The sequence below is a fragment of the Mycobacterium genavense ATCC 51234 genome, from assembly GCF_000526915.1.
GTDB classification, from domain to species: Bacteria; Actinomycetota; Actinomycetes; order Mycobacteriales; family Mycobacteriaceae; genus Mycobacterium; species Mycobacterium genavense.
On the sequence record NZ_JAGZ01000001.1, the window covers coordinates 576170 to 920843 of the forward strand.

Genomic DNA, 344674 nt, shown 5'->3' on the forward strand with positions numbered 1-344674 from the left:
GATGTGAAAACAACTGCACAGTTTTCCCTCAGGGAACGTTCAGTGCTATTGCAGCGGACACGCGCAAAACTGGAAGGTAATGGCGCCCACCAACCCGTAACCTCGATGTGCTGCCGCTCGCAGGTCTACCAGCGGATTGCGATGGCCGAGCAGCCCACAATTCTCAACACATGGCGGTGGGGCCGGACGGATCACATGCGGACGGGAGGCGCGCCGTCAATGAGATAGGGAGGACACCGGGTGACCGCTACCCCTCACGTCGGCGGGGCGCTCGAGGAGCGCTTGGAGCGCACCGGGCGCTTCTTCACGCCCGGTGAGTCTCGGCGGATCTGCGCACGGTCACCCGCGAGGGCGGGCGCGAAGCCGACGTCTTCTACCGCGACCGCTGGAGCCACGACAAGGTGGTCCGGTCCACGCACGGAGCGAACTGCACCGGATCGTGCTCGTGGAAGATCTACGTCAAGGACGGGATCATCACCTGGGAGACCCAGCAGACCGACTATCCCTCGGTGGCCCCGGACCGCCCCGAATCCGAGCCGCGTGGCTGTCCGCGGGGCGCGTCGTTCTCCTGGTATAGCTACTCGCCCACCCGAGTGCGCTACCCCTACGCCCGGGGCGTGCCGGTCCAGATGTACCGCGAGGCCAAGGCCCGACTGGGCGACCCGGTTCTGGCCTGGGCCGAGATCCAGGCCGACCCGCAGCGCCGGCGTCGCTACCAGCAGGCCCGCGGCAAGGGCGGCCTGATCAGGGTCATCTGGGCCGAAGCCACCGAGATGATCGCGGCCGCCCACGTGCACACCATCAAGACCTACGGCCCGGACCGGGTCGCCGGGTTTTCTCCGATCCCGGCGATGTCGATGGTGTCTAATGCCGCGGGTTCGCGGTTCTACGAACTGATCGGCGCCCCCATGACGTCGTTCTACGACTGGTACGCTGACCTTCCGGTGGCCTCGCCGCAGGTGTTCGGCGATCAGACCGATGTGCCCGAATCCGGTGACTGGTGGGATGCGGCCTACCTGATGATGTGGGGCTCCAACGTCCCGATCACCCGCACCCCCGACGCGCACTGGATGGCCGAGGCGCGCTACCGCGGCACTAAGGTGGTGACCGTCAGCCCCGACTATGCCGACAACACCAGGTTCGCCGACGAGTGGATGCCGTGTGCGGCCGGCACCGACGGCGCGCTGGCCATGGCGATGGGTCACGTCATCCTCACGGAATGCTATGTGCGCAAACAGGTTCTGTTCTTTGCCGACTTCGCGCGCCGCTGCACCGATCTGCCGTTCCTGATCAAGCTTGACCAGCGCGGCGACATGCTGGTGCCCGGGAAGAATCTGACGGCGGCGGATCTGGGGAGGCCTTCAAGAGCTCCGAGAACGCGGCGCTCAAGCCCGTGGTGTGCGACGCGGCCACCAACAAGATCGTGGTGCCGCAGGGCTCGCTGGGATTCCGCTACGGCGAGGACGGTGTCGGCAAGTGGAACCTGGACCTCGGTAGCCTCGTCCCGGCGCTGAGTGTGCGAGATGTGCACGGCGGCACCGGCGGTGACGACACCGCGCTGGTTCACCTGCCCAGCTTCGACACCGTCAACGGCGAAGGCACGACCGTGGCGCGCGGTGTTCCGATCCGCCGGGTGGGCGAGCACCTGGTGTGCACCGTCTTCGACTTGATGCTCGCCCAATATGCCGTGGCGCGACCGGGCCTGCCGGGCGAATGGCCCACCGGGTACGACGATGCCAGTCAGCAGAACACCCCGGCGTGGCAGGAGGCGATCACCGGAGTTTCTGCCGCCCAGGCCATCCGGGTGGCCAGAGAGTTCGCGCGCAGCGCGGAGGAGTCCGGCGGGCGGTCGATGGTCATCATGGGTGGCGGTATCTGCCACTGGTTCCACAGCGACGCGATCTACCGCGCGGTGCTGGCGCTGCTGATGCTGACCGGGTCGATGGGCCGCAACGGCGGGGGCTGGGCGCACTACGTCGGTCAGGAAAAAGTGCGGCCGCTCACTGGTTTTCAGACGATGTCGATGGCGCTGGACTGGATGCGCCCACCGCGGCAGGTGCCCGGCGCTCGTACTGGTACGCGCACACCGACCAGTGGCGCTATGACGGTTACGGCGCGGACAAGCTGGCCAGCCCCGTGGGTCGGGGCAGGTTCGCGGGCAAGCACACCATGGACCTGCTGGCATCGGCGACGGCCATGGGCTGGAGCCCGTTCTACCCGCAGTTCGACCGCTCCAGCCTTGACGTTGCCGACGAGGCCCGCGCGGCCGGACGCGACGTCGCCGAGTACGTCGCCGAGCAACTCGGTCAGCGCAAGCTCAAGCTTGCCGTGACCGATCCCGATAATCCGGGCAACTGGCCGCGGGTGCTTACCGTGTGGCGGGCCAACCTGATTGGTTCGTCCGGCAAGGGTGGCGAATACTTCCTGCGTCATCTGCTGGGCACCGATTCCAACGCCACGGCGCAGCCGCCGGAGGACGGGGCACGACCCGTCGACGTGGTCTGCGACGGGGACATCCCCGAGGGCAAGCTCGACCTGATGATGTCGATCGACTTCCGGATGACCTCGACGACGCTGGTGTCCGATGTCGTGCTGCCGGCCGCGACCTGGTACGAGAAGTCCGACATCTCCAGCACCGATATGCACCCCTACGTGCACGCGTTCAGCGCCGCGACCGATCCGCCGTGGGAAACACGTTCGGACTTCGACGCTTTCGCCGCGATCGCCCGGGCGTTCAGCGCGATGGCCAAGGAACACCTGGGCACCCGCAGCGACGTGGTGCTCACCGCGCTGCAGCACGACACACCCGACGCGATGGCCTGTCCCGACGGTACCGAAGCCGACTGGCTGCACACCGGCGCGACGTCGGTGCCCGGGCGGACCATGGGCAAACTCACTGTGGTGGAGCGCGACTACGGCGCAATCTACGACAAGTGGGTCACGCTGGGGCCGCCGGTGGAGAAGTTCGGGCTCACTACCAAGGGCGTCACGGTGCACCCCTTCCGAGAGGTCGAGGAGCTCGCCGCGAAGTTCGGGGTGATGAATTCCGGTGTGGGAGCGGGCCGTCCGGCCATCACCACGGCCGCGCGGATGGCCGACGTCCTGCTGCTGCTGTCGGGAACCACCAACGGCCGGCTGGCCGTCGAGGGCTTCCACGAGCTGGAAAAGCGCACGGGCCAGCGGCTGGTGCATCTGGCCGAGGGCAGCGAGGACAAGCGCATCTGCTACGCCGACACCCAGGCGCGGCCGGTTCCCGTGGTCACCAGCCCGGAGTGGTCGGGCAGCGAAACGGGTGGGCGCCGCTACGCGCCGTTCACCATCAACATCGAGAACCTCAAGCCGTTCCACACCCTGACCGGCCGAATGCATTTCTACCTGGCCCACGACTGGATCGAGGAACTCGGCGAGCACCTGCCCGTCTTCCGGCCGCCGCTGGACATGAAGCGACTGTTCGGCCAGCCCGAACTAGGTACATGCGAGGACGGGATCGGCCTGACGGTGCGCTACCTCACGCCGCACTCGAAGTGGTCGTTCCATTACCATCTACCAGGACAACCTGTACATGCTGTCGCTGTCGCGCGGCGGCCCGACGATGTGGATGAGCCCGGGCGACGCGGCGAAAATTCATGTGCAAGAAAATGATTGGGTGGAGGCGGTCAACGCCAACGGCATCTACGTGTGCCGAGCGATCGTCAGCCACCGAATGCCCGCCGGCGTGGTGTTCGTCTACCACGTGCAGGAGCGCACCGTGGACACGCCGCGCACCGAGACCAACAACAAGCGCGGCGGCAACCACAACGCGCTGACCCGGCTGCGGATCAAGCCCAGCCATCCGGCCGGCGGCTACGGCCAACACGCGTTCGCGTTCAACTACCTGGGCCCGACCGGCAATCAGCGCGACGAGGTCACGGTGGTACGCCGTCGCAGCCAGGAGGTGACCTACTGATGAAGGTCATGGCGCAGCTGGCGATGGTGATGAACCTCGACAAGTGCATCGGCTGTCACACCTGCTCGGTCACCTGCAAGCAGGCGTGGACCAACCGCGCCGGCACCGAGTACGTGTGGTTCAACAACGTGGAAACCCGCCCAGGCCAAGGCTATCCACGTACATACGAGGACCAGGAGCGCTGGCGCGGCGGCTGGATACGCGACAAGCGGGGCCGGTTGCGGCTGCGCGACGGTGGCCGCATCGTGAAGCTGCTGCGCATCTTCGCCAACCCGCGCCTGCCCGTCATCGACGACTACTACGAGCCGTGGACCTATGACTACGAGAACCTGACCACCGCGCCCGCGGGTGACACGTTCCCGACGGCCGCGCCCCGAAGTCAGCTGTCCGGCAAGCCGATGAAGGTGTCCTGGGGGCCGAACTGGGACGACAACCTGGCCGGCTCGCCGGAAACCCCTGGCCAAGGATCCGATCCTTCGGAAGCTGAGCGACGTCAATAACAGCGTGAAACTCTCGCTCGAAGAGACGTTTATGTTCTACTTGCCCCGCATCTGCGAGCACTGCCTTAACCCGTCCTGCGTGGCGTCGTGCCTGTCCGGTGCGATGTACAAACGCAGCGAGGACGGCATCGTGCTGGTCGACCAGGACCGCTGCCGCGGCTGGCGGATGTGCGTGTCCGGATGTCCTTACCGAAAAGTGCACGCTGTGTTACCCGCGGATGAAGGTCGGCCTGCCGATCATCTGCTCGGAAACCTGCGTGGGACGGCTGCGCTACCTGGGCCTGGTCCTCTACGACGCCGATCGGCTGCTGGAGGCGGCGTCGGTGGAAAACGACACCGACCTGTACGACGCGCAGTGCCGAATCCTGTTGGACCCGAACGACCCCGAGGTGATCGCCGCAGCGCGCGCGGCGGGCATCTCCGAGGAGTGGATCGAGGCCGCGCAGCGCTCCCCGGTGTACGCGCTGATCCACAACTACCAGGTGGCGCTGCCGCTGCACCCGGAATACCGCACAATGCCGATGGTTTGCTACATCCCGCCGCTGTCGCCGGTGGTCGATGCGGTCAGCCGCGACGGTCACGACGGGGAAGGATCTGGGCAACCTGTTCGGCGCGCTGGACGCGCTGCGCATCCCGATGCAGTACCTGGCCGAACTGTTCACCGCCGGCGACACCGGCGTGGTCGAGGGCGTGCTGCAGCGACTTGCGGCGATGCGTTCGTACATGCGCGACATCAACCTCGGGCGCGAAACTCAACCCCACATACCGCACTCGGTGGGGATGACCGAAGAACAGATCTACGAGATGTACCGGCTGCTCGCGATCGCGAAATACGAAGAGCGCTATGTCATTCCGACCGCCTTCGCCCCGCCGGCCCGCGACCTGGAGCAGATGGGTTGCTCGTTGGACACCGAAGGTGGCCCGGGCATGTACGAGTCGGGGGACCCGACACCCGTGTCCGTGGAGACATTCCACGCTCAGCAGCGGTCCAGGGTGAACCTGCTCAACTGGGACGGCGGCAAGGTGCCGGCCGGGATGTTCCCTGAGGAGCACCGGCCATGAAACTGCTGTCCGGAATCCGGGACTGCGCCGGCACCCGGACGATGCAGGATCGGCTGGTGTGGCAGGCGGCATCGCTGTTGTTGGCCTACCCGGACGATCAGCTGCCGGGACGGCTGGACACCGTCGACGAATTGCTGGGCCACATCAGCGATCCGGCGGCCGAATTGCTCCAGCAGACGGTCCGGGCGTTGCGGGCCCGCGAGCCGATGGCCGCCGCGATGGACTACGTCGCGACGTTCGACATGCGCCGCCGCGCCACGATGACCTGAACCTATTGGACCGCCGGGGATACCCGCAATCGCGGCCGCGAGATGCTCGCGTTCGCCACCGCCTACCGCGCCGCCGGCGTGCAGCCGCCCCACGCCGAGGCACCCGATCACCTGCCCGTCGTGCTGGAATTCGCCACCACCGTCGATCCCGATGGCGGGCGGCGGTTGTTGACCGAGCACCGGGTGCCCATCGACGTGTTGCGCGGCGCGCTGGCCGACGCCCAGTCGTCCTACGAGCCCACCGTGGCGGCGGTCTGCGCGACCCTGCCGGTGGCCACCGACCAGGAAATGCGCCGTGCGCAGCGGTTGGCGAAGGCCGGGCCCCCTGCGGAATCCGTTGGGCTGCAACCATTTCAGCTAACCGTACCGCCCCGTAAAGGAACTCGAAGTGTTTAGCAACGTCCTGTTCTGGGACATCGCGCCGTATGTCACGCTGTCGGTCTTGATCGTCGGCACCTGGTGGCGCTACCGCTACGACAAGTTCGGCTGGACCTCGCGTTCGTCGCAGATCTACGAATCACGGGTGCTCAGCATCGCCAGCCCGATGTTCCATTTCGGCATCCTGGCCGTGTTCGCGGGACACGTGATGGGCTTGTTCATCCCGCCGCGGGTGACGCACCTGCTGAAAATGAGCGACCACGCCTACCACCTGCAGGCCGTCATCGCCGGGTCGTTGGCCGGCATCGCGACGCTGGTCGGAATCGGGTTGCTGATCTACCGACGGTTGACCCGCCCGGCGGTGTCGGCGGCCACCACGCGCAGCGACACGGTGATGTACGTGGTGCTCGTGCTCGCGATCGTGGTGGGCCTGTACTGCGACCTGATCGGCACGGGCCCGCACGGCGGCGAGTTCCCACTACCGCTACACCGTCGGGCTGTGGTTCCGGCGGATCTGGCTGTTCCAGCCGCACGGTGAGGTGATGATCAACGCGCCGCTGGACTACCAGCTGCACGCCCTGATCGGGATGGTGCTGATCACGCTGTGGCCGTTCACCCGGCTGGTGCACGTGTTCAGCGCCCCGATCGTCTATCTGTTCCGGCCCTACATCGTCTACCGCAGCCGCGAGGCGGCGGACCAAGACTAGATGGTCGCCTCGGCGTCACGCCGCCGCGGCTGGTAGCGGGTCGCCGGCCACCTGCCGGCTCGCCATCGACCGGCCACCGCTGCCAGAATCACCGACGTGCCATTCCGCAACGTCGCCATCGTCGCCCACGTCGACCACGGCAAGACGACCCTCGTCGACGCGATGCTGCGCCAGTCCGGCGCGCTGACTCATCGCGGCGACGATGCGGTCGAGCGCCTGATGGACTCCGGGGACCTGGAGAAGGAAAAGGGCATCACGATCCTGGCCAAGAACACGGCCGTGCATCGCAAGCACGCGGACGGATCGACGACGGTCATCAACGTCATCGACACCCCGGGACACGCCGACTTCGGCGGCGAGGTCGAACGCGGGCTGTCGATGGTCGACGGGGTGCTGCTGCTGGTCGACGCCTCCGAGGGCCCGCTGCCGCAGACCCGGTTCGTGCTGCGCAAGGCGCTGGCCGCCCACCTGCCGGTCATCCTGGTCGTCAACAAGACCGACCGGCCGGACGCCCGGATCGCCGAGGTCGTCTCGGACAGTCACGACCTGCTGCTCCACGTCGCGTCCGACCTCGACGAGGAAGCGCAGAAGGCCGCCGAGGACGCACTCGGCCTGCCGACGCTGTACGCCTCGGGCCGGGCGGGCATCGCCAGCACGATCGCACCAGCCAACGGTGAAAACCCAGCGGGCGACAACCTCGACCCGCTGTTCGACGTGCTGCTCGAGCACATCCCGCCGCCCCAGGGTGATCCCGAGGCGCCGCTGCAGGCGCTGGTGACCAACCTCGACGCCTCGGCCTTCCTCGGGCGGCTCGCGCTGATCCGCATCTACAAGGGCTGGATCCGCAAGGGGCAGCAGGTCGCTTGGATGCGCGAGGTGGACGGCCAACCCGTCATCTCAGCCGCGAAGATCACCGAACTGCTGGTGACCGAGGGCGTGGAGCGCACACCCACCGACGAGGCGGTCGCCGGGGACATCGTCGCCGTCGCGGGCATCCCGGAGATCATGATCGGCGACACGCTGGCCGACCCCGATCACGCGCACGCGCTGCCGCGGATCACGGTCGACGAGCCGGCCATCTCGGTGACGATCGGCACCAACACCTCACCGTTGGCGGGCAAGGTGTCCGGCCACAAGCTGACAGCGCGAATGGTCAAGTCCCGCTTGGATTCCGAGCTCGTCGGCAACGTTTCGATCCGGGTGGTCGACATCGGCCGGCCCGACGCCTGGGAGGTGCAGGGCCGCGGCGAGCTGGCGCTGGCCGTGCTGGTCGAACAGATGCGCCGGGAGGGCTTCGAGCTCACGGTCGGCAAGCCGCAAGTGGTCACCAAGACGATCGACGGCCAGCTGCACGAGCCGTTCGAGGCGATGACGATCGACTGCCCCGAGGAGTTCGTCGGTGCCATCACGCGGTTGATGGCCGGACGCAAGGGCCGCATGGAGGAGATGACGAACCACGCGGCGGGCTGGGTCCGGATGGACTTCATCGTGCCGAGCCGCGGCCTGATCGGATTTCGCACCGACTTCCTGACCATCACCCGCGGCACCGGCATCGCCAACGCGGTGTTCGACGGCTATCGGCCGTGGGCGGGAGAGATCCGCGTTCGTCACACCGGCTCGCTGGTGTCGGATCGGGCCGGCGCCGTCACGCCGTTCGCGATGATCCAGCTCGCCGACCGCGGCCAGTTCTTCGTCGAGCCCGGGCAGGACACCTACGAGGGCATGGTCGTCGGAATCAATCCGCGCGCAGAGGATCTCGACGTCAACATCACGCGGGAGAAGAAGCTGACCAACATGCGGTCGTCGACCGCCGACGTGATCGAGACGCTGGCTCGTCCGCTCGAACTCGACCTGGAGCAGGCCATGGAGTTCTGCGCGGCCGACGAATGCGTCGAAGTGACTCCGGAGATCGTCCGGGTGCGCAAGGTCGAGCTGGACGCCACCTCCCGGGCGCGCAGCAAGGCACGGGCGAAGGCTCGGGGGTAGCTTGTTGTCGCCCTTCGCCCGAAGGATTCGAAAAGCCGCCGGGCAGGCGGTCGATACCCTGATGCTCGTGCTGCACCGGGCCCGCCACGTTTTGCTGATGGTCGGGGTGCTGCTCGCACTGCTGGGCCTGACCCTGGCGGCCTGCACCGTCAGTCCGCCGCCCGCGCCGCAAAGCACCGATACGCCGCACAACACACCGCCCCCGCCGCAGCGGGTCACCCAGATCATCATGGGCATCGACTCGATCGGCGCCGGGTTCAACCCGCACCTGCTGTCCGATCTGTCCCCGGTGAACGCGGCGATCAGCGCGCTGGTGTTGCCGAGCGCGTTCCGGCCGGTGCCCGATCCCACCACGCCCACGGGTTCGCGGTGGGAGCTGGACCCGACCCTGCTGTTGTCCGCCGACGTGACCAGCCAGAACCCGTTCACGGTGACCTACAAGATCCGCCCCGAGGCGCAGTGGACCGACAACGCCCCGATCGGCGCCGACGACTTCTGGTACCTGTGGCATCAAATGGTCACGCAGCCTGGGGTGGTCGATCCGGCCGGCTATGACCTGATCACCGGCGTGCAGTCGCTGGAGGGCGGCAAGCAGGCCGTCGTCACCTTCGCCCAGCCGTATCCGGCATGGAAGGAACTGTTCAACGATCTGCTGCCGGCGCACATCGTCAAGGACGTGCCGGGCGGTTTCGCGGCCGGGCTGGTCCGGTCGCTGACGGTCACCGGCGGGCAGTTCCGGGTGGAGAACATCGACCCGCAGCGCGACGAGATCCTGATCGCCCGCAACGACCGCTATTGGGGGCCGCCCGCCAAACCCGCCCTGATCCAGTTCCGCCGGGCCGGCGCGCCGGCCGCGCTGGCCGATTCGGTACGCAACGGCGACACCCAGGTGGCCCAGGTGCACGGCGGCTCGGCGTCGTTTGCTCAGCTGTCGGCCATCCCCGGCGTGCGCACCGCCCGGATCATGACACCGCGCGTCATGCAGCTGACGCTGCGCGCCAACCAGCCCAAGCTGGCCGACACCCGGATCCGCAAGGGAATTCTGGGATTGCTCGACGTCGACCTGCTCGCGGCCGTCGGCGCCGGCAGCGACAACACCATCTCGCTGGACCAGGCGCAGATCCGGTCGCCCAGCGATCCCGGCTACGAACCGACAGCGCCGCCCGCGATGACGAAACAGGCTGCGCTGGCGTTGTTTTCGGCGGCCGGGTACCAGGTCGAGAACAGCGCGCCGCCGCCCGAGCCGCCCACCGGATCGCCGGAGGTGATCCGCGGCCGGATCAGCAAGGACGGCAAGCAGCTGTCGCTGGTGATCGGGGTGGCGGCCAACGACCCGACCTCGGTGGCCGTGGCCAACACCGCCGCCGACCAGTTGCGCAACGTCGGGATCGCCGCATCGGTGTCGGCGCTGGATCCGGTGACGCTGTATCGCGACGCGCTGAACAACAACCAGGTGGACGCGATCGTCGGCTGGCATCAGGCCGGCGGCAACCTGGCGACGCTCTTGGCGTCGCGCTACGGCTGCCCCGCCTTGGAGGCGACGGCGGTGCCGACCGCCCCCGCACCGCCAACGACCACCCAGGTCGCCTCGACCTCACCGGCGTCGCCGACGATGCCGGCCAGCACCGCGCCGACGACGCCGAGTCATTCGCCCGATCCGGGCGCGCTGGTGCAGGCGCCGTCGAACCTCACCGGGATCTGTGATCACAGCATCCAGTCCAACATCGACGCCGCGCTGGCCGGCACCAAGAGCATCAACGACGTGATCACCGCGGTCGAGCCGCGGCTGTGGAACATGTCGACGGTGCTGCCGATCCTGCAGGACACCACGATCGTCGGGGCGGGCCCGAGCGTGCAGAACGTCAGCCTGTCGGGCGCCGTCCCGGTCGGCATCGTCGGCGACGCCGGGCAATGGGTGAAAACGGGCCCCTAGGGACTCGTCGGCGAGGCCGGGGCGCGGGGCGGGATCACGGTGTCGACGATCAGCGCCAGCTCACGCCGGTTGGGCGGTTCGCCGGTCAGCAGGAAGTGGTGGTTGATCAGAGCCGGCCCGACCCGCGCGGTCAGCGGCGTGACCGCGGCCGGGTCGAGTTCGCCGGCCTCGATCGCGGCCTGCAGGATCGACTCGACGATCTGCAGCCGCGGGCACACCACGGCGTCGGCGAAGATGGCACGCATCTCGGGTTCGTGCAGCAGTTGCTGGACGATGTGCAGGCCGGGAAACCCTGTCTTGCCGGCCAGGACGTCGCGGTGGGCGGTGAGCAGCGTCAGCAGGGTATCCCTGGCCGATCGGCCCGAACGCGGCTCGGGCACCGGCGGCAGCGCGAAAACCAGTGCGGCATGGACCAGGTCGTGCTTGCTGCACCAGCGCCGATACAGCGCGGCCTTGCCGGTCTGGGCGCGAGCGGCGATCCCCTCCATCGTCAGCCCGCCGTACCCGACCTCGGTCAACTCCGCCAGGGTGGCCTCGTACAACGCGCGTTCGAGCACCTCGCCGCGCCGGCGGCTGCGGATGCCGGTCGACGCTGTCTCGGTGGCTTGCGACATTTCTCGATAGTAGCCGTCGGCGTTCCTATTTGGCGCACTCTGGTGCAACACAACGACCGAGAGTAGCGGGTCGGCTCCGGGTAGGGTGCGTCCATGCCTGAGACCCCGCGGCTGTTGTTCGTGCACGCGCACCCCGACGACGAGAGCCTCAGCAACGGTGCCACGATCGCGCATTACGCCGCGCGTGGCGCCCAGGTGAGCGTCGTGACCTGCACGCTGGGCGAGGAGGGCGAGGTCATCGGGGACCGCTGGGCCGAGCTCGCCGTCGATCGGGCCGACCAGCTCGGCGGCTACCGAATCGGCGAACTCACCGCGGCATTGCGGGCGTTGGGCATCGGCGCACCCATCTATCTCGGCGGCGCGGGACGCTGGCGCGACTCCGGCATGGCGGGCACCGAGAAGCGGCGCCGCGAGCGCTTCATCGACGCCGACGAACGCGAGGCCGTCGGGGCGCTGGTCGAGCTCATTCGACGGCTACGCCCGCACGTCGTCGTCACCTACGACCCCAACGGCGGATACGGGCATCCCGACCACATCCGCGCCCACACCGTCACCACCGCCGCGGTCGCGGCGGCCGGCGGGTCTGACTACCCCGGAAAGCCATGGGACGTGCTGAAGTTCTACTGGACGGTGCTCTCCGTCGACGCGTTCATGGCCGGCTGGCAGGCCCTGGGTCCCGACGATTTCCTGCCCGGGTGGACGATCCCGCCGCCAGAGGAATTCGACTTCGGGTACTCCGACGACGCGATCGACGCCGTCGTGTCGACGACGCCGGATGCGTTGGCCGCCAAGGTGGCCGCGCTCGCCGCGCACGCCACCCAGGTGGTCGTCGGTCCGACCGGGCGGGCGTGTGCCCTGTCGAACAACATCGCGCTGCCGATCCTCGGCGACGAACACTACGTTCTGGTTGGCGGCTGCGCCGGGCCCCGCGACGAGCGCGGTTGGGAAACTGACCTGCTCGCGGGACTGAATCTCGGGGGGTCCACCGAGGAGTAGGCTGCCAAACAGGCAGCCACGGAAGGAATTCGCATGGACCCCGACCTGGACCCTAACCTGCAGCACTGGCAGGACCGGCTCGACAGCCTGCAGTGGGTTATCGGCTCCATCATGTCCAACATCGACAGCGTCCCGACCTGACCGCAATCAAGCCGCACGCCGCGTCCGTCGAGGACGCCGGCGCGACAGACCCCGCTATTCGCGTCGTGGTGTTGGCGCTGTTGGCTGTCGACGGGGTCTTGTCCGCACTAGCCGGGGCTCTGCTGCTGCCTAGCTATATCGGCACGATTCCGTTTCCGATCAGCGGACTGATCAGTGGTCTGGTCAACGCGGCCTTGGTGTGGGCCGCCGGCCGCTGGACCCGGACGGCGCGCGGGGCGGCGCTGCCGTTGTGGACATGGCTGCTGACGGTCGCGGTGATCAGCATGGCCGGCCCCGCCGACGACGTCATCCTGGGAGGCAGCGGGCTGATGGCCTACGGCGCGCTGCTGCTGATCATGCTGGGGGTGACGCCCCCGGTGCTGGTGTTGTGGCGGCGCGGCCACCGCTACGGCTGACCGGAACCGGCCTGGCGCTACTGTTGCGCATATGGCACCGGCTATGGTTGCCGAAATTCAGTTTGTTGGGACGCGCGGATGAAATTCGATCGTGGGGAAGTTACACCAACGTGCCAATGACACCGGGGCCTGTAGGCGAGGAGCCCACCGCTCTGCCTGATCCCGTCGTTCCACCCAAGGCCAGCGCGTCCGCATTGCGACGCGTGCTGCGCCGGGCGCGCGACGGTGTGGCCCTCAACGTCGACGAGGCCGCCGTGGCGATGACCGCCCGCGGTGCCGACCTCGCCGACTTGTGTGCGAGTGCCGCGCGGGTGCGCGACGCCGGTCTGCGGTCGGCGGGCCGACGCGGCCCCAACGGTCGGCTGCCGATCACCTACTCGCGCAAGGTGTTCATCCCCGTCACTCGTCTGTGCCGGGACAACTGCCACTACTGCACATTCGTCATGGTGCCGGGCAAGCTTCGCGCCCAGGGCGCCGGCATGTATCTGGAGCCCGACGAAATCATCGACATCGCCCGCCGCGGTGCCGAACTCGGTTGCAAGGAAGCACTATTCACCCTTGGTGACCGGCCGGAGGACCGCTGGCCGCAGGCCCGTGAATGGCTGGACGCGCGCGGCTACAACTCGACGCTGTCCTATGTGCGCGCGATGGCGATCCGGGTGCTCGAGGAAACCGGGCTGTTGCCGCACCTGAACCCGGGCGTGATGAGCTGGTCGGAGATGTCGCTGCTGAAGCCGGTCGCGCCATCGATGGGCATGATGCTCGAGACGACGTCGCGTCGCCTGTTCGAAACGAAAGGGCTTGCGCACTACGGCAGCCCGGACAAAGACCCGGCGGTGCGGCTGCGGGCGCTGACCGACGCGGGACGGTTGTCGATCCCGTTCACCACCGGTCTGCTGGTCGGCATCGGGGAGACGCTCGCCGAACGCGCCGACACCTTGCATGCGATTCGCAAGTCGCACAAGGAATTCGCTCATGTCCAGGAAGTGATCGTGCAGAATTTCCGGGCCAAGCAGCACACCGCGATGGCCGACGTCCCCGACGCCGGAATCGACGACTACCTGGCCACGATCGCGGTGGCGCGGCTGGTGCTGGGTCCCGGCATGCGCATCCAGGCGCCGCCGAATCTGGTGTCCCGGCAGGAGTGCCTGGCGCTGGTCGGCGCGGGCGTCGACGACTGGGGCGGGGTTTCGCCGCTGACGCCCGACCACGTCAACCCCGAACGACCCTGGCCCGCGTTGGACGAGCTGGCCGCGGTGACCGCCGAAGCCGGGTTCGATTTGGTGCAGCGGTTGACCGCCCAGCCCAAATACGTGCAAGCGGGGGCGGCGTGGATCGACCCGCGGGTGTCCGGGCACGTTGCGGCGCTGGCCGATCCGGCGACCGGCCTGGCCCGCGACGTCAACCCGACCGGCATGCCGTGGCAGGAACCTGACGACGCGCAGTCCACCGGGCGGGTGGATCTCAACGCCGCGATTGACACCCAGGGCCGCAACAGCGAGGCGCGCAGCGATCTCGAAAGTGCGTTCGGCGATTGGGAATCGATCCGTGCGCACGTGCACGAGCTGGCCGCTCGCGCCTCCGAACGTATCGACACCGACGTGCTGGCCGCACTGCGCTCCGCCGAACGCAACCCCGCCGGCTGCAGCGACGACCAGTACCTGGCGCTGGCCACCGCCGATGGCCCAGCGCTGGAAGCGGTTGCCGCGCTTGCGGATTCGCTGCGCCGCGACACCGTCGGCGACGACGTGACATTCGTGGTGAACCGCAACATCAACTTCACCAACATCTGCTACACCGGTTGCCGGTTCTGCGCCTTCGCGCAGCGCAAGGGCGACGCCGACGCGTATTCGCTGTCGACGGCCGAAGTCGCCGACCGCGCGTGGGAGGCGCACGTCGCCGGCGCGACCGAGGTGTGCATGCAGGGCGGGATCGATCCCGAGCTGCCGGTCACCGGGTACGCCGACCTGGTGCGCGCCGTCAAAGCGCGGGTGCCGTCGATGCACGTGCACGCGTTCTCTCCGATGGAGATCGCCAATGGCGTGACCAAGAGCGGATTGAGCGTGCGCGAGTGGCTGATCAGCCTGCGCGAGGCCGGCCTGGGCACCATCCCGGGAACCGCCGCGGAGATCCTCGACGACGAGGTGCGCTGGGTGCTGACCAAGGGTAAGTTGCCCACGTCGATGTGGATCGACATCGTCACCACCGCGCACGAGGTGGGTCTGCGGTCGTCGTCGACGATGATGTACGGGCACGTCGACAGCCCCCGGCACTGGGTCGGCCACCTCAACGTGCTGCGCGACATCCAGGACCGCACCGGAGGTTTCACCGAGTTCGTGCCGTTGCCGTTCGTGCATCAGAGCTCACCGTTGTATCTGGCCGGCGCGGCGCGGCCCGGGCCCACTCATCGGGACAACCGGGCGGTGCACGCGTTGGCCCGAATCATGTTGCACGGCCGCATTTCCCAGATTCAGACCAGCTGGGTCAAGCTCGGCATCGAGCGCACCCAGGTGATGCTCAACGGTGGCGCCAACGATCTGGGCGGCACGCTGATGGAGGAAACCATCTCGCGGATGGCCGGCTCCGAGCACGGGTCGGCCAAGACGGTGGCGGAGCTGGCCGCGATCGCCCACGGCATCGGCCGCCCGGCGCGCCAGCGCAGCACCGATTACAGCCCGCTGGCCGCGTAGCCGTCGGGCCCGCGGGTATACCCGAGGCCGTGAAGCACGCCGTCGAACCGACCGGAATGGCAGCCGTTCGTCGACGCGGCCGACGGGCCGGCCACGCGGGAAACCGATGCCGCCGCGCGCGTACTGCCGCGGTGGGGACGTCGCCCGGCGTCGCGGATCTGCGGCCACGCCGGCCCGGAGAACCCGGGCCGACCGCGGCTACTGCTCAGCGGCTACTGAGGCTCAGTAGTTGTTACAGACGATGGCGACTTGCTGGATCGTGTTGAAGTACTTTGCGGCGGCCGGCATGCCCTGGATCTGCGCGGCCATCTGCTGGCGCTTGGGCGGCGGCGCGGCGAGGAACTGCCGGATGTATTTCTGCGCGAACGGCGAACCGTTCAACTCCTGGGCAGTCGCCGGATCGTTAGCGTTCAGAGCGGCCATCACCTGCGGGTACGTGCAGGTGATGTTGATGATCGGGTCCAGCGGGTCTGCCGAAGCAACCCCCGCCGCGGCGCTGAGCGCCACTGCCGCACCACCGACCGCGGCTGCCAGTTTGCTTAACGACAGCGTCATCATGCTTGGACACCTTCCCCAGATCTATGAAGCCAACGACGGCTACGAAATTAACCCAAGCGGCTGCCGTCTGGGACGAGGCTACCAGCCGCCGCGGACCTTCTTCTGTCTCACCGTTATTCGGAAGACCCTGCCCGAATGTAACTATCCGCAGATCAACACCCGGGTGACGTTCGTCACACGCGGCGCGGCGTCGGGCGCGGCGGCGGTCGGCGATCGAATCGACACGTTCGAATAGTCGGCGCGGCTACCTGCACGGCTGCGAGACTGGCGGTATGAAACTTGGCATTCGCCGTGGCGTGCCCGGTGGTTGACGTGTATGTGCAACGTCTAGTATCAGTAACCAAAGCTTTGCCTAGGCTGGCGGGAGCGCCGCGGCGAGGCAACCAGCAGCCCACTTCAGCATGACAACGAGAAAACGTTGAGGAGACGTCCGTGACGTACACGATCGCCCAACCCTGCGTCGACATCAAAGACAAGGCATGCATCGAAGAATGCCCGGTCGACTGCATTTACGAGGGCGCACGGATGCTGTTCATCCACCCCGACGAATGCGTGGACTGCGGCGCCTGCGAACCGGTCTGCCCTGTCGAAGCGATCTACTACGAAGACGACGTGCCCGAGCAGTGGAGCCAGTACACCCAGATCAACGCCGACTTCTTCGTCGAGCTGGGCTCCCCCGGGGGCGCCGCCAAGGTCGGGATGACCGAAAATGACCCACAAGCGGTCAAGGACCTGCCGCCGCAAGGCGAAGGAGACTAAGGGGGCGCAGTGGCGCAGCAGCCCAGGGGGGGCCGACCTGACGTGTCGGCATCTCTGCCGGAGTTTCCCTGGGACACCCTGGCGGAGGCGAAAGCGCTGGCTGGCGCGCATCCCGACGGCGTCGTCGACCTGTCCATCGGAACCCCGGTAGACCCGGTGGCGCCGGTGATCCAGGAGGCGTTGGCTGCCGCCGGTTCCTCGCCCGGGTATCCCGCCACCGCCGGCACTGCCGAGCTGCGCGAGTCCGCGGTCACCGCCCTGGGCCGCCGCTTCGGCGTCACCGGGCTCGCCGAGAGCGCCGTGTTGCCGGTGATCGGCACCAAGGAACTGATCGCCTGGCTGCCGACCCTGCTGGGGCTTGGTCCCGCGGACATGGTCGTGGTTCCCGAGCTCGCCTATCCCACCTATGACGTCGGCGCCCGGCTGGCCGGAGCGCAGGTCGTCCGCGCGGATTCGCTGACCCAACTGGGGCCGCAATCGCCGGCACTGGTCTACCTGAACTCGCCGAGCAACCCGACCGGACGGGTGCTGGGCGTCGATCATCTGCGCAAGGTCGTCGGGTGGGCGCGCGAACGCGGCGTCGTGGTGGCGTCCGACGAGTGCTACCTGGGACTGGGCTGGGAAGCCGAGCCGCTGTCGGTGTTGCATCCTTCGGTCTGCGACGGCGACCACAGCGGGTTGCTGGCGGTGCACTCGCTGTCCAAGAGTTCGTCGCTGGCGGGGTACCGCGCGGGTCTTGTCGCAGGCGATCAGGGTCTGGTCGCCGAGCTGCTGGCGGTGCGCAAGCACGCCGGAATGATCGTGCCGACGCCGGTGCAGTCGGCCATGGTCGCGGCGCTCGACGACGACGACCACGAGAAGGTGCAGCGCGAGTGCTATGCGCGGCGGCGCGCCGCTCTCGCGCCGGCGCTGCGGGCGGCCGGCTTCACGATCGACGATTCCGAAGCCGGGCTGTATCTGTGGGCAACCCGCGGCGAGCCCTCTCGGGACAGCGTCGGATGGTTGGCCGGCCGGGGCATCCTGGTGGCGCCCGGCAAGTTCTACGGCCCGGCCGGCGGGCGGCACGTGCGCGTCGCGCTGACCGCCACCGACGAGCGCATCGACGCCGCGGTGCAGCGGCTCACCGCCGCACCCGTGCGCTGACCGCGCGAAATCTCCGCATCGGTCTGCCGGCAATCAGGCCAACCGGCAGAATGCATCGAAGGCAATACCCAACCGCGTTCTGTCGGGTAAGGAATGTTGTCGTGACAACTTCGGCTAGCAAACTGCGCCTTCCGCTGTCGGTCCAGGACGTCGCCAAGCGCATCTTTCTGGGGAAGCCGCTGATCACCGAGGAACTGGTCGGCGAGAAGTTGTCGAATCCCGTTGCGCTGGGCGCGCTTTCACCCGATGCGATCTCGTCGACCGCCTATGGTCCCGAGCAGATTCTGATCGAATTGCTGCCGGCGGCCGGCCTGGCGGCCTTTGCCTTGTTGCTTCCCATCACCGGCGTCATCCTGCTGATCCTGGTGCTGGTGACCGCGTCGTATCGGCAGGTCGTGATGGCCTACACCCGGGCGGGCGGGTCCTACATCGTGGCGCGGGAGAACTTCGGGCCGCGGGTCGCTCAGGTCGCGGCCGCGGCGCTGCTGATCGACTATGTGGTCACCGTCGCGGTGCAGTCGGCGGCCGGGACGGTGGCGGTGGGGTCGGCCATCCCGTCGCTGGGGCCGCACAGCCTGCAGATCACGGTCGGGGTGGTGCTGTTGATCTGCTATCTGAGCCTGCGCGGGTTGAAGGAAGCGGGATGGCAGTTCGCGTTCGCCACCTACTTCTTCATCGTGATGGTCGGCCTGACGATCGTGGTCGGCGTCGCGCGGGTGCTGTTGGGTGATCTGCCGGTGTACGACCCCGCGCAGCTGCCCGGAACGGTGCCAGTGCACAAGGCCGACGGCTTGGTGATGGGCGCGACGATCCTGACCCTGTTGCGCTCGTTCGCCAACGGCGGTTCGTCGCTGACCGGTGTCGAGGCGATCTCCAACACCGTCGACCTGTTCCGAAAGCCGCAGGGCCGCAACGCACGTCGGGTGCTCACCGCGATGGCCACCGTCCTGGGCTTCCTGCTCGCCGGTGTCGCTTATCTCGCGTTCGCCACCCACGCACGCCGTACGAGAGTGAATTCCCGTCGGTGCTGTCGCAGATCGCGCGTGCGGTCTTCGGGGGCGGCGTACTCGGCAATGTCTGCTACATCCTGGTGCAGACCGCGACGGCCGCGATCCGGTTCACCGGTGCGAACACCAGTTTCAACGGTTTCCCGGCGTTGGCGAGTTTCGTCGCCGAGGATCGGTTCCTGCCCCGGCAGTTGATGAAACGCGGTCACCGTCTGGTGTTTTCGAATGGCATCATCGCGCTCACCGCGCTGTCGGTGGTCTTGCTGGTGGTGACCGGCGGATCGGTCAACGCGCTGGTGCCCTTCTATGCGATCGGGGTGTTCACCGGATTCGCGATGGCCGGTTACGGCATGACCAGACACCATCTGACGCACCGCGAGCCGGGCTGGCGAACCCGGTTGGCGATCAACCTCTCCGCGGGCATCCTGTCCACGGTCGTGGTCGCGATCTTCGCGGTGGCGAAGTTCACCGAAGGGGCGTGGCTGGTCGTTGTCGTGTTCCCGATCTTGGTGGTCATCCTGATGCGGCTGAACCAGGAATATCGCGCGGAGGCCGCGATTCTCGAGATGTTCCGCACCGACCGGCCCGATCTGGTGAAGTACGCGCGGCACAAGGTGTTCGTGAACTCGGTCGACCTCGCGGTGATCGAAGCGCTGCGCTACGGCAAGGGATTGCGATCCGACGAAATGATCGCGGTGCACTTCATGGTGGATGCCGCCTATGCGGCGCAACTACGAAAGCGCTGGGACCATTTCGAGCTCGACACCCGGCTGCGCGTCGTGGACTGCCCGGACCGCCGGATCATCCGGGCCGCGCAACTGTTCATCGCCAAGGCGCGCGACGAACATCGGGACACCAACGTGACGGCGCTGTTGGCCCCGCCGCACCTACAACCCGTTGGTGGGCCGGCTGCTGCACGACCGCACCGCCGACAAGATCGCCCGGGCGGTCAGCATGATCCCGGACGCCGCGGCGACGATCGTCCCGTACGACGTGCAGACGCGGATCGAGGAGGCGTACCCGGAACGCTTCGAGCAACGGATCGCCCGCGAATTCGAAAAGTTCGGCGAGTGGGTCACCCGCGGCGAGGACGAAAACGTGGCGGCCTACGAGCATCCCGACCCGTCGCGTTCGGTTATCACCGTCGCGGGCCTGATTCCGGGCCGCAGCGCCACCTTCGAAGGACGCGTCAGCGAGGTCGAGGACACCAGCAAGGGCAGGCGCACCGTCCGGTCGATCGTCGTCGGCGACCACAGCGGTGAGATCATCGTGGTCTTCCCGTCCGGGCGTGGCGGAGCCGACATTCAGCCCGGCCAGCTGTTGCGCGTCACCGGTAAGCCCAAGCAGGGCGGCAACCGGCCGATGACGATGGTCAACCCGATGTATCACATCGTGGAGGACCCGGCCCAGGCCGGCCGGCCCGGGGCCTCACAAACCGGCATAACCTGAGCGTTAACGTGGTGACACCTACAGTCGGCGTTCCACCGAAAGGACTCTCAGTGAAGCGACTGCGCGCCCTTGTGGCGTCCGTTGCTAGCCTGGCGTTCACCGCCAACGGTTATCGGCCGTTGAGCAAGGGCGGTTACGGCTCGGTATTCGCATTCGCCTACGGCGTCTTCGCCTCCGAGCTGCCGATGCAGATGCTCGGGCTCCAATTCGCGACGTTGGCGGCGCTGTCGCGCCGGCTGCCGGCGCGGACCCTGCGCATCAGCTGGCTGCTGTCGGCGGTGTCGGCGCTGGGCCTACTGGGGTTGCGTCACTTCGGGCACCACGCCAACGAACCGCTGACGGCCGCGCTCGACGCCGGGCTGGGACCCGACCGCCGAACCGAGTCGGGCGATTTGTGGAAGCGCCCCGCGCCCGGCGGTGCGACCGCCAAGCGGCCCGGTGCGGCACGCATGCTGCGCATCTACCGCGACTACGCCCACGACGGCGACATCAGTTACGGCGAGTGCGGTTCCCGCAACCACCTCGACATCTGGCGACGGCCCGACCTCGATCGCAATGGCCGGGCCCCGGTGCTGCTGCAGATTCCCGGCGGCGCCTGGATGGTGGGAAACAAACGCGGACAAGCACATCCGTTGATGAGCCATCTGGCCGAACTGGGCTGGATCTGCGTGGCGATCAACTACCGGCTCAGCCCGCGCTCGACCTGGCCCGATCAGATCGTCGACGTCAAGCGCGCGATCGCGTGGACGAAGGAGCACATCGCCTCCTATGGCGGCGACCCGGACTGGATTGCGATCACCGGGGGTTCGGCCGGCGGGCACCTGACGTCGCTGGCCGCCCTGACCCCCAACGACCCGCGGTTTCAGCCGGGCTTCGAAGACGCCGACACCCGGGTGGACGTGGCGGTGCCGTTTTACGGCGTCTACGACTTCAACGCGACCGGGACCGCGACACATCCACTGATGGCGGCGATGGTGGCCAAGAACGTTTTCAAAGTCAGTCGCACGGACATCGCCGAGCCGTTTCGCCAGGCCTCGCCGGTGGCCCACGTTCATCCGGACGCCCCACCGTTTTTCGTGCTGCACGGCACCAACGACTCGCTGGTTCCGGTGCAACAGGCCCGCGATTTCGTGTCGCGGCTACGCCAGGTCAGTCGCGAGCCGGTGGTCTACGCCGAATTGCCTTGGGCGCAGCACGCGTTCGACATTTTCGGTTCGGCCCGCGCGGCGCATGCGGCGGTGGCAGTCGAGCAGTTCCTTGCCGAAATCTATGCCCGCCGCGAACGTCCGGCGGCGACCGGCACCGACGACTGAGCCCCGGAATTCCGCGCTCTGCGTGTGCTACAGGCTCCGCATGCCGATGAACACCAGCACACACCCGGCCGCGGCCAGCAGGCTGGCGACCTCGACGCGGCGGCGCGAGCGGATCCAGATCTGCAGTGCGACCATCCAGGCCCGCGTTTGGTCGGGCGCCAACAGGTAAGCTAGCAGCGGAATCTCCACCAGTGCGAACGCCACGACATGGAACATCAACAGCGCGCTGAACTGGGTCGCGGCGGCCGTGCCGGAGGCCACGATGGCGGCCAGCGCCGCCAGATAGTCCACGGACGGCAACGCGATCCCAAGGCCGGCCACCCCGGCCACCCACAGTGAACGCCCGTGCAGCAGCCGCCGCGAGAACCGCCCCAGGCCGTGATGCTCGCGCAACTCGGGCTCGTCGGCCGGTGGACGTTTGAAGCGGGACACTTTGTTCCGCAACATGACCTGTGCGCTCAGCACAATCGCAACAAGCAGTGCCGAACCGCCGATCAGAATCTGAAGTTTCGGCAAACTTACCTGCGGAGAACTCAGCAGTCGGCGCTGCAGCCCGAACACAACGGACAGGCCGACGGTCATGCCCATCGCGAAGCCGCCGCACAGGAATGCCGACAGCTGCAGCATCGGCCTGGGCCGGTTCAGCATCAACACGGTCATGCCGATCCGGAACGGCTCGACGCTCATCGCGAAGGCCATGACCAGCAGGGTGATCCACATGTCAGGATTCGGCTGCCCGGGCGTCCAACGTGGTGCGAATGAAACCCGGTAGACCAGCGCGTTCGCGTAGCAGAGCAACGACGGACGAGTGCTGCATGAGCATTACGTTACCGTCTGGGCCACGCACCGGCGTGTTGCGCCTCGCGAGTTCTCGCTAGGTGGTTACGCCCCAATGCAACCCAATGCAATACGCGCGACGTCAGCAGGACGATGCCCAGCGAGACGGTCGCGACGACTGTGAGGCCGATCACAGCCACCACCAGCGGCCGCTACCCGGTGCGCGCGATCTGACGGAAATCGGTGTTGAGCCCCACCCCGGCGAAGGTGAGCAGAAACGCCCACTTCGACACGTTCGCCAGGTTGGCGGTCTGCCCCTTGGTCAGCCACCCGGCCGTCGCGATCGCCGATACAGCCAGAAAGCCCAGCACGAACTTCGGGAACTTTTGCCAGATGAACGCGGCCTTGGCCGTTGCCCCGGAGGCGATCTCATCGGCCTGCCCGCGCGCGGCCCAGTACAGCGCGAAACCAAGCGCGACGAACCCGATCCACGCGTTGCGGGTCGACTTGACCAGCACCGCGATCTTGCCGGCGTGGTCGGAGAACAGGTAGCCGGTGGCGGTCGTTTCGGCGGTGTTGTCCACGGAAAGGCCCGCCCACAGCCCGAATTCGTGGTCGGTGAGCCCGATCGCATGGCCCAACGGCGGCAGCACGAACAGTGAGACCGCACCGAGGGCCAGGATCGCCGCGATGGCGTAGCCGACGTCGGAGTTGCGGGCCCGGATCGCGCCCTTGGCCGCGATGATGGCCGACACCCCGCAGATCGAGGTGCCGATCGCCAGCAGGGAACCGAGCTTGCCGGACAGGCCGAAGGCCCGGGCGACGACGATGATGACGGTTCCGGCGATCGTCATGTCCACCAGAATCTGGACCAGGCTGATCCCGCCGAGCTTGGCGATGTCGCCGAGCACGAACCGCGCTCCCAGCACCACGATCCCGACCTTGAGCCAGAACTCGTAGGTCTGCACACCCGGGCGAAATATCCGGTGCAGGCCCACGGTGTTGGTGATCAGCAGTCCAATCACGATGGTCCACAACACATATTCGATGTCGGGCACCCGCCAGTGTTCATGCTTGGCCAGCGAGTTCCACCAGATCTGGGCGTACTTGCCCAGCAGGCCCACGCCGATCAGCAGCAGGATCCCCGGCACGTAGTCCAGCGGTTGCCTGCTGGTAAACGTGGGTTCGTCCAGCGTTTCGTCCGGTCCGATGCGCGTGATACTCACGCGATCACCACGGAATCTTCGGCAGCGCATTGGCCACCGCCAACGCCACGATCACCCCGGCGACCACCGTCGCCCACCAGTCCACCGATATCGAGCCGACCCGCTCGCGCCAATCACTCACGCACGCATATTGCCGGGCCCGGCGTGGCGGGCCAAGGGATCGGCTCGCGCTGAATCTAGCTGGGGCGCCGGGGGCTGCGCTCGTCGAGCAACGCGATGACCCGGGCGGCGAGTTCGTCGATATCGGCGCCGGACGTGTCGAGCACCAGGTCGGGACTCTCCGGCGGTTCGTATGGTGCGTCGACACCGGTAAAGCCTTTGAGTTCGCCCCGGCGGGCCCGCGCGTACAGGGGTCACGCCCTCCGCACTCGGCCAGCGAGGTGGCGACGTGCACCTCGATGAAGGGCAGCTTGGCGGCGTCGTTGAGCGCCCGCGCGGTCTCGCGGTCCGACGCCAGCGGTGACACCAGCGAGGCCAGGGCGACCACACCGGCGTCGGCCAGCAGGCGAGTCAAATGACCGACGCGCCTGATGTTTTCGGTCCGATCGCCGGGGGAGAAGCCCAAATCGTCGGACAACCCGTGCCGCAGGTTGTCGCCGTCGAGCAGATAGGCCATTCGGCCGGATTCGACGAGCGCGCGCTCGACGGCCACCGCGACGGTGGACTTGCCGGATGCCGGCAGCCCGGTGAACCAGATCGTCGCCCCGGCCTGTCCGGTGGCGCGCCACCGGTGCCCCCGGTCCAGTGCCGAGGGATGCCAGCGAATGTCGGTGCGCGGGTGCGTTCCCGGCTTGACCTCGCGCGCCTCGATGATGGTACCGCGCCGACGGTGTCGTTGGTGGTCTCGTCGATCAGGATGAACGCGCCGCTGTCGCGATTGTCGGTGTAGCTGTCGGCGATCACGACCGAGCTGGTTCGCAGGGTCATGGTGCCGATGTCGTTGAGCGCCAGCTCAACTGGCTGGTCGAGTTCGTCGAGTGTCTCCGGATCCAGCCGCGAGTGCAGTTCCTGCACCGTGGCCCGCACGGTCTTGGAGGTTTGTTTGAGGGCGAGCCGGTCGCCGGCGCGCAGCGGGGTGTCGACGAACCAGCACACCGTCGCGTCCAGTTCGCGGGCCGACACCGGCAGCACCGCGTCGTCGGCCCCGCTGACCAGCACCTCACCCCGGCCCACGTCGATGTCGTCGGCCAACTCGATCGAAACCGACAGCGGCGCAACAGCTGTGCTGCGCTCGTCGTCCAGGGTGTCCAGCGCGGTCACCGTCGAGCGGGTACCGGCGGGCAGCGAGATCACCGGGTCGCTGACCGCCAGCGTTCCCGCCGCAAGCCGTCCGGTGTAGCGGCGCCGCACGTCGGCGGTCGGTCGCGAAACCCACTGCACGGGCAGGCGCAGCCGGGCCGGCTTGGCGTTCGGCGCGGCCAGTTCGATGCCCTCCAGGTACTCCAGCAGGGTGGGACCGTGGTACCACGGCGTGCGCTCGGAGCGGTGCACGACGTTGTCGCCGTGCTTGGCCGCGGTCGGGATCACCGTGATGTCCACCTCGCCCAGCCGGGCCGCCAACCGCCGCAGCTCTTCCTCGACGGCCGTGAATCCGGCCTGGTCGAAGTCGATCAGGCCGATCTTGTTGACGGTCGCGACAAAGTGCTTGATGCCCAACAGCTTCGCGATCCGGGCGTGCCTTCGGGTCTGGCGCAGCACCCCGGCGCGCGCGTCGACCAGCAGGATGGCCACGTGGGCGTTGGACGCGCCGGTGAACATGTTGCGGGTGTAGCGCTCGTGGCCGGGCGTGTCGGCCAGGATGTAGCTGCGCGACGTGGTGGAGAAGAAACGGTAGGCGACGTCGATCGTGATGCCTTGTTCGCGTTCGGCACGAAGACCGTCCGACAGTGCCGCGAGGTCGGCGACGCCCTCGTCGTCGGTCACGGCTTCCAGGTGGTCCAGGGGCAGGCTGTCGGTGTCGTGCAGCAGCCGCCCGATCAGCGTGCTCTTGCCGTCGTCGACCGAACCGGAGGTGGCGATGCGCAGCAGCTGCCGCGTGCCGCCCTGGTGCGGCCGGCTCGGTGCGGCGTTCTCGGTGGCCGTCATCAGAAGTAGCCCTCTCGCTTGCGGTCTTCCATCGCCGCGGCCGACGTCCGGTCGTCGGCTCGTGTCTCGCCGCGCTCGGACACCGTCGCGGCCGAGATCTCGGCGATCACCCCGGTGATGTCGGTCGCCCGGGAACGCACCGCCCCGGTGATGGTCAGGTCGCCGACGGTGCGGTAGCGCACCCACTCGACGGCGGATGTCTCCCCGTTGCGCGGGGCGGCGTATTCCGACACCGCCAGCAGGATGCCGTCGCGCTCGAACACCTCGCGCTCGTGTGCGTAGTAAATCGACGGTATTTCAAGGCTTTCCAGCTCGATGCAGCGCCAGACGTCGAGTTCGGTCCAGTTGCTCAGCGGGAACACCCGCACCTGCTCGCCCTTCTTGATCCGGCCGTTGTACAGCGACCAGGGCTCCGGCCGTTGCGCGCGGGGATCCCACTGGCCGAACTCGTCGCGGAAGCTCAGGATCCGCTCCTTGGCCCGGGCCCGCTCCTCGTCGCGGCGGGCGCCGCCGAACGCAGCATCGAACCCGCCGGCCTCCAGTGCGTCGAGCAGCGTGCGCGTCTGCGCCCGGTTGCGCGACGCGCCGGGACCGGGATCGGGAATCCGGCCGTTGTCAATGGATTCCTGCACCGACGCGACGATCAGCTTGTGTCCGACGCCGGCGACCCGGCGGTCGCGAAACTCGATGACCTCGGCGAAGTTGTGACCGGTGTCGACATGCATCACCGGGAACGGCAACGGCAGCGGTCGAAAAGCCTTCTCCGCCAAGCGAAGAAGCACGATCGAATCCTTACCGGCGGAGAACAGCAGCACGGGGCGCTCCAGCTCGGCGACGACCTCGCGGATGATGTGCACCGCTTCCGCTTCCAGCAGCCGCAATTCGTCGACCCGGGTTTCGGTCGTGGTCGTCATGTAGGTAGCCCCTCTCGTTCGGCGTCGGCCCGGTACCGGTCCACCCAGTCGTCGGAACGCTTGTCGGCTTGCCGCTCCAGCACCGGTGCCGGCGCCAGCCGGGGGTCGAACCCGAGCGCCTCGAGGATGGCGGCCACCACCTGAGTCAGGTTGCGCCACAACACCGGATAGGGCACCTCCATCGGTTTGACGTCCTCCTCGGCGAACCAGGTCTGCCAGCCCCTCTCCTGCTCGCGCAGCATGGTGACGACGTGGGCGATGGCTCCGGCGTGATAGGTGGCACGCGCATCGCGGGTTGGATCGGGTCTACCCCGCCAGACCCGGGTCTGCACGGCCCGCCAGAACGACACCGCTTGGGAGACCACGTCGGGCCGGTGGATGTGAATGAGCAGTGGTTCCTCGCCGACGTCGTCGCGAATCGCGGCCAGCAGGCCGTCGCCGGAGCGGTTCGGCAGTTCGCTTGCGCGGTTCAACAGCAGCGGGGTCTGATTCCACATCAGCTTGCCGCCCCAGACGCCGTTCAGTGTCCTGCCGACGGTGCGGATGTAGTCGCGCCAGATCTCGGCGGGCGCGAGGTCGGGTGTGCCTTCGTCGAAGGGATCGAGCAGGTTCAGGATCGACTCGTCGTCGACGCCCGCGAACCACTCCCGCGGCTGGGGCGCCTGGCTGGTCTTGGGCAGATATTGGAAGAACTCCTGAGGCTCGCCGGCCACGCCGGTCGCGCGCAGCGATTCGACGAGCAGCGTGCTGCCGCTGCGCTGGGACGCCAGCACCAGATACGACGACGGTTTTTCGGCCACCAGCAAAGCCTAGCCGGACGAAAACACGCTGCAATCTGGGAATTTTCCTTCACGCTGAGCATAATTCGCCCCGGCCGCCGCTAGATGTGTCCGGGCATGCCGCCCATCGCCGGTCCGGTATCTATCGGGGGCGCGATCGGTGGTGGCGGTGGCGGTGGGGGAATGACCGATGGCGTGGGCGGCAGGAACGGACTTCCCACGCACGCCGCGTCGGCGGGGTTGGACAGGCATTGTGGATCCAGTGGGCCGGTGGGCGACTCGGGAAGTCCGGGCGGTGTGGGAGCTGTGGGCGGGCCCACCCAATACGGACCGCCCACACAGGCGGCGTATCCGGGGTTCTGCAAACACCGGGGATCATCGGGACCGGTGGGCAGGTCGGCGGAAAAGAGCGCCGCGTTCGCGGGTACGCGCGCAGGAACAAGTGCGATAACGGCAACGGCCACAGCCATTTTCGCGACCTTGACGCAGGCATGTGAGACCAACGAACGAATCATCGAACCCCCCTTTGAGTGCGGCCGTCAATTGGACCATCGCATCCGGCGAAGCGCAGGTCAATACCTGGTGCCGAACGCATTGTCGAAAGCCCGTCAGCAACAGTCCTATCCCCGCTCCAGCACCCGCAGGCCCAGCGAAAACAGCAGGCGCACTTGCGGATCGCCCAGCGAGGTCGACAGCAGCTTCTCGATCCGACGGATACGGTAGCGAACCGTGTTGGGATGCACCTGCAACAAGTGCGCGGCGAGGCCGACGTCGCCGAAGGTGTCCAGATAGGTCCGAAGAGTCTTGGCCAGCAAGGGGTCCCGCTCGTGCAAGTCGCGTATCCGCGGGTCGATTAACCGCTGGTCGGTTCCGATCGTCGTGACGATCTCGTCCAGCAAGACGGTGGTGCGCGCCTCGGCCAGCGATGTCACTTGTCCAATCGAAACCGGATGCCGCTCAGCGCTATCCAGTACCCGATCGACCTCGCTGCGCGCTTCGGCGATGCCGGCCAGGCCCGCGACCGGCGCGGCGATGGCCGCCCGCAGCTCGACACCGAGTTCGGTGCGCAGCGCGCTGATGGTGCCCCGGACCCACGACGTGACCGACCGGGCCGTCGAGGTTTGGGGCAACAGCACATACATCCGCGAGCCCCGCGATGCGACCTGGGCGTCCCGGCGAAAAGCGCTGGCGCTCAACGCCAGCACATCGGTCAGCCGAGCATGACGGGCCCCGGCGTCGGTGGCGTCCCAGCCGATCAGCGCCGCGGTGCCGTCGGCGGCCAGCCCCAGCTCGCGGGCGATCCCCGCCATGTCGGCCGGCTCGCCGTCGGCCAGGCCGAGCAGTTGTTGCACCCGTCGCGCATGCGTCGACGGCCGCGCCGCCAGCCGGAACATGATGCGGGCGGCCAGCACCGCCGCACCGCGCAAGATCTCTTCGGCGTCGTCGGCCAGCGGCGCCGAGCCCTGTTGCACCCAGATGGTGCCGGCGAACACCGGGGGCCGGCGGGGCCCGGCCGGTGGCTGATAGATCCCGATCGCCAACCGCGGGCGCAGGCCCAGCTCCGGGCGTTCGGCGACGCGAACCACTTCACCGCCGGACCGCAGCGCGTCGAAAATGCCCCATTGGTCGATCCATTTCAAATGCTCGGGTGGCCCGGCGCGGCCCAGGATGGAAAGCCGGCGTAGCTCGTCGGCCTCGTCGTTGGAGGCCGAGTAGGCGAGCACGTGCGATTGGGCGTTTTCGATGCTGACCATGCCGTGGATGCGATCGGCCAGCGATTGCGCCAGGCCGAACAGGTCGGTGCCGGAGTCTTCCGTCGAATCGGTGCGATCGCCGTGGTGCTCCAAGACGTGGTTGACCAATTGGTAGAGCCGCTCCCAGCGGGCCCGCGGCTCGACGGCGATCACCGCCGACCCGACCGCGACCGCCTTGGTCACCAGCGCGTTCGACGGCTCCTTGGCGAAGATCGCGACCGGCGCGCGCTCGCGCGCCTGCTTGTCGATCCAGGCGGGTACCTCGTCGTCGCTGACCCCCAGCAGGAAGAACACGTCGGAGCTTGCCGCTGCCGGCAGGCCGAGGCGGACGTCGTCGGAATCGATCAGCGCGGCCGACCCCACCGGCAGGTCCAGACCGCGCGGCGCCTCCACCAGGCTGACCAGCGTCGCATCCAGAGCGAGCAGCAGCTGGCCCAGTCCGACGCGAGGCACCCGCATACTGTCCGATCCTACTACGCAGCACAAATTATCTTGTCCAATCAGCCAACAGATCGCGGGCCCGCGCCGAGGATCCTGGGCAGCATGGATGCGATCACCCAGGTGCCGATGCCGGCCAACGACCCGGTCCATGACTACGCCCCGCACTCGCCCGAACGCGCCCGCCTGTACACCGAACTCGCCGGGCTGGCCGACGATCCGATCGAGCTCCCGCACGTCATCGGCGGCGAACACCGGATGGGCGACGGCGAGCGCATCGATGTCGTCCAGCCACACCGGCACGCCGCCGCGCTGGGCACCCTGACCAACGCCGGCCACGCCGACGCGACCGCGGCGATCGAAGCCGCGATGGCCGCCAAGCACGACTGGGCGGCGCTGCCTTTCGACGAGCGGGCGGCGGTGTTCCTGCGGGCCGCCGATCTGCTGGCCGGCCCGTGGCGGGAGAAGATCGCCGCCGCGACGATGCTCGGCCAGTCTAAGTCGGTCTACCAGGCCGAGATCGACTCCCCGTGCGAGCAGATCGACTTCTGGCGGTTCAACGTGGCCTTCGCCCAGCAGATCCTGGCGCAGCAGCCGGTCAGCGGGCCGGGGGAGTGGAACCGCAGCGACTACCGCCCGCTGGACGGCTTCGTCTACGCGATCACGCCGTTCAACTTCACCTCGATCGCGGGCAACCTGCCGACCGCGCCCGCGCTGATGGGCAACACCGTGGTGTGGAAGCCGTCGATCACCCAGACCCTGTCCGCGTATCTGACCATGCGGTTGCTCGAGGCGGCTGGGTTACCGCCCGGGGTGATCAACCTGGTCACCGGCGACGGGTTCGCGGTTTCCGAGGTGGCACTGGCGGATCCGCGGCTGGCCGGCATTCACTTCACCGGGTCGACGGCCACCTTTCAGTATTTGTGGCAGCAGGTGGGCGCCAATATCGGCCGCTACCACAGCTATCCGCGGCTGGTCGGCGAGACCGGCGGAAAGGATTTTGTGCTCTCCCACGCTTCGGCGCGCCCGGAGGTGTTGTGCACGGCGCTGATTCGCGGGGCATTCGACTATCAGGGCCAGAAATGCTCGGCGGCGTCGCGGGCATTCATCCCGCATTCGGTGTGGCAGCGCATGGGCGACGACTTCCTGGGCGCGACGGCCGGGTTGAGCTACGGCGACGTCACCGACCTGACCAACTACGGTGGCGCGCTGATCGACCGCCGGGCCTTCGACAAGAACGTCGCCGCCATCGAACGGGCCAAGGGCGCATCCGGTGTCACGATCGCGGTCGGTGGCGAATACGACGACAGCGTAGGCTATTTCGTCCGTCCCACCGTGCTGCTGTCCGACGACCCGACCGACGAGGCGTTCTCCACCGAGTACTTCGGCCCGCTGCTGTCGGTTCACGTCTACCCCGACGATTCCTACGAGCGCATCCTCGACGTGGTCGACACCGGGTCGCGCTACGCGCTGACCGGCGCGGTGATCGCCGACGATCGCCGGGCCGTGCTCGCCGCGCAGGATCGGTTGCGGTTCGCGGCCGGCAACTTCTACATCAACGACAAGCCCACCGGGGCCGTGATCGGGCGCCAGCCGTTCGGCGGATCCCGCGGCTCGGGCACCAACGACAAGGCCGGGTCGGTACTGAATCTGTTGCGCTGGACGTCGGCTCGCACCATCAAGGAGACGTTCGTCCCGGCGACTTCGCATGCGTATCCGCACATGGCGGCCGACTGATGGCCGGTGTGTTCGCGGCCACCCTGCGGCCGGCCATCATGGCCGCCAGTCGGCGTCCGGGATTGCGACGCGCCGCCGAGGGGTTGCCGGCCACCCGCCGGGTGGTGCACCGCTTCGTCCCTGGCGAGACGATCGAGTCGGCGCTGAACAGCGTTGCCGCCTTGCGCAAATCGGGCCGTTACGTCAGCATCGACTATCTGGGCGAGGATGTCCTGAACGGCGACGACGCCGACGCGGACGTGCGGGTCTACCTCGATTTGATCGAGAACCTGGGCCGCGCAGGCGATTCCGATGGCATCCGGCCCCTGGAGGTGTCCGTCAAACTGTCCGCGCTGGGGCAGTCGCTGGAGCGTGACGGTGACAAGATCGCCCGCGAGAACGCGTGGTCGATCTGCGACGCCGCCGCGCGGGCCGGCGTGTGGGTGACGGTGGACGCCGAGAACCACACCACCACCGATTCGACGCTGTCCATCGTGCGGAATCTGCGCACCGAATTTCCTTGGCTGGGCACCGTTTTGCAGGCCTATCTGCGCCGCACGCTCGGCGACTGCGAGGAATTCGCCGCGTCCGGCGCCCGGATCAGGTTGTGCAAGGGCGCCTACGACGAGCCGGCGTCGGTGGCCTACCGGGGCCGCGACCAGGTCACCGAGTCTTATCTGGCCTGCCTGCGGGTGTTGATGGCCGGATCGGGGTATCCGATGGTGGCCTCGCACGACCCGGCGATCATCAGCGCGGTGCCCGCTATGGTGCGCGAATCAGGCCGGGGTACAAGCGAATTCGAATACCAGATGCTGTACGGCATTCGCGACGACGAACAGCGCCGACTTGCGGAGGCCGGCAACCACGTGCGGGTCTACCTGCCGTTCGGCTCGCAATGGTATGGCTACTTCATGCGCCGGCTCGCCGAACGTCCCGCCAACCTGACCTTCTTCCTGCGGGCGCTGGCGCAGCGCGGCCACTGATACCCGTTGACGTGCACTGACGGCCTCGGGTGTACACTGGGGGCGCCGAGGATTCACAGTCAACGTCGTCACCGTCAACGTCGTCGCGGTCGCTCGCTGGCGAACCCGCGCACCACGTGCGCGCCGACGAACTCCGTCACGACGTCGGGGTCGTCCATGTCCCGGATCGGCGACAGTGTGCTGAACAGCGAGAACAGGATGCGCGAACCATTCGCCGGCGGCTTCGATGTCGAGGTCCTTGCGGACCTCGCCCGGTCAGCTTGGCCGCGGACAGATACGGCGCGAGGAAGTCCCCGCATTCGCGCAGCAGCACGCCCGCATCCTTGGTCAGCAGCAGGCTGATCGCTTCCTCGTCGAAGTACTCCTCGAACGCCATGACTCGTCGCGCCTGGGTGACGAACACCGCCGCCGAACACAGCTTGTTCTCGAGCGTGCCGCCCCGGTCCATCGCGATGGTCATCTTGCGATAGAACCACTCCGACGCGTGCTCGGCGCACGCCTCGATGATCGCCGCCTTGTCGCTGAAGTACTCGTAGATGGTGCTGCGGGACACCCCGGCCCGCTTGGCGATGTCGACGATCGTCGCCTTCTGCAGCCCCTGCTTACCGAAACACGCGAACGCGGACTCGACGATGAGTTCGCGGGTTTCGGTCAGCGCGGACGCCTGCGTTATGTTCCTTCCCTCCGCGAAACGCTTACCCGGCCGGCGCCAGAATCAGGCCGCTGGTGGGCACGCCGGTGCCGGAGGTGACCAGCACGTGTTCGACGTGGTCGACCTGGTTGTGCGACGTGCCACGAACCTGGCGCACCCCCTCGGTGATGCCGTTCATCCCGTGGATGTAGGCCACGCCGAGCAGCCCGCCGTTGGTGTTGATCGGGAATTCCCCGCCCAGCGACAACCGCTCGACCGTCGCGAAGTCCTTGGCTTCGCCACGCCCGCAGAAACCGAGTTCCTCGAGCTGGGTAAACACGAACGGCGTGAAATGGTCGTAGATGAACGCGGTTTGGATGTCCTGGGGCTTGAGGCCCGAGTCGCGCCACAGCCGGTCGGCGACCACGCCCATCTCCGGCAGCCCGGTGATGTCGTCGCGGTAGTAGCTGGTCATCATCTCGCCGTTGGCGGCCGCACCCTGGGCGGCGGTGGTGATGATCGCCGGCGGTTGCCGCAGGTCGCGGGCCCGTTCGGCGCTGGTCACCACCAGCGCGACCCCGCCGTCGCTTTCCTGGCAGCAATCCAGCAGTCGCAGCACGAATTCGACGATCCAGCGGGAATTCTGGTGATTCTCCAGCGTGATCGGACGTTGATAGAACCAGGCGTCGGGGTTGGTGGCGGCGTGCTTGCGGTCCACGACCGCGATGCGGCCGAAATCGGCGTTGGTGACGCCATAGGTCGACATGTAGCGCTGGGCGTGCATCGCGACCCACGCCGCGGGCGTGAGCAATCCGAACGGTGCGTAGTGCGCCATGAACAGCGGGGTCTCCGACATGTCGCGCCCGCTACCGCCGAACCAAAAACCGGAGCGTTCGTTGAACGCGCGCCAGCACACCACCACATCGGCCACCCCGGTCGCGACGGCCATCGCCGCATGCACGACGGTGCCCGCGGCCGCGCTGCCGCCGTGCTGCACGCGGCTGAAAAACGAAAGGTCGCCGATGCCCACATTGCGGGCGATGTCGATCTCGTCGCTGGAGTCCATGGTGAAGGTGACCATGCCGTCGACGTCGCCGGGTGTCAGGCCCGCGTCGTCGAGCGCGGCGCTGACCGCCTCGCACGCCAATTGCAGCTCACTGCGCCCGGATTCCTTGGAGAATTCGGTCTGGCCGATCCCGACGATGGCCGCGGCACCCGGCAGCGTCCGACTCATGCGCCGGCCCCGTCGAGCAGGCTGAGGATTGCGGTGCCCGAGACATGATCGCCCAGGCTGTTGGCGCCCCGGAAGGTCACCTCGACGAAATTCTCGCCGCCCGAGCCTTCGGTCTTGCCGGTCACGCTGCCGGTGAAGCGCAGCGGATCGTCCGGAAAGCACGGCACCCCAAGGCGACTCGACAGCTTCTTGAGCATCGCTTCGGGGCCGGCCCAGTCGGTCAGGAAGCGCACGCAATAGCCGTTGGTGGTCAGGATGTTCATAAACAGGTTGGGCGAACCCTGCTTCTTGGCGTATTCGACGTCGTGGTGCACCGGCATGAAGTCACGCGAGGCGATCGCCCCGGCCACGATCATCGTTGTGGTGATCGGAATTTCGAGCGGGGTGACCTCGTCGCCGACGTTGATGTCGGCCCACTTCAAGGTGGTGATGCGGTTAGCGGTCGTCGTCATCGGGTTCCTTCTCGGTGGGTGCTGCTCGGCCGAAACTGGTGCAGCACAAGGTCATTGTCGAAAGATTGATAGAAAACCTCGACTGGCATCCCGACCGTTACGTCGGCGGGGTCGATCTCGCACAGGTTGGACACCAGCCGCACCCCCTCGGCGAGTTCGACCAGCACCACGATGTAGGGATACTCGAAGAACGGGAACTTGGGCTCGTGCGGCATCACGTAGCTGTAGACGGTGCCGCGGCCCGACGACTCGATCGCTTCCCACTGAAGCGAACGGCAATGCGGGCACATCGGCCGCGCGGGATTGCGCAGAGCCCCACAGCCGGTGCAGCGCTGGATCAGCAGCTTGTGCTCGCGAAGCCCGTTCCAGAAGAACTCGGTGTCCGGAGTGATGGCCGGCGCCAGCCGGGCGGTCATGAGGTCTCCGGCTTGAAGCGCAACACCCGGAATCGCTGCCGGCCCAACACTTCGCCGTTCTGGTCGGTGTAGGTGATCACCCAGGTCAAAAAGAAGCCGGACCCTTTGGCCGTCTTCTTCTCCTCGGAGACTTCCTCGAACACCGACGTCGCGCTGATCACGTCGCCCAGCCGGGGATAGCGTTCGATCTCGAATTCCGAGTTGGTCGCCACCGTGCTGCTGTATCCGGCGTCGTCGAGGAACGCCGTGGGGTTGTCCTTGATCTCCAGCGGCGCACCGCCGCGCTCGCGGATCCCCTCCAGCTTCGGTGACGGCATCGTCCAGGTCTGCAACATCACCGGCGGCGACACGATGCCACCGAACCGTGAGGTGGCCGCGAACTCCGGGTCAAGGTACACCGGGTTCAGGTCGTCGAGCGCGTGAGCCCAATGCCGGATCATCGGCTGGTTCACCGGATCCGGTGCCACGGTGGGCTTTCCACTCCCACCGGTGGGCTGGTTGACCAGCCCCCGCAGCTTGGCGAGGAACTCGGGATCTTGGTTGGTCACGTGCTGGGTCCTCCTGACTGTTCCTGGCTATTTCGGAAGCCGAGCCGCACCGGCATGCGTTTGACTCCGGGCACCATTGTGGCCCGCATCCGGTCCACGTCGCCGACCAGCTCGAGCGCCGGGAAGCGCCGCAGCAGTTCGTCGACCATGACGGTGGCCTCCAGGCGTGCGAGTTGTGCACCGATGCAGGAGTGCTCCCCGCAACCGAACGCGATGTGCGGGTTCGGATGCCGGGTCACCTTGAATTCCTCTGCGTCGGAACCGAATATCTCCTCGTCCCGGTTCGCCGAACCGTACAGCATCACCACCACCTCACCGGCGCGGATCTGCTGACCGCGAATCTCGACATCCGACGTGGCGGTGCGGGCCATGTGCACCACCGGGCTGTTCCACCGCAACATCTCCTCGACGGCGGTCGGGATCAGCGTCGGGTCCCGCACCAGCAGCCGGTGCTGGTCGGGATGGGTGATCAGCGCGTAGGTGCCCAGCGCGATCAGGTTGCGGGTGGTTTCGTTGCCCGCGACCAGCAACAGGAACGCGAAGTTGAGCAGGTCCTCGTCGGTGAGCCGTTCGTCGTCGATCTGCGCGTCGGCCAGCACCGACAGCAGGTCGTCGCGGGGGTGGCTGCGCCGGGCGGCGATCAGTTGCCGGAAGTACTCGTAGAGCTGGCCGGCCGCCACCAACGGGTCGAGCTCGATCTCCGGATCGGCCGTTCCGGTGGCCGCATCCGACCAGGCCCGGAACTGCTCCCAGTCGTCGGGCGGGGCACCGATGAGCTCGGCGATCATTCGCGTGGGCAGCGGTGCGGCGATCTGTTCGGCGAACTCGTGCACCGAGCCGGGCTCGACGCCGTCGAGAATGCCGGCCACGATCCCGCGGATCTTCGGCTCGAGCACCGAGACCCGGCGCCGGGTGAATCCCGCGTTGATCAGCTTGCGCAGCCGCCGGTGCCGCGGCGGGTCGGTGAAGATCAGACTGCCCGGCTGCACCGGGTAGGGCAGCTGCGGGTCGGGGATCGTGATGCCCCGGGTGGAGGTGAACAGGCCCGGGTTGCTCGACACGAAGCGGATGTCTTCGTAGCGCAGCAGCGCCCAGAAGTGGGTGACGTCGTTCCAGCACACCGGCGCCGTGGCCCGCAATTCCCGGTAGGCCGGGTACGGATCGCCCGCATAGAAGTCGGGGGAGTGCAGTGGAAAAGTGGTCGGCACGGCCTGGCCTCCCTGGCGTTCCGGCGGGATCGCCATCCGACATATTGCCGCAATGTGTCCTGCGACGTCGCGTTTACGCTGGTCCGGCCGACCCTGTCAATACATGCGCAACGCGGTGCAATAGCCCGGAATTCATGGGATTGGTGATTGACGTCACAAGCACAGGACGTGTACACCGGGTGTTTGGATGACCGACTGCCGGGTGAGGACGCCGATGACCGAGCTGCAAACTCCGAACACTTTCGTCGACACGTACCAGCTCTACATCGACGGCCATTGGGTCGAGCCGGCCGACGGTCGCTACGACGACATCTCCCTGTCCAGTGAGCGGGTCATCGCCACCGAACCCGACGCGAGCGTCGCGCAGGTCGGCGACGCGATCGCGGCCGCGCGCCGTGCCTTCGACAGCGGACCGTGGGGCACGATGAGCGCCGGGTGCCTGAGTCAGCTCGGCGATGCGCTGACGAAGCACGCCGACGACTTTTTCGCGCTGTCGCAGGTGGAGTGGGGCTGCATCGCCAACGAGCGCGTCATGCAGATCGACGGCGCCGGGTTCATGTCGATGCACGCCGCGGCGCTTGCCGCCGAGTTGGCCGAGCAGCCCGTCGCCGGGATGAGTGCCGGAACCACGTTGCTGCGGCACGTGCCGCTCGGCGTGGTGTCGGTGCTGACGCCGTGGAACTTCCCGCACTGCCTGAACGTCATGAAGCTCAATCATGCTCTGGCAGCGGGCAACACCGTCGTGCTCAAGCCGTCGCCACTGACCCCGCTGGCCGGCTTGGCGCTGGCCCGACTCATCGACGAGCACACCGACATCCCGCCCGGGGTGGTCAACGTGGTCACCCCGTCGAGCGTCGAGGCGGCCAAGCTGCTGACCACCGATCCCCGCGTCGACATGGTGAGCTTCACCGGCAGCTCGGTCGTCGGCCGCGAGGTGATGTCCGCGGCCGGCGACACGATGAAGCGGATCCTGCTGGAACTTGGCGGCAAGTCGGCGAGCATCGTCCTCGACGACGCGCAGCTCACCGACGAGATGTTGCAGCAGATGCTGTTTCAGTCCTGTTCGCTGCATGCGGGGCAGGCGTGCATCCTGCACAGCCGGCCTGCTGCTTCCCGACTCGCTGCACGACGAGGTGGTCGATCGGCTCGCCGCACTGGTTCGCGAGGTCAAGGTGGGCGATCCCGCCGACCCCGAGGCGCAAATGGGCCCGCTGATCAGCGCGGCGCAACGCGGCCGGGTCGAGGCGCACGTCGTCGGCGCGTTGAACGACGGCGCCAAGCTGGTGACCGGCGGCCGTCGTCCACCCGGCCTGAACACCGGCTTCTACTTCGAGCCGACCATTCTGACCGGGGTGCAACCGAATTCGACCATCGCGCAAGAGGAAGTGTTGGGTCCGGTGCTGGCCGTGCTGCGCTACCGCGACGACGACGACGCGGTAGCGATCGCGAACAACTCGCAGTACGGACTGTCCGGCGCGGTGTGGGGCGGCGACGTGGACCGCGCCGTCGCCGTCGCGCGCCGCATTCGCACCGGGCAGGTCGCGGTCAACGGCGTCAGCCCTGCGGGCGCGCCGTTCGGCGGGTTCAAGCTCAGCGGGCTGGGCCGTGAGGGCGGTGGCATCGGCGGGATTCACCAGTACATGGAGACGATGGCCATCGGGGTTCCCGCATGACGGGACCGGACTCCGTGTCACCGGCATCGCCTGCAAGTCCTTGCACCGCAAAGCCTTTCGCGATCGGCGACCGGATGCGCAACGCCTAGCCGAAGCGCACCGGCATCCGCGTGATCAACGGCAGCATCGTGGCCGGCATCCGGTCCACCTCACGTCCAGCTCCAGACCGGGAAAGCGGCCCAGCAGTTCACCGTAAAACACCGTCGCCGTCAGGCGGGCCAACTGCGCGCCGACACAAGCATGTTCGCCGCAGCCGAAGGCAATGTGCGGGTTCGGAGACCTGGTCACCTTGAATTCTTCTGCGTCGGAACCGAATACATCCTCGTCCCGATTGGCCGAGCCGTACAGCATCACCACCAAGTCGCCCCGGGCGACCCGCTGCCCCCGGATCTCGACGTCGGTGGTCGCGGTGCGGGCCGTGTGCGTCACCGGGCTCGTCCAGCGCAGCATCTCCTCGACGGCACCCGGGATCAGCGCCGGATCCGCCACGAGTAGCCGGCGCTGGTCGGGGTGGGCAAGCAGCGCGCACGTTCCCAGGGCGAGCAGACTGCGGGTGGTTTCGATGCCGGATACCAGCAGCAGGAACGAAAAGTCAAGCAGGTCATCGTCGCTGAGCCGCAACCCGTCGGCCTCCACGCCGGCCACCACCGACAGCACGTCGCCGCCGGGATCGGTGCGGCCCGCGGCGACTCGCCGGCGGACGCAATGGTAGAGCCGGCCGGTGGTCTCGAAGGCGTCGAGATCACGGTTGGTGCCGGCGGTTCCGATCACCGCGTCGGTCCAGACCCGGAACTGCTCCCATTCGTCGCGTGCCACCCCGAGCAGCGCGGCCAGCACCCGCGCCGGCAGCGCAGCAGCGATCGTCTCGATGAAGTCGTAGGACCGGCCGGCCCGGATGCCGGCCAGTATGTCGGCGACGATCTCGCGGATCGCCGGCTCGAGCAGCGTGCCCTGGCGGCGGGTGAAGCCGGGATTGATCAGCTTGCGCAGCTGCCGGTGCCGCGGCGGGTCGGTGAAGATGAGGCTGCTCTCCTGCACCGGGTTGGGCATGTCTCCTGCACCGGGTTGGGCATGCCCGGCACGGGAATGTTGATGCCCTTGGTGGAGGTGAACAGGGCTGGGTTCGTCGACACGAAGCGGACGTCGTCGTAGCGCAGCAGGGCCCAGAACTTTGCGACGTCGTTCCAGCACACCGGCGCCGTCGCGCGCAGCTCTCGGTAGCCGGGGTAGGGATCGCCCGCGTAGAAGTCGGGGGAGTGCAACGGAAACGAAGTCTGCATGGCCCGAGCCTTTCTGAGCCTCCCTGACCTGGTCGAGCAGCACCCTACCGAACGCGGAGCTGCCCATTTCGTAACCGGCTTATCCGTGCCAAGCTGCTGGCATGGTCTTCGACATCGCCCGTCCGAAACTAGAAGGAAACGTCGCGGTTGGCGAAGACCGCCAAATCGGGTTCGCCGAATTCGGCGATCCGCAGGGGCGGGCGGTGTTCTGGCTGCACGGCACACCGGGTGCGCGCCGGCAGATACCCACCGAGGCCCGGGTCTACGCCGAAGAACACGGCATCCGGCTGATCGGACTCGACCGCCCCGGTGTCGGTTCGTCGACGCCGCATCGCTACGCGAACATCCGGGCGTTCGCCGACGACCTGCGCGCGATCGCCGACATCCTCGGCATCGACCGGATGGCCGTGATCGGGCTGTCCGGCGGCGGCCCGTACGCACTCGCCGCCGCCGCGGTGCTGCCCGATCGTGTCGTGGCGACCGGTGTGCTCGGGGGCGTCGCGCCGTTCGTCGGTGACGAAGGGATCAGCAGCGGTCTGATGAACCTGGGCAAGCGGGTGGCGCCGCTGCTGCAACTGGGCGGCGACCCGCTGCGGATCGGCGCGAGCCTGCTGGTCCGGGCCATCCGACCGGTCGCGAATCCCGCACTGTATCTGTACGCCGCGATCTCGCCGGAGGCCGACCGGCGCCTGCTCACCCGGCCCGAGTTCGGCGCCATGTTCCTCGACGACCTGCTCAACGGCAGCCGCAAGCAGCTCGCGGCGCCGTTCAACGACGTCATCCTGTTCACCCGCGACTGGGGATTTCGGCTCGACGAGGTCAAGGTCCCGGTACGCTGGTGGCACGGCGACAGTGACCACATCGTGCCCTTCGCCCACGGCCAACACGTGGTGGCGTTGCTGCCTGACTGTGAACTGGTCGTGCTGCCGGGCGAAAGCCACCTCGCCGGGCTGGGTCGCGGCGAAGAAATCCTGTCCACGCTGATGAAAATCTGGGATGAGCAGGGCTGACGGCCCGTACTTGACCATTGTCGGTAGCCTGCTGAGGTGCTGCTCGCATCCCTGAACGCCGACACCACAGACATCCCCGATGCGGTCAGGATCGACGGCGCCGTATTGAGTCGCAGCGACCTGGTCGGCGGGGCGACGTCGGTGGCCGAACGCGTCGCCGGCGCCCAGCGGGTGGCGTGCTGGCCACCCCGAGCGTGTCGACCGTGCTGGCGGTCACCGGCTGCCTGATCGCCGGCGTCCCGTTCGTCCCGGTGCCCTCCGATGTCGGCGCGGCCGAACGCCGCCACATGCTGACCGACTCCGGCGCGCAGGCCTGGCTGGGCCCGGCCCCGGAGGAGACGGAGGGCCTGCCGCACATCCCGGTGCGACTGCACGCCCGCTCCTGGCATCGCTACCCGGAGCCGCCGCCGGAGGCCACCGCATTGGTCATCTACACCTCGGGCACCACGGGACTGCCCAAGGGCGTGGTGGTGAGTCGCCGGGCGATCGCGGCCGATCTGGACGCGCTGGCGCAGGCGTGGCAGTGGACCCCGGACGACGTGCTGGTGCACGGTTTGCCGCCGCTCCACATCCACCGGCTGGTGCTGGGCCTGCTCGGGTCGTTGCGGGTCGGAAATCGCTTCGTGCACAACGGGAAACCGACACCGGCCGGTTATGCCCGGGCCGCTACGGAATCGGGCGGCACCCTTTATTTCGCGGTGCCGACGGTGGGGTCGCGGGTGGTGGCCGATCGGTCGGACGCCGCGACACTGCGATCGGCGCGGCTGCTGGTGTCGGGTAGCGCGGCGCTGCCGGTCCCGGTGTTCGACCGGCTGGAGCAGCTGACCGGGCATCGGCCCGTCGAACGCTACGGCGCCTCGGAGTCGTTGATCACCGTGTCGACCCGGGCCGACGGGGAGCGTCGCCCGGGCTGGGTCGGCCTGCCGCCGGCCGGAGTGCAGACCAGGCTGCTCGACGACGCCGGCAACTCGGTCCCGCACGACGGGGAAACCGTTGGCAAGCTTCACGTTCGGGGGCCGACCCTGTTCGACGGCTACCTGAATCGGCCGGAGGCCACCGCCGAAGTTTTCGATGCCGACGGGTGGTATCACACCGGCGATGTCGCGGTCATCGACGACGCGGGCATGCATCGCATCGTGGGTCGTGAATCGGTCGACCTGATCAAATCGGGTGGATATCGCATCGGCGCAGGCGAAATCGAGACATCCCTACTCGGGCATCCGGGCGTGCAGGAAGCAGCCGTGGTCGGTATGCCCGACGACGACCTGGGCCAGCGCATCGTGGCGTTCGTCGTCGGCTCCTGCGAACTCGACACCGACGAGCTGATTAACTTTGTCGCTCAAGACCTTTCGATAGACAAGCGACCGCGCGAAGTGCGGTTCGTGGACGCGTTGCCGCGCAACGCGATGGGTAAGGTCGTCAAGTAGCAGTTGCTGTCCGAAGGATGAGACGCAGAGCCATTTCTGGTAAGCAGGGTTGAGGCCGTCGTACCGCTGAGGTAACCAACACATCACAAAATGGGTTGTCAGCTGGAACTTTAACCGACACGCAGGATATTGCCAGGTTTTCGGCGGACGAGAGTTCACTGCTTCGCATAATTTCGTCTGTGGGCATGCAGGCAAGCACACCAACGGGACAGGTAAGGATGTGCAATGGGTGAGTCGATCTCACCGGCGGGGGCTGCGACGACGATCGCGGGCCAGCCGCGTGCCACACCGATGGCGCGGGTCGCGGTCTCGTGTCTGGTCGGCTCGGCGATCGAGTTCTACGACTTCTTGATCTATGGCACCGCGGCGGCGCTGGTGTTTCCCGCCGTGTTCTTCCCGAACCTCACGCCCGGGGTGGCCATGATCGCCTCGATGGGAACATTCGCCACGGCGTTTCTGGCCCGGCCGGTCGGTGCGGCCGTGTTCGGGTACTTCGGCGACCGGTTGGGCCGCAAGAAGACGCTGGTGTCCACGCTGCTGATCATGGCCGTGGCCACGGTGAGCGTCGGCCTGGAGCCCAGCACCGCGTCGATCGGGATGGCGGCGCCGCTGATCCTGATGGGGCTGCGGCTGCTGCAGGGGTTTGCGGTGGGCGGCGAATGGGCCGGGTCGGCCCTACTCAGTGCCGAATACGCACCCGGGGACCGCCGCGGCCGGTATGGCATGTTCACCCTGCTCGGCGGCGGTGTCGCCGGAGTGCTGAGCAGCCTGACCTTCCTCGGCGTCAACGTCACGATCGGCGAATACAGCCCGGAGTTCCTGCAGTGGGGATGGCGGATCCCGTTCCTGATCAGCTCGGTGCTGATCGCGCTGGCCTTGTACGTGCGGCTCAACATCGACGAGACTCCGGTGTTCGCCGAGGAGAGGTCGCGTGATCTGGTGCCCAAAGCGCCGCTGGCCGAGGTGTTTCGGTTGCAGGGCCGGGAGATCCTGCTGGCCGCCGGCAGCGTGTTGTGCACCATGGCGTTCTGCTACATGGGCAACACCTATCTGGCGATGTACGCGCACACCCACCTGGGCTATACCCGCAGCTTCATCTGGTCGGTCGGGGTGCTCAGCGGGCTGGTCAGCATCGCGACCGTAATGGTCTCGGCCAGCCTGTGCGATCGGGTCGGGCGGCGCCGGTTGATGTTGGCGGGCTGGGCGGCGTGCGTGCCGTGGGCGTTCGTGGTGATCCCGTTGATCGACACCGGCAATCACGCGTTGTACGCGGTCGCGATCGTCGGCATCTTCGCCGTCTCCGGGATGGGCAGCGGACCCATCGGCGCCTTCATCCCCGAACTGTTCGCCACCCGCTACCGCTACAGCGGCTCGGCGCTGGCGATGAACCTGGCCGGTGTGCTCGGTGGGGCGCTGCCGCCGCTGGTCGCCGGGACGCTGCTGGCGACCTACGGCAGCTGGTCGATCGGGGTCATGCTCGCCGCCCTCGCCTTGACCAGCCTGGTCTGTACCTATCTATTGCCGGAGACCCGCGGAACCACGCTGTAGCTCAGTTGGCGTGCAGGTCCTCGTTCAGCGCGATGCTCTGACCGCCGCGGGCCACCACTTCCACCGCCCCGCTGACCGAATTGCGGCGGAACAACAGGTTGTTGCCGCCGGAGAGCTCCAGCGCTTTCAGTGTTTTGCCTTCGGCCGTAAGGACTTTGGTGCCCGCGGTGACATAGAGGCCGGCTTCGACGACGCAGTCGTCGCCCAGCGAGATGCCCAGACCGGCGTTGGCGCCGAGCAGGCACCGCTTGCCGATCGAAATGACTTCCGTGCCACCGCCGGACAGCGTGCCCATGATCGACGCCCCGCCGCCGATATCCGAACCGTCACCGACCACCACGCCGGCCGAGATGCGGCCCTCGACCATCGAAGCGCCCAGCGTCCCGGCGTTGTAGTTGACGAAGCCTTCGTGCATCACGGTGGTTCCGGATGCCAGGTGCGCGCCCAGGCGTACCCGGTCGGCGTCGGCGATGCGGACCCCGGTGGGCATGACGTAGTCGACCATCCGCGGGAACTTGTCGACGCCGTAGACGGTCACCTGGCCCTTGCGCCGCAGCCGGGCGCGGACCGACTCGAAACCCTCGATCGCGCAGGGTCCGTGATTAGTCCAGACCACATTGGTCAATACCCCGAACAAGCCGCCGGCGTTCAGCCCGTGCGGCGCGACCAGTCGGTGAGACATTAAATGCAGCCGCAGGTAAGCGTCGTAGGCGTCGGCGGCCACATCGTCCAGTGACGCGATCACGGTACGCACGGCGACAATTTCGGTGTTGCGGTCGTCGTCCCGGCCGACCAGCGCGGCCAGTTCCGGCGGAACGTCGGACAGCGCGAGGCGCGAGGTGCCGGTGGTGTCCGACTCCGTCAGTTTCGGTGCGGGAAACCATGTGTCGAGGATCGATCCGTCGGAGGCCAGTGTCGCCAGGCCTATCCCTTCGGCACCTGCTGCTCTTGTCATGGCGGTCAGGTTACTTTCCCGCCCGGGCGGACACCAAATGCGTGCCTTGCCCCGGCGTAGAAAGTGTTCTGACGGACGACACGGGTACTCGGTGGGGTGTCAGCGACCCGCCACCGGCTGATGCGACGAAAGTGGTTGTTCGGCAGCAATATTGACCGCCGAGCGAACAGTGGTGCCTGCGACCCGCCGACACCGCGCGGTGATGCCGGACTCCGGGCCGATGGGCCGGGAATGCGCCGCCGGCCTGTCCTGGGCCGGTCGTGCGCGCCCAGCGACTACGCTGGTTGCGTGCTGGACTTGCATGGGGACCCGATCGCGTTGACCGCGGCGCTGGTCGACATCCCCAGCGAGTCGCGGGACGAAGCGCGCATCGCCGACGAGGTCGAGGCCGCGCTGCGCGCGCAGACGACCGGCTTCGAGATCGTCCGCAACGGCAACGCCGTTCTGGCCCGCACCCAGCGCAACCTGCCGTCCCGGGTTTTGCTGGCCGGTCACCTCGACACCGTCCCGGTCGCCGCCAACCTGCCCAGCAGTCGCAGCAGCGGTGCAGCGGGTGACGTGCTGCACGGCTGCGGCACCTCGGACATGAAATCCGGCGATGCCGTCTTTCTGCACCTGGCCGCCACGGTGGCCGAGCCGGCCCACGACCTGACGCTGGTGCTCTACGACTGCGAGGAAATCGACGCGGCCGCAAACGGTTTGGGCCGCATCGAGCGCGAGCTGCCGGAGTGGTTGGCCGCCGACGTCGCGATCCTCGGTGAGCCCACCGGGGGCTACATCGAGGCCGGTTGCCAGGGCACGCTGCGAGTCGTGGTCAGTGCCACCGGAACCCGCGCGCACTCGGCGCGGTCTTGGTTGGGCGACAACGCAATTCACAAACTGGGTGCGGTGCTGGACCGGTTGGTCAGCTACCGGGCCCGCACCGTCGACATCGACGGCTGCCAGTATCGCGAAGGCTTGTCGGCGGTGCGGGTCGACGGCGGCGTCGCCGGCAACGTCATCCCCGACACCGCCTCGGTGACCGTCAACTACCGCTTCGCGCCCGACCGGTCACTCGCCGACGCGCTGCACCACGTGCGCGAGGTGCTCGACGGGATCGACGTGCACATCGAGCAGACCGACGGCGCGGCCGGCGCGCTGCCCACCCTGTCGCAGCCGGCCGCCAAGGCTCTGGTCGAGGCCGCCGGCGGCCAGGTGCGGGCCAAATACGGCTGGACGGACGTGTCCCGATTCGCCGCCCTCGGCATCCCGGCGGTCAACTTCGGGCCCGGTGACCCGAACCTGGCGCACACCCGCGACGAGCGGGTGCCCGTCGCCGCGATCACCGCCGCGGTGGACCTGCTGCGGCCCTACTTGGGCGGCTGACCGCACTGTTGTGCCTGCGCGGCCGCACTGGCGGCCGCCGCGTGCATCCCGACGGCCGTCAGCTCCCCGGCCACCGCCCGCAGCGCGTCCCCATCATGGGTCGCCAGCGCCTTGGCGTGGGCCAGCGCGAGTTGTCCGACCACGCAGTCGACCTCGTCGCGCAGCCGGGCCAGCGGATCCACCGCGTGGACGTCGCCGAGGCGGACGGCCTCGTGCCAGACGCGAATCGCCACGGCCGACTGCCCGCGCCGCTCGGCCATCCGCGCCGCGTCGCGGGCCGCGGCGATCGCCCCATGCGAGTCGCGTTCGGCGGCCCGCCGCCAGGCCCGCGCCACGCCCAGCTCGGGGTTGAACAGAGCCGACTTGGTGCCATGCCGAGATTCGGCTCGGCTCAACGCTTTTGCCGCCGCGGCGATGTCGCCCTGCTGGGCCAGTGCGGTGGTCAGCAGCATCAGCGACAGCGGGCCCCAGGAATAGCCGGTGCGCTCCAAGGTCGCGCCCGCCGGGCCCAGCAGCGCGGCGGGCGCGGCGAACCGCCCGGCGGCGATCAGGGTGTGCGCCAGCAGCACCTCGCCGATCGCCCGGCCCGGCTGCTGAAACTCGGCGAAATCGGTGAACTGCTGCGCCAATTCGGTTGCCGTCTCGACCCGTCCCGCCATCAGCAGGGTCGTCGTCTCGCCCAGGCCGACCGTGAACCGCAGCAGCCCCGGGTGCTCCGCGCCCAGCGCACGCTGCGTCAGCGGCTCGACGTCGGCGAAGCGGCCCTGGCGTGCCGAGCACAGCGTGGCCGCGCTGGCCGCCCAGGCCACCGCCTGGTCGTCGGCGGCCGGTGCGTCCAACACCCGGCGTAGAGGTCTCGACGGCGCCCTCGATGTTGCCGGCGTTCATCGCGAAGGTGGCGCTGAGCGCGTCGAGGGTGAGGCGCGGCCCGACGTCGGGGACGCGATTGCGGATGGTCGACAAGAACGCCGTCGCTCGCTCCGGCTCGCTGAGCATGAAGAACTGGTTGGCCGCCCGCAGCAGGGTCCACGCCATCAGCTCTTCTTCGGACAGCGCGGCGGGGTCGACCGCAGCCAGCAGCTCCTCGGCCTCGCGGCCGCGACCCTGGAACGCCAACGAATTCGCCAGCGGCAGCCGGGCCGCGAGGGCGTGGGCGTCGTCGCAGCGCTGCAGCGCGGAGCGGGCCAGCCGCTCGCCGAGCGTGAGATCGCCCAGCCGCAACGCCTGCTGAGCCGCGTCGACGACGTCGGTCACCGGTTGCGGGGCGTCGCTGTCCAGGGCCAGCGAGGCCAGCCGCAGCCGGTCGGACAGGTGATCGGACGGATGCCGGGACTGCAGCTCGACCAACTCGGTGCGCCGCCGTCGGGCCCCCTCGTCGCCGAGTGCGGCCCGCGCGCGTTCGGAGAACAGCGGGTGGGCGGTGTACACCACCGGATCGTCGGCCTGTTCGTCGCGCACCCGGGTTTCGGCCGCGCCCCACTGCTGGGCTTCGGCGATGGCGCCGTCGCCGGCCAACACGGTCAGGTCCGCCAGCGACAGCGGCTCCTCGACGGCGAGGTAGTCGAGCACCGCCCGCGCCGCCGTCGGCAACTCGGCGAGGAAAGTGTCGACCTGGCCCGAGCTGGTGGCCGCGCCGGGCGCGTCGACGTCGATGCGCTGCAGTAGGCCGTCGGTCCACAGCGCCGCGATGGCCTCGGGTGCGGCCTCGGCTCGAGCCGTGACGATCATCCGCGCGGTGCCCGCCAACGCCAGCTGGTAGACCAGGGTGGCCGACAGGATGTCCAGGTCGTGGGCGTCGTCGACGATCAGCAGCAGATCGCCGTGGGCGTCGCGGCTCAGCGATGCCCGCGCCGCCCGCAACAACGCGGCCGGCTTGCCGATGTCGGAGATGTCCACCAGGTGACTGAAGGCGCCGAACGGGACCACGCGCTCGGTCGGGGTGCCGGTGACCCAGCGGACGAAAGTGCTTGGCGTGGCGCTCGAGAAGTTCTTCGCGGCCAGCCGCGCCAGCGTGGACTTGCCGACGCCGTCGGGGCCGAGCACCACCGCCCCGCGCCGCGTCCCGTCGGCCAAGGCCGAACCCAGCTGTTCCAATGTGGACGCGTGCTGCGGGACGTTCCGTCGAATCGGCATCGCCGAATTTTATTGCGAGGCGGTGTCCAGCCGGTGACTAGCCGGCGCGAAAGCCCGATACGTGCGCGGCTCGAACGGCTTTGGTCTACCTTGACGGTTATGCGCCCCGACGGTGATTTCCCAGGCGAATGGGCGGTCTGCGTCTACTGCGCGTCCGGCCCGACGCATCCCGAATTGCTCGATCTGGCCAGCGAACTCGGCGCGGCGATCGCCGAGCGCGGCTGGACCCTGGTGTGGGGTGGCGGCCACGTTTCGGCGATGGGAGCCGTGGCCAGCGGGGCACGGGCCCGCGGCGGAAAGACCGTCGGCGTGATCCCCGAACAGCTGCTGCGGCGCGAGCTTGCCGACAGCGACGCCGGCGAGCTGATCGTCACCGACAACATGCGCGACCGGAAACGGATCATGGAGGACCGGTCGGACGCGTTCGTCACGCTGCCCGGTGGTATCGGCACGCTCGACGAACTGTTCGAGGCATGGACGACGGGCTCGTTGGGTATGCACGACAAGCCCGTGGTGTTGCTGGACACCTGGGGGCACTACGAAGGCTTGTGGGTGTGGTTGAACGGCTTGGTCGACAGCGGCTACATCTCGCAGGTGGCGATGGACCGGCTGGTGCTGGTCGATAAGGTGGATGCCGCAATCGAGGCGTGCGCCCCAACCTGAGGTCGGCTGCGTCGAGGGGAACGAGGAAGCACGTGTCCGATCACGGCGGGGGAGCACGCGGACGGATCCGCCTGACCGATATCGCGTCGGGGCTGCCAAGCGTACTGGCCGACCTGCCGGTGATCGTCCGCGGCGCGCTGACCGGGCTGGCGGTCCAGCCGGGATCGCACAAGTCGATCGGCAGCGTGTTCCAGGATCGTGCCGCCCGCTACGGCGACCGGGTCTTCCTGCGGTTCGGCGACCAGCAACTGACCTATCGTCAGGCCAACGCGGCCGCCAACCGGTATGCCGCCGTGTTGGCCGCGCGCGGCATCGGCCACGGCGACGTCGTCGCGGTCATGCTGCGTAACTCGCCGAACGCGGTGCTGGCCATGCTGGCCACCGTCAAGTGCGGGGCCGTCGCCGGCATGGTCAACTACCACCAGCGCGGCGACGTGCTCGCGCACAGCCTGGGACTGCTGGACGCCAAGGTGCTGATCGCGGAGACCGACCTGGTCAGCGCCGTCGCCGACTCCGGTTCGGCGGGCACCGCCACCACTCTGCCCATCGAAGACCTGGAGCGTTTCGCCGCGGGCGCGGTGGCCACCAACCCCGATTCGGTGGCGGCGGTGCAGGCCCGCGACACCGCGTTCTACATCTTCACATCGGGCACCACCGGGTACCCGAAGGCCAGCGTGATGACGCATCTGCGCTGGTTGAAGGCACTGGCGGCGTTCGGCGGGCTGGGGCTGCGGCTGAAGACCTCCGACACCCTGTACAGCTGCCTGCCGCTGTACCACAACAACGCGCTGACGGTGGCGCTGTCGTCGGCGATCAACTCCGGGGCGACGCTGGCGCTGGGCAAGTCGTTTTCGGCGTCGAAGTTCTGGGACGAGGTCATCGACAGCGAGGCCACCGCGTTCATCTATATCGGCGAGATCTGCCGCTACCTGCTCAACCAGCCGCCCAAGGACACCGACCGCCGGCACAAGGTGCGCCTGATCGCCGGCAACGGGCTGCGGCCGGAGATCTGGAAAGAGTTCACCAAGCGGTTCGGCATCGCGCGGGTGTGCGAGTTCTACGCCTCCAGCGAGGGCAACACGGCGTTCATCAACATCTTCAACGTGCCCGGGTCGACGGGCATCGCGCCGTTACCGCTGGTGTACGTCGAGTACGACCCCGACACCGGCGCTCCGCTGCGCGACGCCGACGGTCGGGTGCGCCGGGTGCCGCCCGGCCAGCCCGGGCTGTTGCTCAGCCCGGTCAACCGGCTGCAGCCGTTCGACGGCTACACCGACCAGGCGTCGAGCGAAAAGAAGTTGGTGCGCAACGCTTTCCGCGACGGCGACTGCTACTTCAACTCCGGCGACGTGATGAGCCCGCAGGGCATGCGGCACGCCGCGTTCGTCGACCGGCTCGGCGACACCTTCCGCTGGAAGGGCGAAAACGTCGCCACCACGCAGGTCGAGGCGGCGCTGGCGTCGGACCAGACCGTCGAGGAGTGCACGGTCTTCGGCGTCGAGGTACCCCGCACCGGGGGGCGTGCCGGGATGGCCGCGGTGCAGTTGCGCGAGGGGGCAAAGTTCGACGGCAAAGCGCTGGCCCGCGCGGTGTACGAGCAGCTGCCGGCCTACGCGCTGCCGCTGTTCGTGCGGGTGGTGAAGACGCTGGAGCACACCACGACCTTCAAGAGCCGCAAGGTGGAGCTGCGCGACCAGGCCTACGGACCCGACGTGACGGACCCGCTGTACGTGCTGGCCGGTCGCGACGAGGGCTATGTGCCGTACTACGACGACTACCCGGACGAGGTCGCGGCGGGTAAGCGACCGCAAGGCTGAGCAGGCGTCCCGTCGTCACGCCCTCCGACCGATCCCCGGGCCGCGGTCGGCGTGGTCACCCGGCACTATGGACGTGTGCAGTCAACTCTGTGCGGCCGACCGGTCGCCGCGGATCGCGCGCTGGTCATGGCGATCATCAACCGCACGCCGGACTCGTTCTTCGACCAGGGCGCGACGTTCAGCGACGCAGCGGCCCGCGCCGCCGTCGACCGCGCCGTCGCCGACGGTGCCGACTTGATCGACGTGGGCGGCGTCAAGGCGGGTCCCGGCGAGGACGTCGACGCGAGCACCGAGATCGCCCGGCTGGTGCCGTTCATCGAATGGCTGCGCGGCGCCTACCCCGACCAGCTGATCAGCGTCGACACCTGGCGCTCGGAGGTGGCCAGACTGGCTTGCGCGGCGGGCGCGGACCTGATCAACGACACCTGGGCCGGCGTCGACCCGGTGTTGCCCGAGGTCGCCGCCGAGTTCGGCGCGGGCCTGGTGTGTTCGCACACCGGTGGCGCTCGCCCGCGCACCCGGCCGTTTCGGGTGAGTTTCGGCACCACGACGCGCGGCGTTGTCGACGACGTGATCCGTCAGGTCACCGGGGCCGCCGAGCGCGCCGTCGCGGCCGGAGTGGCCCCCGACCGGGTGTTGATCGACCCGACGCACGACATGGGCAAGAACACCTTCCACGGATTGGTCCTGTTGCGCCACGTGGGCGAACTTGTTAATACCGGATGGCCCGTGCTGATGGCTTTGAGCAACAAGGACTTCGTCGGGGAGACTCTGGGGGTGGCATTGACCGAACGGCTCGAGGGGACGCTGGCCGCGACGGCCCTGGCAGCCGCCGCCGGGGTGCGCGTGTTTCGGGTGCATCAGGTCGCCGAAACCCGCCGCGTCCTGGAAATGGTCGCCTCGATTCAGGGCATCCGCCCGCCGGCGCGCACGGTGAGAGGACTGGCATGACGGCATCCGACCTGGTCGCCGCGGAGCTGACCAGCAGTGGGGCCGCCGCCGCGCGGCAGTGGCTGGCTCAGCGCAGCTGGAGCCTTCCCACCTGGACGATCGAGCAGCTGGAAGAGGCCAAGGGCGCCCGGACCGTGTCGGTGGTGCTGCCGGCCCTCGACGAGGAACAAACCATCGCCTCGGTGGTCGGCAGCATCTCGCCGCTGACCGGGGGGCTCGTCGACGAGCTGATCGTGCTGGATTCCGGCTCCACCGACGAGACCGAAATCCGTGCCATCGCGGCCGGTGCCCGGGTGGTCAGCCGCGAACAGGCGCTGCCCGAGGTCGCGACCCGGCCCGGCAAGGGCGAGGCGTTGTGGCGTTCGCTGGCCGCGACCAGCGGCGACATCGTGGTGTTCGTCGACTCCGACCTGATCAACCCGCACCCGATGTTCGTGCCGTGGCTGCTGGGGCCGTTGCTGCTCGGCGACGGTATTCACCTGGTCAAAAGCTTCTACCGGCGGCCGCTGACGCACGGCGAGACGCATGCGGACGCGACCACCGGCGGCGGGCGGGTCACGGAACTGGTGGCCCGGCCCCTGCTGGCGGCGCTGCGACCCGAGCTGGGTTGCGTGCTGCAGCCGCTCGGCGGCGAATACGCGGCCAGCCGCGAACTGCTGACCTCGCTGCCGTTCGCCCCGGGTTACGGCGTTGAGATCGGCCTGCTGGTCGACGCCTTCGACCGGCTGGGTCTGGACGCGATCGCCCAGGTCAACCTGGGTGTGCGGGCGCATCGCAACCGGCCGTTGGCCGAGCTGGGCGCGATGAGCCGGCAGGTGATCGCCACCCTGCTGTCGCGGTGCGGCATCCCCGACTCCGGGGTCGGGCTGACGCAGTTCTTCGCCGACGGCGAGGGCTACACCCAGCACACCTGGCCGGTGTCGCTGTCCGACCGGCCGCCGATGAACGGGGTTCGGCCCCGATTAAGATAGGCCCCACGCGCGCCGACTTGTCGGGGGTATAGGGCACTATCGATTCCGTGGCGTTGGTCTTGCTCTACATCGTGGTGCTGGTGGCGATTGTGCTGTTCGGTGCGGCGAGCCTGCTGTTCGGGCGTGGTGAACAGTTGCCGCCGCTGCCCCGGGGGACCACGGCGACCGTGCTGCCCGCCTACGGTGTGACGGGCAGCGACGTCGATGCGGTCAAGTTCACCCAGGTACTGCGCGGATACAAGACCAGCGAGGTGGACTGGGTGCTGGACCGGCTGGCCCGCGAGCTCGAAGCGCTGCGGGGCCAGCTGGCGGCCGTCAACGCGGCCGGGACCGAAGCCACTGATCAGGCGGCGAATGCCGAGGACGCCCCGGGTGAGGATCCGGCGTGACCGACGACGGGCGGGTTCGCTGCAGCTGGGCGGTGGGCCGGCCCGGGCCCGACTTCGACCTGTACCGCGACTATCACGACCAGGAATGGGGCCGCCCGCTGCGCGACGGGGTGGCGCTGTTCGAGCGGATGAGCTTGGAGGTCTTTCAGAGCGGGCTGTCGTGGCTGACGATCCTGCGCAAACGGGAGAATTTCCGGCGCGCGTTCGCCGGGTTCGACATCGAAAAGGTCGCGCACTTCACCGACACCGACGTGCACCGGCTGATGGCCGACCCCGGCATCGTCCGCAACCGGGCCAAGATCGACGCGACGATTGCCAACGCACGCGCCGTCGCGGAGTTGGGCACCTCCGACGAGCTGTCCGAGCTGCTGTGGTCGTTCGCGCCCCCGTCGCGGCCACGCCCCGCCGACGGCTCCGAAATCCCTTCCGCCACTGAGGAATCCAAGGCCATCGCGAAAGAACTCAAACGCCGCGGATTCCGTTTCGTGGGCCCCACCACCGCGTACGCGCTGATGCAGGCGACCGGGATGGTCGACGACCACGTGCGTGATTGCTGGGTGCCCTCGCCTCGGTGACGGCCCGGGCGGCGGGCCCGGCAAACCGGGTTCCCGACCCCCGCGGCGGGCCCTAGATACGGGTCTTGTGCATTTAGCGACCGGAATAGGGAACAATGGGGGAGTGATTTGGCAGTTCAAAGTCGGGTATGGCTGGAAATCCGCTGGCGGGACAAGCTCGCCGCCGACCAGGCTCGCGAGGACGGGCGAACTCGAATCTGGAGGGAGCACTCGATGGCGGCGATGAAGCCCCGGACCGGAGACGGTCCTCTGGAAGCGACTAAGGAGGGGCGCGGCATCGTAATGCGGGTACCACTCGAAGGTGGTGGCCGTCTCGTCGTCGAGTTGACGCCCGACGAAGCCGCGGCCCTGGGGGACGAACTCAAAGGCGTCACCAGCTAAGCCGCCAAGGTGGCGGGGGGAGCTAAGAACACACCTTCCGGTAAATCTCGAGCGTCTGTTCGGCCACGTGCGCCCAGGAAAATTCCTCGATGCAGCGCTGGCGTCCGGCGCGCCCGTAGCGCTCGGCCCGCGCCGGGTCCGCGACGAGCTCATTGACCGCTTCAGCCAATCGCGTCTGGTATCCGCGCGCGTCGTCGGCGTCGTAATGCACCAGCGAGCCGGTGACTCCGTCGACGACCACCTCCGGTATTCCGCCCACGTCGCCGGCCGGCCACTGCGGCCCCACACGCCATCGCCTCGAGGTTCACGATGCCTAACGGCTCGTACACCGACGAGCACACGAAAACTGTAGCCGCCGAAAGTATTTCGCGTAGTTCCCCGACCGGCAGCATCTCCTGGATCCAGAACACGCCGCTGCGGGCGCGGGCCAGTTCGTCGACCGCGGCGCGTACCTCCTCGGCGATCTCCGGGGTATCGGGCGCGCCGGCGCACAACACCAGTTGCACGTCCGGGCTGAACTGGTGCGCGGCGGCCACCAAGTGGCCGACGCCCTTCTGCCGGGTGATCCGCCCGACGAACGCCACCATCGGCCGGTTCGGATCCACCCCGACCCCGGCCAGCACCGACCCGGTGTCTACCGGTCCGGACGGATACCACACGTCGCTGTCGACTCCGTTGTGGACGACATGCACCTGGCTGGGATCCAGCGTCGGATAGACCCGCAGCACGTCCTCGCGCATGCCGGCGCTCACCGCGATCACGGCATCGGCCGCCAGCACCGCGGTGCGCTCCACCCACGACGACACGCGGTAGCCACCGCCGAGTTGTTCGGCCTTCCACGGCCGCAGCGGCTCCAGCGAGTGGGCGGTCAGGATGTGCGGGATGTCGTAGAGCAGCGCGGTCAGGTGCCCGGCCATCCCGGCGTACCAGGTGTGCGAGTGCACCACCGTGGCTTCGGCTGCCGCGTTTGCCATCACCAGGTCCGTCGACAGCGTCGACAACGCGGCGTTGGCGTCGTGCAGTCGGGGATCGGGCTGATGCGTGAGCGCGCCCGGGCGCGGCGCACCCATGCAGTGCACGTCGACCGTGCACAGTCGGCGCAGTTGGGCGACGAGCTCGGTGACGTGTACGCCGGCTCCCCCGTAGACGTCTGGTGGGTACTCCCGAGTCATCATCGCCACCCGCATACACCGCACCGTAGTTCGGTTGCGTCGCCGCCCGCGAGTCGGGTGGAAAAGCGGCTGGTGAATCCGCGGTGCCGCCGCGCGCCGGACGCCGTAATCGATTACGGTGAGCGGCGCGTCAAGTTTGCCAAATACCTTGACGGATAGCCCGCCGCAACGGTGACCGAAGGGATTCCCCTGGCAGCTGTTCGTCACGGCCGATAGGTTTGGAGCCATGAGGGAAGCACCACACGTGCTGGGCATCGTCCTGGCCGGCGGTGAGGGCAAGCGGCTGTATCCGCTGACCGCGGACCGGGCCAAGCCCGCAGTTCCCTTCGGCGGCGCCTATCGGCTGATCGACTTCGTGCTGTCCAACCTCGTCAATGCCCGATACTTGCGGATCTGCGTTCTCACGCAATACAAGTCGCATTCACTTGACCGACACATCTCGCAGAACTGGCGGCTGTCCGGGCTGGCCGGCGAGTACATCACCCCGGTGCCGGCTCAGCAGCGCCTCGGCCCGCGCTGGTACACCGGCTCCGCCGACGCGATCTATCAGTCCCTGAACCTGATCTACGACGAAGATCCGGACTACATAGTGGTTTTCGGCGCCGACCACGTGTACCGGATGGACCCCGAGCAGATGGTCCGCTTCCACATCGACAGCGGCGCCGGCGCGACGGTGGCCGGCATCCGCGTGCCGCGCAGCGAGGCCTCGGCATTCGGCTGCATCGACTCCGACGAATCCGGACGGATCCGCAGCTTCGTCGAGAAGCCACTGGAGCCGCCGGGCACCCCCGACGACCCGGACACGACGTTCGCCTCGATGGGCAACTACATCTTCACCACCAAGGTGCTCGTCGACGCCATTCGCGCCGACGCCGACGACGACCACTCCGACCACGACATGGGCGGCAACATCATTCCGCGGTTGGTCGACGACGGGATGGCCGCGGTCTACGACTTCAACGACAACGAGGTGCCCGGCGCCACCGATCGCGACCGCGCCTACTGGCGCGACGTCGGGACGCTGGACGCGTTTTACGACGCGCACATGGACCTGGTGTCTGTGCACCCGGTGTTCAATCTGTACAACCGGCGCTGGCCGATTCGCGGCGCGACCGAGAACCTGGCGCCGGCGAAGTTCGTCAACGGCGGCTCCGCCCAGGAGTCGGTGGTCGGCGCGGGCAGCATCATCTCGGCGGCGTCGGTGCGGAACTCCGTGCTGTCGTCGAACGTGGTGGTGGACGACGGCGCCATCGTCGAGGGCAGTGTGATCATGCCGGGGACCCGGGTGGGCCGCGGCGCGGTGGTTCGCCACGCGATCCTGGACAAGAACGTCGTGATCGGACCCGGCGAAATGGTCGGGGTGGATCTGGAAAAGGACCGGGAACGCTTCGCGATCAGCGCCGGCGGCGTGGTCGCCGTCGGCAAGGGCGTCTGGGTCTAGTTCCGGCTAGTCTCGGGTCTCCCCATCGTCGGCTGCCGCTTTCGGTCAGCCGGGGATTTCCGGAATCAACAGATGCGCGTCGTACCGCGGGCCCCAGTGCAGCGTGATGCGACCTTTCGCCGAGTTGGCGTAGGCAGCGGGCATCTGACCGATCAGCGGATTGGTCGGGCACAACCAGCGCCCCGCGACCACCAGGCGCAGCTGTTCGCCCGCGCGGAACTGCGTCGCCGACGGGCCCAGCGCGACGTCGACGGCGACCACCTCGCCGCCGCAGAGCGGTTGCGGCTCGGTGCAACGCGGGACGGGTTCCCATGGCTGCGACAGCGCGGGGTCGAGCGCGCGCAACGACACCCGCTGCCACCCGGTGGTCACCCGGTCGCGTCCATAGCCGTAGGACCCCTCGAATCCGACGTAGCGTCCGTGGCGCCACTTCTCGACGCCGACGAACAGGTTCGCGTCGTCGCAGCCGTGCAGCTGGACCCACAACCGCGCGACCATCGGCCCGGTCAGCTCGAGGTCCGCGGGCAGCGTCCAGCTGAATGCTGCTGCGCGAGAACGTGTTTGGAAGGTGACGCTGCCCGGCGTCGGTGGCTGCTCGGGTGTTAGCAGTCTGGCGTCACCCAGATATAAAGCCCGCCAACGTGTTCGGGCCAGCGGCCACTCGGATTCCTCGCGGACGGCGGTGACCGTCTCACGATCCTCGCGCACCTCGAGCTGTATGCTGCGAGAAGCGGCCACGCCGTTTAACACCTCGCGGAAGAAGCGCGGCTGGCTGGCCCGGGCGGCCTCGGAGTAGAAGGTCGCCCATTTGCCGCCGCGATGGGTGTAGAGGCGGGCGTGCTGGGAGCCGCATTGCGTGAACGCCCGGATCGAGCCGCGGCTGTGCAGGTTGTTGTCCGAGAAGCTGCCGCACACCAGCATCGGCACCGTGATCGCGGTCAGGTCGGGCACCACCGAGCGCCGCAAGTCGTCGCGCAGCGGATGCTCCTGCTGTACCCGCTCGAAGTCATAGCTCTGCCGCGTGTCGCGGCGCAAGTTGCGGGACCAGAGCCGGGTGAAACCGGTCTCCCGGACGCCGCCCGGAAAGGCCAGGTCGCGGTAGGCGTCGCTGAAGCCTTCCCAGGGGCAGATGGCGCGCAACGCCGGCGGTTGCAGGGCTGCGACGGCGTACTGGCTGATGGCCAGATAAGACACGCCGAGCATGACCACGTTGCCGTCGCACCAGGGTTGGTCGGCGATCCACTGCACCAGGTCGTAGGTGTTCTCGGCCACTTGCCGCGACAGCAGCTTGCCGGTACCGGTGGAATGCCCGCAGCCGCGCGAGTCGGCATTGACAACGACGAAGCCCTGCGGCACCCACCACGCCGGGTCCGGCACCTCCCAACCCGTCAGCGTGGAAAAGGCCAGCGGGGTGGGCTGGCGTAAAACGCGGTACTGGGTCGAGAACGTCGACTTCTTGCCGCGCCGGCTCGGTAGCTTGTCCTTGCCGTAGGGATGGATGCTCAGGATGACCGGGCCCGCTTCTTGGCCTCTTCGAAAGATGTTGATGCGCAATAGTGTTCCGTCACGAGTGGGCACGTCGACGTCGCGATCGATCGCGACGTCGGCCGGTGGCTCGGTGACGGTGACCGGCGGTCTGGCGATGCCGCGAATTCGGCCCAGCGCGTACCGCAGGGCGCCCGGGCGCCGCCATGGTGTGTCCAGGGCAGGGGGTTGAATGTCGGACCACGCCCTTACCCTAGAACGGTTCCGCCGTGGCCTACCAGACGTAGGGCAGCAGACGGTAGCGCACCCGTTGCGTGTGTTCGCGGTACCCGGGCAGTTGCTCGGTCAGCAGCTTTTCTTCGTCGAGGATGCGCAGGACGATCACCGCCTGGGCGGGGATTACGAACAGCAGTCCCCAATAGGAGCCGAGCGCCAGCGGGATGCCGATCATCATGACGAAGTTGCCGACGTACATCGGGTGCCGCACGTGTTTGTAGACGCCGCTGGATACCAGCGTCTGACCCGATTCCACCCTGACCGTCGCTGCGGCGTAGGCATTCTGGGCGACCACCAGCATCGCGATGCCGAACCCGATCGCGACCAACCCATCGCCGAGCAGCGACACCCAGCCGGGCACTCGCGACCAGCCCATCCGGTGGTCGTAGGCACTGAACACCAGCATCGCGGTGAAGGCCACGAACGCGCCGGTGATCAAGGCCTTCTGCAGTGTTCGCCCTTCGGCCCCCGGGCCGGCGTGCATCCGGCGCTCCAGCGCGGCGGGGTTGATGCGGTACAGGTAGATCGTCGGCGGGATCGTCGCCACCATGGCGGTCGCGATGAAGGCCCATGCCTGCCAATAGTCGAGCGTCCCGGCCGGTAAAAACAGCAGCAGCCCCAGGACGGCCAGCCCGATAACAGTGGACGCGGTCGCCCGAACGGCGGTGTTCATGAGCGCATGTCCCTTCGACGGAATGCCATGACTCCCAACGTGATCAGCGCCGCGTCGATGACCAGCAGCCACAGCAGCGGCACGGCGCTGAAGCCGTCGCCGACCCGCGGAACATGGGCGAACGGCTCGAGATCGAGGATCCATTGCGGGAAGCCCGCCAGCGAACCGATCAGGTACAGGGCGACGAACCCGATCAGCACCCCCCACGCCACCGGCGTGAAACGTGGTGCGACACCGAACTGCGCGGCGGTCACCGCCGACGCCAGCCAGACGGCCGGCAACTGTGCGGCCGCGGTGCCGATCACGATCGCCGGCTTGCCGCCGACGTCGCCGGCCGCGACGCCGTAGAGCAGCCCGCCCGCCGCCCCGGCGACCAGCATCGCCACCGCCGACCCGAGCAACGCGGTGACCAAATAGATTGTCAGCCAACGAGTTCGGGAGACCGCACCGGCCAGCGTCGTCTCGGCGCGCAGGCCGGATTCTTCCTGGTGCGCTCGCAGCGTCAGCGAGACGGCGAAGGCGGATGCCACCATGCCCATCATGTTGAACGCCACCGCCAGGAAGGCCTCCTCCAACGCGGAGGTGCCGCCCATCCGCGCGACGATGTCGCGGGCCATGCCGCCGCCGATCTCGTCGCCGATGCCATGGACCACGCCGCCCATCACCAGCCCGTACAGGCACAGCCCCACCGTCCACAGCAGCAGTGCGCCGCGGTCCAGCCGCCAGGTCAACCCGAAGACGTTGCTCAACGCCGGCGCCGCGGTGGCCGGGCCGGCCCGCTCGGCGACGAGCCCGGCGCCGACGTCACGGCCGGCCAGCAGTCGATACGCCACGGCGGTCAGGGCGGTCGCGGTGACCAGATGCAGCAGCAGCACCCACCAGCGATCGCCGGCGTACGGCCGCACCTGCAGCGACCAGTCCAGCGGTGAAAACCAGGACAGCGTGCCGGAACTGGCATCGCCGATGGCGCGCAGCGTGAATGCGGCTCCCAGCACCGCGAAGGCCGCACCGCGGGCGAATCGCGCGCTCGTCGACAGCTGCGCGGCCACCGCGGCCACCGCGGTGAACACCACGCCGGAGCCGGCCAGCGCGGCACCGAAGGCCAGCGATCCACCCGCGGGGACGGTGGTGAAGAGCAATCCCGCCGCCCCGATCGCGCCGGTCGCGATCGAGGCGCCGAACGACAGGATCAGCGCTGCGGTGAGGCTGGCGTACCGTCCCACCCCGGTCGAGTCCACCAGCTCGGTGCGGCCGCTTTCCTCGTCGGCGCGGGTGTGCCTGATCACCGTCAGGATGACGGCCACCGCGATCAACACGTGGAACATCCCGGCTTTCCAAATGCCCACCGCGCCAAGGCTGTCGTTGTAGATCTGCCCGTAGAGGGCACGCTGGGCCGGGCTGTCCGTGATGGTCGCCGCGAATGCGGCCCGGGTGGCCTGGGAAGGGTAGACCCTCTCGATGCTTCCGACGTAGACCGTCGCCAACGGCAGTGACAACAGCAGAACCCACAACGGCAGCGAGACCCGGTCCCGGCGCAGGTAGAGGCGCAGCATGCCCTGCGTGCCGGTGAAGTTCGAACCGCGTTGCGGAACAGCATGTTCGGATCGATCCAGCGTTGCGGTGCTCATAATGCCGGGACCCTCTTCTCGCTGTGTCCGGTGTCGTAGTGGCGCAGGAAAAGCTCTTCCAGAGTCGGCGGCTGGCTGACCAGGCTGCGCACACCGGCGTCGCCCAGCACCCGGATGAGTTCCCCGAGGCTCTCGCTGTCGACCTGTGCACGCAGCGTGTTGCCCTGGCTGCTGACGTCCTCGACGCCCTTGATGCGAGTGAGATCGCGGGGTTGCGGACCATTTCGGCCTTGATGGAGGTGCGGCTGAGATGCCGCATCGAATCCAGTGAACCGCTCTCGATGGCCCGGCCGGCCCGGATGATGGTCACCGTCTGACACAGCGCTTCGGTTTCGGCCAGGATGTGGCTGGACAGCAGGACCGTCACACCGCGATCGCGTGCCTCGGCGACACACTGCTGAAAGATGTTCTCCATCAAGGGGTCCAGGCCGCTGCTTGGTTCGTCGAGCAGCAACAGGCTGGCACGCGACGAGAAAGCCGAGACCCGGGAGACCTTCTGGCGGTTGCCCTTGGAGTAGGTACGCGACTTCTTGGTCGGGTCCAGGTCGAAGCGTTCGATCAGCTCCCGGCGGCGCAGGTCGTCGATGCCGCCGCGCATGCGGGCCAGCAGATCGATGGTTTCACCGCCGGTCAGCGACGGCTAGAGCGTGACATCACCTGGCACATAAGCGATTTGACGGTGCAACTCGACCGCGTCGGTCCACGGTCACCGTCGAGCAGTCGGACGCTTCCGCCATCGGCCTTCACCAGGCCCAACAGGATGCGGATCGTGGTGGACTCGCCGGCGCCGTTGGGGCCGTGAAAGCCGTGCACTTCGCCTTGCCGCACCGTCAGGTCGAGCCCGTCCAGCGCCCGCACCGCACCGAAATTTTTTGTGAGGTTGCGGATTTCGATTGGCGCGATATCAGCCGGCATGGGTTCCTCCTTGATCTTCGGCCAGGAACGCGTCGTACATGGTGTGGTCGACCATCAGGCCCTCGGTGTAGAGCTCGAGGGCCGGCAGCACCATATCGCGGGCGTAGTCGCGCAGGACCGTCCGCAAATCTGTTGGGTTGTCGTGCATTTGGATGTAGAGCAGAAACGCTCCGCCGTTGTTCAAGCCCATGTATCTGGCTCGGGCCTTTGGATCGCGGCTGGGCTTGATGATGCCGTTGCGCACCCCTTCGTCGAGGTACTGCTCGGCGTTGTCGATCATCTGCTGCCACAACTTCTTCGCCAGGTCACCGCCGGACTGCATGCTGCGCACCAAATAGGCCATCAGCGGCGCGTAGGACTCGATCTCGGCCATCTGCGCCAGCCAGGTGGCTGGATCGTTGGTCTGCATCGCCTCGGACTTGCCGATGCAAACCTCTTCGGCGACGTAGTCGTCGCACGCCTTGCGCAGGCCTTCCTTCGACCCGAAGTGATGGATGACGAGAGCGGCGCTGACGCCCGCGGCCTCGGCGATGGTGCGCAGCCCGACCGAGAAGCCGCGCTGGGCGAACTGCTCGATCGCCGCGTCGCGGATCCGGGCGGCGGCCGTCAAGTCGGCTGAACGCATGTTCAGTACACTAAACACACGTTCAGCCGACGGTCAAGGGGACACCCCCGTAAGGGATGCGTAAATGTTTTTTTGGTCGGTGTTGTGCCCGCTAGTCGCGGACCGCGGCCAGCACGCCGTCGCCCAGCGGCACCATCGCGGGCGTCAGCCGCTCGTCCTCGGCGATCAAGCGGGCCGCCTCCCGCACCGCGACCACGTCGGCGTCGCGCGCCGCGGGATCGCCGGCCCGCCCGCCCAGCGCCGCACCGTGCACGACGATGATCCCGCCGGACCGCAGCAGCCGCACGCCCTCGACCACGTAGTCGGGCTGGTCGATCGGGTCGGCGTCGACGAACACCAGGTCATAGGACTCGTCGGCGAGCCGGGTGAGGACCTCCTGGGCGCGGCCGCTGATCAGCCTGGTGTGCGACGGGCCGATTCCGGCCTCGGAGAAGGCTTGCTTGGCCAGCCGCAGATACTCGGGCTCGATGTCGATCGTGGTCAGCACGCCGTCGTCGCTCATGCCCGACAGCAACCAAAGCCCGCTGACCCCGGCGCCGGTTCCCACCTCCGCGACCGCCTTGCCGCCGCTGAGCTTGGTCAGCAGGCTCAGCAGTGCGCCGACCGCCGGCGTGACCGCCCCGGCGCCGATGTCGACGGAGCGTTCGCGGGCGCCGGCCAGGATCGCATCCTCGGATATCGACGCCTCCGCATGCGCGGCAAGTGCGTCGGCCCGACTGGGGGCCACCTGGCCGGGGGTTTCGTCGCTGCCGTCCATGCCCGCAGCGTATTGCATGCCGGCCCGCCGCCCGCCAGGCGCGCGGCGAGTCGGACCGTTTCCGACACGCCCGGATGGACCCGCGCGGCCAACGTCACTCCCTTCCGGATATGCCCTGCTTACGCCAGGTAACGAAAAGGTTTCTCAGCCAAACCTCAGATTGCTCCTATACCGCGCATACGCCGATGGGCGACGGTGTCGGTATGGAACGTGGAGGACGTTGGGCGGGGAATACGGATTGGCAACTTCGTGTTGCCGTCGATGACGATCTGCCGTCACTTGGCAGGGCAAATGATTCGGACGATTCGATCAACACCACTCTCTTGAGCCCGAACACCATGTCGCACGCCCAGGAACTTCCCGACGACGAATGGGTGGAGCCGGCCGAGGGGTTACAGGGTACGGCGGTGTTCGACGCGACCGGGGACAAGACCACCATGCCGTCGTGGGACGAGCTGGTGCGTCAACACGCCGACCGGGTGTACCGGCTGGCCTACCGGCTGTCGGGCAACCAGCAGGACGCCGAGGACTTGACCCAGGAAACCTTCATCCGGGTTTTCCGGTCGGTACAGAACTATCAGCCCGGCACGTTCGAGGGCTGGCTGCACCGCATCACCACGAATCTGTTCCTCGACATGGTGCGGCGGCGGGCCCGCATCCGGATGGAAGCGTTGCCGGAGGACTACGACCGGGTCCCGGCCGACGAGCCCAACCCCGAGCAGATCTACCACGACGCGCGCCTGGGCCCGGACCTGCAGGCCGCACTGGATTCGCTGCCGCCGGAGTTTCGTGCCGCGGTCGTGCTGTGCGACATCGAAGGTTTGTCCTACGAGGAGATCGGCGCCACCCTGGGCGTCAAGCTGGGCACCGTCCGCAGCCGGATCCACCGCGGACGTCAGGCTTTGCGCGACTACCTGGCCGCGCACAGCGAGCCGGAAACCCGCGCCAAATCGGCCTAGACCGGTTTCGGACGCGGCCCGCGGGCCCGATAATCATGCGATTTCGCAAGTTCCAAAGCGGTGCGGGGCACCTTGTCGCGCTACATTCGAGGGGTACGTGGCAGCGAAAGGAGCTGGTGATGGCCGACCGGGGACATGTGTTCCGCCGCGCGTTCTCCTGGCTCCCCGCACAGTTCGCCTCCCAGAGCGATGCGCCGGTCGGCGCGCCGCGCCAATTCGGGTCGACCGAGCATCTGTCCGTCGAGGCGATCGCCGCGTTCGTCGACGGCGAGCTGCGGATGAACGCCCACTTGCGGGCGGCCCATCACCTGTCGCTATGCCCGCAGTGTGCGTCCGAAGTCGATGACCAGAGCCGGGCGCGCGCCGCGCTGCGTGACTCGCACCCGATCCGCATCCCCAGCACTCTGCTCGGGATGCTGTCGCAGATTCCGCATTACCCGCCGGACGACACGCCCTCGCCGGCAACCGACCGTTTCGCTGATCGCGATGCGCGCGACCAGCGCAAGCGCCGCTGACGCTCGGGTCACCCCAGCTCGGCCGGCAACGGTGGATACTAGGGTGGACACGGACAAATCTGTGCCTGGTGCTCGCCCTGGACCGGGGCCCTGTGCGAGGCCGTTTCTAGCACTCAAGTAGAGGATTCATGAGCTCCGACCAAGACTCCCAGCAAGGGCAAGACGGCGGCGACAACGGAGCCAACCGCCTGGCGCCGCGCCCCATTTCCCGGCCGCCGGTCGACCCCGCGGCCCGTCAAGCCTTCGGCCGCCCCGCCGGGCTGCGGGGATCGTTCGTCGCGGAGTGGGTGCGCCCGTCGAAGTACCGGGACCAAGGCGAGTTCACTCCGCAGGATCAACGCCGCGACCCGGTGCTGGAGGAGGCCTTCAGCAAGCCCGCCGGCGGCACCGAGACCTTGCAGCGCCACCCGATCGACGCCACCGCGCTGGCGGCCGAGCAGAACGGTTTCGACGAGGACGAGGCCGACGATCCGTGGCGCGACCCGGCCGCGGCGGCCGCACTGGGTACCCCGGCCGTCGCCCCCACCGCGGCACACACGCCGTCGGGGTACGCCGGCAAGCTGGGCGTGCGCGACGTTTTATTCGGCAAGAAGGTGTCCTACCTGGCCCTGACCGTCCTGTTCGTCATCGCGCTGGCCATCGGCGCCGTCGGCGGGCTGATCGGCAACAAGACCGCCGAGGTCGTCGAGGCGTTCACCACCTCCAAGGTCACGTTGTCGACCAACAACAACACCGAAGAACCGGCGGGCCGCTTCGCCAAAGTGGCTGCGGCGACCGCTAATTCGGTGGTGACCATCGAGTCGAAGAGCGAACAGGAAGGCATGCAGGGTTCCGGCGTCGTGATCGACGGGCGCGGCTACATCGTCACGAACAACCACGTGATCTCCGAGGCCGCCAACAACCCCAGCCAGTTCAAGACGACCGTGGTGTTCAACGACGGCAAGGAGGTGCCCGCCAACCTCGTCGGTCGTGACCCCAAGACCGACCTGGCCGTGCTCAAGGTGGACAACGTCGACAACCTCAGCGTGGCGCGACTCGGCAACTCCGACAAGGTGCGCGTCGGTGACGAGGTGCTCGCCGCGGGTGCACCGCTGGGCCTGCGCAGCACCGTGACGCACGGCATCATCAGCGCCCTGCACCGCCCGGTCCCGCTGTCCGGCGAGGGCTCCGACACCGACACCGTCATCGACGCCCTGCAGACCGACGCCTCGATCAACCACGGCAACTCCGGTGGCCCGCTGATCGACATGGACTCCCAGGTGATTGGCATCGACACCGCAGGAAAGTCCTTGTCCGACAGCGCAAGTGGGCTCGGGTTCGCGATCCCGGTGAACGAGGTCAAGTCGGTGGCGCAGACGCTGATCAAGGACGGGAAGATCGTGCACCCGACGCTGGGCGTCAGCACCCGCTCGGTGAGCAACTCGATCGCGGCCGGCGCCCAGGTCGCCAACGTGAAGGCGGGCAGCCCCGCGCAACGGGGCGGCATCCTGGAGAACGACGTCATCGTCAAGGTCAGTAACCGCAAGGTCGCCGACGCCGACGAATTCGTGGTCGCCGTGCGCCAACTGACGATCGGCCACGACGCCCCGGTCGAGGTGGTCCGCGGCGGCCGCAACGTCACCCTGACCGTCAAACCCGACGCCGACGGCGGCTGATGTTCGCCAACGTGGGTTGGGGGGAGATGCTCGTCCTCGTCGTGGTCGGGCTGGTGATCCTCGGCCCGGAACGGCTGCCCGGCGCGATTCGCTGGACCTCCACCGCGCTGCGCCAGGCCCGCGATTACCTCAGCGGCGTCACCAACCAGCTGCGCGAGGACATCGGCCCCGAGTTCGACGACCTGCGCGGCCCGCTGAGCGAGCTGCAGAAACTGCGGGGCATGACGCCGCGCGCGGCGCTGACCAAACACCTGCGGGACGGCGACGATTCGCTGTTCACCGGCAATTTCGAGCGGCCGGTCAACGGGACCCCGCAGTCGTCGACGCCGAACGGAAACCCGACGTTCGGGGTCGGCCAGCCCGGCCCGGCGCCGTTCGACACCGACGCCACCTGATCGTGGGGCGCCCTTCGGCGCTGCGAGCGTAAGCACACTGCGAATTTCGCGACCCGGAGTCGCTGCCCGTTTACGCTCGCGGCGAGTGACCGGCCGGTCTTACTTGCGCGTCGGGTCCAGGCCCAGCGACACGCCGGCCAGGCCGCGCTTTCGCGACGACAGCTTGTCGGCGATGCCGCGCAGTTCCTTGCCCACCGACGAATCGGGTGCGCTGAGCACGATCGGCACACCCGAATCACCGGCGGCGACCACCGCCGTGTCCAGCGGGATCTGACCCAGCAGCGGCACGTCGGCCCCGACCGCGCGGGACAGCCGCTCGGCGACCTGCTCGCCGCCGCCCTCGCCGAAGACATGCATGGTCGAGCCGTCCGGCAGGACCAGCCCGGACATGTTCTCGACGACGCCGACGATGCGCTGCCGGGTCTGCAGCGCGATGCTGCCGGCGCGTTCGGCGACCTCGGCGGCGGCCAGCTGCGGCGTCGTCACCACCAGGATCTCGGCGTTGGGGATCAGCTGAGCCACCGAGATGGCGATGTCGCCGGTGCCCGGCGGCAAGTCGAGCAGCAGCACGTTCAGATCACCCCAGTCGACGTCGGCCAAGAACTGCTGCAACGCGCGGTGCAGCATCGGCCCGCGCCACACCACCGGGGTGTTGCCCTCGGTGAACTGCGCGATCGAGATGACCTTCACCTCGTGGGCGATCGGCGGCAGAATCATCGACTCGACCTGGGTGGGCCGGTCGGTGGTGCCCATCATCCGCGGGATGGAATGGCCGTGGATGTCCGCGTCGAGCACGCCGACCGACAGTCCGCGGGCGGCCATCGCGGCGGCCAGATTGACCGTGACGCTGGACTTCCCGACGCCGCCCTTCCCGGACGCGACCGCGTAGACCCGGGTCAGCGAGTTGGGCTGGGCGAACGGGATGACGGGCTCGCTGGCGTCGCCGCGCAACTGCCTGCGCAGCTCGGTGCGCTGCTCGTCGTTCATCACGTCCAGGCTGACCTTCACCACCCCGGTACCGGGGACGTCTGCGACGGCCTGGCCGACGCGCTCGCTGATCTCGGTCTTCTTGGGGCATGCGGCGGTGGTCAGGTAGATCTCGACGTGCACGCCGCCGTCGGGCGCAATGTCGATGCTCTTGACCATGCCGAGTTCGGTGATGGGACGCCGCAATTCGGGGTCGATCACCTTGCCCAGCGCGGCGCGAACGGCGGCGTTCAGATCGGGGGAGTCATGACCGGACATCACCGCCGAGTGTAGGCGGCCCGGCGATCGGGCTGGTGGCAGGCGTCAGCCGGCCGGAGCGGGCGCGGGCTGCGGCGGCGCCGGTGGCGGCGGTGCCTGAGGCGCCCAGGGCGGGGCGTTCGGCGGCGGCGGTGGCGCGAACGGTGCGGGCGGCGGCGCGAACGGTGGCGGCGGGAACGGCTGCGGACCCAGCTGCGGCCCACCCGGCGGCGGGGTTTGCGAGCTGATGCAGATCACCGTGCACCCGGGCATGTGCCCGATCGTCGGCGCCTGGCTCGGCGGCGGCGTCATCCAGGGGAACATCGGCGAGGTCGGGTTGAGCTGCTGCGGCTGACCGGTCAAGTCGATCAATGGCATCCGCGCCATCGGGTCGTCTTGCGGCAGGCCGATCATGTTGATCGGCAGGCCCGGCCCGAGGCCCTCGGGGTGCTCGTCGTGGGCGTTGCCGAGCGGGGGCGGCGGGCCGGTGATCGGCGGCAGATCAACCGGAACCACGCCGGTGGCATAGGCCGCGGCCCAGCCAAGCACGTTCTGGGCGTAGGCCGTCGAGTTGTTGTAGCGCAGGATCGAGGCCATCACCTGCGCCGGGTCGCGCAGGTTGAGACCGCCACTGCACAGGTAGCGGGCGGCGGTCAGCGTGGAGTCGAACAGGTTCTGCGGGTCGGCGACGCCGTCGCCGTCACCGTCGGAGGCGTACTTCGCCCAAGTGCCGGGCAAAAACTGCATGGGCCCCATCGCGCGGGCGTAGGTGACGCGGTTGCCGACGCTGCTGGAGATGACGACCTCGTTGTCGGGCAACGTGCCGTCCAGGGACGGGCCGTAGATCGGGGTGACCGCGGTGCCGCGGTCGTCGACGGCACCGCCGCCGGCATGCCCGGACTCGATGCGCCCGATTCCGGCCAGCAGGTTCCAGCTGACGCCGCAGGCCGGGTCGGACACGCTCATCTTCTGTTCAGCGTTGCGGTACGCGGTCAGCGCCATCATCGGAATGCCCAGCGCGCCAGGCGCATTCACCACCCTCGGCGGCGGGGCCGAGGAGGCGCCCGCGGCGACGTGAAAGGCGGTCGGCGCCCGGTCGATGGCGATGACCACGGGTCCGGACAGGTCGGGGACGGAGGGCGACACGGCTGCGACCGGGGTGATGACCGCGTGCAGCGACGGGATGGGGCTCTTTGCCTGACCCCGGAGCGGCTCGGGCGTGGCGCCGACGGCACCCGCGAACACCAGCGGACTGATCACCGCGACGCTGAAGGCCTGTGCCCGAGATACCGGAAGCCTCAGCTTCCGCACCGCCGCGACGGCCGGCCGGGCACCCAAGCGACCGCCTATGCGCACTCCACCGTCCTAAGTATGTGGGCCGCCGGAGACCCTGTGAGCTGCCGGAACCTGTTCTTAGCCTCGTGAACTAGATCACCATACATAACTCTTGTGACGGGAGTGGAGCAATGGCGGATTCGGTATTCACGGGGATCTCTTAGTGGTCGGGACCAGCTGTTCACCGCCGGGCCGGCGGCTCCTCCAGCGGGATTTGGCGGTCCGGTCCGGTCAGCAGGGCCCGCAGTTCGTCCAGCTCGTCGCGCAGGTATTCGCGGGTGGCCACTTCACCGATCGCCAGCCGCAGGGCGGCCAGCTCGCGGGACAGATACTCGGTGTCGGCTTTGGTCTGCGCGGCCCGGCGACGGTCCTCGTCGAGGGCGACCCGGTCCCGGTTCTCCTGACGGTTCTGGGCCAGCAAGATCAGCGGCGCGGCGTAGGCGGCCTGCGTGGAGAAGGCCAGGTTCAGCAGGATGAACGGGTAGGGGTCGAAGCGCAGGCTCGCCGCGGTCAGGTTGATCGCGATCCAGACGACCACCACGACGGTCTGCAGCAGCAGGTAGCGGCCGGTACCGAAGAAGCGCGCGATGGCCTCGGTGCTCTGGCCGACCGCCTCGGGGTCCACGCGCAGTGACAGCCCACGCGATGTCCGCGGGGTGTACAGCCGCCGCACCGGCGCCGATTTGCTCACGAGGCCCCCTCAGTTGCTTCGGTGCCTCGGACGGCGGCGGTCAGCTCTTGGGCTTGTGCGCGCCAGTCGTGCGGCAGTAGGTGGTCGAGCAGATCGTCGACGGTGACCGCCCCGAGCAGGTGGCGCTGGTCGTCGACGACGGGTCCGCACACCAGGTTGTAGGCGGCGAAGTAGCGGGTCACCGAGGCCAGTCGGGTTTCCGGTGTCAGGGTGAGCAGATCACTGTCGACGATGCCGCCGACCAACTCACTGGGCGGTTCGCGAAGGAGCTTCTGCAGCGGGACGCAGCCCAGGTACTTCCCGGTGGGCGTGGCTGTGGGCGGGCGCGTGACGAACACCATCGACGACAACGCGGGGGTGAGGTCGGGATCGCGGACAAGCGCCAGCGCTTCGGCCACCGTGGTGTCGGCGGTCAGCACCACCGGGTCGGACGTCATCAACCCGCCCGCGGTGTCCGGCGAGTGCTTCAAAAGCCGTCGCACCGGGGCGGATTCGTCGGGATGCATCCGGGCCAGCAACAGCTCGGCATCCGTCGGGTTCAGCTCGCTCAGCAGGTCGGCGGCGTCGTCGGGATCCATCTCCTCGAGCACGTCGGCCGCGCGCTCGGTGCCCAGGTGCGCCAGCGCGTCGGCCTGTTCCGACTCGGGCAGCTCCTGCAGGATGTCGGCCAATCGCTCGTCGGACAGGGCCTTGAACACCTCGGTGCGTCGCTTGGCCGGCAGCCCGCGGATGGCGTCGGCCACGTCGACCGCGCGGCGCCCCTCGAATTGGTTGAGCAGCTGCGCCACCGCCTGGCCCGGCATCGCCAGCGCCGACGGTGTCAATCCGTGCACGCTTTGCCAGTCGACCACGTGCGCCGGGCCGCGCCGTCCAAGTCGACGCTGGCTGCGCACGGCGATCCTGGTCACCAGCCAGTCGAGGGTCCGGGACTGCTCGATTCCCAGGTCGGTGATCACCACCTCGCGGCCGAGCAGCTCCGGTAGTTCGGGGTCGTTGACCGTGACGGGAGTGTCGAGGATCTGACCGATCGCCAGCACCTCGCCCGGACGCTGTTCGAAGTGGCGCAGCGACACGCTTCCGGTGTTCAGCGTCACGGCGCTGGGCTCGATCGCGGCGACCCGCAGGATCGGTATGAAGATGCTGCGGCGGGTCGCCAAATCGACCACCAGGCCCAGCACCCGCGGTTGCTGGCGGACGATGCTGATGCTGATCACGACATCGCGGATGCGGCCGAAGTTTTCGCCCATCGGCCCCAACACAAACATCCGCGCCAGCCGCGCCACGTACACCCTGTTGACCGATGCCATGGGAGAAAGCCTAAGCAGCCGTTCGCGCGATGGCAGCCAACCGGCTCTGGCGCGCCCCCCTAATGGAAATGCACCGCAAAAATCATCACGATCAAACCCACGAGCAGGGTCGCGACGCCGATCACAATGCCGGCGATGGCCATGCCGTAGCCCTCTTGACGTCTCCGCTTGATCTGGTCGAGCGCGATGGTGCCCAGCACGATGGCCGCGATGCCGCCGATGCAGCAGAACAAGCCGGTGAACGACGAGATCAGCGCCGCGATCGCCATCGGGTTAGTGCCCGAGCGGACCGCCTCGGGCGACCAGTGATCACCCGGATAGTCCGGGTAGTAGCCGCCGGGATATGGCGGCGGACCGTAGCCCGGTGGCGGGCCACCGGCTGGCGGGTAGGGCGGGGCACCGGGCGGCTGCTGGTAGCCGAACGGCGGGGTGAACCGCGGGTAGTCGAGTGGGCAGCCGGGCGGCGGGTAGGGCGGGGGCGGATATTCCGGATATTGCGTGGGGGGTGGCGCTGCGGGGGACTCCCAGGCGGCCGCCCATCCCGGCTGCTCGTGGTTCTCGTCACTCCCCGCCCGTGCGGCGTCTTCGCCGCTGTCGCCGCCGGGAGCTGTCATGCTGTTCAACCTAGCCTGCAGGCCGCCCCGCCACGGTGGTAGGGCCGAGGTGAAACGACCGCCACGGCGTAGCAGAATGAGCCTGATGACTAGTCCTTTCCAGCCTGGCCAAGTCCCCGGCTCGACGCCCAGCGGCGCGAGCGCGGGCCGGCGCGGTGTACCGCAGTTGCCGACGCCGCCCAAAGGCTGGCCGGTGGGCTGCTATCCCACCTACGCCGAGGCGCAGCGCGCGGTCGACTATTTGTCCGAGCAGCAGTTCCCGGTGCAGCAGGTCACCATCGTCGGCGTCGACCTGATGCAGGTGGAACGGGTGACCGGCCGGCTGACGTGGCCGAAGGTGCTCGGTGGCGGGGTGCTCAGCGGGGCCTGGCTCGGGCTGTTCATCGGGTTGGTGCTCGGCTTCTTCAGCCCGAACCCGTGGGGCGCGCTGGCCACCGGTTTGGTCGCCGGAGTGTTCTTCGGCTTGATCACCTCGGCTGTTCCGTACTCGATGGCCCGCGGCACCAGGGATTTCAGCTCGACCATGCAATTGGTCGCCGGGCGCTACGACGTACTCTGCGATCCGCAGAATGCCGAGAAAGCTCGGGATCTGCTTGCCGCGCCTGGCGATCTGACGGCAGCTTGGCGGTGAGTCGCCGCGGGCGGGTGCGCCGAGTAGGTGCAGTCGTGCTGGCGGCGCTGGCCACCGCGCTGTCCGGCTGCGGGTCCGGCCCCACCGGGCTGGTGGTCACCTTCTACACCCCGGCCGCCGACGGCGCGACGTTCGCCGAAGTCGCCCACCGCTGCACCCAGCAGGCCGGGGGCCGCTACACCGTGCAGCACGTCAGCCTGCCCCGAGCCCCCGGCGCGCAGCGGTTGCAGTACGCCCGCCGGCTCGCGGGCGGTGACCGCACGCTGGACGTGATGTCGCTGGACGTCATCTGGACAGCGGAGTTCGCCGAAGCGGGCTGGGTGTTGCCGCTGTCCGACGACCCGGCGGGTCAAGCCGAGGCCGACGCCGCCGCCGACACGCTGCCGGGCCCGCTGGCCACCGCCGGCTGGAAACACCGGCTGTATGCCGCACCTCTCACGACGAACACTCAATTGCTTTGGTACCGGCCAGATTTGGTGCATCAGCCGCCGCACGACTGGGACGGCATGGTCGCCGAGGTGGCCAGTTTGCACGCCGCCGGTAAGCCCAGCTGGATCGCGGTACAGGCCAGCCAGGATGAGGGGCTGGTGGTGTGGTTCAACACGCTGCTGGTCAGCGCCGGCGGCCAGGTGCTCTCCGAGGACGGCAAGCACGTCACCCTGACCGACACTCCCGCGCACCGGGCCGCCACCGTCAGCGCGCTGCGCATCCTCAAGGCGGTGGCCACCGCGCCCGGAGCCGACCCGTCGATCGACCGCAGCGACTCCAGCACGGCGCGGCTGGCCGTCGAGCAGGGCAACGCCGCGCTGGAAGTCAACTGGCCCTACGTCCTGGCGTCGATGCTGGAAAACGCGGTCAAGGGCGGCGTGAATTTCCTTCCGCTGAACCAGAATCCGGCCCTGGCCGGCAGCATCAACCAGTTCGGCAGCTTCGTGCCCAGCGACGAGCAATTCCGCATCGCGTATCAAGCCGCCCAGTCGGTGTTCGGCTTCGCCCCCTACCCCGGTGTGGTGCCGGGGCGTCCGGCGAAGGTGACGATCGGCGGGCTGAACCTCGCGGTGGCCGGCACCACTCGGCACAAGGCCGAAGCGTTCGACGCGATCAGGTGCCTGCGCAGCCCGCAGAACCAGAAGTACATCTCGATCGCCGGCGGCCTGCCGGCGGTGCGCACCTCGGTCTACTCCGACCCGCAATTCCAGGTCAAGTATCCGATGCACACGATCATTCGCCAGCAGCTGACCGACGCCGCGGTGCGCCCGGCGACGCCGGCCTACCAAGCGGTGTCGATCCGGCTGGCGGCGGCGTTGAGCCCGATCACCGAGATCGACCCGGAACGCACCGCCGACGAGCTCGCCGTGCAAGTGAAAAAGGCGATCGAGGGGAAGGGGCTGTTGCCGTGACCCGCCCGCCCGAGCGGCGACTGGCCTTCGTCTTGGTGGCGCCCGCCGCGACCCTGATGCTGGCGGTGACGGCCTATCCGATCTGCTACGCGATCTGGCTGAGCCTGCAGCACAACAATCTGGCCACCCCGAACGACACCCGATTCATCGGTTTGGGCAACTACCAGACGATCCTGACCGACCGGTATTGGTGGACGGCGCTGGCGGTGACGCTGGCGATCACGGTCATTGCGGTGTCGCTCGAGTTCGTGCTCGGGCTGGCGCTCGCGCTGGTGATGCATCACACCCTGATCGGCCGGGGCGTGGTTCGTACCGCGGTGCTGGTGCCATACGGCATCGTGACCGTGGTCGCCGCGTACAGCTGGTACTACGCCTGGACGCCGGGCACCGGCTACCTGGCCAACCTGCTGCCGCACCTGTCGGGATTTCCTCAAGCGCCGCTGACCGAACAGATTCCGTCGCTGGGCGTCGTCATCTTCGCCGAGGTCTGGAAGACGACGCCGTTCATGTCACTGCTGTTGCTGGCCGGGTTGGCGCTGGTGCCAGAGGATCTGCTCAAGGCCGCGCAGGTCGACGGCGCCGGTGCCTGGCGGCGGCTGACCAGGGTCATGCTGCCGATCATCAAGCCGGCCGTGGTGGTCGCGCTGCTGTTCCGCACCCTGGACGCGTTCCGCATCTTCGACAACATCTACGTGCTGACCGAGGGCAGCAACAACACCGGCTCGGTGTCGATGTTGGGCTACGACAACCTGTTTGAAGGCTTCGACGTAGGCCTCGGCTCGGCGATCAGCGTGCTGATCTTCGTGTGCGTGGGCATCATCGCGCTGGTCTTCATCAAAGTGTTCGGTGGCCACCAACTTGAATCAGCCCCGGGCGGTGACGTCGATGGGCGCTGAATCCGGCGCGCGTCGCACCGCGATGTGGGTCGCCATCGATGCGGTGGTCGTGGTGTACGCGCTGCTGCCGGTGCTGTGGATTCTCAGCCTGTCGCTGAAGCCGACGTCAATGGTGCGGGACGGCAAGCTGATTCCGTCGTCGGTCACCCTGGACAACTATCGCGGCATCTTCCGCGGCGACGTCTTCACGTCGGCGCTGGTCAACTCCATCGGAATCGCGTTGATCGCCACCGCGATCGCGGTGGTCCTCGGCGCGATGGCGGCCTACGCGATCGCGCGGCTGACCTTTCCCGGCAAGCGGCTGCTGATCGGCGCCACGCTGCTGATCACCATGTTCCCGGCGATCTCGTTGGTCACCCCGCTGTTCGAAATCGAGCGCGCTGTAGGGCTTTTCGATACCTGGCCCGGGCTGATCCTGCCCTACATCACCTTCGCGTTGCCGCTGGCCATCTACACGTTGTCGGCATTTTTCCGGGAGATCCCCTGGGATCTGGAGAAGGCGTCCAAGATGGACGGTGCCACGCCGGGGCAAGCCTTCCGCAAGGTCATCGTTCCGCTGGCGGCACCCGGACTGGTGACCGCGGCGATCCTGGTGTTCATCTTCGCCTGGAACGACCTGCTGCTGGCGCTGTCGCTGACCGCCACCAAGGCCGCGATCACCGCGCCGGTGGCGATCGCGAACTTCCCCGGCAGTTCGCAATTCGAGGAGCCGACCGGATCGATCGCGGCCGGGGCCATCGTGATCACGGTGCCGATCATCGCCTTTGTTCTAATCTTCCAACGACGGATTCTCGCCGGGTTGACCTCAGGGGCGGTGAAGGGATAGCGCGATGGCCGAGATTGTGCTGGAGCACGTCAACAAGAGTTACCCCAACGGGCATACGGCGGTGCGCGACCTGAACCTCACCATCGCCGACGGCGAGTTCCTGATCCTGGTCGGCCCGTCCGGCTGCGGCAAGACCACCACGCTGAACATGATTGCCGGCCTTGAGGATATCTCCTCGGGTGAGCTCCGCATCGGCGGTGAACGGGTCAACGAGAAGGCGCCGAAGGACCGCGACATCGCGATGGTGTTCCAGTCCTATGCGCTGTACCCGCACATGACGGTCCGGCAGAACATCGCGTTCCCGCTGACGCTGGCCAAGATGAAGAAGGCCGACATCGCGCAGAAGGTCGAGGAGACGGCGAAAATCCTTGACCTGAGCGAGCTTCTGGACCGCAAGCCCTCCCAGTTGTCGGGTGGGCAACGGCAGCGGGTCGCGATGGGCCGGGCCATCGTGCGCCATCCCAAGGCGTTCCTGATGGACGAGCCGCTGTCCAACCTGGACGCCAAGCTGCGGGTGCAGATGCGTGGCGAGATCGCCCGGTTGCAGCGCCGGCTGGGCACCACCACCGTCTACGTCACCCACGACCAGACCGAGGCGATGACGCTGGGGGATCGCGTCGTGGTGATGCACGGCGGTGTGGCCCAGCAGATCGGCACGCCCGCGGAACTCTACGAACGCCCCGCCAATCTGTTCGTCGCGGGATTCATCGGCTCGCCCCCGATGAACTTCTTTCCCGCCACCCTCACCTCGTCCGGGCTTACGCTGCCCTTCGGGGAGGTGATGTTGGCCCCCGACGTCCAGGACGTGATCGGGCAGCACCCGAAACCCGACAACGTCATCGTCGGGGTGCGGCCCGAGCACCTGGCCGACGCCGCGTTGATCGACGGCTACCAGCGCATCACCGCGACGACCTTCGAGGTGAAGGTCGACCTGGTCGAATCGCTGGGGGCCGACAAGTACGTGTACTTCACCACCGCGGGCGCCCCCGTGCACGCCGCGCAGCTCGACGAACTCGCCGCGGAGTCGGAGATCGCCGAAAACCAATTCGTGGCAAGGGTTCCCGCCGAGTCGAAGGCCACCATCGGCCAGTCCGTCGAATTGGCCTTCGACATCGCGAAACTCGTCGTGTTCGACGCCGATTCCGGGGTGAACCTGACCATGCCCGCCGGGCAGTGACCCAAATCCTGGACCAGGTGCGGGCGCACCTGCGCGACCACTTCGCGACGACAGGGCAGTGGGGCGAACCCGATTCGGCGAGCGTGACGTTCCTGGGCACCGAGCCCATGGAGGTGCTGCGCTTCCGCGCGAAAGACGGTTTGGTGCAATACGTGTCGCTGGGGTGCGCACGCCACCCGATGGGCGACTTGACCGAGATCGTCGTCGACCCGCAGCGTGGGCCGCGCGCCGAAATCACACTCTGTCTGCGAGATCCCGGGCCGGCCACCGGAATTGCCCGCAGCCTGGCGGTACTGGCGACCTCGCCGGCCGTCGACGGGGTTGTGCTCGTTCCCGACGCGTTGATCGATCTCGGCGCGCCGCTGTGGGAGTGGGCCTCCACAAGACCGTGGCGGGTGCCCTGCACGGCCGTGCTGTTGGGCCGCAGCGACATCGCCGATCTGCCGCTGGAACCGCCACGCGACCCGGTGACCTTTCTGTCGGCGACGCCGATCACCGCGACCGAGGCGGCGTGGGTGCGGCTCAAGGGCGCCGAGGCCATGCGCCAGGCCTGGCACAGCGACGGCATCGACGTGATGGACCTGAATCGTCGTGCGGCACAACCGAATTGAGATCGAGCCGACAGCGGGCTAAAGCCAGTTGTTCCTGCGGAATTGGAAGTACAGGTGCAGGCAAAAGGCGACCATGACGCTGACCACCGCCGGGTAGCCCCAGTGCCACTTCAGCTCGGGCATGAACTCGAAGTTCATGCCGTAGATGCCGGCGAACATGGTGGGCACGGCGACGATACCCGCCCAGGCCGATATCTTGCGCATGTCGCTGTTCTGCTGCATGCCGACCCGGGCCAGCGCCGCCTGTATCAGCGAGTTAAGCATGTCGTCGTAGCCGGCGATCTGGTCGGCGGCCTCGGAGTGGTGATCGCCGACGTCGCGCATGTAGCGCCGCACTTCCTTGGAGATCACGTCCTTGTTCTCCACCTGGATGCGGTGGAATGCGTTGGACAGCGGGTTGACGCAGCGGCGTAGCTCGACGACCTCACGCTTGAGCATGTAGATCGGTTCGACGTCGAGCCCGCGGCCCGGCGCGAACGCGACCTCCTCGATGCTGTCGATGTCGGCTTCCATCAGCCGGGTCACCTCGAGGTAGTGGTCCACGACGTGGTCGGCGATCGCGTGCATCACCGCGAAGGGGCCCAGCATCAGCTGTTCGCCCTCGGCTTCCATCTGCTTGCGCACGTCGGCCAGCCCGCTGTGTTCGCCGTGGCGGACCGTGACCACGAAGTCCTTGCCGACGAAGACCATCACCTCACCGCTCTGCACGATCTCGCGCGCGAGCGCGACCGATTCGTGCGGGACATACTGGACCGTCTTGAGCACCAGCACCAGCGTGTCGTCGTAGCGTTCCAGCTTGGGTCGCTGGTGTGCGCACACCGCGTCTTCGACGGCCAACGCGTGCAGCCCGAAAACGTCGGCGACTTCCTTCATTTGGACCTCGTCGGGCTCGTGCAGGCCGACCCAGACGAACGCCTCATGCCCCAGCATCTCGATCTGGTGCACCTTGCTACACGCGGCCGTGTAGCTGAACTTGCCGGGCAGCCGGTGGCCGGCGACATACACCCCGCAGTCGACCAGGGCCTCGTGGGGCTCGGGGTGTTCGATTTCGGGACGCGGCTCGTGCGCGATCGTGCGTAGCGCCTCCGGCAGCGAGTCGAAAGCCTCGAACACCTCGAACCTCCAATCCCGGCGCAGGTGTGGCAGAGCGGTGCTCAATGCTACGCGTACAGCTAAAACGCCGGATGAAACGGCGCGCGATGGCCACGCTTGCGCGACGGGCGACCCCGACCTCGCGGCAGCGTCGGACCGGAGGTTTCCGGCTAGCAACGGTGCGCTAGTTTCGACCCGAAGCAAAACGCCTCTCCATAAGGAGCCATTCGACGTGAGCGCAACTCCTCTGAAGGTCGCCGTCACCGGTGCCGCCGGTCAGATCGGCTACAGCCTGTTGTTCCGCCTGGCCAGCGGCTCCCTGCTGGGGCCCGACCGCCCGATCGAACTGCGGCTGCTCGAGATCGAGCCCGCGCTCAAGGCGCTCGAGGGCGTGGTGATGGAGCTCGACGACTGCGCGTTTCCGCTGCTGTCCGGCGTCGCGATCGGGGCGGACGCCAACAAGATCTTCGACGGCGTGAACCTGGCCCTGCTGGTCGGTGCGCGGCCGCGCGGCCCGGGCATGGAGCGCAGCGATCTGCTGGAGGCCAACGGTGCGATCTTCACCGCGCAGGGCAAGGCGCTGAACTCCGTTGCCGCCGACGACGTCCGCATCGGCGTGACCGGTAACCCGGCCAACACCAACGCGCTGATCGCGCTCAGCAACGCCCCCGACATCCCCAAGGAGCGGTTCTCGGCGCTGACCCGCCTGGACCACAACCGTGCCATCTCGCAGCTGGCCCGCAAGACCGGTGCCCCGGTCACCGACATCAAGAAGATGACGATCTGGGGCAACCACTCGGCCACCCAGTACCCGGACATCTTCCACGCCGAGGTCGGCGGCCGCAACGCCGCCGAGGTCGTCAACGACCAGAACTGGATCGAGAACGACTTCATCCCGACCGTCGCCAAGCGCGGTGCGGCCATCATCGACGCGCGGGGCGCCTCGTCGGCCGCCTCGGCGGCCTCGGCCACCGTCGACGCCGCCCGCTCCTGGCTGCTGGGCACCCCGGACGGTGACTGGGTGTCGATGGCCGTCTACTCCGACGGCTCCTACGGCGTGCCGGAGGGCATCGTGTCGTCGTTCCCGGTGACCACCTCCGGCGGCAACTGGTCGATCGTGCAGGGGCTGGAGCTCGACGAGTTCTCCCGCGGCCGGATCGACAAGAGCACCGCCGAGTTGGTTGCCGAGCGCGCCGCGGTCACCGAGCTGAAGCTGATCTGACTGGAGTGTGACCCAGTCGATAGGGCTACTAATGAGTAGTCAGTACCCTGAGCGCGTGTCCGAAATCGTGCCACCACAGATCGTCATCGGGGACGACGAGATCTTCGAGGCCCATGTCGGTGGGAAGCTTTCGGTCGAGATGAAGGCCCCGCTGGACACGCAGCGCGCGTTGTCGATCGCCTACACGCCGGGTGTCGCACAGGTCAGTCGGGCCAGCGCCGCCGACCACACCCTGGCCGACCGCTACACGTGGGCGAACCGGCTGGTGGCCGTCGTCAGCGACGGCAGCGCCGTGCTCGGTCTCGGCGACATCGGACCGGCGGCGGCGCTGCCGGTGATGGAGGGCAAGAGCGCGCTGTTCAAACAGTTCGCCAACCTCGACGCGATCCCGATCGTGCTGGACACCAAGAATCCCGACGAGATCGTCGAAACCCTGGTGCGGCTGCGGCCCACGTTCGGCGCGGTGAACCTCGAGGACATCTCCGCGCCGCGCTGCTTCGAGATCGAACGACGGGTCATCGAGGCGCTGGACTGCCCGGTCATGCACGACGATCAGCACGGCATTGCGATCGTGGTGCTGGCCGCGCTGATGGGCGCCGCCAAGTTGCTCGGCCGCGACATGGGCTCGCTGCGGGTGGTGGTCTCGGGCGCCGGGGCGGCAGGCGTCGCGTGCTCGAAACTCCTTCTCGCAATGGGGGTTTCGGACATCACCGTGCTCGACTCACGCGGCATCCTGCACACCGGGCGCGACGACATGAACACCGTCAAGACCGAGCTGGCCCGCGAGAGTAACCCCCGCGGTCTGGCCGGTAGCATGGTGGAAGCGCTCAAGGAAGCCGACGTGTTTCTCGGGGTGTCGGCCGGCGTGGTGCCCGAGGAGCTGATCGCCACGATGGCCCCCGATTGCATCGTGTTCGCGCTGTCCAACCCCGACCCGGAGATCCACCCCGACCTCGCGGCCAAGTACGCCGCCGTGGTGGCCACCGGCCGCAGCGATTTCCCGAACTAGATCAACAATGTGCTGGCCTTCCCCAGGGTGTTCCGCGGCGCGCTGGATGCCGGGGCGCGACGGATCACCGAGACGATGATGGTGGCCGCCGCCGAGGCGATCTTCTCCGTCGTCAGCGACGACCTCGCGGCCGACCGGATCGTGCCGAGCCCGCTGGACCCGGGTGTCGGTGAGGCGGTGGCGCGAGCCGTGGCGCGGGCGGCAGACCCCTCGGAGTGAGTATCGGCAAGCTCGCGGCGCTGTTGTCCGCCGTCGTGCTCGCTGGCTGGCTCGTCGCCGGCTGTTCGGCCGGTACCGGTGATGAAACGCCTGGCCTGGTGGTCGGTTCGAAGCACGACCCCACCTCGCGGCTGCTGGCCGGCGTCTACCTCGCCGCGCTGCGGTCCTACGGTTTCGCCGCCCGCGCCGAGACCGTCGACGATCCGCTGGCGCGGCTGGACTCGGGCGCCGTTACCGTCACGCCCGCGTTCACCGGCCAGACGCTGCAGGCCCTGCAGCCCGACGCGACGGCGATCTCCGACGCGCAGGTCTACCGCGCGATGGTGTCGGCACTGCCCGAGGGCGTCGCCGCGGGCGACTACACCACCGCCGCCGAGGACAAGCCCGTGCTGCTGGTGACGCAACCCACCGCCAAGGCCTGGGGCAGTCAGGACCGCAGCGCGGAGCTGTCCGCGCTGCCAAAGCACTGCGACGGCCTGGTCGTCGGGATAGTGGCCGGGCACTGGGCGCCGTCGGTGATCGGCGGGTGCAAGCTGCCCACGCCGCGTGAATTCTCAGATGGCACAACGATGTTCGCGGCAGTACGGGGCGGGCAGCTGACCGCGGGGTGGACCACCACCGCTGACCCGGCCATCCCGGGGGACCTGGTGGCGCTGGCCGACGGCAAACCCGCGCTGATCCGCGCGGAGAACGTGGTGCCGCTGTATCGGCGCAATGCACTGACGGATCGGCAGGTGTTGGCGATCAACGAGGTGGCCGGCGTGCTGGACACCTCGGCGCTGGCCGACATGCGCCGCCAAGTGGCCGGCGGCGCCGACGCGGTGGCGGTCGCCGGCGGCTGGCTCGCCGAACACCCGCTCGGGCGCTGAGGGTCTACTTCTTGCGCGGCACGACCCGACGCGTGACGGGTGCGAACAGCCGCTGATAGCCCGAGCCGGTCAGCCGCACCAGGGCGTCGAGAATCTTGGCGTCGGTGCCGACCAGCACCCGGGCCTTGTTCTTGCGAACGCCCTCCAAGATCACTCGCGCTGCCTTCTCCGGGGTGGTGCTGGCCATCTTCTTGTCGAACGCTTTGGCCAATTCGGCCGCGTCGAGTCCTTCGGCGGCGGTGGCGTTGCGCGCGATCCCGGTCTTGATGCCGCCCGGATGCACGGTGGTGACCTTCACCGGATGCCCGGCCACCCACATCTCCTGGCGCAGCGCCTCGGTGAAGCCCCGCACCGCGAATTTGGCCGCGTTGTACGCGCCCTGGCTCGGCACGGAGAACAACCCGAACACGCTGGAGATGTTGACGACGTGGCCGTCGCCGGAGGCGATCAGGTGGGGCAGAAAAGCCTTGGTGCCGTTGACAACTCCCCAGAAGTCGACATCCATCACCCGCTCGATGTCCTTGAACTGGCTGACCTCGATGTCGCCGGTGAAGGCGATGCCGGCGTTGTTGTAGATCTGGTTGACCTTGCCGAAGTGGTCGTTGACCTCGTCGGCGTAGGCCAGGAAGGCCTCGCGCTCGGTGACGTCGAGTCGGTCGGCTTTGACCGGCGCGCCGATGGCCTTCAGCTGTTCTTCGGTCTGCGCCAGACCCTCGGTGTTGACGTCGCTGATCGCCAGGCTGGCACCCGCGCGGCCGAGCTCGACGGCCAGCGCCTGACCGATACCCGAGCCCGCGCCCGTGACCACCGCGACCTTGCCGGCGAAACCCTGCATGCGCACCCTCCGTCGTGTCGGCCATTGTCTCGAGTGCCTCGAGATTACCGGTACCGGCGGTCTCGGGCAGCAGCCGGGTCGCCGAGCGTCAGCTCATGCGGGCCAGCAGTCGGCGCCCGGCGGTCGCCACCCGACCCACCAGGCCCGGCCCGCCGAACAGGACCTCGTGATAGCTATTGCTGGCCACCCGGACCAGCAGGTCCGCGGACTTCGCGTCGGCGCCGACCAGCACGCGGGCCTTGTTCTTGCCCACCGCCGCCAAGATGGTCTGGGCGGCCTGTTGCGGTGTCGTCTTGGCGACCTGCTGGTCGAAATTTTCCAGCATCTCGTCGTGGTCGATACCCATACCCTCGGCGACGACGGCGTTGCTGCCGAATGCGGTCTTGACGCCACCCGGGTGCACCACGGTCACCCTCACCCGGTGGCCGGCCGCCGCCATCTCCTGGCGCAGCGCCTCGGTGAACCCGCGGACGGCGAACTTGGCCGAGACGTAGGCGACCTGGCCCGGCAGCGCCATCACCCCGAGCACGCTGGAGATGTTGACGACGTGGCCGTCCCCGGAGGCGATCAGGTGGGGCAGAAAAGCCTTGGTGCCGTTGACAACTCCCCAGAAGTCGACATCCATCACCCGCTCGATGTCCTTGAAGCCGCTGAGCTCGAGCGTGCCGATGTGGGTGAGCCCCGCGTTGTTGTAGATCTGGTTGACCTTGCCGAAGTGGTCGTTGACCTCGTCGGCGTAGGCCAGGAAGGCCTCGCGCTCGGTGACGTCGAGCCGGTCGGCTTTGACCGGCGCGCCGATGGCCTTCAGCTGTTCTTCGGTCTGCGCCAGACCCTCGCTATTGACGTCACTGATCGCCAGGCTGGCACCCGCGCGGCCGAGCTCGATGGCCAGCGCCTGACCGATGCCCGAACCCGCGCCGGTCACGACGGCGACCCTGCCGGCGAACTTCTGCATGTACACCCTTTCCAAAGGCCGCTCCATGCGTCGAGGTTAACCGGTTCCCACAGCCGCCCAACCGGTGAATGGTGAATCTCAGCCGAACGCGGTGTCGAGTATCTCCTGTTGCTCGACCGCGTGCACCTTGGACGATCCCGACGAGGGCGCCGACATCGCCCGCCGTGAGATGCGCCTGATCCCGGTCAGTTTGTCCGGCAGCAGCTCGGGCAGCTCCAGGCCGAACCGCGGCCACGCGCCCTGATTCGCCGGCTCTTCCTGCACCCAGAAATACTCGCTGACGTCCGGGTAGCGGTCCAGCGTTTCGCCCAGGCGCCGCTTCGGCAGCGGCGCGAGCTGCTCGATCCGCACGATCGCGACGTCGTCGCGGTTGTCCTTGGCCTTGCGTGCCACCAGCTCGTAGTAGAGCTTGCCGCTGGTCAGCAGGATTCTGCGGACCTTGCCGCGATCGCCGATGCCGTCCTCGTAGGTGGGTTCCTCCAGCACCGAGCGGAACTTGATCTCGGTGAAGTCCCGGATGTCGCTGACGGCCGCCTTGTTGCGCAGCATCGACTTCGGGGTGAAGACGATCAGCGGGCGTTGAATGCCGTCCAGGGCGTGGCGGCGCAGCAGGTGGAAGTAGTTCGACGGCGTCGACGGCATCGCGATCGTCATCGACCCCTCGGCCCACAGCTGCAGGAAGCGTTCGATCCGCCCGGAGGTGTGGTCGGGACCCTGGCCCTCGTGCCCGTGCGGCAGCAGCAGCACCACGTTGGACAGCTGGCCCCACTTGGCCTCGCCGGAGCTGATGAACTCGTCGATGATCGACTGCGCACCGTTGACGAAGTCGCCGAACTGCCCTTCCCACAACACCAGCGCGTCCGGGTTGCCCACGGTGTAGCCGTACTCGAAACCGACGGCGGCGTACTCGGACAGCGGGGAGTCGTAAACCAGGAACTTGCCCCCGGTCGGGGTGCCGTCGGGGTTGGTCGCCAGCAGCTGCAGCGGCGTGAACTCCGCGCAGTTGTGGCGGTCGATGATCACCGCATGCCGCTGCGAGAACGTGCTGCGGCGGGTGTCCTGTCCGGACAGCCGGATCAGCTTGCCCTCGGCGACCAGGGATCCCAGTGCCAGCAGCTCGGCGAAGGCCCAGTCGATCTTGCCCTCGTAGGCCATCTCGCGGCGCTTTTCCAGCATCGGCCGCACGCGCGGGTGCACGGTGAATCCCTCCGGGACGGCCAGGAACGCGTCGCCGATGCGGGCCAGCAGCGATTTGTCCACCGCGGTCGCCAGCCCGGCGGGCACCAGCTGGTCGGCCTCCACCGATTCGCTGGGCTGCACGCCGTGCTTTTCGACCTCGCGGACCTCGTTGAACACCTGCTCGAGCTGGTCCTGGTAGTCGCGCAGCGCGTCCTCGGCCTCCTTCATCGAGATGTCGCCGCGGCCGATCAGGGCCTCGGTGTAGCTCTTGCGGGCGCCGCGCTTGGTGTCGACGACGTCGTACATGTAGGGGTTGGTCATCGACGGGTCGTCGCCCTCGTTGTGGCCGCGGCGGCGGTAGCACAGCATGTCGATGACGACGTCCTTGCGGAACTTCTGGCGGAAGTCCACGGCCAGCCGGGCCACCCACACGCACGCTTCCGGGTCGTCGCCGTTGACGTGGAAGATCGGCGCGCCGATCATTTTCGCCACGTCGGTGCAGTACTCGCTGGACCGGGAGAACTCCGGTGCGGTGGTGAAGCCGATCTGGTTGTTGACGATGACGTGGATGGTGCCGCCGACGCGATAGCCGGGCAGCAGCGCCAGGTTCAGTGTCTCGGCGACCACCCCCTGGCCGGCGAACGCGGCGTCGCCGTGCAGCATCAGCGGCATGACCGAGAAACCGTCCTCGCTGTCGCCCTTGTCCAGCAGGTCCTGCTTGGCCCGAACCAATCCCTCCAGCACCGGGTCGACGGCCTCGAGGTGCGACGGGTTGGCCGTCAGCGACACCTGAATGTCGTTGTCGCCGAACATCTGTAGGTACACGCCGGTGGCGCCGAGGTGGTACTTGACGTCGCCGGAACCGTGCGCCTGCGCGGGGTTGAGGTTGCCCTCGAACTCCGAGAAGATCTGCGAGTAGGGCTTGCCCACGATGTTGGCCAGCACGTTGAGCCGGCCGCGGTGCGGCATCGCGATGACCACTTCGTCCAGGCCGTGCTCGGCGCACTGGTCGATCACCGCGTCCATCAGCGGGATCTGGCTTTCGGCGCCTTCCAGTGAGAATCGTTTCTGCCCAACGTATTTGGTTTGCAGGAAGGTTTCGAAGGCCTCGGCGGCGTTGAGCTTGCTGAGGATGTATTTCTGCTCGCCGACCGTCGGTTTGACGTGTTTGGTCTCGATCCGTTCTTCCAGCCAGCGCTGCTGCTCGGGCTCGAGGATGTGGGTGTACTCGACGCCGATGTGGCGGCAGTACGCGTCGCGCAGCAGGCCCAGCACGTCGCGCAGCTTCGAATATTGGCGGCCGCCAAAGCCGTTGACCTTGAACACCCGGTCCAGATCCCACAGCGTCAGGCCGTGGTTGAGGATCTCCAGGTCCGGGTGACTGCGGAATCGGCTGGTGTCCAACCGCAGCGGGTCGATGTCGGCCATCAGATGCCCGCGATTGCGGTAGGCCGCGATCAGTTCCATCACCCGGGCGTTCTTGTCGACGATCGAGTCCGGGTTGTCCGTGCTCCACCGCACCGGCAGGTACGGGTTGCCCAACTCGCGGAAGATCTCGTCCCAGAACGCATCCGAGAGCAGCATCTCGTGAATGGCGCGCAGAAAGTCGCCGGACTCCGCACCCTGGATGATGCGGTGGTCGTAGGTCGAGGTGAGGGTGATCAGCTTCCCGATCCCGAGTTCGGCGATGCGCTCCTCGCTGGCGCCCTGGAATTCGGCGGGGTACTCCATCGCGCCCACACCGATGATGGCGCCCTGGCCGGCCATCAGCCGCGGCACCGAGTGCACGGTACCGATGGTGCCCGGGTTGGTCAGCGAAATCGTCACTCCGGCAAAGTCTTCGGCGGTCAGCTTGCCGTCGCGGGCGCGGCGCACGATGTCTTCGTAGGCGGAGACGAACTCGGCGAACCGCATGGTCTCGCAGCCCTTGATGCCGGCTACCACCAGGGAGCGTTTGCCGTCCTTGCCCTGCAAGTCGATGGCCAGACCGAGGTTGGTGTGGGCCGGGGTGACCGCGGTGGGCTTGCCGTCGACCTCGGCGTAGTGCCGGTTCATGTTCGGGAACTGCTTGACCGCCTGCACCAGCGCGTAGCCCAGCAGGTGGGTGAAGGAGATCTTGCCGCCGCGGGTGCGCTTGAGCTGGTTGTTGATGACGATGCGGTTGTCGATCATCAGCTTGGCCGGAATCGCCCGGACGCTGGTCGCCGTCGGCACGTCCAGCGACGCCGACATGCTCTTGACGACGGCCGCGGCGGCGCCGCGCAAAACCTGCACTTCGTCGCCCTCGGCCGGCGGGGCCGCGGCGGGCTTCGGAGCGGGAGCGGTGGGCGGCGGTGCCGCGGCGCCGTTGCCGGCGCCGGCGGTGGCGGCGGGCTTGGCCGAGGCGGGCGTGGGCGCGGCGGCCGGCTGCTCGGTGACGGCGACCGGCTTGGGCGCCGTGGCGGGCTGTCCGTCACCGGGGCTCGGGGTGTCCTGGGTGGCGGCGGTGGGCTCGGGGTTGTAGTCCATCAGGAACTCGTGCCAGCTCGGATCCACTGACGACGGGTCGTCGCGGAACTTGCGGTACATCTCCTCGACCAGCCATTCGTTTTGCCCGAATGGGGAACTGCTGTTGCTCACGGCCGCTGTTCGCCTCAATCCTTTTGTCCTGCAGGCTCTGTCAAGAGCTATCGCCCCGACGCCCGCGACTCTGTGCACCTCGGTTGACGAGGTACCTCACACCCGCGGCGGACTACTACGCTTCCGCCCCATAAAGGCTAACCCTTCGCGGGTAATTCGCCAGCGTGACCACCGAGTGCTACCGGCCCACCTCGCGCACCGTCGGCAACACGTGCAAGGGGTTCGGCCAGCGGGGCGGCGGCGGGCCGAAAGCCTGGCGCGCATTGCGGACGATCCTCTTTCCCACGATACGGTTGCCGCCACCGCCGACCACGGCGCCGATGCCGACGGGCAGCATTTTGCCGAACATCAAAGCGCCCCGTCGCAGCGCGTACCGCTTGACGAAGAATTTGAGCATCCGGGTGTTGAGCCGCCCCAGGCTCGACAGCGGCAGCGATGCCATGCCCTCGGCCAGCCAGCCGCCGTTGGTGCGCCCCGGACCGATCAGCTCGCCGATGGCCCGCTTGCTGTCGTCGCCGACCAGGACGGCCAGCACCAGCGCGCGGCGCCGCTCGTAGTGATCGGCGGGGATGCCGTGGACGTGGGCGGTCGACAGCACGAAGATCGCGGTCGCTTCCAGGAAGAACACCGTTTCGCCGGCGCCCGCCGACATCGCGGTCAACGTCCCGATCCCGGGGAAGGTCGCCGCCGAACCCACCGCGGCCCCGCTGGCCGTCAACGCGGTCAGGTAGCGGTTTTCCAGCTTGGTGATGATCTCGGCCGGGCTGGCGCCCGGGTAGGTCCGGCGTAGCCGGGCCACCAGGGCCTCGGCGGCCGGGCCCTGGACCCGCGAACTGCGCTCGATGACCTGCGCCAATGCGCGCGTAGCTGCCTTCGGGCGACCGGGCGACGCGTTCTCGGGCGGTTGCTCGGATCGTCTCAGGGATCTGAGCCCTGACCTGTTGCGTCGCGCGCTCATGGGTGCCTCTCTTGGCGAATGGCGTTCCTCTCAGGCTAACGCGAGTTTGCTGAACGCGGCGCAAACGCCGAGGTGCGCGCGTCTGCCCGACCGCCGGCGACCTCCGGCCGGCCGACCCGGAATAATGCAGGCTGGACACCGCTCGAGCCGTTTGTCGGCCGCGGCTGGGGGAGTCGCTGCGTACAACACCTGCTCACGGCGACAAGCCGGTCGCCGGGCGCTGAAGCGAGGTGAGTACATGACCACGGCCACGTCCGGGTCGTCCGGGCAAGCCCGGCGCACGGGGCCGAGTCGTGCCGATATGTCCGCGGACCAGAAGTTACTTGCCCGATCGGGGTCGCGCGGCAGCCGAAACCCGTGGCACGTGCTGTGGGCGATGATGATCGGGTTCTTCATGATCATGGTCGACTCGACCATCGTCGCGATCGCCAACCCGACCCTCATGAGCGACTTGCGCATCGGCTACGACGCCGTGGTCTGGGTGACGAGCGCCTACCTGCTCGGTTATGCGGTGGTGTTGCTGGTGGCCGGCCGGCTCGGCGATCGATTCGGCCCGAAGAACCTCTATCTGATCGGTCTGGTGGTGTTCACCGCCGCCTCGTTGTGGTGCGGGCTGGCCGGCAGCGCCGGCATGCTGATCGCCGCTCGGGTGGTGCAGGGCATCGGTGCCGGGGTGCTCACCCCCCAGACCCTGACGGTGATCACCCGGATCTTCCCGCCGCAGCGGCGCGGGGTGGCGGCCAGCGTGTGGGGGGCCACCGCCGGGGTCGCCAGCCTGGTGGGGCCGCTGGCCGGCGGTGTACTGGTGGACGGGCTGGGCTGGGAGTGGATCTTCTTCGTCAACTTCCCGATCGGCATCGTCGCGCTGGCGCTGGCGGTGTGGCTGGTGCCACAGCTGCCCACCCGGGCGCATCGGTTCGATCTGGTGGGCGTCTGCTTGTCCGGGGTGGGCACGTTCCTGATCGTGTTCGGTCTGCAGCAGGGCCAGTCCGCCGGATGGCAGCCGTGGATCTGGGCGACGGTCGTCGCCGGTATCGGGTTCGTCTCGGCGTTCGTCTACTGGCAGTCGGTGAACACCCAGGAGCCGCTGATCCCGTTGGACGTGTTCACCGACCGCGATTTCAGCCTGTGCAGCCTCGGGGTCGGCATCACCTCATTCGCGGCCACGGCCTTGATGTTGCCGGTGATCTTCTATGCGCAGACCGTGTGCGGGTTGTCGCCGACCCGCTCGGCGCTGCTGATCGCGCCGATGGCGATCGCCAACGGTGTGCTCGCGCCGTTGGCCGGCCGCATCGTCGATCGATACCACCCACGGCCGGTGCTCGGTTTCGGCTTTTCGGTGTTGGCGATCGCGCTGACTTGGTTGGCGTTCGAGATGGCCCCGGACACGCCGATCTGGCGATTGGCGGTGCCGTTCACCGCGATCGGTGTCGGCATGGCGTTTGTGTGGTCGCCGCTGACGGCCACCGCCAGCCGTAATCTGCCGCCGGAGCTGGCCGGCGCCAGCTCCGCTGTCTACAACTCGGTTCGCCAGCTCGGGGCGGTGTTCGGCAGCGCGGCGATGGCCGCGTTCATGACGTGGCGCATCGGTGCCGAGCTGCCCGACGGGTCCGAACGGGACGCGGGGGATGGCGCAATCCGGTTACAGTTGCCCGAATTCGTGCGCGAGCCCTTCTCGGTCGCGATGTCGCAGTCGGTGCTGTTACCGGCGTTCATCACGCTGTTCGGGATCGGCGCCGCCCTGTTCCTGATCGGCTTCGCACCCTCCGGCGTCGGTGCGGCGCCGCCCGACTTTGACGATGACGATGATGACGACGACTACGTCGAAGTCATCCTGCGCCGCGAGCAGGCCGGCGAGCCGACAGCGGTGAGCGCGCCGCCCGAGGTGCTGCATACCGACCCCGTCGAGTCGCGCCGCCGCCGCCGCGACGACCCGCCGTCGCGGCCCGAACCGATTGGTTTCGCCCACAACGGCTCTCACGTCGACCGCGAAAAACGCTTCCGACCCACCGTCGACCTGCCACCGCACTGGCACGGTCCGGCCACCCGCAGCGACCGCAGTGCGCCGTCGCCGGGGCGGCGGGTGAACGGCGCCACGCGGGGCGCGCGGGGTCCGCGCTACGGCCCGGACCCGGACGACGACGCAAGAGGTAGCGGCCGGCACTCCTCGGGTAGGTAGCCGCTCAGGCGTTCGCCGTCAGCGCCAAGAAGCCGCCCAGTTCTAACAGGCCGGCCGGCGTGGTGGGCAAGTACTCGGTCAGCAGCTCCGAACGCACGATCACCGCCGCGTACTGCGCCCGGCTGACTGCCACGTTGAGCCGATTCCTGTTGAGCAGGAACGAGATTCCCCGCAGCACCTCGTCGGCCGACGATGCCGTCATCGAGATGAAGACCACCGGTGCCTGGCCGCCCTGGAACTTGTCGACGGTTCCAACCCGCACCGCGCCCAGACCAGCGGAGGCCAACCGCTGGCGCACCAGCGACACCTGAGCGTTGTACGGCGCCAGCACCAGCACATCCGGGGCGGCCAACGCCCGGGTGCCGTGCTCGTCGGTCCAGGCGGATCCGAGCAGCCGGCGGATCTCGGCGACGATCGCGTCGGCTTCCTCGGGGCTTTCAGTCGAATTGCCTTGGTGGTGAACCGAACACACGCGCACACCGGGCTGGCAGCCCTCCAGGCGGCGCGCCGCGGTGCGCTCGGTCACCGGATGCAGCCTGCCTTCGTACGACAGCTCGGAGACCGCGGCGCAGACCGCCGGGTGCATCCGGTAGGACAGGTCCAGGAAGTAGCCGCGCTCATCGGGCAGTGTGCGCTGACCGTCGACCAGCCAGTCGAGCGCGGACGAGTCGACCGGCTCGGGGTGCGTGCCCTGACTGACCTGCGGCAGCTGTTGGGGGTCGCCGAGCAGCAGCAGGTTGCCGGCCGCCGGCGCCACCGCGATCGTGTTGGCCAGGCAGAACTGGCCGGCCTCGTCGATGACGAGCAGATCCAGGCTGCCCGGCGGCACCCGGTTGGCGTTGGCGAAATCCCAAGCCGTACCCCCGATCACGCATCCGCTGGTGGCGAAGATGAATGCGCCGTACTGGCTGCCGTCGATCTCCTGCCAGCGCGGCGCGTGGTGGTCGTATTTCTTCTTCGCGACCCGGCCCGGTTCCAGCCCGGCGTCCAGCACGGCGTCGAGCAGGTTCTCCACCGTGGCGTGCGATTGGGCCACCACACCGACGCGCCAGCGGTGTTCGGTGACCAGGCGGGTGATCACCTGGGCGGCCGTGTAGGTCTTTCCGGTTCCCGGTGGGCCGTGCACCGCCAGGTAGGACGACTCGAGATCCAGCGTCGCGGCGGTGATATCGGCGATGGTGTAGCCGGTGCGTGGGAGCGCGCCGCCGCTTTTGGTGCGGGGCGCGCGGCGCAGCAGCAGGTCGATCATGGCGGTGCGGGGCAGCCGCGGCAGCGCGGCGGCCACCGCGGTCGCGGTGGCTTCGATCGATTCACGCAGCGCGGCGGTGGGAAGCGGCGGGCCGGGGGTCAGCGCGAAGGGTAGTTGATGAAAGGTGTTGCCGTCTTTGCCGATTCGTTCCAGGATGACGACTTCGGTGGGGACCGCCGGATCGTCGACCTCGACGACGGTGGCCCGTCCGGCCGCCCGCTGGTCGGGATTGTCGCTCATGCTCGGCGGGGCCGGTGCCTCGTACAGCGCGAACACGTCGGTCATCAGGTCGCCGCGCGCGAGCTCACCGCGCAGCGTCACCCGCCGCTGCGGCTTGCGGGCCCGCGGCGGGGTATGCCAGTCCACGCTGACGGTTGCCGCGTCGACGACAAAGACGTCGGTGTCGTCCGCCCATTCGTCGACCGGGAAGTTCAGCCGTTCGAAATGGGCCCACCAGAACGGTTTTTCCTCCCGCCGGTGGTAGCCGCGCGCCGCGCCCACCAGGGCGACGGCGACCTGCTCCGGCGTGCGGTCGCCGGCCGCGGCGTCCCCGGTGAACGCGGCCAGCGTCGCCGCCAGCTCGTCGTGGTCGTCGGCGGTGTCGCCGCCGGACACCGGCTGGGCGCCAACCGGTGTGACACCGGACTCCCAGGCGCGCACCAGCAACCAGTTGCGCAGTTCCTGCGTCGAGCGGCAGTCGTACTGGTTGTAGTCCTCGATCTCCTTGAGCACGGTCTCGGTTTCGCCGACGCGGCCGGCGTCGCGCAGCTCGCAGGCCTTGGCGTAGGAGGTGATCGAATCGGCGGCCGTGGTGACATCGCCCGAGCGCAGCTGGGCGCCCATGTAGAGCGGCTCGAGGGCCTTGAGGCTGAACGACTCGGCGCCGGGTCGAATGCTCTTGCGCACCAACGGGTACAGGTCGACCAGGATCCCGCTGCGCAACAATTCGTCGACCTCGTCCTCGCCGACGCCGTAGCGTCCGGCAAGCCGCAACAGTGCCGTCTTCTCGTACGGCGCGTAGTGGTAGATGTGCATGTTGGGCCGGCGCTTGCGGCGCTTTTTGACCATCGCCAGGAAATCGACCAAAGCCTTGCGCTCCTCGACCCGGTTGTGCGCCCACAGCGGGCTGAACTTCCCGGCCGCGTCCAGCACGCCGAACAGGTACTCCAGGCCCCAATCCCGGCCGTCGGCGGTCCACAGCGGATCACCTTCGAAGTCGAAGAACAGATCGCCGGGGTCGGGCTCCGGCAACAGTGCCAGCGGCTGCGCATCGACGACCTGGAACTGCGGAACGCCGGTATCACGTTGCCGGACTTGCAGTTTCGCCTGAGCGGTCAGCTTGTCCAGCGCGCTGGGCGCCAGATCGGGCACCGGCCCGCGGTGTCGGGCCAGGTCGGCGACCGTGCCGATCCCGGCAGCAATCAGCTTGTCCCGCTGGCTGATTCGCATCCCGGCCACCAGCAGCAGGTCGTCTGTCGCCTGCACCTGCTCGACGCAGAGCGGGCACCGAAAACACGCCCGCACGGCGTCGTCTTCCCAGCGCACCGCCGTTCCGGCGGCGTAATGCTCGTCGAGGAGGCGCTGCAGCAGCGCGCGCTGGGATCGAAACACGGGGATCAGATCGCAGACGCGGTAACGCACGATCGAGCCGTCGCCCAGCCGCAGCTCGGCCTCGTCGGCGACGGACACGCCCATCCCGGTCAGCGCGTCGGCGTAGGCCGCCAGCTGCAGCAATGCGGTGACCTTGGGGGAGCGGGCCAGCTTGGTGTCGACGAGCCGATACCGTTCGCCGTCGGCGACCAGGAAGTCGGCGAACCCGACGAAGCGGCCGTCGAACATCGCCGCCTGATACACCACCCGGGCGCGGTTGGCGATCGCGCGCCGCGTCGCCTCGGCGGCGGCGGTCAGCCCGGCCAAGGTGTAGGCCGGACGGCCGATGACGGCGACACCTTCGGCGAACTCGGTACGCAGCCGGTCGAGTTCGCGTTGCTCGTGCTCGTCACCGAGGGCGGCGGTGCGCGCCAGCAGTTCGTCCTCGACGTCGACGGCGGGGCCCCAGCCCAGCTTGGCATCGAAATTCCGGAGTAGGGCGTATTCGCATCGGGCGGCCGCGGCCAGGTCCGACGCGCTGTACACGATGCTGTCGTCGGTGACGAACACAGCAGCCACTGTAGGTGAGGCGACCGACAGCGATGCGGTGCCGCGACCGCGCGCCGGGTCAGTGCCCGGGGCCGTTGCCGATCAGCTCGACGGTGTTGCCGTTCCAATGGAATCGGACGTTGGTGTTCAGGCCGTTGATCCCGCTGGGATAGGTCAACGCGACCGTATCGCCGGTGGTTTGGGCCGCGTCGATGCCGTTGAACCCGTAGGTGTCCGGCACGCCCTGCGGGATGAACTGCCCGAGATGGAACAGCACGGCGCGGGTCGTCGGATTGATCGCGTTGGTGTTGGCCTTGATGATCACCGCGGACAGCTGGGCGCACTGGTTGTAGTTACCGGCCAACGGCTCCGGGTTCCACGCCTGTTGGCTGCGCGGATCGCGGGGTAGCTCGGAGACCACTTTCGCGATCGTCGGCGAGGCCAGATTGACCGCGCACGGGTCGGCCGGCGGGCTGGAACCCGGCGACGCGGTTTCGGTCGGCTTCGGGGTGGCCGGGGCGGTGATCGACGCGGTCGCCGTGGTGGCTTGCGGCGTCTTGGCGACCGTCGAATCTCCCGAACCGCAGCCGGCCAACGTCGCGGCGGCCAGGACGCCGACGGTCAGTGTCTCGACACGGCATGGTAGGCACCCCACACCGCGCCACCGTACCGGCATCGCGGGCGCCGGTGTGGCAGGCATGCCGTGCCACTGCCCAGACCGGCGGTGCCCCCACGCGCCCAGCTGCGCTGCGCTGCCGGTCACCACTAAACTTCTCAGACGATGACAGTCCCCGACGGCTCGCCGAGCGCGGCCGCTACTTCGTTTGCCGACCTGCAGATTCATCCCGACGTCGTGCGGGCCCTCGCCGATGTGGGCTACGAGTCGCCGACGGGAATCCAGGCCGCGACGATTCCGGCGCTGATGGCGGGTTCGGACGTGGTGGGTCTGGCGCAGACCGGCACCGGTAAGACGGCGGCGTTCGCCACCCCGATCCTGTCCAAGATCGACGTCGGCAACAAAGCCATTCAGGCCCTTGTCTTGGCGCCCACCCGCGAACTGGCGCTGCAGGTGGCCGAGGCGTTCAGCCGATACGGTGCCCATCTACCGCAGCTCAACGTGCTGCCGATCTACGGCGGGGCGTCCTACGGCGTGCAGTTGGCCGGGCTGCGCCGCGGCGCACAGGTGGTGGACGGCACGCCGGGCCGGGTCATCGACCACCTCGAACGCGGGACGCTGGATCTGTCCCGGGTGGACTACCTGGTGCTCGACGAGGCCGACGAGATGCTCACCATGGGTTTCGCCGACGAAGTCGACCGCATTCTGAGCGAGACGCCCGAGTACAAGCAGGTGGCCCTCTTCTCGGCGACCATGCCACCGGCGATCCGCAAGATCACCACCAAGTATCTGCACGACCCGTTCGAAGTCACCTCGAAGGCGAAAACGGCTACCGCCGAGAACATTTCGCAGCGCTACATTCAAGTAGCCGGGCCGCGCAAGATGGACGCGCTGACCCGGATCTTGGAAGTCGAGCCGTTCGAGGCGACGATCGTCTTCGTGCGCACCAAGCAGGCGATCGAAGAGGTGGCCGAAAAGCTGCGCGCCCGGCGCTTTTCCGCGGCCGCCATCAACGGCGACATCGCGCAGGCCCAGCGCGAGCGGACCGTGGCCGCGCTGAAGGACGGCAGCATCGACATCCTGGTGGCCACCGACGTCGCGGCCCGGGGCCTCGACGTCGAACGCATCTCGCACGTGCTCAACTACGACATCCCGCACGACACCGAGTCGTACGTCCATCGCATCGGGCGCACCGGCCGGGCCGGGCGTTTGGGCGCCGCACTGTTGTTCGTCTCGCCGCGGGAACGCCACCTGCTCAAGGCGATTGAGAAGGCGACGCGGCAGAGTTTGACCGAGGCCGAACTTCCCACCGTCGAAGACGTCAACGCCCAGCGGGTGGCGAAGTTCGCCGACTCCATCACTGGCGCACTGGGCAGCCCGGGCCTCGAGCTGTTTCGCAGGCTGGTCGAGGACTACGAGCGCGAGCACGACGTGCCGATGGCCGACATCGCCGCGGCGCTGGCGCTGCAGTCCCGCGACGGCGAAGAGTTTTTGATGTCGCCCGAACCGCCGCCGCGACGCCGCGAGCGGGACAACGAGCGCCGGGAGCGGCCCGAAAAGCCAAGGGGCATACGGTCGTTCCAGACCTACCGGATCGCCGGCGGCAAGCGTCACAAGATCGGGCCGGGCGCGATCGTCGGCGCCATCGCCAACGAGGGCGGCCTGCACCGCAGCGATTTCGGGCACATCGCCATCGGGCCGGATTTCTCGTTGGTGGAGTTGCCGGCAAAGCTGTCGCCGTCGACGCTGAAAAAGCTTGAAAAGACCAGTATCTCGGGTGTACTGATCGACCTCAAGCCGGATCGCGCGTCCGGCAAGTCCGCGGACAAGCCCCGGCGCGGTGGGCCCAAGCCGCGTAGAAAAGACGCTGGATGACGCTGTCCGACGAACGGGACGCCCAGGGCGGACTCGAGCAGGTCTCGCGCGTCGACCGGGTCGCTTCCCTGACCGGAATCCGCGCGGTCGCCGCGATCCTGGTCGTCGGCACCCACGCCGCCTACACCACCGGCAAGTACACGCACGGCTATTGGGGCCTGGCCGGTGCCCGGATGGAGATCGGGGTACCGATCTTCTTCGTGCTGTCCGGCTTCTTGCTGTTCGGTCCCTGGATCAAGACGGCCGTCGACGGCAGACCGCCGCCCTCGGTGAGTCGCTATGCGTGGCACCGGGTTCGGCGCATCATGCCGGCCTATGTCATCACCGTGCTGTTCGCCTATGTGCTCTACCACTTCCGCAACGCCGGACCGAACCCCGGACACTCCTGGATCGGGTTGACTCGCAATCTCACGTTGACGCAGATCTACACCGACGGCTACCTCGGCAAGTATCTGCATCAGGGGCTGACCCAGATGTGGAGCCTCGCCGTCGAGGTGTCCTTCTACGTGGTGCTGCCGTTTCTGGCCTACCTGCTGTTGGTGGTCATCTGCCGTCGGCGCTGGCAGCCGCGACTACTGGTGGGCACCTTGTTGGGGCTGTCGTTGATCAGCCCGGCCTGGGTGGTGTTGGTGCACACCGATCATTGGTTCGCCGACGGCGCCCGGCTGTGGCTGCCGACCTACCTGGCCTGGTTTCTCGGCGGCATGCTGCTGGCGGTGCTGCAGGCGATGGGCGTGCGCTGCTATGCGTTCGCGGCCATACCGTTGGCGGTCATCTGCTATTTCATCGTGTCCACCCCGATCGGCGGCGCTCCCACGACATCGCCGGCGACGACCCCGGAGGCGGTCGTCAAGACGGTGTTCTATGCCGTGATCGCCACCCTGGCGGTGGCGCCGCTGACCCTACAGGGCCACGGCTGGTACTGGCAACTGCTGGCCAGCCGACCGATGGTGTGGCTGGGCGAGATCTCCTATGAAATCTTCCTGATCCATTTGGTGACCATGGAATTCGCGATGGTCTACATCGTGCGCGCCCACGTCTACACCGGTCCGATGCTGTACCTGTTCGTCGCGACGCTGGCGGTGACGATCCCGCCGGCCTGGCTGCTGCACCGGTTCACCCGGGTGCGCAACTGAGTGACTTTCGGTCAGCGGCGGGCGCTTGCCGGGGCGACGACCGGGACGACGAATTCCTCGATCGTCGCCCGCTCCTCGTTTTCGTCGCGGCCCGGATGCGTCAGCAGCGAGACGATCACCCGCACCGTCCAGCGCGCCCGCCGTTCGATGGCGGCGGGATCGTCGGGCCCCAGTGATTGCAAAAACGCCGACGCCAACGCCGTGATCACGTCGGACTGCCCTGCCAACTCCCCACCGACCGGGGGGCGGGTGGTGGCGAACCACGACGACAGCGCGGGGCTCTCGCGAACCATCCCCAGCGTGACGAGGATGCTCACCACCAGCTTCTCGCCGGGATCCTCGATGCCGCCGGTGCGCGCGATGATGTCGCGACCCAGCCGGTGTGTCTCACGGTGGATGTACGCGGTGCGCAACGCTTCGCGGTTGTCGAAGTACCGATACAGCGTGGCGCGGGAACAGCCTGCGGCCCTGGCGATTTCGTTCATGCCGATCGAATCCGAGTCGCGCTGGGTGTAGAGTTGCTCGGCCGCGTCGAGGATGCGGTCCACGGCTGCTTCGCTGCGGCTGGAGGCTAGCCAATCGTTACCGGCCATCAGGACTTCACCGTGATCGGCACCGACACCGGGCGCCGCACGTAGCTACCGCCGGCCCAGACGATCGAATTCTCGTCGACGTCGAAATCGGGGCAGCGGGCCAGCAGTTCGGTCAGCGCGACCCGGGATTGCATCCTGGCCGCCGCCGCCCCCAGGCAGTGGTGTGCGCCGTGGCTGAATGTCAGGATGTTGCGCGGGTAGCGGGTGACGTCGAGTTCGCCAACGTCCGGTCCGTATTGACGTTCGTCGCGGTTGGCCGACCCGTACAGCAGCAGCACTCGACGGCCGGCCGGGATCGTGGTGTCGCCGATCGTCGCGTCGCGCGTGGTCGTCCGCGCCAGGCCCTGTACCGGCGAGGTCAGCCGCAACAGCTCCTCAACCGCGTCGCCGATCAGCCCGGGCTTGCGCACCAACAACTCTCGCTGATCGGGCCACTGGTGCAGCAGCGGCATCGAGCCGCCCAGCATGCCGGTCACGGTGTCGTTGCCGCCGGTGACCATCGTGAAGGTGAACGCCAGAATCGACAGCGTGCCCGAGATGTCGCCGTCGGCTCCCACTCCGGCGGCGACCAGGTGGGAGATGGTGTCGCCGCGATGTGCGCCGGCGTTCGATCAGGGCGGTGAAGTAGGCCATCATCGAGCCGACCGCGTCACCGGCGGTTTCCAGCGCACCCGCGACGCCGCCGTCGGCGGTGTTGGCCGCGACGATGGCCTGCGTCCAGCCGTCGAACTGGACCCAATCCTCTTCGGGCACACCGAGATAATGCGCGACCACCATCGACGGCAGCGGCTTGAACAACTCGGTGACGATGTCGCCGCCGCCGTTCGACCGCAACCCCTCGATGCGCTCGGTGACGAACTGGCGAACCTTGGGCTCGATGGCCTCGACCTGTCGTGGCGTGAACCCGCGCGACACCGGCTTGCGAAACTCCGTGTGCACCGGTGGGTCCTGCATGACGAACGGCGGATTATCCCGTAGCCCAATCAATTTCAGGTCGTCATAGTTGACCGTCAGGCCCTGCGCCGAGGAGAACGTCTCGTGATCGCGGGCCGCCGACCACACATCGGTGTGCCGGAACAGCACGTAGTAGTCGTGCTCGGGGTGTTTGGCGGGAACGACGTGGTGCACCGGGTCGTGGTCGCGCAGCGCCCGGTACATCGGCCACGGGCATGGCCACGTGTCGGCGTTGGCCAACTCGAACATGACGGGCGCGTTGTGAGACATAACCGCAGTCATGTCTCATTCGTACGACAATTGTTGCGGGATGTCAATGCCTCGGCTTAGTGTGCGTTGGCGGCTTCGGGTGTGCGTCCTGGGTGCCCTCGCCCGGCGTGTCGCCGCCCCAGGCGCACACGGACGCCCCAGGCACGCACGGAAGCCCTGGGCGCACATTCAACGCCCCGGCCGCCTGCGCGTCAGGCGTAGAGCCGCCGTAAGAACTAGATCGCCGCGCCGGGGTTGAGGATGCCCAGCGGGTCGAGCGCCTGCTTGATGCGCTGATTGAGCGCCATCACCTCGGGCCCGAGGTAGTCGTCCAGCCAGGGCCGCTTGAGCCGGCCCACCCCGTGCTCACCGGTCATCGTGCCGCCCAAACCGATGGCCAGATCCATGATTTCGCCGAACGCCAGCTGAGCGCGCTCGGCCATCGCGGCGTCGGCGGGGTCGTACACGATCAGCGGGTGGGTGTTGCCGTCGCCGGCGTGGGCGATCACCGAGATCATCAGGTCGCGCTGCGCGGCGATGCGGGCAATGCCGGTGACCAGCTTGCCCAGCGCGGGAAGCGGCACCCCGAAGTCTTCGAGCAGCAGCGACCCCTTGGCCTCGACGGCCGGGATACAGAAGCGTCGCGCGGAGACGAAGGCCTCGCCCTCGACCGGGTCGTCGGTGGTGAAAACGTCCGTTGCATTGTTCTCGGCAAATATCGCCGCCATCAGCTCGGCGTCCTCGCCACTAGCGCGGCCGCGCTCGTCGGAGCCGGCCACCAGCATCGCGGCCGCCCCGCGATCCAGATCCATGCGCAAGATGTCCTCGACGGCGTTGATCGCCGCCGAATCCATGAACTCCAGCATCGCCGGGCGCAGTCGGGTGGCGACCCCGAGCACCGCGTCGACCGCCGCTTCGACCGAGGCGAAGGTGGCCACCACCACGGCCGAGGTGTTCTGCGCGGGCAGCAGCCGCAGCGTCACTTCCGTGACGACGCCCAACGTGCCTTCACTGCCGACGAACAGCTTGGTCAGCGACAGGCCCGCGACGTCCTTCAGGCGTGGCCCGCCCAGCCGCACCGCGGTGCCGTCGGCCAGCACCACCTGCATGCCCAGCACGTAATCGGTGGTGACGCCGTACTTCACGCAGCACAGGCCCCCGGCGTTGGTGGCAATATTGCCGCCGATGCTGCAGATCTCGTACGACGACGGGTCCGGCGGATACCACAGGCCGTGTTTGGCGACGGCCTTTTTCACCTCGGCGTTGAGCAGCCCAGGCTGGCATACCGCCGTCCGGGTGACCGGGTCGACGGTGATGTCGCGCATCTTCTCCGTCGACAACACGATCCCGTTGGCCAGCGCCGTCGCCCCGCCCGACAATCCGGTGCCGGCGCCCCGGGGCACCACCGGTACTCGGTGGGCGGTGGCCCAGCGCAGCACGGCCTGGACGTCTTCGGTGCAGCGCGCCCGGACCACGGCCATCGGCGTGCCGGCGGACGGGTCGAAGGCCCGGTCGTGGCGATAGCCGTCGGTGATGGTCGGGTCGGTGACAACCATCCCGTCCGGCAGGTCGGCGATCAGGCCGGCCAGCATGTCTGCGTTGACTGCGGCGCTCACGGGGCGATTTTACGGCGCTGAATCCCCGGCAAACTTCGGCGCGCGATCGAGTTCGCGCAGCGACGGCAGCGCACAGGCGACCAGGCCGACGGCGACGATCGGCACAGCCAACGTCAGGAAGGTGACCCGCAGCCCGGCGGCGTCGGCCAGCGGACCGGCCACCAGCAAGCCCAACGGGCCCGCAGCGAAGGTCAGCCCCGTCATCACCCCGACCACCCGGCCGCGCAGATGCTGCGGAGCCCGGGTCTGCATCACGTAGTTGTAGATCGGCTGGATCGGCCCGTAGACCAGGCCGGTCAGACCGCACAACGCCAGGATCACCGGTAGCGGCGGCAAGAACGCGATGCCGACCGACGCGGCGCCGAAGGTCAGTGTCGCGGTGAGCACGGCCGTGCGCCGCCGCACGTATTGCGACAGCACTGCGTAGCCCAGCGCGCCGGCCACACCGCCGACCCCCAGCGCCATCAGCGCCGTGCCCAGCTGCTCGGGTTCGTGACGATCGCTGAAGTACTTGGGAAACAGCACGCTTTCCATCGGCAGATACAGCGCGGTGACGACCAGGTCCACCAGGGCCAGCGTGCGCAGCACCCGCAGGTTCCAGACGAATCGCAGTCCCTCGGCGACCCCGGACACCAGCCCGTCGGGTCGGGTGGCGTGGTGCGGCTTGCCGATGCCCTCCAGCCGCAGCGCCCCAATTGCCAACAACGACAACGCGAAACAGCTCGCCGTGATCCACATCGTGTTGACGCCGCCGACCGTGGCGATCATCAAACCGCCGATGCCCGGGCCGACGATGTAAGCCAGGTTGAGAATCGCTTCGTAGACGCTGTTGGTGCGGTCCAGCGACCAGCCGGCCCGGGCGGCGGCCTCCGGCAGCATCGACTGGCGGGCCGTGGTACCGGCCGGGTCGAAAGCGGCGGAGCAGAACCCCAATGCGGCCAGCGCGGTGGCGTCGATCGTGCTCGCGCCGAAAAGCCAGGCGAGCACCGGGACCGCCGCGACCGCCGAGCCGGACAGTGAATCGGAGACCAGCGAAATGCGGCGGCGCCCGAAAATGTCGACCGCGGTGCCGGCGACCAGGGTGGACAGCACCAGGGGCACCGTCATCGCCGCGGCCACGATCGACGCGTCGCCGGCGCTGCCGCGATGCTGCAACGCCAGCCACGGGAAGGCAACCAGCGAAATGCCGGTACCCGCGGTCGCCACCAGCGTGGCGAACAGGATCAGAAGCGCCGGACCGCGGCTGGAATTCGTCATAGATATCGCCGGGAAAATCTAACCGCAAAGCGATCGCGGCAGCCACCGAATTTCGTGGCGACCGCCGGCTGAATGCAGGATGTTCACGTGCTTGTTCATCCGAATACCGGATCGGCATTCGATTCGCCGGTCGCGCCCGGCACCGGATGGCCCGGCGATCCGGCCACCCCGCTCACACCCAAGGCAGCCGACGCGGCGGGAGTCCGTGCGCTGGCCGCTGCGACCGGCTCGATACCGGAGTTGGACGCCGTGATCAGCGTCTGTCGAGCATGCCCGCGGCTGGTCGCCTGGCGCGAGGACGTCGCGGTGGCCAAACGGCGCGCGTTTGCCGGCCAGCCCTATTGGGGCCGGCCGGTGCCGGGCTGGGGATCGCAACGGCCGCGAATCTTCATCGTCGGGTTGGCGCCGGCGGCCCACGGCGCCAACCGGACCGGCCGGATGTTCACCGGGGACCGGTCCGGGGATCAGCTCTACGCCGCCCTGTACCGGGCCGGACTGGTCAACCAGCCCATCAGTGTGGATGCCGCAGACGGGTTGCAGACCAAGCAGATTCGGATCTCCGCACCCGTGCGATGCGCGCCGCCGGCCAACGCCCCGACCCCGGACGAGCGGGACACCTGTTGGCCCTGGCTGGAAGCCGAATGGCGGTTGGTGTCCGAGCACGTCCGCACGGTGGTGGCCCTGGGCGGGTTCGGCTGGCAGATCGCGCTGCGGCTGCCGGGCGTCACCGGGACCCCCAAGCCGCGGTTCGGCCACGGCGCCGTCGCCGAGTTGGGATCGGGAGTGCGTTTGCTGGGCTGCTACCACCCCAGCCAGCAAAACATGTTCACCGGTAGGCTGACTCCGGCAATGCTTGACGACATCTTCATCGAAGCCAAGAAGCTGGCAGGGATCAATTGACTTTCCATGACTAAGGTACTGATTTCCGGGGCCAGTGTCGCCGGTACAACGTTGGCGTATTGGCTTGGGCAGCATGGCTATTCGGTGACCGTCGTGGAGCGGCACCCCGGGCTGCGCCCGGGTGGGCAGGCGATCGACGTGCGCGGCCCGGCGCTGACGGTGCTCGACCGCATGGGTCTGCTGCAGGCCGCCGCGGACCGCAAGACGGGCATTCGGGGCTCTTCGGTCGTCGACTGTGACGGCAACGAGCTGTCGCGCGACACCGAATCGACGCCGACCGGCGGCCCGATCGACAATCCGGACATCGAGCTGCTGCGCGACGACTTGGTCGAGTTGCTCTACCAGGCAACCCAGCCCGCGACCGAGTACCTCTTCGACGACAACATCACCGCGATGGACAACCGCGGCACCGGCGTCGACGTGACCTTCGAGCGCGAACCCGCGCGAAGCTTCGACCTGGTGATCGGGGCTGACGGTTTGCATTCCAATGTGTGCCGGCTGGTTTTCGAGCCCGAGGAGCGCTTCATCAAGCGGTTGGGGACGCATGCGGCGATCTTCACCGTGCCCAATTTCCTGGATTTGGACTTCTGGCAGATGTGGCATTACGGGGACACCACCATGGCCGGGATCTACAGCGCCCGCAACAACGCCGAGGCGCGCGCCATGCTGGGCTTCATGGACACCGAACTGCGCCTGACTACCGCGATGTCGAGGCCCAGTTCGCCGAGAACGAGCAGCGGATGTCCGACGACGGCTGGGTCCGCCCGCAACTGCTGAAGTTGATGCGCGAGGCGCCGGATTTCTACTTCGACGAGATGGCGCAGATCGTGATGGATCACTGGTCGATCGGCCGGTTGGCGCTGGTGGGCGACGCCGCATACTGCTGCTCGCCGTTGTCGGGTCAGGGAACCAGCGTCGCGCTGCTGGGCGCCTACATCCTGGCCGGCGAGCTCAAGCGCGCCACCGAAGGCGACTGGGTCGACCATGGGGTCGCGTTTACCAACTACTTCAAGCGTTTTCACGGCTACACCGAACGCACCCAGTTCCTGGCCACCGACAACATTCCCGGCGGTGCCCCGATATCGCAGGAGCAGTTCGAGGCGGTCGTGAATTCGATTTCGCTCAGCAATTACTGACGGGAACGAACACCGCACCGAATGCGTTGAGCCCATCGTGCGTCTATCCGTCCTCGATCTCGTCCCGGTACGCACCGACCAGTCGACCGGGGACGCGCTGGCGGCCACCGTGGCGCTGGCGCAGACCGCCGACCGGCTGGGGTTCACCCGCTACTGGGTGGCCGAACACCACAACATGCCGTCGGTGGGCGCCACCAGCCCGCCGGTGCTGCTGGCCTACCTGGCCGCGCAGACGTCGCGCGTGCGACTGGGATCCGGTGGGGTCATGCTGCCCAACCATGCGCCGCTGGCTGTCGCCGAGCAGTTCGCGCTGCTGGAAGCCGCCGCTCCGGGCCGCATCGACCTGGGTATCGGCCGCGCGCCCGGCTCCGACCCGGTGACGTCGTACGCGTTGCGCGGTGGCCGTGACGATCGCGACATCGAGAACTTCCCCGAATACCTCGACGACGTGGCGGCGCTGATGAGTGCGCGCGGTGTGCTGGTTCCGCTGCGCTCGGGCGACTACCGGCTCAAGGCGACTCCCGCGGCGGCCGGCGAGCCGCGGCTGTGGCTACTGGGCTCGTCGATGTATTCGGCGCATCTGGCGGCGGCCAAGGGGCTGCCGTATGTGTTCGCACATCACTTCTCCGGCAAGGGAACCGAAGAGGCGCTGCAGATCTACCGCACCCGGTTCCAGCCCAGCGCCTTGACCCCAGAGCCCGTGACGTTCTTGACGGTGAACGCCGCAGTGGCCGAAACACACGATGAGGCAACGGCATTGATGCTGCCGAACCTGCAGATGATGGCGCGGCTGCGGACCGGGCAGCCGCTGGGCCCGGTCCTGCTGGTGGAGGAGGCCGAAGTGGCGGAGCTGACCCCGGCGCAGCAACACATCGTCGACAGCGGGTTGCGGCGTGCCGTCCTCGGTACCCCGGCCGAAGCTGCCGAGCAACTGCGAACGCTGGCCGAGCAGTTCGCGGTCGACGAGGTGATGGTGAACCCGGTCGCGTCGGCCCGGCGCGGCACCGACCCCGCCACCGCGCCCGGACGGGTGGCAACCCTGGAGCTGCTGGCCAAGGAATTGTTCTAGTCGGCGACGCCGGCCTGCTCGCGCCGGGTCGACTTGCGTTGCGGCACTTGGTGGCTGATCCACTCCTCGAGCTCGGCCGGCGACAACGGCGGGGTGTGCACGAACCCCTGAGTGATCGTGCAGCCGAATCGTTGCAGCGCGTTCAACGTGACCTGGTCTTCTACTCCCTCGGCCACCCGGTCCGCGCCCAGGCTGTCGGCCAGCGCCACCGTGGACCGCACGATCGCGACCGATCGGGCGTCTTGCGCCAGCCGCGCCACGAAGATCCTGTCGAGCTTCAACTTGTCGACCGAGACGTCCTGCAGGCGCGCCAGCGACGACCAGCCGGTGCCGTAGTCGTCCAGTGAGATGCGGACGCCCAGGCGCTGCAGCTCGGCCATGGTGTTGTGCGACCGCACCGAGTCGACCAGGGCGCTTTCGGTGATCTCGATGATCAGTGCGTCCGCGGGCAAACCGCGGGCCCACAGCAGCCTTTCGATCGAGCCGACCAGCTCCAGGTCGAGCAGGTTGGTCGTCGCCAGGTTCACCGACACCGACGAGGTGATGCCCTTTTCGCGCCAGTACTGGATCTGGGTGAGAGCGAGTTTGAGTGTGCGGTCGGCGATCTTGCGCATCAGCCCGGCACGTTCGGCGGCGGGCAGGAATTTCTCGGGCAGCAGTAGTCCGCGAGTGGGATGGTTCCACCGCAGCAGTGCCTCGACGCTGTGCACGCTGCCGTCGGTGGAGTCGACCTTGGGCTGGTAATACAAGGTCGGTTCGTCACCTTCGAACAGCGCGGTGCGCAATTCCTCGATCAGGTTGGGGTCGGTTTCGCGGTACACCTCGAACGCCGAGTCGTACACCGCGATCTTGCCCGGCGCGGACTTGGCGTGCGGCATCGCCGCCTCGGCGCGACTGAGCAGCTCTTGGGGATGCTCACAGTGGTCGGGGCACAGCGCGATCGCGATGCGCGCGTCGACGCGCACGGTGACCGGATCCAGGGCGAACGGCTCGCCCAGGGATTCGAGTAGCCGGCCGGCTTGCGCGCGGGCGCCGGTCAGGTCGGATCCCTCGGTCAGCAGGATCGCGAATTCGTCGTCGCTGACCCGCGCCAGCAGATCCTCGTGACGCACGCTGTTGGCGAGTCGATCCGCGATGTGGCGCAACACTTGGTCGCCGAACCGGCGACCAAGTGCGTCGCTGATCTCGTCGATCTCGTAGAGCTTCACCAACAGCAACGCCTTGCGCGACGGTGTCTTGAGTGCCGGGTCGATCTCTGTCGGCGGGGAGTCGGACAACGCCGTGAACGCGGTGGCCAACGACCGGCGGTTGGGCAACGTCGTCAACTCGTCGGTCATGGCGTGCTTGTAGCTTTCGGCCATCAGGCTGACGTCGCGCAGCGTCAGCGAAAACCGCACGGCCGTGGTCACCAGACTCAGTGCCGCCAAACCCGTTGCAAGACGGGAGCTTTCGTCGAAAATTGCCACTCCCAGCGTGATGGCTGTGCCGGCCACCGGCACGGCGTAGGAGCCGAATCCACGCTTGAGTGCGGGCACCACCGAGGACGTGGGCACCCAGCCGGCCATCGCTACCAGCAACGACGCCGCCGGCCAGACGGCGTCCAGCGTGGTGCCGGCGCGATATGCGGCCCCGGCGGTCTCGAAGAGATAGACGGTGTCCGCGAGCGCAAATGCGGCCAGACCGGCCACCAGCAAGATCCAGCGGAATTCGTTGTGCCAACCGACGATTGCCAGCATGGCGGCGGCCAGCGCCACCAGCACCAGATCGCCCCACGGATACAACAGCCCGACCAAGACGGTGTGCGGCGCCCGGGTCGCCGCGGCGTGCAGCGGCCCGGCGTACAGCGCCACACCCAGCGCGGCCACGGCCAGACCGCAGACCAGCGGATCGAGCCGGATCGGAATCGGTACGGCCCCCAGGCGTGCCCATACCAGCAGCAGGCCGAGATAGACGAGGGGATAGAACGCGAGGTACGCCGGGTCGGCCGCGGAGGGGGACTGGCCGTCGGGCACCCGCAACAGGTAGACGACGTCACCGACCGCCGAGCATGCCATTCCGAGCGCGATCAGCCACCAGGCCGACCGATCGGTCGCCACCCGGTAGGCGCGCATGGCAATCAGTCCGGCTGCCAACAGGTTCAATGCCGCGTACAAAAAATTGGCGAAGAAGCTGTCCCGGGCGTTGAGGCCGGCGACACTCGTCGCGGTGAACGTGATCACACCAATTGCCAATACTCCCATGGCAATCCGGATCGGCGTCGATGCCCAGTCCGAGCTGCCTGGCGAATCCTCCACCGTGTCAGGTACTTTCGGCTCCACGCGGGTGACGCGAGGTGAGGTGGAGGCGCTCGAGGCGGCCGCCGAAACCGGCGCCCAATCCGCCAGCTTGGCCGGCAAGGCCGAGACCGCCGACAACGCCGACTCCGTCGACCGCGGGAAGGTATAGGAGAACGGAATATCCGGCACGAAGCTGCGGACGCATTGGCCGCCTTCGCGTTTGGCGGTATACATGGCCAGGTCGGCGTGCCGCAGCAGCTGGTCGACGGTGCACGTCGATGCGGCCGTGGCCACCGTGAAGCCGATGCTCGGCCGGACCGCGACGGGCACGCCGTCGATCACGATCGGGGCGCTGAACGCCTCGAGCACATCCTGGGCGGCGGCCTGGGCCTCTTCGATCGAACCCTCGAGCAACACCGCGAACTCGTCACCGCCAAGCCGAGCGATCAGGCCGTTGTCGTGCAGGGCGGCGGTGAGTCGCCCGGCGACCCGGATCAGCAGCTCGTCCCCGGCCGGGTGGCCCAAACCGTCGTTGACCGCTTTGAAGTTGTCCAGGTCGAGGCACAGCACCGCAATCGGTGGGCTGTCTTCGTTTCGCGCGGCGACGGCGTCTTCGAGGCGGTGCAGGAAATGCGGACGATTCGCCAGCCCGGTCAGACTGTCCCGGAACGCTTCTTGCGCGACCGCGGACAGCAGGTCCTGATTTTCGGTGAGCGCGATGAATTGCCGAACCAGCACCGCGCCCACCAGGATGCCGAGCAGGGCGGTCAACACTCCGTGCTGCGCGCGGACTACCGCGCCGAATCCGACGACCGCGGCCAGCGCCAGCGGCAGGTACGGCAACCACAGCAAGGTGCGCGACAACACCTCGCTGCGCGCCGCGGAGACGCAGGTGGATTCGTCGACGCTGGCCAACGCGCCGAGCGCGATCATGCACAACCCGGCCGCCCGGCCCAGGTCGCCCAGATCGCTGACGTGATAGCTGCCTATCCCGGTGTCGAACACCATCGTGATGTCGGCGATGCTGATCACCGCGATGCCGGCGGCGACCAGGCTGCGGCTCGGTCGCTCGCCGGGGCGGCCGCGCGACAGCATCAGGATCGCCGTGCACAGCAGGATGCCGTCGTTGACCACCTGCGCGACCGTCGCCGTCCGTGAGCCGGTGGTGTCGCGCAGCTGCTTTTCCAGCACGAACACCCACGAGACGACGAGCAGCGAGGTGAACAAAATCAGTCCGTCCAGCACCAGCCGCCGTGAACTGTGCCGAGAGACGTTGGACAACGCCACCAACGACGTCATGGCGCCGAACGGCCATAACAGCAGCACGATCTCGGCCGCGGCTGGGTGCGCGGCATGGTCCAGCTGTGAGCGCACGTCGTAGAACGCCCAGATGAGCTCCCCGATCGCCCACCCCAGGTGGGCGATGACCATGGCCAGCCAGCCGACTCGGCGCCGCCCCTCGGCGAAGCGCGCCGCGCGCAGGCAGCATCCCGCACCGAACAACAGACTGATCGCCAACGCGATTTCGTCGACCGGACGCGTCGCGTAGATGCCCTCCCAGTCGCGGACGTCCGCGATGACGATCAGCACCCCGGCGAAGCCGTATCCCCCGACGACGAACCATGCGATGCGCTCGGACAGGCCGAATCGCTGCCACGGAATCCCCGTCCAGCGCTTCATTGCCGCGTCAGCCGATCTGTCCCCCCGGAGGTGAACGCATGGATGCGCTTCACCACTGCTACGGCAGAATAAACGTTTCGGTCGGGTTAACTGGCGCTTTTGTGCAGGTTATTGCTACTTGGTAGGCGTCAACGCGACGATCGGGATCGGCCGCGACGTCCGCTTCTGATACCCCTCGTACCGGTTGGCGTTGTTCTTGTTCACGATCGGCCAGAGCCGCGCATAGTCGGGGTCATCGGGCCCGATGATGCGCGCGGTCACCGGGAACCGCTTGGAGCCGACGTTGATCTCGCACTCCGGACGCTTACGCAGGTTGTGGTACCAGCCGGGGGCGCTGTCACTACCGCCGTAGGACGCGACGACCAGGTACGAGTCACCGTCCTTGGCGTAGGTCAACGTGGAGGACCGCTGCTGACCGGTCTTGGCGCCGATCGTGTGCAACAGCAGGCTGTCCGGCATACCGGGGATGTGGTGACCGATCCGCCCGTCGGTCTTCCGGTACAGCGTGTCGTGAACGCGCAGCAGCGGGGCCAGAAAGAGCCGCTCCAGCGTGGTGAGGTTGCTCATGACCTCAGTTCTACTGATTGGCGTCGATGCGTGCCAGCGCGTCGCGCAGGATCTGACCGGTGGCTTCGCGGTCCGGGTCCCGGCGCAGCAACATCTCCTTGGCCACCGAGAGCTTGTCGCCGTTGCAACGGGGCAGTACGTGCAGGTGAATGTGGAACACCGTCTGGAACGCGGCGCTGCCGTCGTTGATCGCGATGTTCGTCGCGTCGGCCAGCTCCGTGGCCCTGGCGGCGCGCGCGATCCGCTGGCCGAGGGTGATCATCTCGGCCAGCGTCTGCGGCGGGGTGTTGGTCAGATCGACGCTGTGCCGTTTGGGGATCACCAGGGTGTGCCCGCGCGTGAAGGGGCGGATGTCGAGGATCGCCAGGTAGTCGTCGTCTTCGTAGATCCGGATGGCCGGAGCCTCCCCGGCGACGATCGCACAGAACACGCAGGACATGTCGCCACGGTACTGGCTGCCCCCACCCGGGAGTTACGCTGCCGCAGTGGACGCTCGCGAACTCGCCTTCGCCGGTGCGGGCGCACTGGCGCGGATGCTGGCCGACGGTGAAATCAGCGCGGTCGACCTGCTCGAGGTCTACCTGGACCGGATCGCACGCCTGGACACCGACCTGCGCTGCTACCGCGTGGTGCTGGCCGACAGCGCCCGCGAGGACGCCCACGCCGCCCAGGAACTCCTCGATGCCGGCGAGCGGCTGCCGCTGCTGGGTGTGCCGATCGCGATCAAGGACGATGTCGACGTCGCCGGTGAGGTGACGGCGTGCGGCAGCGGCGGCCACGGCCCGCCGGTGACCGCCGACGCCGAAGTGGTCCGCCGCTTGCGCGCGGCCGGCGCGATCATCATCGGCAAGACCAATGTGCCTGAGCTGATGATCTTTCCGTTCACCGAGTCGCTGACCTTCGGCGCGACGCGCAACCCGTGGAACCTCGGCCGCAGCCCGGGCGGCAGCAGCGGCGGCAGCGGGGCAGCGGTCGCCGCCGGGCTGGCCCCGATGGCGCTGGGATCCGACGGCGGCGGCTCGATTCGGGTTCCGTCGTCGTGGTGTGGCCTGTTCGGGTTGAAGCCGCAACGCGACCGCGTCTCGTTGGAACCGCACGACGACGCCTGGTACGGCCTGTCCGTCAACGGCCCGATAGCGCGAACGGTCCACGACGCGGCCCTGTTTCTCGACGCCACCTCGACGGTCCCGGGGCCCGAGGGCGAATTCGTCGCCGCCGCGTCGCGTGATCCGGGAAAACTGCGAATCGCGTTGAGCACCAAGATCCCAACGCTTCCGCAGCGGGTCGGGCGCGAAAAGCTGGTGGCCGTGGAGCAGGCCGGTGCGCTGCTGCGCGATCTGGGACATGAGGTGATCACCGCCGACCCCGAGTATCCGGTGGACTCGCTGTATGCGAACTTCCTGCCGCGTTATCTGCGCGGCATCAGCGACGCCGCGGACGCACAGGCGCATCCGGAACGGCTGGAAGCCCGCACCCGCACCTTGGCGCGGATGGGCTCGTTCTTCTCCGACCGCCGGATGGCGGCGGTGCGTGCCGCCGAGCAGCGGATGAACGCCAAGATCCAGTCGATCTTCGACGATGTCGACGTCGTGCTCACGCCGGGCACGGCCGACGGCCCGTCGCGCATCGGTGCCTACCGTCGCCGCGGCGCGATCTCGACGCTGCTGCTGGTCGCCCAGCAGGTTCCGTACTTCGCGCCCTGGAACGCGACCGGCCAGCCGGCCGCGGTGGTGCCGTGGGACTTCGACGGTGACGGCCTGCCGTTGTCGGTGCAGCTGGTCGGCCGGCCGTTCGACGAGGCGACGCTGTTGTCGCTGTCCGCGCAGATCGAAGCGGCGCGACCGTGGGCGCACCGCCGACCGCCGGTGTCATGACCGGGTCTACTGGCACAGCACTCGCCAGGCCGCCCCAAAGTCGTTGACCACCAAGCTTTTCGGATCGATCGCCGAGTCTACGCTGCCGGCCCGGCGGGCAGCTGCGCAGCACGTCCCACGGTGCCACGTGATGGCTTCGCAGCGCGGCCAGACGGGATTCGTCATCGCCTCCCGTCATCGCCCGTCGGCGTTGTACGTTGACCACGTGGACGACTCCCCGAACGGCACAGTCGGCATCGACGATCTGCTCGACGGGCTCGAGGGCGCCGTGCGCACCGAACGCGCCGAGCTGGTGGCCTGGCTGCTGGAACAGGGCATCACCCCCGCCGAGATTCGTGCCACCAATCCGCCGCTGCTGCTGGCCAGTCGCCGCATCATCGGCGACGACGGCACCTACGTGTCGGCGTGGGAGATCAGCGAGCAGCACCACATCGACCTGACGCTGCTACAGCGCGTGCAGCGGGCGATCGGGCTGGCCAGGGTGGACGACTCGGACGCGGCGATCCACATGCGCGCCGACGGGGTGGCGGCCGCCTACGCCCAGCGCTTCGTGGACATGGGGCTCAACCCCGATCAGGTGGTGCTCGTCGTGCGGGTGCTCGCGCGAAGGCCTATCCCACACCGCCGAGATCATGCGTTATGCCGCGCTGGCGGCGATCATGCGCCCCGGGGCCAGCGAGCTGGAGATCGCCAAGGCGTCGCAGGCGCTGGTGAGTCAGATCGGCCCGCAGCTCGGCCCGATGATCGAGCAGATGTTGTTCATGCAGTTGCGTCACATGATGGAGCCCGAGGCGGTCAACGCCGCCGAGCGGGCCGCGGGCCGGCCGTTGCCCGGTGCGCGACAGGTCAGCGTCGCGTTCGCCGACCTCGTCGGCTTCACCCGGCTGGGCGAGGCGGTGTCGCCCGAGGAGCTTAGTCACCTGGCCGGCAGGCTGGCGGGCCTGGCCTGCGACGTGCCGGCCCCGCCGGTCCGATTCATCAAGACGATCGGGGACGCGGTGATGTTCGTCTGCCCCGAGCCCGCACCGCTACTCGATGTCGTGCTGAAGCTCGTCGAGACCGTCGACACCGACAACGACTTTCCGCGGTTGCGGGCGGGGGTGTCGGCGGAATGGCGGTGAGCCGGGCCGGCGACTGGTTCGGCAGCCCGGTCAACGTCGCGAGCCGGGTCACCGGCGTGGCCCGCCCCGGCACCGTGCTGGTCTCCGATACGGTGTGGGAGGCGGTCGGCGAATCCGGGGCGTTCTCCGCGTCGTTCGCCGGCGCGCGCCGGCTCAAGGGCGTCAAGAACGAACCCTTATCCATTACAGGTGTAACGATGTACTCATGTAATTATGAAATCGCACAGTCAGCGGCGGTACGGCCGCCCCGGCGGCTGTCAGCAAGCCCAGCAGCCCGATGCCACCGGCGCGGCGGAATGGTTCGCCGGACGCCTGCCCGAGGCCTGGTTCGACGGCGACCCGACCGTCGTCGTCGACCGCGAAGAGATCACCGTCATCGGCAAGCTGGCGCACGGAGCAGAAGAGAGTGAGGCGCGCGCCGAGGGCCGGGCCTCGCGGTTTCGCGAGGAGACCCGTTCCGAGCGGATGCGCATTGCCGACGAAGCGCAGGATCGCTACGGGCGCAAGGTTTCTTGGGGCGTGGAGATCAACGGCGAGCGAATCCTGTTCACGCACATCGCCGTTCCGGTGATGACACGCCTGAAGCAACCGGAACGCCAGGTCCTCGACACGTTGGTCGACGCCGGTGTCGCGAGGTCGCGGGCCGATGCCCTGGCGTGGTCGGTCAAGCTGGTCGGTGAACACACCGAGGAATGGCTGGCCAAGCTGCGCGACGCGATGTCGGCGGTCGACGATCTGCGCGCGCAGGGGCCGGACTTACCGAGCTAAGCCAATATCGCAGTGCCGCTTGGATATTGGGGCAACTAGACGTTGTTGACCTTGTCGGCGATCTGGCTGGACTGATCGCTGATGTGGTATCCGCACGCGTTGACGTCGACGATCACGTTGTTCGCCACGCTCATCGCGTGCTCGCACCGCCACCCGTCGGCGCCTTCCTGGATCTGCAGCACCGATATCTTCGGTCAATTGCCTTGGATGGGCGTGAAAGTCCACCGATAGGTCTTGCCCGACGAGTTGGTCACGGTCACCGTCTGGCCGACGCAGGTCTTCCACTTGTCCAGCGAGCTCTGCAGGAACGCTTTGGCCTTGTCGGCGGTCGGAAATGCCACCACCGCCTGGTTGACCCAGTGGTCGTTGTTGTCGCCCGGCTCGGCGGACACCAGTCCGTTGATGCCGGTGTAGCCGCTTCCGGCGTACGCCGCGTCCTGCGTCGTGTACAGCGCTCCCTGGCAGGCCGGGACCGACACCTCCATCGTGGAAGTGCCCATCGACGTGATGGGCTTGCCGGGCTGGATGTTCGTCGCGCCCATGATGGTGTTGATGTCCGAGGCGCTCAGCAGCAGCGAGCTGAGACGGGTGGCCGCGATCGGTTCGGGTGGCGGCTTCGGATCGGGGATGATCAGCCAGATCGCCACCGCGCTGACCACGACCACGACCACCACCGCGGCCGCGGCGGTGGTCGGCCAGGGATTGCGCTTGGGTTTGGGCGGCTGGGCCAGGCCCCAGGGGTGGCCGACGGGCTGGCCGGGCGGCAGATTGCCTGTCGGTGGGCCGCCCCAGCTGCCGCCTTGGTAATGCGGCGCGGGTGCGACGGGCTGTGCCGGGGTACGGACGAGGCCGCTCTCCGGCGCCCACGGCCGAGGACTGGGGGCATGGTGCGGGGGTACCGGAGTGGGGCTCGGTCGCGGGTACGGCGGCGGGGGCGTGCTGGGCCGCTGCCCCGGGGGCGCCGCCGCGGTGCCCGCGATTGTCGGGGGCTGGTCGAGCTTGTCCTTGCCGGGCAGGGTCGCTTCCTGGCTGCGGCGCAGGATGTCGGCGGCGTGGTCGTGATCGGGAGTGCTCAGCGCCTCGTGGGCGGCCAGCGCCAGGTCGCCGGCGCTGGCGTAACGGTCCTCGGGCTTCTTGGCCATGCCCCGCGCGATCACCGCGTCGAAGGCTTTCGGGATGCCCGAGCGCACCGCGCTGGGTGCCGGGATGGCGTCGGAGGTATGCGCCCTGACCAGTTCGCCGGCGGTCCCCGCGCGATACGGCGGAGTGCCGGTCAGGCATTCGTAGAGCACGCAGGCCAACGCGTAGATGTCGGCGCGGTAGGTCACCTCACCATTGGTAAACCGTTCGGGCGCCATGTATTTTCACGTGCCCACCGCGGTGCCGAGCTAGGTGAGCTTCTCGTCGCTGGTGGCGCTGGCGATACCGAAGTCGACGAGATAGGCGAAGTCATATCGGGTGACCAGGATGTTGGGCGGCTTGACGTCGCGGTGCATGACCCCCGCGGCGTGGGCCGCGTCGAGCGCCGAGGTGATTTGGGTGATGACCGCGACCGCGCGGGGGGCGGTCAGCGGGCCGAATCGTTTGAGCATGTCGTCCAGATCGATGCTCTCGATCAGGTGCATCTCCATGAACATCTGCCCGTCGATTTCGCCGTAGTCGTGGATGGGCACCACATGCGGCTCCTGCAAACGGCCGGCGGTGCGCGCCTCGCGCCGCATCCGCTCGCGAAAGACGGGGTCCCTGCTGAACTCCGCGGTCATCACCTTGACGGCGACCGTCCACTCCTTGACGGTGTGCTCGGCCTCGTAGACCCCGCCCATCCCACCCCGGCCCAGCAGCCGTTTTAGGTGGTAGGGCCCGAACATCGTGCCCACGCGCGAGTTCTGCTCCGCGCTCATCGCTGATCCTCCAAACCGGCCGCGGATCCGCCGACGATATCAACAATTATGGGCAGATCGTCGCTGGTAAGCACCGCCACTAGCAACCATCACGGTAAGCCCTCGCGAACCCACAGGAGTGACAATCGGGAGAACCCGGCGCGGGCGAGTCGGGTGTGGACGCCGGTGCAGCCGGAACGAAAAGCCTTGCAATGATTGGTCATGCTGGCCGATGCTACGGAACACCTTGCGCAGCAGTCACTTTCAGTTGGCGGCCTCGCTGTTGTAGCCCCGGGGGATCTCGAAGGTGAACTCGTGGTCGCAGATGCGGACGTGGTCGCCGTCTTTCAGCGTGGCCGCCGACCGGATGCGTTGGTGTTGCACATGTACACCGTTGGACGAGCGCAGGTCGTTGATCACGTAGCAGGTGCCGGTGTCGACGATGACGGCGTGGTGGCGGCTCACGTTGGCGCTGGCCAGGATGATGTCGTTGTCGCTGAGACGGCCGATCTGGGTCTCCGTCGCGCGCAGCGGGTAGCTGCGGCCCGACGCTTCGTGCAGGTACGCGGCGGGCTTGCCGGCCGGGACCTTGGTGCGCTGATCCAGCAGGGTGATGGTGCCGACCGCGGTGGTCCGCGCCGACTTCTTGGCGTCCAGTGGTTCCTGGCGCAGGATTTTTTCGTTCAGGTCACGCAATGTCGGGCCGGGGTCGATCCCGAGTTCGTCGGCCAGTGTCGTCTTTATCCGCCGGTAGGCGGCCAGCGCGTCGGATTGGCGGTCGGTCAGGTAGTACGTCGTGATCAATTGGGCCCACAGCGGCTCGCGATAGGGGTGCTCGGTGATCAGCGTTTCGAGGTCGCTGATCACGGAGGCGCCACGTCCGCAAGCGATTTCGGCCTCCGCCTTCGCGGTGTGGACCAGAATTTTTTCCTCCACGAGCGAGGTGGCGAAGGTGTCGACGAACTGAAAGTCGCGCAGGTCCTCGAGCACCGGTCCCCGCCATTGCGCCAACGCCGTCGACAAGTGCTGGCTGGCTTCCTCGAACCTGCTGACCGCGGCCGCGTGCACGCCCGCGGTCTTCTCGGTGATGAACCGTCCGAGATCGCAACTGTTTTCGTCGACGGCGAGCCGGTAGCCCGGCGGCGCCGCGGCCAGCACCACGCGCGGGTCGATGCCGGCGGTGCTGAGCAGCTTGCGCAGATTGGACACGTACGAGTGGATGCTGGTCCGCGCACCGGACGGCGGCTCGTCTTCCCACAGGGCGGAGATGAGCCTCTCGACGCCGACCGGGCTGTTGCGGTTCATCAGCAGCATGGCCAGCACCGCGCGCTGCTTGGGCGTGCCCAACGGCACCATGCCGCCGCCAACAGTCATCTCCAACGGCCCGAGCAGGCCGAATTCGAGACTCTTGTCTACCATCGTCGCTAACCAGACCTTCCGGGTTCTCCGCGCTGCCATTCACATTGTGATACGAAGGCCCCGAATTCGGTAATACCGGTGGCTTGGTGTGCCTCGGTGACGGCCATGCGCGGTTGCCACCCGCTGAAATGTGTTCCCCGCCAGCGTGGTCATCGACGCCTCGGTCGAATCCGGTTGCGCTTCATCCAAACCGCAGCAGGCGGGCAGCCGTCGTGCTTCGCCGAGGCTGCCCGCCACATCCGTGACCGGCTAAATGGTGGTGAACACCATCAGCTCCTTGCTGGCCTCCCATGCCTTCATGAAGAGCGCCATCGGGATCTGCTCGTCGCGCCCGTCCTTGGTGCCGCTGTCGTTGAGGTGCACCACATTATTGGCCGTGTCGATACCGGTGACCACCACCGCGTGGTCGCCCCGGGGGTTTCCGTTGTCGTCCTTGTTTTCGACCGGCTGTCCCCAGATGAGTTCGCCGTTGACGCTGACGATGATTTTGTGGCCCTCGCTCAGTTGCTCTTCGAGCCCTTCGATGCCGCCGAGGATGCCGTCTTTGGCGGCGTGCTCCTTGTTGGTGATCGTGGCGTCGATTTTGTACAGCTTCAGCAGGGTCGGGATGTCGGCAAAGCTGGTGCCCATCTCCGAATTCGGGTTTTTGGTGTTGGCCGGCGTGGTGTAGATGGAGCCGGGGTGGACGACGCTCGGCGTGGCCTGCGCCCGCTTGATGATCGCCCGCTCCGAGGGCTCCTTGCCGGTGATCTGGCCGATCACGTCGGCGCTCGACATCAGGACGCAGTCGTCGTATTTCTGGTAGCGCCAGTACTTTGCGGCCGCGACGGGGTCGCCGTACATGGTGCCGGCCGCCCCCTCGGCCGGTCCGGCCAAGCCCAGGGCGACGGCACCGGCGACGACGGCGAGGGTGGCGGTCTTGGCGATCGCACCGATCTTGGCGGTCTTCATCGGTGTCCCCTTTCTCGTCCCGCGGTGGTGCGGGGTGGTCGAGAACAGGTTCCGATCGTGGCCTATCTGTTATCTCTACGCATTCTTGGAGTGACCTCGCGCCGGGTTCGGGACTAGTTGCACGCCCACGTGTCGATGGAGCCGCCGCCGAGCTTGGTCAGCGCGTCCTTCATCGCGGCGGCCAGGGTGGCGCCGACGCCGCCCTGGAATGCCTTGCCATTGGTCGCGACGGCACCGCAGTCGGTGAAGCTGGTGAGCACCTTGCAGTCCGGGTAGGCACAGTTCTTCACCGCGGTGGCCTCCGCGGCCGGGCGGGTCGGGTAGGGCCAGCTGCGGCCCCAGGAACCGTTGCTGGAGTAGGCAATCGCACCGTACTGGTCGGCGGCGCCGGCCGCGGGGGCCAGCGCGACGCCGATGGCGGCGGCAGCGGCGGCCATGGTGAACCCCCGGCGACGAGTAATCATCCTCATAGGTGATTCCTTTCCGAATGCCGGCGCTCCGGCGGTTTCCACGTTTTCCAGGGATCGCACGCCCTGACCAGACGGACCTATACGGGCTCGGTGGCGGTGACCGTCTTGCCCCAGTCGGACATCGTCAGCGTCACCGAGGTGTCGTTCGTCGGGTGGACCTGCAGCTGCACCAGGTGTGAGGAGCCGTCCGAGGCGATCCAGACGGTGGTGGGCACCGTCGTCACGCTCGGGCGGTCAACTTGGAGCCGGCCAGCGTGGCGACGTCGTCGGCCGACGAGTCGCCGGTAATCGTGGTGGTCGCCACGCCCTTGACCTGCTTGGTGCCCGCCACCGCGGCGTTCTGCAGTTTCGACAGAAGGTTGGCCAGGTCCTTGTTGGGGTCCAGCAACACCGACACGTTGTAGATCGAGGCGCCGTTGCCGAAGTCGGTGTAGGTGCCGGGTTGCCCGAGGTCGGAGTACAGGTGGCCGTCGACGTAGACGAACTTCGCGTCTTGGGGAGATTTGCCGACCAGCAGTGTCGTGGTGCTGGTGGCAACCGTTTGCGGGGTGTTGGAGATGTCGCCGTCCAGTTTGGTCACCCGCAGGTTGGGCACGTCGCCCTGCACCGTCACGGCGACGTGCATCCCGGTGACTTTGGTCATCGCGTCCGCGGCCTGCTTGAGCAGGGTGGCCGTCTCGTTGCTGGGGGTGGTGGCGCTGGTTCCGGGCGCTTTGCCGGTGTTCGAGGTGCTCGAGCAGCCACCGATGGCCAAGACGAGGGAGAGCGCGGCGGCAGCGGCGGCGCTAACGGTGCGAGGCGAGAGCTTCATCAACATCTCCTTCAGTGTTGGCCACAGCTGGTTACTGCATAGCAATCGCCGCGCAGCAAATCAACAGCCGACACCCGCAGCTTAGTGAGGCCGATGCGGGATGCGGAAGGTCTCAACCAAATCCCGCGCCGGCGCGGCGTCGAAGTGTATTGGTATCCCGCCCAACATGGCGCCGAATCACCTTGTTTGGCAACGCTTTCCAAACTTGGCGCGGTGCCGCGGAGGCGGCGTTGTCGTCGAACGCGGGACGAGTCCGGCGTGAACGAGGGCCCACCGCGCAGCGACGTGCAGATGGCGAATGGGCGGATCCCGGTTACCGGGATCCGCCCATTCTCGGGTGGGGGCGATCAGGTGCGCTGAGGAGCGAGTTGCGGGCAGTAGGCGTGGGTCGCGTCGACGACGAAGTAGGCCGCCTGGTGGCTGGTCAGGTTGGTCTGCTGGAGGACCTCGGTGGCGATGTCGGTTCCGGTTTTGCCGGAGGCGAGCTCCTGGCAGACCTTGTGACCGTCCTTGATCGCGTCGGCGGGTGAGCTGAAGGAGATGCCGAGCTTGTCCATCTAAGCGAGGAACGCAACGTCGGCGGTGGTGGCTCCGGCGGTGCCGGCTGCGCCGATCGCAACGATCCCGATGGCGGCGGCGCCGATCATGGTGCTGGCAATCGTGCTGAGGCGGTGAGAGAACATTGCTGGATCCTTTTCAGGGTGTGCGGTTGGGGTGGTGATGTGGCTAGCCTCAGCCGCCGTTCTAAATGGATCCTCAATAACTTCTTGGCGTCATTTCAGTAACGCCTCAGGCCCGGGAAAGGTCAGGCCTGACTCATCGCGTAGTAGGCACCCCGGCGCGCCATGAGTTCGGCGTGGTTGCCCTGCTCGACGACGCGTCCCGACTTGACCACCACGATGCGGTCGGCAGCACGGATCGTCGAAAGTCGGTGCGCGATAACGAAACTCGTGCGGTCTCGGCGAAGCTCGTGCATGGCCCGCTGAATAAGGGCCTCGGTGCGGGTATCGACCGAGCTGGTCGCCTCGTCCAGGATCAGCAGCCGCGGACGGGCCAGGAACGCGCGGGCGATCGTGATCAGCTGCTTTTCGCCGGCACTGATGTTGGCACCGTCGCCGGTGACCCGGGTCGCATAGCCGCCCGGCAGGGTGTGGACAAACCGGTCGATATAGGCCACCCGGGCGGCCTCGACCACCTCGTCGGCGCTGGCGTCGGGCCGGCCGTAGCCGATGTTCTCCGCGATGGTGCCGTCGAACAGCCAGGTGTCTTGCAGCACCATGCCGATGCCGGATCGCAGGGCTTGCCTGCTCATCGTGGTGATGTCGACGCCGTCGAGCAGGATGCGGCCGGCATCGATGTCGTAGAACCGCATCAGCAGGTTCACCAGCGTGGTCTTGCCCGCTCCGGCCGGTCCGACGATCGCCACCGTGCTGCCCGGCTCGACCGTCATCGACAGGTCTTCGATCACCGTCGTGCCTGCGTGGTAGGCAAAGCTCACGTGCTCGAACTCGACGCGGCCGCGGGGTTGCGGGGCCTGGCCGTTGGGCGGCATCGGCGCGGGGTCCGGCGCTTCCTCGGGTTCGTCGAGCAGCTCGAACACCCGCTCGGCGCTGGCCACCCCGGATTGCAGGGTGTTGTACATCCCGGCGACCTGGTCCAGCGGGGTGTTGAACTGCCGGACGTAGGAGATGAACGCCTGGATGTTGCCGAGGGTGATGTGTCCGGTGGTGACCTGCAGGCCACCGATCACCGCGACCGCGACGTAGCCGAGGTTGCCGATGAATGCGGTGGCCGGTGCCACCAGTCCGGAGAAGAACTGCGAGCCGAAACTGGCGTGGTAGACGTCGTCGTTGAGGCTGCGGAATCGTTCGCGTGCCGCGTCGCGGTGACCGAAGGTCTTGACCACCGTGAACCCGCTGTACGTCTCCTCGATGTGCGCGTTGAGCCGCCCGATGCTGGTCCACTGCGCCACGAACAGGCGCCGCGACCGGCGTGCGATCGCCCGGGACGCCAGCAGTGACAGCGGCACGGTCAGCGTGGTGATCAGCGTCAGCAGCGGCGAGATCGACAACATCATGACCAGCACCGCGACCACGGTCAAAATCGACGTGAGCAGTTGGCTGATCGTCATCGACAGCGACGACTGGACGTTGTCGATGTCGTTGGTCACCCGGCTCAGCAGCTCGCCGCGCAGCCGTCCGTCGAAATAAGACAGCGGCAGCCGGTGGACCTTGTCCTCGACCTGCGCGCGCAGCGCGATCATGGTCCGCTGCAGGGTGAGGTTGAGCAGTCGTGCTTGTGCCCAAAGCAACAGTGCGGCAGCGACATACAGGGACAAGGCAACGGCCAGTGTGCGCGCTACCGCACCGAAGTCCACGCCCCGGCCGGGCACCACGTTCATCTTGGACAGCAGGTCGGCGAACGTCGCGTCGCCGCGCGCCCTCGCTTGGGCGACGGCCTGCGCCTTGGTGATCCCCGCGGGCAGTTCCCGCCCGATCACGCCGTTGAAGAGCAAATCGGTGGCGTGGCCGAGAATTCGGGGAACGACGACGCCGATCGCCGTGCCGGTCAGCCCCAGGGCGATCACCGCGATGCTGAGTGCTCGTTGTGGCGCAAGCCGTTTCACCAGCCGGACCGCCGTGCCCCAGAAGTCGCGGGACGGCGTGGCCGTGGCGGCTTCGCGGGCGGCCCGGTTCGTCGCCGCAGTCACTTCGTGGCCTCGAATCCGGCGCCCACCGACTGCGAGTCGGCGAATTCCGCGTAGGTGGCGCATTCGGCCAACAGCGACTCGTGGGTGCCCGAGCCCACCATCCTCCCGTCGTCGATAACGACGATCTGGTCGGCCTGCGCCGCCGTCGAAATACGCTGTGTGACAACGATTATAGTCGACCCGGCGCAGATCTCCCGTACGCCGGCCCGGACTCGCGCCTCCGTGTGCGCATCGAGCGCGGAGAACGCGTCGTCGAACAGGCAGATCGGCGGGTGGCGAATGACCGCCCGGGCGATCGCCAGCCGCTGCCGTTGTCCGCCCGACAAATTGATCCCGGCCTGGGCGACGCGCATCTGCAGCCCGTCGGCGTGCGCCCGGACGAAGTCGTCGGCGGCGGCGGCCCGCAACGCTGCCCATATCTCGTCGTCGCTCGCGTCCGTCTTGCCGATGTGCAGGTTCTCCGCGACCGTGCCGGAGAAGAGGTAGCCGCGCTGCGGGACCAGGCCGATCGCCGACCACAGCCGCTCGGTGTCGTAGGCGCGGACGTCGAGGTCGTCGATCAGCACCGCGCCGTCGGCCACGTCGTAGAGGCGGCAGATCAGCGACACCAGCGTCGACTTGCCCGAGCCGGTGCTGCCGACGATCGCCATGGTGGTGCCGGGTCGCGCGGTCAACGAGATATCTTGCAGCACAGGGCGCTCGGCGCCCGGGTAGGTGAATGTCGCACCGTCCAGGCGGACGACGCCGGTAATCCCGGCGTGCGGAAGCTTGGGGTGTTGCGGGCTGACGATGGCGGGACGAGCGGACAGCACCTCGGTGATGCGCTCGGCGCACACCGACGCGCGCGGCAGCACCACCAACGTCATCGTCGCCATCAACACGGCCATCAGGATCTGCGTGAAATAGGCCAGAAAAGCCGTCAACGAGCCGACCTGCATCTGGCCGCGATCGATGCGCAGGCCGCCGAACCAGATCAGCGCGACGCTGGACACGTTGATCGTCAGGGTGGTCACCGGCAGCATCAGCGCTTGCCAGTTGCCGGCGGTCAGCGACACATTCGACAGTGCCGTGTTGGCGCGGGAAAACCGTTCGCGCTCAAAGCTTTCGCGGTTGAACGCCCGAACCACTCGCATGCCGGACAGCTGGTCGCGCAGCACCCGGTTGATGCCGTCGATCAGCGCTTGCATGCTGCGGAACAACGGCAGCATGTGCGACATGATCCAGTAATTCGTCACGGCCAGCACCGGGACGCTGACCAGCAGCAGCCAGGTCAGCGCGGCTTCCTGGTGAATGGCCATCAGGATTCCGCCGATGCACATGATCGGCGCGGTGATCAGCACCGTGCCCGTCATCTGCACCAGGTACTGAATCTGCCGGACGTCGTTGGTGCTGCGGGTCAGCAAAGTCGGCGCGCCGAATCGGGCGGTCTCGGGCTCGGAGAAGGTGGTGACGTGCTCGAACATCGCCCGGCGCAGGTCACGGCCGAACCCCATCCCGGTCCGGGAGCCGAAGTAGGTGGCCCCGACCGAGCACAACACCTGCAACCCGGTGACGGCCAGCATCACCATGCCGAGCCGGACGATCGTCGCGGTGTCGCCCTTCGCGACGCCGTCGTCGATGATCGCGGCGTTGACCGTCGGCAGGTACAGCGTCGCCAGCGTGCTGATCAGTTGAAGCACCATCAGCACCGCCACCAACCGGCGGTACCGCCGGATGTACTCGCGCAGCAGTGCCAGAAGCATCTGGTAACTGTCGCATACGGCGTGCGTTGCGGCGGCGAGCACCGCCGGGCCGGTTGGGTGCGCGTGCCGCGTCCGGCAAAGCCGTTGAAATGCCTGATCAAGTGGCGCGTCGGTGGTTGACCCGCTGGGCTGCCGCTACAGTGCATCGTGTGGACCAGCAGCAGGCCAAGCAGAAGCAGGGTAGCGGTGCGTCGTAGCCTCGCGGTGCAAGCCCTTGCGGCCCTGATGATCGTTATCCCGGCGGTTGCGGGCTGCTCGGGTTCCGGCGACAACAAGCCGGGCGGGACGTCCTCGTCGTCGCCGGGCAACGCCGCGGGGCACCACGGACCGATGTTTCCGCAATGCGGCGGCATCAACGACCAGCAGGTTGCCGAGCTGACCAAGGTCAGCGGTCTGATCAACACGGCGCGCAACTCCGTGGGCTGCCAGTGGCTGGCCGGCGGTGGCATCCTCGGCCCGCACTTCTCCTTTTCCTGGTATCGCGGCAGCCCGATCGGACGCGAGCGCAAGACCGAGGAACTGTCGCGCGCCAGCGTCGAGGACATCAACATCAACGGCCACAGCGGTTTCATCGCGATCGGCAACGAGCCGAACCTGGGCGACTCGCTGTGTGAGGTCGGCATCCAGTTTCAGGACGACTTCATCGAGTGGTCGATCAGTTTCAGCCAGAAGCCGTTCCCGCCGCCGTGTGACATCGCCAAAGAACTGACTCGTCAATCGATTGCGAACTCGAAATGATCACACGACGTGTCCGGACGGCGCTGGTCATCCTGACCAGCGCGCTGATGGTCCTGACCGGCTGTTCGAGGTCGATCGCGGGTAACGCCGTCAAGGCCGGTTCCGGCGGCGTGCCACGCAACAACAATTCCCAGCAGCAGTATCCGAACCTGCTCAAGGAATGCGAAGTCCTCACCAGCGACATCCTGGCCAAGACAGTGGGTGCCGACCCGCTCGACATTCAGAGCACGTTCGTCGGCGCGATCTGCCGCTGGCAGGCCGCAAACCCGGTCGGCCTGATCGACATCACCCGGTTCTGGTTCGAACAGGGCAGCCTGAGCGAGGAACGCAAGGTCGCCGACTTCCTCAAGTACAAGGTGGAAACGCGGACGATCGCGGGGGTGAATTCGATCGTGATGCGCCCGGACGACCCCAACGGCGCGTGCGGGATGGCCAGCGACGCGGCCGGTGTCGTCGGCTGGTGGGTCAACCCGCAGGCACCCGGTATCGACGCCTGCGGGCAGGCCTTCAAGCTGATGGAGCTGACGCTGTCGACGAACTCCTAGCCTCAGCGCGGGACGTGAAAGTCGGTCAGCGCCGCTTGGCCTCGTTGCAGGTCTTTCCAGTCGCCGGTGACCTTCAGCACCGCGATCGCCGAGGTCGCGTATTTCTCCGAAATGCGTTGCACGGCATCGTCATTGGTGCACTCAGCGCCCGCTAGGCCGAGCGCCAGTGCCGACATGGTCGGTTCGTGTCCGACGACGAGCAGGGTGTCGACGCCGTCGGGAACCTCGTTGATCTCGTCGATCATCGTGCCCGTGGTGGTGTCGTAGAGGCGCTCGCGGTATTGCACGGGCGCGTCGATGCCGGTGTTGGCCAGGGTCTGACGCGCGCGGGTGGCCGTGGAGCACAGCACCGCGTCGATGGCGGGTTGATGGGCGCGCAACCAGTCGCCGCCGATCCGTGCTTCCCGGATACCGCGGGGTGCCAACGGCCGGTCGTGGTCGACGACGCCGGGCGGATAGCCGGATTTCGCATGCCGCATCAGCAGCAGGGTGCGCTCACCATTCACGCGACCCACGCTAGCCAATCGTGACGGCGGGTCGTCACGGTCGGTGAGGAGTTTGTCGGTGGTAGGTGCACGGGGGAACGCACCCACCGACAAAAACCGGGCGTTGTGACTGCAGAAAGACAAGTGACACACGAGGTTTCACCAGCGAGCGACCACGGCAACGTGTCGCTACAAGGCGGGCAAATCCGACACCGCGCGAAGGCATGCCGACGCACGTCCCAAGACTTGTCGGTGAACGCCCTTAGACTTCGCGGTGCCTTGATAGCCACGTCATTGTCGAAGGGGGCGCCGGAATGCGATTCCTGCACACCGCCGACTGGCAGCTGGGCATGACCCGACACTTTCTGGCCGGGGACGTCCAGCCGCGGTACTCGGCCGCCCGGCGCGACGCGGTCGCCGGCCTGGGCGCTCTCGCGACCGAGGTCGGCGCCGAGTTCGTCGTGGTCGCCGGTGACGTCTTCGAACACAACCAGCTCGACCCGAAGGTGATCGGGCAGTCGTTGGAAGCCATGCGCGCCATCGGTATTCCCGTGTACCTGTTGCCCGGCAACCACGATCCGCTCGACGCGTCGTCGGTATTCACTAGCGCGCTGTTCACCCGGGAATGCCCGGACAACGTCGTGGTGCTCGATAGCGCCGGCCCGCATCGGGTGAAGCCGGGCCTCGAGATCGTCGCCGCGCCCTGGCGATCCAAGGCGCCGACCACCGACCTGGTCGCCGAAGTCCTCGACGGTCTCGAAAACCCTGACGCCGTCACCCGGGTGCTGGTCGCCCACGGCGGCGTCGACGCGCTCGACCCCGACCGCGATAAGCCGTCGCTGATTCGGCTGGCCGGTCTGGAAGCGGCGCTGGCCCGTGGCGCGATCCACTACGCGGCACTGGGGGACAAGCACTCGCTCACCCGGGTCGGCGAGAGCGGTCGGGTGTGGTATTCGGGCTCGCCGGAAGTCACGAATTTCGATGACGTCGAAGCCAATCCGGGTCATGTCCTGGTCGTCGACATCGACGAAACGAACCAGGTGACGGTGACGCCCCGGCACGTGGGGTGTTGGCGGTTCGTCACCGTGCACCGGCAGGTCGACACCAGCCGCGACATCGCCGACCTGGACTTGAACCTCGATCTGATGACCGAAAAGGATCGCACCGTGGTGCGCCTGGCGCTGACGGGCTCGCTGACGGTCACCGACCGGGCCGCGCTGGATGCGTGCCTCGATCGATACGCGCGGCTGTTCGCCGACTTGCGCACCTGGGACAGCCACACGGACCTGGCGGTGATACCGGCCGACGGCGAGTTCACCGACCTCGGCATCGGCGGGTTCGCCGCCGCGGCCGTCGAAGAGCTGGTGGCCACCGCGCGCGGAGACGACGGCGACTTCGCCGCCGACGCCCAGGCCGCGCTGGCACTCTTGCTGCGCTTGACCGCATCGACAGAAGTGCGGGCCGCCGACCGGAGGTCGGCATGAAGCTGCACCGACTCGTCCTGACGAACTACCGCGGGATCGGGCACCGCGAGATCGAGTTTCCCGACCACGGCGTGGTTGTGGTGAGCGGCGCCAACGAAATCGGCAAGTCGTCGATGATCGAGGCGCTGGACCTGTTGCTGGAATCCAGGGACCGCTCGACGAAGAAGGAAGTCAAGCAGGTCAAGCCCACCAACAGTGACGTCGGCTCCGAGGTGACAGCCGAAATCAGCAGCGGCACTTACCGTTTCATCTATCGCAAGCGCTTCCACAAGAAACCTGAGACGGAATTGACAGTGCTGGTTCCGCGCCGCGAGCAGCTGACCGGCGACGAAGCCCACGAACGGGTCCGCAGCATGCTCGCCGAGACGGTGGACAACGAACTGTGGCACGCTCAGCGCGTGCTGCAGTCGACATCCACGGCCGCAGTGGACCTTTCCGGCTGCGACGCCCTTTCGCGTGCACTGGATGTCGCGGCCGGGGACCAGGCGGCGCTGTCCGGTAACGAGCCGCTGCTCATCGAGCGGATCGATGCCGAGTACGCGCGCTACTTCACCCCTACCGGGCGTCCTACCGGCGAGTGGGCGGCGGCGATCGCTCGGCTGTCCGACGCCGAGGCCGCGGTCGAACAGTGCCGGGCGGTGGTCGCCGAGGTCGACGACCGGGTGCGCCGCCACGCCGAGCTGACCGAGCAAGTGGCCGAGCTTTCCCAACTGCGGCTTGCCGCCGGTCCGCGGTTGGCCGTCGCGCAGGCTGCCGCCGACAAGGCCGCGGAGCTCACTCGCCAAGTGCGGGAAGCAAAGCTGGTCGCGGCCGCCGCGGCGGCGACCAGCGCCGCAGCCGACGCCGCGCACACCGGCCGGTCGCGTCTGGTCGCCGAGATCGAGACTCGCACGGCCGCCGTCGTCGCCGCCGACACCGAAGCCCGGCAAGCCGCCGAGGCGCAGACGGCCGCGCAGGCCGACGCCGAAATGGCCGGTGCCGCAGTACAGGAGGCCACCCGGGTGCTGGCCGACGTGGCGCGCCGCGTCGAATCCGCCCGCCGCGCCGTGGACCAGCTCGCCGAGCGTGACGAGATCGACCGGCTGAGCGCCCGGCTGGCCAAGATCGACGCCGTGCGGCGCGACCGGGACCGGGTCGCCGCGGAGCTTTCCGAGGTCGTACTCACCGAGGGACTATTGCGCCGAATCGAAAGTGCCGCAGCCGCTGTCGATCGCGCCGGCGACCAACTGACGTCGATCTCGGCGGCGGTCGAGTTCACCGCCACAGCCGACATCGAATTCGCGGTCGGCGAACAACGGGTGTCGCTGTCGGCAGGGCAAACCTGGTCGACCACGGTCACCGGAACGACGGAGGTCGAGGTTCCCGGTGTCCTCACCGCGCGGATCACTCCCGGTGCGACGGCACTCGATTTGCAGGCGAAATACGCAGCGGCACAACATGAGCTGGCCGCGGCGCTGGCCGACGGTCAGGTCGGCGATCTCGCCGCGGCGCGATCGGCGGATCAGCACCGCCGCGAATTGCAGAGCAGCCGCGACCAATTGAGCGCGACGCTGGCCGGACTGTGCGGCGACGACGACATCGAGCAGCTCCGCGACCGGCTGGCGCAACTGCGTGCCGGCCACCCGGCCGAGCCGGATCTGTTCGCCACCGACATCGCGTCGGCGCGTGCCGAACTGGAGGCCGCGCAGGCTGCCCTCCTGGCCGCGGAAGCCGACTGCGAGACGCGTCGTCAGGCCGCCGCGGCGGCCGACGCCCGGGTTGCCGAGACCTCCACCCGGGCAACGTTTCTGCTTAACGAAGCGACAACCCAACGAGCCGAACTGGTTAGGGCCACCGATCAGCTGGCGCAGGAGCGGGCCGCGGTGACCGACGAGGATCTGGCCGCATCCGCGGAAGCCGGGCAGCGGGCCGCGCAATCCGCGCAGCACCGAGCCGTCGAGCTGGCCGAGGAATTGGGCGCCTTGGCACCCGATGCGGTGACCGCCGAATTGGCCGCGGCCACCGAGGCCGCCGAGTCGCTGCGCGTCCGTTACGAAGACGCGGCCCGTACGTTGCGAGAACTCGCCATCGAGCTCTCGGTGTTCGGCAGCGAGGGCCGCCAAGGCAAACTCGACGCCGCGGAGGTCGAGCGCGAGCACGCCGCCAGTCAGCACAGCCGGATCGGGGGCCGGGCCCGCGCGGCACAGCTGCTGCGTTCGGTCATGGCCCGCCATCGCGACACCACCCGGCTAAGCTACGTCGAGCCCTACCGCGCGGAGTTGCAGCGGCTCGGGCGTCCGGTGTTCGGGCCCAGCTTCGAGGTCGACGTCGACACCGACCTGTGTATCCGCAGCCGGACCCTGGACGGTGTCACGGTGCCCTACGACTCGCTGTCCGGCGGGGCCAAGGAGCAACTCGGGATTCTGGCGCGGTTGGCCGGTGCGGCCCTGGTCGCCAAGGAGGACGCCGTTCCGGTCGTCGTCGACGACGCACTCGGGTTCACCGACCCCGACCGGCTGGCCAAGATGGGCGAGGTGTTCGACACCGTGGGCGCCCACGGCCAGGTGATCGTGTTGACGTGTAGCCCCGATCGTTACGACAGCGTGAAGGGTGCGCACCGCATCGAGCTCACTGCGTAGGGCCCCGGGCGCGCAGCAGCGGTCGCGCTGCTGACCGGGAGCGACCCCGGCAGAATGGGCAGCGATGACCATGAACTGCAAGCGGCGCCGGATGCACGAACGGCTTGCGGCAATGCCGGGCGTCCGGCCGGTGCGCAGGCCGATCGCTCCGAGCAGCGCCGAGGAGTTCGACCTCTACTATGTGCGCACCGGCCGCAAGTCCGCCCACCCGCTGGTGGTCATTCCGGGCGGGCCGGGGGTGGCCTCGCTGCAGGTCTACAAGGGATTGCGGCGTCGCGCCGCCCTCGCGGGTCTCGACGTCATCATGATCGAACACCGCGGGATCGGCATGTCGCGGCACGACGACGCCGACCACGATCTGCCGCCCGAGGCGATCACCGTCGATCAGGTCGTCGACGACGTCGCCGCCGTGCTCGACGACGCGCACGTGGACTCCGCGGTCGTCTATGGCACGTCGTACGGTAGCTACATCGCGGCGGGCTTCGGCGTACGCCATCCCGGCCGGGTGCACGCGATGATTCTCGACTCCCCATTGCTGTCACGACACGACATCGCGCTCGTGCGCGGCGCCGTGCGCGGTCTGCTGTTCGACGGCGATTCCCCGGAAACCGCTGCCTTGGCGCCCAAAATCCGCAAGCTGATCGACACCGGGGTGATGACCGAAACGGCCGGAGAGATCGCCACCACCATCTACGCTTACGGCGGCGCCGCGCTGCTGGAGCGCGAGCTCGACTTGCTGCTCAGTGGCCGAATGATGGTGTGGCGGATGCTGTCCCGCTTCTCCGGCCTGGTCGCCCGCAATGTCGCATACCGCCACGAGATCGATCTGGTGAGCCGCATCGCGTTCCGCGAACTCGACTGCGCGGCCGAGCCCGATGGCCTGCCGCTGGATCCTGCGCTGGCGCTGCGTGAAATCATCAGCGAAACAGACGCTTTCGAAGCCGAGCCGTACGATCTGGTGGCCGAGATGCCGAAGTTCACCTGGCCCACGGTGATGATTTCCGGCGGCCGCGACCTGGTGACACCGCGGGCCGTGGCGGAGCGGGTGGCCTCGCTGGTGCCCAACGCGCTGTTGTTGCCATTGCCGACGATGGCGCACAGCGCCGTGGACTTCCGTGAGCCCGCCGCGCTGATGATCGCCGCCGCGGTGTGCCGCGGCGACGTCGACACGCTCGCCGGTCGCGGACCCGCGCTGGACACCCTGCTGGCCCGTCCCGCCATGCGTGTGCTGTGGAAGGCGGTCGAGCTGGCCGCGATCGCGGAGGGCGCCCTGCCGGTGCTGACGCGCTGTGGCGGCGGCTCAGGTCCGCATGAACCCGATCGCGGTGTAGTCCACGTCGGCCAGTCCGGCCGCACCATAATTGGCCAAATCACGCCGTACCGCCCGGTTGCCGGGCGACTGAAACAGTGGCAGGTTGAAGCCTTCCTGCCAGATCATCTGGTCAACCTGATTGGCTAGGGAACGCTCCTTGTTCTGGTCCAGCTCCGACAATGTCTCGGCGATCTTCGCGTCGATCGCGGCGTTGCCGATCCTGCCGAAATTGCTGTCACCGTCCGAGGTGTAGATCTGCGGAAGGGCAGACAGCGGGAAAGCATTGCCTTCCCAACCGAATTGGGCGATGTCGAAATCGCCGACCCCGATGTACTGGCTGAAAAAGCCATTCCCGCCTTTGACGTCGAGCACCAGCTTCACCCCGATCTGCGCCAGACTGTTCTGCGCCACCATGGCGATCTGCCGGTTGGATGCCGCGTCGAAAAGGACGTCGCGGACGACGAGCTGTTTGCCGTCCTTCTCCCGCACCGCACCGTTGAGCTTCCACCCCATGGCGTCCAGCTCTCGGCGGGCCGCCCCCGGGTTGTAATCGCCTGGCGCGCTGTTGTTTTGATAGCCGACCTGTCCGGCCACATAGACGTGGTTGTTCAACGGCTCGGGATCAGTGGTCAGACCGTGCTCGACGACGTCGACGATGGCCTGTCGGTCGATACCCTGGCAGATCGCCCGGCGCAGCCGCTCGTCGGCCATGATCGACCCCGGGGCACCGTTGAACGTTAAGTGGAACCAGGTGGGGGCCGGCGCGCGCCGGATCACAATGCCGGGCGTGCGCTGGGCGGTCACCATGTCGTCGAGCGTCGTGATACCGGCGGCGTCGATCGCGTTGTTCTGCAGGGCGGGGATGATCGCGGAGACGTCGAGCACCAGGAAGGTGATCGAATCCAGCCGTGGCTTCCGGCCCCACCAGCGGGGATTGCGGGTCAGCACGATGCGCTGCGCGGTCCGGTCGATCGTCGACACGATGAACGGCCCGGCGGACGGGCCGGGGCCTTCCAGCTGACCCTTGTTGAAGACCTCCGGATTGGCGGTCATGCTGCGCGGTTGCATCCCGCCGGCGAACATGCCGCGCCATTCGGCGTACGGATCGGAGAAGGTGACCACGGCCTGGCGGTCGTCGACGCCTCTGGTCACCGACTTCACCCGTTCGAACCCGGCCCGGCTGGCGATCAAGTACCGCTTGTCGCGGCCGCTGCACGCGTCCACCTCCGACTTGAGGTCTTCCCACGTGATCGGCGTGCCATCGCTCCAGGTTGCCTTGGGATTGATTGTGTAGGTGACGGTTTGGGGGTTGGTCCCGGTCAGCTCGGCGCCGGTGAAGTAGTCGGTGTTGAGCTGCAGGCTGCCGTCGGCCTGGGTCATGAACGCCCCGGGCTGGGTGGCCGCCAGCACCGCGGCGGTGTCGGAGGTGTTGCCGTCGATGTTCAACTGGTTGAAGTTGTCCGGGAATGCCGTCAGCGGCAGGCGCAGGTTGCCGCCGTCGCGCAGCGTGTCGGGGTCCTGCGGGTTGATGTCGCTGGTGGCGCCGAGCTGAGCCGCCCGGGTCTCCGGCAGGTCGTCATACCCGCTCGAACATCCGGTCACCAGCACCGCGAGCGCCGCGGCCTGGGCCGCGAATTTGCGGGGGGTCACCGTCACCCCGCCGATGCTAACCCGCATCGGCGTGCGCTCGGGGAACGGCGGCCAGCAGCCGCCGGGTGTATTCGTGCTGCGGTTTGGTGAAGACCTCATCGCCGTCGCCCTGCTCGACGATGGTGCCCCGGTAGAGCACCACCACCTGGTGCGCCAGGTGTTTGACGACGGAAAGATCGTGTGAGACAAACAGATACGACAGACCAAACCGGTCTTGCAGGTCGAGCAGCAAGTTGATGATCCCCGCTTGGATCGAGACGTCGAGCGCCGACACCGGCTCGTCCAGCGCCAGTATCTTGGGCTGCAGCGCCAGCGCCCGCGCGATGCCGATGCGCTGCTTCTGCCCCCCGGAGAACTCGGCCGGGTAGCGGGTGGCGTCGACGTGGCGCAGCCCGACGATGTCGAGCAGTTCGGCGACGCGCGCGTCGGCATCGGCCTTGGGAAATCCGTTCGCTTGCAACGGTTCGGCTATGCCTTCGGATACCGGCAGCCGGGGATCCAGGGATGCCACCGGGTCCTGGAACACCACCTGGATGTCGCGGCGCAGCGAGCGCCGGCCTTCCGGATTCAACGCCGCGACGTCGGCGCCGAGCACCTCGATCGAACCCGATTGCGGCGCACTCAATTCCAAGATCTGTTGCAGGGTAGTCGATTTGCCCGAACCCGACTCGCCGACGATCGCCAGCGTGCGGCCCTGCCGCAGGGTGAAGCTGACGCCGTCGACCGCCCGCACCTCACCCACCCGCCGGCGGAACACCATGCCCTTGGTGAGCAGGTAGGTCTTGCGCAGGTCGGCCACCCGTAACACCGTCGCACCCGCCTCGGCCCCTGTATCGAGGTCCGGTGGCGCGGTTGTGACGTCGAAGATCTCGGCGGCAGAACGACCCGCGACGTCGTCGGTGCGGATGCACGCCGCCCGGTGGTCCTGCGCGACGGTGATCAGCGGAGGTTCAGCGGCACCACATTCGTCGATCGCCAGCGGACAGCGCGGCGTGAACGGACAGGCGTCGGGGGCCAGCGTCGAAAGATTAGGTGGTGCATCGGGAATCGGAACCAGCCGGGTGCCCTGCGGGGCATCCAGCCGCGGTGCCGAACCGAGCAACCCGACCGTGTAGGGCATCCGGCGGTCCCGGTACAAATCGTCGACGGTCGCGATCTCCACCTCGCGCCCGGCGTACATGACCATGGCCCGGTCGGCGAACTCCGCGACCACCCCCAGGTCGTGGGTGATGATCAACACGCCCGCCCCGGTGACGTCGCGGGCGGTGCGCAGCACGTCGAGAATCTGGGCCTGCACGGTGACGTCCAGCGCGGTGGTGGGCTCGTCGCAGATCAGCAAGTCGGGGTCGTTGGCGATCGCGATCGCGATCACCACCCGTTGCCGCTCGCCGCCGGATAGCTCGTGCGGGAACGCTTTTGCGCGGCGGTCCGGCTGCGCGATACCGACCAGCTCCAGCAGTTCGGTGGCCCGGGCGCGGGCCGCGGCGCGGCCGACGTCGCGGTGGTGCACCCGGATGGCCTCGGCTATCTGGTCCCCTACGGTATAGACGGGGGTCAGCGCTGACATCGGGTCCTGGAACACGGTGCCGATCGTCTTGCCCCGGATCCGTGACATCTCCTGGTCGGACAGCCCGAGCAGCTGCTGGCCGTGCAGCCGCACCGAACCGGACACCTGGGCGTACGGGGGCAGCAGCCCGATCACCGCCATGGCGGCGGTGCTTTTGCCCGAGCCGGATTCGCCCACGATCGCCAGCACTTCGCCCGGGTCGATGTGGTAGGTCGCCCCGCGCACCGCGGGGACTCGTGCATCCCCGGTGTCGAACGTGACGCCGAGGTCGGTCACTTCCAGCAGCGCCGTCACCGCGGCCGCCCGACCGGCTTGGTTTTCTTGCGTCGAGCCGGCTTCGCGCTCGGATCGATGGCGTCACGCAGTCCGTCACCGGCGAGGTTGGCGCACAACACGATCAGGATCAGCGCCGCACCCGGGAACAGGAAGACCCAGGGGAAGGTGGTCGCCGACGGAGTGCCCTCGGCGATCAGGGTGCCCAGCGACACGTCCGGCGGCTGGACGCCGAATCCCAGGAAGCTCAACCCGGTTTCGGCCAGGATCGCGAACCCCACGTTCAGCGTCGCGTCGATGATCAGGATCGAGGCGACATTCGGAACGATGTGGTGCATGATCACCCGTCGGCTCGACACGCCCATATACCTTGCGGCGCGGACGAATTCGCGTTCCCGCAGGCTCATCGTCAACCCGCGCACCATCCGGGAGCTGACCATCCAGCCGAACGCCGCCAGCAGCGCGATCAGCCAAAGAACGCTGTGCGAATGCTTGGTGCGGGGCGTGACGACGGCAATGAGCAAAAAGCTTGGCACCACCAGCAGCAGGTCCACCAGCCACATCAGCGTTCGGTCGCGCCAGCCCCCGAAATAGCCGGCGATCGATCCGACGGCGGTGGCCAGGCTGGTCGAGATCACGGCGACGCACACGCCGATCAGTAGCGACTTCTGCATGCCGGTCAGGGTCCGGGCCAGCAGGTCCTGACCCAGCGCATTGGTGCCGAACCAGTGTCGCGGCGACGGCGGCTGCAGCAGGGCGTGCAGGTCCAGATCGGTATAGCGGTACGGTAACAGCGGCGGTAACGCGTAACAGCCGATGAACGCCAACGCCAGCAGGATCAACGCCACCGCAGCGGGCTTGTTGTGAAAAAAGCGGCGAATCAACAGGTTTCGGCGCGACGCGAACGTCGCAACCGGATGCACGCCGGACCGTACCGGGGCGGTTTCTGGTGTCATGAAACCCGCACCCTCGGATCCAGTGCCGCGTAGATCACGTCGGACAACAGTCCTGCCAGCAATACCGCCGCGCCGGAGAAAAGCGTGATCGCGGCAACGACGTTGGCGTCCTGGGTCGCGATTCCCGACACCACCCATTCGCCCATGCCGTGCCAACCGAAGATTTTCTCGACGAACACCGCGCCCACCACCAGCCCGCTCACGCCGTAGGCGAACAAGGTGGCCATCGGGATCAGTGCGGTGCGCAACCCGTGTTTGAACAGCGCGCGCCGCCGGGTCAGGCCCTTGGCGCGTGCCGTCCGGATGAAGTCCTCACCGAGCACGTCGAGCATCGCATTGCGTTGGTAGCGGCTGAAACCCGGGATTGCGCCCAGGGCCAGCGTCAGGGTGGGCAGAACCATGTGCTGCAGGCGCTCGGTGAGCGCGTCGACGGGTCCATCGGGCGGCAGGGGTGAGGTCTCCCCGGTGTACTGGAAGATCCCCATGCCCACGAACATGTTGATCCGCAGGGCGCCCAGGATGAGCAGGCTAGCCAACACGAACGACGGGATGCTCAAGACGATCAGCGACAGCACCGTGATCACCCGATCGCTGAGCCGGTACCGGCGCACCGCACCCCAGGCGCCTACGACGACGCCGATCAGCGTGCCCAGCACCGAACCGGTCACCACCAGCCGCAGGCTCACCCCGACCCGGCGCCACAGCTCCTGGGCGACGGGGTGACCGCTGACCGTCACCCCGAAGTCACCGCGCACTACCCCGGAAATCCAGTCCGCGTACCGCAGGACCACCGGCTTGTCCAGGCCCAGCGCGACGGCCTTGGCGTGAATGGCCTCCGGCGGCGGGGTCGGGTGGCGCTGGATGAAGCTGTCGAGCGGATGAAACGTCTGCGAGGTCAGCAGGAAGGTCAGGAAAGACGCAAGCACCAACAGGACGACGTAGTTGAGGAACCGCCGAGCGAGGTACCGGATCATGCCCGGCGGGCCTGCCTGCATCGCATGGGGACAGGTTAGCGAGCCGACCGCGAGCCGGTTCGGCTCACGGTTGCCGGCCCCGTCGACCTCCGGTCAGCCGCGACGACACCGAGCCGTATGATGACTTCTTCAACTGATCAACTAAAGGAACGTTGAATCGTTCAAGAACAAAGGTGGAGTCGAATCCCCTTTACAAGCTCAAAGCCGACTTTTTCAAGACGCTTGGGCACCCGGCCCGCATCCGGAACCTCGAGCTGCTGGTGCAGCGCGACCGCTCGGTCGGGGAGTTGCTGGCGTCCGATGTCGGACTCGAGGCGTCGAACCTTTCCCAGCAGCTGGCGGTGCTGCGCCGGGCTGGTGTTGTCGTCGCGGACCGCGACGGCAACGTCGTGACCTACTCGCTCGCCTCGCCTGACATCGCCGAACTGCTCGCGGTGGCCCGCCAGGTAATGGCCCGGGTGCTGACAGATCGGGTCGCGGTGCTCGAAGACCTGCGCGCCGACCCTGCGGCGAATTAGCGCCATGGGATGGTTCGCCAAAATCCTTCGCGTCGGCCGGATCGTCGAAGCCGCGGCGCCGGCCGGGCCGTCGGCAACGGCACCGCCGGCGGGGGTGCGAGGGTCGCTGCAGATCCGGCACGTCGACGCGGGTTCATGCAACGGATGCGAGGTCGAGATTTCCGGAGCGTTCGGCCCGGTGTACGACGCCGAGCGGTTCGGGGCACGGCTGGTGGCCTCGCCCCGGCACGCCGATGCTCTGCTGGTGACCGGGGTGGTGACGCGCAACATGGCCGACCCGCTGCGCAATGCCCTTGCTGCGACGCCGCGGCCGCGGGTGGTGATCGCGTGCGGCGACTGCGCCCTGAACCGAGGGGTGTTCGGGGATGCCTACGCCGTCGCGGGTTCGGTGGGGGAGGTGGTGCCCGTCGATGTCGAGATTGCGGGATGTCCACGCCCACACCGGCCGACATCGTCGCGGCGCTGCGATCGGTGACGGGGAAGTGACGACAACCACGTCGACCGTCGTCGCGACGTCGACACCAAATGTGTTGTCAAGAACCGGTTTTGGCCGAATCATCGGCGGCGTGACCACGTCCGCCGTGGGCATCGTCGGGGTGTGCCTGGGCTTGCGGGGCATGTTCGGATCGGTACGTCCGGCCGATATCGACTGGCTTCTCCCGCTGTCCGGCGTACGGATCAAACTCGACCCACTCGGCGGATTCTTCGTGGCGCTCACGGGCGCGGTCGCGGTCCCGGTGGGTTGTTATGCGATCGGGTGCGCCCGGCGCGAGCGGCTGGGTTCGACCACGCTGGCGGTGCTGCCGGTGTTCGTCGCGGCGATGGAACTGGTGCCGGCCGCGGGATCGGTCCCGACCTTTTTGCTGGCCTGGGAGTTGATGGCGGTCACGTCGCTGATGCTGGTGCTGTCCGAGGACACCCGGCCGCAGGTCCGCTCGGCGGGTCTGTCGTACGCGGTGATGACCCAGCTCGGGTTCGTCGCGATCCTGGTCGGGCTGATGGTGTTGTCGGCGGCCGGCGGATCCGACCGGCTCGCCGACCTCACCGGGGTGTCCGGCGGGGCCCGCGCCACGGTGTTCGTGCTGACGTTCGCCGGCTTCGGGTCGAAGGCGGGGTTGGTGCCGCTGCACGCCTGGTTGCCGCGCGCCCATCCCGAGGCGCCCAGCCCGGTGTCGGCGTTGATGAGTGCGGCGATGGTCAACCTCGCTATCTACGGCATCGTTCGCTTCGATCTGCAGTTGCTCGGGCCGGGGCCCCGCTGGTGGGGGCTGGCGCTGATGGCCGTCGGCGCCATCTCCGCGCTGTACGGCGTGCTGCAGGCCTCGGTGGCTACCGACATCAAACGGCTGCTGGCCTATTCGACGACCGAGAACATGGGCCTGGTCACGTTGGCACTCGGTGCGGCAACGCTTTTCGTGGACACCGGTGCCCTCGGTCCGGCGACGATCGCCGCGGCCGCCGCGGTGGTGCATCTGATGGCGCATGCGGCGTTCAAGAGCCTGGGCTTTTTGGCGGCCGGATCGGTGGTAGCCGCGACACACCTGCGCGACCTCGACCTGCTCGGCGGACTGGCCCGCCGGATGCCGATCACCACCGGGTGCTTCGGGGTGGCGGCGCTGGGCGCCTGCGGGCTGCCGCTCGGCACCGGCTTCGTCGGTGAGTGGCTGCTGGTCCAGTCCCTGGTCCACGCCGCCCCCGGAGACGATCCGATGGTGGCGCTGACGACACCGTTGGCCGTCGGCGCGGTCGCACACGCCACCGGTCTGAGTGTGGCCGCAATGGTCAAGGCGTTCGGGATCGGATTCTTCGCCCGTCCCCGCTCCAGCCAGGCCGCCGGCGCGGGTGAGGCGCCGGCCAGCATGCGCGCCGGCATGGCGGTCGCGGCGGGCGCCTGCCTGATCCTGGCGATGGCGCCGGGGCTCGTCGCGCCACTGGTGCGACGGACCATCGCAACGCTGCCGCTGGGCCGCGCGGTCGCATTCACCGACTTCGGCACCGTGGTGCGATTGCCCGGTGTGCCGGGTTCGATCGCGCCCGGCGTGATCGCCGCCGGTGTCCTCGGCGCGGCGCTGGTGGCGTCCGGGCTGACCCTGCTGCGTTCCCGGCGGCGGCCCGAACCGGTCGAGTTGCCGCTATGGGCTTGCGGCGCCGCTGATCTCACCGAGCGGATGCAGTACACCGCCACGTCCTTCGCCGAGTCGCTGCAGCGGGTCTTCGGGGAGGTGCTGCGCCCCGATACCGACATCGAGGTGATCCCGACGGCCGAGACGCGCTTCATGGCCGACCGAATCGCCTACCGGACCGCGATCACCGACGCGATCGAACAGCGCCTGTATACCCCGGTGGTCGGCGCGATCGGGGCCATGGCCGGGTGGATGCGGCGCGCTCACGCCGGCAGCGTGCACCTCTACCTGGCCTACGGTGCGCTGGGCGTGCTGATCGTGCTGGTGGCGGCCAAGTGAACGCGATGTCCTACGTCGCCGGTGCGGCGCAGCTCGGCGTGGTCACGGTGGGCGCGCCGCTGGTGGTCGGTGTGACGCGTCAGGTGCGGGCCCGCTGGGAGGGGCGCGCGGGCGGTGGCGTGCTGCAGCCGTGGCGCGATCTACTCAAACAGCTTGGCAAGCAACAGATCACGCCGACGGGAACGACGATCGTGTGCGCCGCCGCACCCGCGGTGGTCGCCGCACGGTTGCGCTCACCCTGGTCGGCATCGACACGGGCACCTCGTTCGGCGGTATGGGCGCCAGCCGCGAGATCACCATCGCCGCCCTGGTCGAGCCGACCATCCTGCTGGCGGTGTTCGCGCTGTCCATTCCCGCCGGGTCGTCCAATCTCGGTGCGCTGGTGACCAATACGACCGCGCACCCCGATCACGTCATGTTCTTGACCGCGGTGCTCGCCTTTGTCGCGCTGGTCGTCGTCATCGTCGCCGAAACCGGGCGGCTGCCGGTCGACAACCCGGCGACCCACCTGGAGTTGACGATGGTGCACGAGGCGATGGTGCTCGAATACGCCGGCCCCCGGTTGGCGCTCGTCGAATGGGCGTCCGGGATGCGGCTGACGGTGCTGCTGGCGCTGCTGGCAAACCTGTTCCTGCCGTGGGGATTGCCGGCGCGACCCCCACCGCGCTCGAGGTGTTGACCGGGGTGGTGGCGATCGTGGCCAAGGTGGCGTTGCTGGCCGCGTTGCTTGCGACGTTCGAGGTGTTCGTCGCCAAACTTCGATTGTTCCGGGTGCCCGAACTGTTGGCCGGTTCGTTCCTGCTGGCCCTGCTCGCGGTCACCGCCGCCAACTTCTTCACCGTCCGCGCGTGAGGGCTCAGCGATGACCGACGCCAACTTCTCCACCCTGGTGGACTTCGCCGCCGGCGGACTCGTGCTGGCCGCCGTCCTGATCGTGTGGCGCCGCGAGCTGTCCGCCATTGTCCATCTGCTGGCCTGGCAGGGCCTGGCACTGGCCGCGATCCCGGCACTGCGCGGCATCCACGACCACGATGTCGCGCTGATCGGCGTGGCCGTCGCCGTGCTGGTGCTGCGCGTGGTGGTGTTGCCGTGGCTGCTCGCCCGCGCGGTGGGAGCCGACGTCGTCGCGCGACGCGAGGCCACCCGGCTGATCAACACCACCAGTTCGTTGCTGATCACCGGCGGATTGACGGTCGCCGCGTTTGCGATCACGCAGCCGGTGGTCGACCTGGAGCCGGGCCCCAGTACCAGCGCCGTGCCCGCCGCGTTCGCGGTGATGCTGATCGCACTCTTCGTGTTGACCACCCGGCTGCACGCGGTCTCGCAAGCGGCCGGATTCCTGATGCTGGACAACGGGATTGCCGCGACGGCGTTCCTCCTCACCGCGGGAGTTCCGTTGATCGTCGAACTTGGAGCCTCACTGGACGTGCTCTTCGCCGTCATCGTGATCGGCGTGCTGACCGGCCGGCGGCGACACGCCTTCGGCGACGCCGATTTGGACAAGCTGCAGGAACTGCGCGACTGATGACCGTGTTACTGCTCACCGCGATCCTTGCCCGCGGCCGCAGCATCCGTTGCCGCCCTGGCCGGCGGGTGGCAGCGCGTGACGGCGGCGCTGACAGTGCTGTCCGCGGTCGCCGTGCTGGTGTGCGGCGTGGCGCTGGGCATTCGGGTCGGCGCCGGTACCGGGTTCGCGCTCGGCGGGCTGCTGCGAGCCGATGCGCTCACGGTGACGATGCTCATCGTGATCGGGACGGTCGGCACGCTGGCCACCTGGGCGGGCATGTCCTATATCGACGGCGAACTCGAGCGCGCCCACACCGACGAGCGTGGTGCCCGCCTATACGGCGTACTGACACCGGCGTTCTTGGCGGCGATGGTCCTCGCGGTGTGCGCCAACAACATTGGTGTGGTGTGGGTGGCGATCGAGGCCACCACGGTGATCACCACCTTCCTGGTGGGGCATCGCCGCACCCGCACCGCGCTGGAAGCGACCTGGAAGTACGTCGTGATCTGCTCGGTCGGCATAGCGGTCGCATTCCTGGGGACCGTGCTGCTGTACTTCGCCGCGCGCGACGGCGGGGCACCGGCCGCGCACGCGTTGAACCTCGATGCCCTTGCCGCGCATGCCCACGGCCTGAATCCCGCCATAGCGCGGCTGGCCGGTGGGCTGTTGCTGATCGGTTATGGCGCCAAGGCCGGACTCTTCCCGTTCCACACCTTGCTGGCCGACGCCCACAGCCAAGCTCCCGCGCCCGTCTCCGCGCTGATGAGCGGGGTGCTGCTGTCGGTTGCCTGTGGCTGCAGTGCGCGATCGCCGGTACACCGCGGCTGCCCGACGACCGCCTGGTCGACGCCCAGCTCGACCACGACGTCCATCCCGCGGCGCCACCCGAGGGGACCAAGCCGATCCTGATCGCCAGATAGCGGGGACTGGGCTGACCGTCGGCCTCCTCGCCTAGGCTTTCTTGGTGCGGTACTTCTACGACACCGAGTTCATCGAGGACGGCCGCACCATCGACTTGATCTCGATCGGGGTGGTCGCCGAAGACGGTCGCGAGTACTACGCCGTGTCCACCGAATTCGATCCCGGGCGGGCCGGCGCCTGGGTGCGCGCCAACGTGCTGCCCAAGCTGCCGCCATCGGCCTCGCAGCTGTGGCGCTCGCGCCAGCAGATTCGCCAGGACCTGGAAGAGTTCTTCGGCATCTTTGACGGGGAGGCCGCCGAACCGATCGAGCTGTGGGCCTGGGTGGCGGCCTACGACCACGTTGCGTTGTGCCAACTGTGGGGGCCGATGCCGGGACTGCCCAAGGCGATACCGCGTTTCACCCGGGAGCTGCGCCAACTGTGGGAGGACCGGGGATCGCCGCGGTTGCCGCCGCGGCACCGCGACGTCCACGACGCGCTGGTCGATGCCCGCGATCAGATGCGCCGATTCCGGCTGATAGTCTCCGGCGACGACGCGGGCGCGAAAGCGACCCGATAAATAGCCCCGGCCCGAGCTGCTGCGCGCATCGACGAGTGGCGTTAGCCCAGGCTGGCCACAGATATCATGGACCGATGAACTGGACCGTCGACATACCGATCGACCAGCTGCCTGCACTGCCGCCGCTGCCCGCTGACTTGCGGACCCGGCTGGACGCCGCGCTAACCAAGCCGGCCGCTCAACAGCCGGCCTGGCCCGACGAGCAGGCCGCGGCGATGCGCACGGTCCTGGAATCCGTTCCGCCGGTGACGGTGCCGTCCGAAATCGTGCGGCTACAGGAACAACTCGCCCAGGTCGCCAACGGCGAGGCGTTTCTTTTGCAGGGCGGCGACTGCGCCGAGACGTTCGTCGACAACACCGAGCCTCACATCCGCGGCAACGTCCGCACCCTGCTGCAGATGGCGGTGGTGCTGACCTATGGCGCCAGCCTGCCGGTGGTCAAGGTGGCCCGCATCGCCGGTCAGTACGCCAAGCCGCGCTCGGCCGACATCGACGCGCTGGGCCTGAAGTCCTACCGCGGCGACATGATCAACGGCTTCGCCCCGGATGGCGCCGCGCGCGAGCACGACCCGTCGCGGCTGGTGCGCGCCTACGCCAACGCCAGCGCGGCGATGAACCTGATGCGGGCGCTGACGTCGTCGGGGTTGGCTTCGCTGCATGGCGTGCACGACTGGAACCGGGAGTTCGTCCGGACCTCGCCGGCCGGTGCCCGCTACGAGGCGCTGGCGGCCGAGATCGACCGCGCGCTGAGCTTCATGAGCGCGTGCGGCGTGGCCGACCGCAACCTGCAAACCGCCGAGATCTACGCCAGCCACGAGGCCCTGGTGCTCGACTACGAGCGGGCGATGCTGCGGTTGTCCGAATCCGAGGGTGGCGAGCCCCAGCTGTACGACCTGTCGGCGCACACGGTGTGGATCGGGGAGCGGACCCGGCAACTCGACGGCGCCCACATCGCGTTCGCCGAGGTGATCGCCAACCCGATCGGCGTCAAGCTCGGCCCGACGATGACACCCGAGCTGGCGATGGAGTACGTCGAGCGCCTGGACCCGCACAACAAGTCGGGACGGCTCACGCTGGTCAGCCGGATGGGCAACAACAAGGTCCGCGATCTGCTGCCGCCGATCATCGAGAAGGTGCAGGCCACCGGCCACCAGGTGATCTGGCAGTGCGACCCGATGCACGGCAACACCCACGAGTCCTCCACCGGGTACAAGACCCGTCATTTCGATCGCATCGTCGACGAGGTGCAGGGCTTCTTCGAGGTGCATCGCGCGCTGGGCACCCACCCGGGCGGCATCCACGTCGAGATCACCGGCGAGGATGTCACCGAGTGTTTGGGTGGCGCACAAGACATTTCGGACCACGACCTGGGCGGCCGCTACGAGACCGCCTGCGACCCGCGGCTGAACACTCAGCAATCACTGGAGCTGGCGTTCCTGGTCGCCGAGATGCTGCGCGACTAACTTCGCACCGTAACCGGCTCGGGTTGCGGGGCGGCCACTGCAGCGACGGAATGCTGCGGCGACCGGGTGAGCAGCGCCCGCAGATTGGCCAGTACGATGCGCGGTATCAGGGCGGGATCCCGCAGCCGCGACGGTGGGTCGACGAAGTTAAAGATCCGAAAGAAGCGTTCGGTCAGCACAACATCGTGGGCGGCGGCTTTGAGCGCGGCCCTGGACATCCAGCGGGATAGCCGCTGCCACATGGAATTCCGGTCGTGAGTCGGGGAAGTGACCCGCGACCTGGCTTGATTGGCGGCCCACGTCTCGCCGATGTAGTGCGCCGTCGCCCGGAAATAACGTTGTGCCAGGCCGGTTCTGCCGACGCTGAGGCACTCGCGCAGGGTCAGCGCTTCCAGGGCGGCGATCGTCATGCCCTGACCGTAGGTCGGGTCGAGGCTGCACAACGCGTCGCCGATCACCAGCAGCCCCGCGGGAAACCGCGGCATCCGGTCATAGCGCCGCCAGACCGCGGCGGTGTGGCGATGGGTGACGGCCTCGCCGAGGGGCTGGGCATTGCGCAGCCCCTCGGCGATCGCCGGGGGAAGACTCTGCTCGGCGATCGCAAGCATCGAGGCGAAATCGGTTGGCGGGTCGCCGGTTTCGGCCGGTTGGCCTATCGCCAGCATCCACATATCGTGCTCGCAGGCGAGTAACAGGCCGCCCGGCTGGCCGCCTCCCGGGTTGAACAGCACCAGCCGTTGGGCGATGGAGCCGTCGGGGATGCTCAACTGTTGGGTCGAGTAGCCCAACCGGGTCTGCGCCCGGAGCTCGGCGGGCCGTTCGAATCCCAGCTTGTCCAGAAACGCCGGGGTGCGCGCCGCCCGGCCCCTGGCATCCACCACCAGATCGGCGTCCAGCGTCGTGAGAAACCCGTTGTGGCGCCTGATGATTCGCACGCCGTTGACGATGTCCGCGGTGGTGACGAGCTCGGACACGTCGTGTCCGTCCAGGAAGGTCACGTTGGGCAGGGCCTTGACGCGCCGGCGCAGGTGATACTCCACAAACGGCCGGCTGGCCAGATGAATCGCCAGCGCGGCCGGATCGGCGAATCTGCCGGACGTCTTCATCTCGTAGCGCCCGAACCGCACGTAGAAGTTCGACAGCTCACCGTCGTCGACGACGCCCGCCCCGGCCCGGGCCAGGTCGGGTAACAACGCGGGAAACAGTTCCTCCAGCACCTGCAGGCCGCGGCTGTGGAAATTATGGACATGGCGACCCTGAGGGATGCCCCGGCGATGACACGGATAGTCGGGCAACCTATCCCGCTCGACCACACTGACCGAATCGTAAAACTCCGAAAGTACGCGCGCGGCAAGTAAACCCGCCATTCCGGCACCCAGTACGACTGCGTGCTCGCCGAGCCGGTTCGGCGAGTCGACGCCGAGCGTTGTCGAACTCATGCAGCAGCACGCTACACCAAAAATAAGAAAAATAAGATATTCTTGAGGTTACATTAAGATTCGTGTCGCCCGCTCATCCGTGCGGCTTGCCGTCACGCATCGTTTAAGTCCATTTTCTGGTGCCGGACCACGGTGGTGGCTATATCTATGGCCGTTTGAAAAAAAATTCAATGACTATTGAAATTGAAATAGCCGTCCGCCAACCGCGGGAAGGACCGAGGACATGGACTTTGCGTTGCTACCGCCGGAGGTCAACTCCGGGCTCATGTACGCCGGCCCCGGGTCGGGGCCATTGCTGATAGCCGCGGCGGGCTGGAACGCGGTGGCCGCCCAGCTCGAGTCGAACGCGAGCGGTTATGCGGCCGAACTGGCCGGATTGACCGGCCCGGCGTGGTCCGGACCCTCGTCGTTGCTGATGACCGCCGCGGCCATGCCGTACGTGCAGTGGCTGTCTGTAGCCGCCGCCCAGGCCGCGCAGACCGGCGCCCGGGCCTCCGCGGCGGCGGCGGCTTACGAGGCGGCGTTTGACATGACGGTGCCCCCGCCGGAGATTGTGGCCAACCGGATACAGCTGACGACGTTGGTCGCAACCAACTTCTTCGGACAGAACACCCCGGCGATCGCGGCGACCGAAGCGCAGTACATGCAGATGTGGATTCAAGACGCCACCGCCATGTATGGCTACGCGGCCGATTCCGAGGTCGCCAGCACCCTGAACTCATTTGACGAGCCGCCGCAGACCACCAGTTCGACCGGGCAAAACGCCCAGGCCCAGGCGGTGGCGCAGGCCACCGAACAGGCCACCGAAAACGTCACCAGCGCCACCCAGCAGGCGACCATGCAAACCCTCAGTTCCGACGTTGACTTCGTCGGGCCCGTCGGTCCGGACCAAACCGTGACCGTCTCGCCGGACAGCACTATCACCCTCGGCACCAACACCGGGATGCTCCTGAACAGCGGCTCGATCACGGTCATCGGTCCCGGCACCCAACTCGTCACCTACGGCTCGGTCATCGTCAACCCCGGCAGCGCGGTTCAGACGATCATCGACTGTACTGAGGACGGTGTGGTGATTCCCGTCAACACCCTAGTCACTGCAGGATCGAGTCCCGTGATCCTCACTCCGGGGCCGTATCTGGAGGTTTTGGTCAACCTCCTCGACGGCTCCGCCACCCTCCATTGCGTCGGCGTGGGGCAGGTCGCCGTCGTGACCACCGCAAACACCGCGACCGCCCTCGCCGGCTCCGGGGGCGCGTCCATCACCAACGCCTACGGCGCCGTCGCGGTCGCTTCCTCCGTTTCCCCCATCGTCCCGAGCACGTCGAGCACAGTGGCGGCCCCGCTGGCCGGGTTGGCCGCGCCAGGCCTGGCGGGCACGGCGGGCATCCAGCCCCAGCTCAACGTCGATGCGCTGCTGGATTCGGTTCAAGCCGCAACCGCCGCAGGCTGAGGGTGGGCATATGCATGGCTGGGTCGCCGCGCCGAGGGCGGCTGGCAACTGACAGCGAGAAACGTTGTGCGGCAAGGTATTCGGCAGGCAGCCCTGGCCGATCGAGTATAGCGCCCGATCGACCAGGGCCGCGACAGGATTGCTTGATTCACCGATTGCCGCTGGGGCATTCGGCGCGCTGCGGCATCACCCCGCTGCGACCCCGAGGGGCGGTCCCGCATCGGGCGCGGTGGCCGCGGGAACGCATCCGCTCGCCGTTATGGCGGTGAAGGCGAGGATCGCCGCAACGACGACCTTGGTGGCTAGACGTGGCATGACGACTCCGTTCGTTCGGCCCCTCCCGGAACTCGATGTCGAAACAGCAATTTTTTCAATAGATATTGAAAAAATTGCTGTTTGCGGGCATAGTCCATTAGCGACTGGGCGAGCGGTCGCGCGGCACCGCGCTCAGACGAGGAAGGTAGTAGTCATTTGACGTCTAAAGTGCCGCCGGCCAAGGTCGCCCGAGCCGTGGAACGGGCCCGCTATCAACTGTCACGACTGCGCCAACGGTCCGCGCCGGCTGCGGCGGTGATGATGGAATTGATCCTGAATGCGTGGGTCGCACAGGCAATTACGGCCGCGGCGGATCTCGGCGTGGCAGATGCTCTGGCAGCTGGCCCGCTGTCCGGGGAGCAGCTGGCCGACCGGGTGGGCGCCGACGCCGACGCCCTGAGGCGACTCATGCGCGCGTTGATCGGCATCGGCATTTTCCGCCAGCGCCGCGACGGCCGCTATGCACTTACCCCACTCGCGGCAACACTGTGCACCGACGCCCCCCGTGTCGATGGCCGGGATGGCGCGGTGGGTCGGGTCGCCCCAGCATCGCGAGCACTGGAGCCATTTGACCGACGCGATCCAGACCGGGCATCCGGTGGTCCCCGAGCTGCGCGGCAAACCGCTTTTAGAGTACCTGGCCGACGAGGCGGAGCTGGGGGCGGTTTTCAACTCCGCCATGACCAATCTGTCCGAGTTCGCGATCGTGCCCTTGACCGCCGCCTACGACTTCGGTGCGTTCGGCACGATCGTCGACGTCGGTGGCGGACACGGCCGGCTGTTGGCCGCGATCCTGGAGACGGCCCCGCGTTCGCGCGGCGTGCTGTTCGATCTTCCCGAGGTGGTGGCGGGCGCACCCGAGTTGTTGCGCAAATTCGGAGTCGACGACCGCGTGCGGATCGAACCGGGATCGTTCTTCGATTCCGTGCCGGAGGGCGGTGACGCCTATGTGCTCAAGAGCGTCATCCACGATTGGCCCGAAGAAGACGCGGTCCGCATCCTGAAGAACGTCCGCACCGCGGCCCGCGGTGGTGCGCGACTGTTGTTGTGCGAGTTCGTCATTCCCAACCACGACCGCGACTTCCACGGAAAGTGGATGGGCATCGAGATGCTGGCCGTCGCCGGCGCCCGCGAACGCACGGCGGACGAGTACGGGCGGCTGTTCGATCAAGCCGGTTTCCGGATGAACCGCGTCGTCGACACGGTGTCGCCGCTGTCCATCGTCGAGGCAACCGCGGTGTAGTTATTGCCCGGCGGTTCCAGTCCCAGCTCGTCGGCGGGGGCGGTTAGGAACCGATGTACCGCAGGCCCCAGCAGCCTGACCACCTCGTCGACCCCGAGCGACGTCAGGGGTGGAACACGCATGACGTATCGCAGCATCGCGGTGCGGACGAGGTTGGTCGCGGCCAGCATCGCGCGCAGTCTCGCATCGTCGCCGCCGCCCAACGCGCCGGACACCGCGGTCATCAGCGCGCCGGACACCGCGGTCATCAGATAGTCGTGCAGGAAACCCCGAAACGCATCGTTGGCATCGGTGTTCGACGTCGCCGACTGGATCATCGAGGCCATGCTTGCGGCCGTCTCGGGATGCTCCCAGATACTCAGGTAGGCGCGCACCACGCGGAAGCCCAACTCGTCGTCTTTCTCGGCGATCACGCTGGTCAGCAAGTCGGCCGGCAGGACCAACTTCATCGACTCGCGAAACAACGCCGCCTTGGAGCCGAAGAGATACAGGACCATCGACGGATCGACTCGCGCGTCGTCGGCAATCGCTCGCAGGGTCGTCTTGTCATAGCCGTGCGACGCGAACTGCCGCTTGGCCGCACGCAGGACGACGTCGCGCGATACCGGCTCGCCCTGGCGTCTGCCGCGCCGCTTGATCGTTTTCCCAGGTGACGACACCTGCGAACGATAGCATTTCAACTGACATTGAAAAACTACCCGGCCGTCAGCAGTCCGGTCAGGTTGCTGCCAATCGTCCAGCCGGCCGTCGCGGCCAGGCCGGTCAGCGCCAGCACCAGTGCCACCCAGATCAGCACCATGCGGCGGTTTTGCTGACGGGCGAGGGCGAATTCGCTTATCGCGATGCCGGCGAATTCGCCTGTGACGGATTGGTATTCGGCTTCGCTGTGGCTCCCGGGTTCGGGTTCCGGCCAGTCGCCGGGTCCGCGGCTCAGCTGGCGGGTGGGCGGGCGCACCGCCGCAGGCGGGGGCGGCGCCGCGGGCCGCTGCTGCGTCATCCGGCTGTGGTGCAGTGCCGCCGAGCGATGCTGGGCGGAGTTGCGTGGCGCCGGCACCCGGAAGTCGGGCAGGTCCAACTCCTCGGCGATCGCCTCGACGTCGGCGAGCATCTCGATGGCGTCGGCGTACCGCCGCGCGGCATCGCGCGCGGTCGCACACGCCACGAGGTCGTCGAATTGGGTTGGCACACCGTCGATCACGCTGCCCGGACGCGGCACGTCGTGGTCGAGTCGTTGGTAGGCGACCGACAGTGGGGAGTCGCCGGTGAACGGCGCGCGGCCGGTCAGCAGTTCGTAGGTGAGGATCCCGGCGGCGTAGACATCGCTGCGCGGGCCGGCATTGCCGTCGCGCACCTGCTCGGGCGACAAATAGGCCGCCGTGCCCAAAATGACACTGGTAGAGGTGATCCCGGCGGCCGCGACCGCACGTACCAACCCGAAATCGGCGATCTTGACGTCGCCGTCGTCGGAGATCAGCACGTTCTCGGGTTTGACGTCACGATGCACCAGCCCGGCGCGGTGCGCGGCGGCCAGCCCACCCAGCACGGGGCGCAGCACCGCCACCACGGCATGCGGCGGCATCGGGCCGCGTTCGGCCAGCAGCTCGCGCAGGGTGCCGCCCTCGATGAGCTCCATTACCAGAAACGGGTGCCGCGCGTCCAGCCCCTGGTCGTAGACCGCGACCAGCCCCGGATCCTTGAGCCGGGCGACCGTGCGGGCTTCCAGCTGGAAGCGGGTCAGGAACTGGCTGTCACCGGCGTAGCGCGAATCCATCACCTTCAGCGCGACCGGGCGGTCGAGCCGGATATCGAGGCCGTGGTACACCGTCGAGGTCCCGCCGCTGGCGATCTTGCCCTGCACCAGATAGCGGCCGTCCAGCAACGTGCTGTTCAACGGGTCGCCCGGGCCGGGTCTGCTCACGGGGGCCATCGTAGGTGCGGGTCGGCGATCGCCGGCAGAACATCCGGTCAAGGCGCCTCCGCGCCGGCTACCACGGCCTACACTGGCGCCGTGGGCAGTATTCCGGCCGGCGACGATGTTTTGGACCCCGACGAGCCAACCTACGACCTGCCCCGGGTCGCCGAATTGCTCGGCGTGCCGGTGAGCAAGGTGCAGCAGCAGCTGCGCGAAGGTCACCTGCTTGCGATCCGCCGCGCCGGGGGTGTGGTGATACCGCAGGTGTTCTTCACCAAGAGCGGGGAGGTCGTCAAGAGCCTGCCGGGATTGCTGACAATTTTGCACGACGGCGGCTATCACGAGACCGAGATCGCGCGCTGGCTGTTCACCCCCGACTCGTCGCTGACGGCGACGCGCGACGGCAGCCGCGACGCGCTGAACAACGCCCGCCCCGTCGACGCGTTGCACGCCCACCAGGCCCGCGAGGTGGTGCGCCGGGCCCAAGCCATGGCGTACTAAGCGGCGAGAGGTTCTTCGGCCTGCCTACCGGGCGCTTCCGGCGCCCGGTACAGCGCCCGCCAGGCGATCAGCGCCGCCAGGGTCGCCATCGAGAAGTGCGTCCAGGAATACATGCCGTGGGATCCGTTGGGCTTGAAAATCACCATGGCCCAGGTGGAAAGCCCGCCGATGACGGCGATCGCCCGTCGGGACTGCGCCAGCGGGGACGCCACCGCCAGCGGCCAGGAGTAGTACCAGGGCAGCGCGGCCGGCACGAACAGCACCACGATCAGCATCGACCACGCCATGCCGGTCAGCGCGCCCCGGTCGTCGTGACGGTACCGCCACCACAACAGCGGCAGCGACACCGCGATGATCACGATGCCGATGTAGCGGGTGATCCGCAGCGTGGCATAGAAGTTGACCGGGACGAACCCGTTGACGAGAAAGTGGATCACGTTGGCCGCCGCGGTCGGTACGGTCAGCCAGTTGATGATCTTCACCGATCCGGCCAGCGCGGTGAGCCAGCCCAGGCCGACGCCGGCGACCGCGGACAAGATGGCGAACACCGCCACGAAGATCAGCAGCCCCATCGCGGTGGCCGCGGCGAATGCCCGCACCGGCCGATATCCGCGTTGATCGCGCAGATGGCGCATCCACACCCAGACCAGAAACGGCAACGACAGCGCGGCGGTCGCCTTGACCGCGACCGCGATCGTGACCAGGGTGATGCCCAGGACGTGCCGGCGTGCGAAGGTCAGCGCGATGCCGGCGGTCATCAAGCCCACCATCAGCATCTCGTTGTGCACCCCGCCCATCAGGTGGATCAGCACCAGCGGGTTGAGCACACAGATCCACAACGCGGCCGCGCCGCTGGTGCCGATGTGGTGGGCGAGTCGGGGAGCGGCCCAGATCAACAGCGCCAGCCCCGGCAGCATGCACAAGCGCAGCAGCATGGTTCCGGCGATCACGTGATTGCCGACCATCACCGTGACGAGCTTGGCGATGAGGATGAACACCGGACCGTACGGCGCGGTGGTAATCGTCCAAATGGGGCTTACGTTGTCCAGCAACACATTCGGGTTGGCCACCGGGCCCACCGCGTAGGGGTCGAAGCCGTCGCGCAGCAGCGCGCCCTGCGCCAGATAGGAATAGGTGTCGCGGCTGAACACCGGCACCGATAACAGCAGTGGCGCCAACCAGCAGCCGGTGGTGGCGCGCACCACGAATTCGGTGGTCTCGCCGGCAATAACGCGCCGGCCCAGCGCCAGCCAGGCGATCAGCATCAGCGCCACGCCCGTCCACAACAGAATCGACGAGAGCACCAGCCCGTGGCCAAACCGCAGCCAGGACATGTGGATCGACTCCAGCACCGGGTCGTGTGGCTTGGTGCTGCCCGCGCCCAGGCCGCCGGCCGTGATCAGCACCGAACCCACGAACCCCAGCTTCGCGGGGCGGGCCTGCGGCGCGGCAGCGAACGCCTTGAGTAAGGAAAATTGTTCCGCAACAGACCTTTTCGCTGGCGCACCGTCGACGTCGCTCGGCATGGTCATCGCCTCAGGCGGCCTGGTCGGTGGCCAATCTGGCCAATTCGGACAGCCCGACCTTGGCCGGCGCGCTGATAGGTGCCGCCGCGAGTGCGGCCAGCGCCCGCTCGGTCAGGGAGGCGATGCGCTGCTCGGCCGCGGTCAGGGCTCCCACCGACTCGATGGCCTCGCGTAGGTCGGCCACTTGCGCGTCGGTCAACGGCGCGCCGATGGAATCCCGTAAGAGGTTGGCCGCCAAGGGATTTGACTTGTCCGCCAATTCCACTGCTTCGGCCAGCAGCACGGTGCGCTTGCCCGAGCGCAAGTCGTCGCCGGATGGCTTGCCCGTCACGGCGGGATCGCCGAACACGCCCAGCACGTCATCGCGTAGTTGGAATGCCACCCCGAGGTCGGTTCCGAGTTGGGCAAAGGCGGCCTGCACATCCGGGCGGTCGGCGGCCGCGGCCGCCCCGAGCTGCAGCGGCCGCGTCACCGTGTAGCAGGCGGTCTTGAATGTGTCGACGTTCATCGCTGACGCGATCGACTCGTCGGCGCCGGCCTCGGCGACGATGTCGAGGTATTGGCCGCCCAGTACCTCTGTGCGGATGTCGGCCCAGACTCGCCGGACTCGCCGCTGCGCATCCCGGGACAGGTCCGCGTCGAACACGATGTCGTCGGCCCACGCCAGGGCCAGGTCGCCCAGCAGGATGGCCGCCGACATCCCGAACCGATCCGCGGAGCCGCGCCACTTCCGCTCGCGGTGCAGCGCGGCGAAACGGACGTGCACGGTCGGCTTGCCCCGGCGGGTGGCGGAGTCGTCGATGACGTCGTCATGCACCAGCGCGCAGGCTTGCAGCAGCTCGAGCGCGGAAAACAGCAGCAGCGCCGGCCCGTCGGGCTCGGCGTCGGCGACCGCGCGCCATCCCCAGTAGGCGAAGGCGGGCCGCAGCCGTTTGCCGCCGGTGAGGACAAAGTCTTCGAGGGTCGAGATCAGCGTGGGATAGTCGCCACCGATGTAGGCGGTCTCGCCGCGCCGCGCGCGCAGGTACCGGCGGAGTTGCTCGGAAATCGCGCCGGTCAACTCGACGGTTGCCGCTGGCGATTTGAGGCTCAGCGCGGCGCCCCTTTCTGCTCTGACATGCCTCGGTGTTTCTATAGCCCGACCAGTGTATTCGCCACCCCGACGGGGTCCACCTTCCCATGGCCACGAGTCCCCGCCAAGGCGGGCGGTAACCCCGCGCCCCTATGCTGGCGAGGTGCCATTAGTCCGAGGGAGAGGAGCCGCGTGACTCTCAGCACCGTCGCGCTCGAGCTGGTGCCGCCGAACGTGGACGGGGGTCGGGAGCGGGCGCTGGACGAGGCGCGCAAGGTTTTGCAGTTCTCCGCCGAGTCCGGCCTCGACGGTCGCATCCGTCACGTGATGATCCCCGGCATCATCGCCGAGGACGACGACCGTCCGGTCCCGATGAAACCCAAATTCGACGTGCTGGACTTCTGGTCGGTCATCAAGCCCGAACTGCCCGGCATCGCCGGGTTATGCACGCAGGTCACCGCGTTCATGGACGAATCGACGCTGCGGGAGCGGCTGACCGAGCTCACCGATGCCGGCATGGAGGGCGTCGTGTTCGTCGGCGTCCCGCGCACCATGAACGACGGCGAGGGCTCCGGCGTCGCACCGACCGACGCCCTGTCGATCTATCGCGACCTGGTGGTCAACCGCGGCGTGATCCTGATTCCCACCCGCGAGGGCGAACACGGTCGGTTCAACTTCAAATGCGACCAGGGCGCCACCTACGGCATGACCCAGTTGCTGTACTCCGACGCGATCGTGGGCTTTTTGACCGACTTCGCCAAGACCACCGATCACCGGCCCGAGATCCTGCTGTCGTTTGGCTTCGTACCGCAGATGGAGAACAAGACCGGCCTGATCAACTGGCTCATTCAGGACCCGGGCAACGCCGCGGTGGCCGCCGAGCAGGAGTTCGTCAAGCAGCTCGCCGCCTGCGAACCGCCTCGGAAGCGCCAGATGATGCTCGACCTGTACAAGCGGGTGGTGGACGGTGTCGGCGAGCTGGGCTTTCCGCTGAGCATCCACCTGGAGGCGACCTACGGGCTGTCCGGCCCGGCGTTTGCCACCTTCGCCGAGATGATCGAGTACTGGTCTCCTACCCAGCGCGTCTAGCCCGATGGCGGCTGGTTGCCCGGGGTGGTGAACCGCTCGGAGCGGTCCCGGCTCATCCAGGCCAGCAGCGCGACCACGCCCGCCGCCGCGAACGACGCGATGCCCAGCCACACCCCCGCGCCAGTGAAGGAACGGGTGTTGGGATCGGTGTAACGCGCCTGGGCGGTCATCGTGCTCACCACACCCGGCTTGAGCTTCCACGACACCGCGTCGGGATCGACGCGGTCACCGTTGGTGGACGTCACGATGCCGGGAAAGGCGACGGTCAGCTCGACGTCGGCGTCCGGATCGGTCAGCGACGTCAGATCGGCGCGGCCTTCCAGGATCACCACGTTGCCGTTGCGCCGTAGCGACACGTTCACACCGGCGGCGTCGGAGTTCATGTTGGCCAGCTGCGGCAGTTCGCCAAACGTCAAGTCCGAGAACACCGCCTGCGACCCGACGTAGCCGTCGCTGTCGTAGTTCGACACCGCCACCTTCTCGCTGAACGGCAAATTGTTGGTGTCGAGCTGCGGGCCGGTGTCCTTGGGGGTCTTCGGTTTGGCCGCGGCGATGATCTCCCCGGACACTAGGTCGTCGGGCGAGACGGTCAGCGAGGCTCTGGCTCGCAGGCATCCGGTCGCCAGGGGCACCAGCAGCATCAGCATGGCGATGGCCAGCACGCGAGTCATTGCTCGGGTTCGACGTGGGGGAGAGCTGGCGCGCACCAGGTCATCGTGCCAGATCCGGTGGTGCTAGAGCGGTAGCGGGCGACCCAGGATCGCGAACGCCCGTGGGTCACCGGCGAAGTGGTAGCGGCGGATGATGTCGTCGAAGCCCAGCCGCCGGTACAACCGCCACGCGCGATTGGCCTCACCGTTGGTTTCCGGTGTCGAGAGCAGGACGTTGCGCTCGCAGCGCCCGGCGAGCAGCCGGCGGGCCAATGCCTCGCCGATCCCGCGGCCCTGGGCGCGCGGATGAATGTGCAGTTCGGTCAGCTCGAAATAGCTGCTCATCAGCCGCGCGATCTCCTGAGCCGGCAGACCGCCGCGTTGCATCCCCAACACCACCTGTTGCTGCCACCACTGCCCGGGCGCCCCCGGGTACCCGTAGGCCACCCCGAGCAACGGCGCATCGCTCAGTTCCGACGCCGACGGCACCGCGCCGCCCTCGGGGACGTCCGTCTCGACCGCCGCGGCGGCCTGCCACCCACGGCGGCGGATGTGCTCGAGCCACATTGCGGCCCGCTGGTTCTCGGCGCCCCGCGGGTACCGCATCGCGTCGATGTAGACCGCGAGGGCGTTACCGAGGCGGCGCTCCATATCGTTCGGTGGCAGATCGATGAGGAATATCGCCAACTCGCGGTGTCCTCCTCGTCACAGTGATCCGGCGTCGTGCACTTGTCGGCGTCGGCGGCGCAGCGGGCCCGGGCCCGTATGGCCATTATCGGGTCCGGGGGCGTTCGGGTGACGGGCGGTGGTGGCAATCTGTCGACGACCGGGCGGGTTTCGGCAAGGGTGTTGTAACGCTTCGCCGTTGCGGCCCGATGATCGTCGGGAAGCAACGGAGATAGAATCGCGGACGAACCAGTGGTACGGGTCAGATTGACCTCGTATCATTTGACTTAGTTGCCCATACAATGGGCATCCGCGTGCTATCGATAGTTACGTGTCAATCTGTCGGCAAGGAGGGACGAATGCCACTCTCCGATCATGAGCAGCGGATGCTCGATCAGATCGAGAGCGCTCTCTACGCCGAGGATCCCAAGTTCGCGTCGAGCGTACGTGGCGGGGGGTTCCGCGCACCCACTGCGCGACGCCGTCTGCAGGGTGCGGCTCTCTTCGTTATCGGTCTGGCGATGCTGGTTTCCGGCGTGGCCTTCAAGGCCACGATGATTGGCAGCTTCCCGATTCTCAGCGTCGTTGGCTTCGTTGTGATGTTCGGTGGCGTGGTGTTCGCCATTACCGGTCCGCGGATGTCCGGGCGCCCCAACCCATCCGGGCCCGCGCAGGGTTCGCGGCAACGCCGCAACAAGGGGGGCGGGGGCTCCTTCACCAGCTGCATGGAAGACCGCTTCCGCCGTCGCTTCGACGAGTGACCAACCGCAAACCTTAAGGGGCAGCCGACCGGCTGCCCCTTGTTTTTGTGCCTCGAGTCCGATTCGAATCCCAATCGAGGCCGATCCGCGCCCCACTCCGCCCCACCGGGGCGCCCCACTTCGCCCCACCGCCCGACTTTGGCGTCTGAAATGCGGTTTCCCAATGGCGCGCCCGCGCTCGGAAACGACGGTCCGCGGCCGCGGGCCGGCGTGACGTGGCAAATGATCCGCGAAACGCCCCGCCGACACCCCTTTTATGGGGCAAAGTGGGGGACTGTGGGGTATGGTGGCTGAAGTGTTTGGGCGCGGCGAGAGCCGGTCTCCGCAGGAGGTGAGCAGGTGTTTCTCGGCACCTACACGCCCAAACTCGACGACAAAGGGCGACTGACGTTGCCCGCCAAGTTCCGTGACGCGTTGGCAGGGGGGTTGATGGTCACCAAGAGCCAAGATCACAGCCTCGCCGTCTACCCGCGGGCGGAATTCGAGCAGTTCGCCCGCCGGGCCAGCAAGACGTCTCGAAGTAACCCGGAAGCCAGGGCGTTCCTGCGCAATCTGGCCGCCGGCACCGATGAGCAGCACCCCGATGCCCAGGGGCGCATCACCTTGTCGGCCGACCACCGCCGCTACGCCAACCTATCCAAGGAGTGCGTGGTGATCGGTGCGGTCGACTACCTCGAGATCTGGGATGCCCAGGCCTGGCAGGACTACCAGCAAACGCACGAAGAGAACTTCTCCGCGGCCAGCGATGAAGCACTCGGCGACATCATCTGAGGCGCATGCCCGTGCATCGTGGCCTCTGCCCGAACCGACCCTGGCGTACTTCCCCAACGCCAGGTTCGTAGCTTCGGACAGGGACCTCGGTGCCTGGGCCCCAGCCTTGGCGGTACGGCAGGGCCACAGGAGCGCACAGGCAGCTCGCCCGACCCCCGGAGGTGTTGCGGTGGCCGACAAGGACTTCGGGCATGTGCCCGTGCTGCTTTCGCGGTGCGTCGAACTGCTCACCCCGGCATTGACCCGTCGGCACGCCGACGGATCCGGCGCGGTGCTCGTCGATGCCACCCTCGGCGCGAGCGGGCACGCCCAACGATTCCTCACCGAACTTCCGGGCCTGCGATTGATCGGTCTCGACCGCGATCCCAGCGCCCTTGACATTGCCCGCGACCGGCTGGCGCCGTTCGCCGACCGAATCACACTGGTGCACACGCGGTATGACCGCATCGACGAAGCCCTGGCCGAATCCGGTTATGCCGCACAGGAATCGATCGACGGGGTGCTGTTCGATCTGGGTGTGTCGTCCATGCAACTCGACCGGGCCGAGCGCGGGTTCGCCTACGCCCAGGATGCGCCGCTGGACATGCGGATGGATCCGTCGTCCCCGCTGACCGCGGCCGACATCGTCAACACCTACGACGAGGCCGAACTGGCGAACATCCTGCACCGTTACGGCGAGGAGCGGTTCGCCCGCCGGATCGTCGCCCGCATCGTCCGCCGGCGGGCCAGCGCCCCGCTGCGCTCGACCGGCGAGCTCGTCGAGCTTCTGTACCAGGCGATTCCGGCCGCGGCCCGGCGCACCGGCGGGCACCCGGCCAAGCGCACCTTCCAGGCGCTGCGGATCGCGGTCAACGACGAGCTGGACACGCTGCGCCGGGCCGTCCCGGCCGCGTTGGATGCGCTCACCGTCGGTGGACGCATCGTGGTGATGGCCTACCAGTCGCTGGAAGACCGGATCGTCAAGCGCGAGTTCGCCGACGCGGTCGCTTCGGGCACGCCGGTGGATCTCCCGTTCGAGCTGCCCGGCCGCGGCCCGCGATTCCGGTCGCTGACCCGCGGTGCCGAGCGCGCCGGCGCCGACGAAATCGAACGTAACCCGCGCAGCACCGCCGTGCGACTACGGGCCTTGCAACGGCTGGACGTCGAGGGACAACCACACCCGCGGGTGACCGAGAAGGGCGACTCATGAAAGCGAAAGCCAAGCGCGAGGCGCCGAAACGCCGCACCGACCGGCGCGGTGGGCGTGACGTTGCCGCCCGCAAGGCCAGGCGCAACGCGGCGGACTCCACGACGCGGCGCACCCGGCCGGCGCGGGGTACGGCGACCGGTCGCGAGGCACGGGCGGCCACCTCCGGCCCGCAAACCAGCCCCAACGCACGGCCGGTCGAGCGCAAGGCGCGTCCCAAGAGCCGCGGCCAGGCCAAGGCCCGCGCCAAGGCGCGGAAAGCCAAAGCGCCCAAGGTTGTTCGGCCTCGGCTGAGTGAGCGGATAGCCATTCGGCTGTCGTCGGTCGACCTGCGTCCGCAGACGCTGCTGGCCAAGGTTCCGTTCGTCGTGCTGGTCATCGGCGCGCTCGGTCTCGGCCTGGCGCTCACGCTGTGGCTATCCACCGATTCCGCGGAGCGTTCCTACCAGTTGAGTCACGCGCGCGAGAAGAACCGGTTGTTGCAGCAGCAAAAGGAGGCGCTGGAACGCGATGTGCGCGAGGCGGAGGCCGCGCCGGCGCTGGCCGAAGCCGCCCGTAAGCAGGGCATGATCCCGACCCGCGACACCGCTCATCTGGTGCAGGATCCGTCCGGTAGCTGGGTGGTGGTCGGCACGCCCAAGCCCGCCGACGGCGTGCCGCCACCTCCGCTGAACACCAAGCTGCCCAAGGAAGGCCCGCCCGCACCGCCGAAACCGGCGGCGCTGCCGCCGGAAGTCCCGGTCCGCGTGCAACCGAATCCGGGTGCTGCGCTGGTGCCGGGCCGCGCCGGCGGGCCCGAGGCGCTGCTGCGCGCTCCGGATGGCTCGACGACACTGGGTGGTCAACATCTGGCGCCGGCTGCGCCCGGCGCGCCGGGCAGCCCTGGTGGCCCGATTGGCGGGCAATTCCCGGGTATGCTGCCGACGCCGGGTTTGCCGGCGCCAGGACTGCCGACCCAAGGACTTCCCACGCAAGGACTTCCGACGCAAGGACTTCCGGCACAGGCGCTGCCGGCCCCGGAGCTGCCGACGCCGGGTCTGCCGATGCCCGGGCTGCCCGCACCCGCGGGCCCGGCGGCCGCTCCGATGCCCGCCGAAGTGCCGATTCCGGTTGGCGGACCGCCCCTTTCGGTGCCGACGCCATTACCGGCGGAAGTGCCGGTCCCGGTACAACGGGCGCCGCAAGCCGCCGTCCCGGCATTGCTCGGGCCGCCAGCCACTCGGAACAACGGCGCGCAGGTCGCACCGCCCGGCGCCTCAGCAGGGCCCACCCGGTGAGTCGCGGCGAGGACGGCCGGACACGCCGGCCGCGACCGACGCGCGGTCCGCGTAAACCGCGACAGGCCAAAGACGTCCGGCAACCGAACCGCACGCGCAAGCCGGAAGCAAAGGGATTCCGCAAAGCCAAGAAATCCGGCGAGGCCCCGCTCGGCCATTCGGCTAACGAACGGCGTACCCGCCACGTCGTCGATGCGGCCCCGCGCGGCGGGTTGTTCGTCGTCCGGCATCGCGTCGGCTACGTGGTCATCCTGGTGCTGATGCTGGTGGCCGGGGCGCAGCTGTTCGTCCTGCAGGTCACCAACGCGCCGAAGCTGCGCGCCCAGGCCGCCGGGCAGCTCAAGGTCACCGACGTCTCGAAAGCCATCCGCGGCAGTATCGTCGACCGCAACAACCAGCAGCTGGCGTTCACCATCGAATCGCGGGCCCTGACGTTCCAGCCCAAGCGGATCCGCCAGCAACTGGAAGACGCCAGGAAGAAGAACCCGTCCGCTCCCGATCCCCAACAGCGGCTGCGGGACATCGCCAAAGAGGTTGCGGCGCGGCTGGACAACAAGCCGGACTACGCGACCCTGCTGAAGAAGCTGCAATCGGGCGACAACTTCGTCTACCTGGCGCGTGCCGTCGACCCGGCCATCGCCGGCGCCATCTCGGACAAGTACCCCGAGGTCGGGTCCGAGCGGCAGGACCTGCGCCAGTATCCGGGCGGGTCGTTGGCGGCCAACGTCGTCGGCGGCATCGACTGGGACGGCCACGGCCTGCTGGGCCTCGAGGACAGCATGGACTCGGTGCTGTCGGGCACCGACGGCTCGATCACCTACGACCGCGGGTCCGACGGCGTGGTCATCCCGGGCAGTTACCGCAACCGGCACAAGGCGGTCAACGGTTCGACCGTGCAGCTCACCATCGACAACGACATCCAGTTCTACGTGCAGCAGCAGGTCCAGCAGGCCAAGAATCTGTCTGGGGCACACAATGTTTCGGCCGTCGTGCTGGACGCGAAGACCGGTGAAGTGCTGGCCATGGCCAACGACAACACCTTCGACCCGTCCCAGGACATCGGTCGCCAGGGCGACCGGCAGCTGGGCAACCTGCCGGTGTCCTCGCCGTTCGAACCCGGTTCGGTGAACAAGATCATCACCGCGTCGTCGGTCATCGAATACGGCCTCTCCAACCCCGACGAGGTGCTGCAGGTGCCCGGCTCCATCAACATGGGTGGCGTCAACGTGCACGACGCGTGGGATCACGGCGTGATGCCCTACACCACCACCGGCGTGTTCGGGAAATCCTCCAACGTCGGCACCCTGATGCTGGCGCAACGCGTCGGGCCGGAACGCTTCTACGACATGGTCCGCAAGTTCGGGCTGGGGCAGCGCACCAACGTCGGGCTGCCCGGTGAGAGTGCCGGGCTGGTGCCGCCGATCGACCAGTGGTCGGGCAGCACGTTCTCCAACCTGCCTATCGGGCAAGGTCTTTCGATGACCTTGCTACAGATGACGGACATGTACCAGACCATCGCCAACGACGGGGTGCGGATCCCGCCGCGAATCATCAAGGCCACCATCGCCCCCGACGGCACCCGCACCGAAGAAGCGCGCCCGGAAGGTGTTCGGGTGGTCTCGGCGCAGACCGCGCAGACCGTGCGGGACATGCTGCGCGCCGTCGTGCAACACGACCCGATGGGCTACCAGCAGGGCACCGGTCCTGCGGCCGCGGTGCCCGGCTACCAGATGGCCGGCAAGACCGGTACCGCGCAGCAGATCAACCCGGGCTGCGGCTGCTACTTCGACAACGTCTACTGGATCACCTTCGCCGGGATGGCCACCGTCGACAATCCGCGCTACGTGATCGGCATCATGATGGACAACCCGGAGCGCAACGCCGACGGTACGCCCGGTCACTCCGCGGCCCCGCTGTTCCACAACATCGCGGGCTGGTTGATGCAGCGGGAGAACGTCCCGCTGTCGCCCGACCCGGGTCCGCCGCTGCTGTTGCAGGCCACCTAGCCGCTGCTGGCGCGGCCCCAAGCTGCGGGCGTGGCTTCCCCGGCCGGGCGCGTCTCGATAGGGTGTCATGGCTGATCGTGACGATCACGCGGCGTCCCGGGAAGGTGTGACTTGAATGCAGGCGTCGGATGAGCTGCGCCCCAGCAGGGGCGCGGGCGTGCGACTGCCCGCACTGGCGGCGCAAGTGGGCGCGGTGGCGGCCGGCGGCGGCGCCGTCCCGGACGTGCCGATCACCGGCGTGACGCTGCGGGCTCAGGACCTGGTGCCCGGTGATTTGTTCGCCGGGCTGCCCGGTTCGGCCACCCACGGCGCCCGCTATGCCGGCGACGCGATCGAACGTGGCGCGGTCGCGGTGCTCACCGACCCCGCCGGGCTCGCCGAGATGGGTGGTGCCCCCGCCGTGCCGACGCTGGTGCACCCGGCCCCGCGCAGTGTGCTCGGCGGGCTGGCGGCCACGGTCTACGGAAACCCGTCCGACCGGGTGACGGTGGTCGGCATCACCGGTACCTCCGGCAAGACCACCACGACCTATCTCGTCGAGTCGAGTTTGCGCGCCGGCGGTCACACCGCGGGGCTGATCGGCACCATCGGCATCCGCATCGACGGCGCCGACATCCCCAGCGCCCTGACCACTCCGGAGGCCCCCGCGCTGCAGGCGATGCTGGCCGCGATGGCCGAGCGCGGGGTGGACACCGTCGTCATGGAGGTTTCCAGTCACGCGCTGACGCTGGGTCGCGTCGACGGAACCCGTTTCGCGGTAGGCGGATTCACCAACCTGTCTCGCGACCACCTCGACTTCCACCCCACCATGGCCGACTACTTCGAGGCCAAAGCCCTGCTGTTCGACCAGAATTCGCCGTTGCATGCCCGCACGGCCGTGGTGTGCGTCGACGACGACGCTGGACGTGCGATGGCGCAGCGGGCCACCGATCCGATCACGGTCAGCGCGACGGGCCAACCGGCGCACTGGCGCGCGACCGACGTGACGCAGCGGGGAGCCGGACAGGAGTTCACCGCGGTGGACCCCGCCGGCGGCCGGCACCGGATCGGGATTCGGCTCACTGGTGCCTACAACATCTCGAATTGCCTTGTGGCACTGGCCATTCTCGACGCAGTCGGGGTCTCGCCGGATCGGGCGGCCGACGGGCTGCGCGACACCCGGGTTCCCGGGCGACTGGAAGAGGTCGACCGCGGCCAGGATTTCCTCGCCCTCGTCGACTACGCGCACAAGCCGGGCGCGCTGCGCGCGGTGCTGACCACCCTGCGGCAGCCGGGTCGGCGGCTGGCGGTGGTGTTCGGCGCCGGTGGCGATCGCGACCCGGGCAAGCGGGGGCCGATGGGGGCCGTCGCCGCCGAGCTGGCCGACTTGGTCGTCGTCACCGACGACAACCCGCGCAGCGAGGATCCCGCGCTGATCCGCCGCGAAATCCTGGACGGTACAACGGGATTCGCTGCGCAGGTGGTCGAGATCGGCGACCGGCGGGAGGCGATCCGGCACGCGGTCGGCTGGGCCAGGCCCGGCGACGTGGTGCTGATCGCCGGCAAGGGCCACGAAACCGGACAGCGCGCCGGCGATGTGGTGCGCCCGTTCGACGACCGGGTGGAACTCGCGCAGGCGTTGGAAGACCTCCGATGATCGAGATGACCGTCGCGCAGATCGCCGAAATCGTCGGCGGCACCCTGGCCGACGTCTCCGCGGAGGAGGCCGCCGAACTCCGCGTCACCGGGACCGTCGAATTCGACTCGCGCGCGGTCGGTCCCGGTGGGCTGTTCCTGGCGTTGCCCGGCGCGCGCTCGGACGGACACGACCACGCGGCCTCGGCGGTGGCCGCCGGTGCGGTGGCGGTGCTGGCCGCCCGGCCGGTCGGGGTTCCCGCGATCGTCGTCGCGCCCGAACCGGGCGACAGCCGCGCCGGCGTGCTCGAACACGACCCCGACGGGTCGGGCGCCGCGGTGCTGGGCGCCTTGGCCAAACTGGCCAAGGCGGTCGCCGAGGAGCTGGTCGCCGGCGGGCTGACCATCATCGGGATCACCGGCTCGTCGGGAAAGACGTCGACCAAAGACCTGGTGGCCGCGGTGCTCGAGCCGCTGGGCGAAGTGGTGGCCCCGCCGGGATCGTTCAACAACGAGCTGGGTCATCCCTGGACGGTGCTGCGCGCCACCCGGCGCACCGACTACCTGGTTCTGGAGATGTCGGCGCGCCATCCCGGCAATATTGCCGAGCTGGCGCGCATCGCCCCGCCCGCGATCGGGGTGGTGCTCAACGTGGGCACCGCGCACCTCGGCGAGTTCGGCTCGCGCGCGGCGATCGCGCGCACCAAATCCGAACTGCCACGAGCTGTTCCGCCGTCCGGCGTGGTCATCCTCAACGTCGACGACCCGTCGGTTGCGGCGATGGCGCATGTCTGCTCCGGTTGGGTGGTCCGGGTGAGCCGGGCCAGGCACACCGATTCGGGGCCCAGCGACGTCTGGGCCGAGGGCGTGTCGCTGGACGAATTGGCCAGGCCGCGCTTTACCCTGCACGCGATGGACGCGCGCGGCGCTGCCGAGGTCGAGATGCAACTCGGCGTCTTCGGCGAACACCAGGTCACCAATGCGCTGTGTGCCAGCGCGGTCGCCCTGCAGTGCGGCGCGAGCGTCGAGCAGATCGCCGCGTCGCTGGCCGCGGCCGGCCCGATGTCGCGGCACCGGATGCAGGTGAGCAACCGGGCCGACGGGGTGACCGTCATCGACGACGCCTACAACGCCAACCCCGACTCGATGCGGGCCGGACTGAAGGCGCTGGCCTCGATCGCCCGGGGTGGCCCGACGGAGCGACGCAGCTGGGCCGTGCTGGGCGAGATGGCCGAGCTCGGCGAGGAGGCGATCAGCGAGCACGATGCCATCGGCCGGCTGGCGGTGCGCTTAGATGTGTCTCGACTTGTTGTCGTGGGAACGGGGAGGTCGGTAGCCGCGATGCACCACGCTGCGGTCCTGGAAGGGGCATGGGGCTCGTGGGGAGCGCCCGGTGATAGGGGGGCCGTGCAAGTGGCCGACGCCGACGCCGCGTTGCAGTTGTTGCGGGCCGAACTGCGATCCGGCGACGTGGTCTTGGTGAAGGCGTCCAACGCCGCCGGACTCGGCGCTCTGGCCGACACGCTGGCGGCAGAGGGCGGGGCCCGCCCGTGAGACAGATTGTGGTGGCCGTCGCGATCGCTTTGACCGTGTCGATTCTGCTGACCCCGACGCTGATCCGGTTGTTCACCAAGCAGGGGTTCGGCCACCAGATCCGCGAGGACGGCCCGCCGAGTCACCACACCAAACGCGGTACGCCGTCGATGGGCGGCGTGGCGATCGTAGCGGGTATCTGGGCCGGCTACCTGGGCACCCACCTTGCCGGGCTGGCGTTCGACGGCGAGGGCGCCTCCGCGTCGGGCCTGCTGGTGCTGGGGCTGGCCACAATGCTGGGCGGCGTCGGCTTCCTCGACGACCTGATCAAGATCCGCCGTTCGCGCAACCTGGGCCTGAACAAGACGGCCAAGACCGTCGGGCAGATCGTGGCCGCGGTGCTGTTCGGGGTGCTGGTCTTGCAGTTCCACAACGCCAACGGCCTGACACCGGCCAGCGTGGATATTTCCTACGTGCGTGAAATCGCCACCGTCACCCTGGCTCCAGGGCTCTTCGTGCTGTTCTGCGTCGTCATCGTCAGCGCCTGGTCCAACGCGGTCAACTTCACCGACGGCCTCGACGGGCTGGCCGCTGGCTGCATGGCGATGGTCACCGGTGCCTACGTGCTGATCACCTTCTGGCAGTACCGCAACGGCTGCGCCACCGCGCCGGGACTGGGCTGCTACAACGTGCGCGACCCGCTGGACCTGGCCTTGGTGGCCGCCGCGACCGCGGGCGCCTGCATCGGCTTTCTGTGGTGGAACGCCGCGCCCGCCAAGATCTTCATGGGCGATACCGGTTCGCTGGCGCTGGGCGGGATCATCGCGGGCCTGTCCGTGGCCAGCCGCACCGAGTTGCTGGCGGTGGTGCTGGGTTCGCTGTTCGTCGCCGAAGTCGTCTCGGTGGTGCTACAGATCCTGACCTTCCGCACCACCGGGCGCCGGGTGTTCCGGATGGCGCCGTTTCATCACCATTTCGAGTTGAGCGGCTGGGCCGAAACGACGGTGATCATCCGGTTCTGGCTGCTCACCGCGATCGCCTGCGGGCTGGGTGTGGCGCTGTTCTACGGTGAGTGGTTCGCCACGATCGGCGCATGACATGTCCGGGCTGCAACCGTTGGTGGCCGGTGCACCCGTCCTGATCGCCGGTGCCCGGGTAACCGGTCGGGCGATCCTGGGCGCGCTGACCCGGTTCGGCGCCGTCGCCACCCTGTGCGACGACGATCCGGCCATGCTCGGCCCGGACGCCGAAAACGGTGTCCGCACAGTCGATCCCGCGACCGCCGTGCGCCAGATCGCGGATTACGCGCTGGTGGTCACCAGCCCCGGATTCCAGCCGTCGGCTCCGGTGTTTGCCGCGGCCGCCGCCGCGGGCCTGCCGATCTGGGGTGACGTGGAACTGGCCTGGCGCCTCGACGCCGCGGGGTGCTACGGGACGCCGCGGCGCTGGCTGGTGGTGACCGGCACCAACGGCAAGACCACGACCACCTCGATGCTGCACGCGATGTTGGTCGCCGACGGGCGGCGCAGCCTGCTGTGCGGCAACATCGGCGACCCGGTGCTGGACTTTCTGGACCAGCCGGCCGACCTGCTGGCCGTGGAACTGTCCAGTTTCCAACTGTTTTGGGCACCGTCGCTGCGTCCCGAGGCGGGCGTGGTGCTCAACATCGCCGAGGACCACCTGGATTGGCATGCGTCGATGGCCGAGTACACCGCGGCCAAGGCCCGGGTGCTGGGCGGCCGGGTCGCGGTCGTCGGGCTGGACGACAGCCGCGCGGCCGCCTTGCTGAGCGGCGCCGCGGCGCCGGTGCGGGTGGGTTTCCGGCTCGGTGAGCCGGCCGCGGGGGAGCTCGGTGTCCGCGACGGTCTGCTAGTGGACCGCGCGTTTGCCGACGATCTGGAGCTGCTGCCGGCCGCGGCGATCCCGGTGCCCGGCCCGGTCGGCGTGCTCGACACGCTGGCCGCGGCGGCGCTGGCCCGCAGCGTCGACGTGCCCGCCGCGGCGATCGCGGAGGCCGTCTCGATGTTTCAGCTGGGCCGGCACCGCAGCGAGACCGTCGCGGTGGCCGACGGGATTCGGTACGTCGACGATTCGAAGGCCACCAACCCGCACGCGGCCGAGGCCTCGATCATGGCCTACCCGCGGGTGGTGTGGGTGGCCGGCGGTTTGCTCAAGGGCGCCTCGCTGGATGCGGAGGTCGCCAGGATCGCATCTCGGCTGGTCGGCGCCGTGCTCATCGGCCGAGACCGGCAAGAGGTTGCCGAGGCGTTATCGCGACACGCGCCCGATGTCCCCGTCGTCCAGGTTGTGACAGGCGAGGATGCTGATATGCATGCGACTGCTGATGCTAATGTGACGAATGTTGACAGTGTGGGGGATAGTCTCGGCGCTCGCGTAATGACCGCTGCGGTGGCGGCGGCTCGTGACTTGGCAAAAGCGGGGGATACGGTGCTGCTGGCACCGGCAGGTGCATCGTTTGACCAGTTCAGCAGCTACGCCGACCGTGGTGAAGCCTTCGCCGCCGCCGTACGCGCGGCGCTGCGGTAGGCGGGTGTGGGTAACGCGCTGACCCGGCGCCTCCGCCGGGGGAAGACGAAGATCGAGGCCCCGCCGGTCGATCCGGTCAAGGCGGCGGACGTCGCCGAGGACGAGGCGCCGACGGACACGATGCACACCGCGGACGCTCCCGAGGCCCCCGAACCGCCCGAGGACAAGGCCCCGGCGGCGGCCAAGGTCCAGGTCAAAGATCCGCAGCACCGTCCGGGAGCTCGTTTCGGCGTCTGGCTGGGCCGGCCGATGACCTCCTTTCACCTGATCATCGCGATCGCCGGGTTGCTGACCACGCTGGGCCTAACCATGGTGCTCTCCGCGTCGGGCGTGCGCTCCTACGGTGACGACGGGTCGGCGTGGGTGATCTTCGGCAAGCAGGTGTTGTGGACGATCATCGGGGTCGTCGGCGCCTACGTCTCGATGCGGCTGCCGGTGCGGTTCATCCGCCGGGTGGCCTTCCCGGCCTACCTCGTCACCATCATCTTGCTGGTCCTGGTGCTGGTTCCCGGCATCGGAAACCTCGCCAACGGCTCGCGGAAGTGGTTCGTCGTCGCGGGCTTTTCGATGCAGCCCTCCGAGCTGGCCAAGATCGCGTTCGCCATCTGGGGTGCACACCTGCTTGCGTCCCGGCGGATGGAGCGGGCCTCGCTGCGCGAGATGCTGATCCCGCTGGTGCCGGCGGCCGTCATCGCGCTGGGGCTGATCGTGGCCCAGCCCGACCTGGGGCAGACAATGTCGATGGGCATCATCCTGCTGGCCCTGCTGTGGTACGCCGGGCTGCCGCTGCGCGTCTTCGGGACGTCGCTGCTGGCCGTCTTCATGGCCGGCGCGGTGCTGGCCATGTCCGCCGGTTACCGGTCGGAGCGGGTGCGGTCGTGGATCAACCCCGAGAACGACCCGCAGGACACCGGTTATCAGGCCCGTCAGGCGAAGTTCGCGCTGGCCCACGGCGGCATCTTCGGCGACGGCCTCGGCCAGGGCACCGCCAAATGGAACTACCTACCCAACGCCCACAACGACTTCATCTTCGCGATCATCGGTGAGGAGCTCGGTTTCATCGGCGCGTTCGGGCTGCTGGCGCTGTTCGGGTTGTTCGCCTACACCGGCATGCGGATCGCGCGACGGTCGGCCGACCCGTTCCTGCGGCTGCTGACCGCGACCACCACGATGTGGATCATTGGGCAGGCGTTCATCAACATCGGCTACGTGATCGGCGTGCTGCCGGTCACCGGCCTGCAGCTGCCGTTGATATCCGCGGGTGGAACATCCACCGCCGCAACGCTTTTCATGATCGGGATCATGTGCAACGCGGCGCGGCACGAACCCGAGGCGGTGGCCGCGCTGCGCGCCGGACGCGACGACAAGATGAACCGGCTGCTGCGGCTGCCGCTGCCCGAACCGTATTCGCCGACGCGGCTCGAGACGTTTCGCGACCGGACGCGCGCAAAGCCGCGACCGCCGCGCCGACCCGCGCCCGCACGCGGCCGCAAGGCCCCGGCCCGGAAAGCCGAGCCACCGGTCCGCACCGCCGCCCGCGAGCCCGAGCCGCCACTGCGACCGGTTTTCGGGCGGACAGCCGCCCGCGCGGAACCCCGGTCAAGGCATCATGGATCTGACCAGCGCTACCCCAGACAGGGAGCCGGTCAGCGCCGGACGCGGCGCGCTCGCGCATTGGAAGGTCAGCGTTACGGGTGAACCACACGGTCAAGCAGCCGGCCGGCGGGCAGGGGGTAGGTCCCTCGCCCGCGGGTGCCGCATCATCGGTCCGGCCATCGGTCGAAGCCGCCCTGTCGGTCGTACTAGCCGGCGGCGGCACCGCCGGACACGTGGAGCCGGCGATGGCCGTGGCCGATGCGCTGCGCGTGCTGGATCCGCGGGTCCGGATCACCGCGCTGGGCACCGCGCGCGGACTCGAGACCAGGCTGGTGCCGGCGCGCGGCTACCACCTCGAGCTGATCACGCCGGTCCCGCTGCCGCGTAAACCCAGCGGTGACCTGGCCCGGCTGCCACCGCGGGTGTGGCGCGCCGTGCGCGAGACCCGCTCGGTGCTCGACGTCGTCGACGCCGACGTGGTGGTGGGTTTCGGCGGCTACGTGGCCCTCCCGGCCTACCTCGCGGCCCGGGGTTTTCCGGGGTTCCGGCGCCGCATCCCGGTGGTGATTCACGAGGCCAACGCCCGTGCCGGGCTGGCCAACCGGGTCGGTGCCCGCACCGCGGACCGGGTGCTGTCCGCGGTGCCGGATTGCGGGCTGCGCCGTGCCGAGGTGGTCGGGGTGCCGGTGCGGGCGGCCATCACCACGCTGGACCGCGCGGCGCTGCGCGCGCAGGCCCGCCGGTACTTCGGATTCCCAGCCGACGCGCGGGTGCTGCTGGTGTTCGGCGGTTCGCAAGGAGCGGTCTCGCTGAACCGCGCGGTCGCCGCGGCCGCGGCCGACTTGGCCGCCGCGGGCGTGTCCGTCTTGCACGCGTACGGCCCGAAGAACACCCTCGAGCTGCGCGAACCGCAGCCCGGCGATCCGCCGTACCGCGCGGTGCCGTATCTGGACCGGATGGACCTGGCCTACGCGGCCGCCGATCTGACCATCTGCCGCTCCGGGGCGATGACAGTCGCCGAGGTGTCGGCCGTCGGTCTGCCGGCGATCTACGTTCCGCTGCCGATCGGCAACGGCGAGCAGCGGCTCAACGCGCTGCCGGTGGTCAACGCCGGCGGCGGCATGGTCGTCCCCAACGCCGCCCTGACCCCGGACCTGGTGGCCCGCGAGGTGATCGGGCTGCTCACCGACCCGCCGCGGCTGGCGGCGATGACGGCCGCGGCCGCCCGGGTGGGGCATCGGGACGCCGCGCGCCAGGTGGCCGAGGCGGCCCTGGACATCGCGCGCCAAGCACGTGATAGGGGGCCGGCAGCCGGGGGGCCGCGATGACCGCCGACCAGTTGCCCGCGGACCTGCAACGGGTGCACATGGTGGGCATCGGGGGAGCCGGCATGTCGGGCATCGCCCGCATCCTGCTGGACCGCGGCGGACAGGTCTCCGGCTCCGACGCCAAGGAGTCGCGCGGTGTGCACGCGCTGCGGGCCCGGGGCGCCCAGATCCGCATCGGACACGACCCGTCCTGGCTGGACCTGCTGCCCGGCGGCCCGACCGCGGTCATCACCACCCACGCCGCCATCCCGAAGACCAACCCCGAACTCGTCGAGGCCCGCCGCCGCGGCATCCCGGTGGTGCTGCGGCCGACTGTGCTGGCCAAGCTGATGCAGGGGCGCACCACGCTGATGGTCACCGGCACTCACGGCAAAACCACGACCACCTCGATGCTGGTCGTGGCCCTGCAGCAGTGCGGGCGCGACCCCTCGTTCGCGGTCGGCGGGGATCTCGGCGAGGCCGGCACCAACGCCCACCACGGCAGCGGCGACTGCTTCGTCGCCGAGGCCGACGAAAGCGACGGCTCGCTGCTCGAGTACACGCCCAACGTCGCGGTCGTCACCAACATCGAGACCGATCACCTGGACTTCTACGGCAGCGAAGACGCCTACGTCGCGGTCTTCGACGCGTTCGTCGAGCGGCTGGCCCCCGGCGGCGCGCTGGTGGTGTGCACCGACGACCCGGGTGCGGCCGCGCTGGCGCGGCGCAGCGCCGAGCTGGGCATCCGGGTAGTGCGCTACGGATCCGGGACACACGGGCCGTCGGACCGGGAGGCCCCCGCAAGCGGGAGGTACCCCCAGGCCGGGACGCTGCTGTCCTGGGAGCAGCAGGGCACCGGGGCCGTCGCGCACATCCGGCTGGGCGACCAACCGGTGCGGGCGATGCGGCTGTCGGTGCCCGGGCGGCACATGGCACTCAACGCGCTCGGCGCGTTGCTGGCCGCGATCGAGGTCGGCGCGCCGACCGACCAGGTGCTCGACGGGCTGGCCGGTTTCGAGGGCGTGCGACGTCGCTTCGAACTGGTCGGAACCGTGGGGTCGGTGCGGGTGTTCGACGACTACGCCCACCATCCGACCGAGATCAGCGCGGCGCTGGCGGCGGTCCGCACCGTCGTCGAGCAGGGCGGCGAGGGTCGCTCGCTGGTGGTGTTCCAGCCCCATTTGTATTCGCGCACAAAGGCTTTCACTGCCGAGTTCGGTCACGCGCTGGACGCTGCCGACGAGGTGTTCGTGCTGGACGTGTACGGCGCGCGCGAACAGCCGTCGGCCGGGGTCAGCGGGGCCACCGTCGCCGAGCATGTCAGCGTGCCGGCGCGCTACCTGCCCGACTTCTCCGCGGTCGCCGAGCAGGTCGCCGCGGCCGCCGGTCCCGGGGACGTCATCGTGACGATGGGCGCCGGCGACGTGACGCTGCTGGGGGCCGAGATCGTCGCCGCGCTGCGGGTGCGCGCCAATCGCAGCGCGCCCGGTGCGCCCGGGGTGTTGCGATGACCGACCCCACCCCGCCCGTCGACGAGAGCGCGGTCACCGTGCCGATCCCCGTCGAAGACGCCCAGCCCGAGGCCGGGCAATCCGCGGGCCAGCAAGTCGAATTCGAGGGGCCCCGCCGCCGGGCCCGCCGCGAACGCGCCGAGCGCCGCGCCGCACAGGAACGGGCCATCGCGATCGAGCAAGCGCGCCGCGAAGCCAAGCGCCGGGCCAGCGGACGCATCGTCAGTCCGCCCAAAAAACCCGCGCGCGGCGTGGTCCGGGGCCTGAAGATGTTGCTCGCGACCGTGATGTTGGTCATCGTCGGGATCGGGCTGGCGCTGATTCTCTACTTCACGCCGGTGATGTCGGCGCGCGACATCGTCGTCACCGGCACCGGCGCGGTGTCCCGCGAAGAGGTGCTCGACGCCGCGCGGGTGCGGGTCGGCACACCGCTGCTGCAGATCAACACCAACCAGGTCGCCGACCGGGTGGCGGCGATCCGCCGGGTGGCCAGCGCCCGGGTGCAACGGCAATATCCGTCGGCGCTGCGGATCACGATCGTCGAGCGAGTCCCGGTGGTGGTCAAGGACTTTCCCGACGGGCCGCACCTGTTCGACCGCGACGGCGTCGACTTCGCGACCGCACCGCCGCCACCGGCGCTGCCGTACATCGACGTCACCAATCCCGGGCCGAACGACCCGACGACCAAGGCCGCGCTGCAGGTATTGCTGGCGCTGCGCCCCGAGGTCGCCGACCAGGTGGGCCGGATCGCGGCGCCCTCGCTTGCCTCGATCACGCTGACCCTCGGCGACGGGCGGGTGGTGATCTGGGGCACCACCGATCGCACGGACGAGAAGGCCGAAAAGCTCGCCGCCCTGCTCACCCAGCCGGGCAAGACCTACGACGTGTCCAGCCCCGATCTACCCACCGTCAAGTAGCGTCCGGGCGCTTCGGGGCCGCTCAGTGCCCGAAAATTGACGAAAATTTGCGCGCGGCATGTCGGCGCGCCTGCGGGGTTAGCGCGCGTCGTACCCATACCGTTCTGGTTGCGCGGAACTACTTGACATAACTCTAACTCTATGGTTGAGGTTGAGAGTTTGCCAGGGCGAACCGCCACTGTACCGGTAAGAACCGAATCCCCACCAGGGAGGAAGACGAGATGGTGACCCCCCCGCACAACTACCTGGCCGTCATCAAGGTTGTGGGTATCGGTGGCGGCGGCGTCAACGCTGTCAACCGGATGATCGAACAGGGCCTCAAGGGCGTCGAGTTCATCGCGATCAACACCGACGCGCAGGCGCTGTTGATGAGCGATGCCGACGTCAAGCTCGACGTGGGCCGCGACTCCACCCGCGGGTTGGGCGCCGGCGCCGATCCCGAGGTCGGGCGCAAGGCCGCCGAGGATGCCAAGGACGAGATCGAAGAGCTGCTGCGGGGCGCGGACATGGTGTTCGTCACCGCCGGTGAGGGCGGCGGAACCGGTACCGGCGGGGCGCCGGTCGTCGCCAGCATCGCGCGCAAGCTGGGCGCGCTGACGGTCGGCGTGGTCACCCGGCCGTTCTCGTTCGAGGGCAAACGCCGCAGCAATCAGGCCGAAAACGGCATCAACGCGCTGCGCGAGAGCTGCGACACCCTGATCGTCATTCCCAACGACCGCCTGTTGCAGATGGGCGATGCCGCGGTGTCGCTTATGGACGCGTTCCGCAGCGCCGACGAGGTGCTGCTCAACGGTGTCCAGGGCATCACCGACCTGATCACCACGCCCGGTCTGATCAACGTCGACTTCGCCGATGTCAAGGGCATCATGTCCGGCGCCGGCACCGCCCTCATGGGCATCGGCTCGGCCCGCGGCGAGGGCCGCTCGCTCAAGGCCGCCGAGATCGCGATCAACTCGCCGCTGCTTGAGGCGTCGATGGAGGGCGCCCAGGGTGTGCTGATGTCGATCGCCGGCGGCAGCGACCTGGGCCTGTTCGAGATCAACGAGGCGGCGTCGCTGGTGCAGGACGCCGCCCACCAGGACGCCAACATCATCTTCGGCACCGTCATCGACGACTCGCTGGGCGACGAGGTGCGCGTCACCGTCATCGCGGCGGGCTTCGACGCGGCCGGGCCCGGGCGCAAGCCCGTGATCGGGGCCGACAAGGGGGAGAAGGCCGGCGGCGCGCACCGGATCGAGTCGGCCAAGGCGGGCAAGCTCACCTCGACGCTGTTCGAGCCGGTCGACGCCGTCAGCGTGCCGGTGCACACCAACGGCGCGACGCTGAGTATCGGTGGCGATGACGACGACGTCGATGTGCCGCCCTTCATGCGCCGCTGACGCTGGGGAAACGCGACGCTCCGGATACTGGTCACGTGACCGTTCGCATCCGGCGAGTGACGACCACCCGAGCGGGCGGCGTCTCGAAGCCGCCCTTCGACACCTTCAACCTCGGCGACCATGTCGGTGACGATCCCGCGGCGGTGGCCGCCAATCGCGCCCGGCTGGCCCGCGCCATCGGCCTGGGCGACCGGGTGGTGTGGATGAACCAGGTGCACGGTGATCGGGTCGCGGTTGTCGACGAGCCACGAAAGACCGCCTTCGACGACACCGACGCGCTGGTGACGCGCACGCCACGGCTGGCGTTGGCGGTGGTGACCGCCGACTGCGTGCCGGTATTGCTGGCCGACGCTCGCGCGGGGGTGGTCGCCGCGATCCACGCCGGGCGGGTCGGTGCGCAGCGGGGAGTGGTGGCGCGCACCCTCGGGGTGATGCTGCAGCTGGGCGCGACGCCCGACGATATCTCCGCGCTGCTCGGCCCCGCGGTCAGCGGGCGCAACTACGAAGTGCCCGCGGCGATGGCCGACGAGGTCGAGGCGGCCCTGCCGGGCAGCCGAGCCGCCACCGCGAACGGCAAGCCGGCCCTGGATCTTCGCGCCGGAATCGCTTGCCAGCTAAAGGGTTTGGGTGTCACCTCGATCGACATCGATCCGCGCTGCACGGTCGCCGACGCCACGCTGTTCAGCCATCGCCGCGACGCGCCGACCGGCCGGCTGGCGTCGCTGGTCTGGATGGAGTGACCGCCATGGCGGTTGGAATGCCGGACGCGGGATCGAGTCAGGACAACCGGGAAACCGAATTGACTCATGCGTTGGCGGCAGTGCGTTCGCGACTAGCGACGGCCGCGCAAGCGGCGGGCCGCAATGTCAGCGAAATTGAACTGCTGCCAATTACGAAATTCTTTCCGGCAACCGATGTTGCGATTTTGTCTCGATTGGGTTGTCGATCGGTGGGTGAATCGCGGGACCAAGAAGCGGTGGCAAAGGTGGCGGAACTCACTCGTTTGGCGGACGCTTTCGGGCGGCCGGATTCGCGAGAGTTGCAGCGGCACATGGTGGGACGGATTCAGCGCAAGAAGGCGCGTTCGCTGGCGCGCTGGGCGCACACGGCCCACTCGGTCGACAGCCCGCAACTGGTAACGGCGCTGGAACGGGCGGTTACGGCCACGTTGGCCGAGGGTGGACGGCGGGACCCGTTGCGCGTCTACGTTCAGGTCAGTCTGGACGGCGACGTCGCACGTGGCGGCGTCGACATCGCCGACCCGGGGGCCCTGGACGAGCTGTGTGCGCAGGTCGAGGAGGCCCAAGGCCTGGAATTGGTGGGGCTGATGGGCATTCCGCCGCTGGACGCCGATCCCGAAGCGGCGTTCGAGCGGCTGCAATCCGAGCACCGCCGGGTGCTCGAAGCGCACCCGAATGCGGTCGGGTTGTCCGCCGGGATGTCCAACGACTTCGAAATTGCCGTAAAACACGGTTCGACGTGTGTGCGTGTCGGTACCGCGCTATTGGGCCCGCGGCGGTTACCGTCACCGTGAGTAGTCACTGTAGTCACACCTTCATCACAGACAACAGAAATCCCATGGGCTAGAAGGGGTCATACGCGATGAGCACACTGCACAAGGTCAAGGCCTATTTCGGCATGGCCCCGATGGACGACTACGAGGACGAGTATTACGACGACCGCGCACCTTCCCGCGGTTTCCCTCGTGCTCGGTTCGACGAGGGCTACGTCCGCGGCTATGACGGCCCCGACTACGACGACCCGCGTGGCGACGCGGGCGACTACGTGCCCCCCGGCTACCGCGGCGGCTACGCCGACGAGCCGCCGCCGCCGTTCCGCGGCCGCGACTTCGACCGCCCGGACCTGGGCCGCCCGCGCCTGGGGTCGTGGTTGCGCAGCGGTTCCACCCGCGGTGCGCTGGCCATGGACCCGCGCCGGATGGCGATGATGTTCGAAGAGGGCCACCCGCTGTCGAAGATCACCACGCTGCGACCCAAGGACTACAGCGAGGCCCGCACCATCGGTGAGCGGTTCCGCGACGGCACCCCGGTGATCATGGACCTGGTGTCGATGGACAACGCGGACGCCAAGCGGCTCGTCGACTTCGCGGCCGGGTTGGCGTTCGCCCTGCGTGGCTCGTTCGACAAGGTTGCGACCAAGGTGTTCCTGCTGTCGCCCGCCGACGTGGACGTCTCGCCGGAGGAGCGGCGCCGGATCGCCGAAACCGGCTTCTACGCCTACCAATAGCCTCATCCGCCCCGCTGGCGCGCGGGGTCAAGGCGCTCGGTCTCCGGGTGGATCTGAGATGTCCGCTCGGGGCGTGAGTCGGTACTCTTGCGATGTCCGCGCTATCGCGCGGCGGTAGACGTCTCATCGGTAAGGTCGGGCTCTCGTTGGTGCTGTTCTTTCAGATCCTTGGGTTTGCGCTGTTCATCTTTTGGCTGCTGCTGATCGCTCGGGTCGTCGTCGAGTTCATCCGCTCGTTCAGCCGTGACTGGCATCCCACCGGTATCACAGTGGTGATCCTGGAACTCATCATGTCGATCACGGATCCGCCGGTGAAACTGCTGCGGCGGCTGATCCCGCAACTCACCATCGGCGCGGTCCGCTTCGACCTGTCCATCATGGTGCTGCTGCTGGTCGCGTTCATCGGCATGCAGCTCGCTTTCGGCGCCGCGGCGTGAGCCGCGATATGTTCCGGCGGCCCTAAGCGACGGTTTGGCTACGGATCGGCTTCGGTTTGATGCGCGCGATTTGCAAATTCTAAGGATTGAGATTTTATGGCTGTCAGCGTTTGAAATTGGTTCTTAATTATTGGGCAATCGGCGACCGCCGGGTCTGGTGTGACAGGATGGGCGGCAGATGCACAACCGCTGCCACACCGTTCTACACTTTCGAGAACGTTTGACAGGAACTTGAGGGGACGAAACAATGCCGCTTACACCAGCCGACGTCCACAATGTGGCGTTCAGTAAGCCGCCTATTGGCAAGCGCGGTTACAACGAGGACGAGGTCGACGCGTTCCTCGACCTGGTGGAAAACGAGCTGACGCGGCTCATCGAAGAGAACTCCGATCTGCGCCAGCGGGTCGAGGAGCTCGACCGTGAATTGGCCGCCGGCGGCGGTGCCGCTGCCCCCTCTGCCGCCGCCCCTGTCTTCGAGCCCGAGCCCTTCGAGCCCGAGCCCGAGCCGGTGAAGGCGGCCGCCGCGCCGGCCGCGACGGCCACCAACGAGGAGCAGGCCCTCAAGGCCGCCCGGGTGCTGAGCCTGGCCCAGGACACCGCCGACCGGCTGACCAGCACCGCGCAGGCCGAGTCGGACAAGTTGCTGTCGGATGCTCGCGCCAACGCCGACCAGATCTTGACCGAGGCCCGGCAGACCGCCGAAGCCACGGTCACCGAGGCCCGTCAGCGCGCCGACGCGATGTTGGCCGACGCGCAAACCCGCTCCGAGACGCAGTTGCGTCAGGCGCAGGAGAAGGCCGACGCCCTGCAGGCCGACGCCGAACGCAAGCACTCCGAGATCATGGGCACCATCAACCAGCAGCGCACCGTGCTGGAAGGCCGTCTCGAGCAGCTGCGCACCTTCGAACGCGAATATCGGACCCGCCTGAAGACCTACCTCGAGTCCCAGCTCGAGGAGCTCGGCCAGCGCGGATCGGCGGCGCCCGTCGACTCCAGCGCGGACGCCGGTGGGTTCGACCAATTCAATCGGGGTAACAACTAGCCGGGAGCACGGGCCGGACGCCCTATTCGGCCCGACCTGGAAGTCCCACCTTCGGCTGGAGGATGACCGATGCTGATCATTGCGCTGGTGCTGGCCCTGATCGGGCTGGTGGCCCTGGTGTTCGCGGTCGTGACGAGCAACGAGCTGGTCGCCTGGGTGTGCATCGGCGCCAGCGTCCTGGGTGTCGTGCTGCTGATCGTCGACGCGCTGCGGGAGCGGCAGCGCCGCGACACGAGTGAGGACGCCGACGCTGAGCAGCCGGCCACCGACGAGACGGTCGACTATTCGGAGGAAGTTCCGGACGAGAGCACGCAACCACCGGCCGCCGAGGACGAGACGGTCGCGGCCGAACCCCGCGGCGAGGACTCGGCCAAGTAGTTTCAGCGCGTCGGCGTGTTCAGCAGTTGACGCACTTCGTCGTCGCTGACTTGGTGAAAGTCGCCGTAGACCTGTCCCACCGCTTCGAATCCCGGCGGCATCGTCGCGCACACGACGTCGTCGGCGACCTGGGCGAGTTCCTGGCAGACCGACTGCGGTCCGACCGGCACCGCGACGACGATCGACTGCGGCCCGGCTGCCCGGATCGCCCGGACGGCGGCCAGCATGCTTGCGCCGGTGGCGATGCCGTCGTCGACCAGGATCACGATCTTGCCCGCCGGATCGGCGATCGGACGACCCCCTCGATACGCCTGCTCGCGCCGCGTCAGCTCGGCCGTCTCGTTGTCGATGACCTCACGCACCTGCTCGTCGGTGATGTGCAGGCTGGACACCACGTTGTCGTTCATCACCACGCCGCCGCCGCTGGCCAGCGCGCCCATCGCGAGCTCCGACCAGCGCGGCACCCCGAGCTTGCGAACCAGGAACACATCCAGCGGGGCGTGCAGCGCCGAGGCGATCTCCCAGGCGACCGGAAGGCCGCCGCGCGCCAGCCCGAGCACCAGCACGTTGTCCTTGTCGCGGTAAGCCGTCAGCTGCTCGGCCAGCGCGCGACCGGCTTCGTGGCGGTCCACGAAGCTTCGTGAGGATCGCGGCGCCGTGCGGCGGAGAAAGCCGTTGCGTGGATTCATCGTTAGTGGCCAAGCTTACGCGCCCCGCTCACGTTGATCGAATATCTTACGTATCAAAGGGATTGGCAGGCGAGCATCGCACTCCGCCAATACATTGGTTGTGTCCCTGCGGTTGTGTCCCTGCGAAATCGATGGTGCTCGGCTTCGAGTACCATCACGCGGACACGGCCCGCCGACCGCTGCCGCGGGGTGGTCGCCTTGTTATTGCGTGACGGTGTCGGCCGGCCGGCCGATTCTCGTTGACGGACAAGCGATTACCGTCGACCGCATCCACGATTGCGGTCCGCGTGTGCTGAGCCGCGCCGCCGACGACGTCGCCGACTGTGCCGGCGAGATACTCGTGCAACGCAGCACCGATATCGTCACGTAGCGCAGCTACACGCACCCGTCGATGCCCGAGGGGTGAGTCCGCGCCATAGGTGACACATGAGTCGCGTCATGGGTGACAGCTGTGCCGATATCGGATGAGTCGCGTAATAGGTGCGACACCGCGCCCACCCCGCCAGACTCACCCCCGAACAGGCCTACCTGGCCCGACCCAAAGCCACCCCACCGGCCAACCCCAACCGCAATTTCGCATCCGCCACGACACCGTCGACCAATGCGGCAAACTCACCCTGCGCCACGCCAGCCGCCTACACCACCTCGGCATCGGCCGCACCCACGCCCATACCCCAGTCCTGATCCTGGTGACCACCCACACCGTCACCGTCATCAGCAAAACCGGCTACCACGTCCTGAGCAGCCACCACATCGACCCCGACAAAAACTGCTGGTGAAGTACCCCAGGTTTTGTTCCTACTCGGTTGCGAGGGCCGGGGTTGGCTGGCTCGCGGGGTGTGAGGTGCCGGTGAGGGCGGCCTCGTACTCGGCTGGGGTTTGGTAGCCGAGGGCTTCGTGCAGGCGTTCCTGGTTGTACCAGGCCACCCATTCAGCGGTCGAGAGTTCGACGTCGTCGATGCACCGCCACGGTTTGCCGCGGTTGATTAACTCGGTCTTGTAGGCGGCGTTGACTGCCTCGGCGAGGGCGTTGTCGTAACTATCCCCACGTGAGCCGACCAAGGGGGCGATCCCGAGTTCGGCCAGTCGGTCGGTATAGGCCAGCGATAGGTACTGCGATCCGCGGTCGGAGTGATGCACTAACTCAGATAGAGTCGAGTTCGACTGCCACACGGCATGATTGAAGGCCTGCAATGGGAGATCCTCGGTGCGCATGGTCGCCGCGACCGCCCACCCGACGATCTTTTTGGTGCACGCATCGGTGACGAACGCGGTGTAGCAGAATCCCTGCCAGGTCCGCACGAAGGTGATGTCGGCCACCCACAAACGGTTCGGTATCGAGGCCTTGAACTGGCGGTTGACCAGATCAGCCGGCCGGGTAGCGGCGGGGTCGGTGATCGTGGTGAACACCGGTTTTCCGCGCTGCAGACCACGCAGCCCGGCCTTTTTCATCAGCCGGCGGGTCTGCTCGCGACCCATGTTCCAGCCCCGCCGTTTCATGGCCTGGTGCATCTTTTTGACCCCGTAGACCGAGTAATTCTGCTCGTGCACGTGCGCAGGTCGGCGATCAGCTGCTCATCGCGGATCTCACGGTCCGACGGTGGCCGCGTGCGCGCGGCCCGATAACCGCGGGAGGTGAGAAATCCCGAAATAGCGCCCGCAGCACGCGGCAGATGAGCTCGACCCCGAACTGATCGCGGTGGGTGTCGATGTAGGCGATCATTTCGTCGCGGCGCGGTCGAGCTCCGCAGCGAAAAACGCGGAGGCGGACTTCAAAATCTCGTTAGCCCTGCGCAATTCAAGATTCTCGCGCTTGAGCCAGCGGATCTCGGCATGCTCGGAGCTGGTCGTGCCGGGCCGCTCACCGGCATCGACTTGGGCCTTGCGCCGCCACCGGCGCACCGACTCCTGCGCGACACCGAGTTTGCTAGCCACCGACTTGATGGCTTCGAACTCAGAAACATCGGCGGTTTCCATCATGGTGTCCACCAACCGCACCGCGCGCTGGCGAAACTCTAGCGAATACTGACGAGGCATAGCGTCCAATCCTCCATATAAGGATCGGAACAAAACCTGGGGTAGTTCACTGGCGCAACCAAAACAAAAACCCCGACCCATGGCCGGGGAATCTGTAACCCATGACGCGACTCATCTGTCACCCATGACGCGACTCATCACACGCGTGTCCGAGGGGGGACTTGAACCCCCACGCCCATTAGTAGGGCACTAGCACCTCAAGCTAGCGCGTCTGCCATTCCGCCACTCGGACCAGACCAACGAGAGTTGGCAGCTAAGGCTAGCGGATCGGCCCGCGCGGACCCAACTTAGCTCGCCGACAGCGCGACCTCCGTGCCTGCGCTGCCCGAGCCGGGCAACCCGGGCAGTGGTAGGAAAGGTGGTTGTGACAGTTGAGACCGGCGCTCCCAACCATCCGAGTGACGATGTGGTCGAAGTTGTCAGCAGGCTGATCCGGTTCGATACCACCAACACTGGTGATCCAGAGACCACCCAGGGCGAGGCCGAATGCGCCAACTGGGTCGCCGAGCAGCTGGCCGCCGTCGGCTACCAGCCCGAATATCTCGAGTCCGGCGGTGCCGGGCGGGCCAACGTGTTCGTCCGCCTAAAGGGCGCCGACAGCTCGCGCGGCGCCCTGCTGATCCACGGCCACCTCGACGTCGTGCCGGCCGAACCCGCCGACTGGAGCGTGCACCCGTTTTCCGGCGCCGTCGAGGACGGCTATGTCTGGGGCCGCGGCGCGGTCGACATGAAAGACATGGTCGGCATGATGATCGTCGTCGCCCGCCAGCTGAAACAGGCGGGCATCGTGCCGCCACGCGATCTGGTGTTCGCGTTCGTGGCCGACGAGGAGCACGGCGGCCGGTACGGCGCACACTGGCTGGTCGACAACCGCCCGGACCTGTTCGAAGGCGTCACCGAGGCGATCGGCGAAGTGGGCGGTTTCTCGCTGACCGTGCCGCGCCACGACGGGGGCGAACGCCGGCTGTACCTGATCGAGACGGCCGAGAAGGGCATGCAGTGGATGAAGCTGACCGCCCGGGGGCAGGCGGGGCACGGCTCGATGGCCAACGATCGCAACGCGGTCACGCTGCTCGCCGAGGCGGTCGCCCGCATCGGCCGGCACCAATTTCCGCTGGTGCTCACCGACACCGTCGTCGAGTTCCTGGGCGCCATCAGCGACGAGACCGGCCTGACCTTCGACACCGACTCCGACGATCTGGAGGGCGTGATCGACAAGCTCGGCCCGATGGCGCGGATGCTGAAGACGATCGTGCGCGACACCGCCAACCCGACCATGCTGAAGGCCGGCTACAAGGCCAACGTGATACCCGGGACGGCAGAAGCCGTGATCGACTGCCGCGTGCTGCCCGGCCGCCAGGCCGCCTTCGAAGCCGAGATCGACGAGTTGCTCGGCCCGGACGTCACCCGGGAGTGGATCCGGGACTTGCCGTCCTACGAGACCACCTTCGACGGCGACCTCGTCGACGCCATGAACGCCGCGGTGCTGGCCGTCGACCCGGCCGGACGCACGGTGCCCTATATGCTCTCCGGTGGTACCGATGCGAAAGCGTTCGCGCGCGTGGGAATTCGCTGCTTCGGCTTCTCGCCGCTGCGGTTGCCACCGGAATTGGATTTCGCGTCGCTGTTCCACGGCGTCGACGAGCGGGTACCCGTCGATGCGCTGCGGTTCGGCGCCGACGTGCTGGCCCACTTCCTGACCCACTGCTAGAAATCAACGCCAAACGAGAGGACTCTCAATGAGCAAGACGGCCGACCCGTACGACGCGCTACCCAAACTGCCGTCGTTCACCCTGACCTCGACCTCGATCACCGACGGTCAGCCACTGGCCAAAGCGCAGGTAAGCGGGATCATGGGCGCCGGGGGAGAAGACGTCAGCCCGCAGCTGAGCTGGTCGGGATTCCCCGCCGAGACGCGCAGCTTCGCGGTCACCGTCTATGACCCCGACGCCCCGACACTGTCCGGCTTCTGGCACTGGGCCGTGGCCAACCTGCCCGCCGACGTCACCGAGCTGCCCGCGGATGCGGGCGACGGGCGCGAGCTGCCCGGCGGCGCACAGCAACTGGTCAACGATGCCGGTATGCGGCGCTTCATCGGTGCCGCGCCGCCGCCCGGGCACGGCCCCCATCGCTACTACGTCGCGGTGCACGCCGTCGACGTCGACAAGCTCGACCTCAGCGAGGACGCCAGCCCGGCGTTTCTCGGCTGCAACCTGTTCCAGCACGCGATCGCGCGGGCCTACATTTACGGCACCTACGAACAGAACTAGGTGAAACCTCGCGCGTGTGTGCTCGTCCTGCCGGGCGGGCGCGTGCGCAGCGACGAGGCGTCGCGGTGGTGGCAGGGCGCCAACGTCCGGATGACGTTGGTCGCCGCCGCCCTGCGGTACCGGCTGGGCCGCGGCGTCGAGGTGCGACTGGTCCGGTATCGGCTGCGCGGATGGAACAGTCCACGTTACGACGCGGTCGCCGACGCCCGCGCGGTGCTGGATGATGTCCGTCGCCGGTTCGAGCCGAAAAGCATTGTGGTGGTTGGACATTCGATGGGCGGTCGTGTCGCGACGCGGTTGGCCGCCGGTGGGCAGGTCGGCGTCGTCGTCGCACTCGCGCCGTACTGGCCCCGCGACGACGGTGATCTCATTCCGCCGTCGACCCGGCTGCTGGTCGTGCATGGCACCGCCGACACCCGCACCGATCCGCACGCCTCGCGCGTCCAGACGCTGCGAGCGCGCCAGCGCGGGGTCGACGCCCAGTGGGTGGGCATCGAGGGCGAGGGCCATGCCATGTTGCGGCGCGCGGGTGAATGGCACCGGCACACCGCGGACTTCGTCGCCGCATATCTGGCCGATGTGTAATCAAACGTCCCGTCGCAACGGCTGGTCGCAAGCGAAAAGGCTTGCCGCCCAGCGTCTTCCATCACCCGAGAAGCTGTCGTGCGACGGCGACGACGAGATGACGAGGCAGACGCAGATGGCGGCGCGGCCTAGTCCGCCGGCCGCCCCCGGCGCGCGGCCGACCCGACCGCATCGCTCAGCGAGGCGAACCCGCCGTCGTGTAGCCGTCGCGCGATGCCGTCGTGAATGTGCTTGGGCCACAAGCCGCCTGAATTGACGAAGCCGGTGTAGCCTTGCAGCAGCGATGCGCCGGCGGTGATCCGCTCCCACGCGTCGTCGGCGGTCTCGATGCCCCCGACGCTGATCAACACCAGCCGATCGCCGACCCGGCTATACAGCCGGCGCAGCACCTCGACGGCGCGATGTGCCACCGGCGGCCCGGAGATGCCGCCGGGTCCCAGCTCGTCGACCCCCGGTGTGCGCAGGCCGTCGCGCGACACCGTGGTGTTGGTCGCGACGATGCCGGCCAGCCCCAGCTCGACGGCCAGGTCCGCGATGTCGTCGACGTCGGCATCGGAGACGTCCGGTGCGATCTTGACCAGCACCGGCACCGACGTCTCGGCGAGGACCGCCGACAGGATGGGGCGCAGCGACTCGACCGCCTGCAGATCACGCAGGCCCGGGGTGTTCGGCGAGCTGACATTGACCACCAGATACGACGCCAGCGGGCCGACCAGCCGGGCGCTGGCCCGGTAATCCGCGACGGCGTCGGCGGCCGGGGTGGCCTTCGACTTGCCGATGTTCACCCCGATCGGCACGTCCGGCCGATGACGCGCCAGGCGGGTCGCCAGCTCCCCGGCGCCGTGGTTGTTGAACCCCATCCTGTTCAGCAACGCTCGATCCTCGGGCAGCCGGAACAGGCGCGGAGCCGGGTTGCCGGGCTGCGGATGGGCGGTGACGGTCCCGACCTCGGCGTAACCGAAACCCAGGGCGCCCCAGGTGCGCAGCCCCAAGCCGTCCTTGTCGAACCCGGCGGCCAACCCCAGCGGCGCGGGGAAGCGCACCCCGAAGACCGTGCTGGCCAACACCGGGTCGGCCGGGCCCAGCAACCGGTGCAACAGCCGACGCGGCAGCCCGACCGCGGTCGCGGCACGCAGAGCGGCGAAAACCAGGGTGTGAATGCGTTCGGGCGGGATCAGGAAGAACAGCCGGCGCAGCAGACCGTACACGCCGCCGCCCGCCGTCACAGTTCCGCCTGATCAGGCCGTCGGTCGCTGAGTCGAGATTTCTTGCGGCGCAACAACACTCGTCTACTGCCGTCGTTATACAGCCGCACTCTGGTCAGCTCCCAGCCCCGGTATTCGGCCTCGATGGACAGCCGGGTGGACGCGCTCAGCCGGGTCACGTCCGGCGGCAGGCACAGCGGCACCCACTCGTAGTCGTCGGACATGTCCGAGACCCAGCCGGCCGGTAGCCGACTCCACCGCGGCGCCGTCAACGCGGTCCCGCCGCGTGCTCGATGACCTGGACCCCCGCGCCGGACCCCGATACCACGTATAAGGTGTCCGAGGCCTCGTCAAAGGCCAGCGAGTTGGGTTGCTGCACGGTTGGGTAACGCACCTTTTCGACGGGAATTCCGGTTGACAAATCGTAACCAATAACCATATTCGATGCGGTTTGAGACACCCAGGCCAAGTCGCGCGAACCGGCCAATCCGTAGGGGGTCTGCCGCACCGGGTAGGCCTGCCGCAGGATCAGCGGGTCGACGCCGTACACCAGCAGCTCGTCGCCACGTGTGTCGGCCACCAGGACGCGGCCCACCGGGTCGGCGGCCATCGTGGTCGCGCCCGCGCCGGCCCGCAGCGACTGCGCGACACGGCCATCGGCGCCGATCGTCGTCACCGAGGTCTGCCCGCGATCCAGGACCACGGTCGTATTCCCCTGTGTGACAAGCCAATCAACCCGAGCGAAGATCTTCTTCCGGTTCTCGACGGCCGCGCCGCCGGACGCCAGGATGTACACCGCGCCGTCGGCGCTGCCCAGCACCAGTTTGCCGTCGGCCCGGCGCGCGATCGCGGTGAACTCCACGCTCGCCGCATCGGCGACGTTCGCCCGCGTGGCGTGGCCGGCGGCCAGATCGACGGCGAAATAACCGCCGCGGGCGGCCAGGTAGGCCGTGCCGTGGCCGTCTCCGGTGATCGCGGTCGCCGGCCCGGGCAGTCCGACCATCCGAGCCGCGAGCTGGCCCGGCCCGAGCACCGCGACGCTGGCGGACGCGTCCAAAGAGGCGCCGGGGGTCAACACCGCCAGCTGGTGAGTGGCGTCGTCAAACACCGTCGCTGCCCCGACGGCGGCCAGCGGCCGCACCGCGCCGGCGGGATGCTGCGACGTCGGCGGCGACTGGGCCGGACGGGCCGCTTCGATGGTCGGCGGGGCGCTGTCGAGTGGATTCGATGAACAACCACCGACCAAAGTCAGCAAAGTTATCAGGCCAACGAAACGTCGTTGAACTGCTCGTTCTTTAGTCTCGCGATGTGATAGCAACAACCAACCTTGAATCGGCGGACGTGGAATACAAATTCTGCGGACGTGGAATACAAATTCTAAGGAACGGTTGCGCATCCAATAGGGCCATGTCGCCCACATACGGCCGTACTGGAGAGGTATGGTCGGGTTATGACCGTCATCGCTGACCGGCATACCGCAGACAAAGAGTTTGCTGTCGAAGACATTTCGACAGGAATCTTTGCGAGCGGATACGGGCAAGTTGGTGATGGGCGCAGCTTTTCGTTTCGCATCGAGCATCGCTCACTCGTCGTCGAAGTTTACCGGCCGTACCTGAACGGGCCCGTTCCGCAGGCCGAGGATGTGGTCGCGACGGCGGTGCGGGGTCTGGTCGACATCGATGTCACCGACGAGCGCAGTCTGATCGCGGCGGTGCGTGACGCGGTGGCCGCAGCGGTCCCCGTCTCGCGCTGATCGCCTCCATAAGCCACGACCAGCGTTCGGTACGGTCGTCGTCGTGACAGCGGTGCCGGCGATGTCGTGGTGGCAGGTCGTCGTGCTGTCGGTGGTGCAAGGGCTGACCGAATTCCTGCCAGTCGTCGTCCGGGCACCTGGCCATCGTGTCGCGAGTCTTCTTCGCCGGTGACGCCGGGGCTTCGTTCACCGCGGTCAGCCAGCTGGGCACCGAGGTCGCCGTGCTGGTCTACTTCGCGCGCGACATCTGGCGCATTCTCACGGCGTGGTTCCGCGGCCTGGTCGCCGAGGCGCGCCGGGACCTCGCCTACCGGATGGGCTGGTACGTCATCATCGGCAGCATCCCGATCTGCGTGCTGGGCTTGTTGTTCAAGGACGAGATCCGTTCCGGCGTGCGCGACCGGTGGGTGGTCGCGACGGCGCTGGTGGTGTTTTCGGCCGTCATCGCGCTGGCCGAATGCCTGGGCCGCCAGAGCCGTCACATCGAGCAGCTGAACTGGCGCGACGCGCAGCTGGTCGGCGCCGCGCAGTGCCTGGCACTGATTCCGGGGGTGTCGCGGTCGGGGGCCACGATCGGCGCCGGGCTGTTCCTGGGGCTCGACCGGCAGCTGGCCGCCCGATTCGGCTTCCTGCTCGCCATCCCCGGCGTGTTCGCGTCGGGGCTGTTCTCGTTGCCGGACGCCTTTCATCCGGTCACCTCGGGCACGAGTGCCACCGGCCCGCAGCTGCTGGTGGCCACCCTCATCGCGTTCGTCATCGGACTCAGCGCAGTAGCCTGGTTCCTGCGCTTTTTTGTGCAACACAGCATGTACTGGTTCGTGGGCTACCGGGTGGTGGCCGGGGCCGTCGTGCTGCTCCTGCTGGCGAATGGGACGGTGGCCGCGACGTGACTGTGATCCTGTTGCGCCACGGCCGTTCGACGTCGAACACCGCGGGCGTGCTGGCCGGCCGTTCCGAGGGCGTCGACCTCGACGACAAGGGCCGCGAGCAGGCCGCGGGACTGATCGACCGCATCGGCGACCTGCCGATCCGCGCGGTCATCACCTCGCCGCTGCTGCGCTGCCGGAACACGGTCGCCCCGCTGGCCGAGGCGCTGTGCCTGGAGCCGCTCGTCGAAGACCGGATCGCCGAAGTGGACTACGGCGAGTGGACCGGCCGCAAGATCGGCGAGCTGGGCAAGGAGCCGCTGTGGCGGGTGGTGCAGGCGCATCCCAGCGCGGCGGTGTTTCCCGGCGGTGAGGGGCTGGCGCACGTGCAGGCGCGGGCGGTGGCCGCGGTGCGCGAACACGACCGGCGGCTGGCCGAGGAGCACGGCGGTGACGCGCTCTGGGTGGCTTGCACGCACGGTGATGTCATCAAGTCGCTGATCGCCGACGCCTACGGCATGCATCTGGACGGTTTCCAGCGGGTCACCGCCGACCCGGCGTCGGTGAGCGTCATCCGCTACACCCCGCTGCGGCCGTTCGTGCTACACGTCAACCACACCGGGGGGCGGCTGGCCGCGGCGCTGCGGGCCGGGCCGCCACCCAAGACGGACGCCGAAAGCGACAAATCAGAAGAGCCGCAACAAGAACTGGCCGACGCAGAGCAGGCGAGCGACGCGGTCGTCGGGGGAGCCACTGACTAACTCGGTTGCGCCAACCGCATCGAATCGCCTTGCGGCGGCAACAGCCGGTATTTTGGAGGTGCCATGGCTCGCGCAATCCATGTATTCCGCACACCCGACCGCTTCGTGGCCGGGACCGTCGGTCAGCCCGGAAATCGCACCTTCTATATCCAGGCGGTGGGCGATTCCCGGGTGGTGTCGGTGGTGCTGGAGAAGCAACAGGTCGCGGTGCTCGCCGAGCGCATCGGGGCGCTGCTGCTTGAGGTGAATCGGCGGTTCGGCACACCCGTCCCGCCGGAGCCGGCCGAGGTCGACGACCTCAACCCGCTCATCACGCCGGTCGACGCGGAGTTCCGGGTCGGAACCATGGGCCTGGGCTGGGACTCGGAAGCCCAAACCGTCGTGGTCGAACTGTTGGCCGTCACCGACGCCGAGTTCGACGCCTCGGTGGTGCTCGACGACACCGACGAGGGCCCGGACGCGGTGCGGGTGTTCTTGACCCCGGAGTCGGCGCGGCAGTTCGCCACCCGGTCCAATCGCGTGATCGCGGCGGGACGTCCGCCCTGCCCGCTGTGCGACGAACCGCTGGACCCCGACGGCCACATCTGCGCGCGCGCCAACGGTTACAAGCGCGGTGCGCTGCTCGGGTCTAACGATGAACCCGAGGAGTGACGATTGCGAGGTCTTGCGGGACGGCGAACTGACGGTTCTCGGACGGATCCGCTCGGCCAGCAACGCCACGTTCCTGTGCGAGGCCACGCTCGGCGAGTCCAGCGTGCACTGCGTCTACAAGCCGATCTCCGGTGAACAGCCGCTGTGGGACTTCCCCGACGGGACCCTGGCCGGCCGCGAACGCGCCGCGTATCTGGTGTCGACGCAATTGGGCTGGAACCTGGTGCCCTACACCATCATTCGGCACGGCCCGGCGGGCCCGGGCATGTTGCAGCTGTGGGTGAAGCAGCCCGGGGACGAGGTGGACAGCGATCCGCGGCCGGGACCGGACCTGGTGGACCTGTTTCCCGCCGGCCGGCAGCAGCCGGGTTATCTGCCGGTGCTGTGGGCCCAGGATTACCGCGGCGACGAGGTCATCCTGATGCACGCCGACGACATTCGGTTGTGGCGGATGGCGGTGTTCGACGTGCTGGTCAACAACGCCGACCGCAAGGGCGGCCACGTGCTGCGCGACCTTCAGGGCAACATCTACGGCGTCGACCACGGGGTGTGCCTGCACGTCGAGAACAAGCTGCGCACGGTGCTGTGGGGCTGGGCCGGCAAGCCGATCGACGATCAGACGCTGACGGCCGTCGCCGGCTTGGCCGATGCGCTGGGCGACGAGTTGGGCGACGCGCTGGCCGAACAGATCACCCGCACCGAGATCGCGGCGCTGGGCATGCGGACGCACGCGCTGCTGGACAACCCGGTGATGCCCGTCCCCAATCGGCACCGGCCCATTCCCTGGCCCGCCTTTTAGGACCCCGCGACGCCGTCGGCGATACTGGATCGGTGAGCCCGGCTGCCGAGGAGATGACTGACGCCGAATTGGCCGCCGATCTCGCCGCCGACGCGGGCGAGGTGCTGCTCAAAGTGCGCGAGGAGGTCGGCTTCAATCATCCCTGGATGCTCGGCGACGTGGGCGACAGCCTGGCCAACGAGCTGATCCTGCGGCGGCTGCGAGCCGAGCGTCCCAATGATGCGGTGCTCAGCGAGGAAGCCTACGACGATCTCAAGCGGCTCAACCACGACCGAGTGTGGATCATCGACCCGGTGGACGGCACCCGCGAGTTCTCCACCCCCGGCCGCGACGACTGGGCCGTGCACATCGCGCTGTGGCAGCGTCCCACCGACGGCCGACGCGAAATCACCGATGCGGCAGTCGCTTTGCGCGCGCGGGACAACAATTGTGTATCGCAGTGACACCGTAACCGACAGCCGGGCACGCGTCGGGATCCCGCACACGCTGCGCATCGGGGTCAGCGCCACCCGGCCGCCGGCCGTGCTGCATCGGATGCGGCAGTCGCTGGCGATCCAGCCGGTGGCGATCGGCTCGGCGGGTGCCAAGGCGATGGCCATCATCGACGGCGACGTCGACGCCTACCTGCACGCCGGCGGTCAATGGGAATGGGATTCGGCGGCACCGGCCGGGGTGGTGATGGCCGCGGGCATGCACGCGTCGCGGTTGGACGGCTCACCGATGCGCTACAACCAGGAGGACCCGTATCTGCCCGACTTCGTGATGTGTCGGGCGGAGGTGGCCCCGATCCTGCTCGCCGCCATCCGCGACGCGTGGCGCTGACCCGACTACCGACCCAGGCGGCGCCGCCAGTCTTTGGCCGACAGCATCCTGACCACCTTTTCGGTGAAGCTGCCCTTCTTGCGGCTGTAGGGATACCAGAGCAGTTCCTTTTTCATCGCGACGCGCTCGGCGACGATGCTCTTCTGGCGGCAGTACTTGCGAATGCCGTCGGCACCGCCGGAGCGCGAACCCAGCCCCGACTCCTTCCACCCGGGCATCGGCACGCCGAACTGCAGCAGGCCCGTTATCACGTTGTTGATGTTGACCGTCCCGGTATTCAGTTGCCGCGCAATGGTATTCGCCTTGTCCTTGTCGCGCGTCCACACGCTGCCGGCCAGCCCTAGATCGGAGTCGTTGGCCTTCTCGATGGCCTCGGCGACATCGCGCACCTTCATCACCGGCAGGGTAAGGCCGAAGGTTTCCTCACGCATGCAATCCATGTCGTGGTCGACGTCGACCAGCACCGTCGGCGGATAGAAAAACCCGCTGGACGCATCGGGCGCCTTGCCGCCGACGAGTACCTTCGCGCCCTTGGCAACCGCGTCGTCGACATGGCGGGACACGATGCGGAGTTGCTGTGCGGTGGTCAAGGACCCGACTTCGCAGGAGTAGTCATGCCCGGCGTCCATGCCCTGGCGCAGCGCGGATGTCTTGGCCACCAACTTGTTCACGAACTCGTCGTAGACCGGCTCCTCGACATAGATCCGCTCGACCGAGATGCAGACTTGGCCGCTGTAGACGAACCCGCCCCACACCGCGGCGTCGACGGCCCGGTCGATGTCGGCATCGGCGCACACGATCATCGCGTCCTTGCCGCCGAGCTCCAGGCTGCAGGGAATCAACCGTTCGGCGGCCGCGACGGCGATCCGTCGTCCGGTATTGGTCGAGCCGGTGAACATCACGTAGTCCACGACATCGACTAGGGCCGAGCCCGTTTCGCCGAATCCGTGCACCGTGTCCGGCACGTCGGGCGCACCGATCTGCTTCCAGCCGTCGACCGCCACCTGCCAGCCGAGTGGGGCGATCTCCGAGGGTTTGGACAGCACGGCGCAGCCGGCCATCAAAGCCGCGGGTACGTCGAGCAGCGGCACCGACAGCGGACCGTTCCACGGCGTGATGACCCCGACGAGTTGATAGGGCTCGTACACGATGGTCAGCTTCTTGGCCGCGTTGGCGGCGCCGTACGGGCGGACCGACTCGTCGGCCAGGAATTCAGCGGCCTTGTCGATCCAGTAGTTGATGATTTGTACCGCAGCGATCTCGATTCCGGTGTCACCCCAGGACTTGCCGGTCTCGAGTTGCAGCGGTGTCAGCACCTCGTCGCGGTGGTCGAGCATCCAGTCGCGCCACTTGCCGAGCCACTTCGCCCGGCCCGCGACACCGATTTGCTGCCACGCCGGCTGGGCCGCCCGCAGCCGGTCGGCCACCGCCTTGACCTCATCCGGGGCCGACACCGGGACCCTGCCGACGATGTCGCCGGTGGCCGGGCATCTGACCACCACTTCCTGACGCGCATTCGGTTCGGCTCGGCCGATTCGATCCGTCGTATTCAGCGTCATTGCCATCACCTCGGAAAGTGGGCTCATCGGATTTGCCCGGTACGGCACAGCAAACCACAAATCGTGTCGTGCGGATACCGTTTGCGGGGTCTCTCTCAGCCGCCCGCTGCGCGGGCCGCATCGTCGGCGGGCCTAAAGTCGACAGCATGCAGTCGTGGTCTCCCGCACAGGTTCCGGTGCTACCCGGACGCGGCCCCGAGCTACGGCTCTACGACACCTCCGACCGCCAGGTCCGCCCGGTGGCGGCCGGGTCGACGGCGAGCATGTACGTCTGCGGGATCACGCCGTACGACGCCACGCATCTGGGGCACGCGGCCACCTATCTCGCCTTCGACCTGGTGCACCGGCTGTGGCTGGATCTGGGGCACGCCGTGCACTACGTGCAGAACGTCACCGACGTCGACGACCCGCTGTTCGAGCGGGCCGCGCGTGACGGTGTCGACTGGCGTGAGCTCGGCGATCGCGAGGTGGCGCTGTTCCGCGAGGACATGGCCGCGCTGCGGGTGCTGCCGCCGCGCGAGTACGTCGGGGCGACCGAGGCCATTCCCGAGGTCGTGGAACTCGTCGAAAAGATGCTGGCGTCCGGAGCGGCGTACGTGGTCGACCCAGAAGTCGGGGAATACCCCGACGTCTACTATCGCGCGGACGCCACACCGCAGTTCGGCTACGAGTCGGGCTACGACCGCGAGACCATGCTGCGGCTGTTCGCCGAGCGCGGTGGCGACCCGGACCGCACCGGCAAGACCGACCAACTCGACGCGCTGCTGTGGCGCGCCGAACGGCCCGGGGAGCCCAGCTGGGATTCACCATTCGGCGCCGGCCGGCCCGGCTGGCATGTCGAATGCGCGGCGATCGCGCTCAGCCGCATCCGCAGCGGCCTGGACATTCAGGGCGGTGGCCGCGACCTGGTGTTCCCGCACCACGAGTTCACCGCCGCGCACGCCGAATGTGTAAGGGGCGAAAGGCGATTCGCCCGCCATTATGTGCACGCCGGGATGATCGGCTGGGACGGGCACAAGATGTCGAAAAGTCGGGGCAACCTGGTCCTGGTGTCGGCGCTGCGCACGCAAGGTGTTGAGCCGTCGGCGATTCGGCTCGGCCTGCTGGCCGGGCACTACCGCGCGGACCGGTCGTGGAGCCAGCAGCTGCTCGACGACTCGGCCACCCGGCTGCAGCGCTGGCGCACCGCGACGACGCTGCCCGCCGGCCCGGATGCCACCGATGTCGTCACGCGGGTCCGCAAGTATCTGGCCGACGATCTCGACACACCCAAAGCTATTGCGGCACTTGATGGTTGGACCACCGACGCACTCGAGTACGGTGGACACGACGAGGACGCGCCAAAGTTGGTGGCCGCTGTGGTCGATGCGCTGCTCGGGGTGGAACTGTAAGTCGAGGTTGCCGCGCTCACTCACCATTGCGCGGTGGCGGCCGCCACTCGCTTGCGAACCAAGAACCAGCCCCCGATCAGCGCCGGGACGATCACGATCAGCGCGGCGACGGTCGAGGTGCCCGCCGGTTCGTCGAACGCCATCAGCACCACGATGCCGACCAGGAACACCAAGGTGAGGTAGCCGCTGTACGGGGTGAACGGCATCCTGAAGCCGGGGCGGGGCAGGGTGCCCGCCTGGGTTTGCTTGTAGAACCGGAGCTGACACAGCACGATCATGCCCCAGGACGCGATGATACCCAGCGCGGCGTCGTGGAGCACGATCTCGAAGGCTTCGCCGGGGTTGAACGCGTTGAGCGCGATTCCGCCCAGGCAGATGACCGCGGTCATGGCGATACCCCCGTAGGGCACACCGCGTTTCGTCATTCGCATCGCGAACTTGGGGCCGCTGCCGCTCACCGCCAGGGAGTGCATGATGCGGCCGGTCGAATAGAGACCGGCGTTGAGGCTGGACAGCGCCGCGGTTAGGACCACGATGTTCATCAGGTCACCGGCCCCGTGGAAGCCGATCTTGGAGAAGAACGTGACGAACGGGCTCTCGCCGGCCTGGTAAGCGGTGTAGGGCAGCAGCAACGCCAGCAACGCAACCGATCCGACATAGAACACCGCGACGCGCAGGATCACCGAATTGATCGCGCGCGGCATGATCTTCTCCGGCTCGGCGGTCTCGCCGGCGGCGATGCCGACCAATTCGACTGCCGCGTAGGCGAATACCACTCCCGAGGCCGTCACCAGCAGTGGCACCACGCCGTGCGGGAACATTCCGCCGTGGTCGGCCCACATACCGGGTCCGGTGTCATGGCCCTCGATGTGAAATCGCCCGGCCAGGAACACAATTCCCACGACCAAGAAGGCGACGAGTGCCACCACCTTGATCAGCGCCGCCCAGAACTCCAACTCGCCGAACCATTCGACGGAGATCAAGTTCATCGACAACACCACCACCAACGCGATCAGGACGAGCACCCACTGCGGGATCGGCCCGAAGACCGTCCAGTGATGCAGGTAGGTGGCGATCGCGGTGGTGTCGACGATCGATGTCATCGCCCAGTTCAGGAAGTACATCCAGCCGACGGCGTAGGCGGCCTTCTCGCCGAAGAACTCGCGCGCGTAGGACACGAACGAACCCGACGACGGGCGGTGCAGCACCAGCTCGCCCAGCGCCCGCAGCATGAAGAACACGAAGATTCCGCAGAACGCGTACACCAGGAACAGCCCGGGACCGGCCTTGACCAGTCGCCCGCTGGCACCGAGGAAAAGCCCGGTGCCAATCGCGCCGCCGATCGCGATCATCTGCAGCTGCCGGGGTTTGAGCCCCTTGTGATAGCCGGCTTCCTCGTTGACAGGTGCCGAGGGGTGTGGGTCGGGCTGAGGCGTCTCGGGCAGCGCGGTCATGGGGGGTCCAATCGTCGTCGTTCGCCCAGTGTCTAGCGTGGTTTGCCAGCGATCTTTTCGTAGTCGGCACGGGAGGGCAACAGGAGAAGCCGCCCGATCACCGCCCGAATCCCGGACGGCGTCGGCGCAAGTAGCGCTCGAACTCGGCGGCCAGCGCGTCGCCGTCGATCTTGCCTAAGGCTTCGTTGACGTCGACCTCGGCGTCGCCGCGTTCCTCCAGCGACTGCACGTATTCGGCCAGCTCCTCGTCCTCGGCGGCCATCTCGGTGACCGCCAGCTCCCACTCCTCGGCCTGAGCGGGCAAATTGGCCAGCGGAACCTCGATATCGAGCACGTCCTCGACGCGGCGTAGCAACGCGACCGTCGCCTTCGGGTTCGGGGGGTGCGACACGTAGTGCGGCACCGCGGCCCAGAACGTCACCGCGGGGATCCCGGCCGCCACGCAGGCGTCCTGGAACACCCCGGCGATACCGGTCGGCCCTTCGTAGCGGGTCTCCTGCAACCCGAACCGCTCCGCCGACTCGGGGGAGTAGGCCGCACCCGAGACCGGCACCGGCCGGGTGTGCGGGGTGTCGGCCAGCAGCGCGCCCAGGATCACGACCGTGTCGACGTTGAGCTTATCGGCAATGGCCACCAGCTCCGCACAAAACGTGCGCCAGCGCATGTTGGGCTCCACGCCGTGCATCAACACGATGTCGCGGTCGCTGCCGGGCGGCCGGCAGTGAGTGATCCGCATCGCCGGCCACACCAGTTCGCGGGTCACCCCGTCGACCTGCCGGATGACCGGGCGATTCACCTGGTAGTCGTAATACGCCTCGTCGTCGATCTCCACGACCGGCTGCGCTTCCCAGATCGCGTCCAGATGCTCCAGCGCGTCGCTGGCCGCGTCACCGGCGTCATTCCAGCCCTCAAACGCCGCCACAACAATCGTGTTGTGGAGGTCAGGCAGCGCAGAAGCTTGCGGGCCACGATCGGGCGGAGTCACAGAATCAGCCTAAGGCCTGCGCCCGGGCGACCGTCCGCAGCCGCGCAGCGGGAGCACGACTGCCCAGCACACCAGGCCATTTGAATAGGCCGACTATCCTTGTGACGTGATTGCGACGAAATACGCTCGTCCGCAATCTGGTTAACCTTGGTAACTACCTGGGCGTCCAGCCGTCGGGGGACGACGTAGACTTTCCACCGTCGAGAGGCGTTGCAACGGTTCGCCGGTTTCAATCGGTTTCCGCCACGCTCGGCAGAGTCAAGGACGCCTTCCGCCATGGAAGGGACGTACGTGAGCGACTTCGAGCCGAATATCCGCCCGGACTGCACCGACGAACTGACGGCGGCGCTGCGCCAGCGAATCATTGTGATCGACGGCGCGATGGGCACCGCCATCCAGCGCGACCGGCCCGACGAGGCCGGCTACCGCGGTGACCGGTTCACGGAGTGGCCGACCGCCCTGCAGGGCAACAACGACCTGCTCACCCTGACGCAGCCGCAGATCATCGCCGGCATCCACCGCGAATACCTCGAGGCGGGCGCCGACATCATCGAGACCAACACGTTCAACGCGAACGCGATCTCGCTGTCCGACTACGACATGTCGGATTTGAGCTACGAGCTGAACTACGCCGGGGCCGCGCTGGCCCGCACGGCCGCCGACGAGTACAGCACCCCCGAGAAGCCGCGCTACGTGGCCGGCGCGATCGGCCCGACGACGCGGACCGCGTCGATCTCGCCGGACGTCAACGACCCCGGCGCGCGCAACGTCTCCTACGACCAGCTGGTGGCCGCCTACCTCGAATCCGCCAATGGCCTGGTCGACGGCGGTGCCGACTTGCTCATCGTCGAGACGATCTTCGACTCGCTGAACGCCAAGGCGGCGGTGTTCGCCGTCGAGACGCTGTTCGAGGAGCGTGGCCGCCGCTGGCCGGTGATCATCTCCGGCACCATCACCGACGCTTCGGGGCGGACCTTGTCGGGTCAGGTCACCGAGGCGTTCTGGAATTCGATCCGGCACGCGAAGGCGCTCGCGGTGGGTCTGAACTGCGCCCTGGGGGCGCCGGAGATGCGGCCCTACATCGCCGAGGTGGCGCGGATCGCGGACACCTTCGTGTCCTGTTACCCGAACGCCGGTCTGCCCAACGCCTTCGGCGAATACGACGAGACCCCGGAGGCTCAGGCCGGCTACATCGCCGACTTCGCCGAGGCCGGGCTGGTCAACCTGGTCGGCGGCTGCTGCGGAACGGCGCCGCCGCACATCGCCGAGATCGCCAAGGTCGTCGACGGCAAACCGCCGCGCGAGGTGCCCCAGATCCCGGTCGCCACCCGACTCTCGGGCCTGGAGCCGCTCAACATCACCGACGAGTCGCTGTTCGTGAACATCGGGGAGCGCACCAACATCACCGGCTCGGCCCGGTTCCGCAACCTGATCAAGGCCGAGGACTACGACACCGCGCTCTCGGTTGCCCTGCAGCAGGTCGAGGTCGGCGCGCAGGTCATCGACATCAACATGGACGAGGGCATGATCGACGGCGTCGCCGCGATGGACCGGTTCACCAAGTTGATCGCGGCCGAGCCGGACATCAGCCGCGTCCCGGTGATGATCGACTCGTCCAAGTGGGAGGTCATCGAGGCCGGCCTGAAGAACGTGCAGGGCAAGCCGATCGTCAACTCGATCTCGATGAAGGCGGGCGAGGAGAAGTTCGTTCGCGAGGCCCGGCTGTGCCGCAAGTACGGTGCGGCCGTCGTGGTGATGGCCTTCGACGAGCAGGGGCAGGCCGACAACTTGGAGCGCCGCAAACAGATCTGCGGGCGCGCCTACCGGATTCTGACCGAACAGGTCGGCTTCCCGCCCGAGGACATCATCTTCGACCCGAACTGCTTCGCGCTGGCCACCGGCATCGAGGAGCACGCGACCTACGGAATCGACTTCATCGAGGCCTGCGCCTGGATCAAGGAGAACCTGCCCGGGGTGCACATCTCCGGCGGCATCTCCAACGTCTCGTTCTCGTTCCGCGGCAACAACCCCGTCCGCGAGGCGATCCACTCGGTGTTCCTGTTCCACGCCATCAAGGCGGGCCTGGACATGGGCATCGTCAACGCCGGTGCACTGGTGCCGTACGACTCGATCGACCCGGAGCTGCGGGATCGGATCGAGGACGTCGTGCTCAACCGCTGCCCGGACGCGGCCGAGCGGCTGCTGGAAATCGCCGAGCGGTTCAACAGCACGGAGAAAGCCGACGACCCGGCCGCGGCCGAGTGGCGCAGTCTGCCGGTGCGCGAACGGATCACGCACGCGTTGGTCAAGGGAATCGACGCCCACGTCGACGACGACACCGAGGAGCTGCGGGCCGAGATCGCCGCCGCGGGCGGGCGCCCGATCGAGGTGATCGAGGGCCCGCTGATGGACGGCATGAACGTCGTCGGCGATCTGTTCGGCTCGGGCAAGATGTTTTTGCCGCAGGTGGTGAAGTCGGCCCGGGTGATGAAGAAGGCCGTCGCCTACCTGCTGCCGTTCATCGAGGCCGAAAAGGAGCAGAACGGTACCGACCAGTCAAAGGACACCAACGGCACCATCGTGATGGCGACGGTCAAGGGCGACGTCCACGACATCGGCAAGAACATCGTCGGGGTTGTGTTGCAGTGCAACAACTTTGAAGTGATCGACCTCGGTGTGATGGTGCCCGCCGAGAAGATCCTGGCTGCGGCCGACGAATACGACGCCGACATCATCGGGTTGTCCGGCCTGATCACCCCGTCGCTGGACGAGATGGTGAACTTCGCCGCCGAGATGGAACGCAAGGGGCTGCAGATCCCGCTGCTGATCGGCGGCGCGACCACCTCGCGTGCTCACACCGCCGCGAAGGTGGCGCCGCGCCGTTCCGGTCCGGTGGTCTGGGTCAAGGACGCGTCCCGCTCGGTGCCGGTCGCCGCCGCGCTGCTCGACGACAAGCAGCGGCCCGCCCTGCTGGAGGCCACCGAGAAGGACTACGCATCGCTGCGTGAACGGCACTCGCAGAAGAACGAGCGGCCGATGTTGACCCTGGAGAAAGCCCGCGCCAACCGGACGCCGATCGAGTGGGACGGCTACACGCCGCCGGTGCCCGCCATTGGCCTTGGGGTGCGGGATTTCCACGACTACGACCTCGCCGAGCTGCGCGAGTACATCGACTGGCAGCCGTTTTTCAATGCCTGGGAGATGAAGGGCCGCTTCCCCGACATCCTCAACAACCCGGCCTCGGGCGAGGCCGCCCGCAAGCTCTACGACGACGCCCAGCACATGCTCGACACCTTGATCAAGGAGAAATGGCTGACGGCCAACGGGGTGATCGGGTTTTTCCCGGCCAACGCGGTCGGTGACGACATCGAGGTGTACACCGACGACACTCGGACCGAGGTGCTGACCACGCTGCACAACCTGCGCCAGCAGGGCGAGCACCGCGAGGGCATCCCGAACCGGAGCCTGGGCGACTTCATCGCGCCCAGGGACACCGGTCTGGCCGACTACGTCGGCGCCTTCGCCGTCACCGCGGGCCTGGGCAGCCAGGAGAAGATCGCGGAGTTCAAGGCGGCCCTCGACGACTACAGCGCGATCCTGCTGGAGTCGCTCGCCGACCGGCTGGCCGAGGCCTTCGCCGAACGGATGCACCAACGGGTCCGCAAGGAATTCTGGGGATTCCAGCCCGACGAGCAGCTGGACAACGAGGCGCTCATCGACGAGAAGTACCAGGGCATCCGCCCGGCCCCCGGCTACCCGGCCTGCCCGGAGCACACCGAAAAGGTGACGCTGTGGCAGCTGTTGGACGTCAAGGAGCGGACCGGCATCGAGTTGACCGAGTCGATGGCGATGTGGCCCGGCGCCGCAGTCAGCGGCTGGTATTTCTCGCATCCGCAGTCGCAGTACTTCGTGGTCGGCCGCATGGCCCAGGACCAGGTCGCCGACTACGCGAAGCGCAAGGGCTGGACGCTGCCCGAAGCGGAGCGTTGGCTCGCCCCCAACCTCGGCTACAACCCGGAGGACTGAGCGCCAGGTCGGCTTTCGGGTGCCGCTTTGAACAGCGCCACGATCTCGCCGACCTGAGGGTCGGCGCGTAGCTGTTCCAGCGTCTCCGGCAGCGGCAACCGCCAATTCGGATACTCGTCGATGGTGCCGGGCAGGTTCGGTTGGCGCCGCTCGGCGAGAATGTCGTAGGGCGAGATCAACTTCAACCGACTTGGTGTCGCGGCCAAGAAGCGGTGCATCGCGGCGCTGAATGCGGCCTCGTCCGGTTCGCCGACCAGAAACCCTTCGGATTGCAGCAGCGCCGACCACTCCGCTTTTTCGTTGCGGGCCGAGGCCTCTTCGGCCAAAACATCGTCGAGCAGACCGAGCTTCGCGCGCACCCGCACGTGTTCCCCGCGAAAGAAGCCGGCCGCCGTGGGAAGGTCGTGCGTGGACACGCTGGCGGCTGCGCGTGACGGCCACCTCGACGGGGGGAGCAACGGTTGCTCGGGCACGGATTGGTCGCGAGTGAACCAGGACACGGCACAACCCAGCATGCCGTGATCGCCAAGTGCCGCAGTGACTTCCGGCTCGACTGTGCCCAAGTCCTCGCCGATGACGATCGCTCCCGCTCGTTGCGCCTCCAGCGCCAACACCGCAAGCATGACGTCGGCGTCGTAATGGACGTAGGTGCCGCGGTCGGGCGAGTCGCCCGGCGGTATCCACCACAGCCGCCACAATCCGGCGACATGATCGATGCGCAAACCGTCGGAGTGCCGCAGCACGGCGCGCAGCATGTCGCGCAGGGCCGCGTACCCGGTGGCGGCAAGCCGGTCCGGCCGCCACGGCGGGAGGCCCCAATCTTGGCCGCGCGGGGTGAAGTTGTCCGGGGGTGCGCCGACATGGACTCCGGTGGCAAGCATGTCGGCCAGTGCCCACGCGTCGGCGCCATCGGCGTCCACGCCCACCGGCAGGTCGTGCAAAACGCCCAGTGCCATACCGGCTTGTCGTGCGGCGTCACGCACGGCGCCAAGTTGCTCGGAACACCGTAGCTGCACCCAGGAGTGGAAGGCGATCCTGGGGGTCAGCTCGTCGCGAGCCGCGGTAACGGCCGGTCCTGCGACATCCCGCAGTGGCTGCGGCCATCGCGACCAGCGCCCGCCATGGCGTTCGGCCAGTGCGCAGTACGTGGCCCAGTCGCGCAACCCCGTCGACACCGGTAACTCATCTAGCGGGTTGGGCCGGCCCTCGGCGCGCCAAAGCAATTCCAGGGCAGCGCGTTTGGCGGCCCAGACGAGGTCGTGGTCAATGCGTTCGGTATCGGGCGCGACCCGCAGCGCATCCACCTCCGTGCGCGTCTGCTGGTCGGCTCGATGGTAGGCGTCGAGGTCCTCGATGCGATGCGAAGGGCGAGCGGGTTGGCGAATCGGCGGCTGGACGGGGGTGTACGGCGACGGCTGCACCGGATGCGTTGGGCCGGGTGCATGCAACGGATTGACCAAGACCGCACCGGCGCTGTGCGCAGTTGCGGTCCAACCGATGAATTCCCGCAGGTCCGCAAGATCGCTGATCCCCCACGAGCGCTGCGAGCGCAGCGCGTACAGCTGCAGCACCCACCCCCAGGTGACCGGCGTCTGCGGAACCTGCGGTGGGGCCACCACCAGGGTGATTTCCTGGCCGTCACCGGTGTGCAACCGGTAGAAGCCCGGCGGCACATCGCCGGGCACCGCGTCGCGCACGTCGGTCTGGCTGCCGTCCTCGCCCACCAGCGCCACCGCACCGGGTACGGGGTGCGGCCGGCCGTTCGCGCGCATCGCGATCGTCGGCGCTAGGGCCCCGGCGCTTGCCTGCTCGGCCAGCTTTGCCAATTCGCGGCGCCGGTCGGCTTCCGTGGCGGCGTCGACCTCGAGCAAGGCCAGAACTCGGATCACGACGTCGGCGTCGACCTCTACCGCCTCGCGTCGTTCATTGCGGTAAAAGGTCGCCACCCCATGGGCTTTGGCCAGTCGTCGTAGGTCTTCGGGCACCGGGGACACATTCGTCGGTGTACCCGCGTCGGGCCGCCTTACACGGCCGGTTCTGCGGTCAACATTGCCGACAGGTAACCGGAGGATCCGCCGAACGAGGCCAGCTCGTCCTGCGGCAGCTGAAAACCGTTGGCGGAGAAGGCCTGTTCGCTCGTCGTGATGTCGACCCGCCACCCGCGCTCGCTGAGGTACTCGCTGGCGGCATTGCGATCACCGGTGTAGAACAGCTCGGCCAGGTTGATCTTGGAGCCGATGCGCCGCGAGCGCTCGGTGAGCTTTTCTGCCCAATCCGCGGGAATGTTGCGAAAGTCCATGTGCTCGCAGGCAATTCGGCTGCCCGGCGCCGAGAGTGCGGCGACGTTGTCGAACAACCGGTCCTGCGCGTCCGGCGGCAGGTAGACGAGCAGCCCCTCGGCGCTCCACGCGGTCGGCCTCGACGGATCGAATCCGGCGTCGAGGAGCGCCGCCGGCCAGTCTTCGCGCAGGTCGATCGCGACCGTGCGACGTTGCGCGGCCGGCTGCGCGCCCAGCTCGGCGAGCGTGCGGGTCTTGAACTCGATCACACCCGGCTGGTCGATTTCGTACACCACCGTGTCGGCCGGCCACGGCAGCCGGTAGGCTCGGGTGTCCAGGCCGGATGCCAGAATCACGGCCTGGCGCACACCCGCGGCGGTGGCTTGGGTGAAGAAGTCGTCGAAGAACCGGGTGCGCACGGTGATCTGCTCGATCACGGCCTTGCGGTTCATCACCGGATCGTCGGTGTCGCCCCGTTTTCCGTCGATCAGTTTGATGAAGGTATCGCTACCCACCGCCCGCACCAGGGGATCGGCCCAGGGGTCGTTCAGCAACGCATTGGGCCCCTGCGAAGCCATCGCGCGCTGAGTCGCGACAGCCGTCGCGGTCGCCCCGACGCTGGATGCCAGATCCCAGGTGTCATTCTCGGTGCGCGCCGTGCCGCTCCATCTCCGCGTTAGTTAGCTGACGTAACCACCGCTACTGTACGCGCCCACGCCCGAGCGCCGACTAGAGGCGCAGCACCGGCGCCAGCGCCGAGAGCGGGATGTGCGCCTGGACGGTGCCGCCGTCCAAGTACCACTGCGGCAGGCCCGGGGAGAAGTTGATCGGCTCGTCGTGGCCGACGGGGTAGTCGGGCATGTAGAGGATCAGTTCTTCGGGTGTGCCCCCGACAAGGTGTACTCCGGCGCGTACAAGGCGTGGGCGCTGACCACGCAGACACCGCGCACGCTGCGCCAACCCCGATAACCCGTCGCCCGGAGCCCCGGCGACTCCGGTGCCGAACCGGCCGTGGGTGCCGCCGGTGGCGCCGAAGGCCCCGTGGATACCCCAGTCGTCTTTCGGGGGCAATGTGGGCCCCGTCGGCAGCCAATACGAGCGGAACATGCTCAGCGTGATCACCGGTGCGGTCGCCACGCCGGCCACCGAGCTACTGCTGGGCCCAATCGCGCGCGGCACCACGGTATCGCTGAAATCCGGAGGACCTCAATGAGATTCCGGGCACCGTTGATCGGCCTCACGCTGTTCATGGTCGTCGCATTGACGCTCACCTGGCTGGTGTACGTGAGCCTGCGCCGCGACGTTGCCGGCGACACGGCCAAGTATTCGGCGCTGTTCACCGACGTGTACGGGCTGCGCGAAGGCGACGACGTCCGGATGGCCGGGGTCCGGGTGGGCCGGGTGGAAAGCATCGCTCTGGACCGGAAACTCGCGCGAGTCGCGTTCGTGGTGCAAACCGATCAACACCTGTACGGCAACACCGTCGCGTCCGTGACGTACCAAAACATCGTCGGACAGCGCTACCTCGGGCTGTCGTTGGGGCCGGAGGGCAGTCATGCCCCGCTCCCGCCGGGCAGCGTGCTGCCGCTGGCCCGCACCGAACCGTCCTTCGACGTCACCGCGCTGCTCAACGGCTACGAGCCGCTGTTCAGCCTGCTCAACCCGCAGGACGCCGACAACCTCACCAAGGGGATCATCGCGTCGCTGCAGGGCGACACCGCGTCGCTGACCACGTTGATCAGCCAAACATCAACGCTCACCGAAACATTCGCGGGCCGCGATCAGGCCCTTGGCGACGTGATCACCAACCTCAACAAGGTGGTCGGAAACCTCGCCCGGCAGAACGACAGCCTCGACGGGGTCATCCCAAACACGCGACGTGGTGGACCGGCTGGACCGACGGCGCCCGGAGCTGGTGGCCTCGGTGGGCGAGCTGTCCCGGGTGATGGGGCGGCTTTCGACTTCGGCCAACGACGTGTACCCGGCGCTGCGCGAGTTCATCGACCGCAAGCCCGGTGTGGCCAGACATCTGATGGACGTCGAGCCACAGCTGGCGTTCTTCGGCGACAACATCCCGCTGCTACTGAAAGGGCTTGTCCGCGTGGGTAACCAGGGCGCCTACGGCAATGCCTACGTGTGCGACGTCAACTTCATGGGATTCTTCCCCGGCCTCAATGACGTCGTTCCGATCATCGCCGCCGCCGCCACCCCGGGAAACAAGATGTGGCACACCCCGAGGTGTAGGAGTACCGCCGGTGGCTGATTCGTCGGTATGGCAGCGTTTCACGAAGCGCCCGCTGGAGAGCTACAACCCCACGTGGCTTGGGTTTATCGCCGTCGCGGTGGTCACGGTGCTGATCGGGGCGATGCTGGCGGTGCACGCCATCGGGGCCGGCTACCGGCACTACACCGCGGAGTTTCTGCAAGCGGCCTCGCTGCGGGCCGGCAACCCGATCGTCGTCGCCGGTATCCCGGTCGGCGAAGTCACCAGCATGCGTCTCGACGGCGATCACGTCGAGGCGGGTCTGAAGATTCGCGACGACATCGTGCTGGGCAAGGATTCGCGAGCCGCGATCAAGGTCACCACCATCCTGGGTTCGCGTTATCTGTCGGTGCAGCCCAACGGCTCGGCGACACTGCCGCACAACACGTTTGACCTGGCGCACACCGAAGTCCCCTACGATCTGCAATCGGCGCTGCAGGATGCCACCACGACGTTCGAGCAGGTCGATTCGGACCGCTTCGCCCAGTCGCTCGCGGTGCTGGGAAAGCAGCTCGAGGGACTGCCCGCGGTGGTGCCGCAGGCGATGCGCAACATCGGATCGCTGTCGTCGATCATCGCGGTGCGCCGCGACCAACTGGGCCAGCTGTTGCTCAACACCGAACGGGTGACCAACACGGTGCGGCGTCAGCAGGCCGGGCTCGGCAATCTCATCAACCAGGGGCAGGACCTGCTGAGCCACTTCGTCGCACGGCGCGCCGTTTCCACGCGATGATGCAATCGCTGACCACCCTGGTGGACACCATGAGCCGGATCCTGGTCAACGACCGCTCCGGTCTGGACTCGCTGGTCGCCGACATGCGGGACTTCACCGCAATGATGGCTCAGCACGACGACCTGCTGAGCAACTTGCTGCAGATCAGCCCGATCTTCTTCCGCGAAGCGGCCAACCTGACTGGCGAGGGCAACGCGGTCAATTTCAACGCCAACAACGTCCCGCTCATCGACTCGTGGATGTGTGTGATCAGCGGGCGTGCCAAGCAGTTCGGCATGATCCAGTACTTCAAGGACTGCAAGTGATGGCGTCGAAGCTGCGGTCCAGGGCGGTGGCCATCCTCGCCGCCCTGGCGGTGCTGGCCGCGGCGGGCGGTGTCGGTTGGTGGTGCCTGGGTTCGGACCAGGAGACGATCTCCGTGACGGCCCAATTCGACAGCGCCTCAGGCCTTTACGAGGGCAATGTGGTGGCGGTGCTGGGGATGCCGGTGGGCAAGATCACCAAGATCACCGCCAAGGGCCTCTACGTCGAAGTCGAGTTCACCGTCGATCGCCACGTCAAGGTTCCCGCCACCGCCCAGGCCGTGACGGTGTCCACCTCGATTCTCACCGACCGGCAGATCGAGCTCACCCCGCCGTACCGCGGCGGCCCGGTGCTGGAAAATCACGACACCATCGGGTTGACCCGGACCAGGACGCCGGTCGAATTCAGCCGGGTGCTCAGCGTCCTCGACAAGGTCACCAAATCGCTGGAGGGAGACGGCCACGGCGGCGGCCCCGTCGCCGACGTCCTCAACAACGGGACCAAGGTGGTCCAAGGCAACGGCGACCAGATCAAATCGTCGCTCGATGAGCTGGCCAAGGCGCTGCGGCTGTCCAGCGACGGCGGTGCGACGACCCGTGAGCAGATCACCACGATCGTCAAGAACATCAGCACGCTGTTCGACGCGCTGGCCGCCAACGACGGCAAGCTGCGCGAATTCGCCGCCACCATCCACCAGGTCAGCCAGATCATGGCCGACGAGGACATCGGAAGCGGCAGCACCGGAAGAAGATTCGAGCAACTGGTCGAACGGGCCGGCGACCTGCTCGACGCCAACCGCGACGCCATCAAGCAGAGTCTGCGGAACGGCAACACCACGCTGAAGATGGTGACCGACCAACGGCGAGACCTCACCGAGCTGCTGGATATGGCGCCGATGCTGGTCGACAACGCCTACAACATGATCGACCGCGCGAACGGCGCCGTGCGCGCTCGATTCCTCACCGACCGATTGGTGTTCGACAGCCAATACACCAAAGAGATCTGCAATCTGATGGGTCTTCGCCAACTCGGCTGCAGCACGGGCACAATCCAGGACTTCGGGCCGGATTTCGGGCTGATCTACGTGCTGGACGGCATGGCCGCGATGGGGCATAAATGACGGCCGTCCGAGCATGCCTCGCCGTCGCGGCCACGGTGCTGATCACCTCGGATGCGGCACGAATGGCCTTGCCAGCCTTCCCCTTCCGGCGCCCGGGCTGGGGTCCGGCTGATACACCTTGACCGCGGTGTTCTCCAACGCGCTCAACCTGCCGATGAACGCCAAGGTCAAGCTCGCCGGCGCCGACGTCGGGCAGGTCGAAGCGATGGTCGCACACGACTACACTGCGGTCACCACGCTGCGGATCAGAAACGGCGTGCTGCTGCCGCGCGGCAGTACCGCCGAATTGCGCACCGCCACACCGCTGGGCGACGTGTTCGTCGCGCTGAAGCCGCCCCCCCAACGATCCCGCCGGCGATCCGATGCTGCACGACGGCGACACCATCGGCCCGGATTCGATGGCCGCGGCGGCGACCGTCGAATCGGTGTTGAGCTCAGCGGCGATCCTGGTCAACGGCGGAGCGGTGCGCAACTTCACCAACATCATCAACGGTTTCGGTAAGGCCACGGGTGATCAGGGCCAGGCGTTCGGTGAGCTGATCCGCAAGTCCAACCAGCTGGTCGCAACGCTCGATGCCAGGTCCGGCCAGATCTCGGACGCGTTGACCCAATTGTCCCGTCTGGCAGACCAACTCGATGCCAGGAACGCCACCGTCACCGATTTGATGACCGCGGCCCGGCCCGCCACCGCGGCCCTGGCCGACAACAGCGCCGAGCTGTCCAACCTGGCCGTGCAGGTGGGCAACACCTCCCGGTTGCTGGCCAGGTTCCCGTCGATCGGGGGAACCGACACCAGCGGGCGCAGCATCATCGCCGACCTCAACACGATCGCCGGGGCGACCAACGACGTGGCGGTGAGCCCGGTACCAGCTTCTACGCGGTGAACCGGCTGATTCCCCCGCTGGTGAAATCGACGTCGGGCAGCGCGATTTCGGTGCATGTGGGTGTCGACAAGCTGATCCTCGGGTCGCTGCCCGACATTGGGTACCCCGGTGACATCGGGCTGCACGGTCCGCATCACTACAACATGAACCTGCTCGTCGGCACGCTGAAGTACACGCTGTGGCGTTTGCAAGAACGGGTGGTCGGCCGGGGACCGAACTCGCCGCAGGTTCCCGTCATCCCCGACCCGACCGTCCCCGGCCAGATCGACATCGCCCCGGGGCCGCCACCGTGATCGCCACTGCCGTCGACGTCGTGGTCAAGGTGGTGCGGGCCGCGCACCGCCGACAGGTGTGGCTGTCGGCGGCCGGACTGGTGCTGACCCTGGTGGTCGGAACCGCCTACCTGCTGATCGGGGCACTGCGGGTGACACCGTTCGCGTCGTCCTACCGGGTCACCGTGCAGCTGCCGGAATCCGGTGGCTTGCTGCCCAGCCCGGTACCGGTGGCGACGGCGGAAGCCAGGAGGGCAGCGGGGGATTGGGATCGGCCAGGTTGGGGTTCGGGTTGATCAGCGGTAGTCCGACCGCGACGAGGTTTCCGTCCGGGCCGATGACCGTGCCCGGCGGCGGTGCCAGATCCTTGGGCGGCTGATAGTTCTGCGGCAGCAGCACTTCCGGCAGGTCGGGCGCACCGGAACCAGCGGCGCGGTAAAACAGCTGGGCCCCTTCAATTCTCCGTAATGCGGACAGTCCGCGCGGGTGTAGGTGGACGACGGGGTGAAGGTCAGCATCGCGCGCATGTTGCCGACGTCTCGCCCCGGCACCCAGACTTCCTCCATGAAGTTGTTGGCCAGGTTGTCCAATTTGGTGACCGCGGGCACGAAATTGTTCGACTTCATCGCCAACACACCGAGCACCGGCGTGAAATCGCTGGTGATGTGGATGAGCTGGTCGATGTGATGGTCGAACGACTCATGCACGGTACCGACGGTGTCTTCGGCGCCGAACAGCAGCGAGGTCAACTGCCCGCGCGTCTCGGCGAAGGTCCGCATCGGCTCGACGGCCTGGTGCAGGGCGTCGAGAAGATCGGGTGCTGTCTGGGCGAGTCCACCGGCGGCGTCGACGAGTGCGGACACCGTCGACGGCCCCGCGTCCGTGCTGACAATCGAATTGAGTTGGTCCAGAAGGCGATTCAGTTGCGCCCCGGCTTTGAGCAGGGGCACCCGGCGGTGATCGGTGGCCGCGCCCAGTGCGGCCAGGATCCCGATCGACCTGTCGTCGCGGCCACGGCCGGCGGCGGCCAGCAGGTCGCGCAACTTGCTGATCGTGGTCTGAAACAGCACGGTCGGAAGCCCGCTGTCTTCCGGAATGTGCGCTCCCGGCCGGATCGCCCCAGCCGGGCCCTGCTGTTTGCCGGCGCTGACCAGCTGGACCGAAGACAACGCGAAGACGTTGCTGGGCACCACGCGCGCGGTGACCGCGGCCGGAATCGACTTGGCGAACTCGAGTTTCAGATCGATGTGCACGTAGTTGGGTTTGCCGTTGGACGCGGGAACGACGTCGTCGACCATCCCGACGAGCACGCCGTGATACTTGACGTCGGACTTCTGGGGCAGCCCGTCGCCGACGTTGACCAGATCCGCGATCACCCGGACGTAGTCGTTGAGCCGGCCGGTGGACTTGAGCAACATCGCGGCGGTCAGCAGGGCCGCGACCACCACCACCGCCACACCTGTGGCAAGCAGCTGCCGATCCGTCGGCCCGCGGCCGTCCAGTTCGAAGGAATTCCCCCGACGCATCTGCCTACCCACCGAACCTTGGGCCGGCGTCTACCCCCCCACAACGCCATGGTCAGCAGCATGTTGACCATGATCACGACGGTGATGCTGGCCCGCATGCCATGCCCGGCGGCCACTCCGACACCCTCGGGCCCGCCGGTCGCGTAATAGCCGTATTAGCACTGAATCGTGGACGCGATCCACACGAAGATGACGGCCTTGATCAACGAGTAGACGATGTCCTGGCCGGCCAGCATCAGCGTGAAGTAGTGCAGGTAGGAGCCGGTCGAGCCGCCGCTGCTGATCCCCACCACGAGCTGGGTGGTCAGATAGCCGATCGCCAGGCACGCGACATACAGCGGGACACTGGCCGCCACCGAGGCGACGAGCCGGGTCGTCACCAGATACGGAATCGGGCGGATGGCAATCGATTCCAGCGCGTCGATTTCCTCGGCGATCCGCATCGACCCCAGCTGAGCGGTGAAGCGGCAGCCGCCTTGCATGGCGAAGGCCAGCGGCGCCATCAGCGGCGCCAGCTCGCGGGTGTTGACCAACGAGGAGACGAAACCGGTGGCCGGGCCCAGGCCCAGCAGGTCGAGGAAGTTGTAACCCTCGATGCCGACCAGCGCGCCCACGGTCATCCCGAGCACCACGGCCACCCCGGCGGTTCCGCCGCCCACCACGATCGAGCCGTTGCCCCAGGTGATGTTGGACAGCAGTCGCAAGAATTCGCCGCGGTAATGGCGCAACGCGAGCGGCACCGCCACCAGCGCCCGGACGAAGAAGACCAGCAGGTGGCCCAGCCGAAGGATCGGCACGGTTCCCCTGCGGTACAGCCGGACCGCCGGGACGGTCAGTGCTGCCAACGGCCGGTAGGCAGAAACCGCCATGTCACAGCCCCGTCCTGGGCACCAACATGATGTAAAGCTGCTGATCGCGACGTTGACGATCATCAGCAGCAGGATCGCTTCGACGACGGCCGCGTTCACCGAGTTCGCGACGCCGGTCGGGCCGCCGACGGTGGACAGGCCCTTCTGCGCCGAGACGACGGCCACGATGGCGCCGAAGATGACCGCCTTCACCAACGCCAGGGTCATGTCGTCGGTCGTCGCGAACGAGGCGAAGGTCGACACGAAGCTGCCCGGCGCCCCGTTCTGGAAGTACACGTTGAACATGTAGCTGGCGAAAAATCCGACGAAGCACACGACGCCGGTGAGCGCGACGCCGATCATGATCGCCGCCGCGAAACGCGGCACCACCAGCCGGCGGATCACCGAGACGCCCATCACCTCCATCGTGTCGGTTTCTTCGCGCATGGTGCGCGAACCCAGATCGGCGGTGATCGCCGACCCGACGGCCGAGGCCATCAGAACGGCGGCCACCAGCGACGCGCCCTGGCGTATGACCGCAGCCCACTGACCGCGCCGGCCAGCGAGGTGGCGCCCACCTGCCCGGCCAGCAAGGCGAATTGAATGGACAGCGTGACGCTGATGGGCAGCGAAACCAGAATCGTCGGCAACACGGCGGTGCCGGCCATGAACGCGCCCTGGCGAACAAATTCCTGCCACTGAAATCGGCCGGTCACCAAATCCACGAAGAAATACTGAACGGTGCGCACACCAAGGACGAACTGTTCGCCGACGGTCGTCAGCGAGGCAACCGGATGACGTTTGACGTATCCGGCAGACCAGTTCTGGATGGCGATGACGCCGTCTTCCCGGGTCGTCATCTCCGAGCACCCGACGGTCTGCCCAGCAAACCCAGGCTAGCGATCATCGCGCACCAGTCACTGCCTCCATTGGCGCTCCCCTCACCAACAAGTGCACGAGCGCAGAACGCGGGGAGCGAGGTGGGGCACAATGCATCTGCATAAAGGTACCGCCACCAAGCTCCGTAAACTGCAGTTCTCGGTGTGTGCTGAGTCACAGTAGCCTACTTGATAGGGACTTTCAATAGTGTAGAGTCACTCACCTGAGATCGTCGCCGGACGGCGCATACGCGTTGGATGTCAGCTCGACGAAAGTAATGGCATGCCCTCAGCAAACACCGGATCGCTACGGGACCGGCGCCGTGCCGAGTTGCTCACGCAGATTCAGCACATCGCTTTCGAGCTGTTCGCCGAACGAGGATTCGATGCCGTCACGACCGAGGACATTGCCGCGGCCGCCGGAATCTCCATCAGTACCTATTTCCGGCACGCGCCGACCAAAGAGGGCCTGCTGGTCGATCCCGTCCGGGACGCGATCGGCGAAATCGTCGGTTCGTACGGCGCGCGACCGCCCGACGAGTCGGCTGTGGAGGCCTTGATTCGGGTATTCGTCACGCGTGCCCGCGACGCCGACGAACTTTACAATCTGGATACCTGGCGGCACGCCATCGCCACCGCGCCCCATTTGTTGAGTAAAACGGCGCTGGTCAGCGAGAAAGACCACGACACATTCCTCGAGCAGGTCGCTTTCCGGCTGGGCGTCGATGCCACGGCCGACGTCCGCCCCGCGCTGCTGGTCCATACGAGTTTGGCCACAGTCAAATTCGTCCTCGACCGGTGGCTGACCTCCGATACGGCCGGGAGTCCGCCGTTCAGTGCCCAATTGGAAGACGCGCTGCGCACCACGCTGTCCGGGTTCGATTAGCGGTGCCGCGCACTGCGAAACAAACTGTGGCGCTACGGGATTGCCGTAGCCGATGGCACCGGTGAGAAACCGAGATGACTTTGCTCGCCGCCTCGTGAAACAATCGCTGGCCGTGAAGACATTCGAGGGCCTGTTCGCCGAACTCGGCGAGCTCTCCCGCACCCGACCAGCCGGCAGCGCCACGGTCGCCGCGCTCGACGGCGGGATTCATGGGCTGGGCAAGAAGATCCTCGAAGAGGCCGGCGAGGTATGGCTGGCCGCCGAGCACGAATCCGACGATGCATTGGCCGAGGAGATCAGCCAGTTGCTGTACTGGGCGCAGGTGCTGATGATCGCGCGCGGGCTGTCCCTCGACGACGTCTATCGGAAGCTGTGAGCATGTTGCGAGTTGCGGTTCCCAACAAGGGTACGCTGAGCGAGCCGGCCAGCGAGATCCTTTTGGAGGCGGGCTACCGGCGGCGCACCGATTCCAAAGACCTCACCGTCATCGACCGCGCCAACAACGTCGAGTTCTTCTTTTTGCGGCCCAAAGACATTGCCATCTACGTCGGCTCGGGGCAGCTAAATTTCGGCATCACCGGCCGAGACTTGGTGCTCGACTCGGATGCGCCGGTACGCGAATGCCTGGCGCTGGGTTTCGGGTCGTCCAGCTTCCGCTACGCGGGGCCGGCCGGGCTGGAGTGGACGACGGCCGATCTGGCCGGCAAGCGGATTGCCACCGCGTACCCGAATCTGGTGCGAAAGGACCTGGCGGACAAAGGAATCGAGGCGACGGTCATCAGACTCGACGGCGCCGTGGAGATTTCGGTGCAACTCGGGGTAGCCGATGCGATCGCCGATGTGGTCGGATCCGGCCGCACGCTGAGCCTGCACGACCTGGTGGCCTTCGGTGAGCCACTGTGTGATTCGGAGGCGGTGCTGATCGAGCGCGCCGGTCCGGACGGCCAGGGCGCACCGGGCGCGGCACGCGATCAATTGGTTGCCCGCATTCAGGGGGTGGTGTTCGGGCAGCAGTATCTGATGCTCGACTACGACTGCCCGCGCGCGGTACTGGACAAGGCCACGTCCATCACGCCGGGGCTGGAGTCGCCGACCATCGCCCCCCTGGCCGACCCGGATTGGGTCGCGATCCGCGCACTGGTGCCGCGTCGGGGCGTCAACGAGATCATGGACGAGCTCGCGGCCATCGGCGCCAAAGCCATTCTGGCTTCCGATATCCGGTTCTGCCGATTCTGAACTCATCGGCCCGGCCCCAGCTGTGTTAGCGTCCGGCTAGGGGAGAGGCCGGCACGGCCGTCCCTTCTTTATGGTTGCCGCGCTGTTCATTCCCAGGAGGCTCGCCGTGACACATGCCCTTGTTCTCTTGCTGGCTTTGCTGATTGGGGTGGTCGCGGGGTTGCGCTCCCTGACGGCTCCCGCCGTCGTCGCATGGGGCGCATACCTCGGTTGGATCGACTTGCACGGCACGTGGGCATCGTGGATGGGCAACATCATCACCGTTGTGATCTTCAGCGTCCTGGCCGTCGGCGAACTGGTCAACGACAAGCTGCCCAAGACGCCGGCGCGCACGGCGCCTCCGGAGTTCGCGGCCCGGCTCGTCATGGGCGGGCTGGCGGGCGCGGCGCTCGGCGCGTGGCCGCACTGGACCTTTTCGGCGCTCGGGGCCGGCATCGTCGGCACGGTGCTCGGCACCCTGGGCGGCTATCAAGCGCGCAAGCGGCTGGTGGCGCTCAGCGGTGGGCGGGACCTGCCGATCGCGCTGCTCGAGGACGCGGTCGCGGTCCTGGGCGGGTTCGCCATTGCGGCACTGACGGGTCACCTGCTGACCGAATACCTGCTGTCGGCCGTCAAGTGAGCGAACATTTCGACGCGATCATCGTCGGTGCCGGCCAGGCCGGACCCCCGCTTGCGGGACGGCTGACCGCCGCCGGGCAGCGCGTCGCGGTCATCGAGCGCAAACTGATCGGCGGCACCTGCGTCAACACCGGGTGCATCCCAACCAAGACGCTGGTGGCCAGCGCGCACGTTGCCCAGCTGGCCCGTCGCAGCGCCGATTACGGTGTGGCGACCGGGTGGATCAGCGTGGACATGGCGAAGATCAAGGCGCGCAAGGATGGCATCGTGCTGGCCGACCGCAAGGGTGTCGAGGATTGGCTGGCCGGCATGGACGGCTGCACCGTGATTCGCGGACACGCCCATTTCACGGATCCGCACACCCTGCGCGTCGACGACCGGGAACTGCACGCCGACCGGATCTTCCTCAACGTCGGTGGCCGCGCGATCGTGCCCGACATCCCGGGCCTCGACGGGGTCGACTACCTGACCCACGTGTCCATCCTCGAATTCGACACGCTGCCAACACATCTCGTTACCATCGGCGGCAGCTACATCGCCCTGGAGTTCGCCCAGATGTTCCGCCGCTTCGGGGCTGTGGTCACGGTCGTGGAGCGGGGCCCCAGGTTGGCCGCACGCGAAGACGCGGATGTCTCGGCCGCCATCAAGGAGATACTGGAAGCCGAAGGCATCGACATCATCCTCAATGCCAACGACGTGCGGATCAGTAAGAGCGACAAAGGATTCGAACTAACGCCCAGCGCGGGTGCCGACCCCGTCGCAGGCAGCCATCTGCTGGTGGCGGCGGGACGGCGGCCCAACACCGACGATCTGGGCCTCGAGGCCGCCGGTGTGCAAACCGACGCTCGGGGCTTCATCGTCGTCGACGATGCGCTCAAGACCAGCGTCGACCACATCTGGGCGATGGGCGACTGCAACGGCAAGGGCGCCTTCACCCATACCTCGTACAACGACTACGAGATCGTGGCCGCCAACCTGCTCGACGACGACCCGCGCCGGGTCAGCGACCGGATCCCCACCTACGCGCTCTACATCGATCCGCCGCTGGGCCGCGCCGGGATGACGGTCGGCGAGGTCCGCAAGTCGGGGCGCAAGGCGCTGATCGGTCGGCGGCCGATGACCAGGGTGGGCAGGGCCGTGGAAAAAGGTGAGACGCAAGGCTTTATGCAAGTCGTGGTCGACGCCGAGACGCAGCAGATTCTCGGAGCCGCGATCCTGGGCGTCGGCGGCGACGAGGCGATCCACGCGATCCTGGACGTCATGTCGGCCAAGGCGCCCTACACCACGCTGTCGCGCACGATGCACATCCATCCCACCGTCAGCGAACTCATTCCGACGATCCTGCAGGAGATGTCGCCGCTCGACTAGCCGAAGGCGATCATGCCGCCGGTTCGTCGAAACGCGAAATAGCTTGCGCCGACGTCTTCCGGCCATCCGGGGTAGGGCGGCGGGGTGCCACCGAAAACCGGGCAGTACTCGTGGTGCGGACACCAGTCGCACAACCGCGACTTGCTGGGGCGGAAATCGTCCGTCTGCCCGGCGGATTGGATGGCGCGCCAGATCGCCATCAGGGTCTTCTCGAAGCGCAGCAGCTCGTCGAGCTCGGGCGAGTAGTCCAGCATTTGACCATCGGCGAGGTAGATGAGGCGCAGGCGGGTGGGTGGCACGCCGCGAGTACGCAACAGCGCCACCGCGTAGAACTTCATCTGGAACATCGCCTTGAATTCGGCCAGGGCCCGCGCCTCCGGCGGCGCCATGCCGGTCTTGTAGTCGACCACCCGCAGCTCCCCGGTGGCGGCGACGTCGATCCGGTCGATGAACCCCCGCAGCAGGGTGCCGTCGGCCAGTTCCACCTCCACCCGCTGCTCGCAGCACTGCGGGTCGAATCGCGTCGGGTCTTCCAGCCGGTAGTAGCCGGACAGCAGCGCGCGGGCTTCGTCGAGCACCTGGGTCCGCTGGTCGGTGTCCAGCTCGCAGAACCGGTCCGGCTCGGCGGCCATCACCTGCTCCCAGGCGGGCTCCACCAGCGAGATCGCGGTCTCGGGGCTGCGTGCCGCCGCGGGCAGACCGTAGAGCTGCTCGAGCGCGGCGTGCACCACCGACCCGCGGATCTGCGCCGTCGACGGCGGCTCGGGCAGCCGGTCGATCGCCCGGAACCGGTACAGCAACGGGCACTGCTTGAAGTCCGCCGCTCGCGACGGTGACAGTGCCGGTCTGGCGGCCGTCCGCGCCTGGTCTTGCGGCTGGTCGGTCATGTTCGCAGCCTAGGTCCCGGTACCGACAACCCCGAGCATCGCCGGCGGCGAGTCGGCTGGCACGCTGAACGGCGTGTCCAACACCGGTCCATTCGTCGTCGGCGAGCGCGTTCAGCTCACCGACGCCAAGGGCCGTCACTACACCGTGGAACTGGCCGAAGGTGCGGAGTTCCACACCCACCGCGGCGCGATCGGCCACGACGCGATCATCGGGCTGGAACAGGGCAGCGTCGTCAAGTCCAGCAACGGCAACCCCTACCTGGTGCTGCGCCCGCTGCTGGTGGACTACATCATGTCGATGCCGCGCGGACCCCAGGTCATCTATCCCAAGGACGCCGCGCAGATCGTGCACGAGGGCGACATCTTTCCGGGTGCCCGCGTGCTGGAGGCCGGCGCCGGCTCCGGCGCGCTGACCTGTTCGCTGTTGCGCGCGGTGGGACCCGGCGGGCGGGTGGTCTCCTACGAGGTGCGCGCGGATCACGCCGAACACGCCCGGCACAACGTCGACGTGTTTTTCTCCGGCGCGCCCGCCAACTGGGAGCTGATCGTCGGAGACGTCGCCGAATCCGGGCTGCCCGACGCGTCCTTCGACCGGGCCCTGCTGGACATGCTCTCGCCGTGGGAGGTGCTGGACGCCGTGGCGCGGCTCCTCGTCGCCGGTGGGGTGCTGATGATCTACGTGGCCACGGTCACTCAGCTGTCGAAGGTGGTCGAGGCGCTGCGGGCCCAGGAGTGCTGGACCGAACCGCGCGCCTGGGAAACCATGCAGCGCGGTTGGCACGTCGTCGGCCTCGCGGTGCGACCGCAGCACACGATGCGCGGGCACACGGCGTTCCTGGTGGCGACGCGCCGGCTCGCGCCAGGCACGGTGGCCCCGATGCCGTTGGGCCGTAAGCGGGCGGGCAGGGACGGCTAAGCGCGGCTAGTCATCGTCGCTGCGGACGAGCGAGCGTCGCACCGACAGCAGCTCGAACTCCGGATGCGCGGCGACCAGGCGTTCGGCCGCGTCCAGCACTTCGACCGCATGCGTACGATCACCGGACACCACGGCCACCCCGATCCCGGCTCGCCGATACAGCTCCTGGGCACCCGTCTCGGCGGCCGACACTCTGAACTTGCGGCGCAGTTCGGCGACGACGGGACGGATCACCGAGCGCTTCTCCTTGAGCGATCGCACCCCAAGCTCCGGGCCCAGCAGCACGTCGAACTCGAGCCAGGCGATCCACATCAGCCCGGCGGCGGTTGTACGGGTTCCGGTGGCGGCGGCGGAACCGTCGGGCTGGGCGGCGGCGGTGCCGGCGAGTTGCCCAGTGCCAACAGCATTTCCGCTGTTCGCCGGGACAGCTGCCAGCCGCCCTGGATCGGCGCGAACTCCATCGGGAAGGTGAACGAGCCGTTGGGTCCCTTGGCGGTGTTGACGCCGACGGTGCTCACCACGTTGGCCGCATTCTTGTCCGACCAGGCGATGTTGTTCGCGACGAACGTGATGGGCAGATAGCCGTTGTCGCGCAGCGCGTTGATGAACTTGTCCAGCGTGGCCGCGCTGTCCGGCGTCGCGCCTTCGACGAGGGCCAGCTTGTTGATGCCCGGCACATTGGGGTCGACAAGCCGGTTCAGCACCTCGACCAACGCCTCGGGCACGGGCAGCGGCGCGGTCGGGGGAGCCGCGACGAGCAACGGGCTGGACGTCGGCGCCGGGACCGCCGAACCAGACGACGGCAGCACCTTGGGTTCGCTGTGCGAGCATGCCGCGAGCCCGAGGGCCGCCACGGCAGTGGCGGTGCTCAGGGCTACGGACAGGTTGCGGTGCATCCGGAGATTTCGGCCAAACTATTCGGCCACGCTTGATTCTTGGAGCCCGGTGGTTGCTGCGGTGCGGCCAACTGGTGCAATGGAAGTCACAGTTGGAAACATTGCGTTGATGACCGCGACCACGGCAAGGCCTGTGGTGAGGGGTTTGCGGTCAAGGGGTGTCCTCTCGGTGGTCCCAAATCGACTCCGAGGTTACCAGCGGGAGTAAAGACGCGACTTTTGATGGCTTTTGAGTTCACGCACGAACGGGCAATCGCCGGTAGCGTTGTAAGGATCCACCGCATTTATTCGGGGCGGGAAAGGAGCGCAACATGGGTGACTCAGAGCGTTCTGAAGCATTCGGTATCGATCGCGAAACCGGCATGTCCAGCAGCGATGCTGCCGAGCTGGAACAGTTGCGCCGCGAGGCGGCGGCGCTGCGCGAGCAGCTCGAGCAGGCCGCCGAATCGCAGGGCGCCACGCGCTCCGCGCGCGACGTTCACCAACTCGAAGCCCGCATCGACTCTCTGGCTGCCCGCAATTCCAAATTAATGGAAACTCTTAAAGAGGCCCGGCAGCAGCTGCTGGCGCTGCGGGAAGAAGTCGACCGGCTCGGCCAACCGCCCAGCGGCTACGGCGTTTTGCTGTCGTCGCATGACGACGAAACGGTCGACGTGTTCACCTCCGGCCGCAAGATGCGATTGACATGCTCGCCCAACATCGACGTGTCGGCGCTGCGCAAGGGGCAGACGGTCCGGCTCAACGAAGCCCTGACCGTCGTCGAGGCGGGGACGTTCGAATCCGTCGGCGAGATCTCGACTTTGCGCGAGGTGCTCAACGACGGGCACCGCGCACTGGTCGTGGGGCACGCCGACGAGGAACGGATCGTCTGGCTGGCCGAGCCGCTGGTGGCAGAGGACCTGCCGGACGGCGTTCCCGATGCTCTCAACGACGACACCAGGCCGCGCAAGTTGCGGCCTGGCGATTCTTTGCTGGTCGACACCAAAGCCGGCTACGCGTTCGAGCGCATCCCCAAGGCCGAGGTCGAAGACCTTGTGCTCGAGGAGGTGCCCGACGTCAGCTACCAGGACATCGGGGGGCTGACCCGCCAGATCGAGCAGATCCGCGACGCCGTCGAGCTGCCGTTCCTGCACAAGGAGCTGTATCGGGAGTACGCGCTGCGTCCGCCCAAGGGCGTGCTGCTCTACGGTCCGCCCGGTTGCGGCAAGACGCTGATCGCCAAGGCGGTGGCCAACTCGCTGGCCAAGAAGATGGCCGAGGTGCGTGGCGACGACGCCCGGGAGGCCAAGTCGTACTTCCTCAACATCAAGGGCCCCGAGCTGCTGAACAAGTTCGTCGGCGAGACCGAGCGGCACATCCGGCTGATCTTCCAGCGGGCCCGCGAGAAGGCGTCGGAAGGAACGCCGGTGATCGTGTTCTTCGACGAGATGGACTCGATCTTCCGCACCCGCGGTACCGGCGTCTCGTCGGACGTCGAGACCACGGTGGTCCCGCAGCTGCTGAGCGAGATCGACGGTGTCGAGGGTTTGGAGAACGTCATCGTGATCGGCGCCTCCAACCGAGAGGACATGATCGACCCCGCCATCCTGCGGCCCGGCCGTCTCGACGTGAAGATTAAGATCGAACGGCCCGATGCCGAAGCGGCACAAGACATCTTCTCGAAGTATCTGGTCGAGACTCTGCCGGTGCACGCCGACGATCTCGCCGAGTTCGACGGCGACCGGTCGGCCTGCATTCGCGCGATGATCGAAAAGGTCGTCGAGCGGATGTACGCCGAGATCGACGACAACCGGTTCTTGGAGGTCACCTACGCCAACGGTGACAAGGAAGTCATGTACTTCAAGGACTTCAACTCCGGGGCGATGATCCAGAACGTCGTCGACCGGGCGAAGAAGAACGCGATCAAGTCGGTGCTGGAGACTGGTCAACCCGGTCTGCGCATCCAGCACCTGCTCGACTCGATCGTCGACGAGTTCGCCGAGAACGAGGACCTGCCCAACACCACCAACCCCGACGACTGGGCGCGGATCTCGGGCAAGAAGGGCGAGCGGATCGTGTACATCCGCACCCTGGTCACCGGCAAGTCGTCGAGCGCCTCGCGCGCCATCGACACCGAGTCGAACCTCGGCCAGTACCTGTAATGCCCGCAGCGGCCCCAGCCCGCGCCGACACATAAACCACGTACACGACACGCCGCGTGGCGTCGCAATGGTTTAAGTCTCGGCGCGATGACGGTGCGGCTCAGTCGAATTCGAACGAGTAGCTGTTCGTCAGGTCGTCCTGCGTTACGCGGGCGGGACGCGTCGTCGTGTCCACCCGCAACGTCTCGGTGAGCACCCGCGGCGCATAGCTCCACCCGTCGGGCAGCGTCAGCCGGTCGGCCAGCCCGGCCAGGTCGGCCCGCGACAGGTCGGGGTCGGCGACCTGGCTCCAGGTCTGCATGACCCAGCGGTTGCCGTCGGGATCGGTGAGCTCGTAGATCTTTTCGCCGGCATTGAACACGAAGACGGTGTTGCGGGTCACTTCGTTGACGGTGTACGGCGCCGGGTTGATCGACGACAGTGCCACGGTTGCCTGCTTGATCATCTCGATCCCGCCGAATGTCATCCGCTCCTGGGGACCGTCGGCCTGCTTTTCGATCGCGTTCATCAGCCAGTAGCGCGGGCCGTTGAGCAAGGCCGCCGCCGCGCCATGTTCGGCGGCGATGGCGGCCGCGTCGAGCTTGGACCACAGCTCGGCCGGGCAGTCGTTGAGCGGAATGCTGTTGTAGACGGTGGCTTGCGGGCCGGATTCGCCGACCTCGACGAGAAGTACTTCGCCGTAACGCATTCCGAATAGATCGGGCGCTTGCTTACTCGCTTTCTATCGTTGCGACGTTGCCGAGATAGCGATTTCGCGCGGCCAGGGCGGTGTGCAGGTCGTCGATCAGCGGGTCGAGGAACATCGCCCGGTACTCGTCGTCGACGGCTCGGGCGCTGATGTACATGAACGTCAGCGCGCCCAGGAACAGGCACATGTGGATCAGCGAGTCGGGGGCCGGGAACGTGAAGCCCAAAATCGTCGAGGTGGTGGCGGTGTTGTGCGCCCATTCCTTGAGCAGCGGCGGCGTCAGGATGATCATGCCGAGGATGAAGTACATCGTGGCGCCGACGGCGGCCACCACCAAAATCTCGATCAATTGCGAGGTCGCCAGCAGGAACACCACGTTGAGGCGTTCGGTGCGCTTCAACGGTGAGCCGATCGACGGATCGTGCATCGCGGCGAACGGTGTGCCCGCGAGATTGTCGCTGCCGTCCGGCAACGAGGCCGTCGACTTCAGCAGCGGCCGCACCCGCTCCACCGTCTTGGAGACGACGAAAGTCCCGGCGATGCCGAGCAGAAAGAAGATGGCCGCCGAGAGTCGCTCCCCGTTGATGTTCGCGGCCATCAACCAGACGTAGGTCGGCCATCAACCAGACGTAGGTCGGCCATCAACCAGACGTAGGTCGGCCATCAACCAGACGTAGGTGTTGAAGAACACCAACGCGGTCAGCAACACGATCGGCAGGGCCCGCACCGCCAGCGTGCCGACCGTCGACAGGTGCTCCAGCGTCATGCGCACCGCCCAGGCGAGCACCGACCCGACACCGGAGCCGGTCAACAACAGCACCACGGCCAGGATGACGGCGTCGCGGGTCAGTTGGACGGGCCCGGATTCGACGAGTCCGCAGCAGACCGCGAAGGCCAGCGCCGCGGTCGCGACGGTCGCGCGGGTGCGTCCGCTCGAGATCCGCGACACCAGCCACCCGGCCAGCGCGCCGAGCGGGAGCGCGACGGCGAGCAACGCCAGGATCACCCATTGGTGGGTGCTCGGGTTTCCGTCGATGAAGACCTCGTTGCCGTCGCTGACGAAATAGACGCCGAGCAGGCACGCTTCCACAGCCGCCCAGGCGGTCAGCATCGGGGCGCATCGCGGCCACAACCGTCGCCAACGGCCCCGCGTCGTCAGCACCGACGGCAGGCCGCGCTCCAGGAACCACCGTTCGGCCGCGGCCGTTGCTGCCCGTTGGCCTTTCGGGCTGCGGCGCACAGTTACGTCCACACCGGCACACCCTAATGGCGCAGCGGCTTCGCCGCGGGGCGTTCGAACCGCCCCGGCGCAGTGGGCACACCGTTGCCCGGCCTACGCTTAACGGATGCAACGGATTATCGGGACGGAGGTCGAGTACGGCATTTCGTCGCCGTCGGACCCAACTGCCAACCCGATCCTCACTTCCACTCAGGCGGTGCTGGCCTACGCGGCCGCCGCCGGCATTCAGCGCGCCAAGCGCACCCGCTGGGACTACGAGGTGGAGTCGCCGCTGCGCGACGCCCGCGGTTTCGACCTGAGCCGCTCGGCCGGGCCGCCGCCGGTGGTCGACGCCGACGAGGTCGGCGCGGCCAACATGATCCTGACCAACGGGGCGCGGCTCTACGTCGACCACGCGCACCCGGAGTACTCCGCGCCCGAGTGCACCGACCCGATGGACGCGGTGATCTGGGACAAGGCCGGTGAGCGCGTGATGGAGGCCGCCGCCCGCCACGTGGCCAGCGTGCCCGGGGCCGCCAAGTTGCAGCTGTACAAGAACAACGTGGACGGCAAGGGCGCCTCGTACGGATCGCACGAGAACTACCTGATGAGCCGGCAGACGCCGTTTTCGGCCATCATCTCCGGCCTGACGCCGTTTCTGGTGTCCCGGCAGGTGGTCACCGGCTCCGGTCGTGTCGGCATCGGCCCCTCCGGTGACGAGCCCGGCTTCCAGCTGTCCCAACGCTCGGACTACATCGAGGTCGAAGTCGGGCTGGAAACCACGCTGAAGCGCGGCATCATCAACACCCGCGACGAGCCGCACGCCGACGCCGACCGGTACCGCCGGCTGCACGTGATCATCGGCGACGCCAACCTCGCCGAGACGTCGACCTACCTGAAGCTGGGCACCACCGCGCTGGTGCTGGATCTGATCGAGGAAGGCCCGCAACACGGCATCGACCTGTCCGATCTGGCACTGGCGCGGCCCGTGCACGCGGTGCACGCGATCAGCCGTGACCCGTCGCTGCGGGTGGCGGTGGCCATGGCGGACGGCCGGGAACTGACCGCGCTTGCGCTGCAACGGATTTACCTCGATCGGGTGGCCAAGCTGGTCGACGGTCGTGATCCGGACCCGCGGGCATCGCACGTTGTCGAAACGTGGGCGCACGCGCTGGACCAGCTGGAGCGCGACCCGATGGAATGCGCGGAGCTGCTGGACTGGCCGGCCAAGCTGCGGCTGCTCGAAGGGTTCCGGCAGCGGGAGAACCTGAACTGGTCGGCACCCCGACTGCACCTGGTGGACCTGCAGTATTCCGATGTCCGGCTGGACAAAGGCCTGTACAACCGGCTGGTCGCCCGCGGCTCGATGAAGCGGCTGGTCAGCGAACACGAGGTGTTGGAGGCTGTCGACAATCCGCCGACGGACACCCGCGCGTACTTCCGCGGCGAATGCCTGCGCCGGTTCGGTGCCGACATCGCCGCGGCCAGTTGGGACTCGGTGATTTTCGATCTCGGCGGAGATTCGCTGGTGCGCATTCCGACCCTGGAGCCGTTACGCGGCAGCAAGGCGCACGTCGGAGCCCTGCTGGACTCGGTGGACAGCGCCGTCGAGCTGGTGGAACAACTCACCAGCTAAGGGTTGTTAACCAAAGAACCTCGGGTTTGACCGGTAGGGTAGAGATACCAGCGGGCGGCTTAAGCGGTCGGTAAGCCAGCCCAGACATAGCAGGAGGCGGCGATGGCGCAGGAGCAGACCAAACGTGGCGGTGGCGACGAAGACGACGTCGTCGGCACCACGGCCGCGGGCCAAGAGCGTCGCGAGAAACTGACCGAGGAAACCGACGATCTGCTCGACGAGATTGACGACGTCCTGGAGGAAAACGCCGAGGACTTCGTCCGCGCGTATGTCCAAAAGGGCGGACAGTGACCTGGCCGTTTCCCGATCGCCTGTCCACTAACTCGGTTCTCCCCGGATTCTCTGCTGTAAATACGTCGTCTTTCGCCGACCTGTTGCGCCGTCAGGCGCCGGAATTGCTGCCGGCGGCGCTAGGAGGTGGCGGACAATCCGGTGGTGACGCCGGGCTGCCGCACGGCACCACGATCGTCGCCCTGAAATACCCCGGCGGTGTCCTGATCGCCGGTGACCGGCGTTCGACGCAGGGCAACATGATCGCCGGCCGCGACGTCAAGAAGGTCTACATCACCGACGACTACACCGCGACCGGCATCGCCGGCACGGCCGCGGTCGCCGTCGAATTCGCCCGCCTCTACGCCGTGGAGCTCGAGCATTACGAGAAGCTGGAAGGCGTACCGCTGACATTCGCCGGCAAGGTGAACCGGCTCGCGATCATGGTGCGCGGCAACCTCGCCGCCGCGATGCAGGGCCTGGTGGCCCTGCCCCTGCTGGCCGGCTACGACATCCACGCGGCCGACCCGGAAAGCGCCGGGCGCATCGTCTCGTTCGACGCCGCGGGCGGCTGGAACATCGAGGAAGAGGGCTACCAGTCGGTGGGGTCGGGTTCGATCTTCGCCAAGTCCTCGATCAAAAAACTGTATGCCCGGGTCACCGACGTCGATTCCGCGCTGCGGGTGGCCGTGGAGGCGCTGTACGACGCCGCCGACGACGACTCCGCCACCGGTGGACCGGATCTGGTGCGCGGCATCTTCCCGACCGCGGTCACCATCGGCGCCGAAGGCGCGGCCGAGGTGCCCGAGAGCCGCATCGCCGAATTGGCCCGCGAGGTGATCGAAAGTCGCTCACGCGCAGACACTTTCGGCCCGGACGGCGGTGAGAAGTGAGCTTCCCGTATTTCATCTCGCCTGAACAGGCGATGCGTGAGCGCAGCGAGCTCGCACGCAAGGGCATCGCCCGGGGCCGCAGCGTGGTGGCGCTCGCCTACGCCGGTGGCGTGCTGTTCGTCGCCGAGAACCCGTCGAGGTCCCTGCAGAAGATCAGCGAACTCTACGACCGCGTGGGCTTCGCGGCCGCGGGCAAGTTCAACGAGTTCGACAATCTGCGCCGCGGCGGCATCCAGTTCGCCGACACCCGCGGTTACGCCTACGACCGTCGCGACGTCACCGGCCGGCAGCTAGCCAACGTGTACGCGCAGACCCTCGGCACCATCTTCACCGAGCAGGCCAAACCGTATGAGGTGGAGCTGTGTGTGGCGGAGGTCGCGCACTACGGCGAGACCAAACCGCCGGAGATGTACCGGATCACCTACGACGGGTCTATCGCCGACGAGCCGCACTTCGTCGTGATGGGCGGCACCACCGAGCCGATCACGACCGCCCTCAAGGAGTCCTACGCCGAAAACGCGGATCTGCGCGACGCCTTGGGCATCGCCGTCGACGCGCTGCGGGCCGGCAGTAGCAACGGCGGCGACGAGCCCAGCCTCGACGTGGCCAACCTCGAGGTCGCCATCCTGGACGCCAACCGGCCGCGACGGGCGTTCCGGCGCATCGGTGGGCCCACCGTGGAAAACCTGCTGCAGGATTCGAAGGGCGCGAAAGCCAAGGGCGATTCCACGGATTCTGACGACGAGTCCTGACCGGTTTCGCGCCGGTGGGCGCGGCGGCTGACCGGCGCGCTCAGACAACCAGTACCCTCGATGATGTGCAGCGACGAATCATGGGCATCGAGACCGAGTTCGGTGTCACCTGCACGTTCCACGGCCATCGCCGCCTGTCCCCGGACGAGGTAGCCCGCTACCTTTTCCGCCGGGTGGTGTCATGGGGCCGCAGCTCCAACGTGTTCTTGCGCAACGGCGCCCGGCTGTACCTCGACGTGGGCAGCCACCCCGAGTACGCCACCGCCGAATGCGACAGCCTGGTGCAGCTGGTCACCCACGACCGGGCCGGGGAATGGGTGCTGGAAGACCTGCTGGTCGACGCCGAGCAGCGACTCGCCGACGAGGGCATCGGCGGGGACATCTACCTGTTCAAGAACAACACCGATTCGGCGGGCAACTCCTACGGCTGCCACGAGAATTACCTGATCGTGCGGGCCGGGGAGTTCTCCCGGATCTCGGACGTGCTGCTGCCCTTCCTGGTCACCCGCCAGCTGATCTGCGGGGCCGGCAAGGTGCTGCAGACCCCCAAGGCCGCGACGTTTTGCCTGTCGCAGCGCGCCGAGCACATCTGGGAAGGCGTGTCGTCGGCCACCACCCGCAGCCGCCCGATCATCAACACCCGCGACGAACCGCACGCCGACGCCGAGAAGTACCGACGGCTGCACGTCATCGTCGGCGACTCCAACATGTGCGAGACCACCACGATGCTCAAGGTAGGCACCGCCGCGCTGGTGCTGGAGATGATCGAGTCCGGCGTCCCATTCCGCGACTTCTCGCTGGACAACCCCATCCGCGCCATCCGCGAGGTCAGCCACGACATCACCGGGCGCCGGCCGGTGCGCCTGGCCGGCGGGCGTCAGGCCAGCGCGCTGGACATCCAGCGTGAGTACTACAGCCGCGCCGTCGAGCACCTGCAGACGCGCGAGTCCAACGCCCAGATCGAGCAGGTCGTCGACCTGTGGGGCCGGCAACTGGACGCCGTCGAAAGCCAGGATTTCGCCAAGGTCGACACCGAGATCGACTGGGTGATCAAGCGCAAGCTGTTCCAGCGTTACCAGGACCGCTACAACATGGAGCTGTCGGACCCCAAGATCGCCCAGCTGGACCTGGCCTACCACGACATCAAGCGTGGTCGGGGCGTCTTCGACCTGCTGCAGCGCAAGGGCCTGGCGGCGCGCGTCACCACCGACGAGGACATTGCCGAAGCGGTGGACAGTCCGCCTCAGACCACCCGGGCGCGGCTGCGCGGCGAATTCATCAGCGCCGCCCAGGCGGCCGGCCGCGACTTCACCGTCGACTGGGTGCACCTCAAGCTCAACGACCAGGCGCAGCGCACCGTGCTGTGCAAGGACCCGTTCCGGGCGGTCGACGAGCGGGTGAAGCGACTCATCGCCAGCATGTAGGCCCCGCGAGTCGGTGCGCGCGCCGGGTGCGGGCCATCTAACCTGGAGCAAATGGCGACCTCGAAAGTCGAACGGCTGGTCAACCTCGTCATCGCCTTGCTGTCCACTCGCGGCTACATCACCGCGGAGAAGATCCGGACCAGCGTGGCCGGCTATTCCGAAAGCCCAAGCCTCGAAGCGTTTTCCCGGATGTTCGAGCGTGACAAGAACGAGCTGCGCGACCTCGGCATCCCGCTCGAGGTCGGCCGGGTCTCGTCGCTGGACCCCAGCGAGGGGTACCGCATCAACCGCGACGCCTATTCGCTGCCGCCGGTCGAACTCACCGCAGACGAGGCGGCTGCGGTTGCCGTCGCCACCAAGCTGTGGGAATCGCCCGAACTGATCACCGCAACGCAGGGCGCGCTGCTCAAGCTGCGCGCCGCCGGGGCAGACGTCGACCCCGAGGCCCCGGTGGCCATCGCCTCCCCGGAGGGCGTGCCGGGTCTGCGCGGGTCCGAGGATGTGCTCGGAATCTTGTTGTCCGCCATCGATTCTCGACAGGTCGTGCGGTTTCCGCATCGGCCGTCACGCACCGAGCCGTACACGATGCGCACCGTCGAGCCGTGGGGCGTGGTCACCGAGAAGGGTCGTTGGTATCTGGTCGGCCACGACCGTGACCGCGACGCCACCCGCACATTCCGGCTGTCCCGCATCGGCGCCGACGTCGAGCCGATCGGCCCGGCCGGGGCGGTCACCGTCCCCAACGACGTCGACCTGCGCAAGATCGTCGCGCAGATCGTGGCCGAGACGCCCACCGGCGCGCAGGCCCTGGTCTGGGTCGCCGACGGGCGGGCCACCGCGCTGCGTCGCGCCGGACGATCCACCGGTGCCCAGCAGCTGGGCGGCCGCGACGGCGAGGTGATCGAGCTCGGCATCAGCTCCACCGACCGGCTGGCCCGCGAAATCGCCGGATACGGCGTCGACGCCGTCGTGCTCGAGCCGCAGTCGCTGCGCGACGACGTGCTGGCCCGGCTGCGCGCCCAAGCGGAGGCCCCGGCGTGACCGCTGTCTCCACCCGCCTGGTCCGGCTGCTCAACATGGTGCCGTATTTCCAGGCCAACCCGCGGATCACCCGGGCCGAGGCCGCCGCCGAGCTGGGGGTGACGGTCAAGCAGCTGGAAGAGGACCTCAACCAGCTGTGGATGTGCGGCCTGCCCGGTTACTTCCCGGGCGATCTGATCGACTTCGAGTTCTCCGGCGACACCATCGAGGTGACGTTTTCGGCGGGCATCGATCGCCCGCTGAAGCTGACCTCGCCGGAGGCCACCGGTCTGCTGGTAGCGCTGCGGGCGCTGGCCGACATCCCGGGTGTGGTCGATCCGGAGGCGGCCCGCAGCGCGATCGCCAAGATCGCCGCGGCGGCCGGTGCGGTCGGGCAGGACGCGACGAGTTCGGTCACCGCGATCGACGACCCGGCGCCCATCGAGAACCGCGCCGCGGCCACCGTACGCACGGCCGTGCAGTACAAACACGCGCTGGCCATCGACTACTACTCGGCCTCGCACGACACCCTGACCAGCCGAATAGTCGACCCCATCCGGGTGTTGCTGATCGGCGGTCACAGCTATCTGGAGGCGTGGTCGCGCGAGGCCGAGGGCGTGCGGCTGTTCCGGTTCGACCGGATCGTGGAGGCCACCGAACTCGGCGAGCCGGCCGCCCCGCCGCAGCCGGTGCTGCAGGCCCCGCCGGACACGTCGCTGTTCGACGGCGACCCGTCGCTGCCGTCGGCCAGGCTGCGGGTGTCGCCGTCGGCGTCGTGGGTGTTCGAGTACTACCCGATGCGCGACGTGCGCGAGTTGCCGGACGGGTCGTGCGAGGCGGTCATGACCTACGCCTCCGAGGAGTGGATGACGCGCCTGGTGCTGGGTTTCGGGTCGGACGTGCGGGTCGTCGAACCGCACTCCCTTGCGCAGCGGGTACGCGCTGCCGCGGTGGCCGCGTTGGAGTCTTACCAGGCAGTGACGTCCTGATCGCCGCGGCGCGGGCACACCGGCTGTCGGCCGCGCTGCGGTAGCATCGGGTGGACGTCTGGAGGTAAACAAAGTGGGCAGTCTAAGTCCGTGGCACTGGGCGATCCTCGCGGTCGTCGTGATTCTGCTGTTCGGCGCCAAGAAGCTCCCGGATGCAGCGCGCTCGTTGGGCAAATCGATGCGCATTTTCAAGTCCGAACTGCGCGAAATGCAGACGGAGAACAAATCCGACGCGCCTTCCATCGAATCCCCTGCGCCCGTGCAGTCGCAGCGGGTCGACCCGTCGCCGGCTTCCGAGCAGGGCCACAGCGAAGCGCGCCCCGCTTAGCCGGGCTTCGGCCACGGTGCCCGAGTGCCACTGACCGAGCGTCGTGAAAGCATTCAAGACTTCAGCGCGCACTGCTGCGCTGCTGAGGCATCTCAACCCGCGCAACAGGCGCAGTCGCACCAATCCCGACGCGACGATGTCGCTCGTCGAGCATCTGACCGAGCTGCGCACCCGGCTCCTGATCTCGCTGGCCGCGATCCTGGTCACCACGATTCTCGGTTTCGTCTGGTACGGGCATTCGCTGTTCGGGCTGGAGAGCCTGGGTGAGTGGCTGCGCCATCCCTACTGCTCGCTGCCGCAGTCGGCGCGCGCGGACATCAGCGCCGACGGGCAGTGCCGATTGCTGGCCACCGCGCCGTTCGACCAATTCATGCTGCGGCTCAAGGTCGGGATGACGGCCGGGATCGTGCTGGCCTGCCCGGTGTGGTTCTACGAGCTGTGGGCGTTCATCACACCCGGGCTGTATCAGAAGGAACGCCGCTTCGCGATCGGGTTCGTGATCCCCGCCGCGCTGCTGTTCGTCGGGGGCGCGGTGCTGGCCTACTTCGTGCTGTCGCAGGCACTGGGCTTTTTGCTGACCGTCGGCAGCGACGTGCAGGCGACGGCGCTGTCCGGCGACCGCTATTTCGGCTTCCTGATCAACCTGTTGCTGGTGTTCGGCTTCAGCTTCGAGTTCCCACTGCTGATCGTCATGCTCAACATGGTTGGTGTGCTGCCCTACCAGAAGCTGAAGGCGTGGCGGCGCGGGCTGATCTTCGCGATGTTCGTGTTCGCGGCGATCTTCACGCCCGGCTCGGATCCGTTTTCGATGACCGCCCTGGGCGTCGCGCTGTCGGTGCTGCAGGAGTTGGCCATTCAGATCGCCCGTGTTCACGACAAGCGAAAAGCCAAGCGCGAAGCCCAAACCGAGATCCGCGACGACGAAGCGTCGGTCATCGAGCCGCCCGGACCCATACCCGCGCCGTCGCCCGAGCCGTCGCTGCACGCCGGGCAACACGACGACGTCACGTAAATGGCCGCGGCACCTGACGGCGGCGTCACCGAACTGACCGAGCTGCCTCGGTTCACCGCCGAATTGCCGTTCGCCCTCGACGATTTCCAGACGCGGGCCTGCGCGGCGCTCGAACGGGGTCATGGCGTATTGGTTTGTGCGCCAACGGGTGCCGGCAAGACCGTGGTCGGCGAATTCGCCGTCCACCTGGCGCTGGCCGCCGGTGGCAAGTGCTTCTACACGACCCCGCTCAAGGCGTTGAGCAACCAGAAGCACACCGACCTGACCGCGCGCTACGGCCGCGAGAAGATCGGGCTGCTGACCGGCGACATGTCCGTCAACGCCGATGCGCCCGTGGTGGTCATGACCACCGAGGTGCTGCGCAACATGCTCTACGCGGATTCTGCTGCGCTGCAAGGACTTTCCTATGTAGTGATGGACGAGGTGCATTTCCTTGCCGACCGGATGCGGGGTCCGGTGTGGGAAGAGGTGATCCTGCATCTGCCCGACGAGGTGCGACTGGTCAGCCTGTCGGCGACGGTGAGCAACGCCGAGGAGTTTGGCGGCTGGATCCAGACCGTGCGCGGGGACACCACGGTCGTGGTCGACGAGCACCGGCCGGTGCCGCTGTGGCAGCACGTTCTGGTCGGCAAGCGCCTGTTTGACTTGTTCGACTACGAGCACGACAAGCCGGCCGCCGATCGTCAGCCGCGGGTGAATCCTGAACTGCTGCGCCATATTGCGCAGCGCCGCGAGGCGGACCGGATGGGCGACTGGCGCGGCCCCCGCCGGCAGACGGGAAGGGGCAGGCCGGAGCGGCCGCGCTTCTACCGGCCGCCGCCGCGGCCCGACGTGATCGCGACGCTGGACTCCGAAGGACTGTTGCCGGCTATCACATTCGTGTTCTCCCGCGCCGGCTGCGACGCCGCGGTCCAGCAGTGCCTGCGCTCGCCGCTGCGGCTCACCAGCGAGGAGGAACGCGCCCAGATCGCCGAGGTGATCGAGCACCGCTGCGGCGATCTCCCCGAGGCCGACCTTGCGGTGCTCGGCTACTACGAGTGGCGCGAGGGGTTGCTGCGCGGTCTGGCCGCCCACCACGCCGGGATGTTGCCCGCCTTCCGGCACACGGTCGAGGAGCTGTTCACCGCCGGGCTGGTCAGGGCGGTGTTCGCCACCGAGACGCTGGCGCTGGGCATCAACATGCCCGCTCGCACCGTCGTGCTCGAGCGGCTGGTGAAGTTCAACGGCGAGGCGCACGTGCCGCTGACGCCGGGGGAGTACACGCAGCTGACCGGGCGCGCCGGGCGGCGCGGCATCGACGTCGAGGGTCACGCGGTGGTGCTTTGGCATCCGGCCGAGGAGACCTCCGAACCGTCGGCGGTGGCCGGGCTGGCGTCCACCCGGACGTTTCCGCTGCGCAGTTCGTTCGCGCCGTCGTACAACATGACGATCAACCTGGTGCAGCACATGGGCCCGGAGCAGGTGCATCAGCTGTTGGAGCAGTCGTTTGCCCAGTATCAGGCCGACCGCTCCGTCGTCGGGCTGGTGAAGGGCATCGATCGCGGCAAGCGGATGCAGGACGAGATCGCCACCGAACTCGGTGGGGCCGACGCGCCGATCCTGGAATACGCCCGGATGCGCGCGCGGATCACCGAGCTGGAACGCGCGCAGTCCCGGGCGTCGCGGCTGCACCGGCGCCAGGCCGCCAACGAGGCGCTGGCCGGGCTGCGCCGCGGTGACATCATCACCATCGCCAACGGCCGGCACAGCGGCCTGGCGGTGGTGCTGGAATCGGCGCGCGACGGCGACGACCCGCGGCCCCTGGTGCTCACCGAACACCTTTGGGCGGGCCGGATTTCGTCGGCCGACTACTCGGGCGCGGTGGCGCCGCTGGGGTCGATGTCGTTGCCCAAGCGGGTCGAGCATCGCCAGCCCAGGGTTCGGCGTGATCTGGCTTCGGCGCTGCGGTCGGCCGCCGCTCCGCTCGATGTTCCGTCGCGCCGTCGGGCCGCGGATCCCGACGGCGGCTTCCACGACCCGGAACTGGCGTCGTTGCGGGAGGAGCTGCGGCGCCACCCGGCGCACAACAGCCCCGGTGTCGAGGCGAAGGTACGCGAGGCCGAGCGTTACCTGCGCATCGAACGCGACAACGCGCAGCTGGAAAAGAAGGTCGCCGCGGCCACCAACTCGCTGGCTCGCACGTTCGACCGGATCGTTGGGCTGCTCACCGAGCGCGAGTTCATCCAGGGCTCCGCGGGTGATCCGCGGGTCACCGACGACGGCCGGTTGCTGGCCCGCATCTACTGCGAGAGCGACCTGCTGGCCGCCGAATGCCTGCGCTCCGGGGCGTGGGCGGAGCTGAAGCCCGCCGAGTTGGCCGCCGTCGTCTCGTCGGTGCTCTACGAGAGCCGCGGCGGCGACGGGCCCGGCGCGCCGTTTGCGGCCGAGGCTCCCACGCCGCGATTACGGCAGGCTTTGCTGCAGACGGCGAAGCTGTCCTTCGCGCTGCGCGCCGACGAGCAAACACACCGCATCGCGCCGAGCCGCGAACCCGACGATGGCTTTGTCGCCGTCATCTACCGCTGGGCCCGCACCGGCGACCTGACCGCCTCGCTGGCTGCGGCCGACGCAACGGGCACCGGTTCGCCGTTGCTGGCCGGGGATTTCGTACGGTGGTGCCGCCAGGTGCTCGACCTGCTGGACCAGGTCCGCAACGCCGCCCCGGATGCTGATGTGCGGGCGACGGCGAAGCGGGCTATCAACGATGTTCGGCGCGGCGTCGTCGCAGTTGATGCCGGGTAGGCTGGCGCCGAGCTACCGTTACAGGGCCAAGACACAAGGCGATTGAGGAGAAACGATGAGCGGACCGCAGGGATCGGACCCGGGCCAGCAGTGGCAACCGCCCGGCGAGGGTGCCGATCGCTCCCAGGAACCGACTCAGATCGGCCAGGTGGGCTCGCCCTGGCAGCAGCAGCCGCCGGCCCAGGAGGGGACCTGGCAGGCGCCGGCATACACTCCGCCCGCCGAGTACCCCCAGTACCAGCAGCCGACTGAGCACGCTTACCAGCCCTACCCCCAGCAACAGCCGCCGGGATACGGCCAGTACGGCCAGCCGGGGCAATACGGCCAGCCCGGGCAATACGCGCAGCCGGGCCAGTACGGGCAGTATGGCCAGTACGGTCAGCCGGGGCAGTACGGTCAGCCCGGCCAGTACGGTCAGCCCGGCCAGTACGGTCAGCCCGGCCAGTACCCGCAGCAGTATCCGGGTCAGCCGCAGAAGAAGCGGTCGATGGCGCTGATCGGTGGCGTGGCCGGTGCGGTCGCCTGTCTGCTGATCGCGATCGTGCTGGTGCTCGGGTTCTGGGAGCCCGGCTTTTTCGTCACTACCAAGCTGGACATCAACAAGGCGCAGAGTGGCGTGCAGCAGGTCCTGACCGACGAGACCAACGGATACGGCGCCAAGAACGTCACAGACGTCAAGTGCAACAACGGCGCCGACCCCACCGTGGCGAAGGGCGCCACCTTCGACTGCAGCGTCAGCATTGACGGCGCCCAGAAGAAGGTGACCGTGACCTTCCAGGACGACAAGGGCACCTACGAAGTGGGCCGGCCGCAGTAACTCACTGCGGCAACGAGTCGAGCGCTTTCTGCAGACGAGCAATCGAGGATCCCACGCCGTATTCCGTCGCCAGCGCGGCGGTGCGCTGCGGGTCGGCGGCGACCAGGGGTAACTCGTCGCTGCGCGTCGACAGCGTGATCGGCGCGTCGGTGGCGACTCGCACCACCTTGCCGGCAGCCTCGATGTAGTCGGTCGCGCCGCGCAGTTTGGCCCGCAAACCCTTGGCGAGCTTGGATTTCGGGTCGTGGGCGGCGGCCAGGATCTGGTCCAGCGAGCCGTGCTGAGCCAGCAGGCTGGCGGCCGTCTTCTCTCCGACCCCCGGCACGCCGGGCAGGCCGTCGGACGGATCGCCGCGCAGTAGCGCGAGTTCGGCGTAGGCCGGCCCGGCCCGCTCGACCGGCACTGAATAGTTTTCGGCGACCTCTTTGGGCCCGAACAGGGTGGCTTTGGCCAGGCCGCGGCCCAGGTAGAGCACCCGCACCGGGACCGGATCGTTGGCCACCACCTGCAGCAGGTCGCGGTCCCCGCTGACCACGACGACCGGGTCGCGGCGTTCCCGGGCGGCCAACGTGCCCAGCACGTCGTCGGCCTCGTATCCCTCCGAGCCGGCCCTCGGAATCCCGAACGCGTCCAGCAGCGCCATGATCATGTCGACCTGCGGCGTCAGGTCGTCGGGCACTTCCTCGATGTCGGGCGTGCCTTCGGGTTCGGGCTCGGCCACCCGATGCGCCTTGTACGACGGGATCAGGTCGACCCGGAACTGCGGTCGCCAATCCAGGTCGAGGCAGACGGCCAGCCTTTTCGGCCGCTGCTGGGCGATGACCACGGCCATCGAGTCGATGAAGCCGCGGACGGCGTTGACCGGCCGGCCGTCGGGCGCGGTGATCGACGACGGCACCCCGAAATACGAGCGGAACCACATGCTGGCGCCGTCGAGGAGGCACAGAGGTGCGGGCATGCGGCTTATCTTTTCACGCTGTCGAACGTCGACTTGTTGTCGCCCATCCGGCAACAACACCACATCAACTCGACGTTCGGCTGGTGCGGTTAGCCTGGCTGCCATGGACTCTCACCGATTCGGCGCCGAGGTCTATGCCCGTCGCCTGGCCGCGGCCGCCGAGGCGACCGCCAAGGCCGGACTTGACGGCCTGGTGATCACCCCGGGATACGACCTGCGCTACCTCAGCGGCTCACGCGCGCAGACCTTCGAGCGGCTGACCGCGCTAGTAGTGCCGGCCGCCGGCGATCCGACCGTTGTGGTGCCGCGGCTGGAACTGGCTTCGCTGAAGGGATCGGCGATCGCGGAACTCGGCCTGGCGGTGCGCGATTGGGTCGACGGTGACGATCCGTATCAGCTGGTGCTTGCCGCGTTGGGCGGCCCGGCCGCCGTTGCCGTCACCGATTCCATGCCGGCGCTGCACCTGTTGCCGTTGGCGGGGGCTTTTGGCGTGACGCCGGTGTTGGCCACGGACATCCTGCGCACGCTGCGGATCGTCAAGGAGGAGTGCGAGATCGACGCACTGCGCAAGGCCGGCTCGGCCATCGACCGGGTGCACGCCCGGGTGCCGGAGTTCCTGGTCCCGGGTCGCACCGAGGCCGACGTCGCCGCCGATATCGCCGAAGCCATTGTCGCCGAGGGCCATTCGGAAGTGTCGTTCATCATCGTCGGCTCCGGCCCGCATGGGGCGGACCCGCACCACAGCTATTCGGATCGCGAACTGCGGGCCGGCGACATCGTCGTGGTCGACATCGGGGGAGCCTACGAGGCCGGATACCATTCCGACTCGACGCGCACCTACAGCCTGGGGGAACCTTCTGCCGGTGTGGCACAACAGTATTCGCTGCTGCAGCAGGCCCAACAGGCGGCTCTTGAGGCGGTTCGTCCGGGGGTGACCGCCGAGCAGGTCGACGCCGCAGCGCGCGACGTGCTGGCCTCAGCCGGGCTCGCGGAGTTTTTCGTACATCGCACCGGACACGGCATCGGACTCTCGGTGCACGAGGAGCCCTACATCGTCAGCGGCAACGACCTGCCTTTGACTGCGGGGATGGCCTTTTCGATCGAGCCGGGCATCTACTTCCAGGGACGCTGGGGTGCCCGTATCGAAGACATCGTCGTCGTGACCGAGGACGGCGCGTTGCCGGTCAACAACCGGCCGCACGAACTGGTCGTGGTGCCGGTGTCCTAGGCAGGTCGCACAGCGCGCAGGTCGTGGGGAACCTTGCAACGGCGGCGCGGGTCAACGATCAAGGTGGCTACCGTGGCTCGACTTTAGTGTGTAGAAAGTACTAGGAACTCGTTCTATTACCGGTCGAATTCCTTCGGTACCTTTGCTTCACCGACATTCTGCAGTTCGAAACGGGGCGGTTGTGAACGAAGATGCAGCGGGCCGCGGACGGCCACCCAATTACCAAGTGCCGACCGGATCCCCTGGGCCGCCTATACATTACGGCCCGCCGTTTCCACCAGGAGGACATCCGCCGCCAGCTGATGCGGCTTGGCGCGGGAGTGGCCTAAATATGGGCCCACCCGCAATGGCCATTGGGGCGCCACAGGGCTACGTTGGGTACCGGTCGGCAAACCCCGTCGCCCACGACTGTGGTGGCTGATCGGCGGCCTCGCGGTATTTGTCGTTGTGGCCGTAATAGCTGGGCTTGATATCGCCAGATTTTCGGGCAGTTCGGATAACCGGCAGGCGACCGTTAACATTACCGAGCCGTCGACCTTGTCGATGCCGCCAGTTCCGATAACTGCGCTTGACGGCATGTTGGCAAGCCCAGCCGACGTCGCTGCGGCGGTGTCAGCACCCCCGTTGGTCTCCCTCACAAAGCCCGCGGATTCTCATGCGTTTTTTGGTGACGAGATCGCCGACAATAACTGCGTTGGCGTGGTTTTTGCGGTGGTCCAATCGTTCTATGACGGTACTGGTTGGGTCTCCATGTGCAGGCAAGAGTTAGCGGACTCGCCAGACAGCGCTGCAATAAAGTATTCCGTGGTCGAAGCGGTGGTCGCCTATCACGATGCGGGCGCGGCGGGCAAGTTCTACCAGCGAGCGACCGACAGATTCCATCAGTGCGCAAATCGGACCCTCAACGTCCGCGAGGTTAACGTGCCTAATTCCGCAGGGGCTTTCGAGATGGTTGGCCAGGTGTCCGAGAAAGACGGGATTGTCTCCACTTCGCTGCTGTGGGAGGGTGGCGATGGCAGGAACTGTCAACGTGGTGTATCTGTGCGCAACAACATCATTATTGACGTTTCCGACTGCGGGTACAACGTGTCCGATTCCGTCATACCAGCTTTGATCAAACCGATTGCGGCCAAGATCGATACGGCGAGATGATGATGGACGTGATACTGGCGGCACGGCGAGCCGATTGCTGACCGTCAAGTGACGCGAGCGCGAGTTTTGTCTTGCGTTGTTGCAGTTTGCATCGGAGCTTCCGCCTGCACAAGCAGCGTAGGCGGCACCGCGGGGACAGTGCACCAAGTCGTGGACGGTGTCGACTCGGGAGCGCTCGTCACCGGCAATTTTCCAACTGTTGCGCAACCGCCGCTCGGCCGTGCCGGTACCGTTCATGCCGGTGTTTTGCTGGAAGCGCGCCGCTTGGCTAGCAATGTAGTTCCGCCCTTTCAGGTGGATCCCAGCCTGTCCGATCGGACGACCACACTTACGAACCCGCTGCAAAGCACCGACGCGATCGGTTTGGCTTTACCCGAACCGATTCCGGACGGTGCCGAGAACCATAATTTCGTCACCGGGTTTGCTACTGCCCGCAGGGCGATGACAAAGGAGCTCATAAATGTAGTGTTGCGCTTCGCCACACCGGAAGACGCGATGGCCGCTGCCACCGATATGGGTGCAAAGAGCGCGAGTATTCAAACCAAGTACAGCGGTCCGCAGTCGACTCACCCCATTCCGATTCCTCGCCATCCGGGCACTACTGCCTATACGTATGATGCGGCTTCGCAAGTAAATGTTTTCGCGTACATCGCACACGGGCCCTACGTGCTGTGCCAACATGTTCGGTATGCGCAACTTCGCCGGGGCCAATCTGGCGACCGCGTTCATCTATGCCGGCCTGACGATGGGTTCGATCGCGATGGCGCTGTATTTGCAAGAGGTCGCGGGCTATCCGGCTCTCGCCGCGGGGTTGATCACGTTGCCCACCCCGATCGCGTCGTTGTTGTTTGCCCGCCGAGTGGGCAACGCGGCCGCGCGCATCGGCCCGCGGATCTTTCTGATCGGGGGCCCGGTGCTGGCCGCGGTGGGGCTGCTGATCATCTGCCCCTGGGCGCACCATTTCGACTTCGCCACCCACCTGCTGCCGGGCCGATTGGTACTGGCCGCCGGTCTGGTGCTCACCATCGCGCCGTTGAGTTCGGTCATCTTGGTTTGCGTCGAACCCGCCCACAGCGGTGTCGCCGCGGCGATCCAAAACGCGGTGGGACGGACTGCCGCGCTGACCGCCGTGGCATGCGTGGGGTTGATCACCGCCGGCCCGCTCAGCAACGTCAGTTTCGCTCGGCTGCTGCAGGTTTCCGCGGGGTTGTACGTCGGGGGTGCCGTCGTCTGCGCCATCGGTATCATCAACCCGGTCGTGCCCGATGAACCGGTCCACGATAAGTCGGCGCCTGGTGACGCTGCCGGCGAAATGCCCCCTACCGTCGTCGTACCCAGTCCGGCGGCCGAACTCGGCACGGTGTCGGCGCAACGACATCTGCGGCACGCCAAGCGATCCGTGCCGTCCGAACACCCGGGCGGTGTTTCCTGACCTCAGACCCCGCGGGCTAGGGTGAGCGCCGTGGCCGAGATCGCGCTCCTGCGCGTACAACTGATCGCCAAGACCGAGTTCTTGGCGCCACCGGACGTGCCGTGGACCACCGACGCCGACGGTGGACCCGCGCTGGTCGAGTTCGCCGGACGCGCCTGCTACCAGAGCTGGTCGAAGCCCAACCCCAAGACCGCGACCAATGCCGGCTACATCAAGCACATCATCGACGTCGGCCACTTTTCGGTGCTCGAGCACGCGAATGTGTCGTTCTACATCACCGGCATCTCGCGGTCGTTGACCCACGAACTGATCCGGCACCGGCATTTTTCCTACTCCCAGCTCTCGCAGCGCTACGTGCCGGAGACCGAGTCGCAGATCGTCGTGCCGCCGGGGATGGAGGACGACCCCGAGCTGCGGCAGATCCTGGCCGCGGCCGCCGACGCCAGCCGGGCCACCTACACCGAACTGCTGGCCCAGCTCGAAGCCAAGTTCGCCGACCAACCCAACGCAGTGCTGCGCCGCAAGCAGGCCCGCCAGGCGGCCCGGGCGGTGCTGCCGAACGCCACCGAGACCCGCATCGTGGTGACCGGGAACTACCGCGCCTGGCGGCACTTCGTCGCGATGCGCGCCAGCGAGCACGCCGACGTGGAAATCCGGCGGCTGGCCATCGAATGCCTGCGACGGCTCGTCGAGGTAGCCCCGGCGGTGTTCGCCGATTTCGAGATATCCACCCTCGCCGATGGCACCGAGGTCGCGACCAGCCCGCTGGCCACCGAAGCGTGAGACGCGCGGCGAATTCGAGTGTGCGGGCGTGGCGTCGCGTGTGCGTCCCAGTCTCCATCGCCCGGCGTGTCGCCGCCCTGAGCGCACGGGTCGCCGCCCTGAGCGCACGGATGAAACCCTGAGTGCACAATCGAGGGCTGGCGCGCGTGGTGCCCCGGCCGCGCGGCGACGAAATCGGCTTGGCCCCGCCAGGTAATCTGGGACCCGTGAGTTCCGTCGGATTCGATGCCTCCGCGCGTCTGGGAACCTTGCTGACCGCAATGGTGACGCCGTTTGCCGCCGATGGCTCGCTCGACGCCGCGGCCGCGGCGCGGGTGGCAAATCACCTGGTCGACGCCGGCTGCGACGGCCTGGTCGTCTCGGGAACCACCGGCGAGTCACCGACCACCACCGACGCCGAGAAGCTCGAACTGCTGCGGGTGGTGCTGGAAGCCGTGGGCGACCGGGCCCGCGTCATCGCCGGGGCGGGCACCTACGACACCGCGCACAGCATCAAGCTGGCCAAGGCCAGCGCGGCCGAAGGTGCGCACGGTTTGCTCGTGGTCACGCCGTATTACTCGCGGCCGCCGCAGCGCGGGCTGATCGCGCACTTCACCGCCGTCGCCGACGCGACCGAGCTGCCGGTGCTGCTCTACGACATTCCGCCGCGGTCGGTGGTCCCGATCGAGCCGGACACCATCCGCGCGCTGGCGGCGCACCCGAATATCGTCGGGATCAAGGATGCCAAGGCCGACCTGCACAGCGGGGGCCAGATCATCGCCGAAACCGGCTTGGCTTACTACTCCGGAGACGACGCGCTCAACCTGCCATGGCTGGCGATGGGGGCCACCGGCTTCATCAGCGTTATCTCCCATCTCGCGCCGAGTCAGCTTCGGGAGTTGTTGTCCGCCTTCGGTTCCGGGGACATCGCCACCGCGCGCAAGATCAACGTCGCGGTCGCGCCGCTGTGCAACGCGATGAGCCGCCTGGGCGGAGTGACGTTGTCCAAGGCCGGTCTGCGCCTGCAGGGCATCGACGTCGGCGATCCGCGGCTGCCGCAGGTGCCGGCCACGCCGGAGCAGATCGACGCGCTGGCCACCGACATGCGCGCGGCCTCGGTACTGCGGTGATCGACAGGTGAACGAAGACCTCAGCCCGCCAGGTCCGTTGACCGCAGGTGGGTTGCGGGTGACTGCGCTCGGCGGCATCAGCGAAATCGGCCGCAACATGACGGTTTTCGAGCACCTGGGTCGGTTGCTGATCATCGACTGCGGGGTGATGTTTCCCACCCACGACGAGCCCGGCGTCGACCTGATCCTGCCCGACCTGCGCCACATCGAGGACCGTCTGGACGACATCGAGGCGCTGGTGCTGACGCATGCGCACGAGGATCACATCGGGGCTATCCCGTTTTTGCTCAAGCTGCGGCCCGACATTCCGGTCGTCGGGTCCAAGTTCACCCTGGCGATGGTGGCCGCCAAGTGTCGCGAGCACCGCCTCAAGCCGGTGTTCGTCGAAGTCAAAGAGGGGCAGAGCAGTCGCCACGGCGTGTTCGACTGCGAATACTTCGCCGTCAACCACTCCATTCCCGACGCGCTGGCCATCGCGGTGTACACCGGCGCGGGAACGGTTTTGCACACTGGCGACATCAAGCTCGACCAATTGCCGCTGGACGGCCGGCCCACCGATCTGCCCGGCATGTCGCGGCTCGGCGGAGCCGGTGTCGATCTGTTCCTGTGCGATTCCACCAACTCGGAGATCCCCGGCGTCGGGCCGTCGGAAAGCGAGGTGGGCCCGACCTTGCATTGGCTGATCCGCGGTGCCGAAGGCCGCGTGATCGTGGCCTGCTTCGCGTCCAACGTCGACCGGGTGCAGCAGATCATCGATGCCGCAGTGGCTTTGGGTCGACGCGTGTCGTTCGTCGGGCGGTCCATGGTGCGCAACATGAGCATCGCCCGGGAGCTGGGGTTCCTGCGGGTCGACGACTCCGACCTGATCGACATCGGTGCGGCCGAGATGATGCCGCCGGAGCGGGTGGTGCTGGTCACCACCGGCACACAGGGCGAGCCGATGGCGGCGTTGTCGCGGATGTCGCGCGGCGAGCACCGCAGCATCACGCTGACCGCGGGGGACCTGGTCGTGCTGTCGTCGTCGCTGATCCCCGGCAACGAGGAGACCGTCTACGGCGTGATTGACGCGCTGTCCAAGATCGGTACCCGAGTGGTCACCAATGTCCAAGCCCGCGTGCATGTTTCGGGCCACGCCTACGCCGGTGAGCTGCTCCTCCTGTACAACGGGGTGCGGCCCCGCAACGTGATGCCGGTGCACGGCACCTGGCGCATGCTGCGCGCCAACGCCAAGCTGGCCGCCAGCACCGGTGTCCCAGAAGAGTCGATCCTGTTGGCCGAGAACGGTGTCAGCGTCGATCTGGTCGGCGGCAGGGCGTCGATCGCAGGGGCGGTACCGGTCGGCAAGATGTTCGTCGACGGCCTGGTCACCGGTGACGTCGGCGATATCACGCTGGGCGAGCGGCTGATTCTGTCCGAGGGCTTCGTCGCGGTGACCGTGGTGGTGACCCGCGGCACCGGGCGACCGGTGACCACACCGCACCTGCATTCCCGCGGATTCTCCGAGGACCCCAAGGCGCTCGAGCCCGCCGTGCGCAAAGTCTCCGAAGAGCTGGAGTCACTGATCGCCAACAATGTAACCGACCCGATCCGGATCGCTCAGGGTGTGCGGCGAACCGTCGGAAAGTGGGTGGGCGAAACCTATCGCCGTCAGCCGATGATCGTGCCGACCGTCATCGAAGTGTGAGGTGGCTCAACGAAACATTAACTGCTGCACTACTTTCCGGTGTCCGCAAAGGGCACGTCCAGGACGTTGCTCAGCGAGCAGGTGATCTCGGCGAGTGACGCGACGAGGCGCTCTTCGTCGGTTTCGTTGCTCGCGGTCGCTACGGCCTCCGCTTTGCGCAGCGCATCGTTGATGCGCTCCTCGACCACCTCGGGGCCCAGCCGCAGCAGGCCCGGTTCGATGTCGACGTCGGTCAAAACCAGCTGCGCGTTCACGGTCACCTTGACGGTCTCGGTTTCGTCGGTGGCCGTGAAGGTACCGGTGTTAGTGCGGTGCATGTGGTCGTCGAGGGCCGATTGAAACTGCTGTGCTTGACGCAGCGCCTCGGCGACCTGTGGGTGCATTTGGTCGGTCATCATGGCGTCCTTTCCTTTCCGGCAGCAGCATTGATGCGAGTTTCGGGCCAGTGTTTCCTCAAGTTTAAGGTGTCTTTTCCTTTCCGAATGCATGTGTTTATCAGCAGTTTTCTTGAGTGAATCTGATTTTCAATTGCAATTGCTGCCCCGAAAAATTCGTGCGATAACCACCCCCTGACCGGGGTTACGCTCAGTTGACGACGCGACGCCCCGGGCCGTCGTGAATAAATCTCAAAAGCATGAAGGGAATCTCGGATGTCTGCGTTTGCTGCTGCTGCAAAGATTCTCACCAGTTTGGCCGCGCTGGGTCAACAAGGAACGGGCCTTGGCCTGGATACCAGCGGTTGGAGCGGCTCCGAACCGGGCGCCGAAGGCTATGCGGCGACGGCGACCAATACCGTTGGTGACATCGGATTTCTTGCGGCTCCCTTTACCGGGAAGATGATATTGAGTTATTTCAAGTCCCTGCCCTTAACCTCCAGGATGAATCTGACAAGCCAGATGGGCGGGGCGGAGGGCGCCAAAGAGTTCGCGAAAGGGCTCAGCATCATCTCCTGGACCATCACCGCCGTCCAGCTTTTGCAGCTGACGACCGGCTTCGGGACACCCTATGACGGCGCTTCCCTGAAAACCGGGTCACAGCAATTCACCACGCTCGCCGGCCAGCTGAAGTCCGCCCTTCCCGACTCCGGCTGGGAGGGCACGGCTTCGGAAGCGTATGCCGACGTGGACACGACACTGCAGAACGTCTCGCAGCAAATGGCCAGCCTGGACAGCCAGTTGGCGGACCTGATGAAAAACCAGGCCGACTGGGTCACCCACATGCATTTGGCTTTCGGCATATTGAACGATGTCCTGCTCGCTGCTCTCGTCGTCGAGGTGATCCTCACGCTGACGGTGCCGGCCCCGGCCGGGCCTGTCGCGGCGAAGATTTTCGCAATTGCGGTTGCGAGTTTGGGGATCGCGGCTGCCGTGAGCTTGCTGGGGACCCTGCTCGGCTTTTCGATCGAGAACGGTAAGACGGCAGATGCGCTGGCCGCCAGCTACTCTCAGCTGGCCTCCGGGATCGTTCAGAACGATTCGGTCGCTGCGGCGCAGACGGTCGTCGCGAGTCAGTCCACGTCCGCGGTGTCGGGCTTCGGGGCCATCTCGGCCGGCCTGTCCGGGCCGTCCGTGGTCGCCGTTGCGCCGCCGGCCGGTGCTGGCCGCCGATCGTGCGGACCAACGTGTGCAGCGAGACCCCGCGGCCTTCGCGGCTCCCGCCGCTCCTGCGGCTCCTGCGGCTCCTGCGGCTCCTGCCGCTCCTGCGACCCCCGCGGCACCGGCGGCGGCCCCCGCGGCACCGGAGTACGTGTCCTCGTCCATTCCCACGGGCACCATGCCGACGCTGGCTCAAACCGCCGCGATGTCAGGCACCAGCCTGTCCGGGCGGGTGTCCAAGCCCGAAACCCTGGTCAACCAGGCCAAGGGACAGCTGCAGGAGTACGCCTACACGGTCGCGGAGGAGCGGGCGCCGGTGTTGCCCGAGGTCCTCACCGAGGAGGCCGCTTACGCGGGTGCCGGCGCCGGTCCGGCCGAGCGCGCACCCATTCAGGTCGCGCCACCCCGCGACACACCGGCGCAGTGGCCGAGTGCGTCTCCGCGCGGCGTGTGATTCGTCGCTAACCAACGGTATTCATCAGGATTCAAGGAGAAGTAACCATGGCTGACCTGGCCGTCACCCCAGAACACCTCGACAGTTTGGCGATCAAGCAAGACCAAGCGGCCACCCAGGCGACGACCGCGGCATCGGCGGGCTCCAATGTGGAAATCGCCACCTGGGTCACCCACGGCGTCATCAGCGGGGTGTCCAATGTGGCGTTCACCAAAGCCGCGGCCGCACGGAAAAAGACCGCCGACGCCATGAGCAAGGCGTCGACCGACCTGCCGGCAAGCTGCGCACCGCGAAGGCCGTTTACGGAAGCGCCGACGACGAAGCGGGCAAGAGCATCGACAAGCAGCTGCTCGATCTTTGATCGACGCGTTAGGTCTTCTCCGCGTAGGCCGACCATTCCAGCTGCGAGGCTTTGAGTTTGCGGCCGGTGGGCTTGACATAACGCGCGACGAGTTCGTTTGGCCCGGCCTGTTCGATCAGCCGCCACCCGTACTCGGCGAGGAATCCGGCGACCTCGTCGGGCTCCAGCCCGAAATGCCAAAGTTGTTGGCGCTCACGCACATTGCGGTACAACGTGCGGGTGCCGTAGCGGTTCATACCGTCGATGAAGTTGCGGCGGACGTAGGTGAACACCAGCCGGCTGCCCGGCGCCGCCGCGCGTAGTCCGTCCAGTGTTCTCCGTACGCCGTCCTCGGTGAGGTACTGCGTCACGCCTTCGCAGATGAAGAGGGCGCGGTAGTCGGTGTGGTAGCCGTGCTCGGCCAGGGCGGTCAGCAGGTCGTCGCGCTCGAAATCCAAGGCCACCAATCGAACCGAGAGCCGCAGGCTGCCCAGCACCCTGCGGACCGCCTTGGCCTTGCGGGCGATGTTGACCGGCAGGTCCACTTCGAACACCGGCATCCGGACCCGCCGGTTCAGCAGGTAGGCGCGGGTGACCAGTCCGGCTACCAGGATGACGACGGCGTTGATATCACCCAGTGACTCGTTGAGCTTGTCGGCGATGAATCGCTTGCGGCAGGCCAGATTCGCCCACAGCCCGGGCCCGCTCCATTCCGATCCACGAACCATCAGGCGACGGATTGGCGCCGCTCGGGTCGCGGCGACCAGCCAGCGCATGGGGGCCGGCAAGAACAGGTCGGCGAGGTCGTCGTCGACCAGGCGCCGCCCGGCCGGTTCGTTCTGCTCGACGGCGGCGAGCAGCATCGGCCCAAAAGCGGTCTGCGCAGCGGGGTTTCGAGCCATGACAGCTACTTGTTCAGATAGCCCGCGTCGACCGGCAACGTCACCCCGGTGATGTAGCGGGCCTGGTCGGACACCAGCCAGGCCACCGCGTTGGCAATGTCCTCGGCGTCCAGCGTCGCCACCGGCATCGCGTTGCCCATCGCGGCGGGTGCGTCGCTCGCGGCGGCCATCTTGGCCAGCCATTCCCGGGTGAACTCGTTGTTGATCATCGGCGTATCCACACCGGACGGATGAATCGAGTTGACCCGAATCATCTCCCGCGCAAGCAGATTCGCGTATACCCGCATCAGCCCCACCACCCCGTGCTTGGCGGCGGCGTAGCCGACCGAACCCGCGTCAGCGCTGCCGACGCCGGCCAGCCCGGCACTCGAACTGATCAGCACGATCGACCCGCCGTCATCCTGGGCGACCATGGTCGGGATCGCGGCCTTGATGGTGTTGTAGACGCCGGTGAGGTTGACGTCGATCACATCGCGCCAGCCGTTGTCGCCGGACTGCATCGGCGCGATACCGGCGTTGGCCACCACGATGTCGAGTCGGCCAAGCTCGTCGATACCGGCCTGCACCGCGGCCGCCAGCGACGCGCGGTCGCGCACATCGGCCTGTTTGGCCACGACGCGGGCGCCAGCGTCTTCGACGAGTTTGACGGTGGCCGCCAGGTCCTCGGGCGTGGCCAGGGCATAGGGCACGCTGGGGATCTGCGCACACAGGTCGACCGCGATCACGTCGGCGCCGTCACTGGCCAGTCGCACCGCGTGGGCGCGGCCCTGGCCGCGGGCCGCGCCGGTGATCAGCGCGCCCCGCAACGGGCCCTCGGTCACCTGCGCAGCTGGCCCTTGTCCGGATCCCCGGCCGGGACAGGTTGCAGCATCTTGATGTCCGGTGCGCCGGCGAGATGCTCACCGACCGCGGTGAACATCTTGCCCACCGCGGGGGCGGTGCTGTGTGCCTTCAGCGCCTCCTCGTCGGCCCACTGCTCGACGAAGACGAAGGTCTCACCGGACTCGTGCACCGCGTACAGCTGGCAGCCGGGCTCGGAGTGCACCTCCTCGGCGGCGGCCTTGAGGATGTCGCGAACGGTGTCGATCGATTCCGGCTTCACAACGAAGGTGGCGAGGACGACGACGGCCATGCGGGCTCCTTGAGGGGTGATGGAGGCGATAGCTGTCACCCTACTCACGCCGCAGTGGCGTGAGTCAGCCCGCGTCCACCGGCGCTGGGACGCTCGAATTGTCACGTTTTTGTGACCCGTGTGGCAGATGGTGAATATGGGGCCGATGCGACTAGGCTGGACCCCATGGCTAGTAAGACCGCTGCTCGCTCCGGAACTCGAACGAGCAGGTCAAAGGCCACTTCGCGGTCCAGTGGGTCCCGAAGTGCGCGGCCGGCGCCTGCCCGCAAGAAGGCCGCCAAGAAAGTCGGCCGGCCGGCCAACCGGCACCACCGGTCGCTGCTGGTTGCCGCGGGGGTGACCGGCGGGCGCGCGCTGCGGGCCCTCTGGCTGATGGCGGCCCGGGGGACCGGCGGTGCGGCACGGTCGATCGGGCGGGCCCGCGACATCGATCCCGGGCACCGTCGCGACGGGATCGCGCTGGTTCTGCTCGCCCTGGCCGTCGTGATCGCCGCCAGCTCATGGTTCGGTGCCGCGCGGCCGATCGGCGCCTGGGTCGACGAGGTGTTGCGCACGTTCATCGGCGCCGGGGTGCTGGCGCTACCGGTCGCGCTCGGCGTGGTGGCGATCGTGCTGATGCGCACCCAGCCCAATCCCGAGGCGCGACCTCGGCTGATCCTGGGTGCCAGCATGATCAGCTTCTCGCTGCTCGGCCTGCGCCACCTCTGGTCAGGTTCGCCCGGTGACCCCGAATTGCGCCGCCGGGCCGCGGGATTCATCGGCTTTGCCATCGGCGGCCCGCTGGCCGACGGGCTGACAGCCTGGATCGCCGCACCGCTGTTGTTCATCGGCGCGCTGTTCGGGCTGCTGTTGCTGACCGGTACCACGCTGCGTGAGTTGCCCGAAATGATGCGGGCCCTGTTCGGCACCCCGTTCGTGGACGACCTCTACGCCGCCAACTATGACGACGACTACGACTACGACCAAGTCGATGACGAAGCGCGCGAAGACTTTTCCGACGGCTACCACGACGACGGCGCGCTCGAGCAGGAACCCGAGGCGTGGGCGCCTGCCGTCGCGTTGGACGATCCGCCGCCGGACGAGACTCCGACCGTCCCGGCGATCCCGAAGAGCCGCCGTCGTGCCGCCAAGAAGCCGGACACCCCGGTGCTGGACCGGGTCGTCGAAGGCCCGTACACGCTGCCGTCGCTGGAGCTGCTGGTCGCCGGCGACCCGCCCAAGAAGCGCAGCGCGGCCAACACGCAGATGGCCGAGGCCATCGGCGAGGTGCTGACCCAGTTCAAGGTCGACGCGGCCGTGATCGGCTGCACCCGCGGTCCGACCGTCACCCGCTACGAGGTGGAGCTGGGGCCGGGCGTCAAGGTCGAGAAGATCACCGCGCTGCAGAAGAACCTCGCCTACGCCGTGGCAACCGAGAGCGTCCGGATGCTCGCCCCGATCCCCGGCAAGTCCGCGGTCGGCATCGAGGTGCCCAACACCGACCGGGAGATGGTGCGACTCGCCGACGTGCTCACCGCGCCGTCGACCCGGCGCGACCACCATCCGCTGGTGATCGGGCTGGGCAAGGACATCGAGGGCGATTTCATCTCGGCGAACCTGGCCAAGATGCCGCACTTGCTGGTGGCCGGCTCCACCGGTTCGGGTAAGTCCAGCTTCGTCAACTCCATGCTGGTGTCGCTGTTGACGCGGGCCACCCCGGAAGAGGTCAGGATGATCCTGATCGACCCGAAGATGGTGGAACTGACGCCGTACGAAGGCATTCCGCACCTGATCACCCCGATCATCACCCAGCCGAAGAAGGCGGCCGCGGCGCTGGCGTGGCTGGTCGAGGAAATGGAGCAGCGCTACCAGGACATGCAGGCCTCGCGGGTGCGGCACATCGACGACTTCAACGCCAAGGTGCGCTCCGGTGCCATCACGGCGCCGCTGGGCAGCCAGCGCGAATACCGGCCCTACCCGTATGTGGTGGCGATCGTCGACGAGCTGGCCGACCTGATGATGACCGCGCCGCGCGACGTCGAGGACGCCATCGTGCGGATCACCCAGAAGGCCCGCGCCGCCGGCATTCACCTGGTGCTGGCCACCCAGCGCCCGTCGGTCGACGTGGTCACCGGGCTGATCAAGACGAATGTGCCCTCGCGGCTGGCGTTCGCGACGTCGTCGCTGACCGACAGCCGGGTGATCCTGGACCAGCAGGGCGCCGAGAAGCTGATCGGGATGGGCGACGGCCTGTTCCTACCGATGGGCGCCAACAAGCCGTTGCGGCTGCAAGGTGCCTTCATCACCGACGAGGAGATCCACGCCGTCGTCACCGCCTGCAAAGAGCAGGCCGAACCCGAGTACACCGAGGGCGTCACCACCGCCAAGCCCTCCGCCGAGCGCGCCGACGTCGATCCCGACATCGGCGACGACATGGACGTCTTCCTGCAGGCCGTCGAGCTGGTGGTGTCCAGCCAGTTCGGCTCCACCTCGATGCTGCAGCGCAAGCTGCGCGTCGGCTTCGCCAAGGCGGGCCGGCTGATGGACCTGATGGAGACCCGCGGCATCGTCGGGCCCTCGGAGGGGTCCAAGGCGCGCGAGGTGTTGGTCAAGCCCGACGAGCTGGCCGGAACGCTGGCGCTGATCCGCGGCGGGGCCGACGCCACCGGCGCGGATGACGGCGCCGAATAACGCTAGAGCAGCAGCAGCATTCGGGTGTTGCCCAGGATGTTCGGCTTGACGTAGCTCAGGTCGAGGAACTCGGCGACACCGATGTCGTAGGAGCGGCACATCTCCTCGAACACCTCGGCGGTGACCGGCGTGCCCTCGATCTCGGTGAACCCGTGCCTGCCGAAGAACTCAGTCTCGAAGGTCAGCACGAAGATCCGCTCCAGCTGCAGCTCGCGGGCGACGTCGAGCAGGCAGGTGACGATCGCGTGGCCGACGCCATGGCCCGTCGCGGCCGGGTCGACCGCGACGGTGCGGATCTCGCCGAGGTCCGACCAGAACACGTGCAGCGCCCCGCAGCCGACCACCCGGCCGTCGATCTCGGCCACCCAGAATTCCTGGACGGCCTCGTACAGCGTCACCAGGGCCTTCTCCAGCAAAATTTTGCCCGCATAGGTGTCGACGAGGTGCTTGATCGTGGGGACGTCGGATGTGCGCGCGCGCCGGACGACGACCTGCTGGCTATCCCGGGAACGTTCGGTCACGGATAACAGTATTGACATCGGGGGCGGGTGTGCTGGTCAACCGTTATCCTGTTGCCGTGTCGGGGCAGCCGCAGACAGGACCGGCGGCCGGACGCGCCGGCATCGCCAACCTGGCCAATGTCCTCACGCTGTTGCGGTTGGTGCTGGTTCCGATCTTCCTGCTCGCATTGTTCGCCGGGGGAGGCCACGAAACCGTCGCGCGGATCGTGGCTTTCGTGGTGTTCGCGGTGGCGTGCATCACCGACCGGCTGGACGGCCTGCTGGCCCGCAACTACGGCATGGCGACCGAATTCGGCGCGTTCGTCGATCCGATCGCCGACAAGCTGCTGATCGGCTCGGCGCTGGTCGGGTTGTCGATGCTCGGCGACCTGCCGTGGTGGGTGACGGTGCTGATCCTGACCCGCGAGATCGGTGTGACGGTGTTGCGGCTGGCCGTGATTCGCCGGGGCGTCATTCCGGCCAGCTGGGGCGGCAAAATCAAGACCTTCGTGCAGGCGGTGGCGATCGGGTTGTTCGTGCTGCCGTTAAGCGATCTGTCGGGGCCGTTCCTGGTAACGGCGTCGGTGGTGATGGCCGCCGCGATCGTGCTGACCGTGGTCACCGGAGTCGACTATGTGGCCTCGACCGTCAGGGAAGTGCGGCGGACGGGAACCTAGCCGGCCGCTGCCGGCGTTGACTTCATTAGGCAGTCGACGAAGGAGAGCGGGATGTCGCCATTGGTGCGCGAGGTCATCGGCGAGGTGCTGCGCCTGGCCCGAACCACGCAGGGCCGGACGCTGCGCGAGGTGTCGGACGCCGCGCGGGTGAGCCTCGGTTATCTGTCCGAGGTGGAGCGCGGCCGCAAAGAGGCCTCCAGCGAGCTGCTCCACGCGATCTGCGACGCGCTGGACGTCCCGGTGTCGGCGGTGCTCACCGACACCGGTGAGCGGATGGCGAACGAGGAACGCGCGGCGCGGACGGCCGAGGCCAGCGCGTCCACCATCGACGTCACCACCAAGGTCGTCATCCCGCAGGTCGCGTCTTTCGCGGTGGCCTGAGGGTGGGGCGATCGGCTCCGACCCGTTAAATTGAGCGACAGGGCCGTCCGGCACACAAGGAAACGGAGCTTACTCATGGCCAATCCGTTCGTCAAAGCGTGGAAATACATCATGGCGTTGTTCAACGCGAAAATTGACGAGCACGCCGACCCGAAGATCCAGATTCAGCAGGCCATCGAGGAAGCTCAGCGCACGCATCAGGCGCTGACCCAGCAGGCGGCGCAGGTGGTCGGCAACCAGCGTCAGCTGGAGATGCGGCTCAACCGGCAGCTCGCCGACATCGAGAAGCTCCAGGTCAACGTGCGCCAGGCGCTGACCTTGGCCGATCAGGCCACCGCCGCCGGCGACGGCGCCAAGGCCGCCGAGTACACCAACGCCGCCGAGGCGTTCGCCGCCCAGCTGGTCACCGCCGAGCAGAGCGTCGAAGATCTCAAGACGCTGCACGACCAGGCCCTGGGCGCGGCCGCACAGGCCAAGAAGGCCGTCGAGCGCAGCGCCATGGTGTTGCAGCAGAAGATCGCCGAGCGCACCAAGCTGCTCAGCCAGCTCGAGCAGGCGAAGATGCAGGAACAGGTCAGCGCCTCGCTGCGGTCGATGAGCGAGATCGCCGCGCCGGGCAACACCCCGAGCCTCGACGAGGTGCGTGACAAGATCGAACGCCGCTACGCCAACGCCGTCGGCTCCGCCGAGCTCGCCCAGAATTCCGTGCAGGGCCGCATGCTCGAGGTCCAGCAGGCCAGCGTCGAGATGGCCGGTCATTCGCGGCTCGAGCAAATCCGCGCGTCGATGCGTGGCGAGGCGCTGCCGACGGGCGGAACAGCCACCCCCGGGGCCACGCCGGCCACCCCCGCGCCCGCCGAGGGTGCCGGTGGCCAGGTGGCCGAGAAACCCTTCGGCCAGTAGCCCGGCCGGTGTGACGTGGCGGTGAAGGCGACGCATCGCGGGCTCTGGCGGGCGTTGTTGCAGCAGGGGCTGGACACCGTCGCCGACCTGACCGGCTTCGTCGCCCAGAAGATCAGCGCGGCCGCCGATCCGCGGGCTTGGCTGCTGCGCCGGCGTCGTCGGGCGCTGCGGTGGGCCTGGATCTTCACCGTCGGCAGCGTGTTCTGGGGTTTGGTCACGGCGGTGCTGGCGTGGTGGGGCTGGTTCGTGTTGCTGCTGCAGATCACCGGCGCGATCGCGGTTCTCGAGGTGATCCCCGCGACGTTGTTGTTCTTCCGCTACCACTGGCTCAAGGCCGAGCCGCTGCCGGCCAGCCGGCCCGCCGTCGCGCGCCGGCTGCCGCCACCGGGTTCGGCGGCGCGCCCCGCGATGTATGTGCTGGGCGCGTCCGAGCGGGGTTTCTTCTCGCTGCTGGGCGTCATCGAACGCGGCGCCATGTTGCCGCCCGCCGAGATCGCCGGCCTGAGCGCGGCGGCGAACAGAACCTCGGCGGCGATGGCGTCCACCGCCGCGGAGGTGGTGTCGATGGAGCGCGGCGTGCAACTCCGAGTCGTCGCGGGCATATCTGGTGCCCACCATCAACGCGTTCACCGCGCAGCTCGGCGCCGGGGTCCGGCAGTACAACGAAATGGTCACCGCCGCAGCGCAATTGGTTTCCTCGGCAAACGGTAAGGCAAACGGTGACGGGTTAGCCGACGCGCACCAGCGTTACCGCGCCGAACTGGTCGAGGCCACCGATCGCCTGACCGGCTGGGCTCAGGCGATCGACGAACTCGGCGGCCTGCCGGGCCGTTAGAACGAGGCTTTGAGCGACGGCAGGACCAGCGCTGCCACCCCGCGCAGCAACGCCTTGGTCACGTCGAAGAAGTCAAAGTAGTCCCGCCACAGCGTGATTCGTCCGTTGTGCACTTCGAACACGCCGCACACCCAGAACTGCAGGCGCAGCGGGCCCATGATCAGCGCGTCGCTGCGCTCGGTGAGCACCGCGGCGCCGTCGGCGGCGATGCGGTGGATCTTCACCTCGAATCCCGCGCGACCGTCCATGCGGCGGAGGAGCTTCATCGTCCGGGCCCGGCCATGGATCGTCGGCAATCCGACGTTTTCGTAGACGAGGTTGTCGTCCAGGGAGGCGTCCGCGGTCTCGTAATCCGCGTCCATCAGCGCGTTCAGAAACGTCTCGACCGTGCGCGTGTTCGCGACGGCTGTCCCAGTCAGCTCGGTCATGGTGCCAGCGTAGGCGCGTGGCCATCGGGCGCTGTGGCAGGGTGAGGCGGTGCGAGTCGCCGTGGTCGCCGGGCCTGATCCCGGGCACTTGTTTCCCGCGATCGCGCTGTGTCGGCGGTTCCGGGACGCCGGCGACGAGGCCACCCTGTTCACCGGCGAGGAATGGCTGCCGGCCGCGCGCGACGCCGGCATTTCCGTGGTCGCGCTCGACGGGCTGGCCGCCACCGACGAAGACGTCGACGCCGGGGCCCGAATCCACCGGCGCGCGGCGCGGATGGCGGTGCTCAACGTCCCGCTGCTGCGCGACCTGGCGCCCGACCTCGTGGTGTCCGACGTCATCACCGCCGGCGGCGGCATGGCCGCCGAGCTGCTCGGGATTCCGTGGATCGAGCTCAACCCGCATCCGCTGTACCTGCCGTCGAAGGGGTTGCCGCCGATCGGCAGCGGGCTGGCGCCGGGGACCGGCCTGCGCGGCCGGTTGCGCGATGCCGTGATGCGGGCGCTGACGGCGCGCTCGGTGCGTGCGGGGCTGGCGCAGCGCGCGTCGGCGCGCACGGAGATCGGGCTGCCGGCACGCGATCCCGGGCCGCTGCGTCGGCTGATCGCGACGCTGCCCGCACTCGAAGTGTCCCGCCCGGACTGGCCGGCCGAGGCCGTCGTGGTCGGGCCGCTGCACTTCGAGCCGACCGATCACCTCCTCGAGGTCCCGGCCGGTTCCGGGCCGGTGGTGGTCGTCGCGCCGTCGACCGCCCTGATCGGCACTGAGGGGCTGGCCGAGGTCGCGCTGGACTGCCTGAGGCCGGGGGAGACGTTGCCGGCGGGGTCCCGGCTGCTGGTGTCGCGGCTGGACGGCCCGGATCTGACGGTGCCGCCATGGGCGGCCGTCGGGCTGGGACGTCAGGACGAGTTGCTGGCGCATGCCGACCTGGTGATCTGCGGCGGCGGGCATGGAATGGTTGCCAAGACGCTGCTGGCCGGGGTACCGCTGGTGGTGGTTCCCGGCGGCGGTGACCAATGGGAGATCGCCAACCGGGTGATGCGTCAGGGCAGCGCGCGGCTGATTCGGCCGTTGACTGCCGATGCGCTGGTGGAGGCGGTGAACGACGTGTTGTCGACGTCTCGCTACCGTGAGGCGGCGCGCACCGCCGCAGCCGGCATCCACCGCGTCGCCGACCCGGTGCGGGTATGCCATCAGGCGCTCGCGAAATAGCCGGGCTCGGTATGTTGGCTGGCGTGCGGCTGACGGAGTTCAACGAGCGGGTGGTGCTGCGATTCGGCGCCGCCTACGGTGCGTCGGTGCTGGTCGATCACGTGCTGGCGGGTTTCGACGGCCGGACCGCCGCCCAGGCGATCGAGGACGGCATCGAACCCCGAGACGTCTGGCGGGCGTTGTGCGTCGACTTCGATGTGCCCCGCGAGCAGTGGTGAACCCCTAGCCGTGTGTGTCTAGGGCGCCACACGAGCACACTGGCCACCGCCGGCGCATACTCAATGCCGGGCCTGGCGCGGCGTCTGCCGAAACACGCAGTCGCCGCACACGGATCGTCCGGGGAGGCGATAGAACAGGCAGCAGCTGTCGCGCCGGAAGCCCAGATGTGAGCCGGTGAGCGCGCCGGATCCGTTCAGCACGCCGGTGTCCAGCAGCGATTCGGTGATCTCGACGATCCGCGCGCGCAGGTCGGGCCGGGCCGCCAGCAGCGCCCGCGACGTGCCGACCAGTGCGGACGCGATGTTGCCGGCCAGCAGGGCGGGTGCCAGTTTGACCCGCAGCCCGGCCGCGAACGGCAGCATGTGGTGGTGCACCACCAGGCGATACACCTGGGCGGCGAGGTCGGTGACCGGCTCGCCAATCGGTTCGGGCAGGCGCAGCTGCGCCCCGTCGTCGGCGCGTTGCAAGTCGTGCAGGTCGACGACGACGCCGTGGGCCAACGCGCAGGCCAGCACCGGCGACCACAGCCGGGTGGCGTGGCCGAGGTGAACGAGCGAGGCGGCGATCCGTAGGTCCGTCGTGCGGTAGCGCTGTGCGGTGGTGTCGATCAAGCCGGCGAAGCCGTCGGCGTAGTCCCGACGGACCGGGTGCCATCCGAGCGCGCCGCCGCCCACGGTCAACGCGAAAAACCCTTTGTAGGAAGATATTTCGGCAAGCTCGCCGGAGATATCCATGCGTACGCGTCCAGCCTCTCCGGGGAGATCCGCCCCAGCATGCAGCGAGAAGCGCCGGCGGTGAGTATCTGGCTCTCGGGCCCGAATCATTGCCCGATCACAGTGGCGGGACCGCACCGGATTCGCACCGGTTTCCTCGTCATGCAGGGTCATGCGGGCCCGTCGGCGCCCTGTCGGTAGCCGATATTGCCACACCCGACTCTCGCGGCGTGTCGAACTTGAATCGAACAGGTGTTCGTCTACTGTGGTGATCACCCGAAGAGGACGACTTGTCGGTGGCCAGCTCTAGTGTCACGGCCAACCGACCGATACCGGTCAGAAGAACACCGACTATAGGAGAGCACCATGGTGCAAGCCCCCGACCGCGAGAAGGCTCTCGAGCTGGCGATGGCCCAGATCGAGAAGAGCTACGGCAAAGGCTCGGTGATGCGTCTCGGTGACGAGCAGCGTCAGCCGATCTCGGTCATTCCGACCGGATCCATTGCGTTGGACGTGGCCCTGGGCATCGGCGGGTTGCCCCGTGGCCGGGTCGTGGAGATCTACGGCCCGGAATCCTCGGGTAAGACGACCGTCGCCCTGCACGCGGTGGCCAATGCCCAGGCCGCCGGCGGTGTCGCGGCGTTCATCGACGCCGAGCACGCCCTGGACCCGGACTACGCCCGCAAGCTCGGCGTCGACACCGATTCGCTGCTGGTCAGCCAGCCCGACACCGGTGAGCAGGCGTTGGAGATCGCCGACATGCTGATCCGCTCCGGCGCCCTGGACATCCTGGTCATCGACTCGGTGGCCGCCCTGGTGCCGCGCGCGGAACTCGAAGGCGAGATGGGCGACAGTCACGTCGGGCTCCAGGCCCGGCTGATGAGCCAGGCGCTGCGGAAAATGACTGGCGCGCTGAACAATTCGGGAACCACAGCGATCTTCATCAACCAGCTCCGCGAAAAGATCGGCGTGATGTTCGGCAGCCCCGAAACAACAACGGGCGGAAAGGCTTTGAAGTTCTACGCCTCGGTGCGCTTGGATGTGCGCCGGATCGAGACGCTCAAGGACGGCACCGATGCGGTCGGCAACCGCACCCGGGTCAAGGTCGTCAAGAACAAGGTGTCGCCGCCGTTCAAGCAGGCCGAGTTCGACATCCTCTACGGCCGCGGTATCAGCAGGGAGGGCTCGCTGATCGATATGGGTGTGGATCAGGGCTTCATCCGTAAGTCCGGTTCCTGGTTCACCTATGAGGGCGAGCAACTCGGCCAAGGCAAGGAAAACGTCCGCAACTTCCTGGTGGAGAACGCCGATATCGCCAACGAGATCGAGAAGAAGATCAAGGAGAAGCTCGGCATTGGCGCGGTGTTGACCGACGATGACGTCCTCCCAGCCCCCGTCGATTTCTGACCCCTCCCGCGAAGAGCAGGCGCGGGCGTTGTGCCTGCGCCTGCTCACCGCCCGGTCGCGCACCCGGGCCGAGTTGTCCGGCCAGCTCGCCAAACGCGGATACCCAGGCGACGTCAGCGCTCGGGTACTCGACCGGCTGACGGCCGTCGGGCTGGTGGACGACCGGGACTTCGCCGAGCAGTGGGTCCGATCCCGGCATACCAGAGCGGGAAAGAGCAGGCGCGCCTTGGCCGCCGAGCTGCACACCAAGGGCGTCGACAAAGACGTCATCGACACGGCGCTGGCCGGCATCGACGCTGGTGCCGAACGAGACCGGGCCGAGGAATTGATCCGGGCCAAGCTGCGGCGGGAGACGCTCAGCGGGGACGACGCGCGCATCACCCGCCGGCTGGTGGGAATGCTGGCCCGGCGCGGCTACAGCCAGAACCTGGTCTGCGAGGTTGTGCTGGCCGAGCTGAGCGCCGAGCGGGAACGCCGCCGCGTCTAGCAGACGAGGCGCGCCCGTACCGCCGATTCGGTGAGGCGTGGTTCGACACGGTCCCGAAAAGTCCAGCGTCGGTGTCTTTTTCACGACTTCATAGCTTCGTGAATGCTTCAGCATCCTGTCACGAATCATTTACAACAGCCGTGTGTAGTTCCTCGTGCTCACGCTGACACCCGTCACGACGAGAGCGGACAATTTGAGCGAAAGAGAAAACCGGTCATGGATTTTGGGTTAATGCCGCCGGAAATCAATTCCGGGTTGATGTATGCCGGGCCCGGATCGGGACCGATGTTGGCGGCCGCAGCGGGCTGGGGCGCGTTGGCCGCCGAATTGGAGTCCACCGCCGACGGCTACGCCTCGGAGCTCGCGGAGTTGACCGGACACACGTGGTTTGGCCCATCGTCGGTGCGCATGAAAGCCGCGGCCGCCCCCTATGTGGAATGGCTGCAGGCAAGCGCGACGCAGGCCGGGCTAACCGCCGGAAAGGCCTACGCGGCGGCCGCGGCCTATGAGGTGGCCTACGCGATGACGGTGCTCCCGCCGGTGATCGCGGCCAACCGGGTGCAGTTGGCGGTGTTGGTGGCGACCAATTTTTTCGGGCAGAACACGTCGGTGATCGCGGTCACCGAAGCCGAATACGCGGAGATGTGGGTTCAGGATGCCACAGCGATGCACGGCTATGCGGCTGACGCCGAGACCGCGAGCACTCTGACCTCGTTTGACGAGCCGCCGCAGACCACCAACCAGGCCGGGCTGAGCGACCAGGCCCGAGCCATGAGCCAGACCGCAACTGCCCGCGCGCAACAAGCGGTCACCCATACACTCGCTCAGCTCGTCGACCCCACCCTGCAACCGGGCAACACCATCACTCTTCACCGGGCGGCGGAATGATCACGCTCAACGCCGGCTCCGGTGTCCAGGTCGTACGCGGGTTCCCCATCGGGTTCGCCACCAGTAACGGCGCCGTCATCAACGTTACGCAGGGCACCGTCAACGGTATGTCCGGCATCGTGACCCTGGGCCCAGGCGGCTACTTTTATCCGGCGTATGCGTTTTATCCGGCGTATGCGCCGGCAGGAACGATGAGCTTCACCGTTGAGTCCGGCTCCATATATGCGCTGAACGGTGTCTGCGCGACGACACCGGCTTCCATGACCGTTACTCAGGCTGCTGTCGACGTCACCGGCGCCGCTGGCGCGTTCACCTGGAACCCCGTTACCGGCGTCCTCACCGCGACGGGCAGCATCAACGTTGCCCCGGCAGCTGTGACCCCGGTAGCACCGGTGGCCGCTGGCACGTCAAGCGGCGCAATGGCGGCGGTAACCCCATTGGCGAGTACGTCGAGATTGGCGAGTTCGCCGGGGTTGGCGGGGACCGCGGCGATTCAGCCGCAGTTCAATGCCGAGGGGCTTGCCGCCTGGGCGCAGAGCCTTTCCGGTATTACCGGGGCCGAGCTGGATGCCGGTTTGGCGGCGGTGCCGAGCTAAGCGCCGAGCGGCAAGTCGCCGCGTCTAGCTGGGGGTTAATGCCTCGGGCGCTGGTCGCCGTACCATGGCCCCGTGACTTCGACGGTGGCCCGTGACGTTTCGGGCGCGCGTACCTACCAGGTGCGCACCTACGGCTGCCAGATGAACGTCCATGACTCCGAGCGGTTGGCGGGTCTGCTCGAGGCGGCGGGCTACCGGCGCGCCGACGAGGGCACCGACGCGGACGTGGTCGTCTTCAACACCTGCGCGGTGCGCGAAAACGCCGACAACAAGCTGTACGGCAACATCAGCCACCTGGCCCCGCGCAAGCGCGACAACCCGGAATTCCAGATCGCGGTCGGCGGGTGCCTGGCCCAGAAAGACCGAGACTCGTTGCTGCGCAAGGCGCCCTGGGTCGACGTCGTGTTCGGCACCCACAACATCGGATCGCTGCCCACACTGCTGGAGCGGGCCCGGCACAACAAGGCTGCCCAGGTGGAGATTGTCGAGGCGCTGCAGGAATTTCCGTCGTCGCTGCCGAGTGCTCGCGAATCTGCTTATGCCGCTTGGGTTTCCATCTCCGTCGGCTGCAACAACAGCTGTACGTTCTGCATTGTCCCCTCGCTGCGGGGCAAGGAGGTCGACCGCAGCCCGGCCGACATCCTGGCCGAGGTGCGCTCGCTGGTGGCCGACGGCGTGCTGGAAGTCACGCTGCTGGGGCAGAACGTCAACGCCTACGGCGTCTCGTTCGCCGACCCGGCGTTGCCCCGCAACCGCGGCGCCTTCGCCGAGCTGCTGCGGGCCTGCGGTGACATCGACGGGCTGGAACGCGTGCGGTTCACCTCGCCGCATCCCGCGGAGTTCACCGACGACGTCATCGAGGCCATGGCGCAGACGCCCAACGTCTGCCCGGCCCTGCACATGCCGCTGCAGTCTGGGTCGGACCGGATGCTGCGGGCGATGCGGCGCTCGTACCGTGCCGAGCGCTACCTCGGCATCATCGACCGGGTGCGGGCGGCGATGCCGCATGCGGCCATCACCACCGACCTCATCGTCGGATTTCCCGGCGAGACCGAAGAGGACTTCGCGGCCACCCTGGACGTGGTACGCCAGGCCCGGTTCGCCGCGGCCTTCACCTTCCAGTATTCCAAACGGCCCGGCACCCCGGCCGCTGAGCTCGACGGACAACTTCCGAAAGACGTTGTGCAGGAACGCTATATGCGCCTGATCGCACTGCAGGAGCAGATCTCGCTGGAGGGTAACCGCAAACTCATCGGTCAGACCGTCGAATTGCTGGTCGCCACCGGCGAAGGCCGCAAGGACGCTCGCACCGCCCGCATGACCGGGCGCGGCCGCGACGGGCGGCTGGTGCACTTCACCGCCGACACCGCGGTGCGGCCCGGAGACATCATCACCACCACGGTGACCGAGGCTGCGCCGCACCACCTGATCGCCGACGCCGGCATCCTGACCCACCGCCGTACCCGAGCCGGTGACGCGCACGCCGCCGGAACCCGCCCGCGCGGTATCGGTTTGGGCATGCCCGGCATCGGTCCGGCCACTCGTACCGTCGACACCCAGGGATGTGCCCGATGACCAAAGAACACACCGACATTGACGCCCTGCGTGCCGAGAGCGAGGCCGCGGAACGCCGTGTCGCACGCGAAATCGACCCCGGACCAAGGGGATTCGTCGTCGCCATCCTGGTGTTCCTGCTGCTGGGATCGTTCATCTTGCCGCACACCGGCCAGGTTCGGGGCTGGGATGTGCTGTTCAGCAGCCACGGCGCTGGTGCGGCCGCACTGTCGTTGCCGTCCAAGGTATTTGCTTGGCTGACACTGGTTTTCGGTGTCGGGTTCTCCATGCTGGCACTGCTGACCCGTCGCTGGACGCTGGCGTGGATCGCGCTGGCCGGCTCGTCGATGGCCGGCGCGACCGGACTCTTGGCGGTGTGGTCACGCCAGACCGCGACCGCCGGTCATCCCGGCCCCGGCATCGGGCTGTGGGTGGCATGGATCCTGGTGGTCCTGTTGACCTTCCACTGGGCCCGGGTGGTGTGGTCGCGCACCGTCGTGCAACTCGCGGCCGAAGAGCAGCGGCGACGGTTCAGCGCCGAGCAACAGTCCCAGACGCTGCTGCAGAGCCTGGGCGATCGGGACGACAGCCCCGACGCCGAGACGCCGCCGGACCAGCCCTCCGGCCGCTAGGACCGGCGGGTCAGCGCGTCGGCGGCGGCCTGGGCCCACTGCCGCCATTGTTCGGCGTTGGCTTGTGCCTCCTCGGCTTCCTTGGTCCGGCCGGACGCGGCGGCCTTGCGCGCCTGCTGCTCGTAATGCTCGGCGCGGGAGGCGAATTGCTCCGCGCGCGCCTGCGCTTCGGGGTCGGTCCAATTCGCTTCCCCGGCGTCGCGCACCTTCTTCTCGACGGCGCGCAGCCGCCGCTCCAGGTCGGCCGAGCGCTCCCGGGGGACCTTGCCGATCGCGTCCCACTTGTCGGCGATCGTCCGCAGCGCCGCCCGGGCGGCTTCGGGGTTGCCGGTGTCGATCTTCTCGGCCTCGGCCAGCAGCGCCTCCTTGGCGGCGGCGTTGGCCCGGAACTCCTGATCCTTCTCCGCGCTGACGGCGTTGCGCGCGGTGAAGAAGGCGTCCTGGGCGGCCTTGAAGCGCTTCCACAGCGCGTTGTCGACCTCCCGGCTGGCCCGCCCCGCGGATTTCCATTCGGTCAGCAGCTTGCGGAATTCGGCACTCGTGGCGGCCCAATCCGTCGAATCGGACAACTCCTCGGCGCGCTCGCACAGCCGCTCCTTGGCCTGCCGCACGCCCGCGCGCTCGCGGTCCAGCTCCGCGAAGTGGGAACCCCGCCGCCGGTTGAACGCTTCGCGCGCCGCGGAATAGCGCTTCCACAGCGCGTCGTCGACCTTGCGATCCAGGCCGGTGATCGTCTTCCACTCGTCGAGAATTTCGCGCATCCGGTCCCCGGCGACCTTCCAGTGCGTGGAGTTGGCGGCCAGATCCTCGGCCTCCGCGGCCAGCGCCTCCTTGCGTGCGGTCTGCGCGGCCCGATGCTCGTCGCGGCGGGACCGGTCGGCGGCGACGGCGGCCTCGGCGAGCTCCACCAGGGTGGTCAACCGGCCGGCGAGCGCGTCGACGTCGCCCAGCACGCACGCCGTCGGCAGGCTCTCGGCCAGGGCGGCGGCGTTGGCCTTAATCTTGCGCGCATCGCCGCTCCCGGAGGCCAGCCGTTCCTCCATCAGGGTGACCTCGGTGCTCAGGTCCTCGAATCGGCGGCCGAAGTGGGCGAAAGCCGCCTCCCGGTCACCGGCCTGCCAGGAGCCGATGATGCGTTCGCCGGCCGAGCTGACCAGCCACACCGTCCCGTCGTCGTCGACGCGTCCGTACTGGTGCGGATTACTGGTCGGGGGCAACACCACCGGGTGGGCGCTGTGCCGCGGCGCCGGCCCCGGGCGAGGGCCCGGTCGCGGACCGGGACGTGGTGCCGGCTTGGGTGCGTCGCTGGAGCGGGGCTCGTCGTCGGTCATGCGCTCGTCACCATTTTCTACACCCTTTCGCGCTCGCTTTCCCGCGCACCTGCCGCTCGTAGCGGCACCTCTACGGTCGGGAGACCTGCTGTGTCTAACGGCTGCTCCGTCACCGATTCCACCAGTATTCAAGCAGCTTGGCGGGCTGTGCGCCGCAACCTGATTGTCGCCGGGTGCGGCTGCCCCGTGAAACATCGGCATCTTCACTCGTGAATCGCCCTCGACTCCGCGGAGAAACCGCACCTGGACGGGCGCGCTGCTCGCGTCGAGTTGCGCGCCGTGCGTGCCAGCAGCAAACGCGTCGAGGCCACGCGGTCCCGGGTAACGGTTCGATTCCACCGTTGCCGGACCCGTAGGGCGACCACCCCGCGCCCGGTAGGGTGTAGTGACAATTGGTGTTGTTGGTACATGTGGGGCTGGAGGGGACGCGTCATGATAGCGAGGGTGGGGTGGCTGCGGAGGTCCGTGCACGACTGCCGGGATCGTCGTCGGTGAGTAAGCCGGGGCGCCCGCGGGCCGTCCGCCTATGACACCATGGGGGCGGGGTTCTTCGGTCCTATTGGGCGTCACCAGCCGGCCACAGTCTTGCCACAGGCTCTACATAGGTTCGTGAACTAGGTATTGCGCAGGACCGTTTTTTCATCAAGTGGCACGGGCGATTTCAGTCCGACACCAATGGAGACGGATCCGAAACGGGTAGTGCATACCCGCCGCAGATGGCGGCCCAGGTGGCCGCACGCCGGGGGAGGAGGTCGCAGATGGAGAAGGCAGATGCCGCGGTTTTTCTCGCCCTGCTCGCCGCGTTTGCATCGGCACTGGGGAATGTCGTCCGTCAGCGTTCGGCGCAGGAGATCACCGACAAACCGGTAGGCCACCTCGAGCTCTTCCGGATGTCGGTGCGCGATTCGAAATGGTGGTTGGGGGCCGGCGGCGCCGTCGCCAATTACGCCCTGCAGGCCGCCGCGCTGACGCTGGGCTCCGTGATGCTGGTGACGTCGTTGCAGGTGACGGCCCTGCTCTTTGCGCTGCCGATCTACGCGCGCATGACGCGGCGCTCGGTCACCCGCTGGGAATGGACCTGGGCGCTGCTGCTGGCCGCCGCGCTGGCCGTGGTGGTCGTCATCGGCGATCCGGATCCCGGGGCCTCGCGCGGTTCGCTGGAAACCTGGCTGGTGGTGGCCCTGGTGATGGGCCCGGCGCTGGTGTTCTGCGTGTGGGGCGCCCGCAAGTGGCCCGGCTCGGTGGCCGCGGTGCTGCTGGCCATCGTCGCCGGTTCGTCGCTGGCGCTGTTCGCGGTGCTGACCAAGGCCGTGGTGGTGATCGTCGGGGGCGGCGTCGGTGCGTGGTTGACCGCGCCCGAGTTCTACGCGTGGATCGCCGCCGCGCTGGCCGGCATGATCTTCCAGCAGTCCTCATTCCACGCGGGTTCGCTGACGGCCTCGCTGCCGACCTCCGTGGTGGCCAAGCCGGTGGTCGGCTCGATCCTGGGCATGGCCGTGCTGGGGGAGTACCTGGATTGCGACGGGACCGCCAAGATCGTGCTCGCCGTCGGGGTCGTGGTGGTGGTCGTCGCGACCGTGGCCCTGGCCCGCGGTGAGGCCGCGACCATGTCGAGCAGTCTCGCGGAGAAGCTGGCGAAAAAAGCGTTGCGCCGCTCCACCGAAGTCCGGCTCGCCGAGGCCGAGTGCAGCAGCTGACCCTGGTGGCCCTCGATTAGTTTGATGTCGTGCTGAGCGCCATCGCGATCGTTCCGTCCACCCCGCTGCTGGTGCCAGAGCTCTCCGGGGCCGCGGCCGCCGAGGTGGCCGAGCTGACCACGGCAGTGCTGGCGGCGGCGGCGCTGCTGCCGCCGCGGTGGGTCGCGATCGGAACTGGCGGCGTCGACGAAGTCCTGGGCCACAACGAGATCGGCAGCTTCGCGGGCTACGGCGCCGACGTGCGGGTCGGACTCTCGCCGGCCGCCGAGCCGGGCCAACAGCCGGCCGAGTTCCCGCTCTGCGCGCTGATCGCCGGCTGGGTGCGCGGCCGGGCCCGGCCCGAGGCCGACGCGCAGGTTCGCGTCTACCGCGGCGACCACGACGTCGACGCCGCGCTGGAACTGGGCCGGCAGCTGCGCGCCGAGCTCGACGGCGCGCCCGAACCGGTGGGTGTGCTGATCGTCGCCGACGGCGCCAACAGCCTGACCGATGCAGCCCCCGGCGGCTACGACCCCGGGAGTCCCGCCGCACAGCGGGCCCTCGACGACGCCCTGGCCAATTGCGAGATCGGCGCGCTGCGCACGCTGCCGGAGCAAATCCTCGGGCGGGTCGCGTTCGGAGTGCTGGCCGGGCTGACCGAGCCGGGACCGCGTTCGGCCAAGGAGCTGTACCGGGGAGCGCCCTACGGCGTGGGCTACTTCGCCGGGGCCTGGCAGCCATGAGACCGCTGGCGATCATCGGCCCCACCGGGACCGGCAAGTCGCACCTGGCCCTCGACGTCGTCGAGCAACTCGGTGGCGAGGTGGACGCGGAGATCGTCAACGCCGACGCCATGCAGTTCTACCGCGGCATGGACATCGGGACCGCCAAGCTGCCCGTCGACGAGCGCCGCGGCATCCCGCACCACCAGCTCGACGTCCTCAACGTCACCCAGACCGCGACCGTGGCCCGCTATCAGCGAGCCGCCGCCGCCGACATCGAGGCGATCGCCGCACGCGGCGCGGTGTCGGTCATCGTCGGCGGCTCGATGCTCTACGTCCAGTCGCTGCTGGACGACTGGACTTTTCCCGCGACCGATCCCGCGGTGCGGGCCCGCTGGGAGCAGCGGTTGGCGGAGGTCGGGGTCGGCGTGCTGCACGCCGAGCTGGCCCGCCGCGACCCGGCGGCCGCCGCGGCGATCCCGCCCACCGACGGCCGCCGCACGGTGCGCGCGCTCGAGGTCGTCGAGCTCACCGGTCAGCCGTTCGCCGCGTCCGCGCCCCGCATCGGTGCACCGCGCTGGGACACCGCCATCGTCGGATTGGATTGTGACACAACCATTCTCGACGAGAGGTTGGCCCGCCGCACCGAGGACATGTTCGCCCGCGGACTGATAGACGAGGTGCGCGGGCTGCTGCGCGAAGGCCTGCGCGACGGTGTCACCGCGTCGCGCGCGCTCGGCTACGCGCAGGTGCTCGCCGCGCTGGACGCCGACGATCCCGCCGCCTTGCGCGACGCGCAGGAGCTGACGTTCATCGGCACCCGGCGCTATGTACGGCGGCAACGGTCGTGGTTTCGCCGCGATCACCGGGTGCACTGGGTCGACGTGGGCGCCGCGACCGAATCCGAGCGCGCCCGCACCGTCGCGGACACCCTGCGGGCGTGGCGGCACGTACCCTGAACAGGTGATCCGCCGATGATCTTCGCCAAGGGCCACGGCACCCAGAACGACTTCCTGTTGCTGCCCGACCTCGACGCCGAGCTGCCGCTCACGGCGGCGCGGGTGGCCGCGCTGTGCGACCGGCGCCGCGGGCTGGGTGCCGACGGCGTGCTGCGGATCACCACCGCGGGTGCCGCTCTGCAGGCCGGTGTCGTCGAGCGGCTGCCCGACGGCGTGGACGCCGGCGACTGGTACATGGACTACCGCAACGCCGACGGGTCGACCGCGCAGATGTGCGGCAACGGGGTGCGGGTGTTCGCGCACTACCTGCGTGCCAGCGGCCTGGAGGCCCGCGACGAGTTCGTCGTCGGATCGCTGGCGGGGCCGCGGATGGTCACCCTGCACCAAGCCGACGCCACCACCGCCGACGTCACCGTCGACATGGGCAAGGCCAACCGGCTGGGAACCGGGGAGGCCGTCGTCGGCGGCCGCAGATTCGACGGGCTGGCGATCGACGTCGGCAATCCGCACCTGGCGTGCGTCGGCCCGCGGCTGACCGGCGACGAACTCGCCGCGCTGGATGTCGCCGCGCCCGTGCAGTTCGACCGGGCGCAGTTCCCGGACGGGGTCAACGTCGAAGTGCTCACCGCGGCCGCCGGGGGCGTGGTGCAGATGCGGGTGCACGAGCGCGGGGTCGGCGAAACCCGTTCGTGCGGAACCGGAACGGTCGCGGCGGTGGTGGCCGCGCTCGCCGACACCGGGTCCGACACCGGCACGCTGACCGTGCGCGTGCCCGGCGGCGACGTCGTCGTCACCGTCACCGACGCCACCAGTTACCTGCGCGGGCCGTCGATGCTGCTGGCCCGCGGCCTAGTGAGCGAGGACTGGTGGCACGCCCAATAATCACGCCAATAATTCGGATGCACGTCACAAATTTGGCGTGCACTATTGCTACGTGCACTATTGCTAATTGCCCATGACACATCCCGAAACCCCGTTCCACGAGCAGCCGGCCGACCCGCTGGCGTCCGAGCCCAGCGTCGGCGAACTCGCTCTCGAAGACCGATCGGCACTGCGCCGCGTCGCCGGACTGTCGACCGAACTCGCCGACATCTCCGAGGTCGAGTACCGACAGCTGCGGCTGGAGCGCGTGGTGTTGGTGGGAGTGTGGACCGAGGGCAGCGCCGCCGACAACCGGGCCAGCCTGGCCGAGCTGGCCGCCCTGGTCGAAACCGCCGGCTCGCAGGTGCTCGAGGGGCTCATCCAGCGCCGCGACAAACCCGACCCGTCGACATACATCGGCTCGGGCAAGGCCCAGGAATTGCGGGAAGTGGTCGTGGCCACCGGCGCCGACACCGTCACCTGCGACGGCGAACTGTCCCCGGCCCAGCTGACCGCGCTGGAAAAGGCCGTCAAGGTCAAGGTCATCGACCGCACCGCACTGATCCTCGACATCTTCGCCCAGCACGCCACCAGCCGCGAGGGCAAGGCGCAGGTGTTGCTGGCCCAGATGGAATACATGCTGCCGCGGCTGCGCGGCTGGGGTGAGTCGATGTCCCGGCAGGCCGGTGGTCGCGCCGGCGGCAGCGGCGGCGGCGTGGGCCTGCGTGGTCCCGGTGAGACCAAGATCGAGACCGATCGGCGCCGCATCCGCGAGCGGATGTCCAAGCTGCGCCGCGAGATCAAGGACATGAAGCAGGCCCGCGACACCCAGCGCAGCCGCCGCCTGCACAGCGATGTGCCGTCGCTTGCGATCGTCGGCTACACCAACGCCGGCAAGTCCAGTCTGCTCAACGCGCTCACCGGGGCCGGGGTGCTGGTGCAGGACGCGCTGTTCGCCACCCTGGAGCCCACCACCCGGCGCGCCGCATTCGAGGACGGCCGGCCACTCGTGCTGACCGACACGGTCGGCTTCGTGCGGCACCTGCCCACCCAGCTGGTCGAGGCGTTCCGCTCGACGCTGGAGGAGGTCGTTGACGCCGACCTGCTGCTGCACGTCGTGGACGGCTCCGACGTCAACCCGTTCGCCCAGATCAATGCGGTGCGTCAGGTGATCTCGGAGGTGATCTCCGATCACAACGGCCAGCCGCCGCCGGAGCTGCTGGTGGTGAACAAGATCGACGCGGCCAGCGACCTGATGCTGGCCAAGCTGCGACACGGGCTACCCGACGCGGTGTTCGTCTCCGCGCACACCGGCGACGGCATCGACGCGTTGCGCCGCCGGATGGCCGAACTGGCCGCGCCCACCGACGCCCCCGTCGACGTGGTGATCCCCTACGACCGCGGCGACCTGGTGGCCCGCCTGCACTCCGACGGCCGGGTCCAGCAGGCCGAGCACAACCCCGAGGGGACGCGGATCAAGGCCCGGGTCCCGGTGGCGCTGGCCGCCAGTCTGCGGGAATACGCCGCCGACTAACCACGGCGTCGGGCACGCGACGGGGCCAGCCGCCGACCAACCGTCTGGTTGGTATATCTTGGGCCGCAGAGTTCCCGGCGGCCGGAGGTTATCCATTGGCAGTGCAGTCAAGTACCAGCGCACACTGTTTGAACCCGAGCACGATCTGTTCCGCGAGTCCTACCGGGCCTTCCTCGAGCGCCACGTCGCGCCGTACCACGACGAGTGGGAGAAGGCGAAAATCGTCGACCGCGGCGTCTGGCTGGAGGCCGGCAAGCAGGGATTCCTCGGCATGGCTGTGCCCGAGGAGTACGGCGGCGGCGGCAACCCCGACTTCCGCTAAAACACGATCATCACCGAGGAAACGACCGCCGGGCGATACAGCGGAATTGGTTTCGGACTGCACAACGACATCGTCGCGCCGTATTTGCTGGAGCTGGCCAACGAGGAGCAGAAGCAGCGCTGGCTGCCGAAGTTCTGCACCGGGGAAATGATCACCGCGATCGCGATGACCGAGCCGGGAACCGGCCGCGATCTGCAGGGCATCAAGACCCGAGCGGTCAAGCACGGCGACCACTATCTGCTCAACGGCGCAAAGACGTTCATCACCAACGGAATCAACTCCGACCTCGTGATCGTGGTCGCGCAGACCGATCCGGACAAGGGCTCACAGGGCTTTTCGCTGCTGGTCGTCGAGCGCGGCATGGAAGGCTTTGAGCGGCCGGCATCTGGACGAGATCGGGCTCGACGCGCAGGACACCGCAGAGTTGTCGTTCACCGACGTCAAGGTTCCCGTCGAAAACCTGCTCGGCGAGGTGGGCAAGGGCTTCATCTACCTGATGCAGAACCTGCCGCAGGAGCGGATCAACATCGCAGTCATGGCGGCCGCGGCGATGGAGCAGGTGCTCGAGCAGACGCTGCAATACACCAAGGAGCGCAAAGCCTTTGGCAAGCCGATCGGCAGCTTCCAGAACAGCCGCTTCGTGCTGGCCGAGCTGGCGACCGAGGCCACCGTGGTGCGCATCATGGTCGACGAGTTCGTGCGACTGCACCTGGACAAGAAGCTGACGGCCGAGCAGGCGGCGATGGCCAAGTGGTACTCCACCGAAAAACAGGTGCACCTGATCGACCGGTGTCTGCAGCTGCACGGCGGCTACGGCTACATGCGCGAATACCCAGTCGCTCGTTCCTATCTCGACGCCCGGGTACAGACGATCTACGGCGGCACAACCGAGATCATGAAGGAGATCGTCGGGCACAGTCTCGGGGTCTAGTCCCGTGATCCCAACGCCCATCGGCTAACGTCGGTGGCGGTGAACCAATCTCGCTGTCGCGCAACAACGAATCGCGGGCAGGCGCGCGACCTCCGCGCGGATGAGGACACGAACCACGCGCAAGTCGCCGGCTTACGCTGTCATTGCTTGGGTTTACGGCAAAATAGTCGATGCCCATGAATAGCTCCTTTGCTCGAGCGGATCGCCGGCGCCTCGCGTACGGTCGGCGCATGTCCATCGGGCACCCGGAGCGCGTCGTCGCCCGCTCCCGGCGTGTGCTGAGGCGGGACCGGTCGCGACACGATCGTCGTCCCGCATCATTTCGACATCGGAGTGGTCTCCGTTTTCGTAATATTCGCGAATTGCCTTCGTATTTCTCGTTCGCTAGAGCAAAGTTATGCGAGCCCGGCGATAATACGAAAGCGGTGGGGTTCGTCACCCGCGTTCGGCGTACCAACCGCTCGCAGTGGCCGCAGGGTACGGGCATGGCCATACATAAGGGCATATCCGTCGGCTGGGAGGCTTGGTGATCGGGAAGAGAGGTCAAGTGCGCAGGCTCGCGGGTCGGGCGCTGATCGGCGTGGCGACCACAGCGTTGGCCGTCGTGCTGTTGGCACCTACCGTGTCGGCGTCTCCGATCGGTGACGCCGAGGCCGCGATCATGGCCGAGTGGAGCAAGGCCGGCGGCGATACCTCCCCGCTGGGACCCCGCAAGGGTGATGTCTACCCGGTCGCCGACGGCTTCGCGTGCGACTTCGACGGCGGCAAGATGTACTTCACCACGGCCACCGGAGCGAAATTCATCTACGGGCCGATCCTGGAAAAGTACGACATGCTGGGCGGCGCGGCCGGCAGCGACCTGGGCTTTCCGACGATCAACGAGGTGCCCGGCCTGGCCGGGCCCGACACTCGCGTCGCCACGTTCTCGGCCAGCGACAAACCGGTGATCTACTGGACGCCCGATCACGGCGCGTTCGTCGTGCGCGGTGCCCTGAACGCCGCCTGGGACAAGCTCGGCAGCTCCGGCGGTGTGCTCGGAGCCCCGGTCTCCGACGAGACCTACGACGGTGAGGTGTCCTCGCAGAAGTTCACCGGCGGCCAGATCTCCTGGAACCGCAAGACCAAGGAATTCACCACCGAGCCAGCGAATTTGGCCGACCAGCTCAAGGGCCTGCAGGTCGCGATCGACCCGACCGCGGCCATCAACATGGCCTGGCGCGCGGCCGGCGGGGTCAACGGCCCGCTGGGCGCCAAGCAGGGTGGCCAGAATCCGATCGGCGGCGACGGCATCGTCCAGAACTTCGCCGGCGGCAAGGTGTTCTTCAGCCCGGCGACCGGCGCGGCCGCCGTCGAAAGCGACATCCTGGCGAAGTACGAGGCGGTGGGCGGCCCGGTCGGCAGCGACCTCGGGTTCCCGACCGCCAACGAGTCCGACGGTGGCGTCAGCCCCAACAGCCGGATCGTTACCTTCTCGGCGGCCGACAAGCCGGTGATCTTCTGGACCTCCGACCACGGCGCTTTCGTCGTGCGCGGCGCCATGAAGGCCGCCTGGGATAAGCTGCGCGGCCCAACCGGAAAACTGGGCGCACCCGTCGCCGATCAGACCGTCGACGGCGACGTGATCTCGCAGAAGTTCACCGGCGGCAAGATTTCGTGGAACCGCGCCAAGAACACCTTCTCCACCGACCCGGCCAACCTGGCTCCGCTGTTGTCCGGGCTGCAGGTGCAGGGGCAGAACCAGCCGAGCGGCTCCGCGCCGCCGCCGCACCCCAAGAAGTGGTTCAGCTGGAGCTGGTGGTACCTGTTCGCCGTGGTCCCGCTGCTGGTTCTGGTGCTGCTGGCGGTGTTCGTGGCGCTGCGCTGGCTCCGGCATCGCGCGGGGCGCAACAGCGCACCCTATGACCTGGAGCGCGACGTCGACGTCGGCGGCTATGACGACGCGGGCGAGCCGCGCTGGGGACCCGACTACGCCTCCGATTACGCTCAGGCGTCCACCGAGCACTTCTCGTTCGGCGACGCGCACGCACCGGAACGCCACGACACCCATGACGCACCGCTGGCCAGGTGGCCGCACGCACCAGAAACGGCCGACCTGGACGGGAACGGCGGATACGACGAGCCGCCGGCGCCGGTCACCGAAGAGGAATGGGATCATCTGGAGGTCGACGAGCGGGATCCTGACTCCGTCGACACCGATTCCATCCCCGTGGTGTCGGCCGCGGACCTGTCCGAGGCCGGCTACGGCGACGAGCTTCCGGAAGCCGGCTACCCCGAGAGCCCCGATATACCGGAGGCCGCGTACCCGGACGTCGTCCCGGAAGACGACTACGCCGACTACACCGACGCCGGCGAAGGCGCCTACCCCGACGCCGGCTACCCGGAGGCGGGCTATCCGGAGGCCGCCGACGCCGGCTATCCGGAAGGCGCCGACGAGACTGCCGCCTATCCGCAGGGGGGCTACCCGGGCGCCGAGGATCGGGCCTATCCCGAAGCCGGCTATCCCGCCGAAGAGCCGGAGGCCGCGCATCCCGACATCGCCGTGCCGCACACGCCGCCGGATCTCGCCGGCGCGGGCGGTGCGGCCTCCGGTGCCGCTGCTGCGGGTGGCGCCGCGGCGGGTGGGGCCGCATCCAGCCTGGCGGCCGCGCTGAGCGCCGCGTCCGGTAGCGGGCCGAGAGCCGGACGGCACGCCGCGGCGGACGACGAGGCGGACTACGCGCCGATAGCGGGCCTCGGGGCGCTGGGCCCGGCCGGACGCCCGACGATCCACCTGCCGCTGGAAGACCCCTACCAGATACCCGACGGCTATCCGATCAAGGCGAGCGCCCGCTTCGGCTTGTACTACACGCCGGACAGCGACCTCTACCACGACACGCTGGCCGAGATCTGGCTGTCCAGCGAGGAAGCCGCGCTGGTCAACGGCTTCGTGAAAGCCGACTGACCGAGGCTTTCGGCGGCTACACCTTGCGGATCACCGTCACGACCTTGCCGAGCACGGTCGCGTCGTTGCCGGGGATCGGATCGAACGCCGGGTTGTGCGGCATCAGCCACACCTGACCACCCGCACGCTTGAACGTCTTGACGGTGGCCTCACCGTCGAGCATGGCGGCGACGATGTCGCCGTTGTCGGCGACGTTCTGCTGCCGCACCACCACCCAGTCGCCGTCGCAGATCGCGGCCTCGACCATCGAGTCGCCGACAACCTTGAGCAGAAACAGCGTGCCCTCGCCGACCAGCTCGCGCGGGAGCGGGAAGACGTCCTCGACGGCTTCCTCGGCCAGGATCGGCCCACCAGCCGCGATCCGCCCGAGCACGGGGACGAACGTGGGCTCCGGCAGGACGTCGGACCCGGCGACCTCGGTCGCCGGCGCGGCCGCGGTCGTGTCGTCGGCCCCGCGGACGTCGACGGCCCGGGGGCGGTTCGGGTCGCGACGCAGGTGTCCCTTGCGTTCGAGGGTGCGCAGTTGATGCGCCACCGACGAGGTCGAGGTCAGGCCGACGGCATCGCCGATCTCCCTGATGCTCGGCGGATAGCCACGGGTGGTCACCGACTCTCGGATGACGTTCAAGATGGTGCGTTGCCGCTGCGTAAGCGATGAATCCACGGAGTGCAGCCAGGTGTCGGAGCCGGTCGCCGAAGTGTCGTTGCTGTCGCTCATGGCACTGAATGTAGCCGCCTCGCACCCGAGAATCAAACATGTGTTCGACTGGCGTGTCGCCGCCGCGGTGTTTCGCATGGAGTGGCCCGCACGACCGGCCGAATAACAATGGTGTAACTCTGCGACATATCGGGTATTTGAGGCGCATGGCAAGGCTGGCGACCGGCAGCAGTTGTCGGTGGCGTGGTCTAGCGTTTTGCTCGTGCGACACGCTTCGCTCAAATGTTCGGATTTCGAACACACGAGCGATAGTGTCGAACGCACGAGTGAGCATTTACACGACCGGAGGAACGCACCATGACGCTCATGCACACAGTCTCACCGCGGACCAGCACTGTGCGGCGCCCGAGCGACGGGCTGGTCGTGCGGCCTCGCTACGACATCGCACGGACTCGCTATGGCCAGGAACGCGTGGTGCGCCGACCCGCGCCGGCCCGGCCGGCCGGAGCGCCGATGCGCTACCGCGGTACCGGCGTCTCGATGTCGGACGCGCCGCACGGCCGCCGCCCGGTCAGGCTCCGCACGACGGTGGGCCTGGCCCTGATGGCCGGGATGATCACGCTGTGGCTGGGCCTGGTCGCCGACCTCGGTCAGATCGCCAACGGCGACGCCGCGGCCGCCCCGGTGCCGGACCGGCTGTCCGTCGTGCAGGTCGAGCCCGGCGAGTCGCTTCAGGACGTGGCGCACCGGGTGGCACCGGAAGCGCCGGCCCGCCAGGGCGCCGACCGTATCCGTGAACTCAACAACCTCGACTCCCCGGCGCTGGCCGCCGGTCAGACCCTCATCGCACCGGTCGGCTGACGGCACCGCCGAGTTCACGAAAACCGCTCTACGCCAAGGCTCCTCGGTTCTCCCGGCGGTGACAGACCACGTGCTGCGGCTGCATTGGCCCGGCGGGGGAGCACACGGGTACGCTCGGAGTGTTCTTCCGAGATGCCGGCACAGCGAAGGAGCGGTCATGCACTGCCCGTTCTGCCGCCATCCCGATTCTCGGGTGATCGACTCGCGCGAAACCGATGAAGGCCAAGCCATTCGGCGCCGCCGATCCTGCCCGGAGTGTGGGCGCCGGTTCACCACGGTGGAGACCGCGGTCCTGGCCGTCGTCAAGTGCAGCGGTGTCACCGAACCGTTCAGCCGCGAAAAGGTGATCAAGGGCGTGCGCCGCGCCTGCCAGGGCCGTCAGGTCGACGAGGACGCGCTGAATCTACTGGCCCAGCAGGTGGAAGACACCGTGCGTGCCGCCGGTTCGCCGGAGGTGCCCAGTCACGAGGTCGGGCTGGCGATCCTCGGCCCGCTGCGCGACCTGGACGAGGTAGCCTACCTGCGCTTCGCCTCGGTGTACCGGTCCTTCTCGTCGGCCGACGATTTCGAACGCGAGATCGCGGCGCTGCGCAAGCACCGCAAAGTATCGGCGCCGAGGTGACCTCGATGGCCCCGGATCTGCATCCCGACCTACAGGCGCTCGCCCCGCTGGTCGGCACCTGGGCCGGCCGGGGTGCGGGCGAATACCCGACGATCCAGCCCTTCGAGTATCTCGAAGAAGTGGTGTTTTCCCATGTGGGCAAGCCGTTTCTGGCCTACGCGCAAAAGACCAAGGGCGTGGCCGACGGCAAACCGCTGCACGCCGAGACCGGCTACCTTCGGGTGCCCGAGCCCGGTCACGTCGAGCTGGTGCTGGCACACCCCAGCGGCATCACCGAAATCGAGGTCGGCACCTGTTCCGTGACCGGCGACCGCATCGAAATCGAGCTGTCCGCCACGGCGGTCGGACTGACTCCGACCGCCAAAGAGGTTTCCGCCCTTGGTCGTTCGTTCCGCGTCGACGACGGCCAGCTGTCCTACTCGGTACGGATGGGTGCGGTCGGGCAGCCTTTGCAGCATTATCTGGCAGCGGTGTTGCGGCGCCAGCCCTGATCTCAATCCGGTTGTGTCACACCGTTGTTGACGACGCGACCGGCGACGCGGATCCAGCCGTCGGGACTCCAGACGGTTTCCAGCCTCGATCCGCTGCCCTGGGTGATGCTCAGGTCTCGGCGCAGCTGGCCGGTGATCCGCAGTGCGGCGGAGCCGGTCGCTTCGTCTTCGGGCACACCGAGATTCGCGACGAACGTCCGGGAGCGCAACGAGCCGGCGGACCGGTCGGTCCAGGCCCATAGGTAGTGCGCGCTGTCGTCGGGAAACTGGCCGGGATCGGCGGCGAGAACTCGCTCCACGGAGTCGAATTCGTGCATGACGTACTCGGGACCCCAGTCCGGGCGGGCGCGGACGCCGACCAGGTCGTCCTCGTAGTGCACCCGGACGGCACCGGCCGGCACCCGCAGGGTATCGATTGCCGTGCCGTTGGCGCGCAACCACCACGCCGCCCCGACCGTCGGGTGACCGGCGAACGGAATCTCGACGCGTGGGGTGTAGATGGTGGCATGGGCCGTGGTTGCGCCGGCGGCCGGGAGATCGATGAATACCGTTTCGCTGTAACCCAATTGGTTCGCCAGCCGTTGGCGATCGGCGGGGGCGACCCGGCTGGCGTCGACGACGCCCAGCGGATTGCCGAAGTTGCCGTCACGGTCGGTGAAGACACGTAACACCGTCACATCGATGCCCATGGCCCGACTGTACGGGCCGGGTCAAACCAATTTCTAAGTGGCGCTGCGCTCGTCGGATCCCATCGCGTTGAGCACCGCGACGCGGGTGTCGGCCGGTCCGGTGACGGTGCGTTCGCCGCTGCCGGTGCGCAGCAGCCCGCGAAGCGCGGCCTGGTCGTATTTGGCGGGGGCGGTGGTGTCGATGAAGCGCTGGACGACATCGATGAAGCGGGCCGGGTCTTCGTGGAACGGAAAGTGGCCGGAGCCGGCGAAGATCTCCAGCCGGGAACCGGGCATTGCGGTGTGTGCCATCCAGGCATGGCGGACGGGAACCACTACATCCGGTGCCCCAGACGATCTGCACCGGGATGGCCTCGGTCAAATAACATCGGTCCAGGAAGGTGACGATCTGCCCGCGCCAGTCCACCACCGCCCGCAGCGTCCGGCTGAACGCCTACGAGGCCGTCGGCTCCGGCAGGTCGTCCAGGATGCGCAACACATTCGGCAGATCCCGGCCCAATCCGGTCGATCCGATCGCCAGGCCGGCGAGCCGTCCCGCCAACTGGACCGCCGGCAGCACCAGGGGCAGCCGCAGCAGCGCCAGCGCCTCGGTCCCGATCGGCAGCGAGGCCAACCGGAAGGCGACGTTGACGTCCTTGGTGACCTCGCCGGCGGCCACCAGGATGAGCCGCTCGACCAGATGCGGAAATTGGTAAGCGAATTGCATTGCCACCCCGCCGCCCAGGGAGTGGCCGATGATCGTCACACGCTCGATGTCGAGCACCGACAGCAGATCGCGCATGCCGTTGGCGTAGCCCGCCACCGAGTAGTCCGCCCGCGGTTTGTCGGACTGCCCGTGTCCCAGCAGATCGGGCGCGATCACCGTGAACCGCTGAGCGAGCTTGGCATGCACGGTATTCCACGTCGTCGAGTTGTCACCGATACCGTGGATCAACAGAATCGCCGGCCCGGAGCCCGCGATTCGGAACGCTCGCTTGTAGCCGTGGATGGTGCGGAACTCGAGCCTGGGGGTGGTCAGTTCGCGCACCGGCCGAAGATTGCTCTTGCGCTTGCGCTCGGTCACCTCGGCACCCCTGTCGTCGCGCCCCTTCCGGACAGTTAAGCCGGGTCGTCGTCGCGCTTCTTCTCCGCCTGCTGGGCAAGAAATCGCTCGAACTCGGCACCGAGCTCGTCGCCGCTAGGCAGGTCCTCGTCGCGTGTTAGTAACGACCTGTTCTCCTGAGCGTCGATGAAGGCATCGTACTGGCGCTCTAGTGCGGCCACCACTTGAGCGACCTCGGCGCTGGCGTCGACCTGTTCGTCGATCTTGGCGCGGATCTCGGCCGCCGCCTCGCTCAGCACCGACAGCGGTAGGTCCAGCGAGCCCGTCTTGGCGACCTGCTCGAGCAGCGCCTGGGCGGCGGCGGGGTAGTCCGTCTGGGTCAGGTAGTGCGGGACGTGGACGGTGAAACCGACCACCTCGTGCCCGTGCTGAGCCATCCGGTATTCCAGCAGGTTGGACGCGCTACCGGGAACCTGGATCTCCGAGATCCAGGGTTGGAAATCGGCGATCAGCTCGCGGTTGTTGGAGTGCGCGGTCAGCGTGATGGGCCGGGTGTGCGGAACCGCCATCGGGACGGTGCCCAGGCCGATGGTTTGCCGCACCCCCAGCCGCTCGGCCAGCAGGCGCACCGCGGTGATGAAGCGCTCCCACTTCAGATCCGGTTCCATCCCGGCCAGCAATAAAAACGGGGTGCCGACGCTGTCGCGCAGCGCGTACAGGCTCAGCTCCGGGTCGTCGTAGTTGGTGAAGTGGTCGGTCTTGAAGGTCATCAACGGCCGCCGCGAGCGGTAGTCCAGCAGCTCGTCGATGGCGAACGACGCGACCAGCTCGGTGTCCAGGGCGGCCTTGAGGTGAGCCGCGGCCAGCCGTATCGCGTGGCCGGCGTCCGAGAAGCCCTCCAAGGCGTGCACCAGCACCGGGCCGCGGCCGTCCGATGTGACCAACTGGGGCGCCGGGAACTCCAGCTCGTACATGCCGGGTTGCCCTGGCTGGTAGTAGAGATCGTCGTCGCGATGCTCGTCAGACATCGGGTGTTGCCTCCTCTCGGGAATCCTCCAGGGTGCCCTAACCAGTGTCTCCCGAATTCATCGGCACCTGTACATGACACGGCATGACGCGCGAACGTAATCCGGGTGGAACATTTTTCGGCGGTACCGCAGCTGCGGGCAAATCTACCGCCGCGGTGTGCGGCGTCGAATCCCGCTTCCAGCCCGCAGGTCGGGCATGATGGGAATCGATGCGCGTCCGGCTGCTGCTGCTCTGCCCACTGGTCGGCCTGGCGACGTTACTGGCGTCGTGCGGGCGCCCGGTGCTGCACGTATCGCTGCCCACCAGCACCGAGGCGCCGAAGACGAGCATGTCCGTCCAGCGCCTCAGCCAGCCCGAGCCGGGCGCGGTCGCGGGCCCGGTGGACCCGGACCGGCGGGTGGGAGCGATCTTCTTGGACGGCAGCACCCAGCACGTGTGCACCGGCTCGGTGCTGCATTCGGCGGCCGGCAACCTGGTGCTGACGGCCGCGCACTGCTTGGCCGGAGCCGCCCGGATCACGTTCGTGCCCGGCTTGTCCGGCAACGCCGCGCCACCCGATCTGTGGAACGCCGACAACGTCTACCTTGATCCCCGGTGGCTGGCCAGCAAGGATCCACACGCCGACTACGCCATCGCGCGGGTCAACAGCGACCAGGGCGGATCGGTGGAGTCGCGCGCCGGTCTGGCGCTGACCCTGGGCACCGCCCCGCCGCCGAGCAGTCACGTCACGGTCGTGGGCTATCCGTCCGGCGTGGGCGGCTCGCCGATCGGCTGCCAGGGCAGCACCGCGGTCACCGACGGTGGATTTCCCTCACTGGTGTGCCAAGGGCTGGTCGGCGGCACCAGCGGCGCGCCGTGGGTCAGCGGAACCACCGTCGTCGGGCTGATCGGCGGACTCGAGCGCGGCGGCTGCGCCGAGAACGTGTCCTACTCCGCGCCGTTCGACGACCACATCGCCGCGCTGCTGGCCCGCGCCGAAGCCGGCGGACCGGGTGATCCGATACCGGTCGACCTGGACGACACCTGCTAGCCGGTCAGCGGCGGAACTGGTTCAGCGCGCGCACCTTGTTCATCACGTCGAGGGCGGCCACCTTGTACGCCTCGGAGAACGTCGGGTAGTTGAACACCGCGTCGACCAGGTACTCGACGGTTCCGCCGCACCCCATCACGGCCTGCCCGATGTGCACCATCTCGGTCGCGCTGGTGCCGAAGATGTGCACCCCGAGCAGCTTGAGGTCCTCGGTGGATACCAGCAGCTTGAGCATGCCGTACGAGTCGCCGGCGATCTGGCCGCGGGCCAGCTCGCGGTAGCGGGCCATGCCCACCTCGTAGGGGATCGCGTTCTTGGTCAACTCCACCTCGGTGGCGCCGACGTAGGAGACCTCGGGAATGGAGTAGATGCCGATCGGCTGCAGCTCGGTGATGCCGTCGGTGGGCTCACCGAACGCGTGGTAGGCGGCCAGCCGGCCCTGTTCCATCGAGGTGGCGGCCAGCGCGGGGAAGCCGATCACATCGCCGACGGCGTAGATGTGCGGCACCTTGGTCTGGAAGAAGTCGTCGACGTATATCCGGCCGCGATTGTCGGCCTCCAACTCGGCGTTGTGCAGATCGAGGTGATCGGTCTGCCCTTGGCGCCCAGCGGAATACATCACCGTCTCGGCGGGGATTTGCTTGCCGCTGGCCAGGGTGGTGACGGTGCCGGCCGAGCCGACGTCGACCGCGGTCACTTCCTCACCGAACCGGAACGTCACCGCCAGGTCGCGCAGGTGGAACTTCAGCGCCTCGACGACCTCGGGATCGCAGAAGTCCAGCATGTCGCCGCGCTTTTCGACGACGGTGACCTTGGTGCCCAGCGCGGCGAACATCGACGCGTACTCGATGCCGATCACACCGGCGCCGACGACCACCATCGAGGTGGGCAGCGCCTTGAGGTCGAGGATCCCGTCGGAGTCGAGCACGCGGTCCTCGTCGAACTCGACCCCGGACGGTCGGGCCGGCCTGGTGCCGGTGGCGATCACGACGTATTTGCCACTGATGGTTAGCTTTTCGCGCCGGGACGGGGCTTCGATCTCGATGGTGTGCGGGTCGATGAATCGTCCGTGCCCGATCAACAAGTCGATCCGGTTGCGCATCAACTGATTGCGCACCACGTCGACTTCCTTGCCGATCACGTGCTGCGTGCGGGCCAACAGGTCGGCCGGGGTGATCTTCTCCTTGACGCGGTAGCTCGTGCCGTAGAGTTCGCGCTGGCTCATCCCGGTGAGGTAGAGCACCGCTTCGCGCAACGTCTTTGACGGAATCGTGCCGGTCTGGACGCACACGCCGCCCAGCATTTGGCCGCGTTCGATCACCGCGACCGATTTACCGAGCTTGGCCGAGGCGATAGCGGCCTTCTGGCCGCCGGGCCCCGAGCCGATCACGACCATGTCGTATTCCTGCATCGATCCCATGGGATAGACGATAAAGCCCACAGTCGAGACTTTCTCCACAGACGGATGGCGCAATTGCGTTGCGCGAGCGCGTTCTGACGGTGGCGGCGATCAGCGTTGGGCCTCATGACACCGCATGCACCCGATTTCGAACTGAACCGCCCCGGCACACTGATCGCCGCGCTACCGGCCGTTCTCGGCTTCGTCCCGGAGAATTCATTGGTTTTGGTGTCGTTGGAACGTGGCGAACTGGGAGCCGTGCTGCGGGTCGACCTCGGCCAGGAGCTGGCCGGCCGGCTCGGGCATCTGGTCGAGGTGGCCGCGGCGGCGGCGCCCGAGGCCGCGATCGCGGTGATTGTCGACGAGGAGGGCGCCGAATGCTCAATGTGCAATGAGGAGTACCGGCAGCTGTGCGCGATGCTCGCAGAGGTGTTGTCGGAGCACAACATTGAGCTGTGGGCGGCCCATGTGGTGGATCGGGTGGCCCGCGGCGGGCGCTGGCATTGCGTGGATGGCTGCGGCGCGAGCGGCGCAGTCGACGATCCGTCCGCGTCGCCGCTGGCCGCCGCGGCGGTGCTGGAAGGCCGGCGGCTGTATGCGCGTCGCGCCGATCTGCAGGCCGTGATCGCCGTCGAGGATCCGGCCCGCAGCGCCGCACTGGCCGGTTTGGTCGGCGAGCAGGCGGAAACCCACGCGGCGGCGCATCGCGCGGATCCCGCGTGCTGTAGGCGGCGCGACCTGGAAAGCGCGATGGCCGCGGCCGCCCGGGTGGGCGCCGGGCAGACGCTGTCGGACGCCGAGCTGGCCGCGCTGGGCTGCGCGCTGGACGACGGCCAGGTGCGCGACACGCTGTACGCGCTGGCGGTCGGCGTGAAGGCGGGGGAAGCCGAGGCGTTGTGGGCGGCGCTGGCGCGCGCCCTGCCCACGCCGTGGCGGGTCGAAGCGCTGGTGTTGCTGGCGTTCAGCGCGTATGTGCGCGGCGACGGCCCGCTGGCGGGGGTGTCCCTGGAGGCCACGCTGCGCTGCGACCCGGACCACCGGATGGCGGGCATGCTGGACACGGCGCTGCAGTCGGGCCTGCGACCCGAACAGATCCGCGAACTCGCGAGGACCGGCTACCGGCTGGCCAAGCGGCTCGGGGTGCGGCTACCGCCGCGGCGCGCGTTCGGCCGCCGTGCTGGATAGGGGGAGTCAGACCTTCTCGACCTTGACGGCGTGCGCCATCTCGTGCGGCAGGGTGAAGTTTTCGTGCCCGGGGATCAGGATGGTGACCCCGCTGGGACCGGTCTCGACGGTGACCCGCGCGTTCGGCACCACGCCGGCGTCTTTGAGCTGCGCGATCAGGTCGATGTCGCCCTGCACATGCTCGGTGAGCTGGCGGACGACGACCGCGACCGGCGATCCCGCCGGCAGCTCGGTCAGCCGGACCAGGTTGATGCCGTCGGTGCCGGAGTCCGGGCCCACGCCCAGGTTCAGCAATCCGGGAATCGGGTTGCCGAACGGGGAGGTGGTGGGGTTGTTGAGCACCTTGACCAGCCGGCGTTCGACGTCCTCGCTCATCACGTGCTCCCACCGGCAGGCCTCGGCGTGCACTTCTTCCCACGGTAAACCGATGACGTCGACGAGCAGTCGTTCGGCGAGGCGGTGCTTGCGCATCACGGAAATGGCCAGCGCGCGGCCCTTGTCGGTGAGTTCCAGGTGCCGGTCACCGGCCACGTGGAGGAGACCGTCGCGCTCCATCCGGGAGACGGTCTGGCTGACGGTCGGCCCGCTCTGGTCGAGTCGTTCGGCGATCCTGGCGCGCAGCGGCGTCACGCCCTCTTCCTCGAGGTCGTAGATGGTCCGCAGGTACATCTCGGTGGTATCAACCAGGTCGTTCATTCAGCACCCTCCATTGACGCCGAGTCTACTTGGCCAGCTGCCGAAATAGGTCTAACGCTTCGGTAGGCAAGCAAGTATGCCTGCCGCGGATGTGCGGCGGGCATACTGTCGGTGCTATCTGGCCGGGCGCCTCAGCTGGCGTAGGAGCGCAGCCGGTCGGCACGCTCTCCGTTGCGCAGCTTGGCCATCACGTCCCGCTCGATCTGCCGGACCCGCTCCCGGGACAGGCCGAACAGCTTGCCGATCTGGTCCAGCGTCCGCGGCTGGCCGTCGTCGAGGCCGAACCGCAGCCGGATCACCTGGTGCTCGCGCTCGTCCAGGGTGGCCAGCACGCTGCGGATGTCGGTGTGCAGCAGCTCGGCGATCACCGCGTTCTCCGCGGACATCGCTTCGGCGTCCTCGATGAAATCGCCCAGCGGTGCTTCCTCTTCGGAACCGACCGGCATGTCCAGGCTTACCGGGTCGCGGCTGTGCTCGAGCAGATCGTTGATCTTCTCGACCGGGATTCCGGACTCGGCGGCCAACTCCTCGTCGGTGGCTTCCCGGCCGAGGTTCTGGTGCATCTCGCGCTTGATCCGCGCCAGCTTGTTGACCTGCTCGACGAGGTGAACGGGCAGCCGGATGGTGCGGCTCTGGTCGGCCATGCCGCGGGTGATGGCCTGACGGATCCACCACGTCGCGTACGTCGAGAACTTGAATCCCTTTGTGTAGTCGAACTTTTCCATCGCGCGGATCAGTCCGAGGTTGCCCTCCTGAATCAGGTCGAGCAGCGGCATTCCCCGACCGGTGTAGCGCTTGGCCAACGAGACCACCAGGCGCAGGTTCGCCTCCAACAGGTGCCGACGCGCCGCTTGACCGTCACGTACGACGGTGGCGAGATCGCGTTTGCGGTTCTCGCCCAGGAGTTTCCGCGTCGCGAGCAGATGCTCGGCATACAGTCCGGCCTCGATACGCTTCGCCAGTTCGACTTCGTCCGCGGCGGTCAGCAGCGCCGTCTTCCCGATGCCGTTCAGATATACGCGCACGAGGTCCGCTGCAGGGCTTTGAGCATCAAGATCGCTGGTGTCGATCCTGCCTGTGATGGCATTCGCCATGGCGGCCTCCCGATTGGCTTGTAGCTGTCATGGTGTTAAACGACATATCAGCCCTGAGAGTTCCCCCGCCGATGCCATCTCACACGCTTTGACGTGCACAAATGTGCCGCATACCTGAGAATGTCCTGAGAAGAGTGCTCCGCCGCCGGTCAACCGGAACCGGCGTCGTACCCGTGACCGGCGTCGTAAGCCTGGTGCTCGCGGCCGGGCGAACCCGGTTGCGGTGGCGCGGATCGCGGCGCCTCCAGGGCGGGTCGTTCGGCTGTCGGGAACAACGGAGTGCGCCGCCGCGCGTCGTCGAACCGACGGGGTTCGTCCTTGCGGCGGGGCGGGCGGTCGTTGGCGATCAGCACGGCCATCCACGGCAGCGGCACCGACGCGCCCACGATCAGCAGTGAGATCAGCCCGTTGTGCCAGGCGTCGTAGGCCAGCGCGGCCAGGATCAGCGCCGGAATCCGGAAGGCCATCAGCGTCAGGTACTTACGGACCCGCGCGCGATGCTGTTCCTCGTAGGACGGTTCGGCGGCGGTGATGAGCACCGGCCGGCCCTTGTCATCGAACCCTAATTCCGGGCCGCGCTTCATTCCTCCACTGTCCCACATCCGGCCGATTCCGGTCGGGGCGCCTTGGCAGGCACAATGTGAGGTATGCAGATCCAGACGATCGAACGCACCGACACCGACGAACGCGTCGACGACGGGACCGGCAGCGACACCCCCAAGTACTTTCATTACGTCAAGAAGGACAAGATCGCCGAGAGCGCGGTCATGGGGAACCACGTGGTCGCGCTGTGCGGTGAGGTTTTTCCCGTCACGCGCGCGGCCAAGCCGGGCTCACCTGTCTGCCCGGATTGCAAGAGGATCTACGACCAGCTCAAGAAGGGCTGATCAGGTCAGGTCGGCGGCCTCGCCGGCTCGACATCGCGTTCCCGCCTCGCGGGATTCGTCGTCACCGGATTCGACAGGGCCTCCGCCGTCGCTTCAGGGTGGGCGACCGCGCCATCAACCACTTGCGCAGCCGGTGGGCGTGCGTGCGAGGCGCGGGGAACTCCTCCTGGATCGCGGCATTGAGCTCGGCGCCGAGCATGATCGCGAAGCCGCCGAAGAAGGCGAACAACAGGAACGCGATCGGCGTGGACAGCGCGCCGTAGGTGTAACCGGTGCTGGTGATCCACCGCAAGTAGACGCGCAGGCCCAGCGTCGCGATCACGAACACGGCGGTCGCCAGGATGGCGCCCAAGACGAGCCGATGCGTCGGCAGCGGCTCCGGCAGCGACACCCGGTACAAGATTACGACGCCGGTCATCAACCCGAGGACCAGCGCGGGGTAGTAGCCGTAGCGCAGCACGTTGGCCAGCGCGTAAGGGATGTGCTCGGACACCGTGCGCGGGCCCACCACCAGCACCGGCGCGGCCACGACCGCGCACACCAGTCCGACCACGTAGAGGAACAGCGCGAACAGCCGCTGGCGCACCGGGTGGCGCAGTGGTGTCTGGTCGTGCGCCTCGACCACCGAATCGACGAACGCCGAGATCGCCGACGACCCCGCCCACAGCGACAGCAGGAAACCGAGCGAGACCACCTCGCCGCGAGCATGGGCGGTGATGTCCCGCACCGTGGGCTCGATGATCTCGTTGACGACGCTGGACGAGAACAGGCTGTGCGCCGCCGAGATCGCGCTCTTCTCGATGCTGTGCAGCGCGTCCGGCCCGAACAGCGGGGCCACATACGCCAAGCTGCCCAGCATTCCCAGCAGCAGCGGCGGGGTGGAAAGGGCCGACCAGAAGCCCGCCTGGGCGGACTCGGTGAAGATGGAGTCGTCCCAGCTTTTCCCGAGAGTCCGCAACGTGATTCGCCAAAGATGATGGCGCGACGGCTTTACGGTCTGATCACTCATACCGGTCCAGCATTACCGAAGAATTCGCCCACGCCGCACATTCTGGGTGGGCGAGTTTCGCTGGACCTAGCTTCCGCTGACCTCCAGCACGGCGGCGAGCTCGATCAGCTTGGCCTCGTGCTCGTTGGCGTGGTGCTGGCAGAAGAGAAGCTCGGCTCCGGAAGGCAGCTTGGCACGTACCCGAGCTGCGGCACCGCAGCGGTCGCAGCGGTCGGCTCTAGTCAGCTCGGCACTTGTCGTCAAAGTTGCATTCACTGGCTTCTCCGTTCTCTTGTATTCACTGTCTCAGACGTTTGGCGTTTTTGCGTTGTTCCCCGATCGTTATCGGGTGTGTCGTTTCTCACGAGCGGTAAACGTTTGGTTTCGTCGGGCTTTCTAGAGTGGTCAACCAATGACATTCCCTTCTGAGCTGCTCGTACACCTGTGCGCGGCCGACGAATGGTCGGACGCCCAGCGCCGCAGCGAAATCCCGGTGCCGCCCGCCGGGGACTTCATCCACCTGTCGGCGCCCCAGCAGGTACATCTGCCGGCCAATCGGCTGTTCAGCGGCCGCCAGGACCTGGTGCTGCTGCACATCGACCCGGCGTTGCTGGACTCGCCGGTGCGGTGGGAGCCCGGTGTGCCAACGGATCCGGAGGCGATGCTGTTCCCGCACCTGTACGGGCCGCTGCCGGTCACCGCTGTGAAACGGGTCACCGTCTACTCGCCCAGTCCCGGGGGCACCTTCGCCCCGCTGGCCGGTCCTCAGGGCTCGACGTAGGCGTCGGCTTCGATCGCCACCAGCAACTCCGGTGCGATCAGCGCCGTGACCTCGACCATGGTCGCCGTCGGCCGTATCTGCCCGAAGACCCGGGCGTGCACCTCCGCGACCTCACGCCACCGCGAAATGTCGGTCACGTAGATGCGGGGTGCGGATCACGTCGTTCAGCGTGGCCCCGGCCTGCTGCAGCGCAATCTCGATGCGGCGCAAGGCATCTCGGGCCTGCGCGGCGATGTCGTCGGCGGGCCCGGCGCCGGTGGTGCCGGGCCCGCCACGTAGGGGCCTACCCGCACCGCGCGCGAGTAGCCGACCGTGGATTCGAAGTCGGATCCTGACGAGACGAGTCTGCGGTTACCGGACATGGGTCACACTACGGCGGCGCCGACGGCCGGCGCATTTTCCTTGTGCCCAACCGAATTTCCGGCGCACCGCTGTGCGCAACAGCGATTTTGACTGTGCAGCAACAAGTTTGACGCGTGTGCTAGTCGAGGTAGTCGCGCAGCACCTGAGAACGGCTGGGGTGGCGCAGTTTTGACATGGTCTTGGATTCGATCTGGCGGATCCGCTCGCGGGTCACACCGTAGACCTGGCCGATCTCGTCGAGGGTACGGGGCTGGCCGTCGGTGAGACCGAAGCGCAGCCGTACGACGCCGGCTTCCCGTTCCGAGAGCGTCTCGAGCACCGACTGCAACTGGTCTTGCAGCAATGTGAACGACACCGCGTCGACGGCCACGACGGCCTCGCTGTCCTCGATGAAGTCGCCGAGTTGGCTGTCCCCCTCGTCGCCGATGGTCTGGTCCAGCGAGATGGGCTCACGCGCGTACTGCTGGATCTCCAGCACCTTCTCCGGCGTGATGTCCATTTCCTTGGCCAGCTCCTCGGGCGTGGGCTCGCGGCCCAGGTCCTGCAGCAGCTCGCGCTGAATGCGGCCCAGCTTGTTGATCACCTCGACCATGTGCACCGGGATGCGGATGGTGCGGGCCTGGTCGGCCATCGCGCGGGTGATGGCCTGGCGGATCCACCACGTCGCGTAGGTCGAGAACTTGTAACCCTTGGTGTAGTCGAACTTTTCGACCGCGCGGATCAGACCCAGGTTTCCCTCCTGGATCAGGTCGAGGAAGGCCATTCCGCGACCGGTGTAGCGCTTGGCCAGCGACACAACCAGTCGCAGGTTGGCTTCCAGCAGATGGTTTTTGGCGCGGTCGCCGTCGCGGCAGATCCACATCATGTCGCGACGCTGAGCGGCGGGCAATTTGTCGCCGCGCTCGACCAGTTCGGCCATCAGCTGGGTGGCATACAGGCCGGCCTCGATCCGCTTCGCGAGCTCGACCTCCTCCTCGGCGTTGAGCAGTGCCACCTTGCCGATCTGCTTGAGGTACGCGCGAACCGAGTCCGCGGACGCGGTGAGTTCGGCGTCCTTGCGGGCCTGCCGCAGCGCCTCAGATTCGTCTTCGTCCCAGACGAAATCGCCGGACGCCTTGTCCTTTTCGGACGGCTCGGCGATCTCCTCCTCGTCCTCGGCCGCCGCCTTCTTGGCGGCCGGCTTGGTCACGTCCGCGCCGTCCTCGGCCTCGTCGTCCCCGACGTCGGCCTCGTCGTCCGCGTCAACCTCGACGACGACCTCGTCCTCGAGGTCGTCGTCGAGGTTGAGGTCGCCCTCGATGTCGAGGTCTTCGCCTTCCAGATCGGGCTCTGCGTCGAGCTCCTCGGCCGCGTCGTCGATGCCCTCGTGGTTCTCGTCGTCGGCGAGATCCTTGGGTGCGGCCTTAATGCCGCGGCCCGCCGGCGCCTTCGCGGCGGCCTTGGCCGGAGTGCGGGGCTTCTTCTCGGCGGTCGTGTCTTCGCCGGCGGGCTTGGCGGCCCGGGGTGCGGCCTTGGTGGCGCGTTTGGCCGGCGCGGTGCCGTGGGCGGCCTTGGCCGCGGGCCGCTTGGCGGGAGTCTTCGTGGCGGTGCGCTTCACCGGCTCATCTGTTGCCGGACTGGTCTTGCTCGCTGCCACTTACACCCCTTCGGTTGGACTCACTTTCGGTGGGTTTGGGCATGGTTAACCGAAAGTGCCTGCTATGTCGAATGTCGGTGTTGGTATGAGCGTGGAGGCTCGCACGCTTTCTGTCGGGCGGTCGCCGTGGACCATTGTAACGACAGTGCGCGCTCGTACCGCCGCCCTAGCGGGGAAATTTCAGTGCGTCACGTCCACGGTCGAGGCCATCGCGGCGCCGACGATCCCGGCGGTGTTCAGCAATGCCGCGGCCACCACCGGGGTGCGGTTTTCGAGCAGCGGCACCCATTGATCGGCCTTTCGGCTGATCCCACCGCCGGCGATGATCAGGTCGGGCCAGATCGCGTTCTCGATCGCGATCAGCACCCTGGTCACCTCTTTGGTCCAGCGCGGGTAGCTCCATTTGTTTTTGTCTTTCACCGACGAGGCCGCGCGTTTCTCGGCCTCTTTGCCGCCGACTTCGAGATGGCCGAATTCGGTGTTGGGTATCAGCGTCCCGTTGTGGATCAGGGCGGAGCCGATGCCGGTTCCGAAGGTGAGCAGCACGACCAGCCCCTCGTGCCCTTTGCCCGCCCCGTAGCGCTCCTCGGCGAGCCCGGCCGCGTCGGCGTCGTTGAGCACCGTGACGTCTTGGCCGTCCAGCTTGGCGCTGATCACGTCGCGCGCGTTGGTCCCGATCCAGGCGCGATCCACGTTGGCCGCGGTCTGCACGATGCCGTTGGTGACGACACCGGGGTAGGTCACGCCGAGCGGCCCGGCCCAGCCGAATTCGTCGACGACCTTGGCGATGGTTTTGGCCACGGCCGACGGGGTGGCCGGTTGCGGAGTCAGCAGTTTGACCCGTTCGCCGATCAGCTGGCCGGTGTCCAGATCGACGATTCCGCCCTTGATTCCGCTGCCGCCGACGTCGATGCCGAATCCGCGACGCTGCGGCGTGCCGGAGGCTGCCTCGGTGCCGGGTGCATTGGTGGCCGAGTCGGTGCTGGTCATCGACGTCTCCTTGGCGAGATCGGGCTGTGTCACACCTTAGCTGGCGACGACCTGGTTGCGGCCGGGCGATCGGAGGAGTGTCGCCGCTCTGCGCGGCGGCAGCCGACTGTGTTGCGATGGACCCGTGACGAGATCCGAGCCCGCGCAGTTGCGCGCCGTAGCCGAACTGCTCGCCGCCGAAGCCGCCGAGTTCGTCAGGTCGCGGCGCGCCGAGGTGTTCGGTGCGCGCGCGGCCGGGACCGACAGTGCCGCGGTGCGGTCCAAGAGCACGCCGACCGATCCGGTGACGGTGGTCGACACCGAGACCGAACGCCTGCTGCGCGATCGGTTGGCCAAATTACGGCCCGGTGACCCGATTCTCGGGGAAGAGGGCGGCGGCCCGGCCGAACCGGACGCGGCGTCTCAGGACGCGGTTACCTGGGTGCTCGATCCGATCGACGGCACGGTGAATTTCGTCTACGACATCCCGGCATATGCGGTGTCGGTCGGCGCGCAAGTCGGCGGCGTGTCGGTGGCCGGCGCGATCGCCGACGTCGTCGGGGGCCGGGTCTACTCCGCGGCGCAAGGCCTGGGCGCGCATGTCGTGGACGCGCAAGGGACGCAGCCGTTGCGGTGCACCGACGTCGGCGATCTCTCAATGGCCTTGCTGGGCACCGGCTTTGGATATTCGATCGGGCGGCGCACCACCCAGGCCGCGCTGCTGGCGCGGCTGCTGCCGTTGGTGCGCGACGTGCGTCGCGTCGGCTCCGCCGCACTGGACCTGTGCATGGTCGCGGCGGGGCGGTTGGACGCCTACTACGAGCACGGGCTGCAGGTGTGGGATCGCGCGGCGGGCGGGCTGATCGCAGCTGAGGCCGGGGCACGGGTGTTGCTGCCCACGCCGCTCGGCCCGCCTGGCACAGAGGCCGGACTGGTGGTGGCGGCCGCGCCCGGGATCGCCGACGAACTGTTGACGGCCCTCGAGCGATTCGGCGCCCTTGCCCCGATCGCGGACTGAATCAGCAGCTGCTGGCGTGAATCTTCGCCAATAGCGAGGGATCTGACGATCCGGTGGCACCGGGGCGCAGGCTGGCCAGCACCGTGTCGATGTCGTCGTTGTGCGCCAGCGCGGTGAATTCCGTGCCGATCGCCAGGTCGACGGAGTCGTCGGCGCGGTTGTCGTTGAACAGCTCGCTGCACGGGGCGACCAGCCACACCGCGGCGGCGGCGGACCCGCCGGCCGTGCCGAAGCGGATCTGGCTTTGGCAGTTCAGCCGGGTGCCGGCGTAGAGCGGGTCGTTGGCCGCGGTCGGCTGCGCGAAGCCCAGATCCTTCATCGCGCCGGCGACGTCGGCGGCCTGGCCGCCGCGGCCGCTGGCGTTGAGCACCCGCACCTTGGTGTCGCTGAGTTTGGCCGGCGGCACGTCGGCCATGGCACTGCGTGACATTTGCTCGCCGAGCTGGGCCGGCGCCGATCCGTTCGCCGGTTGCGGGGGCGGGTTGCACACCTGCGCCTCGCGAACTCTCGGGGGCCGCGTCAGCACCACCGTCCACACCACGCCGGTGACCACGACCAGCAAAACCAGCACGATGATCGCGGGTCGGGGATTGCGACGCCGAAACGGCCGACCATGCTTGTCGAAGGCGGTACCCTCGGTGATTTGTGCGACCACAGCTGCACTGTAGCCGCACACCAAATCCACTGTTTAAAGGCCGATATGAGGGTCAACCCGGGGGTGTGAGGTAAATCACAATCGAATCGCCCGGGTTCCGGGCACGAATCGTTTGGTGGATGCGTTCGACGCTGGTACAAAGCGTTGCTTGAGGTAACGCAGGCATGTGAGGGGATTGGACGATGCCTACCGACTATGACGCTCCACGGCGTACCGAAACCGACGATGTTTCGGAGGACTCGCTGGAGGAGCTCAAGGCTCGACGGAACGAGGCGGCGTCGGGTGTTGTCGACGTAGACGAATCCGAGTCAGCCGAGAACTTCGAACTGCCTGGGGCCGACCTGTCCGGCGAGGAGCTGTTGGTTCGGGTCATTCCGAAACAAGCCGACGAGTTCACCTGCTCGAGTTGCTTTTTGGTGCAACACCGCAGTCGACTGGCCAGCGAGAAGAACGGCGTGATGATCTGCACCGACTGCGCGGCCTGATCGGTCAGCTGCGTAATGCCGACAGCACCCGGTCGGGGTGACGGCAGCTCACCATCCAGTACGGCGTCGGGTCGTCTGGGTCGTCGAGGACCAGCAAAATCATCGGCCCTACCCACGCGCGATGCAGGACGTATGTGGCGGGGTCGAGTTGGCGCCCCAGCGCCGCGGACTTCGCGGTGGGCGCTATCTCCGCGGATCGGGCGATCACGGTGACCGGCAGGTGGGCTTCCCCGGCCCACAGCTGCACCTCGCCGTCGTCGGCGGCGGTGACCCAGATTTCGATGCGGCCCAGCCACAGCAGGGCGCCGACGGCCACGATGAACAACACCACGAACGGCAGCCAGTCGGGGAGCGCCTTGACACCCATGTTGACTTCGACGGCGATCAGGGTGGCCAGCGCGAACGCCGGTGGCCACCACCACCAGGGGACCCACAGCCGCTCGCGATATCGCACGCTGTGCGGCGCGACGCGCGTACTCGACACCCGGTCAAGGGTAGCCTGTGGCCCCGTGTCGACCAGTCTGGCCATCGTCCGTCTCGACCCCAGGCTTCCGCTGCCCAGCCGTGCCCACGCCGGCGACGCGGGGGTCGACCTGTTCAGCGCCCAAGACGTCACCCTGGCGCCGGGGCACCGCGCCCTGGTCTCCACCGGCGTGGCGGTCGCCATCCCGTTCGGGATGGTCGGTTTGGTGCATCCTCGCTCGGGATTGGCTGCGCGGGTTGGACTTTCGATCGTCAACAGCCCGGGTACGATCGACGCGGGCTATCGCGGCGAGATCAAGGTCGCGCTGATCAACCTCGACCCGGCCGAGCCGATCGTGGTGCGCCGCGGTGATCGGATCGCCCAGTTGCTGGTGCAGCGGGTCGAGTTGGTCGAGTTGGTCGAGGTCGCGTCGTTCGACGAGGCCGGGCTGGCCGAAACATCCCGTGGCGACGGTGGTCACGGGTCCTCCGGCGGACATGCGAGTTTGTGATGGCACTTGGTAGATCAGGCAAAGACGACAGCGACGAGTCGGCGGCCGGTGGCGCGGCCGACCCGATCGACGACGAGTTCGACGAGGAGCTGGAGGGCCCGTTCGACATCGACGACTTCGACGACCCGTCGGTCGCGGAGCTGGCCCGGCTCGACCTGGGCTCGGTGCTGATCCCGATGTCCGAGGCCGGCCAGCTGCAGGTGGAGCTGACCGAGACCGGTGTGCCGAGCGCGGTGTGGGTCGTCACGCCCAACGGGCGATTCACCATCGCCGCCTATGCCGCACCCAAGACGGGTGGCCTGTGGCGCGAGGTGGCCAGCGAGCTCGCCGACTCGCTGCGCAAGGACTCGGCACAAGTCAGCATCAAGGACGGCCCGTGGGGCCGCGAGGTGGTCGGTACCGCCTCGGGAGTGGTGCGGTTCATCGGTATCGACGGCTACCGCTGGATGATTCGCTGCGTCGTCAACGGCCCGCACGAAACCATCGAGGCCCTGGAGGGCGAGGCGCGAGCGGCGTTGGCGGACACGGTGGTTCGCCGCGGCGACACCCCGCTGCCGGTGCGCACACCGCTGCCGGTGAACCTGCCCGAGCCGATGGCCGAGCAGCTGCGTCAGGCCGCTATGCAACAGGCGCAGCAGGCCGCCGAACACGGCGATGCCCAGCAGCCGTCCAACGAGCCGGCCGCCCGGCGCAGCGCGGACGGCTCGGCCATGCAACAGCTGCGCACCACCACCGGCGGGTAGCCCGCACCCGCGGGCTCGCGTGTGAATCCGTGGCCGTGACCGTGTATTGCGGGCGGCCCCAAAACACAGGCAAAGCCATGAGCGCACACCGAAAGTCGTGACCGCGGACCGTTACACGTCGGCCAGTGCCGCCAGACACGCCGCCCCGAGTGTGGCGGCATCCGCGCCGATCTGATCGAGCGTCACCGTCCGCAGCGCCGCGCGCGGCGCCGCGGCCACCCAATCGACACCGGCCTGCAGCGGATGAATCGGATCGTCGACCGCCGACGCCACGCCGAGCGGCGCGGCCAGGGGGTTGAGTTCGTCACAGCTGGGCGCGACATAGGCCGCCGCTTCGTCCATCGCGTCTGGCAGCAACGGCCACTGGGCAAGCCAGGACCGGGCCAGCTCGTCGCCCAACCAGGACGGGCTGGAGGCACGCATCTGTGCGGTCGCCGCGGCCAGGCCGTCGGCGCGTAGCGTCGACGCCGAATACCGCGCCGCGAGTGCGGCCGGCGCCGATCCCGGCGGCCCCGCCCAGGCGGGCAGCGCGGCCAGCACGGCGACCGTTTGGCTTGGATGCACGAGTGCCCAGGCGACCGCCACCGCTGCTCCGATCGAGATTCCGCCGACGGCGATGGGCCCGTCGCGCGCGGCGTCGTCCAACGCGGAAAGGTAGCCGCCGACCAGACGATCGGGTCGCGGCGCGGGGGCGATCAGCCGTGCGCCGACGCCGCGCAACGGCCCGGAAAACGCCCGATCGACGTACACGTCGTCGGAGCCGGTTCCGGGCAACAGCACCGCCGTGACACCCCGCAGATCGACAGCCACGCCCCGATACTGCCCGGCGCGACACGCGTTCGGAAATCAGTTTGATTCGGTTGGCGCCGGGGAACCAACAGGTCTACGATGTTCGTTGGCATAGATGAAGCACCGCAGCTTTTCTCCAATTGTCAGGAGTGGCCATGGGTGCCCAGGGTTATTTGCGCCGTCTCACCCGTCGGTTGACGGAGGATCCGGAGCAACGCGATTCCGAGGAATTGTCCGACGAGGTCGCCAGCACTGGTGCACAGCGTGCGATCGATTGCGAACGTGGCCAAGAGGTGACGATGGTGGGCACGCTGCGCAGCGTGGAATGTAACGGCAAGGGCTGCGCGGGCGGCGTGAAGGCCGAGCTGTTCGACGGCAGCGACACCGTGACCCTGGTCTGGTTGGGCCAGCGCCGCATCCCCGGGATCGACTCGGGACGCACTTTGCGGGTGAGCGGCCGGATAGGCAAGCTGGAGAACGGCACCAAGGCCATCTACAACCCGCACTACGAAATTCAGCGTTGACACTGCCTCGTAACACTTCCGACCGCATCCACCCGGAACGCCTGCTGAGCCAGCTGGGCGGGGTTAGCGGTCTGATCTACTCGTCGCTGCCCGTCGTCACCTTCGTCGCGGCGTCCAGCCTGTTGGGGCTGGTGCCCGCGATCGGGGTCGCGCTCGGCGTGGCCGCAGTCGTCTTGGTGTGGCGGCTGATTCGCCGCGACTCGACGCAGCCGGCGTTCTCCGGGTTCGTCGGGGTCGCCGTCTGCGCGTTGATCGCCTACCTCGTCGGAGCGTCCAAGGGCTATTTCCTGCTCGGCATTTGGGTCTCGCTGTTGTGGGCCGTGGTCTTCGCCGTGTCCGTGCTGATCCGGCGACCGCTGGTCGGCTACGCGTGGAGCTGGGCCACCGGGCGTGACCGCCACTGGCGCAACGTGTCTCGGGCCGTCTACGCGTTCGACGTCGCCACGCTGGGCTGGGTACTGGTGTTCGGTGCGCGGTTCGTCGTGCAGCGCCTGCTCTACGACGCCGACCAGACCGGCTGGCTGGCCGCCGCGCGCATCGGGATGGGCTGGCCACTGACCGCGCTGGCGGCGCTCGCGACCTACGTGGCGATCCGGGCCGCGCAGCGCGCGATCGACGGCGCCGAGGAAACGTTCGGGCCGGCCGCGGTGGTCGACGCCGACTAGCTCGCGGGCGGCGCGACCGCCGGCAGCACCAGCTTGCGCAGCTCCTCTTCGACCTCGGTGACCGCGACAAAGAGCAACTCGTCGCCGCCTTCCAGCGGCTCGTCGGCCTCCGGCACGATCACCCGCGGGCCCCGCAGAATGGTGACCAGTGCGGCATCCCGGGGCAGCTCCAGCCGGCGTACCGGCTTACCGCCCCACGGGGTGTCGTCGGGCAGGGTGATCTCGACCAGGTTGGCCTGGCCCCGCCGAAACTCCATCAGCCGCACCAAATCGCCCACGGCGACCGCTTCTTCGATCAGCGACGCCAGCATGCGCGGGGTGGACACCGCCACGTCGACCCCCCAAGCGTCGGTGAACAGCCATTCGTTGCGGGGGTCGTTGACGCGGGCCACCACCCGGGGCACCGCGAACTCGGTCTTGGCCAGCAGGGACAGCACCACGTTGGCCTTGTCGTCACCGGTCGCGGCGACCACCACGTCGAAGTTCTCGAGGTGCACCGATTCGAGCAGGCTCAGCTCGCACGCGTCGCCGAGTCGCCAGTGCGCGGCTGGGATCGCGTCGACGTCGACGTGGTCCGGGTTGCGTTCGATCAGGGTCACGTCGTGGTTGTTCTCGAGAAGCTCGCGGGTGACCGAGCGGCCGACCGCGCCGGCTCCGGCGACAGCTACCTTCATCTGCGCTGCTCCTTGGTCGCGGTCGGGCGGCGCGGACTCAATGCCCCGCCCCTGAATCGATGTCCTCGGCGGGCGGCAGGGCGGCGATGGCCACCGCCTCGGCCGCGCGGCCGGAGATCGCGGCGATATAGACCTGATCGCCGGCCTGGATGACCGTCTTGGGTTCGGGCAGGATGCCGGTGCCGAACCGGATCAGGAAGGCCACCCGGGCCCCGGTGGCGTGCTCGAGATCGGTGGCGCGTCGGCCCACCCAGTCCTCGTGCAGGACGACCTCGGACACCGCGACCGTCCCGGTCGGGTCGCGCCACTTGGCGGTCTCGCTCTCCCGGGTCAGCGCGTTGAACAGCCGGTCGGTGGTCCACGGCACGGTGGCGATCGTCGGGATGCCGAGGCGTTCGTAGACCTCGGCGCGCTTGGCGTCGTAGATCCGGGCCACCACGCGGTTGACGCCGAACGTCTCGCGAGCCAGCCGCGCCGAGATGATGTTGGAGTTGTCCCCGGACGACACCGCCGCGAACGCGTCGGCCTCCTCGATGCGGGCCCTCAGCAGCACATCCCGGTCGAACCCCTGGCCCAGCACCCGCTCGCCGGCGAACTCCGGGCTCAGCCGGTTGAACGCCGCGCTGTCGCGGTCGATCACCGCGACGTCGTGGCCAATCCGGGACAGCCCGTCGGCCAACGACGAGCCCACCCGGCCACAACCCATTACAACCACCCGCACGTCAGGTCCTCTCGGCTGAGTCGGAGCACGTGTCAATCATCGGCAAACTGTGTGGCCAGCCGATTTCCATCGGCAACATTCTCGCCCACGGAACGCTACCGGCATGGCCCGTTGCGCTTACTCTTGGCTCTCGTGTCCAAACTTTCAACCGCAGCGCGCCGGTTGCTCATCGGGCGGCCGCAACGCAGTGACCGGCTGAGCCACACCCTGCTGCCCAAGCGCATCGCCTTGCCGGTGTTCGCCTCCGACGCGCTGTCCTCGGTGGCGTATGCGCCCGAGGAAGTGTTCTTGATGCTCTCGGTGGCCGGCGCGGCCGCCTACGCGTTGACGCCGTGGATCGGGCTCGCGGTGGCCGCGGTCATGTTGGTCGTGGTGGCCAGCTACCGGCAGAACGTGCATGCCTACCCGTCCGGCGGCGGCGACTACGAAGTGGTCACCACCAACCTGGGCGAGACCGCCGGCCTCGTCGTGGCCAGTGCGCTGATGGTGGATTACGTTCTCACCGTTGCTGTTTCGACGGCGTCGGCGATGGCCAACATCGGTTCCGCGGTCCCCGTCGTGGCCCAGAACAAGGTGTGGTTCTGTGTGGCAGCCATCGTCTTGGTGACGGCGCTGAACCTGCGCGGGATCCGGGAATCCGGGGCGGCCTTCGCGATCCCGACGTATGCGTTCATCATCGGCGTCGTGACAATGATCGGGTGGGGTTTGATCCGGATTTTCGTGCTGGGCAACCCGCTGCGCGCCGAGTCGGCCGGCTACCAGATGCACGGCGAGCACGGCCAGATCGTCGGCTTCGCGTTCGCGTTCCTGCTGGCCCGCTCGTTCTCCTCGGGCTGCGCGGCGCTGACCGGTGTCGAGGCGATCAGCAATGGCGTGCCGGCGTTCCAGAAACCCAAGTTGCGCAACGCCGCAACGACTCTGCTGATGCTCGGCGTGATCGCGGTGACGCTGCTGATGGGCATCATCGTGCTGGCCCAGCAGATCCACGTGCAGCTGGTCGACGACCCCGCCACCCAGCTGACCGGCATCCCGGCCGGCTACATACAGAAGACGCTGGTCACCCAGCTGGCCGAGACGGTGTTCGGCGGCTTCCGGATCGGGTTTCTGCTCATCGCCACGGTGACGGCGCTGATCTTGGTGCTGGCGGCCAACACCGCGTTCAACGGCTTCCCGGTGCTCGGCTCGGTGCTGGCGCAGCACAGCTACCTGCCGCGCCAGCTGCATACCCGCGGCGACCGCCTGGCGTTCTCCAACGGGATCCTGTTCCTGTCGGCGGCCGCGCTGTCGATCGTCGTCGCGTTCCGCGGCGAGGTGACCGCGCTGATCCAGCTCTACATCGTCGGCGTGTTCATTTCGTTCACGCTGAGCCAGATCGGCATGGTCCGGCACTGGACTCGGCTGCTGCGCACCGAGACCGACCCGAGGGTGCGAGCCAAGATGAAGCGCTCGCGGGTGATCAACACGATCGGTCTGCTGTCCACCGGCACGGTGCTGCTGGTGGTGCTGGTCACCAAGTTCTTCGCCGGCGCGTGGATCGCCATCGTCGCGATGGGTGCGCTGTTCGTCGTCATGAAGATGATCCGCAAGCACTACTCCACCGTCTCGCGGGAATTGGAGGAGCAGGCCGCCGCCCAGCACGACGTGGTGCTGCCCAGCCGCAACCACGCCATCGTGCTGGTGTCGAAGCTGCATCTACCGACCCTGCGCGCCTTGGCCTACGCGCGTGCCACCCGTCCCGATGTGCTCGAGGCCGTCACGGTCAGCGTGGACGACGTGGAAACCCGTGCGCTGGTGCATGATTGGGAGCACAGCGAGATCAGCGTGCCGCTGAAGGTGATCGCCTCACCCTATCGGGACATCACCCGCCCGGTGCTCGAGTACGTCAAACGGGTCAGCAAGGACTCGCCGCGCACCGTGGTGACGGTGTTCATCCCCGAGTACGTCGTCGGCCATTGGTGGGAGCAATTGCTGCACAACCAAAGCGCGTTGCGGCTCAAGGGCCGGCTGCTGTTCATGCCCAACGTGATGGTGACTTCGGTTCCCTGGCAACTGAGTTCGTCGGAGCGACTCAAAACCCTGCAGCCGCACGCGGCTCCCGGTGACGCCCGGCGCGGAATCTTCGACTGAACCGCCTAGACGGGAAAACGCAATGAGTGCCGAGGCGTCGCTATCACCGGGGGAGCTGACGCTGGTCGCCGGTGCGCCCGCCAACGGCGGCAGCTGCGTGGCCCACCACGAAGGCCGGGTGGTGTTCGTGCGCTATGCCCTACCCGGCGAACGAGTGCGGGTGCGGGTCACCGCCGACCGCGGATCCTATTGGCATGCAGAGGTTCTCGACGTCCTGGAGGCGTCGGCGGATCGGATCGATTCGCTGTGCCCGATCGCCGGGGTCGACGGCGCCGGCTGTTGTGATCTGGCCTTCGCGACCCCGGAGGCGGTTCGGACGTTCAAGGCGCAAGTGGTGGCCAACCAATTGGAACGGCTGGGTGGGTATCGCTGGAGCGGTGCGGCAGAACCACTTTCGGAGTCCGGCGTCACCGGCTGGCGTACCCGGGTGCGCCTCGAGGTGGGCGCGGACGCGCGCCCGGGCTTTCACCGCTACAACAGCGACCAGCTGGTGACCGACCTGAGTTGTGCGCAGTTGCCGCCGGGAATGCTGGATGGCCTGGCCCAGGTGTGTGCGCCGGCCGACCTGGCGCCGACCGCGCAACTGCACGTCGCCGTCGACGACGACGGGTGCCGGCATGTGGTGCGCACCCTGCGCCGCGGCGCGCGCACGGCGACTAATGTGGTGCAGGGCAACTACGAGGCGACCCAGCGCGTCGTCCGGCGCAGCTGGGAGGTGCCGGTGACCGCGTTCTGGCAGGCGCATCGGGAGGCGGCGCGGGTCTACAGCGCGCTGGTCGCCGACTGGGCGCAGCCCGGCGCCGGGATGAGTGTGTGGGATCTCTACGGCGGCGCAGGCGTTTTCGCCGCCACGCTGGGCGACGCGGTGGGGGAGTCCGGGCGGGTCCTGACCGTCGACACCTCCCGCGCGTCGACGCGCGCGGCGCGGGCCGCGCTGGTCGATCCGCCGCAGGTGGAGATCGTCACCGATTCGGTGCGCCGCGCGGTGGCGGCGCAACAGGCCGGCGCCGACGTCGCGGTGCTGGATCCGCCGCGCTCGGGCGCCGGACGCGACGTCATCGACCTGCTGGCCGCCGCCGGTGTGCCGCGAGTCGTACACATCGGTTGCGAGGCAGCGTCTTTCGCGCGCGATATCGGGCTGTACCTCGGTCATGGCTATACGGTCGAGAAGATCAAGGTGTTCGACGCCTTCCCGCTGACCCATCACACCGAGTGCGTGGCGCTGCTGACTCGCCCGGGCGGGTCGCGATCGTGACCGAGACCATCCGTTACGCGCTGATCGTCTTGTTCTGCAGCGCCGTCGGTTTGATCGCGGTGCTGGCGAACCGGCTGACCGAGCGGGTCAAGGTCCCGGTCGCCCTGCTGGTGTTGGTCGGTGCCGCCGTGGCGGTGCACAGCATGCCCGCGGTACAGCCACCGTCCGAGCGGGCGGTGGAGCGGGTGATCACCATCGCGTTGGTGCTGGTGTTGTTCGACGGCGGAATGCATATCGGGCTCAAGCGCTTTCGCGCGGCGGTCGCCCCCATTCTGTCGGTCGGCGTCGTGGGCACCGCCCTCACCGCCGCCGGCGGGGCGCTGATACTGCACTACCTGTGCGGAATCGGTTGGTTCCCAGCGGTGCTGGTGGCCACCGCGGTGGCACCCACCGACCCGGCCGTGGTGTTCTCCGTGCTGGGTAAACGCGAGATCGCCGGCCGCAGTAGCACCATCCTGGAAGGAGAGTCCGGCGCCAACGACCCGGTCGGCATCTCCTTGATGGCCAGCCTGATCGCCGCCGGTGGCCTCAGCGCGGCCGGGTTCGCCAGCGTGGCAACCCAATTCGTCTTACAGATGGTGATCGGCCTGGCCGTCGGCGTGCTCGGCGGTCGCGCCCTGCTCGTGTTCATGCGCAGCGTGGCATTGCCCAGCGAGGGCCTGTACTCGCTGCGGACGTTGGCGTCCAGCCTGCTGCTGTACGGCATTGCCACGCTGGCCCACGGCTCGGGATTCCTGGCGGTGTTCGTCGCCGGCATCGTGATCGGCGACGCGCGCGCGCCCTACAAACCGGACATCAAACGATTCCACGCCGCCTTGGCGGGCTTGGCCGAAATCGTCGCGTTTGCCGTTCTGGGGTTGACCGTCGACCTCAACGTGCTCGGCCATCCCGACGTGTGGATCCCCGGCCTGGTCCTCGGCGTGGCGCTGACGGTGGTGATTCGGCCGTTGGCGGTGGGCTGCTGCCTGGTTCCGGTCCGGCTGCAGCACAACGAACGCATCTTCATCCTCGTCGCCGGGCTCAAGGGGGCGGTGCCGATCCTGCTGGGCGAGTTCCTGCGGGCCGCACACATCGCCGACGCCGAACGCCTCTACGGCATCGTCGTGGTCGTCGTGGTCTTCTCGGCGCTGGTGCAAGGCAGCTCGGTGCCCGGTATCGCAAAGCTGCTACACCTGCCGATGCGTACCGTCGAGCCGCAGCCGTGGGAGATCGGTGTGCGGCTCCAGGACGAACCCGAGGGGGTGCACCGGCTGCACGTCGCCCCGGGTTCGGCCGCTGAGGGGTGCACCATCGAGGGCTTGAGCGACCGCGTCGGCGACATCTGGGTGAGCATCGTCGTGCGCGCCACCGGCCTGGTGCCGGTGCGGGGTGACACCGAGCTGCGGGCCGGCGACGAGGTCGTCGTCTTGGCCGATCCCGAACTTCACGACGACCTCGCCGAGTTGTTCGGCGCCTCGTAGGAGGCTAGATCCGGCCGTCGCTGCGTACACTGACGGGATGCTGGAACAGATCCGCGGCCCTGCAGATCTGCAACACCTTTCGGGGCAGCAGCTCCGCGATCTGGCCGCCGAGATCCGCGAGTTCCTGATCCACAAGGTGGCTGCTACCGGGGGCCACCTGGGACCGAACCTCGGCGTGGTCGAGCTGACGCTGGCGCTGCACCGGGTCTTCGACTCGCCGCACGATCCGATCATCTTCGACACCGGCCACCAGGCCTATGTACACAAGATGCTGACCGGCCGCTGCCAGGACTTCGAGACGCTGCGCAAAAAGGGTGGCCTGTCGGGGTATCCGTCGCGCGCCGAGAGCGAGCACGACTGGGTGGAGTCCAGCCACGCCAGTGCGGCGCTGTCCTACGCCGACGGTCTGGCCAAGGCGTTCGAGCTGACCGGGCACCGCAACCGGCACGTGGTCGCGGTGATCGGCGACGGCGCGCTCACCGGCGGCATGTGCTGGGAGGCGCTGAACAACATCGCGGCATCCGGGCGTCCGGTGGTCATCGTCGTCAACGACAACGGCCGCAGCTACGCCCCCACGATCGGCGGGGTCGCCGACCACCTGGCGATGCTGCGGCTGCAGCCGGCCTACGAGCAGGTGCTGGAAAAGGGCCGCGACGTGGTACGGGCGGTGCCGCTGATCGGTGAGATCTGCTACCACCTCATGCACAGCGTCAAGGCCGGCATCAAGGACTCGCTGGCCCCGCAGCTGCTGTTCACCGATCTCGGGCTGAAATATGTCGGCCCGGTCGACGGCCACGACGAGCGGGCCGTGGAGGCCGCGCTGCGCCGCGCCCGCGAGTTCGGCGCCCCGGTGATCGTGCACGTGGCCACCCGCAAGGGGATGGGCTACGCCCCGGCCGAGGCCGACGAAGCCGAACAGATGCACTCGACCGCGCCGATCGACCCCGCCACCGGCCAGGCCACCAAGATCCCGGGCCCGGGCTGGACGGCGACCTTCTCCGACGCGCTGATCGGCTACGCGGCAAAGCGCCGCGACATCGTCGCGATCACGGCGGCGATGCCCGGTCCGACCGGGCTGACGGCGTTCGGGCAACGATTCCCGGATCGGTTGTTCGACGTCGGCATCGCCGAACAGCATGCGCTGACGTCGGCGGCGGGGCTGGCGATGGGTGGGATGCACCCGGTCGTGGCCATCTACTCGACGTTCCTCAACCGGGCGTTCGACCAGATCATGATGGACGTGGCGCTGCACAAGCTGCCCGTGACGATCGTGCTCGACCGCGCCGGGATCACCGGTTCCGACGGCGCCAGCCACAACGGCATGTGGGATCTGTCGATGCTGGGCATCGTGCCCGGCATGCGGGTGGCCGCCCCGCGCGACGCCGCCCGACTGCGTGAGGAGCTCGGCGAGGCGCTCGAGGTGGACGACGGCCCGACCGCGCTGAGGTTCCCCAAAGGCGATGTGGGCGAAGACATTCCGGCCCTCGAGCAGCGGGCGGGAATCGACGTGCTGGCGGTGCCCGCGGAAGCGCTGAACCACGACGTGCTGCTGGTGGCCGTCGGCGCGTTCGCCGCGATGGCACTCGAGGTGGCCAAGCGGCTGCACGGCCCGGGCATCGGGGTGACGGTGATCGATCCGCGGTGGGTGTTGCCGGTGTCCGACGGTGTTCTCGAACTGGCCGAGCAGCACAAGCTGCTCGTCACGCTTGAGGACAACGGCGTCAATGGCGGTGTGGGATCGGCGGTTTCGGCCGCGCTGCGCCGCGCGGAGATCGACATGCCGTGCCGCGACGTCGGCCTCAACCAGGAGTTCTACGAGCACGCCTCCCGCGGTGAGGTGCTTGCCGATCTCGGGCTGACCGACCAGGACGTGGCCCGCCGGATCACCGGATGGGTTGCCGCACTGGGCAGTTACGAATCCGAACCCGAGATCCGCGAGCACCTCGACTAATCGTCGGTACCCTCGGGCGGCGGCTGCAGCGCGGCGGCCAGCACGGGGTCGACGAGCTCGCGTTGCCAGGCCCGCGCCTGGCCGGCGCGCAGGAAATCCTCCACGGCCTCGACCGGGTCCGGCGCGTCGGCCCAGTCCCAGCACAGCCGGCGCACCAGGTCGGGTGAGACCAGGTTCTCGGTCGGGATCTTCACCCGCTCCGACAGCTCCGACAGCCCGGCCCGGGCGGCCTCCAGCCGGGCGGCCGCCTCCGGTTTGCGTCTGCTCCACCGCGCCGGCGGCGGCGGCCCGTTCGGCGGCTCGGCGTCTTCGGGCGGGTCCGGGCTGGTGCGGGCCGCCTCCAGCGCGGCCAGCCAGGTCGCCGCGCTGCGCCGCTGGTTGCGCCCGCCGAACACCGGCAACGCGATCAGGTCTTCGACCGTCTTCGGGTCGGCGATCGCGGCCTCGATGATGGCCGAATCCGGCAGGATGCACCGCGGCGCGATGTCGCGGCGCTGGGCGATGTTGTCGCGGGTGGTCCACAACTCGCGCACCGCTGCCAGGGCGCGACGGTCGCGCACCTTGTGGATGCCCGACGTGCGCCGCCAGCGGTCGCGCCGCGGCGTGGCTTCCCTGCTGCCCGCGCCGCGCAAGTAGTCGAATTCCTCTCCGGCCCAATCGGTTTTGCCTTGCGCGGCCAGCTCAGCGGCGATCGCCGCCCGCAGCTCGACCAGCAGCTCCACGTCGAGGGCCGCGTAGTTGAGCCACTCGGTGGGCAGCGGCCGCTTGGACCAGTCGGCCGCGCCGTGGCCCTTGACCAGACCATGCCCCAGCAACCGTTCGGTCATCGCCGCCAGGTTCACCCGCTTGAACCCGGCCAGGCGCCCGGCCAGCTCGGTGTCGTAGAGCGCGGGCGGGCGCATGCCGACCTCGGCCAGGCACGGCAGATCCTGGTCGGCCGCGTGCAGAATCCACTCGTCGGTGCCCAGCACCTCGGCGACCGGGCGCAGCGCCGTCAGCGGATCGGTGCCGTGACTGACCGGGTCGATCAGCACGGTGCCGGCCCCAGCCCGCCGGATCTGGATCAGGTAGGCCCGGTTGGAGTAGCGGAAACCCGACGCGCGCTCGGCGTCCACCGCGAACGGCCCATGCCCACTGTCCAGGAATCGGGCGGCGTCGGCGATCTGGGCGACCGTCACCGAGAGTTCGGGTATGCCCTCGGCCGGGTGCAGCAGCGGGGTGGGTCCGGGCGCGCCGCTGTCAGACCCCTCGGATCCGGGCTCACCCATGTCAGGCGCGTGACCGCGAGCTCAGGTCGGTGACCCCAGCCGGCGGGAGGCCTGCGGCGTGCTCCAGCACCTCGCAAAACGCTTCGACGTGGGCGCCGACGGCCGGCGTGGTCGCCGTCCACGAGGCCCGCAGCTCGAGCTGATGGGCGCGCGGCGGCCCGGAGATGTCGCCGTAGCGCACGGAAGTGGTGGCGGTGACGGTGCCGCCCAGCGCCGTGACCTGGTCGGTCCGCGCTTCCAGGGCGTCGACCAGCCAGCTCCACGCCACTTCCGGCAGCAGCGGATCGACGGCCTCGCTGGAGTCCAGGTCGGCCTGGATGTAGGCGACCAGACGCGTGGTGCCGTCCCAGGCGTCGGCGCCGTCCGGGTCGTAGAGCAGGATCAGCCGGCCGAACGCGTCGCCCTCCGACCGCTCGGGGACGATTTCGAGGTCGGGGTGCTTCACCTCGGCCCCCAGCGCGTAGCTGAACGGCGCCAGGCGCTGTGGGGGCCGGATCGGGCCGAGCTCGATCTCCGGCCGGGCGTTGACGGCGTTCATGGCCGCGACCGCTTCGCGGAATGGAGCCGGTTCGACTGAAGTCAGTGGCGCCACTCCTCCTCGTCGCCCGCGTTCCGGATCGTCGTAGGCACGGGTCACAGCGTTCGACGCTAGACCCATCGCCGGACCCGCCACGACAGGCGCGCCGGTTTCCAAACTCGTCGCGACCAAGCTGTTATCGGGTCGTGTCACATCGTCAACAATCGCCGTTTAGCCTGCTCAGAGCGTTGTCACCCGTTGAATCGGGCCGGGCGCTTCTCGCGGTGCGCCGCCAGGCCCTCCCGCACGTCGGGGCCGCTGAAACCCAGAAATTCCAGGCCGAGCGACGTCTCGAATGCCGGCGCGAACATGCGATACCAGTGGTTGAGGCTGTGTTTGGTCCACCGGATCGCGTTCTGCGCCCCCTGGGCCAGCTCGTCGGCGACCTGGGTGGCCCGCGCCAGGACCTCGTCGTCGTCGACGCAGAGGGAGACCAGGCCGATGCGTTCGGCTTCCTCGCCGAGCAGGGTGTCGCAGGTGAGCAGGTAGTACTTGGCCTTGGCCATCCCGACCAGCAGCGGCCAGCAGATCGCGGCGTGGTCGCCGGCCGCCACCCCGAGCTTGGTGTGGCCGTCGATGATCTTGGCGGTCCGCCCGGCCACCGAGATGTCGGAGAGCAGTGCCACCACCAGGCCGGCACCGACGGCGGGGCCCCGGATCGCCGACACCATCGGCTTGTCGAAGTTGACGATGTTGAGCACCAGGTCACGGGCCTCGCGCATGATGCGCAGCCGGCCCTCGTAGTCGCCGATGGTCTCGTCGATCAGCTCGAAGCTGCCGCCGGACGAAAACGCTTTACCCTCACCGCGGATCAGGACGGCCCGCACGTCGGGGTCGCGATTGATGGCCGGCCAGACGTCGGCGAGATCGCGGTGCATCTGCGGGCCCACCGAGTTCAGCCCGGGAGCGTCGAGAACCACCGTGAGGACGCCGTTGTCGCCGTGTTCGAAGCGCAGGCTGGGGAATTCGTCGTAGTTGACGGAGATCGGTGCGACTGCCACCGGGTTGATGTTACGCAGCGTGTCCGGGCCGCCGCGGTGGCCTCGTGGCAGCATTGAGGTCGATGAGTACCCGTCGCGAACTTCCCGAGTCGCCCTACCTGGCCGTGGTCACCGGCCGCAAACCGCACCGGGTGCCGGTGTGGTTCATGCGGCAGGCCGGGCGCTCGTTGCCCGAATACCGGGCGCTGCGCGAACGCACTAGCATGCTGGGGGCGTGCTTGCAGCCGGAGATGGTGTGCGAAATCACTCTGCAGCCGATCCGGCGGCACGACGTCGACGCCGCGATCCTGTTCTCCGACATCGTGGTTCCGCTGCGCGCCGCGGGCATCGACTTGGACATCGTGGCCGACGTCGGTCCGGTGATCGCACACCCGATCCGCACCAACGCCGATATCGAATCGATGAAACCCCTTGACCCGCAAGCAATTCAGCCGATCTGCCGGGCGGTGTCGCTGCTGGTCGACGCGTTGGGCAACGTTCCGCTGATAGGTTTCGCCGGTGCACCCTTCACGCTGGCGTCCTATCTGGTCGAAGGCGGCCCCAGCCGTAATCACGCCCGCACCAAGGCGATGATGCTGGCCGAGCCGGCCAGCTGGCACGCGCTGATGGCGAAGCTGACCGATCTCACCGTGGAATTCCTGCGCGGCCAGATCGACGCCGGGGTGGATGCCATCCAGCTGTTCGATTCGTGGGCCGGGACGTTGTCGCTGGCCGACTACCGCCAATACGTGCTGCCGCACAGCGCCCGGGTGTTCGCGACGTTGGCCGAATATGGCCTTCCGATGACACATTTCGGCGTCGGGACGGCCGAATTGCTGGGCGCGATGAGCGAAGCGGGTCCGACGGTGGTCGGGGTGGATTGGCGCACTTCGCTCACCGACGCCGCGGCACGCGTGCGGCCCGGCACGGCGCTGCAGGGCAACCTCGATCCGGTGGTGCTGCTGGCGGGCTGGCCGGTGACCGAACGCGCCGCGCGCGCCGTCGTCGACGACGGCCGCCGTGCCGTCGATACCGGCGCCACGGGGCACGTCTTCAACCTGGGTCACGGAGTGCTGCCCGAGACCGACCCAGGCGTGCTGACCGACCTGGTCTCGCTGGTTCACTCGCTATGACCGGCCGCTCGTATTGTGTTGTGGGAGGCGGCATTTCGGGCCTGACCGCGGCCTACCGGCTGCGTGCGGCGGCGGGGGAGAGCGCGAACATCACGCTGTTCGAACCGGCCGACCGGCTCGGCGGCATCTTGCGCACCGAGCAGATCGGCGGCCGCCCGATGGACCTGGGCGCCGAGGCGTTCGTGTTGCGCCGGCCCGAGATGCCCGCCCTGCTGGCCGAGCTGGGCCTGTCGCATTGCCAACTGGGCACCACCGGTGCCCGGCCGCTGATCTACAGCCAGGCAGAGCTGCATCCGCTGCCGGCGGCGACCGTCGTCGGGATTCCCTCGTCGGCGGCGTCGATGGCCGGATTGGTCGACGAGGCCACCGTCGCGCGCATCGAGGCCGAGCCGGGCCGGCCGCTGCACTGGGAACCCGGAAACGACCCGCCCACCGCGGAATTGGTGGGCGAGCGGTTCGGCGAGCAGACCGTGGCTCGATCCGTCGACCCGCTGCTCAGTGGCGTGTACGCGGGCTCGGCGGCCACGATCGGGCTGCGCGCCGCGGCGCCCAGCGTGGCCGCCGCACTGGACCGCGGCGCCACCAGCCTGACCGACGCGGTCCGCCGGGGATTGCCGCCGGCGACGGGTGCCCCGGTGTTCGGGGCGCTGGAGGGTGGCTATCGGGTGCTGATCGACGAGCTCGTCGAGCGCGCCCGGCCGCGGTGGATTCGGGCCGCGGTGGACCGGCTCGAGCCGGCCGGGCGGGGCTGGGCGCTGCGCGACGACACCGGCGCGCAGTGGACAGCCGACGCGGTGATCCTGGCCGTCCCGGCCCCGCGGTTGGCGCGCCTGATCGCTCGGGTGGCGCCGGAGACGTCGGCCGCCGCCGGCCGCATCACCAGCGCGTCGTCGGTGGTGGTCGCGCTCGCGGTGCCCGGCGACACGGCGTTCTCGGAGTGCTCCGGCGTGCTGGCCGCCAGCGGTGAGCAGTTGCGGGGCAAGGCGATCACCCTGTCGTCGCGCAAATGGGGCATCGGCGGCGACCTGCAGTTCCTGCGGCTGTCCTTCGGCCGCTACGGCGACGACCTGGCCGCCACCGCCTCCGACGAGGACCTGCTGGCCTGGGCGCGCCAAGACCTGGAGGCCGTCTTCGGGCTGACCGTCAAACCGGTGCAGGCCCGCGTGCAGCGCTGGATCGAGGCCATGCCGCAGTACGGGCCGGGCCACGCCGGGCTGGTCGCCAGGCTGCGCGAGGGCCTGCCGGCGACGATCGCCGTGGCGGGCAGCTACCTCGACGGCATCGGCGTGCCGGCCTGCATCGGCGCCGCTGGCAAGGCCGTCGACCGTGTGATCAGGGCCACCGAGGGCTCCGACGCGGAAGTGGCACGATAGGTCTCATGGCCAAGATCGACTACGACGCCTTGAACTCGACGATTCGCTATCTGATGTTCTCGGTGTATTCGGTGGAACCCGGCGAACTCGGTGAGCAGCGTGAAGCCGTAATCGACGACGCGACCCGGTTTCTTAAGCAGCAGGAAGAACGCGGTGTCGTGGTACGCGGCCTGTACGACGTCGCGGGCCTGCGGGCCGACGCCGATTTCATGATCTGGACGCACGCCGAGCGGGTCGAGGCGTTGCAAGCTACCTACTCCGACTTCCGCCGCACCACCACCCTGGGCCAGGTCAGCGCGCCGGTGTGGAGCAGTGTGGCGCTGCACCGGCCGGCGGAGTTCAACAAGAGCCACATCCCGGCGTTTCTGGCCGGCGAGGAGCCCGGCGCCTACATCTGCGTGTATCCGTTCGTGCGGTCCTACGAGTGGTACCTGCTGCCCGACGAGGAACGCCGCCGCATGCTGGCCGAGCACGGCATGGCCGCGCGCGAGTACAAGGACGTGCGCGCCAACACGGTGCCGGCGTTCGCGCTCGGCGACTACGAATGGATCCTGGCCTTCGAGGCTCCCGAGCTGCACCGCATCGTCGACCTGATGCGCGAACTGCGGGCCACCGACGCCCGCCGGCACACCCGCGAGGAGACACCGTTTTTCACCGGCCCCCGGGTGTCCGTCGAGCAGCTGGTGAATTCGCTGCCATGACAACCGAATTCGGCCCGAACGACCCCGCTCGCTTCGAGGAGATGTACCGCGACGAGCGCACGTCACACGGCCTGTCGAGCGCGACACCGTGGGACATCGGCGGGCCGCAGCCGGTGGTCCAGCAGCTGGTGGCGCTGGGCACGATCAAGGGCGAGGTGCTCGACCCGGGCACCGGCCCGGACACCACGCGATCTACTACGCGTCCAAGGGCTACGTGGCGACCGGCATCGACGGGTCGCAGACGGCCCTGCAGCGGGCCCGGGAGAACGCTCAAAAGGCAGGTGTCTCAGTCAATTTCGAGCTGGCGGACGCGACCAAGCTGGAAGGGCTGGAGAACCGGTTCGACACCGTCGTCGACTGCGCATTCTACCACACCTTCAGCACCGAGCCCGAGCTTGCCCAGCGGTACGCTCAGGCGCTGCGGCGGGCCACCAAGCCGGGCGCGCGGCTGTACATGTTCGAGTTCGGCGCCCACGACGTCAACGGCTTCACAATGATGCGCTCGTTGTCCGAGAAGGACTTTCGCGACGTGCTGCCGGCCGCCGGCTGGGAGATCAGTTACCTCGGCACGACGACCTACCAGGTCAACGTCAGCGCCGAGAGCATCGAGTTGATGGCCAAGCGCAATCCGGACATGGCCGATCAGGTCGAAGACATGCTGAAGCGGTACCGCGCGATGGAACCCTGGCTGAAGGGTGGCCGGGTGCACGCCCCGTTCTGGGAAATCCACGCCACCCGCGTGGATTAGCGCCCGCGTGGATTAGCGCCCCGCGCCGCCTGAGCGCCCCGCGCCCGCGTCAGTTCCGCGAAACTTAAACCATAGTGACGCTTTTCGGCGTGTCGTCGCAACTGGTTAAGTGTCGCGAAATCCGCGACGGGTCAGCGCTCGCCGCACGCGTCGCACCACGTCGTCGGGCTTGTCGTCGGCGATCACCCGGATGACGATCCAGCCCAGCTCTTCGATTTTGCGCAGCCGGACCTGATCGCGAGCGTATTGGCGGCGGTCCGCGCGATGGTGATCGCCGTCGTACTCGGCGGCCACCCGGTAGGTTTCCCAGCCCAGGTCGAGGCACGCAATCAGATGCCAGTTCTCTTGCACCGGCAATTGCGTTGTGGGACAGGGTAGTCCAGCATCGATTAACAGTAGACGCAGCCACGTCTCCTTGGGAGACGCGGCGCCCGGGTCGACCAACGGCAGGGCCGCACGCAGCCGGCGCAGCCCGCGCGCACCGCGGTACCGCTTGGCCGGCCGCAGCACGTCCTCGCTCGAGAACGGTGTCGCCCGCATCAACGCGTCGATACGCGCGACCGCCTCGCCTCGTGGCAGCTGCCGGGCAAGGTCGAACGCGGTCCTGGCAACAGAAGTGACCGGCAAACCGGCAACCGTGGTCACCTCATCCGGTGCGATGCGCGAGTTTCGGGTCAGCACGCCGGCCGGCGGATGCGGGTTGCGCCAAATCAGCTCGACGGGCTCGTCGTCGTCAATCCACCGCGATCCATGCAGTGCCGCCGCGGCCAGCCCGGCGAGGACACCCCGTCGCTGCGACCACAGCCATGCCGCAATCGAACGCGTTCGCAGCGTCGCCGTCGAGCGATTCGGCACGTACACATCGGGATAGATCGCCCGGAAGTCGGTCCGCAACCGATACCAGCTCAGTTGGCCTCGCCGCACCGCCTCGCTGCCCATCAACACCTCGTCCACATCTGAAAGACGTCGCGACGCGGCGATGAGATCCCGCGAAACTCAAACCATGGCCACGCTTTTCGGCGTGTCGTCGCAACTGGTTAAGTGTCGGGGAATCCCCGGCGGATCATGCCCCGCTCGGCACCAGGCGCAGCGAGATGGAGTTGATGCAGTACCGCTGGTCGGTCGGGGTCGGATAGCCCTCACCGGCGAACACGTGACCGAGGTGGCTGTGGCAGTTCGCGCAAATCACCTCGGTGCGCGTCGTGCCCAGCGAGTGGTCGGGGCGCAGGATCACCGCATCGGAGTTGGCCGGGTCGAAGAACGACGGCCAGCCGCAGTGCGAGTCGAACTTCTCCGTGCTGCGGAACAACTCCGCCCCGCAGGCCCGGCATTCGTAGACGCCCTCGGTCTTGGTGTCGGTGTACTCGCCGACGAACGGCCGCTCGGTGCCGGCGCGACGCAGCACCTGAAACTCTTCGGGGGTCAGCTTCTGACGCCACTCGTCGTCGGTGAGCTGCAACTTAGGGCGTGACACGTCGGAAGTCATGCGTCCACGCTAGCGCGTGTCAGCCAGGCCGGGTCAATCCCGCCGTCCAGCCGGTTTTCGTCCTTGGCGTCGAGGTAGCGGAAGTAGAGCACGGTGAACACCACGATCAGCAGCAACGACCAGCCGTAGCTGATCTTGAGGTATTCCAGCGCCCGGCCCCATCGCATCCAGTTGAACAGCAGCCACCGGTCGAGTGTCAGGAAGCCGTAGATTCCCAGCCAGGCCGGCCAATTGCGGATCGTCGAATTCGGCAGCACGACCGTCATCAGGAACGGGAACAGCATCATCGAGTAGTAGCCCTGCGACAACGACAGCGCCAGCCACGACCACAGCAGCAGCACCCCCGAGGAGGTGGTGAACCAGAACAGCGGGTCGCGGGTGCGGTAGTAGCGGTACAGCAGCCAGAGCGCGCCGATCGCCAGCGCCGTGAACAGCAGCCGCAGGAACACGATCAGCCAGGTGGGCAGGCCGAAGTAGACGCCGTTGCCCTCGATCGAGCTGTTGAAGTAGTCGCGGGTGCCCAGGAAGTACGGCACCGTCTTCGTGACGAAGTCCATCGGGTCGGCGACCAACGGCCACGCCACCGCGTTGACGACGATCGGCACCACGAACGCCGGCACCAGCGCCCGCCATTGGCGATTCAGCAGCGGCAGCAACAGCAGGGGCAGCAGCACCGGTTTCAGCGTGAGCGTCAACCCGATCACCACACCGGCCCACCACTGACGGCTGTTTTTGCCGTCCAGCAGCCAGCGCAGGAACAGCAGCTCGGCGAGCAATACGCAGCCGTTGATGTTGGTGAACACCAGCGTGTTCGTCACCGTCTCGGTGCAGAACATGCCCAGCAGCAGGGCGGGAGCCGCGACCGAGGCCAGGGTGCATTTGAACAGCCGCAACAGCAGGTACCAGGCGATCAGGATCGCGATCGTGTTGATCAGGATGAACAGGTAACGCGACGGCGCGAACGACAGGTAGCCGAACGGCGCCATCAGCAGCGTGCCGCCGGGCGGATACAGGTAGTGCGGGTCGACGTAGTCGAAGTGTTCGTTGTAGATGTCCCAGCCGCGCCGGAAGTTCAGCACCGCACGGTAAACCGGCTTGAAGTCGTCGGTGATGTTGCCGTTGGTGGTGATCACGATGCTGCGGTGCAGCACCGAGAGGATCGCCGCCGGCCACAGCGCCGACCGCAGGATCGTCGCCGTGCTGGGCGGTCCGGAGCGGGGACGGAAGGCGGCCAGCAGCCAATCGCGCAGGCCGGTTCGAGTCGAGTCAGCAGCCGTCACCAGCGCACCGTACACCGCGGCGCCGCGCCGACAGTTCAGGCGGGACAGTAAGTGTCGGTGCCGGGCAGCTTGCCGGTGTTGAGATAGCCGACGATCGGCGGGATCGCGCACGCCGTATAGATGCTGGCCCCGTGGCCGATGCCCTGCCACATCACCCGGCGGCTGGCCGCGCCGGCGTTGATGATCGTTGCCGCCGTCTGCGCCACGCCTTCGGAGCCGACGATCGGGTCGTTCTGCACGCCCAGCAGCACGACGTCGACCCTGAGTTCCTTGGGCGGCGTCGGCGGCGAGATCGTGGGCCAGTGCACGCACTTGACCAAGTTGAGTGCGGCGACGGTGCCGAACTGCGGATAGAGCTTGGCCCAGGCGACGACGAGTTCGCGCACCCGGTCCGGGGTCGGACGGTTGATCGCGTCGCTGCAGGAGTTGACGAACTGACCGTCGGTGTCGACGGTGGCGTCGGCGCGGTTGATCAGGCTGGTCAGCTGGTTGGCATCGCCGGCGCGGGCCGCGGCCAGCGCGCTGGCCAGACTCGTCGTGGCGTTGACGCGGCCACCGGACGGGAAGCCCAGCGCGACGGTGATGGCGTTGACGACCTCGGCCAGCGAAGCACCGCCGGGCCCCCGGCTGGCCCGGGCGTCGGCCAGCAGCGCGCTGACGGCGCCCTTGGGGTTGGGGCCCAGCGCGCAGTTCACCGCGACGCACTGCGCGGCGAACGCGTCGAGCGCGGCCTGCTGTCCCTTGACCTGCTGCTCGGCGGCCGCTTCGGCGTTGACGCCCAACGCAATCGGGGAGTCGAGCAGCAGCCGCGCGACCTTGTCGGGACGCGACGACGCGTAGGCCAGCGCGACCTGCGCGCCGTTGCCGATGCCTAGCAACGCGACCGCGGGCACGTCCCACAGGCTGCGCAGCCGCTCGATGTCCGAGGCCGCATGCGAGTTGTCGTAGGCGCTGTCACCCGGGGCGATGGCGTCGGTGCAGCTGGTGGTGGCGGTGTTGGAGATGTCGGACAGGTTGGCGACCGGGTCGTCGCCGCTTTGGAATTGCGCCTGATCGCGCATCGACTGCCGGTCGGAATGATCCCGGCAGTCGATCGAGCTCGACATGCCGATGCCGCGGCGGTCCACGGCGACGATCGGGTGGGCCTGCAGCAGATCGCTGCCCGCCCGGGACAACCATACCGGCAGCTGCGCCGACGACGGCAGGTCCGAGCCGGTGGTGAGGACGAGCGGTCCGGCGTCCTTCGGGGTCTGATTCGACCGGGCGCGCACCACGCCGACGCTGACGGTTCCCGATCCGCCGTTGACCGGGTCGAGGTCGGCGTCGTAGTTCGCGCAATCCAGCCGGACGCCGGTGGGCGCGTTGCGAACGCCGGCGTCGTTGAACACCTTCGACGTGCAGTCGTGCCACGACAAGTCGTTCTTGGGGGCCGCGATCGGCGGCGGACCGGCCGGCGGCGGCTTCGTGGTGGCCGCGCCCTGCGGCCGGGCATCGGAATTCGTCGCGAAGCGCGGGTCGGCGGCCAGGCCGGGGACGCAGGCGGTCAGCAGCGTGATGACCGCGACCAGCGTGGTCACCGACCTGATGTGCCGACTCATGCCGACCACAGTAGCCATGCCGCGGTGCTAAGCCCGCACGTAGCGCGTGTACAGGTAGCCGGCGTCGTCGCTGAGGATGTGCGCGCAGCCCATCCGGGTCAGCGCCTGACCGGGGCCCGTCGCGATGCGCCGGGCCAGCCCGCCGACGACATACGGCGCGATCGTCAGGCACAGCTCGTCGAGCAGGTCGCGCTGTATGAGCGCGCCCAGCAGCATCGGCCCGCCCTCGGTCAGCACCCGCCGCATCCCGCGGGCCGGCAGGATCGCCAGCAGCGCGGCCTCGTCGACCTTTTCCGGATCGGGACCCGAGCAGTCGATGACCTCGGCCAGATCGCCGATGCAGCGGCGGGTTTCGTCGGCCGCGGCCGTGCAGGTGAGCACCAGGGGCGCCACCTCGGTGCGGGTGAACACCCCCATCTCCCGTTCCAGCCGGCCGGACTTGGTGACGATGGCCAGCTGTGGCACTTCGCTTTGCCCGCGGGCCTGCCGACGCTGGCGCTCGGCGATTCCCGCGTGCGCCCCGGAATAGCCCTCGATCCGCACGGTGCCCGCACCGACGACGACATCGGCGAGCTCGCGCAGCAGGAAGAAGATCAGGCGGTCACCGGGGCTTGCCATTGGGCCGGTCTTGCCGTCGGCGGTGGCACCGCCGTCGATGCTGGTGATGAAATTGGCCCGCACCCAGGTGCTGTCCCCGTCCGGATAGGCGTAGAGCTGGGGGAGTTCGCCGTCGTCGAGTTCGCGGCCCGACCCGAGCAGGGTCAACGGGATGTCGGCGGCTCTGCCTGACTCGGGCATGAGGACGATTGCAGCACACCGTTAGAGTTTTCGCATGCACGGGTCCACCTCCGCGGATGGTTTCGGGCCCGCACCGCATCTGGTGGATCGGCATCCGAGCGTGTCGCCCGAACGGCTGATCGCGCAATTGCGGCCGCCGCCGACGTTCGCCGACGTGGGCTTCGCGACGTACCGACCGGATCCGGCCGAACCGACGCAGGCCGCCGCCCTGGCGGCGTGTCAGGACTTCTGCCGGCAGGCGCAACAGCGGCGCGCGGGCCGCAAGAAGCTGCTCGGCCGTCGTAAGGTGCTGCCGGGCGTCGGGATCTACCTGGCGGCGGATTCGGGGTCGGCAAGACGCACCTGCTGGCCTCGGCCTACTACCAGCTGCCCGGACCCCGTCCCAAGGCGTTCGCGACGTTCGGGGAGCTGACCCAGCTGGCCGGGGTGTTCGGCTTCACCGAATGCATCGACCTGCTGGCCGACTACACCGCGGTGTGCATCGACGAGTTCGAACTCGACGACCCCGGCAACACCACGCTGATCTCGCGGCTGCTGTCGTCGTTGGTCGAGCGGGGGGTCTCGGTGGCCGCCACCTCCAACACGCTGCCCGAGCAGCTGGGGGAGGGCCGCGTCGCCGCCCAGGATTTTCTGCGCGAGATCAACACGCTGGCAAGCATTTTCACCACTGTGCGGATCGAGGGCCCGGACTATCGGCACCGCGGCCTGCCGCCGGCGCCGCAGCCGCCGACCGACGACGGGGTGATCGCGCGCGCCGCCGGCGTGGCCGGGGCGACGCTGGACGACTTCGACGCGCTGTGTGCGCATTTGGCCACCCATGCACCGTGCCGCTATCTGACGCTGATCGAGGGTGTCACGGCGGTGTTCTTGACCGGTGTGCACGGCATCGACGACCAGAACGTCGCGCTGCGGCTGGTGTCGCTGACCGATCGCCTGTACGACGCCGGCATTCCGGTGGTCGCGTCCGGCGCGAAACTGGACACCATCTTCAGTGCCGAGATGCTGGCCGGCGGGTACCGAAAGAAGTACCTGCGGGCCATTTCCTGGTTGCTGGCGTTGACCGCGGCGGCTACCCAACCTCGCGGGTCATGACGTAGTCGTTTTCCAGGTGATCGCCGACCTGGAACGTCCTGGTGCCGCTGCCGGTGAAACCGCTCTTGGCGTAAAAGCGTTGGGCGCGTTGGTTTGCCTTGCTGACGCCGAGCCGCACGCAGCGCACGTCCCAGTCGGCCGCGACCGCCAGCGCGGCGTCCATCAGCGCCGCGGCCGCCCCGCTGCCGTGCTGGTCGGGCAGCAGATACAGCTTGGACAGCTCGGCGGCCGGACGGATCTCCACCGCCCGCTGCACGCCGGCGTCGTCGGAGACGCCGCGAACGACCATGGCGTAACCGACGATTCGCCCGTCGTGGCGTGCGGTCAGAATGGCACGCTTCGGATCGTCCAGATACTCGCCGAAGCGGGCGGGCGACAGGTTGGCCGCGACGAAGGCAGCGATGTTGTCGGGCGTCGCGGTGGGCGGGCACGCCAACGGAAAGGTAAGCGCCGCAACGTGAGCCAGCTCTGCAGTATCGACGGAACCCGTCGCGACCCGCTGGATGGCCAGTGTCAGAGGTTCCACTGCGCGAGGTGCCTGCCGGTCTTGCGGTCCAGCAGCACGACGTTGGAGACCGGATCGCGGTAGGTGTCCCAATACACCCCGCCGCGCACGATCGCCCCGTTCGGCGCGTTGGTGAGCACGTTGTCCAGCGCGTCGGGTGCGTCGGTGGCGCGCGGCTTGTAGGCGTCGGCGTACGGGGTTACTCCGTCGAAGCTGAACGCGGTCGCCATGATGAACGGGTTGGGCACTTGGATCGCGCGGACGGTCACGTCGGCGCGGGTGGGGGTGCTGCCGGGAAAGCTCTTGATCGGAACCCCGCTGCGGGTGTAGCCGAATCCGGGCGGCGGGTTGCACGGTGACACGCTGCTGACCGTGACGTCGGCGATGTAGGTGCCGGTGTCAACCCGTAGCGTGTCGCCGATGTGACCGATCGGCGCGTCCTGAGCCCACGCGCTGGGAGCGGCGCTGCTCGCGGCGGCGATGAGCAATGTCGACAGGACGATCAGCCAGCGGCGCATCTTCGCATGATTGCACACCACCTAGTGCGGCGGGAGGGGTTGCACCGGCCGCTAATTGGGCTATTTGTCGCCGGCGAGCGATTTCAGCGTGGCGATCAGATCCGCCTCTACTCGGTCCTTGTCGACGCCGCATCGGTGCAGCGGCCCGGCGTCGTCTTCGAGTTCGAGCAACGCCAGCAGCACGTGTTCGGTGCCGATGTAGTTGTGGCCCAACCGAAGTGCTTCGCGGAAGGTCAGTTCGAGCGCCTTGCGGGCCGCGACGTTGAACGGGATCAGCTCCGGCTGCTGATGGGCCGGCCCGTCCCCGGCCGCGGGGGTGGCCGCCGCGCGCAGCGCCGCGACGTCGACGTGCTGGCGCTCCAGCAACACGGTGGCCAGCGCGGCCGGGTCGGTGAGCAGGCCCAGCAGCACATGGTCGGGCGTGATCTCGCTACTGCCGGCGTCGTGCGCGGCATTCTGGGCGGCCACCACGGCGCTGCGCGCGCGGGGGGTGAAGCGTCCGAAGCCCTGCGACGGGTCCAGGGTGGTGGGCTCGGCCCGTGGCACGAACCGCTTCTGGGCGGCCTGTTTGGTGACACCCATGCTCTTACCGATATCGGTCCACGACGCCCCGGACCGGCGTGCCTGATCCACGAAATGCCCGATCAGATGGTCGGCGATCTCGCCCAGGTGCTCGGCGGCCAGCACGGCCTCGGCCAGCTGATCGAGCGCATCGCTGTTCACCTGCTTGATCGCGTTGATCAGCTCGTCGAGGCGGACGGGATAGACGATGGGCGTCGGCTCGGACATACCGTCAACACTAGGTTGACGCCATGGCACGTGTCAACCATGGGTTGACACTCGGGTGGGCCGGGAATTTCCGGCCGAGGCAGGAATGCGAGTTTGCCGCGGGTCTGCGACGATCAGGAGGCTATGAAACGCCTCCTGATGCTGGTAAGCGCGGTTGCCGCGGTGGGCACCGCCGCCCCGGCGTATGCAGACCCGATGGACGACCAATTCCTGACGGCGTCCGGCGTCACCTTCCCCGACCCGGGTCGGGCGATCGCGGCGGCAAGTGGGTGTGCCAGGCGGTCGGCCAGGGCACGCAGATGGTCGACGTCGTCAAGACCGTCGAAGACCGTAACCCGGGGCTGCGCGAGGAGAACGCCGCCAAGTTCGCGGCCATCGCGGCCACCGCCTATTGCCCCGGTGCGCTGCCGCGCACCAGCACCATCAGCACCCCCGCCGGCGCCCCCCAGTAACGCGGACTAGTCCTGTTCTGGCGGCGCGGTTTTCGGTAACGGTGCGCGTCCCTGACCGGGCGCCCGCCCCAGTTGCAGCGGCCCCATTCCCGGCACGGTGCGCGGGGAGTCGTCGGGCTGCGGCGCTTGTGCCAGTGACCGGCACCCGAGATGCGCCAATCGGCGGCCCATCTCCACTCGTAGGTCTGCGCGGTGCCCAGATTCGTGGCCAGGGCGGCCATCCGGAGGTTGGCGTTCTCGGTCGCCATCCACGAGGCGACGACCCACACGTTGTCCAATTCGTCTTCGGAAACCTCGAAGACCCAAGACATTTCGCCTGGCAACCCATCGACGGGCGTATCTCCGGCTTGGGGGCGGACACCTCGAAGGGGTTGCCGTCCGCCTCGAGATCCAGTCCCACCTCATAGCGGACGGTCGGTCCGACCATGCGCAGGCTCACCTGCAGGCGGGCGACGTTCTTGCGACGCGGGGTGAGGCGGTCGACATCCAGGTCGACGCCCTTGGCGCCCGTCCTGGTGCGGCAAGTCCGCAGCTGATTCCACGCGAAGAACAGTCCGACCACGGCGATGATGCCGACAAAGACATCCAGAACAATCAAGATGGCAGTCACGTCGTCCTAGCCAACACCATGCCGCATCCCGCCTCGCCCACGCGACGAGGCGGGATGCGTGGTCTCGGCAACTCTGGGAGAATTCGAAAGTTATGAGACGCCTCATGATGCTGCTCAGTGTCGCTTCGACGATTGCCCTGGCGGTTCCCGCCCACGCCGACCCCAGCACGAGCCCCAGCCCCGCGCCTGACCCGGCCACCGATGCGAACTTCCTCAAGGAGCTCAAGGACGCCGGTCTCACCTTCTCGGACCCGGCTGCGGCGATCTCGGCCGGCAAGACGGTGTGCGAACTCGTCGACGCGGGACATTCCGACCAGGAGATCGTGAACAACCTGCAGCTGCGCAACCCGGGATTCGCCGAGAATGGCGCGGCGAAGTTCACCGCGATCGCCGCCGGTTCGTATTGCCCCAAGTACCTGACCGGCGAGGGTCGGGGACCCAAGCCCGAGGGTGCGGTCGGCGACTGAGCGCTCGTCCAGGTTCCCGCAACGCTCCCGACGCCATCGTGGTGGTGATCGGCACGGGAAATTCACTTTCCGCGCGCCCCGGATCGGCTATGTTGCGCGAGACGCTAGCAAATCGGGACGACAGTCAAGGGAGCCAATCGTGCGGAACGTGTCGGTGGCAGTAGCCGGCCTGGCAGCAGCCACTCTGGTGGTCGGCGCAGCGGTCACGGGCTGTGGCGGTGACAAGTCGTCGAGCCCGTCGTCGTCGAAATCGCCGACGTCGACTTCGTCCGCCGCGTCGTCGCCCACCCCGACGTCGACCAGCGCATCCGCGCAGCCTTCGGACTACAGCAATTTGCTGGTCAAGTCGACCGACATCGTGGTGCCCGGCGACAGCTTCACTGGGCCCAAAACACGGCAGCTGACCGACCCGGCGCCGGGCATCGAGGGCGTGTTCACCAACCAGGCCGGCTCGCGCAGCATCATCGATTCGCTGCTGGTGTATCCTGACCCTGGCGCGGCGGACAAGGACCGCGACTCGCTGACGAAGTCCTACACCGACCCGCAGAACGGCGCCATCAAGGGCGGCACCACGGCACCGGCCGACGTCGGCGTCGGCGGCACGATGGTGTCGAATCCCTCGCCCGACGGCAGCAAGGCGAAGACGTCGGTGATCTTCGGCGAGGGTAAGATCGTCGCCCTCGTCGCGTGCGAGAGCGCGCCGAACGACCCGGTGCCGCCGGAGATCGCCCTCGATGTGGTACGCAAGCAGGATGCGGCCATCAGGGCTGGTTTGCCCGACTAGGCAACCGAATATGTTGCAGCACAGGCGGTTTGGCTAGCAGCAGTGCTCGCCCCGCCAGGCGGTGCGGCCCTCCCGGACTGCCACGGCGGCGATCACCAGCGCCACCACCGGGTCGGCCCACGCCCAGCCGAACAGATAGTTCAGCAGCAGCCCTACCAGCAACACGCCGGACAGGTAGGTGCACAGCAGCGTCTGGCTGGAGTCGGCGACCGCGCTCGCCGAACCCAGTTCGTGGCCGGTGCGGCGCTGTGCGTACGACAACAGCGGCATGACCACCAGCGACACGGCCGCCAAAATGATTCCGGCGGTGGAGGATCCGGCCGTCTCACCGCCGGTCAGGGAGCGGATGGATTCGACCGTCACGTACGCCGCCAAAGCGAAGAACGACAGCGCGATGACCCGCAGCGCCACGCGTTCGCGAGCCTCGGGGTCGCGTCCGGCGAACTGCCAGTAGACCGCGGCGGCCGAGGAGACCTCGATCACCGAGTCCAGTCCGAACCCGATCAGCGCGCCCGACGATGCCACCGCGCCGGCCGACAGCGCGACGACGGCCTCGATGATGTTGTAGGTGATCGCCGCCGAGACCAGCAGCCACACCCGTCGCGACAACACGGCACGCCGTTGTGGTGCAACGAGATTCGTGGTTTCGGCGCCGCAGCAGGGCCCGGCGCAGGCATCCTTGTCGTTCATCGCGTCGCGCTCGTCTTGGCGGCAGTGGGCTCGTCCAGGCACGGCTGATCGGTATCGACGGTCAGCACCACCTGAACCAGTTCGCTCAATGCGCGGGCAAGATGCGCGTCGGCCAACGCGTACCGGACCTGTTGCCCCTGGTAGGTGGCCACCACCAGGCCGCAACCCCGCAGGCAGGACAGGTGATTGGACACGTTCGACCGGGTCAGGCCGAGCTGGACCGCCAATTCGCCGGGGTAACGCACGCCGTCGAGCAACGCCACCAGGATCCGGCACCTCGTCGGATCCGCCAGCGCCCGCCCGAGGCGGGCAAGGGCCGATTCTCGCGCCTCACAAGTCAGCACTCGCAAAACAATACAGCCGTGGCTGACATGACGCTAGCGCCCGGCGCGGGCGTCGGTGAGCAATGCCGCGCCGTGCAACGCACTGCCGCGCTGTTGCGCGAGCACGGCTACCTCGGGCATGCACAGCTGCGCGCACTGGGCGGGGTGGGCGAAATGTTCGACACCCTGTTGGTCTACGAGAACTTTCCGATGGACGGGCTGGTCGCCGGCGGCGAATTGACCGCCGGGAACGCGAGATTCCGGCCGTCGCAGCTGGTAGAGCCCCTGTCCCACTTCCCGATCGCGATCGCCGCCCACCCGGAGGGCCGCGAGCTGGTGGTGCTGGTCGAGGTGCTCGACGGCGCGCTGGGCGTCACCTCCGCCGAACGGCTGGGCCGGCGAGTGCTGGCCACCGCCGAGCGGTTGCTGCACGGCTGGGAGCGCCCGCTGCGCGAGATCAGCGTCCTGTTCGAGGACGAGGATGTCACGACCGAAGGTGCCGGGGCCCCGCCGGCGGTCGGCATCCACACCCGGTTCGCCGAGGTCGCGGCGAAGACACCGGACAACGTCGCCGTCAGCTGGGGGGCGGCGCACTGAGCTACCGCGAACTCGACGCACGCGCCAGCGGGCTGGCTGCTCGGCTGGCCGAGCGCGGGGTGCAGTCCGAAACCCCCGTGGCGATCCGGCTTTTCCGCGGACCGGAGTACATCGTTGCGATGCTCGCGGTGCTCAAGGCCGGCGGGATGTGCGTGCCGATGGAGCCGGGGCGCCCCCCCGAACGAGTGGAGTCGATTCTGCGTCAAACCGGGGCGTCGATCGTCCTGGATCAGAGGCTGGCCGAGGAACTGCTGAGGGGCGACAACCGCGACGCCGCCGATTTCCACGCCGTCGAGGTGCTCCCGGAGCAGGCCGCATATGTCGTCTTCACCTCCGGGACGACGGGAGAACCCAAGGGGGTCATCGGGACTTACGCGGCCGTCAGCGCGTATGCCGACGATCATCTGGACAGCGTGCTGCGGTCCGCGGCGGCCCGGCTGGGTCGCCCGCTGCGCATCGCGCATGCGTGGTCGTTCGCGTTCGACGCCGCCTGGCAGCCCCTGGTCGCGTTGCTCGACGGGCACGGGGTGCACGTCGTCGACGAGCGGCCCCAGACCGACGCCGAGGCGCTCGTCGCGGCGATCGCCGAGCACGGCGTCGACATGATCGACACCACGCCGTCGATGTTCGCCCAGCTGACCGCCTGCGGGTTGCTCAGCACGGTGCCGCTGGCGGTGCTGGCGCTGGGCGGCGAAGCGCTCGGTAAATCCGCCTGGACGCTGATCCGCGCCGAATGCGCACGATACCGGTTGCGCGCGTTCAACTGTTACGGCCCGACCGAAACCACCGTCGAGGCGGTGGTGGCCGCCAGCGCGGACCACGAGGAGCCGTCGATCGGACGCCCCACCCGCTACACCCGCGGTTACGTGCTGGACTCGGGGCTGCGCCCGGTGCCCCTCGGGGCGACCGGTGAGCTTTACCTGGCCGGCGCGCAGCTGGCCCGCGGCTATCTGGGCCGCCCGGGGGAGACCAGCCACCGATTCCTCGCCGATCCGTTCGCGACCGGTGAGCGGATGTACCGCACCGGCGATTTGGTGCGTCGCGGTGCTGACGGCTCGCTGCGGTACGTGGGGCGCGCCGACGCGCAGGTGAAGATTCGCGGCTACCGGGTCGAGCCCGGCGAGATCGCCGCCGCGTTGGAGTCGCACCCTGCCGTTCAGCACGCCGGTGTTCTGGCGCGGAGTCTGGACACCGGTGCGCGGTTGACCGCTTACGTGGTGATTGCGGGCGGGCAGAAACCGCCGACCGCGGAGCTGCGCGCCATGCTCGGTTCCCGGTTGCCGCGCTACATGATTCCGCAGCGCATCATCGCGGTCGACGAGATCCCGCTGACCGCGAACGGCAAGTTGGACGAGGCCGCGCTGAGCGCAGTCGATGCGGCCGAGGCCGCCGAAGCCGGGGCCGATCCGGAAACGCCCACGGAAGCCGTTCTGGCCGAGGTGCTTTCGGAGTTGCTGCACCTGCCCCGGGTTGACGTGTCCGCGGACTTCGTGCAGTTGGGGTTGGACAGCATCATGGCGTTGTCGGTGGTACAGGCGGCCCGAGCGCGGGGGCTGGCGTTGCGGGCCAGGCTCATCCTCGACTGCGTCAACGTCCGGGAGCTGGCGGAGGTGATCGACTCCGAAACCGCCGCTGCGGCAACCGATGTCGAAGACATGCTCAGTTCCATCTATCCGGTGCGGGTGGCCTCGGCGACCCGCACCGCGTCGGGGAAAACCTGGCCGCCATTCCCGGCGACGGAGTCGATTACGGCCTGCTGCGGTTTCTGCGCACCGACAGCGCGGAGCGCCTGGCGGCGCTGCCCGGCCCCCAGGTGTTGCTGAGTTCCTCGTCGGTGATTCCCCACCGGCGGGCGATCTGGGAGCCGAGGTCGATGCAGTATTCGCAGCGCACCGTCGTCGCCGCCTTCAACTCCGCCAGCGCCCGGTGGCGCGGGCTGAGTATGTCCAGCTTCGATTCGGCCTGCTCGAGCTTGCCGTAGGCGCTGAGCAGCCGGGGGATGTGGGCATACATGCGCAGCGGTTCGAGCATGCCGGCCGTTTCCAACCCGGCCATCTGCGCGAGCTTGCGTCTGGTGAAAAAGAAGGCGATCTTGGCGCCCAGGTTGGCGTCGCGGTCGGAGACTCCCTGAAGCCGGGACATGGCGTACCTCCCGAATAGTCGCGGTGCGGACCTTTAGGCCCTCACTACGTCGACACCCGGCGACGCACAAACGTGACCGGGCTAGCGCCCGAACGTCGAACCCGACCCCTGGGTCTGCTGGCTCAGCGGCACATCCATGTCGTACAGCCGGGCATGCAACACGGTGCGATTCCGCAGCGCGGCGCGCACCGCGCGGTGCAGGCCGTCCTCGAGATAGATGATCCCCCGCCACCGCACCGCGTGCGGGAAGAGATCGCCGTAAAAGGTGGAGTCCTCCGACAGCAGCCGGTCCAGCGCCAGCACCGTGGTCGTGGTGACCAATTCGTCGAGCCGGATCTGCTGCGGCGGTATCTGGGACCAGTCCCGGTAGGACAGCCCGTGTTCCGGATAGGGCTTGCCTTCTCGTACGCCCTTGAAAATCATTGGCGGGTCTGCTCCGATGCGTCGTCGAGGCCCTACGGATACCTGCTGGACAGGCTAGCCGCAAAGTTGTCGGCCGTGCGCGCTGTACGCGCGCGCAACGAGGTCATCGCGTGGTATGAGACCGTAAAATGGACACGATCAAGGAGGTAGCAACCGATGGGCAGTGCAGACGAGCGTCGCTTCGAAGTGTTGCGCGCCATCGTCGCCGACTTCGTCGCCACCAAGGAACCCATCGGGTCGAAGTCGCTCGTCGAGCGGCACAACCTTGGCGTGTCCAGCGCCACCATCCGCAACGACATGGCGGTGCTGGAGGCCGAGGGCTACATCACCCAGCCGCACACCAGCTCCGGGCGGGTGCCCACCGAGAAGGGCTACCGCGAGTTCGTGGATCGGATCGACGACGTCAAGCCGTTGTCGTCGGCCGAACGGCGGGCGATCCAAAGCTTCCTGGAATCCGGCGTCGACCTGGACGACGTGCTGCGCCGCGCGGTGCGGCTGCTGGCTCAGCTGACCCGTCAGGTCGCGGTGGTGCAGTACCCGACGCTGTCGACGTCGACGGTGCGGCATCTGGAAGTGATCGCGCTGACGCCGGCCCGGCTGCTGATGGTGGTCATCACCGAATCCGGGCGGGTGGATCAGCGCATCGTCGAACTCGGCGACGTCATCGACGACCACCAGCTCTCGCAGCTGCGCGAGGTCCTGGGCCAGGCCCTGGAAGGCAAGAAGCTGTCCGCGGCTTCGGTCGCGGTGGCCGACCTCGCCCAGCAGCTGGGTGGTGCCGGCGGGCTGGGCGATGCGATCGGCCGATCGGCGACGGTGCTGCTGGAATCGCTGGTCGAGCACACCGAAGAGCGCCTGCTGATGGGCGGCACCGCGAACCTGACCCGCAACTCCGCGGATTTCGGCGGTTCGCTGCGCTCCATTCTGGAGGCGCTCGAGGAGCAGGTGGTGGTGCTGCGGTTGCTGGCGGCCCAGCAGGAGGCCGGCAAGGTGACGGTGCGCATCGGTCACGAGACGGCGGCCGAGCAGATGGCGGGCACGTCGATGGTGTCCACCGCGTACGGCACCATGGACACCGTGTACGGCGGTATGGGTGTGCTGGGGCCCACCCGAATGGACTATCCGGGAACTATCGCCAGCGTTGCCGCGGTTGCTCTCTATATTGGCGAAGTCCTGGGTGCTCGATGACCGCGCACCCGCAGGGTTTGTGGACAGCCGCGTAACGCGCGGCACAAGAAAGGTCAGGCGTGGCACGCGACTACTACGGGCTGCTGGGCGTGAGCAAAAACGCCAGCGATGCGGAGATCAAACGCGCGTATCGGAAGCTGGCGCGCGAACTGCACCCCGACATCAACCCCGACGAGGCCGCGCAGGCGAAGTTCAAGGAGATCAGCGTCGCCTATGAGGTGCTCAGTGATCCGGAGAAGCGGCGGATCGTCGACCTCGGCGGGGACCCGATGGAAAACGGCGCCGCGGCCGGCGGATTCGGCGGTTTTGGCGGCCTGGGTGACGTGTTCGAGGCGTTCTTCGGCGGCGGTTTCAGCGGGGGCTCGACCTCTCGCGGACCGATCGGCCGAGTTCGGCCGGGCTCGGACTCGCTGCTGCGGATGCGGCTGGACCTCGAAGAGTGCGCGACCGGGGTGACCAAGCAGGTCACCGTCGACACCGCCGTGCTGTGCGACCGCTGCCAAGGCAAGGGCACCAACGGCGATTCCGCCCCCATCCCGTGTGACACCTGCGGCGGTCGCGGCGAGGTGCAGTCGGTGCAGCGCTCCCTGCTGGGCCAGATGGTCACGTCACGGCCGTGCCCCACCTGCCGCGGCGTCGGCGTCGTCATCCCCGACCCGTGCCATCAGTGCATGGGCGACGGCCGGGTGCGCGCTCGCCGCGAGATCAGCGTCAAGATCCCCGCCGGGGTCGGCGACGGCATGCGGGTGCGGCTGGCCGCGCAGGGCGAGGTCGGGCCCGGGGGAGGGCCGGCCGGTGACCTCTATGTCGAGGTGCACGAGCAGGCCCACGACATCTTCGTGCGCGACAGCGACGACCTGCACTGCACGGTTTCGGTGCCGATGGTCGACGCCGCCCTCGGTGCGACGTTCAGGCTCGACGCCATCCTCGACGGCACCAGCGAGATCGCGATTCCACCTGGCACCCAACCGGGTTCGGTCATCACGTTGCGCGGCCACGGGATGCCACAGCTGCGCTCGACCACCCGCGGCGATCTGCACGTCCACGTCGAGGTGGTGGTTCCCACCCGGCTGGACAGCCACGACAGCGACCTGTTGCGCGAGCTGAAAAGCCGCCGCAGCCGCGACGTGCCGGAGGTTCGGTCGACGAACACCGGCGGTGGGCTGTTCAGCCGGTTGCGCGAGACCTTCACCGGGCGCTAGGACCCTTCGGGCCCCCGCACATGGTGGCGACGCTGTTCTACGTCGAAGCACTACCCGACACCGGTGGGCTGGCCGTCGTCGACGGCGACGAGGGGTTTCACGCCGCGACCGTGCGCCGGACCCGGCCCGGCGAGGAATTGGTGCTCGGCGACGGCGCCGGAAGCCTGGCGCGCTGCGTGGTCGAGCAATCCGGGCGCGACGGCCTCCGGGCCCGGGTGCTGGACCGCTGGACCGTCGACCCGAGCAAGCCGGCGGTGACCGTGGTGCAGGCGCTGCCCAAATCCGAGCGCTCCGAGTTGGCGATCGAATTGGCCACCGAGGCCGGCGCCGATGCGTTCGTAGCCTGGCAGGCCAGCCGCTGCGTGGCCACCTGGCAGGGCGCGCGCGTCGAGAAGGGGCTGCGCCGCTGGCGCGCGGTGGTCCGCTCGGCGGCCCGGCAATCGCGGCGGGTGCACATCCCGCCCGTGGAGGGCGTGTTGCCGACGGCGGCGCTGGTCCAGCGGATCCGCGACGAAGTGGCCGCCGGCGCGGCGGTACTGGTCTTGCACGAGGCGGCGACCCAGCGGATCGCGGACGTCGCGATTGCGTGGGCCGGCGCGGTGTTCCTGGTCGTCGGGCCCGAGGGAGGTATCGCACCGGATGAGCTGGCGGCGCTGACCGACGCGGGCGCCGTCGCGGTGCGGCTGGGGCCGCAGGTGTTGCGGACGTCGACGGCCGCCGCGGTGGCCCTGGGCGCACTCGGCGTGCTCACGGCGCGATGGGAGCAAACCGTCGAGGTCGGGCCGCCTGAGCCGTTCGCGGCTGACCAGACGGAGCCCTCGGGCGTAGACTAAGTCATCCGATCTACCCCTGACGAGCCGAGAAGGCAGGCACCGGAAACCACGTGACGCCACGCGAGACTAACGCTGCTGATGCAGCTGAGGCCCTGCCGGGCCCCGATCTCAAAGCACAGGTTCGCAGCAGCATCGACATCCCTCCTGATCTCGTCGTGGGCATGCTGGGCTCGTCGGACGAGAATCTGCGCGCACTCGAACGCATCCTGAGCGCCGACCTGCATGTGCGTGGCAACGCCGTCACCCTGTCCGGCGAACCGGCCGACGTCGCGCTTGCCGAGCACGCGATCTCCGAACTGGTCGCGATCGTGGCCAGCGGCCAGTCGCTGACCCCGGAGGTGGTGCGCCACAGCGTCGCGATGCTGCTGGGCACCGGCGACGAGTCACCCGCCGAGGTGCTCACCCTCGACATCCTGGCCCGCCGCGGTAAGACGCTCCGGCCCAAGACCCTCAACCAGAAGCGGTACGTCGACGCCATCGACGCCCACACCATCGTGTTCGGGGTCGGCCCGGCCGGTACCGGCAAGACCTATCTGGCGATGGCCAAGGCGGTCAATGCGCTGCAGTCAAAGCAGGTGAGCCGGATCATCTTGACCAGACCGGCGGTGGAAGCCGGTGAACGCCTTGGCTTTTTGCCGGGCACATTGAGCGAGAAGATCGATCCGTACCTGCGCCCGCTGTACGACGCGCTGTACGACATGATGGAGCCCGAGCTGATCCCGAAGCTGATGTCCGCCGGGGTCATCGAAGTCGCACCGCTGGCGTACATGCGCGGCAGGAGCCTCAACTCCGGTTTCATCGTCCTCGATGAGGCGCAGAACACCACCGCCGAGCAAATGAAGATGTTCCTCACCCGACTGGGGTTCGGGTCGAAGATGGTCGTCACCGGGGATCTTACCCAGGTGGACTTGCCGGGCGGCGCCAAGTCCGGCCTGCGGGCGGCGGTCGAGATCCTCGAGGACATCGACGACATCCATGTCGCCGAGCTGACCAGCGTGGATGTGGTGCGCCACCGGCTGGTTTCGGAGATCGTCGACGCTTATGCGAGGGTGGAGGAATCCAACTCGGGCATGAATCGGGCGGCTCGGCGGGCATCCGGCACCCGAAATCGCCGATGATGGTGCGGTGAGCAGACCATGACGATCGAAGTGTCCAACGAGTCGGGGATCGACATCTCCGAAGCGGAGTTGGTGAGTGTCGCGCGGTTCGTCATCGCCAAGATGGACGTCAACCCGGGGGCCGAACTGTCGATGCTGCTGCTGGACACCGCGGCGATGGCCGATTTGCACATGCGCTGGATGGACTTGCCCGGGCCGACCGACGTGATGAGTTTCCCGATGGACGAGCTCGAGCCCGGCGGCCGTCCGGACGCGCCCGAGCCGGGGCCGTCGATGCTGGGTGATATCGTGCTGTGTCCGGAATTCGCGGCCGAGCAAGCCGCCGCGGCGGGCCACAGCCTCGGACATGAGTTGGCGCTGTTGACAATTCACGGTGTGCTGCACCTGCTCGGCTACGACCACGCCGAGCACGACGAAGAGAAGGAGATGTTCGCCCTGCAGGGGCGACTTCTCGAAGAGTGGGTAGCCGACCAGGTCGAGGCGTACCACTACGACCGGCAGGACGAACGAGATCGCCGGTTGCTGGACAAGTCAAGGTATTTCGACAATTGAGCCCTTATGAAGAGAGCACTCTGGACCTCGGTTTGCGCCGCGATGGCGTTTGCGCCGTCGGTGGTGCTGGCCGCCGCCACCGGCGTGGCACAGGCGTCTCCGTGCGCCGGCGAGGGGTCAAACCCGGTGTCGTGTCAGCACTGCCTGTTCTACGTGAACGCGTATCACACCGCGAACGTCTGCAACGCCCCGGCGCCGCGGCCCGCCCCAGCACCGACGAGCACCCCGGTGTACATCCCGGAGCCGCCGCCGTTGCCGCTGCCGCCGAGTTCCGCCCGCCCGGCGCCGACACCGGTGCAGACCCCGAAGATCAGTCCGCCGGCGCCGGGGGCGCCGCGGAACGTCGGGGTGATGGTGCCGCCCAAGAAGCTGGATGCGCCTCCGCAGGCGGTCGCGGCCGCCAAGGCCGCACCCGCGGCGCGGCTGAATCCCGCTGACCCTCCGAAGCCGCCGACCCCGACGGACTTCAACCAACAGGTGCAGAACGTCATCAGCGCCCGCAGCGAGAACGTCGACCAGATCAGGGCCGACAACAAGGTGCTGGTCCGGCCGCGGCATTGGGACTTCGTCGACTACGACGAGTATCACCGCCCGACCCTGTACAACCCGCTCAGCCAGGCGATGACCTTCCGTTACACCTACGACGGTGCCTCCCGCGACGCCTACCTTCCGGCCGGCGGCCGGATCGTGCTGGATGCCGGCACGGTCGGGCTGGTCCCGTTCACCGCGGTCGGCGAGAGCTATCTGGCGGCGGGCAGCTTCTACGGCGGGGCGTTCGTACCGCCGCCCAATTTCGCCGGCCCGCCGCCGCCGGAGTACGCCGCGCCGGCGCCCCCGACGCTGTACCAGAACGTGTTGGCCGAGGTCCCCGCCGACAACCTGATCGTGCAAGTCGGCCAGGTGGCGGTGGTCGGCCGCGACGAAAGCCAGCCGGTGGGCAGCCAGGACAGCTTCCTGCTCGACGACACCACCGTGGCCTGGGGCCAGGTGGTCGATCCCACCAACGGGGTGCAGATCAGGGTGAGCAAGACCCAGTCGCTGCCGGGCTTCGGGCCGACCGACAACGGCGACTTCTTGGTGGCGCTGGCGGTTCGCGGGGACCAAACCCAACCCGCTCAGCCCGCCCCGCCCGCTCAGGCCTGGTGGCCGTGGGCGGTGCGGTACGGGTTGTTGGTGCTGGCGGTCGTCGTCATTGCCGGGTTGCTCAATCGTCGGGCCAAAAGCGACGACGCCAAAAAAGAGTCGGCGACCGAGTCAAGGCATTAGCGCCGTTGACCGGGATATCTCAGCTGCTCGGCGCGCTTGCGTTGATCGTTCTGGGTGGGGTCTTCGCGGCGATCGATGGAGCCATCAGCACGGTGTCGCTGGCTCGGGTGGCCGAGCTGGTGCGCGACGAGCGCCCTGGCGCCCGGTCCCTGTCGAAGGTGATGGCCGACCGGCCGCGCTATATCAACCTGGTGGTGCTGTTGCGTATCAGCTGCGAGGTCACCGCGACCGTCCTGCTGGTGGTCTTTCTTTATGACAACTTCGGCCTGAACTGGGCGGTCTTCGGCGCCGCCACCATCATGGTGCTGACGAGCTTCATCGTCATCGGCGTCGGCCCGCGCACCCTCGGGCGTCAGCACGCGTATCAGATCTCACTGGTGTTAGCCATTCCGCTGCAAGTGATTTCGTCGCTGCTGATGCCGATCAGCCGGCTGTTGGTGGTGATCGGTAACGCGCTCACCCCGGGCCGCGGCCTGCGAAACGGACCGTTCGCGTCCGAGATCGAGTTGCGCGAAGTCGTCGATCTGGCCCAGCAGCGCGGCGTCGTCGCCGCCGACGAGCGCCGGATGATCGAGTCGGTGTTCGAGCTCGGCGACACCTCCGCGCGTGAGGTGATGGTGCCGCGCACGGAGATGATCTGGATCGATAGCGACAAGTTCGCCAGCCAGGCAACTAACTTGGCCGTCCGCAGTGGTCATTCCCGCATTCCGGTGATCGGCGAGAACGTCGACGACATCGTCGGCGTGGTGTATCTGAAAGACCTTGTCGAGCAGACATTTTTGGCGGCCGACGGCGGGCGGGACATCAAGGTGGCGCAGGTGATGCGCCCGGCGGTGTTCGTGCCGGACTCCAAGCCGCTGGACGCGCTGCTGCGTGAAATGCAACGCGACCGCAACCACATGGCGCTGCTCGTCGACGAGTACGGCGCGATCGCCGGTCTGGTCAGCATCGAGGACGTGCTGGAGGAGATCGTCGGCGCGATCGCCGACGAGTACGACGAAGCAGAAGTGGCGCTGGTAGAAGACTTGGGCAACAAGCACTTTCGCGTGTCGTCCCGGCTGCCGATCGAAGACGTCGGCGAGCTTTACGGCATCGAATTCGACGACGATCTCGACGTCGACACCGTCGGCGGCCTGCTGGCGCTGGAGTTGGGCCGGGTGCCGCTGCCCGGCGCCGAGGTGGTCTCGCACGGCCTGCGGCTGCGTGCCGAGGGGGGCCCCGACCATCGCGGGCGGGTGCGCATCCACACGGTGCTGCTGAGCCCGGCCGACTCGGAGGATCGCGAACTCGAGGACACGCGCCATGGCTGAGCACCTCGATTCCGAGGACGCCAAGCTTGTGGTGTTGGGGCGCGCCGCGATGGCCCGCGTCCAGGCCGGCAGCGCGGCCTCGGTGCGAGATGCCGACGGCCGCACGTATGCGGCTGCGCCGGTGGGTCTTTCGGCGCTGCGACTCACCGGACTACAGGCGGCGGTGGCCGCGGCCGTCTCCAGCGGGGCGACGGGTCTGGAGGCCGCCGTGTTGGTCGCTGGGTCGGCCGACGACCCGGGCATTGCCGCGGTGCGCGAGCTCAGCCCGACCGCGGCGATCATTTTGACCAACCGTGCCGGTACTCCGTTATGAGCGAATTCCGTTCGGGCTTCGTCTGTTTGGTGGGCCGGCCGAACACCGGCAAGTCGACACTGACTAACGCCCTGGTCGGCACCAAGGTGGCGATCACCTCGAAACGCCCGCAGACCACCCGCCACACCATCCGCGGCATCGTGCACCGGGAGAACTTCCAGATCATCCTGGTCGACACCCCGGGCCTGCATCGGCCGCGCACCTTGCTGGGCAAGCGGCTCAACGACCTGGTGCGCGATACCTACGCGCAAGTCGACGTGATCGGGCTGTGCATCCCGGCCGACGAGGCGATCGGTCCCGGCGACCGCTGGATCCTGGACCAGATTCGTGCGGTCGCACCGAAGACCACCCTGGTCGTCATCGTCACCAAGATCGACAAGGTGCCACGGGATCGGGTGGCCTCCCAGCTGGTGGCGGTCAACGAACTCGTCGAGGGCGCGGCCGAGATCGTCCCGGTGTCGGCGCTGGCCGGCACCCAGGTCGACGTGCTGATCGACGTGCTGGCCGCGGCGCTGCCGCCGGGTCCGGCGTATTACCCCGACGGCGAGCTGACCGACGAGCCCGAAGAGATCCTGATGGCCGAATTGATTCGCGAGGCCGCTTTGGAGGGCATTCGCGACGAACTTCCGCATTCACTGGCCGTGGTGATCGACGAGGTCAACCCGCGCGAGGACCGCGACGACCTGATCGACGTGCACGCGCTGCTCTACGTCGAACGGGACAGCCAGAAGGGCATCGTCATCGGCAAGGGCGCGACGCGGCTACGCGAGGTCGGCACGGCCGCGCGCGAGCAGATCGAGGAGTTGCTGGGCATCAAGGTCTACCTCGACCTGCGGGTCAAGGTCGCCAAGAACTGGCAGAGTGACCCCAAACAGCTTGGCCGGCTGGGCTTTTAGCCAGATGGGGCGTCGATCGGTCGACCCGCTCCAAGAATCCTTTTAGGACCTTCGTAGAGGGTTGCCGCACGGGCCGACGGTCATCGGCCGACTGGTGCACCGCCGAGCCTGCGCACCATCATCGAAAGGAAACGCAGATGAACGTATTCGTAGACGCCGCCAGGCTCATCGTCAACTTGGGCAGCCTCGGCGAACAATTCAAAGGCATCGGCGGTGCAAACTACAGCGGCGAATATCTTGCTTCGAGCGTTACCAGTATGGGCGCGGATGCCGTGTCCGGTGGCCTCGTCGGCTACAAGATGGTCAAGCAATACCAACTGGCCCGGAATATGAGTCCCGCAGAGCGTGCCCAGATGAACGACGGGCTGAAGGACAGCACCAGGTCTCATTCTCAAGACGCTCACCTTCGTCGACATGCTGGAGCTGACGACCGGCTTCGGACCGCCTTACGAGGGAGATGACTTCACCGCGGGTTCGGAGCAGCTCACCGAAATCTGTGCACAGCTGAAGACGGCCCTGCCGGACGACACCTGGCAGGGCGACGCGTCGGAACACTATGCCGAACAAGTCACGGCACTGAGCGATCTCGCGAAGAAGATTGCCGATCTGGACCACCAGCTTGCCGAGATCACAAAGAATCAGGCTGAATGGGTCACCCATGCTTGGGTTTCGGCGCCTTGAAGGACCTCTTACTGGCGGCGTTCGCCATCGAACTCGCCATGAAGTTCGCGGTGCCCGCTCTGGCCGGCCCCGGCCTGGCGGCATCATGCGCGCTGACAGTTTCGGGCCTGGCCGTCGGCGTTGCCTGCGGCTTCATCGGCACCCTGCTCTACTACTCGACCGAAAACAGCGGAAAGGCAAAGGATGTGGCTTCTGAGTACCGCGCCCGGGAGCACCGCGCGCGGTGCTCCCGGGCACCACGTCGGCCGAGTCTCGCGTGGCCGACGCGCCGACATCGACCACGCCCAACTTCGGGGACGCGTCGAGCAAGCTGACCGCCGTGATCACCGGGACCGATGTCGCCACGCCGGTGAACCCGGACGGCCGTGGAAGCAAAGCAGTCCCAACGGTGCGGGCGAAACCTCGACGGGACGTCATGCGCTGGCCGAATCGGATGAGACGACGCTCCCGCCGATCCCGTCGCACGGCGAGCCGGCACTGGCTCAGGTGACTCAAATGCCAAGGAAAGCAGCATCTCTCACCCAGCGGATGAGGCCGATACGGCCTCTGGCCGCGGCCGCCCAGCAGGGCCAGAAGACAGCGGCTCCTACCGACGAAGCCGGATCCGTCGACGAAGCCGGATCGGCCCACGGCGCCGATGGCGCCGAACGGGCACCGATCGAGTTCGCGGCGGCGGGTGGCACCGCCGAGAGCGCCCCGGTGAGTCGTTAGCACGGTCGAAACCGTTGTGCACCAACCCAATACCACACACTTAAGGAGATCAACTCATGTCCGATTTGGTTGTCACCCCAAACTACCTCGATCGACTGGCGACAATTCAGCGGCAAACCTCCGACAACAGCGCGACTGCCGCCGCAGTGGCCAAAGGAATCGGCGACGAGGTCTGGGTCACCCACGGTATTGTCAGCGGACCGTCCAACGTGGCGCTGGCTGACGCCGAGAGTGCCCGCCGGTCGGTAATCGAAGCAATGCAAACTGCCTCCCGCCAACTCGCCGACAAACTGGGCGGGCCGCCGACACCTACACCAGCGCCGACGAACAGGCGGGCTTGAACATCGACAAGCAACTCGTCGGCCGGATGGAGAAGATCTGAACGACAAGCGTTTCCGCTAACCCGCGCCGGGTGGATTGGACGTGGACACGAGCCAAGCCGTTCCGGCCGCCGAATTCGTCCGTTTTGGTGTCGTCGGCCCGGGTACCACTTACCGACTGAGACAGCCCAATCGGAAGGCAAGGCATGGATGCTTTAACTTTTCTCCGTCAAGACCACAAAAGTGTTCTCGGTTTGTTCGAGACGCTCGATGGAGCACCCTCGGGCTCCGGCGCCGAAGCCAGCGGCCTGGAGACCATGGTGAACAATCTGATCATCGCCGAATCACAGCATGAAGCGATCGAAGAGCAGTACTTTTGGTCCGCGGTGCGTGACGCGCTCGGCGACGCACTCGCCGACAAAGCGATCGATCAGGAACAGGCCGGCAAGAAGCTGCTGCAGCGGCTGGAGGACGGCAAGCCCGGCGAGCCCGATTACCACGAGGCGCTGCAGGCGTTCGTAAAAGCGGGACGTGAGCACATCGCCTACGAGCAAGAGGTGGTGTGGCCGCAAGTCGAACTCGCGATCAGCCGTGAGGAGCTGGAAAAGCTGGGCGAGAAGCTGGAGACCGCGAAGAAGATCGCGCCCACCCGGCCTCACCCGAACACCCCGCCCGACCCGGCAATCCTGAAAACCATGGGCATGGGCGCCGCGGTGGTGGACCATGTGCGCGACGCGTTCACCGGGCGCGCGGCGGACAACCCACCCGATCCGCAGGCGCACTGAACCATAACGAAAGGCCGGGCATCGGAGCAACCGATGCCCGGCCTTTTGGTTGTCGATCAGGTGGTGGGCGAGTGCTGTTCGTGCGTGAAGGGCTTTTCGGCCTCGACCGCCGGTGAGCCCCCTGCGGGTTCTGCCCGGTGCCCTTGTTCTTGCGCGTCTTCCCGCCCAGCCACTGCTGCTCGGGCTTTCCACGTACTCCCATTCCATGCCCTCCGGCCACGGACCTTGGCCCTGGTTCCACGGACCGCGGACCGATTCGCCGCCGTTGGACATGTTGAACGCGACATTCTGGAAGCGGGGATCGCCCGGCAGCTGGCCCGGCGGGAAGTTGACCGGGAGTTCGTTGAGCGCGGCGGTGAACTAGCTGATAGTGCGCCACCTCGCGGGTCATCAAGAACGTCAGGGTGTCCTGCACGCCCGGGTCGTCGGTGAACTGCTTGAGGTATTCGTAGATGACCTTCGCGCGGGATTCGGCCGCGACATTGTTGCGCAAATCGACGGTGGGATCGCCGTTCGCGTCGATGAACGCCCCGGTCCAGTTGTTGCCTGCGGAATCCTTAACGTCGGGCCCGCCGCCGCTGAGCACGAGAAACAGCGGGTTGACGGCGACTTGGTGGATGATGTTGTGCGCGCCCGTCCGTACTGGCGACCGCCGGCATCCAGTCGCACCGCTGATTCGCGATCTTCAGGTCGTCGTTGAGTCCGTCGAGCAGCATGGTGATCATCGATCCGACCATCTCGAGGTGGCTGAGCTCCTCGGTCGCGATGTCCATGAACAGGTCGTACATCTTGGGGTTCTTTTGCCGCAGCACGAACGCCTGGGTGAAGTACTGCAGCGCCGCGGTGAGTTCGCCGTTGGCGCCACCGAATTGCTCCATGAGCAACGATGCGAAACGCGGGTCGGGCTCCGTGACGCGTACTTCGAATTGAAGATCCTTGTTGTGTGTGAACACTGGTTGCCTCCTGGGGGTGTAGGCGGGGCTGATCGTCGCAGCGGGGTACCCGGGGCATCGGCAGCCAAACACGGTCGTCCAGGTTCCGGTGTTCACCGTTTGCCGGTGCCTGCCGCCGGTACCCGTGCTGCCCGGTGGCACCAAAGCTTTTCCGAACAGCGTTATTTCGGTGCCGACAAGTCGTTAGTCGGACGGATGGAAGTGGTCGTGCTCCCACCACACCGTCGGCTGCTTGGCCGCCCAGCCGCAGACAGCCTCCAACTCGGCGGCCAGCGAGATCAGCATGCCCTCGCTGTTCGCCGGGCCCATCAACTGCACACCGATCGGCAAGCCGTCCTCGGTGAACCCTGCGGGTACGTTGATCGACGGCCACCCCAACACATTCCACGGCCAGGTGGCCGGGCAGGCCTTGATCATGGCGCGGTCGGTGCCCCAGCCGCTCAGCCGGTCGAAGGCTCGGGCCAGTGGCGGTGGCTGGGCGGTCGTCGGGGCCAGCACCACGTCGACGATGTCGAAGATCGAGCCCACCCGCCGCTGCAGCGCCGCCTCGTGCCGTCGTGCGTTGCGTAGGATCGCCTGCCCCAATATATGGCCCATCCGCAGGTTGGACAGGGTGCGCGGGTCCAGCACCACCCCGTCGCCGAGGCGCTCCTCCCAATCCCGCAGTCCCGCAGTCGATCTGGCCAAGAAGTCCCACCCCAACCGCACGCCGTAGTCGGGGTTCCCGCTCACCACCGTGTGGCCGAGCAGTTGGAGCTGCTGGCCCACGGCGCGGGTCGCGGCCAGGATCTCGGGATGCAGCTTGGCCCGAAATAGGGTGTACGCGAAGCGGGTTGACAGCGCGATGTTCAGCGGCCCGGGCGCGATGCTGACATAGTCGGACGCCCGCAGCGCGGGCGGCTTGTGTCGGTCGCCCTCGACATTGCCCGACGCCGCGTCGAGCACCAGCGCCGCGTCGGCCACCGTGCGCGCCAGCACGCCGTTGACCGTGATCCCGTTGAACGACTCCGGCAGTGGCCAGGTCGAGATGCGGCCTCGCTGTGGCTTGATGCCGACCAGGTGCGTCCAGGCCGCCGGGATGCGGATGCTGCCGGCGCCGTCCGAGCCGATCGCGGCGGTGACCAGACCGGCCGCCACCGCGGCCGCGCTGCCACCCGACGATCCGCCCGGCGTGTGCCGCCGCGACCACGGATTGCGGGTGTGCCCGAACCCGGGCCCGCTGGTGAACGGCCACTGCCCCAGCTCGCAGGTGTTGGTCTTGCCGACGATCACCGCTCCGGCGGCCTTGAGGCGGCGCACCACCTCGGAGTCCTCGGTGGCGGGTCGGACGTAGCCGTCGGTGCCGAACGCGGTGGGCACGCCAGCAACGTCGACGTCGTCTTTCACGGCGATCGGGATGCCCAGCAACGGCGCCGTGTCGCCGGCGGCGCGGCGCCGGTCGGCCTCGGCCGCGGCGGCCAACGCCGACTCCGTCAGCACCACCCGGAACGCGTTCAACGTGGACTGGCTGACATCGATCGCATGTAGCGAACGGCGTACCAATGTCTCGGAGGTCACCGAGCGGCTGTTCAGCTGATAGAGCAGGTCAGTGAGTGTGGGCAGGCGCGCGCCGCGGGACCCGGAAACGGACCCGGAAGGGAACCCAGGAGCGCCAATCACGGGGTACGAGACTATCGGCGCGGATCCCCGCAATGTCGCGGCGGGGTGCAAAACTATTGAGATGCGGCTGTATCGAGACCGAGCGGTAGTGCTGCGCCAGCACAAGCTCGGCGAAGCCGACCGGATCGTCACGCTGTTGACCCGTGATCACGGGTTGGTCCGCGCGGTGGCCAAGGGGGTGCGCCGCACCCGCAGCAAATTCGGCGCGCGGCTGGAACCGTTCGCGCACATCGATGTGCAGCTGCATCCCGGACGCAATCTCGACATCGTCACCCAGGTCGTTTCGATCGACGCGTTCGCCACCGACATCGTCAGCGACTACGGCCGGTACACCTGCGGGTGCGCGATGCTGGAAACCGCCGAGCGCCTCGCCGGTGAGGAGCGGGCGCCCGCCCCGGCGCTGCACCGGCTCACGGTGGGCGCGTTGCGGGCGGTGGCCGACGGACGCCGCCCCCGTGACCTGCTCCTGGACGCCTACCTGCTGCGCGCCATGGGCATCGCCGGCTGGGCCCCGGCGCTGACCGAGTGCGCGCGCTGCGCCACGCCCGGCGCGCATCGGGCATTCCACATCGCCGCCGGGGGCAGCGTCTGCGGCCACTGCCGTCCCGCCGGCTCGACCACACCGCCACTGGGTGTGCTGGAGCTGATGTCCGCCCTGCACGACGGCGATTGGGAGGCCGCCGAGGCGACGCCGCAATCCCACCGCAGCCATGTCAGCGGATTGGTGGCCGCCTATCTGCAATGGCATCTGGAACGCCAGCTCAAGACGTTGCCGCTGGTGGAGCGCAATTATCGGGTCGACCGCACCATCGCCGATCAGCGCGCCGCGCCGATCGGGCAGGATGAGGCCTGTGGCTAAGACCCACGACCGCAACTTCCCGCAATTGCCCGCCGCGCCCTCGAGCTATCCGACCTTTCCCGACAAGTCGACCTGGCCGGTGGTGTTCCCCGAGTTGCCGCCGGCTGCGGACGGCGGCCCGAGCCGGCCACCCCAGCACGTTTCGAAGGCCGTCGCGCCGCGCATCCCGGCGGACCGATTGCCCAACCATGTGGCCATCGTGATGGACGGCAACGGCCGCTGGGCCACTCAGCGCGGCCTGACCCGCACCGACGGCCACAAGGCGGGGGAGGCGGTGGTGATCGACGTCGTCTGCGGGGCAATCGAAATCGGGATCAAGTGGCTCAGCCTCTACGCGTTCTCCACCGAAAACTGGAAGCGATCCCCCGAAGAGGTCCGCTTCCTGATGGGCTTCAACCGCGACGTGGTGCGGATGCGCCGGGTCAACCTCAACACGATCGGGGTCAAGATCCGCTGGGTGGGGTCACGGCCACGCCTGTGGCGCAGCGTGATCAACGAGTTGGCGATCGCCGAGGAGATGACGAAGGGCAACGACGTCATCACCGTCAACTACTGCGTGAACTACGGTGGGCGCGCCGAAATCGCCGACTCCGCAAGGGAAATCGCGCGTTTAGCGGCCGCGGGCCAGCTGAACCCGGAACGCGTCACCGAGGCGACGGTGGCCCATCACCTGCAGCGGCCCGACATCCCCGACGTGGATCTGTTCCTGCGGACCTCGGGGGAGCAGCGCTCCAGTAATTTCATGCTGTGGCAGGCGGCCTACGCCGAGTACATCTTTTCCGACAAGTTGTGGCCCGACTACGACCGTCGCGACCTGTGGGCGGCCTGCGAGGAATATGCGGACCGCAACCGACGGTTTGGGAGCGCCTGATGACATCGCTGCAAGAACGTCTCGGCTCGATCCTGCGCGACGTGCTGCATGTCGAGGACGAACCCGACGGCGGCCTGACCGTGCACCACGACGGCACCTTCGCGTCGCTGCGGGTGGTCAACATCGCTGAGGGCCTGGACCTGGTGTCGCTGACCCAGGTCGTGGCGTGGGATCTGCCGCTGACCAAGAAGCTCAGCGATCAGGTGGCCAAGCAGGCGCACAACAGCAACTTCGGCAGTGTGACCGTCGTCGAAAAGGTCAGCGAGAAGGCCGCGGCGCGGAACTCCGGTAAGGGTGCGCCCAAAACTGCGGACGTGATGCTGCGGTACAACTTCCCGGGCGCGGGCTTGGCCGATGACGCCCTGCGCACCCTGATCCTGCTGGTGCTCGACACCGGCGCCCAGATGCGGCGCCTACTGACCGCCTGACCGGCTGGCCCGCTGGCCGTTGACCGCGGCCCGGGCGCCCCGCGCATTGGGCGCCGAGCGCGCGGCCAGCCGCGCGTTGGGTCGGGCATTACGGTCTCAGCGGCAGTCCGAGCAGGTGCCGAAGATCTCGATGGTGTGGCTGACGTCGGAATAGCCGTGCTTGGCGGCCACCTGCAACGCCCACTCCTCGACCTCGTGGTCGCCCACCTCGATGGTGGATCCGCAGTGCCGGCACACCAGGTGATGGTGATGGTGCTCCGAGCAGCGCCGGTAGACCGATTCGCCGGTGTCGGTGCGCAGCGTGTCCACCATTCCGGCCGATGCCATGGACTGCAGCGTCCGGTAGACCGTCGTCAGCCCGATGTTCTCGCCGCGGCGGCGCAGCTCGTCGTGCAGCTCCTGGGCCGAGCGGAATTCGTCGCGAGTCTCCAGCAGCGTGGAAATCGCCGCCCGCTGACGGGTGGAACGGACGCTGGGTCGGGTCATGGTGTGTCCTCGCTGGCATGGTCGACGGCGTCGACGACGATGTGCGCCAGGTGGTGGTCGGCCAGGCGGTACAGCACCTCGCGGCCGGAGCGCTCCCCGGCGACCACTCCCGCCGCCTTGAGGATCTTCAAATGCTGGCTGACCAGCGGTTGTGGCACGCCCAGCGCGTCGACCAGCTCGTGCACGCAGCGTTGGGATTCGCGGAGTTGCAGCACGATGGCGATCCGTACGGGCGCGGCCAGCGCGCGCAGCAGCTCACCGGCGGCATCGAGGATCTCGCGCGACGGCGGCTCCGGATACTCGGCGAACGGGGCATGTTCGCCTGCGCCCGCCGGGCCGTGCCGGGGGGAAACCAGATCCGACGATGAGGCCGATGACGAGGAGGGCATCATCATGCGAGCGTCATCTCCTCGAAAAGTGCCGGGTACGTGGAGTGCCCACTATAGGGAACGACTTCCACTGTCACATGCATGATGATGCATGTCAAAGACCTCGGCCCGGTCGATACCATTGCTGATGTTTCGCGGGCGACGATTCGCCGCCCCGCCTCTTCAGGCATCCGAAAGGGAGTGGACCACCCCGTGGCGTCCGTCATCGACACCGTCGTCAACCTGGCCAAACGACGCGGATTCGTCTATCCCTCGGGTGAGATCTACGGCGGCACCAAGTCGGCGTGGGATTACGGGCCGCTGGGCGTGGAACTCAAGGAGAACATCAAGCGGCAGTGGTGGCGCGCCGTGGTCACCGGCCGCGACGACGTCGTGGGACTCGACTCGTCGATCATCCTGCCGCGGCAGGTGTGGGTGGCCTCCGGCCACGTCGAGGTGTTTCACGACCCGCTGGTGGAGTCGCTGATCACCCACAAGCGCTACCGCGCCGACCACCTCATCGAGGCCTACGAGGCCAAACACGGGCACCCGCCACCCAACGGGCTGGCCGATATCCGCGACCCGGAGACCGGGGAGCCCGGCCGGTGGACCGAGCCGCGCGAATTCAACATGATGCTCAAGACCTACCTCGGGCCCATCGAGACGGAGGAGGGACTGCACTACCTGCGGCCCGAGACCGCGCAGGGCATCTTCGTCAACTTCGCCAACGTGGTGACCACCGCCCGGCGCAAGCCGCCGTTCGGCATCGGCCAGATCGGCAAGAGCTTCCGCAACGAGATCACCCCGGGCAACTTCATCTTCCGCACCCGTGAGTTCGAGCAGATGGAGATGGAGTTCTTCGTCGAGCCGTCGACCACGAAGGAATGGCATCAGTACTGGATCGACACCCGGCATCAGTGGTACACCGACCTTGGCATCAAACCGGAGAACCTGCGCCTGTACGAACACCCCAAAGACAAGCTGTCGCACTACTCCGACCGCACCGTCGACATCGAGTACAAATTCGGCTTCCAGGGCAACCCGTGGGGCGAGCTGGAAGGTGTCGCCAATCGGACCGACTTCGATTTGTCAACGCACGCAAAGCATTCCGGTGTCGACCTGTCCTTTTACGACCAGGTCAGCGACACCCGGTACACGCCGTACGTGATCGAACCCGCAGCCGGCCTGACGCGGTCCTTCATGGCGTTTTTGATCGACGCCTACGCCGAGGACGAAGCCCCCAACGCCAAGGGCGGGGTGGACAAGCGCACCGTGCTGCGGCTCGACCCGCGCCTGGCCCCGGTCAAGGCGGCGGTGCTGCCGCTGTCGCGGCACGCCGACTTGAGCCCCAAGGCTCGCGACCTGGCCGCAGAACTGCGGCAGTCCTGGAACATCGAGTTCGACGACGCCGGCGCGATCGGGCGCCGCTACCGTCGCCAGGACGAGGTCGGCACGCCGTTCTGCGTGACGGTGGATTTCGACTCGCTCGAGGACAACGCCGTCACCGTGCGCGAACGCGACGCCATGACGCAGGAGCGGGTGGCAATGGACGCGGTTGCGGACTACCTAGCGGTTCGGCTCAAGGGCGCCTAGCGCGCCGGCGAACCGGCCATTTCGGCGACCGGGGTCGTTTTGGTGTAGTGCTGTCCACGATCCGGCCTTAGTCTTATACGCAGTGTCCAGTCGCTGTGACTGTCGGGGTGCGGTTCTACGGCCGTACAAACGGCTGGTCGTGTCGAGGTAGTGGATGGTTCTGGATTTCGCGTTCTTCCCGCCGGAGATCAACTCGGCCCTGATGTACGGCGGTGCCGGCTCAGGGCCGCTGTTGGCGGCTGCCGCTGCCTGGGATGGATTGGCCGCCGACATGTGGGCGTCGGCGTCGTCCTTCGACTCGGTCGTGTCGGGCCTGGCGTCGAATGGGCAATGGACGGGTCCGTCCGCGGAGTCGATGACGCAGGCGGCCGCGCCCTATCTGCAGTGGCTGCACACGGCGGCCGCGCACGCCTCGATGTCGGCCGTGCAAGCCCGGGTGGCGGCGATGTCGTACGAGTCGGCGTTCGCGGCGACGGTGCCGCCGGCGGCGATCGCCGCGAACCGTGTCCAGCTGATGACCCTGATCGCGACGAACTTTCTGGGCCAGAACACCGCCGCAATCGCGATGACCGAATTCGAATACCTGCAAATGTGGCTGCAGGACGTGATGGCCATGTTCGGCTATCACGCCGGGGCGCGATCGGTGATGTCGGCGTTGCCGTCGATCACGGCGGCGCCGTCGAGCTTGGCGGGGCTGTTCACCACCCCGCTGAGCACGTTGGCATCCCAATTCGCCGGGGCGCTGTCGTCGGTGGGTGGGCAGATATTCGGGCCCGGATTCTCGTCGGCGGTGACCGCGATCCAGACCGCGCTGACCCAGGTCGGGTCGATCGTCACCTCGGCGCCGGTGTCGTCGCTGATGTCGGTCGCCCAGATCGGGATGTATCCGGCGACCGCGGTGACGGCGCCGATGATGGCGCTGGCATCAGGTACCGCGCCGGTGACCTCGTTGGCCGGCGCGACGAATATGGCCGCCACTGGTGCGGCCCAAACCGTCGGTTCGAGCGCACCGGCGACGCGGGTAATGAGCGGCGACGGAAGCTGGGGCTCGTCGATTTCGGCCAGTCTGGGCCGGGCGCGGCTGGCCGGCGCGATATCGGTGCCCCCGGTATGGCAGGGCTCGACGTCGGCCCCGATCGTCAGCTCCGCGATGGCGGGGGCGGGTACGTCCGGTGCCGTGGCGGAGCCGGTCGGATCCACCAGCGGCGTGCCGATGCCGGTGCGGGCGGCCGCGGGTCATGACAAGCCGGCCGAAATGGTGGGACGCGCCGGAACCAGCGCGACGCACGTCGTGCAGACCCGGCCTAGGGTGGTGCCGAGAAAGGGCGCGTAAGGGGGGCTTCGGCGGGCCCGGATGCAATTGCTCGGGCGGTCATACGAATGAATCGGACATGTCGCAAATTTCTCGACATGTTGCGAACTTGTATTCATCGGTTACCCGCTTAATCAAACTATTAGGTACGGTTTGTGCTCGCGAATGATTGCGGGCCCGCAATGTTCGGCAGAAAGATGCGTTCGCGGGTGGCCCCGATCCTTGGTGCCGGTCCTGCGCGGTGGTTCGACGAGCTTGCAGCGGTTGCCGGTGCGGCGTCGTGGTGCGGCGTGCCCGCCCCGCACGCATCCGCGACATGACCGCAGAATCCCTGCCGAGCAACAAAATTCGCGCTGACGATAACGGCCGGATAAGCAACCGTTCCGCTAACCGGCACCGTCGGTCGATGCCTCGATCCACCGGCGCGGCGACGATCGTGACGGCTGGTTACCGCGCGGCTGAATTTTCGTGATTAACCACGACGAAAATCCGAAATTTCCAACAATTGTCCTCCTGCTTGCTTTACTATGACAAATACTCGGCGGCGATTTGTGCGCCGTTGGGGTCTGTGTGAACAGAGTTTCGGGTGTGGAAGGGGGCATCATGCTTTTGCCTCTTGGTTCACCTCTGCCGGACGATTCGGTGGTGGCAGTTCGGGGTGAGTCAGGCATGCTCGGTCGCTTGACGGTTCCGCTCAGTTGGAGCGTGGCCGTTCCGCCGGACGACTATGACCATTGGGCACCGGAGCGCGAAGAGCTCTCCGATGCCGAGGTCAACGCGACCGACGGGCCGGATTCAGAAGCGGCTGCCGATGGCATGAGCGAGAAGAAGGAATGGGGGCATTGGAACGGATGGGGAGGCGACGCCGAACCTCGTTTCGAAGTGCCACGAACCAGCAGCGTGGTGCCGCATTCGCCGGCAGCTGGTTGAGAGCGACGGTCGGACAACGGGTCGGCCGTCGCTGGGTTCAGTCCGCTACCCAGGGAAGAGGAAGTATGGCAACACGTTTTATGACCGATCCGCACGCGATGCGTGCGATGGCGGGCCGTTTTGAGATGCACGCGCAGACGGTGTCGGATGAGGCTCGCAAGATGTGGGCGTCGTCGATGAACATCGCCGGTGCGGGCTGGAGTGGTCAGGCCCAGGCGACCTCGTACGACACGATGGGTCAGATGAACCAGGCGTTCAACAACATTGTCAACATGCTCCACGGCGTGCGGGACGGACTGATCCGTGACGCCAACAACTACGAGACGCAAGAGCAGGCCTCGCAGCAGGCCCTCAGCCACTAACCGCGAAAACCACTGGTTTCCAAAACTTT

Annotated in this window: 277 protein-coding genes, 1 tRNA gene, 54 pseudogenes, 1 riboswitch and 1 other annotated feature; of the genes and pseudogenes, 201 read left to right on the plus strand and 131 right to left on the minus strand. The window is 67.9% G+C overall.

The window, feature by feature from the left end; translation table 11 throughout:
- The first annotated feature begins 240 nt into the window (after positions 1–240).
- From T428_RS25275 to T428_RS0102945, 6 genes and pseudogenes are all read left to right on the plus strand, one after another.
- A pseudogene (locus T428_RS25275) lies at positions 241–3946 on the plus strand (nitrate reductase subunit alpha).
- A pseudogene (narH, locus tag T428_RS25280) lies at positions 3946–5508 on the plus strand (nitrate reductase subunit beta). The pseudogenes T428_RS25275 and narH overlap by 1 nt, the downstream one beginning before the upstream one ends.
- A pseudogene (gene narJ, locus T428_RS25285) lies at positions 5505–6173 on the plus strand (nitrate reductase molybdenum cofactor assembly chaperone). The pseudogenes narH and narJ overlap by 4 nt, the downstream one beginning before the upstream one ends.
- Positions 6166–6862, plus strand: a pseudogene (narI, locus tag T428_RS25290) (respiratory nitrate reductase subunit gamma). The pseudogenes narJ and narI overlap by 8 nt, the downstream one beginning before the upstream one ends.
- Before the next feature lie 96 nt (positions 6863–6958).
- On the plus strand, positions 6959–8848 hold the full coding sequence (gene typA, locus T428_RS0102940) for a translational GTPase TypA (protein ID WP_036466848.1): 1890 nt from the start codon (positions 6959–6961) through the stop codon (positions 8846–8848).
- 61 nt (positions 8849–8909) lie between these two features.
- On the plus strand, positions 8910–10781 hold the full coding sequence (locus tag T428_RS0102945) for an ABC transporter family substrate-binding protein (protein WP_051465098.1): 1872 nt from the start codon (positions 8910–8912) through the stop codon (positions 10779–10781).
- On the opposite strand, the gene T428_RS0102950 is transcribed toward T428_RS0102945, so the two are convergent.
- Entirely contained in the window at positions 10778–11395 is a 618-nt protein-coding gene (locus T428_RS0102950) for a TetR/AcrR family transcriptional regulator (RefSeq protein WP_025735292.1), read from the minus strand. The two genes, T428_RS0102945 and T428_RS0102950, sit on opposite strands and share 4 nt — an antisense overlap.
- A 93-nt stretch (positions 11396–11488) precedes the next feature.
- Between T428_RS0102950 and mshB the strand changes: the two genes are divergently transcribed.
- The 3 genes from mshB (at position 11489) to T428_RS0102965 (ending at position 15638) form a co-directional block, all read left to right on the plus strand.
- Complete coding sequence (gene mshB, locus T428_RS0102955; protein ID WP_025735293.1) at positions 11489–12391, plus strand: N-acetyl-1-D-myo-inositol-2-amino-2-deoxy-alpha-D-glucopyranoside deacetylase; 903 nt, start codon at positions 11489–11491, stop codon at positions 12389–12391.
- A 92-nt stretch (positions 12392–12483) separates the two neighbouring features.
- On the plus strand, positions 12484–12948 hold the full coding sequence (locus T428_RS0102960) for a hypothetical protein (RefSeq protein ID WP_025735294.1): 465 nt from the start codon (positions 12484–12486) through the stop codon (positions 12946–12948).
- Positions 12949–13064: 116 nt separating this feature from the next.
- Positions 13065–15638: a bifunctional FO biosynthesis protein CofGH gene (locus T428_RS0102965; protein WP_051465116.1), complete on the plus strand. Its 2574-nt coding sequence runs from the start codon at positions 13065–13067 to the stop codon at positions 15636–15638.
- 222 nt (positions 15639–15860) lie between these two features.
- Here the strand turns inward: T428_RS0102965 and T428_RS0102975 are convergent, their stop codons facing one another.
- Positions 15861–16193 (minus strand): hemophore-related protein, encoded by a 333-nt coding sequence (locus T428_RS0102975; protein WP_025735296.1) that lies wholly within the window; start codon positions 16191–16193, stop codon positions 15861–15863.
- Between T428_RS0102975 and T428_RS0102980 the strand changes: the two genes are divergently transcribed.
- The 5 genes and pseudogenes from T428_RS0102980 (at position 16174) to T428_RS0103000 (ending at position 21867) form a co-directional block, all read left to right on the plus strand.
- The gene (locus T428_RS0102980) at positions 16174–16431 is read left to right on the plus strand and encodes a hypothetical protein (RefSeq protein ID WP_156942827.1); all 258 of its coding nucleotides are present in this window, start codon (positions 16174–16176) and stop codon (positions 16429–16431) included. The genes T428_RS0102975 and T428_RS0102980 overlap by 20 nt on opposite strands.
- Positions 16432–16628: 197 nt before the next feature.
- Positions 16629–16955: a ferredoxin gene (fdxA, locus tag T428_RS0102985; protein ID WP_025735298.1), complete on the plus strand. Its 327-nt coding sequence runs from the start codon at positions 16629–16631 to the stop codon at positions 16953–16955.
- A gap of 42 nt (positions 16956–16997) precedes the next feature.
- Complete coding sequence (dapC, locus tag T428_RS0102990; protein WP_025735299.1) at positions 16998–18098, plus strand: succinyldiaminopimelate transaminase; 1101 nt, start codon at positions 16998–17000, stop codon at positions 18096–18098.
- A 50-nt stretch (positions 18099–18148) separates the two neighbouring features.
- Positions 18149–20554: pseudogene (locus T428_RS25295) on the plus strand (amino acid permease).
- Between the two features lie 50 nt (positions 20555–20604).
- The gene (locus T428_RS0103000; protein WP_025735300.1) at positions 20605–21867 is read left to right on the plus strand and encodes an alpha/beta hydrolase; all 1263 of its coding nucleotides are present in this window, start codon (positions 20605–20607) and stop codon (positions 21865–21867) included.
- Positions 21868–21894: 27 nt separating this feature from the next.
- On the opposite strand, the gene T428_RS0103005 is transcribed toward T428_RS0103000, so the two are convergent.
- The 7 genes and pseudogenes from T428_RS0103005 to T428_RS0103035 all read right to left on the minus strand — a co-directional run bounded on the left by T428_RS0103005 (position 21895) and on the right by T428_RS0103035 (position 29861).
- The gene (locus tag T428_RS0103005) at positions 21895–22587 is read right to left on the minus strand and encodes a GAP family protein (RefSeq protein ID WP_025735301.1); all 693 of its coding nucleotides are present in this window, start codon (positions 22585–22587) and stop codon (positions 21895–21897) included.
- Between the two features lie 173 nt (positions 22588–22760).
- A pseudogene (locus T428_RS25300) lies at positions 22761–23900 on the minus strand (YeiH family protein); the annotation flags it as partial.
- Between the two features lie 146 nt (positions 23901–24046).
- Positions 24047–25955: pseudogene (gene cysC, locus T428_RS25305) on the minus strand (adenylyl-sulfate kinase).
- Positions 25955–26869, minus strand: a complete 915-nt coding sequence (cysD, locus tag T428_RS0103025) for a sulfate adenylyltransferase subunit CysD (protein WP_025735302.1) — start codon at positions 26867–26869, stop codon at positions 25955–25957. The pseudogene cysC and the gene cysD overlap by 1 nt, the downstream one beginning before the upstream one ends.
- Positions 26866–27669 carry a trehalose 2-sulfotransferase gene (gene stf0, locus T428_RS0103030; protein WP_025735303.1) on the minus strand — a complete coding sequence of 268 codons (804 nt, stop codon included), beginning with the start codon at positions 27667–27669 and terminating at the stop codon, positions 26866–26868. The genes cysD and stf0 overlap by 4 nt, the downstream gene beginning before the upstream one ends.
- An 80-nt stretch (positions 27670–27749) precedes the next feature.
- Positions 27750–28118: a hypothetical protein gene (locus T428_RS35260; RefSeq protein ID WP_156942828.1), complete on the minus strand. Its 369-nt coding sequence runs from the start codon at positions 28116–28118 to the stop codon at positions 27750–27752.
- Between the two features lie 150 nt (positions 28119–28268).
- On the minus strand, positions 28269–29861 hold the full coding sequence (locus T428_RS0103035) for a PucR family transcriptional regulator (protein ID WP_025735304.1): 1593 nt from the start codon (positions 29859–29861) through the stop codon (positions 28269–28271).
- An 84-nt stretch (positions 29862–29945) separates the two neighbouring features.
- Between T428_RS0103035 and pruA the strand changes: the two genes are divergently transcribed.
- Together pruA and T428_RS0103045 are read left to right on the plus strand one after the other, a co-directional pair.
- The gene (gene pruA, locus T428_RS0103040) at positions 29946–31577 is read left to right on the plus strand and encodes an L-glutamate gamma-semialdehyde dehydrogenase (RefSeq protein WP_025735305.1); all 1632 of its coding nucleotides are present in this window, start codon (positions 29946–29948) and stop codon (positions 31575–31577) included.
- Positions 31577–32539, plus strand: coding sequence for a proline dehydrogenase family protein (locus T428_RS0103045; protein WP_025735306.1), 963 nt, complete (start codon positions 31577–31579; stop codon positions 32537–32539). The genes pruA and T428_RS0103045 overlap by 1 nt, the downstream gene beginning before the upstream one ends.
- Positions 32540–32613: 74 nt before the next feature.
- Here T428_RS0103045 and T428_RS25310 read toward each other — a convergent pair.
- The 6 genes and pseudogenes from T428_RS25310 to T428_RS0103075 all read right to left on the minus strand — a co-directional run bounded on the left by T428_RS25310 (position 32614) and on the right by T428_RS0103075 (position 37064).
- Positions 32614–33212, minus strand: a pseudogene (locus T428_RS25310) (TetR/AcrR family transcriptional regulator).
- A gap of 22 nt (positions 33213–33234) precedes the next feature.
- Complete coding sequence (locus T428_RS0103055) at positions 33235–34404, minus strand: lipid-transfer protein (RefSeq protein ID WP_025735307.1); 1170 nt, start codon at positions 34402–34404, stop codon at positions 33235–33237.
- On the minus strand, positions 34401–34856 hold the full coding sequence (locus T428_RS0103060; protein ID WP_025735308.1) for a MaoC family dehydratase: 456 nt from the start codon (positions 34854–34856) through the stop codon (positions 34401–34403). The genes T428_RS0103055 and T428_RS0103060 overlap by 4 nt, the downstream gene beginning before the upstream one ends.
- Entirely contained in the window at positions 34853–35272 is a 420-nt protein-coding gene (locus T428_RS0103065; protein WP_025735309.1) for a Zn-ribbon domain-containing OB-fold protein, read from the minus strand. Before T428_RS0103065 ends, T428_RS0103060 begins: the two co-directional genes overlap by 4 nt.
- Positions 35269–35820, minus strand: coding sequence for a MaoC family dehydratase (locus T428_RS0103070; protein WP_025735310.1), 552 nt, complete (start codon positions 35818–35820; stop codon positions 35269–35271). The genes T428_RS0103065 and T428_RS0103070 overlap by 4 nt, the downstream gene beginning before the upstream one ends.
- A complete protein-coding gene (locus T428_RS0103075; RefSeq protein WP_051465099.1) occupies positions 35817–37064 on the minus strand; it encodes a cytochrome P450 in 1248 nt (415 codons plus the stop codon). Before T428_RS0103075 ends, T428_RS0103070 begins: the two co-directional genes overlap by 4 nt.
- A 178-nt stretch (positions 37065–37242) precedes the next feature.
- Here T428_RS0103075 and T428_RS25315 point away from each other — a divergent pair.
- A pseudogene (locus T428_RS25315) lies at positions 37243–38701 on the plus strand (aldehyde dehydrogenase family protein).
- A gap of 85 nt (positions 38702–38786) precedes the next feature.
- Here T428_RS25315 and T428_RS25320 read toward each other — a convergent pair.
- A pseudogene (locus T428_RS25320) lies at positions 38787–39981 on the minus strand (cytochrome P450).
- Positions 39982–40082: 101 nt separating this feature from the next.
- Here T428_RS25320 and T428_RS0103090 point away from each other — a divergent pair.
- From T428_RS0103090 to T428_RS25330, 3 genes and pseudogenes are all read left to right on the plus strand, one after another.
- Positions 40083–40991 carry an alpha/beta fold hydrolase gene (locus T428_RS0103090; protein WP_025735312.1) on the plus strand — a complete coding sequence of 303 codons (909 nt, stop codon included), beginning with the start codon at positions 40083–40085 and terminating at the stop codon, positions 40989–40991.
- A gap of 36 nt (positions 40992–41027) precedes the next feature.
- Positions 41028–42418: pseudogene (locus T428_RS25325) on the plus strand (acyl-CoA synthetase).
- 291 nt (positions 42419–42709) lie between these two features.
- Positions 42710–43966, plus strand: coding sequence for an MFS transporter (locus T428_RS25330; protein ID WP_036467084.1), 1257 nt, complete (start codon positions 42710–42712; stop codon positions 43964–43966).
- 1 nt (position 43967) lies between these two features.
- Here the strand turns inward: T428_RS25330 and dapD are convergent, their stop codons facing one another.
- On the minus strand, positions 43968–44921 hold the full coding sequence (gene dapD / locus T428_RS0103105; RefSeq protein WP_025735313.1) for a 2,3,4,5-tetrahydropyridine-2,6-dicarboxylate N-succinyltransferase: 954 nt from the start codon (positions 44919–44921) through the stop codon (positions 43968–43970).
- Positions 44922–45209: 288 nt separating this feature from the next.
- Here dapD and dapE point away from each other — a divergent pair, with 288 nt between their 5' ends.
- Complete coding sequence (dapE, locus tag T428_RS0103110; protein WP_025735314.1) at positions 45210–46286, plus strand: succinyl-diaminopimelate desuccinylase; 1077 nt, start codon at positions 45210–45212, stop codon at positions 46284–46286.
- Here the strand turns inward: dapE and T428_RS25335 are convergent.
- Positions 46271–48332, minus strand: a pseudogene (locus tag T428_RS25335) (AAA family ATPase). The gene dapE and the pseudogene T428_RS25335 overlap by 16 nt on opposite strands.
- Here T428_RS25335 and T428_RS33955 point away from each other — a divergent pair.
- The 8 genes from T428_RS33955 (at position 48232) to T428_RS31590 (ending at position 54166) form a co-directional block, all read left to right on the plus strand.
- Positions 48232–48456, plus strand: coding sequence for a hypothetical protein (locus T428_RS33955; protein ID WP_245604759.1), 225 nt, complete (start codon positions 48232–48234; stop codon positions 48454–48456). The pseudogene T428_RS25335 and the gene T428_RS33955 sit on opposite strands and share 101 nt — an antisense overlap.
- Positions 48457–48518: 62 nt before the next feature.
- Positions 48519–49082 carry a TIGR00730 family Rossman fold protein gene (locus T428_RS0103120; protein WP_025735315.1) on the plus strand — a complete coding sequence of 188 codons (564 nt, stop codon included), beginning with the start codon at positions 48519–48521 and terminating at the stop codon, positions 49080–49082.
- Positions 49083–49114: 32 nt separating this feature from the next.
- Positions 49115–50899 (plus strand): long-chain-acyl-CoA synthetase FadD6, encoded by a 1785-nt coding sequence (gene fadD6 / locus T428_RS0103125; RefSeq protein WP_025735316.1) that lies wholly within the window; start codon positions 49115–49117, stop codon positions 50897–50899.
- A 126-nt stretch (positions 50900–51025) separates the two neighbouring features.
- Positions 51026–51850, plus strand: coding sequence for a dihydropteroate synthase (gene folP / locus T428_RS0103130; protein ID WP_084298617.1), 825 nt, complete (start codon positions 51026–51028; stop codon positions 51848–51850).
- Positions 51847–52821 (plus strand): glucosyl-3-phosphoglycerate synthase, encoded by a 975-nt coding sequence (locus T428_RS0103135; RefSeq protein WP_025735318.1) that lies wholly within the window; start codon positions 51847–51849, stop codon positions 52819–52821. The genes folP and T428_RS0103135 overlap by 4 nt, the downstream gene beginning before the upstream one ends.
- Positions 52822–52868: 47 nt before the next feature.
- Positions 52869–53210, plus strand: coding sequence for a DivIVA domain-containing protein (locus T428_RS0103140; protein ID WP_025735319.1), 342 nt, complete (start codon positions 52869–52871; stop codon positions 53208–53210).
- Entirely contained in the window at positions 53207–53785 is a 579-nt protein-coding gene (locus tag T428_RS0103145) for a DNA-3-methyladenine glycosylase I (protein WP_025735320.1), read from the plus strand. The genes T428_RS0103140 and T428_RS0103145 overlap by 4 nt, the downstream gene beginning before the upstream one ends.
- Positions 53786–53998: 213 nt before the next feature.
- On the plus strand, positions 53999–54166 hold the full coding sequence (locus T428_RS31590) for a DUF3117 domain-containing protein (protein ID WP_003406247.1): 168 nt from the start codon (positions 53999–54001) through the stop codon (positions 54164–54166).
- Between the two features lie 22 nt (positions 54167–54188).
- On the opposite strand, the pseudogene glgA reads toward T428_RS31590, so the two are convergent.
- Positions 54189–55353: pseudogene (gene glgA / locus T428_RS25345) on the minus strand (glycogen synthase).
- 211 nt (positions 55354–55564) lie between these two features.
- On the opposite strand from glgA, the gene glgC reads away from it, so the two are divergent.
- A complete protein-coding gene (gene glgC, locus T428_RS0103165) occupies positions 55565–56779 on the plus strand; it encodes a glucose-1-phosphate adenylyltransferase (RefSeq protein WP_025735321.1) in 1215 nt (404 codons plus the stop codon).
- A gap of 45 nt (positions 56780–56824) precedes the next feature.
- Here glgC and T428_RS0103170 read toward each other — a convergent pair whose 3' ends face one another.
- From T428_RS0103170 to T428_RS0103205, 6 genes and pseudogenes are all read right to left on the minus strand, one after another.
- On the minus strand, positions 56825–58498 hold the full coding sequence (locus tag T428_RS0103170) for a CocE/NonD family hydrolase (protein ID WP_036466856.1): 1674 nt from the start codon (positions 58496–58498) through the stop codon (positions 56825–56827).
- Between the two features lie 40 nt (positions 58499–58538).
- Entirely contained in the window at positions 58539–59213 is a 675-nt protein-coding gene (locus tag T428_RS0103175; RefSeq protein ID WP_025735323.1) for a methyltransferase family protein, read from the minus strand.
- Positions 59210–60841 (minus strand): ABC transporter permease, encoded by a 1632-nt coding sequence (locus T428_RS0103180; RefSeq protein ID WP_025735324.1) that lies wholly within the window; start codon positions 60839–60841, stop codon positions 59210–59212. The genes T428_RS0103175 and T428_RS0103180 overlap by 4 nt, the downstream gene beginning before the upstream one ends.
- A pseudogene (locus T428_RS25350) lies at positions 60838–61756 on the minus strand (ABC transporter ATP-binding protein). Before T428_RS25350 ends, T428_RS0103180 begins: the two are co-directional and overlap by 4 nt.
- A complete protein-coding gene (locus tag T428_RS0103200) occupies positions 61746–62381 on the minus strand; it encodes a TetR/AcrR family transcriptional regulator (RefSeq protein WP_025735327.1) in 636 nt (211 codons plus the stop codon). The pseudogene T428_RS25350 and the gene T428_RS0103200 overlap by 11 nt, the downstream one beginning before the upstream one ends.
- Positions 62382–62472: 91 nt before the next feature.
- The gene (locus T428_RS0103205) at positions 62473–63138 is read right to left on the minus strand and encodes an O-methyltransferase (protein ID WP_025735328.1); all 666 of its coding nucleotides are present in this window, start codon (positions 63136–63138) and stop codon (positions 62473–62475) included.
- A 203-nt stretch (positions 63139–63341) separates the two neighbouring features.
- Between T428_RS0103205 and sigE the strand changes: the two genes are divergently transcribed.
- From sigE to tatB, 4 genes are all read left to right on the plus strand, one after another.
- Entirely contained in the window at positions 63342–64097 is a 756-nt protein-coding gene (gene sigE / locus T428_RS0103210; protein ID WP_025735329.1) for an RNA polymerase sigma factor SigE, read from the plus strand.
- 119 nt (positions 64098–64216) lie between these two features.
- Positions 64217–64612 (plus strand): anti-sigma E factor RseA, encoded by a 396-nt coding sequence (rseA, locus tag T428_RS0103215; RefSeq protein ID WP_025735330.1) that lies wholly within the window; start codon positions 64217–64219, stop codon positions 64610–64612.
- A 128-nt stretch (positions 64613–64740) separates the two neighbouring features.
- Positions 64741–66267: a serine protease HtrA gene (gene htrA / locus T428_RS0103220; protein ID WP_025735331.1), complete on the plus strand. Its 1527-nt coding sequence runs from the start codon at positions 64741–64743 to the stop codon at positions 66265–66267.
- A complete protein-coding gene (gene tatB, locus T428_RS0103225) occupies positions 66267–66662 on the plus strand; it encodes a Sec-independent protein translocase protein TatB (RefSeq protein ID WP_025735332.1) in 396 nt (131 codons plus the stop codon). Before htrA ends, tatB begins: the two co-directional genes overlap by 1 nt.
- Before the next feature lie 99 nt (positions 66663–66761).
- On the opposite strand, the gene T428_RS0103230 is transcribed toward tatB, so the two are convergent.
- The 5 genes and pseudogenes from T428_RS0103230 to T428_RS0103250 form a co-directional block, all read right to left on the minus strand.
- Positions 66762–67907, minus strand: coding sequence for an Mrp/NBP35 family ATP-binding protein (locus T428_RS0103230; RefSeq protein WP_025735565.1), 1146 nt, complete (start codon positions 67905–67907; stop codon positions 66762–66764).
- Between the two features lie 45 nt (positions 67908–67952).
- On the minus strand, positions 67953–69242 hold the full coding sequence (locus T428_RS25355) for a lytic transglycosylase domain-containing protein (RefSeq protein WP_084298593.1): 1290 nt from the start codon (positions 69240–69242) through the stop codon (positions 67953–67955).
- Positions 69243–69402: 160 nt separating this feature from the next.
- On the minus strand, positions 69403–69912 hold the full coding sequence (locus T428_RS0103240; RefSeq protein WP_025735333.1) for a DUF1003 domain-containing protein: 510 nt from the start codon (positions 69910–69912) through the stop codon (positions 69403–69405).
- Positions 69911–71219, minus strand: a pseudogene (locus T428_RS0103245) (magnesium transporter MgtE N-terminal domain-containing protein); the annotation flags it as partial. The pseudogene T428_RS0103245 and the gene T428_RS0103240, both read right to left, overlap by 2 nt.
- Positions 71220–71278: 59 nt before the next feature.
- Positions 71279–71833, minus strand: coding sequence for a DUF4190 domain-containing protein (locus T428_RS0103250; RefSeq protein WP_425411979.1), 555 nt, complete (start codon positions 71831–71833; stop codon positions 71279–71281).
- A gap of 85 nt (positions 71834–71918) precedes the next feature.
- On the opposite strand from T428_RS0103250, the gene T428_RS0103255 reads away from it, so the two are divergent.
- The 6 genes from T428_RS0103255 to T428_RS0103280 are packed head-to-tail and all read left to right on the plus strand — an operon-like array spanning position 71919 to position 77374.
- Positions 71919–72464 carry a YflT domain-containing protein gene (locus tag T428_RS0103255; protein WP_025735336.1) on the plus strand — a complete coding sequence of 182 codons (546 nt, stop codon included), beginning with the start codon at positions 71919–71921 and terminating at the stop codon, positions 72462–72464.
- Complete coding sequence (locus T428_RS0103260; RefSeq protein WP_025735337.1) at positions 72461–73864, plus strand: extracellular solute-binding protein; 1404 nt, start codon at positions 72461–72463, stop codon at positions 73862–73864. The genes T428_RS0103255 and T428_RS0103260 overlap by 4 nt, the downstream gene beginning before the upstream one ends.
- Positions 73861–74760 carry a carbohydrate ABC transporter permease gene (locus T428_RS0103265; protein ID WP_025735338.1) on the plus strand — a complete coding sequence of 300 codons (900 nt, stop codon included), beginning with the start codon at positions 73861–73863 and terminating at the stop codon, positions 74758–74760. The genes T428_RS0103260 and T428_RS0103265 overlap by 4 nt, the downstream gene beginning before the upstream one ends.
- Positions 74750–75586, plus strand: a complete 837-nt coding sequence (locus T428_RS0103270) for a carbohydrate ABC transporter permease (RefSeq protein ID WP_025735339.1) — start codon at positions 74750–74752, stop codon at positions 75584–75586. The genes T428_RS0103265 and T428_RS0103270 overlap by 11 nt, the downstream gene beginning before the upstream one ends.
- Positions 75587–75590: 4 nt before the next feature.
- Entirely contained in the window at positions 75591–76763 is a 1173-nt protein-coding gene (locus tag T428_RS0103275) for an ABC transporter ATP-binding protein (RefSeq protein ID WP_025735340.1), read from the plus strand.
- Entirely contained in the window at positions 76760–77374 is a 615-nt protein-coding gene (locus T428_RS0103280; protein ID WP_025735341.1) for a suppressor of fused domain protein, read from the plus strand. The genes T428_RS0103275 and T428_RS0103280 overlap by 4 nt, the downstream gene beginning before the upstream one ends.
- An 18-nt stretch (positions 77375–77392) precedes the next feature.
- On the opposite strand, the gene corA is transcribed toward T428_RS0103280, so the two are convergent.
- The gene (gene corA, locus T428_RS0103285) at positions 77393–78487 is read right to left on the minus strand and encodes a magnesium/cobalt transporter CorA (protein WP_025735342.1); all 1095 of its coding nucleotides are present in this window, start codon (positions 78485–78487) and stop codon (positions 77393–77395) included.
- A gap of 211 nt (positions 78488–78698) precedes the next feature.
- On the opposite strand from corA, the gene T428_RS0103290 reads away from it, so the two are divergent.
- The 3 genes and pseudogenes from T428_RS0103290 to T428_RS0103300 all read left to right on the plus strand — a co-directional run bounded on the left by T428_RS0103290 (position 78699) and on the right by T428_RS0103300 (position 81785).
- A complete protein-coding gene (locus tag T428_RS0103290; RefSeq protein ID WP_025735343.1) occupies positions 78699–79688 on the plus strand; it encodes a malate dehydrogenase in 990 nt (329 codons plus the stop codon).
- A 31-nt stretch (positions 79689–79719) separates the two neighbouring features.
- Positions 79720–80916, plus strand: a pseudogene (locus T428_RS25360) (NAD(P)-dependent malic enzyme).
- Positions 80913–81785, plus strand: coding sequence for a glycine betaine ABC transporter substrate-binding protein (locus tag T428_RS0103300; protein ID WP_025735344.1), 873 nt, complete (start codon positions 80913–80915; stop codon positions 81783–81785). The pseudogene T428_RS25360 and the gene T428_RS0103300 overlap by 4 nt, the downstream one beginning before the upstream one ends.
- 4 nt (positions 81786–81789) lie before the next feature.
- On the opposite strand, the gene T428_RS0103305 is transcribed toward T428_RS0103300, so the two are convergent.
- The 4 genes from T428_RS0103305 to T428_RS0103320 all read right to left on the minus strand — a co-directional run bounded on the left by T428_RS0103305 (position 81790) and on the right by T428_RS0103320 (position 88331).
- A complete protein-coding gene (locus T428_RS0103305; protein ID WP_025735345.1) occupies positions 81790–82620 on the minus strand; it encodes an SDR family NAD(P)-dependent oxidoreductase in 831 nt (276 codons plus the stop codon).
- 88 nt (positions 82621–82708) lie between these two features.
- Positions 82709–83575: an SDR family NAD(P)-dependent oxidoreductase gene (locus T428_RS0103310; RefSeq protein WP_025735346.1), complete on the minus strand. Its 867-nt coding sequence runs from the start codon at positions 83573–83575 to the stop codon at positions 82709–82711.
- Positions 83576–83653: 78 nt separating this feature from the next.
- Complete coding sequence (locus tag T428_RS0103315) at positions 83654–87373, minus strand: multifunctional oxoglutarate decarboxylase/oxoglutarate dehydrogenase thiamine pyrophosphate-binding subunit/dihydrolipoyllysine-residue succinyltransferase subunit (RefSeq protein ID WP_025735347.1); 3720 nt, start codon at positions 87371–87373, stop codon at positions 83654–83656.
- 178 nt (positions 87374–87551) lie between these two features.
- Positions 87552–88331: a hypothetical protein gene (locus T428_RS0103320; RefSeq protein WP_025735348.1), complete on the minus strand. Its 780-nt coding sequence runs from the start codon at positions 88329–88331 to the stop codon at positions 87552–87554.
- Between the two features lie 238 nt (positions 88332–88569).
- On the opposite strand from T428_RS0103320, the gene T428_RS0103325 reads away from it, so the two are divergent.
- Entirely contained in the window at positions 88570–90510 is a 1941-nt protein-coding gene (locus T428_RS0103325; RefSeq protein ID WP_036466863.1) for an MFS transporter, read from the plus strand.
- 4 nt (positions 90511–90514) lie between these two features.
- Here the strand turns inward: T428_RS0103325 and T428_RS0103330 are convergent, their stop codons facing one another.
- Together T428_RS0103330 and T428_RS0103335 are read right to left on the minus strand one after the other, a co-directional pair.
- Positions 90515–93919, minus strand: a complete 3405-nt coding sequence (locus tag T428_RS0103330) for a TM0106 family RecB-like putative nuclease (protein WP_025735350.1) — start codon at positions 93917–93919, stop codon at positions 90515–90517.
- Positions 93920–93977: 58 nt separating this feature from the next.
- Entirely contained in the window at positions 93978–94574 is a 597-nt protein-coding gene (locus T428_RS0103335; RefSeq protein ID WP_025735351.1) for an LppP/LprE family lipoprotein, read from the minus strand.
- A 105-nt stretch (positions 94575–94679) separates the two neighbouring features.
- On the opposite strand from T428_RS0103335, the gene T428_RS0103340 reads away from it, so the two are divergent.
- Together T428_RS0103340 and T428_RS0103345 are read left to right on the plus strand one after the other, a co-directional pair.
- Entirely contained in the window at positions 94680–96389 is a 1710-nt protein-coding gene (locus tag T428_RS0103340) for a DEAD/DEAH box helicase (RefSeq protein ID WP_025735352.1), read from the plus strand.
- Complete coding sequence (locus T428_RS0103345) at positions 96386–97525, plus strand: acyltransferase family protein (RefSeq protein ID WP_025735353.1); 1140 nt, start codon at positions 96386–96388, stop codon at positions 97523–97525. Before T428_RS0103340 ends, T428_RS0103345 begins: the two co-directional genes overlap by 4 nt.
- A gap of 11 nt (positions 97526–97536) precedes the next feature.
- Here the strand turns inward: T428_RS0103345 and T428_RS0103350 are convergent, their stop codons facing one another.
- The 4 genes and pseudogenes from T428_RS0103350 to tap all read right to left on the minus strand — a co-directional run bounded on the left by T428_RS0103350 (position 97537) and on the right by tap (position 102194).
- Positions 97537–98118: a TetR/AcrR family transcriptional regulator gene (locus T428_RS0103350; RefSeq protein ID WP_025735354.1), complete on the minus strand. Its 582-nt coding sequence runs from the start codon at positions 98116–98118 to the stop codon at positions 97537–97539.
- Positions 98118–99354: pseudogene (locus T428_RS25365) on the minus strand (cytochrome P450). Before T428_RS25365 ends, T428_RS0103350 begins: the two are co-directional and overlap by 1 nt.
- A 203-nt stretch (positions 99355–99557) precedes the next feature.
- A complete protein-coding gene (locus T428_RS0103360; protein ID WP_025735355.1) occupies positions 99558–100913 on the minus strand; it encodes an FAD-binding oxidoreductase in 1356 nt (451 codons plus the stop codon).
- A gap of 33 nt (positions 100914–100946) precedes the next feature.
- Positions 100947–102194, minus strand: coding sequence for a multidrug efflux MFS transporter Tap (tap, locus tag T428_RS0103365; RefSeq protein WP_025735356.1), 1248 nt, complete (start codon positions 102192–102194; stop codon positions 100947–100949).
- Positions 102195–102266: 72 nt separating this feature from the next.
- On the opposite strand from tap, the gene T428_RS0103370 reads away from it, so the two are divergent.
- The 3 genes and pseudogenes from T428_RS0103370 (at position 102267) to T428_RS0103380 (ending at position 105299) form a co-directional block, all read left to right on the plus strand.
- Positions 102267–103094 (plus strand): uracil-DNA glycosylase, encoded by an 828-nt coding sequence (locus T428_RS0103370; RefSeq protein WP_025735357.1) that lies wholly within the window; start codon positions 102267–102269, stop codon positions 103092–103094.
- 6 nt (positions 103095–103100) lie between these two features.
- Positions 103101–104230: pseudogene (locus T428_RS25370) on the plus strand (FAD-binding protein).
- A gap of 37 nt (positions 104231–104267) precedes the next feature.
- Complete coding sequence (locus tag T428_RS0103380; RefSeq protein ID WP_025735358.1) at positions 104268–105299, plus strand: LLM class flavin-dependent oxidoreductase; 1032 nt, start codon at positions 104268–104270, stop codon at positions 105297–105299.
- Here T428_RS0103380 and T428_RS0103385 read toward each other — a convergent pair.
- The 3 genes from T428_RS0103385 to T428_RS0103395 all read right to left on the minus strand — a co-directional run bounded on the left by T428_RS0103385 (position 105296) and on the right by T428_RS0103395 (position 110261).
- The gene (locus T428_RS0103385; protein WP_025735359.1) at positions 105296–109255 is read right to left on the minus strand and encodes a bifunctional diguanylate cyclase/phosphodiesterase; all 3960 of its coding nucleotides are present in this window, start codon (positions 109253–109255) and stop codon (positions 105296–105298) included. The two genes, T428_RS0103380 and T428_RS0103385, sit on opposite strands and share 4 nt — an antisense overlap.
- A gap of 114 nt (positions 109256–109369) precedes the next feature.
- Entirely contained in the window at positions 109370–109822 is a 453-nt protein-coding gene (locus T428_RS0103390; protein WP_025735360.1) for a nitroreductase family deazaflavin-dependent oxidoreductase, read from the minus strand.
- 10 nt (positions 109823–109832) lie between these two features.
- The gene (locus T428_RS0103395) at positions 109833–110261 is read right to left on the minus strand and encodes an HIT family protein (protein ID WP_025735361.1); all 429 of its coding nucleotides are present in this window, start codon (positions 110259–110261) and stop codon (positions 109833–109835) included.
- A 46-nt stretch (positions 110262–110307) separates the two neighbouring features.
- Between T428_RS0103395 and T428_RS0103400 the strand changes: the two genes are divergently transcribed.
- From T428_RS0103400 to T428_RS0103410, 3 genes and pseudogenes are all read left to right on the plus strand, one after another.
- Entirely contained in the window at positions 110308–111696 is a 1389-nt protein-coding gene (locus tag T428_RS0103400) for an amidase (protein WP_025735362.1), read from the plus strand.
- 130 nt (positions 111697–111826) lie between these two features.
- Positions 111827–112990: pseudogene (locus T428_RS25375) on the plus strand (adenylate cyclase regulatory domain-containing protein); the annotation flags it as partial.
- 40 nt (positions 112991–113030) lie between these two features.
- Positions 113031–113585, plus strand: a complete 555-nt coding sequence (locus T428_RS0103410; protein ID WP_025735363.1) for a hypothetical protein — start codon at positions 113031–113033, stop codon at positions 113583–113585.
- Positions 113586–113620: 35 nt separating this feature from the next.
- On the opposite strand, the pseudogene T428_RS25380 reads toward T428_RS0103410, so the two are convergent.
- The 8 genes and pseudogenes from T428_RS25380 to T428_RS0103450 all read right to left on the minus strand — a co-directional run bounded on the left by T428_RS25380 (position 113621) and on the right by T428_RS0103450 (position 123568).
- Positions 113621–115486 (minus strand): annotated as a pseudogene (locus tag T428_RS25380) (serine/threonine-protein kinase PknH/PknJ).
- Between the two features lie 243 nt (positions 115487–115729).
- Positions 115730–116884 (minus strand): BTAD domain-containing putative transcriptional regulator, encoded by a 1155-nt coding sequence (locus T428_RS0103420; protein ID WP_025735364.1) that lies wholly within the window; start codon positions 116882–116884, stop codon positions 115730–115732.
- Positions 116885–117133: 249 nt separating this feature from the next.
- A complete protein-coding gene (locus T428_RS0103425; RefSeq protein WP_025735365.1) occupies positions 117134–117835 on the minus strand; it encodes a C39 family peptidase in 702 nt (233 codons plus the stop codon).
- Positions 117836–117948: 113 nt separating this feature from the next.
- Positions 117949–118299, minus strand: coding sequence for a DUF4189 domain-containing protein (locus T428_RS0103430; protein WP_156942848.1), 351 nt, complete (start codon positions 118297–118299; stop codon positions 117949–117951).
- Positions 118300–118382: 83 nt separating this feature from the next.
- A pseudogene (locus T428_RS25385) lies at positions 118383–119116 on the minus strand (LppX_LprAFG lipoprotein).
- Between the two features lie 347 nt (positions 119117–119463).
- Positions 119464–119799, minus strand: a pseudogene (locus tag T428_RS25390) (DUF732 domain-containing protein).
- Between the two features lie 122 nt (positions 119800–119921).
- Positions 119922–121826: an ABC transporter ATP-binding protein gene (locus T428_RS0103445; protein WP_025735367.1), complete on the minus strand. Its 1905-nt coding sequence runs from the start codon at positions 121824–121826 to the stop codon at positions 119922–119924.
- Positions 121823–123568: an ABC transporter ATP-binding protein gene (locus tag T428_RS0103450; RefSeq protein WP_025735368.1), complete on the minus strand. Its 1746-nt coding sequence runs from the start codon at positions 123566–123568 to the stop codon at positions 121823–121825. The genes T428_RS0103445 and T428_RS0103450 overlap by 4 nt, the downstream gene beginning before the upstream one ends.
- 225 nt (positions 123569–123793) lie before the next feature.
- Here T428_RS0103450 and T428_RS0103455 point away from each other — a divergent pair, with 225 nt between their 5' ends.
- Together T428_RS0103455 and T428_RS0103460 are read left to right on the plus strand one after the other, a co-directional pair.
- Positions 123794–124306 carry a DUF3558 domain-containing protein gene (locus tag T428_RS0103455; RefSeq protein ID WP_156942849.1) on the plus strand — a complete coding sequence of 171 codons (513 nt, stop codon included), beginning with the start codon at positions 123794–123796 and terminating at the stop codon, positions 124304–124306.
- Positions 124303–124851 (plus strand): DUF3558 domain-containing protein, encoded by a 549-nt coding sequence (locus T428_RS0103460; RefSeq protein WP_025735370.1) that lies wholly within the window; start codon positions 124303–124305, stop codon positions 124849–124851. The genes T428_RS0103455 and T428_RS0103460 overlap by 4 nt, the downstream gene beginning before the upstream one ends.
- A gap of 2 nt (positions 124852–124853) precedes the next feature.
- Here T428_RS0103460 and T428_RS0103465 read toward each other — a convergent pair whose 3' ends face one another.
- Positions 124854–125357 (minus strand): SixA phosphatase family protein, encoded by a 504-nt coding sequence (locus T428_RS0103465; RefSeq protein ID WP_025735371.1) that lies wholly within the window; start codon positions 125355–125357, stop codon positions 124854–124856.
- A 293-nt stretch (positions 125358–125650) separates the two neighbouring features.
- Here T428_RS0103465 and T428_RS0103470 point away from each other — a divergent pair, with 293 nt between their 5' ends.
- The 3 genes and pseudogenes from T428_RS0103470 to T428_RS31595 form a co-directional block, all read left to right on the plus strand.
- Positions 125651–126820: a metallophosphoesterase family protein gene (locus T428_RS0103470; protein ID WP_025735372.1), complete on the plus strand. Its 1170-nt coding sequence runs from the start codon at positions 125651–125653 to the stop codon at positions 126818–126820.
- Complete coding sequence (locus T428_RS0103475; RefSeq protein ID WP_025735373.1) at positions 126817–129438, plus strand: AAA family ATPase; 2622 nt, start codon at positions 126817–126819, stop codon at positions 129436–129438. Before T428_RS0103470 ends, T428_RS0103475 begins: the two co-directional genes overlap by 4 nt.
- Positions 129439–129502: 64 nt before the next feature.
- A pseudogene (locus T428_RS31595) lies at positions 129503–130717 on the plus strand (alpha/beta hydrolase); the annotation flags it as partial.
- Positions 130718–130738: 21 nt separating this feature from the next.
- On the opposite strand, the gene T428_RS33960 reads toward T428_RS31595, so the two are convergent.
- Genes T428_RS33960 through T428_RS0103500 form a run of 4 tightly spaced genes read right to left on the minus strand, consistent with a single transcriptional unit; the run spans position 130739 to position 136170 of the window.
- A complete protein-coding gene (locus tag T428_RS33960) occupies positions 130739–132427 on the minus strand; it encodes an ABC transporter family substrate-binding protein (RefSeq protein ID WP_051465101.1) in 1689 nt (562 codons plus the stop codon).
- Positions 132417–134261, minus strand: a complete 1845-nt coding sequence (locus T428_RS0103490; RefSeq protein ID WP_025735375.1) for a dipeptide ABC transporter ATP-binding protein — start codon at positions 134259–134261, stop codon at positions 132417–132419. Before T428_RS0103490 ends, T428_RS33960 begins: the two co-directional genes overlap by 11 nt.
- Entirely contained in the window at positions 134258–135196 is a 939-nt protein-coding gene (locus tag T428_RS0103495) for an ABC transporter permease (protein ID WP_025735376.1), read from the minus strand. The genes T428_RS0103490 and T428_RS0103495 overlap by 4 nt, the downstream gene beginning before the upstream one ends.
- A complete protein-coding gene (locus T428_RS0103500; protein ID WP_025735377.1) occupies positions 135193–136170 on the minus strand; it encodes an ABC transporter permease in 978 nt (325 codons plus the stop codon). Before T428_RS0103500 ends, T428_RS0103495 begins: the two co-directional genes overlap by 4 nt.
- A gap of 173 nt (positions 136171–136343) precedes the next feature.
- On the opposite strand from T428_RS0103500, the gene T428_RS0103505 reads away from it, so the two are divergent.
- The 8 genes and pseudogenes from T428_RS0103505 to T428_RS0103540 all read left to right on the plus strand — a co-directional run bounded on the left by T428_RS0103505 (position 136344) and on the right by T428_RS0103540 (position 143600).
- On the plus strand, positions 136344–136688 hold the full coding sequence (locus T428_RS0103505) for a lsr2/espR transcriptional regulator (protein ID WP_025735378.1): 345 nt from the start codon (positions 136344–136346) through the stop codon (positions 136686–136688).
- A gap of 4 nt (positions 136689–136692) precedes the next feature.
- Positions 136693–137174 (plus strand): annotated as a pseudogene (locus tag T428_RS25395) (NADH-quinone oxidoreductase subunit B family protein).
- A 68-nt stretch (positions 137175–137242) separates the two neighbouring features.
- Positions 137243–139150, plus strand: a complete 1908-nt coding sequence (locus T428_RS0103515; protein ID WP_036467103.1) for a proton-conducting transporter transmembrane domain-containing protein — start codon at positions 137243–137245, stop codon at positions 139148–139150.
- 5 nt (positions 139151–139155) lie between these two features.
- Positions 139156–140002: pseudogene (locus tag T428_RS25400) on the plus strand (respiratory chain complex I subunit 1 family protein).
- A 10-nt stretch (positions 140003–140012) separates the two neighbouring features.
- Entirely contained in the window at positions 140013–140675 is a 663-nt protein-coding gene (locus tag T428_RS0103525; protein WP_025735380.1) for a hypothetical protein, read from the plus strand.
- Positions 140675–141446: pseudogene (locus tag T428_RS25405) on the plus strand (proton-conducting transporter transmembrane domain-containing protein); the annotation flags it as partial. The gene T428_RS0103525 and the pseudogene T428_RS25405, both read left to right, overlap by 1 nt.
- 175 nt (positions 141447–141621) lie before the next feature.
- Entirely contained in the window at positions 141622–142137 is a 516-nt protein-coding gene (locus T428_RS0103535; RefSeq protein ID WP_025735381.1) for a polyadenylate-specific 3'-exoribonuclease AS, read from the plus strand.
- Between the two features lie 74 nt (positions 142138–142211).
- Complete coding sequence (locus T428_RS0103540) at positions 142212–143600, plus strand: class II 3-deoxy-7-phosphoheptulonate synthase (RefSeq protein ID WP_025735382.1); 1389 nt, start codon at positions 142212–142214, stop codon at positions 143598–143600.
- Here the strand turns inward: T428_RS0103540 and T428_RS0103545 are convergent.
- Positions 143597–145039 (minus strand): FAD-dependent oxidoreductase, encoded by a 1443-nt coding sequence (locus tag T428_RS0103545; protein WP_025735383.1) that lies wholly within the window; start codon positions 145037–145039, stop codon positions 143597–143599. The genes T428_RS0103540 and T428_RS0103545 overlap by 4 nt on opposite strands.
- Before the next feature lie 223 nt (positions 145040–145262).
- Here T428_RS0103545 and T428_RS35265 point away from each other — a divergent pair, with 223 nt between their 5' ends.
- Positions 145263–146489, plus strand: a complete 1227-nt coding sequence (locus T428_RS35265; RefSeq protein ID WP_025735384.1) for a PPE family protein — start codon at positions 145263–145265, stop codon at positions 146487–146489.
- A gap of 471 nt (positions 146490–146960) precedes the next feature.
- Positions 146961–148047, plus strand: a pseudogene (locus tag T428_RS25415) (methyltransferase).
- Here T428_RS25415 and T428_RS0103560 read toward each other — a convergent pair.
- Both T428_RS0103560 and T428_RS0103565 read right to left on the minus strand, forming a co-directional pair.
- Positions 147972–148706: a TetR/AcrR family transcriptional regulator gene (locus T428_RS0103560; protein WP_025735385.1), complete on the minus strand. Its 735-nt coding sequence runs from the start codon at positions 148704–148706 to the stop codon at positions 147972–147974. The pseudogene T428_RS25415 and the gene T428_RS0103560 overlap by 76 nt on opposite strands.
- A 35-nt stretch (positions 148707–148741) precedes the next feature.
- On the minus strand, positions 148742–149974 hold the full coding sequence (locus T428_RS0103565) for a protein kinase domain-containing protein (RefSeq protein ID WP_051465102.1): 1233 nt from the start codon (positions 149972–149974) through the stop codon (positions 148742–148744).
- A gap of 81 nt (positions 149975–150055) precedes the next feature.
- On the opposite strand from T428_RS0103565, the gene T428_RS0103570 reads away from it, so the two are divergent.
- Positions 150056–150460: an Rv2175c family DNA-binding protein gene (locus tag T428_RS0103570; protein WP_025735387.1), complete on the plus strand. Its 405-nt coding sequence runs from the start codon at positions 150056–150058 to the stop codon at positions 150458–150460.
- Here T428_RS0103570 and T428_RS0103575 read toward each other — a convergent pair.
- Positions 150457–151992: an alpha-(1->6)-mannopyranosyltransferase A gene (locus tag T428_RS0103575; protein WP_025735388.1), complete on the minus strand. Its 1536-nt coding sequence runs from the start codon at positions 151990–151992 to the stop codon at positions 150457–150459. The genes T428_RS0103570 and T428_RS0103575 overlap by 4 nt on opposite strands.
- 4 nt (positions 151993–151996) lie before the next feature.
- On the minus strand, positions 151997–153046 hold the full coding sequence (gene idsA2 / locus T428_RS0103580) for a bifunctional (2E,6E)-farnesyl/geranyl diphosphate synthase (protein ID WP_025735389.1): 1050 nt from the start codon (positions 153044–153046) through the stop codon (positions 151997–151999).
- A gap of 204 nt (positions 153047–153250) precedes the next feature.
- Between idsA2 and T428_RS0103585 the strand changes: the two genes are divergently transcribed.
- On the plus strand, positions 153251–154147 hold the full coding sequence (locus T428_RS0103585; protein ID WP_025735390.1) for a mycobacterial-type methylenetetrahydrofolate reductase: 897 nt from the start codon (positions 153251–153253) through the stop codon (positions 154145–154147).
- Here the strand turns inward: T428_RS0103585 and lppM are convergent.
- Both lppM and T428_RS0103595 read right to left on the minus strand, forming a co-directional pair.
- The gene (gene lppM, locus T428_RS0103590) at positions 154144–154818 is read right to left on the minus strand and encodes a lipoprotein LppM (protein WP_156942830.1); all 675 of its coding nucleotides are present in this window, start codon (positions 154816–154818) and stop codon (positions 154144–154146) included. The two genes, T428_RS0103585 and lppM, sit on opposite strands and share 4 nt — an antisense overlap.
- Before the next feature lie 63 nt (positions 154819–154881).
- Positions 154882–155484 (minus strand): GNAT family N-acetyltransferase, encoded by a 603-nt coding sequence (locus T428_RS0103595; RefSeq protein WP_025735392.1) that lies wholly within the window; start codon positions 155482–155484, stop codon positions 154882–154884.
- 338 nt (positions 155485–155822) lie between these two features.
- Here T428_RS0103595 and T428_RS0103600 point away from each other — a divergent pair, with 338 nt between their 5' ends.
- The 20 genes and pseudogenes from T428_RS0103600 to T428_RS0103695 all read left to right on the plus strand — a co-directional run bounded on the left by T428_RS0103600 (position 155823) and on the right by T428_RS0103695 (position 177972).
- Positions 155823–156224 (plus strand): DUF3040 domain-containing protein, encoded by a 402-nt coding sequence (locus T428_RS0103600; RefSeq protein WP_025735393.1) that lies wholly within the window; start codon positions 155823–155825, stop codon positions 156222–156224.
- A 339-nt stretch (positions 156225–156563) separates the two neighbouring features.
- The gene (gene mraZ / locus T428_RS0103605; protein WP_025735394.1) at positions 156564–156995 is read left to right on the plus strand and encodes a division/cell wall cluster transcriptional repressor MraZ; all 432 of its coding nucleotides are present in this window, start codon (positions 156564–156566) and stop codon (positions 156993–156995) included.
- Positions 156970–158184: a 16S rRNA (cytosine(1402)-N(4))-methyltransferase RsmH gene (gene rsmH / locus T428_RS0103610; protein ID WP_156942831.1), complete on the plus strand. Its 1215-nt coding sequence runs from the start codon at positions 156970–156972 to the stop codon at positions 158182–158184. Before mraZ ends, rsmH begins: the two co-directional genes overlap by 26 nt.
- Positions 158181–159458 (plus strand): cell division protein FtsL, encoded by a 1278-nt coding sequence (gene ftsL / locus T428_RS0103615; RefSeq protein ID WP_025735396.1) that lies wholly within the window; start codon positions 158181–158183, stop codon positions 159456–159458. Before rsmH ends, ftsL begins: the two co-directional genes overlap by 4 nt.
- On the plus strand, positions 159455–161464 hold the full coding sequence (locus T428_RS0103620) for a peptidoglycan D,D-transpeptidase FtsI family protein (RefSeq protein WP_025735397.1): 2010 nt from the start codon (positions 159455–159457) through the stop codon (positions 161462–161464). The genes ftsL and T428_RS0103620 overlap by 4 nt, the downstream gene beginning before the upstream one ends.
- A gap of 115 nt (positions 161465–161579) precedes the next feature.
- Positions 161580–163100 carry a UDP-N-acetylmuramoyl-L-alanyl-D-glutamate--2,6-diaminopimelate ligase gene (locus T428_RS0103625; RefSeq protein WP_025735398.1) on the plus strand — a complete coding sequence of 507 codons (1521 nt, stop codon included), beginning with the start codon at positions 161580–161582 and terminating at the stop codon, positions 163098–163100.
- Positions 163097–164632, plus strand: coding sequence for a UDP-N-acetylmuramoyl-tripeptide--D-alanyl-D-alanine ligase (locus tag T428_RS0103630; RefSeq protein WP_025735399.1), 1536 nt, complete (start codon positions 163097–163099; stop codon positions 164630–164632). Before T428_RS0103625 ends, T428_RS0103630 begins: the two co-directional genes overlap by 4 nt.
- The gene (gene mraY / locus T428_RS0103635) at positions 164629–165708 is read left to right on the plus strand and encodes a phospho-N-acetylmuramoyl-pentapeptide-transferase (protein WP_025735400.1); all 1080 of its coding nucleotides are present in this window, start codon (positions 164629–164631) and stop codon (positions 165706–165708) included. Before T428_RS0103630 ends, mraY begins: the two co-directional genes overlap by 4 nt.
- Before the next feature lies 1 nt (position 165709).
- Positions 165710–167158 (plus strand): UDP-N-acetylmuramoyl-L-alanine--D-glutamate ligase, encoded by a 1449-nt coding sequence (gene murD / locus T428_RS0103640; RefSeq protein WP_036466870.1) that lies wholly within the window; start codon positions 165710–165712, stop codon positions 167156–167158.
- Between the two features lie 203 nt (positions 167159–167361).
- Positions 167362–168856 (plus strand): annotated as a pseudogene (gene ftsW / locus T428_RS0103645) (putative lipid II flippase FtsW); the annotation flags it as partial.
- Positions 168853–170082, plus strand: a complete 1230-nt coding sequence (gene murG, locus T428_RS0103650) for an undecaprenyldiphospho-muramoylpentapeptide beta-N-acetylglucosaminyltransferase (protein ID WP_025735403.1) — start codon at positions 168853–168855, stop codon at positions 170080–170082. The pseudogene ftsW and the gene murG, both read left to right, overlap by 4 nt.
- On the plus strand, positions 170079–171572 hold the full coding sequence (murC, locus tag T428_RS0103655) for a UDP-N-acetylmuramate--L-alanine ligase (protein ID WP_025735404.1): 1494 nt from the start codon (positions 170079–170081) through the stop codon (positions 171570–171572). Before murG ends, murC begins: the two co-directional genes overlap by 4 nt.
- Positions 171569–172489 carry a cell division protein FtsQ gene (ftsQ, locus tag T428_RS0103660; protein WP_025735405.1) on the plus strand — a complete coding sequence of 307 codons (921 nt, stop codon included), beginning with the start codon at positions 171569–171571 and terminating at the stop codon, positions 172487–172489. Before murC ends, ftsQ begins: the two co-directional genes overlap by 4 nt.
- Positions 172490–172713: 224 nt before the next feature.
- Positions 172714–173868 carry a cell division protein FtsZ gene (gene ftsZ, locus T428_RS0103665; RefSeq protein ID WP_025735406.1) on the plus strand — a complete coding sequence of 385 codons (1155 nt, stop codon included), beginning with the start codon at positions 172714–172716 and terminating at the stop codon, positions 173866–173868.
- Between the two features lie 35 nt (positions 173869–173903).
- Complete coding sequence (gene pgeF, locus T428_RS0103670) at positions 173904–174608, plus strand: peptidoglycan editing factor PgeF (protein WP_025735407.1); 705 nt, start codon at positions 173904–173906, stop codon at positions 174606–174608.
- Positions 174609–174625: 17 nt separating this feature from the next.
- A complete protein-coding gene (locus tag T428_RS0103675; RefSeq protein ID WP_245604750.1) occupies positions 174626–175402 on the plus strand; it encodes a YggS family pyridoxal phosphate-dependent enzyme in 777 nt (258 codons plus the stop codon).
- Positions 175403–175470: 68 nt separating this feature from the next.
- Positions 175471–176115: a cell division protein SepF gene (locus tag T428_RS0103680; protein ID WP_025735409.1), complete on the plus strand. Its 645-nt coding sequence runs from the start codon at positions 175471–175473 to the stop codon at positions 176113–176115.
- 146 nt (positions 176116–176261) lie between these two features.
- The gene (locus T428_RS0103685; RefSeq protein ID WP_025735410.1) at positions 176262–176552 is read left to right on the plus strand and encodes a YggT family protein; all 291 of its coding nucleotides are present in this window, start codon (positions 176262–176264) and stop codon (positions 176550–176552) included.
- A 247-nt stretch (positions 176553–176799) separates the two neighbouring features.
- The gene (wag31, locus tag T428_RS0103690; protein ID WP_025735411.1) at positions 176800–177594 is read left to right on the plus strand and encodes a DivIVA-like cell division protein Wag31; all 795 of its coding nucleotides are present in this window, start codon (positions 176800–176802) and stop codon (positions 177592–177594) included.
- Positions 177595–177663: 69 nt separating this feature from the next.
- Complete coding sequence (locus tag T428_RS0103695) at positions 177664–177972, plus strand: membrane protein (protein ID WP_025735412.1); 309 nt, start codon at positions 177664–177666, stop codon at positions 177970–177972.
- Between the two features lie 2 nt (positions 177973–177974).
- On the opposite strand, the pseudogene T428_RS0103700 reads toward T428_RS0103695, so the two are convergent.
- Positions 177975–178661 (minus strand): annotated as a pseudogene (locus T428_RS0103700) (phosphoribosyltransferase); the annotation flags it as partial.
- Between the two features lie 208 nt (positions 178662–178869).
- Here T428_RS0103700 and T428_RS32555 point away from each other — a divergent pair.
- Both T428_RS32555 and T428_RS32560 read left to right on the plus strand, forming a co-directional pair.
- A complete protein-coding gene (locus T428_RS32555) occupies positions 178870–179031 on the plus strand; it encodes a hypothetical protein (RefSeq protein WP_156942832.1) in 162 nt (53 codons plus the stop codon).
- Positions 179032–179125: 94 nt separating this feature from the next.
- Positions 179126–179440 (plus strand): hypothetical protein, encoded by a 315-nt coding sequence (locus tag T428_RS32560; RefSeq protein WP_211243886.1) that lies wholly within the window; start codon positions 179126–179128, stop codon positions 179438–179440.
- Positions 179441–179459: 19 nt separating this feature from the next.
- Here T428_RS32560 and T428_RS31600 read toward each other — a convergent pair.
- A pseudogene (locus T428_RS31600) lies at positions 179460–180698 on the minus strand (IS3 family transposase).
- Positions 180308–180423, minus strand: a sequence feature (AL1L pseudoknot). Its footprint overlaps the pseudogene before it by 116 nt.
- Positions 180699–180844: 146 nt before the next feature.
- Positions 180845–180930 (minus strand) — tRNA-Leu (locus T428_RS0103725).
- A gap of 132 nt (positions 180931–181062) precedes the next feature.
- Here T428_RS0103725 and T428_RS0103730 point away from each other — a divergent pair.
- From T428_RS0103730 to T428_RS0103740, 3 genes are read left to right on the plus strand one after another with little or no spacing between them, the layout of a single operon-like run.
- Positions 181063–182409 carry a M20/M25/M40 family metallo-hydrolase gene (locus T428_RS0103730; protein ID WP_025735415.1) on the plus strand — a complete coding sequence of 449 codons (1347 nt, stop codon included), beginning with the start codon at positions 181063–181065 and terminating at the stop codon, positions 182407–182409.
- Positions 182410–182437: 28 nt separating this feature from the next.
- Positions 182438–182968 carry a YbhB/YbcL family Raf kinase inhibitor-like protein gene (locus T428_RS0103735; RefSeq protein WP_025735416.1) on the plus strand — a complete coding sequence of 177 codons (531 nt, stop codon included), beginning with the start codon at positions 182438–182440 and terminating at the stop codon, positions 182966–182968.
- Complete coding sequence (locus tag T428_RS0103740; protein WP_036466875.1) at positions 182969–183553, plus strand: alpha/beta hydrolase; 585 nt, start codon at positions 182969–182971, stop codon at positions 183551–183553. It begins immediately after the preceding gene.
- A 128-nt stretch (positions 183554–183681) separates the two neighbouring features.
- Here T428_RS0103740 and T428_RS0103745 read toward each other — a convergent pair whose 3' ends face one another.
- From T428_RS0103745 to T428_RS0103755, 3 genes are read right to left on the minus strand one after another with little or no spacing between them, the layout of a single operon-like run.
- On the minus strand, positions 183682–184761 hold the full coding sequence (locus tag T428_RS0103745; RefSeq protein WP_156942851.1) for a quinone-dependent dihydroorotate dehydrogenase: 1080 nt from the start codon (positions 184759–184761) through the stop codon (positions 183682–183684).
- A 14-nt stretch (positions 184762–184775) separates the two neighbouring features.
- Positions 184776–185030, minus strand: a complete 255-nt coding sequence (locus tag T428_RS0103750) for a DUF5703 family protein (RefSeq protein ID WP_025735419.1) — start codon at positions 185028–185030, stop codon at positions 184776–184778.
- A complete protein-coding gene (locus T428_RS0103755; RefSeq protein WP_156942833.1) occupies positions 185027–186076 on the minus strand; it encodes a YncE family protein in 1050 nt (349 codons plus the stop codon). The genes T428_RS0103750 and T428_RS0103755 overlap by 4 nt, the downstream gene beginning before the upstream one ends.
- A 132-nt stretch (positions 186077–186208) precedes the next feature.
- Here T428_RS0103755 and T428_RS0103760 point away from each other — a divergent pair, with 132 nt between their 5' ends.
- The 6 genes and pseudogenes from T428_RS0103760 (at position 186209) to T428_RS25430 (ending at position 190410) form a co-directional block, all read left to right on the plus strand.
- Entirely contained in the window at positions 186209–186511 is a 303-nt protein-coding gene (locus tag T428_RS0103760; RefSeq protein WP_025735421.1) for a hypothetical protein, read from the plus strand.
- Between the two features lie 61 nt (positions 186512–186572).
- Positions 186573–187401: pseudogene (locus T428_RS25425) on the plus strand (undecaprenyl-diphosphate phosphatase).
- Positions 187398–188138, plus strand: a complete 741-nt coding sequence (locus T428_RS0103770; protein WP_025735422.1) for a histidine phosphatase family protein — start codon at positions 187398–187400, stop codon at positions 188136–188138. Before T428_RS25425 ends, T428_RS0103770 begins: the two are co-directional and overlap by 4 nt.
- 63 nt (positions 188139–188201) lie before the next feature.
- On the plus strand, positions 188202–188789 hold the full coding sequence (locus tag T428_RS0103775; RefSeq protein WP_025735423.1) for a DUF3090 domain-containing protein: 588 nt from the start codon (positions 188202–188204) through the stop codon (positions 188787–188789).
- Positions 188773–189588 (plus strand): SCO1664 family protein, encoded by an 816-nt coding sequence (locus T428_RS0103780; RefSeq protein WP_025735424.1) that lies wholly within the window; start codon positions 188773–188775, stop codon positions 189586–189588. The genes T428_RS0103775 and T428_RS0103780 overlap by 17 nt, the downstream gene beginning before the upstream one ends.
- 53 nt (positions 189589–189641) lie before the next feature.
- Positions 189642–190410, plus strand: a pseudogene (locus T428_RS25430) (3'(2'),5'-bisphosphate nucleotidase CysQ).
- 5 nt (positions 190411–190415) lie between these two features.
- Here the strand turns inward: T428_RS25430 and T428_RS0103790 are convergent.
- Positions 190416–191969: an aldehyde dehydrogenase family protein gene (locus tag T428_RS0103790; protein ID WP_051465122.1), complete on the minus strand. Its 1554-nt coding sequence runs from the start codon at positions 191967–191969 to the stop codon at positions 190416–190418.
- Between the two features lie 146 nt (positions 191970–192115).
- Here T428_RS0103790 and mshC point away from each other — a divergent pair, with 146 nt between their 5' ends.
- Complete coding sequence (gene mshC, locus T428_RS0103795) at positions 192116–193360, plus strand: cysteine--1-D-myo-inosityl 2-amino-2-deoxy-alpha-D-glucopyranoside ligase (RefSeq protein ID WP_025735426.1); 1245 nt, start codon at positions 192116–192118, stop codon at positions 193358–193360.
- A 20-nt stretch (positions 193361–193380) separates the two neighbouring features.
- Here the strand turns inward: mshC and T428_RS25435 are convergent, their stop codons facing one another.
- Positions 193381–194814, minus strand: a complete 1434-nt coding sequence (locus T428_RS25435) for an amino acid permease (RefSeq protein ID WP_036466883.1) — start codon at positions 194812–194814, stop codon at positions 193381–193383.
- 97 nt (positions 194815–194911) lie between these two features.
- Positions 194912–195799 carry a PAC2 family protein gene (locus T428_RS0103805; RefSeq protein WP_025735427.1) on the minus strand — a complete coding sequence of 296 codons (888 nt, stop codon included), beginning with the start codon at positions 195797–195799 and terminating at the stop codon, positions 194912–194914.
- 276 nt (positions 195800–196075) lie between these two features.
- On the opposite strand from T428_RS0103805, the gene metH reads away from it, so the two are divergent.
- The gene (metH, locus tag T428_RS0103810; protein WP_025735428.1) at positions 196076–199825 is read left to right on the plus strand and encodes a methionine synthase; all 3750 of its coding nucleotides are present in this window, start codon (positions 196076–196078) and stop codon (positions 199823–199825) included.
- Here the strand turns inward: metH and malQ are convergent.
- From malQ to T428_RS31605, 3 genes and pseudogenes are all read right to left on the minus strand, one after another.
- The gene (gene malQ, locus T428_RS0103815; RefSeq protein WP_025735429.1) at positions 199807–201810 is read right to left on the minus strand and encodes a 4-alpha-glucanotransferase; all 2004 of its coding nucleotides are present in this window, start codon (positions 201808–201810) and stop codon (positions 199807–199809) included. The genes metH and malQ overlap by 19 nt on opposite strands.
- A 38-nt stretch (positions 201811–201848) precedes the next feature.
- Positions 201849–202682: a class I SAM-dependent methyltransferase gene (locus T428_RS0103820; protein ID WP_025735430.1), complete on the minus strand. Its 834-nt coding sequence runs from the start codon at positions 202680–202682 to the stop codon at positions 201849–201851.
- 151 nt (positions 202683–202833) lie between these two features.
- Positions 202834–202989: pseudogene (locus tag T428_RS31605) on the minus strand (mannan-binding protein); the annotation flags it as partial.
- A 70-nt stretch (positions 202990–203059) separates the two neighbouring features.
- Here T428_RS31605 and T428_RS31610 point away from each other — a divergent pair.
- The 6 genes and pseudogenes from T428_RS31610 to T428_RS31615 all read left to right on the plus strand — a co-directional run.
- Positions 203060–203317: pseudogene (locus T428_RS31610) on the plus strand (mammalian cell entry protein); the annotation flags it as partial.
- Positions 203314–204367, plus strand: a pseudogene (locus T428_RS25440) (MlaD family protein). The pseudogenes T428_RS31610 and T428_RS25440, both read left to right, overlap by 4 nt.
- Positions 204360–205405: pseudogene (locus T428_RS25445) on the plus strand (MlaD family protein). The pseudogenes T428_RS25440 and T428_RS25445 overlap by 8 nt, the downstream one beginning before the upstream one ends.
- Complete coding sequence (locus T428_RS0103840) at positions 205405–206523, plus strand: MCE family protein (protein ID WP_025735432.1); 1119 nt, start codon at positions 205405–205407, stop codon at positions 206521–206523. The pseudogene T428_RS25445 and the gene T428_RS0103840 overlap by 1 nt, the downstream one beginning before the upstream one ends.
- Positions 206520–207700, plus strand: a pseudogene (locus T428_RS25450) (MlaD family protein). Before T428_RS0103840 ends, T428_RS25450 begins: the two are co-directional and overlap by 4 nt.
- A pseudogene (locus T428_RS31615) lies at positions 207697–207900 on the plus strand (MlaD family protein); the annotation flags it as partial. The pseudogenes T428_RS25450 and T428_RS31615, both read left to right, overlap by 4 nt.
- Here T428_RS31615 and T428_RS25455 read toward each other — a convergent pair.
- The 3 pseudogenes from T428_RS25455 to T428_RS25465 all read right to left on the minus strand — a co-directional run.
- A pseudogene (locus T428_RS25455) lies at positions 207893–209205 on the minus strand (MlaD family protein); the annotation flags it as partial. The pseudogenes T428_RS31615 and T428_RS25455 overlap by 8 nt on opposite strands.
- A 4-nt stretch (positions 209206–209209) precedes the next feature.
- Positions 209210–210074: pseudogene (locus T428_RS25460) on the minus strand (ABC transporter permease).
- A gap of 1 nt (position 210075) precedes the next feature.
- Positions 210076–210913 (minus strand): annotated as a pseudogene (locus T428_RS25465) (MlaE family ABC transporter permease).
- A 301-nt stretch (positions 210914–211214) separates the two neighbouring features.
- On the opposite strand from T428_RS25465, the gene T428_RS0103865 reads away from it, so the two are divergent.
- The 5 genes from T428_RS0103865 (at position 211215) to T428_RS0103885 (ending at position 215039) form a co-directional block, all read left to right on the plus strand.
- Positions 211215–211817, plus strand: coding sequence for a TetR/AcrR family transcriptional regulator (locus tag T428_RS0103865; protein WP_025735433.1), 603 nt, complete (start codon positions 211215–211217; stop codon positions 211815–211817).
- Between the two features lie 94 nt (positions 211818–211911).
- Positions 211912–212193: a phosphoribosyl-ATP diphosphatase gene (locus T428_RS0103870; protein ID WP_025735434.1), complete on the plus strand. Its 282-nt coding sequence runs from the start codon at positions 211912–211914 to the stop codon at positions 212191–212193.
- 2 nt (positions 212194–212195) lie between these two features.
- Positions 212196–213053: an ATP phosphoribosyltransferase gene (hisG, locus tag T428_RS0103875; RefSeq protein WP_025735435.1), complete on the plus strand. Its 858-nt coding sequence runs from the start codon at positions 212196–212198 to the stop codon at positions 213051–213053.
- 106 nt (positions 213054–213159) lie between these two features.
- Positions 213160–213672 carry a membrane protein gene (locus tag T428_RS0103880; protein WP_025735436.1) on the plus strand — a complete coding sequence of 171 codons (513 nt, stop codon included), beginning with the start codon at positions 213160–213162 and terminating at the stop codon, positions 213670–213672.
- Positions 213669–215039: an FAD-containing oxidoreductase gene (locus T428_RS0103885; RefSeq protein WP_025735437.1), complete on the plus strand. Its 1371-nt coding sequence runs from the start codon at positions 213669–213671 to the stop codon at positions 215037–215039. The genes T428_RS0103880 and T428_RS0103885 overlap by 4 nt, the downstream gene beginning before the upstream one ends.
- Here the strand turns inward: T428_RS0103885 and T428_RS0103890 are convergent.
- The gene (locus T428_RS0103890) at positions 215036–215926 is read right to left on the minus strand and encodes a RecB family exonuclease (protein ID WP_025735438.1); all 891 of its coding nucleotides are present in this window, start codon (positions 215924–215926) and stop codon (positions 215036–215038) included. The two genes, T428_RS0103885 and T428_RS0103890, sit on opposite strands and share 4 nt — an antisense overlap.
- 73 nt (positions 215927–215999) lie before the next feature.
- Between T428_RS0103890 and trmI the strand changes: the two genes are divergently transcribed.
- Positions 216000–216842 (plus strand): tRNA (adenine(58)-N(1))-methyltransferase TrmI, encoded by an 843-nt coding sequence (gene trmI / locus T428_RS0103895; protein ID WP_025735439.1) that lies wholly within the window; start codon positions 216000–216002, stop codon positions 216840–216842.
- Positions 216843–216848: 6 nt separating this feature from the next.
- Here the strand turns inward: trmI and T428_RS0103900 are convergent, their stop codons facing one another.
- On the minus strand, positions 216849–217154 hold the full coding sequence (locus tag T428_RS0103900) for a DUF503 domain-containing protein (protein ID WP_025735440.1): 306 nt from the start codon (positions 217152–217154) through the stop codon (positions 216849–216851).
- Positions 217154–217738, minus strand: coding sequence for a lipoprotein LppK (gene lppK / locus T428_RS0103905; protein WP_025735441.1), 585 nt, complete (start codon positions 217736–217738; stop codon positions 217154–217156). The genes T428_RS0103900 and lppK overlap by 1 nt, the downstream gene beginning before the upstream one ends.
- Before the next feature lie 311 nt (positions 217739–218049).
- Here lppK and arc point away from each other — a divergent pair, with 311 nt between their 5' ends.
- The gene (arc, locus tag T428_RS0103910) at positions 218050–219879 is read left to right on the plus strand and encodes a proteasome ATPase (RefSeq protein ID WP_025735442.1); all 1830 of its coding nucleotides are present in this window, start codon (positions 218050–218052) and stop codon (positions 219877–219879) included.
- A gap of 100 nt (positions 219880–219979) precedes the next feature.
- On the opposite strand, the gene T428_RS0103915 is transcribed toward arc, so the two are convergent.
- Together T428_RS0103915 and T428_RS25470 are read right to left on the minus strand one after the other, a co-directional pair.
- Positions 219980–220567 carry a hypothetical protein gene (locus T428_RS0103915; protein ID WP_025735443.1) on the minus strand — a complete coding sequence of 196 codons (588 nt, stop codon included), beginning with the start codon at positions 220565–220567 and terminating at the stop codon, positions 219980–219982.
- Between the two features lie 22 nt (positions 220568–220589).
- A pseudogene (locus T428_RS25470) lies at positions 220590–221819 on the minus strand (hypothetical protein).
- A gap of 94 nt (positions 221820–221913) precedes the next feature.
- Here T428_RS25470 and dop point away from each other — a divergent pair.
- The 11 genes from dop (at position 221914) to T428_RS0103975 (ending at position 233708) form a co-directional block, all read left to right on the plus strand.
- Complete coding sequence (dop, locus tag T428_RS0103925) at positions 221914–223422, plus strand: pup deamidase/depupylase (RefSeq protein WP_025735444.1); 1509 nt, start codon at positions 221914–221916, stop codon at positions 223420–223422.
- Positions 223423–223524: 102 nt separating this feature from the next.
- Positions 223525–223713, plus strand: coding sequence for a ubiquitin-like protein Pup (locus tag T428_RS0103930; RefSeq protein WP_025735445.1), 189 nt, complete (start codon positions 223525–223527; stop codon positions 223711–223713).
- A complete protein-coding gene (prcB, locus tag T428_RS0103935; RefSeq protein WP_025735446.1) occupies positions 223710–224585 on the plus strand; it encodes a proteasome subunit beta in 876 nt (291 codons plus the stop codon). Before T428_RS0103930 ends, prcB begins: the two co-directional genes overlap by 4 nt.
- Positions 224582–225337, plus strand: a complete 756-nt coding sequence (prcA, locus tag T428_RS0103940; protein WP_025735447.1) for a proteasome subunit alpha — start codon at positions 224582–224584, stop codon at positions 225335–225337. The genes prcB and prcA overlap by 4 nt, the downstream gene beginning before the upstream one ends.
- Positions 225338–225402: 65 nt before the next feature.
- Positions 225403–226761: a Pup--protein ligase gene (gene pafA, locus T428_RS0103945; protein WP_025735448.1), complete on the plus strand. Its 1359-nt coding sequence runs from the start codon at positions 225403–225405 to the stop codon at positions 226759–226761.
- 51 nt (positions 226762–226812) lie between these two features.
- Positions 226813–227802, plus strand: a complete 990-nt coding sequence (locus T428_RS0103950; protein ID WP_025735449.1) for a helix-turn-helix transcriptional regulator — start codon at positions 226813–226815, stop codon at positions 227800–227802.
- Positions 227799–228770 carry a helix-turn-helix transcriptional regulator gene (locus tag T428_RS0103955; protein WP_025735450.1) on the plus strand — a complete coding sequence of 324 codons (972 nt, stop codon included), beginning with the start codon at positions 227799–227801 and terminating at the stop codon, positions 228768–228770. The genes T428_RS0103950 and T428_RS0103955 overlap by 4 nt, the downstream gene beginning before the upstream one ends.
- A 73-nt stretch (positions 228771–228843) precedes the next feature.
- Complete coding sequence (gene tatA, locus T428_RS0103960) at positions 228844–229098, plus strand: Sec-independent protein translocase subunit TatA (RefSeq protein ID WP_025735451.1); 255 nt, start codon at positions 228844–228846, stop codon at positions 229096–229098.
- Between the two features lie 43 nt (positions 229099–229141).
- Entirely contained in the window at positions 229142–230110 is a 969-nt protein-coding gene (tatC, locus tag T428_RS0103965; RefSeq protein WP_025735452.1) for a twin-arginine translocase subunit TatC, read from the plus strand.
- Positions 230111–232891 carry a DEAD/DEAH box helicase gene (locus T428_RS0103970; protein ID WP_025735453.1) on the plus strand — a complete coding sequence of 927 codons (2781 nt, stop codon included), beginning with the start codon at positions 230111–230113 and terminating at the stop codon, positions 232889–232891.
- A 55-nt stretch (positions 232892–232946) separates the two neighbouring features.
- Complete coding sequence (locus T428_RS0103975; protein WP_025735454.1) at positions 232947–233708, plus strand: DUF4333 domain-containing protein; 762 nt, start codon at positions 232947–232949, stop codon at positions 233706–233708.
- A gap of 1 nt (position 233709) precedes the next feature.
- Here T428_RS0103975 and T428_RS0103980 read toward each other — a convergent pair whose 3' ends face one another.
- Positions 233710–234666: a 5'-3' exonuclease gene (locus T428_RS0103980; RefSeq protein WP_025735455.1), complete on the minus strand. Its 957-nt coding sequence runs from the start codon at positions 234664–234666 to the stop codon at positions 233710–233712.
- A 103-nt stretch (positions 234667–234769) separates the two neighbouring features.
- Here T428_RS0103980 and T428_RS0103985 point away from each other — a divergent pair, with 103 nt between their 5' ends.
- From T428_RS0103985 to T428_RS0104015, 7 genes and pseudogenes are all read left to right on the plus strand, one after another.
- Entirely contained in the window at positions 234770–235894 is a 1125-nt protein-coding gene (locus T428_RS0103985; protein WP_025735456.1) for a M24 family metallopeptidase, read from the plus strand.
- A 309-nt stretch (positions 235895–236203) separates the two neighbouring features.
- Positions 236204–237046 carry a sensor domain-containing protein gene (locus T428_RS0103995; RefSeq protein WP_156942834.1) on the plus strand — a complete coding sequence of 281 codons (843 nt, stop codon included), beginning with the start codon at positions 236204–236206 and terminating at the stop codon, positions 237044–237046.
- Positions 237047–237196: 150 nt separating this feature from the next.
- A pseudogene (locus T428_RS35920) lies at positions 237197–237679 on the plus strand (DUF7373 family lipoprotein); the annotation flags it as partial.
- 55 nt (positions 237680–237734) lie between these two features.
- Positions 237735–238478: an MFS transporter gene (locus T428_RS25475; RefSeq protein WP_156942835.1), complete on the plus strand. Its 744-nt coding sequence runs from the start codon at positions 237735–237737 to the stop codon at positions 238476–238478.
- 30 nt (positions 238479–238508) lie between these two features.
- Positions 238509–239261 (plus strand): FAD-dependent thymidylate synthase, encoded by a 753-nt coding sequence (gene thyX / locus T428_RS0104005; protein WP_025735459.1) that lies wholly within the window; start codon positions 238509–238511, stop codon positions 239259–239261.
- Between the two features lie 206 nt (positions 239262–239467).
- Positions 239468–240370 (plus strand): 4-hydroxy-tetrahydrodipicolinate synthase, encoded by a 903-nt coding sequence (gene dapA / locus T428_RS0104010; protein WP_025735460.1) that lies wholly within the window; start codon positions 239468–239470, stop codon positions 240368–240370.
- Between the two features lie 7 nt (positions 240371–240377).
- A complete protein-coding gene (locus T428_RS0104015) occupies positions 240378–242054 on the plus strand; it encodes a ribonuclease J (protein ID WP_025735461.1) in 1677 nt (558 codons plus the stop codon).
- 29 nt (positions 242055–242083) lie between these two features.
- Here the strand turns inward: T428_RS0104015 and T428_RS0104020 are convergent, their stop codons facing one another.
- Positions 242084–242449, minus strand: a complete 366-nt coding sequence (locus tag T428_RS0104020) for a YbaB/EbfC family nucleoid-associated protein (RefSeq protein WP_025735462.1) — start codon at positions 242447–242449, stop codon at positions 242084–242086.
- 255 nt (positions 242450–242704) lie between these two features.
- Between T428_RS0104020 and T428_RS33130 the strand changes: the two genes are divergently transcribed.
- Positions 242705–244114: an EspA/EspE family type VII secretion system effector gene (locus T428_RS33130; RefSeq protein WP_169733609.1), complete on the plus strand. Its 1410-nt coding sequence runs from the start codon at positions 242705–242707 to the stop codon at positions 244112–244114.
- Positions 244115–244150: 36 nt separating this feature from the next.
- Positions 244151–244519: a type VII secretion target gene (locus tag T428_RS35925; RefSeq protein ID WP_084298600.1), complete on the plus strand. Its 369-nt coding sequence runs from the start codon at positions 244151–244153 to the stop codon at positions 244517–244519.
- Here the strand turns inward: T428_RS35925 and T428_RS0104045 are convergent.
- The 3 genes from T428_RS0104045 to T428_RS0104055 are packed head-to-tail and all read right to left on the minus strand — an operon-like array spanning position 244473 to position 246477.
- Complete coding sequence (locus T428_RS0104045) at positions 244473–245345, minus strand: SAM-dependent methyltransferase (protein WP_025735466.1); 873 nt, start codon at positions 245343–245345, stop codon at positions 244473–244475. The two genes, T428_RS35925 and T428_RS0104045, sit on opposite strands and share 47 nt — an antisense overlap.
- 5 nt (positions 245346–245350) lie before the next feature.
- The gene (locus T428_RS0104050) at positions 245351–246166 is read right to left on the minus strand and encodes a mycofactocin-coupled SDR family oxidoreductase (protein ID WP_025735467.1); all 816 of its coding nucleotides are present in this window, start codon (positions 246164–246166) and stop codon (positions 245351–245353) included.
- Entirely contained in the window at positions 246163–246477 is a 315-nt protein-coding gene (locus tag T428_RS0104055; RefSeq protein ID WP_025735468.1) for a putative quinol monooxygenase, read from the minus strand. Before T428_RS0104055 ends, T428_RS0104050 begins: the two co-directional genes overlap by 4 nt.
- A gap of 165 nt (positions 246478–246642) precedes the next feature.
- Between T428_RS0104055 and T428_RS0104060 the strand changes: the two genes are divergently transcribed.
- On the plus strand, positions 246643–249147 hold the full coding sequence (locus T428_RS0104060; protein WP_084298601.1) for an FtsK/SpoIIIE family DNA translocase: 2505 nt from the start codon (positions 246643–246645) through the stop codon (positions 249145–249147).
- 2 nt (positions 249148–249149) lie between these two features.
- Here the strand turns inward: T428_RS0104060 and T428_RS0104065 are convergent, their stop codons facing one another.
- On the minus strand, positions 249150–249668 hold the full coding sequence (locus tag T428_RS0104065) for an amino-acid N-acetyltransferase (protein WP_025735470.1): 519 nt from the start codon (positions 249666–249668) through the stop codon (positions 249150–249152).
- Between the two features lie 56 nt (positions 249669–249724).
- Here T428_RS0104065 and pgsA point away from each other — a divergent pair, with 56 nt between their 5' ends.
- The 4 genes and pseudogenes from pgsA to pspM all read left to right on the plus strand — a co-directional run bounded on the left by pgsA (position 249725) and on the right by pspM (position 252443).
- A complete protein-coding gene (gene pgsA, locus T428_RS0104070; protein WP_025735471.1) occupies positions 249725–250324 on the plus strand; it encodes a CDP-diacylglycerol--glycerol-3-phosphate 3-phosphatidyltransferase in 600 nt (199 codons plus the stop codon).
- 51 nt (positions 250325–250375) lie between these two features.
- A complete protein-coding gene (clgR, locus tag T428_RS0104075; RefSeq protein WP_025735472.1) occupies positions 250376–250705 on the plus strand; it encodes a transcriptional regulator ClgR in 330 nt (109 codons plus the stop codon).
- 75 nt (positions 250706–250780) lie between these two features.
- The gene (gene pspA / locus T428_RS0104080) at positions 250781–251608 is read left to right on the plus strand and encodes a phage shock protein PspA (protein WP_025735473.1); all 828 of its coding nucleotides are present in this window, start codon (positions 250781–250783) and stop codon (positions 251606–251608) included.
- 15 nt (positions 251609–251623) lie between these two features.
- A pseudogene (pspM, locus tag T428_RS25480) lies at positions 251624–252443 on the plus strand (phage shock envelope stress response protein PspM).
- On the opposite strand, the gene T428_RS0104090 reads toward pspM, so the two are convergent.
- Positions 252440–252871 (minus strand): limonene-1,2-epoxide hydrolase, encoded by a 432-nt coding sequence (locus T428_RS0104090; RefSeq protein ID WP_025735474.1) that lies wholly within the window; start codon positions 252869–252871, stop codon positions 252440–252442. The pseudogene pspM and the gene T428_RS0104090 overlap by 4 nt on opposite strands.
- A 49-nt stretch (positions 252872–252920) precedes the next feature.
- Here T428_RS0104090 and T428_RS0104095 point away from each other — a divergent pair, with 49 nt between their 5' ends.
- Positions 252921–254081, plus strand: coding sequence for a glycosyltransferase (locus tag T428_RS0104095; protein WP_025735475.1), 1161 nt, complete (start codon positions 252921–252923; stop codon positions 254079–254081).
- Between the two features lie 23 nt (positions 254082–254104).
- Entirely contained in the window at positions 254105–254299 is a 195-nt protein-coding gene (locus T428_RS0104100) for a DUF3046 domain-containing protein (RefSeq protein WP_025735476.1), read from the plus strand.
- Positions 254300–254359: 60 nt separating this feature from the next.
- Here the strand turns inward: T428_RS0104100 and T428_RS0104105 are convergent, their stop codons facing one another.
- Complete coding sequence (locus T428_RS0104105; protein WP_025735477.1) at positions 254360–255034, minus strand: (2Fe-2S)-binding protein; 675 nt, start codon at positions 255032–255034, stop codon at positions 254360–254362.
- 42 nt (positions 255035–255076) lie between these two features.
- A riboswitch (cobalamin riboswitch) is annotated at positions 255077–255213 on the minus strand.
- A 166-nt stretch (positions 255214–255379) separates the two neighbouring features.
- Between T428_RS0104105 and recA the strand changes: the two genes are divergently transcribed.
- From recA to T428_RS0104135, 6 genes and pseudogenes are all read left to right on the plus strand, one after another.
- Complete coding sequence (gene recA, locus T428_RS0104110; RefSeq protein WP_025735478.1) at positions 255380–256420, plus strand: recombinase RecA; 1041 nt, start codon at positions 255380–255382, stop codon at positions 256418–256420.
- Complete coding sequence (gene recX / locus T428_RS0104115; RefSeq protein ID WP_025735479.1) at positions 256389–256907, plus strand: recombination regulator RecX; 519 nt, start codon at positions 256389–256391, stop codon at positions 256905–256907. Before recA ends, recX begins: the two co-directional genes overlap by 32 nt.
- Positions 256908–257123: 216 nt before the next feature.
- Positions 257124–257741: pseudogene (locus tag T428_RS25485) on the plus strand (PPE family protein); the annotation flags it as partial.
- Positions 257742–257791: 50 nt separating this feature from the next.
- Positions 257792–258391 (plus strand): hypothetical protein, encoded by a 600-nt coding sequence (locus T428_RS0104125; protein WP_036466905.1) that lies wholly within the window; start codon positions 257792–257794, stop codon positions 258389–258391.
- Positions 258392–258532: 141 nt separating this feature from the next.
- Complete coding sequence (gene miaB, locus T428_RS0104130) at positions 258533–259966, plus strand: tRNA (N6-isopentenyl adenosine(37)-C2)-methylthiotransferase MiaB (RefSeq protein WP_245604754.1); 1434 nt, start codon at positions 258533–258535, stop codon at positions 259964–259966.
- Positions 259954–260577 carry an Rv2732c family membrane protein gene (locus T428_RS0104135; RefSeq protein WP_156942837.1) on the plus strand — a complete coding sequence of 208 codons (624 nt, stop codon included), beginning with the start codon at positions 259954–259956 and terminating at the stop codon, positions 260575–260577. Before miaB ends, T428_RS0104135 begins: the two co-directional genes overlap by 13 nt.
- Here the strand turns inward: T428_RS0104135 and T428_RS0104140 are convergent.
- Positions 260574–261908, minus strand: coding sequence for a DUF349 domain-containing protein (locus T428_RS0104140; protein ID WP_084298603.1), 1335 nt, complete (start codon positions 261906–261908; stop codon positions 260574–260576). The two genes, T428_RS0104135 and T428_RS0104140, sit on opposite strands and share 4 nt — an antisense overlap.
- A gap of 758 nt (positions 261909–262666) precedes the next feature.
- Here T428_RS0104140 and T428_RS0104145 point away from each other — a divergent pair.
- The 7 genes and pseudogenes from T428_RS0104145 (at position 262667) to T428_RS0104175 (ending at position 271854) form a co-directional block, all read left to right on the plus strand.
- Complete coding sequence (locus tag T428_RS0104145; RefSeq protein ID WP_025735484.1) at positions 262667–263605, plus strand: DMT family transporter; 939 nt, start codon at positions 262667–262669, stop codon at positions 263603–263605.
- 29 nt (positions 263606–263634) lie between these two features.
- The gene (locus T428_RS0104150) at positions 263635–264327 is read left to right on the plus strand and encodes a class III extradiol ring-cleavage dioxygenase family protein (protein WP_025735485.1); all 693 of its coding nucleotides are present in this window, start codon (positions 263635–263637) and stop codon (positions 264325–264327) included.
- Positions 264324–265265 (plus strand): tRNA (adenosine(37)-N6)-dimethylallyltransferase MiaA, encoded by a 942-nt coding sequence (gene miaA / locus T428_RS0104155; protein ID WP_025735486.1) that lies wholly within the window; start codon positions 264324–264326, stop codon positions 265263–265265. Before T428_RS0104150 ends, miaA begins: the two co-directional genes overlap by 4 nt.
- 15 nt (positions 265266–265280) lie before the next feature.
- Positions 265281–266147, plus strand: a complete 867-nt coding sequence (gene dapF, locus T428_RS0104160; RefSeq protein ID WP_025735487.1) for a diaminopimelate epimerase — start codon at positions 265281–265283, stop codon at positions 266145–266147.
- 73 nt (positions 266148–266220) lie between these two features.
- Positions 266221–267660: a GTPase HflX gene (gene hflX / locus T428_RS0104165; protein ID WP_025735488.1), complete on the plus strand. Its 1440-nt coding sequence runs from the start codon at positions 266221–266223 to the stop codon at positions 267658–267660.
- A 94-nt stretch (positions 267661–267754) separates the two neighbouring features.
- A pseudogene (locus tag T428_RS25490) lies at positions 267755–268913 on the plus strand (acyl-CoA dehydrogenase family protein).
- Between the two features lie 526 nt (positions 268914–269439).
- Entirely contained in the window at positions 269440–271854 is a 2415-nt protein-coding gene (locus tag T428_RS0104175; protein ID WP_425411980.1) for an LGFP repeat-containing protein, read from the plus strand.
- 16 nt (positions 271855–271870) lie between these two features.
- Here the strand turns inward: T428_RS0104175 and lexA are convergent, their stop codons facing one another.
- Positions 271871–272572, minus strand: a complete 702-nt coding sequence (lexA, locus tag T428_RS0104180; RefSeq protein WP_025735490.1) for a transcriptional repressor LexA — start codon at positions 272570–272572, stop codon at positions 271871–271873.
- 297 nt (positions 272573–272869) lie between these two features.
- Between lexA and T428_RS0104190 the strand changes: the two genes are divergently transcribed.
- The 3 genes from T428_RS0104190 (at position 272870) to T428_RS0104200 (ending at position 274486) form a co-directional block, all read left to right on the plus strand.
- On the plus strand, positions 272870–273373 hold the full coding sequence (locus tag T428_RS0104190; protein WP_025735491.1) for a LysM peptidoglycan-binding domain-containing protein: 504 nt from the start codon (positions 272870–272872) through the stop codon (positions 273371–273373).
- A gap of 157 nt (positions 273374–273530) precedes the next feature.
- Positions 273531–273995 carry a transcriptional regulator NrdR gene (gene nrdR, locus T428_RS0104195; RefSeq protein WP_025735492.1) on the plus strand — a complete coding sequence of 155 codons (465 nt, stop codon included), beginning with the start codon at positions 273531–273533 and terminating at the stop codon, positions 273993–273995.
- Positions 273996–274000: 5 nt separating this feature from the next.
- The gene (locus T428_RS0104200; RefSeq protein ID WP_025735493.1) at positions 274001–274486 is read left to right on the plus strand and encodes a peroxynitrite isomerase; all 486 of its coding nucleotides are present in this window, start codon (positions 274001–274003) and stop codon (positions 274484–274486) included.
- Between the two features lie 2 nt (positions 274487–274488).
- Here the strand turns inward: T428_RS0104200 and T428_RS0104205 are convergent, their stop codons facing one another.
- From T428_RS0104205 to T428_RS0104215, 3 genes and pseudogenes are all read right to left on the minus strand, one after another.
- A complete protein-coding gene (locus T428_RS0104205; RefSeq protein ID WP_025735494.1) occupies positions 274489–275175 on the minus strand; it encodes a PhzF family phenazine biosynthesis protein in 687 nt (228 codons plus the stop codon).
- Between the two features lie 33 nt (positions 275176–275208).
- Positions 275209–276238, minus strand: a pseudogene (locus T428_RS25495) (alpha/beta fold hydrolase).
- Positions 276239–276273: 35 nt separating this feature from the next.
- Complete coding sequence (locus tag T428_RS0104215; RefSeq protein ID WP_025735495.1) at positions 276274–277245, minus strand: proteasome assembly chaperone family protein; 972 nt, start codon at positions 277243–277245, stop codon at positions 276274–276276.
- A gap of 209 nt (positions 277246–277454) precedes the next feature.
- On the opposite strand from T428_RS0104215, the gene T428_RS0104220 reads away from it, so the two are divergent.
- Complete coding sequence (locus T428_RS0104220; protein WP_025735496.1) at positions 277455–278276, plus strand: trypsin-like serine peptidase; 822 nt, start codon at positions 277455–277457, stop codon at positions 278274–278276.
- A gap of 4 nt (positions 278277–278280) precedes the next feature.
- Here T428_RS0104220 and sthA read toward each other — a convergent pair whose 3' ends face one another.
- Positions 278281–279687, minus strand: coding sequence for a Si-specific NAD(P)(+) transhydrogenase (sthA, locus tag T428_RS0104225; RefSeq protein ID WP_156942854.1), 1407 nt, complete (start codon positions 279685–279687; stop codon positions 278281–278283).
- Between the two features lie 114 nt (positions 279688–279801).
- Here sthA and T428_RS0104230 point away from each other — a divergent pair, with 114 nt between their 5' ends.
- Positions 279802–280860 carry a DUF4192 domain-containing protein gene (locus T428_RS0104230; protein WP_025735498.1) on the plus strand — a complete coding sequence of 353 codons (1059 nt, stop codon included), beginning with the start codon at positions 279802–279804 and terminating at the stop codon, positions 280858–280860.
- Between the two features lie 6 nt (positions 280861–280866).
- On the opposite strand, the gene T428_RS0104235 is transcribed toward T428_RS0104230, so the two are convergent.
- The 3 genes from T428_RS0104235 to T428_RS0104245 form a co-directional block, all read right to left on the minus strand.
- Positions 280867–281556 carry an iron-dependent transcriptional repressor DtxR gene (locus T428_RS0104235; RefSeq protein ID WP_025735499.1) on the minus strand — a complete coding sequence of 230 codons (690 nt, stop codon included), beginning with the start codon at positions 281554–281556 and terminating at the stop codon, positions 280867–280869.
- Positions 281557–281687: 131 nt separating this feature from the next.
- Positions 281688–282650, minus strand: a complete 963-nt coding sequence (gene sigB, locus T428_RS0104240; RefSeq protein WP_025735500.1) for a sigma-70 family RNA polymerase sigma factor SigB — start codon at positions 282648–282650, stop codon at positions 281688–281690.
- A gap of 149 nt (positions 282651–282799) precedes the next feature.
- Complete coding sequence (locus tag T428_RS0104245; protein ID WP_025735501.1) at positions 282800–283252, minus strand: DUF3099 domain-containing protein; 453 nt, start codon at positions 283250–283252, stop codon at positions 282800–282802.
- Positions 283253–283297: 45 nt separating this feature from the next.
- On the opposite strand from T428_RS0104245, the gene T428_RS0104250 reads away from it, so the two are divergent.
- Complete coding sequence (locus tag T428_RS0104250) at positions 283298–283537, plus strand: DUF3039 domain-containing protein (RefSeq protein WP_025735502.1); 240 nt, start codon at positions 283298–283300, stop codon at positions 283535–283537.
- Between the two features lie 5 nt (positions 283538–283542).
- On the opposite strand, the pseudogene T428_RS25500 reads toward T428_RS0104250, so the two are convergent.
- Together T428_RS25500 and T428_RS0104260 are read right to left on the minus strand one after the other, a co-directional pair.
- Positions 283543–284546: pseudogene (locus T428_RS25500) on the minus strand (YihY/virulence factor BrkB family protein).
- Between the two features lie 66 nt (positions 284547–284612).
- Complete coding sequence (locus T428_RS0104260; RefSeq protein ID WP_025735503.1) at positions 284613–284801, minus strand: DUF7455 domain-containing protein; 189 nt, start codon at positions 284799–284801, stop codon at positions 284613–284615.
- 136 nt (positions 284802–284937) lie between these two features.
- Between T428_RS0104260 and T428_RS0104265 the strand changes: the two genes are divergently transcribed.
- On the plus strand, positions 284938–285306 hold the full coding sequence (locus T428_RS0104265; protein ID WP_025735504.1) for a DUF952 domain-containing protein: 369 nt from the start codon (positions 284938–284940) through the stop codon (positions 285304–285306).
- Here T428_RS0104265 and T428_RS25505 read toward each other — a convergent pair.
- The 3 genes and pseudogenes from T428_RS25505 to ppgK all read right to left on the minus strand — a co-directional run bounded on the left by T428_RS25505 (position 285291) and on the right by ppgK (position 288295).
- Positions 285291–285668: pseudogene (locus T428_RS25505) on the minus strand (RidA family protein). The gene T428_RS0104265 and the pseudogene T428_RS25505 sit on opposite strands and share 16 nt — an antisense overlap.
- A gap of 119 nt (positions 285669–285787) precedes the next feature.
- Positions 285788–287305: an RNA polymerase sigma factor gene (locus T428_RS0104275; protein WP_025735505.1), complete on the minus strand. Its 1518-nt coding sequence runs from the start codon at positions 287303–287305 to the stop codon at positions 285788–285790.
- Between the two features lie 180 nt (positions 287306–287485).
- The gene (gene ppgK / locus T428_RS0104280) at positions 287486–288295 is read right to left on the minus strand and encodes a polyphosphate--glucose phosphotransferase (RefSeq protein ID WP_025735506.1); all 810 of its coding nucleotides are present in this window, start codon (positions 288293–288295) and stop codon (positions 287486–287488) included.
- A 124-nt stretch (positions 288296–288419) separates the two neighbouring features.
- Here ppgK and T428_RS0104285 point away from each other — a divergent pair, with 124 nt between their 5' ends.
- Positions 288420–289292, plus strand: coding sequence for an inositol monophosphatase family protein (locus tag T428_RS0104285; RefSeq protein WP_025735507.1), 873 nt, complete (start codon positions 288420–288422; stop codon positions 289290–289292).
- A 1-nt stretch (position 289293) separates the two neighbouring features.
- Here T428_RS0104285 and cei read toward each other — a convergent pair whose 3' ends face one another.
- Entirely contained in the window at positions 289294–289947 is a 654-nt protein-coding gene (gene cei, locus T428_RS0104290; protein WP_025735508.1) for an envelope integrity protein Cei, read from the minus strand.
- Between the two features lie 182 nt (positions 289948–290129).
- On the opposite strand from cei, the gene T428_RS0104295 reads away from it, so the two are divergent.
- A complete protein-coding gene (locus tag T428_RS0104295; RefSeq protein ID WP_025735509.1) occupies positions 290130–290432 on the plus strand; it encodes a DUF4193 domain-containing protein in 303 nt (100 codons plus the stop codon).
- Positions 290433–290436: 4 nt separating this feature from the next.
- Here T428_RS0104295 and T428_RS0104300 read toward each other — a convergent pair whose 3' ends face one another.
- Positions 290437–290916 carry a DUF3093 domain-containing protein gene (locus T428_RS0104300; RefSeq protein ID WP_025735510.1) on the minus strand — a complete coding sequence of 160 codons (480 nt, stop codon included), beginning with the start codon at positions 290914–290916 and terminating at the stop codon, positions 290437–290439.
- 25 nt (positions 290917–290941) lie between these two features.
- On the opposite strand from T428_RS0104300, the gene dut reads away from it, so the two are divergent.
- A complete protein-coding gene (gene dut / locus T428_RS0104305) occupies positions 290942–291406 on the plus strand; it encodes a dUTP diphosphatase (protein ID WP_025735511.1) in 465 nt (154 codons plus the stop codon).
- On the plus strand, positions 291406–292149 hold the full coding sequence (locus T428_RS0104310; protein WP_051465106.1) for a DUF3710 domain-containing protein: 744 nt from the start codon (positions 291406–291408) through the stop codon (positions 292147–292149). Before dut ends, T428_RS0104310 begins: the two co-directional genes overlap by 1 nt.
- 111 nt (positions 292150–292260) lie before the next feature.
- Here T428_RS0104310 and T428_RS0104315 read toward each other — a convergent pair whose 3' ends face one another.
- Positions 292261–292959, minus strand: coding sequence for a hypothetical protein (locus T428_RS0104315; protein WP_025735513.1), 699 nt, complete (start codon positions 292957–292959; stop codon positions 292261–292263).
- Between the two features lie 134 nt (positions 292960–293093).
- Here T428_RS0104315 and T428_RS0104320 point away from each other — a divergent pair, with 134 nt between their 5' ends.
- Together T428_RS0104320 and T428_RS0104325 are read left to right on the plus strand one after the other, a co-directional pair.
- Positions 293094–293462, plus strand: coding sequence for an OB-fold nucleic acid binding domain-containing protein (locus tag T428_RS0104320; protein WP_025735514.1), 369 nt, complete (start codon positions 293094–293096; stop codon positions 293460–293462).
- On the plus strand, positions 293459–294127 hold the full coding sequence (locus tag T428_RS0104325) for a DUF3159 domain-containing protein (RefSeq protein WP_025735515.1): 669 nt from the start codon (positions 293459–293461) through the stop codon (positions 294125–294127). Before T428_RS0104320 ends, T428_RS0104325 begins: the two co-directional genes overlap by 4 nt.
- Here the strand turns inward: T428_RS0104325 and T428_RS0104330 are convergent.
- Both T428_RS0104330 and T428_RS0104335 read right to left on the minus strand, forming a co-directional pair.
- Complete coding sequence (locus T428_RS0104330) at positions 294124–294801, minus strand: potassium channel family protein (protein WP_025735516.1); 678 nt, start codon at positions 294799–294801, stop codon at positions 294124–294126. The two genes, T428_RS0104325 and T428_RS0104330, sit on opposite strands and share 4 nt — an antisense overlap.
- A gap of 37 nt (positions 294802–294838) precedes the next feature.
- Complete coding sequence (locus T428_RS0104335) at positions 294839–295522, minus strand: potassium channel family protein (protein WP_025735517.1); 684 nt, start codon at positions 295520–295522, stop codon at positions 294839–294841.
- 132 nt (positions 295523–295654) lie between these two features.
- On the opposite strand from T428_RS0104335, the gene T428_RS0104340 reads away from it, so the two are divergent.
- The 4 genes from T428_RS0104340 to dxs are packed head-to-tail and all read left to right on the plus strand — an operon-like array spanning position 295655 to position 302315.
- Positions 295655–297649, plus strand: a complete 1995-nt coding sequence (locus T428_RS0104340; protein WP_025735518.1) for an APC family permease — start codon at positions 295655–295657, stop codon at positions 297647–297649.
- A gap of 22 nt (positions 297650–297671) precedes the next feature.
- Positions 297672–298904 (plus strand): class I SAM-dependent RNA methyltransferase, encoded by a 1233-nt coding sequence (locus T428_RS0104345; protein ID WP_025735519.1) that lies wholly within the window; start codon positions 297672–297674, stop codon positions 298902–298904.
- Complete coding sequence (locus T428_RS0104350) at positions 298901–300364, plus strand: cation:proton antiporter domain-containing protein (RefSeq protein WP_025735520.1); 1464 nt, start codon at positions 298901–298903, stop codon at positions 300362–300364. Before T428_RS0104345 ends, T428_RS0104350 begins: the two co-directional genes overlap by 4 nt.
- A gap of 37 nt (positions 300365–300401) precedes the next feature.
- Positions 300402–302315, plus strand: a complete 1914-nt coding sequence (gene dxs, locus T428_RS0104355; protein ID WP_025735521.1) for a 1-deoxy-D-xylulose-5-phosphate synthase — start codon at positions 300402–300404, stop codon at positions 302313–302315.
- Here the strand turns inward: dxs and T428_RS0104360 are convergent.
- The 3 genes from T428_RS0104360 to T428_RS0104370 form a co-directional block, all read right to left on the minus strand.
- Entirely contained in the window at positions 302312–303583 is a 1272-nt protein-coding gene (locus T428_RS0104360; protein WP_025735522.1) for a ribonuclease D, read from the minus strand. The genes dxs and T428_RS0104360 overlap by 4 nt on opposite strands.
- 1 nt (position 303584) lies before the next feature.
- Positions 303585–304220, minus strand: coding sequence for a DUF3000 domain-containing protein (locus tag T428_RS0104365; RefSeq protein WP_084298604.1), 636 nt, complete (start codon positions 304218–304220; stop codon positions 303585–303587).
- A gap of 131 nt (positions 304221–304351) precedes the next feature.
- Positions 304352–305146, minus strand: a complete 795-nt coding sequence (locus T428_RS0104370) for an enoyl-CoA hydratase/isomerase family protein (protein WP_025735524.1) — start codon at positions 305144–305146, stop codon at positions 304352–304354.
- A gap of 77 nt (positions 305147–305223) precedes the next feature.
- On the opposite strand from T428_RS0104370, the gene hemE reads away from it, so the two are divergent.
- The 4 genes and pseudogenes from hemE (at position 305224) to T428_RS25510 (ending at position 309095) form a co-directional block, all read left to right on the plus strand.
- On the plus strand, positions 305224–306273 hold the full coding sequence (gene hemE, locus T428_RS0104375; protein WP_025735525.1) for a uroporphyrinogen decarboxylase: 1050 nt from the start codon (positions 305224–305226) through the stop codon (positions 306271–306273).
- Entirely contained in the window at positions 306270–307646 is a 1377-nt protein-coding gene (locus T428_RS0104380; RefSeq protein WP_025735526.1) for a protoporphyrinogen oxidase, read from the plus strand. The genes hemE and T428_RS0104380 overlap by 4 nt, the downstream gene beginning before the upstream one ends.
- A gap of 5 nt (positions 307647–307651) precedes the next feature.
- A complete protein-coding gene (gene hemQ / locus T428_RS0104385) occupies positions 307652–308347 on the plus strand; it encodes a hydrogen peroxide-dependent heme synthase (protein ID WP_025735527.1) in 696 nt (231 codons plus the stop codon).
- A pseudogene (locus T428_RS25510) lies at positions 308344–309095 on the plus strand (class I SAM-dependent methyltransferase). Before hemQ ends, T428_RS25510 begins: the two are co-directional and overlap by 4 nt.
- Positions 309096–309200: 105 nt before the next feature.
- Here T428_RS25510 and T428_RS0104395 read toward each other — a convergent pair.
- From T428_RS0104395 to T428_RS0104415, 5 genes are all read right to left on the minus strand, one after another.
- Complete coding sequence (locus tag T428_RS0104395) at positions 309201–310034, minus strand: hypothetical protein (protein ID WP_425411981.1); 834 nt, start codon at positions 310032–310034, stop codon at positions 309201–309203.
- Between the two features lie 124 nt (positions 310035–310158).
- Entirely contained in the window at positions 310159–310569 is a 411-nt protein-coding gene (msrB, locus tag T428_RS0104400; RefSeq protein WP_025735529.1) for a peptide-methionine (R)-S-oxide reductase MsrB, read from the minus strand.
- An 8-nt stretch (positions 310570–310577) separates the two neighbouring features.
- A complete protein-coding gene (gene aftC, locus T428_RS0104405) occupies positions 310578–311876 on the minus strand; it encodes an arabinofuranan 3-O-arabinosyltransferase (RefSeq protein WP_025735530.1) in 1299 nt (432 codons plus the stop codon).
- 20 nt (positions 311877–311896) lie between these two features.
- On the minus strand, positions 311897–313477 hold the full coding sequence (locus T428_RS0104410) for an alpha/beta hydrolase (RefSeq protein WP_036466923.1): 1581 nt from the start codon (positions 313475–313477) through the stop codon (positions 311897–311899).
- Positions 313478–313486: 9 nt separating this feature from the next.
- Positions 313487–314257: a pyrimidine reductase family protein gene (locus T428_RS0104415; RefSeq protein WP_025735532.1), complete on the minus strand. Its 771-nt coding sequence runs from the start codon at positions 314255–314257 to the stop codon at positions 313487–313489.
- A gap of 34 nt (positions 314258–314291) precedes the next feature.
- Here T428_RS0104415 and zapE point away from each other — a divergent pair.
- Positions 314292–315349, plus strand: a pseudogene (gene zapE, locus T428_RS25515) (cell division protein ZapE).
- On the opposite strand, the gene T428_RS0104425 reads toward zapE, so the two are convergent.
- Genes T428_RS0104425 through T428_RS25520 form a run of 3 tightly spaced genes read right to left on the minus strand, consistent with a single transcriptional unit; the run spans position 315327 to position 317161 of the window.
- Positions 315327–315875: a GNAT family N-acetyltransferase gene (locus T428_RS0104425; RefSeq protein ID WP_025735533.1), complete on the minus strand. Its 549-nt coding sequence runs from the start codon at positions 315873–315875 to the stop codon at positions 315327–315329. The pseudogene zapE and the gene T428_RS0104425 sit on opposite strands and share 23 nt — an antisense overlap.
- On the minus strand, positions 315863–316372 hold the full coding sequence (locus T428_RS0104430) for a hypothetical protein (RefSeq protein ID WP_025735534.1): 510 nt from the start codon (positions 316370–316372) through the stop codon (positions 315863–315865). Before T428_RS0104430 ends, T428_RS0104425 begins: the two co-directional genes overlap by 13 nt.
- A gap of 60 nt (positions 316373–316432) precedes the next feature.
- Positions 316433–317161, minus strand: coding sequence for a Clp protease N-terminal domain-containing protein (locus T428_RS25520; protein WP_036466926.1), 729 nt, complete (start codon positions 317159–317161; stop codon positions 316433–316435).
- A gap of 269 nt (positions 317162–317430) precedes the next feature.
- Between T428_RS25520 and T428_RS33980 the strand changes: the two genes are divergently transcribed.
- From T428_RS33980 to T428_RS0104455, 3 genes are all read left to right on the plus strand, one after another.
- Positions 317431–317613, plus strand: a complete 183-nt coding sequence (locus tag T428_RS33980; RefSeq protein WP_245604726.1) for a DUF732 domain-containing protein — start codon at positions 317431–317433, stop codon at positions 317611–317613.
- Positions 317614–318315: 702 nt separating this feature from the next.
- On the plus strand, positions 318316–318690 hold the full coding sequence (locus tag T428_RS0104450) for a DUF732 domain-containing protein (protein WP_025735536.1): 375 nt from the start codon (positions 318316–318318) through the stop codon (positions 318688–318690).
- Positions 318691–318829: 139 nt separating this feature from the next.
- Positions 318830–319474 (plus strand): hypothetical protein, encoded by a 645-nt coding sequence (locus tag T428_RS0104455; protein WP_025735537.1) that lies wholly within the window; start codon positions 318830–318832, stop codon positions 319472–319474.
- A 33-nt stretch (positions 319475–319507) separates the two neighbouring features.
- Here T428_RS0104455 and T428_RS0104460 read toward each other — a convergent pair whose 3' ends face one another.
- Together T428_RS0104460 and cmtR are read right to left on the minus strand one after the other, a co-directional pair.
- Positions 319508–320164, minus strand: a complete 657-nt coding sequence (locus T428_RS0104460; RefSeq protein ID WP_025735538.1) for a cation efflux transmembrane domain-containing protein — start codon at positions 320162–320164, stop codon at positions 319508–319510.
- Complete coding sequence (gene cmtR, locus T428_RS0104465) at positions 320161–320508, minus strand: Cd(II)/Pb(II)-sensing metalloregulatory transcriptional regulator CmtR (protein WP_025735539.1); 348 nt, start codon at positions 320506–320508, stop codon at positions 320161–320163. The genes T428_RS0104460 and cmtR overlap by 4 nt, the downstream gene beginning before the upstream one ends.
- Positions 320509–320541: 33 nt before the next feature.
- Here cmtR and T428_RS25530 point away from each other — a divergent pair.
- Positions 320542–322739 (plus strand): annotated as a pseudogene (locus T428_RS25530) (non-ribosomal peptide synthetase); the annotation flags it as partial.
- Between the two features lie 166 nt (positions 322740–322905).
- On the opposite strand, the pseudogene T428_RS0104475 reads toward T428_RS25530, so the two are convergent.
- Together T428_RS0104475 and T428_RS0104480 are read right to left on the minus strand one after the other, a co-directional pair.
- Positions 322906–323226 (minus strand): annotated as a pseudogene (locus tag T428_RS0104475) (carboxymuconolactone decarboxylase family protein); the annotation flags it as partial.
- Between the two features lie 81 nt (positions 323227–323307).
- The gene (locus T428_RS0104480) at positions 323308–323649 is read right to left on the minus strand and encodes a type II toxin-antitoxin system VapB family antitoxin (protein ID WP_025735541.1); all 342 of its coding nucleotides are present in this window, start codon (positions 323647–323649) and stop codon (positions 323308–323310) included.
- A 156-nt stretch (positions 323650–323805) separates the two neighbouring features.
- Here T428_RS0104480 and hrcA point away from each other — a divergent pair, with 156 nt between their 5' ends.
- Genes hrcA through era form a run of 9 tightly spaced genes read left to right on the plus strand, consistent with a single transcriptional unit; the run spans position 323806 to position 332327 of the window.
- Entirely contained in the window at positions 323806–324837 is a 1032-nt protein-coding gene (gene hrcA, locus T428_RS0104485) for a heat-inducible transcriptional repressor HrcA (RefSeq protein WP_025735542.1), read from the plus strand.
- Between the two features lie 59 nt (positions 324838–324896).
- Complete coding sequence (gene dnaJ / locus T428_RS0104490; protein WP_025735543.1) at positions 324897–326039, plus strand: molecular chaperone DnaJ; 1143 nt, start codon at positions 324897–324899, stop codon at positions 326037–326039.
- A 20-nt stretch (positions 326040–326059) separates the two neighbouring features.
- Complete coding sequence (locus tag T428_RS0104495; RefSeq protein ID WP_025735544.1) at positions 326060–326872, plus strand: 16S rRNA (uracil(1498)-N(3))-methyltransferase; 813 nt, start codon at positions 326060–326062, stop codon at positions 326870–326872.
- Between the two features lie 50 nt (positions 326873–326922).
- Positions 326923–327990 carry a PhoH family protein gene (locus tag T428_RS0104500; RefSeq protein ID WP_025735545.1) on the plus strand — a complete coding sequence of 356 codons (1068 nt, stop codon included), beginning with the start codon at positions 326923–326925 and terminating at the stop codon, positions 327988–327990.
- 18 nt (positions 327991–328008) lie between these two features.
- Complete coding sequence (ybeY, locus tag T428_RS0104505; RefSeq protein WP_025735546.1) at positions 328009–328542, plus strand: rRNA maturation RNase YbeY; 534 nt, start codon at positions 328009–328011, stop codon at positions 328540–328542.
- A 6-nt stretch (positions 328543–328548) separates the two neighbouring features.
- Positions 328549–329808, plus strand: coding sequence for a hypothetical protein (locus T428_RS0104510; RefSeq protein WP_025735547.1), 1260 nt, complete (start codon positions 328549–328551; stop codon positions 329806–329808).
- A 5-nt stretch (positions 329809–329813) separates the two neighbouring features.
- Positions 329814–331118, plus strand: a complete 1305-nt coding sequence (locus T428_RS0104515) for a hemolysin family protein (RefSeq protein WP_025735548.1) — start codon at positions 329814–329816, stop codon at positions 331116–331118.
- The gene (locus tag T428_RS0104520; protein ID WP_025735549.1) at positions 331111–331431 is read left to right on the plus strand and encodes a hypothetical protein; all 321 of its coding nucleotides are present in this window, start codon (positions 331111–331113) and stop codon (positions 331429–331431) included. Before T428_RS0104515 ends, T428_RS0104520 begins: the two co-directional genes overlap by 8 nt.
- A complete protein-coding gene (era, locus tag T428_RS0104525; protein WP_025735550.1) occupies positions 331428–332327 on the plus strand; it encodes a GTPase Era in 900 nt (299 codons plus the stop codon). The genes T428_RS0104520 and era overlap by 4 nt, the downstream gene beginning before the upstream one ends.
- Positions 332328–332407: 80 nt before the next feature.
- Here era and T428_RS0104530 read toward each other — a convergent pair whose 3' ends face one another.
- Complete coding sequence (locus T428_RS0104530) at positions 332408–332743, minus strand: hypothetical protein (RefSeq protein WP_025735551.1); 336 nt, start codon at positions 332741–332743, stop codon at positions 332408–332410.
- Between T428_RS0104530 and T428_RS30895 the strand changes: the two genes are divergently transcribed.
- The 4 genes from T428_RS30895 to T428_RS0104550 all read left to right on the plus strand — a co-directional run bounded on the left by T428_RS30895 (position 332742) and on the right by T428_RS0104550 (position 334824).
- A complete protein-coding gene (locus T428_RS30895; RefSeq protein ID WP_025735552.1) occupies positions 332742–333008 on the plus strand; it encodes an EspA/EspE family type VII secretion system effector in 267 nt (88 codons plus the stop codon). The two genes, T428_RS0104530 and T428_RS30895, sit on opposite strands and share 2 nt — an antisense overlap.
- Before the next feature lie 495 nt (positions 333009–333503).
- The gene (locus T428_RS0104540) at positions 333504–333719 is read left to right on the plus strand and encodes a hypothetical protein (RefSeq protein ID WP_211243887.1); all 216 of its coding nucleotides are present in this window, start codon (positions 333504–333506) and stop codon (positions 333717–333719) included.
- Positions 333720–333775: 56 nt separating this feature from the next.
- Complete coding sequence (locus tag T428_RS35930) at positions 333776–334060, plus strand: ESX-1 secretion-associated protein (RefSeq protein ID WP_051465108.1); 285 nt, start codon at positions 333776–333778, stop codon at positions 334058–334060.
- A gap of 185 nt (positions 334061–334245) precedes the next feature.
- Positions 334246–334824, plus strand: a complete 579-nt coding sequence (locus T428_RS0104550; protein WP_025735554.1) for a hemerythrin domain-containing protein — start codon at positions 334246–334248, stop codon at positions 334822–334824.
- 56 nt (positions 334825–334880) lie between these two features.
- Here the strand turns inward: T428_RS0104550 and T428_RS25545 are convergent.
- Together T428_RS25545 and T428_RS0104560 are read right to left on the minus strand one after the other, a co-directional pair.
- Positions 334881–335777: pseudogene (locus tag T428_RS25545) on the minus strand (manganese catalase family protein).
- Between the two features lie 183 nt (positions 335778–335960).
- Positions 335961–337436: an amidase gene (locus T428_RS0104560; protein WP_025735555.1), complete on the minus strand. Its 1476-nt coding sequence runs from the start codon at positions 337434–337436 to the stop codon at positions 335961–335963.
- A 61-nt stretch (positions 337437–337497) separates the two neighbouring features.
- Here T428_RS0104560 and recO point away from each other — a divergent pair, with 61 nt between their 5' ends.
- From recO to T428_RS0104575, 3 genes are read left to right on the plus strand one after another with little or no spacing between them, the layout of a single operon-like run.
- Positions 337498–338295, plus strand: coding sequence for a DNA repair protein RecO (gene recO, locus T428_RS0104565; protein WP_025735556.1), 798 nt, complete (start codon positions 337498–337500; stop codon positions 338293–338295).
- Positions 338288–339166: a decaprenyl diphosphate synthase gene (locus tag T428_RS0104570; protein WP_025735557.1), complete on the plus strand. Its 879-nt coding sequence runs from the start codon at positions 338288–338290 to the stop codon at positions 339164–339166. The genes recO and T428_RS0104570 overlap by 8 nt, the downstream gene beginning before the upstream one ends.
- Positions 339166–339594 carry a hypothetical protein gene (locus T428_RS0104575; protein WP_025735558.1) on the plus strand — a complete coding sequence of 143 codons (429 nt, stop codon included), beginning with the start codon at positions 339166–339168 and terminating at the stop codon, positions 339592–339594. The genes T428_RS0104570 and T428_RS0104575 overlap by 1 nt, the downstream gene beginning before the upstream one ends.
- A 96-nt stretch (positions 339595–339690) precedes the next feature.
- Here the strand turns inward: T428_RS0104575 and T428_RS0104580 are convergent, their stop codons facing one another.
- Both T428_RS0104580 and T428_RS0104585 read right to left on the minus strand, forming a co-directional pair.
- The gene (locus T428_RS0104580) at positions 339691–340080 is read right to left on the minus strand and encodes a Fur family transcriptional regulator (RefSeq protein ID WP_025735559.1); all 390 of its coding nucleotides are present in this window, start codon (positions 340078–340080) and stop codon (positions 339691–339693) included.
- Positions 340077–340475, minus strand: a complete 399-nt coding sequence (locus tag T428_RS0104585) for a metalloregulator ArsR/SmtB family transcription factor (protein ID WP_425411982.1) — start codon at positions 340473–340475, stop codon at positions 340077–340079. Before T428_RS0104585 ends, T428_RS0104580 begins: the two co-directional genes overlap by 4 nt.
- Positions 340476–340649: 174 nt before the next feature.
- Between T428_RS0104585 and T428_RS0104590 the strand changes: the two genes are divergently transcribed.
- The 4 genes from T428_RS0104590 (at position 340650) to T428_RS0104605 (ending at position 344645) form a co-directional block, all read left to right on the plus strand.
- Positions 340650–342041, plus strand: coding sequence for a glycine--tRNA ligase (locus tag T428_RS0104590; RefSeq protein WP_025735561.1), 1392 nt, complete (start codon positions 340650–340652; stop codon positions 342039–342041).
- A 154-nt stretch (positions 342042–342195) separates the two neighbouring features.
- A complete protein-coding gene (locus T428_RS0104595) occupies positions 342196–343374 on the plus strand; it encodes a PPE family protein (protein ID WP_025735562.1) in 1179 nt (392 codons plus the stop codon).
- A gap of 582 nt (positions 343375–343956) precedes the next feature.
- The gene (locus T428_RS25550; protein WP_025735563.1) at positions 343957–344283 is read left to right on the plus strand and encodes a hypothetical protein; all 327 of its coding nucleotides are present in this window, start codon (positions 343957–343959) and stop codon (positions 344281–344283) included.
- Positions 344284–344348: 65 nt separating this feature from the next.
- Positions 344349–344645: a WXG100 family type VII secretion target gene (locus T428_RS0104605; RefSeq protein ID WP_025735564.1), complete on the plus strand. Its 297-nt coding sequence runs from the start codon at positions 344349–344351 to the stop codon at positions 344643–344645.
- Positions 344646–344674 lie beyond the last annotated feature (29 nt).

Bases quoted from the DNA above. Each gene is read 5' to 3' on its own strand.
- T428_RS0103345 (WP_025735353.1), top strand. From the start codon at position 96,386: ATGACGCTGTCCGACGAACGGGACGCCCAGGGCGGACTCGAGCAGGTC.
- T428_RS0103930 (WP_025735445.1), top strand. From the start codon at position 223,525: ATGGCGCAGGAGCAGACCAAACGTGGCGGTGGCGACGAAGACGACGTC.
- T428_RS0102965 (WP_051465116.1), top strand. From the start codon at position 13,065: ATGACACCGGGGCCTGTAGGCGAGGAGCCCACCGCTCTGCCTGATCCC.
- sigB (WP_025735500.1), bottom strand. From the start codon at position 282,650: ATGGCGAATGCCATCACAGGCAGGATCGACACCAGCGATCTTGATGCT.
- T428_RS0104360 (WP_025735522.1), bottom strand. From the start codon at position 303,583: ATGGGTGAGCCCGGATCCGAGGGGTCTGACAGCGGCGCGCCCGGACCC.
- T428_RS0103060 (WP_025735308.1), bottom strand. From the start codon at position 34,856: ATGACGACGACCGCTAACCGCATCACCACCTTGAAGTGGGCCGACATC.
- T428_RS0103005 (WP_025735301.1), bottom strand. From the start codon at position 22,587: ATGTGGATCACCCTGCTGGTCATGGCCTTCGCGATGAGCGTCGAGCCG.
- T428_RS0103385 (WP_025735359.1), bottom strand. From the start codon at position 109,255: ATGAAGCGCTGGACGGGGATTCCGTGGCAGCGATTCGGCCTGTCCGAG.
- T428_RS0103250 (WP_425411979.1), bottom strand. From the start codon at position 71,833: ATGACAGCTCCCGGCGGCGACAGCGGCGAAGACGCCGCACGGGCGGGG.
- T428_RS0103370 (WP_025735357.1), top strand. From the start codon at position 102,267: ATGCAGGATGTTCACGTGCTTGTTCATCCGAATACCGGATCGGCATTC.
- T428_RS35925 (WP_084298600.1), top strand. From the start codon at position 244,151: ATGGCTGACCTGGCCGTCACCCCAGAACACCTCGACAGTTTGGCGATC.
- T428_RS30895 (WP_025735552.1), top strand. From the start codon at position 332,742: ATGCTGGAGCTGACGACCGGCTTCGGACCGCCTTACGAGGGAGATGAC.
- T428_RS0104595 (WP_025735562.1), top strand. From the start codon at position 342,196: ATGGTTCTGGATTTCGCGTTCTTCCCGCCGGAGATCAACTCGGCCCTG.
- recO (WP_025735556.1), top strand. From the start codon at position 337,498: ATGCGGCTGTATCGAGACCGAGCGGTAGTGCTGCGCCAGCACAAGCTC.
- T428_RS0104415 (WP_025735532.1), bottom strand. From the start codon at position 314,257: ATGCCCGAGTCAGGCAGAGCCGCCGACATCCCGTTGACCCTGCTCGGG.
- htrA (WP_025735331.1), top strand. From the start codon at position 64,741: ATGAGCTCCGACCAAGACTCCCAGCAAGGGCAAGACGGCGGCGACAAC.
- T428_RS0103450 (WP_025735368.1), bottom strand. From the start codon at position 123,568: ATGCTTCTGGCACTGCTGCGCGAGTACATCCGGCGGTACCGCCGGTTG.
- T428_RS0103310 (WP_025735346.1), bottom strand. From the start codon at position 83,575: ATGCAGAAGTTCGCCGGCAGGGTCGCCGTCGTGACCGGCGCGGGTTCG.
- T428_RS0104345 (WP_025735519.1), top strand. From the start codon at position 297,672: ATGAGTGCCGAGGCGTCGCTATCACCGGGGGAGCTGACGCTGGTCGCC.
- hemE (WP_025735525.1), top strand. From the start codon at position 305,224: ATGAGTACCCGTCGCGAACTTCCCGAGTCGCCCTACCTGGCCGTGGTC.
- T428_RS0103950 (WP_025735449.1), top strand. From the start codon at position 226,813: ATGGCGACCTCGAAAGTCGAACGGCTGGTCAACCTCGTCATCGCCTTG.
- T428_RS0104540 (WP_211243887.1), top strand. From the start codon at position 333,504: ATGCCAAGGAAAGCAGCATCTCTCACCCAGCGGATGAGGCCGATACGG.
- T428_RS0103175 (WP_025735323.1), bottom strand. From the start codon at position 59,213: ATGAACACCGCCGTTCGGGCGACCGCGTCCACTGTTATCGGGCTGGCC.
- T428_RS0104380 (WP_025735526.1), top strand. From the start codon at position 306,270: ATGACCGGCCGCTCGTATTGTGTTGTGGGAGGCGGCATTTCGGGCCTG.
- hflX (WP_025735488.1), top strand. From the start codon at position 266,221: ATGACACATCCCGAAACCCCGTTCCACGAGCAGCCGGCCGACCCGCTG.
- T428_RS0104585 (WP_425411982.1), bottom strand. From the start codon at position 340,475: ATGATGATGCCCTCCTCGTCATCGGCCTCATCGTCGGATCTGGTTTCC.
- T428_RS0103980 (WP_025735455.1), bottom strand. From the start codon at position 234,666: ATGCCCGCACCTCTGTGCCTCCTCGACGGCGCCAGCATGTGGTTCCGC.
- T428_RS0103780 (WP_025735424.1), top strand. From the start codon at position 188,773: ATGAACCCGAGGAGTGACGATTGCGAGGTCTTGCGGGACGGCGAACTG.
- T428_RS0104310 (WP_051465106.1), top strand. From the start codon at position 291,406: ATGGCACTTGGTAGATCAGGCAAAGACGACAGCGACGAGTCGGCGGCC.
- T428_RS0103305 (WP_025735345.1), bottom strand. From the start codon at position 82,620: ATGCAGGGTTTCGCCGGCAAGGTCGCGGTGGTCACGGGCGCGGGCTCG.
- T428_RS0104265 (WP_025735504.1), top strand. From the start codon at position 284,938: ATGACATTCCCTTCTGAGCTGCTCGTACACCTGTGCGCGGCCGACGAA.
- T428_RS0103360 (WP_025735355.1), bottom strand. From the start codon at position 100,913: ATGCTGGCCGGCCTGATCGCCGACCTGCCGGACGGGATGGTTGTCACC.
- T428_RS0103695 (WP_025735412.1), top strand. From the start codon at position 177,664: ATGCTGATCATTGCGCTGGTGCTGGCCCTGATCGGGCTGGTGGCCCTG.
- T428_RS0103320 (WP_025735348.1), bottom strand. From the start codon at position 88,331: ATGAGCGCGCGACGCAACAGGTCAGGGCTCAGATCCCTGAGACGATCC.
- T428_RS0103735 (WP_025735416.1), top strand. From the start codon at position 182,438: ATGAGCAAGACGGCCGACCCGTACGACGCGCTACCCAAACTGCCGTCG.
- T428_RS0102950 (WP_025735292.1), bottom strand. From the start codon at position 11,395: ATGTCGCAAGCCACCGAGACAGCGTCGACCGGCATCCGCAGCCGCCGG.
- T428_RS25550 (WP_025735563.1), top strand. From the start codon at position 343,957: ATGCTTTTGCCTCTTGGTTCACCTCTGCCGGACGATTCGGTGGTGGCA.
- T428_RS0103205 (WP_025735328.1), bottom strand. From the start codon at position 63,138: ATGGACGGCAGCGACGAAACCCCCGGCCAGGTGGCCCCCAGTCGGGCC.
- T428_RS0103775 (WP_025735423.1), top strand. From the start codon at position 188,202: ATGGCTCGCGCAATCCATGTATTCCGCACACCCGACCGCTTCGTGGCC.
- T428_RS0104145 (WP_025735484.1), top strand. From the start codon at position 262,667: ATGGAGAAGGCAGATGCCGCGGTTTTTCTCGCCCTGCTCGCCGCGTTT.
- T428_RS0104480 (WP_025735541.1), bottom strand. From the start codon at position 323,649: ATGATTTTCAAGGGCGTACGAGAAGGCAAGCCCTATCCGGAACACGGG.
- tatB (WP_025735332.1), top strand. From the start codon at position 66,267: ATGTTCGCCAACGTGGGTTGGGGGGAGATGCTCGTCCTCGTCGTGGTC.
- T428_RS0103200 (WP_025735327.1), bottom strand. From the start codon at position 62,381: ATGCGTTCAGCCGACTTGACGGCCGCCGCCCGGATCCGCGACGCGGCG.
- T428_RS0102945 (WP_051465098.1), top strand. From the start codon at position 8,910: ATGCTCGTGCTGCACCGGGCCCGCCACGTTTTGCTGATGGTCGGGGTG.
- T428_RS35260 (WP_156942828.1), bottom strand. From the start codon at position 28,118: ATGGCTGTGGCCGTTGCCGTTATCGCACTTGTTCCTGCGCGCGTACCC.
- T428_RS0104055 (WP_025735468.1), bottom strand. From the start codon at position 246,477: ATGGCCGTCGTCGTCCTCGCCACCTTCGTTGTGAAGCCGGAATCGATC.
- T428_RS0104205 (WP_025735494.1), bottom strand. From the start codon at position 275,175: ATGGGCATCGATGTGACGGTGTTACGTGTCTTCACCGACCGTGACGGC.
- T428_RS0104140 (WP_084298603.1), bottom strand. From the start codon at position 261,908: ATGACCGACGACGAGCCCCGCTCCAGCGACGCACCCAAGCCGGCACCA.
- T428_RS32560 (WP_211243886.1), top strand. From the start codon at position 179,126: ATGAGTCGCGTAATAGGTGCGACACCGCGCCCACCCCGCCAGACTCAC.
- ppgK (WP_025735506.1), bottom strand. From the start codon at position 288,295: ATGACCAGCACCGACTCGGCCACCAATGCACCCGGCACCGAGGCAGCC.
- T428_RS35930 (WP_051465108.1), top strand. From the start codon at position 333,776: ATGTCCGATTTGGTTGTCACCCCAAACTACCTCGATCGACTGGCGACA.
- T428_RS0104045 (WP_025735466.1), bottom strand. From the start codon at position 245,345: ATGGCTCGAAACCCCGCTGCGCAGACCGCTTTTGGGCCGATGCTGCTC.
- ftsL (WP_025735396.1), top strand. From the start codon at position 158,181: ATGAAAGCGAAAGCCAAGCGCGAGGCGCCGAAACGCCGCACCGACCGG.
- metH (WP_025735428.1), top strand. From the start codon at position 196,076: ATGGAAGGGACGTACGTGAGCGACTTCGAGCCGAATATCCGCCCGGAC.
- T428_RS0102975 (WP_025735296.1), bottom strand. From the start codon at position 16,193: ATGACGCTGTCGTTAAGCAAACTGGCAGCCGCGGTCGGTGGTGCGGCA.
- T428_RS35265 (WP_025735384.1), top strand. From the start codon at position 145,263: ATGGACTTTGCGTTGCTACCGCCGGAGGTCAACTCCGGGCTCATGTAC.
- T428_RS0103395 (WP_025735361.1), bottom strand. From the start codon at position 110,261: ATGTCCTGCGTGTTCTGTGCGATCGTCGCCGGGGAGGCTCCGGCCATC.
- T428_RS0103455 (WP_156942849.1), top strand. From the start codon at position 123,794: ATGATCGTTATCCCGGCGGTTGCGGGCTGCTCGGGTTCCGGCGACAAC.
- T428_RS0103900 (WP_025735440.1), bottom strand. From the start codon at position 217,154: ATGTGGATCGCCTGGCTCGAGTTCGACGTGCTGCTGGGCCCGGAGCTT.
- T428_RS0103075 (WP_051465099.1), bottom strand. From the start codon at position 37,064: ATGGCGATCCCGCCGGAACGCCAGGGAGGCCAGGCCGTGCCGACCACT.
- recX (WP_025735479.1), top strand. From the start codon at position 256,389: ATGACGTCCTCCCAGCCCCCGTCGATTTCTGACCCCTCCCGCGAAGAG.
- hemQ (WP_025735527.1), top strand. From the start codon at position 307,652: ATGGCCAAGATCGACTACGACGCCTTGAACTCGACGATTCGCTATCTG.
- T428_RS0103475 (WP_025735373.1), top strand. From the start codon at position 126,817: ATGAAGCTGCACCGACTCGTCCTGACGAACTACCGCGGGATCGGGCAC.
- T428_RS0103090 (WP_025735312.1), top strand. From the start codon at position 40,083: ATGGTCTTCGACATCGCCCGTCCGAAACTAGAAGGAAACGTCGCGGTT.
- arc (WP_025735442.1), top strand. From the start codon at position 218,050: ATGGGTGACTCAGAGCGTTCTGAAGCATTCGGTATCGATCGCGAAACC.
- T428_RS0103425 (WP_025735365.1), bottom strand. From the start codon at position 117,835: ATGAAGACCGCCAAGATCGGTGCGATCGCCAAGACCGCCACCCTCGCC.
- folP (WP_084298617.1), top strand. From the start codon at position 51,026: ATGGCGATCATCAACCGCACGCCGGACTCGTTCTTCGACCAGGGCGCG.
- miaB (WP_245604754.1), top strand. From the start codon at position 258,533: ATGAACGTCCATGACTCCGAGCGGTTGGCGGGTCTGCTCGAGGCGGCG.
- T428_RS0104575 (WP_025735558.1), top strand. From the start codon at position 339,166: ATGACATCGCTGCAAGAACGTCTCGGCTCGATCCTGCGCGACGTGCTG.
- T428_RS0103540 (WP_025735382.1), top strand. From the start codon at position 142,212: ATGAACTGGACCGTCGACATACCGATCGACCAGCTGCCTGCACTGCCG.
- T428_RS0104580 (WP_025735559.1), bottom strand. From the start codon at position 340,080: ATGACCCGACCCAGCGTCCGTTCCACCCGTCAGCGGGCGGCGATTTCC.
- T428_RS0103270 (WP_025735339.1), top strand. From the start codon at position 74,750: ATGGGCGCTGAATCCGGCGCGCGTCGCACCGCGATGTGGGTCGCCATC.
- T428_RS33130 (WP_169733609.1), top strand. From the start codon at position 242,705: ATGTCTGCGTTTGCTGCTGCTGCAAAGATTCTCACCAGTTTGGCCGCG.
- T428_RS0103460 (WP_025735370.1), top strand. From the start codon at position 124,303: ATGATCACACGACGTGTCCGGACGGCGCTGGTCATCCTGACCAGCGCG.
- T428_RS0104330 (WP_025735516.1), bottom strand. From the start codon at position 294,801: ATGAAGGTAGCTGTCGCCGGAGCCGGCGCGGTCGGCCGCTCGGTCACC.
- ybeY (WP_025735546.1), top strand. From the start codon at position 328,009: ATGACGATCGAAGTGTCCAACGAGTCGGGGATCGACATCTCCGAAGCG.
- T428_RS0104460 (WP_025735538.1), bottom strand. From the start codon at position 320,164: ATGAACGACAAGGATGCCTGCGCCGGGCCCTGCTGCGGCGCCGAAACC.
- T428_RS0104020 (WP_025735462.1), bottom strand. From the start codon at position 242,449: ATGACCGACCAAATGCACCCACAGGTCGCCGAGGCGCTGCGTCAAGCA.
- T428_RS33960 (WP_051465101.1), bottom strand. From the start codon at position 132,427: ATGCGGGTTAGCATCGGCGGGGTGACGGTGACCCCCCGCAAATTCGCG.
- T428_RS0104105 (WP_025735477.1), bottom strand. From the start codon at position 255,034: ATGGATATCTCCGGCGAGCTTGCCGAAATATCTTCCTACAAAGGGTTT.
- T428_RS0103325 (WP_036466863.1), top strand. From the start codon at position 88,570: ATGACCACGGCCACGTCCGGGTCGTCCGGGCAAGCCCGGCGCACGGGG.
- lppK (WP_025735441.1), bottom strand. From the start codon at position 217,738: ATGCACCGCAACCTGTCCGTAGCCCTGAGCACCGCCACTGCCGTGGCG.
- T428_RS0104220 (WP_025735496.1), top strand. From the start codon at position 277,455: ATGCGCGTCCGGCTGCTGCTGCTCTGCCCACTGGTCGGCCTGGCGACG.
- T428_RS0103390 (WP_025735360.1), bottom strand. From the start codon at position 109,822: ATGAGCAACCTCACCACGCTGGAGCGGCTCTTTCTGGCCCCGCTGCTG.
- T428_RS0104200 (WP_025735493.1), top strand. From the start codon at position 274,001: ATGGCCCCGGATCTGCATCCCGACCTACAGGCGCTCGCCCCGCTGGTC.
- T428_RS0103230 (WP_025735565.1), bottom strand. From the start codon at position 67,907: ATGTCCGGTCATGACTCCCCCGATCTGAACGCCGCCGTTCGCGCCGCG.
- T428_RS0103035 (WP_025735304.1), bottom strand. From the start codon at position 29,861: ATGCGGGTGCCTCGCGTCGGACTGGGCCAGCTGCTGCTCGCTCTGGAT.
- T428_RS0103045 (WP_025735306.1), top strand. From the start codon at position 31,577: ATGGCCGGTGTGTTCGCGGCCACCCTGCGGCCGGCCATCATGGCCGCC.
- hisG (WP_025735435.1), top strand. From the start codon at position 212,196: ATGTTGCGAGTTGCGGTTCCCAACAAGGGTACGCTGAGCGAGCCGGCC.
- lexA (WP_025735490.1), bottom strand. From the start codon at position 272,572: ATGAGCGACAGCAACGACACTTCGGCGACCGGCTCCGACACCTGGCTG.
- pspA (WP_025735473.1), top strand. From the start codon at position 250,781: ATGGCCAATCCGTTCGTCAAAGCGTGGAAATACATCATGGCGTTGTTC.
- T428_RS0104430 (WP_025735534.1), bottom strand. From the start codon at position 316,372: ATGCGCCGCTGGCTGATCGTCCTGTCGACATTGCTCATCGCCGCCGCG.
- T428_RS0104235 (WP_025735499.1), bottom strand. From the start codon at position 281,556: ATGAACGACCTGGTTGATACCACCGAGATGTACCTGCGGACCATCTAC.
- tap (WP_025735356.1), bottom strand. From the start codon at position 102,194: ATGACGAATTCCAGCCGCGGTCCGGCGCTTCTGATCCTGTTCGCCACG.
- T428_RS0104530 (WP_025735551.1), bottom strand. From the start codon at position 332,743: ATGTCGACGAAGGTGAGCGTCTTGAGAATGAGACCTGGTGCTGTCCTT.
- T428_RS0103790 (WP_051465122.1), bottom strand. From the start codon at position 191,969: ATGACGCTGAATACGACGGATCGAATCGGCCGAGCCGAACCGAATGCG.
- sigE (WP_025735329.1), top strand. From the start codon at position 63,342: ATGGAACGTGGAGGACGTTGGGCGGGGAATACGGATTGGCAACTTCGT.
- rseA (WP_025735330.1), top strand. From the start codon at position 64,217: ATGGCCGACCGGGGACATGTGTTCCGCCGCGCGTTCTCCTGGCTCCCC.
- T428_RS0103630 (WP_025735399.1), top strand. From the start codon at position 163,097: ATGATCGAGATGACCGTCGCGCAGATCGCCGAAATCGTCGGCGGCACC.
- miaA (WP_025735486.1), top strand. From the start codon at position 264,324: ATGAGACCGCTGGCGATCATCGGCCCCACCGGGACCGGCAAGTCGCAC.
- T428_RS0103985 (WP_025735456.1), top strand. From the start codon at position 234,770: ATGGACTCTCACCGATTCGGCGCCGAGGTCTATGCCCGTCGCCTGGCC.
- T428_RS0103180 (WP_025735324.1), bottom strand. From the start codon at position 60,841: ATGAGCACCGCAACGCTGGATCGATCCGAACATGCTGTTCCGCAACGC.
- cysD (WP_025735302.1), bottom strand. From the start codon at position 26,869: ATGACGACCACGACCGAAACCCGGGTCGACGAATTGCGGCTGCTGGAA.
- T428_RS0104510 (WP_025735547.1), top strand. From the start codon at position 328,549: ATGAAGAGAGCACTCTGGACCTCGGTTTGCGCCGCGATGGCGTTTGCG.
- T428_RS0104295 (WP_025735509.1), top strand. From the start codon at position 290,130: ATGCCTACCGACTATGACGCTCCACGGCGTACCGAAACCGACGATGTT.
- T428_RS0104410 (WP_036466923.1), bottom strand. From the start codon at position 313,477: ATGGCTACTGTGGTCGGCATGAGTCGGCACATCAGGTCGGTGACCACG.
- T428_RS0104230 (WP_025735498.1), top strand. From the start codon at position 279,802: ATGACACCGCATGCACCCGATTTCGAACTGAACCGCCCCGGCACACTG.
- dapD (WP_025735313.1), bottom strand. From the start codon at position 44,921: ATGACAAGAGCAGCAGGTGCCGAAGGGATAGGCCTGGCGACACTGGCC.
- recA (WP_025735478.1), top strand. From the start codon at position 255,380: ATGGTGCAAGCCCCCGACCGCGAGAAGGCTCTCGAGCTGGCGATGGCC.
- T428_RS0103065 (WP_025735309.1), bottom strand. From the start codon at position 35,272: ATGACCGCCCGGCTGGCGCCGGCCATCACTCCGGACACCGAGTTCTTC.
- T428_RS0103135 (WP_025735318.1), top strand. From the start codon at position 51,847: ATGACGGCATCCGACCTGGTCGCCGCGGAGCTGACCAGCAGTGGGGCC.
- T428_RS0104605 (WP_025735564.1), top strand. From the start codon at position 344,349: ATGGCAACACGTTTTATGACCGATCCGCACGCGATGCGTGCGATGGCG.
- T428_RS0103915 (WP_025735443.1), bottom strand. From the start codon at position 220,567: ATGCGTTACGGCGAAGTACTTCTCGTCGAGGTCGGCGAATCCGGCCCG.
- lppM (WP_156942830.1), bottom strand. From the start codon at position 154,818: ATGACTCGCGTGCTGGCCATCGCCATGCTGATGCTGCTGGTGCCCCTG.
- ftsQ (WP_025735405.1), top strand. From the start codon at position 171,569: ATGACCGACCCCACCCCGCCCGTCGACGAGAGCGCGGTCACCGTGCCG.
- dop (WP_025735444.1), top strand. From the start codon at position 221,914: ATGCAACGGATTATCGGGACGGAGGTCGAGTACGGCATTTCGTCGCCG.
- T428_RS0104320 (WP_025735514.1), top strand. From the start codon at position 293,094: ATGGGTGCCCAGGGTTATTTGCGCCGTCTCACCCGTCGGTTGACGGAG.
- T428_RS0103470 (WP_025735372.1), top strand. From the start codon at position 125,651: ATGCGATTCCTGCACACCGCCGACTGGCAGCTGGGCATGACCCGACAC.
- T428_RS0103865 (WP_025735433.1), top strand. From the start codon at position 211,215: ATGCCCTCAGCAAACACCGGATCGCTACGGGACCGGCGCCGTGCCGAG.
- T428_RS25435 (WP_036466883.1), bottom strand. From the start codon at position 194,814: ATGACCGCGCTGCCCGAGACGCCTCAGCCCGACCCACACCCCTCGGCA.
- T428_RS0104395 (WP_425411981.1), bottom strand. From the start codon at position 310,034: ATGGGCAGCGAGGCGGTGCGGCGAGGCCAACTGAGCTGGTATCGGTTG.
- T428_RS0103760 (WP_025735421.1), top strand. From the start codon at position 186,209: ATGACCGTCATCGCTGACCGGCATACCGCAGACAAAGAGTTTGCTGTC.
- T428_RS0103975 (WP_025735454.1), top strand. From the start codon at position 232,947: ATGAGCGGACCGCAGGGATCGGACCCGGGCCAGCAGTGGCAACCGCCC.
- T428_RS0103255 (WP_025735336.1), top strand. From the start codon at position 71,919: ATGACTAGTCCTTTCCAGCCTGGCCAAGTCCCCGGCTCGACGCCCAGC.
- pruA (WP_025735305.1), top strand. From the start codon at position 29,946: ATGGATGCGATCACCCAGGTGCCGATGCCGGCCAACGACCCGGTCCAT.
- T428_RS0103340 (WP_025735352.1), top strand. From the start codon at position 94,680: ATGACAGTCCCCGACGGCTCGCCGAGCGCGGCCGCTACTTCGTTTGCC.
- T428_RS25330 (WP_036467084.1), top strand. From the start codon at position 42,710: ATGGCGCGGGTCGCGGTCTCGTGTCTGGTCGGCTCGGCGATCGAGTTC.
- rsmH (WP_156942831.1), top strand. From the start codon at position 156,970: ATGAAGCACTCGGCGACATCATCTGAGGCGCATGCCCGTGCATCGTGG.
- T428_RS0103625 (WP_025735398.1), top strand. From the start codon at position 161,580: ATGCAGGCGTCGGATGAGCTGCGCCCCAGCAGGGGCGCGGGCGTGCGA.
- T428_RS0103680 (WP_025735409.1), top strand. From the start codon at position 175,471: ATGAGCACACTGCACAAGGTCAAGGCCTATTTCGGCATGGCCCCGATG.
- clgR (WP_025735472.1), top strand. From the start codon at position 250,376: ATGTCGCCATTGGTGCGCGAGGTCATCGGCGAGGTGCTGCGCCTGGCC.
- T428_RS0103565 (WP_051465102.1), bottom strand. From the start codon at position 149,974: ATGGCCCCCGTGAGCAGACCCGGCCCGGGCGACCCGTTGAACAGCACG.
- T428_RS0104125 (WP_036466905.1), top strand. From the start codon at position 257,792: ATGATCACGCTCAACGCCGGCTCCGGTGTCCAGGTCGTACGCGGGTTC.
- mshC (WP_025735426.1), top strand. From the start codon at position 192,116: ATGCAGTCGTGGTCTCCCGCACAGGTTCCGGTGCTACCCGGACGCGGC.
- T428_RS0104250 (WP_025735502.1), top strand. From the start codon at position 283,298: ATGCAGATCCAGACGATCGAACGCACCGACACCGACGAACGCGTCGAC.
- murD (WP_036466870.1), top strand. From the start codon at position 165,710: ATGTCCGGGCTGCAACCGTTGGTGGCCGGTGCACCCGTCCTGATCGCC.
- T428_RS0103120 (WP_025735315.1), top strand. From the start codon at position 48,519: ATGCGCCCCGACGGTGATTTCCCAGGCGAATGGGCGGTCTGCGTCTAC.
- T428_RS25520 (WP_036466926.1), bottom strand. From the start codon at position 317,161: ATGTCCGAGCCGACGCCCATCGTCTATCCCGTCCGCCTCGACGAGCTG.
- T428_RS0104495 (WP_025735544.1), top strand. From the start codon at position 326,060: ATGGTGGCGACGCTGTTCTACGTCGAAGCACTACCCGACACCGGTGGG.
- T428_RS0103890 (WP_025735438.1), bottom strand. From the start codon at position 215,926: ATGACCGACCAGCCGCAAGACCAGGCGCGGACGGCCGCCAGACCGGCA.
- T428_RS0103430 (WP_156942848.1), bottom strand. From the start codon at position 118,299: ATGATTACTCGTCGCCGGGGGTTCACCATGGCCGCCGCTGCCGCCGCC.
- T428_RS0103495 (WP_025735376.1), bottom strand. From the start codon at position 135,196: ATGACACCAGAAACCGCCCCGGTACGGTCCGGCGTGCATCCGGTTGCG.
- T428_RS0104190 (WP_025735491.1), top strand. From the start codon at position 272,870: ATGACGCTCATGCACACAGTCTCACCGCGGACCAGCACTGTGCGGCGC.
- T428_RS0103675 (WP_245604750.1), top strand. From the start codon at position 174,626: ATGCCGGACGCGGGATCGAGTCAGGACAACCGGGAAACCGAATTGACT.
- T428_RS0103575 (WP_025735388.1), bottom strand. From the start codon at position 151,992: ATGACCATGCCGAGCGACGTCGACGGTGCGCCAGCGAAAAGGTCTGTT.
- dxs (WP_025735521.1), top strand. From the start codon at position 300,402: ATGCTGGAACAGATCCGCGGCCCTGCAGATCTGCAACACCTTTCGGGG.
- T428_RS25475 (WP_156942835.1), top strand. From the start codon at position 237,735: ATGCGCAACTTCGCCGGGGCCAATCTGGCGACCGCGTTCATCTATGCC.
- T428_RS0104520 (WP_025735549.1), top strand. From the start codon at position 331,111: ATGGCTGAGCACCTCGATTCCGAGGACGCCAAGCTTGTGGTGTTGGGG.
- T428_RS0104245 (WP_025735501.1), bottom strand. From the start codon at position 283,252: ATGTGGGACAGTGGAGGAATGAAGCGCGGCCCGGAATTAGGGTTCGAT.
- sthA (WP_156942854.1), bottom strand. From the start codon at position 279,687: ATGCAGGAATACGACATGGTCGTGATCGGCTCGGGGCCCGGCGGCCAG.
- T428_RS0104550 (WP_025735554.1), top strand. From the start codon at position 334,246: ATGGATGCTTTAACTTTTCTCCGTCAAGACCACAAAAGTGTTCTCGGT.
- hrcA (WP_025735542.1), top strand. From the start codon at position 323,806: ATGGGCAGTGCAGACGAGCGTCGCTTCGAAGTGTTGCGCGCCATCGTC.
- T428_RS0104090 (WP_025735474.1), bottom strand. From the start codon at position 252,871: ATGACCGAGCTGACTGGGACAGCCGTCGCGAACACGCGCACGGTCGAG.
- T428_RS0103525 (WP_025735380.1), top strand. From the start codon at position 140,013: ATGACCGACGCCAACTTCTCCACCCTGGTGGACTTCGCCGCCGGCGGA.
- wag31 (WP_025735411.1), top strand. From the start codon at position 176,800: ATGCCGCTTACACCAGCCGACGTCCACAATGTGGCGTTCAGTAAGCCG.
- era (WP_025735550.1), top strand. From the start codon at position 331,428: ATGAGCGAATTCCGTTCGGGCTTCGTCTGTTTGGTGGGCCGGCCGAAC.
- T428_RS0103350 (WP_025735354.1), bottom strand. From the start codon at position 98,118: ATGGCCGGTAACGATTGGCTAGCCTCCAGCCGCAGCGAAGCAGCCGTG.
- T428_RS0104060 (WP_084298601.1), top strand. From the start codon at position 246,643: ATGGCTAGTAAGACCGCTGCTCGCTCCGGAACTCGAACGAGCAGGTCA.
- T428_RS0104215 (WP_025735495.1), bottom strand. From the start codon at position 277,245: ATGTCTGACGAGCATCGCGACGACGATCTCTACTACCAGCCAGGGCAA.
- T428_RS0103410 (WP_025735363.1), top strand. From the start codon at position 113,031: ATGAAATCGCACAGTCAGCGGCGGTACGGCCGCCCCGGCGGCTGTCAG.
- mshB (WP_025735293.1), top strand. From the start codon at position 11,489: ATGCCTGAGACCCCGCGGCTGTTGTTCGTGCACGCGCACCCCGACGAC.
- T428_RS0103055 (WP_025735307.1), bottom strand. From the start codon at position 34,404: ATGAGTCGGACGCTGCCGGGTGCCGCGGCCATCGTCGGGATCGGCCAG.
- T428_RS0104135 (WP_156942837.1), top strand. From the start codon at position 259,954: ATGTGCCCGATGACCAAAGAACACACCGACATTGACGCCCTGCGTGCC.
- T428_RS0103840 (WP_025735432.1), top strand. From the start codon at position 205,405: ATGGCGTCGAAGCTGCGGTCCAGGGCGGTGGCCATCCTCGCCGCCCTG.
- T428_RS0103335 (WP_025735351.1), bottom strand. From the start codon at position 94,574: ATGCCGGTACGGTGGCGCGGTGTGGGGTGCCTACCATGCCGTGTCGAG.
- T428_RS0103970 (WP_025735453.1), top strand. From the start codon at position 230,111: ATGGCCGCGGCACCTGACGGCGGCGTCACCGAACTGACCGAGCTGCCT.
- T428_RS31590 (WP_003406247.1), top strand. From the start codon at position 53,999: ATGGCGGCGATGAAGCCCCGGACCGGAGACGGTCCTCTGGAAGCGACT.
- murC (WP_025735404.1), top strand. From the start codon at position 170,079: ATGACCGCCGACCAGTTGCCCGCGGACCTGCAACGGGTGCACATGGTG.
- glgC (WP_025735321.1), top strand. From the start codon at position 55,565: ATGAGGGAAGCACCACACGTGCTGGGCATCGTCCTGGCCGGCGGTGAG.
- T428_RS0103600 (WP_025735393.1), top strand. From the start codon at position 155,823: ATGCCACTCTCCGATCATGAGCAGCGGATGCTCGATCAGATCGAGAGC.
- T428_RS0103420 (WP_025735364.1), bottom strand. From the start codon at position 116,884: ATGGTAGACAAGAGTCTCGAATTCGGCCTGCTCGGGCCGTTGGAGATG.
- dapF (WP_025735487.1), top strand. From the start codon at position 265,281: ATGATCTTCGCCAAGGGCCACGGCACCCAGAACGACTTCCTGTTGCTG.
- T428_RS0103500 (WP_025735377.1), bottom strand. From the start codon at position 136,170: ATGATCCGGTACCTCGCTCGGCGGTTCCTCAACTACGTCGTCCTGTTG.
- T428_RS0104450 (WP_025735536.1), top strand. From the start codon at position 318,316: ATGAGACGCCTCATGATGCTGCTCAGTGTCGCTTCGACGATTGCCCTG.
- nrdR (WP_025735492.1), top strand. From the start codon at position 273,531: ATGCACTGCCCGTTCTGCCGCCATCCCGATTCTCGGGTGATCGACTCG.
- T428_RS0103820 (WP_025735430.1), bottom strand. From the start codon at position 202,682: ATGGCTTCGCAGGGGCCCAATGCGTTGCTGAACGACCCCTGGGCCGAT.
- T428_RS0103275 (WP_025735340.1), top strand. From the start codon at position 75,591: ATGGCCGAGATTGTGCTGGAGCACGTCAACAAGAGTTACCCCAACGGG.
- T428_RS0103545 (WP_025735383.1), bottom strand. From the start codon at position 145,039: ATGAGTTCGACAACGCTCGGCGTCGACTCGCCGAACCGGCTCGGCGAG.